This window comes from Chelatococcus sp. YT9, from assembly GCF_018398315.1.
Taxonomy (GTDB): Bacteria; Pseudomonadota; Alphaproteobacteria; order Rhizobiales; family Beijerinckiaceae; genus Chelatococcus.
Map to the genome: position 1 here is coordinate 2415982 of NZ_JAHBRW010000001.1, position 456749 is coordinate 2872730.

429 protein-coding genes, 7 tRNA genes and 2 other RNA genes (2 of these 438 only partly in view) are annotated in these 456749 nt (G+C 62.5%); 251 read left to right on the forward strand and 187 right to left on the reverse strand.

Translation table 11 applies throughout. The annotated features are described in order from the left end of the window. Both KIO76_RS10990 and KIO76_RS10995 read right to left on the reverse strand, forming a co-directional pair. Positions 1–553, reverse strand: the 5' portion of a protein-coding gene (locus KIO76_RS10990; protein ID WP_213323308.1) for an SDR family oxidoreductase. 203 nt of this gene lie to the left of the window's left edge; the window shows 553 of its 756 coding nt (coding positions 1–553); its start codon is at positions 551–553; the stop codon falls past the left edge of the window. After that, positions 550–1347: a glycosyltransferase family 2 protein gene (locus tag KIO76_RS10995; RefSeq protein WP_213323309.1), complete on the reverse strand. Its 798-nt coding sequence runs from the start codon at positions 1345–1347 to the stop codon at positions 550–552. Before KIO76_RS10995 ends, KIO76_RS10990 begins: the two co-directional genes overlap by 4 nt. A 365-nt stretch (positions 1348–1712) precedes the next feature. Here KIO76_RS10995 and KIO76_RS11000 point away from each other — a divergent pair, with 365 nt between their 5' ends. Further along, positions 1713–2393, forward strand: coding sequence for an outer membrane protein (locus KIO76_RS11000; RefSeq protein ID WP_213323310.1), 681 nt, complete (start codon positions 1713–1715; stop codon positions 2391–2393). A 369-nt stretch (positions 2394–2762) separates the two neighbouring features. After that, entirely contained in the window at positions 2763–3521 is a 759-nt protein-coding gene (locus tag KIO76_RS11005) for an outer membrane protein (protein WP_213323311.1), read from the forward strand. A 190-nt stretch (positions 3522–3711) separates the two neighbouring features. Here KIO76_RS11005 and KIO76_RS11010 read toward each other — a convergent pair whose 3' ends face one another. From KIO76_RS11010 to KIO76_RS11025, 4 genes are all read right to left on the reverse strand, one after another. Continuing rightward, positions 3712–4317, reverse strand: coding sequence for a glutathione S-transferase family protein (locus KIO76_RS11010; protein WP_213323312.1), 606 nt, complete (start codon positions 4315–4317; stop codon positions 3712–3714). A gap of 199 nt (positions 4318–4516) precedes the next feature. Next, positions 4517–5359, reverse strand: a complete 843-nt coding sequence (locus tag KIO76_RS11015; protein ID WP_213323313.1) for a 23S rRNA (adenine(2030)-N(6))-methyltransferase RlmJ — start codon at positions 5357–5359, stop codon at positions 4517–4519. Further along, positions 5356–6042 (reverse strand): ribonuclease T2 family protein, encoded by a 687-nt coding sequence (locus KIO76_RS11020; protein ID WP_349629372.1) that lies wholly within the window; start codon positions 6040–6042, stop codon positions 5356–5358. Before KIO76_RS11020 ends, KIO76_RS11015 begins: the two co-directional genes overlap by 4 nt. 80 nt (positions 6043–6122) lie before the next feature. Next, positions 6123–6575, reverse strand: a complete 453-nt coding sequence (locus tag KIO76_RS11025) for a hypothetical protein (protein ID WP_213323314.1) — start codon at positions 6573–6575, stop codon at positions 6123–6125. 163 nt (positions 6576–6738) lie between these two features. On the opposite strand from KIO76_RS11025, the gene dapB reads away from it, so the two are divergent. Next, entirely contained in the window at positions 6739–7548 is an 810-nt protein-coding gene (gene dapB / locus KIO76_RS11030) for a 4-hydroxy-tetrahydrodipicolinate reductase (protein WP_213323315.1), read from the forward strand. A 61-nt stretch (positions 7549–7609) separates the two neighbouring features. Here the strand turns inward: dapB and KIO76_RS11035 are convergent, their stop codons facing one another. Next, positions 7610–8650, reverse strand: a complete 1041-nt coding sequence (locus KIO76_RS11035; protein ID WP_213323316.1) for an extensin-like domain-containing protein — start codon at positions 8648–8650, stop codon at positions 7610–7612. 381 nt (positions 8651–9031) lie between these two features. Between KIO76_RS11035 and KIO76_RS11040 the strand changes: the two genes are divergently transcribed. Then, entirely contained in the window at positions 9032–10060 is a 1029-nt protein-coding gene (locus tag KIO76_RS11040; RefSeq protein WP_502761850.1) for a TIM44-like domain-containing protein, read from the forward strand. An 80-nt stretch (positions 10061–10140) separates the two neighbouring features. Here the strand turns inward: KIO76_RS11040 and KIO76_RS11045 are convergent, their stop codons facing one another. The 5 genes from KIO76_RS11045 to KIO76_RS11065 form a co-directional block, all read right to left on the reverse strand. After that, a complete protein-coding gene (locus tag KIO76_RS11045) occupies positions 10141–10407 on the reverse strand; it encodes a hypothetical protein (protein WP_213323318.1) in 267 nt (88 codons plus the stop codon). 199 nt (positions 10408–10606) lie between these two features. Continuing rightward, complete coding sequence (gene uvrB, locus KIO76_RS11050; protein ID WP_213323319.1) at positions 10607–13288, reverse strand: excinuclease ABC subunit UvrB; 2682 nt, start codon at positions 13286–13288, stop codon at positions 10607–10609. Positions 13289–13421: 133 nt separating this feature from the next. Further along, on the reverse strand, positions 13422–13616 hold the full coding sequence (locus KIO76_RS11055) for a hypothetical protein (RefSeq protein ID WP_213323320.1): 195 nt from the start codon (positions 13614–13616) through the stop codon (positions 13422–13424). 185 nt (positions 13617–13801) lie between these two features. Further along, on the reverse strand, positions 13802–16354 hold the full coding sequence (locus KIO76_RS11060; RefSeq protein WP_213323321.1) for an HWE histidine kinase domain-containing protein: 2553 nt from the start codon (positions 16352–16354) through the stop codon (positions 13802–13804). 7 nt (positions 16355–16361) lie between these two features. Further along, positions 16362–16838 (reverse strand): biliverdin-producing heme oxygenase, encoded by a 477-nt coding sequence (locus KIO76_RS11065; RefSeq protein WP_213323322.1) that lies wholly within the window; start codon positions 16836–16838, stop codon positions 16362–16364. A gap of 388 nt (positions 16839–17226) precedes the next feature. Between KIO76_RS11065 and KIO76_RS11070 the strand changes: the two genes are divergently transcribed. From KIO76_RS11070 to KIO76_RS11095, 6 genes are all read left to right on the forward strand, one after another. Next, positions 17227–17919 carry a methyltransferase domain-containing protein gene (locus KIO76_RS11070; protein ID WP_213323323.1) on the forward strand — a complete coding sequence of 231 codons (693 nt, stop codon included), beginning with the start codon at positions 17227–17229 and terminating at the stop codon, positions 17917–17919. A 299-nt stretch (positions 17920–18218) separates the two neighbouring features. Beyond that, entirely contained in the window at positions 18219–19697 is a 1479-nt protein-coding gene (locus KIO76_RS11075) for a DUF1800 domain-containing protein (RefSeq protein ID WP_213323324.1), read from the forward strand. Between the two features lie 46 nt (positions 19698–19743). Beyond that, positions 19744–20985, forward strand: a complete 1242-nt coding sequence (locus KIO76_RS11080) for a DUF1501 domain-containing protein (RefSeq protein WP_213323325.1) — start codon at positions 19744–19746, stop codon at positions 20983–20985. 122 nt (positions 20986–21107) lie between these two features. Continuing rightward, positions 21108–21371: a SemiSWEET family sugar transporter gene (locus KIO76_RS11085; RefSeq protein ID WP_213323326.1), complete on the forward strand. Its 264-nt coding sequence runs from the start codon at positions 21108–21110 to the stop codon at positions 21369–21371. A gap of 365 nt (positions 21372–21736) precedes the next feature. Then, positions 21737–22681, forward strand: a complete 945-nt coding sequence (locus KIO76_RS11090; protein WP_213323327.1) for a hypothetical protein — start codon at positions 21737–21739, stop codon at positions 22679–22681. A 98-nt stretch (positions 22682–22779) separates the two neighbouring features. Beyond that, complete coding sequence (locus KIO76_RS11095; protein ID WP_213323328.1) at positions 22780–23151, forward strand: DMT family protein; 372 nt, start codon at positions 22780–22782, stop codon at positions 23149–23151. Here the strand turns inward: KIO76_RS11095 and KIO76_RS11100 are convergent. Both KIO76_RS11100 and KIO76_RS11105 read right to left on the reverse strand, forming a co-directional pair. After that, positions 23132–24268 (reverse strand): PQQ-dependent sugar dehydrogenase, encoded by a 1137-nt coding sequence (locus tag KIO76_RS11100; protein ID WP_213323329.1) that lies wholly within the window; start codon positions 24266–24268, stop codon positions 23132–23134. The two genes, KIO76_RS11095 and KIO76_RS11100, sit on opposite strands and share 20 nt — an antisense overlap. Before the next feature lie 207 nt (positions 24269–24475). Then, the gene (locus KIO76_RS11105) at positions 24476–24691 is read right to left on the reverse strand and encodes a hypothetical protein (RefSeq protein WP_213323330.1); all 216 of its coding nucleotides are present in this window, start codon (positions 24689–24691) and stop codon (positions 24476–24478) included. A 236-nt stretch (positions 24692–24927) separates the two neighbouring features. Between KIO76_RS11105 and KIO76_RS11110 the strand changes: the two genes are divergently transcribed. The 5 genes from KIO76_RS11110 to msrP all read left to right on the forward strand — a co-directional run bounded on the left by KIO76_RS11110 (position 24928) and on the right by msrP (position 32115). Next, positions 24928–26130 (forward strand): pyridoxal phosphate-dependent aminotransferase, encoded by a 1203-nt coding sequence (locus KIO76_RS11110; protein ID WP_213323331.1) that lies wholly within the window; start codon positions 24928–24930, stop codon positions 26128–26130. A 183-nt stretch (positions 26131–26313) separates the two neighbouring features. Then, positions 26314–26832: a DUF992 domain-containing protein gene (locus tag KIO76_RS11115; protein ID WP_249729572.1), complete on the forward strand. Its 519-nt coding sequence runs from the start codon at positions 26314–26316 to the stop codon at positions 26830–26832. A gap of 287 nt (positions 26833–27119) precedes the next feature. Then, complete coding sequence (locus KIO76_RS11120) at positions 27120–29168, forward strand: elongation factor G (RefSeq protein ID WP_213323332.1); 2049 nt, start codon at positions 27120–27122, stop codon at positions 29166–29168. A gap of 199 nt (positions 29169–29367) precedes the next feature. Beyond that, on the forward strand, positions 29368–31101 hold the full coding sequence (locus KIO76_RS11125; RefSeq protein ID WP_213323333.1) for an AMP-binding protein: 1734 nt from the start codon (positions 29368–29370) through the stop codon (positions 31099–31101). 78 nt (positions 31102–31179) lie between these two features. After that, positions 31180–32115 carry a protein-methionine-sulfoxide reductase catalytic subunit MsrP gene (gene msrP, locus KIO76_RS11130; RefSeq protein ID WP_213323334.1) on the forward strand — a complete coding sequence of 312 codons (936 nt, stop codon included), beginning with the start codon at positions 31180–31182 and terminating at the stop codon, positions 32113–32115. Positions 32116–33034: 919 nt separating this feature from the next. On the opposite strand, the gene KIO76_RS11135 is transcribed toward msrP, so the two are convergent. The 3 genes from KIO76_RS11135 to KIO76_RS11145 all read right to left on the reverse strand — a co-directional run bounded on the left by KIO76_RS11135 (position 33035) and on the right by KIO76_RS11145 (position 35981). Continuing rightward, the gene (locus tag KIO76_RS11135; RefSeq protein WP_213323335.1) at positions 33035–33925 is read right to left on the reverse strand and encodes a LysR family transcriptional regulator; all 891 of its coding nucleotides are present in this window, start codon (positions 33923–33925) and stop codon (positions 33035–33037) included. Positions 33926–33976: 51 nt separating this feature from the next. Beyond that, complete coding sequence (gene trxB / locus KIO76_RS11140) at positions 33977–34942, reverse strand: thioredoxin-disulfide reductase (RefSeq protein WP_213325220.1); 966 nt, start codon at positions 34940–34942, stop codon at positions 33977–33979. A gap of 64 nt (positions 34943–35006) precedes the next feature. Further along, positions 35007–35981 (reverse strand): mitochondrial fission ELM1 family protein, encoded by a 975-nt coding sequence (locus tag KIO76_RS11145; protein WP_349629373.1) that lies wholly within the window; start codon positions 35979–35981, stop codon positions 35007–35009. Positions 35982–36094: 113 nt separating this feature from the next. Between KIO76_RS11145 and KIO76_RS11150 the strand changes: the two genes are divergently transcribed. Next, on the forward strand, positions 36095–36574 hold the full coding sequence (locus KIO76_RS11150) for an Lrp/AsnC family transcriptional regulator (RefSeq protein WP_213323336.1): 480 nt from the start codon (positions 36095–36097) through the stop codon (positions 36572–36574). Positions 36575–36578: 4 nt separating this feature from the next. Here KIO76_RS11150 and KIO76_RS11155 read toward each other — a convergent pair whose 3' ends face one another. From KIO76_RS11155 to carB, 3 genes are all read right to left on the reverse strand, one after another. Then, entirely contained in the window at positions 36579–37109 is a 531-nt protein-coding gene (locus KIO76_RS11155) for a hypothetical protein (protein ID WP_213323337.1), read from the reverse strand. Between the two features lie 90 nt (positions 37110–37199). Further along, positions 37200–37673 carry a transcription elongation factor GreA gene (gene greA / locus KIO76_RS11160; protein WP_213323338.1) on the reverse strand — a complete coding sequence of 158 codons (474 nt, stop codon included), beginning with the start codon at positions 37671–37673 and terminating at the stop codon, positions 37200–37202. 150 nt (positions 37674–37823) lie between these two features. Continuing rightward, positions 37824–41156 (reverse strand): carbamoyl-phosphate synthase large subunit, encoded by a 3333-nt coding sequence (gene carB / locus KIO76_RS11165; RefSeq protein ID WP_213323339.1) that lies wholly within the window; start codon positions 41154–41156, stop codon positions 37824–37826. A 442-nt stretch (positions 41157–41598) separates the two neighbouring features. Here carB and KIO76_RS11170 point away from each other — a divergent pair, with 442 nt between their 5' ends. Then, positions 41599–42021: a GtrA family protein gene (locus tag KIO76_RS11170; RefSeq protein WP_213323340.1), complete on the forward strand. Its 423-nt coding sequence runs from the start codon at positions 41599–41601 to the stop codon at positions 42019–42021. Positions 42022–42175: 154 nt separating this feature from the next. On the opposite strand, the gene KIO76_RS11175 is transcribed toward KIO76_RS11170, so the two are convergent. The 3 genes from KIO76_RS11175 to carA all read right to left on the reverse strand — a co-directional run bounded on the left by KIO76_RS11175 (position 42176) and on the right by carA (position 44805). Further along, on the reverse strand, positions 42176–42913 hold the full coding sequence (locus KIO76_RS11175; RefSeq protein WP_213323341.1) for a class I SAM-dependent methyltransferase: 738 nt from the start codon (positions 42911–42913) through the stop codon (positions 42176–42178). 39 nt (positions 42914–42952) lie between these two features. Beyond that, positions 42953–43468: a cupin domain-containing protein gene (locus KIO76_RS11180; protein ID WP_213323342.1), complete on the reverse strand. Its 516-nt coding sequence runs from the start codon at positions 43466–43468 to the stop codon at positions 42953–42955. Between the two features lie 98 nt (positions 43469–43566). Further along, the gene (gene carA / locus KIO76_RS11185; protein WP_213323343.1) at positions 43567–44805 is read right to left on the reverse strand and encodes a glutamine-hydrolyzing carbamoyl-phosphate synthase small subunit; all 1239 of its coding nucleotides are present in this window, start codon (positions 44803–44805) and stop codon (positions 43567–43569) included. Positions 44806–44985: 180 nt separating this feature from the next. Between carA and KIO76_RS11190 the strand changes: the two genes are divergently transcribed. The 7 genes from KIO76_RS11190 to KIO76_RS11220 all read left to right on the forward strand — a co-directional run bounded on the left by KIO76_RS11190 (position 44986) and on the right by KIO76_RS11220 (position 54314). Beyond that, positions 44986–45450 carry a GatB/YqeY domain-containing protein gene (locus KIO76_RS11190; RefSeq protein ID WP_213323344.1) on the forward strand — a complete coding sequence of 155 codons (465 nt, stop codon included), beginning with the start codon at positions 44986–44988 and terminating at the stop codon, positions 45448–45450. A gap of 433 nt (positions 45451–45883) precedes the next feature. Next, positions 45884–47806 (forward strand): DNA primase, encoded by a 1923-nt coding sequence (dnaG, locus tag KIO76_RS11195; protein WP_213325222.1) that lies wholly within the window; start codon positions 45884–45886, stop codon positions 47804–47806. Between the two features lie 258 nt (positions 47807–48064). Beyond that, on the forward strand, positions 48065–50053 hold the full coding sequence (gene rpoD / locus KIO76_RS11200; RefSeq protein ID WP_213323345.1) for an RNA polymerase sigma factor RpoD: 1989 nt from the start codon (positions 48065–48067) through the stop codon (positions 50051–50053). Between the two features lie 109 nt (positions 50054–50162). Continuing rightward, the gene (locus KIO76_RS11205; RefSeq protein WP_213323346.1) at positions 50163–50450 is read left to right on the forward strand and encodes an HlyU family transcriptional regulator; all 288 of its coding nucleotides are present in this window, start codon (positions 50163–50165) and stop codon (positions 50448–50450) included. A gap of 262 nt (positions 50451–50712) precedes the next feature. Then, positions 50713–52035, forward strand: coding sequence for an adenylate/guanylate cyclase domain-containing protein (locus tag KIO76_RS11210; protein ID WP_349629374.1), 1323 nt, complete (start codon positions 50713–50715; stop codon positions 52033–52035). 191 nt (positions 52036–52226) lie between these two features. Beyond that, positions 52227–54026 (forward strand): TadE/TadG family type IV pilus assembly protein, encoded by a 1800-nt coding sequence (locus KIO76_RS11215; RefSeq protein ID WP_213323347.1) that lies wholly within the window; start codon positions 52227–52229, stop codon positions 54024–54026. Between the two features lie 212 nt (positions 54027–54238). Continuing rightward, positions 54239–54314: transfer RNA gene (locus KIO76_RS11220), tRNA-Ile, on the forward strand. Between the two features lie 57 nt (positions 54315–54371). On the opposite strand, the gene KIO76_RS11225 is transcribed toward KIO76_RS11220, so the two are convergent. The 3 genes from KIO76_RS11225 to KIO76_RS11235 form a co-directional block, all read right to left on the reverse strand. After that, positions 54372–55577 carry a tyrosine-type recombinase/integrase gene (locus tag KIO76_RS11225; RefSeq protein ID WP_213323348.1) on the reverse strand — a complete coding sequence of 402 codons (1206 nt, stop codon included), beginning with the start codon at positions 55575–55577 and terminating at the stop codon, positions 54372–54374. Positions 55578–55780: 203 nt separating this feature from the next. Next, positions 55781–56065, reverse strand: a complete 285-nt coding sequence (locus tag KIO76_RS11230) for a hypothetical protein (RefSeq protein ID WP_213323349.1) — start codon at positions 56063–56065, stop codon at positions 55781–55783. Between the two features lie 3 nt (positions 56066–56068). Beyond that, positions 56069–56491, reverse strand: coding sequence for a thermonuclease family protein (locus KIO76_RS11235; RefSeq protein WP_213323350.1), 423 nt, complete (start codon positions 56489–56491; stop codon positions 56069–56071). On the opposite strand from KIO76_RS11235, the gene KIO76_RS11240 reads away from it, so the two are divergent. Next, positions 56490–56735, forward strand: coding sequence for a DUF982 domain-containing protein (locus tag KIO76_RS11240; protein WP_213323351.1), 246 nt, complete (start codon positions 56490–56492; stop codon positions 56733–56735). The genes KIO76_RS11235 and KIO76_RS11240 overlap by 2 nt on opposite strands. Positions 56736–56896: 161 nt before the next feature. Here KIO76_RS11240 and KIO76_RS11245 read toward each other — a convergent pair whose 3' ends face one another. From KIO76_RS11245 to KIO76_RS11310, 13 genes are all read right to left on the reverse strand, one after another. Then, a complete protein-coding gene (locus tag KIO76_RS11245; RefSeq protein ID WP_213323352.1) occupies positions 56897–57277 on the reverse strand; it encodes a hypothetical protein in 381 nt (126 codons plus the stop codon). A 223-nt stretch (positions 57278–57500) separates the two neighbouring features. Next, positions 57501–57968 (reverse strand): hypothetical protein, encoded by a 468-nt coding sequence (locus tag KIO76_RS11255; RefSeq protein WP_213323354.1) that lies wholly within the window; start codon positions 57966–57968, stop codon positions 57501–57503. Beyond that, on the reverse strand, positions 57965–58483 hold the full coding sequence (locus tag KIO76_RS11260; RefSeq protein WP_213323355.1) for a hypothetical protein: 519 nt from the start codon (positions 58481–58483) through the stop codon (positions 57965–57967). The genes KIO76_RS11255 and KIO76_RS11260 overlap by 4 nt, the downstream gene beginning before the upstream one ends. Further along, positions 58480–58905 (reverse strand): hypothetical protein, encoded by a 426-nt coding sequence (locus KIO76_RS11265; protein ID WP_213323356.1) that lies wholly within the window; start codon positions 58903–58905, stop codon positions 58480–58482. Before KIO76_RS11265 ends, KIO76_RS11260 begins: the two co-directional genes overlap by 4 nt. Then, positions 58892–59299: a hypothetical protein gene (locus KIO76_RS11270; protein WP_213323357.1), complete on the reverse strand. Its 408-nt coding sequence runs from the start codon at positions 59297–59299 to the stop codon at positions 58892–58894. The genes KIO76_RS11265 and KIO76_RS11270 overlap by 14 nt, the downstream gene beginning before the upstream one ends. Before the next feature lie 203 nt (positions 59300–59502). Beyond that, positions 59503–60228, reverse strand: coding sequence for a hypothetical protein (locus KIO76_RS11275; RefSeq protein ID WP_213323358.1), 726 nt, complete (start codon positions 60226–60228; stop codon positions 59503–59505). After that, the gene (locus KIO76_RS11280) at positions 60221–60655 is read right to left on the reverse strand and encodes a hypothetical protein (protein WP_213323359.1); all 435 of its coding nucleotides are present in this window, start codon (positions 60653–60655) and stop codon (positions 60221–60223) included. The genes KIO76_RS11275 and KIO76_RS11280 overlap by 8 nt, the downstream gene beginning before the upstream one ends. A 361-nt stretch (positions 60656–61016) precedes the next feature. Continuing rightward, a complete protein-coding gene (locus tag KIO76_RS11285; RefSeq protein WP_213323360.1) occupies positions 61017–61271 on the reverse strand; it encodes a hypothetical protein in 255 nt (84 codons plus the stop codon). Further along, positions 61268–61654, reverse strand: coding sequence for a hypothetical protein (locus KIO76_RS11290; protein WP_213323361.1), 387 nt, complete (start codon positions 61652–61654; stop codon positions 61268–61270). The genes KIO76_RS11285 and KIO76_RS11290 overlap by 4 nt, the downstream gene beginning before the upstream one ends. A gap of 59 nt (positions 61655–61713) precedes the next feature. Then, the gene (locus tag KIO76_RS11295) at positions 61714–61851 is read right to left on the reverse strand and encodes a hypothetical protein (RefSeq protein ID WP_213323362.1); all 138 of its coding nucleotides are present in this window, start codon (positions 61849–61851) and stop codon (positions 61714–61716) included. Next, positions 61841–62341 carry a helix-turn-helix domain-containing protein gene (locus tag KIO76_RS11300; RefSeq protein ID WP_213323363.1) on the reverse strand — a complete coding sequence of 167 codons (501 nt, stop codon included), beginning with the start codon at positions 62339–62341 and terminating at the stop codon, positions 61841–61843. Before KIO76_RS11300 ends, KIO76_RS11295 begins: the two co-directional genes overlap by 11 nt. Then, positions 62338–62538, reverse strand: a complete 201-nt coding sequence (locus tag KIO76_RS11305; protein WP_213323364.1) for a hypothetical protein — start codon at positions 62536–62538, stop codon at positions 62338–62340. The genes KIO76_RS11300 and KIO76_RS11305 overlap by 4 nt, the downstream gene beginning before the upstream one ends. A 170-nt stretch (positions 62539–62708) precedes the next feature. Further along, the gene (locus tag KIO76_RS11310; RefSeq protein WP_213323365.1) at positions 62709–63434 is read right to left on the reverse strand and encodes a helix-turn-helix domain-containing protein; all 726 of its coding nucleotides are present in this window, start codon (positions 63432–63434) and stop codon (positions 62709–62711) included. Positions 63435–63592: 158 nt separating this feature from the next. Here KIO76_RS11310 and KIO76_RS11315 point away from each other — a divergent pair, with 158 nt between their 5' ends. From KIO76_RS11315 to KIO76_RS11365, 11 genes are all read left to right on the forward strand, one after another. Beyond that, positions 63593–63790, forward strand: a complete 198-nt coding sequence (locus KIO76_RS11315) for a hypothetical protein (protein WP_213323366.1) — start codon at positions 63593–63595, stop codon at positions 63788–63790. Position 63791: 1 nt separating this feature from the next. Next, complete coding sequence (locus KIO76_RS11320) at positions 63792–64487, forward strand: BRO-N domain-containing protein (RefSeq protein ID WP_213323367.1); 696 nt, start codon at positions 63792–63794, stop codon at positions 64485–64487. A 311-nt stretch (positions 64488–64798) separates the two neighbouring features. Beyond that, positions 64799–65047, forward strand: coding sequence for a hypothetical protein (locus KIO76_RS11325; protein ID WP_213323368.1), 249 nt, complete (start codon positions 64799–64801; stop codon positions 65045–65047). Positions 65048–65342: 295 nt separating this feature from the next. Further along, positions 65343–66308 (forward strand): hypothetical protein, encoded by a 966-nt coding sequence (locus KIO76_RS11330; protein ID WP_213323369.1) that lies wholly within the window; start codon positions 65343–65345, stop codon positions 66306–66308. 762 nt (positions 66309–67070) lie between these two features. After that, positions 67071–67319 (forward strand): hypothetical protein, encoded by a 249-nt coding sequence (locus tag KIO76_RS11335; RefSeq protein ID WP_213323370.1) that lies wholly within the window; start codon positions 67071–67073, stop codon positions 67317–67319. A gap of 565 nt (positions 67320–67884) precedes the next feature. After that, positions 67885–68238, forward strand: a complete 354-nt coding sequence (locus KIO76_RS11340; protein WP_213323371.1) for a hypothetical protein — start codon at positions 67885–67887, stop codon at positions 68236–68238. 11 nt (positions 68239–68249) lie between these two features. Then, a complete protein-coding gene (locus KIO76_RS11345; RefSeq protein WP_213323372.1) occupies positions 68250–68492 on the forward strand; it encodes a hypothetical protein in 243 nt (80 codons plus the stop codon). Positions 68493–68601: 109 nt separating this feature from the next. After that, on the forward strand, positions 68602–69417 hold the full coding sequence (locus KIO76_RS11350) for an ATP-binding protein (RefSeq protein WP_213323373.1): 816 nt from the start codon (positions 68602–68604) through the stop codon (positions 69415–69417). Positions 69418–69630: 213 nt separating this feature from the next. Further along, entirely contained in the window at positions 69631–71175 is a 1545-nt protein-coding gene (locus KIO76_RS31340) for a phage tail sheath family protein (protein WP_213323374.1), read from the forward strand. A gap of 9 nt (positions 71176–71184) precedes the next feature. Beyond that, the gene (locus KIO76_RS11360; RefSeq protein ID WP_213323375.1) at positions 71185–71691 is read left to right on the forward strand and encodes a phage major tail tube protein; all 507 of its coding nucleotides are present in this window, start codon (positions 71185–71187) and stop codon (positions 71689–71691) included. Positions 71692–71801: 110 nt separating this feature from the next. Continuing rightward, on the forward strand, positions 71802–72230 hold the full coding sequence (locus KIO76_RS11365) for a hypothetical protein (RefSeq protein WP_213323376.1): 429 nt from the start codon (positions 71802–71804) through the stop codon (positions 72228–72230). Positions 72231–72879: 649 nt separating this feature from the next. On the opposite strand, the gene KIO76_RS31740 is transcribed toward KIO76_RS11365, so the two are convergent. Both KIO76_RS31740 and KIO76_RS11370 read right to left on the reverse strand, forming a co-directional pair. Further along, the gene (locus KIO76_RS31740; protein WP_502761852.1) at positions 72880–73167 is read right to left on the reverse strand and encodes a YdcA family protein; all 288 of its coding nucleotides are present in this window, start codon (positions 73165–73167) and stop codon (positions 72880–72882) included. Between the two features lie 116 nt (positions 73168–73283). Further along, complete coding sequence (locus KIO76_RS11370; protein WP_213323377.1) at positions 73284–73886, reverse strand: hypothetical protein; 603 nt, start codon at positions 73884–73886, stop codon at positions 73284–73286. A gap of 26 nt (positions 73887–73912) precedes the next feature. On the opposite strand from KIO76_RS11370, the gene KIO76_RS11375 reads away from it, so the two are divergent. From KIO76_RS11375 to KIO76_RS11445, 16 genes are all read left to right on the forward strand, one after another. Further along, positions 73913–74167, forward strand: a complete 255-nt coding sequence (locus tag KIO76_RS11375; protein ID WP_213323378.1) for a phage tail assembly protein — start codon at positions 73913–73915, stop codon at positions 74165–74167. An 11-nt stretch (positions 74168–74178) separates the two neighbouring features. Then, complete coding sequence (locus KIO76_RS31345; protein WP_283771430.1) at positions 74179–74313, forward strand: hypothetical protein; 135 nt, start codon at positions 74179–74181, stop codon at positions 74311–74313. Next, the gene (locus KIO76_RS11380) at positions 74310–74654 is read left to right on the forward strand and encodes a hypothetical protein (RefSeq protein ID WP_213323379.1); all 345 of its coding nucleotides are present in this window, start codon (positions 74310–74312) and stop codon (positions 74652–74654) included. The genes KIO76_RS31345 and KIO76_RS11380 overlap by 4 nt, the downstream gene beginning before the upstream one ends. Beyond that, positions 74620–76308 (forward strand): phage tail tape measure protein, encoded by a 1689-nt coding sequence (locus KIO76_RS11385; protein WP_213323380.1) that lies wholly within the window; start codon positions 74620–74622, stop codon positions 76306–76308. The genes KIO76_RS11380 and KIO76_RS11385 overlap by 35 nt, the downstream gene beginning before the upstream one ends. After that, a complete protein-coding gene (locus KIO76_RS11390; protein ID WP_213323381.1) occupies positions 76308–76739 on the forward strand; it encodes a phage tail protein in 432 nt (143 codons plus the stop codon). Before KIO76_RS11385 ends, KIO76_RS11390 begins: the two co-directional genes overlap by 1 nt. After that, complete coding sequence (locus tag KIO76_RS11395; protein WP_213323382.1) at positions 76739–76951, forward strand: tail protein X; 213 nt, start codon at positions 76739–76741, stop codon at positions 76949–76951. Before KIO76_RS11390 ends, KIO76_RS11395 begins: the two co-directional genes overlap by 1 nt. 3 nt (positions 76952–76954) lie before the next feature. Further along, a complete protein-coding gene (locus tag KIO76_RS11400; RefSeq protein WP_213323383.1) occupies positions 76955–77950 on the forward strand; it encodes a phage late control D family protein in 996 nt (331 codons plus the stop codon). A gap of 26 nt (positions 77951–77976) precedes the next feature. Beyond that, positions 77977–81006, forward strand: coding sequence for a right-handed parallel beta-helix repeat-containing protein (locus KIO76_RS11405; RefSeq protein ID WP_213323384.1), 3030 nt, complete (start codon positions 77977–77979; stop codon positions 81004–81006). Positions 81007–81154: 148 nt separating this feature from the next. Next, positions 81155–81751: a glycoside hydrolase family 19 protein gene (locus KIO76_RS11410; protein ID WP_213323385.1), complete on the forward strand. Its 597-nt coding sequence runs from the start codon at positions 81155–81157 to the stop codon at positions 81749–81751. After that, positions 81744–82034, forward strand: coding sequence for a hypothetical protein (locus tag KIO76_RS11415; protein WP_213323386.1), 291 nt, complete (start codon positions 81744–81746; stop codon positions 82032–82034). The genes KIO76_RS11410 and KIO76_RS11415 overlap by 8 nt, the downstream gene beginning before the upstream one ends. Then, positions 82031–82432: a hypothetical protein gene (locus KIO76_RS11420; protein ID WP_213323387.1), complete on the forward strand. Its 402-nt coding sequence runs from the start codon at positions 82031–82033 to the stop codon at positions 82430–82432. The genes KIO76_RS11415 and KIO76_RS11420 overlap by 4 nt, the downstream gene beginning before the upstream one ends. Before the next feature lie 174 nt (positions 82433–82606). After that, positions 82607–82918, forward strand: coding sequence for a hypothetical protein (locus KIO76_RS11425; RefSeq protein ID WP_213323388.1), 312 nt, complete (start codon positions 82607–82609; stop codon positions 82916–82918). 11 nt (positions 82919–82929) lie between these two features. After that, on the forward strand, positions 82930–83574 hold the full coding sequence (locus tag KIO76_RS11430) for a S1C family serine protease (protein ID WP_213323389.1): 645 nt from the start codon (positions 82930–82932) through the stop codon (positions 83572–83574). Then, entirely contained in the window at positions 83574–84818 is a 1245-nt protein-coding gene (locus KIO76_RS11435; protein WP_213323390.1) for a hypothetical protein, read from the forward strand. The genes KIO76_RS11430 and KIO76_RS11435 overlap by 1 nt, the downstream gene beginning before the upstream one ends. Then, positions 84815–85210: a DUF1937 family protein gene (locus tag KIO76_RS11440; protein WP_213323391.1), complete on the forward strand. Its 396-nt coding sequence runs from the start codon at positions 84815–84817 to the stop codon at positions 85208–85210. Before KIO76_RS11435 ends, KIO76_RS11440 begins: the two co-directional genes overlap by 4 nt. Further along, the gene (locus tag KIO76_RS11445) at positions 85207–85497 is read left to right on the forward strand and encodes a DUF6378 domain-containing protein (RefSeq protein WP_213323392.1); all 291 of its coding nucleotides are present in this window, start codon (positions 85207–85209) and stop codon (positions 85495–85497) included. Before KIO76_RS11440 ends, KIO76_RS11445 begins: the two co-directional genes overlap by 4 nt. Positions 85498–86083: 586 nt before the next feature. Here the strand turns inward: KIO76_RS11445 and KIO76_RS11450 are convergent. Together KIO76_RS11450 and KIO76_RS11455 are read right to left on the reverse strand one after the other, a co-directional pair. Then, a complete protein-coding gene (locus KIO76_RS11450) occupies positions 86084–86809 on the reverse strand; it encodes an SOS response-associated peptidase (RefSeq protein ID WP_213323393.1) in 726 nt (241 codons plus the stop codon). 1 nt (position 86810) lies between these two features. Continuing rightward, a complete protein-coding gene (locus tag KIO76_RS11455) occupies positions 86811–87131 on the reverse strand; it encodes a hypothetical protein (protein WP_213323394.1) in 321 nt (106 codons plus the stop codon). A gap of 876 nt (positions 87132–88007) precedes the next feature. Here KIO76_RS11455 and KIO76_RS11460 point away from each other — a divergent pair. Both KIO76_RS11460 and KIO76_RS11465 read left to right on the forward strand, forming a co-directional pair. Next, positions 88008–88943 carry a pirin family protein gene (locus KIO76_RS11460; protein ID WP_213323395.1) on the forward strand — a complete coding sequence of 312 codons (936 nt, stop codon included), beginning with the start codon at positions 88008–88010 and terminating at the stop codon, positions 88941–88943. A gap of 234 nt (positions 88944–89177) precedes the next feature. After that, positions 89178–89549: an RcnB family protein gene (locus KIO76_RS11465; RefSeq protein ID WP_213323396.1), complete on the forward strand. Its 372-nt coding sequence runs from the start codon at positions 89178–89180 to the stop codon at positions 89547–89549. A 69-nt stretch (positions 89550–89618) separates the two neighbouring features. On the opposite strand, the gene KIO76_RS11470 is transcribed toward KIO76_RS11465, so the two are convergent. The 4 genes from KIO76_RS11470 to KIO76_RS11485 all read right to left on the reverse strand — a co-directional run bounded on the left by KIO76_RS11470 (position 89619) and on the right by KIO76_RS11485 (position 92842). Beyond that, entirely contained in the window at positions 89619–89873 is a 255-nt protein-coding gene (locus KIO76_RS11470) for a cysteine rich repeat-containing protein (RefSeq protein ID WP_349629376.1), read from the reverse strand. Positions 89874–89993: 120 nt separating this feature from the next. Beyond that, positions 89994–90293: a hypothetical protein gene (locus KIO76_RS11475; protein WP_213323398.1), complete on the reverse strand. Its 300-nt coding sequence runs from the start codon at positions 90291–90293 to the stop codon at positions 89994–89996. Between the two features lie 112 nt (positions 90294–90405). Next, a complete protein-coding gene (locus tag KIO76_RS11480) occupies positions 90406–91359 on the reverse strand; it encodes a DMT family transporter (protein WP_213323399.1) in 954 nt (317 codons plus the stop codon). A 418-nt stretch (positions 91360–91777) separates the two neighbouring features. After that, positions 91778–92842 carry a hypothetical protein gene (locus tag KIO76_RS11485; protein WP_213323400.1) on the reverse strand — a complete coding sequence of 355 codons (1065 nt, stop codon included), beginning with the start codon at positions 92840–92842 and terminating at the stop codon, positions 91778–91780. 221 nt (positions 92843–93063) lie between these two features. Between KIO76_RS11485 and KIO76_RS11490 the strand changes: the two genes are divergently transcribed. The 3 genes from KIO76_RS11490 (at position 93064) to KIO76_RS11500 (ending at position 95684) form a co-directional block, all read left to right on the forward strand. Beyond that, positions 93064–93531: a YaiI/YqxD family protein gene (locus KIO76_RS11490; protein WP_213323401.1), complete on the forward strand. Its 468-nt coding sequence runs from the start codon at positions 93064–93066 to the stop codon at positions 93529–93531. A 169-nt stretch (positions 93532–93700) separates the two neighbouring features. Beyond that, positions 93701–94687: a D-erythronate dehydrogenase gene (gene denD, locus KIO76_RS11495; protein WP_213323402.1), complete on the forward strand. Its 987-nt coding sequence runs from the start codon at positions 93701–93703 to the stop codon at positions 94685–94687. Between the two features lie 292 nt (positions 94688–94979). Then, positions 94980–95684: a hypothetical protein gene (locus KIO76_RS11500; protein ID WP_213323403.1), complete on the forward strand. Its 705-nt coding sequence runs from the start codon at positions 94980–94982 to the stop codon at positions 95682–95684. Positions 95685–95696: 12 nt separating this feature from the next. Here the strand turns inward: KIO76_RS11500 and KIO76_RS11505 are convergent, their stop codons facing one another. Further along, entirely contained in the window at positions 95697–96638 is a 942-nt protein-coding gene (locus KIO76_RS11505) for a DMT family transporter (protein ID WP_213323404.1), read from the reverse strand. A 217-nt stretch (positions 96639–96855) separates the two neighbouring features. On the opposite strand from KIO76_RS11505, the gene KIO76_RS11510 reads away from it, so the two are divergent. Continuing rightward, entirely contained in the window at positions 96856–97704 is an 849-nt protein-coding gene (locus KIO76_RS11510) for a FadR/GntR family transcriptional regulator (RefSeq protein ID WP_213323405.1), read from the forward strand. Between the two features lie 100 nt (positions 97705–97804). Further along, positions 97805–98806: an AraD1 family protein gene (gene araD1 / locus KIO76_RS11515; protein ID WP_213325224.1), complete on the forward strand. Its 1002-nt coding sequence runs from the start codon at positions 97805–97807 to the stop codon at positions 98804–98806. Positions 98807–98935: 129 nt separating this feature from the next. Here araD1 and KIO76_RS11520 read toward each other — a convergent pair whose 3' ends face one another. From KIO76_RS11520 to KIO76_RS11540, 5 genes are all read right to left on the reverse strand, one after another. Then, positions 98936–99745: a hypothetical protein gene (locus KIO76_RS11520; protein WP_213323406.1), complete on the reverse strand. Its 810-nt coding sequence runs from the start codon at positions 99743–99745 to the stop codon at positions 98936–98938. 148 nt (positions 99746–99893) lie between these two features. Further along, positions 99894–100511: a hypothetical protein gene (locus KIO76_RS11525; RefSeq protein ID WP_213323407.1), complete on the reverse strand. Its 618-nt coding sequence runs from the start codon at positions 100509–100511 to the stop codon at positions 99894–99896. Between the two features lie 284 nt (positions 100512–100795). Then, on the reverse strand, positions 100796–102832 hold the full coding sequence (locus KIO76_RS11530) for a DUF4214 domain-containing protein (protein WP_213323408.1): 2037 nt from the start codon (positions 102830–102832) through the stop codon (positions 100796–100798). A 694-nt stretch (positions 102833–103526) separates the two neighbouring features. Continuing rightward, on the reverse strand, positions 103527–104966 hold the full coding sequence (locus KIO76_RS11535; RefSeq protein WP_213323409.1) for an aldehyde dehydrogenase family protein: 1440 nt from the start codon (positions 104964–104966) through the stop codon (positions 103527–103529). Positions 104967–105210: 244 nt separating this feature from the next. Then, a complete protein-coding gene (locus KIO76_RS11540) occupies positions 105211–106392 on the reverse strand; it encodes a mechanosensitive ion channel family protein (protein WP_213323410.1) in 1182 nt (393 codons plus the stop codon). 216 nt (positions 106393–106608) lie between these two features. On the opposite strand from KIO76_RS11540, the gene ettA reads away from it, so the two are divergent. Beyond that, a complete protein-coding gene (ettA, locus tag KIO76_RS11545; RefSeq protein ID WP_213323411.1) occupies positions 106609–108264 on the forward strand; it encodes an energy-dependent translational throttle protein EttA in 1656 nt (551 codons plus the stop codon). Between the two features lie 172 nt (positions 108265–108436). On the opposite strand, the gene KIO76_RS11550 is transcribed toward ettA, so the two are convergent. Continuing rightward, positions 108437–108940, reverse strand: a complete 504-nt coding sequence (locus tag KIO76_RS11550; RefSeq protein ID WP_213323412.1) for a hypothetical protein — start codon at positions 108938–108940, stop codon at positions 108437–108439. Positions 108941–109074: 134 nt separating this feature from the next. Here KIO76_RS11550 and KIO76_RS11555 point away from each other — a divergent pair, with 134 nt between their 5' ends. The 3 genes from KIO76_RS11555 to KIO76_RS11565 all read left to right on the forward strand — a co-directional run bounded on the left by KIO76_RS11555 (position 109075) and on the right by KIO76_RS11565 (position 111877). Beyond that, positions 109075–110301: a lytic murein transglycosylase gene (locus KIO76_RS11555; RefSeq protein WP_213323413.1), complete on the forward strand. Its 1227-nt coding sequence runs from the start codon at positions 109075–109077 to the stop codon at positions 110299–110301. Between the two features lie 182 nt (positions 110302–110483). Further along, on the forward strand, positions 110484–111260 hold the full coding sequence (gene tam, locus KIO76_RS11560; protein ID WP_213323414.1) for a trans-aconitate 2-methyltransferase: 777 nt from the start codon (positions 110484–110486) through the stop codon (positions 111258–111260). Continuing rightward, positions 111257–111877, forward strand: coding sequence for an MOSC domain-containing protein (locus KIO76_RS11565; protein WP_213323415.1), 621 nt, complete (start codon positions 111257–111259; stop codon positions 111875–111877). Before tam ends, KIO76_RS11565 begins: the two co-directional genes overlap by 4 nt. Before the next feature lie 187 nt (positions 111878–112064). Here the strand turns inward: KIO76_RS11565 and metH are convergent, their stop codons facing one another. The 5 genes from metH to KIO76_RS11590 form a co-directional block, all read right to left on the reverse strand. Continuing rightward, positions 112065–115817, reverse strand: coding sequence for a methionine synthase (metH, locus tag KIO76_RS11570; RefSeq protein WP_213323416.1), 3753 nt, complete (start codon positions 115815–115817; stop codon positions 112065–112067). A 162-nt stretch (positions 115818–115979) separates the two neighbouring features. Beyond that, entirely contained in the window at positions 115980–116900 is a 921-nt protein-coding gene (metF, locus tag KIO76_RS11575; protein ID WP_213323417.1) for a methylenetetrahydrofolate reductase [NAD(P)H], read from the reverse strand. Then, a complete protein-coding gene (locus tag KIO76_RS11580; protein ID WP_213323418.1) occupies positions 116900–117910 on the reverse strand; it encodes an ArsR/SmtB family transcription factor in 1011 nt (336 codons plus the stop codon). Before KIO76_RS11580 ends, metF begins: the two co-directional genes overlap by 1 nt. Positions 117911–118189: 279 nt before the next feature. Further along, positions 118190–118900 (reverse strand): B3/B4 domain-containing protein, encoded by a 711-nt coding sequence (locus KIO76_RS11585; protein WP_213323419.1) that lies wholly within the window; start codon positions 118898–118900, stop codon positions 118190–118192. A gap of 117 nt (positions 118901–119017) precedes the next feature. Next, positions 119018–120487 (reverse strand): AMP nucleosidase, encoded by a 1470-nt coding sequence (locus KIO76_RS11590; protein WP_213323420.1) that lies wholly within the window; start codon positions 120485–120487, stop codon positions 119018–119020. Between the two features lie 270 nt (positions 120488–120757). Between KIO76_RS11590 and KIO76_RS11595 the strand changes: the two genes are divergently transcribed. Further along, a complete protein-coding gene (locus tag KIO76_RS11595; RefSeq protein ID WP_213323421.1) occupies positions 120758–121714 on the forward strand; it encodes an SGNH/GDSL hydrolase family protein in 957 nt (318 codons plus the stop codon). 221 nt (positions 121715–121935) lie between these two features. Here the strand turns inward: KIO76_RS11595 and KIO76_RS11600 are convergent, their stop codons facing one another. Then, positions 121936–122205 (reverse strand): YMGG-like glycine zipper-containing protein, encoded by a 270-nt coding sequence (locus KIO76_RS11600; RefSeq protein WP_213323422.1) that lies wholly within the window; start codon positions 122203–122205, stop codon positions 121936–121938. A 451-nt stretch (positions 122206–122656) separates the two neighbouring features. On the opposite strand from KIO76_RS11600, the gene KIO76_RS11605 reads away from it, so the two are divergent. From KIO76_RS11605 to rnpB, 3 genes are all read left to right on the forward strand, one after another. After that, positions 122657–123631 (forward strand): lytic transglycosylase domain-containing protein, encoded by a 975-nt coding sequence (locus KIO76_RS11605; protein ID WP_213323423.1) that lies wholly within the window; start codon positions 122657–122659, stop codon positions 123629–123631. 245 nt (positions 123632–123876) lie between these two features. Then, positions 123877–124428 carry a lytic transglycosylase domain-containing protein gene (locus KIO76_RS11610; protein ID WP_213323424.1) on the forward strand — a complete coding sequence of 184 codons (552 nt, stop codon included), beginning with the start codon at positions 123877–123879 and terminating at the stop codon, positions 124426–124428. A 53-nt stretch (positions 124429–124481) separates the two neighbouring features. Continuing rightward, an RNA gene (gene rnpB / locus KIO76_RS11615) (RNase P RNA component class A) lies at positions 124482–124874 on the forward strand. 441 nt (positions 124875–125315) lie between these two features. Here rnpB and KIO76_RS11620 read toward each other — a convergent pair. Next, a complete protein-coding gene (locus KIO76_RS11620; RefSeq protein WP_213323425.1) occupies positions 125316–125468 on the reverse strand; it encodes a hypothetical protein in 153 nt (50 codons plus the stop codon). 335 nt (positions 125469–125803) lie between these two features. Here KIO76_RS11620 and mraZ point away from each other — a divergent pair, with 335 nt between their 5' ends. The 21 genes from mraZ to KIO76_RS11725 all read left to right on the forward strand — a co-directional run bounded on the left by mraZ (position 125804) and on the right by KIO76_RS11725 (position 152683). Next, entirely contained in the window at positions 125804–126298 is a 495-nt protein-coding gene (gene mraZ / locus KIO76_RS11625) for a division/cell wall cluster transcriptional repressor MraZ (protein ID WP_213323426.1), read from the forward strand. Next, positions 126295–127401 carry a 16S rRNA (cytosine(1402)-N(4))-methyltransferase RsmH gene (gene rsmH / locus KIO76_RS11630; protein ID WP_213323427.1) on the forward strand — a complete coding sequence of 369 codons (1107 nt, stop codon included), beginning with the start codon at positions 126295–126297 and terminating at the stop codon, positions 127399–127401. The genes mraZ and rsmH overlap by 4 nt, the downstream gene beginning before the upstream one ends. Continuing rightward, positions 127398–127787, forward strand: coding sequence for a cell division protein FtsL (ftsL, locus tag KIO76_RS11635; protein WP_213323428.1), 390 nt, complete (start codon positions 127398–127400; stop codon positions 127785–127787). The genes rsmH and ftsL overlap by 4 nt, the downstream gene beginning before the upstream one ends. A gap of 8 nt (positions 127788–127795) precedes the next feature. After that, on the forward strand, positions 127796–129625 hold the full coding sequence (locus KIO76_RS11640) for a peptidoglycan D,D-transpeptidase FtsI family protein (RefSeq protein ID WP_213323429.1): 1830 nt from the start codon (positions 127796–127798) through the stop codon (positions 129623–129625). Positions 129626–129668: 43 nt separating this feature from the next. Further along, entirely contained in the window at positions 129669–131147 is a 1479-nt protein-coding gene (locus KIO76_RS11645) for a UDP-N-acetylmuramoyl-L-alanyl-D-glutamate--2,6-diaminopimelate ligase (RefSeq protein WP_213323430.1), read from the forward strand. Beyond that, a complete protein-coding gene (locus tag KIO76_RS11650) occupies positions 131144–132607 on the forward strand; it encodes a UDP-N-acetylmuramoylalanyl-D-glutamyl-2,6-diaminopimelate--D-alanyl-D-alanine ligase (protein ID WP_249729574.1) in 1464 nt (487 codons plus the stop codon). Before KIO76_RS11645 ends, KIO76_RS11650 begins: the two co-directional genes overlap by 4 nt. A 33-nt stretch (positions 132608–132640) precedes the next feature. Beyond that, the gene (gene mraY, locus KIO76_RS11655) at positions 132641–133744 is read left to right on the forward strand and encodes a phospho-N-acetylmuramoyl-pentapeptide-transferase (RefSeq protein WP_213323431.1); all 1104 of its coding nucleotides are present in this window, start codon (positions 132641–132643) and stop codon (positions 133742–133744) included. A 7-nt stretch (positions 133745–133751) separates the two neighbouring features. Further along, complete coding sequence (gene murD / locus KIO76_RS11660) at positions 133752–135152, forward strand: UDP-N-acetylmuramoyl-L-alanine--D-glutamate ligase (RefSeq protein ID WP_213323432.1); 1401 nt, start codon at positions 133752–133754, stop codon at positions 135150–135152. Positions 135153–135154: 2 nt separating this feature from the next. Next, positions 135155–136336, forward strand: a complete 1182-nt coding sequence (gene ftsW / locus KIO76_RS11665; RefSeq protein WP_213323433.1) for a putative lipid II flippase FtsW — start codon at positions 135155–135157, stop codon at positions 136334–136336. Next, positions 136329–137477, forward strand: coding sequence for an undecaprenyldiphospho-muramoylpentapeptide beta-N-acetylglucosaminyltransferase (gene murG, locus KIO76_RS11670; protein WP_213323434.1), 1149 nt, complete (start codon positions 136329–136331; stop codon positions 137475–137477). The genes ftsW and murG overlap by 8 nt, the downstream gene beginning before the upstream one ends. Further along, positions 137474–138883, forward strand: a complete 1410-nt coding sequence (murC, locus tag KIO76_RS11675; RefSeq protein WP_213323435.1) for a UDP-N-acetylmuramate--L-alanine ligase — start codon at positions 137474–137476, stop codon at positions 138881–138883. The genes murG and murC overlap by 4 nt, the downstream gene beginning before the upstream one ends. Before the next feature lie 307 nt (positions 138884–139190). Continuing rightward, entirely contained in the window at positions 139191–140126 is a 936-nt protein-coding gene (gene murB, locus KIO76_RS11680) for a UDP-N-acetylmuramate dehydrogenase (protein WP_213323436.1), read from the forward strand. A 26-nt stretch (positions 140127–140152) separates the two neighbouring features. Next, positions 140153–141076, forward strand: coding sequence for a D-alanine--D-alanine ligase (locus KIO76_RS11685; protein WP_213323437.1), 924 nt, complete (start codon positions 140153–140155; stop codon positions 141074–141076). Between the two features lie 53 nt (positions 141077–141129). Further along, positions 141130–142017, forward strand: a complete 888-nt coding sequence (locus KIO76_RS11690; protein ID WP_291976768.1) for a cell division protein FtsQ/DivIB — start codon at positions 141130–141132, stop codon at positions 142015–142017. After that, positions 142014–143351 carry a cell division protein FtsA gene (gene ftsA, locus KIO76_RS11695; protein ID WP_213323439.1) on the forward strand — a complete coding sequence of 446 codons (1338 nt, stop codon included), beginning with the start codon at positions 142014–142016 and terminating at the stop codon, positions 143349–143351. The genes KIO76_RS11690 and ftsA overlap by 4 nt, the downstream gene beginning before the upstream one ends. A gap of 107 nt (positions 143352–143458) precedes the next feature. Next, positions 143459–145162, forward strand: coding sequence for a cell division protein FtsZ (gene ftsZ / locus KIO76_RS11700; RefSeq protein ID WP_213323440.1), 1704 nt, complete (start codon positions 143459–143461; stop codon positions 145160–145162). Between the two features lie 371 nt (positions 145163–145533). Next, positions 145534–146514 carry a UDP-3-O-acyl-N-acetylglucosamine deacetylase gene (gene lpxC, locus KIO76_RS11705; protein WP_213323441.1) on the forward strand — a complete coding sequence of 327 codons (981 nt, stop codon included), beginning with the start codon at positions 145534–145536 and terminating at the stop codon, positions 146512–146514. Between the two features lie 188 nt (positions 146515–146702). Continuing rightward, complete coding sequence (locus tag KIO76_RS11710; RefSeq protein ID WP_213323442.1) at positions 146703–147596, forward strand: outer membrane protein assembly factor BamD; 894 nt, start codon at positions 146703–146705, stop codon at positions 147594–147596. Positions 147597–147698: 102 nt separating this feature from the next. Further along, complete coding sequence (gene recN, locus KIO76_RS11715; RefSeq protein WP_213323443.1) at positions 147699–149372, forward strand: DNA repair protein RecN; 1674 nt, start codon at positions 147699–147701, stop codon at positions 149370–149372. Between the two features lie 86 nt (positions 149373–149458). Beyond that, a complete protein-coding gene (ligA, locus tag KIO76_RS11720) occupies positions 149459–151582 on the forward strand; it encodes an NAD-dependent DNA ligase LigA (RefSeq protein WP_213323444.1) in 2124 nt (707 codons plus the stop codon). Between the two features lie 123 nt (positions 151583–151705). Beyond that, entirely contained in the window at positions 151706–152683 is a 978-nt protein-coding gene (locus KIO76_RS11725; RefSeq protein WP_213323445.1) for a 50S ribosomal protein L11 methyltransferase, read from the forward strand. Positions 152684–152964: 281 nt separating this feature from the next. Here KIO76_RS11725 and KIO76_RS11730 read toward each other — a convergent pair whose 3' ends face one another. Next, a complete protein-coding gene (locus KIO76_RS11730) occupies positions 152965–153159 on the reverse strand; it encodes a hypothetical protein (RefSeq protein WP_213323446.1) in 195 nt (64 codons plus the stop codon). A 279-nt stretch (positions 153160–153438) separates the two neighbouring features. Between KIO76_RS11730 and KIO76_RS11735 the strand changes: the two genes are divergently transcribed. Further along, positions 153439–155265 (forward strand): aminopeptidase P family protein, encoded by a 1827-nt coding sequence (locus KIO76_RS11735; RefSeq protein WP_213323447.1) that lies wholly within the window; start codon positions 153439–153441, stop codon positions 155263–155265. Between the two features lie 66 nt (positions 155266–155331). On the opposite strand, the gene KIO76_RS11740 is transcribed toward KIO76_RS11735, so the two are convergent. From KIO76_RS11740 to KIO76_RS11765, 6 genes are all read right to left on the reverse strand, one after another. After that, positions 155332–155634, reverse strand: a complete 303-nt coding sequence (locus KIO76_RS11740) for an AzlD family protein (protein WP_213325226.1) — start codon at positions 155632–155634, stop codon at positions 155332–155334. A 28-nt stretch (positions 155635–155662) separates the two neighbouring features. Further along, positions 155663–156484: an AzlC family ABC transporter permease gene (locus tag KIO76_RS11745; RefSeq protein WP_213323448.1), complete on the reverse strand. Its 822-nt coding sequence runs from the start codon at positions 156482–156484 to the stop codon at positions 155663–155665. Positions 156485–156775: 291 nt separating this feature from the next. After that, the gene (locus tag KIO76_RS11750; protein ID WP_213323449.1) at positions 156776–157561 is read right to left on the reverse strand and encodes an AzlC family ABC transporter permease; all 786 of its coding nucleotides are present in this window, start codon (positions 157559–157561) and stop codon (positions 156776–156778) included. Between the two features lie 46 nt (positions 157562–157607). Further along, positions 157608–158465: an AraC family transcriptional regulator gene (locus KIO76_RS11755; RefSeq protein WP_213323450.1), complete on the reverse strand. Its 858-nt coding sequence runs from the start codon at positions 158463–158465 to the stop codon at positions 157608–157610. Positions 158466–158610: 145 nt separating this feature from the next. After that, positions 158611–158799, reverse strand: a complete 189-nt coding sequence (locus KIO76_RS11760) for a hypothetical protein (protein WP_213323451.1) — start codon at positions 158797–158799, stop codon at positions 158611–158613. A 357-nt stretch (positions 158800–159156) separates the two neighbouring features. Further along, positions 159157–161580 (reverse strand): ATP-dependent helicase, encoded by a 2424-nt coding sequence (locus KIO76_RS11765; protein WP_213323452.1) that lies wholly within the window; start codon positions 161578–161580, stop codon positions 159157–159159. 639 nt (positions 161581–162219) lie between these two features. Between KIO76_RS11765 and KIO76_RS11770 the strand changes: the two genes are divergently transcribed. The 3 genes from KIO76_RS11770 (at position 162220) to KIO76_RS31590 (ending at position 168206) form a co-directional block, all read left to right on the forward strand. Further along, positions 162220–162519, forward strand: a complete 300-nt coding sequence (locus tag KIO76_RS11770) for a hypothetical protein (RefSeq protein ID WP_213323453.1) — start codon at positions 162220–162222, stop codon at positions 162517–162519. A gap of 146 nt (positions 162520–162665) precedes the next feature. After that, positions 162666–164096: an FAD-binding oxidoreductase gene (locus tag KIO76_RS11775; protein ID WP_249729575.1), complete on the forward strand. Its 1431-nt coding sequence runs from the start codon at positions 162666–162668 to the stop codon at positions 164094–164096. 258 nt (positions 164097–164354) lie between these two features. Next, entirely contained in the window at positions 164355–168206 is a 3852-nt protein-coding gene (locus KIO76_RS31590; RefSeq protein ID WP_213323454.1) for an AsmA family protein, read from the forward strand. A gap of 8 nt (positions 168207–168214) precedes the next feature. Here KIO76_RS31590 and KIO76_RS11785 read toward each other — a convergent pair whose 3' ends face one another. The 5 genes from KIO76_RS11785 to ssrA form a co-directional block, all read right to left on the reverse strand. Beyond that, entirely contained in the window at positions 168215–168469 is a 255-nt protein-coding gene (locus KIO76_RS11785) for a ribbon-helix-helix domain-containing protein (protein ID WP_349629378.1), read from the reverse strand. Next, a complete protein-coding gene (locus KIO76_RS11790) occupies positions 168466–168684 on the reverse strand; it encodes a DUF4169 family protein (RefSeq protein WP_213323455.1) in 219 nt (72 codons plus the stop codon). Before KIO76_RS11790 ends, KIO76_RS11785 begins: the two co-directional genes overlap by 4 nt. Positions 168685–168802: 118 nt before the next feature. Further along, positions 168803–170194 (reverse strand): class II fumarate hydratase, encoded by a 1392-nt coding sequence (gene fumC / locus KIO76_RS11795; RefSeq protein WP_213323456.1) that lies wholly within the window; start codon positions 170192–170194, stop codon positions 168803–168805. Between the two features lie 176 nt (positions 170195–170370). Beyond that, positions 170371–170979: an SspB family protein gene (locus KIO76_RS11800; protein WP_213323457.1), complete on the reverse strand. Its 609-nt coding sequence runs from the start codon at positions 170977–170979 to the stop codon at positions 170371–170373. 42 nt (positions 170980–171021) lie between these two features. Next, positions 171022–171392, reverse strand: a transfer-messenger RNA (tmRNA) gene (ssrA, locus tag KIO76_RS11805). Positions 171393–171764: 372 nt separating this feature from the next. On the opposite strand from ssrA, the gene KIO76_RS11810 reads away from it, so the two are divergent. From KIO76_RS11810 to KIO76_RS11840, 7 genes are all read left to right on the forward strand, one after another. Next, complete coding sequence (locus KIO76_RS11810; protein ID WP_213323458.1) at positions 171765–172175, forward strand: hypothetical protein; 411 nt, start codon at positions 171765–171767, stop codon at positions 172173–172175. A gap of 318 nt (positions 172176–172493) precedes the next feature. Next, on the forward strand, positions 172494–173288 hold the full coding sequence (locus KIO76_RS11815; RefSeq protein WP_213323459.1) for a thymidylate synthase: 795 nt from the start codon (positions 172494–172496) through the stop codon (positions 173286–173288). Between the two features lie 141 nt (positions 173289–173429). After that, on the forward strand, positions 173430–173957 hold the full coding sequence (locus KIO76_RS11820) for a dihydrofolate reductase (protein WP_213323460.1): 528 nt from the start codon (positions 173430–173432) through the stop codon (positions 173955–173957). Between the two features lie 291 nt (positions 173958–174248). Next, positions 174249–175394 carry an FtsH protease activity modulator HflK gene (gene hflK, locus KIO76_RS11825; RefSeq protein ID WP_213323461.1) on the forward strand — a complete coding sequence of 382 codons (1146 nt, stop codon included), beginning with the start codon at positions 174249–174251 and terminating at the stop codon, positions 175392–175394. After that, positions 175391–176326, forward strand: coding sequence for a protease modulator HflC (gene hflC / locus KIO76_RS11830; protein WP_213323462.1), 936 nt, complete (start codon positions 175391–175393; stop codon positions 176324–176326). Before hflK ends, hflC begins: the two co-directional genes overlap by 4 nt. Positions 176327–176466: 140 nt before the next feature. After that, on the forward strand, positions 176467–176661 hold the full coding sequence (locus KIO76_RS11835; RefSeq protein ID WP_213323463.1) for a DUF2065 domain-containing protein: 195 nt from the start codon (positions 176467–176469) through the stop codon (positions 176659–176661). Positions 176662–176841: 180 nt separating this feature from the next. Beyond that, a complete protein-coding gene (locus tag KIO76_RS11840) occupies positions 176842–178329 on the forward strand; it encodes a DegQ family serine endoprotease (protein ID WP_213323464.1) in 1488 nt (495 codons plus the stop codon). Between the two features lie 88 nt (positions 178330–178417). Here the strand turns inward: KIO76_RS11840 and KIO76_RS11845 are convergent, their stop codons facing one another. Then, positions 178418–179326 (reverse strand): lipid kinase, encoded by a 909-nt coding sequence (locus KIO76_RS11845; RefSeq protein ID WP_213323465.1) that lies wholly within the window; start codon positions 179324–179326, stop codon positions 178418–178420. Positions 179327–179599: 273 nt separating this feature from the next. Between KIO76_RS11845 and KIO76_RS11850 the strand changes: the two genes are divergently transcribed. Beyond that, on the forward strand, positions 179600–180355 hold the full coding sequence (locus tag KIO76_RS11850) for a phosphatase PAP2 family protein (RefSeq protein ID WP_249729576.1): 756 nt from the start codon (positions 179600–179602) through the stop codon (positions 180353–180355). Here the strand turns inward: KIO76_RS11850 and yegS are convergent. The 3 genes from yegS to serB form a co-directional block, all read right to left on the reverse strand. Further along, a complete protein-coding gene (gene yegS / locus KIO76_RS11855; protein WP_213323466.1) occupies positions 180274–181239 on the reverse strand; it encodes a lipid kinase YegS in 966 nt (321 codons plus the stop codon). The genes KIO76_RS11850 and yegS overlap by 82 nt on opposite strands. A 6-nt stretch (positions 181240–181245) precedes the next feature. Beyond that, the gene (locus tag KIO76_RS11860) at positions 181246–182259 is read right to left on the reverse strand and encodes an Lnb N-terminal periplasmic domain-containing protein (RefSeq protein WP_213323467.1); all 1014 of its coding nucleotides are present in this window, start codon (positions 182257–182259) and stop codon (positions 181246–181248) included. Between the two features lie 61 nt (positions 182260–182320). Then, a complete protein-coding gene (gene serB / locus KIO76_RS11865) occupies positions 182321–183253 on the reverse strand; it encodes a phosphoserine phosphatase SerB (protein WP_213323468.1) in 933 nt (310 codons plus the stop codon). A 48-nt stretch (positions 183254–183301) separates the two neighbouring features. On the opposite strand from serB, the gene miaA reads away from it, so the two are divergent. Next, positions 183302–184255, forward strand: coding sequence for a tRNA (adenosine(37)-N6)-dimethylallyltransferase MiaA (gene miaA, locus KIO76_RS11870; RefSeq protein WP_502761853.1), 954 nt, complete (start codon positions 183302–183304; stop codon positions 184253–184255). 71 nt (positions 184256–184326) lie between these two features. Next, a complete protein-coding gene (locus KIO76_RS11875) occupies positions 184327–185262 on the forward strand; it encodes a metallophosphoesterase (protein WP_213323470.1) in 936 nt (311 codons plus the stop codon). Positions 185263–185272: 10 nt separating this feature from the next. Here the strand turns inward: KIO76_RS11875 and KIO76_RS11880 are convergent, their stop codons facing one another. Both KIO76_RS11880 and KIO76_RS11885 read right to left on the reverse strand, forming a co-directional pair. Then, complete coding sequence (locus KIO76_RS11880; protein ID WP_213323471.1) at positions 185273–186079, reverse strand: transglutaminase-like domain-containing protein; 807 nt, start codon at positions 186077–186079, stop codon at positions 185273–185275. 128 nt (positions 186080–186207) lie between these two features. Beyond that, positions 186208–187161, reverse strand: coding sequence for a transglutaminase family protein (locus KIO76_RS11885; RefSeq protein ID WP_213323472.1), 954 nt, complete (start codon positions 187159–187161; stop codon positions 186208–186210). Between the two features lie 650 nt (positions 187162–187811). Here KIO76_RS11885 and KIO76_RS11890 point away from each other — a divergent pair. From KIO76_RS11890 to ilvN, 3 genes are all read left to right on the forward strand, one after another. Next, positions 187812–189608 carry an acetolactate synthase 3 large subunit gene (locus KIO76_RS11890; protein ID WP_213323473.1) on the forward strand — a complete coding sequence of 599 codons (1797 nt, stop codon included), beginning with the start codon at positions 187812–187814 and terminating at the stop codon, positions 189606–189608. A 289-nt stretch (positions 189609–189897) separates the two neighbouring features. Continuing rightward, a complete protein-coding gene (locus KIO76_RS11895) occupies positions 189898–190593 on the forward strand; it encodes a glutathione S-transferase family protein (protein WP_213323474.1) in 696 nt (231 codons plus the stop codon). Between the two features lie 40 nt (positions 190594–190633). Continuing rightward, complete coding sequence (gene ilvN, locus KIO76_RS11900; RefSeq protein WP_213323475.1) at positions 190634–191167, forward strand: acetolactate synthase small subunit; 534 nt, start codon at positions 190634–190636, stop codon at positions 191165–191167. Between the two features lie 33 nt (positions 191168–191200). On the opposite strand, the gene KIO76_RS11905 is transcribed toward ilvN, so the two are convergent. After that, positions 191201–191746 carry a DUF924 family protein gene (locus KIO76_RS11905; RefSeq protein WP_213323476.1) on the reverse strand — a complete coding sequence of 182 codons (546 nt, stop codon included), beginning with the start codon at positions 191744–191746 and terminating at the stop codon, positions 191201–191203. A gap of 179 nt (positions 191747–191925) precedes the next feature. Here KIO76_RS11905 and ilvC point away from each other — a divergent pair, with 179 nt between their 5' ends. Then, a complete protein-coding gene (ilvC, locus tag KIO76_RS11910; RefSeq protein ID WP_213323477.1) occupies positions 191926–192945 on the forward strand; it encodes a ketol-acid reductoisomerase in 1020 nt (339 codons plus the stop codon). Positions 192946–193346: 401 nt separating this feature from the next. Here ilvC and KIO76_RS11915 read toward each other — a convergent pair whose 3' ends face one another. Continuing rightward, positions 193347–194045, reverse strand: coding sequence for a class I SAM-dependent methyltransferase (locus KIO76_RS11915; RefSeq protein ID WP_213323478.1), 699 nt, complete (start codon positions 194043–194045; stop codon positions 193347–193349). Positions 194046–194199: 154 nt separating this feature from the next. Here KIO76_RS11915 and KIO76_RS11920 point away from each other — a divergent pair, with 154 nt between their 5' ends. Beyond that, positions 194200–195336 carry a DUF3095 domain-containing protein gene (locus tag KIO76_RS11920; RefSeq protein ID WP_213323479.1) on the forward strand — a complete coding sequence of 379 codons (1137 nt, stop codon included), beginning with the start codon at positions 194200–194202 and terminating at the stop codon, positions 195334–195336. A gap of 182 nt (positions 195337–195518) precedes the next feature. Here KIO76_RS11920 and KIO76_RS11925 read toward each other — a convergent pair whose 3' ends face one another. After that, positions 195519–196070, reverse strand: a complete 552-nt coding sequence (locus tag KIO76_RS11925) for a DedA family protein (RefSeq protein WP_349629409.1) — start codon at positions 196068–196070, stop codon at positions 195519–195521. A gap of 104 nt (positions 196071–196174) precedes the next feature. Here KIO76_RS11925 and KIO76_RS11930 point away from each other — a divergent pair, with 104 nt between their 5' ends. The 4 genes from KIO76_RS11930 to KIO76_RS11945 all read left to right on the forward strand — a co-directional run bounded on the left by KIO76_RS11930 (position 196175) and on the right by KIO76_RS11945 (position 199182). Further along, positions 196175–196573 (forward strand): hypothetical protein, encoded by a 399-nt coding sequence (locus KIO76_RS11930; protein WP_213323480.1) that lies wholly within the window; start codon positions 196175–196177, stop codon positions 196571–196573. Between the two features lie 124 nt (positions 196574–196697). Beyond that, positions 196698–197546, forward strand: coding sequence for a pyridoxal kinase PdxY (gene pdxY / locus KIO76_RS11935; RefSeq protein WP_213323481.1), 849 nt, complete (start codon positions 196698–196700; stop codon positions 197544–197546). After that, on the forward strand, positions 197546–198463 hold the full coding sequence (locus KIO76_RS11940) for a PhzF family phenazine biosynthesis protein (RefSeq protein ID WP_213323482.1): 918 nt from the start codon (positions 197546–197548) through the stop codon (positions 198461–198463). Before pdxY ends, KIO76_RS11940 begins: the two co-directional genes overlap by 1 nt. Further along, positions 198460–199182 carry an NUDIX hydrolase gene (locus KIO76_RS11945; RefSeq protein ID WP_349629379.1) on the forward strand — a complete coding sequence of 241 codons (723 nt, stop codon included), beginning with the start codon at positions 198460–198462 and terminating at the stop codon, positions 199180–199182. Before KIO76_RS11940 ends, KIO76_RS11945 begins: the two co-directional genes overlap by 4 nt. A gap of 20 nt (positions 199183–199202) precedes the next feature. On the opposite strand, the gene KIO76_RS11950 is transcribed toward KIO76_RS11945, so the two are convergent. Next, complete coding sequence (locus KIO76_RS11950) at positions 199203–199547, reverse strand: hypothetical protein (protein WP_213323483.1); 345 nt, start codon at positions 199545–199547, stop codon at positions 199203–199205. A gap of 397 nt (positions 199548–199944) precedes the next feature. Here KIO76_RS11950 and KIO76_RS11955 point away from each other — a divergent pair, with 397 nt between their 5' ends. The 5 genes from KIO76_RS11955 (at position 199945) to KIO76_RS11975 (ending at position 205913) form a co-directional block, all read left to right on the forward strand. Then, on the forward strand, positions 199945–201504 hold the full coding sequence (locus KIO76_RS11955) for a 2-isopropylmalate synthase (protein WP_213323484.1): 1560 nt from the start codon (positions 199945–199947) through the stop codon (positions 201502–201504). A gap of 313 nt (positions 201505–201817) precedes the next feature. Beyond that, positions 201818–201893, forward strand: a tRNA-Lys gene (locus KIO76_RS11960). A gap of 540 nt (positions 201894–202433) precedes the next feature. Then, positions 202434–203402, forward strand: coding sequence for a hypothetical protein (locus KIO76_RS11965; RefSeq protein WP_213323485.1), 969 nt, complete (start codon positions 202434–202436; stop codon positions 203400–203402). A 255-nt stretch (positions 203403–203657) separates the two neighbouring features. Next, positions 203658–204875 (forward strand): polysaccharide pyruvyl transferase family protein, encoded by a 1218-nt coding sequence (locus KIO76_RS11970; protein ID WP_213323486.1) that lies wholly within the window; start codon positions 203658–203660, stop codon positions 204873–204875. A 102-nt stretch (positions 204876–204977) separates the two neighbouring features. After that, positions 204978–205913 carry a hypothetical protein gene (locus KIO76_RS11975; protein ID WP_213323487.1) on the forward strand — a complete coding sequence of 312 codons (936 nt, stop codon included), beginning with the start codon at positions 204978–204980 and terminating at the stop codon, positions 205911–205913. Between the two features lie 76 nt (positions 205914–205989). Here KIO76_RS11975 and KIO76_RS11980 read toward each other — a convergent pair whose 3' ends face one another. The 3 genes from KIO76_RS11980 to galU all read right to left on the reverse strand — a co-directional run bounded on the left by KIO76_RS11980 (position 205990) and on the right by galU (position 208296). Beyond that, positions 205990–206274: a hypothetical protein gene (locus tag KIO76_RS11980; protein WP_213323488.1), complete on the reverse strand. Its 285-nt coding sequence runs from the start codon at positions 206272–206274 to the stop codon at positions 205990–205992. A gap of 254 nt (positions 206275–206528) precedes the next feature. After that, a complete protein-coding gene (locus tag KIO76_RS11985; protein ID WP_213323489.1) occupies positions 206529–206888 on the reverse strand; it encodes a GIY-YIG nuclease family protein in 360 nt (119 codons plus the stop codon). A 487-nt stretch (positions 206889–207375) separates the two neighbouring features. Then, positions 207376–208296, reverse strand: coding sequence for a UTP--glucose-1-phosphate uridylyltransferase GalU (gene galU, locus KIO76_RS11990; protein ID WP_213323490.1), 921 nt, complete (start codon positions 208294–208296; stop codon positions 207376–207378). Positions 208297–208638: 342 nt separating this feature from the next. Here galU and kdsA point away from each other — a divergent pair, with 342 nt between their 5' ends. From kdsA to KIO76_RS12005, 3 genes are read left to right on the forward strand one after another with little or no spacing between them, the layout of a single operon-like run. After that, positions 208639–209550 carry a 3-deoxy-8-phosphooctulonate synthase gene (gene kdsA, locus KIO76_RS11995; RefSeq protein WP_213323491.1) on the forward strand — a complete coding sequence of 304 codons (912 nt, stop codon included), beginning with the start codon at positions 208639–208641 and terminating at the stop codon, positions 209548–209550. Beyond that, complete coding sequence (locus KIO76_RS12000; protein WP_213323492.1) at positions 209547–210290, forward strand: 3-deoxy-manno-octulosonate cytidylyltransferase; 744 nt, start codon at positions 209547–209549, stop codon at positions 210288–210290. The genes kdsA and KIO76_RS12000 overlap by 4 nt, the downstream gene beginning before the upstream one ends. Beyond that, the gene (locus KIO76_RS12005; protein ID WP_213323493.1) at positions 210290–211297 is read left to right on the forward strand and encodes a KpsF/GutQ family sugar-phosphate isomerase; all 1008 of its coding nucleotides are present in this window, start codon (positions 210290–210292) and stop codon (positions 211295–211297) included. Before KIO76_RS12000 ends, KIO76_RS12005 begins: the two co-directional genes overlap by 1 nt. On the opposite strand, the gene KIO76_RS12010 is transcribed toward KIO76_RS12005, so the two are convergent. Both KIO76_RS12010 and KIO76_RS12015 read right to left on the reverse strand, forming a co-directional pair. After that, positions 211267–213906 (reverse strand): glycosyltransferase, encoded by a 2640-nt coding sequence (locus KIO76_RS12010; protein WP_213323494.1) that lies wholly within the window; start codon positions 213904–213906, stop codon positions 211267–211269. The genes KIO76_RS12005 and KIO76_RS12010 overlap by 31 nt on opposite strands. 63 nt (positions 213907–213969) lie before the next feature. After that, positions 213970–215682 (reverse strand): tetratricopeptide repeat protein, encoded by a 1713-nt coding sequence (locus KIO76_RS12015; RefSeq protein WP_213323495.1) that lies wholly within the window; start codon positions 215680–215682, stop codon positions 213970–213972. 332 nt (positions 215683–216014) lie between these two features. Here KIO76_RS12015 and KIO76_RS12020 point away from each other — a divergent pair, with 332 nt between their 5' ends. Continuing rightward, positions 216015–218246 (forward strand): glycosyltransferase, encoded by a 2232-nt coding sequence (locus KIO76_RS12020; protein ID WP_213323496.1) that lies wholly within the window; start codon positions 216015–216017, stop codon positions 218244–218246. Then, on the forward strand, positions 218243–222028 hold the full coding sequence (locus KIO76_RS12025) for a glycosyltransferase family protein (protein WP_213323497.1): 3786 nt from the start codon (positions 218243–218245) through the stop codon (positions 222026–222028). The genes KIO76_RS12020 and KIO76_RS12025 overlap by 4 nt, the downstream gene beginning before the upstream one ends. A gap of 99 nt (positions 222029–222127) precedes the next feature. On the opposite strand, the gene KIO76_RS12030 is transcribed toward KIO76_RS12025, so the two are convergent. The 3 genes from KIO76_RS12030 to KIO76_RS30950 all read right to left on the reverse strand — a co-directional run bounded on the left by KIO76_RS12030 (position 222128) and on the right by KIO76_RS30950 (position 224911). Beyond that, positions 222128–223141, reverse strand: coding sequence for an NAD-dependent epimerase (locus tag KIO76_RS12030; protein WP_213323498.1), 1014 nt, complete (start codon positions 223139–223141; stop codon positions 222128–222130). A gap of 17 nt (positions 223142–223158) precedes the next feature. Beyond that, complete coding sequence (locus tag KIO76_RS12035; RefSeq protein ID WP_213323499.1) at positions 223159–224484, reverse strand: nucleotide sugar dehydrogenase; 1326 nt, start codon at positions 224482–224484, stop codon at positions 223159–223161. Positions 224485–224590: 106 nt separating this feature from the next. Then, entirely contained in the window at positions 224591–224911 is a 321-nt protein-coding gene (locus tag KIO76_RS30950) for a beta-barrel domain-containing protein (protein WP_502761884.1), read from the reverse strand. A gap of 17 nt (positions 224912–224928) precedes the next feature. On the opposite strand from KIO76_RS30950, the gene KIO76_RS30955 reads away from it, so the two are divergent. After that, positions 224929–225585: a hypothetical protein gene (locus tag KIO76_RS30955; RefSeq protein ID WP_249729579.1), complete on the forward strand. Its 657-nt coding sequence runs from the start codon at positions 224929–224931 to the stop codon at positions 225583–225585. A gap of 62 nt (positions 225586–225647) precedes the next feature. On the opposite strand, the gene KIO76_RS12045 is transcribed toward KIO76_RS30955, so the two are convergent. Continuing rightward, complete coding sequence (locus KIO76_RS12045; protein ID WP_213323501.1) at positions 225648–227444, reverse strand: type I secretion system permease/ATPase; 1797 nt, start codon at positions 227442–227444, stop codon at positions 225648–225650. A gap of 981 nt (positions 227445–228425) precedes the next feature. Between KIO76_RS12045 and KIO76_RS12050 the strand changes: the two genes are divergently transcribed. Then, positions 228426–229478: a hypothetical protein gene (locus tag KIO76_RS12050; protein ID WP_213323502.1), complete on the forward strand. Its 1053-nt coding sequence runs from the start codon at positions 228426–228428 to the stop codon at positions 229476–229478. A 50-nt stretch (positions 229479–229528) separates the two neighbouring features. Here KIO76_RS12050 and KIO76_RS12055 read toward each other — a convergent pair whose 3' ends face one another. Further along, entirely contained in the window at positions 229529–229978 is a 450-nt protein-coding gene (locus tag KIO76_RS12055; protein WP_213323503.1) for an RrF2 family transcriptional regulator, read from the reverse strand. A gap of 548 nt (positions 229979–230526) precedes the next feature. Here KIO76_RS12055 and KIO76_RS12060 point away from each other — a divergent pair. Further along, the gene (locus KIO76_RS12060; protein ID WP_213323504.1) at positions 230527–230901 is read left to right on the forward strand and encodes a 4a-hydroxytetrahydrobiopterin dehydratase; all 375 of its coding nucleotides are present in this window, start codon (positions 230527–230529) and stop codon (positions 230899–230901) included. A gap of 37 nt (positions 230902–230938) precedes the next feature. Here KIO76_RS12060 and KIO76_RS12065 read toward each other — a convergent pair whose 3' ends face one another. The 10 genes from KIO76_RS12065 to KIO76_RS12110 form a co-directional block, all read right to left on the reverse strand. After that, positions 230939–231823, reverse strand: coding sequence for an aminotransferase class IV (locus tag KIO76_RS12065; protein WP_213323505.1), 885 nt, complete (start codon positions 231821–231823; stop codon positions 230939–230941). 2 nt (positions 231824–231825) lie between these two features. Then, entirely contained in the window at positions 231826–232416 is a 591-nt protein-coding gene (locus KIO76_RS12070; protein WP_213323506.1) for an anthranilate synthase component II, read from the reverse strand. Further along, the gene (locus KIO76_RS12075; RefSeq protein WP_291976140.1) at positions 232413–233933 is read right to left on the reverse strand and encodes an anthranilate synthase component I family protein; all 1521 of its coding nucleotides are present in this window, start codon (positions 233931–233933) and stop codon (positions 232413–232415) included. Before KIO76_RS12075 ends, KIO76_RS12070 begins: the two co-directional genes overlap by 4 nt. 145 nt (positions 233934–234078) lie before the next feature. Beyond that, a complete protein-coding gene (locus KIO76_RS12080) occupies positions 234079–234546 on the reverse strand; it encodes a c-type cytochrome (RefSeq protein WP_213323507.1) in 468 nt (155 codons plus the stop codon). Further along, positions 234543–235022 (reverse strand): 2-amino-4-hydroxy-6-hydroxymethyldihydropteridine diphosphokinase, encoded by a 480-nt coding sequence (folK, locus tag KIO76_RS12085; RefSeq protein WP_213323508.1) that lies wholly within the window; start codon positions 235020–235022, stop codon positions 234543–234545. The genes KIO76_RS12080 and folK overlap by 4 nt, the downstream gene beginning before the upstream one ends. Next, positions 235015–235395 carry a dihydroneopterin aldolase gene (gene folB / locus KIO76_RS12090; RefSeq protein WP_213323509.1) on the reverse strand — a complete coding sequence of 127 codons (381 nt, stop codon included), beginning with the start codon at positions 235393–235395 and terminating at the stop codon, positions 235015–235017. The genes folK and folB overlap by 8 nt, the downstream gene beginning before the upstream one ends. After that, entirely contained in the window at positions 235392–236264 is an 873-nt protein-coding gene (folP, locus tag KIO76_RS12095; protein WP_213323510.1) for a dihydropteroate synthase, read from the reverse strand. Before folP ends, folB begins: the two co-directional genes overlap by 4 nt. Then, positions 236264–237322 carry an SIS domain-containing protein gene (locus KIO76_RS12100; RefSeq protein WP_213323511.1) on the reverse strand — a complete coding sequence of 353 codons (1059 nt, stop codon included), beginning with the start codon at positions 237320–237322 and terminating at the stop codon, positions 236264–236266. Before KIO76_RS12100 ends, folP begins: the two co-directional genes overlap by 1 nt. Beyond that, entirely contained in the window at positions 237319–238242 is a 924-nt protein-coding gene (locus KIO76_RS12105) for a glucosamine kinase nucleotide-binding domain-containing protein (RefSeq protein ID WP_213323512.1), read from the reverse strand. Before KIO76_RS12105 ends, KIO76_RS12100 begins: the two co-directional genes overlap by 4 nt. Positions 238243–238445: 203 nt before the next feature. Next, positions 238446–239477, reverse strand: coding sequence for a cysteine synthase A (locus KIO76_RS12110; protein WP_213323513.1), 1032 nt, complete (start codon positions 239475–239477; stop codon positions 238446–238448). A gap of 222 nt (positions 239478–239699) precedes the next feature. Between KIO76_RS12110 and lysM the strand changes: the two genes are divergently transcribed. Then, on the forward strand, positions 239700–240143 hold the full coding sequence (gene lysM, locus KIO76_RS12115; protein WP_213323514.1) for a peptidoglycan-binding protein LysM: 444 nt from the start codon (positions 239700–239702) through the stop codon (positions 240141–240143). Between the two features lie 206 nt (positions 240144–240349). Here the strand turns inward: lysM and KIO76_RS12120 are convergent, their stop codons facing one another. The 4 genes from KIO76_RS12120 to KIO76_RS12135 are packed head-to-tail and all read right to left on the reverse strand — an operon-like array spanning position 240350 to position 245735. Continuing rightward, complete coding sequence (locus KIO76_RS12120; RefSeq protein ID WP_213325232.1) at positions 240350–241996, reverse strand: ABC transporter ATP-binding protein; 1647 nt, start codon at positions 241994–241996, stop codon at positions 240350–240352. Between the two features lie 23 nt (positions 241997–242019). Next, a complete protein-coding gene (locus KIO76_RS12125) occupies positions 242020–243153 on the reverse strand; it encodes an ABC transporter permease (RefSeq protein WP_213323515.1) in 1134 nt (377 codons plus the stop codon). Beyond that, complete coding sequence (locus KIO76_RS12130; protein ID WP_213323516.1) at positions 243146–244066, reverse strand: ABC transporter permease; 921 nt, start codon at positions 244064–244066, stop codon at positions 243146–243148. The genes KIO76_RS12125 and KIO76_RS12130 overlap by 8 nt, the downstream gene beginning before the upstream one ends. Positions 244067–244124: 58 nt before the next feature. Next, positions 244125–245735, reverse strand: coding sequence for a peptide ABC transporter substrate-binding protein (locus tag KIO76_RS12135; RefSeq protein ID WP_213323517.1), 1611 nt, complete (start codon positions 245733–245735; stop codon positions 244125–244127). A gap of 253 nt (positions 245736–245988) precedes the next feature. Between KIO76_RS12135 and KIO76_RS12140 the strand changes: the two genes are divergently transcribed. The 6 genes from KIO76_RS12140 (at position 245989) to KIO76_RS12165 (ending at position 254943) form a co-directional block, all read left to right on the forward strand. Further along, complete coding sequence (locus KIO76_RS12140; protein WP_249729580.1) at positions 245989–246318, forward strand: rhodanese-like domain-containing protein; 330 nt, start codon at positions 245989–245991, stop codon at positions 246316–246318. A gap of 241 nt (positions 246319–246559) precedes the next feature. Continuing rightward, the gene (locus KIO76_RS12145) at positions 246560–247687 is read left to right on the forward strand and encodes an efflux RND transporter periplasmic adaptor subunit (RefSeq protein ID WP_249729581.1); all 1128 of its coding nucleotides are present in this window, start codon (positions 246560–246562) and stop codon (positions 247685–247687) included. Positions 247688–247830: 143 nt separating this feature from the next. Then, on the forward strand, positions 247831–251025 hold the full coding sequence (locus tag KIO76_RS12150; RefSeq protein ID WP_213323520.1) for an efflux RND transporter permease subunit: 3195 nt from the start codon (positions 247831–247833) through the stop codon (positions 251023–251025). Between the two features lie 20 nt (positions 251026–251045). Further along, positions 251046–253358 (forward strand): xanthine dehydrogenase family protein molybdopterin-binding subunit, encoded by a 2313-nt coding sequence (locus KIO76_RS12155; RefSeq protein WP_213323521.1) that lies wholly within the window; start codon positions 251046–251048, stop codon positions 253356–253358. Between the two features lie 105 nt (positions 253359–253463). Further along, on the forward strand, positions 253464–253898 hold the full coding sequence (locus tag KIO76_RS12160) for a c-type cytochrome (RefSeq protein WP_213323522.1): 435 nt from the start codon (positions 253464–253466) through the stop codon (positions 253896–253898). 121 nt (positions 253899–254019) lie between these two features. Continuing rightward, positions 254020–254943, forward strand: coding sequence for a c-type cytochrome (locus KIO76_RS12165; protein WP_213323523.1), 924 nt, complete (start codon positions 254020–254022; stop codon positions 254941–254943). A gap of 43 nt (positions 254944–254986) precedes the next feature. Here the strand turns inward: KIO76_RS12165 and KIO76_RS12170 are convergent, their stop codons facing one another. From KIO76_RS12170 to KIO76_RS12185, 4 genes are all read right to left on the reverse strand, one after another. Further along, on the reverse strand, positions 254987–255604 hold the full coding sequence (locus KIO76_RS12170; RefSeq protein WP_213323524.1) for a helix-turn-helix domain-containing protein: 618 nt from the start codon (positions 255602–255604) through the stop codon (positions 254987–254989). Positions 255605–255682: 78 nt separating this feature from the next. After that, positions 255683–256492: a bifunctional hydroxymethylpyrimidine kinase/phosphomethylpyrimidine kinase gene (gene thiD, locus KIO76_RS12175; protein WP_213323525.1), complete on the reverse strand. Its 810-nt coding sequence runs from the start codon at positions 256490–256492 to the stop codon at positions 255683–255685. A gap of 58 nt (positions 256493–256550) precedes the next feature. After that, a complete protein-coding gene (thiE, locus tag KIO76_RS12180) occupies positions 256551–257219 on the reverse strand; it encodes a thiamine phosphate synthase (RefSeq protein WP_213323526.1) in 669 nt (222 codons plus the stop codon). 243 nt (positions 257220–257462) lie between these two features. After that, entirely contained in the window at positions 257463–258434 is a 972-nt protein-coding gene (locus KIO76_RS12185) for a DMT family transporter (protein ID WP_213323527.1), read from the reverse strand. A 321-nt stretch (positions 258435–258755) separates the two neighbouring features. Here KIO76_RS12185 and KIO76_RS12190 point away from each other — a divergent pair, with 321 nt between their 5' ends. Together KIO76_RS12190 and KIO76_RS12195 are read left to right on the forward strand one after the other, a co-directional pair. Continuing rightward, a complete protein-coding gene (locus KIO76_RS12190) occupies positions 258756–259544 on the forward strand; it encodes a UDP-2,3-diacylglucosamine diphosphatase (RefSeq protein WP_249729582.1) in 789 nt (262 codons plus the stop codon). Continuing rightward, positions 259544–260581: a glycosyltransferase family 4 protein gene (locus tag KIO76_RS12195; RefSeq protein ID WP_283771433.1), complete on the forward strand. Its 1038-nt coding sequence runs from the start codon at positions 259544–259546 to the stop codon at positions 260579–260581. Before KIO76_RS12190 ends, KIO76_RS12195 begins: the two co-directional genes overlap by 1 nt. 21 nt (positions 260582–260602) lie before the next feature. Here KIO76_RS12195 and KIO76_RS12200 read toward each other — a convergent pair whose 3' ends face one another. Together KIO76_RS12200 and dgcA are read right to left on the reverse strand one after the other, a co-directional pair. Continuing rightward, entirely contained in the window at positions 260603–261472 is an 870-nt protein-coding gene (locus KIO76_RS12200; RefSeq protein ID WP_213323528.1) for a hypothetical protein, read from the reverse strand. 107 nt (positions 261473–261579) lie between these two features. Continuing rightward, entirely contained in the window at positions 261580–262560 is a 981-nt protein-coding gene (dgcA, locus tag KIO76_RS12205; protein ID WP_213323529.1) for an N-acetyl-D-Glu racemase DgcA, read from the reverse strand. Positions 262561–262763: 203 nt separating this feature from the next. Between dgcA and KIO76_RS12210 the strand changes: the two genes are divergently transcribed. From KIO76_RS12210 to KIO76_RS12225, 4 genes are all read left to right on the forward strand, one after another. Further along, entirely contained in the window at positions 262764–263897 is a 1134-nt protein-coding gene (locus KIO76_RS12210; protein WP_213323530.1) for an ABC transporter permease, read from the forward strand. Between the two features lie 151 nt (positions 263898–264048). After that, the gene (locus KIO76_RS12215; protein WP_349629410.1) at positions 264049–264753 is read left to right on the forward strand and encodes an ABC transporter ATP-binding protein; all 705 of its coding nucleotides are present in this window, start codon (positions 264049–264051) and stop codon (positions 264751–264753) included. Between the two features lie 6 nt (positions 264754–264759). Then, positions 264760–265875, forward strand: coding sequence for an MlaD family protein (locus KIO76_RS12220; RefSeq protein ID WP_213323532.1), 1116 nt, complete (start codon positions 264760–264762; stop codon positions 265873–265875). Between the two features lie 44 nt (positions 265876–265919). Further along, complete coding sequence (locus tag KIO76_RS12225) at positions 265920–266540, forward strand: ABC-type transport auxiliary lipoprotein family protein (protein WP_213323533.1); 621 nt, start codon at positions 265920–265922, stop codon at positions 266538–266540. A 417-nt stretch (positions 266541–266957) separates the two neighbouring features. Here KIO76_RS12225 and KIO76_RS12230 read toward each other — a convergent pair whose 3' ends face one another. After that, complete coding sequence (locus KIO76_RS12230) at positions 266958–273947, reverse strand: apolipoprotein A-IV repeat region-like domain-containing protein (protein ID WP_213323534.1); 6990 nt, start codon at positions 273945–273947, stop codon at positions 266958–266960. A gap of 323 nt (positions 273948–274270) precedes the next feature. Here KIO76_RS12230 and KIO76_RS12235 point away from each other — a divergent pair, with 323 nt between their 5' ends. The 3 genes from KIO76_RS12235 to KIO76_RS12245 all read left to right on the forward strand — a co-directional run bounded on the left by KIO76_RS12235 (position 274271) and on the right by KIO76_RS12245 (position 275640). After that, on the forward strand, positions 274271–274645 hold the full coding sequence (locus KIO76_RS12235; protein ID WP_213323535.1) for an Hpt domain-containing protein: 375 nt from the start codon (positions 274271–274273) through the stop codon (positions 274643–274645). A 56-nt stretch (positions 274646–274701) separates the two neighbouring features. Then, a complete protein-coding gene (locus KIO76_RS12240) occupies positions 274702–275022 on the forward strand; it encodes a 2Fe-2S iron-sulfur cluster-binding protein (protein ID WP_213323536.1) in 321 nt (106 codons plus the stop codon). A 192-nt stretch (positions 275023–275214) separates the two neighbouring features. Next, entirely contained in the window at positions 275215–275640 is a 426-nt protein-coding gene (locus KIO76_RS12245; protein ID WP_213323537.1) for a universal stress protein, read from the forward strand. A 100-nt stretch (positions 275641–275740) separates the two neighbouring features. On the opposite strand, the gene KIO76_RS12250 is transcribed toward KIO76_RS12245, so the two are convergent. Then, complete coding sequence (locus KIO76_RS12250; RefSeq protein ID WP_213323538.1) at positions 275741–276307, reverse strand: Spy/CpxP family protein refolding chaperone; 567 nt, start codon at positions 276305–276307, stop codon at positions 275741–275743. A 335-nt stretch (positions 276308–276642) separates the two neighbouring features. On the opposite strand from KIO76_RS12250, the gene msrQ reads away from it, so the two are divergent. Further along, positions 276643–277596 (forward strand): protein-methionine-sulfoxide reductase heme-binding subunit MsrQ, encoded by a 954-nt coding sequence (gene msrQ / locus KIO76_RS12255; RefSeq protein ID WP_249729863.1) that lies wholly within the window; start codon positions 276643–276645, stop codon positions 277594–277596. Positions 277597–277699: 103 nt separating this feature from the next. Here msrQ and KIO76_RS12260 read toward each other — a convergent pair whose 3' ends face one another. Together KIO76_RS12260 and KIO76_RS12265 are read right to left on the reverse strand one after the other, a co-directional pair. After that, entirely contained in the window at positions 277700–278080 is a 381-nt protein-coding gene (locus KIO76_RS12260; protein ID WP_213323539.1) for a hypothetical protein, read from the reverse strand. A gap of 180 nt (positions 278081–278260) precedes the next feature. Continuing rightward, a complete protein-coding gene (locus tag KIO76_RS12265) occupies positions 278261–279580 on the reverse strand; it encodes a cystathionine gamma-synthase family protein (protein WP_213323540.1) in 1320 nt (439 codons plus the stop codon). A gap of 172 nt (positions 279581–279752) precedes the next feature. Between KIO76_RS12265 and KIO76_RS12270 the strand changes: the two genes are divergently transcribed. From KIO76_RS12270 to KIO76_RS12280, 3 genes are read left to right on the forward strand one after another with little or no spacing between them, the layout of a single operon-like run. Further along, the gene (locus KIO76_RS12270; protein ID WP_213323541.1) at positions 279753–280289 is read left to right on the forward strand and encodes a SixA phosphatase family protein; all 537 of its coding nucleotides are present in this window, start codon (positions 279753–279755) and stop codon (positions 280287–280289) included. Between the two features lie 27 nt (positions 280290–280316). Next, the gene (locus KIO76_RS12275) at positions 280317–281762 is read left to right on the forward strand and encodes a YcjX family GTP-binding protein (RefSeq protein ID WP_213323542.1); all 1446 of its coding nucleotides are present in this window, start codon (positions 280317–280319) and stop codon (positions 281760–281762) included. Positions 281763–281780: 18 nt separating this feature from the next. Continuing rightward, positions 281781–282827, forward strand: a complete 1047-nt coding sequence (locus KIO76_RS12280; protein WP_213323543.1) for a YcjF family protein — start codon at positions 281781–281783, stop codon at positions 282825–282827. A gap of 25 nt (positions 282828–282852) precedes the next feature. On the opposite strand, the gene KIO76_RS12285 is transcribed toward KIO76_RS12280, so the two are convergent. After that, positions 282853–283725, reverse strand: coding sequence for an SMP-30/gluconolactonase/LRE family protein (locus KIO76_RS12285; protein WP_213323544.1), 873 nt, complete (start codon positions 283723–283725; stop codon positions 282853–282855). A 404-nt stretch (positions 283726–284129) separates the two neighbouring features. Between KIO76_RS12285 and KIO76_RS12290 the strand changes: the two genes are divergently transcribed. From KIO76_RS12290 to dksA, 4 genes are all read left to right on the forward strand, one after another. Next, a complete protein-coding gene (locus tag KIO76_RS12290) occupies positions 284130–285500 on the forward strand; it encodes an MBOAT family O-acyltransferase (RefSeq protein WP_213323545.1) in 1371 nt (456 codons plus the stop codon). After that, positions 285475–286551 carry a hypothetical protein gene (locus KIO76_RS12295; protein ID WP_213323546.1) on the forward strand — a complete coding sequence of 359 codons (1077 nt, stop codon included), beginning with the start codon at positions 285475–285477 and terminating at the stop codon, positions 286549–286551. Before KIO76_RS12290 ends, KIO76_RS12295 begins: the two co-directional genes overlap by 26 nt. Before the next feature lie 43 nt (positions 286552–286594). Further along, complete coding sequence (locus tag KIO76_RS12300) at positions 286595–287665, forward strand: hypothetical protein (RefSeq protein ID WP_213323547.1); 1071 nt, start codon at positions 286595–286597, stop codon at positions 287663–287665. A 199-nt stretch (positions 287666–287864) separates the two neighbouring features. After that, positions 287865–288284, forward strand: a complete 420-nt coding sequence (gene dksA, locus KIO76_RS12305) for an RNA polymerase-binding protein DksA (protein ID WP_213323548.1) — start codon at positions 287865–287867, stop codon at positions 288282–288284. Positions 288285–288494: 210 nt separating this feature from the next. Here dksA and KIO76_RS12310 read toward each other — a convergent pair whose 3' ends face one another. Next, a complete protein-coding gene (locus KIO76_RS12310) occupies positions 288495–289856 on the reverse strand; it encodes a flagellar biosynthetic protein FliO (RefSeq protein ID WP_213323549.1) in 1362 nt (453 codons plus the stop codon). A 488-nt stretch (positions 289857–290344) separates the two neighbouring features. Between KIO76_RS12310 and cckA the strand changes: the two genes are divergently transcribed. The 4 genes from cckA (at position 290345) to alaS (ending at position 298325) form a co-directional block, all read left to right on the forward strand. Beyond that, positions 290345–292870, forward strand: a complete 2526-nt coding sequence (gene cckA / locus KIO76_RS12315) for a cell cycle histidine kinase CckA (RefSeq protein ID WP_213323550.1) — start codon at positions 290345–290347, stop codon at positions 292868–292870. 22 nt (positions 292871–292892) lie between these two features. Next, positions 292893–293993 carry an NAD(P)H-dependent glycerol-3-phosphate dehydrogenase gene (locus KIO76_RS12320; RefSeq protein ID WP_291976139.1) on the forward strand — a complete coding sequence of 367 codons (1101 nt, stop codon included), beginning with the start codon at positions 292893–292895 and terminating at the stop codon, positions 293991–293993. A gap of 301 nt (positions 293994–294294) precedes the next feature. Next, positions 294295–295380, forward strand: coding sequence for a recombinase RecA (recA, locus tag KIO76_RS12325; RefSeq protein ID WP_213323551.1), 1086 nt, complete (start codon positions 294295–294297; stop codon positions 295378–295380). 302 nt (positions 295381–295682) lie between these two features. After that, positions 295683–298325, forward strand: coding sequence for an alanine--tRNA ligase (gene alaS, locus KIO76_RS12330; protein ID WP_213323552.1), 2643 nt, complete (start codon positions 295683–295685; stop codon positions 298323–298325). Positions 298326–298507: 182 nt separating this feature from the next. Here alaS and KIO76_RS12335 read toward each other — a convergent pair whose 3' ends face one another. The 8 genes from KIO76_RS12335 to KIO76_RS12370 all read right to left on the reverse strand — a co-directional run bounded on the left by KIO76_RS12335 (position 298508) and on the right by KIO76_RS12370 (position 305191). Next, on the reverse strand, positions 298508–299716 hold the full coding sequence (locus KIO76_RS12335) for a YadA-like family protein (RefSeq protein ID WP_213323553.1): 1209 nt from the start codon (positions 299714–299716) through the stop codon (positions 298508–298510). Between the two features lie 333 nt (positions 299717–300049). After that, positions 300050–300451, reverse strand: a complete 402-nt coding sequence (locus KIO76_RS12340) for a response regulator (RefSeq protein ID WP_213323554.1) — start codon at positions 300449–300451, stop codon at positions 300050–300052. A gap of 435 nt (positions 300452–300886) precedes the next feature. After that, a complete protein-coding gene (locus tag KIO76_RS12345; RefSeq protein ID WP_213323555.1) occupies positions 300887–302101 on the reverse strand; it encodes an NADP-dependent isocitrate dehydrogenase in 1215 nt (404 codons plus the stop codon). Positions 302102–302349: 248 nt separating this feature from the next. Next, positions 302350–302775 (reverse strand): SRPBCC family protein, encoded by a 426-nt coding sequence (locus tag KIO76_RS12350; protein WP_213323556.1) that lies wholly within the window; start codon positions 302773–302775, stop codon positions 302350–302352. Beyond that, positions 302772–303236, reverse strand: coding sequence for a DUF1801 domain-containing protein (locus tag KIO76_RS12355; protein WP_213323557.1), 465 nt, complete (start codon positions 303234–303236; stop codon positions 302772–302774). The genes KIO76_RS12350 and KIO76_RS12355 overlap by 4 nt, the downstream gene beginning before the upstream one ends. Continuing rightward, positions 303233–303430 (reverse strand): hypothetical protein, encoded by a 198-nt coding sequence (locus tag KIO76_RS12360; protein WP_213323558.1) that lies wholly within the window; start codon positions 303428–303430, stop codon positions 303233–303235. Before KIO76_RS12360 ends, KIO76_RS12355 begins: the two co-directional genes overlap by 4 nt. Further along, entirely contained in the window at positions 303427–303750 is a 324-nt protein-coding gene (locus KIO76_RS12365; RefSeq protein WP_213323559.1) for an ArsR/SmtB family transcription factor, read from the reverse strand. Before KIO76_RS12365 ends, KIO76_RS12360 begins: the two co-directional genes overlap by 4 nt. 205 nt (positions 303751–303955) lie before the next feature. Further along, positions 303956–305191, reverse strand: a complete 1236-nt coding sequence (locus tag KIO76_RS12370) for a TadE/TadG family type IV pilus assembly protein (protein WP_213323560.1) — start codon at positions 305189–305191, stop codon at positions 303956–303958. Positions 305192–305516: 325 nt separating this feature from the next. Here KIO76_RS12370 and KIO76_RS12375 point away from each other — a divergent pair, with 325 nt between their 5' ends. From KIO76_RS12375 to rpsD, 3 genes are all read left to right on the forward strand, one after another. Then, on the forward strand, positions 305517–306353 hold the full coding sequence (locus KIO76_RS12375; RefSeq protein ID WP_213323561.1) for an RNA methyltransferase: 837 nt from the start codon (positions 305517–305519) through the stop codon (positions 306351–306353). A gap of 108 nt (positions 306354–306461) precedes the next feature. Next, positions 306462–307367 (forward strand): glutamate racemase, encoded by a 906-nt coding sequence (gene murI / locus KIO76_RS12380; protein WP_213323562.1) that lies wholly within the window; start codon positions 306462–306464, stop codon positions 307365–307367. A 193-nt stretch (positions 307368–307560) separates the two neighbouring features. Next, positions 307561–308178 carry a 30S ribosomal protein S4 gene (rpsD, locus tag KIO76_RS12385; protein WP_213323563.1) on the forward strand — a complete coding sequence of 206 codons (618 nt, stop codon included), beginning with the start codon at positions 307561–307563 and terminating at the stop codon, positions 308176–308178. A 74-nt stretch (positions 308179–308252) separates the two neighbouring features. On the opposite strand, the gene KIO76_RS12390 is transcribed toward rpsD, so the two are convergent. From KIO76_RS12390 to KIO76_RS12395, 3 genes are all read right to left on the reverse strand, one after another. Further along, the gene (locus tag KIO76_RS12390; RefSeq protein WP_213323564.1) at positions 308253–309917 is read right to left on the reverse strand and encodes an AIPR family protein; all 1665 of its coding nucleotides are present in this window, start codon (positions 309915–309917) and stop codon (positions 308253–308255) included. A gap of 257 nt (positions 309918–310174) precedes the next feature. Further along, positions 310175–310408, reverse strand: a complete 234-nt coding sequence (locus KIO76_RS30960; protein ID WP_249729867.1) for a hypothetical protein — start codon at positions 310406–310408, stop codon at positions 310175–310177. A 44-nt stretch (positions 310409–310452) separates the two neighbouring features. Further along, positions 310453–310854, reverse strand: a complete 402-nt coding sequence (locus KIO76_RS12395; RefSeq protein WP_283771435.1) for an NUDIX hydrolase — start codon at positions 310852–310854, stop codon at positions 310453–310455. 317 nt (positions 310855–311171) lie between these two features. Between KIO76_RS12395 and KIO76_RS12400 the strand changes: the two genes are divergently transcribed. Further along, positions 311172–311879 (forward strand): MIP family channel protein, encoded by a 708-nt coding sequence (locus tag KIO76_RS12400; protein ID WP_213323565.1) that lies wholly within the window; start codon positions 311172–311174, stop codon positions 311877–311879. 131 nt (positions 311880–312010) lie between these two features. Here the strand turns inward: KIO76_RS12400 and sugE are convergent, their stop codons facing one another. From sugE to rpe, 4 genes are all read right to left on the reverse strand, one after another. Next, complete coding sequence (sugE, locus tag KIO76_RS12405) at positions 312011–312322, reverse strand: quaternary ammonium compound efflux SMR transporter SugE (RefSeq protein WP_213323566.1); 312 nt, start codon at positions 312320–312322, stop codon at positions 312011–312013. A 120-nt stretch (positions 312323–312442) separates the two neighbouring features. Next, positions 312443–312997 carry an RBBP9/YdeN family alpha/beta hydrolase gene (locus tag KIO76_RS12410; protein ID WP_213323567.1) on the reverse strand — a complete coding sequence of 185 codons (555 nt, stop codon included), beginning with the start codon at positions 312995–312997 and terminating at the stop codon, positions 312443–312445. A 7-nt stretch (positions 312998–313004) separates the two neighbouring features. Beyond that, on the reverse strand, positions 313005–314312 hold the full coding sequence (purB, locus tag KIO76_RS12415; protein WP_213323568.1) for an adenylosuccinate lyase: 1308 nt from the start codon (positions 314310–314312) through the stop codon (positions 313005–313007). A 161-nt stretch (positions 314313–314473) separates the two neighbouring features. After that, positions 314474–315157 (reverse strand): ribulose-phosphate 3-epimerase, encoded by a 684-nt coding sequence (rpe, locus tag KIO76_RS12420; protein ID WP_213323569.1) that lies wholly within the window; start codon positions 315155–315157, stop codon positions 314474–314476. A gap of 177 nt (positions 315158–315334) precedes the next feature. Here rpe and KIO76_RS12425 point away from each other — a divergent pair, with 177 nt between their 5' ends. Further along, the gene (locus KIO76_RS12425; protein ID WP_213323570.1) at positions 315335–316576 is read left to right on the forward strand and encodes an NAD(P)/FAD-dependent oxidoreductase; all 1242 of its coding nucleotides are present in this window, start codon (positions 315335–315337) and stop codon (positions 316574–316576) included. Positions 316577–316831: 255 nt separating this feature from the next. On the opposite strand, the gene KIO76_RS12430 is transcribed toward KIO76_RS12425, so the two are convergent. Next, a complete protein-coding gene (locus tag KIO76_RS12430; protein WP_213323571.1) occupies positions 316832–317836 on the reverse strand; it encodes a P1 family peptidase in 1005 nt (334 codons plus the stop codon). A gap of 158 nt (positions 317837–317994) precedes the next feature. Here KIO76_RS12430 and KIO76_RS12435 point away from each other — a divergent pair, with 158 nt between their 5' ends. The 3 genes from KIO76_RS12435 (at position 317995) to KIO76_RS12445 (ending at position 319716) form a co-directional block, all read left to right on the forward strand. Then, positions 317995–318723, forward strand: coding sequence for a cytochrome c biogenesis CcdA family protein (locus KIO76_RS12435; RefSeq protein WP_213323572.1), 729 nt, complete (start codon positions 317995–317997; stop codon positions 318721–318723). Between the two features lie 187 nt (positions 318724–318910). Further along, complete coding sequence (locus KIO76_RS12440) at positions 318911–319399, forward strand: hypothetical protein (protein ID WP_213323573.1); 489 nt, start codon at positions 318911–318913, stop codon at positions 319397–319399. Positions 319400–319482: 83 nt separating this feature from the next. Beyond that, complete coding sequence (locus tag KIO76_RS12445) at positions 319483–319716, forward strand: hypothetical protein (protein WP_213323574.1); 234 nt, start codon at positions 319483–319485, stop codon at positions 319714–319716. A 184-nt stretch (positions 319717–319900) separates the two neighbouring features. On the opposite strand, the gene KIO76_RS12450 is transcribed toward KIO76_RS12445, so the two are convergent. From KIO76_RS12450 to KIO76_RS12475, 6 genes are all read right to left on the reverse strand, one after another. Further along, complete coding sequence (locus tag KIO76_RS12450) at positions 319901–321031, reverse strand: branched-chain amino acid ABC transporter substrate-binding protein (protein WP_213323575.1); 1131 nt, start codon at positions 321029–321031, stop codon at positions 319901–319903. A 156-nt stretch (positions 321032–321187) separates the two neighbouring features. Beyond that, positions 321188–321562, reverse strand: coding sequence for a DUF6867 family protein (locus KIO76_RS12455; RefSeq protein WP_213323576.1), 375 nt, complete (start codon positions 321560–321562; stop codon positions 321188–321190). A gap of 1 nt (position 321563) precedes the next feature. Beyond that, positions 321564–322334, reverse strand: a complete 771-nt coding sequence (locus tag KIO76_RS12460) for an ABC transporter ATP-binding protein (protein ID WP_213323577.1) — start codon at positions 322332–322334, stop codon at positions 321564–321566. Next, complete coding sequence (locus KIO76_RS12465; protein WP_213323578.1) at positions 322331–323194, reverse strand: ABC transporter ATP-binding protein; 864 nt, start codon at positions 323192–323194, stop codon at positions 322331–322333. Before KIO76_RS12465 ends, KIO76_RS12460 begins: the two co-directional genes overlap by 4 nt. Beyond that, positions 323191–324624, reverse strand: coding sequence for a high-affinity branched-chain amino acid ABC transporter permease LivM (gene livM / locus KIO76_RS12470; protein ID WP_213323579.1), 1434 nt, complete (start codon positions 324622–324624; stop codon positions 323191–323193). Before livM ends, KIO76_RS12465 begins: the two co-directional genes overlap by 4 nt. Positions 324625–324645: 21 nt before the next feature. Beyond that, the gene (locus KIO76_RS12475) at positions 324646–325563 is read right to left on the reverse strand and encodes an ABC transporter permease subunit (protein WP_213323580.1); all 918 of its coding nucleotides are present in this window, start codon (positions 325561–325563) and stop codon (positions 324646–324648) included. Between the two features lie 1016 nt (positions 325564–326579). Here KIO76_RS12475 and KIO76_RS12480 point away from each other — a divergent pair. Both KIO76_RS12480 and KIO76_RS12485 read left to right on the forward strand, forming a co-directional pair. After that, complete coding sequence (locus KIO76_RS12480) at positions 326580–327293, forward strand: GntR family transcriptional regulator (protein WP_213323581.1); 714 nt, start codon at positions 326580–326582, stop codon at positions 327291–327293. 308 nt (positions 327294–327601) lie between these two features. Next, complete coding sequence (locus KIO76_RS12485; RefSeq protein WP_213323582.1) at positions 327602–328072, forward strand: SRPBCC family protein; 471 nt, start codon at positions 327602–327604, stop codon at positions 328070–328072. Positions 328073–328163: 91 nt separating this feature from the next. On the opposite strand, the gene KIO76_RS12490 is transcribed toward KIO76_RS12485, so the two are convergent. Continuing rightward, a complete protein-coding gene (locus tag KIO76_RS12490; RefSeq protein ID WP_213323583.1) occupies positions 328164–329444 on the reverse strand; it encodes an O-antigen ligase family protein in 1281 nt (426 codons plus the stop codon). Positions 329445–329662: 218 nt separating this feature from the next. Between KIO76_RS12490 and KIO76_RS12495 the strand changes: the two genes are divergently transcribed. The 19 genes from KIO76_RS12495 (at position 329663) to KIO76_RS12580 (ending at position 349734) form a co-directional block, all read left to right on the forward strand. Then, positions 329663–330862 carry a glycosyltransferase family 61 protein gene (locus KIO76_RS12495; RefSeq protein ID WP_213323584.1) on the forward strand — a complete coding sequence of 400 codons (1200 nt, stop codon included), beginning with the start codon at positions 329663–329665 and terminating at the stop codon, positions 330860–330862. 222 nt (positions 330863–331084) lie between these two features. After that, a complete protein-coding gene (locus KIO76_RS12500; RefSeq protein ID WP_213323585.1) occupies positions 331085–331582 on the forward strand; it encodes a (2Fe-2S)-binding protein in 498 nt (165 codons plus the stop codon). A gap of 92 nt (positions 331583–331674) precedes the next feature. After that, the gene (locus KIO76_RS12505) at positions 331675–334035 is read left to right on the forward strand and encodes a xanthine dehydrogenase family protein molybdopterin-binding subunit (protein ID WP_213323586.1); all 2361 of its coding nucleotides are present in this window, start codon (positions 331675–331677) and stop codon (positions 334033–334035) included. Between the two features lie 61 nt (positions 334036–334096). Then, on the forward strand, positions 334097–334924 hold the full coding sequence (locus KIO76_RS12510; RefSeq protein WP_213323587.1) for an FAD binding domain-containing protein: 828 nt from the start codon (positions 334097–334099) through the stop codon (positions 334922–334924). Positions 334925–334971: 47 nt separating this feature from the next. Then, a complete protein-coding gene (locus KIO76_RS12515) occupies positions 334972–335883 on the forward strand; it encodes an AAA family ATPase (RefSeq protein ID WP_213323588.1) in 912 nt (303 codons plus the stop codon). Next, positions 335880–337121 (forward strand): vWA domain-containing protein, encoded by a 1242-nt coding sequence (locus tag KIO76_RS12520; RefSeq protein ID WP_291976138.1) that lies wholly within the window; start codon positions 335880–335882, stop codon positions 337119–337121. The genes KIO76_RS12515 and KIO76_RS12520 overlap by 4 nt, the downstream gene beginning before the upstream one ends. Positions 337122–337176: 55 nt before the next feature. Next, the gene (locus KIO76_RS12525) at positions 337177–337500 is read left to right on the forward strand and encodes an XdhC family protein (RefSeq protein ID WP_213323589.1); all 324 of its coding nucleotides are present in this window, start codon (positions 337177–337179) and stop codon (positions 337498–337500) included. A gap of 19 nt (positions 337501–337519) precedes the next feature. Continuing rightward, complete coding sequence (locus KIO76_RS12530; protein ID WP_213323590.1) at positions 337520–338218, forward strand: XdhC family protein; 699 nt, start codon at positions 337520–337522, stop codon at positions 338216–338218. After that, positions 338215–339270: a molybdopterin-binding protein gene (locus tag KIO76_RS30965; protein WP_291976137.1), complete on the forward strand. Its 1056-nt coding sequence runs from the start codon at positions 338215–338217 to the stop codon at positions 339268–339270. The genes KIO76_RS12530 and KIO76_RS30965 overlap by 4 nt, the downstream gene beginning before the upstream one ends. Beyond that, a complete protein-coding gene (locus KIO76_RS30970) occupies positions 339267–339881 on the forward strand; it encodes a nucleotidyltransferase family protein (RefSeq protein WP_249729584.1) in 615 nt (204 codons plus the stop codon). The genes KIO76_RS30965 and KIO76_RS30970 overlap by 4 nt, the downstream gene beginning before the upstream one ends. 137 nt (positions 339882–340018) lie before the next feature. Then, on the forward strand, positions 340019–340726 hold the full coding sequence (locus tag KIO76_RS12540) for an ATP-binding cassette domain-containing protein (RefSeq protein ID WP_213323591.1): 708 nt from the start codon (positions 340019–340021) through the stop codon (positions 340724–340726). Further along, positions 340723–342000 carry an FtsX-like permease family protein gene (locus tag KIO76_RS31595; protein WP_213323592.1) on the forward strand — a complete coding sequence of 426 codons (1278 nt, stop codon included), beginning with the start codon at positions 340723–340725 and terminating at the stop codon, positions 341998–342000. The genes KIO76_RS12540 and KIO76_RS31595 overlap by 4 nt, the downstream gene beginning before the upstream one ends. A gap of 184 nt (positions 342001–342184) precedes the next feature. After that, positions 342185–342829, forward strand: coding sequence for a TetR/AcrR family transcriptional regulator (locus tag KIO76_RS12550; protein WP_213323593.1), 645 nt, complete (start codon positions 342185–342187; stop codon positions 342827–342829). After that, positions 342826–343824, forward strand: a complete 999-nt coding sequence (locus tag KIO76_RS12555; protein ID WP_291976136.1) for an HlyD family secretion protein — start codon at positions 342826–342828, stop codon at positions 343822–343824. Before KIO76_RS12550 ends, KIO76_RS12555 begins: the two co-directional genes overlap by 4 nt. A gap of 8 nt (positions 343825–343832) precedes the next feature. Further along, positions 343833–344807, forward strand: a complete 975-nt coding sequence (locus KIO76_RS12560) for an ABC transporter ATP-binding protein (RefSeq protein WP_213323595.1) — start codon at positions 343833–343835, stop codon at positions 344805–344807. Continuing rightward, positions 344804–345979 carry an ABC transporter permease gene (locus KIO76_RS12565; RefSeq protein WP_213323596.1) on the forward strand — a complete coding sequence of 392 codons (1176 nt, stop codon included), beginning with the start codon at positions 344804–344806 and terminating at the stop codon, positions 345977–345979. The genes KIO76_RS12560 and KIO76_RS12565 overlap by 4 nt, the downstream gene beginning before the upstream one ends. A 107-nt stretch (positions 345980–346086) precedes the next feature. Next, a complete protein-coding gene (locus KIO76_RS12570; RefSeq protein ID WP_213323597.1) occupies positions 346087–348297 on the forward strand; it encodes an esterase-like activity of phytase family protein in 2211 nt (736 codons plus the stop codon). A 302-nt stretch (positions 348298–348599) separates the two neighbouring features. Further along, complete coding sequence (locus KIO76_RS12575; protein ID WP_213323598.1) at positions 348600–348884, forward strand: usg protein; 285 nt, start codon at positions 348600–348602, stop codon at positions 348882–348884. A gap of 253 nt (positions 348885–349137) precedes the next feature. Then, the gene (locus KIO76_RS12580) at positions 349138–349734 is read left to right on the forward strand and encodes an exopolysaccharide biosynthesis protein (protein WP_213323599.1); all 597 of its coding nucleotides are present in this window, start codon (positions 349138–349140) and stop codon (positions 349732–349734) included. On the opposite strand, the gene KIO76_RS12585 is transcribed toward KIO76_RS12580, so the two are convergent. From KIO76_RS12585 to map, 3 genes are all read right to left on the reverse strand, one after another. Further along, positions 349718–351925, reverse strand: coding sequence for a putative bifunctional diguanylate cyclase/phosphodiesterase (locus tag KIO76_RS12585; RefSeq protein ID WP_213323600.1), 2208 nt, complete (start codon positions 351923–351925; stop codon positions 349718–349720). The two genes, KIO76_RS12580 and KIO76_RS12585, sit on opposite strands and share 17 nt — an antisense overlap. 162 nt (positions 351926–352087) lie before the next feature. Beyond that, positions 352088–352834, reverse strand: coding sequence for a RadC family protein (radC, locus tag KIO76_RS12590; protein ID WP_213323601.1), 747 nt, complete (start codon positions 352832–352834; stop codon positions 352088–352090). Positions 352835–352844: 10 nt separating this feature from the next. Continuing rightward, the gene (gene map / locus KIO76_RS12595) at positions 352845–353672 is read right to left on the reverse strand and encodes a type I methionyl aminopeptidase (protein WP_213323602.1); all 828 of its coding nucleotides are present in this window, start codon (positions 353670–353672) and stop codon (positions 352845–352847) included. A gap of 296 nt (positions 353673–353968) precedes the next feature. On the opposite strand from map, the gene KIO76_RS12600 reads away from it, so the two are divergent. Beyond that, positions 353969–354727 (forward strand): FkbM family methyltransferase, encoded by a 759-nt coding sequence (locus KIO76_RS12600; RefSeq protein WP_502761885.1) that lies wholly within the window; start codon positions 353969–353971, stop codon positions 354725–354727. Between the two features lie 58 nt (positions 354728–354785). On the opposite strand, the gene KIO76_RS12605 is transcribed toward KIO76_RS12600, so the two are convergent. Both KIO76_RS12605 and sfsA read right to left on the reverse strand, forming a co-directional pair. After that, a complete protein-coding gene (locus tag KIO76_RS12605; protein ID WP_213323603.1) occupies positions 354786–355106 on the reverse strand; it encodes a hypothetical protein in 321 nt (106 codons plus the stop codon). A 155-nt stretch (positions 355107–355261) separates the two neighbouring features. Then, on the reverse strand, positions 355262–355972 hold the full coding sequence (sfsA, locus tag KIO76_RS12610; RefSeq protein WP_213323604.1) for a DNA/RNA nuclease SfsA: 711 nt from the start codon (positions 355970–355972) through the stop codon (positions 355262–355264). Positions 355973–356156: 184 nt separating this feature from the next. Between sfsA and KIO76_RS12615 the strand changes: the two genes are divergently transcribed. Further along, positions 356157–356915: a competence/damage-inducible protein A gene (locus tag KIO76_RS12615; RefSeq protein WP_213323605.1), complete on the forward strand. Its 759-nt coding sequence runs from the start codon at positions 356157–356159 to the stop codon at positions 356913–356915. A 99-nt stretch (positions 356916–357014) separates the two neighbouring features. Next, positions 357015–357521 (forward strand): xanthine phosphoribosyltransferase, encoded by a 507-nt coding sequence (gpt, locus tag KIO76_RS12620; RefSeq protein ID WP_213323606.1) that lies wholly within the window; start codon positions 357015–357017, stop codon positions 357519–357521. 5 nt (positions 357522–357526) lie between these two features. Here the strand turns inward: gpt and cbiB are convergent, their stop codons facing one another. After that, positions 357527–358534: an adenosylcobinamide-phosphate synthase CbiB gene (cbiB, locus tag KIO76_RS12625; RefSeq protein ID WP_249729585.1), complete on the reverse strand. Its 1008-nt coding sequence runs from the start codon at positions 358532–358534 to the stop codon at positions 357527–357529. Here cbiB and cobD point away from each other — a divergent pair. Both cobD and KIO76_RS12635 read left to right on the forward strand, forming a co-directional pair. After that, complete coding sequence (gene cobD, locus KIO76_RS12630) at positions 358533–359549, forward strand: threonine-phosphate decarboxylase CobD (RefSeq protein WP_213323607.1); 1017 nt, start codon at positions 358533–358535, stop codon at positions 359547–359549. The two genes, cbiB and cobD, sit on opposite strands and share 2 nt — an antisense overlap. A 75-nt stretch (positions 359550–359624) precedes the next feature. Next, a tRNA-Leu gene (locus KIO76_RS12635) sits at positions 359625–359711 on the forward strand. Between the two features lie 74 nt (positions 359712–359785). Here the strand turns inward: KIO76_RS12635 and KIO76_RS12640 are convergent. The 3 genes from KIO76_RS12640 to KIO76_RS12650 all read right to left on the reverse strand — a co-directional run bounded on the left by KIO76_RS12640 (position 359786) and on the right by KIO76_RS12650 (position 362793). Further along, on the reverse strand, positions 359786–360499 hold the full coding sequence (locus KIO76_RS12640; RefSeq protein WP_213323608.1) for a hypothetical protein: 714 nt from the start codon (positions 360497–360499) through the stop codon (positions 359786–359788). Between the two features lie 506 nt (positions 360500–361005). Continuing rightward, the gene (gene pcaD / locus KIO76_RS12645) at positions 361006–361821 is read right to left on the reverse strand and encodes a 3-oxoadipate enol-lactonase (RefSeq protein ID WP_213323609.1); all 816 of its coding nucleotides are present in this window, start codon (positions 361819–361821) and stop codon (positions 361006–361008) included. Between the two features lie 417 nt (positions 361822–362238). Then, positions 362239–362793 carry a Ros/MucR family transcriptional regulator gene (locus tag KIO76_RS12650; RefSeq protein WP_213323610.1) on the reverse strand — a complete coding sequence of 185 codons (555 nt, stop codon included), beginning with the start codon at positions 362791–362793 and terminating at the stop codon, positions 362239–362241. A 1408-nt stretch (positions 362794–364201) separates the two neighbouring features. On the opposite strand from KIO76_RS12650, the gene ypfJ reads away from it, so the two are divergent. Next, positions 364202–365101 (forward strand): KPN_02809 family neutral zinc metallopeptidase, encoded by a 900-nt coding sequence (gene ypfJ / locus KIO76_RS12655; RefSeq protein WP_213323611.1) that lies wholly within the window; start codon positions 364202–364204, stop codon positions 365099–365101. Positions 365102–365129: 28 nt separating this feature from the next. On the opposite strand, the gene KIO76_RS12660 is transcribed toward ypfJ, so the two are convergent. Together KIO76_RS12660 and KIO76_RS12665 are read right to left on the reverse strand one after the other, a co-directional pair. Next, a complete protein-coding gene (locus tag KIO76_RS12660; RefSeq protein ID WP_213323612.1) occupies positions 365130–366320 on the reverse strand; it encodes an FAD-dependent oxidoreductase in 1191 nt (396 codons plus the stop codon). Positions 366321–366335: 15 nt separating this feature from the next. Beyond that, the gene (locus KIO76_RS12665; RefSeq protein ID WP_213323613.1) at positions 366336–366596 is read right to left on the reverse strand and encodes a zinc-finger domain-containing protein; all 261 of its coding nucleotides are present in this window, start codon (positions 366594–366596) and stop codon (positions 366336–366338) included. Between the two features lie 267 nt (positions 366597–366863). Between KIO76_RS12665 and KIO76_RS12670 the strand changes: the two genes are divergently transcribed. The 3 genes from KIO76_RS12670 to KIO76_RS12680 all read left to right on the forward strand — a co-directional run bounded on the left by KIO76_RS12670 (position 366864) and on the right by KIO76_RS12680 (position 369070). Further along, entirely contained in the window at positions 366864–367649 is a 786-nt protein-coding gene (locus KIO76_RS12670; RefSeq protein ID WP_213325241.1) for an alpha/beta fold hydrolase, read from the forward strand. Positions 367650–367939: 290 nt separating this feature from the next. Further along, positions 367940–368782 carry a serine O-acetyltransferase gene (gene cysE, locus KIO76_RS12675; RefSeq protein ID WP_213323614.1) on the forward strand — a complete coding sequence of 281 codons (843 nt, stop codon included), beginning with the start codon at positions 367940–367942 and terminating at the stop codon, positions 368780–368782. A 75-nt stretch (positions 368783–368857) separates the two neighbouring features. Next, positions 368858–369070: a DUF3126 family protein gene (locus KIO76_RS12680; protein WP_110375552.1), complete on the forward strand. Its 213-nt coding sequence runs from the start codon at positions 368858–368860 to the stop codon at positions 369068–369070. 47 nt (positions 369071–369117) lie between these two features. Here KIO76_RS12680 and KIO76_RS12685 read toward each other — a convergent pair whose 3' ends face one another. Next, a complete protein-coding gene (locus tag KIO76_RS12685; protein ID WP_213323615.1) occupies positions 369118–369858 on the reverse strand; it encodes a hypothetical protein in 741 nt (246 codons plus the stop codon). Between the two features lie 413 nt (positions 369859–370271). Here KIO76_RS12685 and KIO76_RS12690 point away from each other — a divergent pair, with 413 nt between their 5' ends. Further along, positions 370272–370802 carry a gamma carbonic anhydrase family protein gene (locus tag KIO76_RS12690; protein ID WP_213323616.1) on the forward strand — a complete coding sequence of 177 codons (531 nt, stop codon included), beginning with the start codon at positions 370272–370274 and terminating at the stop codon, positions 370800–370802. Positions 370803–370824: 22 nt separating this feature from the next. Here KIO76_RS12690 and KIO76_RS12695 read toward each other — a convergent pair whose 3' ends face one another. From KIO76_RS12695 to KIO76_RS12705, 3 genes are all read right to left on the reverse strand, one after another. Further along, positions 370825–371460 (reverse strand): transglutaminase-like cysteine peptidase, encoded by a 636-nt coding sequence (locus KIO76_RS12695; protein WP_213323617.1) that lies wholly within the window; start codon positions 371458–371460, stop codon positions 370825–370827. Positions 371461–371562: 102 nt separating this feature from the next. Then, complete coding sequence (locus KIO76_RS12700; RefSeq protein WP_213323618.1) at positions 371563–372222, reverse strand: transglutaminase-like cysteine peptidase; 660 nt, start codon at positions 372220–372222, stop codon at positions 371563–371565. Positions 372223–372465: 243 nt separating this feature from the next. Beyond that, positions 372466–373092: a PilZ domain-containing protein gene (locus KIO76_RS12705; RefSeq protein WP_213323619.1), complete on the reverse strand. Its 627-nt coding sequence runs from the start codon at positions 373090–373092 to the stop codon at positions 372466–372468. A 384-nt stretch (positions 373093–373476) separates the two neighbouring features. Here KIO76_RS12705 and KIO76_RS12710 point away from each other — a divergent pair, with 384 nt between their 5' ends. Continuing rightward, complete coding sequence (locus tag KIO76_RS12710; RefSeq protein ID WP_213323620.1) at positions 373477–374277, forward strand: rhomboid family intramembrane serine protease; 801 nt, start codon at positions 373477–373479, stop codon at positions 374275–374277. Between the two features lie 177 nt (positions 374278–374454). Beyond that, positions 374455–374886: a CBS domain-containing protein gene (locus tag KIO76_RS12715; protein WP_213323621.1), complete on the forward strand. Its 432-nt coding sequence runs from the start codon at positions 374455–374457 to the stop codon at positions 374884–374886. A 10-nt stretch (positions 374887–374896) separates the two neighbouring features. On the opposite strand, the gene KIO76_RS12720 is transcribed toward KIO76_RS12715, so the two are convergent. The 3 genes from KIO76_RS12720 to folE all read right to left on the reverse strand — a co-directional run bounded on the left by KIO76_RS12720 (position 374897) and on the right by folE (position 377177). Continuing rightward, on the reverse strand, positions 374897–375952 hold the full coding sequence (locus tag KIO76_RS12720; protein ID WP_213323622.1) for a patatin-like phospholipase family protein: 1056 nt from the start codon (positions 375950–375952) through the stop codon (positions 374897–374899). 98 nt (positions 375953–376050) lie between these two features. Then, positions 376051–376461 carry a phosphoribosyl-AMP cyclohydrolase gene (hisI, locus tag KIO76_RS12725; RefSeq protein WP_213325242.1) on the reverse strand — a complete coding sequence of 137 codons (411 nt, stop codon included), beginning with the start codon at positions 376459–376461 and terminating at the stop codon, positions 376051–376053. Between the two features lie 71 nt (positions 376462–376532). Continuing rightward, complete coding sequence (folE, locus tag KIO76_RS12730) at positions 376533–377177, reverse strand: GTP cyclohydrolase I FolE (protein ID WP_213323623.1); 645 nt, start codon at positions 377175–377177, stop codon at positions 376533–376535. Positions 377178–377334: 157 nt separating this feature from the next. Between folE and KIO76_RS12735 the strand changes: the two genes are divergently transcribed. After that, on the forward strand, positions 377335–377808 hold the full coding sequence (locus KIO76_RS12735) for an iron-sulfur cluster assembly scaffold protein (RefSeq protein WP_213323624.1): 474 nt from the start codon (positions 377335–377337) through the stop codon (positions 377806–377808). A gap of 47 nt (positions 377809–377855) precedes the next feature. On the opposite strand, the gene KIO76_RS12740 is transcribed toward KIO76_RS12735, so the two are convergent. After that, positions 377856–378680 carry a MipA/OmpV family protein gene (locus KIO76_RS12740; RefSeq protein ID WP_213323625.1) on the reverse strand — a complete coding sequence of 275 codons (825 nt, stop codon included), beginning with the start codon at positions 378678–378680 and terminating at the stop codon, positions 377856–377858. A 175-nt stretch (positions 378681–378855) separates the two neighbouring features. Between KIO76_RS12740 and yidD the strand changes: the two genes are divergently transcribed. After that, positions 378856–379206, forward strand: coding sequence for a membrane protein insertion efficiency factor YidD (yidD, locus tag KIO76_RS12745; protein WP_213323626.1), 351 nt, complete (start codon positions 378856–378858; stop codon positions 379204–379206). 92 nt (positions 379207–379298) lie between these two features. After that, complete coding sequence (thrS, locus tag KIO76_RS12750; RefSeq protein WP_213323627.1) at positions 379299–381278, forward strand: threonine--tRNA ligase; 1980 nt, start codon at positions 379299–379301, stop codon at positions 381276–381278. Positions 381279–381363: 85 nt separating this feature from the next. On the opposite strand, the gene KIO76_RS12755 is transcribed toward thrS, so the two are convergent. Next, the gene (locus KIO76_RS12755) at positions 381364–381591 is read right to left on the reverse strand and encodes a DUF1127 domain-containing protein (RefSeq protein ID WP_249729586.1); all 228 of its coding nucleotides are present in this window, start codon (positions 381589–381591) and stop codon (positions 381364–381366) included. A gap of 125 nt (positions 381592–381716) precedes the next feature. Here KIO76_RS12755 and KIO76_RS12760 point away from each other — a divergent pair, with 125 nt between their 5' ends. Beyond that, positions 381717–382466, forward strand: coding sequence for an ArsR/SmtB family transcription factor (locus tag KIO76_RS12760; RefSeq protein ID WP_213323629.1), 750 nt, complete (start codon positions 381717–381719; stop codon positions 382464–382466). A 12-nt stretch (positions 382467–382478) separates the two neighbouring features. Here the strand turns inward: KIO76_RS12760 and KIO76_RS12765 are convergent, their stop codons facing one another. After that, positions 382479–383504, reverse strand: coding sequence for an RgsD C-terminal domain-containing protein (locus KIO76_RS12765; RefSeq protein ID WP_249729587.1), 1026 nt, complete (start codon positions 383502–383504; stop codon positions 382479–382481). An 87-nt stretch (positions 383505–383591) separates the two neighbouring features. Continuing rightward, positions 383592–386012 (reverse strand): YfhO family protein, encoded by a 2421-nt coding sequence (locus tag KIO76_RS12770; protein ID WP_213323630.1) that lies wholly within the window; start codon positions 386010–386012, stop codon positions 383592–383594. 436 nt (positions 386013–386448) lie between these two features. Between KIO76_RS12770 and KIO76_RS12775 the strand changes: the two genes are divergently transcribed. Continuing rightward, on the forward strand, positions 386449–387009 hold the full coding sequence (locus KIO76_RS12775; protein ID WP_213323631.1) for a nitroreductase family protein: 561 nt from the start codon (positions 386449–386451) through the stop codon (positions 387007–387009). A gap of 313 nt (positions 387010–387322) precedes the next feature. Beyond that, on the forward strand, positions 387323–388513 hold the full coding sequence (locus tag KIO76_RS12780; protein WP_213323632.1) for a DUF2336 domain-containing protein: 1191 nt from the start codon (positions 387323–387325) through the stop codon (positions 388511–388513). Between the two features lie 116 nt (positions 388514–388629). Here KIO76_RS12780 and KIO76_RS12785 read toward each other — a convergent pair whose 3' ends face one another. Further along, on the reverse strand, positions 388630–389403 hold the full coding sequence (locus KIO76_RS12785; RefSeq protein WP_213323633.1) for an NAD kinase: 774 nt from the start codon (positions 389401–389403) through the stop codon (positions 388630–388632). A 214-nt stretch (positions 389404–389617) separates the two neighbouring features. On the opposite strand from KIO76_RS12785, the gene KIO76_RS12790 reads away from it, so the two are divergent. Continuing rightward, positions 389618–389929, forward strand: coding sequence for a hypothetical protein (locus tag KIO76_RS12790; protein ID WP_213323634.1), 312 nt, complete (start codon positions 389618–389620; stop codon positions 389927–389929). Positions 389930–390016: 87 nt separating this feature from the next. Here KIO76_RS12790 and KIO76_RS12795 read toward each other — a convergent pair whose 3' ends face one another. From KIO76_RS12795 to KIO76_RS12865, 15 genes are all read right to left on the reverse strand, one after another. Next, the gene (locus KIO76_RS12795; protein WP_213323635.1) at positions 390017–390997 is read right to left on the reverse strand and encodes a YihY/virulence factor BrkB family protein; all 981 of its coding nucleotides are present in this window, start codon (positions 390995–390997) and stop codon (positions 390017–390019) included. A gap of 63 nt (positions 390998–391060) precedes the next feature. Beyond that, positions 391061–392386, reverse strand: coding sequence for a hypothetical protein (locus KIO76_RS12800; protein ID WP_213323636.1), 1326 nt, complete (start codon positions 392384–392386; stop codon positions 391061–391063). 412 nt (positions 392387–392798) lie between these two features. Continuing rightward, on the reverse strand, positions 392799–393182 hold the full coding sequence (locus tag KIO76_RS12805; protein WP_213323637.1) for a CrcB family protein: 384 nt from the start codon (positions 393180–393182) through the stop codon (positions 392799–392801). Positions 393183–393192: 10 nt separating this feature from the next. Next, complete coding sequence (locus tag KIO76_RS12810; RefSeq protein ID WP_213323638.1) at positions 393193–393579, reverse strand: fluoride efflux transporter FluC; 387 nt, start codon at positions 393577–393579, stop codon at positions 393193–393195. Between the two features lie 85 nt (positions 393580–393664). After that, on the reverse strand, positions 393665–394294 hold the full coding sequence (locus tag KIO76_RS12815; protein ID WP_213323639.1) for a hypothetical protein: 630 nt from the start codon (positions 394292–394294) through the stop codon (positions 393665–393667). A gap of 120 nt (positions 394295–394414) precedes the next feature. Continuing rightward, positions 394415–395455, reverse strand: a complete 1041-nt coding sequence (locus KIO76_RS12820) for a hypothetical protein (RefSeq protein ID WP_213323640.1) — start codon at positions 395453–395455, stop codon at positions 394415–394417. A 64-nt stretch (positions 395456–395519) separates the two neighbouring features. Continuing rightward, positions 395520–396548, reverse strand: coding sequence for an urea transporter (gene yut / locus KIO76_RS12825; RefSeq protein ID WP_213323641.1), 1029 nt, complete (start codon positions 396546–396548; stop codon positions 395520–395522). A gap of 183 nt (positions 396549–396731) precedes the next feature. After that, on the reverse strand, positions 396732–397640 hold the full coding sequence (locus KIO76_RS12830) for an urease accessory protein UreD (RefSeq protein WP_213323642.1): 909 nt from the start codon (positions 397638–397640) through the stop codon (positions 396732–396734). Beyond that, the gene (ureG, locus tag KIO76_RS12835) at positions 397640–398278 is read right to left on the reverse strand and encodes an urease accessory protein UreG (RefSeq protein WP_213323643.1); all 639 of its coding nucleotides are present in this window, start codon (positions 398276–398278) and stop codon (positions 397640–397642) included. The genes KIO76_RS12830 and ureG overlap by 1 nt, the downstream gene beginning before the upstream one ends. Positions 398279–398388: 110 nt before the next feature. Next, the gene (locus KIO76_RS12840; protein ID WP_213323644.1) at positions 398389–399117 is read right to left on the reverse strand and encodes an urease accessory protein UreF; all 729 of its coding nucleotides are present in this window, start codon (positions 399115–399117) and stop codon (positions 398389–398391) included. Beyond that, positions 399089–399736, reverse strand: a complete 648-nt coding sequence (locus KIO76_RS12845) for an urease accessory protein UreE (protein WP_213323645.1) — start codon at positions 399734–399736, stop codon at positions 399089–399091. The genes KIO76_RS12840 and KIO76_RS12845 overlap by 29 nt, the downstream gene beginning before the upstream one ends. A 30-nt stretch (positions 399737–399766) precedes the next feature. Further along, positions 399767–401488: an urease subunit alpha gene (locus KIO76_RS12850; protein ID WP_213323646.1), complete on the reverse strand. Its 1722-nt coding sequence runs from the start codon at positions 401486–401488 to the stop codon at positions 399767–399769. A 38-nt stretch (positions 401489–401526) separates the two neighbouring features. After that, positions 401527–402024: an urease subunit beta gene (locus KIO76_RS12855; RefSeq protein WP_213323647.1), complete on the reverse strand. Its 498-nt coding sequence runs from the start codon at positions 402022–402024 to the stop codon at positions 401527–401529. Positions 402025–402066: 42 nt separating this feature from the next. Next, the gene (locus KIO76_RS12860; RefSeq protein ID WP_213323648.1) at positions 402067–402369 is read right to left on the reverse strand and encodes an urease subunit gamma; all 303 of its coding nucleotides are present in this window, start codon (positions 402367–402369) and stop codon (positions 402067–402069) included. 387 nt (positions 402370–402756) lie between these two features. Beyond that, positions 402757–404787, reverse strand: a complete 2031-nt coding sequence (locus KIO76_RS12865) for an FUSC family protein (RefSeq protein WP_213323649.1) — start codon at positions 404785–404787, stop codon at positions 402757–402759. Positions 404788–405121: 334 nt separating this feature from the next. Between KIO76_RS12865 and KIO76_RS12870 the strand changes: the two genes are divergently transcribed. From KIO76_RS12870 to KIO76_RS12885, 4 genes are all read left to right on the forward strand, one after another. Beyond that, the gene (locus KIO76_RS12870; protein ID WP_249729588.1) at positions 405122–405367 is read left to right on the forward strand and encodes a YtcA family lipoprotein; all 246 of its coding nucleotides are present in this window, start codon (positions 405122–405124) and stop codon (positions 405365–405367) included. A gap of 3 nt (positions 405368–405370) precedes the next feature. After that, positions 405371–406420: a multidrug transporter subunit MdtN gene (mdtN, locus tag KIO76_RS12875; RefSeq protein WP_213323651.1), complete on the forward strand. Its 1050-nt coding sequence runs from the start codon at positions 405371–405373 to the stop codon at positions 406418–406420. A gap of 67 nt (positions 406421–406487) precedes the next feature. Further along, positions 406488–408410 carry an FUSC family protein gene (locus KIO76_RS12880; RefSeq protein ID WP_249729589.1) on the forward strand — a complete coding sequence of 641 codons (1923 nt, stop codon included), beginning with the start codon at positions 406488–406490 and terminating at the stop codon, positions 408408–408410. Between the two features lie 55 nt (positions 408411–408465). Beyond that, positions 408466–409968 carry a TolC family protein gene (locus KIO76_RS12885; RefSeq protein WP_213323653.1) on the forward strand — a complete coding sequence of 501 codons (1503 nt, stop codon included), beginning with the start codon at positions 408466–408468 and terminating at the stop codon, positions 409966–409968. Positions 409969–410125: 157 nt separating this feature from the next. On the opposite strand, the gene aspT is transcribed toward KIO76_RS12885, so the two are convergent. The 5 genes from aspT to KIO76_RS12910 all read right to left on the reverse strand — a co-directional run bounded on the left by aspT (position 410126) and on the right by KIO76_RS12910 (position 415319). Next, positions 410126–411817, reverse strand: coding sequence for an aspartate-alanine antiporter (aspT, locus tag KIO76_RS12890; protein WP_213323654.1), 1692 nt, complete (start codon positions 411815–411817; stop codon positions 410126–410128). A gap of 250 nt (positions 411818–412067) precedes the next feature. Further along, complete coding sequence (locus tag KIO76_RS12895; RefSeq protein ID WP_249729590.1) at positions 412068–413519, reverse strand: metal-dependent hydrolase family protein; 1452 nt, start codon at positions 413517–413519, stop codon at positions 412068–412070. A gap of 113 nt (positions 413520–413632) precedes the next feature. Next, the gene (locus KIO76_RS12900) at positions 413633–414124 is read right to left on the reverse strand and encodes a hypothetical protein (RefSeq protein WP_213323655.1); all 492 of its coding nucleotides are present in this window, start codon (positions 414122–414124) and stop codon (positions 413633–413635) included. Positions 414125–414163: 39 nt separating this feature from the next. After that, positions 414164–414685, reverse strand: a complete 522-nt coding sequence (locus KIO76_RS12905) for a DUF1269 domain-containing protein (RefSeq protein WP_213323656.1) — start codon at positions 414683–414685, stop codon at positions 414164–414166. 559 nt (positions 414686–415244) lie between these two features. Continuing rightward, positions 415245–415319 (reverse strand) — tRNA-Thr (locus KIO76_RS12910). Positions 415320–415770: 451 nt separating this feature from the next. On the opposite strand from KIO76_RS12910, the gene KIO76_RS12915 reads away from it, so the two are divergent. Together KIO76_RS12915 and KIO76_RS12920 are read left to right on the forward strand one after the other, a co-directional pair. Then, positions 415771–416127 (forward strand): hypothetical protein, encoded by a 357-nt coding sequence (locus KIO76_RS12915; protein ID WP_213323657.1) that lies wholly within the window; start codon positions 415771–415773, stop codon positions 416125–416127. Between the two features lie 358 nt (positions 416128–416485). Further along, entirely contained in the window at positions 416486–417019 is a 534-nt protein-coding gene (locus KIO76_RS12920) for a hypothetical protein (protein WP_249729591.1), read from the forward strand. A 243-nt stretch (positions 417020–417262) separates the two neighbouring features. Here the strand turns inward: KIO76_RS12920 and KIO76_RS12925 are convergent, their stop codons facing one another. Both KIO76_RS12925 and rlmB read right to left on the reverse strand, forming a co-directional pair. Then, a complete protein-coding gene (locus KIO76_RS12925; RefSeq protein WP_213323658.1) occupies positions 417263–418945 on the reverse strand; it encodes an MFS transporter in 1683 nt (560 codons plus the stop codon). Positions 418946–419299: 354 nt separating this feature from the next. Continuing rightward, the gene (gene rlmB, locus KIO76_RS12930) at positions 419300–420127 is read right to left on the reverse strand and encodes a 23S rRNA (guanosine(2251)-2'-O)-methyltransferase RlmB (protein ID WP_213323659.1); all 828 of its coding nucleotides are present in this window, start codon (positions 420125–420127) and stop codon (positions 419300–419302) included. Positions 420128–420372: 245 nt separating this feature from the next. Here rlmB and KIO76_RS12935 point away from each other — a divergent pair. The 45 genes from KIO76_RS12935 to KIO76_RS13155 form a co-directional block, all read left to right on the forward strand. Continuing rightward, positions 420373–420457 (forward strand) — tRNA-Tyr (locus KIO76_RS12935). A 20-nt stretch (positions 420458–420477) separates the two neighbouring features. Then, a tRNA-Gly gene (locus tag KIO76_RS12940) sits at positions 420478–420551 on the forward strand. Positions 420552–420816: 265 nt separating this feature from the next. After that, entirely contained in the window at positions 420817–422007 is a 1191-nt protein-coding gene (gene tuf / locus KIO76_RS12945; protein ID WP_213323660.1) for an elongation factor Tu, read from the forward strand. A 218-nt stretch (positions 422008–422225) separates the two neighbouring features. After that, positions 422226–422302 (forward strand) — tRNA-Trp (locus tag KIO76_RS12950). A gap of 158 nt (positions 422303–422460) precedes the next feature. Next, positions 422461–422658, forward strand: coding sequence for a preprotein translocase subunit SecE (gene secE / locus KIO76_RS12955; RefSeq protein WP_213323661.1), 198 nt, complete (start codon positions 422461–422463; stop codon positions 422656–422658). 10 nt (positions 422659–422668) lie between these two features. Continuing rightward, on the forward strand, positions 422669–423235 hold the full coding sequence (gene nusG / locus KIO76_RS12960) for a transcription termination/antitermination protein NusG (protein WP_213323662.1): 567 nt from the start codon (positions 422669–422671) through the stop codon (positions 423233–423235). A 258-nt stretch (positions 423236–423493) separates the two neighbouring features. Continuing rightward, complete coding sequence (gene rplK, locus KIO76_RS12965; protein WP_213323663.1) at positions 423494–423925, forward strand: 50S ribosomal protein L11; 432 nt, start codon at positions 423494–423496, stop codon at positions 423923–423925. An 11-nt stretch (positions 423926–423936) separates the two neighbouring features. Beyond that, positions 423937–424635 (forward strand): 50S ribosomal protein L1, encoded by a 699-nt coding sequence (gene rplA / locus KIO76_RS12970; RefSeq protein WP_213323664.1) that lies wholly within the window; start codon positions 423937–423939, stop codon positions 424633–424635. 502 nt (positions 424636–425137) lie between these two features. Then, positions 425138–425656, forward strand: coding sequence for a 50S ribosomal protein L10 (gene rplJ, locus KIO76_RS12975; protein WP_213323665.1), 519 nt, complete (start codon positions 425138–425140; stop codon positions 425654–425656). A 45-nt stretch (positions 425657–425701) separates the two neighbouring features. Then, positions 425702–426082, forward strand: a complete 381-nt coding sequence (rplL, locus tag KIO76_RS12980) for a 50S ribosomal protein L7/L12 (RefSeq protein ID WP_213323666.1) — start codon at positions 425702–425704, stop codon at positions 426080–426082. Between the two features lie 431 nt (positions 426083–426513). Further along, positions 426514–430635 carry a DNA-directed RNA polymerase subunit beta gene (gene rpoB / locus KIO76_RS12985; protein WP_213323667.1) on the forward strand — a complete coding sequence of 1374 codons (4122 nt, stop codon included), beginning with the start codon at positions 426514–426516 and terminating at the stop codon, positions 430633–430635. Between the two features lie 210 nt (positions 430636–430845). Beyond that, positions 430846–435021: a DNA-directed RNA polymerase subunit beta' gene (gene rpoC, locus KIO76_RS12990; RefSeq protein ID WP_213323668.1), complete on the forward strand. Its 4176-nt coding sequence runs from the start codon at positions 430846–430848 to the stop codon at positions 435019–435021. 503 nt (positions 435022–435524) lie between these two features. After that, positions 435525–435896 (forward strand): 30S ribosomal protein S12, encoded by a 372-nt coding sequence (gene rpsL, locus KIO76_RS12995; RefSeq protein ID WP_110375519.1) that lies wholly within the window; start codon positions 435525–435527, stop codon positions 435894–435896. Between the two features lie 78 nt (positions 435897–435974). Continuing rightward, complete coding sequence (gene rpsG, locus KIO76_RS13000; RefSeq protein WP_213323669.1) at positions 435975–436445, forward strand: 30S ribosomal protein S7; 471 nt, start codon at positions 435975–435977, stop codon at positions 436443–436445. Between the two features lie 30 nt (positions 436446–436475). Continuing rightward, the gene (fusA, locus tag KIO76_RS13005) at positions 436476–438545 is read left to right on the forward strand and encodes an elongation factor G (protein ID WP_213323670.1); all 2070 of its coding nucleotides are present in this window, start codon (positions 436476–436478) and stop codon (positions 438543–438545) included. A gap of 55 nt (positions 438546–438600) precedes the next feature. After that, the gene (gene tuf / locus KIO76_RS13010) at positions 438601–439791 is read left to right on the forward strand and encodes an elongation factor Tu (RefSeq protein ID WP_213323660.1); all 1191 of its coding nucleotides are present in this window, start codon (positions 438601–438603) and stop codon (positions 439789–439791) included. Positions 439792–439871: 80 nt separating this feature from the next. Then, the gene (gene rpsJ / locus KIO76_RS13015) at positions 439872–440180 is read left to right on the forward strand and encodes a 30S ribosomal protein S10 (protein WP_213323671.1); all 309 of its coding nucleotides are present in this window, start codon (positions 439872–439874) and stop codon (positions 440178–440180) included. 49 nt (positions 440181–440229) lie between these two features. Beyond that, complete coding sequence (gene rplC / locus KIO76_RS13020) at positions 440230–440952, forward strand: 50S ribosomal protein L3 (RefSeq protein ID WP_213323672.1); 723 nt, start codon at positions 440230–440232, stop codon at positions 440950–440952. Next, the gene (gene rplD / locus KIO76_RS13025; RefSeq protein WP_213323673.1) at positions 440952–441572 is read left to right on the forward strand and encodes a 50S ribosomal protein L4; all 621 of its coding nucleotides are present in this window, start codon (positions 440952–440954) and stop codon (positions 441570–441572) included. The genes rplC and rplD overlap by 1 nt, the downstream gene beginning before the upstream one ends. Beyond that, positions 441569–441880 carry a 50S ribosomal protein L23 gene (locus KIO76_RS13030; protein ID WP_213323674.1) on the forward strand — a complete coding sequence of 104 codons (312 nt, stop codon included), beginning with the start codon at positions 441569–441571 and terminating at the stop codon, positions 441878–441880. Before rplD ends, KIO76_RS13030 begins: the two co-directional genes overlap by 4 nt. A 21-nt stretch (positions 441881–441901) precedes the next feature. After that, the gene (gene rplB / locus KIO76_RS13035) at positions 441902–442741 is read left to right on the forward strand and encodes a 50S ribosomal protein L2 (protein ID WP_213323675.1); all 840 of its coding nucleotides are present in this window, start codon (positions 441902–441904) and stop codon (positions 442739–442741) included. Between the two features lie 10 nt (positions 442742–442751). Next, positions 442752–443030, forward strand: coding sequence for a 30S ribosomal protein S19 (rpsS, locus tag KIO76_RS13040; RefSeq protein WP_213323676.1), 279 nt, complete (start codon positions 442752–442754; stop codon positions 443028–443030). A 2-nt stretch (positions 443031–443032) separates the two neighbouring features. Further along, positions 443033–443425: a 50S ribosomal protein L22 gene (gene rplV / locus KIO76_RS13045; protein WP_213323677.1), complete on the forward strand. Its 393-nt coding sequence runs from the start codon at positions 443033–443035 to the stop codon at positions 443423–443425. Between the two features lie 10 nt (positions 443426–443435). Next, on the forward strand, positions 443436–444146 hold the full coding sequence (rpsC, locus tag KIO76_RS13050) for a 30S ribosomal protein S3 (protein WP_213323678.1): 711 nt from the start codon (positions 443436–443438) through the stop codon (positions 444144–444146). Between the two features lie 20 nt (positions 444147–444166). Beyond that, entirely contained in the window at positions 444167–444580 is a 414-nt protein-coding gene (gene rplP, locus KIO76_RS13055; protein ID WP_213323679.1) for a 50S ribosomal protein L16, read from the forward strand. Positions 444581–444590: 10 nt separating this feature from the next. Then, on the forward strand, positions 444591–444806 hold the full coding sequence (rpmC, locus tag KIO76_RS13060; RefSeq protein ID WP_213323680.1) for a 50S ribosomal protein L29: 216 nt from the start codon (positions 444591–444593) through the stop codon (positions 444804–444806). Between the two features lie 10 nt (positions 444807–444816). Beyond that, the gene (gene rpsQ / locus KIO76_RS13065) at positions 444817–445059 is read left to right on the forward strand and encodes a 30S ribosomal protein S17 (protein WP_213323681.1); all 243 of its coding nucleotides are present in this window, start codon (positions 444817–444819) and stop codon (positions 445057–445059) included. Between the two features lie 103 nt (positions 445060–445162). Next, positions 445163–445531 carry a 50S ribosomal protein L14 gene (rplN, locus tag KIO76_RS13070; RefSeq protein ID WP_019403813.1) on the forward strand — a complete coding sequence of 123 codons (369 nt, stop codon included), beginning with the start codon at positions 445163–445165 and terminating at the stop codon, positions 445529–445531. Continuing rightward, entirely contained in the window at positions 445531–445848 is a 318-nt protein-coding gene (rplX, locus tag KIO76_RS13075; protein WP_213323682.1) for a 50S ribosomal protein L24, read from the forward strand. Before rplN ends, rplX begins: the two co-directional genes overlap by 1 nt. After that, the gene (rplE, locus tag KIO76_RS13080) at positions 445841–446416 is read left to right on the forward strand and encodes a 50S ribosomal protein L5 (protein ID WP_249729592.1); all 576 of its coding nucleotides are present in this window, start codon (positions 445841–445843) and stop codon (positions 446414–446416) included. Before rplX ends, rplE begins: the two co-directional genes overlap by 8 nt. 33 nt (positions 446417–446449) lie before the next feature. Next, the gene (rpsN, locus tag KIO76_RS13085; RefSeq protein WP_213323683.1) at positions 446450–446755 is read left to right on the forward strand and encodes a 30S ribosomal protein S14; all 306 of its coding nucleotides are present in this window, start codon (positions 446450–446452) and stop codon (positions 446753–446755) included. Positions 446756–446768: 13 nt separating this feature from the next. Continuing rightward, complete coding sequence (gene rpsH / locus KIO76_RS13090) at positions 446769–447167, forward strand: 30S ribosomal protein S8 (RefSeq protein ID WP_213323684.1); 399 nt, start codon at positions 446769–446771, stop codon at positions 447165–447167. Positions 447168–447202: 35 nt separating this feature from the next. Then, positions 447203–447736, forward strand: coding sequence for a 50S ribosomal protein L6 (gene rplF / locus KIO76_RS13095; RefSeq protein ID WP_213323685.1), 534 nt, complete (start codon positions 447203–447205; stop codon positions 447734–447736). A gap of 10 nt (positions 447737–447746) precedes the next feature. Continuing rightward, entirely contained in the window at positions 447747–448109 is a 363-nt protein-coding gene (rplR, locus tag KIO76_RS13100; protein WP_213323686.1) for a 50S ribosomal protein L18, read from the forward strand. Positions 448110–448291: 182 nt separating this feature from the next. Continuing rightward, positions 448292–448861 (forward strand): 30S ribosomal protein S5, encoded by a 570-nt coding sequence (gene rpsE, locus KIO76_RS13105; RefSeq protein WP_213323687.1) that lies wholly within the window; start codon positions 448292–448294, stop codon positions 448859–448861. Positions 448862–448874: 13 nt separating this feature from the next. Next, the gene (rpmD, locus tag KIO76_RS13110; protein ID WP_213323688.1) at positions 448875–449087 is read left to right on the forward strand and encodes a 50S ribosomal protein L30; all 213 of its coding nucleotides are present in this window, start codon (positions 448875–448877) and stop codon (positions 449085–449087) included. 11 nt (positions 449088–449098) lie between these two features. Next, positions 449099–449578 (forward strand): 50S ribosomal protein L15, encoded by a 480-nt coding sequence (gene rplO / locus KIO76_RS13115; protein ID WP_213323689.1) that lies wholly within the window; start codon positions 449099–449101, stop codon positions 449576–449578. A gap of 84 nt (positions 449579–449662) precedes the next feature. Next, positions 449663–451003 (forward strand): preprotein translocase subunit SecY, encoded by a 1341-nt coding sequence (secY, locus tag KIO76_RS13120; protein ID WP_213323690.1) that lies wholly within the window; start codon positions 449663–449665, stop codon positions 451001–451003. Further along, on the forward strand, positions 451000–451581 hold the full coding sequence (locus tag KIO76_RS13125; RefSeq protein WP_213323691.1) for an adenylate kinase: 582 nt from the start codon (positions 451000–451002) through the stop codon (positions 451579–451581). Before secY ends, KIO76_RS13125 begins: the two co-directional genes overlap by 4 nt. A 219-nt stretch (positions 451582–451800) precedes the next feature. Beyond that, positions 451801–452169 carry a 30S ribosomal protein S13 gene (gene rpsM / locus KIO76_RS13130; protein ID WP_110375493.1) on the forward strand — a complete coding sequence of 123 codons (369 nt, stop codon included), beginning with the start codon at positions 451801–451803 and terminating at the stop codon, positions 452167–452169. Positions 452170–452323: 154 nt separating this feature from the next. Next, positions 452324–452713: a 30S ribosomal protein S11 gene (rpsK, locus tag KIO76_RS13135; protein ID WP_213323692.1), complete on the forward strand. Its 390-nt coding sequence runs from the start codon at positions 452324–452326 to the stop codon at positions 452711–452713. A gap of 229 nt (positions 452714–452942) precedes the next feature. Further along, positions 452943–453959: a DNA-directed RNA polymerase subunit alpha gene (locus KIO76_RS13140; RefSeq protein WP_213323693.1), complete on the forward strand. Its 1017-nt coding sequence runs from the start codon at positions 452943–452945 to the stop codon at positions 453957–453959. 126 nt (positions 453960–454085) lie between these two features. Next, a complete protein-coding gene (gene rplQ / locus KIO76_RS13145) occupies positions 454086–454511 on the forward strand; it encodes a 50S ribosomal protein L17 (RefSeq protein ID WP_213323694.1) in 426 nt (141 codons plus the stop codon). A 320-nt stretch (positions 454512–454831) separates the two neighbouring features. Then, positions 454832–455422 (forward strand): ankyrin repeat domain-containing protein, encoded by a 591-nt coding sequence (locus tag KIO76_RS13150; RefSeq protein WP_213323695.1) that lies wholly within the window; start codon positions 454832–454834, stop codon positions 455420–455422. A gap of 86 nt (positions 455423–455508) precedes the next feature. After that, a protein-coding gene (locus KIO76_RS13155) for a Do family serine endopeptidase (RefSeq protein ID WP_213323696.1) crosses the window boundary here: on the forward strand, positions 455509–456749 show its 5' portion. The gene runs 163 nt beyond the window's last position; the window shows 1241 of its 1404 coding nt (coding positions 1–1241); it begins with the start codon at positions 455509–455511; its stop codon lies off the right edge, out of view.

Here is a 456749-nt window from a genome sequence, read left to right on the forward strand (position 1 = left end):
TCGGACCCGGCGCGACCGCATTGACACGGATGCGCGGCGCCAAGGCCTGCGCCATGGTGCGCGTCGCCGTTGCAAGCCCGGCCTTTGACAGCGTGTAGGAAAAGAAATCTGGCGTCAGTTTGCGGACACGCTGGTCGAGAATATTGATGACTGCACCGTGCCGCTCCTTGGGGAGATGTTCCGCTATCTGCTGGGCGAGAAATACCGGTGTGCGCAGGTTGACCGCCAACTGCTCGTCCCATCCCCGCGCAGTCATCGTGGCCAGCGTATCCGGCTCGAAGAGTGACGCGGAATTGACCAGAAGTGTCACTGGGCCGAGCGCCGCGACTGTTCTCGCGGTGAGTTCGACGGCAGCATCGGAGGCGGCGAGATCCGCCTGAATCGCCGCCGCTCGCCCGCCTGAGGCCCTGATCTCGCTGACGACGGCTTCGGCCTCATCCCGCGACTGGCCGTAGTGCACCGCCACTGAATAACCGGCTTGGCCGAGGCGCAGCGCGATCACGCGGCCGATGCGGCGCGCGCCTCCTGTCACCAGTGCGATCTCGTCCTTCACAGGCGTCCCTCATCCCTGGCACGCGACACAAGGCGTCGCTCCACATGCTTGGCGACGCGCAGATAGCGATAGAACGCGAAGTTCATCGCTGTCATGAAACCGTATAGGCCACGGATGGCGTGCCGACGGCCAATATAAGCCTTGAGGAAGGCTGCAGGGAATTCCACGAATAGCCGTAAGGTCGAAACCTTCGCGCCCCGCGCGTCGAGATCTTCCGCAAGGGCATCGGTGTAGCTGTTGAGCTTAGCGAGCTGGTCGCCGAGCGAGCGCACCGAGAAATGATGGATCGTGCCCCTGAGCCGCTTGACCCGCGCGCCTGCAATGAGCTGGACCCGATCATGCACGGTCGAGGGTGAATAGCGCCCCTTGTCGCTGCGATAGAGGCGGACCGGGGAAAGCGCATAGGCGAGCGGGTGGGGGCGACCTTCACCGGGGAAGATCTCCGCAATGCGGATTTTGAAAGCATCGGCTCTGGGCTCGCCGTCAGCAAATAGCGCTGCGATCTCGGCTGCGAGATCCGGGGGCACCACCTCATCCGCATCGACATTGAGCAGCCAGGGATGACGGCATTGCTCCTCGGCGAATCGCTTCTGCGGTCCATAGCCGGGCCAGTCGTTATGAATGACGCGCGCACCTAGGCTCTCGGCGACCGACACCGTGTCGTCCGTCGACCCCGAATCCACAACCACAAGGTCGTCGGTGAGATCGCGAACGGCCCGAATGGTTGCTGCGATTCGGTCGCCTTCGTTGCGGGCGATGATGAAGATGGAAAGGGGCAGCGCGGGATCGGTCATGAGAAGGCTTGCTCTGGCATATCTGCTTTTAGGCGCGCTCCCCCCGGTGGGGCAAGGAGCTCCTTAGCGTCCTGCTTTGAGCTGAACCTCGGCGAATGGCAGCGGCTACCGGACGGCAATAAACGTCAATATAGGGTTCGTCGGAAATATACTAACCAGGTATATCTCAGATATACCCAAACTTTATTCCTAAAATAAATTGTAAAAATGCAACTCATCTGGTCATTTCAAGTGTATATCGACGACTAATTGCTGAATGAATTGATATACTACGGAGTATAGTGCAAGTGAATTCAGGTGAATGATGGCTGTATGAGAAGCCATTCTGCCGATGTTCGTAATGATCTATCTCTGTGGAGTATTCAATGCACAAATCGTCTTGCTCCGTGGCGCTTTCCCTTCTGCTCGCATGCGGCCTCGCCGGCCAGGTCATGGCAGCCGATCTCCCCTCGCGCATGTCCACGCCCGTGGCTCCTGCTCCGGTTGTCGTCGTGCTGCCTGCCTTCACTTGGACCGGCTTTTACGCCGGTATTAATGGCGGCTATTCCAGGCTCGCGCTCAAGAAGCACGATGCCGGCGAAAAAGACACGAGCGCAAATGACTGGGCCTTTGGAGCTCAAGCCGGCTACAACTACCAACTTGGGTCCTGGGTGATCGGCGCGGAAGCCGATTTCGACAAGCAGACCGGAAAAGTGACGGGTAGGAACGCCTTCGGCCCATCGCTGACACTTGAGGACAAATATGGCGCAACGATCCGGGGGCGTTTTGGTTACGCGATCGATCGCGTCCTCATTTACGGCACCGGGGGTTTAGCGCTCCGTCAGTTGGGTGTCGCCCTAGCCCCCAGCAAGCCGGTGTCTCATTGGCATTCAGGCTTTGCCGTGGGCGGCGGTGTCGAATACGCGATGATGGATAATGTCTCCGTCAAGGCGGAATATCTCTACACAAAGGTCAGCAAGAAGACCTATGTGCTGCCGGATGGACAGACAGCCTCCACCGACGCGAAGGGCGGACAGGTACGGCTGGGTCTGAACTACAAGTTCTGACGAAGGATACCCTTCTCCTCAATCCTCGCTGTTAACCTTCCATTAACCATGTGAGGTGGAACTTGCGGCGGGCGTTTTGCGGCGTTCCGGCCCCGTTTGGGGGTCGGAACTGTGTTGGACCTGGCCGGGCGGTTCATCGTTAAGGCCATGTCGCCTGTTTTCTTGGCATTGATGGCCCTGCGTTAACCATTCCTAATATTTGTTAACCAATCGCCGCCTCGATGACGGGCGTTCGCCACATTTTCGCCATCTATCATTAGGGGCGCTGTTGCTAGCCTGCAACAGACGTAAGCCGAAGTTTGCGCTACAAGGAGGCAAGTCCAGAGCGAAACGCATCAAACGCTCAATGGAAGGCAACAGGAGTTCGTTATGAAGAAGGTTCTTCTTGCTGGCGTGGCCGCCGCAGGTCTCATGGCTTCGGGCGCGGTCGCTTTCGCGGCTGACCTGCCGAGCCGTCGTGTCGCCCCGGTTGCGCCGGTGGTGGTTCCGATCTTCACGTGGACCGGCTTCTACGTCGGCGTGAACGCCGGTTACGGCTGGAACACCAACAGCAACAAGGGCTATGTTGATCCCTACACGGGCTTCATCTATGGCACCGACTCCAGCGACGGCGGCTTCGTCGGCGGTGGCCAGATCGGCTACAACTACCAGTTCGGCCAGTTCGTTGCCGGTGTCGAAGCCGACATCCAGTACGCTGACCTGAACTCCTCGAACAACAACAACTACGCTGTCAACCCGTACTACGGCTATGCTTCGGCCGGCGGCAATGGCGTTGAGTGGTTCGGCACGGTCCGCGCCCGTCTCGGTGTGGCCTTCGACCGCGCTCTCATCTACGCCACCGGTGGTTTCGCCTACGGCGGCGGCCAGAACGGCAATGGCACCTACTACAACGGCGCCTTCATCAGCCACGGCGACTCGACCGTCACCGGCTGGACCGTCGGCGGTGGTGTGGAATATGCCTTCACCGACAACCTGACCGCCAAGATCGAGGGTCTCTATGTAAACCTCGGCAACAACGGCAACAACAGCGGCTACCTCTGGAACAACTACTACACCGGCAACAACAGCGACGACACCGAGTTCGGCGTCGTTCGCGCCGGCCTGAACTACAAGTTCTCTGGCTTCTAATTCTCGTAGCCAGTCTAGGAACGAGCCGGTGGGGCAACCTACCGGCTTTTTCTTTGTGAGCTGTTAGATTCAAGCGGGGGACAGTTCCGCGTATTCCTGCGCGAATCTACTCATGAAAAAACCTGCCACCCGGCTCTCCGGGGGCAGGTTTTTTATTGCACGATCTGGGCCGACTGCCCTCTCGGCGGCCTTAGGCCGGCGCTGTCTCCGCAAAGGCGGGCACCGCTTTCTCAAACGCCGCGAGCCAGGCAACGAGCTTGGGATGGTGTGCCCGCCATGCGCCGTCGAAGCGCAGGTCCAGATACCCAAGGGCGCAGGCAATCGTGATCTGTCCGGCATCGGGAAGCGCTGTCGGTGCGGCAGGTGGCGCTGCCTCCAGCGCGGCGAGACTGCGTTCCACCTTGCCATGCTGGTGCGCAATCCACTTCGGCTCGTGCTTGTCCGCCTCGCGCCAGCGCCTCTCATAAACGAGCAGGATCGCAGCATCGAGGATGCCATCACCAAGGGCCTGTTGCGTGAGCACGTCGAAGCGGGCAGCGTCACTCGGGATGATACGACCTCCGCCTGCAACGTGATCGAGATATTCGAGAATCACCGGTGAATCGAAGAGCACGCGTCCATTCTCGAGGATGAGCGCCGGGATCTTTCCGAGGGGATTTTGACGACGGATCGAATCATTGGGATCGGCCGTGTCCGTGGTTACGACGTCGATTCCGTCCCAGAGGCCGAGGACCTTGGCGGCGATCTTGACCTTGCGGCCGAACGGGGAAGGCGGGGACGAGCGCAATGTCAGCATGATGATGTTCCTAACTCCGCGGTGGGATCCAATCGGCAAGTCGAAAGCCTTCAAGCAGAATGCTGCCCTGATTCGGTTTGCGTAAGATTCCCGGATACTGAAGGCTCGAACTGCGACTTGCGCCAGCACTGATTTCGCGACGGCGCGAGGTCTAAGGCACGAGCGAACAGAGGCGATGCCGCAGGCGAGTGCTGTGTGATCATCCCTCGCGCAGCCATTCACAGCGAAAGCCCGCGTTACCGCGTCGCGCCAAGCGTTCCGCCAGCGCGGGCAAGAGGACTTCCGCTTCCTCGGCAAGCTTCCACGGTGGATTGATGACGATGAGGCCGCAGCCGTTAAGACGGGTGGGATCGAGCCGGGTCTCGATCATCAGCTCGAGCCGCAGGGTGCCTGTTCTTGCGTCGGTTGCGAGGTCGCGTGCGAATCGGTCCGTATCTGCGGGATCCTTGATGGGATACCAACCGGCGAAGATGCCGGTCTCCCACTTCGCCTGCGCCTTGAGCATCTCACGTCCGAGGCGCGCGAGTTCGCCGGTTTCCTCGAAGGGCGGATCGATGAGGACGAGCCCCCGCCGCTCCTTTGGCGGAATCATCGCGTGCAGCGCCGTCCATCCATCGAGTTCCAGCGCTTTGACCTGCCGGTCGCGCAGGAAGAGGGTGGCCAGCCGGGCCGCATCTTCGGGATGGCGCTCGACCACGATGGCCCGGTCTTGCCGACGCAGCATCAAGCGTGTGATCATCGGTGATCCCGGATAGGCCGTCGGATTGGTGGCGCGCACGGCGCTGACCGCTTGCCGGTAAGGCGCCAGCAGAATCTCGACGTCTTCGGGAAAGCGCTCCTCCAGCCGGCCTATGCCGTCGCGCCATTCTCCGGTGCGTTGCGCTTCTTCGCTGTCGAGATCATGCAAGCCGACGCCCGCGTGCGTATCAATGACGCGGAAAGCGGTATCCTTCTTGAGGAGATGTGTGAGGATCCGCGTGAGCAGCACGTGCTTCATCACATCGGCAAAATTGCCTGCGTGATAGCCGTGACGGTAGTTCATTGCGGTTGCGGCAGGGTGATGGAGCCACCGCGACAGCCCCGGCGATCGACCTGCGGGCAAGTCTGGAAACCGCGCAGATCCCTGGAAAAACAGATGCGCACCTCGCTGAGGGTGCCCTTGCGGCAGGCGACGGACATCATGTCGGTCCGCAGGCCCGGATTAGCTGCAATGAAGGCGCGCTCCAGATCAAGTGGCGTCCAGGTCGCGTCGCTCTGCATGGACGCGATTGCTGGAGGGATAACGACCGCGTCGCGGGCCCGCCGGACGGCAGCAAAATAGTCTGTCGGACTCAAACCCGAGCAGGTTCCATGCTTGCGCCACTGATAGCGGGCGAGGCCCTCGTCGGGATAGAGGCCGGCGGTCGTGGCAATCGCGGCGCGTGTCGGCTGGACGGCCGTTGCCGAGCAAGTTGTCGGAAAGCCTTGGGCGTACTGAGGCCACAGACCGTGCACGACAAAGCCGAGTTTGCTGCCGCTGCGGCATTGATCGTAGCGGCCGGGTGACTGGCTGAGCTCACAGAAGCCGGGCGACCAGGAGAGGGCAAGGACATAAAAGTCGAACTGTCCCGGAGGAGCACCGCGACGTTCGCCGGCGTCCTGCGCTGAGGCGGCCGACAGCATCGCAAGCAACAGCCCGGCACAAGCAGCACCGGAGAGCGCGAGGCGGCGGACAACGCCGGCCAACGCGGATCCTGTTCGCGCGGTGGCCTGCTGAAACGGGCAAGCGGGATTGTCTCCCGTGTAGATCCCTCCCGGCATTCAGCTCACGGCAATGCAGTCTTGCACCAGGGGGCGAAGCTCCAGCCGCGATCGATGCCGCGCACGCAGAACTCGACGTTCCAGCCGAAGCCAATCCCGCCGAGACCGGCTCGGACGGAGTAAATGACCTCGCGCTTGACGCCATCGGTGACCAAGGTCGTTGCCTTGCAGAAACGCCTTGGGATGAAGTCATCGCCCCAGGGGTTCACGGCAATCTGCCGGATGCGCTCGAACAGGGCCAGGCGAAGGTCCGAGTTCCAGTACTCGGATTCCTTGCTCGCGAAGCGCATGGCCACTTCCGAAACCACAGCGACGGAGTCGCAGGCCGGAAGGTTGCGCGTCACATTGATGGGGTCCAGATCCATCGGCATGTGCGGTTCGCCCGGCGCACGCTCACCGGCGAAGCTGAACGAGCTCGCCAGGGCGAGCATCAGTGAAGCGGCGATCATCCTGCGCATGATAACTCCGACGCGTGGTAGCTCCGACAGCCGATATGGCCCAGCTTGACCATACAATTTTTCTGAACCATGCGGAATGGCGCTTGCGGGGTCAAGCGCAGCCGCGCCACAGTGACCGAAGAAGTGCTACTGACGCGTGATTGTCCAACAAAAGGTGGCTGATATGGCTGGCATTCGTATCGTGGTCGCGGGCGCCACGGGCTGGGTCGGACGGGCGCTCGTCCCCGCCATTCTGGCAGCGAAGGATCTCGCTCTGGTCGGCGCGGTCAGCCGGGCTGCGGCGGGACAGGACGCGGGCGAGGCCATTGGGCAGGCAGCCGCCGGTGTGATCGTCGCAGCCTCGCTCAAGGATGCGCTCGCAATTCCGTCCGATGTGGTCATCGATTACACGAAGCCGCATGTGGTGAAGGGGAACGTGCTCACGGCGATCGAAGCCGGCCGCAATGTCGTCGTCGGCACGTCGGGCCTCAGCGCCGAAGACTACGGCGAGATCGAAGCTGCGGCCCGCAAGGCGCATGTCGGCGTCATCGCAGCCGGCAATTTTTCCATCACGGCTACCTTGCTTAAGCGCTTTGCGCTGGAAGCGGCCCGCTACGTCCCCGATGTCGAAATCGTCGACTATGCAGCCGCCTCGAAGCCCGACGTTCCCTCGGGAACGGGACGCGAGCTCGCGGAAGTGCTGGGAGAGGCGCGCCAAGCGGGCACGGCGAAGCCCATCGCCGATCTCTCCGGACTCAAGGAAACGCGCGGCGCCAGTATCGGCGCGCCCGTTCCCGTGCAGGTGCACTCCCTGCGTCTTCCCGGCTACGTGCTGTCCTGCGAGGCTCATTTCGGACTGCCGGACGAACGTTTGCTCATTCGCCACGACGCCGGCTCGTCCGCGGCACCGTATGTTGCAGGCACTCTCCTGGCGGCGCGGCGTGTCGCGGAACAGCCGGGTCTCCGGCGCGGGCTCGACAGTTTGATGTCCTAGGGATGGACAGCCGTGTGAGCGGCAACGTCCCGCCGCGGCCTGCTGCGCTTTATGGGCCGCGTCAGCGTCCGATCAGTCCTGGCGGCCGCAGGTCCATCTCGGGCGAGAGGCGACGCGGCGGGGGCGAATAGGGCGCCGGGCTGTAGGCTGTGGCTGGCGCGTAGGATGGCACTCTGGGATCGCTGGTACGGGGAGCCGGATCGGGCGATGAAAGTGCCATGGGCGGCGCAGCTGGCGCCAGACCGGATGTCGGGATATCGGCGCCCTCTTCGTCTGGTCCATGATCAGGAAGAGGCCTTTCAGCGGGTATCTCGAACTGGGACGGCGAGGCCGTCGGCGCGTTGCCGGGCATCATGCCGGTCGCCGCCATCGGTGCGCTGTACGACATCGGTCGGTCGGGATCGATGCGCGGCACAAATTTGATCACAGGCTTGCAGATCGTGCGCCCCTTATTATGGCGCGCCAGATCCAGATGGAAATGATCATTGTGGTGGGCATCGGCGCCCGGGCCAAGCACCGTCGAGAAATAGCGGCAGGAGCCCACGAAGATTTCGCGCAGGAATTCCTGCTCCTCCGGCGCGCCGCGCCACCCCTTGAGAATGGTGATCACGCGCCCGTCGGCGAATGTCAGTGACATGATGTCGACCGCGTTGCCGTAGGAATGTTCGGAACGAGGCGCCCCTGCCTTGTTGTTCATGCTACGGCAGTTGTAGGAGCCCGCGTTGACGCCCGTGACCGGCTGGCCAAAATAGAGCATCGCGGCCGGCTGCACGATTTCGGCGAACCAGCGATCGGTCGTCGTGATCGCCGGACAAGCGAGCAGGGCGCGGGATTTCAGCGTGATGCTACCTTCACCGAAAGCACTCACGCGAAACGGATAATCCATGCCGCACGCGCCAGGACCGGAAATCGCCTTGGCTTGCTCGAAATAGGCGGATGCGCGCACATCCTTGTGCGTCGCGAGACATGCAACTTCAGCCTCGCCACGCCAGGCTGCTCGCTTTTCGATAACGAACAACCCGCATCCCGCGAGGGCCAGGACCACCAGTATGGACCCGCCCAGCTTCCATGAGGGCGGATGGATAGAGGGGCGGCGCGCCATACGCATTACTCCGCGCGCTGTCACTGTAAGGCTTGAAGAATGCGAGCATTGTCCTAACGGAATCTCAACGCGGCCTGGCTCACCGCAGCACGGGCATTCCGCCTGTCCCCTCACAGTTCTGCCAGGAACAGCGGACTTTCCCTGCGGCCGATCTTCTCAAGAAGTCGGGTGGACATCGCGCGTCCTTTACGTCCGTGACGACGAGACCTCACGAAAGCATCGCAGAATCATGAAAAACATGCGGAGGAGGTCTTCCCAACGGGGAGCGCGTTCCCTATCTTCCATGCATCGAGCGAATGGCGGCTATGCCTGCCGTTCGCAGGTCACGACGCTGGCTTTGCAGAATGCCGGCACCAGATGATTTCGACGGGAGAGACGACGTTGTTGAGAACCTTGGGTCGCCGCGGTGGTTTCGTTGCCATCGCCACGCTTGCCCTGATGGTCACGGCGAGTGTCGCGGAGGCGCGCGCGGGCCGCGGTGGTGGCATGGGCAGCAGGGGATCGCGCACCTATAGCGCACCGCCGCCAACAGCGACCGCGCCGACCCAATCGGCCCCGCTGCAGCGCTCGACTACGCAGCCGAGTGCTGCACAGCCGAATGCTGCGCAGCCCGGCATGGCTGCGCGTCCCACGACACCGCAGCGCTCGGGGCTGTTCGGCGGCGGCTTCGGCACAGCCCTGATGGGCGGCCTGTTGGGCGCCGGGCTGTTCGGCCTTCTGTCCGGCAGCGGCCTGTTCGGTGGCCTGTCCGGGCTCGGTTCCATCCTTGGCCTTCTCCTCCAGGTCGGTCTGATCGTCGGCCTCGTCATGTTGGCCATGCGGTTCTTCCGCCGTCGGCAGGAGCCGGCCATGGCTGGTGCCGGCCCCATGGGCAATGGCATGAACCGCAGCGCGCTAGGCGGCGGCCTTGGTGGCCTCGGCGGCGGTCTCGGTGGTCTCGGCAAGGGACTTGGTGGTGGCCTCGGCGGAGCCTCGGCTCCTGCTGCTCCGGCAGCCCCCGTCGATGAGCTCGACATTCAGCCGGCAGATTTCGACGCCTTTGAGCGCACGCTCATCGATGTGCAGGCTGCCTATTCAAATGAGGACCTGAACGCCTTGCGCCGCCTGGCCACCCCGGAAGTGGTTGCCTTCATGGCCGAGGATCTCGCCAGCACGGCGGCCGAAGGCCATGTCAACCGCCTCTCGGACGTCAAGCTTCTGCAGGGCGATCTCGCCGAAGCGTGGCGCGAGGGTGACGCGGAATATGCGACCGTCGCTATGCGCTTCTCGCTGATCGACACCACGCTTGATCGTGAGACGAACAAGATCGTCGAGGGTCATGCGGAGTTGCCGTCCGAAGCGACCGAGGTCTGGACATTCCGTCGCACAAAGGGCGGCAAGTGGATGCTCGCGGCTATCCAGCAGGCTTGATCTCAAGCCCGCTCTCGTAACCCAAATTGGAAAGGCGCCGTGTTCGGCGCCTTTTTCTTGCGAAGTGGCACTTGAGGGTGTCAGTCGTTGCCTTGGCCGCAGCTATATCCAACGAAGCATTGCGGGTTGTCGCGCGTCGAGAGGTAGGCTGGCACCTGACTCTGCCGCGGCGCGCAGTTCGTTACATAGGTATCGTAGAGATAGGGGCCCGTTCCGATGATCACGCGCCCCTGGCGCTGCACCAGATTCTGGAGAGCGGCGCAACTTTCGCGGGAGGCCTGAACCTGTGCTTGCGCGAAAGCCGATGGGACCGCAGCCGTGCCAAGCAGCGCGGCAACCCCGGTCACGGCGAGCGCTCTTAAAATCCTGGATAGCGATGTGTTGAAACCGGGGGGACAAATAGGCGGGTTCATCGTCATCAGTGTCCTCTGCGGCATTGGGATCATGCCTTCAATAGAAAACACTGATCGATTGTTCTTTCACAATCAGCAAGTTGTGATGAAGGGGCGTGCGATCCTAAAAGTGTAGGCTGCGCACGCCACCAGCCTAGCGTCGACGACGGCCGCCTTTCTTGACATTGGACGTGCCGGCCCAATCCGCGACGGAACGGGGCTTAAACTCCTCTGCTCCCAGTGGGATCTCGCGGTTGTGCGGTCCCATTTCGTCCAGCGTCGGCTTGCGTGCCCGGGTGGGTGGCTCACCATCGATGCCGGGAGGCTGGTTCGCTTTGGCCCCATATTTGCGGGATCCCGCAAAGCGCCCGGCCTTGGCTTCCACGTCTTCCTGCCGCGCCAGGGGATCGTCCGCGATGGCAAGCTCCGTCGCCTGAAGCCGCTTGATCTCGTCGCGGAGGCGCGCGGCGGTTTCGAATTCGAGATTGGCTGCGGCCTCGCGCATGCGCTTCTCGAGATCCGCCATGACGGCTTTGAGGTTGTGGCCCACACTGGCCGCCTCCTTCGGCAGGAGGCCGGTGTCCACCTTGACGTGATCGCGCTCGTAGACCGAATCGAGGATGTCGCCGATGTTCTTCTTGATGGACTGCGGCGTGATGCCGTGCTCGGCGTTGTAAGCGAGCTGTTTCTCGCGGCGCCGGGTCGTCTCGGCCATGGCCCGTTCAAGGCTGCCTGTGACATTGTCGGCATAGCAGATCACGCGGCCGTCGACATTGCGCGCGGCCCGGCCGATGGTCTGGATGAGCGAGGTCTCCGACCGCAGGAAGCCTTCCTTATCCGCATCGAGAATGGCGACGAGCGCGCATTCGGGAATGTCGAGGCCCTCGCGCAGCAGGTTGATGCCGACCAGCACGTCGAAGGCGCCGAGCCTCAAGTCGCGGATGATCTCGATGCGCTCGATGGTGTCGATATCCGAATGCATGTAGCGAACCCGGACGCCGTGCTCATGCAGATACTCGGTGAGGTCCTCGGCCATGCGCTTGGTCAGCACCGTGACAAGGGAGCGGTAGCCTTGTGCGGCCACCGCCTTGACTTCGCCGAGCAGATCGTCGACCTGCGTGCGGGCGGGGCGGATGTCGACGGGCGGATCGACGAGGCCGGTCGGGCGAATGACCTGCTCGACGAAGACGCCGCCGGTCCGCTCCATCTCCCACGAGCCGGGCGTCGCTGAGACATTCACGGTCTGGGGCCGCATGGCGTCCCATTCCTCGAAGCGCAGCGGGCGGTTGTCCATGCAGGACGGAAGGCGGAAGCCATATTCGGCCAGCGTCGCCTTGCGCCGGAAGTCGCCGCGATACATGCCGCCGATTTGCGGAATGGTGACATGGCTTTCGTCGGCGAAGACGAGCGCGTTGTCCGGCAGATATTCAAACAGCGTCGGCGGCGGCTCGCCTGGGCGGCGGCCGGTCAGATAGCGGGAATAGTTCTCGATGCCGGCGCAGGAGCCGGTCGCCTCCAACATTTCGAGATCGAAGGTCGTGCGCTGCTCCAGCCGTTGGGCCTCCAGGAGGCGCCCCATGCGGGTGAGTTCCTCCAGCCGCCATTTGAGCTCTTCCTTGATGCCCTTGATGGACTGGATCAGTGTCGGACGTGGCGTCACATAATGTGAATTCGCATAAACCTTGACGAAGCCGAGGTCGGCCGTCTTCTGACCCGTTAGAGGATCGAATTCGACGATTGACTCGACTTCGTCTCCAAAGAGGGAGACACGCCAGGCGCGGTCCTCGTAGTGGGCCGGGAAGATTTCGATAACGTCGCCGCGCACGCGGAAGGTGCCGCGGCCGAAGTCGCCACCCGTGCGCTTGTACTGCAGGGCTACGAGATCGGCGATCAGCTGCCGCTGTTCGATCGTCTCGCCGACCTTTACCGAGAAGGTCATGGCCGTATAGGTCTCGACCGAACCGATACCGTAGATGCAGGACACCGAGGCGACGATGATGACGTCATCGCGCTCGAGCAGGGCGCGCGTAGCGGAATGGCGCATGCGGTCGATCTGTTCGTTGATCGACGACTCCTTCTCAATGTAGGTATCCGACCGGGGCACATAGGCCTCGGGCTGATAGTAATCGTAATAGGAGACGAAGTATTCGACCGCGTTATCGGGGAAGAATCTCTTGAACTCCCCGTACAGCTGGGCGGCCAGCGTCTTGTTGGGAGCAAGGATGAGCGCCGGGCGCTGCGTTTCCTCGATCACCTTGGCCATCGTGAAGGTCTTGCCCGACCCGGTGACGCCGAGCAGAACCTGATCGGCCTCCTGGCGGCGAATACCATCGACGAGTTCGGCAATGGCGGCCGGCTGGTCGCCCGCCGGTTGAAAATCGGATTGCATGCGGAAGGCGACACCGCCTTCCGATTTCTCGGGCCTCTCCGGCCGGTGAGGCGTCCACAACTTGCCGTTCTTGAACAGCGGATTGCCGCTCTCCAGCAGGGCCGAGAGGGCTGCGACCGTGGCCGACACGCCTGACGCTCCCTCGGGGTTGCTCAGCGGGACCGGCGCCGTGGGCTTCTTTCTGGCCGCGGGCTTGCCTCCGGGCGGCTCGGACGTCCCGTTTTTGGCTGATGCGGAGCCCGCGCCTGGTGTCCATACGACACCCGTCTCAAAGCGCGCCTGTGGGGCCTCGCCGAAGCCACCCCGATCCTCATTACTATCGGACGCGGCACCGCCAGGTCCGGCGCGACCTTTATTGATCGCGGGATTGAGGAGATCCGCAAGGAACGGATTGAGGGGCTGGACGCGGGGTTTCGCAGCCTTGGAGCGGGGTGTTTTGGGAGCCATGGCCCCAATATGGGCCTACTTCCTCGTCGAGGAAAGACCGTCGACGTCATTCCCCGGCGCTTTCCCGGACAGCGCGAACGAGCCGCATCGTCGCGCGGCGTTCGCGCTGTCACGACCCTTGGGACGTTTGCAGCTAAATGCCGCTGAAAACGATCCCGATAACGAGCAGAACGAAGCCGAGCAAGAGCGTCTCGAAGCCGTAACCGGTGAAGAATGGTATCGGAAAGATACCGTAAGTGACGAGGAGCGCGATAATCGCCAGAATGAGCGCAACAATGAAAACGACCTTTGACGGAGCCGTCAAAGTGAAGCTGCCTGAGCTTGCCATCGAATTTCTCCCGTACAAAGGAGGGGAGGCGCGTCTGCGCGTGAAAGGCGGAGGCGCATGCCCCGCCCCTCCATGCCCAGAATAATGTCAACGATAGCAGTTGCTTAGATAAGAGGCGTGGCAGTTGCTGCCGAATGAACGGCAATCCTTCCACAGCCTGGCATGGGGCGACGCGATCTTTGCCGTCACGAGGGCGCCATGACGGCCCACATCGCGCTCATCAAGACTTCGCCGTCATAGGGCTTCCTGACAACCGGGATGTCGCTGAACACCGCTGGAATCATCGCGCTGTCCGCATAGCCTGTGGCGAAAACGAAGGGTATGCCGCGACGGCTCAGTTCCTCGGCAACCGCCATCGAGGTTTCGTCTCCCAAGTTGACGTCCAGAACGGCCACGTCTGGCGTGAGATTGCGCAACCTGATCAGGGCCTCGGCTGACGAGCCGGTGATCACCACGTTCGTGACGCCGTGCGTGTCCAGGATGTTCTCCACATCCATCGCGATCAGCATCTGGTCTTCGACGACGAGGACTTCGAGATCTGACATAAAGCCTGCGCGTTTCGGCCTGTCTCCGTCTCGGGGGACAATCGCGCCGGACGTCGAGCCGCTTTCATGGGCTTTCCTCACGTGTCGTGCCGGGAGCACGAACTCGGCCTGCAAGCCTTTCGGATCGTATGAGACCGCGCTCCGACCGCCAAGATCATAGGGGATGCTGCGGTTGATCAGGGCGGTACCAAAGCCACGACGGCTCGGCGGCTTTACCTCTGGACCACCGCGTTCGCTCCAGGAGAGGGTGAAATCACCTGCCCGGTCGAGCGACCAGCAAATCAAGAGCCTTCCCTTAGCTGACGACAGACTCCCGTATTTTGCGGCATTGGTTGCCAGTTCGTGCAGCACCAGAGCCATGACGGAGAACGAACGATTGTCCAGCCATACCGCTGGTCCCTCAAGAGTAACTTCTGCGGAATGCCGCTGATAGGGCGTTAGCTCAGCCGTAATAAGGTCAAGCAGCATGCCACCGTCGTTGCTGCGCACGATCTGGTCATGGGCGAAGGCCAACGCCTGGATACGCCCCTTCAGGGTCAGCACATAGTCGGCGAGATTCACGCCATCTGCCGATGGGTGGCTCACGATGGACTTGATAACCGCGAGGATGTTCTTGACGCGGTGATTGAGCTCCTCGTTGAGCATGCGCTGGCGGACATCAGCCTTGTTGCGCTCTTCCGCCATCATCTCGTTGTGGCGCAGCACCACCTCGACAGTGGCGATGCGAGCTGCCTCCGCGATTTCCCTGTCTGCCTCCGTCCAGGGTTGCGACTGGTGCCTGACGGTTTCCTTCCATATCGCGAAACTGCGGCGGGGTGTCAGGCGATCACCGAGGGGCCCGGATGCGTACAATTTCTCAGGGTTACCTGCCCATTCGAGTGTCTGCACGAACTCCTTCCGGAAGAAGAAAAGGTAGTCGCGCGGCGTTTGCGAGAGCGGGATAGCGAGAAGGCCGGAGGCGATCTCCTCATAGTCCGCCGCGGAGGGAAGGCGTTGCGGCAGAGTGTGGGTGGCCCAGACTTTTCCCTCCGCGACATCGCCGACAAATTTGGTGATCTCCGGCAGCGCATCGAGGGGTGGGGTCGTGCCGTAGCTGTTCCAGGTTCCGTTCATCCAAAGGCCGACGCCATTGCACGGCATCAGCCGCATGAAATCCGGCAGGTTGTCGCGCAGGAGGCTCTCGATGTCCGCGTAGTGGGAGGCGGCCTGCAAGAAGCGATCGAGCGCATCTCGCGCGGTAGTTGCCGTCTCGAGCTTGCGTTTTTGCTTCAGCACATGCAGGTGCAGGGAAAAAAATTCCCCGAACATCTCGGCGGAAACCCGCTGCGCCATTGGCAGAACACGGGGCGTGTAGTGGTGACAGGCAATAAGACCCCAAAGCTTTCCGTCTATGATGACCGAAATGGACATCGAGGCGGCAACGCCCATGTTGCGCAGATACTCGCAGTGGACAGGCGAGACGCTGCGCAGGTGCGCGTAAGACAGGTCGAGCGGTTCGCCGGATGCGTCGAGTTCCGGCACGATGGGCACGCGCAAGCCACTCGCGTCGGAAATGATGCGAATTGTATTGCGCAGATAGAGCTCGCGTGCCTGCTTGGGGATGTCGCCGGCTGGAAAATACTGTCCCAGAAAACTTTCGAGATCCGACCGCTTTGCTTCGCTGACGACCTTGCCGGCACCGTCCTGCTCGAAGCGATAGATCATCACCCGATCGTAGCCCAACAACGCGCGGACCAGTTTGGATGTCTTGTCGATCAGCTTGTCGACTTCAGTTACGTCGCTGATGCGACTGATGAGCTGACGCGCAAGCTCAAGCGGTGAAGCAACCGTCTGCCTCGGCTCAAATTCAATGACGACCGTGGCCTTGTGGCGGTGAATGGCAACATCGAAGCGGCGTTCATCCGCTAGGGCAATGTCAAAAAGAAGGGACGGTCGAGCCGCTCCGCTCGATGTGGTCAAGGCATTGCGCAGGGCGTGCGTGGCTTGGGAGCCGAGAACGCTATCCAGAGGAGCGTTATTCAAGTCGGAATCAGACAGCCCCAGCATCTCGGGAGCGTTTGCCGAGTGCCGTAACACGACGGCCGCGTTGACGTCACAGGCAAGTAGGCAACCATGCGGCTGGATGCTGCCCGGTATATGGATTGGCTCCCGGTCACAGTTGGTCAGGTCGACCGAAGAGCTCCGATGGGCCATTGTCCGTTTAAACGGCATCGGCAAGTCGTCCCCGGCGCATGTCATCGGTGCCGGTGGGCGCCGTTTCACTGAAGGCTCGTTCCGCAGCGCCGAAGACAGCCCGTGCAGCCCCTATTGTCGCTTCCATATCGATAGGATTGACCTGATCCAGGAGCGCCGTGAAGGCGCGCCAATCGTTGAGCCCGCGAGCTTGTACGGAGAGATGCCGGGCGCCTCTGTTTTCACTTAATCCGATTGCATCAGCGCGCTTGTACAGGATTTGGGCTCCGAGATTGGACCCAATAATAACGTACAACGTCCCCAGAAGCTCCGCCTCGCTCGAGATTTTCGCTGACGCGGCTGCCGGCTCATCGGCGTGCAGACCCAGATCGCGCAGATCCTGTCGAAGAAAGCTTCCGATCATCCGGGGGCGCCAGGAGCCCCAGGCTTCCGGCCAGGCCGTCAGGTCCAGGCGGCGCTCGATCGGCAGCCTGAACTTTGCCATTCCCTGAATATACCTGATATAGTCTTCCAGTCGCTCGAACGAGCCAACTTGCGTGTCCACGCGTGCGTGAGCGAGACGGGTCTGCTCCCGTAAAGTGAACCGCCGCGTTGCTTGAGACATCTCGCTTCTTTCTGCTCGTCACCGCATCTGATGTCACAATGGGCTTTTGTCAACATCGCCGTCACCTGTGAAGGTGACGATCCGGACATTCGAACGCATGGGGGTAAAAAAGACGCAGCGGCTAAGGATTCGGAAGCTTAGCCTTGGCTTTTTTTAAGGTGCGTGACGCAAAATGTTGTATGTTGCGAAGCCAGGTTGGTCGTGTTCGGCTCCAGCGTTTTGATCCTGACTTCGCTCTCGCAGTAGTATCTGTCTGTGGAACATCCCAATGCATTGCAATATCTGTGGCGGCACAGCGTTCCTCGACATGCCGAAGCGGCCTCTCGCGCGCTGCGCCGCTTGCGGCTCACTGGAGCGCACCCGCAAGGCTGCCTTGCATATAAAGGCGCTAGGCCTCGCTGAAGGCGCGCATATCCTGCATTTCGCGCCGGAGCGCGGGCTCGCAAAGCTATTGCAGGAGATAGGCCGCGAAAACTATCGCGCCGTCGATATCGCGCCGGATGCCTATGCCGACGTCGGCGTGCCGGTCGGTGCCTTTGATCTCTGCCGCGATGGCTTTCACCTCAAATCCGACAGCTTCGATCTCATCGTGCACAACCATGTGCTCGAACATATCGCCTGCAACTACACCGTCGTGCTGACCCAGCTCACCCGGTCGCTCAAACCCGACGGGGTGATGCTCTTCTCGGTCCCCATCGTCGGAGACGACTACTGGGAGGAGATCACCCGGCCGGAAACGATCAATCCGCAGCGATTCGGCGATTATGGCCATCGTCGACATTTCGGGCGCGCCTTCATCGCCGAAACGCTCGGGATGCTCTTCCACATGGACAGCGCCTATGACGCCACCCGCAATTTTCCAGCCGATGTGTTGCGCGACGCCAATATCCCGGAACGGCTGTGGCATGGGTTCGGCGGAAGCAGTATTTTCGCAGTACGGCGCGGGGACTTACGGATCTGACGCCGCCCCAGGGCAAGCGGGAGCCTGGCTATTCTTGGGGCCGGTCACAATCGCGAGATGACGAAAAGTTCATCTTCCTGACATCCTGAGGTAATGGGGTGTAACGGCACCATGCTGGTCTCTGGATCGGCGGTTGGCCGCGGTGTTGAGCGGGTTTAATGCTTGGGGCGTGTGCACCGGATGGCGCCATTCGCCAACCAGTGCGGCAGGAATGCCGGTCTTGGACTGGGACGACTGCGCGGGCTCCACTTTGGCAGGCTTCCGTCCTCGAAATGCTCTCTGTGGCGGAGAAGCAGGGTATGGCAAGCGAACGGGACAGGCGGCTGGCGGTATTTGGAGCCAATCGCTTCGGGCTTGGCGTCGGAGCGGATGGTCTTGACGCGATTGCCGATGACATCCGCGAGAGATTGCGCGCAGAAGTCCGTGCGGGGTTGAGCGCTGGCCCCGTGTTGCCGCCGGGCGGCGGTGGGCTTCAGACAAGCGGCGCCTTGTTCCGTGCCTGGCGCGAGCAGGAGGATTTCCTCCGCATCGCGCGCATGCCGGTGCGTCCTGATCCGGCCCGGCCGCCGACACCTGAGCCCGGCACTCCCGGGCTGAGGGTGGGCGGTATGGAGCCCAACAAGCCGGTGGGGCCGTTGCGGGTGCCCGGCAGCACCATCCCGCAAACGACTTTCCTGACTGAAGCGTCTGTGCGCATGGGCTACGGACTGGAGCCCGCGATCGGGTTTGTCGAGCGGCTGGCGCTATTCTGGTCCAACCACTTCGCCGTGGCGACGTCGAAGGGCGGACAAGTCAAGACACTGGCTGGCGCCTTCGAGCGCGAGGCCATTCGTCCCTATGTGCTCGGCCGCTTTTCCGACATGCTGCTGGCGGTGGAAACCCATCCCGCCATGCTCATGTATCTCGACAATCAGCAGTCCGTCGGCCCCCAGTCGCAGGCTGGGAAGAAGCAGGGCAAGGGGCTCAACGAGAACCTGGCACGGGAGATCCTTGAGCTCCACACGCTCGGCGTTGGCTCCGGCTACAGCCAAGCCGACGTGACAAGCCTGGCGCGCGCTATCACCGGCTGGTCAGTCGCTTACAACGATTCACCCAATCGCGTGCAGGGCCGCTTCATCTTCAGCGCCTATCAGCACGAGCCGGGGGACCACACTGTACTCGGTACGAGCTACCGTGCCGGCGGGGCGGTCCAAGGGCAGATGGCGCTGCTCGATCTTGCCCGTCACCCAGCCACCGCGCGCCACATCGCCCGCAAGCTCGCGCGTCATTTCACGGCTGATGCGCCGGATCCCAAGCTGGTGCGCCGGCTGGAGCGGTCGTTCATCGACACCGATGGCGACCTCGCGGCTGTGTCCCTCACTCTCATCGAAGCGCCGGAGGCTTGGAGCGAGGACATGCGCAAGCCGCGCCTTCCGTATGAATTCCTGATCGCGGGCCTTCGTGCCACAGGCCGTTCGGGCGTCCACGCGCCGAGGGAGATCAGTCCGCTCCTGTCGGCCCTCAATGCCATGGGGCAGGGGTTGTGGGACCCGTCGGGGCCGAATGGCTTTCCCGACACGACAGACGCGTGGATCTCCCCCGAGGGGATGACATCACGGCTCGAGACGGCGGCCATGCTGGGGCGGCAGGCGCCGGGAACGCGCAACCCCAATGATGTGCTCGCCGGCGTGCTCGGGCCGCTCGCGTCCCAGGCGACGCGCGTCGCGGTCTCCCGGGCCGACAGCCGCGCCCAAGGCCTTGCCCTGTTGTTCATGGCGCCTGAGTTCCAATGGCGCTGACTTCGTCGATGGCGTGTCGACGCCGTTTTCTCCGGAAGGATCTGCGATGAGCGAGATCTGCGAAACCATCACTCCGTCGCGCCGCGCCATTCTGGGCACGGCAGGGGCTTTGTTCGGCTGGTCCTTCATGCCGCGCTTCGCGTATGCCGCTGGTGGGCGCGACGTGCGTTTCATCTGCATCGTGCTGCGGGGCGCGATGGATGGCCTCGCCGCGGTGGCGCCGATCGGCGATCCGGATTACGCGGGCCTCCATGGCGACCTCGCCCTTGAACGGGGCGGGCCGAACCCCGCGATCCCGCTCGACGGCTTCTTCGCGCTCCATCCGGCGATGCCGCATTTCGCGCGGCTTTACGGAAAAGGCCAGGCTGCGGTCGTCCATGCCGTGGCGACTGCCTATCGCGACCGCTCACATTTCGACGGGCAGGACGTGCTGGAAAGCGGGCAGGCGGGTGTCGGACGTACCGACAGTGGCTGGCTCAACCGGCTCGTCGCGGCTCTGCCTGAGGGCGAGGCGGTGGCACGTCGTGGCTGCCTTGGCGTCGGCGCGGTGGCGCCACTCGTCGTCCGGGGCGCGGCCCCCGTGCTCGGCTGGGCGCCGCCGAGCCTGCCGCCCGCGGGTGACGATCTTGCCCGGCGGCTGATGGACCTTTACGGACAGACCGATCCGGTGCTCGCGCAGGCGCTTATGCGCGGTGTCGACACTGAGAGGCTGGCGCTCGCCAGCCTTGGTCCGACCGGCAAGATGGGAGGGCGGCGCGGCGGCCCCGACACCCCGCAGGGCATGCGGCAGATCGCCGAGGGGGCGGCGCGGCTCCTGGCGGCGGACGATGGCCCTCGTATCGCAGCGATGGCTTTCGAAGGGTGGGATACCCATGCCCGCGAGGGCGGAGCGACAGGCCGGCTTGCGCAACTCCTCGGTGGGCTCGATGGTGCTATCGCGGCGCTTGAGACCGGGCTTGGCCAGCGCTGGTCCGACACCGTGGTGATGGTCGTGACGGAATTCGGTCGCACGGCGCGGATCAACGGCACGGAGGGGACGGACCACGGCACGGGGACGGTTTCCTTCCTTGCCGGAGGCGCGATCAAGGGCGGCCGGGTGATCGCCGATTGGCCGGGACTGAAGGATTCCGAGCTTTACGAAGGTCGTGACCTCCTCGCAACCACGGACCTGCGCGCGGTCACGAAGGGCCTGCTCATTGATCTCTTCGGTGTCTCGGCTACGGTCCTCGCCCGGGACGTCTTCCCCGAAAGCGGGCTGGTGAAGCCCATGTCAGGCTTGATATCGTGACGATGTGCTGAAAGTCGCTCGTGACGCCAGCACGACGTTGCCCGGCATCATGCGTCGTGGCAATACCTGCGATGCGGTCGGCGGTGCCGCCATTTTTCCTCCTGCCGTCGCGGGGTGTACTCATGCCGACGGCGTTGCTCATCGAAAGCCTTGGCGCCCTCGCTGCAGCGTTGACCACGTTGTGCTGGTTGCCCCAGGCCATCCGGATCGTCCGTACCCGCGATACGCGCGCCCTCTCGCTCTTCACGCAGGTTGCTTTCGCCAGCGGCGTTTTTTTGTGGCTGGTGTACGGGCTGCTCGTAGGGAGCTGGCCGCTCATCGCCGCTAATCTCGTGACGCTATTGCTCATGCTTATTATCATCAGCATGAAACTGCGCTTCGGATAGACCGCTCTGGGTCTCCGTCGTGATGGTCTTTGCTTAACAGTCCATTTACCATGCACGCGCTGCGCCGAACGACATGCGCCGGCGGTCTTGCATCGGTGATCGCTCTGTGTTGCACTGCAGCATCGGCAAACGGCTGGTCGCTGCGGCGATCCCTTGGCAGGTGCGTAGGCGCACCTGAGCCGGTCTGCACTGCTGCTAGATGCCAAATAGATCTGAATTTGCCCCGCTTCTGCCGGGGCGAGTGCACGAGGCCGCGCGGCTGCGAGGAGGATAGCCCGCGTCCCTGGCGTGAGTGATGTGAGAGGTTTTGACCAGCCATGCGACCACTTAGCGCTCCAAACCGATCGCGCACCGCGGTTGTGGTATTGAGTGTCTTGACCGGTTTGGGCGCGGCCGGAGTTGCGAGTGGAGCCCTCGCGCAAACCGCTGCGGGACCAACGCAAGACGAGGGGCGGACGCCCGACGCGCATGCCGAGGGGCGCACGCCGGAGCGCTTGTCGTCGCTCGATCTGGCCACGTTCAAAGGCATCACCATCGAGGATTTTGAACTCCCGTCCCAGTGCTTCGCGTCGGAGGGGGACCTCAGCGGCGCCGCTGCTCGTGCTGACGAGGGGCATGCCGAAAACGAGAATGACTTTTTCGATCCGGGGCAGCTCGCTGACATTCAACTGCCCAATCTCGCGGGCTTGACACCTTACCGTTTGCCCGCCGGACAGCGTGCTCTGCGCCCGGAATGGCGCGTGGCGCCGATTGCACGCGGAGTGACGACAAGGCGTTCTGCTGGCGTGATTGCGCTTCCCGGCGTCCCTCAGCCGTCGGAACGGGCGCTGGGCATGTCGGTGGGTGCCGGCGGCAATGTGAGTTTCTCCACGGAAGTCGCCACCGATGGCGGTTCGTGGCGGCAAGCGGATGCGCGCTGGGGATGGACGCTGAAGAGACAGGCGGCCGAGAGCGCCCGCGGCTTTGTGTGGTCCGGCTCGACGACCGGGCGCGTAGATATGCAAGGCGGACGTAATCAGGAAATGGATCTGCGTCTCGGCTATCGCCGCGGGTCGAGCGATGGTGATTGGCTGCTGACGCCCCAGGTCTCGGTATCATCCTCCTATCAGCCAACCAGCAGCGACCGGTGGGGGGCCACGACGGTCAAGCCGGGCGTGACCGCCACCGCTCGTGTTTTTGGCACCGACGAGGATTGGGTGAGCGCGAAAGTCGATACCCGCCTTGGCTATTCCATTCCGGTAGCGGCGAATGCCACCGGGCAACTCGACGCCTCAGCTATGCTGCGGCTGACATTCAGGGGGCTTCAGTAGTCTCGGGAACCAGGGTGGCTATATGCACGACGGAAGCGTAGCCAGGGCTCGGCAAAGCTCTATTGTGAGCGCCTCGGTCTCACTCATTCGAGCGCTCTATGCCCCAGTTGTTCGCTCAGCCCTCTATGGCTGCTCTCCTGCCCATCGTCCTTCTCCTGCTATCCAACGTATTCATGACCGTCGCGTGGTACGGTCACCTCAACTACAAATCAGCTCCCTTGTGGGCGGTGATTCTGGTGAGCTGGGGCATTGCCTTCTTCGAATATTGCCTAGCCGTCCCGGCGAACCGCTTCGGCTCGGCGGTCTATTCCGCCGCCCAGCTCAAGACGATCCAGGAAGTCATCACGCTGGTTGTTTTTGCGGGATTTTCGGTCACGGTTCTCAAGCAGCCGCTGACCATCAACCACGGTATCGGCTTCGCGCTGATCGCGCTCGGCGCCTCTTTCATCTTCAAGAGCCCGCCGGGATGATTCTCAAAAGGCGCCCATTGCTCTCGTCGGTCAGAATATAAAGAAGCCCGTCCGGCCCTTGGCGCACGTCGCGTATACGCGCGCCGAGGTCCGTGAGAAGGCGTTCCTCGCGAATCACACGATCGCCCTGAAGCTGGAGCCTGACCAACATCTGGCCAGCGAGCGCCCCGGTGAAGAGGCTGTTTTGCCAGCCGGGATAACGATCCCCGGTGTAGAACACCATGCCAGAAGGCGCGATCGACGGATCCCAATAGAAGACCGGCTGCTCCATGCCCTTCTGAGCGCTGCCGACACCAATCTTGGCGCCGCTATAGTGAGTGCCGAAGCCTATCACGGGCCAGCCGTAGTTGGCGCCTTTCTTCGAGATATTGATCTCATCGCCGCCACGCGCGCCGTGCTCGATTGTCCAGAGAACGTTGGTGCGAGGATTGATGGCTGCCGACTGCGGGTTGCGATGGCCGTATGTCCAGATCTCCGGCTTCGCGCCGCTGCGGCTCACGAAGGGATTGTCGCGCGGAACGCTGCCGTCGCGATTGATTCGCACGACCTTGCCGAGATGGTTGTCGAGATCCTGCGCTTTGTCCCGCAGGTCGAAGCGCTCCCCCAGGGTCACGAAGAGCGTGCCATCCGGGGCGAAGGCGAGACGGGAGCCGAAGTGGTTGTTCCCGGAATAGCCAGGCTCTTGCCGAAAGATCACCTCAACGTCACTCAGACGCGAGGCCTCCTGGTCCAGCTTGCCGCGGGCAACAGCCGTTCCGCCGAGCCCGCCTTCGCGCGGCTCGGCGTAGGTGAGATAGATCAAGCGATTGGTATTGAAATCCGGGTCGAGCGCCACGTCGAGAAGGCCCCCCTGGCCGCGCGCCCTCACGTCCGGAATTCCTGCGACCGTACCTGCTTCTCCCCTCCCGACCAACCGCAAGCGCCCGCCGCGCTCAGTGACGAGCATGCGGCCGTCCGGCAAGAACGCCAGGCTCCAAGGATGATCGAGCCCGCGCGCGACGGTTTCGAGGGTAAGGCGTCCAAGCTGCTGACGTTCCGGCGTAGCCTGAGCTACCGCCGGCACGATGGACAGGAAAGCCGTGCCAAGGAAGGTCAATCCCCACAGGATCATCCGCATCAGATCTCTCCCCGCTCGGACGGTCGAGGCTTCGGCCGCCCATGCATCCGCCATGCCATGACCTTCGCATACAGGGCATAAAGGAGAAGATCTATTCAAAGATCCCAGCTGTTCATGTGCCTGGGATCAATATTTTGCGAGTGGTTGTGGGAATGGATGCGCCGAAGTTCAGGAGATGCTCTTCATTCGGCGCTTGTTTTATTGATGTCAGGATACGCGCGTTACCGCCCCTTCAGGCCCCCGCACTGTATTCGTCGACGCGATATGATTGATTGCCGTTACGGCGATCGTCGCAACGGTCAGCACGACGACCAGCATCAACGACATCTTGAACTGCCGGGCTACTTCGACGCGGGACATGCTGCCAGCCGCGTTGTTGGACTTACGAATATCCGACATTCGGATAGGATCACTAAGACGCATGATGAGCTCCCCTGAGCCCGTGTGAGACTGACCAGACATTAGATCCATCCGCAACCAATTGTCGTGCGATGGCACACAATGGCAGATGCCGTTTAGCCTGGCTTCCGGAAGTGAACGGCGGGGTTAATGGAAAGTTCCCGGAATCGTCGCCGTGCTGCTTGCAATAGCTTGCGCGGAAGCCCTCGGCGGACTAGTGTCCGGCGCCTTTTCACGCATCTTTGAAGGAGTGCAGGTCCATGGCCTTTCTTGCCGATGCTCTGTCGCGCATCAAGCCGTCCGCTACGATCATGCTGACGCAGAAAGCCCGCGACCTGAAAGCGACCGGACGCGACGTGATTTCACTGTCCGTCGGCGAGCCGGATTTCGATACGCCTGACAATATCAAGGAAGCGGCAATCTCCGCCATCCGGCGCGGCGAGACGAAGTATACGCCCGTTCCGGGAATTCTGCCGCTCCGGGAAGCGATCACGCGCAAGTTCAAGCGCGAAAATGAGCTCGACTACAAGCCTTCCCAGGTGATCGTGGGCACCGGCGGTAAACACGTCATCTACAACGCTTTCCTCGCTACGCTGAATGCAGGCGATGAGGTCGTCATTCCGGCCCCGTACTGGGTGAGCTATCCGGAGATCGTGGTGCTCTGCGGCGGCACGCCCGTGCCGGTGCTTACGACGATCGACAATAACTTCAAGCTGCAGGCTGCAGATCTTGAGCGAGCGCTGACGCCGAAGACCAAGTGGGTGCTACTGAACTCGCCCTCCAATCCCTCGGGTGCGGCCTATTCCTATGAAGAAATGAAGGCGATCACCGACGTGCTCGTCCGTCATCCCCATGTCTGGGTCCTGACCGACGACATGTACGAGCATCTTGTCTACGGCGATTTCAAGTTCGTGACCCCCGCGCAAGTCGAGCCTTCCCTCTACGAGCGCACGCTGACCATGAACGGCGTGTCGAAAGCCTATGCGATGACCGGCTGGCGTATCGGCTATGCCGCCGGGCCGGAGCATCTCATCAGGGCCATGGACATGGTGCAGGGCCAGCAGACATCGGGTGCCTGCTCGATCGCCCAATGGGCGGCTGTTGAGGCGCTGGACGGGCCGCAGGATCACCTCGGCGTGTTCCGCAAAGCCTTCGAGGAGCGACGCGCGCTGGTTGTATCCATGCTCAACCAGGCCCGCGGGCTCAGCTGCCCGACACCGGAAGGTGCCTTCTATGTCTATCCGTCCTGTGCGCCACTGATCGGCAAGACCGCGCCTTCGGGCAAGGTCATCGAGACGGACGAGGATTTCGTGATGGAACTGCTCGCGACGGAGGGCGTCGCCGCGGTGCATGGGTCGTCCTTCGGGCTCGGGCCGAACCTGCGCATCAGCTACGCGACCTCGATCGACAAGCTCGAGGACGCCTGCTCGCGCATTCAGCGCTTCTGCGCCGAGCTGCGCTGAGAACTTTGAGCAGCCGGCGTGGAACTCCCGGCTGCCCCGCTCGTTGTCAGACGTTTGGGCGGCGTAGAAGGCACTCTTCAAAACTGCACTTCGCAAAACTGACCTCGGCAAAAACCGGCCTCGGCAAAATTGTACTTGGCAAAAATTGTACTTAGCGAGAACTGCGCTCGGCAGGAGGGGCTTATGGGATTGGGTAGCGTCGCAAGAAAGACATTCGTACGGGCCCTCGGTATGGCGTTCGTCGGTGCAGTAGTGGCGTCCGCGCCGGTGTTTACGACTGTGGCCGAAGCCCAGAGCGGCGGCAATGTCCGCGTCGGCCGGCTCACTTGCTCCGTTTCCGGCGGGGCGGGTTTCATCATCACGTCCTCAAAGGCGTTGAGCTGCGTGTTCCGGGGTACGGGCGGGCGGCGTGACCATTACGCTGGCACGATCCGCAAGTTCGGCCTCGATATCGGCGCCACCACCGGCGGCACCTTGATCTGGGACGTGTACTCCACCGGAAACCGAACGACGCGCGGGATGCTGGCCGGGACCTATGCGGGCGTTTCGGGTGAGGCTACTGTCGTTGGCGGAGTGGGCGCCAATGTGCTCGTTGGCGGGTCCCGCCGTTCAATCAGCCTGCAGCCCCTTTCGATTCAAGGCCAGCAGGGCTTCAATCTCGCCTTGGGCGTCGCTGACCTTCAGCTTCATAGCGTCCGCTGATTTCGGAAAGCAGGGCCTGCGTCGTCCTAGAGGTGGGCGGGCGCTGCCATTCCTATCCGATGTGCCGCTCCAACGCGGCGCTTGATTCTCGCGCTCGTTAGCGAGACGATCGTCGTTCTGGGCCGTCAAGAGCCCGCGAGAATGGCGATCCTATTGGGCGCTTTTCCGCACCTTGGACACATTCTCACACCCATGCGCGTCCGGCGTGATGCGGGCGCGCGGGTACCAGGCACGACTGCGGGGGCATTGCGGTCCCCGGCAGGGATTGGGCTGGAGAGGAGAATGCCATGGGAGCTCAAGGCGGGAGAGTATCCGCTGGGCCACGATGCGTTGCCATCGTAGGTCCCCAGCAAAGTGGTAAGACAACGTTGTTGGAGGCGCTGCTGGCACGGGCCGGGGCGCTCGATCGTCAGGGCCGCGTTGCCGATGGCAACACGGTGGGTGACGCCAGTCCGGAAGCCCGCGCTCATTTGATGAGCGTCGAAGCCAATATCGCTTCGCTGGAATTCCTGGGCGAGAGCTATACGTTCATCGATTGCCCAGGATCTCTCGAATTCCGCCATGACATGTGTGCGGTGCTGCCCGCCTGCGACGCGGCGATCGTCGTCTGCGAGGCGGATGTCCGCAAACTGCATGCTCTTGAGGTGGTGTTAAGGGAACTAGAGGAGGCGGGCATTCCGCGCCTCATCTTCCTCAACAAAGTTGATACATCGTCGATGGAGGTGCGGGATGCTCTCGGCTTGCTGCAGGCGGCATCGCGTACGCCGCTGCTGATGCGTCAGATTCCGATCTGGAATGACGGCATTGCGGTCGGCTTCATCGATCTCGCCCTGGAGCGCGCCTTCATCTATCGCGAGCATGCGGCGAGCGAGGTTGTTGACCTGCCGGAAACCGAGCTGTCCGCCGAGAAGGAGGCACGCTTCTCAATGCTCGAGAAGCTTGCGGACTATGACGACACGCTGATGGAGGCGCTGCTCGACGAGATCGAGCCACCGCGCGACCGCGTTTTCGATGATCTGGCGCGCGAGTTGCGGGAGCAGCATGTCGTGCCTGTGCTCATCGGCGCGAGCGAGCGCGGCAACGGCGTCACGCGTTTGCTCAAGGCGTTGCGGCACGAGGTGCCAGGCGTCGAAGCGGTCGCCAAACGTCTTGGCGTCGGGCCGGATGGGCCCGCGCTTGCCCAGGTGATGAAGACCACGCATCTGGCGCAAGGCGGCAAGCTTTCGCTCGTGCGGGTGCTGCGCGGAAGTTTGGCGGAAGGGGATACGGTAACGGGCTCGGGCGGCAACGAGGCCCGCATTGCCGGCATTCTACGCCAGAACGGCGGGGCAACCACCCGATTGCCGACCGCAGGCCTCGGGGACACCGTGGCCCTGGCACGGCTTGAAGGTATTGCGACGGGGGAAACGCTTGGCGCGGGGCGGATAGCGCCGGAGCCTCTCGTGAGCATCGCGGCGCCGCAGCCGGTCTATGCCTGTGCGCTGGTGACGACCGACCGCAAGGACGATGTGCGCTTGTCGGCGGCGCTCGCCAAGCTCATGGAAGACGATCCGTCGCTTGTCGTGGAGCAGCGGCCTGAGCTTGGAGAGCTGCGGCTGGCCGGGCAGGGCGAGATGCATCTGCGGGTCGCGCTCGAACGTCTCGCTAATCGCTATGGCGTGCAGGTTGCCGTGCGCAAGCCGCAGGTCGCCTATCGCGAGACCATTCGGAACACAGCCTCCGCGCGGGGACGACACAAGAAGCAGTCGGGCGGTCACGGCCAGTATGGCGACGTGGTCATCGACATCGCGCCGCTCAATCGCGGCGAAGGCATGATATTCGCGGATATGATCAGCGGCGGCGTCATCCCCCGCCAGTATATCTCGTCCGTGGAAGCGGGTGTGCGTGAGGCGACAGGCAAAGGACCGCTCGGCTTTCCCGTGGTCGATGTCGAGGTCACCCTCAAGGATGGCTCCTACCATACGGTCGATTCCTCAGACATGGCTTTTCGAGCCGCCGCCCGTCTCGCGATCGCCGACGCCCTGCCCAAGGCCAATCCGGTTCTCCTTGAGCCCGTGCTCGGCGTTGAGCTCGCGGTGCCGTCCGAGGTCATGGTGAAGATCACCGGCCTGATCTCGGCGCGCCGGGGTCAGATCCTGGGATACGACAAGCGGCCGGGCTGGGACGGATGGGATATGGTGAAGGCCCATATTCCGGAAGCGGAGATCGGCGACATGATCATTGAGCTGCGCTCCGCCACGCAGGGGGTCGGGACCTTCTCCTCAAGCTTCGACCATTTTGCGGAACTCACAGGCAAGGCCGCCGAGATCGTGGCGCAGCAGGCCGCCCATGCCTGATACAGGCGTTACGGCTTGAGCGGCTGATCTCATGAAGCGCCCGGATACCGAAAGGCCTTCGGGCGCCAACTCTTGGTCAATCATCACAGAGGATGATGTCCCTCGATGTTGCAACGGCGATTGCGCTCTGGCTTTGGCGGGTTAGTCTATCGCCCGGCTCGGCATGCGCCGCGCAAGAACAAGAGCGGAAAGGCAAGGGATGGCGCGCGAGGAGAGGGCAGGCGAGTTACGTCTCGCCGCGAATGAGAGGTCGCCCTGGTTCTCTGCCTATCCAGCCTCCGTCCCTCATGCGATAGAGCCGCAGGGCACGCTGGCTGATCTGTTCAGCAAGGCGATCGGTCAGTTCGACAATCGCCCGGCCTTCAAGAGCTTCGGCTCGACGTTGAGCTATCGGGCCCTGGGGCAAGCGGCGGACAAGGTGACCGCCTGGCTGCAGGCGCAGGGTTTCGTGAAGGGCGACCGGATCGCCATCATGATGCCGAACGTTCTCGCCTTCCCGGCGGTGATGATTGGCGCCATCCGGGGCGGCTACACCGTTGTCAACGTCAATCCGCTCTACACCGCGACCGAGCTGACCCATCAACTCAAGGACGCGGGCGCGCGCGCATTGTTCGTCCTGGAGAATTTTGCTCACACGGTCGAGATGGCGCGCCCGGACCTTGCGCTGGACGCCATTGTCATCGTGGCGCCCGGAGATCTCATGGGGTGGAAGGGCCACCTCATCAATGCGGTGTCGCGCCGTGTAAAGCGAGCCGTGCCGCCTTTTGCCTTGCCGGGACACCACAAGTTCAGCGCCATCATGGCGGGCTCCGGCCGGCACGCATCACCTGTCGCCTTGACCGGTGAGGACGTGGCTTTTCTCCAGTATACGGGCGGGACCACGGGGACGCCGAAGGGCGCGATGCTCACCCACCGCAACATCGTCGCCAATGTCGCCCAGATCCGCGCCTGGGTGGGGGCCTGGGTGCCGGATGACATGGAAGGCCAGGTGATGGTGACGGCATTGCCGCTTTATCACATCTTCTCGCTGACAGCCTGTTGTATCAGCCGCTTCGTCTGTGGCGCCTGCTCGCTTCTGATCGCCAACCCGCGTGACATAGCGGGCCTCGTGAAGACCCTCAAGAAAGAGCGCTTTACGATGCTCTGTGGTGTGAACACCTTGTTCAATGCCATTCTGAACCATCCCGGAGCGAAGGAGATCGACTTCTCGCGGCTTGCGTTCTGCGTGTCAGGAGGCATGGCAACCCAGGCGGCCGTTGCAGAGCGTTGGAAGGAGTTGACCGGCCAGCCGATCATCGAGGGCTATGGTCTCTCGGAGACGTCGCCTGTGGTGTCCGTGAATCGGCTCGACATCGAGGCCTTCACGGGCACGATCGGCTATCCCCTGCCGTCGACCGATGTGGTTATTCGCGCGCCCGGGGCTAGCGACAACCTGCCGATCGGCGATGTCGGCGAACTCTGCGTGCGCGGCCCGCAGGTGATGGCCGGCTACTGGCGGCACCCCGACGCGACCGCTGCGGTGATGACGGCGGATGGCTTTTTCCGGACCGGCGACCTGGCGGTCATGGAAACGGACGGCGCTTTGCGGATCGTCGATCGCATCAAGGATATGGTGATCGTCTCGGGCTTCAACGTCTATCCTACCGAGGTGGAGGATGTGCTGGTGCGGCATCCGAAGGTGCTGGAGGCGGCTGTGATCGGGCTGCCGGATCCCCAGTCCGGCGAGATGGTTGCGGCGTACATCGTGCGGAGGGATCCAAGCCTCACCGAAGAAGAGATCCGGACCTTCGCGCGGCAGTCGCTCACAGCTTACAAGATGCCGCGGCAAATCACCTTCTGCGACAGCCTGCCGAAGTCCAACGTCGGCAAGGTGCTGCGCCGGGTCCTGCGGGAGGCCGTTCTGGACGGGCATTCCCCGGCATCAAGCACCTGAACGTGATTTGCGCTTCGCCTGCGGGAAGCGCTTCCTCGGGGGCAAGAATGCGCAGCATTGTCAGCGATGGGGCCGTGTATGTTCGTGCGAGCAAAACGTGGCTGGGAAATTCCCGAACGTGAAGCCGTTGAAGAGGCGATCTTCCTCAACCGCCGTGCTTTCATGGCAGGCGGTACCGCGGTGGCGCTGGCCGCGAGCGGGCCGGCACTGGCCGCCGGCAGTCCTTATCCAGCACCCCGCAACGATCGCTACAAGCTCACCCAGCCGGTGACGCCGGAGAGCTACAACACCAACTACAACAATTTCTACGAGTTCGGCTTCTCCAAGCGTGTGGCCTCGGCTGCCGAGGCGCTGCCGATCTCGCCCTGGACGATCAAGATCGACGGCCTCGTGGAGAAGCCATTCGAGATCGCCTTCGAGGATCTCCTGCGGCGCGTGACCTTGGAGGAGCGCCTCTATCGCCATCGCTGCGTCGAGGCATGGTCGATGGCGGTGCCTTGGACGGGCTTCCCCATGCGCGCACTGGTCGATATGGCGCGACCGCTCGGCTCGGCCAAATATGTCGTGATGAAGACCTTCCTCAATCCGAAGGTGGCGCCCGCGCAGAAGCAGACCTGGTATCCTTGGCCCTATACGGAAGGTCTCACCATCGCCGAGGCGGCCAATGAACTCACCTTCATGGTCACCGGTGCCTATGGGAAGCCATTGCCAAAGGTGATGGGCGCGCCGATCAGGCTCGCGACGCCCTGGAAATATGGCTTCAAGTCCATCAAGTCGATCGTCGCCATTTCCTTCTCGGAAAAACGTCCGGTCAGCTATTGGGAGAGCCTGCAAAATTCCGAATACGGATTCTGGGCCAACGTGAACCCCGATGTCGCTCATCCACGCTGGAGCCAGGCGCGCGAAGAGATACTGGGCACGGGCGAATACCGGCCGACCGTGATCTACAACGGCTACGGCGAGTTCGTGGCTGACATGTATAAGGGGATGGAAGGGGAGCGCCTCTTTATGTAGGGGCTCCGGTACCGCAGGGGCGGTGTGGCAGACGGTTGGGCCTGGGCCTTACCCGGATCGAACACCGCCTAGCACGCTCAAGCAGACCCCACAAAGAAAAGGAGCCGGATCTCCGCTAGGGAAATCCGGCCCGAGTTAATGTCTGACCGTAGTCAGAACACTTCCAGAGGGGAACGGCCGAAAACAAGCTCTACGCCGGGAGGTGGTGCGGAGCCCAACGTCTTCAGCCACGATCAATATGATTGAGTTTCTGCCTTTTTGCAATGCAACATGTGGCATGACTGCTATGCAGTTGCCGCATATTTAGTCGGTAAGTCTCCCTTATCCCGGCATAAGCTTGCCCTTCATGCGACGAGGCGCGCCGGAAAATGTAATTATTTTAGATCGTTACGGGATTCGGAGCGCGGCTGCGTCCGAGGGTAAGAAAGCGTTGACTCCGCTCAAAAAAATTTAACGAGGTTCTCTCTCGGAGCAGCGTTTAACGCTAAAACCAGTCCATATTAGACGCAATTGGTATTTTGATACCGCGAATCGCTTGGGGAATATTCGATCTAGCGTCCATACGAGAGGTGCACATTCCGATTGTTGGGCTCGTCCCATTGTTTCGGTGAGGGTGCGAGGGATGCACCCACGTCTGCCCTCTGATGCATGGATCGATTGCGCGACGCAACCTGCTGATTTTTTAGGCATGTAGATGTGCCGGACGAGCTGCTGCGTCTCGAAACGATCTAGGAGTCATCCGGCCCCGTCAGCGAGCACGGATTTGCCAAAACCACGGGTTGGTCAGGCACCCTCTTGGCTTCTGTCGTGTTCAAGGGTTCCCGCTCAGGGCCTGCCGCCGACGGCGTAATGACGCGGTATTTCGGATGCGAAACCGCAACAGTCTGCGGTTAGGCATCCCGCCTGCAAAGCTGCTCGATCAGTAGGTCCAGCGCTGGGCCTTGCTGATCAGGAAGTCGCGGAAAACCTGCACGCGCGCCACGTTCTTCATTTCCTCCGGAAAGACGAGGTAGCTATCGAGGGATGGCATCTCGACGTCGGTCAGGATCTGCACGAGGCCGAGTCCGGGCTCGACGAGATAGTCGGGAAGAACGGCGATTCCGGAGCCCTTTTCCGTCGCCTTCTTGAGCGCGGTGATATTGTTGACCACGAGGTGATAAGCACGCGGATCCTTGACATCACGACCCGCCGTCGCGAGCCAGTGGGCGGCAAGGAGGTAATGCGGTATGGCGCCGCCGAATGTCAGGATGCGGTGACTGTCGAGATCGGCGAGCTTGTCCGGCTGGCCGAAGCGCTTGAGATACTCCGTGGACGCATAGACGTGGAAATGCACGGTGAACAGCCGCCGCTGGATCAGATCCCCCTGCACCGGCTGGCGCAGACGGATAGCAACGTCGGCCTCGCGCATGGAGAGGTCGAGCTCTTCATCGGTCAGGATGAGTTCCACGCGCACGTCGGGGTAAAGGTCCAGGAATTCGCCGAGGCGCGGCGTCAGCCAATGCGAGCCGAGGCCCAGCGTCGTCGTGACGCGCAGATTGCCGGAGGGCCGTTCGCGGGATTCGGCGAGGCGGGCGCGGGTGGAATCCAGCCGCATGGTCATATCGCGCGCGGCACGGAATAGAAGCTCGCCCTGCTCGGTCAGGATGAGGCCGCGGGCATGGCGGTGAAACAGGGGTGCCTTCAGCTCTCGCTCTAGAGCGCTGACCTGCCGGCTGACGGCAGACTGGCTGAGGCCGAGATCATCGCCGGCCCGGGTAAAGCTCCCCGCTTCGGCAACGGTATAGAAGATACGAACTTTGTCCCAATCCACGGCCGCCCCCCGGGCGTTTCTTCGTTATCACTGTGATGTCATCGAGCGTGATCATTCGGCCGCCCGAAGGTCGGCTTCGCGCGTGACAAGCCAGCGCTCGGCCTCGAGCGCGGCCATGCAGCCGAGGCCCGCGGCTGTAACCGCTTGCCGGAAAACTTCGTCCGTCACGTCTCCGGCAGCGAACACGCCTGGTACCGACGTCGCCGTAGAACCGGGCACGGTGCGAATATAGCCGGAGGGGGTCAGCTCGAGCTGGCCAACGACGAGCTCGCTTGCGGGCTTGTGGCCGATCGCGATGAACACGCCGTCTGTGTCATGCTCGGTGACTTCGCCCGTGTGGACATTGCGCAGGCGCACACCGGTCACGTTCAGCGGCGCCTCATTGCCGCGAATTTCGTGCAGCTCGCTGTTCCAGACGGCCTCGATGCGTGGATGCTCGAACAGCCGCTGCTGGAGAATCCGCTCGGCGCGCAGGCTGTCACGACGATGCACCAGCGTGACCTTCGCGGCGATCTGCGCGAGATAGAGCGCTTCCTCGACAGCCGTATTTCCGCCGCCAACCACGATGACCGACTTGTTGCGGAAGAAAAAGCCGTCGCAGGTGGCGCAAGCTGACACGCCGAAACCCTGAAATTTCTGCTCTGACGGGAGGCCGAGCCAGCGGGCCTGTGCACCCGTTGCGATGATCAGCGCGTCCGCCGAATAGGTGTCGCCACCGTCGCCCTTGACCTGGAAGGGCCGGCGGCTGAGGTCGATCGAAGAAACATGGTCGTTGATCAGCTTGGTGCCGACATGCTCTGCCTGAAGGCGCATCTGTTCCACGAGCCACGGGCCCTGAATGACATCCGCGAAGCCGGGATAGTTCTCGACATCCGTCGTGATCGTAAGCTGCCCGCCCTGCTGCAGTCCCGTGACCAATACCGGCTCAAGCATTGCCCGCGCTGCATAGATCGCAGCCGTATAGCCTGCCGGCCCGGAGCCGACGATCAAAACTTTACTATGCGTGTGGCTCATGATCCGGTCCAGAACGCAGCAGCCCAACACGCTGTCTGCGGGTGCGGCCTGAAGGGCGCGAGAAGGGTTACAAATTTGAACGATACCGCTTGAAAGCAGCAACGATCGCATCCGCTATAGTCACGGTTGAATTTAATGGTAGGTATGCTCCCAGTTCAAGCCTTCCGGCGAAAGGACGCACAGCTCCTGCGGACGTGAGGCCTTCCAGCAACGCTTTAATCTTCCGGTGGCCCCCAGAGGGTTCATAAACCAGGATCGGCACTCCCGTGACCGCCGCTTCCGCGACCATATTCGCCGAATCGGCTGTCACCACGACCGAATCGGCGAGCGCCAGCAGCGCTATATAGGGATTATCCCCTTGGCCATCCCAGATGTAGCCCCTGGCCCGCGCGACGATCTTCGTGACCGCCTCGGCGAGGGCAGGGGGCGTCCGTCGCGACAGGGTAACCATGAGGGATACGCCCGATGCGGCGAGCTCGCCGAGAAGATCGGCAAAACGGCTGATGTCCTCGGCTGTGAAGCGGTGGTGCCGGCTGTCGCCACCCACGAGCACCGCGGCACGCGGTTCGGTCAGGTCCGCGAGAAAGCGGGGTGGGGCTGCGCGCACGGCGGCAAGGCGTTCGGTCGTGATGCGATGCGGGCTTGTGAGCGTGGCGATCACGTTCTCGCCGCGCAGGCTATCATGTGCCGGCACCCAGATGAGATCGGCGGCACCGGCGCCGGTGCGCGGGTCCTTGAGGATCACGGTGAAGGTGCGGCCGCGCGACGCGCGTTTCACATGCCTGACATAGGCGATAGCGCGCCGGCCGGAGGCGATCAGAATGTCAGGAAACGGAGGCGCGATGGGGCTTCCGGGGCGCGATGGTGCCTCGCGGGGATCGATCGGTCCATAGGGCATCGCCCAGGAGAACGGCGGGCGCGGCGCGACCCGCCGAACGGAGGGGGTAAGGCCCAGCGCTTCTGCGATCGCGAGGCACTGTCCTTCGTCGCCGATCTTGCCATCCGTCACCACCCATGACGTTGTATCAGCCGGCAGAATCACGACAGGCTCCGGTTAGGCTGCGCATGGTCGGCTATCGCCCGACAGCCGCGCTTGTGTCAGTCTGCTCATCGGTCTACACAGCCTTCGCACCTGCGGGAAGGGATGGTTTCCCCTTGCGTTTCACTTTGGACGATACTGACTGGAAAATCCTGGCGGAGTTGCAGTCCGAAGGACGCATAACGAACGTCGAGCTTGCTAAGCGCGCGGGTCTGTCCGCTCCTCCCTGCCTCAGGCGGGTGCGCGCACTCGAGGAAGCCGGGCTCATCAAGGGCTATCGCGCCATTCTTGACGAAAGACAGCTTGGCTACGAGGTGACCTGCTTTGCGATGGTCCATCTTGCAAGTCAGGCCGAGAACGATCTCGCCCAGTTTGAAGCGCGTATACGTGCCTGGCCGCTGGTGCGGGAGTGCTGGACCCTGTCCGGCGATATCGACTATCTCCTGAAATGTGTCGCGCCGGACCTCAAGTCCTTCCAATCCTTTGTTCTGGAACTGACCGGGTTGCCCAATGTGCGCAATGTGCGCACGGCCGTCACCCTTGATCAGGTCAAGGATGCGCCGATCATGCCTTTTCCGGACAAGGAAATGGTGTGAAGCGTCAGTTGTGGAAGTAGCTCTTCACCCACCGGGCGAAGTTCTTGGACAGGCTCACAAGCCGCAACTGATCAATATTCGGCAGGTACCAGGCGCCAGCTTCCTCTGCCGGCAAGGCGAGGAGAATGTGTTGCTTGGCGAGGGTCTCGCCCGTGGATGAGATAACGAAAGCATCGCCTTCGAGATAGTCGTTCGAGCTGCCGCCATCCATGGGCAGATCACCGCCGTCGCCCCCAACATAGCTCGTCAGCGTCACGCCGGTGATGACGACCTGCAACGTCGCGCCGTTCTTGGCGGTCGTTCGCCGATCCGCGAACTCCTTGGTGAGTTGGGCGGTCGTAGCCTGCTGGATGATGGCCGCCCACTCGGGCAGCCCCTTGGCCTGCAACGCGGAGACATTCACGTCGATGGTGGAATATTGCAACGTCGCGGCGACATTGGCAGGAAGGCTGACGTCACCTTTCGACACGCAAGCTGCCAGAGCGAGGGCTGCCAGTATGCCGGCGGCGGCGGTGCGACGTGATACGCTACCCATGACGATCCCTCCTGCTCACTCATTCAACGCGAAGTCCAGGCTCGCGGTTCGCTTCAGCGCAGAACCGTTCACTCTGTGGCGCACGAGGCGCTAGATGAAGGCGACTTTGACGATCTCGTAGGACTTGCCACCGCCGGGCGTATTGACCTCGACCGTGTCGCCCACGGATTTGCCGATGAGCGCGCGAGCAACAGGGGACGTGATCGACATCTTGCCGCGGCGCACGTCTGCCTCGGGCTCACCCACGATCTGATAGACCCGCTCTTCCTCGGTGTCCTCATCGACGAGCGTGACCGTCGCGCCGAACTTCACGCTCTCGCCGTCGAGCTTGCTGACATCGATGATATCAGCGCGAGAAATCAGGCCTTCGAGCTCCTGGACGCGGCCTTCGTTGAGCCCCTGGGCTTCCTTGGCCGCATGATACTCGGCATTCTCAGACAGATCGCCCAACGCGCGCGCTTCTGCGATCGCCTGGATGATGCGCGGGCGCTCTTCCTGCTGGCGCTGCTTGAGCTCCGCCTCCAGTGCAGCGTAGCCCGCCGCGGTCATCGGGATCTTCTCCATTCGTCCTTCTCTCGCAATACAACGTCGCCCCCCGGCCGTCCCCACCGCTTGCGTGGGGTGGTCCGAACCCGGGGTTCCAGGTCGGGATATTAGGCTACCGGGGATGCGACGGGATTAATGAAAACTCTGTTTGCCGCGATTGGCGGTCGGTCAACTGCGGGCTGGCCAATAATCCTGCAATGCACGCACCTCCAGTTCGCCATCGAGATAGGCCTTGATCCCCTCGGCGGCAGCGGCAGCGCCTGCAAGAGTGGTATAGTAAGGTACCTTATGCAAGAGGGCGGCCCGACGCAGCGAACGTGAATCCGAGAGAGCCTGGGCGCCTTCCGTGGTGTTGAAGACCAGCTGAATGCCGCCGTTCTTGATGGCGTCGACGACGTGTGGGCGCCCCTCGAGAACCTTGTTGATGCTCGTCGCCACGATGCCCTTATCCTCAAGAAAGCGTTGCGTGCCGGAGGTCGCGACGATCTTGAAGCCGAGGCCGGTGAGGAGCTTCACGGTCGGCAGGATGCGTTCCTTGTCCACATCCTTCACCGAGACGAAGACCGTGCCCGAGGTCGGCACCTTGGTTCCACCGCCGAGCTGGCTCTTGGCGAAGGCGACGCCAAATGACCGATCAAGGCCGATGACCTCGCCGGTCGAGCGCATCTCCGGCCCGAGCAGCACGTCGACGCCGGGGAAGCGCGCGAACGGGAACACCGCTTCCTTCACCCCGATGTGCTCCAGCTTCTTAGGCTTGAGGTTGAAGACCTCGAGGGCTTCGCCCGCCATGACGCGCGCCGCGATCTTGGCGATGGGCTCACCGATGACCTTGGCGACGAAAGGTACCGTCCGCGACGCGCGTGGGTTCACCTCAAGCACGTAGATCGCGCCATCCTTGATGGCGTATTGCACGTTCATCAGGCCGCCGACTTCGAGCGCGAGCGCGAGCGCCTTTGTCTGGCGCTCGAGTTCGGAGAGGAGGTTCGAATCGAGCGAGTGCGGCGGCAGGGCGCAGGCGCTGTCCCCCGAATGAATGCCCGCTTCCTCGATGTGCTCCATAATGCCGGCGATATAGACGCCCCGGCGATCTGACAGCGCATCGACGTCGACCTCGATGGCATCCGAGAGGTAGCGATCGAACAGGAGCGGGTTCTTGCCGAGTAGCGTGTTGATCTGGCCGGTCTTGTCGTTGGGATAACGGGCCTTGATGTCATGCGGCACAAGCGCGGGCAGGCTGTCGAGCAGATAGCTCGACAGCGCGTCCTCGTCGCGGATGATGGCCATCGCACGGCCACCGAGCACGTAGGACGGGCGCACGACGAGCGGCAGGCCGACTTCCGCGGCGACAAGGCGGGCCTGTTCCACGGAATAGGCGATGCCGTTCTTCGGCTGTTTCAGGCCAAGCCGGTCGAGCAGGCGCTTGAACCGATCACGGTCTTCCGCGAGGTCGATCATGTCAGGCGAAGTTCCCAAGATCGGCACTTTTTCCGCTTCCAGCGCGCCGGCGAGTTTCAGCGGAGTCTGGCCGCCGAACTGCACGATGACGCCATGCAGCCGCCCGGCCTCGCGCTCGGTGTCGATGATTTCGAGCACGTCCTCGGCGGTCAGCGGCTCGAAATAGAGACGGTCCGAGGTGTCGTAGTCGGTCGACACAGTCTCCGGGTTGCAGTTGACCATGATGGTCTCGTAGCCGGCGTCCTTCAGAGCGAAGGCCGCATGACAGCAGCAATAGTCGAACTCGATGCCTTGGCCGATGCGGTTCGGCCCGCCGCCCAGAATGATCACCTTGTCGCGGTTGCTCGGCAGAGCCTCATCCGCCGGCGTGCCAGCGAAGGGCGCGGCGTAGGTCGAATACATGTAAGCGGTCGGCGACGCGAACTCCGCGGCGCAGGTGTCGATGCGCTTGAAGACCGGGCGAATGCCGAGACCGCGGCGTGCGGTCTTGACTTCGGCCTCCGTTTGGCCAGCGAGCACAGCAAGGCGCGCGTCTGAAAAACCCTGCGCCTTCAGTTTGCGGAAAGCGCGCGGGGTGGTCGGCAGCCCATGGGCGCGGACCCGGGCTTCGGTTTCCATCAACTCCGCCAGTTGTTCCAGGAACCACGGGTCGATGCGGCACGTGTCGTGGATCTGCTTGAGGTCCACACCCAGACGGATGGCCTGGGCCACGATCAGCAGACGGTCGGGCGTTGGGGTGCCGAGAGCTGCCTTGATCGCGTTGCGATCGTCGCCCTGGCCGAGCCCCGGTATCTCGATCTCGTCAAGGCCCGTCAGGCCGGTTTCGAGAGAACGTAGAGCCTTCTGAAGGGATTCCTGGAACGTGCGGCCGATCGCCATCGCCTCGCCAACCGATTTCATCGCGGTCGTCAGGGTCGGCTCGGCGCCAGGAAACTTCTCGAAGGCGAAGCGCGGGATCTTGGTCACCACGTAGTCGATCGAGGGTTCGAAAGAGGCGGGCGTGGCACCGCCGGTGATGTCGTTGGCGATCTCGTCAAGCGTGTAGCCGACGGCGAGCTTGGCGGCGACCTTGGCGATGGGAAACCCCGTGGCCTTCGAGGCAAGCGCCGAGGAGCGCGACACGCGCGGGTTCATCTCGATCACGATCATGCGGCCGTTGGCGGGGTTGACCGCGAACTGCACGTTGGAGCCGCCGGTCTCGACGCCGATCTCGCGCAGCACCGCCAGCGAGGCGTCGCGCATGATCTGGTATTCCTTGTCGGTCAGCGTCAGTGCCGGGGCGACCGTGATGCTATCGCCCGTATGAACGCCCATCGGGTCGATATTCTCGATGGAGCACACGATGATGCAGTTGTCCGCCTTGTCGCGGACGACTTCCATCTCATACTCCTTCCAGCCGAGGACGCTTTCCTCGATGAGCACCTCGCTGGTGGGGGAGGCGTCGATGCCGCGCTCGACGATGTCGATGAACTCGCCCTTGTTGTAGGCGATGCCGCCGCCCGTGCCGCCCATGGTGAAGGAGGGGCGGATGATCGCCGGCAGGCCGATGTCGTCAAGGGCTTCGAGCGCCTGGGGGAGGGTCTTGATGTGATGCGAGCGAGGCGTATCGAGGCCGATCTTGGTCATCGCCTCACGAAACAGCTCGCGATCCTCGGCCTTGTCGATCGCCTCCGCCGTGGCGCCGATCATCTCGACATCGAATTTCTCGAGGACGCCCATCTTCCGCAGCGAGAGAGCGCAGTTCAGCGCCGTCTGGCCGCCCATGGTCGGCAGGAGGGCGAAGCCGCCAGGAATGGCGTTGCGTTCCTTCTCGATGATCTTCGCTACGATCTCCGGGGTAATCGGCTCGACATAGGTGGCATCGGCGAGATCGGGATCGGTCATGATCGTCGCCGGATTGGAGTTGACCAGAACGATTCGATACCCCTCGGCCTTCAACGTCTTGCAGGCCTGGGTGCCTGAATAGTCGAACTCACAGGCTTGTCCGATGACAATCGGACCCGCGCCGATGATGAGGATCGTGGAGATATCGGTGCGTTTGGGCATGGTCGTCCGGTATTGTCCTGGCTCGTGAACCCGTGCTGTCGCGAGGCCTGGAAGAGGTCAGGCGACAGCATGAGCGCTTCTTATATCTGAGTGTGCGGCTCAACGCGAAGAACGGTTGCCCGTCGTCCGTAGGGCCTACACCCGGCGTGGCAGCGCGATCCGCCTCCGCACATCCCGGGACACGTTTGGCCAGGATGAGCGCGCGGACCGCAAAGTTCGAGAATAACGTCGGCTGAAGCTGTCGTTTACACGGGCTCGCGCGGCAAAGGAAGCCCTAAAGGCGTCTGGTGATGCATCGCACACATGCATTGGTAATCCTCGGCGGTTCTTACGTGCGCTTGACGGGAAAGGCGATTGGCAAAGCGGTAGCCGAGGCGATATGGCAAGGTTACGCGCCATGTGCCGTGATGACTGGGCTGAAGGTGCGCGCCGAAGAGACCTCATGAGCGATCGTCCGTCCTTCATCGCCCGTCACGCTGCCGATCTCTCCCGCCAGGTCGGGAGCTTCGTCGTTGTCGGCCTTCTTGCCGCGGTCGCGCATTTCGGCACCCTGATCGGCCTGGTCGAGCATTTCGGACTGCCACCGGTGCCCGCCACGCTCATCGGCTTCATCGCCGGGGGCATCGTGTCCTACATTCTCAACCGCAGCATGACCTTCGCGAGTAGGCGCCCCCATCGCGAGGCGAGCTGGCGTTTCGCCGTCGTGGCGAGCGGCGGTTTCGGGCTCACCTTCGCGCTGATGTATGTCTTCATCCATCAGTTCGCGTTGCCTTATCTGCCGGCGCAGGTCGTGACGACCGGCATCGTGCTTGTCTGGAATTTCCTCGGCAACAAACTCTGGACTTTCGGGGCCGGGCCGGTGTGAGGGGCGTCGCAGCCGTCGGGTGGGAGCCACCTGAAGCTGGTCCGACGGAAATCTCGGCTGGCCAGGGTCGCATTGTCTCCAGCGCGCAACCCCACCCGACCTCGGTGACGCAAGGTCGCCCTCCCCCCACGGGAGGAGATCAGCGCCCCGCGTCTCACCCTGCTACAGCCGTCGCTACTCGCGCTGCCGCGGCCGCTGCTGCCGGGTTCGGCTCGGCGATAATCAGCATGCGATCCTGGTTGTGGCCGATATTCGGGCGTTGCCGTCGGGCGGAAAAGCCTGCGGCGGCAAGCGCCGCGATGATCTCGCCCTCGCTGTAATGGGTCAGACCGAGCTGCCCGCGCAGCTTCCGGTAGTCCGACAAGGCGGTGCGGACCAGCCCCAGACAGGCGGCGCCCAGAAATCCGCCAGTCCATCCGAAGCCAAGCAGCGCCTTCACGTCAGTCAGCGGGCTCACACCGGGTTGCAGAATATCGGCCAGCACGAGGCGACCATTCGGCGCCAACTTGTCACGCAATGTGGCGAAGACTGACGCTGCCTCATCCTTCTTCAAATACTGCAGGACCGAGTTGATGATCACCAGATCGAACGAACCGGCGGGTAGCACGGCGATATCCTCGGGAGAAGCGACATGGATGTTCGTGCTGGCGGCGAAGCGCTCGCTGAGCTTATCGCGGACCCGAGGGGCGGCGTCGACGAGAGTGAGTGTCCGGCATTGTGCCGCGATCGTGGCCGCTGCAAGGGCTTCTCCGCAGCCGTAATCGAGCACGCGCGCCTCGCGGGACGGCAGAAGTTTGATGATGTCCCGCGCGATCAGGCGATAGTGCAGAAGCTTGTGGCGCTCATTGACATAGATCGGCGTATCGGAATTCCAGAAATCGGTCCAGGTCATGAGCTTGCACCCGCGATTAGCGGCAAGCACTGTGGCCCGTCACCATGCATCGAGCAAGCCGCCTTTTGTGCCCGTCAACGGGTCTGTTCCCGGCTTTGGCACCTTGGCGATTCGCGTGCGGGCGGCCTCATAGGCGGCGGGGTCGGCTTTGATCAGGTCGTAGCCGCAACCAGGCGGATAGGCGCCGACGACGAGGAAGTCCTCGGACGCTTCGATGCACATGTGCCCAACACCGGCGGGAATGACGACGACATCGCCCGCATTCACGTCGAAATCCTGGCCGTTCTCCCCACCGAACCTCACACGGCCGTGCCCCTGCGCAATGCCGAGCACTTCGTGGGTGAGGGAATGATAGTGATGATAGGGGAAAATCCCGTTCCGCCAGCTATCCGTCCAGCCGTTGCCGGTGAAAAGATCTTCGAGCCTGCCGGCCGGATCATCGAGATCAAGACGAGCGGCCTTCCGATAAAGGAGGAGCGGCAACCCGTTATTCGGAACCCGGCCATCACCGCTGAAGGTGAAGCTTTGCGGCTCGGTTGCTGGATCGTGTCCCATGGCGGCGGCTCCCCGATTGTCCTTCCCGATGGAACCGGACGAAGCATCCGGCTCGGGAACAACGAAGAACGCCGCCGTTGGTTCAGGATGGGCGTCGTCTAAGTCTGCCTGGCCTTCTTCTCGCTCTCGATGAGCGCGACGAAGCGATCGAACAGGTAGTGGCTGTCCTGTGGACCGGGCGAAGCCTCGGGATGGTGCTGCACCGAGAAGGCCGGACGGTCCGTCAAGGCGATGCCGCAGTTCGAGCCGTCGAACAGCGATACATGGGTCTCCACCGCGTTGGCCGGCAGGCTGTCGCGATCCACCGCGAAGCCGTGGTTCATCGAGACGATCTCGACCTTGCCGGTCGTCTCGTCCTTCACGGGGTGGTTCGCGCCATGATGGCCCTGGTGCATCTTGGCGGTCTTGGCGCCGATGGCGAGCCCGAGCATCTGGTGGCCGAGGCAGATGCCGAAGGTCGGCAGCTTCTCGTCGAGGATCCTGCGGATTACGGGGACCGAATACTGGCCCGTCGCGGCCGGATCGCCGGGGCCGTTGGCGAGGAACACGCCATCCGGGTTCAGCGCAAGGATGTCCTCGGCGGAGGCCGTCGCCGGCATGACCGTCACCTTGCAGTCGCGCTCGGCGAGGAGACGCAGAATGTTGCGTTTCACGCCGTAGTCGATCGCGACGACATGGTACTTGGCCTCGCCTTCGCGGCGGCCATAGCCGTTGTCCAGCGTCCAGGGCGTCTCGTCCCACTCGTAACGCTGGGTGGTGCCGACCAGCGGCACCAGATCGAGCCCGTCCATGGAAGGCACTGCGGCGGCCTTCGCCTTGAGGGCGTCGATGTCGAAATTGCCGTCGGGATCATGGGCTATGATGGCATTTGGCATGCCCTTATCGCGGATGAACGCGGTCAGCGCCCGGGTGTCGATTCCGGAAAGGCCAACGATGCCGCGCGCCTTCAGCCACTGGTCGAGATGACGGCTCGCGCGCCAATTGGCGGGTGAGGTCACGTCCGCATGGACGACGACCCCGCGCACTCCCGAAGAGGCGGCCATGTTGACCGTCTCGATGTCCTCATCGTTGACGCCGACATTGCCGATATGCGGGAAGGTAAAAGTGATGATCTGGCCGGCGTAGGAGGGATCCGTGAGAATTTCCTGATAGCCGGTCATGGCTGTGTTGAAGCAGACCTCGCCAGGTGCCTCGCCCGTGGCCCCTAGCCCGAAGCCTTCCAGTACCGTGCCATCCGCCAGCACCAGCAGCGCGGTCGAGCGCGGCTCGGTCCAGCCGGCAACGGATTGCGCGCCGGAGTGGAGGCCGCGGTCAGCATCGTCTTGCAGCGTCGCCATGTTCCGTTTAAGCCCTCGATCAGCCCGGCGTGCGGGCATGGAAAAGGCGGGCCAAAAAGCCCGAAGGCCGCCCGCGCGTCACATTTGTCGTCGTTTAATGAACGAACGACATACACGTCAACGCTCCATTCGTCACGCCCTGTGTAAGCTGCGAATGGAGAAACAAAGGATGCCCTGGCGATGTCCACTTTGCGCGAAAGCTTCACCGCGGCCATGAAAGACGCCATGAAGGCAGGCGACAAGACCCGCTTGTCGGCGGTGCGCCTGATCCAGGCCAAGCTGAAGGACAAGGACATCGAGGCACGCGGGGCGGGGAAGGGCACCGCCAGCGACGATGAGATCCTCTCCATGCTCCAGAAGGAGATCAAGCAGCGCCAGGAATCGGCCGCCATCTACAGCGAGGCCGGCCGCACGGAGCTTGCCGACCAGGAGAATGCAGAAATCGCCGTGATCTCCTCCTTCCTCCCGAAGCAACTCGACGAGGCCGAGGTCGCCGCTGCCATTGATGCGGCCGTTGCCCAGACAGGTGCAGCCAGCATCAAGGACATGGGCAAGGTCGTCGCGCATCTCAAGGGCGCCTATGCCGGCCGCATGGATTTCGCCAAGGCGAGTGCCGCGGTGAAGGCCAAGCTGTCGGGCGCCTGAGGCGCTTCTTGCCCGTCATGCTCGACAGCGGGTGTCATCCTCGGTGGCAGCGCCGGGAAGAGGGTCCATGAACGCCGGTTATGATCAGTGAGGATCGACAGCGTTCGTAGACCCCCCGACCGGCTTCGCCGATCGCCGGGGATGACGCACGACGGTTGCCACCGCTTACCTCTCCATGGTCGGCAGCGGTCGCGCTGCAGGCGCGCGTGAGGTGGGAACGCCCGCCAGCAAACCATCAACCCTCACCCGCCCCTCTCCCCGCAGGAGAGAGGGAGAACGCGAGTGTGGGCACGATGGCTCCTGTGGACGGGCGGGATAAGCCGCTCAACAGGGGATAACTTTCCCGCGCCTTGATCGCGTCTTCCCTACGTAAGAGCGTCGCGATGCCGCCGCCCTTGCTTTGGCCGCGGTCGGGGACCATCCTTCGGTGATCATGCGTTTTCCGCCCTCGATTCTCGAAGAAATTCGGGCACGGCTGCCGGTCACGGCGGTCGTCGGCCGACGCGTGCGGCTGACCAAGGCCGGCCGCGAATGGAAGGGGCTGTCTCCCTTCAACGCGGAGAAGACGCCGTCTTTTTATGTCAATGATCACAAGGGTTTCTATCACTGCTTTTCCTCGGGCAAGCACGGCGACATCTTCACCTTCCTGATGGAGACCGAGGGGCTGGCGTTTCCGGAAGCGGTGGAGCGGCTGGCGGCGGATGCCGGCGTCACGCTGCCGAAGATCTCGCACGAGGCGCAGGCCGAGGAGGAGCGCCGTCGCGGCCTGCATGAGATCATGGACATGGCGACGCAATTCTTCGAGGCCAATCTGGCCAAGAAGGAAGGCGCGCAGGCCTTACGCTATCTGGAGGGGCGGGGGCTTGGCCGCGAGGCGCGCGCGCGGTTCCGTCTCGGCTACGCCTTGCCCGACCGATTCGCACTGCGTGAGCATCTCGCTGGCCAAGGGGTTGACGCAGATGCGATGATCGAGGCCGGACTTCTGGTCAATCGCGAGGATGTGACCATCCCGCACGACCGCTTCCGCGACCGCATCATTTTCCCGATCACCGACATGCGGGGGAGGGTGATCGCCTTCGGCGGCCGCGCAATGAGCGCGGATGCGCCGGCCAAGTATCTCAACTCCTCAGAGACGCCGCTCTTCCATAAGGGCCACGTGCTCTACAACCACCAGGCGGCCCGCAAGGCTGCGCATGACAAGGGCACGGTCGTTGTCGTCGAGGGCTATGTCGACGTGATCGCCATGACCATGGCGGGCTTTCCGCATACGGTGGCGCCGCTCGGCACAGCCTTGACCGAGGAACAGCTCAATTTGCTATGGCGCATGGCACCGGAGCCGATCCTTTGTTTCGATGGCGATGGGGCGGGGCGGCGCGCGGCCTATCGCGCCATAGATGTGGCCTTGCCGCATCTCGTCGCGGGCCAATCGCTGCGTTTCGCACTGCTGCCTGAGGGACAGGATCCGGATGATCTCGCCCGTAGCGGCGGCGCCCCGGCCATCGCGAGAGTGCTGGATAACGCGCAGCCACTCGTCGACCTGCTCTGGATGCGGGAGGTAGAAGCTGCCTCCCTCGATACGCCCGAGCGTCGAGCGGCGCTGGAGAAGCGGCTGTTCGGACTGCTCAACGGCATTCGTGACGAAGACCTGCGGCGCCATTACCGGGCGGAGATCAGCCAGCGGCTTCGACAGCTGCTGCCACAATCCGGCGGACGCGGGCAGGGCTACCAACAGGGATCTTTCCAGCAAGGGCGCGGTCCCGGCTATGGCGGACAGAATTTCGCCAGGAATGGCCGTGGCGGGCGGGATGCGCGACAGCGGCCTGGCAGCGGGCCGCTACGTGCCAGCCCGAGCCTCGCCCGGCACCCGCTGTTCGCCGCCACGAGCGCCGGGGCGCCGCGTGAAGCATTGATCGTGTTGACGCTTCTTGCCCATCCCGAATTGATGCACCGGTACGGTGAGGACGTAACGTCACTTGATTTTGCCAATGCAGATGCGCTACGGCTGCGAGCCTGCCTGATCGACAGGGAAGCCTTGGCGATGGATGGGGTGCTGCCGTCCGATTCGCTTCCGCAGGAGGTCGCGCTGGCAGCCGAGCGGCTGCGTGTGGTGGTGCGTCACGGGGATGTCTGGGCCTTTGACCGCGATGCCGATTTGTCGGCTGTCGAGGAGATATTGCGGCAAGCACTGATCTTGCATCGGCGCGCATTCACGCTACATAGCGAATTGAAGGCTGCCGAACGTGCGCTTGCCGACGATGAAAGCGAGGCGAACCTCGCGTGGTTGACGGAGGTGCGCACCCAGTTGACCTCGCTCGACGGAGCAGAGGCCGACCGGGAGGCGGCAAAGAAGATCTGAACCCTCCTGGAACCGCCCGCGATGAGCGGCGGGTTTGGGCGGCGGAGTTGTTTGATGGCGTGTGGGCGCGCGGCGCCGCAGTTTTCGAGATTTTCGGTTCGGCTTGCCGAGACCGGGGGTTGGTTAACGGTTAGTCAAGCGGTCACGCGCTTGAATGAAGAATGAGACGGGTGGCTGAGCGTCGGGGCTCATGCTGCCTTTTTGTCTATGAGCGCATATGGCTGACGCGATAGGCTGTGTGCGAGTGGAGCATGGAACATGGCGACGAAGACGACCGAGCGGGAAGACAACCAGGAAGTCGCAGAGCCGCAAGCTGACGGCCCGTTGCTCGATCTCAGCGATGGCGCTGTCAAGCGCATGATCAAGGTCGCCAAGAAGCGCGGCTATGTAACTTATGACGAGTTGAACGAGGTTCTCCCGTCGGAGGAATTTTCCTCCGAGCAGATTGAGGACGTGCTCGCCCAGCTTAACGAGATGGGCATCAACGTCATCGAATCGGAGGAAGCCGACGATTCAAACAATGAAGGCGAGAGCGAAGAGGAAGAGGCCGACGGCGGCGAGATCGTCGAGCAGGCCCGGTCCTCAGTTCCTGTCAAGGTTGAGAAGGCGAGCGAGCCGGCCGAGCGCACGGACGATCCCGTTCGCATGTATCTGCGCGAGATGGGCTCGGTCGAGCTTCTGTCGCGCGAGGGCGAAATCGCGATCGCCAAGCGCATCGAGGCGGGCCGCGAAGCCATGATCGCTGGCCTCTGCGAGAGCCCGTTGACGTTCCAAGCCATCATCATCTGGCGCGACGAACTCGTCGAAGCCAAGGTGCTGCTGCGCGACATCATCGATCTCGAGGCGACCTATGCCGGCCCCGACGGCAAGGTGGGCCCGCAGACCGATGGCGAAGGCGAGGAAGAAGCCGCCGAGCCCGAGATGGCGTCCGAGCCGGCCATGCCCGAAGGGGACATGGACGAGGACGACATGGAGAACAACGTCTCCCTGTCGGCCATGGAAGCGGAGCTGAAGCCGAAGGTGCTGTTGACCTTCGATGCCGTGGCAGAGAACTACAAGAAGCTGCGCCGCCTGCAGGACCAGGACATCGAGAACCGCCTGCAGAATCTGAAGCTGTCGCCATCGCAGGAGCGGAAGTACAAGAAGCTCAAGGAAGACATCATTGTCGATGTCAAATCCCTTTCGCTGAACCAGAATCGAATCGATTCGCTCGTTGAGCAGCTCTACGACATCAACAAGCGCTTGATTGGCCTCGAGGGTCGATTGATGCGTCTGTCGGAGAGCTATGGCGTGTCGCGCGAGGACTTCCTCAAGCAGCATCAGGGCTCTGAGCTCGATCCGAAGTGGATTCTCCGCGTCTCCAAGCTCGGCACGCGCGGCTGGCGCGAGTTCGTCGCCAATGAGAAGGACCGCATCCGCGAGTTCCGTCAGGAGATCCAGACGCTCTCGTCCGAGACCGGCCTTGAGATTCTGGAGTTCCGCAAGATCGTCTCGATGGTTCAGAAGGGCGAGAAGGAAGCCCGGCAGGCCAAGAAGGAGATGATCGAGGCGAACCTCCGGCTCGTGATCTCGATCGCCAAGAAATATACGAACCGCGGTCTGCAGTTCCTGGATCTCATCCAGGAGGGCAACATCGGCCTGATGAAGGCCGTGGACAAGTTCGAGTATCGGCGCGGCTACAAGTTCTCGACCTATGCGACCTGGTGGATCCGGCAGGCGATCACCCGTTCGATCGCCGATCAGGCCCGCACCATCCGCATTCCGGTGCATATGATCGAGACGATCAACAAGATCGTCCGCACGTCGCGCCAGATGCTGCACGAGATCGGTCGTGAGCCTACCCCGGAGGAACTGGCGGAAAAGCTCGCCATGCCGCTGGAGAAGGTGCGCAAGGTTCTGAAGATCGCCAAGGAGCCGATCTCGCTCGAGACGCCGATCGGTGACGAGGAAGACAGCCACCTCGGTGACTTCATCGAGGACAAGATGGCAATCCTGCCGATTGATGCGGCGATCCAGTCGAACCTGCGTGAGACGACAACGCGCGTCCTCGCCTCGCTCACGCCCCGTGAAGAGCGCGTACTGCGCATGCGCTTCGGTATCGGCATGAATACGGACCACACCCTCGAGGAAGTGGGCCAGCAGTTCTCGGTAACTCGCGAGCGTATTCGCCAGATCGAGGCTAAGGCCCTGAGAAAGCTGAAGCATCCCTCAAGGTCGCGGAAGCTTAGAAGCTTCCTCGACAATTAGTCCGCGGGGGTGGGCTCCGGCTCGCCCACGCAGCCGCCTGAGGCACGTAGTGTTGCCTGGTCGCATCAGGACGGTTAGCCCTGGCGCCTGAACGGAGAGGAATGGACCCATGTCGTTTTTGAAATCTCTCTTCTCGCGTCGCTCCTCCAGTGAACCGGCTGCGCCCAAGACGTTGAAGACCTTGGAGCACAAGGGCTTTCTCATTCGCGCGGAACCCTTTCAATCTGAGGGGCAGTACCAGACCGCCGGCGTGATCCAGAAGGAAAGTGATGGCGTTCTGCGCGAGCAGAACTTCATCCGCGCCGACCGGTTCACCTCCGCCGACGAAGCGGCGGAGTTCGCGCTCGCCAAGGGCAGGCAGATCATCGATGAACAGGGCGAGGGGTTGTTCCGTTGATCGGGATGGCTTTGAAGCCTTTCATGAAGTAGCCTGAAGCGCACTCAGAGCGCTTGCTTCCCACGATTGTCTCACTTGTTCATGGGGCTAAATCCGGCTTTGGATCAGAGCTGATGTTGCCTTGACGGGTCTTCCCGCAGTGAACATAATGAGAACAAATCAATGAGACGGGGACGACCCTGCGCGGTCTCGCAGGGTTGTATGCGTCTTTTTTTCGCGATGGATTGCAGTCGAAGAAAGGCATGCCCACATGAATGCGCGCATGACCGAAGACACGTCCCTCTCCGACGCCGATAGCAATGGGATCAAGCCCATGTTGGCAGACGTTGGTGCGCCGGCGCCTCCCGCGCCTATTTTCATAGAGCCGGCCGCCTCGGACGCGGCTGCGACGATCACGTCGATCCAGAACTCGCTCAAGGGGTTGTCCCTCGACGGGCTGCGATCGATGATTTCGATCCGCGACTGGCTTCTCACTGAGGCACGAGAGAAAAAAGACCAGACGTCACTGCTGACAACGCTTGCCGAGCAGCTCAATGCAGCAGGCGTGCCGATCGATCGCGCATCGATGACCACCGAAACTCTGCATTCGGAGCATGCGGCGGTCACCAGCGTGTGGCTGAAGGGGGGCGACAGCGAGCAGAAGGCCTTTCCCTATTCGGGTAATGCGGACGGCACTTACGAGCGCAGCCCTTTCTACCATGTGCATCAGACTCGCGAGCCCTTGTTCCTGGATCTGCGCGAAACGCCGGATGACCGTTTCGGCATCATTCCGGAGCTGAAGGCCGAGGGCTATGTCGGCTACAGCTGCTTTCCAGTTTTCTTCGCCAATGGTGACGAGAACGGAATCTCCTTCGCGACAAAGTCAAGCGAGGGGTTTTCCAAGTCCCACCGCACCTTTCTTGAAGGCATCGTTCCCGCGCTGGCTGCGGCGATGGAGATCCGCGCCGGTTATGCGACGCTCGACCAGATCCTCAGGGTCTATATCGGCGATGAGCCGCATCAGCGCGTGCTCTCGGGGGATGTCCGGCGCGGGCAGGTCAGCCGTATTCGCTCCGCTATCCTGTTCGCTGACATGCGTAGTTATACGCGGCTCACGTCGAGCATGCACCCCGAAGACGTGGTCAGCCTGCTCAATGTGTATTTCGACTGTCTTGTGCCGCCGATCGAGGCAGAAGGTGGAGAGGTGCTCAAGTATCTCGGCGACGGGCTCCTGGCGATTTTTCGAGACAGGGGCGACGACACCGGGGCCGCTGCCCAGTCCGCGCTTACAGCTGCGCTTGACGCGCTGGCCCGCATCGATGCCGCCAATGCGTCGGGTGTGGCTGGCGTGCCCCTGAAAGCGGGCATCGCCTTGCACCATGGCGAGGCGGCTTACGGCAATGTGGGCTCCGGCCAGCGGCTGGATTTCACTGTCGTCGGCCGCGACGTCAATCTCACGAGCCGCATGGCCGGGCTCAACAAGGTGCTGGGCGAACCTCTCCTTCTCTCGCGGCCCTTTGTTGAGCATTTGTGGGCCGATCCCCGCAGCCTCGGCTTCTTCGAACTCGATGGGCTCGACGGCACGTTCGAGATCTACTCGCCCTAGATGCCTCACTGACGCACTCTGCGACCGAGCTATCCTCCCCGCGGAGGCACATGCTGGCGATCTGTGCTTCGTCGATGCAACTGAACCGTTGCATCTACTGATAGATTTTATTGAAACGTACAACTTTGAGGTGAACCTCGAATTTACACTCTGCCTGTAGCCTGTCCGGATTGCATGTTTGGGAGCGTCCAATGAGCAATCGCGGTTCTGCCCACGGGGGCGGGAACAGGGACAGGCGCGGGTCGACCGCGCGGCGTTTCGCGGCGGCCAGTCTCCCGCGGCGCGGCATGCGGAGCGTTCTGGCGAAAGCTCAGGCGTTCGGGCGCGCCGATAACGCCAATATCGTGCTCTGGTTCGCGTTCATGCTCCTGCCGATTTTGCTCGCTGCGGGGGCGGCCGTGGACTATGCGCGAGCCGCGACCTTGCGCACGAAGCTGCAGCAGGCGACTGATGCCGCGACCCTTGCCATAGCGCCTTTCGCCGGCCAGAAGACAGATGCCGAGCTCAGGGCCATGGCGGAGAACTTCCTGCGTGCGGCCATGGCTTCCGCCATCAGCAGCATGGGCGGGCGGGACGTCCGTATCGACTCCATTACGATCAGCGCGGATCGCGGTGATGTGACGGTGGTCAGCTCGGCAGGTTATGAACCGATGGTCATGAGCATCGTGAGCTCTGGCGGCGAGGCGATGACGGTCAGCACCCTGTCGCGGACCATCGCGTCCGACGTGGAATACGAGATCGCACTCGTAATCGACAATTCCGGCTCAATGTCGAGCAATGCCGGGTCGCAGAATAAGATGCAGGCGACGAAAGCGGCGGCCATCAAGCTCGTGGACGCCATGTTCTCGACGCCGCAGGCCGTCAACCGCACGAAGATCGCGCTGGTGCCCTTCAATCTCTCCGTCAACACCGGCGGGCAGGTGCCCAGCATGTACACCGACACGGCGGGTCGCTCCGAAATCCACTGGCCATCGAACATCTTCGAGGGGCGGCCCAGCAATCCGCGCACCGAGTCCGCGACCTGGCCACCACAGTCGCGCTTTGATCTTTTCGCCGAGCTTGCGGCCGTTAAATCAAGCTATGGCTGGGGTGGCTGCTTCGAGATGCGGCCCGGCGCCATCGGCACGACAGATACCCCGCCGGTGACCTCCCCCGTGAGCCAGGCGGATTTCAATACCTTGTTCGTTCCCCAGTTCTGGCCGGATGAGCCCGACGCCAACAACGGTTCCAACTATCGGTTCACGTCGGGAAAAACGACGACCACCTGGACCTATCTCAACAGCTACCTGAACGACAATACTGCCAACGCTTGCAAGGGCTCGAGCAATCAGACGGCGGCCGGCGAGTATGTGAAGGCCCAGAACAAGCTTTGCAAGTATAGGTCGGCGAAGGTTCTGAGCGGTGGCGACGGCCCGAACTATCTGTGTTCCTCCCAGGCGCTGACGCGTCTGACGAATAATGCTTCGAGCCTCAAGACCAAGATCAACCAGATGGTGGCGGATGGCGGGACCAATCTTGTCGAGGGCTTCATGTGGGGCTGGCGCACCCTCAGCCCGCGCGCGCCGTTCGCGGATGGAAAGGCTTATACGGAGCGCAGAAACCGTAAGATCATCATCATGATGACCGACGGAAACAATCAGTGGCTGCAAGCCAACAACCACAACGACTCATACTACTCGCCCTTCGGCTTCTACACGAACAACCGCATTGCTTCAGGCCTGACGACAACCCAGGCTGCCCGCAACGCGATGGACGCGAAGACTCTCGAGGCCTGCAACAATGCCAAGGCTGCAGGGCTCATCGTCTACACCATTGGCTTCGATACCGGATCCGATATCGACGCCCAGGGTAAGACGTTGCTTCGCGACTGTGCGTCCGCGGATTCCAGCGGCACCCAGAAGCTGACCTACATCGCCACCGACAGCGCCGATATCGTGGAGATCTTCAACAATATCGCGCGGCAGCTCGGAAGCCTGCGCCTCGCACAATAGGCGAGCGGAAATTGCCCCGGGCCTGATCCTCGGCCTCTAGCGGGGTCCACCGTGATGAATGGATAGGCATCGCCATAAAACGGCGACGATCCCATTCGTCGCGCGTTTCCAGATTGTCTTGCCGGTCCACCTTGACCGCCAAACTGTGCCGTGTCATCCAGAGCGTCGAAGAGGTAGCCGTCAGTGACGTGGGTTCGCTCGGTATCTCTCGTGGGCCTGTAGCTCAATGGTTAGAGCCGACCGCTCATAACGGTCTGGTTGCAGGTTCGAGTCCTGCCGGGCCCACCAATGATTTCAAGTGCTTACAAAGATGGCCCTCTCAATCTCCAATGAAATCTCCAACGATTACGCTGATTTCTTTGGTTTGAAGCCACGGACAGCCTCGGCAAGATAGTCGGGGTGGTGGTGCCCATAAGTCCTCTCGACCATCTCAGGCGACATTCCCAGGAACCCGGCTGCCGTCCAGATCGGTACGCCATTCTGCATAAGCCAAGTCGCGGCGGTGTGCCGAAGGGTGTGGGGGGTGACTTTCCCGTCCAGGCCCGCCTTTTCCACTGCCGTCCCGAACGCCGTCTTTACCGAGATAACTGGCTTGCCGTTCCATTGGACGAAGTGCTCCCCGGCGATTCCCTTTGCCTGCCATCGCCGCATATGAGCAAGAAGGTGAGGGGGGATAGGAACCGGAGGCTGACGCTTGTTCGTCGCCTTCTTCCCCTCAGCAAGCCGATAGAAGATGCCGCGATCGAGGTCGACATAGGACCGACCGATGGCTTTCGACGGGGACGCAGCGGCCAATGCAGCGGCCCGCGATCCGGTATAGAGGCCCAGGAGAATGAAGCGGGCGACGTGCCGCAACGGCCGCTTGTCGGTGGGTAGCACTTTGCCGGTATCCGGGCCCCGATGCCGCTTCTGCTCCTCTCGGGCCCGCCAGCACACCCATAGCAATCGCGCCGCTTCATCGCGCGTCAGCCATCGATCGCGCGCAGTCCCCTTCTCGGGGAGCGCGACCTTCACGACGCCACGATGCAGGCCCTGCTTTGCGTGGTGGTTAATGGCGGCCCGCAAATCTTCCAGATCCCGGCGAGCGCCTCCCGCCGTCGGAGCGGTGGGCGTGCCCTTGGGCCGGTGCTTGGCTGTGGCCCGGCGTTGCAGCTCAACTGCCCTGCGATGCTCGACGTAGGCGCGGCATGATTCGCCCGTGACGTCGGACAGCATTTTGCCGCCCCACCATTCGGCGAGACGGCTCAAGCGCTGATCGAATGTACGCAAGTTTGCCTGACGCTGGCGTGTATCGTCGTCGTAAATCGAAAGCACATCGGCAATATCGATGCGTTCGATGTCTCGCTCTCGCCGCTCCGGCCTGTATTTTTCTGCTATATATTCTTTTAGGCGCTTTTCCGCTTGCTCAATTTCGCCAGCAGCGCATCCCGTGGGGATATGCTCGCCGCCGTCGAGAATGAACCAGGCAGCATTGGCGATGCGCTTGCCCGTTCGCTTATCGATCCGCTCCTTCCGGAGCCAGAGCCGGGCGCCCTTCGCTGGACGTGGCATAGCCGACGCATCTCCTCAATTGCCCTGAGCGTAGTGAAGTCCTTGCCAGCGATTCGCTCGACTGCCAGCCGTCCCCGCTTCGCTTCATTACGGAGGCCGCTCAAGGTCATGCCCCCGTGCGGGAACCCATAGCGCACAGCATCCACCAAGCGAAGGGGCTCGTCCGGCCCGATGTTGTCATTCGACGCGGCCATACATCGCCCCTAGTAGTTCACATGCGCCGCTTCGGGCACGGACGCCCAGACATCGTCATGGGCCGTCATCTGGTCTGCCTCGACTTCACCCATGGCCTTTGCAGTTGCCGCGTTCGCATGCGAGAGCACAGCGGCATAGACATGCGCGGCAGCGTCTTCTTCCGGTAGATGTTCTGAGGCAGCAAGAGCCTCTTCGCCGGCTGTGGCCATGTCAGGAGACCACTCCAGCTTCACGACGGCGTAGCCTTCCTCACGTAGGAGGCGGGCAGCGGCGATCACGTTTGGTGACGTCATTTCTCAACCTCCCAACCTCTCACACCAGTCAATCCGCCTTGGGCATCGGCCCCGAGGGCAATCATACCGCACGGCCAGTCCGCGCTCGACCATGATGTCGGCAACGTCGTGACCCCGGTAAAAGACCCGTGCCAGGGTGCGGCGGTATCGATCCTTGGTGCCCGCCCGCTCGACCCGAACGCCATGGGCGACCATCTGGCGCAAGGCCGCGGTGGCCTTATCTCCAAGTGCCTTTTCAGCCGGGCAATGAGCGTCGAAGGTCTCCGGCGCGTCGATCCCGACAATCCTGATCCGCTCGCGGCCTACTGCGATCGTATCGCCGTCAAGCACGAGGATGCGCTCTTGAGCGACAGCAGGTGTGGCCAGAACGAGCGCCAGGACGGCGGCGCGGAACCCGGACCTTAGATGCTTGTTGATTCGGACCATGCCTCGTCTCTGGTTTGAACCGGTTGATATCTGGATCTCTGACAGCACGCGACGAACGGTCACGAGCGTGGAAGAAGCGGCACGGATGTTGATGGAGAAATGGCCTGAGGAATTCGCGACCTCCAAGAAACACCTCGCGGCTCGCAAGGCCTGCCTTGCGGCCCTTGCTGATCCGTCGCCTGCATCCGCCGCCAAAGCTCGCGCAGCCCTTATCAAGGCTGCTGAGGAAGCGGGGATGGGGTGAGCACGGGATCAATGTCGTCATTCCCACATCCATCGCAGTCAGGGCACACGGCGACCGCCTCGTCGCCAATGTCACCAGGCGATGGATCGAGGTATCGATCCCAATCCGTAACTATCTCGCCGTTGCCACAGCATCTCTCGCATTGGATCCGGTGGCTCATCTCACTCTCCCTTGAGGGCGGCGCGGTTGCGGATCTCAGCGAGTAGATCCTTGTAGGCCGCGTACCATTTGGTCTCGTGCTCTGGATCGAGGCTGATCTCCGCGTCCCAGAGCGCCTTCTCTGCCTTATCGGCGCGGGCTCTCGCTGCAATATAGCGCTCGCATTGCCAGTTGGCATTGCGCTGCGTTTCCGATTGGAACATCATCGCTTCGTTGAGTTGTTCCTTCATCCTGTCGGCGCGGGCTTTCTCTGCCGCCGCGGCGCGACGGGAGACCAGCAACTCAACCGCCATATCGTGCGTCTCATCCGAGGATGGTGTGCCGCGACAGATCAATTCTTCAAGGCGGGCATCTGTTACCAGCCGGTATCCGGGCGCGGTCATGGGCGGGGCTCCTTTGCGCGTGTGCGCTTGTTCCATTCCCGCGTCGCATTGCGTTCGCCGCGATGGTTCTCGGAGCTCGGATCGCAACCGTCGCCTTCGCCCGAGGGACCACGCGCCAAGCATGAGTTGCAAATGACGGCGAAGTCGCCGTAGTCCATGCACTCAACGAAACTGTCAGATGTTCCGCAGAACGGGCACGGCTTGCGTTTCGCGATCCGGGCCATTACTTCCCCTCCGGCTTGCTAAGGGCGGCGATAGATTTAGAGACGGTTTCTTGCCAACCACGATCAAGTGCGGCTGACGCATTTGTACGAATGACAGAGAGAACACCAGGATAGTCATTCTTGGTTTGTGCCAAGATATATTCGAGCGTTCCGCGTAGCTGTCTATTCTCTGCCTCCACATCCGGCGACGGATCGGGCTTGTTCTTGTACAGCGGGACGATATGCCGAGGATCAAACTCATCAGCTTCGTGCTTGTCCATAGTAACGCTAGACATGCGCCCTGTGTTGCTAGCGATTATCCCCCAAGCAATCGGCTCCGCATCCGTCACAGCCTCGGCGCGTTCCGTCTCGCGGCCGGCCTTGAACCAATATTCAGCGCGGTCCTTGTCCGATGTGGGCTTGAGCAGCCAAGGCCGCTCTTTCCACGCTGCCTCAAAATCAGCGCGCTCCTTGTCTGTGTTGGTCATGGCTTAACCTCGCGATTTGGCTTGAGGGTGCGCGGCAACGGATACGGCTCACTGCTGTTTTTGCTCGGGTTCCAGCATGTCGTCTCGCCCACGCTGGCGCGTTCGGCGCCACCCAGGAAAATTGCCGTGTCAGGGTATTTCGCTTGCAAGTCTTCCGGCAGCGTAGACCCGGACCAGAGATCAAAGGTCGTGATCCGCTGGCCTGCATAAATCGACGGCTCGATGTACTCGATATCGAACCTTCGACCGGCCATGCCTCGGAACGATCCGCTTGTACGATCGCCGGGGCGGTAGACGTGCCCCTCTATAATCGTCATTTGGCGATGCTCTTTTGCAAGCCGTTCAGCGAAGTCGCGCCAGTAGTCGCAGCCAAAGCAAAGGCGTCGTTCCAACATGTTCGTGCGATGCGGTTCGCAATATGTATTCCGAGCTTCTTTCCCGCATTGGACGCACGTGAACTCGTGATAGACGACATCAGTCTTAAAGGTCGGCGTGATAACCCTCGGCTCGCTCATGGCTTCTTCTCCGCGAGGGCTTCGATGCCAGCGAATGGCGGAAGTTTCTTCTCGATATTGTCCATCACCAAGCGCATCAGTTCGCCATACGCCTCGCGCTTTGCCTGTTCGCAGAGACGGGTGAAGGCCCACAGAAGAATAGGGCGAAGCTCTTCAGCGGTGACGCCCATCTGTTCCGGGTCGTCATCAGGGCTGGTTCTGTCCGAAAGCTCAGCTATCTCGCGGATAACCTCATCAGCAAGTTTCTCATCCCCCACATCAGGAGCGGCGGGAAGGGCGCGGGAGGCGAGGGCTCTTTCTACTTCGGCGGCAATCGTGCTGACCTTGAAAGGCGCTGTGATATCGTCGCGGTAACATTGCCGCTTTATCCATTGGAGTGCTTCCACCACGCGCCGCAACTCCGCGATCTCATCGGGGGTCATCTGGATTTTCCTTGTATGGGGAGGCGGCGAGCACTGCGTCATACGACGCATGGTCGATCGCGACCTGATAAGGGTCAGCCACGCGCTGGCGGGATAGCAAATCGGCATCCCCGTCAGAACCGCCGCGTGATTTGTATTGGACGAACCAACTCACGTAGCGGACATCGTCCGTTAGATCCTTCGGCACCACCACCCCCTCACCATCCATCAGCGCAAGTGCTGCGGCGTCGGTGAGGTGGAGGGCTTTGAGGATGGCGTCGGCCTTTCGCAAGGCGTCCGCTTTGCTTTGCGCAACAATGTCGGACGCCCATACATCATCCGAGCTTCCATCACCGACATAGGGAATGAATGAATGCGGGTCGATAAGCCTCGCCAGCCGCTCACGCGCTTCCATGGCTGGCCTCCAGCTTGGAGAGGAGGGCGCGGGCCTCGTCGCGTGTCCGCTCTATGTCCGCTCGCCCGCAAACGTGCCCGCCCTCACACTCGCATTCGTTGCTGTCGAGCCAGAAAGTTAGGTGCTTATCCACACGATGGAGGAAGGCGGCACCAACGGAAAGCTGGGGCTTTTTGGCACGCCTCGGCGTGGCCTCGCGTGTGTCAGTCGGCATGCTCAGCCTCCATCTGATCGATGTTGCAGCGGTGCGCGGAGAAGGTGTAGGCGGCAACCCAGGGGTTGGCTTCCCATGAGCCAGGACCGTTGATCTCGGTCCAAAGCGCGGCATAGGCCATTCGTGGCGTGGGGTATCGCCAACCTTCGCGGCGCCACGTCCATGTGTCGTGCATGGGGTCATCGCCGATCGCCGATCGTTCAAAGATCCCCTCCGCGATCGCGTCTTCCTCGCTGATGTCCTGGAGACGTTGGACGCGGACGTCCGTGGCGACCAGTGTCAGGCGCGATGCCCAGCGGGGCATGTGGATAGATGGCTTCCACCTGGCCTTGCCAAATTCTGGATGCTCATGGGCGTTGGTCGCGGCATAGACAATGCCGTCGCCAACCGGGCAGGCGAAACCGCCATTGGCCGCGCAGCATTCATCGACTGTTCTGCCCAACGTCTCGCCAGGAGCCAGATCCTTGATGAACGTCCAGTTCCAGCTCTCGCGGACATAGAGCCGGTCGCCCTCGTTGATCCGCTGCCGGACCTTGAAAGGCCCGATCGGCGTGTTGAAGAAGTGGCTATCCGGCTCGTCCGAGGCGTAGTGGATGCCCGCGTACCGCGCACCCTCGGGCGGCTGCGGCTTAATAATCCGCCGCGTCTGCGTCTTCCGGCCTTCAAGCAGAGCGCGGACCATCGGCCCGCTGAACAGGATAGGACGATCAGCCATCCGCCTTCTCCATCTGCGCTATCAAAGCCCTGAAGAGTGCGGTGAGGAGGGCGAGGGGTTCGGTTTTACTGGTGGCTGTTACCTTGTTGCTTTTAGAGCCGTGCCATCCCTCGCGGTCGCACTCCCACAAGGATGCCCGCGCAAGGTTGCCCCATAACGAGACCTCACGCGCCCAACCCGGCAACACCCGCTCCACGAGCGCAATGGCGGCGTCGAGGGATGAGGTGTATGGAAACGCCTTCTCTTGCTCTATCGACTTCCCGGCCTCGTCGTATCCCCATCCGCGCCAATCCACGGACCAGTCCCAAGGCTGATCCAAGGCAATGGATACGGCCCTATCGAGCCAAATATCCGCCCCGCCCGCCTTCTCAAGATCCGCGAGGACAGAGCGGTAGGCGATCAGCTTTTCTTTGACTTCGGCGCTCATCTGCTGCTGCCTCTTATAAGTTAACAATTTTACGTCAGCCGTTAACTTTCCTGTGGAAAGCAATGTGGGCTTTGCTACACTCCCGCCACGGGCGCTGGGGAGCGCCTTTTCTCTTGGGGGAGAGAGATGATCTGCAATGCGGATGGACCTATTACAGTTACAACGTGGGAAATAGTTTCTGAGATTGACGGAAGCGTTGCTTTGTTTCTGCTTTCATCGCGCGGGAAATGTATATTGAGGCCCAACAGTCCGACCGGTATTGAATGGTCGATGACCAGGGAACAGGCGTTGCGGCTTAGCGCTGATCTTGAGGCGGCGGCATCACGCGACCGGATCAGCCGTAAAATGGTCGCGGCTTAACTCACCGCCAATACGTCACGCCATCGTCACACAGAAACCCGGTCTTGCCGGGTATCGTGATGGTCTGGAAATTCAGCGACCCATCGGTCGCGACACCATACCCAAAGCCAGCGCTAGGCGTCGCCTTGCCCACGACTTTGCAGTTGTGGGCAATGGCGAAGCGTTCCCAATTCTGCTGATCTTGCCAGACGGCGAGGGCGAGGAAGCCAAAGAGCCCTACCATGCCGGAGCCCCAGAGGAGAGGGGAGTCGATCATGGGGTCAGGCCCCGCTTAGCCTTGGCACGGGAAAGTATGGTGAGTAGGTCGACCGGAGGGTCGGGATCCCTAGCTTCCGCCATAGTCAGGGCCGCACCGATGCGATCCTCGACGCCGGCAGACGGGGCATAGCCACCCCAAACGGCGATCCGCTCAAGCTCGTCTCGTGCCAGCTTCAGCGCCTCCACCAGTTCATCATGCGCGTTGACCGCGCAAATGATGAACCAAGGATCGCCTTCTGCTCCCCCGTCTAGGTAGAGGTGGCCGATGTACCCGTCGCCGTCTTGCGGGCCGTGACGTAGTAGAACATGAGCGCCCATGCTGCCGCCGCGAGTTCGCTCGATCCACCAAGGCCCCGGCGTCCGTTCTCTTAACCCGTCCATAGACACACCTCTCCCGTCTGCGCCTAAGCCGCGCCCGTAAAGCTGATTGTGGAAGTGATTCAGACGTCCCAGTCGGGATCGAGCATGCGGTTGCGGCTGTGCCACCAGTCTCGGACGGCACGAACCGCAACCGCCGCACAGGCGCCAGCTAAGAACGCTATCCCCATTAGCGCTGTGGCGCCCTGTTCAGTGGCCATCCCCGAACCTCCGGACATAGCGGGCGGCGAGAATGGCCGCGTCGATGTCGTCGATCCGCTGCTCGGCTGGAACACGCCTAGCGTTGGGCTCGCGGCGGCGTTCGTGGGGGATGCGCTGGAGTTCGTAGGATCTTAAGGTGCGAAGGTGTCGGAGGATGTGGGGCGCCTTGAGAGACGTATGGAGGCCATTGAAGAGCCAGCGCAGCTGCTTCGGGTGCTCGACGAAGTCTCGGGCAACCGCCTTGAGGTGGCTGACGTTTGCCGACTTATTCCGTTGCTTGTTGAGCGCATAGACGACCGTTGTATGGTCGAGCCCAAGCGCAGCCCCAATCTCCGATACCGCCATAGCGCAGTCGTGTCTTAATCTGCGGATTGTCTCATGCCGCGCGCTGACAGCGGCACGAGACCTCGAGGGCGACAATATGATGTGGGCTGGAACACGCATTGAGGCGGCCGTCTCGCGAACCACTTCTTGCACAGCAGGAGTCATGAAATCCTCCCGCTGCGCTTGGCCAAGCAATATTCGAGTAAATTAAGGTAGGCGTCGACAATATGATCGTTATGAAAACCACGGGCGAGGGTCTTGGCGATTTCCGCCGAGCCCACGTAAGACACTATCGTCAAGCCGTCTTCCAGCTTGATCTCCAATTGTGGGCCAATTGCCTTGACCTCTACGCCCTTTACCACGGTGGATTCTCCTGCCGGTAATCTTCTTGTTGGGAGCGTTAGCGGGAGAGGTCTTCTTCTGGGGGTGGTGTGGGTGGTTGTTTCCATCATCGCTTTGTCCTCTGTGCTGCGATGATTGGAATTTACACGAGATTCGAATTCCGTCAAGTGAATTCATATCAGAGGAATTCTCAGCTGGACCCGGCAAGAATGATTTTGTGAATTGCCCTCACACGAGCCAACGGCACGGGAGGCAGATCGATGGACTTCGGATTGAACTCGTGGAGAATCAGGCCTTCGTCGCCCTGGCCGACGTATTGCTTGACGATCCCTTCTGTGGGCTCGGACTCGCCTTCATCACTCAACTGGACAACGACAAAGTCTCCGCGTGCGACGGGGAGTCGAGGGTGCACGTAAACGGTTTCGCCTGGGAAATACCTCGGCTCCATCGATTCGCCGTAGACAAAGACCGCGTAAGCGCCACTCACATGCTCGAGCTGCGGGGGGCACGGCACAACGTCATATGTGGAGTCGCTGATGCGGAATGAGCCAGTGTTTCCGCCAGCCGCGTAGCCCAAAACAGGGAGCGTCTTATTCCCTTGGGGCGGCATTTGAGGAAGCGGCCCGAACGTGCCGAGGGGCTTCGCTGAGCCCTTAACACGAAACCGCGTCATGACGGGCGGGTCATTCGGCGCCGCGCCCTCTTCCTGCATGCGTGCCTCGTTCAAGATTCGAAGCGCCTCGGCCTCGTCCATGCCAAGTGCCGCAGCGATTCGGAGAAAGTTTCGCGGAACCCTGGACTTCCCGAGTTCGATTTTGTTGACGGTGCTGGCGTCCAGACCGACTAGTTCGGCGAGGTATGGTTGAGTCCATCCTCGCGCTTCGCGCTCTTTTCGAACACGGTCCCCGAGCGTCATTTTTAATACCCTTCAGAGAAAAGTTTTCTGAATTCTCTATTTCACACAACGGCTTAGATTTCAATGGCGCGAAGCGGGAAGGAAAATCACGAGAATTCGTTTGACAGAATTAGAATCTTCGGCAATATTCCATCATCCCAAACAGCGCGAGCCACGCCATGAGACAGACGCAATTCCGTCCGCTCTTTGACTTCCGCAACAAACGTCAGCGCATGCTGAGCTTCTCGCCTGGTGCCAGGCGCGATGAAGACAGCTACCACCCATATGTCGACCCCGACTTCGATCGCCACGGCGGTCGCGTCTCCCTCTCGCCCGATACCGGGCGCCGCCTCGCCGCCCGCCGGCTGGAGGTGTGACATGGGCAAATCAGTCACCTCCTTTGAATTCGCCATCGACACACAGAACCATAATGTGCGGGTGGTCGATATCGACGGTGCGCCGTGGTTCGTGGCAGCTGATGTGTGCAAGGTGCTTGGCCACAGCAACACAACGGTGGCTATCCGCATACTCAGCGACGACGAACAGGCTAAATCCGATTTAGGGTCACCCCGCCCAGCTAATATCATCTCCGAATCCGGACTCTACAAACTCATCATGCGGTCGGATAAGCCGCAGGCCCGCACATTTCAGGACTGGGTCACGCGAACCGTCCTACCCGCCATCCGAAAAGACGGCGCCTATATCAAAGGCGAGGAGAAGGTCGCCTCCGGCGAACTCTCGGACGACGAGTTTGTTCTTCGCGCCATTACCCTCCTGCAGACGAAGGTCGAGCGGCTCACGGCTGAGCGCGATGCTCTCGCGGCCCAGTCCGCCTTTATGACCTTGGATCAGTACCGGGCGGCTAGCCGAGCGTCATGGCATTGGAGCTACAGGCGCACTCTTGCGGCGGCGGCAAGCAAGCTGGCCCGAGAGCGCGGCATCAAGCTCGAGAAGCACACCCGCGAATATACGCGGGACGGGCAGAAACTCACAGGCGCGGTCAACATTTATCCGCGCGGATTGCTCGACGAGGCACGTCACAAGGTCGGCGAGCCGGCTCAGTTCGCGGCTTAAAGAAAGATACCGGAATGACACCAGCACCAGACCTGAGATTACATCCGATCGAGCCTGAGAGCGCGACCAGTATCGCCGCGCGTCTCCTGGATGAATGCGGCGGAGATCGCTCAGCCGCGTCGAAGAAACTGATATCGGTGGCACGTCGCCGCAGGGACTGGCACGAGGATATTTTTCGCCGATGGGCGGACGTTGCAATAGGCGAAGCGGCTCGCGCTCGAAACGAGGCTATTCGGACGCCCCTTCGCGTTGAGCCCACGCCAACCAGCCTAAACAGGGCGCGGACCAGAGCAGCGCGGTTTGGCGCGGCGGTGACCCACAGCATCCTCGACTACGAGCTTCGCCTGAACGGCAAGTCCATTTTGCTGAAGAATGCGACCGCCGAGGAAGTGCTCGCTGTCGCCCAGCACTACCTCTCGCAGGGCACAACGATGATCCGCACCGGGCGGTGGCTCGAGCGCGTCGCGGCATCAGTGCCGGACGGCAAGCGCGTCGGCGAGGTCTTGGGCGTGAAGGAATTGGAGAGGCTGCAGACGACCTCTCGGAAGGAAGCCGCGTGAGCGGCGGGGCGGGCCAGTCGATCGGCGCAACCCACATGCGATGCGCCCGCCCCTACTGAATTCGTGGGCCACAGTTCAAACGCAAACCATCGTCGGGGCGCCCACGTACCTCTTTGGCTGGCCAATGTTCCCGCGCAACCCAATGGATTGTCGCCAGCCAATTCTATGACGATGGGGCCAATAGCGCAGCGCAGCCCTTAACCGGACCGCCCCATCGCCACCCCCACGCTGAGGGCCGCCCCCTTTACGCACCCCAACACCCCTGCGCCCTCAGCAACCCACTCAGGAGACTGCCATGCTTTCCGTCGCCGAAATCGCCCAATCGACCTCCCGGAATTCAAGATCTGCTGCTGGCCAGTCTACACGCGCAACCCATGGATTTCGCGCCAGCAGCAACCCCACGCATAGGGAGCGGGCCGTCCATCGGACGCAACCCATTGATCATCCGCCCGCTCCCTATGCCGCTCCAGACATCATCCCACTGGCACCCTACGAACCGACAGCCGAGATCCAGGAGGCGACAGACCAGATCATCGAGTTCTGGCGGCTGCGCCAGGACATGGTGTCAGCGCAGACGAAGTTGATCCTGCAGGCGAAGTCACTGCTACGGCGCGCCATTGGCGGTGACAAGAAGGAGGCGTCAGCGGCATTCGATCGGATCAAGGCCGGGGAGGCTCATCCGTATTCGGGACACATCTTCCCGCACCTTGCCGCTCTCGAGCCCATCGAAAAGCAGCGCGCCGCCTATGAGAAGTCGCTCGTAAAGCTCGTCCGCACCCTTCCGATCCATGCATGGGCGAAGTCCATCAAGGGGCTCGGCGACATGTCGCTTGCCGGCATCGTCGGAGAATGTGGGGACGTGGGCACCTACAAGAGCGTCTCGGCTGTGTGGAAGCGGATGGGGCTCGCCGTGATCGACGGCAAGGCCCAGGGCCGGCCGGGGGCAGGCGCGTCCGCTGACGATTGGATCAAGCACGGATACAGCAAGCGCCGCCGCTCTGTGTCCCGCGTCGGGCTTCAGTATGTGATCGGCAGCATGGGTCTATATCGCGCGCCGTTCGGCGCGGATGACCCTGGCGCGACCTATTACCAGAAGGTCTTCACCGATCGCGCTCGCTACGAGGCGCAGGCGCTCGGCTTGCCAGTCAAAGAGTCCAAGACCGGAAAGGATTCGTACGACGCGCACGTCGCAAACCGCGCTCTGCGGTATGTCGAGAAGCGAGTGCTGAAGCACTTGTATTTGGAATGGCGGCGCGCATAGCGCTGCCGGGGCGGGCCGAGAAGAAGACGCAATCCATTGTACGTTCGCCCGCCCCAACAGCTTGACGTGAGATGGGCCATCGATCTCGCGCAACCCAAAAATGGATCGCCTATCTCACGTCATCCCTTTGTGCGGGCCACAGTGCGCACGCAACCCAGTTGACGCGCGCCCGCACCCTATGACGGCCGACGGCCGTCATAGGAGAAATTGGTTGGGGTGGGGCCAAGTTGCTATCGCAACCCACAAAACTAACGCCCCGCCCCCACCAACCCCAAGAGAGCGGGGCCGAGTGCCCTTCGCAACCCAGGGTCTCCGCGCCCCGCTCTCCCACCGCATCCCCCATGGGGGATGTGGACCGCCGTCGGCCAGCTGGGGTGCGCGCCCAGCTAGAAGTTGAATGAGAGTTGGTCGAGATGGGAACGCCAGTGAGCACAGACATGCTCAAGGCGTCCAAACCGCCAGCGGACGTAGGCCCGCACTCTCACCACCTTCGACTTCAACATGTTGGCCATGTTGTCGTCTCCCTGGTTCGAGGCAGGGGGGAGCCCTGCTGCCCCGGTCTTGCTTGCGCAAGACCGTGCCCCGTGCGGGCGCAGCAAATGCTGTCGAACCAAGGCCACTCTGACGGCGGTCCAAGTCAAGTTGAGCATGCACTGCTTTTACTGTCCAGCCGCAGCTGTGGCGCCCCGTAAAAAAGTAGGGCTTGCAAAACGTTAACGGCCAAGATCAAGCTCTTTCTGGGGACAATCGGGGGATTTGGCCATGCCACCTATAAATGCATGGATCGAGGCGGCCAAAGCCGCGGAAATGGAAGACTGGCGGGCTGAAGAAGCAGAACGCCGGGAGGCCGAGCTGACGGCGCACGAGCCGGAGATCAGCCGGGAAATGTTGCTCGCGGGCGAGGCGGCGGCTGCCAAATATGGAGGCCACTGCAAGCACTGCAGCGGCCATGATCCCATCGACCTTGCGGTCGAGGTATATCTCGCGATGAGGCGAGCAGTCAGCCCATAGCTATGGCGCGCGGCGCCATAGCCCATCGCCGAGCGCTGCACTCCAGCGTTCCGCCGTGGGGCAACTCACGAAAGCCGTAGCGCTACGCCGGCTCAAGAGCCACATGACGAAGGTAAAGTCATGTCGGAAACTGATTTTGAAATTGGTGACTACGTAAGAACGGTCATAGAGGGCCCCGTCGTCGGTAAAAGCCAAGACGAAAGAGGCCACCAAGTCCTTGTCGCATATACGGACACAGACGGAATCACAAGGAGACGTAAGCTCTGGGAGACGGAAGTCGTCCATGCGGACGACTATGACGGTCCTGATGGGGGCGGAGACACCCCATCGAATGTCATCCCCCTTCGGAGAGCGGCATGACGAACGACGATTTCGCGTTCGACATGCTGAGTGCCGTTTGCATTTTGCACACCGCAGTCGTCTGGGAGGTCATTGCTCAGACACGCTACGCATATGCCGAGAACACATACGTAATCCGACGAATAGATTCGCAGACCGGGGAAGTTCTCCAGGCGGTCTATTCCGAAAGTTTGCTCGTTCCGGCGGGTCCGAAGGGGAAGAACTGATGGCGTTTTCAATTGGCGAGAAGGTTCGCATAGTCGACGGATGTCGTGGTGTCATCTACGAAGTTCGTAAGGTCGATGAATTCAAGGGCTATAAGCTCCGGCACTATGCCAGCGGCCTCAAAATGAGGGGCTGGTGGGGTGAGCATGAGTTGATGAGAGACGGCGCGTATCCGCGGCCAGAACGCAAGTTCAAGCTAGGTGATTGGGTAGAAACCCGCGACGGCGAGGTCGGAATCGTCTTCCATGACGATGGCGACGAAGAGGCATCTTTCCCCTATTACGTTGGCTACGTGGAAGACGGCTCTACCGAATGGTGCTCCGCCAACGAGATCGTTCCCCACCTTCCCAGCTAAGGCGCAAACCCATGCACGTAATTTCAATTGAACGCGCTCTGGCGGAAGCCGGGAGCGCAACGAGAGCGGCTGCGCGTTTGCAGCGGGTGGCCGCATGGAACGAGCGCCGTGCTGCGGTGCGCGACAACCCGCGGGGTACGACTTGGCAGCGTCGGGATGGCGAGCGGACGCGCAAGCGCCTTGCAGACCAAGCAGCGGCGTTACGAGCCGGTGCTGCGAGCCTCTCCGGCCAGTACGAAAGGATGGCGGCGTGACCCTCCCCATCAAGATCATCCTTTGGCTCGTGGTGGCCTCCCTGATGCTCTCGATCGTCGGTGACCTCGGCCAGTACCTCACGGTCGCCAAGTTCATGGGAGTGCTGTGATGGCTATTTCACTTTCCAAGCTCAAGTCGACCAAGAGCCGAAAGCCGCCAATCATCGTCCTGTATGGCGTTGACGGCGTTGGCAAAACATCACTGGCGGCGGAATTTCCCGACCCAATCTATCTCCAGACGGCAGGAGAGAGTCCGCCGTCCGACGTCGAGCTGGCGACACCTGGCACGATCGAGACCTACGGTGACATGCTGGATGCGATCGGCGAACTGCTAACCCAGCCGCACGACTTCAAGACGGTGATCATCGACAGCCTCGACGGGTTCGAGCCGCTGCTGCAGCGGGCCACCGCGCAGCGCATCGGCGCCGATTCAATCGACTCCAACGAGAAGGGGTCGCCGGCCTCCTACGGCCGGGGCTACTCGGAGGCGGACAACGAGTGGAATGACTACCTGTCCGGCCTGGCCGAACTCGCGGCGCAAGGCATCGGTGTGGTGCAGCTTGCTCACCCCGATATCGTGCGGTTCGACTCCCCGACATCCGACCCGTACAGCCGCTACAGCCTGAAGCTCCACAAGCGGGCCAATGCTTTGGTGCGTGAGCGGGCGGACATCGTCGGCTTCATCAACTATCGCGTCACGTTGAAGACGGCGGACGCCGGCTTCAACAAGAAGGTAACCCACGGCGAGTCTGGCGGCGACCGGCAGATTCACCTGGAGGAGCGGGCCGGCTTCGTCGCCAAGAACCGCTACAACATGCCCCCAAGCATCCCCTACAAAAAAGGTCAGGGCTACTCCGAACTCTCGAAATACTTCCCGGCGCCCTCAGGTGTCGCAAACGACAACGACATCGCAGAAGCTGCGTAAGGAGAAATATTGAATGGCTGGATTAGGTACGACGTTTGACCCGTCATCTGTTGATACGGATGACCAACGCGGCAGCTTTGAAGATCTGCCAGACGGGATCTATCTGTTCGAGCCGACCGCATCGGAGGTCAAGCCAACGAGCGATGGACAAGGGAAAATTGCGGCCTTCACCTTCGACGTGATCGAGCCCGCAGAATTCGCGAAGCGGAAGCTGTGGGTGACGCAGACGAAGACGTCTTCGAGTACGATAAGCCGGTTCTGTTTACCGGTCGCGACACTCGCGCCGCCCTTCTCGGTAGCGCGGGTACGCTTAAATCGGCTTACGACGGCATCGTCGATCAGCACACGCCGCTGGTCTACATCTGCCGCGTCGAAGAGGGCGATACGGACGCAGAGACGCTGTCCAACCTCGTCGGTGACAGTACCGCGCTGACCGGTATTCATGCCGCTAAGAAGTGCGAGGGCCTCTATGGTCTGAAGCCGCGCATCTTCATTGCGCCGGGCTTTACTGCGTCTACGCCGACGGACGGAATCGCTTCTGTCCAAATGACCAACCAGGGTACCGGCTACCACAGCGCTCCCAGCGTTGCGGTGTCTGGTGGCACCGGCGGCGAGTTCGAGGCCATCTTTGCCGATGGTAAAGTGACCGGCGTTATCGTCCGACGCGCTGGCGCTGGTTACGATGACCCCGTCGTAACATTTTCTGGCGGCGGCTCGGGTGCAGCGGCCACAGCCTCGGTCAACTCCGGCGCCGTTTCCGCGATCAATGTGACCAACGGCGGTGCCGGCTACGTCACGCCTCCGGCCGTGACCATCACAGGCGCGGGCAGCGGCGCTGCGGCAACCGCTGTCCTGACGGATGGCGTCGTGACGGCTATCACCATCACGAATGGCGGCACTGGCTACAGCGCGGCGCCGACGGTTACGATCGCTGGTGGCGCCGGCGTTGCGGCTACGGCCCATGTGGGAGCAGTCGCGAACCCAGTTGTCGCCGAGATGATGGGCGTGCTCGATGAAATCCGCGCGGTTGCTTTCGTGGACGGGCCGGACACCACGGACGCTGAGGCGTATGCCTACCGGACGCTGATTAACTCCCAGCGCATCTACGTGATCGACCCCAAGGTTCTTGTTTGGGACACGACGGCTGATGCGTACATACCGCAGCCGGCGTCGCCGCGTTTCGCGGGCCGGCAGTGCTGGGTCGACCGCAACCTTGGGTTCTGGTGGTCCGTGTCCAATAAGCCGATCAACGGCATTGGCGGCACGACGCGTCCCGTCACCTACGGCGATCAGGCGAACTATCTGAACGAACGCGCGGTCAACACGATCATCAACAAGTTCGGTCAGGGATTCGTCACCTGGGGCAACCGCGTGACGACGGGCGCCGATCTCTGGAAATTCCTGAGTGTTCGCCGTACGGCCGACTTCATCAACGAGGCGATAGAGCGTGGGCTCGACGAGTTCGTCGACAAGCCGATGACCCGTTCAAACCTCAAACACGCCGTTGAATCGGCGCGGGCTTTCATGCGGGTCTTGGTCGCCGAGGGCGCCATCATCAACGGTGACGTTTGGCTGGACAGCCAGCGCAACACGCCGGAGGAGATGGCTGCTGGCCGCGTGACCTTCGCCGTTAAGTTCGAGCCGCCCGCGCCAATGGAAGACATCCGCGCCATCGCCCATCGTGCGGTCGAATACTACGTTGAGCTGCTCAACGGCGTGATCAGCGATATCGGCGACGGCGCCCTCTCGGCCGCGTAAGGAGCGACCATGAAAGAGACACCTGCGTACATCCTGCGCAACTGCACCATCTTCGTGGATCGCGACTCCAAGGTTGGACAGGCGAGTGAGATCACCGTCCCGCCCATGAAGGTCAAGTACGAGGAATTCCGCAACGCCGGCATGGTCAAGCCGCGCCGCGTTGCCCTCGGCTACGAGACGCTCGAAATGTCGTTCGCCATGACGGCCCTTGACCCCGCCACGCTGAAGCTCTTTGGGCTACGGCCGGGTGTGGAGAAGGAGTTCATGGCGACCGCGGCGCTGGTCGACGAGGACGGCACGGTTCATCCTGCGACCGTCTATATGCGCGGCTTCCTCGATGGCTTTGACCCCGGCGCGTGGACGCCGGGCGAAAAGGCCAGCACCTCCCACACCGTCTCGGTGCATTACGTCAAGCTGGAGATCGATGGTTCGCCCATCGTCGAGGCTGACGACTATGACGTGAAGATCGGTGGCGAAAGCCAGACGGGCGGCATCCGTTCGGCCCTGATGCTTTGATAGGTGAGGGCGCTCCTGGTGGGGGGCGCTCTTTTCGCCGCAATGAGGTGGTAATGGCCAAAGGTAGATGCTTATATCCACCTCGACGAGGTGGGGCGTCGAGGGCCAAGATGAGTGACGATTTTAGGACGCTGAGAGAGGTCGGGGTGGCCGTTGGGGGTGTGCGCCAGCAGATGGCGTTGCAGACCAAGGTGTTTGCTGGCGTCGTCCTCATTGCCTTGGCGGTGTCGGGCTTTTTCTACACCAAGCTCGATCGGGTTGAGGACTCAACGGCCCGTGTGGAGACGCGCCTTGACGCGATCCAGGCAACCCTGAACGAGATCCGACAGGACACCCGTCGAACAACTGGCGACCTAGGTGCGATAAAAGGCGTTCTCAAGGTTGCTGACGCGCCGAGTAAAGACGCGTTTCCGGGATACGTGGGCGCCAAGATCGACAACCCCGCACAAGCGGGCGGGGTCCTGCAGGCGGTGACGGGCAAGCCGGAGATTTGGATATTCTCGAATGATCCGAAGGTGCTGACTGGGAATAAGCCGTAGTCACGGATCTCAGGTTGGCCGCTTTGACGTTGACCCAAAACGGGGAAACGACTACATTGGTTTTTGTACCAAACAGAGCCGCACAGCTCCGACTATGAAAGCCTCAGGTCTTCCACCCTGAGGCTTTTCTCATAAGCGGGGCTCGCTCGATGAGCCCCGCCGATACCTAAGCTGCTACGAAAGCAGCGAGATGATGATCTGAGCGATCATCAACAAGGTATGGATCGTACCAAACATACCCGTACCGCTCCTTTCTGTTCACCGGGTTAGATTTCCTGCCGACTTCCACACCGACAGGACCCACCGCTCTCGGGATTTGCCATGACGATCGAGCCGCCCTGGTGCGAATCGTTGTCCGAGAACGATCTGCGAACACTCGGGATTTAAACAGCAAGTGAGCGTGCCCGGCAAAGCAAAATGCGCTTTCCGTGTAAAGGCTGCGATATTGACGCGTTGCAGAGGAATTACTGTCACGGGATTGACGCTCGCGCAAAAGCGTGCGTTGCCAAGGCCTTTACGATGCACTGGCTCGTTTTGCCTCCCCCACTCAACGAAGGGAGCGCTTCAATCGAAGGTTCAGCCATGTAAGAAGCGGTCACCCGCGACGTCCGTGTCGGCGTCATGCCAGACCGGTTCGGCCCGCTTGTCCCTACCTCCGACACACCCGCTTCGACTGGCTGACGCTACCGTCCTTGCAGATGTGCTTGTCGCCGCTGCAGCGGGCGACGCCGCCCTTCTTGCCTGAGCACGGATAATTGCGCGCCTCGGCTGGCACTGCCGCCAGTAACCCCGCTACCGCGATCGCCGCTAGGATCCCCTTGAACATGATTCCCCCTAATCCTCTTCGCCCTCCGGCTCGTGATCGCCCTTTTCGTAGGTGCACCTTGTCGTTGGCGGGATGCCACATGCCTTGTTGAGCTGCTTCCAGCCGACGCATTTGCCCTTCGCGTCTCTGTAACCTGGCCCGCCCTTGCAGCCGCAGTAGTCGCACGACTGTGTGAGGGCGGGGGTGACTATTGCGACGAAAAGTGCTGCGAGCAAAAGCGCGCGCACTTAACGGCGTCGCTTCTTCTGAGGTGGCGGTGTTGGGACGATCTCAACCGTCCGAGCCAGCACAACGGCGCGCTGGTTGTTCCCGGAGAGCATGTCCTCGTTGATGACGCCTGGAACAAATCGGAGCGTCTTCCGGCAACTGCTACTGCTGACCTTTTTGACTTCGCCGCACTCGGCCTCGATCGCAGCTTTTTCCGACGGCGGGGTTATTTCGGCAGTGAAAACAACCAGGGGCAGGTCGCCGTTTGAGATGCAGCGATATTCCTTCACATCCGCGTGGAAACAGCTCATTCGGCGCAATTCGACTGGTTTGCCGATATACTTTCGCGGAGCGACGTACATGTCGTCCGGGTCAGAAACCCTATAGACGAGTGGATCTGCCGGCGTCGATATCTCGGTTGTGCTCGCGGTCTTATCTGACCGCGGCTCCGTTTCCGACCAAGCTGCGGCTAGCGTGTCGAAGCAGGCCAGGCGGTCTTCATCGTCGGTTTTTTCGGCGCACATCCTGATGCCAGCTACCGCTTCCTGAGCAGCGGCTGGGTTGTGCATTGCGACAAATAGCAAGCCAGCGCCGACCGCGCCAATGGCAGCTTTCCCCCACATCCCCTAATCTCCCCAAAGGTGTATTCATGACCGATACAGTCACGGTTCCCCTCTCGCGTCCAATCCAGCATGAAGGCGTCGACCTGTCCAGCCTGACCTTCCGCCCGGCTACTGTGGGAGATCTTATCGAGGGCGACGGGATTGTTGGCGATACCGCGCGCCTTGCGACGATTCTTGCCTCGATGGCGGGCATTCCCATCGCGGAATTCCGCAAGGTTTCGGCCAAGGATTACAATGTCATCATCGACAAGACCGGCGACCTTTGGGGAAACGCCCCATAGGGAGGGGGTGGATGGACGTTGCCATACTGATTGCGCACGTCCTGCACACCTCCCTGACTGATGTCGAGGGCATGCCGCTAGACAAGGCGTGGCGCTATCACGAGGGCGCCCTGAAGGTTCTGAAGGCCAAGGCCGGGACGCGATGACCACAAAAACATCCTCGCTGGTCATCAAACTGATCGACCAGCTCTCCGGCCCATCTAAGAAGGCCGCCGCAGCGCTCGACGGCGTCAACAGGTCCTCGAAGGGGCTAGATGACGCCAAGAAGCGTGCAGCGGATTTCACCAAGGCTGTCGAGAAATTCGGCAAGACCAAGGACGCCTTTTCCAATGCCAACAAGGCATTCCGCGAGGCGCAAGCGCGAGTCAAAGAGCTCGCGCAGCAGATGAGAGCGGCTGGCGAGCCGAGCAAGAAGCTCGCCGCTGACTACAGGCGCGCCCAACAAGCCGTAAGTGGGACTCCGTCGCGCCGGCGTGCGTGGCGATGAGGCCGGTGTCTTCCTGCGCTCGGCAGCTGGCAAGCTTGTCGCGCCCACACAAAAGGGTCTTGCGGCGCTAGCTTCCACGGGCATTGACTACAGCAAGTACACTACGATGCCTGGCGGCCTCTCGGTCGATGCGCTCGAGGGCAAATTTAAGCAGGACTTCGGCAAGGGGTTCACCCCTGAGATCCGCGAGCGTCTCGCGGATGTTCTGGATGACACCGAGATCATCAACGACCGTGGAGCATTCACGGCCGCTGTGACTGAAGCGGTGTCAGACCTGTTCGAGAAGACGAACAAGGGCAAGATGAAGGCGAAGGACGCCCAGACGCTCGCCAAGAAAGTGGGCGAGTTCCACAAATTCTCGGTGGAAAGCGTCGATGCGGAAGGCCTGCTTGCAGCCATCCTTAGCAAGGATCCGTCCCTCGGTATTCTGAATGCGTTCTTCACCGATCGCCAGGGCGGCCGAGGTGCGATGCTCGCAAAGGCGTTCGGCCAGTTTACGCAAGATCGGGAGTCGCTGACCAACACGCCAGACGACTTCGGCAAGAAGATCGCCGATGAGATGATGGCCGGCCTCGGTGGCGCGTTCGAGCGTCTGAAGGGTTCGGTCGAGACGCTCACGCAGTCGATCGGTGAGGCCAATGCAACTTGGCTGACGTGGAGCTTTGACAAGATTGGAAACGCGCTCGACGCGATCTCCAACTTGTCGGAGCCGGCGCGGAGGGTTGCGACTGCATTCGGCGCGACTGCGGCAGCGCTTGGTGCTGTCGGGGCATTCAAGACGCTGGCCGGCATTGTCGGTCTTGGTGCGGCTGGCCCCGCCCTTCTTGAGTCGGCTGCCGCCCTGAACGTTGCCGCCGCTCGACTGGGTGCTGCCGGTGGCGGTGGCGTGCCTGACGTGGTCGGAGGGAAGGGTGGCAAAAGACGCGGCGGGCTGCTCAACAAGGGGCTGAAAACCGTTGGTGTCGTTACCGGCATCGCTGCGGGCGTCGAAGTTATCGACTATGCTACGGGCGTTGCTGGTCAAGTCCTTTCGGGCTCCACGCACAACCCTGCAGATATCAAAGGTGACAAGGACGAGGGCAGGGCGAGGCTCAGCGAGTACACCCAGCAACTCGATGAGATCAACGCCAAGCTCGGCGACATCTACTCCAAGAGCAAGTTGCCCGATGTGGCGGCAACGCTTGCTTCGCCGCTTGAGGCGGAGAAGGCACGCATCACGCAGACGATCGCTGACCTCGAGAAGGCAGTTAGCAAGCTCGACACGAAGCCGATCGTTTTGCCCGAGATCGACGCCCCCGGACCACTGAACCCGTTCCATAACGGCAGCTTGCCGCAAAGCGCTCCGCTGCCGCCTAGCCGGCCAGAGGTGATGGGCCCGAATCCCCAGCCCACCGTCGACACCACCGCTCTCGACGAGGCCAAGGCCAAAGCCGAGGAAGCTGGCAATGACATAAAGGCATCTCTTGATGTGGTGGCTCGTCCCCAAGTCGACGTCTCCTCGATCGCCGATGCGGAGAGCTTCGTGGACCGGCTCCTGCGGAAGCTCTCCATGGTCGGCCCGGCCGCACAGCAAGCGCAGGCCGCGGTTGGCCGCTCTGTCGGCGCCAGCTTCAAGAACCGCCAGGACGGTTCGCTACATGACGGAGCGCAGTGATGGCGGGACCAGTAACACTTGCGCTAGGCCCCTTCGCTTTTACCGCGATCGGTTTCGGTTACCAGGGCGTCAAACGCAAGCTGTCGACGCCCTGGGCCGCCCAGCAAGTTGTAGATCGGCTGGAGGCGCTCCAGTGGCTTGGCCCGAAGTCCGATGAGGTGACGGTCGAGGGCGTCCTGTTTCCGGAAGAGTTCGGAGGCATGGACACCCTCGATGGCCTTCGCGGGGCGGCCCTGTCTGGTCAGTCGCTGATGTTCGTTTCGTTGGCCGGTCGAATCTACGGCCCGCACGCGATCGAGGGTGTTGACGAGGATCGCGCCTATCACGACGCATACGGCGCGCCGAAGATGCTGTCCTACTCGCTGCAGCTTCGGCGTGTGGCCGGCAGTAGCGCGGCATCGGCCGTGAGTTCGCTTCTGAGGCTTTTCTGATGCCAACGACATACACCACGATCGACGGTGACATGCTCGACATGCTTTGCCAGCGCATCTACGGCCGGCATCGCGATACAGCGGAAGCGGTCCTCGCTACCAATAGGGGCTTGGCGGCATACGGCCCCAAGCTGCCCGCAGGCGTCATCATCACCTTTCCCGACCTGCCCAAGGCCAACGCCGCCACTCAGCCGAAGAAACTCTGGGGGTGACGCATGCTTTATCCCAGAGCGGAAGTGACCGTGAACGGGACGCCCGTGTCGGGTGCCTTCTACTCCCGGCTGATCTCGCTGAAGGTGGCGGACCACGCCGGCTTCGATTCAGATGCGGTCGAGATAGAGGTTCAGGACGGCAATCCCTTCCTCGAGATTCCTGAGCGCGGTGACGATATCCGCGTGAGCCTCGGCTATGAGGACTCCGGTGTCGTGCATATGGGCTCCTTCATTGTGGACTCGGTGGAAGTCGAGTGCCTGCCGTACAGCATCCGCATCTCCGGCAAATCCGCCGACGTCCGCAAGGAAATGAAGGGGCGCAAGGAACGCCACTGGGACGACAAATCGTTGAAAGAGATTGTCGAGGAGATCGCCCAGGAGCACGAGCTCGAGCCCGCGATCGGCGCTAGCATCGGCCAGTTCAAATATGACTGGGTTGGCCAGCAGGACGAGTCGGATCTCCACTTCCTGACCCGCATGGCCAAGCGTCACGGCGCGATCTTTGCTCCGAAGAACGGCAAGCTGATCTTTGCGCCACGCGGCGATGCCACTAGCGCCGCTGGAGAGGCCCTGACGCCCTTTGTCGTCACGCGCGACATGATCCTCCCCAATACCTGCCGGGTGCGTTTCGCTGACCGCGGTCGGCATGAGAAGGTCACCGCGATCTTCCAGGATCGCGGCAAGCAGAAACGCGTCGAGACGGAAATCGAAAGCGATCCGCTTGGCGGCGCGGCCTTCCGCATTCCCGACCCCTTCGGGTCTGAGGATGAAGCGAAGGCCGCAGCCGGCGCGATCGCCAAAGAGAAGAAGGCAGACGCCGACACGCTGTCCGTGACGGTGCTGGGCGCCCCCTATGCATCCGCTGGGGCGCCGCTCGTGCTTCAGGGCGTCCGCCCCGGCGTTGATGACGTGGATTGGATCATCGACTCCGTCGATCACGACTTCTCCAAGTCCGGCTACACCTCGAGCATCGAAGCCAAGCGCAAGAGCGGCACGTAGGCCCGCATTTCCATTCAGGACCACCCATGACAATCAGCACTGACGTCGCGGCTGTTGCAACCAGCCTCGCGGCCCTCGATGCTGCGCAAAAATTGCTGGCGAACGCCAGCGATAGCCTGAAGCGCGCGGCTAATGAAAACGAACGAAGCGCTGCGGCCGGCGAAAAGGCAGCGAGCCAGCTCGCCGCTGGCTCGGCCGCACTCGCGGAGGCCAACAGCATCGCAGGGCAGGTGCGCGGCGATCGCGACACGGTCTTGTCGCGCGCCGCTGAGGTCGCCTCTGCGCGAGATGAGATATTGCCGGCGGTTGAGCTGATCGCCGAGGTTGCCCCCGCCGTAGAGCAGGTTGCCAATGACCGCGCAGCGGTCGATGCGGCTGCGATCGATGTAGAAGCAAAACGCGCGGAGGCCGTTGCGGCGGCTGCGGACGCTGTCGGCGCTCTGGCCCTTCCCATCCTGGCGGCCGACAGCGAGACGGCCCGCACTATGGCCAGCCGTCTCGCCGAGACGGCGAATCTTCTCGATTACTGGCGGGTTGCGGACGCCAACTGGAATAATGCCCTGACGCGTGCGCTGGCCACGGGACGGCCAATCGAGATCCCTTACAACGACGGCATCCCTTACGAGTTCTCGCAGAGCTTTTCGCTTCCCAGCGGAACGGTAATCCGCGGCAAGGGCGGCCGGCCGATCCTCAAGACGGTGGGCGCGTCCCAACGGCTCTTCACCATCTCCAATGTCGTCGAAGGGACCATCGAGGACCTGGAAATCGATGGCGACAAGATCGCATCCGACCATGGTTCCGGGAACCGGCTTATCAACGTCGACAACGCGATAGGCTGGAATATCCGTCGTGTCATCGGCCGCAATACGACGCAATGCTTCCAGATATCGGGCGGCTCGACGCATTGCCGCTTTGAAGACTGCGCCAGCATTGACGTCGACATGCACGGGGTTGTCATCTCAGGCGCGAGCACGCGGCACAACATCGTCACGAAGCACCTCGTCGAGGATTGCCTTTTCGGCATCCTCCTGACGAATGGCGCGAACCGCAATGAGGTCTCGTTCTGCCGGACCGAACGGAACGGCATCGAGCTGGTCGGCATCACGTTCCTCTGCCACCTCAACCGCATTATCGGCAACCATGCTGAGGGCTGCGGTGACAATGGCATCTCGGTCACCGGCTACGAGAACGTCATTCAGGGCAATGTCTGCATCGCCAATGCCCACTCCGGCATCGCGATCTACGGCCGGATGAATTCAGTCACCGGCAACGTCTGCATGAACAATGCCCAGCGCTTCCTCGAGGACGGCGTCTGGGCCGGCGACGGCATCACCATCCACTACGGGTGGGGTGGTCTCGCCTATGGCAACACAGTCACCGGCAACATCTGCGGCGATGATCAGCCCGTGAAAAGCCAGCGCTCCGGCGTCAACCTGAGCAGCAACGGGTATCTGCAATGGTCGTCGGGCACCTCAGTCAGCCTGAACGACAACAGCAAATACCGGTTTAACGGCGACCACGTCTACTATGCGGAAGCGGGCGGGACGACTGGGGCGACGGCACCGACGCACACCAGCGGATCCATGTCCGACGGCGGCGTGACGTGGACCTATTTCGGATCATGTGAGCCTGGTCATGGCGCGTCTCGCAACATCGTCACCGGCAATGTACTCTATGAGGCCGCGGGCAGTCCCTTCGCGAACCGCGTCAGCGCCTTGCTAATCCAGACGACGAACCCGAACTCCGTCGAGGGCGAGGGCTTTGTCAGCCGTGACAACGGGCGGCGGATCTATTTTCCCAAGGGCGTGACGGATCCGAACGGCGGCGCGTTCATCGGCCGCATCGGCGATGTCTGCCTGCCGGAGGGTACCGGCGGCATCTGGACCAAGGACGGCGATGACGGCGGCCCGACGGGATGGATCGAGGTGGGGTCTGCGAGCCAATCCTGGACGAACTCAACCCGCCCTCTTGCGTCGGATATGCAGAACAAGGGCGGCTTCAACAGCGAGACGGGTCGTCCCGAATGGTCGGACGGGGAATTTTGGTACAACGCCAATGGCATCCCCATCGGCACCGGCATCCCGATCGATTACAACTATGGGATTGCCCAGTACCAGGAGAACGGCGCGGGCGTGACGTTCTCGTCGCGCAACAGCTTCTCCCGAAGCGGCTCCGCATCACTGCGTTCTCCGTTCCCTAGCACCGAGATCACCGATTTCAGCTCGTCCCAGCCGCGCATTGACCAGCGCGGCATCATGATCGCGACCCGGCAGATCACCAACTACTTCCTGAATAGCTCCGCACCCGAGACGCAGACTATATCCCTGGCGGCCGGGTCATATTCACTGGACGTGGTCGGATCTGGACAGGCGACGCTTTCAGGCGGTCCGACGGGGACCGCCATGGACGGCTCCCCAGTCGCCTTCACTCTCGCGAGCACGACGAGCGTGACGGTGACGATCTCCGGCAACCCGGTGCACGTCAATCTCTGCAACGTGCCGTCTGGTGTCGTGACCTCGGGCGTTTTCTCAACCGACCCGATCAAGACGTCGGCTTCTGCGCTTCAGCGTGGCCAGGAAGCGCTGAGCATCGACATTAGCGACCTCGATGTGACTTCCTTCACGGCTATTCTGATCGCGCGAACGGCGCCGTTCCGGCGCGGTACCGGGACTTACCTTTCGATCGCGGATGCGACGGGTGCGAACCGGCTGGATATCCGCAATTCGACGGCAAATGCCATCCTCGCGATTGGCCAGGCTGGCGGCTCCCAGGTCACTGGATATCCGAACGTCACCTTCCCCGGGGTGAACACCCGGTTCTGCCTTGCGGCCTCGCTTAACGGCGCGACCGCGCGGGTTTCGATCAACGGTCTAGCTGCGCAAGTCGGCAACCTGTCAGCGGCGCCGATCGCGCCTTTCACGCGCATTGTCGTCGGCTCCCAGCCGGGGGCGCTCAACCAGGCTGATGCCTTCATCGAGCGCATCATCCTGATCCGCTCCGCGGTCGCGGCGGCGAAGCTGCAAATGTACTCGCAGCTCTCGACATGGGACGTCTGAGGCGCGGGCCGCCTCTCTTTCCGGAGACATCAATGAAATCCTTCCTTCTCGTGGTGGCGCTCGCCACCACGCTTGGCGCGTGCGCGTCTGCGTCTTCGGACTGGGGCGCCATTACTCACGCCACCAAGCAAACCGTTGAGCGCACTCAATGAGTCGCGCCGCATTCTACAGCGCCGTGCGCAAACGGCCGTTCGGGGGCGCGCTGGTGCAGAGCCAGGTCGACGGGATGGAAACCATCCTCGACGCCTGGAATGGCTTGGCCATCAGCGACGATCGCCGTTGGCTGGCCTACATGCTGGCCACGACCTTCCACGAGACGGCAGCGACCATGCAGCCGATCCGCGAGAGGGGAGGGTCTGCGTATTTCACGCGGATGTACGACATCCGCGGTGAGCGGCCCCGCGTAGCGACGGAGCTCGGCAACTCCCGGCCGGGGGATGGCGCGCTCTACCATGGGCGCGGATACGTTCAACTGACAGGCCGTCGCAACTACGCTCGCGCGTCCGACGTCGTTCAGTACGACCTTCTGGCCGATCCCGATGCCGCGATGCGCGCGGACATTGCTACAGCCATCATGTTTGCCGGCATGCGAGACGGCTGGTTCACCGGTAAGCGGCTCGCCGACTACTTCAGCCGAACCAAGGACGATCCCGCGAACGCGCGTCGAATCATCAATGGCACTGACAAGGCTCAGATGATCGCCGGCTATCACCGCGACTTCCTGGCGGCGCTCGGCAATGGCTGACGATATCGCTCGCGTTGCCAAGGACAACTGGAAGATCCGGCGGCGCGTCGTTTTCGGCGCGCTCGGCTACATCGCCATCATGCTCGCCTTCATCGTCCTCGTGGGCACGGACAGTGCCCTGTTTGGGCAGGTCGCCGTTGGCCTGATCGGGGCGGCCGTTGCCATCATCGGCTCGTACGTCTTCGGAGCCGTTTGGGATGACAACGGCAAGCGCCGGCTCATGGCCGAGCGCGACGAGCCGGAAGACAGTGAACCCCGCCGCTGGAGGAGGTTCAAGATATGAAATGGATAGCCGCACTGCTGGGCACCAGCCCGGCAGTGCTCTACGTGGCGCTCGCCCTGGCCGTCGGCGTGCCCGCGGCCTTCTGGACCTACGGCGCCTGGCAATATCGCTCTGGCCGCTCGGTGGGCAAGGCGGAGGTGACACTTGCCGTTGAGCGCGCCACCGCCGCGGAACGCGAGCGCCAGTGGATCGCCAATGAGGCGGCCCAAGCCGTGGCCCGCGAACAGGTCGAGCGCCTCACCAAGAGCCGCGACCGACTCCAATCCCTCCTGAAGGAAATCGCCGATGCGGCAGATCAAGATCCTCTGCGCGATGCTTGCGGTGTTGGCGCTGACAGCAGCATGCGGCTCGACAAAATTCGTCGCCCAGCCGCCGGTCCTAAGACCTCCTCCCGCTGAACTGGAGAAGGACTGCGCCGACACCGTCTCTTTGCCCAAGCGTAGGCTCGCACAGCACGAAGTCGAGCGCCTTTGGGGGCAGGACCGCGCCAACCTTGTCGAGTGCGGGGAGGGCAAGGCCGCCCTGCGCGACTTCTACCGGGACAGGGATACGCGCCTGTCCCCGAAAGCTTCATGATGGAATTTTCTTTCCTATTCGGGGCCGTCTCGGCCTGCGTGGCCGTTGTTGGCGCGATCGCCGCTGCGCTGCGCCATCAGCACAACCAGATCCGAGCGGTGCAACAGGACGCGGCACACGAGATCGACGCCATTCGGGAGCAGGTGACCGCAACACGCCGGGCGCTGACCGAATTTCAGGTCGAAGTCGCCAAGAACTACACGACCAACAGCGTCATTCAGCAGGTCGAGGACAGGCTTGTCGCCGCGATCAACCGCATCGGCGACCGCCTCGATCAAGCCTTCGACAAGCTCGCATCCCGACAGTAACGGAGGGCCTTATGCGCAAGCCCCTATATCGTGCGGCTCAGATCTTCGGCGCCGCGTGCGCTGCCGTGCTCATCCTCGCCCTTCTCGCTTTCTCCGCCCCCGCTCATGCCCCGGCACCTACGGCCGGCGCGGTCGTCTATCTTGGTGACACGCATGGCCACGGGTCGGGCGTTCACATCGGCGACGGCTACATCCTCACGGCCGCGCACGTTGTGCGCTCCGAAAAGACGATGCCCGTTGTTACGGATGACGGGACTACGGTCGAGGGTGCCGTGCTTTGGGCGAGCCCCGAATACGACGTGGCCCTCATCCGCGCGCCTGTGAATGCGAAGGCGGCACCGCTCGCCTGCCGCGAGGCGAAGGTTGGCGAAGAGATCCGCGCCTCCGGCAACCCGTATGACCAGAAGTTCGTCACGGCTCGAGGCCACGTAAGCGGAGCCGCTCGCGAATACGAGCCGTGGAAACGCGTGCTCGTGATCGACACGACGATGGTTCACGGTATGAGCGGTGGCCCGACCTTTGACATGCAGGGCAACGTCGTCGGGATCAATGTCGGTGTAATGGTCGTGAGCCAGGGCATGGCGTCTTATGTCGCCAGCTTCGGCTACATCGTGCCCGGCTCGACCGTCTGCATGCTCATGGGTCGGGAGGATTGATGCAAGCGCCCGTCACTGATGAACAAGCCAGAGAGGCAGCTGAGGCTTTGGCCGCTTACGGTTCGCAGGTGAAAGCCGCGAGGGCGCTAGGAATCGCCCGTTCCACGTTCCAGAATCGGCTTGCCAAAGGCAGCGTCCCAACTCCCGTGTCTACCGCCGCAACCCCTGCCGAGCTCGTGGCGGCCGATCGCAAGATCGTCCGCTTACAGGACGAGGTGAATGACCTCCGCGCAAAGTTGCGCGAGGCACAGCGCGGTCATCTCGCCGACGAGGTTGTGCTTGAGGCGCTGGGCGTCATGGGTGCTGCGCCCGAGAGCCCGCCGGACTGGCTGACGCGCATCCCGGCTGCTTCCACGACCAAAACCCCGGAAGTGCCCGTCACGATCTGGTCGGACTGGCACATTCCGGAGGTGGTGAGGCCCGAGGAGGTCGGCGGCGTCAACGAGTACAACATCGAGATTGCCGAACGCCGCGTTCGCCGTCTCCTCGATGCCACGATTGACATTTGTGCCAACCACGGGCCGAAGAACTATCCAGGTATCGTGGTCAACCTGCTCGGCGACTTTGTTTCCGGTGGCCTTCATCCGGAACTGGCCAAGACCGACGACGAAGAGGTCATCCCGGCCGCCCTTCGCTGCCGCGATCTGCTCATTGCGGGGCTGGAGCGGATGGCCACGATCTTCGGCAAGGTCTACGTGCCATGCACGGCCGGCAATCATGGCCGAGGCACGCCGAAGCCGGAGTTCAAGCGCTATGTCTACAAGAACTTCGACTGGCTGATTTACCAGCTTCTGCAAAGGCACTTCGCGAACGACCCCCGCGTAAACATCGACATCCGCGCTTCAAACGAGGTTCACTATCGAGTCTACGGGCAGCGCTACCTCGCCATGCATGGCGACATGCTGGGCGTGAAGGGTGGCGACGGTATTATCGGCTCGATCGGGCCGATTATGCGCGGCGAAGTGAAGACGCGAGGTCAGGCGACCTCTCTGGGCAATGACTATGACATCCTGCTCATGGGCCATTGGCATCAGGAGCTCTGGTTGCCTCGCGCTATCGTTGCCAACACACTCAAGGGGTTCGACGAGTACGCAAAGAACGCCCTGAGGGCACCCCCGAGCGAGCCCTCGCAGCCGCTCTGGTTCGTCCATCCGACTCGCGGCATCACCAGTCGTTGGGCGGTGAAGGTTGAGGAGCATAAACCGGCCGCTGCTGACTGGGTGTCATGGCGGGAAGCGGCATGATGTGCGAGGCCTGCCAAGGCGCTGGCTTGGCGCTCGAAGACCTTCGCAACGCGCCTGGCTTCATCTATCTCGCCACCCCCTACAGCAAGTATGCGGCTGGCTTGGATGCAGCCGCGGCCGAAGCGAGCCGAATTGCCGCGCGGCTGATGGCCCGTGGCTTCCGCGTCTTGTCTCCCATTGCGCACAGCCATGCCGTCTCTGAAGCCGGCAACCTCGACAAGATGCACCCGGAGCTCTGGGCTTACCAGGACGGGCCGCTTCTGGACGCCGCAGCCGCTGTCGTTGTCGTGCTGATGCCCGGCTGGGCAGAAAGCGCGGGTGTGCGTGCGGAGATCGACATCGCGCGGAAACAACGCAAGCCTATCGTCTTCCTTCATCCGGAGCATGCATGACAGAGCCGATGAGAGCGCAGATCCTCCGCCAGGGAATCGCGCTGACGTGTGGATCGCGGGATGAGGAATACGGCCCGCCCGCGGTCAATCTGGCCTGCGCTGGCGAGCTCAAGCGCGTGATCCGCAGATTTGCGGCCCGCGATATCAGCCCAGCCGAGCAGGAGGCGATCGATATGGTGATGACCAAAGTTGCGCGCGTGATCACCGGGCAACCCAAACCGGACACCTATGTCGACGGCGCGACCTACTTCGCGATCGCGGGTGAGGTGGCGCTGTCCGCACAGTAAAGGTCAAGATGATAGGCAGAAAGTAGAAGAACGGTAGTATGTTACGCATGCAACACGGCGCGCTAACATAAAAAAGCTAAAACTTAGCAAAATAAAACGCCAGCTTTGCCGCACGAGACCGCGATTAGTTTCACCCCGCGACAAAATGTAACTACAGTGAACCAAATACCACTTTGAGTTCATTAACTTTTGAGACATATTCGAGGGGCTTGCGCGAAAAGGGTGCAAGCCGGGATTGGAAGCCCGACCGACATTGGACCGGCGCCGACCTATGGGTCAGGCGCCGCGGGAGAGCCTTGTGCTCTGCCGTGGTCCAATGCCGCGGTCTTCCAACCTGCGGTTGCCTGGCCCACCAGGGACGGGCGTTGGGGTGGGGGATGTCAAAAAAATGGATACGGCGATGGAATGTGCGGCTCATGTCGCGCAAACGGAGGACTCTGAGTCTCTGCTGTCCGAGTTAGTGGATGCTATGTCTCTGGTCGGTCGAGATGGGCAGTACGTGCATGCTGAGGTCGCGATGTCGTTCGACCTTTACGGACGCCTATCTCGTTGGCTGGAGGGGGTACGTGCTTGGTAATAGCGGAGATCACGCACCGCCACCATCGTCCTGCTTCACGCCTCGGGCAACGATTTGCAGTGAGCCGTCCGGGAGTGGACGCTGTAGGTCCTTGGCCTCGCTCCAGGGCGCCCGCATCCAGATTTCCCGCTCCGCCTCGGTGGTGAGAATGACGGGCATGGCTGTGGGATGAATGGGAGCCACTTCGGCGTTCGCGTCCGTGGTCAGGAAGGCATAGAGGTCGGCTACCTCTAGTCCCTTCTTGACCTTGCGCACGCTTGGCCAACGCTCGGTCCAGATGCCAGCGAAGAAGGCGAGCGGGCGCTCTTCGTTGAAGGCGAACCAGATATAGCCTCCAGCCTCTTTGTTGAACTCGCTGAATGATGTGAAGGGGACGAGGCAGCGGTTATCCGGCCCGAGCCAGCGCTGCCAGTGCTTGCTATCGGTTTTGCGGACATTAGTCGTGCCGCTGTCCGGCTCCAATTTCAGGAGCTCTTTGAAGTCGACGACCTGACCCTTGGCTTCCAGCTTCTCCGCGCGCTTCTTTGCTGCCTGCATCAGCGCGAACTGCGATGACGGCATTCCCCAGCGGGCCAAAGCCAAGGCCCGCCCGTTCGGCCCATGGCGCACGATCGGTGCGGAATAGTCGGGGAAGACGCCCGGCATGCGCTGGAGGTTGCCTGTGTAATCCTCGAAGGCCTTCGCCAGCTCGCGGATAGCCTGCTGGCCTTTGGTGACGGAGTAGAGATTGCACACATCAGCCTCGCCGCTTTGGTTTTGCCGATCCCTTCTTCCACTGCGCCCAGGCGCGCCCCCGGCCACGTTCGCGAGGGTCGCAAATCTCGCCCCCGAACCTGTGCGCGAACACAAGAGCATGGGCCTCATCTGCGAAGCAGAAGACATTGTACCATTCGCCTTGATAGCAGACGGAATGGCCGCGCGGTGGGCAATTTTTATCCTCGCGGAAGGCCTGAATTTCATTATAGCGCCGACGTGTCACGAGATGATGCAGGGCCACCTGATGGGGCCAATCCCGGTCGATCGTGCTCGCCGACAGTTCGCCTTTACGCCTGCTCATCCTCGCCCTCGTCACGGATCATTTTCATCATCGGCGAGATGCGGTGAAACTGCCGTGTCCGGCGCAGATGCCAGACCCACGGCTTGGTCTCGGCGCTGACGCTCATCCCGCCGCGACGCAGGCACTTCTGGCAGCGAAAGCGGCTCGTTAGCTCTTTGATGTCGAGACTGTCAGGGCCGGGCACTCTGGTCGGGTCGACACTAGCGCAGTGGCTGCACAGGGGGCAGCTGACGGAAAGGGGGACGCTCGCCTTTCGTAGTTCGCCAAGTCTCACAGGCGGGAGGTCGACCATTTCAACACCGGATTTCGCGGCCCCACGGCCGCCTCACGGCGCAGTCTCGTGGAGCCAGGGCGCTCCGTCTGTGCGGAGAGTCACACCGTGAACAAAAAGGGAACAAGCGCCAATGCGCGTTCAGCAATCAATCTCCAATGAATCTCCAACGAAACACCGTGAACAAAGGCGAACATTGGCGATCGGACGTTCACATAAGTATATGATTTTAAACGCAAAAAACCCGCACTATCACCGCTCATAACGGTCTGGTTGCAGGTTCGAGTCCTGCCGGGCCCACCAATGATTTCAAGTGCTTACCTGGACATGCGAACTTTCGCAGCGGTTTGCGGCAACGATAACGGCAATCGGTGTCAATGGACGTTCTGTTCCGTTAGTAGCCGCCACTATGAACGGAGCGGCATTCAAGCTGATCAGGCAATACCTTGCATGGTGGCGTATGAATGCCCGGCTTCGTCTTGCCGCAACTTCGCGATCACATGTGGCTATCCGCTTCTTGCGGTGCTCCGCTTTCACCGCTCATAACGATCAGGACTTTGGCGGCTGGCGCTGTATCATGCGCTCCAGACCCATTGGAGGATGCCATGAGCTGGAATCCCGCGCTCGTGCCTGGCTGCCCGGATGCCATCGGCGTCGACGCCATCGAGACGTTGATCATCCCGCGCGCACGCGACCTGGGCGGCTTCGAGGTGCGCCGGGCGCTGCCCGCGCCGAAGCGGCAGATGGTCGGGCCATTCATCTTCTTCGATCAAGCCGGCCCGGCTGAGTTTCTTACGGGGCAAGGCATTGATGTGCGCCCGCATCCCCATATCGGGCTCGGCACCGTGACTTATCTCTACCGGGGGGACTTTCATCATCGGGACAGTCTCGGCACCGATCAGATCATTCATCCGGGCGCGCTGAACTGGATGGTTGCGGGCCGGGGCGTCACGCATTCGGAGCGCACGTCGGCCGAGGGGCGCAGCGGGCCGCACAGCTTGTTTGGGATCCAGACATGGGTGGCGTTACCGGACACGCACGAGGCCATGCTCCCCATGTTCGAGCATCACGGCAAGGACGCGTTGCCGACGCTTGAAAGCGACGGTGTGGCGCTCAGGCTGATCCTTGGAACAGCCTATGGCGAAAAGGCGCCCGCGACGCTCTTCTCTGAGACGTTCTATGCGGATGTCGCTCTGGAGGCAGGCGCACGCTTCCCGATGCCGGAGGAGCACGAAGACAGGGGCATCTACATTGTCCAGGGTGCGATCTCCATAGCAGGGCAGACGTTCGAGGCCGGACGCATGATGGTGTTCCGCCCGGGGGACTCAATTACCGTGGCGGCTGGGGAGATGGGGGCGCGGCTCATGATTTTGGGTGGGGCGACGCTCAACGGCCCGCGCTACATCTGGTGGAATTTTGTCGCTTCCTCGAAGGAGAAGATCGAGGAGGCCAAAGCGCAATGGCGGGCCGAAAACTGGGGCAATGGTTTGTTCGACCTCCCAGCGGGTGACCGTGCCGAGCATATTCCCTTACCCGGTTGAGGGGTGGCTTTGGAGCGCCTCCAAGCAACAAAGGCCCCGCTTTGGCGGGGCTTTTATTTGTAAGAAAGGTAATCTCTATTTGTAGACCGTAACGAAAGTCCATCAGGGGAATTTTCGAGACTTTAATTCTGTAGTTATTGCATCGTCGCAGTTTATTACAGAAAATTAATGGTCATTCAGATCTTGTTCATTGTTCAAATGCTAAGCGTATTCTCCTTAGATAAGGAGTGCGTCATGAAACGACTTTTTGCTGCTGCTGTCGCGATATGCTTCGTCTCGACCGGAGCTTTTGCGCAGGCGCCTGGCCACCACCGCGGCCCTGATCATGGCGGCAAGCCGGCCTATAGCACGCCGCGCCATCCGGCTCAGCAGCCGCGCGCTCACCACCCACACGCGCCGCGGCCTCATGTCCAGCGCCATCAGCCGCCGCGTTGGCAGAAAGGCCACCGCCTCCCGCCCGCCTATCGGGGGCATGTGGTGCGCGATTATGGCCGGTACAACCTGCGCCGTCCGCCGCGTGGGTACAATTGGGTCCGCGTCGACAACAACTATCTCCTGATCGCGACCGCAACCGGTCTGATCTCGTCGATCATTGCTGGGCGATAGCTGGCGTGGCGCATCCGTGCGCAGGCCGGTGAGGCGAGGGTTATGAACGTCGCCCGCCGGCCAACGCGCTTATTTCGCGTAAGATGCGAGGGCCTTCTGGCAGGCGGCGCTCAAATTGTCCTTCTGCTTGGCGAGACATTGATAGATTCGACCGCCGCCTGGTACCGTGCCACTGCAGAACTTTTTGTAGTCCGCCGCGCAGGCCGCTCTTTGTGATGCGGTTTGCGCCGTCGCCGGGCTGATGCAAAGCGTGAACGCCAGCAAGGCTGCATATCTCACCACGGTCATGCGCCGACTCCATATTCGCGATGGCTGTCCGACCATGATAGATCGGCCGATTAACAATCCTAGCGTCTACAAGCTTGTGACAAAGAAAAGCCCCGGGCCGTGCCGGGGCTGCTTCGTCCAACCTATGGACGGAATTCCACGACGGGAATGCGCGGCCTACCAGCAACCCCAGCGGTTGCAGCGATAATAGGGGTAATAGCGCGGCGCGGAGGCGGCGCCGATCACCGCGCCACCGATAACACCGGCAGCCGCGCCCAGTGCGACCGCGTTGGCGGCGTCTTGGGACTGTTGCCGATTACGGCTGTAGTTCACATTGGCGCAGCGTTCGAAAGCCCGCGTTCCCGGACGGAGGCCTGCCTCCTGACAGGTGAATTCCGCATCCACCATGGAATCCTGGGCCGATTGGCAGCCCGCCACGGCAAGGGCCAGAAAGGCCGCAGTCAGAGCAATCCGCATTACTACCCCGTCGGTTAACAAGCGATGCATTCTTAATCATTGGTTAAGAACGGGGGGTCAACAAAAAATAGACAGGAATTCCCTGTGTTTTCTTTGTTGGTTAACGCACGTCCTAGGAGGCCGTGTGCTTGCGACGTTCCCGGCTCGCGGTGTAGAGGCCGCTGGCCATGATGACCACAGCACCGATGATCGCCCATTGGTCTGGCATGTGATGAAAGGCAAAATAGCCGATAAGCCCGGACCAGAGGAGCTGCATGTAGGCTAGCGGCGCCAGCGTCGAAACGCGTGCTGCGTGGAAGGCGCCAATCACGAGAAAATGGGCCGACACGGTGGAGCCGCCCGCGATGAGGACCCAGAATAGGTCAGCGGGCGACGGTTGCACCCAGCCGAAGGGTAGAAGCAGGGTTGTCAGGGCAAAGCCCATGCAGGAGGCATAGATCAATGCGGTGAGCGCCCCGTCGCGGCCACTCGTCATGCGCGTGGCAATGAGAGCTGTGGCCCAGCATGTTGCGCTGCCCAGGGGAAGGAGCGCCGCCATCCCGAGATTGCCAGATCCCGGCCGAACAACGATGAGCACGCCGATGAAGCCAACCACAATGGCCGCCCAGCGTCGCCAGCCAACTTTCTCTCCGAGGATCGGAATGGCAAGCGCCGTAACGAGCAAGGGCGAGACGAAGGAGATGGATGTTGCCTCGGCGATGGGCAGGAAGCTCATCGCTGTTACGAAAAGCACCGTCGAACCGGTAATGCCGATCCCGCGAGCCAGTTGGATGTGGGGGCAGCGTGAGCGAAACGCCGACCAGTCGCGGCGTAGCACCGTGATGAGCAGGACGACAGCGGCGAACACGCCGAAGCGCATCCATGAGATCTGGAAGGCCGGCAGAGTTTCCGTGAGATATTTCGACGTCCCGTCGCCGATGGAAAACAGGATCAAGGCCAGCGAAAACAAGATGATGCCGCGGACCGAACTGTCCCGTTTCGGCGCGGATGCGTGGGGAGACGCGGTATCGATCCCAGGTGACGCTTCGGGGAGGGGCTTCTCGGCAGGCGCTACAAGCGTCGACACGTCGATTGTCTCTTATCTGTTGCTTGATACCTCAATAGCATGCGGCCAGATGGGCGCCAGAGGGGCTGGCGCATCGCACGGTTGCCCCACCCGCAGGTCTCGGCGCACCTGAGCCTCCTGGCGGAGTGCCGCGCCGCCAGCGGGAAAAGCAAGGCTGATCAAACAAAAAAGACTTGAGAATCCACCAAAAGACTATCCGTTGGATTTCACGCACAAAACACTTGTGCAAACGCGAGACTCACGTCCTACTATCACTGTCGTCAACTATTGAAAGGAGGTGATCTGGTGTCTCATTGTCATTTGTCGAGGCCTAGTTTCTCCTTGATGATGCTGGCTTATTCGACAAAGGGGCAAACCCAAGCGCGCTGATATAGCGCAAGGCGCGGGGAGACGATTTCGTCCCCCGCGCCAACTCGTTTCAGAGCGGGTTTTCTGCTGAGAAGCCGACGAGTGTGAGAGATGACCCGTCTTCGAAGCTCATCAGCGTCTGCTGGGTGTAGTCCGCGTCCAGCAGGGTGAGCGTGATATCTCTTCCGCCCATGTCGAGGTCGAGCGGGGTATCGAGGGGTTGGAACTGCTGCAGGACCGCTTTCCCTTCGTCCACACTCCAAATGACCCCATCCCGCGACGCGACGACGATCGCTGAGTCCGTGGTGACCAACGGCGCTGCCGCTTCGGTCTTTTCAGCAACCGGTTCCGCTGGCGATGCGGATTGCTCAGCCTCCTTGGCTAAAACCTTCGTGGGTTCATGCGCCTGCCGCTCGACGGACGCCGTCATGGGGGCGGGCGCTTCGGCGGCCGCGGGCTGACGTTCAATAGTTTTCGGCGCGGCGGGAGCCTCAGGTACGTCGATGACCTCACGGGCCTCATGGCGCACATCGACCGGCAGGAGCGGTGACAGCGGCAGGTGGGACGACTCTTGCCTAGGCTCCAGGGTCTCGATCGGCTCGCTCCGCGCCGGATTATCACTGAAGAACAGCTGCCCCAAGCTATCTGCCACCTCGTGAGCGACTTCGACCACATGCAGGAGGGTAATCGCGGGTACGACGCCGATATGTTCCGGCAGGCCGCTATGTTGGTTGACGATCAGCGGCGCCCACCATGCGGCGTCCGCATCCGGCAGGTGGAGCGCGGCCATTGCGATGACCGTGGCGAGAAGCACATTCTGATTGCTCAGCAAGCCATCCCTGGCGAGGCCGAACGAGCGGAGGCCGTCGAGCAGCCTGGCAAGCAGCCGCTTGATGTCACGCCCGCGGACGACGTCCGCGAATGCGAGGCTTGCGACAACGAACTCGCCATCGATATGGGCGACGTGAGCGATGACGTCGTCGAATTCGTTCAGTACCGCGATCCAGTGATCGCCTTCGTCCGTCGTGCCGCGGTCAATGCGAACAGGGATGCCTGCCTGGGCGAGTGCTTCCTCGACGTAATAGAGGTTCGCGAGGCCTTGGTTCTGGGCCTTGGCCATAGGGAATCTGTGCACGGACGATGTCATGCGGAATTCATGCCATGACGCCCGAATCTTGTGAAGATAGAAGACACTATGTCCGCCCGTTGAAGAGCTTTTCAAGGGGGGCGCCGATGGTCTGGCGCCAGCCTTTGCCCGGCTCGTCGCCCGCACCGCCCCAGGAAGGCGCCGCTGACCAAGGGCCGCCGTGACTCGGGGGGTTGACGCGGCTCCGCGGGTCGTTGCTTATCCCAGGCATGGATGCTCCTTCCCCGATCATCGTCTATGTCGACGCGGACTCCTGTCCGGTCAAAGACGAGGTTTACAAGGTCGCGCAACGGCGTGGCGTCCACGTGATCGTGGTTGCAAACAGCTTCATTGCTGTGCCGCGCGAGCCCTGGATCGAGCGAGTCATCGTTGGGTCCGGGCTCGATGTCGCGGATGATTGGATCGCAGAACGCGCCGGGCCGCTGAGCGTCGTGGTGACGGCCGACGTGCCGCTTGCCAGCCGCTGCGTGAAGTCCGGAGCTGCGGTCATCGCCCCTACCGGACGCGCCTTCACCGAGGCATCCATAGGCATGGCGCTGGCCACGCGTGATCTGATGACGGATCTGCGATCGGCGGGCGCTGTCACAAGCGGCCCGAAGCCCTTCTCCGCGCGGGATCGCTCCAGTTTTCTCTCGGCGCTCGATCTGGCGATCGTCAGGCTGCAGCGGCCGCGATAATTCTCCGATTCTGAGTTTCGATGGGGACAGCCATCTCATGCCGAACCCCAGCGGTTGCCTTGGGGTGGACACCGAGCAAACATGGCTTATGGCAAACATGGCCTGTGCATGTGTGGCGGGGCCTGTCCGGGGCAGCCAGGCGAGCCTTGCCGTCTTTGGGGATGTGTCGATGCGAATTCTCATTCTGGGTGCGGCTGGCATGGTGGGCCGCAAATTGACAGCACGGCTGGTGGCTGATGGTCATCTCGGCAACAAACCCATCGACAGCCTCCTGCTCGTGGACGTCGTCGAGCCTGAGGTTCCCGTTGGCTTTGCAGGCGAATGCGTGGTCAAGGCCGTCGACATAGCGGCGCCGGGCGTGGCGGAAGCGCTGATCGCGCGGCGGCCGGATGTTGTCTTCCACCTCGCGGCGATCGTCTCGGGCGAGGCTGAGGTTGATTTCGACAAGGGGTACCGCATCAATCTCGATGGAACGCGCGCGCTATTCGACGCCATCCGCCTCGAGGCCCGGGACGGCGCCTACTTCCCGCGCGTGGTCTTCACATCATCAATCGCCGTGTTCGGCGCCCCCTTCCCGGATGTCATTCCCGACGATTTCCTGACTGCGCCACTGACGAGCTACGGCACGCAGAAAGCCATAGGGGAGCTTCTGCTCTCCGACTATTCCCGTCGTGGCATCTTCGATGGCATCGGTATCCGCCTGCCGACAATCTGCATTCGCCCGGGCAAGCCGAACAAGGCGGCATCAGGCTTTTTCTCCAACATTCTTCGTGAGCCGCTGGCTGGCCAGGAAGCGATCCTTCCGGTCGCTGAGGATGTCGTCCACTGGCATGCGAGCCCCCGGTCGGCCGTCGGCTTTCTCATTCGCGCCGCCACGATGGATCTCGTCGCGCTGGGCTGGCGCCGCAATGTCACCATGCCGGGCCTGGCGGCTTCCGTCGGCGAGCAGATCGAGGCCCTGCGGCGAGTCGCCGGCGACAAGGCCGTCAAGTTGATCCGGCGAGAGCCCGACCCGCTTATCCGCAAGATGGTCGGCGGCTGGCCAACGGCCTTTGAGGCACGCCGCGCGGAGGCGCTTGGCTTCACGGCCGAGGCCTCATTCGATGAGATCATCCGCATTCATATCGAGGATGAGCTTGGTGGGAAAATTCCCTAACCTTGGTCCGACACGAGCATGGATGACGACACCCTGCTCGTCGTGCCTCTCCCGATCTATCTGGGGCAGGGGGTTTGACACGCTTCTTTCACTTGAGGGCGGCCTGTCCAGACTCGCCTCTGTAGTAACATCCCAATCTTCATCGTCGCGTAATACTGAGCGCGATCCTGAAATATATCCTCATATATTAGCGTATTTTGCAATCAAAAGGCGCATTGACGACTTGTAATTTAAATATTAAATATTATTTCTCACAATAAATCTCATGTTATTCCCGATTCAAGATTGGCGAATGCTAAAGCGCCCTCATTTAAATTTGAATATGCAGGGGGAGGTCAAGCTCTCTCGTAAAGGGACAGATATCAAAGATATATATGAGCAATTTCGGAGCGATGGCGTCGATTTTGTTCATGGCTCCAACAGCAGCAGCCTTCAAGGTGTAGCGCTGTTTCGCGCGCTGTTGCCTATGGAGTTGATCAATGGGACGGCGTGGTTTCATGGTCACGGCCTAGCATCCGGCGAGCGGTACTTCAGTTACAATGCGTTATTCAAGGATCCAAAAACTTTCCGGCTTTGTCCCTTATCGATCCGCAGCCGAATGGAATGGTTTAAGGATGCTTCAGGGCGTTGGCATATGCATGAGTTCCCGGTCTTCCGAAAGCATGTAGATGTTGCCGCTAAGGGTGTAAGCGTAAACGCAACTGCAAATTTCAACGACTCCCTCTTTTACTCAGGGCTTAATACTGGCAAAGAAACGGAAATATTTCCGATATTGTATGGAATGAAACTGGATCGAACCGACCTTCATTTCTCTCATCCGGTCAGCGGCGAAACGCTTCCACATCCTATCACACGCGAAGCGATATCGATTGACAAGATCCGCGCTATTTACGTCCCGGACAAACGGGTCGCTGAGGTCCGTTCTCAACTGGAGTTGCGTGGGCTGATCCGTCTCGGCAAGGCCGTGAAGGTGGGGCTTTGTTTTCAAATGACTTAGCGACCGCTGGCGTCACGTGCGATCGGGATTCACCGGCTCACGCGCGAGCGCCTGTTCCCGCAGGAAAATGAACAGGCCGGCCCCGATGATGATAGCCGCGCCAATCAGCATGTGCGGCGTGGGCGTGTCGTTGAAGAACACATAGCCGAAGACGATGGCCCAGACGATGAAGGTGTATTGATAAGGGACCACTACCGACGCCGGCGCCAGTTTCAGGGCTCGGTTGACGCAAAGGCTCGCAATCATCGAGACGATTCCGAGCAGACCCAGCAGACCGAAGTCGACGGCTGTCGGTGTGACCCAGCCGATGGGCGCCAGGATAGCCCCGATGAGAAGAGGCGCAATGACCTGAACGGAAACCAACAGCGTCTCGGACGTGCCGCGAAGCTGGCGGGTCGTAATCATCAGAAATGCAAAGCCCATGCTGCCGCAGAAGGCCACGAAATCGGGAAAGCCGAAGGTGCCGGCGGTCGGATTGAGAGCAATGACGACACCGCAGAATCCGAAGGCCACGGCAAGCCAGCGTCGCCACCCGACGTGCTCGCCGAGCAGCAAGGCAGAGAGCGCGGTGACATAGATCGGCGCGGCAAGGTAATAGGTCATTACGCTGGCCAGCGGCAGATATCCCACTGCCCAATAGAAGCATGCGACATCAAAGATGACGGCGACGCCCCGCAGGACTTGCAGGCCGGGCCGCTGGACGCCCCGAATTCCGGACACCCCTTCCCGCCACAGGAATGGAAGCAGCAGCAACAATGCCGCCAGGCCCCGGATCAGCATGACCTGCGGCACCGTATAGGTGGCCACCAGCCACTTGCCCATGACGTCGTTCAGCGAATAGGAGAAAATGCCGAGCAACATCAGGCCGATGCCCGCTACCGTCGCACCCTTGGTGACGGCGCCCTCGGCGAGGGATGCGGATCTGGGAACGGTTGTGGGATCGCTGGCGGACATGACGGGTGCTTTATACGAGGAACTGTGGCTATTTTCAGCACTTCCCGCATAGCTGATAAGCATCGTGCCCGGTAGATAGGCAACAGCAAACCATGTCTGCGTGGAAGTCAACGCAGCGCGAGATGCATGCCACGTTGACCGGGCTGGGGATTTGTCGGACATTTGCGACAAAAGGAACGGCGCTGATGCTGGCGAACGGGTATTGCAGGGGAGGGAGATGAGCAAGCGAGCGGCCTTGACGACCCGCGCCCCACGTTATCGCCATAGGGAATTGGCGCTAGCTATTGGGCGCCAGATTGTGAGTGGAGAATGGTCTCCTGGCCAAGCATTGCAGCCGGAGGATCAACTTTCGCGCGAACTCGGCGTGTCTCGCTCTTCCTTGCGTGAGGCTATCAAGATTCTCGCCGGAAAAGGCCTGGTTCAGTCTTCGCCGCGTCGCGGCACCGTTGTTCGCCCCTCCGACCGCTGGAATCTGTTCGACGCTGATGTGTTGGCCTGGCACAGCGAGGGACAATTAAGCGCGGATTTCGTCAGGGAGCTTTTCGAGCTTCGGCGGATGATCGAGCCGGATGCGGCGGCGCTCGCCGCCGAGCGGGCCATTCCAGAGAGGCTGGCGGCCCTTACCGCGGCGATGGCAGCCCTTGCCGCCGCCGATACCCATTCGAACCATTCGATCGATGCCGACCTTGCCTTCCACAGCGCTGTATTGGCTGCCTCAGGCAATCATCTCCTCGCGGCACTCGCCCCTGTGATCGAGGCCTCACTGATGCTGGCCTTCCGCGTTTCCCGCGCCACGCCGGGCGAGCTTGGCCACGTCATTCCCATGCACGGTGCAGTCGTCGAGGCAATCTTAAGCGGTGACGCCAGCGCGGCCCGCACCGCGATGCGGGGGCTTCTCGAGAGATCCGAGCGTGACGCCCTGGCTGTGGCCCGCCCCCACAAAGCGGCCCGGTTGCCTGCCGCGGACCTTGTGTCGTCCCGCAGAACGGTCGCGAAAAGCAATGACGTAATCCGGCCTGCTGCATCGCCTGACCCACTGCTTCAGGATCCGGTCTCCGGCAAGTAGCAATCCCTCCAAGTCGCGCGTCCTATCGATTAGCACGTCCTTCCAAGTAGCAGTTCAAGTCACGCAATTTCGAGTTAGAGGTGAGGAAGCAATGACCACTTTGCGCCTGGTGCAGTTTCTGGATGCGAGAGGGGAGCGGCGTGTCGCGGTCCCGTCTGAGGACGGCAAGACTCTGACGCTGCTTGAAGGCACGGAGCGTGTGTATGATCTCGCTCGTGCTGCCGAGGCCGGTGCGTCGACGCTCGCGGATGCGGTCAAAGCGCGTCTTGGGCGCGAGACGGTGGACTACGAGCTCGTCGTCGCCGAAAAGCGCCTCCTGGCGCCGATCGATCATCCCGATCCCAGCCGTTGCCACGTGACGGGCACCGGGCTGACGCATCTCGGCAGCGCTGACACGCGTGACAAGATGCATCAGAGCGCGCAAGCCGAGGACGCGGCCCTCACGGATTCCATGAAGATGTTTCGGGATGGCCTGAAAGGCGGCAAGCCAGCGGCCGATCAGCCCGGCGCCCAACCCGAGTGGTTTTACAAGGGTAACGGCCGTTTCATCGTTGCTCCCGAGGCGCCGCTTGTTTCCCCCGCATTCGCGGAAGACGGCGGTGAGGAACCGGAGCTTGCAGGCATCTATCTCATCGGGGAGGACGGGACACCACTCAGCCTTGGCTTCGCACTTGCGAACGAGTTCTCAGACCATGTCACGGAACGGCGGAACTATCTGCTGCTTGCCCATTCGAAGCTTCGCCAGAGCTCCTTCGGCCCGGAACTGCGGCTCGGGCCCGCACCGGCAGATATCCGGGGTACAAGTCGTATTCGGCGCGACGGTGCAGTGCTCTGGGAGAAGCCGTTTTTGACAGGGGAGGACAACATGTCCCACAGCCTGTCCAATCTGGAGCATCACCATTTCAAATATGCGGAGCACCGCGTGCCGGGCGATCTGCATATCCATTATTTCGGAACTGCAACCTTGAGTTTCGCCGATGGCATCAAGACTGAGCCCGGCGATATCTTCGAAATTGAGGCCCCCGATTTCGGCCGCCCGCTTCGCAATGGGCTTAAAATCGCCAAGGCTGGCCCCGCGGTGACGGCGATACGGCGCCTATAGAAGGGCAAAGAGCTCTACGGGACGAAAGGGACCGGGCCTGATACCCGGTCCCTAGGCTTTGTCGCTGTCAGACTCCTTCGTCAATCCCATTCGCGGCTGCAAACGGGCTATCGGGAGAACCGCCGACCGCTACGTGAGAAGGAGGCCGGCGTCTGACGAAGGAATGGCGAGCTGCATGACATGCGCGCCTTCGGGCACGAACCAGCTGTCCGTGCCATGAGAAGCCCAAGCCTCAGCCAGATCCTTGAGCTGCCGATAGATCTCTGCGCCGTCCTGCCCGTCAGGATAGGCCGCGAGGTAGAACTGATGGGTGGACGTGTTCTCCCCAATCAAAGACCAGCCCATGCCGTCGGCTGTGTAGAATTGGGAATAGTTGTAATCATTGCCGCCTATCTCAACATGATAGACGAACTCTTTTTCGGAGCTATTGGGAGCAACCTCGCCGGGGCCTGAATGCGTCGTTTCAGAGATGGCGGTGCTGCCGTTCGACGCGTTCGCTGTTGCCTGCGCATTGCCGTCTGCATGCGTTTCGGTCGAGACCGTCCCAGTGACGAAGTTGCCTTGCTCGTCGTACACACCGTTCACGGTTGCAGACGAGGAAGCGGACGAGCTGCCGTTCGAGGAGAGAACCGAGCTCGTGGCGGAGGAGCCCATGACGACATGGTTGCCGTCTGACGCGCCGACACTCGCAATAGCATTGCCCTCACTGTGTGCGCTGGTCGTTATCGACATGCCGTCAGAAGTATCGCCCGTGATCTGCAAAGCCGATGATGAGCTGTCATTCCCGGTGCCTGCCGCTGCGCCAGCATTCAAGTTGCCGAAATTGCCGGTGGCACTGATCGACGACGTGGTCGTGCCGTTTGCGGAACTGGCGGAGGCTTGAACGCTGGCAGACCCGAAACCTTCAAAAGAAAAACTTTGTACGGAGACGCTAGCCATGAAACAATCCCAAAAAATGCTACTGAACTCAAAAAGTTAATAATTTCATTGAGCGGCTTTTTTGGAGGTTTGCGTTGCGTGGAATGCCAATCTGATTGCATTTCATGCGCGGATGCCGACGAATTGCATGACCGACTAGCGTCTCATGTCAGTTTTGGGTCAATACGCGCAAGCTGCCCGGCTCCAGATTTTGTCCTCTCTTTCTATCCTCAGAAAAGAAGGCCAGCTTCAGCTGAGACGCCTTTTCCGGAGGGAGTGGTAAGCGTGCCGCCTCTATCCGCCGCAGCACAGCTCTGCGTATCCGCGCAGCATCGCTGCAAACCCCGGCGACTGTGAAAGTGGGGAGAATGGGCTTGGCATAGTCATATGCTTGGCTGACATACAGTGACTTCTTAACGATTTCGACGCAGTTATATTCGTAGTATAAAGGGGAAAATGGAAGCGAGTGAACAGTATAAAGATTTGGATTCTCTCTATAGCGACGTAAACCTTCTCCGGCTAGTTCTTTGTATATCCACCGGTATACGGCACGTTCGCTGATTCCTATATTGTGTTTGACGTCCTCATTGGACGGGATGCAGACGCGGTAGACGGGATCTCCAAAGGGGCCCTTCTTGAACACGTCGAAGACGGGTGATCGCCCTTTGCGGATCCACGAGATATAGGTTGAATCATGCCCAAGGCCCGTCAGCGCAATTGCGGCGTGGCCACCGCCGAGCCGAAGCTCCAGGGCGCCGCCATCCGCCATTCCATAAACAACAAGCATATTATCTTCCGCAATAACCAAGATATGCCAGCGATGCCCGATAAATATCTCTCTAGAACGTAATAATTACTTGGATGTATACCTATCAAAGCTTCGCAAATTTTCTTCAAAAATTCGAGTTATTTTTTGGCAAATCTAAGGCGATGTATATGCTTGAGCTCACGCGTTCTGGGCATTGCGCCTGGCGTGGGCTGCGCTCAACATCTCTGTGACGGAGCGTGAACATCATGGAGACAGCATTCCCGCTCGTCCTTCAGACCGCTGGAAGCTTGAGTGCGGTCACTTTACATGATGACGGTCCAGGGATCGGAGAATGTTCGCTCCGCGAGTACCGGATTATGTAACCCCACTATTTTAACTAAGGTATGTTCTGCATTGTCGACGAAAATATACGTGTTACCCTTGAAGGCAAACCAGCCGCAGCCATCGGCTATTTCTGTCGCTTTGAAATAGGCATCTTTCAGGTGGGCTCTTGGCGGCAATGCGTCGATGGCGTTCTGTATATCTCCGAGCAATGCGGAGCTGGCAAAATCAGCATGTTTAAGAAAGGAAAATGCGATTTTGTCCCGGCTGTGGGCATCGAAATCGCCGATGACGGTCATGTTGTCATGATCGTCGCTCAAGGTCGATTGTCCGGCGTTTTCGATGACAATACGGTCGTATCCCGGGCCTGTGAAGATTGTGTTCCGTCCGCCACCAGCATAGATGGTGTCATTGCCGAGATCGGTTCTGATGACGTCGGCACCATCACCGGCCGTTATGAAGATATGCCGTAGTCCATACCACGAAAAATCGTTACCCGCGGGACTGCCATCGACTCTGAGCTGGGAAATTTCCTGTCCGCCGGAGCCCCTCTCGTGATGGAGGACCAACCGCCCTGCCAGTTCCGTCGCGTTCACGAAACGAAGCTTCGGAACTGTCGCGGGAGATAGATCGAGCGTAGCATCGGTTTCGCCAATAACCCTCAGCGATAACAAACTGGGAGCATCAAGAGATGTGACGCCGTTGATCGCTCCATTAAACGTCAGTTTAAGCCAAGTCGCGCCATTGACATGAAGGTCACTCGCCATTCCCGCGATGCGGACATCTCGCTCGCTTCCCCATGAGCGCGCTGGACCGAAGTTGAGGGTGGTGGAATAGGCTGCGTTGCGGATGTGGACAGAGACGTCGCTGTCGAGGTTGGGAACTTTCAGGCGGAAGGGAAGGCTGTCGAGGATCAGGGTTTGCAACTCGCCAAATCCGTAGCCGTTGATAATCGCTCCGTCTTTCGCAGGCTCTGCATACAGTCCACCGCGTGGATCGGCCAGGGCGGCGCGTACCCACAGCTCTTCAATATTGACAAGTTCGGAGTCGATGACAGTTTCGCTCATCTCCAGCGCCAGAACATCGTAACCGGCGCAGCCGTTGACGGTGCTGCGCTGGAGTACCGACGAATTAACTTGTGGGCGTTCGGTATTGCTCGATATCACGTATGAGGTGGCGCGGATGAAGTCACTGTATGGCGTCCCAAAGAATGGCTGATATGAACTGGAAATAACGTGCTCGGTCCGGCTCGGCGGGTTTGCCGCCCCATCATCGCCCGGAGCAAGACAGGCGTTTGGATTTTGAATGAGCGGTGAGGGTGGGTCGGGAACGCTCTCCCTGTCAGCGGAAGCCGCGTTCCCCGGAGCTTCCTCCAGCGTCGGGGCATTGGCAATGGAAGGGGCATCGACGCTTTCATCGGCCGGGTGGAAATTGCTGGGCGGGCTTGGGGGAGCAGCTGCGACTTCAGGGGGGAGAGCGGGCGAAGGGGGCGTCTCTGTTGGGTCCTCTTGGCCCGTCTCCTCAATGCTCGAAGGTGTTGGCACACGTCGCAGCAAAAGCGAGCCGGTGTAATTTTCGGTGCCATTGTGCAGCCCATCCAGGAAGACACCAATATAGGGCTTCAGATGGGCGTTTATCTCTGATGCCTGCGCAAGCTTTGCCAGCAATTGTCCCGTTGAAAGGCTAGAGAACTCCTGCTTCCAGGCGAGACTATCTGGGATAGTCTGGTCAGGGCCAAGGGCATTTCCAAGAAATTCTTGATAAATCGAACGCGCGGACCAGGACCTATAAAGAGCGTTGAACTCGGGGTTGTCTACAAAACGAGTGGCGACATCGTCGAAGGTCTGGCGCCCGTCGAGCCTGCTTGTCCAGTGGTCGAGCCCTGCGCGGTCCGGTACCCGATTGAAGGTGATCTGATAGAGCCTCACCGCCTGAACAGCGCGGGCGTGCCATGCGCTGCTTTGGCTTCGATCGCTGTCGGGCGTTTCCCGTAATACATTATCGATTAGCTCAGACATAATTTTCCTCTGCCGGTTGGTACAAAGGTTCTTTTTGTTCTCGATGTTTGATTTAAGTTACACTTATTAGGGAATCGTAGGTGGTTGCATAATGGAATTGTAATCGCGGCGATTTACTACTTAAATTGGATCGGTTGAAGATTGTAAATGTTCTGTGCAACTATCCGCGGCGTATATATTAGAATATCATGCTCGTCCAAGTATTTTGCGCGGCCACGTATCCGGCAATAGGTACATATGATGAACGTGACATCCATAGAGAGTCCGCTCTCGGCCCGAGACTTCATATGGTCGTTTGCCGTCGTCGACCTACGGCCCTAGCTATCAGCATGTCAGATGCGCTCCGAAGGCGTGATGAGCGCGCTGCTCATCGCAATTTGGGCGACCATAATTTTGGTGACAGCATTTGTTTTTGCGTTCTCGGAAAATGATAGGTCAATTTACGCATTTGATGGAAAATATAAAACCAAGTTTAGCGCGCAATATTGTTCGTTTTGAATGGAAAATCCGGCTTTCACGCCCAGGAATATAGGGCCGAACGTTTGTTTGGAGCGGGGGGCAGATGCATAGCGCGGAAGCGCTTCCCCGGATCGACTGTGCCTCCAATGGGTGAGGCTGCCGAGAGGATAAAAAAAGATCCGGCGCAGCCCGCGCCGGATCGCATCGTCGTCTCCCAATCTCGCGAGGTCGCGGATTAGGGTAACGTATAGGCGGTCTTCACGATCGTGTAGAATTCGGCCGCGTAGCGACCCTGCTCACGGGGACCGTAGCTTGAGCCTTTCCGGCCGCCGAACGGCACGTGGTAGTCAACGCCGGCGGTCGGCAGGTTGACCATCACCATGCCGGCCTCGGCATTGCGCTTGAAGTGCGAGGCATATTTCAGGCTGGTGGTGACGATCCCGGACGAAAGGCCGAACTGCGTGTCGTTGGCGAGCGCAAGCGCCTCATCGTAGTTCTTGGCGCGCGATACGGTCGCCACAGGCCCGAAGATCTCCTCACGGGAGATGCGCGTGCTGGGGTCGACATCGGTGAACAGGGCAGGGGCCATGTAGAAGCCGGGCGTTTCGCGGTTCAGGAGATCGCCGCCGTAGACGAGCTTCGCGCCCTCGTCCTTGCCGAGCTTGACATAGGACAGGTTCTGATCGAGCTGCGACTGGTCGACGACAGGGCCAATATGCGTGCCCGCTTTCAGTGCGTCGTCAATGACGAGGCCCTTCAGGCGCTCGGTGACTGCATCGACGAACTTGTCATGGATGCCGTCAGTGACGATGAAGCGGGAGGATGCCGTGCAGCGCTGGCCGGTCGAGAAATAGGCGCCGTTGACGGCGACCTCGACGGCCGTCTTGAGATCGGCGTCATCGAGCACCACAAGAGGGTTCTTGCCGCCCATCTCGAGCTGGAACTTCTTCATGGTCTCGACGCAGGTGGCCGCCACTTGGCGGCCGGTGGCGACGGAACCGGTGAAGCTGATGGCATCCACGTCGCGGCTCTTGAGGAGCGCGTTGCCGACGACCGAGCCGCGGCCCATCACGAGATTGAAAACGCCCGATGGGATTCCGGCACGGACGATAATCTCGGCGAGTGCGTGAGCCGAGCCGGGCACGAGGTCGGCCGGCTTGAACACCACCGTGTTGCCGTAGGCGAGCGCCGGGGCGATCTTCCAGGCAGGGATCGCGATGGGGAAGTTCCAGGGCGCGATGATGCCCACGACGCCGACCGGCTCGCGGGTGATCTCGATATCGATGCCCGGTCGGACGGAGGCGAGCTTCTCGCCGGCGATCCGCAGCGTCTCCTGCGCGAAGAACAGAAAGATCTGGCCGGCACGGGCGGCCTCGCCGATGCCTTCGGGCAAGGTCTTGCCTTCCTCGCGCGACAGCAGGCGGCCGAGTTCATCCTTGCGGGCGAGGATTTCGTCGCCGACCTTCTTCAGGATGTCGTGGCGTTCCTGCGGCGTGGTGCGGGCCCAGGCCGGCAGCGCCGCGCGGGCGGCGGCGATGGCGCGATCGGCGTCGGCGGCGCTGGCGCGCACAAACTGCCCGACGACGTCGGCGGTGTTGGAGGGATTGATGTCAGGGGCAGCTTCGGTGCCGCTGACCCATTCGCCAGCAATGTAATTCTTGGAGTGGTCTGTCATCGCTTCCTCCGATTGCACTGCGAGAGGGGCCGCATGCCCCGCCGCAACCTCATGCTTCTCCCTTCAGGCGGAATGGGCGCGGCTCACCCGTTCCTCCCGCGCGATGGGAGATGTCATCGCAATTAGCGCTCACGGCCCAGCTCTCTGGCAATGAGTGCCGATGCCTTGCTCTAAAGCATCAGATGATGGCAAGGGAAGAGGTTTCCATCGCACGGGGCCCAGCTCTCGCATTTCCGCAAATGCCTCAGCCGGTCGCCGCGATGGGAGAATGACCCGACGGGACGGACAGTCCGTCCGCACCGGCTCGTGCGCGGCGGGGGGCGCTAGCGCCCCCGTCGTCAGCGGGCCCGTGCGCCTGAACCAACTCGGCGCGGCGCCGGGGCAGGGCCCGTGGGTACTCGGTCTGCAGAAAGGCAAGGAGCTTCTCTCGCACCTCGCAACGCAGGTCCCATGCGCGTGGTGAGGTCCGTGCGCTCACCAATGCACGCAACTTGAGCGTCTCGGTTTCCGCTTCCACGACCTGCAGGTTGACCACTGCGCCGTCCCAGAACGGCGAGGCTTTGACAATCTCCTCCAGCTTGGCGCGCAACTTGTCGACGGGCACGGTGTAGTCGGCATACAGGAAGACGCTGCCGATGATCTGGCCGGATGTCCGTGTCCAGTTCTGGAAGGGTTGCTCGATGAAATAAGAGAGTGGCACGACGAGCCGCCGCCAGTCCCAGATCTTGATGACCACGTAGGTCGCGGTAATCTCCTCGATCCAGCCCCATTCACCCTCGACGACGACCGCATCATCGATGCGGATGGGCTGTGTGATGGCGATCTGAATGCCTGCGATGAGATTGGCAAGGATAGGCCTTGCGGCGAGACCCACGATCAGACCGGCGGCGCCTGCCGAGGCTATGAGACTGACGCCGTACTGGCGGACCGCGCTGAACGTCATCAACGCTGCCGCCGTGGTGATGATCACCACGAGGATGCTCACGGTCCGCTTGAGAATGTTGACCTGTGTCACGTGCTTGCGGGCGAGCAGGTTGTCGTCCGTGTCTATGCGGAACCGCCGGAGATGAAACTGGCAGGCCAGTTCGACAGCGGTAAGAGCGCTCCAGCCAACGAGAATGATGAAGGCGACCAGCAGCACCTTGGCGAGCGTCAAGGCCGCGGCGGATGTGAGAGGCGTTGCGGGCAAGACCACGGCGATGGCGAAAACCACCACAGCCATCCGGCGCGGGCCATCGGTCTTCGTGACCAATTGTTGCAGGAAGGGGTGGGTGGGGCCGATCAACCGGCGCAGCAGGCGCTTGATGGTGCGGTGGAGGAGCAGGGCGAGGCCCGCGGCGCAGGACAGTAGCAGGATGGCGTAGATCCAGTCGGGGATCCAGAACAGGGTCTCGCGGATCGAAGCGAGGAAGGCGCCGAGCGTCATGCCGGGGCATCTCCTTTCGTGATCGAGGAGGGCGGAGCGGTTCACGTTGGCTGATGCGTCAGCCTAACATCGGCTTGCCGCTATCCGCAAATCTGTCGCGATCGGCTGTCGAAGATGCGCTGGCCCTTGCCGTTCCGGCGGCCGGTCGCTAGATACGGGACAAATCATCGAAAGTCTGATCCGTCGCCACCGTGCACGGGGGTGGAGCTCGTTTTCATGTCTGCCAAGCAGTTCGTCTACCATATGCGCGGTCTCTCGAAGACCTATTCGGGCGGCAAGAAGGTGCTCGACAACGTACACCTGTCCTTCTACCCCGGCGCCAAGATCGGTGTGCTCGGCGTCAACGGGTCGGGCAAGTCCACGCTTCTCAGGATCATGGCCGGCACGGACAAGGAGTTCACCGGCGAGGCCTGGGCAGCGGACGGCGTGCGCGTCGGCTACCTGCCGCAGGAGCCGCAGCTCGACGACAGCAAGAGCGTGCGCGAAAACGTCATGGAAGGCGTGGCCGAGAAGAAGGCGATCATCGATCGGTACAACGACCTCGCCATGAATTATTCCGACGAGACTGCCGACGAAATGACGGCGCTGCAGGACGAGATCGAGGCCAAAGGTCTTTGGGACCTCGACAGCCGCGTCGACCAGGCCATGGACGCCTTGCGCTGCCCGCCGGACGATGCCGATGTGTCGAAGCTCTCCGGTGGTGAGAAGCGTCGCGTGGCGCTCTGCAAGCTTCTCCTGTGGGAGCCGGACCTGCTGCTGCTCGACGAGCCGACCAACCATCTCGACGCCGAGACGGTGGCCTGGCTCGAAGGTTATCTGCGCAATTACACCGGCGCGATCCTGATCGTCACCCACGATCGCTACTTCCTCGACAATGTCACCGGCTGGATCCTCGAGCTCGACCGCGGCCGTGGCATTCCCTATGAAGGTAACTACTCGTCCTGGCTGGAGCAGAAGCAGAAGCGCCTCCAGCAGGAGGGCCGCGAGGACGAAGCTCGGCAGCGCACCCTCCAGCGCGAGCAGGAGTGGATGGGCGCCTCTCCCCGTGCCCGGCAGGCCAAGAACAAGGCGCGTATCCAGCGCTATGAAGAACTGGTGCAAAAGGCCAACGACAAGTCGCCGACATCAGCCCAGATCATCATCCCCATCGCCGAGCGGCTTGGTAACAATGTGGTCGATTTCGACGGGCTGTCGAAGGGCTTTGGCGATCAGCTGCTGATCGACGATCTCTCCTTCAAGCTGCCGCCGGGCGGTATCGTGGGCGTGATCGGCCCGAACGGCGCCGGTAAGACGACGTTGTTCCGGATGATTACCGGGCAGGAACAGCCGGACGGCGGCTCGATCACCATTGGTGAATCGGTGAAGCTCGGCTATGTCGACCAGTCGCGCGATGCACTCGACGATAAGAAGACCGTGTGGGAAGAAATCTCCGGCGGCAACGAGGTGATTTATCTCGGCAAGCGCGAGATCAACTCCCGTGCCTATTGCTCGGCCTTCAACTTCAAGGGCGGCGACCAGCAGAAAAAGGTCGGTATGCTCTCCGGCGGTGAACGCAACCGCGTCCATCTCGCCAAGATGCTGAAGTCCGGCGCCAACGTCCTCCTGCTCGACGAGCCGACCAACGATCTAGATGTGGAAACGCTGCGGGCGCTGGAAGAGGCGCTGGAGGATTACGCTGGCTGCGCCGTTATCATCAGCCACGATCGCATGTTCCTCGACCGCATCGCCACGCACATGTTGTCCTTCGAGGGCGACAGCCATGTGGAATGGTTCGAGGGCAACTTCCAGGACTACGAGGAAGACAAGAAGCGCCGTCTCGGCATTGATTCCACGATTCCGAAGCGTATCCAGTACAAGAAGTTCGGCCGCTGATCGGGGAGGGGGCCCCGCCCCCTCCCCGCAAGCCGGGCGGTTGGTCTCGCGTGTTCTCGATAACGGACCGTCACCATCCGTGTCGCGAGACTGCGCTTAAGTTTGTCAGCTCCAATACTCCCATTGCCGCTCCCTTGCGGGAGGGGCAATGGACGAGGTGAACCTCGCGGGCCTATTCCAGCGGCCGCCAGTATTCCTTCACGAAGCCGCGCGGGTCGACGCTGCGCACGCTGCCCTTGTTCTTCGCGGCCTTGCCCTCGCAACCCCACGAAAAGATCGTATCACGGCCGGTGGCGTGACTGGGCACGGCAGCGCTGTCCGGATGCGTGCTGCAGTAGGCACTCGCCTCCGGGGTGGCCATCGGCTGGCTATCGGCCCGGCCGCAGTGGCGGTCCCCACCGGGAAGGCAGACATAGGCGCGCCCACCCATGCATCGCCAAACGGCGGTATTGGCTTGGTCCGGTCCCTCAAGGTCCCGGCCGAACGCGGCCTTGGCCGCAGCGAGGAGGGACGGCGGCAGAGGGCGGAGCATGTTGTCGTCGCCCGCATTCCGACAGATGTTGACGGGACTGTCCTGCGCTACGGCGGGACCGTGCGGCAGGAAGACGCCTCCGGCGAGCGCAATCACGATCGTCGCTGCCGCCTTGCCTGCAATCCGGGTTGCTGGAACTGTCATCCTTTGCCTTGTCATTCGTCTGCCACGTCGACGCATGTGATTGATGCTCATGCTAAACCTGTGATGGCGCATTTCGGCCTTCTTGCGCAAGATAGGTACAGGACAAGCTTTTGGTTCCGACCCGGGGTACCTGATTGCGACATTCAGTCTTTGCCTTCATCGCCCTGGCGCTCTTGCAGGGGGTTCTCCCGCAGGTCGCGGTGGCGCAGGATTTCGGCGCATTTCTCAGGGAGATCCGCGGCGAGGCCTCCGCGGCCGGGGTCACGACCGCGACCTTCGATGCTGAGACGGCGGGGCTGACCCCTGATCTGGGCCTCCCCAACCTCGATCTTCCCGGGCGTCGGGGACCTTCCAACTCGGGGCAGTCCGAGTTTACCCTGACGCCCGCGCAATACCTCGCACCGAAGGCACTCTCAGCGCAGGCGGCAAGAGGACGGCAATATCTCGCCCGCCATAGGCAGGCGCTGGCCGCGATCGAGCGTCGTTACGGTGTGCCAGGCTCAGTGGTCCTGGCCATCTGGGGAAGGGAAACCGCCTTCGGCGCGGCAAAAGTCCCGTATGACGCGGTTCGTGTTCTCGCCACCCAGGCTTTCGTCGGGCGACGCAAGGCTGAATTCCGACAGGAATTCCTGCTCGCCCTCAAAATGCTGCAAGACGGCGTCGTGACACGGCCCGCGCTGCGCAGTTCGTGGGCGGGCGCCATCGGCCTGACTCAGATGCTGCCCTCGCAGTATTATAAGTATGGCGTCGATTTCGACGGCTCGGGTCGGGTCGATATCTGGACATCGGAGGCCGACGCTCTCGCCTCGATCGCCAACCATCTTTCTGGTGAAGGCTGGGTGCGCGGTCTCGACTGGGCGTTGGAAGTGAAGCCCGCGCCGGGGTTCACCTGTGGCCATGCCGATCCCGAACGGGCGATGACTGTGGCTGAGTGGCTCTCACGCGGGTTCGCGGTGATCGGTGGCAAGACGCCGAGCGCCACCGACCGTTCAGCGCAGGCCTCCCTGTTCATGCCCGCAGGTGCCTATGGTCCGGCCTTTCTGATCACGCGCAACTACTACGCGTTGAAGGCCTATAATTTCTCTGATCTCTACGTCCTCTACGTCGGCCATCTCGCGGATCTGATCGACGGAGGCCGGCCTTTCGCCACGCCATGGCAAGGCATGAAACAGGCCTCGACCGCCGGTATCGCCACCATTCAGCGGGAGCTCGCCCGCCATGGCCACTACGGCGAGAGCATCGATGGGCGAGCCGGCATGCGGACACGGCTCGCCATCGGTCTTTACCAGGAGGCGCGTGGGCTTCCCGTGGACTGCTGGCCCGGCGAGACAGTACTGAAGGCGTTAGAGGCGGCGCGATGAGCGGCAACGCGCTGTATTCCGCCATCTCGGGACCGATGGTCCCATGACGTCAGGGTAACTCGGCGGGCTGGGCATGTGCTCCAGATCGGACAACGGTATCGGAAATCCGGCTGCTTGAATGGGTTTAGATAAACCGGCAGATCGGATTTGCTTCAGACGAATGATCGGCAGGGGAGAGCGTCATGGCAGATTGGAACGCGCGGCTCTATCTGAAGTTTGAGGACGAGCGCACACGGCCCTCCGCCGATCTCCTGGCGCAGGTCTCGCCGCGCCAGGCGCGGTGTGTGGTCGATCTCGGCTGTGGGCCGGGCAACTCGACGGAGCTGCTCGTGGAGCGCTTTCCCGGCGCCGAGATTATCGGTGTGGACACGTCACCGGATATGCTGGAGAAGGCACGTCAGCGGCTGCCCCACGTCACTTTCATTGAAGCCGATGTCGCAACATGGCGGCCCGAGCAACCGGTCGATGTGCTGTTTGCCAACGCGGTGCTGCAGTGGCTACCAAACCACGATGCGCTCTTCCCCCACCTCATGTCCTCACTGGCGCCTGGAGGCATCCTGGCGGTACAGATGCCCAACAATCTGACCGAGCCCTCGCATGCGCTCATGCGTGACGTGGCACGGGAGGAACGCTGGCGGGAGAAACTCGCCAGGGCCAGCGCGGCGCGCGCGCCACTCGCGCCGCCCGGCCATCTCTATGATCTCCTGAAGCCCTTCTCTCGGCGCGTCGATATCTGGCAGACGGCGTATCAGCACCCGCTGGAGGGCCCAGCGGCGATCATCGAATGGTTGAAGGCGACGGGTCTGCGCCCGTTCCTCGCGCCGCTGGATGCCGGCGAGCAGGAGGACTTTCTGGCCGACTATCTCGATCGGCTTAGCGAGAGCTATCCGCCGCTCGTCGACGGCAGGGTTCTGCTTGCTTTCCCACGCCTGTTCATCATTGCCGAGAAGGCCGCATGACCGTCACGGGCGATCTTTTCGGGCCGCGGATCTTTCCGGGCCGCCGGCTCCGGGGCAATGTCACGGCAACGCTCAAGGCGGGGCAGGGCGGCGGCACCTACGATTTTGTGACGGTGGCGGTTTCGGATCTCACGGTTACCTACGAAGGCATCCCGGGTGACAGGCATTACGGCCTGACCCGTCTCTCCGGCGCGCGGGAGCCGTGGTATCCGCGCGGCACCGAGATGCGCAATGATCGGCAGATCTCCTTGCTGGCTGCGGAAGAACTGGCGGACATCGCTAGCGGCCTGAAGATTCCCTCGGTCAAGGCCGAATGGATCGGCGGCAACATCGTCGTGGAAGGGCTGCCCGCCTTTTCGATGATTCCTCCACGCACGCGCTTGATGTTTGCCGGCGGCGTGGTCATAGCGATCGATGGACAGAATGCGCCCTGCAAATACGCGGGCCAGATGATCGCCGAGGCTTATCCCGGGCGGCCAGCCATCGCGCTCGATTTCGTCAAGGTTGCGAAGCGCCTGCGCGGCCTCGTCGGCTGCGTGGAGCGGCCCGGCATCGTCCGGGCCGGTGAGGAAATCGTCGCTCGTGTGCCGGAGCACTGGAGTTATCAGCCCGGGTAAGACCGGAGGTGCAGGCAGATCTCATCGGTGCCTGTTGCGCCATCCTCCCCGAGGGGAGGGATCGGCGTGGTGCGACTGACTTCATGGCGCGGAGAGCATCATCACACGTGTCATCCCACCCGTCGCGAAGCGACGGGCAGGAGGTGCATGGACATGACCCTGAGGCGGGCTTTTCCTTGATACCTGCCTATTCCGCCGCGCGGATGTAGTTGGCCGGATCGTAGTTGAGGATAGGCGAAAGCCAGCGCTCGACCGCGGCGATATCCATTCCCTTGCGCACGGCATAGTCCTCAACCTGATCCCGCTCCACCTTCGCGACGCCGAAATAGTAGGAGTCCGGGTGGGAGAGATAGAGCCCCGACACCGATGATCCCGGCCACATCGCGTAGCTCTCGGTCAGCGCTACGCCAACGCGCTCGCTTGCCTTGAGCAGGTCGAACAGGGTCGCCTTCTCGGTGTGGTCGGGTTGGGCGGGATAGCCCGGCGCCGGGCGGATGCCTGCATAGTCCTCGCGGACGAGCGCGTCGTTGTCGAGGTTCTCGTCCGGGGCGTAGCCCCAGAACTCCTGACGCACGCGCTGGTGCATGCGCTCGGCGAAGGCCTCGGCGATGCGGTCGGCCAGGGCCTTCACGAGGATCGAGGCATAGTCGTCGTTCTTCTCCGCGAATTTCTTGGAGATGCGCTCTTCCTCCATGCCAGCCGTGACCACGAAGCCGCCGACATAATCGGCCTTGCCCGTCTCCTTTGGGGCCACGAAATCCGAGAGCGCGAGGTTAGGACGTCCGTCGCGGCGGGTGAGCTGCTGGCGGAGCGTGAAGAACGTGGCCAGCTCCTCGGCGCGGCTTTCGCCGGTATAGAGCCGGATGTCGTCGCCGACCGCATTGGCAGGCCAGAAGCCGATGACGGCTTTCGGGTTGAACCAGCGTTCCTCGACGATGCGTTTCAGCATGGCCTGCGCGTCGCTGTAGAGCTGGCGGGCGACCTCGCCCTGCGCCTCGTCCTCGAGTATCGCCGGGAAGCGGCCCTTCAGCTCCCAGGTCTGGAAGAACGGCGTCCAGTCGATGTAGCGCACCAGTTCCGCAACATCATAGGTGCGGAAGACGCGCGTGCCGAGGAAGCTTGGCTTCGGCGGCTGATAGCTGGCCCAGTCGAGCTTCAGTGCATTGGCGCGCGCCTTCGCGATCGGCAGGCGCTGCTTGTCGGCCTCTGCGCGGGCATGGGCATTGGCGACTTTCGCGTATTCGGCGCGGAGCGTTTCGATATAGGTCGCGCGGTTGTCCTGCGACAGCAGCGAGGAGACGACGCCGACGGCGCGGCTCGCGTCATTGACATAGACGGCCTGACCGCGCGCGTAGTTCGGGTGGATCTTCACCGCCGTGTGGACGCGGCTCGTCGTTGCCCCGCCGATCAGGAGCGGAATGTCGAAGCCCTCGCGCTCCATCTCGCCCGCCACATGGCACATCTCGTCGAGCGACGGCGTAATCAGCCCGGACAGCCCGATGATGTCGACCTGCTCCTTGCGCGCGGTCTCCAGGATTTTCTGCGCCGGCACCATCACGCCGAGGTCGATGACCTCGTAGTTGTTGCAGGCCAGGACCACGCCGACGATGTTCTTGCCGATGTCGTGGACATCGCCCTTGACCGTCGCCATCAGGATCTTGCCGGCCGCCTCGCGCACGCTGCCGCCACCGTTCTCTTCCTTCTCCTTTTCCATGAAGGGCATGAGATAAGCGACCGCCTGCTTCATCACGCGGGCGGATTTCACCACCTGCGGCAGGAACATCTTGCCCGAGCCGAAGAGATCACCGACCACGCTCATGCCGGCCATCAGCGGGCCTTCGATGACATGGAGAGGCCGCTCGGCCGTCTGCCGCGCTTCCTCGGTGTCCTCGTCGATGAAATCGGTGATGCCGTTGACGAGCGCGTGTTCGAGACGCTTCTCGACGGTCCAGGTGCGCCAGGTCAGGTCTGCCTCGCGCGCCTGTTTGCCCTTGCCCTTGAAGCTCTCGGCAAGCTCCAGCAGCCGTTCGGTCGCATCGGGCCGGCGGTTGAGCACCACGTCCTCGCAGGCCTCGCGCAGCGCCGGGTCGATCTCGTCATAGACGGCGAGCTGTCCGGCATTGACGATCCCCATGTCCATGCCGACCTGGATCGCATGATAGAGGAACACCGCGTGCATCGCCTCGCGCACCGGCTCGTTGCCGCGGAACGAGAAGGAGAGGTTCGAGACGCCGCCCGAGATATGCACATGCGGCAGGCTTTCGCGGATGCGGCGGGTGGCGTTGATGAAATCGACGCCGTAGTTGTTGTGCTCCTCGATGCCGGTGGCGACCGCGAAGACGTTCGGATCGAAGATGATGTCCTCGGGCGGGAAGCCCACCTCATCGGTCAGGATCTTGTAGGCGCGGGTCGAGATCTCGACCTTGCGATCTTCCGTATCCGCCTGTCCCGTCTCGTCGAAGGCCATGACCACTACGGCGGCGCCGTAGCTGCGCACGATGCGCGCCTCGTGCAGGAACTTCTCCTCGCCTTCCTTCAGCGAGATCGAGTTCACGATGGCCTTGCCCTGGATGCATTTCAGGCCGGCCTCGATCACCGAGAACTTCGAGGAATCGACCATGACCGGCACGCGGGCGATGTCCGGCTCGGCGGCGACGAGGTTCAGGAACTCCGTCATCGCCTTCTCGGAATCGAGCAGGCCCTCGTCCATGTTGATGTCGATGATCTGCGCGCCGTTGGCGACCTGGTCGCGCGCCACATCGAGCGCCGCTGCATAGTCGCCGTTGGTGATGAGCTTGCGAAACTTCGCCGAGCCGGTGACGTTGGTGCGCTCGCCCACATTCACGAAGGGAATGTCGGGCGTGAGCGTGAAGGGCTCCAGCCCCGACAGCCGCATGTAGCGTGGCGGGTTGGCGATGGCGCGCGGCGCCTTGCCCTTCACGGCCTCGGCGATGGCCTTGATATGGGCGGGCGTCGAGCCGCAGCAGCCGCCGACGATATTGACGAGGCCCGATTGGGCGAATTCGCCGACGAGCTCGGCCATCGCCTCCGGGCTCTCGTCATAGAGGCCGAATTCGTTGGGCAGGCCCGCGTTGGGATAAGCGCAGACGAGGGTGTCGGCGATCTGCGACAACTCGCGGATGTGGGCGCGCATCTCCTTGGCGCCGAGCGCACAGTTGAGGCCGATGGAGACCGGATCGGCATGCCGCAGCGCGTTCCAGAACGCCTCGACCGTCTGGCCGGAGAGCGTGCGGCCGGAGAGATCCGTGATGGTACCGGAGATCATGATCGGCAGCGTCAGGCCGGTCTCGGCGAAGACCTGCTGGGCGGCGACCACGGCCGCCTTGGCGTTCAGCGTATCGAAAATCGTCTCGATCAGGATGATATGCGAGCCGCCGGCGATGAGGCCGCGCACCTGCTCGGCATAGGCGTCGCGCACCTGATCGAAGGTCACGGCGCGGAAGCCGGGGTTGTTCACGTCGGGCGAGAGCGACAGCGTGCGGTTGGTCGGCCCGATGGCCCCGGCAACGAAGCGGCGGCGCCCGTCCTCTTTCTCGGCAATGGCGGCGGCCTCGCGGGCGATGCGGGCACCCTCGCGGTTCAGCTCGAAGACGATGTCCTCCAGGCCGTAATCGGCCTGGGCGATCGCGGTACCCGAGAAGGTATTGGTCTCGACGATGTCGGCCCCGGCGCGGAAATAGTCGAGATGCACCTTCTTGACGGCATCCGGCTGCGTCAGGATGAGAAGGTCATTGTTGCCCCGGACGTCGTGGCCGTGATCGCGAAAGCGCTCGCCGCGGAAATCCTCCTCCGAGAACTTGCTGTTCTGCAATTCCGTGCCCATGGCGCCGTCGAGCACCAGGATCCGCTCGGCCGCCGCCTGTTTCAGGGCGGTCCGCACTTCAGCACCATCGACGGGAGGGAAATCGGACTGCGACATTGGAAATTATTCTCCGTGTCATCCCGGGGCTGTGCGTAGCGCAGAGCGTGGGATCCAGAAACGATGCGGCTGGGGGTTAGTCTCAGCCTATCGCCTATTCGAGCCTTTGAAGCGGTTCTGGATTCCGAGCTCGCCCTGGGGCGCCCCGGAATGACAGAAATTTCAAGCCGCCGCCACGGCCTTGGCCGGGACCGCAGTCTCAGCCCTTAATCCCAGGAGATGACAAATGGCATAGACCAAGTCAGCACGATTCATCGTGTAGAAGTGGAGATCCGTGACGCCACGATCAACGAGATCGATGACCTGTTCGGCGGCAACCGCCGCGGCGATGAGGCGGCGGGTCTCCACGTCCTCGTCCAGACCATTGAAGCGCGCGGCAAGCCAGGCCGGCATGCTGGCGCCGGCACGTTCGGCGAAGCTCGCGGCCTGCTTGAAGTTCTGTACCGGCAGGATGCCGGGCACGATCGGGATGTCGATGCCAGCGGCCCGGACCTTGTCGATATAGCGCAGGTAGAGGTCGTTATCGAAGAAGAACTGGGTGACCGCTCGATCGGCGCCGGCATCGACCTTGCGCTTCAGGATCTCGATGTCGGCATCGATGGAGGGGCTCTCCGGGTGCTTCTCGGGATAGGCCGAGACGGTGACCTCGAAATCACCGATGCGCTTCAGGCCCGCGACGAGGTCGTAGGACGAGGCATAGCCGCCGGGATGCGACTCATAGGTCGTGCCGATGCCTGCGACCGGATCCCCGCGCAGCGCCACCACATGCCGGACGCCGGCCTCCCAATAGGCGCGGGCGACGTCGTCGACTTCCTCGCGGGTTGCCGAGACACAGGTGAGGTGGGCCGCGGGCCGCAAGATTGTCTCGTCGACGATGCGCTTGACAGTTGCGTGGGTGCGCTCGCGGGTGGAGCCGCCCGCCCCATAGGTCACCGAGACGAAGTTAGGCTTGAGCGGCGCCAGCCGCTCGATGGAAGCCCAAAGGGTCTCTTCCATCGCCGGTGTCTTGGGCGGGAAGAACTCGAAGGATACCCGCACGGGCCGGGAGCTGTGGCGGCTGGGGCGAAAAGAAGCGGGTGCCATCAGGCAACCTCCCGTTGAGAAGAACGCGGTTGAAAGTCGGTGATGACACGGCGGTCGCGCGCCAGCCAGAGAGACACGGTGAGCTGCTCCGGATGGTCCCGCTCCGGTTTGAGATCGCGATGGGCGATGACATCGAGGCCGGCGTCCTCCAGCCATCCGCCGAGTTGCTCCGCGGCGAAGCCAAGCCGGCGATGGGCGTGCTCCTCGCGCAGAAACTCCAGCGCGTGCGGTGCAAAATCAACAACCAGCAGGCGGCCGCCCGGAGCGAGCACCGCGGCGGCCTCGCGGAGCGCGCGGGCAGGGTCGTCGAGATAGTGCAGGACCTGATGAATTAGCACGAGATCGAAGGCGTCGTGCTCGACAGGCAACGCGTGGATGTCGCCCTGCTGGAGTTGAACTTTCGCGAGACCCGCACGTTCGAGATTGGCGCGCGCGACCGAGAGCATGGCGTGGCTCGCATCGACACCGACGACTCGTGTCGCCAACGGCGCTAGCAACTGCAGCATGCGCCCCGTGCCAGTGCCCAGGTCGAGAAAGGCTTGCACAGGCTTCGCCCCGACGACCTCGATGATCGCGGCCTCTACGGCCTCCTCGGGCACGTGCAGTGAGCGCACCTTGTCCCAATTGTCGGCGAGGCGAGAAAAATGAGCTTGCGCCGCTTCGGCGCGCACCTGGCGCGCGGCCTTCAGACGAGCACGATCTCCGGCCAGCCGTTGATCAGCGCCGTCGAGATGGGCGACGAGGTCTCGAATGGCGGTGGCGGCCGGGTGATGGTCCGCCATCCGGAAAAAGGCCCAGGCGCCTTCACGGTGGCGCTCGACTATGCCCGCTTCGGCGAGAAGCTTAAGATGGCGCGATATGCGTGGTTGGGACTGGCCGAGAATATCGGTCATGTCGGAGACGGTCAGCTCGCCCTCGCTGAGCAGCGCGAGCATGCGCAGGCGCGTTTCCTCGGCCGCTGCTTTCATCGCGGCTAGAAGAACGGGAAAGGGAAGGGCAGATCTATCCATCGCCGGGCCATCTCAACACATAAAGATATGTTTATGTGAAATCCTGCGACGATGCAAGGCGGATGTCAGTGACGTTTTGCGCCCCGCGAAGCAGGGAGCGCGTTAACCCCCACGCTTGCCTCTCCCCGCGAGGAGGAGGAGGGGGAACAGGTGACGTGTGAATTTATCGAAGGCCACATAGAGAACGTGTCTGGGAAGCTATTGGGAAAAAGGTAGAAACGCCAGCCGCGCACCTCTCCGTGCGGGAGGGGTAAGGGTGGGATTACCCGCGATAAAGCCTCAAGTCTCAATCGTCACGACTGGCGTCGCGGCATCGGCGATCTTGACGCTGGTCTGGCCGCCGCAATGAATGGCGATGAGCGTGGTGAAATCAGCGATAGCCTGGTTGATGTCACCTTCGCCATTGGCCTGGATGGTGGCGATAACCCGTGTGGAACGGGGCGAAATCCCGGTGCGTGCGTCTTGCCGCCAGTTCCAGCGGCGGCACAACACATGGCGGGCGTCGGCGTACACGACCTCGCCCTCCTTGGGAGGGTCGTTTTCCTCGCCAGGTTCGGAAGCGCCCATGTCGATGAAGCTGTCGCCCGCGCGCGCGAAGCGAAAGGCAAGAGGCGGCTCGATCTTGTCGAGGTCGTCCGCGCCGCAGCACATCACATGCGTGAGCGACACGGCGTTATAGAGATCGACGAAGCTGTTCACGACCGGCAGCCGCTCGCCCGCGAGGACGCGCTTCACCAGCCGCTCGACCGAGGAGCGATAGCTTGTGCGCTTGATGCCGAAGCCCTTGTAGGCAGAGCGCCACGCGGCGATGCCAGGAATCTCTGACAGTTCGTGGCCACTCCAGCGTTCGCGACAGGCGGCCTCGCGCTCGGCGATCAGGGCATCGAGCGAGGGCGGGCGGGCTCCCTGGATCTGGAGGCCTTCAATCACGACCGCCGCGATGCGAGCCGCCGGAAACTGCGGAGAGATTTCGGCAATGGATAGTTGCATGGTCCCCGTCCCGTTCGAAGCGGGCACAGATTGCCCCCTTCGTGCTGAACGAGCCATGCCACCACCGCAAGGGCGAGTTGCGGCGGCGTACCTTGTCGAGCGTTGGCGTTGGAGTGTTCAGCGAAACGGCGGCTCGTCGAAGCTGCGCAGTTTACGGGAGTGGAGCCCGTGGGTTTCTTCGCGCAAAAGGTCCAGAGCCTTCAGTCCGATGCGCAGATGCTCGCCCACGGCCCGCTCGTAGAAGGCGTTGGCGGCGCCCGGCAGCTTGATCTCGCCATGCAGGGGCTTGTCGGAAACGCACAGCAGCGTTCCGTACGGCACGCGGAGACGATAACCCTGAGCGGCAATCGTGCCGCTTTCCATATCGACCGCGATGGCCCGCGACAGATTGATGCGCCGCCGCTCCTGGGTCCAGCGCAGTTCCCAGTTGCGATCGCCATTGGTGAGGACGGTGCCCGTGCGCAGACGTTGCTTCAGGGCATCGCCACGATCGCCGGTGATGATGGCCGCCGCTTCCTGCAACGCCACCTGGATCTCGGCGAGGGCGGGCACGGGGATATCGGTCGGCAGCAACCGATCGAGGATGCCATCCTGCCGGAGGTAGCCGTGGGCGAGCACATAATCGCCGATGGTCTGCGACTGGCGCAGCCCCCCGCAATGGCCGATCATCAGCCAGCATTGCGGGCGCAGCACCGCGAGATGATCCGTGATGTTCTTGGCATTGGCCGGCCCGACGCCGATGTTTACGAGTGTCGTGCCCCGGCCATCCGCCGCGATCAGATGGTAGGCGGGCATCTGAAAGCGGTGCCAGGCAACGGCGGTCATCCGGGCGATGGCTTCAGCTTCGGAGAGATCGCGCTCAATAACGACATTGCCGGGCAGCACGAGGCGTTCAGCACGCCCGGCGGCGAGTTCCACGAGGCCAAGGCGCATGAACTGGTCGACATAGCGGTGGTAGTTGGTCAGGAGGATCCAGGGCTGGATATGGCGCCAGTCACTCCCGGTGTAGTGCACCAACCGGCGCAGCGAAAAATCGACGCGGGCCGCATCGAACAGCGCGAGCGGCCTGACACCTGTCGTGTCATCCTCCCATAGGCCGTCGGCGATCTCGTCTCCCACCGAGGCGAGACGAGGGGGCGGGAAATAGCGGGCCAGTTCGGCCGCGGTCACTCCCGTTCCCGCGAGTTCGTCGCCGCGCTCGACCACATAAGGATAGGGGATGTCCTGCTGGCTCAGGCCGACGGTGGCCGTGGCGCCGAATTCGCCCATAAGGTGGCGGAGCTGCTCGATGAGGTAGGCGCGAAAATGCCGGGGTTGGGTGACGGTGGTTGCATAGACGCCCGGCGCCTGGAATTTCGCGTAGGCGCGGGGCGTCACCGGCATGAGGCCGGGCGGTTCGTAGGTGACCCGAATTTCAGGGTAGCGATAGGAGGCGCGCTCGGTCGCAGTCGGAATGGTCTGGTTCTCGAGATAGGCCTCAAGCGCTCGCCTCAGCCCATTGGCGGCACCGGCGTGCAGCTCGGTCAGGCGGTCGACCGCTTCCTCAGGGGTTTTGACAGCAACGAAGCCGTTGGTTCGGCTGGGCACGCAAGGCTCCCATCTTCATGGTGGACGACTTCCGCCGAATCTAACGCGAAACGCACGGGGTCGTCAGGGGATCCCCACAGGCATTCTCCGCGGATGGTTGCCGCTTCGGTTGAGTTTCCCGGCGCATCCTTTCGGTCCGGGTGGTACTTCTACAACGCATCAACGCTCACCGCGGGTGCAAACCGAGACACGGCAACGGCTCCGCTCGCACGGCAGTGCAGCATATGCTAGATACCAGTCGGGTCCTGCCACTTTCCCGGTGACAACAGAATGGTTCGAGGTTCAGTTTCGACGGCCGGCGCGACCGTCGCGAAAGTCTTGTGCCGCATCTCCTTCCCGATCATCTCAGCATTCGTTGTCCCTGCTATGACTGTGGCGCTTCCCGCCACGGTCTTGGCGGAAGGCCTCAATTCCGCTCAAGACCCCAACCGCGGAGTGGCGACATCCACGGCAACGCCAGCCCCCGCGGCGGCCGGTTGGGAATGCCTGACCATGCAACCCGTGCTGGCGCTCAACGGCCGCCTCGTTCATACCGAGGCTCGCTTTAAGACCGGCGGGCGCCTTACCATCCTTGCGATCGGCTCCTCGACCACCGCCGGCGTGGGGACGTCGTCACCGGCCGCCGCCTATCCCGCTCAGTTGACGGCAAGGCTCGAGGAAAAGCTGCCGCTCGTCGATATCGACATGCATGTGTCGGGTATCGGTGGGGAGACGGCGGTGCAGACGCTCGCGCGGCTCGAGAAGGAGGTTTCCGCGTTGAAGCCTGATCTCGTCATTTGGCAGGTCGGCACCAACGACGCCCTTACCTCCGTGGGCGAGGACGTGTTCCGGAGTCTGGTGGAGCGCGGCATCGCCGCCGCGACCGCTGCCGAGGCCGACCTTATCCTCCTTGACCAGCAGTTCTTCCCGACGATTAGAGACAAGCAGCGCTACGAGCGTTTCGTCAATCTGGTCACTGAGATCGGCCTGAAGACGAAGACATGTGTCTTTTCGCGCTATGCGTTGATGAAGGGCTGGGGAGACCAATCTGCGGTCGCCCTGCAGGCGATGCTATCAAGCGATGGCTTTCATATGAGCGACCGCGGCCATGCTTGTATGGCGCGTCTTCTCGGCCGGGAGATCCTGCGTGCGGCGCGTCAGGGCGACAAGCCGGTGGCGCTTGCCGATCCAACGTCATCAGGGGCTGTAACGGACAAGCACACCGCCGTGTCCACCCCGGGATTGTGAAGCCCCGGGCTCGCCCAACAGCGGGCGAAGATCCCCAGTGTTCAATGCCCTCGGGAAGAACCACCTTTGCTGCGGCTTGGTCTTGATGGCTGGACTTGGCTCCCCCCTGGGATGAAGTCTTGCGCCCAATACCCAAGGGGTGCAGTGAAAGCGTTATGCCGGCCCTAGAAAGATGGCGGCCGTGGACGACCGCCATCCTTGTAGGGCAGCTTCTCAGGCTATCAGTAGCAGTCCTGATAGCGGCGGCCACGATAGTAGTAAGTTTCGCAATTCGGAGCAGTGGCCGCACCGACCAGCGCGCCGCCGGCCGCGCCAACGGCGCCGCCGACCAGGGCGCCGCTCGCGCGGCCCGTGGCTAGCCCTCCAACCGCGGCGCCGGTCGCACCTCCGATCACCGCTCCGCCGACGGCCCGGTCCTGTGGCGTGTTGCAGGCCGCTAGACCGCCAGCCATTCCGACGGTGACGAGGCCAATCGCCAGGATCTTTTTCATGGGGTCGTTTCCTTTCAAACCGCGTGGAGACGTGCTCTCAACGCTCGAAAAAGCGAGACAGTTCCGGCCAAAACGGCAAATTTCCGATTTTGCGGCATGAGTCGCCGTTTGGTGCTGTATAGTTGATTGAACTTCACAGATCTTCGCGAAGTGTGATTAATACAAGTCGGATTATGTAAAAATCGTCAGTCACTAAATAAAGAATGCAACAATCTATTCTCAGAAAGCTTGACAGTAAACGCTAATTTGTCTGCCCGAAGATTGCCGCATTCTTGCGCGAAGTCACGCGCTCAAGCTGGAGTGTGATGTTTGAACGTTGCGGCATGGCGATATGATTATCGCTCTGTCTGCAGCTGCGCTTAAGGTGATGTTGTCCACATCGCTTTTTGGAACAGGAGGACGTGCGTATGGATCTGACGCGGGCATGAAGGGCGCGTACAGAAACGGCAGAATGCTGCTGACAGCTTCGTTTTTGGCGAGCGTGGGCTGCATCTCCGCCGCATCCGCCCAAGCCGAGCGGCGTGGGTTGGAAATCCCGCCTGGTCTGCAGGCGCCAGCAAAGGCTACTGGCAAGGAAGGGAAGGGGGAGTCCCGTCGCAAGGCACAGCGGGCCCGCGCGGCAGGCAGCAGCGTGGCTGCAGCGTCGGCCGGCACTTCCCCGCAGGCTGGCCCCGCCATTGAGGTAAAGGCGCTCGCGCCCGAGACGGCGGAAGCGGTTACACGTCCGCCGACGACGAAGTCGGCGGTCAAAGGAAAGCGGAAGGCACCGCGCCCGCTCGACCTGACGGCCGCATCGCTGCGCAAGCCGGTTGCCGCCTCGCTCTCAGCAGGCGCGCCTCGCTCGCCAGCTGCCAGCGCGCCAGCTGCCAACGCGATGGCTGAGGAGAGCCCCACGGACAAGGCTCTGGTGACCTCTTCGATAGCCGTCCGCACCCCGCAGCCGCCCGCCCCGGCAGGGCGAGCCCCCGTGCCGAAGCCGCTGAAGGTTGCCGTTGCGGAGCCGGGCACTGCGGAGATCGGTGCCAGCCGATCCTTGATTGATGCTGGCCCGGCCGCAGGCGGCGTGCATTCGCTGATTGCGCGTCATGCGGCGGCCAACGGTGTGCCGGTGGATCTTGCGACCGCTGTGGTTCGCGTCGAGAGCCGGTTCAATCCGCGCGCCCGCAATGGTGTCAATGTCGGGCTGACGCAGATCAGTACGGCCACAGCGCGTGGAATGGGGTACCAAGGCCCAATCCAGGGTCTCTACGACGCTGATACGAACTTGCGATATGGAATTCGTTATCTCGCGCAGGCTTATCGCCTTGCGGGAGGGGACACCTGCCGGACTGTCTTGAAGTATCAGGCCGGTCATCGCGCAACGTCCATGACGGGCGCTGCGCGGGCATATTGCGCCAAGGTGAAACCCCACGTCAGTCGGCGCTGATCCTTCGGCCCGGTTAGGTCAAGGCTCAGCATAGGCCGGCATTTTTGCCGCTGTTGGAGCTGGCAGGCTGCGAGGCATCGCCTCGCGGCGCGGTGTTTATTGAGCCATTTCGAGGAGTGAGAGTATTGCGTTTCGTCAAAATGATTGCGTGTATAAGTTTGTCTACGCTTTGCATGGCCGGCGCTGTTTCGGCTTCGGAAGCCCAAGCGGAGTCGGAAATCCCGGGCGCTCTCGATATCAATCGCATGGGTGAGCTGGTGCTCGGCGCGAAGAAGCCGAGCGCGCTGATTGATGCTCACAGTCACCCGGTCATCGGTTACAAGGGGCAGATCCGCGTGAAAGCGGGCAAGCCGCTGCGCTACAATGCTGCCTATCGCGACCGGTACACCGATCTTATCGAGCATTATGCCAAGGAGAACGGTCTGCCGGTTGGACTCGTCGACGCCGTCATGCGCGTGGAGAGCCGTTATAAGCGGAACGCGTTCAGTGGTGTCGCGGTCGGTCTCATGCAGATCAAGCCGTCGACGGCGCGCGACATCGGCTATGTCGGCACGGTGGCGGGACTTTACGCGCCTGACGTCAACATCATGTATGGTGTCAAGTATCTCGCCGGCGCCTACCGGCGCGCCGGTGGTGACACGTGCGGCACCATCATGCGCTACAACAGCGGCTATTATGCCAAGCGGCCGAATGCCACCAATCGCGATTATTGCGCCAAGGTTAAGGGCATCCTCGCGGAGCAAAACCGCCAGAAGCGGCAGGATCCTGGCGAGCAGCAGGTCGCGGACCGCGGCTGACGGTGCTCCGCGCCGCCTTGACCCGGTGGCTGGCGACGCCTATCGAACAGTCGTCAGCCGGCCGGACGGCCGCCGCGAGGGAGTGATCTCTCGCGGAGGAAAGTCCGGGCTCCACGGAAACACGGTGCCGGATAACGTCCGGCGGGGGTGACCCCAGGGAAAGTGCCACAGAAAGCAAACCGCCGGGCATTGCGATGTCCGGTAAGGGTGAAAGGGTGCGGTAAGAGCGCACCGCGCGGGCGGTAACGCAAGCGGCAAGGTAAACCCCACCGGGAGCAAAACCGAATAGGGACGACAGGCGCTTCGGCGTCAGGCCCGTTTCCGGGCCCGTCGTCCGGGTTGGTTGCTGGAGGCTGTCGGCAACGGCAGTCCCAGAGGAATGGTCGTCACGTCGGCGGGTTCACTCGCCGGCCATACAGAACCCGGCTTACAGGCCGGCTGACACAACCGCTCTCCGCCCATTCCTTCTCGCGCCTTGCCGTGCGCATGGGCGGGACGGTGGCATTGCGTGCTGCGGTTCTGATTCAAAATGTCACGCCATCGCGTTGGGTGGGAATCATTTTTCGCTCGGTGGTGCCGTGCACGAAGCCCCTATCATCGCCTTCGCACCATGTGGCGTGGGGGTTAAGCGGTAACATCCGGCTGACGGCCTGGGATTGCGCCCCACAGAGCAGCGCGGGGCTCATGGGCTTCGGCCAGATCCACGCGCAAGTTCTTGCCACAGAATCGCATTTTCGCCCTGTCCGCCGTGCCATGACGTGATCACAGATGACATCCATGGTGATGATCTTGATTCAGTTTTCAATCTCAAGTGATTGAAAGATAATCAGTTTATACTGATTTAGGGCTGATGGCCGCAAGACGCTTCGGCGGCACACGGTTCGTAGTCACAGCCCGCGCTCGTCCTCCAGGAAAGTAAATCCGCCCGGGTGCATCGCGCCTGCGTCGACCGACAGGTTAGCTGGCGATGGACGGCGCATTCCGACTGTCGCGATCTTGGCGGCCAGCGAGAGATGATCCTCGGCCGCGTGAGCTGCCATGGCTCGTGGTCCTGCGCAGCCTTTGAAAAAAAGTGACGAGATTTGGAGCGGCTTCCGCGTCGGAAGGCGTTGGACGGCAAGCCTTCGTTAACCTTGAAGGAGTGTCATGGCGGCTCCTGGGAGCCATCACCGGAACTCCCGATTCCATTGACGACCATAAAATCCCATGCTATCCCAAATCATCCCGTCGACGGCGGGATTCTTAAGCTCAGACAAGGTGTTTGGCGCCTCCTGCGGGACTGGCGACAGGCCGTCGTTTGGGGTGTTTGGGGTCGATATGCGCGCGCTTCCGTTATCTGCGCGCGCAAGCGAGGGGACGGCTGGGATCGGTTGCCATGGACCGCTTTGTGTCCAACTTCACCAACCGGTTGGACGCGAAGGGACGGGTCTCCATTCCGGCGTCATTTCGGGCCGTTCTCGTGAGGGATGGTTTCGAGGGGCTCTATGTGCATCCGGCGCTGGACACGCCAGCTCTGGACGCCGGGGGCAACGCTCTGTTGATGGAGATCGACGGCTTGCTGTCGACGCTGTCTCCCTATTCGGAGGAGCGGGATCATCTCTCGACAGCCCTCCTGGGGACGAGCGAGGTTTTGAAGGTGGATACGGAGGGGCGCGTCATCCTCACGGATACGCTGCGCGACCATGCCGGTATCTCCGACCATGTCACCTTTGTGGGGCATGGTCAGAAGTTTCAGATGTGGCAGCCGGAGCTGTTCCGGACCCATCTCGAGGAGGCGCGGGCGAAGGTGCGGGAGCTCAAGCGCGCCCTTGGCGTCGCGAGCCTTGGCAATGCGCCAAAAGTTCCGGGGTCTTCCGGAGCACGGGAATGACGACGGGTCGCGGTGGCGGCCAGGCTGGAGACGGCCCGGTTGACACTGCTGGCGGACCGGCCCGTCACATTCCCGTGCTGCTGGAGGAGGTGCTGGATGCGCTCGGCCCGCAACCGGGCGGTGCCTATCTCGACGGTACGTTCGGCGCGGGCGGCTATACCAGCGCCATCCTGCGGGCATCCGAGGGTGTCCGCGTGCTCGCGCTCGACCGCGACCCCGACGCTATCCGCAACGGGCAATCGCTTGTTGAGAGGGCCGCGGGACGACTTATCCTCATCGAAGGCCGCTTCGGCAATCTCGAGGATCACGCCGCGGAGGCGGGCTTTCTCCCGCTCGATGGCGTGGTACTCGATATCGGCGTGTCATCCATGCAGGTGGACCAGGGTGAGCGGGGGTTCTCCTTCCGCCATGATGGTCCGCTTGACATGCGCATGGAGCAGGCCGGGCGCAGCGCGGCCGACATCGTCAATGAAGCGGCTGAAGGCGAGATCGCCGATATCCTTTACCATTTCGGCGAGGAGCGGCGGTCACGGGCGATCGCGCGTGCCATCCTGGAAGCCCGGCGCCGTGCGCCTATCCGCACGACAGGCGAACTGGCCGACCTCGTTGCGGGCATCGTGCGGGCCGAGCCGAATGGTCCCCATCCCGCGACGCGCTCCTTCCAGGCTCTGCGCATCGCGGTCAATGACGAACTCGGTGAACTCGTGCGCGCGCTCCACGCCGCCGAGCGGGTGCTCCGGCCTGGCGGTCGGCTCGTCGTGGTCACCTTCCATTCGCTGGAAGACCGGATCGTCAAGCAGTTCATGGCACGGCGCTCTGCGCGGACTGCCGGCGTCTCCCGGCATCTGCCCGGTGAGGCCGTGGATGATGCGACCTTCGCACTCGTGACGCGTGGTCCGGTCACGGCGTCGGAGGCTGAACTCCGGGCCAATCCGCGTGCGCGGTCAGCCAAGCTGAGGGCTGCGGAGCGCACGACGGCACCGACGCGCGCGGAAGACGAGGACGTTTTGGCGCTGGCGGCACTGCCCGAGGCGGGCCGTTCCGGAAAGCCCCGGCCGAAGAGCGGGCGACCAGGTTCCAGTCGAGGAAGGACGCGTACATGATCCGCCTCATGCATCTCATCGCCATAGCCTTGCTCGTGGGCTCGGCGGGCTACGCGTATTCCATCAAGTATGAGACGATCTACTACGCCGAGCAGGTGGCCAAACTGAAGACGCGTGTCCAGCGCGAGAAGGAGGCCATCGCGGTGATGCGGGCGGAATGGCAGTACTTCAATCGCCCCGATCGTCTGCAGGTGCTCGCCAAGCGCCATCTTGACCTGCAACCCCTCACGGTGAAGCAGATCGCGAAATTAAGCGACGTGCCGGAACGGCAGGCAAAGGTCGATGCCATCGGGCGCAAGCTCGAGTCGCTCGGTCTCGCCGAACCGACGGCAACGCCCCAGACCGGTTCGACGTCAGCAGCCAGCACCCCCTCTGCGGCGCGGTGAGAGTCCATATGTCCAACGTTCCGACGATCGACGCTCCTTACACCGGTCAGTATGGTTCCGATGCCGCCGTGGCGTCCGGAGATCGCCCTTCGCCATCGGGCCGGGCGGGGCAGATACTGCGTGCGCTCATCGCCTTCCTCAGCCGCTTCTTTCACATGCGGGCCGACAAAGGTGTGGCGCGCATCGGCCTCGTCGGCGTCTTCTTCTCGCTCCTTTTCATGTTGATCATCGGTCGCCTCACGATGCTCGCGCTGGCGCCCGACGCCCAAAGCGATTTCCACCGGGCTGCGACAACGGCGATCATGGCGGCTCGTCCAGATATCGTCGACCGCAACGGCATCATTCTGGCGACCGACGTTAAAACCGCCTCCGTCTTTGCCGAGCCGCGCAACATCATCGACAAGGATGAGGCGACGGAGCTCCTGACCGCCGTCCTGCCGGATCTCAATGCGACGGATCTGCGTAACCGGCTCGGGACGAAGCGTGGCTTCGTCTGGGTGAAGCGCGAGGTCTCGCCCAAGCAGCAAGCGGAAGTGCATCGCTTGGGCATTCCAGGCGTGGGGTTCATCCCGGAGAACAGGCGCGTCTATCCCAACGGTCCTATCGGCGCTCACATCCTCGGTTTCGCCAATGTCGACCATGAAGGCATCGCCGGGATCGAGAAATATCTCGACGGACAAGGCTTGCAGGCGCTGTCCGGTCTGGGCTTTGCCCGCAGCGCCGACGACATGAAGCCAATCGCCCTGTCGCTCGACCTGCGCGCTACCCACGCGGTGCGTGACGAGCTCGTGAAGGGCATGGCTTATTTCCGCGCCAAGGCGGCTGCGGCCGCGATCCTCGACGTCAACACCGGCGAGATCGTCTCGCTCGTTTCGCTGCCGGACTATGACCCGAGCAATCCTGTCGATGCCCAGGACAAGGATCGCATCAACCGTCTGAATGTCGGCGTCTACGAGATGGGATCGACGTTCAAGGCGCTGACCGTCGCGATGGCGCTTGACAGCGGTAAGGCGAACATCAACTCCTCCTACTCCACCGCAGGCGGCATGATGCGTTTCGGCCGCCAGGTCATTCGCGAGTACCATGGCACCGGTCGCACGCTGACTGTGCCGGAAGTCTTCGTGCATTCATCGAACATGGGCTCGATCAAGATGGCGCTGTCAGTCGGGGTGGAGGGCCACAAGGCCTTTCTCCGGAAGATGGGGCAGCTTGATCGCATGCGCACGGAACTGCCGGAAAGCGCAGAGCCCCTCGTTCCGTCGCGCTGGGGCGAGATCAACACCGCCACCATTGCCTTCGGCCACGGCCTCGCGGTCGCGCCGATCCAGGCTCTGGCGGCTGTCGGCGCGCTGGTGAACGGCGGCTACTTCATCAAGCCCACCTTCCTGAAACGCTCGGAAGCGGAGGCCAAGGCCGACGCGCCGCGGGTGATCAAGCCTGAGACGTCGGAGGCGATGCGCTATATCATGCGCATCAACGCGGAGCGCGGTTCGGCCCGCAAGACCGAGGAAGCGACGGGCGGCGCCTATTTCATTGGCGGCAAGACCGGCACGGCCGAGAAGGTGATCAACGGGCGCTACGCCAAGAACAAGAATTTCACGACGTTCATGGCGATCGCCCCGGCAGACAAGCCGAAGTATGTTTTCCTGACGCTCTATGACGAGCCGCAGGCGACACCAGAGAGCTATGGCTACACCACAGCCGCCTGGAACGCAGGTGTGACCACCGGCAAGATCATCGAGCGCGTGGCACCGCTTCTTGGCCTCCCGCCCCATACGGCGCCGCTTGCGGTGGCGTTCCCGAACATGGCGCGTCAGGGCGCCTGGGGGATCCGCTGATGGGAATGGACGTCGCCATGGCCGAACGCGCGAAGGAGGGGCTATGAATACCCCTGTCCCAGAGGCCGCCAGATTCCTTGGCGACCTGATCCCCGGCCAGTTCGCGGAGAGTGAAGCCCGGCGCGCCATCGCCGGGCTTACTGCCGATTCCCGTGCCGTGCAGCCGGGGTTCCTGTTCGTCGCGGTACCCGGCACGAAGGCCGATGGCCTGGCCTTCGCCGGCGATGCAGTCCGGCGCGGTGCTGTCGCGATCGTGGGCGAGGGGCCACGGCCAGCGGGTATTCCGGCTGATATTGCGTTCGCGCAGGTCGCCAATGTTCGCCGTGTGCTGGCGCTCGCCGCGGCGCGCTTCTATCCGCGCCAGCCCGAGACGATCGTCGCGGTGACGGGAACGAGCGGCAAGAGTTCTGTCGCCGAGTTTACCCGGCAGATCTTCGCGTCGCTCGGGCACCAGGCCGCGAGCCTCGGCACGATCGGTGTCGTCGCGCCGGGCGGGGCCGTCTACGGCTCGCTGACCACGCCCGATCCGGTGGCGCTGCATCGCACGCTCGACCAGTTGGCCCGCGATGGTGTCACCCATCTCGCCATGGAAGCATCCTCCCATGGGCTCGACCAGCACAGGCTCGATGGCGTGAGGCTCACAGCCGGCGGCTTCACCAATCTCGGCCGAGACCATCTCGATTATCATCCGACAGTCGAAGCCTATCTTCAGGCGAAGCTGCGTCTCTTCACCGACCTCCTGCCGGACGGCGCAACCGTCGTCGTCAATGCTGACGCGCCCGAGTCCCGCGCCGTGGCCGATGTGGCTCGCGCACGGGGGCTGCGGCTGCTGAGCGTCGGTGAAGCCGGGGTGGACCTCAAGCTCGCAAGGATCGAGCAGCAAGGCTTTGACCAGATGCTCTCCGTCAGCCATGGCAGCGGCATCGCAAAGGTGCGTTTGCCGCTCGCCGGGGATTTCCAAGCCTCAAATGCCCTTGTCGCAGCCGGGCTCGCTATTGCGACCCGCGAGGATCCGCACCAGGTTCTCGCTGCGCTCGAAGGAGTTTCCGGCGTCAAGGGGCGGATGGAGAGGGTTGCGACCGCCAAGGGTGCGCTGGTCATTGTCGACTACGCGCATAAGCCGGACGCGCTCGACCATGTGCTGACGGCGCTGAGGCCCTATGCGACTGGCAAGCTCGTGGTGGTGTTCGGCGCGGGCGGCGATCGTGATCAAGGCAAGCGCCCGATCATGGGCCGCATCGCCGCCGAGCGGGCGGACGTCGTGATCGTCACCGACGACAATCCGCGCTCCGAGGATCCTGCCACCATCCGTGCGGCCATACTCGCCGCGGCACCGGGCGCACGCGAAATCGGTGATCGTGCGGAGGCGATCCGCACAGCCGTCGCCGAACTCACGGCAGGCGATGTGCTCGTTATTGCCGGCAAAGGCCATGAAACGGGCCAGATCATCGGCACAAAGACATTGCCCTTCTCCGATCACGACGCCGTGACCGAAGCCATTGCCGCGTTGAGGCTGCCATGAATGCGACGACGAGTGCGACGATGACGACGTCCAAGCCCCTGTGGACCGGTGCGGAACTGACCAAAGCCATGGGCGCGCGCGTCGAGGGCAATGCCCCCGGCGCTATCGGCGGCGTGTCGATCGACACGCGCACCTTGGCGCCCGGCGACGTCTATTTTTCCATTCGTGGTGATGTGCATGACGGCCACGCCTTTGTCGCGGACGCATTCCGCAAGGGAGCGGCAGCGGCCGTCGTCGACGAAGCCCATGTAGCCGAACTTGCTGGCGCTGGCCCGATGATGGTCGTGCCCGATGTGCTGCGCGGCCTCGAGAATGCCGCCCGGGCATCCCGCGCACGAGCGTTGGGCCGTTTTGTCGCCGTTACGGGGTCGGTCGGCAAGACCAGCACCAAGGAGGCGCTCCGCCTCGCGCTGGGCTCTCAGGGTGAGGTGCACGCGTCGGCAGCGTCCTATAACAACCACTGGGGCGTGCCGCTCTCGCTCGCGCGTATGCCGGCGGCGAGCGACTTTGGTGTCTTCGAGATCGGCATGAGCGCTCCTGGCGAGATCGTGCCACTGACCCATATGGTTCGTCCTGATGTGGCCGTCGTGACCACGGTGGCTCCGGTCCATCTTGAATTCTTTCCCTCGATCGCGGCTATCGCTGATGCCAAGGGCGAGGTGTTTCTCGGCCTGGAACCGGGCGGCGTCGCGATCATCAATCGGGATATCGGCGAATTTGGACGGTTGAAGTCCCATGCCATGGCATCGCCCGCCGGGCGGATCATCACCTTTGGGGAGCACGACGAGGCGGACGTGCGGGCGCGCCGCATCATCGCTCAGGCGGATTGCACGGTCGTCGACGCGACGGTCTTCGGCGTGCCTGTCGCCTATCGGATCGGCAGCCCTGGCCGGCATATCGCGCTCAACAGCCTCGCGGTGCTCGCGACCGTCAAAGCGCTCGGCGGTGATCTAGCGCTGGCAGCGCTGGCCCTTTCGGAACTCGCTCCCCCCGTTGGCCGCGGCGAGCGCACGCGGCTGGCGGTTGCTGGCGGCGAGGTGCTCCTCATCGACGAGAGTTACAATGCCAATCCGGCCTCCATGCGCGCGGCGATCGAGGCCCTTGGGCAGTCTGATATCGGGTTTCGGGGGCGCCGCATCGCCGTGCTCGCCGACATGCTGGAACTGGGCGCCGAGAGCGAACGGCTGCATGAAGCCCTTGTGGAGACGCTCGAGGAGAACGCCATTGATGTCGTCTTCGCAGCGGGCCCAGCCATGAAAAGTCTCTGGCATCATTTGCCCATGAACCTGCGCGGCTCCTATGCGTCTGCACCCGCGGAACTGGAGGCCACGGTCACGACGGCGCTCCGGGCCGGCGACGTCGTCATGATCAAGGGCTCGAATGGAACACGCATATCCCGGCTCGTTACGGCCTTGAAAGGCCGTTTCGCGGATACTGCTCCCGCCACGGTCAAGGCATAGGTCGGGCCCAATATTCTCAAGGAATAGTCGCGCATGTTCACCTGGCTCGCGGAGTTCTCCGGTACCTTCTCCGCCCTCAACGTCTTCCGTTACATCACCTTCCGTGCCGGTGGCGCGACGGCTACAGCCTTGTTCTTCGTCTTCATGTTCGGGCCGTGGCTGATCTCGCTGCTCAGGGTGAAGCAGGGCAAGGGTCAGCCGATCCGCGTGGATGGTCCGCAGTCGCATCTGGCCAAGCGTGGCACGCCGACCATGGGTGGCCTGATGATCCTCTCCGGCATCATCGTCTCGACGCTGCTCTGGGGCAATCTCGCCAATCCCTATGTGTGGATCGTGCTGTTCGTCACGGTCGGCTTCGGCGCGATCGGCTTCTATGACGACTATCTCAAGGTCACCAAGCAGTCCCATAAAGGCTTTTCCGGTCGCTCGCGGCTCGCCATCGAGGCGGCTATCGCGGGGGTGGCCTGCCTTGCTCTCATCTATGCCAGCAAGGGCGCGCTTCCGCCGGCGCGCGAGTATCTTGCGACCTCGATCGCCATTCCCTTCTTCAAGGATCTGCTGCTCGACATCGGTTATCTGTTCGTCATCTTCGGCGGTTTCGTCATCGTTGCCTCCGGCAACGCGGTGAACCTCACCGACGGCCTTGACGGCCTCGCCATCGTGCCGGTCATGATCGCGGCGGCGACCTTCGGCATGATCGCCTATCTCGTCGGCAACGCGATCTTCGCCAACTACCTGCAGATCAATTTCGTGCCGGGCACCGGCGAGCTCGCGGTCATCTGCGGCGCCCTGATTGGCGCCGGCATCGGCTTCCTCTGGTTCAACGCGCCGCCCGCCCAGATCTTCATGGGCGACACCGGCTCCCTCGCGCTCGGCGGGCTGCTCGGCACCGTGGCGGTTGCGGTGAAGCACGAGATCGTGCTCGCCATTGTGGGCGGCCTCTTCGTGCTCGAGGCGCTCTCGGTCATCATCCAGGTCGCGTCCTTCAAGCTCACTGGCAAGCGCGTCTTCAAGATGGCGCCGATCCACCACCATTTCGAACAGCTCGGCTGGACGGAGCCGCAGGTGGTGATCCGCTTCTGGATCATCTCCGTGGTACTCGCCCTGATCGGCTTGTCGTCGCTCAAGCTGCGGTGAGGGCTCTATGATCCCGGTCACCTCCTTTGCAGGCAAGCGCGTCGCGGTCTTCGGTCTTGGCGGGTCGGGGCTTGTCACGGCTGAAGCCCTGATCGCCGGCGGCGCCGATGTGGTGGCTTGGGACGACGGGGAGGCCGGACGCTCCAAGGCCGCCGGGGCCGGCGTTCCGGTGGCAGACCTCAATTCCGAGGACTGGAGCCGGATCGCCGCGCTCGTCCTGGCGCCCGGCGTGCCGCTGACACATCCCGAGCCCCACTGGAGCGCCAGACTTGCCCAAGCGGCGGGTGTCGAGATCATCGGCGATATCGAGCTGTTCTGCCGCGAGCGCGCCAAGGTGGCGCCTGACGCGCCTTTCATCGCCATCACCGGCACCAACGGCAAGTCGACGACGACCGCGCTGACCGCCCATATCCTGAAGGCGGCGGGGCGCGACGTGCAGATGGGCGGCAATATCGGCCGGGCGATCCTGTCGCTCGATCCGCTGACGCCCGACCGCGTCTACGTCATCGAATGCTCGTCCTTCCAGATCGATCTCGCGCCGTCGCTCGCGCCGACGATCGGTGTGCTGCTCAACCTCACGCCGGACCATCTCGACCGCCACGGCACGATGGAGAACTACGCCGCCATCAAGGAGCGGCTGGTGGCGAAGGCAAAGCTGGCGGTGATCGGGATTGACGACGATTACACGGCGGCCATTGCGGCGCGGCGTGCTGAGATGGAGCGGCCAGTCGTCGAAATCAGTGCGGTTCATCTGCTGACCGATGGCCTGCACGCCGAAGGAACTCGTCTTTTCCGCAATGGGGATCAACCTGTCGTCGATCTCGCCGGGCACGGCTCCTTGCGCGGCCAGCACAATGCGCAGAACGCGGCGGCGGCTTTCGCCGTGACACTCGCGCTTGGCCTCGACGCACCAACGATAGCCGGCGCCATCGCCAGCTTTGTCGGGCTGGCCCATCGGATGGAAGAGGTTGGGCGCATCGGTGCGACGCTCTTCATCAATGATTCCAAAGCCACCAACGCCGATTCCACCGAGAAGGCCCTGGCGGCTTTCCCCGGCGGCATTCATTGGATCGTGGGCGGCAAGCCCAAGGAGGGCGGCATCGAGCCCTTGACCGCGTATTTTCCACGCATCGCCCACGCCTATCTCATCGGCGTATCGAGCGACGATTTCGCCGCGACGCTCGATGGCCGGGTGCCGTTCACGCGTTGCGAGACGCTGGAGAATGCGCTCGCCGTTGCCGCCGCGAATGCCGGGCAATCCGCGGACGTGCAGCCCGTGGTGCTTCTCTCCCCGGCCTGCGCCTCCTACGACCAGTTTCCGAATTTTGAGGCGCGCGGCAATCGCTTCCGCGACCTGGTTCTCTCCCTGCCCGGTCTCATCCCGGCCAGCAGCAACAAGGGACATTGAGCATGACCTCACGCGCTGAACGCACCCTTGTCGGCGAATGGTGGTGGACCGTCGATCGCTCGATCCTGGTCGCGATCGCGGTATTGATGGTGGCCGGTCTCGTGTTCCTCATGGGGGGCGGCCCCCCGGTGGCCGAGCGCCTTGGCCTATCGACGTTCCATTTCGTCAGCCGGCAAATCGTCTATCTGGCGCCTGCCATCGCGCTGATGATCGCGGTCTCGTTTCTGTCGCCGCGCTATGTCAGGCGGGCGGCGCTCCTCGTCTATCTCGGCGGCATCGTCATGGTGATCGCCGCGCTCTATCTCGGGCCGGAAGTGAAGGGCTCGCGTCGCTGGCTCAACCTGGCCGGCATGACCATCCAGCCGTCGGAGTTTGTGAAGCCGGCGTTTGTTGTTCTTACCGCCTGGCTATTCGCAGAGGGTAGCCGGCGTCGCGATGTGCCCGGCACGCTTCTCGCCATGCTCATCCTGCCGGTGACGATCGTCCCGCTGATCCTGCAGCCGGATATCGGCCAGACCATGCTGGTCTCCATCGTCTGGGGCTGCCTTTTCTTCACCGCGGGCCTGCACATCTTCTGGGTCGCGGGCATCGGCGGCATCGGCCTCTTCGGCTTGTTCGTCGCCTATGAGCTTATCCCCCACGTGCGCGATCGCATCTCGCGCTTTATGGACAAGGAAGCCGGCGACACCTTCCAGGTCGATACGGCGCTGGAGGCTTTCGCCCAAGGTGGCTGGCTCGGCAAGGGGCCGGGCGAGGGCACGGTCAAGCGCATCCTGCCGGACGCCCATACCGACTTCATCTTCGCGGTGACCGCCGAGGAATTCGGCATTCTGATCTGCATTGCGCTGGTTTGCCTGTTCGGCTTCATTGTCCTGCGTGGCCTCTATCTCGCGCAACGGAACGAGGAGCCATTCTGCCGCCTTGCCGTCACCGGCCTCGTCACCCTGTTCGGCATCCAGGCCTGCATCAACATGATGGTGAATGTGCATCTCATTCCCGCCAAGGGCATGACGCTGCCGTTCATCTCCTACGGCGGGTCCTCGCTGCTGTCGCTCGCCATCGGCATGGGGTTTCTCATCGCCCTGACCCGGAAGCGCCCCCGCGCTGAGATCCTCGACCGCATCACTCCGAGCCACAGGCCCGCCAATCGGTCCTATGGCAGCAGGACGGCCCAGGATGTCTGAAACGTCTGTGACGCCACGGCGCGACGCGTCCCTCGTCCTGCTGGCGGCCGGCGGGACGGGCGGGCATCTTTTTCCAGCGCAGGCGCTTGCGGGGGTTCTGGCGTCACGCGGCATCCGGGTGGAACTCGCGACCGATGAGCGGGCCGCCACTTACGCCGGCGACTTTCCGGCAGAGAAAGTCCATGTCATTCCGTCGGCGACGCCCTCGCGGCGATCCGTTCCAGTTGCGCTCAAGGCAGCGCTCACGCTTGCCCGCGGCATCTGGAAGGCGAGGGCGCTCGTGCGCGAGATCCGGCCTGCCGTCGTGGTAGGCTTCGGTGGCTACCCGTCCGTACCTCCCTTGCTTGGCGCATCCTTCGCCGGCACCCCGACGATCATCCACGAGCAGAACGCCGTGCTGGGCCGTGCCAACCGCTTTCTGGCACCCCGTGCGACGGCTATCGCCACAGGCTTCACCACGGTGGGCGGGTTGACGGATGGCCTGAAGGGCAAGGCGACGCAGACCGGTAATCCCATCCGGCCGGCGGTGCTCGAGGCAGCCAAGACGCCTTTCCCACCCCTCGCCGAAGACGGCGTGCTGCATTTGCTCGTCACCGGCGGCAGCCAGGGCGCGCGCGTGATGAGCGACATCGTGCCGGCGGCGATCGCAAGGCTGTCGGAAGCGGATCGTAGCCGGCTATCCATTGTCCAGCAGGCGCGCGCCGAGGATGCCGTCCGGGTGGAGGAGGCCTATCGCGCGTTGGGCGTCCGGGCTGAGATTGCGCCCTTCTTCAAGGATCTGCCGGCGCGCATCGCTGACGCCCATCTCGTGATCGGCCGGGCCGGAGCGTCCACGGTGGCCGAACTCGCGATCATCGGACGCCCGTCGATCCTGGTGCCTTTGCCGGGGGCGCTTGATCAGGACCAGGCGGCGAATGCCGCGACGCTTGGCAAACTGGGCGCTGCAACGGTTATCCTCCAGGAGGCTTTCACCCCCGAGCGCCTCGCTGCGGAGATTTCGGAGCGCCTTGTTGCGCCCGGACTCTTGACCCAAGCCGCCGAAGCGGCGAAGAGCGCCGGTATCCCTGATTCGGCCGACCGACTCGCCGACCTCGTCGTCCGCGTTGGCCATATCGATTCCGCATTGGAGACCCGCCCATGAAGTTGCCTCGTGAGCTTGGCCCGATCCATTTCATAGGCATTGGCGGGATCGGCATGTCCGGGATCGCGGAGGTGCTCCTCAACCTCGGCTACACCGTTCAAGGATCGGACGCTGGCGACAACGCCAATGTGAAGCGGCTGCGTGACAAGGGCGCGAAGACCTTTCTCGGCCATGCCGCCGACAACCTCGGCGACGCTGAGGTGGTCGTGGTGTCCACCGCCATCCAGCGAGATAATCCCGAGCTCGCGGCGGCCCGCGAGAAACGGCTGCCGGTCGTGCGGCGGGCGGAGATGCTCGCTGAGCTGATGCGGCTGAAGACCTGCGTGGCGATCGCCGGCACCCACGGCAAGACGACGACGACCTCCATCGTCGCAACGCTCCTCGATGCGGGCAATTTCGACCCGACGGTGATCAACGGCGGCATCATCAACGCCTACGGCACCAATGCCCGGCTCGGCGCCGGCGATTGGATGGTCGTGGAGGCGGACGAGTCGGACGGCACCTTTCTCAAGCTGCCGGCGGATGTCGCCATCGTCACCAATATCGACGCCGAGCATCTCGATCATTTCAAGACGTTCGACGCGGTGAAGGCGGCTTTCCGCTCCTTCGTCGAGAATATCCCCTTCTACGGCTTTGCCGTGATGTGCATTGACCATCCCGTGGTGCAGGATCTTGTCGGTCATATCCAGGATCGCCGCGTCATTACCTATGGCGAGAACCCGCAAGCCGACGTGCGCCTCGTCATCGACGACCTGACCGGCGGCAAGAGCCAGTTCATCGTGATCATCCGCGATCGCAAGACGGGCGCGAAGGTGGTCATCGACGATCTCGTCATGCCGATGCCCGGCCATCACAACGCACTCAACGCCACGGCAGCCATCGCGGTGGCCTATGAGCTCGGCATGCCGCCGGAGGCAATCCGCAAGGCGTTGGCTTCGTTCGGCGGGGTGAAGCGACGCTTCACGCGCACGGGCGAATGGAACGGGGTCACCGTCTTCGACGACTACGGCCATCACCCGGTGGAGATCGCCGCAGTGCTCAAGGCGGCGCGCGCCTCGACCAAGGGGCAGGTCATCGCCGTCATGCAGCCGCATCGCTATAGCCGGCTTTCGTCGCTCTTCGACGGCTTCTGCACCTGTTTCAACGACGCGGATGCGGTCATCGTCGCGCCGGTCTATGCCGCCGGCGAGCAGCCAATACCGGGGGCCGATCGAGACAGTCTGGTGGCGGGCATGAAGGCGCGCGGACACCGCAATGTGCTGGCGCTCCCAGAGCCCGCCGCGCTCGCCGGCATGGTGCGCGAACTCGCCAAGCCCGGTGATTACGTCGTCTGCCTCGGCGCCGGCACCATCACGGGTTGGGCCTATGCTCTGCCTGACGAACTCGCGGCGGGGGATGCTGCGTGACGACTGGCCTTCACCCGTCATTCCCCGGCCCGATCCCTCCCCTCAAGGGGAGGGTGGATCCGAGCGCGGCTCGGAGCCGGGTGGGGGTGGTCCCGACCTTGCTGAAACGCTCCTGCTCCGTAGCCCCGAGCGTCCACCTCTCTCCGGCGGGGGCAGGTCGCTCGCGTAGCGAGCGGGGGAGGGGAATCGCGCTCCAACATCTCGGTCCGATGCCCTCACCCTGTTCCTCTCCCCGCCGGGGAGAGGGAACGAAACCGTCATGGGGCCCTGCCTTGTCGTGGAAGGCTGGAATGAGAGGGGGCACGCCATGACATCCCCTCTCGGTGCACCTTTTCCTGACATTACCGGCGATCTGAGGGCTATCCAGGGCTTGCGGGGCAAGCTGGAGGCCAATGCGCCGATGGCGCCCTTGTCCTGGTTTCGCACGGGCGGGCCTGCACAGGTTCTGTTCACGCCAGTCGACGAGGATGATCTGTCGCTGTTTCTGGCGCAGGCCCCGCGCGAATTGCCCCTCGTCGTCATCGGTCTCGGATCCAATCTTCTCGTCCGTGACGGCGGGGTGCCGGGCATTGTTATTCGCCTCGGCAAAGGCTTCGGCGAGATCGCGGTGGAGGATGATCACCATGTGCGTGCCGGCGCGGCTGCGCCTGACGTCAAGGTGGCGCGGGTCGCGGCTGAGGCTGGCATCGACGGGCTCGCTTTCCTCCGCGGTATTCCGGGCGCGATCGGTGGTGCTCTGCGCATGAACGGCGGCGCCTATGGCGGCGAGACGTCGGATGCGCTGGTCAAGGCGCGTGCGCTCGACCGGACGGGGGCTCGCCACGAATTGACCGCTGCTGAGATGGGATTTTCCTACCGGCACTGCGATGCGCCAGAGGACTTCATCTTCGTCGAAGGAGTATTCGCCGGCCGTCCCGGCGACCCCGCCGAGATTCTGGCGCGGATGAATGCGATCACGGAGGCGAGGGCTTCCTCGCAGCCGGTGAATACACGCACTGGCGGATCGACCTTCAAAAATCCTGCTGGCGCCAAGGCCTGGGAACTCGTCGACCGGGTTGGCGGACGCGGCCTCAAGCAGGGCATGGCGCAGGTTTCAGAGATGCATTGCAACTTCCTCGTCAATCTCGGCGGCGCGACGGCGGCCGATATCGAGGGACTGGGCGAGGAACTGCGGCGGCGTGTGCGTGAAACGGCGGGCGTCGAGCTCGAATGGGAAATCAGGCGCATCGGACTGGCGGTTTAAGCCTGGCCGGCCAGCGGAGGACAATCATGACGCAGCATGTCGCGGTTTTGATGGGCGGATGGTCGGCCGAGCGGGACGTTTCGCTGTCGTCGGGCAATGCCTGTGCCGATGCATTGGAAGGCGAGGGCTACCGTGTCACGCGGGTCGATGTCGATCGCGATATCGCGGCAGTCCTGACCAGGCTCAAGCCGGACGTGGCCTTCAATGCCCTGCACGGCAAGGTCGGCGAGGACGGCACGATCCAGGGCATTCTGGAGGTCTTGCGCCTTCCCTACACCCATTCCGGCGTGCTTGCGTCGGCTCTTGCCATGCAGAAGGACAAGGCCAAGCTCATCCTCGCGGCGGCCGGCGTTCCCGTCGCTCAAGGCATCGTGGTTCACCGCCGTGAGGCGGCGCAGAGACACGTTCTGCCGCCGCCCTATGTGCTGAAACCGGTTAACGAGGGCTCCTCCTTCGGAGTCATCATCGTGCGGGAGGATCGCACCCATCCCCCACAGGAATTGTTAAGAGATGATTGGCCCTACAGCGACTATCTCCTGGCCGAGACCTTTGTCGCCGGACGGGAGCTGACCTGCGCCGTGATGGGCGACAAGGCCTTGGATATCATCGATATCCGGCCTGCCACCGGCGAGTTCTATGACTTCGACGCGAAATATACGAAGGGTGGATCAATTCACGTCCTTCCGGCACAAATTAAACCGAATATTTACCAACAGGTTCAACATTTGGCGTTAACGGCGCATCAAGCTCTCGGCTGTCGAGGCGTCAGTCGTGCCGACTTTCGCTATGACGACCGCCCCGAGGGGAGGGGAGAACTGGTGTGCCTGGAAGTGAATACCCAACCGGGAATGACGGCGACAAGCCTGGTGCCGGAAGCAGCAGCCTATGCCGGTTATTCCTTTGGTGAGCTTGTTTCATGGATGGTGAAGGACGCTTCCTGCGATCGTTAGCGATCGCTGCGGAAAAAGGCGTCGCAGCAGGAAGTGTGGCCGGGAGTAGCAACGTGTCCGCGTCCATCTTTGGTGTGATGAGAGGTAGACGTCGCAGGTCGCGCGCGCGGGATGCTGCCGGGACCTCGCTCGAACAATGCCTGCCCCGTGGAACGGGCAGCGCGTTGACGCTCGGCTTCCTGGCCGCTGTCAGCATTTATGGCATCGTGCTCGGGGGCCACATGGAAGACTTCCGCCAAGCCTACGGCGAGCCGCAGCATGCCGTGGCGCGCGCCCTTGGCTTCGGCATCAACCAGATCAATATCTCCGGCCTGGTCGAACTCTCCCCGACGGAGGTTCTCGGCGCGGCCGGCATTTCCCCGAAGATCTCGCTAGCGCTGCTCGATGCGGCCGAGGTGCGTCGCCGCCTCGAACTCGTGCCGCTCATCAAGGAAGCTTCGGTCCGCAAGCTTTATCCCAACGAGTTGTCGATCAGCATCACCGAGCGCCAGCCGCACGCCATTTGGCAGCAGAACGGTGAGCTGTTCGTCATCGCGACGGACGGCACCGTCATCGACATGCTGAATGATGCGCGGTTCGCGAAGCTCCCGCTCGTCGTCGGTGATCAGGCCAATGTGCAGTCGAAGGACTATCTGAAGCTGCGCGAGGAAGCCGGGACGCTGAAGTCGCGGATTCGGGCAGGCATTCTGGTCGCCGGGCGGCGCTGGGACCTGAAGCTCGATAACGGGGTCGATATCCGTCTTCCCGAGGAGGGAGCAGGGGCGGCGCTCACCCGCCTCGCGGCGATGGAGCGCGACCAGCACATCCTGGACAAGGACATTCTGTCTGTCGACATGCGCATGGGCGACCGGCTGGTGGTGCGCCTGAGCGAAGAGGCGGCACAGACCCGAGCCGACCGGCTCAATAAGAAACCAAACAAGCAGAAGGGGCCGGAGATATGAGCTTCAGCAACGGTCTCACACCTCGGCTGAAGCCGCTGTCGGCTCGCAAAAGCGCCATCCTGTCCGTGCTCGACGTGGGTACGAGCAAGGTGGTTTGCCTCATCGCGCAGCTCAACCCGGTCTCGGAAGGTGAAGCACTTCGGGGCCGCACGCATCTCGCGCGCGTTCTCGGCATCGGACACCAGCGTTCACTCGGCCTGAAGGGCGGCATCATTGTCGACCTCGAGGCCGCGGAACGTTCGATCCGTCAGGCGGTGGACGCCGCCGAACGGATGGCGAAGGTCGAGGTGCGTTCCGTTCTCGTCAATTTGACCGGCGGCCGGACGGGCTCCCAGAGCTACGCCGCGAATGTCGGCGTGCGATCCGGCTCCGTTTCGAACGGCGACATTCACCGGGTGCTCGATGCCGCGAGCGCCTACAGCGTTCGTCCCGGCCGTGCCGTGCTGCATGCTTTGCCGACCGGCTTTTCCCTCGATGGCCAGACCGGCATTCTCGATCCCGCCGGGATGATCGGCCAGAATCTCGGCGTCGACATGCATGTCGTGACCGCGGACAGCGCTGCGGCCCGCAATCTGATGCTTGCCGTCGAGCGGTGCCATCTTGATGTCGAGGCCATCATCTCGACGCCTTACGCCGCTGGCCTTTCGGCTCTCGTGGACGACGAGGCGGAGATCGGCGCGACGCTGATCGACATGGGCGGCGGCACGACCTCTGTCGGCGTCTTCGCCGGCGGGCATCTCGTGCATGTGGATGCCCTGGCTGTCGGCGGCCACCACGTGACCATGGATATCGCGCGCGGACTGTCTACGCGCGTCGCCGTCGCTGAGCGTCTGAAGACGCTCTACGGCGCGGCCATCTCCTCACCTTCGGATGAGCGGGAAATTATTTCTGTCCCGCAGGTAGACGAAGAAGAGCGCGATGTTGCTAATCATATGCCAAAGTCTAGTCTAGTGCGAATCATCAAGCCACGCGTCGAGGAAATACTTGAGCTGGTGCGTGATCGATTGCGGCGTGCAGGCTTTGCGGCGGGGGCGGGCCGTCGCGTGGTTCTCACGGGCGGGGCGAGCCAGCTCACCGGCATGCCGGAGATGGCGCGCCGTATCCTCGGCAGTGACAAAGGAGCGGCCCAGGTGCGTATCGGCCGGCCGCTCGGAGTGAAGGGGTTGCCCGAAGCGGCGAAGGGGCCGGCCTTCTCCGTGGGGATTGGCCTTCTGGTCTACCCGCAGGTGGCCCATGTGGAACATTTCGAGCCGAACACCGGGGGGGTGTACCTCGGCACAGGCACGGATGGGTATTTGGCGCGTATGGGGCGGTGGATCAAAGATAGTTTCTGACCGCCAACAGTTTTGACCGAAGGCGGTGCGGCGGCCGCCAAGAGGTCCGGGACAGGCACGGAGAGGCGCACAGCCGAGCGCCGTTCAGTACAAGAAGAGGCCACGACATGGCGATCAATCTGCAAGCCCCGGACATCCGGGAACTCAAGCCGCATATCACGGTGCTCGGCGTCGGCGGCGCGGGTGGCAACGCGGTCAACAACATGATCGATTCCGGATTGATGGGAGTCGAGTTCTGTGTTGCGAACACCGACGCCCAGGCGTTGTCGAGCTCGCATTGCGAACGCATCATCCAGATGGGCCTTGAAGTCACGCAGGGCCTCGGCGCCGGCTCACAGCCGGAAATCGGCCGCGCAGCAGCCGAGGAGGTGATCGACGAGATCCGCGATCAGTTGTCCGGCGCGCACATGGTGTTCATTACCGCCGGCATGGGCGGCGGCACCGGCACCGGCGCGGCCCCCGTCATCGCCCGGGCTGCCCGCGACATGGGCATTCTGACGGTCGGCGTCGTCACCAAGCCTTTCCAGTTCGAAGGCATGCGCCGCATGAAAGTGGCGGAAGCCGGCATCGTCGAGCTGCAGCAGGCCGTCGATACCCTGATCGTCATCCCGAACCAGAACCTCTTCCGGGTCGCCAACGAGCGCACCACTTTCGCCGACGCCTTCGCGATGGCCGATCAGGTGCTCTACTCGGGTGTCGCCTGCATCACCGACCTGATGGTCAAGGAAGGGCTCATCAACCTCGACTTCGCCGACGTGCGCGCCATCATGCGCGGCATGGGCAAAGCGATGATGGGCACGGGCGAGGCTTCCGGCGAGCGCCGCGCCATCACGGCCGCCGAGGCCGCGATCGCCAACCCGCTTCTCGACGATGTCTCGATGCGCGGGGCCCGCGGCCTCCTCATCTCGATCACCGGCGGCAACGACCTCACGCTCTATGAGGTTGATGAAGCCGCGACCCGCATCCGCGAGGAAGTGGACCACGAGGCCAACATCATCCTCGGTGCCACCTTCGACGGCAGCCTCGATGGCGTGATTCGCGTGTCCGTGGTCGCCACGGGCATCGACCATGCGCTGCTCGAAGGCGCGCAGGATCCGTCCATCACCGAGCAGCGCATCGCCGAAGTCGCGGAGCGCCTGCGCACGGAAGCGCGCCAGCGTGTGACCCCGGCGATTCCGGCGGCGCCCCAGGCGGCTGCCCCGCTGCCAGAGCCGGCCTTCGTGCCCCCGGTGGCTGTGGAACCCGCGCCGCAGGCCCCTGCCGCGGTGGTGCATCGCGATGTAACGATCGAGCCGGCCCAGCCGCGCCCAGCCATGGTGGCCCAGCCGGCCGCCGCGCCGGCTCCGGTGGAAGCCGCGCCGCATCCGCAGCACTTCATTCCGCCGCAGGCCGAGCGGGCGACGATTCGCCCGACCCGCATGCCGCGCGTCGATGAGCTGCCGCTGCCGGCCCAGAACCAGATCCGCGCCACGCGTGGTGAACCGGACAACCGCGCGGCCGCCGCCGACACGAAGCGCATGACGCTGTTGCAGCGTCTCGCCTCGGTGGGCCTTGGCCGCAAGGAAGAGCCGCAGCCTGAGCCGCGTCAGCAACGCCAGGCGCCGCCGGCGGGCTACCAGCAGCAGGCTCCGGCGCAGCCGTCGGCGACCCACGCCGAATACGGGCGGCGCCCGGCGCCGACCCAGGCTCCTCAGGGATACCGCCCGGCCCAGGGCAATCTCGATCAGCACGGCCGCGCCCCTGCGCAGCCGCGCCCGATGGAAGATGATCAGCTGGAGATTCCCGCTTTCCTGCGGCGCCAAGCCAATTGATCGCTGCGTTCCTCAAGTCGTGCTGATCGCCTCAGCGATCAGCGCAAGGAACGATTCGTAAATGCATTGCGCCGCGGCCTGTCAAAGCTGTTGACGGGGCGCGGCGCAAATCATTTGGCGGCTGGATTGCGCCGGTCTGTTCGTAATTTGTAAACCATTGATTAATAGATTGAATTTGGAGAGCCTTATCACCAGTGCGTTGTTACAGAACGTAAGGAAGCGTGATTTGGCCTGCACTGGGGTGACGCGTATGGTGCGCCGGACATTGAAGATCGACGGGTGATTTTCTATCAGTTTGCCAGCGATCCATATGTCATTAGTTGCTCATGAAACGAACCCTCGCGCTGCGGGGGCGCAGCCGGACACAAATGATGCCATCAAGCAAGCAGACGACCCTCGCAGCTGTAGTGACGCTTGATGGGATCGGCGTTCATTCCGGCAAGCCGGTCAGTCTGGTGCTTCACCCCGCCGACATCGGCCATGGCGTCGTGTTCCTGCGTACGGGTCTGCAGGGCAAGGCCGACCGACTGATCGAGGCGAATCACCAGCATGTTTCAGCCACGGAGCTCTGCACGGTTGTCGGCGACGAGGCCGGCGGCGCGGTAGCGACGATCGAGCATTTGATGTCCGCCCTCTACGGATTGGGTGTTGATAACGTGCTCGTCGAGATCGACGGTCCGGAAGTTCCGATCCTCGACGGCAGCGCGGCCCGCTTCGTAGAGGCGATCCTCCAGGTCGGCACCGTCTCCCAGAAGGCCCAGCGCCGCTTCGTGAAGGTGCTTCGCCCGGTTCGAATCGATCAGGGGCGGGCGTTCGCCGAACTGCGCCCCTATGATGATGGCTTCCAGCTCGATGTTGAGATCAATTTCGATCATCCCGTGATCGGTCGCCAGCGCAAGATCGTGGATCTCGACGAAGGCGTTTTTCGGCGGGAGATCGCGAGCGCGCGCACATTCGGTTTCATGCGCGATGTCGAGCGGTATTGGAAAGCCGGCTTCGCGCTGGGATCGTCGCTGGAGAACACCGTCGCCATCGGCGATGATGCCGTGGTGAATGCCGAGGGGCTCCGGTTTCCCGACGAGTTCGTGCGCCACAAGCTCCTTGACGCGGTGGGTGATCTCGCGCTTGCGGGCTATCCTATTCTGGGTGCCTATCGCTCCTACTGCGGCGGACACCGCATGAATTTCGGCATCCTTCGGGAGCTTTTCAGCGATCGTGCCAACTATGCCCTGGTTGAGGGGACAAAGGTGGAGCGCGTCAAGGCCGAGGCGGTCAAGGTACGTCGCGAAGGTGGCCATGCGGAAGTGCCGGCAGGCATGGCCGCCGCGGCTTTTGCACCTGAGGTAAACTGATCCGCGTGGGCGAAGAATCCGTGTCGCCTGTGTGCCTTGGAAAGGTCGTTTTCCTCCTGAAGTTTCCACAGCGTCACTATCCCAGTGATCCGTCGCGTCGCTTGGCGTATGCCCTTCGTTAGGGTAAACAGCCGAGGGGCGCGATTGATTGTGCTTTTGGATGCACCGACTTGGAGGGCCTTCCAGGGATGTATTTCTCATATCTGTCGAAGATCGGGCGGTCTGGCTGCCGCGCCGCTCTCCTGAGGGGAACGGTGCTCGTCGTTGCCAGCTTTCCGCTGGCGGGCTGCGATTCGCTGTCTTCGCTCAACCCGTTCGACAAGACCGAAAAGTACAAGCCCGAGATTATTCCGGAAGTTCCGGCGGACCAGATCTACAACGAGGGTCTGGCGCATCTCGACAAGCGCAATTACAGCGACGCAGCGAAGAAGTTCGATGCGCTCGACAAGCAGTATCCTTATTCGCAGTGGTCGCAAAAAGCGCTCATCATGAACACCTACGCCAATTATGAGGGCGGGGCTTATGATGATGCCGCCAATTCGGCGCGGCGCTATCTTGCATTGCACCCGGCGAGCCAGGATGCAGCTTATGCGCAATATCTCCTGGCCATGTCCTACTACAAGGAAGTCCCGGACGTATCGCGTGATCAGGAACGGGCGGAGAAGGCACTCGTTGCCCTGCAGGAGCTCGTCGATCGCTATCCGAAGTCGGAATATGTCGCTGACGCCAAGTTCAAGATCCAAGTGCTGCGCGACCAGCTCGCCGGCAAGGAGATGGAAGTCGGGCGCTACTACCTGAAGCAACGTAACTACACCGCTGCCATCAACCGCTTCCGCATCGTGGTCAGCAAATATCAGACGACCCGCCATGTCGAAGAGGCGCTGGAGCGTCTCGTGGAGGCCTATATGGCACTCGGGATCGTCGCCGAAGCGCAGACGGCGGCCGCCGTGCTCGGCCACAACTTCCCGGACAGCCAGTGGTATAAAGATGCCTATGCGCTTCTCGCCAAGGACGGGATCCAGCCGCGTGAAGACACCGGCTCCTGGATCAGCAAGCTCTTCAGCGGTGGCCGGACGGGCTAACTCGCCTCTCGGACTGGCGGCCCTTGCGAAGCGGGCCGTCAGCCTCACATACGTGCGTTATTTCGGTTGCATTGATCGCTCCTGTTGCGTTGAGACTGGCTGATGCTGACCCAGCTCACGATTCGCGACATCGTCCTCATAGACCGCCTCGATCTCACGTTCGACGGCGGTCTCAGTGTTTTGACGGGCGAAACCGGTGCCGGAAAGTCGATCCTGCTCGATGCTTTCGCCCTGGCGCTCGGTGGCCGCGGCGATGGCTCGCTGGCCCGGCATGGTCAACCACAGGGTCAGGTCACGGCTGTCTTTGATCTCGCGAGCGATCATCCGGTGCGCCGGTCGTTGGCCAGCTACGATATCGAATCGGACGGCGATCTCATCTTGCGCCGGGTTCAATATGCCGACGGCCGGACGCGCGCCTTTGTCAATGACCAGCCCGTCAGCGTCCAGGTGTTGAAGGCCATCGGCGGCGAGCTCGTCGAGATCCACGGCCAGCATGACGACCGCGCCCTCGTTGACCCCGCGCAGCACCGCTCCCTTCTCGACGCTTTCGGCGGTCTCAATGCTGATGCGGCGGCTCTGCGCGAGGCGCATGCCAGGCTGGCGGACACCCGGGGCAACTTGAAGCGCCATACCGACAGGATGGAAGCGGCCCGCAAGGAAGTCGATTTCCTGCGTCACGCGGTGGAGGAGCTTTCGCGGCTGGCACCGGAGGCCGGTGAGGAAGAACGGCTCGCCGAGCGCCGCCAGACGATGATGCAGGCCGAGAAAGTGGCAAAGGATATCGCTGAAGCATTCGATGCTGTCAGCGGTCCCGCTTCTCCGGTTCCGGTGCTGTCGGCGGCGGTACGGCGTCTCGAGCGGCGGGCTACGCAGGCGCCGCAGCTAGTTGAGCCCAGCGTGAAAGCGCTCGATGCGGCTCTCGTCGCCCTTGACGATGCGCGCGCGGTTATCGAGACGGCCTTGCGTGATGCTGAATTCGATCCGCGGGACCTTGAGATGGTCGAGGAGCGGCTGTTTGCCCTGCGCGCGGCTGCCCGCAAATATGACGTGCCGGCCGACGACCTTGCCGCATTGTGCGAGCGCTACACGTCTGATGTCGCCAGCATCGATGCCGGCGAGGCCGAGCTTGCGACGCTGGAGCAGGCCGTCGTTGCCGCGGAAGCGCTTTACGTCAGGAGGGCAGAGGCCCTCAGCAAGGCACGCCGCAAAGTGGCAGCGAAGCTCGATGCGGCTGTCAATGCCGAGCTACCGCCGCTTAAGCTGGAGCGGGCGCGTTTCATCACGCGGGTCGACGTGGACGAGACGGCGCGCCTCGCTGAGGGCTTCGACCGGGTCGAGTTCTGGGTGGAGACAAATCCGGGAACCCGGCCGGGACCGCTGATGAAGGTTGCCTCGGGCGGCGAGCTCTCCCGCTTCATGCTCGCGCTGAAGGTCGTGCTCGCGGATCGCGGCTCCGCTCCGACACTGGTTTTTGACGAGATTGACACCGGCGTCGGCGGGGCGGTGGCTGATGCCATTGGTGCGCGGCTCGGACGGATGGCGGATCAGGTTCAGGTCATCGCTGTCACCCACGCGCCGCAGGTGGCCGCGCGCGCCGACAGCCACTTCCTCATCGCCAAGGAGGCTGTGTCAGCCAAGGACAAGCGCGTGGCCACGCGGGTGCTGCCGCTCGAGGCTGATACGCGGCGCGAGGAGATCGCTCGCATGCTCGCCGGGGCCACGATCACCGAGGAGGCCCGCGCCGCCGCTGCCCGCCTTCTGGAAGCGGCGGGGTGAAGGCTTTATAAGGCGGCTTCAGGATTCTCTCCGTCATCGCCGAGCTTGCGCGGCGCGCGATTCGGGGCGACAGGAAGAGTCAGGCCATGTCACAGGATAACCCCCTCCGTACTGTCGCTGTTGCCGTGCTCACGCCGCGGGAGGCGAAGCGCGAGCATGCGGATCTCCAGGGGGAGATCGCCGCCCACGATATCCGCTATCACCAGCAGGATGCCCCAACGATATCGGATGCGGAGTACGATGCGTTACGGCGGCGCTATGACGAGATCGAGGCACGTTTCCCGGCGCTGAAGACGGGTGACAGCCTTTCGGACAAGGTTGGCGCCGCCCCTTCGGAGAAATTCGCCAAGATCCGCCACCGCGTGCCGATGCTCTCGCTCGCCAATGGCTTTGCCGACGATGACGTGCGCGAATTCGTGGGCCGCATTCGCCGGTTCCTCGACCTGAAGGCCGATGCGGAGATCGCCCTCACGGCCGAACCCAAGATCGACGGGCTCTCCCTCAGCCTCCGCTACCAATCGGGACATCTCGTCAGCGCAGCGACGCGCGGTGACGGCGAGGTGGGGGAGGATGTGACGGCCAACGCGCGGACGGTCGACGACATCCCGCAGCGCCTTGATGCTGCCGATGTGCCTGACGTCATCGAAGTGCGCGGTGAAGTCTACATGCGCCACGCGGATTTCACGGCGTTGAACGAGCGCCAGACATTGGCGGGCAAACCCGTCTTCGCCAACCCGCGCAACGCCGCGGCCGGCTCGCTGCGCCAGCTGGATGCCTCAATTACCAAATCCCGTCCGCTCGCCTTCTTCGCCTATGCCTGGGGTGATCGGACTGCCCTGCCGGCGGACACCCAGATGGGCGTGATCGAGGCTTTCGGTCGCTGGGGCTTCCGCATCAACCCCTGGATGAAGCGCTGCGAGACGGTCGAGGATCTGATCGCCCACTATCACGCCATCGAGGCCGAGCGCGCCAATCTCGGCTATGACATCGACGGGGTCGTCTACAAGGTGGACAGTCTGGCGCTGCAGCAGCGCCTTGGCTTCGTGTCGCGGGCACCGCGGTGGGCGCTGGCACACAAATTCCCGGCCGAGCAGGCGATGACGAAACTCCTTGCGATTGAGATCCAGGTGGGACGCACAGGCGCGCTCACGCCGGTCGCGAAGCTCAAGCCTATCACGGTTGGCGGCGTGGTAGTCTCGAATGCAACCCTGCACAATGAGGATGAGATCGCCCGCAAGGACGTTCGGGTTGGGGACACCGTCGTCGTGCAGCGCGCCGGCGATGTCATTCCCCAGGTGGTATCGGTGGTGGCCGACAAGCGGCCGGCCGGCGCCGTGCCTTACGTCTTCCCGAAGACATGCCCAGTCTGCGGCAGCCATGCGGAACGTGAAATCAATCCGCGCACGGGACGCGAGGACGTGGTGCGGCGCTGCACAGGCGGCCTGACCTGTGCCGCGCAGGCGATGGAGCGCCTCAAGCATTTCGTCTCGCGCGATGCCTTCGACATCGATGGGCTCGGCGATAAGCAGATCGAGCTCTTCTATCGCGAGGGCATGATTCGTGCGCCGCAGGATATCTTCGCGCTGGAGACCCGCGACAAGGCGAATTTGCAGAAGCTCAGGGATCGCGAGGGCTTCGGGGAGACGAGCGTGCGCAACCTCTTCGCCTCAATCGAGGCGAGGCGGCATGTGCCGGTCAATCGCTTCATCTTCGCGCTCGGCATCCGCCACGTGGGAGAGACGACCGCTCGCCTGCTCGCCCGGCATTTCGGCTCTTTCGATGCGCTCCGCGAGACTGCGACCCGCGCCGCCGACCAGACGAGCGATGCGTGGGCCGAACTCACCGCCATCGACGGTATCGGCATCATCGTTGCCGAAGCGATCGTGCAGTTCTTCGCCGAGGAGCACAACCAGCTGACGCTCGATGCCATCCTGGCGGAGGTCACGCCGGAGCCGCTGGAAGCCGTGCAGAGCGACAGTCCGGTCGCAGGCAAGACGGTGGTGTTCACCGGTTCGCTGGAGCGCATGTCGCGCGACGAAGCAAAGGCCATGGCGGAGGGGCTTGGCGCCAAGGTAGCCGGCTCCGTCTCCAAAAAGACGGACCTCGTGGTGGCGGGGCCCGGTGCGGGCTCCAAGCTCACCAAAGCCAAGGAGTTCGACATCGAGGTGATCGACGAGGAGACCTGGCTCCGGCGTGTCGGGCGGTTGTGAGCCCCGGTTCGCCACCGCTCCGTACGTCCGCGAAACTTGATGTCGAGACGTGACAATGCCGCTCCGCTGTGATCATTGCATTGCAACGCCGCGCGCGGTCGATGTTCTTTGTGATTGGTACCCATGCTCGAAGGTCTTCCTCCCCACACTCCCACCCATGTGCTGCGCATCGAGACCGATGAGGCGTCGGCCCGGCGGCTGACGGATTTGCTCGGGGAGGTCTTCGATCCTGCGGAGACCGCCGTCGCTGCCTTCGAAATTGAGCCCGCAGATCCCAAGGAGGGGAACGCCGCGGCGCAGCCCTGGCTGCTGGAAGCCTATTTCTCGCGCGAGCCCGATGAGACGGCTATCCGCGATCTTCTGCGCCTCATCGTCGGGGAAAGGGCCGATACGGCTGTGTTTGATGCGGTTGCCGCCAAGGATTGGGTGAAGGCGAGCCTCGATGGCCTCAAGCCGGTGCGGGCAGGGCGTTTTCTCGTCCACGGCGGCCATGACCGTGACGTGGTGAAGACCAACGACATTGCGCTTGAAATCGAAGCAGCGCTGGCCTTCGGTACAGGCCACCACGGAACGACCCTCGGTTGCCTCATGGCACTCAAGGACGTGCTGAAGCAACGGCGGCCGCGTCATGTTCTCGATGTCGGCACCGGCACGGGCATCCTGGGAATCGCTGCCGCCAAGGCTCTCAAGACGCGGGTTATCGCCGGCGACATTGATCCCATCGCGGTCGAGGTAGCGCGGCGCAATGCGCAGCTCAACGCGGCGGCCGGCCATCTCCGTCTCTATGTCGCGCCTGGCGTGCGCCACGCCCTCGCGGGGCGGCCGGGGCGGTTCGACCTTGTCTTCGCCAATATCTTGGCACGGCCGCTCAGGCGCTTGGCGCCCTCCATCGCGGCGGTGCTGGCGCCCAACGGCTTGCTCGTGCTTTCCGGATTGTTGCCGGGCGATGTCCCCGGTGTGCTTTCGGCCTATGCAGCCCAGGGACTGCGCCTCATGCAGCAAAGCCAGCGCGACGGCTGGGCAACCCTGCGTCTGCGCAAGGGCGGTGCAGCCGCTCGCAAGCCGAGGCGCCCGACAGCAAAAGCCCGCCCCTGGCTTTGACCGGGCGGGCTCGCGAACAACCGTTCCGCTGCCTCGAAAGCTTCGAGGCTTTGGCAGGGACCGTTGGCTGATAGTCTTTAGATATTCGGATAGCGCTTTGCCATCTCGGCGCGCAGTTCCATCGCTTCATGAACGACGTCGTGCACTGCGGCGATGAAGCGTGCCACGCTGTTGAAGAGGGTCACCAGGATCATCTCAATGTTCCTTGCTGTGCTTCCCCTGCGGAATACCGTCATCGTGGAAGCGTCGACAACGGATCGAGGCCTTAGCCTCACCAAACATCAGTTCGCGGATTTTTCCGCCTTGTGCATCGCGACCAACTCGCGTGCCAATGAGGGATAGTGCTGTTCGAAATAGCGCTGGGCCTTCGCCATCTGCGCCGCCTCGATCTTCGCCCAAAGCCGCTCAATAAAACCGACAGCCTTCCGCGGCTTCTTCGCCGCTACGGCATAGCCGGACATTGCTACTTCTGCCATTGCCGCCTCCGGATCTGGACGGACATCGCCGTCCCTTCATGCATCGCAATATAGGGAATGCTGCATCTGCGAAGAAGATGGGTCAGCGCATATGACCTAACTTAGATATGCAATAAATGCAGGTCTCGTGCGGATCTTGCCTCTCGATGCACGCGAAATGCGCCCAGGGTGCATGTTTCCGTGTCAAAACGGGCAAAAACTGGCCTGTCGCGTTGCGGCGGCGTTAACCCGTCATTAGTCTTGATCGACACGTTCGCGGATGAATACGGTGGGATCTCAATGGCATCTTCTGTTTTCCAGAGCTTCGACAAGCCCACCTCGGCGTCAACCGGTGCTCCCCGTCTCGCAGCCCTGCGCGAGGAACTCGTCAGACGTGGTGTCGACGGCTTTGTGGTGCCACGGGCTGACCAGCATCAGGGGGAATATGTGCCCCCGAGCGATGACCGTCTTGCATGGCTGACCAGTTTCTCAGGCTCGGCGGGATATGCCGTGGTGCTGGTGAATGCGGCTGCGGTGCTTGTGGATGGCCGCTATACGCTGCAGGTGCGAGATGAAGTCGACTTAGACGTCTTCACACCGGTTGCGCTAGCGGAAACAAGCGTCGAAAGCTGGATCGAGGCCAATCTGCCGGCCGGGGGCCGGCTGGGCTACGATCCCTGGCTGCACACGGTGCCGCAGGCCGAGCGTCTGGCTGCCGCCGTGGATGCAGCTGGCGGGGAACTGGTGGCGCTGTCCCCGAATCCGTTAGACTTGGTGTGGAGCGATCGTCCGGCTGCACCCGCGTCACCGGTCGTCGTTCATCCGTCGGAGTTCGCGGGCGAGGCTGCGGATGCGAAAGTAGCCGCCGTGCAGGAGGCGCTCTCCAAGGCGCGTGTCGGCGCCCTTGTCATCAGTGATCCGCATAACCTTGCCTGGCTCTTCAACATCCGTGGCGGCGACGTCAGTCACACGCCCCTCGTTTTGGCCTACGCGCTCCTGCCGGCGCAGGGACGCGCGACTTTGTTCATCGAGCCTGGGCGTGTCGATCAAGAGGTTCGCGCCCATCTCGCTGGTGTCGCCGATATCGTCTCGCCGGCGGCCTTTAACGAAGCTCTCGCGGCGGTCGCGGCCAAGGGAGCGCCAGTACGCCTCGACGCTGCGACAGGTGCGATGGCGCTGAAACAGGCGATCGAGCAGGGTGGCGGCAGGGTGGATGTCGGCGCGGATCCCATCACGCGATTGAAAGCTGTTAAGAATGCCGTGGAGCAGCAAGGCAGCCGCAGCGCCCACCGCCGCGACGGCGTGGCCATGGCGCGGTTCCTCGCCTGGTTTGCCCGGGAGGCGCCCGGCGGCGCTCTCACAGAGATCGCCGCGGTCGAGGCGCTCGAGGAGTTCCGCCGCCAGACCAACGCTTTGATGGACATCTCTTTTCCCACGATCGCAGGGGCCGGACCGAACGCGGCGATGCCGCATTATCGGGTCACGAGGGCGTCTGACCGAAAGATCGAGCCGGGGATCTTCCTGGTCGATTCCGGCGGCCAGTACCGCGATGGCACCACTGACATCACCCGTACCGTGAGCGTCGGTGCGGTCACGGATGAGATGCGCGATCGGTTCACGCGCGTGCTCAAGGGACATATCGCGGTCGCAACCGCGATCTTTCCGAAGGGCACGTCAGGCGCGCAGCTCGACGCTCTGGCGCGCCTCTCCCTCTGGCAGGCGGGAACGGATTTCGACCATGGCACGGGCCATGGCGTCGGCTCCTACCTCTCGGTGCACGAAGGGCCGCAGCGCCTGTCGAAGCTGGGGACCGTGCCGCTGGAGCCCGGCATGATCCTGTCCAATGAGCCCGGTTACTACAAGGAGGGGGCCTACGGCATACGCATCGAGAATCTGATCCTTGTGGAGCCCCGTGAGGTGCCCGGCGGCGAGCGGCCGATGCTGGGATTCGAAACTCTCAGCTTCACGCCGATCGACCGCGCATTGATCGATCCGTCGCTCATGACGGACGATGAGATCGCGTGGCTTGATGCCTATCACGCGGATGTACTCGCCCATATCGGGCCGCTCGTGGATGGCGAGGCACTGCAGTGGCTGCAGGAGGCGACGCGGCCGCTCCAGTCCTGAGCGAGGCAAACAGAGGCTGCATCACGCGCAAAACTGCGGAGGTTTTGCGCGTGGGACGACGGGCGTTCAGCCGGCAATGGCCCGGAGGCCGACGACGGCGAGAACCCCGATGGCGACAGTGGCGAGGAGGGGAAGTCGCGTCGCGGACAGGGCGGCGATCGCCGCCGCAATGGTCTCCGGCCAGCCGGTCGCCAGCGCGCTGGGCGCGATCACCGCGACGAGCACCGCCGGCGGAATGGCGTCAAAAGCCGCTTTCGCTCGTCCCGAGAGCGTGAGCCGCCCCGCAAGCGCGATGCCGGCGATGCGCGTGAGATAGGTTACCCCCGCCATCGCGAGAATCGCCATGAGGGCGGAGCTGTCGATACTCATGGAACTGGCAATACTCATGGGCGGCTACTCATGGGCGGCTTCCTGACGGGCAGTCGAGCGGGGCGCCGGGATCGAGGTTGGACAAGGCGTCGGCGATGAGGCTGCGCTCGGCGGGATCCGCGACAAGATCTCTCGGCGCAGTGAGATAGGCCACCGTCAGCCCCACCATCGCTCCGATGACGATGTGCCAGGGGGCACCCAAGGCCACGTAGCTCAAGGTTGCCGTGACGCAGCTCGCAAGAACGGCCGAGAGCGCCGTGCGGCTTGTCGTGAACCCGGCGATGAGGCTTATCAGGAGCGCCGTGAAGGTGAAGTCCGCTCCGATCGCGCAGGGGTCGCCCAGGCAGTGGCCGAAGCGGGCGCCGATATAGGTGCCTGTACTCCAGACGATCGGGATGACGACAGCCAGTGAGAACCAGAAAGCCGGTGTTAGCGGGTGGCTCAGAACGCGCCTTTCCGAGAGCGCCCAGGCCTCGTCCGTCAGGAAGAAGAAGGCGATGAACCGCTGACGGGGGCTGAAGGCGTGGGTTTTCGGCGCGAGGGATAGACCCATCAGGACGTGCCGCGCGTTGATCAGGAAGGTGGAGAGCGCGATTGCCGCGACCGGCATCGGGTCCAGCCATAGGTCCATCGCCGCGATCTGGGCTCCGCCTGCGAACACCAGGATGGACATCAGGCCCGCCTCCAGCAGCGTCAAGCCTTTCGCGCTGGAAAGGGCGCCGAAGAGCAGGCCGACGGGCATGACAACGGCGGCAACGGGCGCCACAGCTTTGAGGCCGTCGCACCATTCACATCTGACCGCTCGATGCGCGAGGCGGTTGGCCGCAGGCCGGGTCGGGGCCCCCGTCATGGGCGTTCCGCCGGGTCGAGTATGCTGGCTAGACGCAAAATGTTGCAGGTATTCACGGTCCACGTTTTATTTTTATCTGAATAACGCATCAATTTTCTCCTCACTTCCATCCTGTTGCGAGAAAAAATTGCCCCTCCGGGGGGTGCGCGAAAGATAGTGAAATGCCCGTTCGGAACGATTAAAAAAATATTGGTGGTTGTGCTTAGAAGGCGTCAATTTGCGTATATGCGTGAGAGCCGAGATCTTTAGTCTAAGCGCTTTATTATTTATAATCATGTGAATATGGTTCTGTTATTGCTTTGAGCCTGCGTTGCAGGTCATCGAATTCGGCGTGGTCTCCTTGACATCCTCGGTCTCGGTCTCGGTCTCGGGCGCGGTCGCATAGGCTGCGGCAATGCCCGCCATCGCGCCCGCCGCCACGTGCCAGGGTGGACCGAGCGCGAGATAGGTGAGGGCGGCTGCGCCTCCGCTTGCGGCGATGGTGATCGCCGTCGTGCGCCCCCTCCAAAACCCCGCGATCAACCCGATGAAGAGCGCGGTGAATGCGAAATCGGCGCCGATGCTTCTGGGATCGCCGAGCAGTGAGCCGACTGCCGCGCCGACGAGCGTCGAGCCGACCCAGGCCGTGGGAAGCAGCGTTGCCAGGGCAAACCAATAGGCCGGGGTCAGGGGAGCGGCGACGGCGCGTCGCTCGGCGAGCGCCCACGTTTCGTCTGTGAGGAAATGGAACCCGAGGTACCGCTGGAGGGGCGAGAACAGCTGCGTCTTGGGTGTGAGCGAGGCGCCCATGAGCACATGCCGGGCATTGATCAGCAGGGTTGAGAAAACGAGGGCTGCTATAGGGACCGGCGCAGCCCAGAGTTCTATCGCGGCGAACTGGGAGCCGCCCGCAAAGACGAGCGCGGACATCAGCCCTGCCTCGGCGACGGTCAAACCCTTGGCGCTGCAAAGCGCGCCGAACAGAAGCCCGATCGGCACCGCGGCGATCGCCACCGGTATGATCGCGGCAAACCCCGCGCGCCATTCACGGTTGCGGGCATGGTGGTGTAACGGCGTGTGCTGTCCGCGGTCCAGCATGGGCAACCTCGAAGGTGCGAGGGAAGAACGTCAGAACATGTCGTGCTCAGGATACCGCTGCCCGGTAGGCGCCCGGGGTGATGCCAATGCGGGCCTTGAAGGCCCGGGTAAGATGGGCCTGGTCGCAGAAGCCCGTGGCTGCCGCCGCTTCGGCTGGCGTAGCGCCGCGCCGCAGGGCCTCTTGGGCGGCGATGACTCGCCGGTCGACAAGGAAGGCATGCGGTGTCATCCCGGTCTCCTGGCGAAAAGCGCTGATCAGACGATGGCGCGGCAACCCCGCTGCAGTCGCCAGATGGCTGAGCGAGAGATCATCAGCGTAGTGGTCCGCGATCAGGCGCCCGATCTGCGCGACCCGATCCGCCTCCCGTCCCCTCGTGGCCGGCGGCCTGATCTGCGCATGTCGCGCCAGGCAATGGGCATAGGCGCGATAGAGCAACTCCTCGCCGGCTTGGACGTCTGACTGCGCATCCATTGCGACATGGGCGGCCACAAAGAGCGCGACGCCAGCCGGATCGTGGACCACCGGTTCCGGAAAATAAGGCGTCGCTGTCACCTCTTTCTCGCTGATCTCGGCGGCGATCTGGCGCAACAGCTCGATGGACGGATAGCTCATCCGGTAGCAGTAGCCGTCCCCATGGGGGGCGCCGTCATGGACCTCGTTGGGGTTGACGAAGACGAAGTCTCCCGGTCCGGCATAGCCGCGCATGCCGCGGACGGTCCATGTCTCGCAGCCGGCGATGACGGAGCCTATAACGAAAGTGTCATGCGTGTGGGGTACGTAGCGATAGGTGCGGAACGTCGCAGTCAGGCAATCGAGCGCCGCGAAATTCGGACAGGCAAAGAAGCGTGTGCGCTCCCCCTGACTCAGGGCGAAGATGCCCATGGCTTCGTTGGTGGCTGACATGGGCCCGTGCTGCGTTGCGTTTCCTTCCACGCGCGAATTTTAACGCCGCAGATTTCTCTGTCTTGAAAAAAAGTTATGGCCGGCTCAGGCCCTGCCCGAACCGACCGCTGTTGCGCCGTTTCGCCGCCAACCTGGCGGCATCAGCTTATTTCCGGGTCTGTTGATCGCGGTCCTTGCCAGCGCCGGGCGCAGACTGCGGGTTGTGCTGGCCAGAGGAGCCAGACGCGCTCTGCGTGCCGCTGCTCTGCGTGTGACCCTTTGAAGGATGCATGTTCTTCTGCATGTCCTTCTGGCCCTGCTTGCCTTCATGTCCACCTTGGTTCGGCATGATCATCTCCTTATGATCCTATGCGTGACCCGATGTGCCGGCGAAACGTCGAGGGGATCTTTACCGTGTACTCCGCCCATCACCGGCGCCATTAAAATAGCTGGGGCGGAACTTTGTTCCGTGATTTATTTTAAGACTTGGAGTAGAAACACGCGAAAATGTAATGCGCCGGAAATATGTTTTAATGTTGGATTTTATGTGCTTGCGAATTTTCAAGCATAAAGCCTAGATTAAGTTTCCGCCGATCTGTAAAGATCAAGTTTCCCACCGCGCTATATTTTCCTTCGCTTCGTATGCCGGGTACCTGCGGGCCGCGATGGAGCGGCCCGTTGAAGGTCATCGCCGATGATGAAGCGTGGCGGCTCAGCCTTGTCTCTGGACGAAGCTGTCCAGCACCATCTTGCGACCGGCCTTGTCGAAATCGACGGTCAGCTTGTTGCCATCGACGGCCGCCACGGAGCCGGGCCCGAACTTGATGTGGAATACGCGGTCCGAGGGCGCGAATTCGGAAGCCGGTCCCGATGACTTGGCGACGAGCTCGCCCTCGATAAGCAGGCCGCCACGCCCGGGACCTGACGAGCTCCCGTAGCCGCCCCTCCCTTGCGCGAAGCCTCCGCGGCTGCCGCCACCTCCAAGTCCGCCCTTGTTCTGGGCGCGCTGCCAGCCCGGCGTGGCGTAGGACGATGAGAACGATTCCACGTCATCGAAGCGGCTTTTGCCGTAACCGCCGTAGGAGAAGGCGGCAGGGGCCTCGGTGACCTCCACATTGGCTTCAGGTAGCTCGTCAATGAAGCGGCTGGGGATCGTCGCGTTCCACAGGCCGTGGATTCGGCGGTTGGAGGCGAAATAGATCTTGGCGCGGCGCCGGGCACGCGTGATGCCGACATGGGCAAGGCGGCGCTCCTCTTCCAGCCCTGCGCGCCCGCTCTCGTCGAGGGCGCGCTGATTGGGAAACAACCCTTCTTCCCAGCCGGGCAGGAACACCGTGTCGAACTCAAGTCCTTTTGCCGCGTGGAGGGTCATCAGGCTGACGCGGTCTTCCGTGTCATTCTCGACGGCATCCATGACCAGCGAGACGTGTTCCAGAAAGCTCCGGAGGTCGGGAAATTCCTCAAGGCTGCGGACGAGCTCCTTGAGGTTCTCCAGCCGTCCAGCCGCTTCCGCGGACCGGTCCTTCTGCCACATCTCCGTATAACCGGACTCCTCCAGGATCATCTCGGCGAGTTCCGTCTGCGGCGTACTGTCGATCAGCGAACTCCAGCGCGAGAAAGCTGCCAGCAGCTCGCGCAGGGAGCTGCGCGGCTTCGGCTTCAGCTCCTCTGTCTCCACGATGAAGCGTGCCGCTTCCATCAGCGGGATCCGCGCTGCCCGGGCATGGGCATGGAGCACCTGCACGGTCGCATCGCCGAGGCCGCGCTTCGGCGTGTTCAGGATGCGTTCGAAGGCGAGATCGTCAGCAGGCTGGGCGACGCAGCGGAAATAGGCCAGCGCGTCGCGGATCTCCATGCGCTCATAAAAGCGCGGACCGCCGATCACGCGGTAGGGTAGCCCGAGTTGCACCAAGCGATCTTCAAGCTCGCGCATCTGTGCCGAAATGCGCACGAGGATGGCGATCTCCGAGAGATTGTGACCCTTTGCCTGCAAGGCCTCGATTTCCTCGCCGACAAGGCGCGCTTCCTCCTCCGAATCCCAGGCGCCGGTGATCGTCACCTTCTCGCCTGGCTCGTCGTCGGTGCGCAGCGTCTTGCCAAGCCGCCCTTCATTGTGGGCGATGAGATGCGAGGCCGCGGCAAGGATATGGGCGTGCGAGCGGTAGTTCCGCTCCAGTCGCACCACCACGGCTCCCGGAAAATCGTGCTCGAAGCGCAGGATGTTGTCGACCTCCGCGCCACGCCAGCCATAGATCGACTGGTCATCGTCACCGACACACGCGAGGTTGCGCTGGCCAGGCTCGCGCCCCTGGGCGAGCAGCCGGAGCCAGAGATATTGCGCGACGTTGGTGTCCTGATATTCGTCCACCAGCATGTAGCGGAAGCGCTTCTGATACTGGGCGAGGACGTCCGGATGCTCGCGGAACAGCCGGATGGTCTCGGTCAGGAGATCCCCGAAATCCGCGGCGTTCAGGATCTTCAGACGTTCCTGATAGTGACGGTAGAGGTCAGTGCCGCGGCCATTCGCGAAGGCGGCGCCCTCGCCGTGTGGCACCTGGTCAGGGCCGAGCGCGCGGTTCTTCCAGCCATCGATGAGACTCGCAAGCTGGCGCGCCGGCCAGCGCTTCTCATCGAGATTGGCGGCTTGGATCACCTGCTTCAGGAGGCGGATCTGGTCATCCACGTCGAGAATGGTGAAATCGCTGCGAAGGCCGACGAGTTCGGCATGGCGGCGCAGGATCTTGGTGGAGATGGCGTGGAAGGTGCCGAGCCAGGGCATTCCCTCGGCGGCCGGGCCGACCAGCAGGCCGACACGCGCCTTCATCTCCCGCGCCGCCTTGTTGGTGAAGGTGACGGCGAGGATGTCGGAAGGCCGCGCCCGGCCCGTCGCGATGAGATGGGCGATCCGCGTGGTCAGCACCCTCGTTTTGCCCGTGCCGGCGCCGGCGAGCACCAGCACCGGCCCCTCCGTGGTCTCCACCGCGAGGCGCTGCTCCTGGTTGAGGCCAGCAAGATAGGCGGCGGGTGCGGCCTGCGCCCGGGCGCGCTCGCTGAGGCTCCCGCCGCGCGGCGCGAGACGTGTGTCGTCCGGCCTGCCGTCAAGCTGAGGATGGGTTCTATTGATGCCTTGATTCATATGGCGACCTTGGACCAAAACGCGAACGGCGTCGAGAGCGCCATTGAGCTCGTATCCGGCAGCGGAACTTCGATCGCCAGAACGAGCGCGCTAGCGGCCAAGCTCTGAAGTCATCGCGACAATAACAAGAAACGAAGGTCGCCACGCTGCGGGCTCAGACACTCGATCTGTGTAGTCAAGTCATGAACGACAATTTTCGCGCGAGATCCAGCCGTAAAGCACGATACATGGATATATGTTCGAGCCTCGTCAACCTGGCGAGGCTCATAGGCCTTTGTGGAGCCGTCGCAATCTGGTGCCACACAGTTCATTTCAACGCTGCACAGGCGGAAGATGCGGATCGGAGCGAGTTCGAACGCGATTTCCGGAGGCAGAATGAAATCATTATGAAGCATATGCAGAACGCGCTCGACCGGCAGAAGCAGCAACAGAGCGGGCACCGCCAGATCGAGCGGGAGTTCAGACGATCGCTCGACCGGGGCATGCACTGACGCCTGTGCGGCCGATCTTGACGCCAGACGGGAAGCGCTCCCCACAGCCTTCAACCAATCAACATGCCCTTGGTGGCGGTGGCGTCGGCCACCATATGTAATAACGTCCGCCCCGTGTGGGGTAGAGGATAGATGGAGGCGGGGCAAGATGTGGCAGAGATCGGTTGAAGAGGTGGCGGTCACACCCGGTCAGCGGCTTCTCAGACTTACTGCAGGGGCGTTCCTGACGCTGGTGGCAACGCTCTCGTTTGCTTATGCCCAAAACGATGCGCAATTCCAGCGCGAGTACCAGCGACAGAACCGCGCCATCGAGCGTCAGTTGCAGGACAACAGTCAGCAACAGCTCCAGCAGCAGCAGATGAACCAGATTCGCAACCAGCAGATGCGGCAGCAGCTGACACCTCCGCCCTATGTACCGCCGCCGCCGGTTCAGAATTTCCGCAGATAGGCCGCTCTGCCCTTCAGCCGCGAGAACAACGAAAGGCTGTTTCGGGAGCCGATACCTTGTTTTCGTTTCGACACCGTCCGCAAGCGCAGCTAAAAGGGCCCTTGACCATGCCGCGGCTGCGCCTCGAATGTCGCGGGTGAGGCAAGATGAAGGGGTCGATCGAGATGTTGCAAGCCGCGCCAACCGCCACTCGTCCTTCTCCGGATGCGGTCGCAGCCGTGATCAAGGTGCTGGCCGCCGACTTCGGGTCGCGGCTGGTGACGAGCCATGCGGTCCGCGAGCAGCACAGCAACACGTTGACCTGGGTACAGAGCCAGCCCCCGGATGCCGTCGTGTTCCCCGAGACGACTGAGGACGTGGTGGCGATCGTGAAGCTCTGCGCCGAGCATCGGGTACCGGTCATTCCCTTCGGGACGGGCACGTCGTTCGAGGGGCATGTGAACGCGCCGCTTGGCGGGATCTCGGTCGATACCAGTCTGATGAAGAAGGTCATCGCGGTCCACGCGGAGGATCTCAGCTGCGTGGTCGAACCCGGTGTCACGCGCAAGGAGCTCAACGACTTCCTCCGCGATCAGGGCCTGTTCTTCCCGATCGACCCCGGTGCGGACGCCTCCATCGGCGGTATGACCGCGACGCGTGCCTCCGGCACCAATGCCGTGCGCTACGGCACGATGAAGGACAATGTTCTGTCCTTGACTGTGGTCACGCCCGAGGGGGAGGTCGTCAAGACTGCGAGCCGGGCGAAGAAATCCTCCGCCGGCTATGACCTGACGCGCCTCTTCGTCGGGTCAGAGGGCACCCTCGGCATCATCACATCCATCACCCTCAAGCTGCATGGCATTCCTGAGGCTGTATCCGCCGGCATCTGCCCGTTTCCCTCGGTCCACGCGGCCTGCGATGCCACTATCCTCACCATCCAGACGGGTTTGCCGGTCGCTCGGATCGAGCTTCTGGACCAGACCATGGTGCGGGCGGTGAACCTGCACTCGAAGCTTGGCTTGCCGGAGAGTCCGTTGCTGTTGCTGGAGTTTCACGGCACGGAGGCGAGCGTGCGCGAGCAAGCGGAGCGCTTTGGCGAAATCGCCGAGGACCTCGGGGGCGGGCCCTTCATCTGGGAGACCAAGGCGGAAGATCGCTCCCGGCTCTGGCAGGCGCGCCATGACGCCTACTGGGCGACCCTCGCCCTCCGGCCGGGCGCGCGGCCAGTGCCCACCGACGTTTGCGTGCCGATCTCGCAGCTTGCCGATTGTGTCGAAGAGACTCGGGCTGATATTGCTGAGATCGGGCTGATCGCGCCGATCGTTGGCCATGTTGGCGACGGTAACTTCCATGTCCAGCCGCTTGTGAACACCGATGATCCGGCCGAGATCGAAGTGTTGGAGGCATTTCTGAAGCGCCTCGTGATGCGCGCGCTGGCCATGGGCGGCACCTGTACCGGCGAGCACGGGGTCGGTCAGAAGAAGATGCACTATCTCGAGGCGGAGCATGGCGCGCCGGCGCTTGATCTGATGGCGCGAATCAAGCGGGCGATCGATCCGCTCAACATCATGAATCCCGGCAAGATCGTCGACGTTTAATGCGCAGATGCCCTCGAAATGCCAATCGGGGGCGCTATGGTGTGGCAAGTTGTGCCGCAAGATGTGTTCGCTGCACGGTGTGTGGGTACCGGCGCGGCGACTCACGGCGCAGCTCATACCGTTTTGGCCAAAATACTTGGTGTCCCTCGCCATTTTTTGACGGGAACCCGTTACTATAGGTCTGACCGTGGTGGCCGCCTGGCCGCGTTCTCTCGCAACCGACTGCCCATGACCGACTGATCCCATGAGTCTAGAAGCGTGCGCGATATCCTAACGATCATCGCTGGCCTGATTGTCCTCGTGCTCTGCGCGGCTCTCGCGGTTCCCTATTTCATCGATTGGGACGCGCGACGCGGGGACGTCGAGTTGGCGCTGTCGCGCGCGCTTGGGCTCCCGGTCATAACGCAAGGGGACATAAACCTGAGGCTCTTGCCTTCGCCGCGGGTGGTGTTGGGCCGGGTCACCATTGGTGCGCCGGCGGCGGGGCGGCCGGGTATCACGGCCAACGCGCTGTCGGTGGAGTTGGAAACGGCCGCATTGCTGTCGGGCGCGGTCCGGGTTGTCGAAGCACGGCTCGAGCGACCGGTGGTCACCGCCGTGGTGGGCGACGACGGACGTATCATGCTCCCCGAGCTCAACAACTCGATCCCAATGCCGATCACCGCTTTCGGGATCGAGAAGCTCGTCGTGGAAGCGGGGCAGCTGCGTCTGATCGAGGCCGAGGGCGGCGTCCGCGATATCGGACCGATCAGCGGCGAGATTCAGGCTACGGCGCTAGCCGGTCCATGGCGGATCGCCGGGCGCGTAGGGAACGTGCCGCTGCGCCTTTCCACCGGCACGATCGACGCCGAGGGGCGCCTGCGTGTCAAAGGCGCCATTGGCGAGCTGACCTCGCCGCATCTCGACATTGATGGCGATCTCCTCCTCGCCGCAAGCACAACCGCAAAAGGCGGTTCACGCGTATTCGCGCCCGGATTCAATGGCCGGCTTGGCGCGGTGATACCCTTACCGCCGGCCGAGATGGTGCGTGCCGATAGCGCGCAGGACGCAGCCCAACAGCCGCCCGCACTGATGGTCACAGCGACAGTGACGACGGTGGGGCGCCGTCTGAAAGCGGAAACCGTCGAAGTCACCAACGCAGCCGGTGGCTCCGGCCTGGCGCTGGGAGGTGCCGGGGAGCTCGATTTCGGGCGGAGCGGCCCGTCATTGTCAATGGCTCTGACGTCACGCCGCCTGGAGATCGCGCAAGGCACCGATCTCGCGGTACGCACCGGCGAGATCGGGGAGCGTCTTGTCTCGATCCTGCCTTCGCTGAAGGCGTCCATCGGTGTCCAGGCCGCGAGCTTCGCCATTGCGGGTGAGGAAATTGGGCCGCTCGATCTCGTCGTCGGCCGCGAGGGCGGCAAGGCTACGATCGAGCGCTTGCATCTCGCCGGGGCGGGGGACGCGCGGCTGGAGGCGTCCGGCACCGTCGACTTTGGTGCGGAGACGGCCTTTTTGGGGCGTGTGCAGTTCGGCATCAAGGAGCCGGCGCGCCTCGCCCTGTCTCTTGGCCGCATTGGTTTTCCCAGGCCGCTGATGGAGGCAATCGCTGCGCTGCCGGCATCGCGCGGCGTCGCCGATCTCTCCCTGTCCTCGGCGGTACTCGCCGCGCGCAACATCCGCTTCACCGCGGGCGATGCGACGTTGTCCGGGTTGTTCCGCTATACGCCACCGACGGGAGCGGAGCGCGCCCGGTTTGACGCGCAACTCGCCGGCAAAGGGCTTAATCTCGCGAATATGCCCCTGCTGGACGCCGGCATGGGTGGGTTGACAGATGCGGACCTCGGCCTGTCGATCGATCTTGAGGCACCTCGCTTCGGGACGATTGCTTCCCCGAGCGGACGACTGAAAGCCAGAATCACGCGTGATGCCGAAGCCTTGACGATCGCCAGCGCCGAGATGACGAACGTCGACGGCGCGAATATGAAGCTCGCGGGCCGCATCGGCCGCGATGGCGGGCAAATCGATGGAAGCTTGTCGGCTCCGCGGCCGGCCGTCATCGCGGCGCTTGCTTCGCGTTTCCTACCGCCGTCCTTCAACGAAACATTGCAGCGGATCGCGCCACTGGCCGCCCCGCTGACGCTTGCCCTGAGAGCCGAGAGGCGGGATGCGCAAGGGCCTGTGGTCGCGACCCTTGAAGGGCAGGGCGGCGGTACGGCGTTCCGGACGGCTCTCAGTCTGCCTGCGCCTGGAGCGGATCAGGCTGCGCAAGCTGGCGAAGCTAGCATCCGCATGGATCTTACGGCTCGCGATGGTGTCGATCTGCTGCGGCAGCTTGGCGTCGATGTCGTACCCCTTCCCGGCACGGGCGAAGGGCGACTCGTCTTGGACGCCAAGGGTCGGACCCTCGCCGATCTCGCCGGCACGGCGGAGCTGCGGGTGGCAGGCGCGACGCTCTCGGTTGCCGGAGGCCTCGGTGGACCTGTTCAGCCCGGTGGACCTGTTCAGCCCGGTGGGATGCCACCGCTTGCGCAGGGCAAAGTGAAGCTCGCGACGAGCGACCTCGCAGCTTTGGCGCAGGTGCTTGCGCGATCATTTCCGGGCCTTCAGCCAGGGACGGCCGCGCATCTCGAGGCGGACGGCCGCCTGTCCCAGGAGGGTGTGGTCTTTACCGGCCTTAAGGGCGACGTCGGGGGCGCCGCCGTTGAGGGTCGCCTCGCCATCAACGAGGCTGGCCAGATCGACGGCGCGCTGAAGGTGCCGCAATTAAGGTTCGCGGATCTCGCCGCGCTGGCATTGGGGCCGGTACCTCCACCTGGGAAGGGGCAGATCTGGCCGTCACAGCGCTTCGTTCAGGCGATGCCGCCGGTGTTCGGCAAGTTGGAACTCGGCTTTGGCCGGCTAGACGTCGTTGACGGCGTTGCGCTGGCGGAGGGCAAGCTTGTTCTTGATCTCACGTCCGATGCCATCGCCCTCCGTGATCTTAGCGGGCGTTTCGGCAATGGTTCCGTGCTCGCCAATGTGAAGCTCCAGCGGCAGGGCAGCCTTGCTGCGCTGACCGGCAATGTGGCGCTCAAGGATGTGGAGGCGGCCGCGATCCTGGGCAAGGGCGTTGGAGGGCGGCTTTCCGGCCGCATGGAAGCGGGAAGCTCGGGGGAGAGCGTCGCGGCCCTGGTCGCCAACATGTCCGGTGGGGGCGAGCTGCGTAGCGTCGGCTCGTCTATAGCGCGGCTCGATCCTGCCGGGATGGGGCGGGGTATCGGCAAGCTCATGGCGCAGGATCCGATCCGCGCGGAAGCGACCGTGGTCCGCGACACCGTCGCGCGCGAGCTCGATGCATCGAACTGGCCGCTCTCCGAAGCGGTGATGCCTCTCACGCTGGCGGGCGGAACATTGCGCTTCGGGCCGGTCACGATCGAGGATCGAAACGTGCAGTTGCGGCTCGCGGGCTCCGTGGAACTTGGACCGCTCACCTTGGACGCGCGCGGTTTGATGGTATCGAGACAGCTGCCGGCCGGCTGGAGCGGTGCCGCTCCCGAAATCGCCGTGTCATGGCGGGGGCCCCTGACCGCTCCCAGCCGCAGCGTTGAGGCTGCCGCGCTCGCCAATGGACTTGCCGTCATCGCGCTCGCGCGCGAGCTCGACCGGATCGACAAGCTGGAAGCGGACGCAAAGGAGCGGGCCGAGCGGATCCGCCAGCTTCGTCTGGAACGAGAGCGCTTGGCGGCGGAGAAGCGGGCGGCCGAGCAGCAAGACGGCCAGGAACGCAATAGCCCGGATGGTGGCGGCTCGGACCCGGCGACAACCGGGGGCACAAACAACCTCCCGTTGCAGGCGCCGCTGCCGCCCGCCGTGCCGCCCGTGCCGGTCTCACCGCGTTCGGAGCTTCCGACGATCGTGCCTTCCTTCGTGGGTGACGAGGACACGGCAATCGGTCGGGGAGAAGGAGAGGCACAGGAACGCGCCTCGCTGAGCAGCCATGGTGTTCGACCAGTCCAGCCTGTCCGTGTTCCAACAAACCCCGCTGCGGTAGGCATGTCCATGACAACGGGCACGCAACCCCTGGCGCGGCCCCGGACAACCGCGCCGCTCGACCTTACCCCGCCGGGTTCTGCTCCCTTGCGGTAAGGGAGTTCTCAGTTCACGGAGCGCTTGCGATAGTGCTCCAGGATCGTGACCCGAATGGCCGAGGACAAATTATTACCGGCGCGGCCCGCATCGATCGCCGCGATGAATTCCGCGATAGGCTGCTTGTTTTCTGCGGCAATTTCCTTCAGCGCTTCCCAGAATGGCTCTTCGAGCGAAACGCTGGTGCGATGGCCTGCGATGACGACTGATCGCTTCGCGACCAGGTTAGGCCCCGCGGCGGATTTCTGATTGGTAGCCATCATGATGTGGGTTCGCCATCGGCGCTCCCTTCAACGCGGGGCGGCCGCTCCAGGCGATGGCCGTCGAGCTGGCGCTTGTCGCGTTCGTCCTGAACGTCCCGAGCCCGGCGCAGAGCTGTTGGCTCTCCGAACCGGGCGCGGTTAGTGTTTGCTTCTGCCTCGCGCTCAGCGCGAAGCTTAGCTTTGCGCGCCTGCCTGAGATTGACGATCTCCGCCATAGTAGCCCCGTCACGCGGTGGTCGGCATTCGTAGCCGGCTCACACTCTTCTCCGGGCGGCATCATATCGCAACTTGCGGCTTTCTGGAGGCAGCGTCGTAAGTGGTAAATCCCTTATCCTAATGAGGACTCAACATGTCCTGCGGCCGGACGATGGCGTCGAATTCCTCGGCGGTCACAGCGCCCGATTTAAGGGCTTCCTCGCGCAGGGTGGTACCATTGTGATGAGCTGCCTTGGCGATGGACGCCGCCTTGTCGTAGCCCACTTTCGGCGCCAGCGCCGTCACCAGCATCAGCGAGCGCTGCATGAGTTCATCGATGCGGGTGGTATTCGCCTCAATCCCAACCACACAGTTGTCGGCGAAGCTCACGGCTGCGTCCGCCAATAGCCGGACCGACTGCAGGAACGCGTAGCCGATCACGGGCTTGAACACGTTGAGCTCAAGATGGCCCTGGGAACCCGCGACAGAAATCGTGGTTTCATTGCCCAGCACCTGGGCGGCGACCATGGTGATGGCCTCGCATTGGGTGGGATTGACCTTCCCCGGCATGATCGAGGAGCCGGGCTCGTTTTCCGGCAGTGACAATTCGCCGAGACCGGAACGTGGCCCGGAACCGAGCAGCCGAATGTCGTTCGCGATCTTGTTAAGCCCCGCAGCAACGCTCGTCAGGGCGCCATGGGCGAAGACCATCGCGTCGTGCGTCGCGAGCGCCTCGAACTTGTTCGGCGCCGTGACGAAAGGTAGGCCGGTCAGTTCCGCGACCTTGGCGGCGAACCCTTCGGCGAATTGGGGATGGGCGTTGAGGCCCGTGCCCACCGCCGTTCCGCCCTGCGCCAGACGATAGAGATCCTCCAGCGTCTTGTTCACGCGGGCGATGCCGTATTCGACCTGCGTGGCGTATCCTGAGAATTCCTGCCCGAGCGTGACCGGCGTCGCGTCCTGCAGATGCGTGCGACCGATCTTGACGATGTCCTTGAAGGCTTCGGCCTTGTCGTTGAGCGCCTTATGGAGATGGGCGAGGGCCGGAAGGAGATGCGCGGTGATAGAGCGAGCCGCGGCGATGTGCATCGCGGTGGGGAATGAATCGTTCGATGACTGGCCGCGGTTCACATGATCATTGGGGTGCACCGGCTTCTTCGAGCCGAGCTCACCGCCGAGGATCTCGCTGGCGCGGTTGCCGATCACCTCGTTGGCATTCATGTTCGACTGCGTGCCGGACCCGGTCTGCCATACGACGAGCGGGAAATGGTCGTCGAACTTGCCGTCCATCACCTCTGTGGCGGCTGTGGCAATGGCATCCGCAAGCTTGGGGTCTAGAGCACCGAGGTCCTTATTCACCAGCGCCGCGGCACGCTTCACCAGCGCGAGGGCATGAACGAGTGGAAGGGGCAGGCGTTCGCCGCCGATGCGGAAATTCTGCAGAGAGCGCTGGGTCTGCGCACCCCAATAGCGGTCCGCGTCAACATCGATCGGGCCAAAGGAATCAGTTTCGCTGCGGGTCTTGGACATCAAGCGCTCCCTGTCACGGTTCCGCGCAGGCCATATAAGCCTTGAGCCGAGGAGTCGAGAGGCAGGCGCAGGAGAAATGCCAATCGGGAGGGCTTTTCACGCCGATACGCGCCTTCCCGCACGAGGATGAAGGACGCGCAACTCGCGGGTCCACAAAACCGATCACCTGTTACTGATCAGGTCTTCTTGCGGAACGCGTCGAGACTCACCACTTCCGCGCCTGCCTCCGCGCCGGCCTCAGCCGGCTCCGAGGGGGGTGGCGCCTTGGCGGCCGGCTTCACCTTCGCAGGTGGATCGCGAACTTCCTCGGTCGCACCCGTCGGAACAGGGCGCCGCGCCGGAGCAAGGCTCGCGGTTCTCGGCTTGTCAGCGTCCGCCTTGGGTGTGGCGGCGGAGCCGGTGTCCTTGGCGTCCTCTCCCGTCGCTTCACTGTCCGTCTCGAACTTCAGTCCGAAATCCACCGAAGGATCGAAGAAGCCCGTGACAGCCTCAAACGGCACAAGCAGGCGCTCGGACACGCCGGAGAACGAGAGGGAAACCTCGAAGGCATAGTCCGTGACCGCAAGATCCCAGAACTGGTGCTGCAGCACGATCGTCATGTCATCCGGATAGCGCTCGCGCATCCGCGCCGACAGCCGGACGCCCGGGAAGCGCGTTCGGAAGGAGATGAAGAAATGATGGTCCCCAGGCAGGCCATCACGTGCGACTTCTGAAAGAATCTTGCGCACGGCACCGCGCAAGGCTTCCTGAACATGGAGATCGTAGCGAATTTGATCCTGGGCCATCAGCTCGGAACGCTTGGGACAAACAACGGACGACGAAAAGAAAGTGGAGGCTTCTGTTGCCAGGTGCCTCCGAACCCCGCCCGACGGGGCTAACCGCCGGGACTTTAAATCGGGTACCTAAACTGCGTTACGCAGCCTGGGCAACCGGAGCATAGTTGTCGTTGGCAACTATAAGTTCGGCCCGATAACGGCGGAACCATGCCGAGCAAAAGTCCACCCTTTACACCCTCGTCGATCCTATTTCGCCCCCGCCGAAAGGCAGCCGCGCCCCGAATGGAAAGCCGCTGCCCTTTGGTGGAGGCGCCGGGTACCGCCCCCGGGTCCGAAAGGTTTATTGCGATGGCCGTTTATCGCCATAGCCGTCTCGCGACGGCACGAATAATATAGGGACCTTGGAGGCCGCTGGGAAGATCGTCTTGCCCTCCGATGCACAATCAGGGCGTCGCTCCCTGCATTTTTTTGACGCAGGCCACGCCTGCGGCCCCTATCCCATCAGAACGGCAACGACATTCTCGATCATTCAGCAGCGGGATACGAGGGGGCCGTCGGGACTGTCATGCCCCGCGCTACCGTGGCGTGAACGGCAAGGTCGAAGCTCTCGCTCGGCGCGGACATCTCGAGTATTGCGGTACCCGCCGAATTGGCACCGGATGCACCGTAATGTACGGAAATGCAAAGTATTTTTCGCATACACGCTCGTTATGCGTGCATCGTGAAACCAAATGCACCCTAGAAATATTGCTTATTCGATCAGCATTTTCTGATCTCGTTTGTGAGGTAGTGACATGTTGAAACGTGCATTGCTTGTAGCAGCGGCCGCAATTGCTGGCGGCATGATGATCTCAGCTCCGGCCTCCGCTCAGGTTATCTTTACCGGCGGCTACATCTCGGGCGGGCCCGTCTATTTCGGCGGTCCGGTCGCAGGTCCTTTTGTGTCGGGCTACACGCTGGCTTCCGGCGTGTTCGGTGAGCGTGTCTATGTGCGCACAGCCCCGGTCGTCACTCATGTCGTTGCCGCTCCCGTGGTGCGGACCCGCGTCATAACCACCCGTGTCGTCTCGACCCCGGTGGTGACAACCCGGATTGTACGCCGGCACTACGTTGTCGCCACGCACCGTCACGTGGTCCGCCGTGTGATCCACCGCGCCGCCTACACGACGGTATCACCCTGGACGCATGCGGCTTATTACTATTAATATGTTGATTTGTTTATATTTTTTAACGACCTCTCACAGTGTTAGCTAGCGCCACGTGGCGTTTCGGACCGCGCGCAAAACCGGGATCCCAGGTCCGAACGCATCCGGTTGGGTGACGATCCATCCGGAGGATTGCATGGCGCCGGGGTATATGGCGGGGCAGCCGGCTAGCGAAGCTGCCCCCCACATCCGTTATGCACAAGAAATGCCGCAAGAGGGCTGCTGAAGATCCGCCGCTTCGTTACCATATGGAGGGCTTGACGGGTTTCTAATCGTTCAAGCCGCTTTTTCGCGCTTCGCCCCATGCGGCAGGTGACCATGCAGGCCTATCACGATCTTCTGCGCCACATCCTTGACGAGGGACGCTCTAAATCCGACCGCACCGGCACGGGTACCCTGTCGTTGTTCGGTTACCAGATGCGCTTTGATCTGACGGAAGGCTTCCCGCTGGTCACGACTAAGCGCGTGCATCTGAAATCAGTGGTTCACGAGCTGCTCTGGTTCCTTAAGGGCGATACGAACATCCGCTATCTCAAAGACCATGGTGTCTCGATCTGGGATGAATGGGCTGACGAGAACGGTGATCTCGGTCCCGTGTATGGCCGTCAGTGGCGTTCCTGGGCCGCGCCGGATGGCAAGGTCGTCGATCAGATCGCCTGGGTCATCGACGAGATCAAGCGCAACCCCGATTCGCGACGCCTTGTCGTGAGCGCCTGGAATCCAGCCGATCTGGACAAGATGGCGCTTGCCCCCTGCCACTGCCTCTTCCAGTTCTACGTGGCTGATGGGCGTCTCTCGTGCCAGCTTTACCAACGCTCGGCTGACGTATTTCTCGGCGTGCCGTTCAATATCGCAAGCTACGCTCTGCTCACCCATCTCGTGGCTCACGAATGCGGCCTCGGTGTTGGCGATTTCGTGCACAGCTTCGGGGATGTGCATCTCTACATCAATCACCTTGAACAGGCGCGCCTGCAGCTCTCCCGCGATATCAGGCCGATGCCCCACCTCAGGCTGAACCCTGCCGTCCGTTCGCTGTTCGAGATCGGCTTCGATGACATCGTCTTCGAAGGCTACGATCCACATCCCGCCATCAAGGCGCCGGTTGCCGTCTGATAGCCCGTGCCGACCTCGTTTTGCCGCGCCGAATCACGCAGATTCATCGTGGCTGGCAATTCTGCGCGGGTGAGGCAGATCCTGTGAAGCGAGTGTGATGATGCTTTTCTCCCTGTCCGAGCGTGCCGTTTGCGTGCCGCGATGACGAAGCCGCTCGCTCTGATCGCGGCGGTGGCCGATAACGGCGTTATCGGCGGAGGTAACCGCCTGCTGTGGCACCTGCGCACCGACCTCCAGCGATTTCGGCGCTTGACCCAGGGGCGCCCTCTGCTCATGGGGCGCAACACCTACGATTCCATCGGCCGGCCGCTGCCCGGACGGGCCGTCGTCGTGCTAACGCGCGATCCTGCCTTTGCACCCGATGGCGTCGTGGTGGCGCACGATCTGATGGCGGCGCGGCTGCGGGCGGAGGAGGCTGCGGACCACCTGGGCGCCGACACTGTGATGGTGGCGGGCGGCGGAGAAATTTACGCGCTGACACTGCCGTATGCTCAGCGGCTCTACCTTACGCGCGTGCATGTTGCTCCGGCGGGAGACACGGTCTTTCCGGCCTTCGACACCGCAGATTTTCGTGAGACCCTGCGTGAGGAGCATGCGCCGGGGCCTCATGACGATCATGCATTCACCTTCATCGATTATGAGCGGGGACAGGGTGAGAGCGCCCGCTGATCCTCGGCATGGCGCGATTTCGGCGGGGTCCCGCCATCCCTGATAACCTCGTGAGTTGACGAACTATGGTTTTAACCCCACTTGCGCTTGACATGGGGGCCTTCGGCAACCCATCAACCTTGAGCAAACCCTTCGCGGGCGCGCCATGCGGATAGGCCGCTGACCTGTTGTACGAAAACGGGCGCGGCCGCTGGATGGTGCGAAACTTGATGGTTTGGGATCGGGTTTGGCCGGCCTGAGTGCTGGGCGGAGCTGGACCCCAAACACGGCGGCAGTGAGGAACGGCTGAGCATGTCTTGGAGCAACCACAGCGGCGGTCCGTGGGGCCAAAAGCCCGGCGGTCCTTGGGGATCGGGCCCTTCGGGAGGCGGCGGCGGCGGTAACCCGCCGGATCTCGAGGACTTTATCCGGCGTGGCCAGGACAAGCTGCGCAACATCATTCCTGGCGGCGGCGGTGGTGCCAGCGGCCGGGGTATAGCCCTGATCGGCCTCGGCGCTGTACTGCTGTGGCTGGCCACCGGCTTCTATACGGTGCGTCCCGACGAGGTCGGCATCAACATGATTTTCGGCCGCTATGTCGGCACGACCGGTGAAGGCCTGCGTTACAACTTCCCTTATCCCATCGGATCGGTGATCAAGCCGCAGGTGACGACGGTCAACACGATCGAAGTGGGCCAGCGCACGGGGGACACCACGCGTCGTGTATCGACGGCGCGCGAGGTGCCGGAGGAGAGCCTGATGCTCACCGGCGACGAGAACATCGTCGACATCAATTTCACGGTGCAGTGGCAGGTCAGCCCCTCGCGTCCGCAGGACTATGTCTTCAATCTCCAGAATCCGGATGCGGCGATCAAGGCCGCGGCCGAGAGCACCATGCGTGAGATCGTCGGCCGACGTAACATTCAGTCGGTGCTGACGACCGACCGTGGTGCGATCGAGGCGGAGGTGCGCCAGTCGATGCAGAAGCTGCTCGACGAATACGGAGCGGGTGTCGAGATCCGCCAGGTACAGCTCCAGAAGGTGGACCCGCCCCAGCAGGTCATCGACGCCTTCCGCGACGTGCAGGCTGCCCGTCAGGATCAGGACCGCATCAGGAACGAGGCTGAGACCTACGCGAGCCGCGTTGTCCCCGAAGCGCGTGGTGAGGCTTCGCGCATCATCCAGGCCGCCGAGGGCTACCGCGAACGTGCTGTCGCCGAGGCGCGCGGTGCAGCCTCGCGCTTCACCCAAGTTTATGAGGCCTATGCGGCCGCGCCCGACGTGACGCGCGAGCGCATGTTCATCGAGACTATGGAGCGCGTTTTGTCGGGTTCGGACAAGGTGCTTATCGATTCCAAGGAGAACCAGGGGGTCGTGCCGTATCTGCCATTGGGTGAGTTGCAGCGGTCGGCACCGTCGGTGCAGGGCTCCACCGTGCGTCAGGGAGCCACGCGATGAGCAGCGCCCTCAAGACCGGCGGCATTATTGTCGTTCTCATCCTTCTGATTGTCCTCTACAGCGCGACCTTCGTCGTCAGCCAGACCCAGCAGGCACTCGTGCTTCGCTTCGGCGGCGTGCGCGAGGTCATCTCGAACCCGGGCCTCTATTTCAAGTTGCCGTTGGTCGAGAACGTGGTCTATCTCGACAAGCGCGTGCTCGACCTCAACCTGCCCGAGCAGGAGGTGATCGCTTCTGATCAGAAGCGTCTCGTGGTCGATGCCTTCACGCGTTATCGCATCTCAGATCCCGTTCGCTTCTACCAGACGGTGAGCAATGTGGCAGGCGCCAACCTGCGCCTCGCCAACATCATCAACTCAACCGTGCGCCAGTACGTGGCTGACGCGAGCTTCACCGACGTGGTGCGTACGCGCCGCGAGGAATTGATGCAGCGCATCCGCCAGGAAGTGAACAAGCAGGCCAATGGGCTCGGCATTTCGGTGGTCGATGTGCGCCTTCGCCGGGTGGACTTGCCGCAGCAGAACAGCCAGGCCGTCTTCCAGCGCATGCAGACCGAACGCCAACGCGAGGCGGCCGACATCCGCGCCCAAGGTTCCGAGCTTGCCCAAGGTATCCGGGCTCGCGCCGATCGCGAGGTGACGGTCATCAAGGCCGATGCGAACCAGAAAGCTGAGACTCTGCGCGGTGAGGGTGATGCGGAAAGCAACCGCGTCTACGCCGAAGCTTATGGCAGGGATCCGGGGTTCTTCGCCTTCTTCCGCTCGATGCAGGCTTACGAATCGAGCCTTGGGGCGCAGGCGTCTGGCGGCACGCGTCTCGTGCTTTCACCGAATTCGGACTTTTTCCGTTACTTCATTGATCCTGCAGGGAAATTGCCCAGCGCGACCACGCCGCCTGCCGCCGTCCAGGGCGCACCGGCTACCAATCCCTGATCGAGCATGCGGCCGGATGCGGACGGTGATGGCCGTTTTTCCTCTTGCATCCGCATGCTCGCGTACAAGACAAAAAAGAGTGCACGTGAAGGAGGGCGCCCCTCCTTCACCCATGTTGTGATGGCGTGCGGGGGCCTGGCATGACCGATTTCTTGGCTGCGTTGGGCCTGTTGCTCGCCATTGAAGGGATCGTGTTCGCGGCTTTTCCGGCCGCCACGCGCAAGGCGCTCGCAGAAGCCGCGGAGGCCCCGATTGAACGGATGCGCATGGTGGGCGTTATCTCGGCGGTAGCGGGCGTCTTCATCGTCTGGATTGTGCGAAGCGGCATCGTCTAGGACTTGTAAGTGCAGGATTTGAACACGATTTTCTTGGCCGGTGATCTCCGTGCCGGATGATGTTGCCGCAAGCGCGCGTTGACGGGGAAGTGACAGAGGAGCCGTCGCGGGGTTGCCTTATTCGTGCTTCAATAAGAGCTGCCCAGAGGCGGCGTTGATTTCAAAGAGATAGAGGGCTCCATGGCCGGTTTTTCGACGTTATCGATGTCCGTGGTGGCGACGCAGACGAGGCGGGTCGCATCTGCGATAGCGATCGTGTCGGCCATCACGCTGGCGGCTCCTTTACCAGCCGTGGCGCGGGGGCCTGAAACCTTCGCCGACCTCGCCGAGCAGGTGACGGATGCCGTGGTGAACATCTCGGCGGCCACGACGGGCGGTTCCGCGCGCGAACGCGCCATGCCGCAGTTGCCGCCAGGCACGCCGTTCGAGGATCTGTTCGAGGAATTCTTCAAGCGCCGCGGGCAGGGAGGCGATGCGCCTCAGCCGCCGCGCCGTGCCAGTTCGCTGGGCTCCGGCTTCGTGGTCGATTCGTCGGGCATCATCGTGACGAACAACCACGTTATCGGAGAGGCCAACGAGATCACGGCCATCTTCAATGACGGCACGAAGCTGAAAGCCGAGCTTCTCGGCAAGGACTCCAAGCTTGATCTCGCCGTGCTGAAAGTGAAACCCGACAAGCCCCTGAAGGCCGTGAAATTCGGTGATTCCGACAAACTGCGGATCGGCGATTGGGTGATCGCGATCGGCAACCCGTTCGGGCTGGGCGGCTCTGTCTCGGCCGGTATCGTGTCGGCTCACAACCGCAATATCGACCAAGGCCCTTACGACAACTACATTCAGACGGACGCGGCGATCAATCGCGGCAATTCGGGCGGCCCGCTGTTCAACATGGCCGGCGAAGTGGTCGGCATCAACACGGCCATCCTGTCTCCCACGGGCGGATCCGTCGGCATCGGTTTCGCCGTGCCTTCGTCGATGGCTTCCACTGTCGTCGACCAGTTGCGTGAGTTCGGCGAGACGCGCCGCGGCTGGTTGGGTGTTCGCATCCAGGGTGTCGATGATCAAACCGCGGAGGCTCTGGGGCTGGAAAAGGCCCGGGGCGCGCTCGTCGCGGGCGTCGATGAAAAGGGTCCCGCCAAGCCCATCGGCATGGAAATTGGCGACGTGATCACCAAGTTCGATGGCAAGGAAGTGAAGAGCGCGCGGGACCTGCCACGGATGGTGGCTGCGACGCCGGTCGGCAAGGATGTGGAAGTGGTCTTTGTCCGCAAGGGCAAGGAGACCACCGCGACCGTCAAGCTGGGCCGTCTCGAGGACGGGGAGAAGCAGGCGAATGTGTCGAGGGATAACGGTGCCGAGAAACCGGTGGCGCGCAAGGCACTCGGTCTCGACCTGTCCAGCATCACCGACGACCTGCGCCGCCGCTACTCGATCAAGGACGAGCTGAAGGGCGTAGTCGTCACGCGCGTCGATCCGAATTCCTCAGCTGCCGACAAGCGCATCCAGAGTGGCGATATCATCATGGAAGTCGGCCAGGAGTCGGTCTCGTCGCCGGCCGACGTCACCAAGCGTGTCGAGGCCTTGAAGAAGGATGGCAAAAAGTCAGCGCTCCTTCTCGTCGCCAATGCTCAGGGTGAAGTGCGCTTCGTCGCCGTCACCATCGAGTAGACAGGGCGGAGCGGCGGCTTTCCGCAACAGCGACACCAGGCAGAACTCGTCATAATGGCCGTCCCCGGAGTTCGGGGCGGCCATTTTCTTAGGCCAGCGGACGCGTGTACACCTCGACGGCTCCCGGGATGACATGGAAGCTCGCCGGGGTCTTGCCCGTGAGCTCTCCATCGGTGTTGATGCTGCGAGGCCGGCGTGTCTCGACTGTGCAGGCCGTCGTGGTGAAGGTGTAGACGTCGCGCCATCGTCCGTGAGTGCCCTGCTTCAAGGCGGGGAGCAGCGCCAGCAATTGCCACCAGTGCTCGACGCCAAGACTGTAGACGTGCAGCAAGCCGTCATCCGGTCGCGCGTCGAGGTCCACGGTAAGGCCCCCACCATAATGCCGGCCGTTCCCAACCGACACCTGGACCGTACGGATGACCTCGCGTTTGCCGTCATGCTCGATCGTCACCGTGAAGGGTCGCATCCGGGCCAGGATGCGCAGGCCTGCCAGCGCGTAGCCCAGGGTGCCATAGCGCTTCTTGGCGTCGGCCGTCAGTTCGTGCGCGAGGTCGGCGCTGAAGCCGATACTGGCGACATTGAAGAAAGGAACGCCGTTCACCTCACCGAGATCGATCGGACGGTGATGCCCTTCGACGATAATTCCGGCCGCGTCGATCGGCGAGGCGGGTATGGCAAGGCTTCTGGCAAGATCATTGGCGGTGCCGAGCGGAAGGATCCCGAGCGGCAGATCGGTCCGCGAGAGGGCGGGGGCCGCCCTGTTCAGGGTGCCATCGCCGCCGCCGATGATGACACAGTTGCACCCTGAAGCGCGTGCGTTGTCGATAGACACCGCGACGTCAAGCGGATCAGCCTCCATGAGCTCGATGCCGCCGGCGCGAAGGCGATCGAGTGCTGCCTCCGGAAGGGGATACCCGTTGCGTGCATGGCGATTTATAACGAGCAGGGCCTTGCGTGCGGCTTCTGGCAAGATGATCTCCACGTGGAGCTGCGCCATGTCAGTGGATGCCTCACGGCATGGGCGCTGTTTGACGCTCTGTTGAAGGGATTAAAATTGTCCTGAAGACGGGAAGTGCGGGACAGCCGCTTCACTGCGGAATGCGGGCCTCGCTCTGGTAGAAAGCTGCATCCCTTGAACCGGCTCGAACCCTGCGGGGTGACGACATTGCTTTTGTGGCCTCAGAAGGGGTGCTCCGAACCAAGTCTACCTCTATCTAGAGATAGATCGTGGAGCGTCCATGGCGTCGCAAGGGCATAAGGAGGACAAAGCTTGGGCTTCGATTTCACGGCCATATCGAAAGGGGCGCTGCGCGAAGTCGGCCTAGTGATTGCTCTCCTGGTGGTGGCGGGCGGGATCCTCGGCTTCCTTGCGGTTGCCGAGGAAATGCGCGCGGGCGAGCTGGAGGCGTTCGACACGGGGATTCTCCTCGCCTTGCGCAATCCTGCTGATATTGCTGATCCCATTGGTCCGCGGTGGCTGGAAATCGTCATGCGCGACATCACCAGCCTTGGCGGCATTCCGGTGCTGGTGCTGATCGTTATAGTGGTGATCGGTTATCTCATACTCGTGCACAAGCGCGCCATTGCCTTATTGATCACTGTATCCATGGGGGGCGGACTTCTTCTCGGACATCTTCTCAAGCTGCGTTTCGACAGGCCGAGGCCCGACCTTGTGGCCCATCTCGTCGATATCCATTCGCTCAGTTTCCCGAGCAGCCATGCGATGCTCTCTGCCATTACCTATCTCACGATTGGCGTGCTCCTGGCGCGGGTTGAGAAGCGGCGCGTCGTTCGTATGTATATCCTCGCGGTTGCAATCGGGCTGACGCTCCTGGTCGGCTTGAGCCGGCTCTATCTGGGCGTGCACTGGCCGAGCGACGTGCTGGCGGGCTGGTGCGCCGGGGCGGCTTGGGCCATGACGTGCTGGCTGGTGCTGGTTTTCGCTCAAGGACGGTGGTCCGCTCGCAGCGACGTTGCGCCCTTGGCGCCCGAGCCTGGCCCGAGAAGTGCTGTCGAGCCGAGGTGAACAGCCAGCGCACGGCGCTGGCAGACCGCGCGGAACAGCGTCGTGTGCATCGGCTCACCGTCGAGATTGACGTGCAGGACCTCATCCGATGTGAACTCGATCCAAGGGCTTCTAACGCGCACCAGCAATTCTTCGATACCAGCCGCGCCCTGGCTGAGCAGGCGGCTGAGCGCGTCCAGACGCTCCTCCGCGCCGAGTTCCGGCAGGATCATCAGATCGAGCAGGCCGTCGTCGATCAGCGCATCGGGGCAGAGCGGGATGCCCCCGCCTGCCTGGCGCCCGTTGCCGATCGCAAGGGCAAGGAAGCGTCCCTCCCATTCAAAGTCCTCAGCGATGAAACGCCCACTGTTCGACGAGAGCTCCCGAAACCGGCTAAGCCCTGTCAGCAGATAGGCGAAGCCGCCGAGACGGCGCTTCAGTTCGGGATCGGTTTCCACCGTCACGCGGGATCCAAAGCCGCCGGTCATCACATTGATGAAGTTCCGCTCGTTGATGCGCCCGACATCAATGATGCACGCTCGCCTTTCCACCGCGATCCGCAGGGCGGCGGTCATATCGGCGACGGGTATGTCGGCTGAGCGGGCGAAATCATTGGCCGTGCCGAGCGGCAGAATACCAAATGAGCAACGATCCGGCGGACGTGCCGTCAAACCAGCTGAAAACACCTCATTGACGGTGCCGTCGCCACCGCCCGCCACAATGACATCGACGTCGCCCTGGCGCGCGGCCTCCACGGCCTCCTGCGCCATCCGCGCCGCATCGCCTGGTTCATAGGTCACCCGGACGCTGACGCCGTGGCCGTCCCGCCGCAAGGCGCGGACCGCGTGGCGCACCTCCGCGTTACCAGCCGCCTTTCCGTGAAGGATGACGCGGATGTTGGTCATGATCCATCACCTGTTGCCGTGTGTGATCGCGGTCATGGGTTCAGGGATGCCGGGCACGTTGGCACGGATGGCCTGGGAAAAGTCCGGGTTTGCGTCAGCCGCGATAGCGCGTTCCGTGATCCGGCCTCGTGCTCTGAGTTCGGCCACGCTGTAGTTGGTCTCGAGGCCGCCAACATCGTGGATATATTCCGGCAAGTAGCCTGAAAGTACGAGCCGGTAATCCATCGGCAGGCCCGGCACGATGCGGTTCACCATTTCATAGACGATGGTGGTGCAATTGGCCGTGATGGTGTTGTAGAAGCGCGGTCGCTGCCTAAGGGCATTCGCCGCCTCGGCATAGGCGAGAAACAGAGATCTCGCGGCCTCCTTGGGCATGCGAATCCGGTAGATATAGGTGTCCTCACCGCGCACATTCGGTCGCAGCCGGATAATGTCGCGCTCGTCGGCGGCGACGATGCTTGTCTCGAATTCCTTGAAGAAGCCGCCGATCTCCGAGAAGCTCTCGTTCTTCTCCTTCCGGATCTCGACCGAGAAGACGACGTACTGGCCGTCGGCAAAGCCGAAGGACACCAGGGTGTGGGCGATGCCTGGCCGGCCCCAGTAGGACAGCACCATGTCGACCGAAGTCAGGGTGTCGAGATCATACCTGCGTGTTTCCCAGCGAGGCGTATAGTCCGTCTCCGTGCGCCATTCAAAATCGCGAACGTTATGCAGCGTGACGCTATTCCCGTTGATCTCGGCTGAAAGCATCTCGCCGACGTCATCGGCCCATTCCCGGTTGTTTGAGGGCTTGATGGTGCTCCACCACAGGCCAAGCCCGACGAGCACGACGGCGTAGGGAAGGAGCGGTCGCCAGTCTCCCCGAAGAACCATGACGATGGTGCCCAGCGAGAGCACGCACCAAGCTGCGATCGCGGCGTATCGCCCATATGGGCCGACAGGCAGGCGGAACCATAATGCCCCGGACCACCAGATCCCGCAGAGAATGATCGCGACCGTGAGCAGGGCGACCGCGATCATGCGCAAACCCCACAGATACCGAGAGCGGCCGCGCGCGGCGGCGGCGGTGTCGTTTTGCAGCTCAGTCGGTCGGCCTGACGAATTCATCGCTGCGATAGCCCTGAGCAAAGAGGAGGGCGGTGAGATCGGCATGGTCGAGGCGCGCGTGAGCGGCAGCGGCCACGGCTGGTTTGGCACGGAATGCTACACCAAGGCCAGCTTCTCCGAGCATCGCGAGATCATTGGCGCCGTCGCCGATAGCCACCACCTCATGCGCGGCGAGCCCGAATTTTTCACGCAGCTCCTGCAAGGTGGCGAGTTTCGCTTCCCGTCCGAGGATCGGTTCCTGGACCTTTCCGGAGAGTTTGCTGCCCTCGGTCAGGAGCTCGTTGGCGCGGTTCTCCTGGAAGCCGATGGCCGCGGCGATCTTGGTGGTGAACAGCGTGAAGCCGCCCGAGACGAGGCAGGTATAAGCCCCCCGCGCCCGCAGTGTCGCAATGAGCGTCAGACCGCCTGGGGTCAGGGTGATGCGCTCGGCGATGATACGATCAACCACGCCCACATCGAGACCGGCGAGGAGGGCGACGCGTTCGCGCAACGCCGGCTCGAAGGCGATCTCGCCGCGCATGGCGCGCTCGGTGATGGTCGCGACCTTGTCCTTCAGCCCCACGAAGTCGGCGAGTTCGTCGATGCACTCCTGACCGATCATGGTTGAATCCATGTCGGCGAGGAACAGCCGCTTGCGCCGCTCCGCCTGCCGCTGGACGATGACATCGATCGGCAATCCATCGAGCGCAACATGGGCACGCTTCGCCATGACGCGCGGATCCGGGTCCGCGCCGGTCTCGACCGCCGGGTGGAAGGGTATGTCAACCGCGATCGCCGGATCGAGCCGAGCGGGCAGCCCGGCTTCAGGGAGGGCTTGCGCCACGCGTGCGATAAGGGCATCGCTGAGGAGATCGCTTCCCGGGGCCGCGACCAACGTCGCGACATGCGTCTGGGTGGTGTCGGTCATGCGGATAGGGTGGCCATGCAAACGGGGTGAATGGGAAAGGACGTTGACGTGACGGAAAGACTGCGAACCATTCTCATCGCAGGGCCAACCGCGTCAGGCAAGTCCGCGTTGGCCATAAGCCTTGCGCGCCGCTGTGGCGGCATCGTCATCAATGCGGATTCGATGCAGGTTTACCGCGACCTCCGGATCATTACGGCGCGGCCGAGCGTCGAGGATGAGGCGGTCGTGCCGCACGCGCTCTACGGCCATGTCGACGGCGCTGAAAATTATTCCGTCGGCCGCTATCTCGCAGATATCGAATCGCTGCTGGCCTCGGCGAGGGAGAACCGCACGCCGGTCATCATCACTGGCGGCACGGGCCTCTATTTCAAGACGTTGATCGAAGGCTTGTCCGACATTCCGCCCGTTCCCGAGGACGTGCGGAGCAACGTGCGGGCGCGGGCCGAGGGACGTGATACGCCGTTGCTCTACGCGGATCTGGCGGTGCGAGATCCGCAAAGCGCGGCGCGGATCGGGCCGACGGATCGTCAGCGCATTCTGCGAGCGCTGGAGGTGCTGGCGGCGACTGGCCGCTCGCTCACCTTCTTCCGCAGCCATAAGCGGCCGGGCCTCCTGTCCCGCGCTGACCGCTTGGGGTTGTTCCTCATGCCGGACCGCACGGAGCTCGCCCGCCGCATCGATGGGCGCTTTCTCGCCATGATGGAGGCCGGCGCGCTTGAGGAGGTCAGGACGCTCGCCGCGCGGGGGCTTCACCCGGATCTTCCGGTCATGCGGGCTCATGGCGTTCCCTGGCTCATCCGCCATCTCGGAGGAGAGATCAGCCTCGACGAGGCAATCCGCGAGGCGCAAAGCGACACGCGTCGGTACGCCAAGCGGCAGTTCACCTTTTTTCGGCACCAGCTCGGCGGTTTTCAATGGGTCACGCCGGAGGAGGCCGAGAGGGCTGTAGCCGCTCAGGGCTGGCTCGAGTGGCCAATGGTGCTCGGCACGGACGACGGTTGATCGTCTTTGCTGTCACACCAGTGCCATCAAGCCTGAGCTAGACGGGGCGATCTCCACTGAGGGAGCCCCTTATGATCACGCGTCGCGAGAGTTTGAAAATCGGCGGCATGGCCGCCCTTATGGCCCCCTTCGCGGGCTTCGGCGCCGCGAGCGCAAGCGCGCAGGCGAGCCCGGACTTCCGCTTCGGCATCATCGCCGATCCGCAATATGCGCCCGTTCCGCCGAACCCGCAGGGCACCCGCTTCTACGCCAACAGCCTGTGGAAGCTGTCCGAGGCCATCAAGACCCTCAACAAGGAAGACCTGCAGTTTGTCGCGACCCTTGGCGACATCATCGATCGCCACTGGCAGAGCTTCGGCGATATCATGCCGCTCTATGATGCTCTGAGGCATGAGAAGTTCTTCCTGCTCGGCAATCATGATTACGAGGTCGCGGCCGACTATCTCAACTCGGTCGTCCGAACGGCGGGCATGCCAAGCGCGTATTACGATTTCAAGGGCGGTGATTATCGCTTCATCGTGCTCGATGGCAATGATGTCAGCCTGTTCTCGACCGGTCCCAAGGACCCGAAGCAGGAGATAGCCCGCGAGCGTTTGAAGAAGCTGCAGGAAGCCAAGGCCATCAACGCGATGACCTGGAACGGCTCGCTGAGCGACCAGCAGTTCGCCTGGCTGCAGGCATCCTTGGACAAGGCCAAGCAGGCGGGCGAAAAGGTTATCGTGCTCTGCCACTATCCCGTCTTTCCTGCAAATATCCACAATCTGTGGGACAGTGAGCGGATCGTGGATCTGCTGACGAGCTACGATAATTTCGTGGCCTTTTTCAACGGCCACAACCATGCAGGCAACTACGGCGAAGTATCGGGCAAGTATTTCGTCAATTTCAAGGGCATGGTCGACACGCCCGATACATCGGCCTTTGCGGTGGTCGAGGTCTACGGCGACAAGATCGCGATCCGTGGTTTCGGTCGCGAGACGAGCCGCACCCTCAGCATCCGCGCCGTCTGACGCCAAAGGCTTACGTCACCTCGTCCGTCATCACCGAGAACTGGACGAGGCTGCTGCGGCCGAAGCTGGTCGAGATGGCGACGTCCGTCGCGTCCCGGCCAGTTGCCATGAGGATTCGGCCGATGCGCGGCGTATTATGCCGCGCATCGAAGGTATACCAGCGACCGCCGAGCCAGACTTCAAACCAGGCACTAAAATCCATCGGCAGATCAACGGGCGGGATGCCGATGTCGCCGAGATAGCCGGTGCAATAGCGCGCCGGGATATTCATGCAGCGGCAGAATGTGATGGCGAGATGCGCATAGTCACGGCAGACGCCGATCCGTTCCGCGAAGCCGTCCGAGGCCGTCCGCGCGGTCGAGGCATGTTCATAGCCGAAGGCGATATGATCGTGCACGAAGTCACAGATCGCCTGCACACGTGCCCACCCGGGCTGGATCTCGCCGAAAAGCGCCCAGGCCCTGTCCGCCAACTTGTCGGTGTCGCAATAGCGACTGCCGAGAAGATAAACCAGCACGTCGTCTGGCAAATCCTCGATGGCATGCTGCGGGGCGTCGGGGACGACGGGGTCTGGAAGTCCACTGTCCCTGATGACGAAATTCGCCGCGAGGGTGAGCCGCCCCTCCGGCGCGGTCAGCCGGCCGCAGTGGTTGCCCATGCTGTCGATGTAAGAGGTGATGGGTATCGGCGGGTCGGGCGTAATGGCTTGCGGTGTGATGAGATCCTGCTCGCGTGAGGGATGCACGCTCAAGAGGATGAGCATCGGCGTGCGCTGCGGGCAGTCGTACGTGATCTCGTAGCCCGCACGAATTTTCATCGCTGCTCATCTCCACCTCAAGCTGATCTGCTTCGAGCCAAGCCACAACACCTCCAACCCCCGCGAACGGCTGTTACGAGGGTGCAAGCAAACCCCTGCGAAGGCCTTATAGTCTGGCTGATCTCGCGCTAGTTGCGCTGATCGACAACGCGCCGTGGGCCGTCGCGTTCCACAGGCGCTCCATCCGTGCCGGCACGGTTGGTGTTGGCGGCTTCCGACGAGACCTGCACCTCGACGACCATGTCGAGGGAATCGCCGGGCAAACCTATCCAGGTCCCGGACAACGGAACGGCCTGACTCGGGTCCCGCGCCACTGCGACGCGGATGAGATCCCGGTTGCCGATGATCCCGTTGGTCGGGTCGAACTCCACCCAGCCGGCGCCGGGCAGATAGACCTGACACCAGGCATGGGTGGCGCCGCCGCCAAGCCGCGTGGGGCCGTCGCGATCGGGAACATAGAGGTAGCCCGTGACGAAGCGCGCCGCGAAACCGAGCGAACGTACGGCCTCCATCATCAGCAGCGCGAAGTCGCGGCAGGTCCCCTGACGCAGCCCGAGCGTCATGGCCGGTGGCTGGATGCCCGCCTCCGTCCTCCTGGAATAGCGGAAGCTCTCCTGGATGGCGCATGTCATCGTCATCAGCAGGGTGCCGGTGTCGGTGGGATGGCCGACGCGCAGAAACTGCCGCGCCCAGTTGCGTACAACGTCACCCGGGTCGGGATAATGCGGCTCCATGCACCGCGCAAGATCCGGCAGTTCCTCCGCGCTATAGGCAAAGGGGTAAGTCTTCGCGTCGGCATCCATCTGGAAATCCGGCGCGTTGAACGGCGAGTGCTCAAGCTTGATCTGGCTGTCGAAGGTCAGCTCACTGGCGCGGCCCGAGAAGCGGACGAGCGCGACGCAATTGCCAAATACGTCGTGGATCCAGCGGGTCGACGCCGGGGGCGGCGTGATCGTCAGGCGGCTGTCGAGGAAGCCCTGGTCATAGCTGTCGCGCGGACGGAACATCAACCGATGCTCGCCGAAGGCGACCGGCTGCCTGTAGCGATAGGTCGTGACATGCCTGACAGTCAGAATGCTCATCGCCGCGTCGTCACACGGAAAACTGTCCAGCTGTCGGGCTGGGCCGAGCTCATGATACACGCGTCCAGGTCTTGGCATGGCCAATGGCCCGTCACCTTCTTCATCATCTGGTCCCGTCGCAGCGTTTCACGATTCGCAGATCCGGGATCTGCGAAAATCGTACCAGCCACAACATTCGCTGGCGGCGAGCATTTTGCGGCCCATCATCTGCGGGGCCGGTCACCGCGAGCGGGCTTCTGGCGGCAGACTGTGGCGGTTTCGCGGAAGGACCGAACTTGCCATCTTGGGCGCATGATCGGCCTGACGCTCGGGCGCATGGCCGCGCAAGAGGCGCTCTCTGCCCATCAAATGGGCAAGGTGGCCATTTGGCCAGGCAATATAATTGCGCTGCTGCTGCATTTTTGGCGTAATTCTGTCTTGACCGGTTCAGGCCTCTCAACTAACGTCACGCCAATTCAGGCTAAGGATGACGGGCGCATGCGCGCGAAGCTTATTGTATCGGGGGCGCCATCGACGGAGCGGGACTGACCCGCAGGTCCGTTTGGTGGCGCATGCAAGGCTCCTTCGGGGGCCTTTTTTGTTGCCCGATGCGGATCCGGACCCCTCCAGCGCGACGCACTACGGAGCGATTTCCACTCGGAGCGAATTCCATGAGCAAGACCAAGAGCGAAACGGTGAGCGAAACAGCAGACGAGATCATGAGCGGCGCCGAGATGGTCGTGCGGGCGCTTCAGGACCAGGGCGTCGAGCATCTTTTCGGCTATCCCGGCGGCGCCGTGCTGCCGATCTATGACGCGCTGTTCCATCAGGAGACCATTCGCCACATTCTCGTTCGGCATGAGCAGGCGGCGGTGCATGCCGCCGAAGGCTACGCCCGGTCGTCAGGCAAGGTCGGCTGTGTGCTCGTGACGTCAGGCCCTGGCGCGACGAACGCCGTCACCGGCTTGACCGATGCGCTCATGGACTCGATTCCGGTCGTCTGTATCACCGGTCAGGTGGCCACGCATCTGATCGGCTCCGACGCCTTTCAGGAGGCGGACACCGTCGGCATCACCCGCCATTGCACCAAGCACAACTACCTCGTTAAGCGCATCGAGGATCTGCCGCGCATCCTGCACGAGGCCTTCTACGTGGCGTCGCACGGCCGCCCCGGACCGGTCGTCATTGACATCCCAAAGGATATCCAGTTCGCCAAGGGGGCGTATGCCCGGCCAACGGACAACCAGCACAAGACCTACCGTCCGGTGGTGTCCGGCGACATGGAGAAGATCCGCGCCGCGGTCGCACTGATGGCCTCAGCCAAGCGCCCGATCTTCTACACTGGCGGCGGCGTCATCAACTCCGGTCCGGAAGCGGCCTCTCTGCTGCGCGAACTCGTGCGCCTGACGGGTTTCCCGATCACCTCGACCCTGATGGGGCTCGGCGCCTATCCGGCGTCCGACAGCCAGTTCCTCGGAATGCTGGGCATGCATGGCACCTATGAGGCCAATCATGCCATGCATGACTGCGACGTCATGATCAATATCGGCGCGCGCTTCGACGACCGCATCACCGGCCGCATCGATGCGTTCTCGCCCGGCTCACGAAAGATCCACATCGATATCGATCCCTCGTCAATCAACAAGAATGTCAAGGCTGATATCGGCATCGTGGGCGATTGCGCCCATGTGCTCGAGGACATGCTGCGCGTCTGGAAGGGCTTGCCAAAGGACGTCGAGAAGCCGAGCCTGAAGAACTGGTGGGGCAAGATCGCGGGATGGCGCGCCCGCAACTGTCTCGCCTATCGTCCCTCGGACACGGTCATCAAGCCGCAGTACGCGTTGGAGCGTCTACAGGCCCTGACGGAAGGGCGCGAAACCTACATCACGACGGAAGTCGGCCAGCACCAGATGTGGGCGGCGCAGTTCCTGAAGTTCGACAAGCCGAACCGATGGATGACCTCCGGCGGCCTCGGGACCATGGGTTACGGCCTGCCGGCAGCCATTGGCGCGCAGATCGCCCATCCTGAGGCGCTTGTCATCGACGTGGCGGGCGAGGCCTCCATCCTCATGAACATGCAGGAAATGTCGACTGCATTGCAGCACCGTCTGCCGATCAAGGTCTTCATCCTGAACAATGAGTACATGGGTATGGTGCGCCAGTGGCAGGAGCTGCTGCACGGCGGCCGCTATTCGGAAAGCTATTCGCATTCGCTTCCGGATTTCGTGAAGCTGGCTGAGGCTTACGGCGGCGTCGGCATTCGCTGCGAGAACCCCGCAGATCTCGACGAGGCGATCCTCGAAATGATCAACTCGCCGCGCCCGGTGATCTTCGACTGCATCGTCGACAAGATGGAGAACTGCTTCCCGATGATCCCGTCGGGCAAGGCCCACAACGAGATGATCCTCGGCGATGCCGTCGAGGACATCGGCGCCATCATTGATGAAAAGGGCAAGATGCTGGTGTGAGATGAGGGGGCCGAGTCCCGGCGAAATGAGGTGCCTCGCCTTGAACCGTTATCCCGGTCCAGGGTCTTGGTAGAGGCAGAGATGTAGGGCTTGCCTTCTCCCCTGTGGGGAGAGGGGGGTTAGGGACAGCTCCCAGTTCGGATTATTCCCTCACCCGGCCCTGCGGGGCGACCTCTTCCAGCCAGGGAGAGGTGAAGCGCGGTGATCGTTGCCCTCACAATTTTTCATTGGAACGGATGAACGTCCAGCGTCACGGTCAATGACCACCACATCCAGCACGGAACGTCCCATGCCGACCCTCGTCATCGCCAACAAGCTCTATTCCTCATGGTCTATGCGGCCATGGCTTCTCCTGCGTCAGCTCGGCATTCCTTTCGAGGAGGTGCTCATTCCGCTCGCGCAGCCCGACACCAAGGAACGCATCCTTGCGCTGTCGCCCGGCGGCACGGTGCCGATCCTGATCGACGACGGTGCCACCGTCTGGGAATCGTCGGCTATCATGGACTATGCGCACGAGCGTTGGCCCGAGGCCGGCGTATGGCCTGCGGACCGGATCGCACGCGCGGTAGCGCGCTCCATTTCCGGAGAGATGCACGCAGGGTTCCGTGGCTTGCGATCCGCCTGCCCGATGAATCTCGGCAAGATCTATGAGCCTCGCGATCGCGGCCCGGACGTGCAGCGCGACGTCGATCGTATCACGACGATCTGGCGCGATGCCCGCAAGCGCTTCGGGGCGGGCGGCGCCTTCCTGTTCGGGGCGTTCTCCGCCGCGGATGCAATGTTCGCCCCTGTGGTGACGCGCTTCATCTCGTATTCGATCCCTGTCGAGCCGGATATCCGCGAATACATGGATGCCGTCACTGGCACGGCCGCTTTCCAGGAATGGAAGGACGCGGCCTTGAAGGAAACATGGGTCGTCGCCCATGACGAGCCGGATGAGCCCGTCCTGACCGACCTCAGGCCCAATCTTTCTCGAAAGCCCTGATAACATGCGTCATTTTCCACCACCTTCACGAGGGAACCCCATGTCGTCCGTCTATTCGGATCCGCCGCCCGCCGCTCCCGTGTCGCGCCACACCCTCGCGGTCATCGTCGACAACGAGCCAGGGGTTCTCGCCCGCATCGCGGGTCTGTTCTCGGGGCGCGGCTACAATATCGAGAGCCTGACGGTCTCGGAGACGGAACACGAGAAGCACCTTTCGCGCATCACCATCGTCACGACGGGAACAGAGGCCGAGATCGAGCAGATCAAGGCCCAGCTCGCGCGGCTTGTGCCCGTGCATCGGGTGCGCGATCTTTCTGACGAAGGGCCGACGATCGAGCGCGAGCTCGTGCTTCTGAAGGTGGTGGGGCAGGGGGATCAGCGTGTCGAGGCCTTGCGGCTGGCGCAGGCCTTCGGCGCGCGCACGCTCGACGCGACGTTGTCGTCCTTCGTGTTCGAATTCACGGGTGCCCTCGACGACGTCGAGCGCTTCATCGGCATCATGGCGGATTGCGGCCTCGTCGAGGTCTCCCGCACCGGCGTCGCGGCCATGAGCCGCGGCGCGGAGGCGATGTGACAATCCGCGATGGTTATGCTGGCGAGTTTTTACTCAGCCTGCGAAGCCGCCCTCGTCGAGAAACCGCTGCTCTTCCTCCGTGGTGTCACGGCCGAGCAGCGGATTGCGATGGGGGAAGCGTCCGAAGCGGACGATGATAGCGCGATGTTCCTCAGCGAAAGGCAGCCCCTCAGCTGGACCGTTGGCCTTGTACAAGGCAAGGCAATGGTCCTGGTCGGCGAGGTCCTCGGAGTGCATGAGCGGCAGATAGAAGAACTGGCGTTCTATGGGAGCCACCTCGCGGTCGAAGCCGCGCAGGATCGCACGTCCAGCCACTTCCCGGGCGAGGGGATCCGTGGCGAAGCTGCGGGCGGTGCCGCGGAACATGTTACGTGGGAACTGGTCGAGCAGGATGACAAGCGCAAGGGCCGCCTTGGGGACGCTCTCCCACGCAGCAAGCGCGCCTTCGGCGGCCTGCTCGTGCAGCGCGAGGAAGCGGTCGCGGACGTCTTGGTCGAAGTTCAGGTCCTTGACGTACCAACGCTCCGGCCCCGCTTCGAACCAGAATGTCAGAACATCCCTTATGCCGGCGTGCGTCATGGTGAGCCTTCTCCAATCGACTGAAACGCGAGTGTGGCGTGTCGTGCAGACCTCAAATTCACGAATGCCACTTGACCGAACGCGCCGCTCACGCTTTACCGCCGCCAACGCGAGTGGCGGAATGACATGAGCCGGAACGAGCCAACAGCGTAACAAACTTGCCAAGGAAAGGGCATCTCATGCGCGTGTATTACGACCGTGACGCCGACATCAACCTCATCAAGGGGAAGAAGGTCGCGATCATCGGCTATGGTAGCCAGGGCCATGCCCATACGCTGAACCTCCGGGATTCCGGCGTGAAGGAAATCGCGGTCGGCCTGCGCAAGGGCTCGGCCAGCGCGAAGAAGGCTGAAGCCGAAGGCCTGAAGGTCCTCGAAGTCGCCGAGGCGGCGAAATGGGCCGACGTCGTCATGATGTTGACGCCGGACGAGTTGCAGGCCGATATCTACCGCGATCACCTGCACGACAACATGAAGCAGGGCGCAGCGCTTCTCTTTGCGCACGGCCTCAATGTCCATTTCAACCTGATCGAGCCGCGCGCTGACCTCGACGTGCTGATGGTCGCCCCGAAGGGTCCCGGCCACACCGTCCGTTCCGAATATCTGCGTGGCGGCGGCGTGCCCACCCTGATCGCCATCCATCAGGACGCGACCGGCAACGCCCATGACCTCGGCCTCTCCTACGCCTCAGCCAACGGTGGCGGCCGCGCCGGCATCATCGAGACGACCTTCAAGGAAGAATGCGAGACCGACCTGTTTGGCGAGCAGGCGGTTCTCTGTGGCGGCACGGTCGAGCTCATCCGCGCCGGCTTCGAGACGCTGGTCGAGGCGGGCTATGCCCCCGAGATGGCCTATTTCGAGTGCCTCCACGAGCTCAAGCTGATCGTCGACCTCATCTACGAGGGCGGCATCGCCAACATGAACTACTCCATCTCCAACACGGCCGAGTACGGCGAGTATGTCACGGGCCCGCGCATCATCAACGCGGAGACCAAGGCCGAGATGAAGCGCGTGCTCAACGACATCCAGTCCGGCAAGTTCACGCGCGATTGGATGCTGGAGAACAAGGTCAACCAGGCTTCGTTCAAGGCCACTCGCGCCCGTAACAACGCCCACCAGATCGAGGAAGTCGGCGAGAAGCTTCGCGCCATGATGCCCTGGATCAAGGAAAAGGCGCTGGTCGACAAGTCCAAGAACTGATTGGTTCCAAGACGAGCAGAGACGAAAAGGGCGGCTTCGGCCGCCCTTTTTTGTTGGCGACGCGGCCGGGCTGCGCCGATCCCTCCCCTCAGGGGAGGGTGGCGCCGCAGGCGCCGGGTGGGGGCTACCGGAGGCTGACCCAACGGCAATATTGGCCGGTCTGGTATCGTCTAGAGCATTTCCGGTGAACCGGAGTTCACCGGAAATGCTCTAAATATTTGTTTCCGCGCATTTTCTTCACGCGAACCGGTTTCCACTTCGCTCGAAAATGCTCTAGTGCGGCGTGCTCCCCACCCGACCTCGCTGTCGCGAGGCCACCCTCCCCTGAGGGGAGGGATCAGCGCGGGCTGCACCCCTTTTCATCCCCCTCGCGCGAGGACCTGAATGACCCAGCGCCTGCCTTAGGCCGGCTTCTCCCATTCCATGACATGGCAATAAGGGATGCTGCGATAGCGGGCGCGCCTGTCAGCAGGGCCGCCGGTCGTATCGGGCTCGTCGAAATGACGCAGGACAAGGCCTGCCTGGATGAGAGGCTTCATATAGCTCGACAGGGGCCGGTGCCAGTTCCGGATGCGGATGCCGCGCCATTCCACCCATTCCGCGCGCTCGTCGAGATAGTCGCGGATCACGAAGCGGCTTTTCAGAGGCGGATCCTCCCAGGTGCCGGCGGTCGCGAAGCTGTTTAGGTTGACGATGATGAGGCTGCCACCGGGGCGGAGCACCCTTGCCATCTCGTGGATAGCTGCTGTCGCATCCGTGATGTCGATCAGCGAGAGATAGCTGACGACAAGATCGAACATCTCGTCCTGAAACGGGAGCGCCTCGGCCTGTCCAAGCCGATAGTCGCCGCCGGGATCGCGGCGCCTTGCCTCAGCAAGCATCCCCTCGGTCGGGTCAAGGCCGATGGCATCGATGCCGCGCTCGCGCAGCATGCGGCAGAAACGTCCCTCGCCGCAGCCGACATCGAGGGCGTTGCGATAGCCTCGCCCGTCGATCAACTGGAGAACCGGCTGGTCGGTCACAAACTCGCGGGTGAAATCGCCACGCTCTCCCATATCGGCGATCCAGGCAGCCGCAGATTCACTCCATCCGTTGGACATGGGAATACCTCACGCGTGGGAAGGGGGCGCCGTCCCTCGCATGAACCATCCGAGGCGTCAACCATTCGGCATGTCATCGTGCCTTTCCGACATGGAAAGACGACTGCCAACCCCATATGTTTCGCACGCATACGTATCGGTTGAGGCAAGCACGATGAACGCAGACGATTTTTATGACGGCGTGCCAATCTTCACCCGGTTCGCGGATCTGCTCGACGAAGCCCTTTATCGCCCGTTGCCGGATGACTGGGTGATCGGGCTTTCGGATGTCGTATCGTCAACGGCGGCGATCACCGCAGGCCGGTACAAGGCGGTCAATATTGCGGGCGCAGCCGTGATCGCCGCGGTGAAGAACGCTCTCGGCAACATGGATTTTCCCTATGTCTTCGGGGGCGACGGAGCGAGTTTTGCGGTGCCGTCGGCACAGGCGGACGTTGCGCGCGCGGCGTTGGCGAGGACGGCGGGGTGGGTCGGCGCCGATTTGCAGCTCGACCTTCGTGTCGCGCTGGTTCCCGTCGCAACCGTCCGCGCGGCCGGCTTCGATCTGCGTGTGGCGCGATTTGCGGCATCGCCGCATGTCAACTATGCGATGTTCTCCGGCGGGGGGCTGGCCTGGGCTGTCGCCGCGATGAAGGCGGGCGAGTTCGCCATCGCGCCCCGCAGCGACGAGCCACCGGATTTGACGGGTCTCTCCTGCCGGTGGGCGGAGATCCCGGCGGAGCGCGGGACTATTCTCTCCGTGATCGTCACACCAGCCGGCGAGCGCCCGACCGACGCCTTTCGCAAGGTCGTCGAGGATGTGCTGCGGCTTGCAAGCTCCGCTGGACGGCCTACCCCGGTGCCCGCCCGCGGATGGTCACGCTCCGGCGCCGAGCTCGAGGCTCTCGCCATGAGACACGACGGCAGGCCGCTTGTTCTCAGGCGCGTGCTCGCGAGGCTGAAAGCCATGGGCAGCGCGGTCGCGTTGAGCCGCCAGCGTATCGGCAGCTTCGATGCTGCACGCTACCTTCATGAACTCGGCGAGAACACGGACTTCCGTAAATATGACGACGGGCTGCGGATGACCATCGACTGCACCCTCGCCGAGGCGGAGGCCATCGAGAGTTACCTCGCCGATGCGGCCGCTCGTGGCATTGCCCTCGTCGGTACGCACCGGCAGGATGCGGCCCTCATGACCTGCCTCGTGCCCTCGGCGATGAGCAACAATCACGTTCACTTCGTGGATGGGGCCGATGGCGGTTATGCGACGGCCGCCATCCAGTTGAAGAAGGCCTGGGCAACGGCGAGCTAGGAGCGATCACTCTCTGGATCGGTGCGGACAGGCGGCTTGAGGCTCCTAACGTCGGGGCCTTGCGTCGATGCCGCCGCCTTTGCTCGCTTGCCGAGCGATTTCAGGCACCAGTCCGGCTGGTTTCCTCGTCCCCTCGGCGTCTTCATCCTGGGAACGACATGCGGGTGTCCGCCGCTGCGGCGTCACGCCGGCAGAAAGGCTCTCAGCGTGGCTGCCGCCGGCGCCAGAACCAGGAAAGCCCAGACCATGGCCGAGGCCACATTGGCCATATGAAACAGCAGCGCGGGCGTGCCGAACATGCCTGCGACGAGTGCCCCGACGCCGTGCAGAGGCCCTGAGAAGCGGGTCAGAAATACCGTCCATGACCCCCATCGTTCGAAGAAGCGCTGACCTGCCGCCATGGTCTCGGGGTAGCGATTGAACGGCCACATCGTCAGAGCCTGCTCGCCGTAGTGACGGCCAAGCCAGAACGAGATGAGATTGCCGAGCGTGCCGCCGGCGACTGCCGCGAGCCACGAGGGCCAGAGTTCGATACCGCCCGCGCCGATGAGGGCACCGATGGCGAGCAGCACCACGGAGCCCGGAACGAACAGGGAGAGAATGACGACGGATTCGCCGAAAGCGAGGCCGAAAGCGAGTGCAGGCGCCCAGCTGGAATGGGCCTGAACAAAGCTGGTGATGTCGGCGACGAAATTGGCGAAGGTCATCCCCCAGCTATGGCGGCAGGCTGGCACGACGGTCAAGTGTTCCGCCGCAGAGCGCGTGGAAGCAATTTCGCAATGGATGTGTGTTAGGCGGCGCTGTCCGCCCTGGAGGGCGTTTACGCGGAAGGTGCTCTATGCGTCCAGTTGTGTTGACCGGCCTGGTGCTGGGATCTCTCGTGCTCGTCGGCTGCGTTTCGACCACGTCCAATCCAGAAGCGCTCAAGGAGCGGCACCGCCAGCAATGCACCGAGTTCGGTTTCGAGCCCGAAACCGACGGCTTCGCCAACTGTATGATGGAGCAGTGGGGGCGTGCTGAGGACCGCGAGGCGGAGGAGCGGCGCCGGACGAATGAAATCATCCGCGAGAACAATCGGCGTGCGGCCCAGACCGAAGCCCTCAAGGCCCAGAACAGGCAGATGAGCTTCATGCGGGCCGGGAACACGAGCTTCCCCGTCTGCAACGCGGCGAGCCCGGGCGCGGGGCTCGATGTCACATCAGGCAAGTGGTATGGCAATTCGTGTCGCGCCTACTGAGCTCCGCGCGAGGGACTGCGGTGGTGCCGATGAGCGCCCGAGCGCTTAAGCCGCGCTCTCGCTTTCGGGTTTCCGAAAAGGCATGATTGGAGTACACCGATCACCCGATCGGATGGACGTCCCCATGAATATTCTCTCGATCCAATCTCACGTCGCCTATGGCCATGTCGGGAATGCCGCCGCCGTCTTCCCCATGCAGCGGCTCGGCGTCGAGGTATGGCCGATCCATACGGTGCAGTTTTCCAATCACACGGGCTACGGCGCCTGGAAAGGACGTGTGTTTGACGGGCCGGCGATCGAGGAACTGGTCGAGGGTATCGCGGAGCGCGACGTGCTGTCGCGCTGCGACGGCGTGCTCTCTGGCTATATGGGCGCCGTCGATATCGGCAATGCCATCCTGTCGACGGTGGCCAAGGTGCGCGCGGCCAACAGCCGCGCCCTCTATTGTTGTGATCCGGTCATCGGCGATGTTGGACGCGGCATTTTCGTGCGGCCGGGTATTGCTGAATTCATGCGCGACCAAGCTGTTCCCGCCGCCGACGTGGTGACGCCAAACCAGTTCGAGCTCGCGCTTCTGGCAGGCCATGAAATCGGCGACCTCTCCGATGCGAGGCGTGCCATCGCGGCCGTCCATGCGCTGGGGCCCCGCATCATCATGGTGACATCCCTCGAGATCTCGGACATGCCCGATGATGCGCTCGATCTCCTCGCGTCCGACGGCACGGCGTTATGGCGCGTGCGCACGCCCCGTCTTGATCTGAAGATCAACGGGGCTGGCGATGCCATCGCCGCCCTGTTCTTCGTTCACTACCTCCGGACGGGTAGCGCCGCGGAAGCATTGACGGAGGCCGCCTCGTCGATCCACGGATTACTGAAGCGCACGGCCGAGGCGGGCGCGAGGGAGATCTTGCTCGTCGCAGCTCAGGACGAATTCGTCAGTCCGAGCCGGCGCTTCGCCGCGGAGCTGGTGTGATGGCGGTGCTTTCGACTCGCTCCGGACGTCGTTTCCATACGCTCGACGTATTCACCGACAGCACCCTCGCGGGCAATCCGCTTGCCGTCGTGCTCGACGCCCACGAGCTGGATGACGTGACGATGCAGAAGATCGCCGCCGAGTTCAACCTCTCGGAGACGGTCTTTGTCCTGCCGCCGGAGGACATCGCGCATCGCGCGCGGCTGCGCATTTTCACGCCGACGCAGGAGCTGCCCTTCGCCGGGCATCCGACAGTCGGTACGGCCGTGCTTCTCGCGCTGCTCGATGGGGCGCCCATGGGCAGCTTCACGGTCGAGGAGCGCGTCGGGATCGTGCCTTGTGAAGTCTCTATCGCGGGCGATGGTGTGGGGGAGGCAACCTTCACCCTGCCGCGGCTTCCGGAGCGCGTGGGCGCACTGCCCGACGCCTCGGCCATCGCCGCAGCGCTCGGGTTGATGGAGAGCGACATCGGTTTCGGGCGTCACGTGCCCGCACAGTATTCTGCCGGGTCCCCCTTTGCGCTGGTTCCGGTCACGAGCCGCGCCGCTGTCGACCGTGCCGCCAGCGTCAGAACGGCCTGGGACGCTGCCTTCGGGCAGGTCAAGCGCGGCAGCGCCTTCATCTATTGCAGCGAGCCCGTCGATCCCGAGCACCGCTTCTATGCGCGCATGTTCGCCCCGAGCCTCGGCATTGGAGAGGACCCGGCGACGGGTTCGGCCGTGGCGGCCTTTGCCGGCGCCGTGATGGACCATGAAGCGCTTGGTGACGGCGAACACAGGATCGTCGTGGAGCAGGGCTATGCGATGGGACGACCGTCACAGATCATCCTGACGCTGAACATTCTGGACGGGGCCCTCGTGAAGGCGACAATCGGCGGCAAGGCAGTGCTCGTCAGCGAAGGCAGGCTGTTTGCGTGACACGTTCCGCGCCCCGCCCGGACGGCAGGATCGTCCAGCTCGACGAGGTCGAGATGCATCTCACGGCTGATGAGTGGCCGTGGGCGGTCGAGAACCGCGAGCGCATCGACGCCAACTGGCGGCGCCTGAAGGCGGAGAAGCCGGCCCTCTTCAATGGACAGGTGCTCGTGATGAGCGAAAGCCGGATCACGGCTCGTAAGCTGACTGGCCGCTACATCGCGACCGACTACGCCAGCTTTCTCGCGATGCGCGATTTCGGCGCTCCCCCGCCCGGCACGGGCAATTGTTTCGCCATGGCTGCGCTGCGTTCCGCCGATGGCGCTTTCGTCCTCGGGGTTATGGGTGACCACACCGCCAATGCTGGGAAGGCCTATTTTCCGGCGGGAACGCCTGATCTGGCGGACGTGCTGCCGGACGGCCGCGTGGACCTTCTCGGGAGTGTGGAGCGGGAGCTGGCCGAGGAAACAGGGCTCGGTGCCGACGATGTCACGATCGGCGAAGGCTGGACGGCTGTTTTTGACGAGCCGCGGCTGGCGCTTATGCGCCCGGTGCAGTCAGTGCTTCCGGCCGACAGGCTTGTCGGCCGGATCGAAAACTTTCTTGCGGCCGAGCCCGAGCCTGAACTGTCCGGAATCAGGCTCGTGCGCAGGGTAGGCGATATCGATCCCGCGACCATGCCTCCCTTCCTGCAGCTTTATCTCAAGCACATGCTGACGTGAGGCAGGCTCTCACGCCGGCCTTAGGGATAGCCGTTGCGCGACTTGACGGCGGCTAGGATCGCGAGCGCCTGGCCATCGTTGCCCTGGGCGCAGGCGCTGGCAGCGCGGCTGACGTCCGGAATCATGGATTTGTAGACGGAGGGGCTCAGATGGCCGACCTGAACGTCGCTATCGATGATACGGCGGAAGCCGAGGATCGGCGCGCCACAGCTCCGGCTCGCCAGGCTGGCGCTGTCAAGCGGGGCTGCGAGCACACCGTTTGAGCTGTCCGCGTAAGCTTGGGCAGCGGGAGGGTTCTGCGCGGTCGTGTTGCAGGCGGCCAAGCCCAACAGGAGTGGCACGGCGAAAGTCAAACGGCTCAACATCGCTATCCCCGGAGTCTGATTCCATCCTGTCGCCAGCTTTTTCATTTGTCACGGCCGGGTCAACCGGATGATTGATGACTTGTCAGCGCCTATTCGTCTCGGTTACAACCATTTGAGCGATCGTCGTTGACGCGGAGTGTCCGCGGCTGCGTTGAAAAGGGATTGAGGTTCAGTGACTGCGATAGCTTCAGGGATTGCGCAGGGGACCGCGGCCATGTCCGCAGTCGCTCTCGACGCGCGTCTTGAGCTGTCTTCGCGCCTGAGCCTTATTGGCCTCCTCCTTAGCCGCCCCTGAGGGCCGGCCGGGCTTTGCCTGGGCCTTCAGGGGATGTGACGGCCACCGCGATCGAGCGCCGCCCCCTGTGAGAAGCGCTCCTCAAGCTCAAGGACGAACAAAATGAACTCTCCGGTATCCGCGTCCGACAAGGACCGCGTCGTTATCTTCGATACTACCCTGCGTGACGGCGAGCAGTGCCCCGGCGCCTCGATGACGCCCGAGGAAAAGCTCGAGGTCGCCGAAATCCTCGACACGATGGGCGTCGACATCATCGAGGCGGGCTTCCCGATCGCCTCCATCGGCGACTTCGATTCCGTCGTGGAGGTTGCCAAGCGGACGAAGAATGCGGTCGTTGCGGGCCTCGCTCGCGCCATTCCGGGCGATATCGCCCGCGCCGGCGAGGCCGTGCGCCACGCTCGGCGGCCGCGGATTCATACTTTCGTGTCGACGTCGCCGATCCATCTGGCGCATCAGATGCGCAAGAGCGAGGAAGAGGTGCTCGAGATCATCACCGCGACGGTGACGCAGGCGCGCAACCTCGTCGATAACGTCGAGTGGTCGGCTATGGATGCCACCCGCACTCCGATCGCCTATCTTCTGCGCTGCGTGGACGCGGCCATCAAGGCGGGCGCCACGACGATCAACCTGCCCGACACGGTGGGCTACGCGACGCCGGATGAATATCGCGCCATGTTCCGCACCATCCGCGAGACGGTCGCCGACGCGGACAAGGTGGTGTTCTCGGTGCATTGCCATGACGACTTGGGCCTCGCCGTCGCCAATTCATTGGCGGGCGTCGAGGGGGGCGCGCGCCAGGTGGAATGCACCATCAACGGCCTCGGCGAGCGGGCCGGCAATGCCGCGCTGGAAGAGATCGTGATGGCGATCAAGACCCGTGCCGACGTGTTGCCCTATACGGTCGGGGTCGATACGATCATGCTGACGCGGGCCTCCAAGCTCGTCTCGGCCGTGACCTCCTTCCCGGTGCAGTACAACAAGGCCATCGTCGGCCGGAACGCCTTCGCCCATGAGAGCGGCATCCACCAGGACGGCATGCTGAAGGAATCTTCCACCTACGAGATCATGACACCGGAGTCCGTAGGTGTGTCGAAGACCTCGCTGGTGATGGGCAAGCATTCCGGCCGCCATGCCTTCCGCGATAAGCTGAAGGCCCTGGGCTATGAGCTGGGCGACAACGCTCTGGAGGACGCCTTCCGCCGCTTCAAGGACCTCGCTGACCGCAAGAAGGATGTCTATGACGAGGACATCGAGGCCCTGGTCGATCAAGGCATCCTGACGGCGCATGATCGCGTCAAGCTGGTGTCGCTCTCGATCATCGCGGGGACGCGCGGGCCGCAGCGGGCCACCATGAAGCTGGACATCGGTGGGGAGGTTCGCACCGAGGAGGCCGAGGGGAACGGGCCCGTTGATGCCACCTTCAACGCCATCAAGGCGCTGGTGCCACATGACGCCAAGCTCGAGCTCTACCAGGTGCATGCGGTGACCGAAGGTACGGACGCCCAGGCGGAAGTCTCGGTCCGCCTCGACGCCAAGGGCAGCCCGGTGACGGGTCGCGGCTCCGATCCCGACACGCTGGTCGCTTCGGCCCGGGCCTATCTGTCGGCCCTGAACAAGCTTCTGGCGCGCGGCGAGCGCCTGCACGCGCAGGCTGCGGAGTAGCCACGGCCGGGATCCCGCCGCGTCAGACGCTCCGCGTGCGTGACTCCGGAGCAAATTCTATCGAGTGACATCTCCAAGCCGCCCGGCAAAAGCCTGGGCGGCTTTTCAACAGGCGCTGCGCGCGTGAAAAGAAGGGCCACGCATCGTTTTGGATTGCAGATTCCGGTTATTTCATAATGCGTTAGGATGGTGCCGTCGTTAAGTGCAGGCCTCCTCGCCACGAAATGCTGGCAAAATGTGTTTGTGGCGCTGGACATGGGCAAAGCTCTTTGGTAACAACCCCGAGTTCTCGGCGCTCAGCGAGCGTCGCGGCGGGCGCATAGCTCAGTTGGTAGAGCAGCTGACTCTTAATCAGCGGGTCCAAGGTTCGAGCCCTTGTGCGCCCACCATCAAACAAATGCCTTTAGAGGCTCTTGAAGTTTGATGGTGTTTCCAAGCCGCTAATCAGTATGACCGGGCGGCCATCGATCCCAAAAACACGTCTGTATTTGGCGCTTGAGCAAGCGGATATGCCGTGACTTCGGGCGATCGCATGATGCCGCGCGTGAGGGCTTGCCGGGTCACTTTCCAGGCGCCATGACCTGCGCCATCCAGAGGTGATTACGGGCTGTTGGCTATCTGGGGTTGTCGGGCGCGAAAAAAAATGCCCCGATGGCCCGTCTGACATGTTTTCAACATCGAAGCTGTGAATAGATAGGGTCTCCGCCACTATCCCCATCCCGTTTGCGGAATGAGTAATGACATTTGTGCGAATGACTCTGTGTTGCGTGCTCTTCTTGGGGGGAAGTGCCGCAGCAAAGGCCCAGGATACTATCCGTCTTGAACTCTCTCCAAAGGCAGAGACTGTCTACGACTATGCTGCGGAGAGGTGCCGTTCGAACAGCATTCCAGACAGCCCCGCCCGTGCGCTACGGCGTGCCGATGGTTCCGTGGTTCTGATCAGTGGTCACCTGACAAACTGGTTCATGGAAGGGGACCGCCTCGACAGCGTGAAGCCCAATTGCTCGATTTCATCCCGCGCCGCCGAATCACCAAACCCGGCTGAGTTCGACGACCGCTACTGGATTCAGGCGCTGCTCCCGGTGGGTGAGGGCCGGGTGATCGGCCTCGGCAGCCAGGAATTCATGGGTAAGCGGCACAAGGGCGTCTGCGACGGTCCCGGCGCCCAGTCGCCCTGCTGGTATTCCTCGATCGTGACAGTCAGCGCGGATGCAAAGGACCTCGATTTTTCGCTCTTGCCCAAAGCGGAGCGGCTCGTGGCTTCATCGAGCAAGCCCTTCGACCCGAAGGTGAAGATGACGGGTTTCTTCACTACCTCGAACATCGTGCGCGATGGCCAGTATCTCTATTTCGTCGGGTGGACGGCGGGCGAGGCAAAGCCCGGTCCGAACGGCAATTGCCTGTTCCGCTCCACCGTCGCCGAGGCGGCCAGAGGCGAGTGGAAAGTCCTGAGCGAGGGCCAATTTACACGCCCGCCGCAGGCCTACCGCGGTGATGACGCGACGACCCACTGCGACAATATTGGTGCCGGCAGGCAGGGCAAGCCGCCATTCGGCCGGTTTCGTTCCATCGTCCGCCTGAAAAGTCACGACCTGTGGCTGGCCACCTATAACACAGGCCTGCCCAATCCGGGCGTTTTCTACACCACGTCCAAGGACCTGGTGAATTGGAGCGAGCCGAAGATGCTGGCCGATTTCAAACCGTTCTGGCAATCAAAGGGCGCCTGCCAGGATTACTTTGAATATCCGTCATTCATCGATCCCGCGAGCGATTCGGATATATTCGACACGGCTGGCGACGCCTTCTATGTCTATTTCACGCGGCTGAACTGGACGAACTGCAAGCGCGGTATGGATAGGGATATCGTGCGCTTTCCGGTGCGGGTTGTTTCCGGTTGAGACGATGACGGATAGACTGCATGGCCGCGGATAACGCAGGGAAAGTTGCCGGTGCGTGGTTGTCATTCTGGCATGATGGCTGCATGGACTATCCCGGCGTGAAATACCGCGCGTCGGGCTAAGCGATTGTTGCAATCGCCCCCTACGTTCGGCAGCAATTCCCTTGGGCAGTTCCCGCCCATCTGCAGGATTGAGAACCTCGGCCCGCTATGCTTCTGCGCATGGGCGACTACTGGTTAAAGGCGGATGATGACCATGCTCTATCGTGAACAGCCGACGCGCACGGTGCCCTATCGCTACTATAACGTGATCCGGAACTGTGGAGACGCAATCTCCGCCTATATCCTGAAGAACCAATTCGCTGCGACGGGCGTTTTCACCGAGTCCTCTCAGCCCCATCTGCTGCCGATCGGCAGCATCTTCTTCATGGCGAATGCGAACTCCTATATCTGGGGTTCGGGCGTGCTCAGCCCCTCGGTTGCACTCGGCGCCATCGATGTGACCAAAATCAGGGCACTGCGCGGCGAGTTGACCCGCAATCACTTGCGCTCCGCGGGCCTTCAGGTGCCAGATGTGCCGCTGGGAGACCCCGGCATTCTGGTCAAACGTCTCGTCAGCCCGGACCAGATGCGCGCGCGGTATCGCGCTGCGATCGTGCCGCATCATTCCTCGCTGCACAGCAAGGCTTTTGACGCGTTTCGCGCGAGCGACGAATTCTGTGTCGTCGACATGATGGACGACTCGCTCCTGCCGCTTGAGCAGATCGCGCAGTCGGAAGTGGTGATCTCGCAAAGTCTGCATGGCCTGGTCTTCGCCGAAGCCTTGGGGCGGCCTAGCCTGTGGATCTCCAATCGCAACGAGCCTGTCTGGAACTTCAAGTTCAACGACTGGTTCTCGATGATGAAAAACCCGCAGCGTGAGCCGGTGGCGATCGCGGGCAAGCCCGAAGACCTGATCTCGCAGGCCGAGCATCGTGTTTCGAAGATCAACGAGGCAGAGTTGGTCGGCGCTTTTCCGTCAGAACTGCTTGAGGATCAAACCTCGGCGCTTCTGACGGATTTCGATGTATGCCGTGGCTTGTCGCCCTGGCAGATCTTCGTCGAGCAGCCGTTGACGCTCAAGGCGGAGCCATCGCAGCAAGAACTGGCGGCCTTTGCCAAGCGTATGCGCCAGCTTCGCTCGGCCGCTTTTACGGGTTTTGCTGAGCCGGCTTATCTTGCCGTCTATCCGTTGTCGCAGAAAAATACCCCCAGCCGCGTCGATCTCCAGGCTATACAGCGTTTCATGGATGAGCGCCGCAATTTCGATTTTGTCTGGATACCGGAGCGAGCTGAGCCGACCGGTCCCTCGGGCATTACAATCACCCCCGTCGAAACGAAGCTGGGGGCCGGCGGGCTCCCGCCTGGAGGTTTCATGATCCGACCGTCCGGGTTCTTGTCCGCTAATTCCTCTTATGCGGTCGTTGGAGCATAAGGTATATCATGCGTGGTCGCTGACTTGGCCTAGCCTTGAGGATAACACAAGAACGCATTGGTTCTGGACGTAGTCATCAATATTTCTGCGCGAGAAAGAGATATGAGTGAAGTTATTCTGATACGGACTCATTATTTTGATGAGACCCTCGAAGGCTTTTGCTCTCGTCTCCAAAACGAATCGGGTCGCGAGGTCGTGGCGCTCGTTGATGAAAGCAAAGGACAGGTTTCTGTCCCCAACACTTTCGGTAAGGTTGTCCTTGATTTCGAGAGTCTAAAAGAGCGAGGGATTTATATTCCCCGCGATGCCGCGTGGCGTTGTGGGGATTATTGCTACTATGCTGCGCGTCTCGCGCGCCCAGATGTGGCCGCGTTCTGGCTTGTTGAGGGGGATGTCAGATTCAAGCTCGATCATCTGTCGGAGTTTTTCAACGCATTTCCCAACGCAGATGAAGTTGACTTCATCACAACAGGATATCACAAATCGAGCAACAAGTGGTGGTGGTACAATGCAATGCATGCCTTTTCCGAACAGGTCTACGGCTGCATGTATCCTCTCACAAGGCTGTCCTCCCGAGCAATAGATCATCTTATGGTACGCCGTGCCGAACATTCGATCGTTTTTCAAGAACGTTTGTCAAATGGCGAGATGGGCTTGTCTTGGCCCAATGATGAGTCCTTTACGTCAACAACACTCTCCTGCGACGGCTTTGTGTGCCGCGATGTCAACGGTTTTGGTCGTTCCTTTCATTCCAAGAAAACTTTCCGAGTTGGGCGTCCTGTATCCTTAAGAGAGCTTGAAACGCAGCCTAATGATGGTCAGATCCATCATCCGGTTGTTTCAGGCGTGTCCTTTCTACGAAAAATGAAAAATTCATTCGGCTCATATCTAAAAAAGAATATGCCGGCGGAGGAGATACGCGCAATTTTCAACACGCGCCTCTTTTTGCTTGTAGCATTGGAAACAGATCCCGAGACGGCATTGAAGTTTCATGACGACTGTGAAGCTGCCTTGGCGCAATACAATTCTGATGTTTAGAGCATACTTTTGGCTACGAAATCGATCGCACCGCGTTTGGATGTTTTGACCAAACGTAGCGCGATCTAGGCTGCTCTCAAGCGGTCCGGTTCTTCAGCGCGCCGATGATCGCGGTCAGCAGGGCGCCGCCGGCGCCGCCGCTGATGATATTGGTGATGATCCCGCCAATGCTGAAATTGCCTGTCTGGGCTGCGGCAACAACGCTCGGCCAGATCAAGGTGACGATCTGGCCGAGGACCCCGCCGCCGACGAGGCCGGCGATGGTGTTGCCCATCGTGCCGAGATCGAACTGTGGTGACGCCTTGCCGGCGGCGTTGCCGCCGAGTGCGCCGGCGATCAAATTGATAATGAGTTGTTCCAAGCTTTCCTCCCGTGAGGCAGCCCTCTACTTGTATTAACCGAATCTACTTGAGATGGTTAAGTAGGCAGCGTGAGCATGGCGGTTTTCAGCCACGCTTGCAAGACCTTCGAGCAACAGTCAGCCGCACGGCGGCAGCGTGAAGAGGCCATCGTGCTCTCAGCGTGTTGGCGTTGCCCATGTGCTGCCCTATTCGCGGCCGCATTGTTGTGGCCTCTCGCGCGGTGTGGTCCGCGGATAGGTGCCGGCCTTGTCGACTATTGGCGAAGAGCCGTCGCGGGCTCTGCCGTGCGCCTGCGCCGTTCCCGGATTTTGCCGGCGCCGCGGATATTCCAGGGCAGATCGTAGTGGGCGATAAGGCCGACTTCGAGACCGGCGCTGGCATTGACCGGCCATCCGTTCCAGCTGCTGTTCGGTGGTGCGATGGTGAGAATGTCGAGAAACGCGGAGCTTTCCAATGCCTCGACAAGCAGGGCTTGCATGCGAAGATGTGTCGGATCGCTGGCGCCTGGGCTCACATAGGCCGAGAAGCGGCTGTTAAGGCCGGAAGCGGCGATGCCAACATAGAGCGCCCGCTCGCCCTGGACAAAGGCGTAGACGCCCGGCTCCTTGGGCAAGGGGCGTTCCAGCGCGAGACGCCCGCTCGCTGGCTTGACCCAGCGGCTCGCGTGCACAAAACCACCGCTGACAAGAGCTTTGGCGGTTAGATGAGGCTTTCCTCGTGTAGGCTTCAGCGATCCATAGCAAGTGGCATATGCTTTTAAATCGACACGCGAAGAATTATCGCCGCCTTCGACGATACCTGAAAATATCATTGGTCATCCCCCGGACCTGCACGTCATGGGCATGGCTGAAAAGCGTTGCAGGGGTCGTCTAAAAAAATCGACGTGATGAAAATATCGACATACGACTGATGCCCAAGCACAGGTTAACCATCGTTATCTGTGTCGTCTATACGAAATCAAAGAAAATTTGCATGGGCAGGTTCTCGATCATTAAGAATGATCCAACGGCCCGCGTTGATGGCTTTCCAGCAAAGCCCGGCGACATCAGTCGTCGGGCTCGCGGCGGTATGATAAGGGCGGCTTCCGTTGAGCCGGCGGTTCAGCGGCTCAAGATCGCGTTGATATCCTGCCTGAGGATGGGAGCGATGTCGGGCCTGTCCATGGCATAGGCGACATTGGCGGCGAGGAAGCCTGTCTTGGAGCCGCAGTCATAGATGGCGCCGTCGAAGCGGGTGGCGTAGAAGGGCCGGGTCTTGGCGAGCGTGAGCATGGCATCGGTGAGCTGGATCTCGCCGCCGGCGCCGCGCTCCTGGGTGGCGATCAGGTCGAAGATCGCCGGCTCCAGGATATAGCGGCCGGTGATGTGCAGGTTCGAAGGCGCGGTGCCCTTCGGCGGCTTCTCGACCATGCTGGTGATCTTCGACACCTTGGCCTTGGCATCCTCGACGCCTACGATGCCATACTGGTGGGTCTGGTCCTCGGGCACCGGCGCCACCGCGATATGGTTGCCGCCATGGGCCTCGTAGGCGGCGATCATGTCGGCGAGGCACGGCGTCGCGCCGTGGTGGAGCATGTCCGGCAGAAGCAGCGCGAAGGGCTCGTCACCGACGATCTCGCGGGCGCACCACACCGCGTGGCCGAGACCGAGGGGCGCCTGCTGGCGGGTGAAGCTGGTCTGGCCGGGGCCGGGCAGGTCCTCGAGCAGCGCCTTCAATTCCTTGGTCTTGCCGCGGGCCTCGAGGGTGCGCTCCAGTTCGAACTGGCTGTCGAAATGGTCCTCGATGACGCTCTTGTTGCGGCCGGTGACGAAGACGAAATGCTCGATGCCGGCGGCGCGCGCCTCATCCACCACATGCTGGATCACCGGCCGGTCGACCACGGTGAGCATCTCCTTCGGCATCGCCTTCGTGGCCGGCAGAAACCGCGTGCCAAGTCCCGCGACCGGAAACACGGCCTTCCGGATGCGGCGGGGGGAGGCGGTCTTGGCGCCGGTATGAGCAGAGACTGTGGTTGCGGTCATGATGCTTGCGTCGAACTCCGGCTGAGACGGGGTGCTGCTCCCGCCTGTTCAATTGCATGCAAATAGGGCGAAATCTGAACCGCATGCGCGGCCGCCCGGGCTCCTCGCCGCGTGATCTTAGGCATTCGCCCATTCATGGCAATCCGCGGCCGGTGCTGATCGTAAATCTCCTTCATTAATCTTATGCTTATGGCGAGCGACGACAATTCCGCGCGGCGCGCTGCCGCCTCATAGTTGCCGCACGGAACCCGTGCAGCTATGCAGGGGACGATGAGTTGTCGGGTGGCAAGAATGAGCGACCGGCGACATGTTGGAAGGGGCGACATGCCCGGAATGAGGCCCATGACCCAATCTCCTCTTGACGTGGTTGAAATTGGTCGCAGACCGTCAGGACAGATCTCGACCTCTCCCGTGCGGATCGGCAATGGTCTGCCGCTTGCCGTCATCGCGGGGCCCTGTCAGATGGAAAGCCGCCAACATGCGCTGGAAACGGCCCATGCCTTGAAGGAGATCGCCGAGCGGCTCGGTATCGGCCTCGTCTACAAGACCTCATTCGACAAGGCCAACCGCACCAGCGCCAAGGCTGCGCGCGGCATTGGCCTTGCCGATGCCTTGCCGATTTTCGCCGACATCCGCAGCAGGGTTGGCCTGCCGGTACTGACCGACGTGCACGACGCACGCCAATGCGCTGAAGTGGCTGAGGTCGTCGATGTTCTGCAGATTCCGGCCTTCCTCTGCCGGCAAACGGACCTGCTCTTGGCTGCCGCCGCGACGGGGCGTGTGGTAAATGTCAAAAAGGGGCAGTTTCTCGCGCCCTGGGACATGAAGAACGTCGTGGCGAAGCTGACCGGCGCCGGCAATCCCCAGGTGCTTCTCACCGAGCGCGGCGTATCCTTCGGCTACAACACGCTTGTCTCGGACATGCGCTCCCTCCCCATCATGGCCCGTACGGGCGCGCCTGTGATTTTCGATGCGACCCATTCGGTCCAGCAACCTGGCGGCCAAGGTGACAGCTCGGGGGGGGAGCGTGAATTCGTGCCGGTGCTTGCCCGCGCCGCGGTCGCGGTTGGGGTGGCGGCGGTCTTTATCGAGACACATCAAGATCCCGACCATGCGCCATCGGATGGCCCCAATATGGTTCCACTGAGCCAGTTCGAGGCGCTGCTCGGCTCCCTCATGGCCTTCGACCGCTTGGCGAAGACCCATTTGACCAAGGACGGCATCCAGGCTGTCACGAAAGGACAACAGGCGTGAACCCGATCGTCGTCATACCCGCGCGTCGTGCAGCGACCCGGCTGCCGGGCAAGCCCTTGGCGGATATTGCGGGGGAGCCCATGATCGTGCATGTCTGGCGCCGCGCGATCGAGGCCGATGTCGGGCCTGTTCTTGTGGCGACCGATGATGATGAGATCGCGGAGGCGATCCGCGGCGTTGGCGGCGACCCGGTTCTGACGCGCTCCGACCATCCCTCGGGGTCCGACCGTGTTTTCGAGGCGATCTCGCTGCGGGATCCGGATCAGCACTACGACGTGATCGTCAATATCCAAGGGGACTTGCCGACGGTTGCCCGCGATACGATCCGGGACGCGATGGCGCCTCTGACTGATGCGGATGTCGCGATCGGCACTCCCGTGGTGGAGATCACCATTGAGGAAGAGAAGACCGCGCCGAGCGTGGTCAAAATGATCGGTTCGCCGATTGGCGCACGCCGTTTTCGAGCCCTCTATTTCACCCGTGCTACGGCGCCGTCCGGTGACGGCCCTCTTTATCATCACATCGGCCTTTATGTGTGGCGCCGGGCCGCGCTGGCCCGGTTCATCGCGCTGCCGCCATCCCCTCTCGAATTGCGAGAGAAGTTGGAACAGCTGCGCGCGATCGAAGCAGGCATGCGCATCGATGCCGTCGAAGTCGACGCGGTGCCTTTGGGCGTCGATACGGAGGCTGATCTCGAACGCGCGCGCCGCATCTTCGCAGAAACGGCGGGGGTGAGGTGATGGCGGAGCTCTCTGTCGTCGCCTCCGCCGGCCTCCGGAGCCCCGATGATGCACTCGACGTCGCGCGTCGGACCCTGCGCCTTGAGATGGATGGGCTTGCGGCCATCAATGATGCCCTGGGCGGCGAAACCGGGGAGCGCCTGCGCGAGGCGATCTCTCTTATCCACAGGAGCTCCGGCCGTGTCATCGTGACCGGTATCGGCAAGTCCGGGCATATCGGCCGCAAGATCGCGGCGACCCTCGCTTCGACAGGCACGGCGGCCTATTTCGTGCACGCGGCCGAGGCGAGCCACGGTGATCTCGGGATGATCCACGACACCGACGTGGTGCTGGTGTTGTCCTGGTCTGGGGAGACGGCGGAGCTTTCCGATATCATCGACTACACGCATCGCTTCAAGGTGCCGCTGATCGCCATCACCTCACGGGAGAGCAGCACCTTGGCGCGCGCGGCGGATATCGCGCTGGTGCTGCCCGCCATGCCGGAAGCATGCCCCAACGGGCAGGCGCCTACCACGTCGACGCTCATGCAGCTGGCGGTCGGTGACATGCTGGCCACTTGCCTCCTCTCCAACCGCGGCTTTTCGGCTGATGATTTTCGCCGTTACCACCCCGGCGGCAAGCTGGGCGCACGGCTGAAGCGCGCCCGGGACGTGATGGTCCAGGGTGAGGCGATGCCCCTGGTTGCTGCGGATGCAAGCTTGTCGCAGGCGGTTCTCACCATGTCGTCGAAGCGACTGGGCGTAACCGGCGTTGTCAATGCCGATGGCGACCTCGCGGGGCTCATCACGGACGGCGATCTGCGCCGGACTTTCAAGAACGGCTTCACCGACTGCCCGGTGGCGGATGTCATGACCCGCAAGCCCATCACGGTGACGGAGGATACGTTGGTGCAGGAGGTGCTTGCGCTGATGAACTCCGCGAGCATCACCGTTCTCTTCGTGATGAATGGCAAGCGGCCCGTCGGCGTCATCCATATTCACGAGCTGCTGCGCATCGGTGTCGTCTGACGGCGGCCTCGACCGGGCAGGCCGTAGAGCCCAAGCAACTGGTCGACAACCGCGTCCAGGCTGAATGTGCCGTGGACATGGACCGGCGCGCATTGCCGCGCTTTGGCGCGCCAGGCGGGGTCACGCAGGATGCGGATGACCGCATCCGCATAGTCCGCCGGAGAGCGTGCGGCGACGACAAGGCCGCTTTCGCCGTCGGCGATGGCCTCCGCGACGCCACCGACATCGGTGGCGACGACTGGCACGCCGAAGTGCTGCGCTTCGATGATGGCGTTGGGGATGCCCTCGCGCTCGGACGTGAGCAGTTTAACGTCCATGACCCGATACCAGTCGCCGACATTTGAGACCCGGCCTGGCAGGTGGAGCCGGTCGCGAAAGCCATGGTCGGTGCTGAAGGCAGCGACCGCGTCAGTCATGTCGCCGTCACCGATGATGAGAAAATGCGCCGTTGGCACAGCGTCGAGGATCAGGCGCGCGGCTTCCGCCCACCACATCGGGCGCTTTACCGGCTGCAGGCGGAACGAGCCGCCGATGACAGGCGTGGCCGGATCCTCGATGCCGAGCGATTCACGCAGTGTGGTGTTTCGGCTTACATCGAGGCCTAACGCGGCGAAGTCGACCGCATTGTAGATCACCCGAAAGCGGCTGGCGTCGGGCCAGTCAAGCCATTGCTGGTCCGTGCGACAGCCGGCCTGCGAGTTGTTCAGGATCACGAAATCAGGCCGCTCAAGAAGCCGACGGTAGCAATGCCGCATGGGGCGGAAGTGCGTGGCCGTCTGGTGGCTGTTCTGCGCCCAGTAATCCGGCGACAGAGAGCCCCGATGGATGAAGAAATGCGGCACGCCCACGATATGGCACGCCAGCGCTGCCGCATGCATGTCCTGCCAAATATGGACGGCTTGCGGCCGGTGATCCCACAAGGCCCGGCATAGCCTGATGATATCCTCTCTCATATTGTGGGGCAGAAGGGCGATCGCCCGAACCAGGCGAGGGCGATTGGCGAGTTCAGCCAGTTCTCTCGCGACATCGCTTGGGCACGCCCAGTCGCGGCCATAGACATGATGCGCGACGGGAAGGGCTTTCACTGCGTCGAAGAAAAAATCGTCGCCTGCCTTGAGGTGAACCGAGCGAATGAGCAGCGTGAGCTGGACGATACGGGGTTCTTTGAGCAGACGCCGCACCATCGTCTGGGTCTGGCGTTCGCCTCCGCCTTGCCCGAGGGAGCCGGACACCATCGCAACATGGCCTAGCTTGGGTGTGTAGGGGTTGGGGCGGGCAGCCACCTCTTCCATGATCACGTCGACGAGACATTCGGGAAAACGCAACGGCTCGGACCCCGCGCCGCAGAAAGTTACGACATCCAGCAACTGCCGGTGGCGACGGACATAGAGCGAATTGTTGTCGACCGCTCTGGCGAGGCTAAATGCTTCCAGCGCTTCCCCGTGAAGATGATCTCGCATCAGCACGAGAGCGCGCTCGGCATGGATGTCGATCGGAACGCTGGAAGCGAGGCTGGCCTGACGGGCTGCGATGTCGAGATGGCACAGAGCAGTGCGGCAATCGTTCCGGGCGAGCGCGCAGCTCGCGGCGAGCCAGGACGTGAGCACCCCGGGTTGGCGATCGGTGAGGCACCGCTCGATTGCCATAATGCCCGTGGCGTCGCCATGCCGTTGGGCGCATTGAACGAGATGGCGCATGGCTGCGACGACCGCACTCTGTTCGCTTGCGGGCTGGGCGTCGGGCAGAGCCCCGTTCGTGAGCCACGACGCGATTTCCTGCGCGAGGGCGAGGTCATCGCCGGCTCCCCGCAGGGCAGCAAGGAGGCCACGGCGGTTGGCGGCATCCGAACGCAGGGAGAGGGCCTTGCGCCACCAGCCGACGGCTTCGCCGTGGTTTCCGGCAGCGCCGAGAAGGAGCGCTGCGAGCGCTGCGCCGTCCACCTCCTGGCTATAGTCTGGCGCGATCGCCGCGATGAGCCCGAGGACACCCGCGTTCTCTTGAACGGGAGACGGTAAACGGGACGCAAGATCAACCAGAATCGCGAGAGCCGCGTCGTAGCGCCTGTCCTCAGCAATTTGCCGCAGCAGGGACAGGATGAGGTTATCGTGGCCGCTGATCAGATCGGCCAGACGCCGTTCCATGCCTTCGCACAGGCCATCGCCGCGCTCGATGTGGTTGAGCCATTGCAGCAGCGAAGGGCCGTGCAGCCGGGTGAGGTCCTCGCTCTCGGCGGTGGGGAGGACAGTCCGCGCGCCTTCGAGCGCGGTGAGCAGTGCCAAGCCGTCTCGCGCGGTGGCAGCGCTGTGAACACTGAGCAGCACCTCCTGAGGCCGCGCTTCGGCAATCTTGAGGGCTGGGGCTGGCTCTACCTTGGGCTGATGCGTGGCCACTGCCTGGGCATCCAGCGCCCGGATCCTTCCCAGGCAGTGGCGGGCCTCCGCATCGCGCGGAAGGCTGCGCAGCAGGCTTTCCCACACGAGCCCCGCTACTTTGTACTCGCCGTGTTCCATCAGCAGACGCCCCCGCTTGCGTAGGGTCAGCACGTGCCGTGGCCATCGGGAGATCAGAGCCGGCCCGGCTGGCGGAACAAACAGGGAGGGCGCGCGCATGGCTGGAAGTCCGCTTTTGCTTCGCGTCAGGAACGAGCTTCAAATGGGGCGCAGCAATGGGGTTCAGGTGGCTCGGCTCTCTCGGCCGTTCGGCCCACGCGGGGCGTTCACGTGAAGGACGGCGTCTTGGCTCGCGTTGAGGTCGGGCGCCCTTGCCCCAAGTTGAGCCAGCATGGCCTGCGCCTCCACATGGTCCGGCTTTTCAGCCAGGATGGCGGCGACGATGGGTTGCGCCTCCGTGAGGCGGCCCGAGCGCATATAGCACCGTGCAAGTTGCAGCCGGCACATGGAGACCATTGCCGGATCGAGTTCACCCAGCCTGTTCCAGGCTGTGATGGCGAGATCATACTGGCGCCGCGCCATCGCAGCGCGACCGGTCAGCAGATGCACATCGGCATCGTCGGGCCGCAGCGATCGCGTTGCCGCCTGAATAGCGAGTATCGCCTCCCAATCCGCGGACTTAAACGCCGCTCGCATCGCCTGCAGCAACCGGCGGCCAACGTGCTCGGTGCGTCGGGCGAGGTCGGGATCGTCGGGCGATAGCGATTGTGCAAGCATGAGAGCTTCGACCGCTTCGGTGAGGGCTCCGGCGTCGATCAGCCTGCGCACATGCTCAAGCATGCGCCGCGGCATCTGGGCGAGCATCTCCCGTGCCTCTGGATTGCCCGGGACCAATTCCAGGACATTGCGCCAGTGGGGAAGGGCTGCGGCGTGATTGTCGCTGCGATCGAGCGCGCGGGCAAGCTGGACATGCGCCTCCACTAGCCGGGGGTTGGCCGCGATCGCGGTCTGCCATAACCGCGCCGCGGCGTGCCAATCCCGCTGCCGCATCAAGAGCCTGCCCAACTGGATCCGGCTGTCGAGATCGCCGTCATCGAGCTGCACGAGCCGTTGAAACGCCTCTCGGGCGGCTTCCCAGTCCTGCGCATGCAAAGCATCATGAGCAGTGAGATGAAGGGTCCGCTTGATGCGCGCCTTGCCGCGGGCAGCCGGACCATCGCCGGGATCGGCCAGGAGAATGGCCGTGTGGTCCTGAAACGCCTCATCAAGATGCCCTGCGCGCTCCTGCGCCATTGCCCGTGCGGCAAGGACGCGCAGCGCTTCCTCGGTTGCTTGTCGGATCGCCAGGGCCCGACTTGCGTCGGACCCCAGCTCTCCCTCCAGCGAGGCGCGGGCCAGGGCCGCAATACCGCGATAATGGCGGGCTTGGCGGAGCGCCTCGAACCGGCGCCAGGCAGCGGCCGGATCCTCTGTCACCAAGCTCGCGAAGAATGCGGCAGCGGCCTCGCAGCGTCCTCGCTCAAGCGCCAGTTGCCCCAGGAGATCAGCGCAGAGGGCCGTGCGTGGTGTCAGCTCGGCGAGGCGCTCGCCTGCCTCATCGGCGCCGGCGGCATCGCCGCTGCGGTGGAGGGCGCGCGCGAGCTGGAACTGCGCCTCCGGCCAGTCGGGGCGCCCCTGCGCGACGACGGCCCAAGCGGCCGCTGCAGGTGCCCATTGCCGTTCGGCGTTGTAAGCGCGGGCGCGGAGCAGCTGGCCCTCGGCATGTGTTGGCGCCAGCGCAAGCAGGCGGCGTGTCCAGCGGTCGAGATCACGCCAGTTGCGGGTGGCGTAGCTCACGCGGCAAAGGCCGAGTAGTGGCGCCTCGGCACGAGGCTCGGCGGTATGGGCGAGCACGAAAGCCGCTTCAGCTTCTCGATAGGATTGCTCTTGAAGCAAACGCTGGCCGGCGCAAAGCGCACCCTCGGCCCTGGTCGGGAACAGGTCCATGATGCCCATAAGAATTCTCCAAAATATAGTATTAGTCTATAAGAAAATCTAATTATCTTAAATGTGACGCGGATTTCCGCCGTGATCACGGCTCTTAAAGCGAGAGAGAACGGTATATCTATGCAGATGACTGTATTGCGCAGTTGATATGGTAAGCGTAATCATGCATATTGCAGAGATTGCGGCAACCAATTTCTCAAGAATATTTCTCCAGAATAGTATTCATTTAAGGTTGTATCTCATTGACTTATGCAATCCGAAATTGCGTCTCTACCCGTTCTGCCGCTCAGCGGAAGGTTTGGGAGCGAAGTGCTCCGGCGAGGGCGGGAGGTGCGCAGGACTTGCTGGCCGCCGGCATCGCTTGCTTCCGCGCAGGCGACCTTACGGACGCTTATCACCTTCTTGACAAGGCGCAGGCGCGACAGTCGGACGATCCCGAGGCGTTGCGCTGGCTGGCTCGCGCTCAGCGCGGGCTCGGGCGGCTGGACGAGGCAGCTGCATCCTGGCGGCGGCTGCTCCTATTGCTTCCGACGGACTTCGAGGCGCTTTTGCGATCAGGCGAAGCCGGCCTCCAGGAGCTGTCTCCGGCGAGGCGCGAAGCCCCCGTTCATCCGCAAATACCAGGGAAACAAGCGGCAGGACGCGTGCGAGAGGGAAAGCCCCGTAGGCTGCCCCTCGTATCGGCGCCGGCGGATCCTCAAACAAGCTCCATAAGCCTGGCTGATGCAGAAGCTTGCCTCCTGCGAGCTGCCGAACTCCGACCGGGAGACGTCCGTCCGCTGCGTCTGCTTGCACAGCATTATGTCTGGTCGGGGCGCCTGGCCGCAGCGCGCATGCTCTTGCACAAGGCTTTGCGCCGGACCCCGCGGGGGGTTGAATTCTGGCTCGTGGCCCTGGACGTCTTGGGCATGTGTGGTCGGCAAGGACTGAAGACCCGCGTCCTGCGTCGCTTGCAGCACCGCCTGGCCGCATCCCCCGAGTTCGAAGATCGCCTCTTCCTTGCTGACATACTCACGGCGGCCGGTGCGGTGCGGTCGGCGCGCATCCTGCTCGAGCCGCTGGCAGCCGAGGAAGTCGTGCGTGGTGAAGCGCTTCGGCGCCTCGGTCTGCTCGCTTTGTCGCAGGGCAATATCGCGCTCGCGTCGGTCCACGCGCGTCAAGAGGGGGCATGCCTCGCTCTCGGCGAGGTGGTCGCGGCCAGTCTCGCACACCAGCGTCACTCTCTAGCGCCGAGCTCCCCGACAGCGCGGCCGACCAACGACTGGCTCGGCGATTGGCTGGCAGGTGTCGAGCGAATGAGGCGGGCGCGACGGCCGCTGGCTTACGACGCGCGTCCGGAACTGGTTGTGCATGTTCTCAATTCGCTCGCCGCCGGCGGGACAGAACGCCAATGCGCGCTGCTTGCACAGGCGCAGGTGCGGCGCGGATACGACGTTTGGGTGATCTGCACGGACGCGCGGCGCGGCGGTCGGGGCGCCTTTTTCCGTTCGGAACTGTTGGAGACAGGTGTCCGGCTCGCAACGCTTGCCGACTACACAGGTGCGGCGGAGAGCATCGCAGGTGCGTTCCCCTTACTGGCCGCGCCGCCGAAGCCTCTCCAACTCCTCATCAATCTGCGAGAGATTGCCCAGATTGCGGCCGCGATAGCCGCGCTGCGGCCAGCGATCATCCAGGCCTGGACCCCGCAGGCTGCCGGGCATGCGGCAATTGCTGGAATCCTCTCGGGCACGCCGACAGTCGTGCTGCGGGGTGGCAGCGTCGCTCCGGGCAGTCGCGGAGCAGAGGACGAAGCGGAATACGCCCGCAATGCGCGGCTGCACCGCTTGTTGCGGGCTGTCCTGAGGGATCGCAGCGTGAAGCTCGTCAACAATAGCGAGCGGAATCTCCACGGCTGGCTCGACTGGCTGGGCCTCGACGCTGCCGTTCTGGGCGAACGGGCCGCTATCATCCCGAACACGATCGACGCCGAATGGCTGCGCGGCGGGCGCCGAAGGCGCGGCGGTGTTCTGCGGGGGCGTTACGGCATCGTGCCGGACGCGGCTGTGGTCGGCGGCGTCATGCGGCTGGAGCGGGAGAAGGATCCGCTGCTATGGCTCGAAGTTCTAACACGCCTGTGTGACCGGGATCCCACCGTCCACGGGCTCCTGATCGGGGATGGCCGATTACGGCCCGTCATCGAGGCGGAGGTGGAGAGACGGGGGCTCGGCGGGCGGATCACGCTGGCGGGCCTGGTGGCCGATGATCTCGTCGATCACTATGATCTTTTAGATGTCCTCCTGTTGACCTCGCACTTCGAGGGACTGCCGAATGTCCTCATCGAGGCGCAGGCGCGTGGTGTGCCGGTGGTGGCGCCGGACGTGGGCGGCGTCGCGGCTGCGATGCTCCCGGGGCAAACGGGATTGCTCGGTGCCAGCCGTAATCCGGGAGAGCTCGCCGCAGCCGTGAATGCGTTGCATGGGGACGACGGGCGACGGCGGGCCATGGGTAAAGCGGGGCGGGGTTTCGCTTCCCGCTTTTTACCCGAGATCATCGCGGCGCAATGGGAGGCGGTCTACGGCCGGTCACCGGAATGACGGGGGTGATCGACATCCTGAATGACGATGATCTCGCGGCCCCGCGTCGCGCCATTCGTCATGATCCGGAGCCTTCACTGCATCTGCGATGGGCGCTCGATGGCGCCTGTGTGACCGGTGCGGTTTCCGGCGCTTTCGGGACGAGCGCGCTGCTCGCGGTCTATGACGGCAAGACGCTGCTTGGCCGCTTACGTGTCGCAGTGCGGCACGAGGAGGCCACACGGTGGCGGCTCCTCCTCCCGATGCCCCTGATCGACGGGAAGGATCACGCCATCCACATAAGGTTGCCTAACGGGCGGCCTGTTCCCGGCAGTGACGGCGCCGTCTTTTCGACTTTCAGGCAAACCGTGCGCAGCACCATCGACACCTGCGAGGACGGGGTCATTACGGGTTGGGCCTATGACGTGGCTCGGCCAGATGAAACGGTCGAGATTGGACTCTACGACGGCGATATCCTCATCGCGACGGCTCAGGCCGCTCTCGCTCGACCGGATGTCAATGCTCATTTCGGCATCGCGGGCCACCATGGTTTCGCCATCGTACTTCCCCGACGCCTGTTCGATGGACGAGAGCACGCGCTGCGACTCACGGCGGACGGGGTGGAGGTGCTGAGCGCCGGAAACGCGGTGCTGCCGAAGCGGTTGTCCGCTCCTCGCGGCACCGTGTCGGCCCAGCCCGCGCCGTCCTTTATCGGCAAGGTGGAGATGGCGAACTGCCACGAGATCCGCGGATGGGCCGCCAATCCGGGTGAGCCCGGTCGTCCTGTCGATATCGGCATTCTCGTCGACGGCCTCGTGGTGACAGTCGTGAGGGCGGACTCGTATCGCTCCGACCTCGCGGCCGCTACCGGCTCCGGTTTCCACGGTTTTTCAGTCTCCTTGCCGGCGCGTCTGATGAACGGCGGCATGCGGGAGGTCGCGGTTCGCTGCATCGCTGATGGTACGCTGTTGCCAGGTGCCAACGGCACGACAGGGATGCTCGTGGATTTCCCCCTGGTCGATCTTCTCGGTCGGAGCGAATCGCTCTCCGATCGGTGGCCTGATCTGCCATTGCGCCACCGTTCTGCACGGCGGCCTCCTACGATCCGGCCCTGGCGGAGACGCAGACGGCCGCGCGTCAGCATGATCGTGCTGAATCACAACGGTGCCCCCTTGCTGGACGATTTGCTAAGGTCGATCGTGACCACCGGGCAAGGCGAGGGGCTGGAGGTGATCGTGGTGGATCATGCGTCCAGCGATGATAGCCGCGCTGTGGCGATGGGCTTTGCCGATGCGCTCACCCTGACGGTCTTCGCTCGCGACGCCAACCACTCTTTTTCGGCCTCCAACAATCTGGCCGCGGACCGGGCGCGCGGGGATTTCCTGTTCTTCGTCAACAACGATATCGCTTTTCTCGAACCTTGCGTCCGCAGGCTAGCGGCGTGGCTGGAGGCGGACGCGACCATCGGGGCGGTCGGCCTGCGGCTTTGGGAGCCACGCCCGGCAGGGGACAGATGGAGCCATCAGGTTCACCACGACGGCATCTCATTCGGCGTGGCCAGGGCCGACGGTGAGGGCATGCTCTACCGGCCGCTTGAAGTTTCCGACGCGCCGGAGCCAGTGGCGGGCGGAGCCGACGTTCCGGCGGTGACAGCGGCCGCCATGATGATGCGGCGCGCGGATTTTCTCGCTATCGGCGGCTTCGACGAAGGCTATGTCTACGGTCAGGAGGACGTTGACCTCTGTCTGCGGCTCCGTGGCGAGCTGGGCCGTACGATCGTCTGCGATTCAGGCCTTGCGGCACTGCACCGGCGCGCCGCCACGCGTGACATCGCCAGGCAGGATGCCCCGGGGCGGATGGTCTCCATTTTGGCGGCGCAAGCTGCCAATCGTCGGCTGCTCGCTTCCCGTTTTGCGCCACGTCTGCGCCGAGCCGCACTCGAGGCCCTGATCTCTGGCGGGTTGCCGTGGCGGCGCGAGGCGCTGCGAGTGGTTTTCATCGTGACCGAAGCCGATGGGGCAGCGGCCGCCGGGGACGTCTTCACAGCCCAGGAGTTCGCCGAGGCCCTGCGTGCATGCTTCGGATGGGATATTCTCTTTGCCGGCTATCGTAGGCCGGAGCTGGCCCGTGCCGACATTGTCGTGGTCATGCGGCACGATGTCGATCTTCGGCAACTGAGCGGGGGCAATCCGGGCCTCATCGTCGTTGCCTGGTTGCGTAACCGCATCGATGAGTGGCTGGCGAGTCCGTCCTTCTCTCACTATCACGTTCTGCTCGCCTCTTCACGCAAGGCGTGCAGGACGATTGCTGCTCAGACTGGCCGTGAGGCGCTTTTGCTTCCGATCGCAACCAACCCTGCCCGCTTTCATCCTGATCGTGCGCCGTTGGAGAGGCGCCATGATATAGTTTTCACTGGGAATCATTGGGGTTCGCCGCGCACGGCACTCGATCAGATCGACCTTGACCGCTTCGGCTCGAAGCTCGCGATTTATGGCCATGGCTGGAAGGGGCATCCGCGTTGGGGCGTCTACTGGCAGGGCGCCCTTGCCTATGATGAGGTGGCACGGGCCTATGCCGGGGCTCGCCTCGTTATAGATGACAGTCATCCTGTCACCCGGGATTGGGCCTCGCTGAATTCCCGCGTATTCGACGCCCTGGCCGCGGGGGCTTTGGTCATCACCAACTGCGTCGACGGCGCGGCTGAGATCTTCGACGGCCTGCTGCCAAGCTTTACGACGCGACGAGAGCTCAATGACCTTCTCGCGCGCTACCTCTCAACAGAAGACGAACGCCGAGCTCTGGTGGCGCGGCTGCGCGCCCGTGTGATGCGCGACCATCGTTACGAGCATCGTGCTCCCGTTTTGCGCGCGGCTTTAGCAGCGGTGGCGCAAAGCTATCGCATCGCCATCAAGATCGCGGTGCCAGATCCGGCTCAGCGCGAGCGCTGGGGCGACTGGCATTTCGCGAGAGGCCTTGGCAAAGCCCTGGAGCGTTGTGGTTGCCTCGTTCGCATCGATTGCCTTCCCGACTGGTCCACCGGTGTGGGAGCGGGCGACGATGTCAATATTGTGCTGCGCGGGTTGTCCCGCTTCCAACCGGAGTCCGGCGTTCTCAATCTGATGTGGCTCATCAGCCATCCTGATCGAGCGGATGATGATGAACTCGCCGCCTATGACCATGTGTTCGTCGCCTCTGCATCCTATGCTGAGAAGCTGGCCAGCCGGCATGGCAGCCGGGTGTCCACCTTGCTGCAATGCACGGACCCCGAAGTTTTCCGCCCGGCTCTCGCGCCGGTCACGGATCTGCCCGAGACGCTTTTCGTCGGCAATTCGCGTGGGGTGGAGCGGCCAATGCTGCGCCATGCGCTCGCCGCCGGCATCGATTGCGCCATTATCGGCGACGGATGGGAAGGCCTATTGCCGGCGGAGCGGGTGCTGACGCCTCATGTTCCGAATTGTGAGCTCTTCCGCTACTATGGAGCTGGCAGCATTCTTATCGCTGACCATTGGCCGGATATGGCGCGGGAGGGCTTCATCGCCAACCGGCTCTTCGATGCTGCGGCCTGCGGCGCAACGGTCGTCAGCGATGCGGTTGCTGGTCTGGAGACGGTCTTCGGCGATGCCGTCCCGGTTTGCTCCGGGCCGGATGAGCTGGCGGCGACGATCGCGGCTCTTCGCGCGGACCCGCCGGCGCGTCAGGCAAGAGCCATGCAGCTCCGCGAGACAATACGGAACGAACATAGTTTCGATAGTCGTGCTCGGCGGATCATGGAAGCCATCCAGGAGCGGCTGGCTCCCCTGTAGCAAGCCCCGTCTGGATACATGCGTTCAGAGGGCAATCTGCGGGAGGCCCGGCCATGCATGACGATGGGCCCTGCTGACACGGTCGGGGCGCACGAAGCTTCACTGGTTGAAGTAGTCGCGATACCAGGCCACGAAACGCTTGACGCCGAGGGCGACAGGGGTGGCTGGACGGAAGCCTGTCAGACGCTCCAGAAGGCTCGCGTCGGCGAAGGTCGCCGGCACGTCCCCGGGCTGCATCGGCATATAGTTGCGAATGGCCGGACGACCAATGGCCTGCTCGATCGCCTCTATGAAGGCCGTGAGACGCACCGGTTCTCCATTGCCGATATTGACGACACGGTAAGGTGCGACTGGGCTGAGCCCAAGGTGTCCAGCCGCCTCGTCCTCGAGAGTTTGCGGATCCGGTGGTATCGTATGCGCAAGGAGCACGATGGCGTGTGCGAGATCGTCGATATAGGTGAAGTCCCGCGCCATATCGCCGTTGTTATAGATGTCGATGGGGGTTCCTTCGATGATCCCCTTCGTGAATTTGAACAATGCCATGTCTGGCCGGCCCCATGGGCCGTAGACCGTGAAGAACCGGAAAACGGTGGTCGGAATGCCCCAAAGATGCGCGTAGGAATGCGTCATCACTTCGGTCGCCTTCTTGCTCGCGGCGTAGAGCGTCAGCGGATGGTCCGTCGGGTCGCTCTCCACAAAAGGCATCTTCGTGTTGCCGCCATAGACAGAGCTTGTCGATGCGAGCAGAAAATGGCGGGGCGGTGCACGGCGCACGCATTCCATCAGGTTGAAGCTGCCAACGAGGTTCGTATCGACATACGCCCGCGGGTTCTCCAGGCTGTAGCGAACTCCTGCCTGGGCTGCGAGATGGATGACGACCTCCGGCCTCGCCGCGCTATAAGCGGCGGCCAGCTTATCCTCATCCTCCAGCATCAACTCATGGGCGGTAAAATTTGGCGATTGCAGCAGCATCGCGTGTCGACGCTGCTTCAACGCCACGTCGTAATACGCCGTCATTCCGTCGATACCGACAACATCATGGCCGGCTTCGGTGAGCATCTTTGCCACGTGAAAGCCTATGAAACCGGCCGTTCCTGTCACGAGAACACGCATGCGACGATCTCCGGACGTCAGGCTTTCACGATATGGGGGGCGGTGATGCCAGCGCGCGCACAGGCGTTGCGCGTGTCGATGACAAGCCGGGCATTGTCCGCAACCAGCTTATAGTCCACGTCGTCATGGTCGGTGGCGATCAGCACGACGTCAAAGGCCGCGATCGCCGGGCCATTCCAGGCGATGCGCGGTCGTCCCTGGTAATCCGGATATTCCCGCATCGGCGGGATAGCAGGGACATGGGGATCGTAATAACCCACATCAGCACCCCGGTGTTCCAGAAGCTCGATGAGCTTGAAAGCCGGACTTTCTCGCACGTCATCCACGTTTTTCTTGTAAGCGAGGCCGAGCAGCAGAACCCTCGCGCCCTTGAGGCCGCGGCCGGTCATCTGGTCGAAAGCCCGCGCCAGTCGCTCCACCACATAATGCGGCATGGCCGTGTTGATCTCGCCGGCAAGTTCGATGAACCGTGTTGAGATCTCGTATTCGCGGGCCTTCCAGGTTAGATAGAAGGGATCGATGGGGATGCAATGGCCGCCAAGCCCAGGGCCAGGATAAAACGGCATGTAACCAAAAGGTTTCGTCTTGGCCGCTTCTATCACTTCCCAGATATCCACTCCCATCCGCTCGTAGACGATCTTGAGTTCATTGACGAGAGCGATGTTCACGGCGCGAAATATGTTTTCCGTGAGCTTCACCGCTTCGGCCGTGCGCGTGGACGATACCGTCACCGTGCCGGCCACAATGGCGCTGTAGAGCGCATCGGCGAGGCGAAGCGCGATCGGCCCGTCACCTCCGATGACCTTGGGAATGGCGCGCGTGGTGAAGGCGGGATTGCCGGGATCCTCGCGCTCCGGCGAATAGGCCAGGAAGAAGTCCTCACCGCTTTTGAGGCCGGAGCGCTCCAGGATCGGTTTCATCACCTCTTCGGTGGTGCCCGGCCAAGTCGTCGATTCCAGCACGATGAGGTGACCGCGGCGGAGATGGGGCGCGATCGTCTCTGTCGTACGAATGACATAGGTGAGATCCGGTTCGCGATGCGCGGCCAACGGGGTCGGCACACACACAATGATGGCGTCTACCGCGCGCAGGCGCGCGAAATCCGTGGTCGCCTCGAGACGACCGGCTGAGATGACCGCACCGAGCTCATCCTCACCGATGTGCTTGATATAGCTGCGGCCGCCTTGCAGGCTCTCGACCTTCGCGCGATCGACGTCGAAGCCGACGACCCGATATCCGGCCGTCGCGGCAGCGAGCGCGAGCGGCAGGCCAACGTAGCCGAGCCCGATGATGCCGATGACCTTGTCCAGCGACCAGTCGTTCTCGATCGTGCCGTCGTTCATCACGCGTTCTACCTCTGCGCTGCGGACACCTTGCAGCGGGCCGTCGCTCCATCTGCGCTTGTATCGGGATGGACGAGCGCCGCCAAGCTCCGCGTTGGCCAAGAACTCATTGCTCTCGCATCGTCATGGCGAGGCGACGTGTCAGCGGCTCCAGGAGGTAGGAGAGAGGTGTCCGCTCACCGGTGATGATCAGCACGTCAGCCGGCAAGCCGGCCCGGAGCTTCCCTGAGATCGACGGCGGTATATTGCGGGGATCGGCGACGACCTCGGCTGCGAAATAGCTGCGGCCGCTTGTCTCCTCGACAAGGCTGTCGTGAGAGAGCTTGCGCAGGATGCCGAAGACCGGCGCACCGACCGTGCGGAACGTGGGAAACTGTATTTCCGCCTTCTGGCCCACCACCACAGCACCCATGTCGCGCGGATCGATCCGCGCCTGATCAGCGCGTGGCGTTGGTCATCCACGGCTTGGCGGACGATTGGCACTGCGCTTCGTTCAGTGACCTCCGCGGGAAGCGTGATCGGGGTTCCATCTCGCTCCGCCACAAGCCGGGCTTCCTCCGCAAGGGCCGCGGCACGCTGGTTCCGGGCCATATCGAGGGAAGCTCTTGCTTGTGTCGGATCGAGGCCGAGCAGGAGCTGTCCCTGCGCGACCTTGTCGCCGTCGCGGACGTGAATGGAGGTGACGAGGCCGCCCTCGAGATGCTGCACCGTCTTGCGACGCGATTCGACCGCGATGATTCCCGGTGCGATTGCTGCTCCGTCGAGATGCGCAAGCGCAGCCCAGGCTCCGCCACCGCCTACAGCAATGGCGAGGATCGCGAAGCCAACTCTCGCCGAACGGCGCCAATCAAGGCGGGCCTGCGGGGGGGCCTTGGAAGGGCGCGGGTAAGTGGACCGAATTTTTGCCGGATTGCTGCGGGGCGGCGGGCCCCCAGGCCCTTGGGGTTTGGTCCCGATGCGGCTTCGCTGTGGTTCAATATAACGGGCAAGTTCCGCGACGTCTGTGAAACCCTGAAGTCGGGCGAGGTCGTGCAGAAGCTGCAAGTCGTCACGGAGCATGCTTTGATCGATCCGCGCAACCGGTCGGCTCGCCGCAGGTGAGCGGCTGGGTCCAGGGGGCATGACCGGGCGGAGGTGAGGGGCGGTGGGGGCGTTCGCTGTCTTCATGAGCTGGCTACCACGCGCATGCGTTCTCCGCGCGGCGCTCCCTGGCGGCTGATGCGCCGCAGCACGTCGTCCCGCGCGCCAAATTGGATCAGCTTCCCCTGGCCAAGTAACGCGATCGTCGTTGCCAACGCCAGGAGTTGTGCCTTGTGGGTTATGAGCACCACTGTCGTGCCCTGTGCCTTGACCTCAGCCACGGTCCGCGCCAAGGCGGCTTCCCCGGCGCTGTCGAGATGGGCGTTGGGCTCGTCCAGCACGACGAGCGCCGGCCGTCCATAGAGCGCGCGGGCAAGGGCGATCAACTGGCGCTGCCCGCTGGAAAGGCCGCTGCCATTGTCACCAACTGCCGTCGCGTAGCCCTCCGGCAGCGACTGGATCATGTCATGCGCGCCGGCAAGCTTGGCCGCGGCAAACACATCGTCATCGTCATGGCGGGGCCTGAACCGTCTGATGTTCTCGGCCACCGTGCCCTTCATCAATGCGCCGTCCTGCGGCAGATAGCCGATATGGGCCCCGAGGGCGTCGCTCCGCCAGTGGCCGTAATCCGCGCCATCGAGCCGGACCTGGCCGAGAGTTGGCTGCCATAAATTCACAAGCACGCGCGCCAGCGCGGATTTCCCTGAACCGCTCGGGCCAACGATCGCGAGCACCGTGCCGGCATCGACCGCGAACGAGACGTTGCGGAGTATGACGCGACGCGTGCCAGGCACGGACAGGGTGAGGCCTTCCAGCTGCAGCCGCCCGCAGGGCCGCGGCAGCACGATCACAGGAGAGGCGCCAGGCGCTGTTGCGAAGAAGGCCTCGAGCCGCGCGCGGGCCAGGCTCGCGGCTTGATAGCCCCGCCATTGTTGAATGGCCTTGCGCGCGGGATCCGTGGCATGGCGGCCGATCAGCATCGCAGCATAGATGACGGCCGGCGAAATCTTGCCCTGCAAGGCGAGGCCGGCCGCAGCCGCGGGCACAGCGACGAATGCCGCTGCCTGCGTGAACTGCGACAAGAGCAACAAGGGCGCGGCGCGTTCGCTAGCGCGAATGCGATGAATGAGAGCTGCCTCATGCTCGGTCAGCCAGGAGCGCGCGGCGGTGGTGCCCATGCCCATCGCCTGGACGACATCACGCGCGTCGAGGCACCGGCGTTCGATCGCGGTGGCGGCGGCCTCCGCCTCCCCAGCCAGACGCAGGTGCGGAGCCACCGCTTTCTGGGTGGCGATCGCGACGAGGAGCATGATCGCCAGTGTGGCCAAGGCAATACCGCCCAGCAGGGGATGCAGGATGAACAAGGCCAGCAGGAACAAGGGCGACCAAAACAAGGCGAAAAGGGTTGTCAGCCCTCCCTTCACCCAGAACGCGCGCAGTGTCTCGAGGTCGCGCAAAGCGCCGGAATGGGGATTGTCGGCGGCAGTGCTCGGATGCTGGAGGCCGGCAAAGAGATCCTCCGCGACGGAGCGATTGAAAGCGAGCCCGAGCCGCTCCAGCAAGCTCTCCCGCGCCCGCCCGATGGCCGCCTCGACGAGCAGCAGGAACAGCGCGATTGCAGTAAGCGCCATGAGCGTATTCATGTTACGGCTCGGTAGAACCCGTTCGTAAAGGTTCATCATGTAGAGCGGAACGGTCAAGGCGATGACGCTGATCGCGCTCGTGAGAAGGCCGACGGAGACGATGCCTGGTCGAAGCTCTGCAAGGACTGTGGCCAAACGTCCGGAGCCATCCCCAACAGGGAGTTTCGCAGCCGTCGCGCGCGTCCTCCCGGTGATCGTGCCGCGTACCGTCACAGCACCCTCGGCGACGGGCTTCATGCCCGCTCGTGCGACATTGATGGGATCATGCGATCTGCGCGCGTCGAACAGCAATGAGTATCTCGCAATAACTTCATACGGCCGCTGAAGGTGCCGTACATGAATACATCACGCGAACCAGGGTCGAAGTAATTGTCAGGTAAAATACCGCCCGGTTCATCCCGGATATCGGTAGTGCGGGAAATATTGCCTTTGAGCAAAACTGGAGAATGATCTATATGGAATGAATAACGCTGTGATTAAACAATGGATGTGTCGGACAGGAAATTCGTGTGCCCAAACCCGGATCGATAGGCATCCGGAAGATGATGAGATATGAAGATATAGCCCTTATCAGAACAACGGCGAGCCGACATTCCTGCCAAGCCCGAACCGCTCGCAAGCAACTGCAAATATGAAGCTCATGTATAGAAGCTCATTTCTTGGCGCGAGTCGAGCGTTTTTTAGCAATGCTTCTCGACGCGCGGCCGCGATGACGATGGTTGCTGCCCCCGAGGGTGAGCAAAAAAGAGAGCCAAAGGGCAGTTGACAAAAGACCGGGATATGTTCTTAATTTCGTGAAATTTGATTGATGCTGGATAGTTATTTTATTGGCCGGTGCCGGCGGAGGCACGATCACGCGGTCCTGAAAGGTATCCATACGCCTGAGAATAAGCTATTTTTTTGCTGGTTGCACGCGAAGCGCGTTGAGGCTATGCCGCGTTGAAGTTGGGCAGCCAAGCTGCTTCTAAGAAAATCTCGACATTACTGCTCTAACCGCCGTGCGTGGTTGCGATTACGCAAGCGTTCCGGGCTCGCATCAAGAGTCCGAGCGGTTAGACGATTGGCTGAGTGGAAATATTTTTCGCGCGATTGGATTCTTTTCTGCGGGTTTGCATTGCCTGCCAGCTTCAACGACATATTTAGCACCTGCACCTATAGATGACGCACAGTTATGCGGAATTTTATATTTACTGTCATTATCTCCGTTAGGGGGGCGGAATGACGATCGACTTGAAAGAGACGGTTGCAGGCGTTGATGCCGAGCCAGCGCGGGTCTTCTCCCGCATGATCAAGCTGTCGCGCGGCTTGTTCGCCTTGCGTTACCTCGCTGCGGATGATGATCGAAAGCCTCCTGCCATTGGCGTCCAGACGGGGCCTGGCAGCAGAGGCACGCTGACGATTATTGGCGGTCCGGATTCAGAAGAGGGCTTTCTGTTGAAGCCTGGAGACGCGGCGGTGCTGGTGTCGCGGGGAGCCTCGCTCATCGTGGTCACAACCTATGTGCGCCAGCATGCGCTATCCGATGGCGTGAAGCTGAAGCTTGATCAGATCGATCGCCTCAATGCGCGCGACAGTGAGTTGCTGCGGGCGGCGAGCCCTCACCGGGCCAAAGCCGTTCATCAGGAGCGGCGCATGCCTGTTTCCCTCTCCGGTCATATAGAGGGGATCGGCACCTTGTCCCTCAAGGCAGGACAGCGCTTGGGCGAGCTCGGCTCCGGCAAGGCGATCGAAGAATTCGCGATCCATTGGCCGCGCCGGCCCGTAGGGGTCGATATCGCCTATGGCTGTGCCGCTGTCGGTGGGGGCTTGGCCGCCGAGACGCTGACCGGTGATTTTGTCGGCGCGCGCGGGGCCGGCGGGGCAATCGGAAGCCTTTTCGTCCGTCTCGTCGGCGAGCGGGCAGGGGAGTTTACGCTCGATGCAGAGGCCGTGTTCGCTGACGGACGTCGCGTCGTCTCAACGTCGCAGGGGGTGGAGGCTGAGGAAGGGCCTGCGCCTCTCGTCGCGTTGTCTGTCGCAGTCCTTGGGCCGCTGCAGCTAGACGCGCGTGGGACCCTGGAGGCGAGGGACGAGGCGGGCTTGGGTCAAGGAATGGATCTGCCCCAGGAGACGAGCTTGAGCATCGGGGCGTCGGACATGACCGCGAATTCCATCATGGGGACCTCGCAGACTGGCGATCAGCGCGGACGTCGGAACGTGGGCATCAGGCCGGGACGCATTCGTCTCTTCCGTGGGATGCAACGCTTGGCGGTCCCTGAAGCCGCTGAATGAAACCCGCTCGCGCTTCATGGCGCGCGCGGGGGCCAGAGGCGAGTTATCCATCATATATGGTAGACGAAGGCGTCCATCTCGTCTTGGGAGAGCCCTTGCATCTGGTCTAGGGTGTAGTTGTCGAGCACTCCGGAAATCGCCTCACGCACGTCGAGCATGATGAGCCTGACGGCGCAACGCTTTTCATCGGGGCAATCATCGCAAGGACGGTAGGCCGTGCGGCTGGCGCATTGGATGGGTGCCAGCGGCCCATCGAGCACGCGAATGACGTCACCTATGTAGATTTCTTCTGCTGGCTTGGCGAGCATGTAGCCGCCGCCCTTGCCCTTTTTGCTGTGCAGATAGCCAGCATTCCGCAATTCGCCCAGAATTGCGTCGAGAAACTTCTTCGGGATGTTGTTGGCTTCGGCGACATCTGCAACGAGTGCGGATTGCCCGCGCTGCAGTTTGGCTAGGTGAACTATCGCCTTCAGCCCGTATTTTCCTTTTTTGGTCAACATTCCCTATCAATCCCGAACAGCAAAAGCGCGATCAGGGCTTGGCCCTGGGACAGCTGCGCCAGCCCGATACGCGCAGATAGTGATGGAATGCTCAAGCTCAATTGCGTACCGATTGGCAAGAAGGTGGCCGCGCAGATGGCAATGCGCCAGCACCCCCGACCATAGCACCGTCGGATCTTCGCCATTGCAGCCGCCCATGTGGTCGCGTTGTGAGGGGAGCAATGTCGTTGCGGAAAATCACGGTTCGCCTAGCCATCGCTTATGGGATCCCGGAGCCATAGCCGGGCAGGCTGCTCGGAACTCATCATTTGAATTGTTCCATATCACAGGCAGGGGCTGGTCGCCTATCGGCGTCACGAGCCGATACGGCCTGATGTTGTCCACCGGCATTCCGCTCGACAGCCACCGCGCTTGAGCAGCTCAGCGCACGCTCGGCTGCCGCCGGAAGATACCTTAATATCTCTCCCGGCACGGGGCGCCGGTGCGAGCTTCGCATCGGAGGCTATCGCTGTGCCGCCTGTGCGAGGATAAAGGACAAGGAGAGGCCCATGAACGGGATCGAGATCAAGCCGCTGCCCCCGCAGGAGATCGCGAAGCGCCTCGAGCGAGACTTGCCGGGCTGGCATCTCGTCGATGGGGAGCTCCGGCGGCATTTCGCCACTCACGGCTGGAAGGGATCGCTGATGGTGGCGAATGTCATTGTTCATCTGGCGGAGGTCGCCTGGCATCACCCGGATCTTGTGGTCTCTTACGGCGGCGTGGAGGTGCGTCTGTCGACCCATTCCCCGAAAGGCATCACGGATCGCGATTTCGCGCTCGCCAGGCAGATCGATGCTGTCGTGCTCTGGCAGCCCGCTCATGAGGGTATTCTAGAGGGAACGCCTGCTGATCCCGGCGTTGCCTATCTCAAGGACAACGCTTGAGGTCTCATTCGTGAGCATCGGCTCTCGCTAACGCCGCCTATATGAACTGGCTGGTCCGGGCAGGCCCTGTGAAGGGATCGGCGCCGCAATCCGCGTCGATGTCGGCCCGCAACGCCTCCATCAATGTGACAACGCGGGCATCCCGCGGAATTTCCACGCCATCCAGGGACGCAATCGGAGAGATCAGTCGAAGGCTGTTGGTGGCAAAGGCCGCGTCCGCAGCCTTCAAGGCGGCCAGGGTGAGCGTCTGCTCGTGTACGGAAAGCCCGATGCTTGCCGCAAGGGAAAGGAGCACCCGCCGGGTGATGCCAGGGAGCACACCGTCTTCCACGGGGGGAGTGACGAGCGCGCTGCCGCAAAGGGCGAAGACGTTCCCGGCGCTGGTCGCCGCCACCGCGCCACGGGTGTTCAGGAGGAGAGCGTCGTCGCAGCCGTGCCGCGCGGCCTCCTCGAGAGCCAGGACATTGTCGAGATAGGCTAGCGACTTCATGCGGGAGAGCGGCGAGAATTCGTTGCGACGAACGGCGGCCAGATGCAATCGCAGCGGCTGAAAGGCCATGACCGGCTGCCAGGGTGCGAGCGTAGCGAAGACGCAGGGCGATGGATTGGGCGGCAACCGCAGGCCACGAGGTCCGGCGCCGCGGGTGACCGTGACACGGATCGCGGCGAGCCCGCCGATGTCGGCACTCGCAGCCGCATAAGCCGCGAGGGCGAGAACGGCCTCCTCCGGCCGCGTGTCGATTGGGATGCCGATCGTATCCGCGCTGCTCTTCAGCCGTGCGAGATGGTCTGCGAGACGCCACGGCTGCCCGCCGACGATCAGCACGGTTTCGAACAGTCCGTCGGCCAGAAGAAGGCCACGGTCGCCGGCTGCAACCATGAGCATTCCGCGTTCGTGGAGCGCGCCATCGTGCCACAGCATCGTCAATGGCTCCGGTTCTCGTGGGTACGCTGCGCCAGACCTAGGAAATTCCGAAGAATGGCGTGGCCGTGGGGCGTCAGGATCGATTCCGGGTGGAACTGGATTCCATAGGTCGGTGCTGTCCTGTGGGCCACCGCCATGATTTCGCCCTCCGGCGAGCGCGCATTCACCAGGAGGGGGCCGGGCTCATCCAGTTCCACGACAAGAGAATGGTAGCGCCCAGCCCGGAACGGTGTCGGCAGGCCCGCGAACAGGCCGCGCCGGTCGTGCAGGATGTCGCAGGCGCGACCATGCATGGGGTGGCGCGCTCGCGTCACTTGTCCGCCTAACGCGGCGCCGATGCATTGATGCCCAAGGCAGATGCCGAGGATCGGCACGTGCCCATTGAGTTCGCGCACAAGCTCGAGAGATATGCCCGCCTCCGCGGGCGTGCAGGGACCGGGCGAGATGACCACCGCCTGCGGAGCAAGCGCCAGCACGCCGCGCACGGAGATGGCATCATTGCGCACCACCCGCGTTTGAGCCCCCAATTCCTGCAGATAACGCGCCACGTTGAAGACAAAGGAATCGTAGTTGTCGATCACGACGATCATGGCGCGGCCTCATCTACATCGTTCGAGGCCGTGGGTTCTGCAAAAGCGGCAAAGATCCGCTCTGCCTTGGCGAGGCTTTCGGCATATTCAGAAGCAGGATCGGACAGCGCGGTAATCCCACCCCCTGCGTGGACCAGGGCCTCGCCCTCGGCCAGCATCACCGTGCGGATGAGGATGTTAAGGTCAGCTTCCCCGTTGAAGCCAAGAAAGCCGATAGATCCGCAATAGGCCTCGCGCGCTTCGCGCTCGATCTCCGCAATGATCTCCATGGCGCGGATTTTCGGCGCACCCGTCACCGATCCGCCGGGGAAAGTGGCTCCCAAAAGCTCAACGATGCCGTGGCCAGCGACGAGCTGGCCCGTCACCACGGATACGAGGTGATGGACGGACGCATAGGTCTCCAGACCGCAGACACTGGGTGTCGCCACGCTGTGGGGCCGGCAGACACGGGAGAGATCGTTGCGCAGGAGATCGACGATCATGATGTTTTCGGCGCGGTCTTTTTCGGAGGCTTCCAGCCGGGAACGCGCCCGCGCATCCTCAGCCGGATCATTGCTGCGCGCGGCCGTGCCCTTGATCGGCCGAGCCTCGACATGTTCTCCGCTCAGCTTCAGAAGCCTTTCCGGCGAGCTGGAGGCCAGGGTGAAGCCGTCGCCGGCGATGTAGGCACCGAAAGGTGCCGGATTGGTCGCGCGAAGGCGACGGTAGAATGGCCATGCGGCGAAGCCGGTCGGGAGAGGTGCCCGAAAGCGTTGTGCAATATTCGCCTGGAAGATATCGCCTTCAAGGATGAGATCAATGACGGCGGCAATCGCCATCTCGTAGTCGGCCTGCGTGAAATTGGAACGCCATGCGTCGCGGGTGACCGCGGCATTGGCGGGGTGCGTGGTGGGAGACGCATTGACGATCAGGGCGTTGACGGCTTCGGCGCGGGCTCTGGCGCGTACCGCGCGGGCAGCGGGGTCGGTTTCCGGCCACCCGGTCGAGATGATCGAGGCCTTTCCCGCCAGATGGTCGAAGGCAACAACCACGTCATAGGCGTGGAGAGCGGCCGCGGGAATGGGCTTGGACCAGGCAGGTGGCACGGCAGCTCTGGGCCGATACTCGAGAACCTGTCCGAGAGTGTAAGCGAAAAATCCCGCAAAGCCGCCCTGGAAGGGCGGTAGATCCCCGCGGTGGGGCGTCGCGAACCGCTTGAGGAGCTGGCCCAGCAGGTTCAACGCCAGAGGGGCAGGAACTTCAGTCGCCTCCCCGCTGTCGGGGGCCGACCAGCTGGCCTGTCCGTTCTCGATGAGGAAACGTCCGAAAGGGTCCGCGGCCACATAGGAGTAGCGTCCGAGCGTTTCATGCCGCATGGCGCTATCCAGAAACGTGAGATGTCGCAGGTGACCAAGGGCGTCCGCCACCGCGACCGCCTCCGTCCCGGGCGCGAGCGGCAGGACATAGGGGAGGGGCGCGTCGTCGCGTGACCGCTCCGGAGTTCCGCTCTTTTGGTCAGAACCACTGCCTTGCTTCACGACACGCTCGCCTGTTTCTGAAGACCGCCTGCCGCATCTCGGCAAATTCTAGAGCATCGCGGGCAAAAGTGTATGCGGCTTCTCGATAAATCGGGTGCTTCATCAACGAGATAGAGTGCATCCCGATCGTGCTGCGGACGCCGATCTAAGGTATGCGCTTGCCGTCACGATCGAAACTCTTGAGATAGGTGAGGAGATTGCCGACGTCCTCATCCTTCGGCAGGCCAGAAAAGATCATCTTGGTGCCACGCAGGAAATCGCGCGGGTTCTGCAGCCAATGCTTGAGATTGGCGTCATCCCAGGTAATGCCGGACTCCTTCATGGCGGGCGAATAGGTGTAGCCCTCGACGCTCGCGGCGGGGCGCCCTATGACGCCATTCAATTGGGGTCCTACTAAATTCCGCGCGCCTTCTCCGACTTGATGGCACGCGCGGCACTTGCGGAATACGGCCTCACCCGCCGCGGCGTCTTGGGCATGAGCCGGAGCGGTTCCGGGGAGGGCCAATGCAACAACAACGATCGCTATCGATGCGAAGGCCAGCGTACCACCCGACCGGGCACACCTCACGCGGCGACATTTCCCTGAATCGCGCGCATCGCCGGCAATTTTCATGGTGTCATCCTCTCAATTCCCGCGATGTCCACCTCAGCAAGCCAATCAGCCACAGGCCGCCCGCCGATGACGAGCGTGGGTGCGATTTCCGCCAGAGGTACAAGCACGAAGGCACGCTGGGTGAGGTGAGGATGCGGCAGGGTCAGGCTAGCGGTTGCTATTGCCCGGTCGTCATAGGTCAGGAGATCGATGTCGATGACGCGCGGTCCCCATCTCTCCAGCCGCTCCCGGCCCAGTTGTCGCTCGACAGTCAGGCATTGCGCGAGGAGAGCCTCGGGCGCGAGCGCCGTCTCGACCCGGGCGCAGGCATTGACGAACCAGTCCTGGTCCAGCTTGCCCCACGGGGGCGTGCGATAGTCGCCTGAGCGCGCCTTGACGGCGACATCCATCGCGCCGGCCAGCAGGTCTAGGGCACGCGCGATCGTCGCACGCTTGTCGCCGAGATTGCTGCCGAGGCAGATGTAGGCTTCAGCCACCGCGCACCCGCGTGATCTTCACGGCGACGCTGTCAATGATCGCCGGCACGGGAGCCGAAGGCTTCTCGACCTCGACGCTGATGCGCTCGACGCGCGGGAATTCCGCCAGTGCCTCGTCGGCTACCGTTTGCGCCAGCGCTTCGATGAGACGAAAGCGGCGGCTCGTCGCGACACGTGTCACCAGGGCGGTCATCTGCCCATAGCAGACCGTCTCGTTCCAATCGTCACTTTTGCCGGCAGGCTCAGCGTCGAAGCCGATATCGAGCGATACATAGAAGCGCTGCCCGAGCTTCTCTTCTTCGTCGTTATTGCCGTGATACGCGAAAACGGCGATGCGCCGGATGAGAATGTGGTCGAGGGGCCGTGTGGTCATGGCGCACTCCTTGGGGTGGGTTCCCCGGTCAGGACATCGAGGCGCGCGGGGTTCTGCACCGCATCGAAGATCCGGCAGGCGTCGCGGTGGGGGGCGACGTCGTGGACGCGAATAATGTCGGCTCCATTGGCGAGCGCCAGGACGTGGGCGGCGAGCGAGCCGGCGAGGCGTTCGCCGGCGGGCCGGCCGGTCACGAGTCCAATGGTGGACTTGCGCGACGCACCGACGAGGAGAGGGCAGCCGAGCACCCTGAGCTCCCTCAGCCGCTGGAGAGCGACCAGGTTCTGCGCCGGCGTCTTGCCGAAGCCGATGCCGGGATCGAGGATGACATTGCCCCGCGGGACACCGGCTCGGTCGGCCAGCTCCAACGTCCGCATGAAGAAGGCCTTGATGTCCGCGATAATATCGAGAGCGGGATCGATCGCTTCCCGATTGTGCATCGCGATAACCGGCAGCCCGTGCGCTGCCGCCACGCCTGCCATGGCAGGATCCCGCTGAAGGCCCCAGATGTCATTGATGATGGACGCTCCCGCTGCGATGGCAGCCTCCGCCGTCCTGGCCTTGTAGGTGTCAATCGAGATCGGCAGCTGGTGCCGCGCGGTGATCGCTGTGATGACAGGAATGACGCGGGCGATTTCCTCCTCCGCAGGGATTTCCGTGTGGCCCGGCCGTGTCGATTCCCCGCCGACATCGACGATGTCAGCGCCCTCACTCACGAGACGGGCCGTCTGTGCGACCGCCGCCTCATGGGTCGCGAAGAGGCCGCCGTCGGAAAAGGAATCGGGCGTCACGTTGAGAATGCCCATGATCAACGGGCGCCGGCCGAGATCCGGAAGAAGAGGGCGCTTTGGACCAGTCGCGTGCACCATCAAACGGTCTCGGTCACCTTGTTGAGGTGGGGCGGGCGGTCGGGATCGAAGCCGCGCTCGCGGGCCACCGCGTCCGCCAGCGGATAGAAGCTCTGGATCAGCGCGATGGGTGCGGCAAGCGGATCGATCCCAGCCGCGAGTGGCAGGGTCACCACACCGCGCTCCCTCAGTCCATCGCCGGCTGGCCCGGCGATGATCACGGGTACGCCGCGATCCCGCAGACGGCCGATGAGCTCGCGGGTTCCCTTCAACGTCTCGTCGGGCTGGCTCAGGACGAGGACGGGGAAGTCGGGACCAGCGAGTGCCTGCGGCCCATGCATCACCTCGGCCGCGCTGACGGCCTCCGCATGCAGGCCGGCCGTCTCCTTCAGTTTGAGGGCCGCTTCCTGCGCCACGGCGAAGCCCGTGCCGCGTCCGACGACATAAAGATTCCGGGCCGCGATAAGGGGCGCTACTGCAGGGTCCCAATCTTGCTCCAGCGCGCTCCCGAGCGTCTCCGGGAGGGCGGCCACGGCCTTCTTGAGCGCTGCGTCGTCGCTCCAATCCGCGGTGATCAGAAGACCCGCGGCGAGCGAGGTGATGAACGACTTCGTGGCGGCCACGCTGCGCTCGGGGCCGGCCTGCAGCGGCAGAACCACCTCGGACAACGCCGCCAGCGGCGAGGTGGCATCGTTGACGACCGCGACCGTGGTCGCGCCTTCCTCGCGCGCGCTTTCGGCGAGATGCAGGAGGTCCGGGCTGCGGCCGGACTGGGAAATGGCGAGGAACAGCGCGTCCGCGACGCGCAGCTTGGCCTGGTAGACAGAGCTGATCGACGGCCCGACGGAAGCGGTGACGACACCGAGACGGATCTCGAAGAGATATTTGGCGAAGGTCGCCGCGTTGTCGGAGCTGCCGCGGGCGCAGGTCACGGCGAAACGGGGCGGAGCGGCGCGCAACCGCTGTCCCAGCGCTGTCGTCAATGCGCTGTTTTCGGCGATGAGGCGCGCGACGGCTCCCGGCGCCTCGCGGCTCTCGCGCAGCATGGCGGTGTCACGATTGGCGGCATCGGAGATCATGGTCGGGTCCCTGGTGATAGGTCGTCCTGGAGCGCTGCGCCATCCCACGACGGGCGGGCGTGCTGCCGTGCCATCAGGATAGCGCCATCGATGGCGTCGGCTATGGGGGTGACGACGTGATGACGCGATTGGGGAGAAAGCCACGGAAGAAGCGGGCCCGCGAGCCCACCTAGCAAGGCGACGGTCGGCGCGCGGAGTGCCACGAGCCGCGCGATCAGCGCATCCGCGTCACCGGCTGCGGCCGTGACAATGGCGCTTGCCACAGGATCCCCGGCGGAGGCATGGGCGATGATTGTCGGCGTATGGCTCGCGAAATCCCCGGGCGTCGCTGCGTCCGCCCAATCCACGATCGCCTCGGCGCTATTGCCGAAGGCGCCAAGCAGTTCATCCGTCAGGGCCGAACGCGGCCCGAGTTGATCAAAGGCCAGCACGGCACGCCGAATACCTTCGCGGCCAATCACCGCGCCGCTGCCACCGTCCGAGACGATGGAGCCGTAGCCGCCGACGGAATGGCGTACACCCCGGACGACGGCGAAACCGCAGGACCCGGTGCCGAGGATGAGAATGGCGCCATCTGCACCGTGGGTAGCGCCAAGCCACGCCACGTAGGCATCCGTGTCGACGCTGACGCTCGCGAAAGGATGCGGCAGTGCCTTGAGCAGCGCCAACGGCTTGGACTGCGCCGCGCCCGCGAGACCCAATCCGGCGTGCATGCGAGGGAAGGCGTCGTCAGGAAGGCCTCCGGCTCTCGCTGCCTCCCTTGCGGCGTCGAGGATAGAAGCCATCACCCTGTCAGGCCCGAGGCGGACATTGGCTGGACCGCCCCGGCCCTCGCCGATGAGCTGCCCCTTCGCATCACGGATACGCGCCCGGCAGTGGGTTCCGCCGCCATCGACGCCGATGAAAAGCGCGTCCGTCATGACCGTCCACTGACCTCCGCCACCGAATCCACCCCGTCGCGCGCCGACGGGTGGCCGGCAGAACACGGCGTCATGGCCTTCATGTCAAATGGTCATTCCGCCGCCCCGGTGGCAAGATCCAGGGCAAAGTTCTCTTGCCTGCTTTGCGTGCCAGAAAGATCCGGGTTGCAGCCGCATTCTAAATGCGGAGGAACGCGCAGGCTTCACTCCAGCGGTGGCTTGATCGTCGTCGTGCCTTCCAACCACGGAGGGGTGGGCAAGCCCTTCTGACGGAGGAAAGCGGGATTGAAAAGCTTGGACTGGTAGCGATTTCCGTAGTCGCAGAGCATGGTCACGATGGTATGGCCGGGGCCGAGATGGCGCGCGAGGCGTATCGCACCGGCCACATTGATGCCGGTTGAGCCGCCGAGGCACAGGCCTTCGTGCTGCAGCAACTCGAAGATGACCGGCAAGGCCTCGGCGTCCGGGATCTGGAATGACAGGTCAACCGGCGCGCCTTCCAGGTTCTTGGTAATGCGGCCCTGGCCGATACCCTCGGTGATCGAGGAACCTTCGGACTTCAGTTCGCCATGGGTGTAGTAGTTGTGCAGCGCGGCGCCCATGGGGTCGGCGAGTGCGACCACGACCTTCGGATTGCGCTCCTTCAGGGCAAGGCCCACGCCGGCCAGTGTGCCGCCGCTGCCGACAGAGGCGATGAAGCCATCGACCTTCCCGTCAGTCTGTGCCCAGATCTCCGGCCCGGTCGTCTCAAGATGCGCCTGCCGGTTGGCGACGTTGTCGAACTGGTTGGCCCAGACGGCGCCTTCCGGCGTCTCCGCGGCCAGTTTCTCCGCCAGCCGACCAGCGACCTTCACGTAGTTGTTCGGGTTGGCGTAGGGCACTGCCGGCACTTCGATGAGCTCCGCTCCCAGCAGGCGCAGCGCGTCCTTCTTCTCCTGCGATTGCGTCTCGGGAATGACGATGACCGTGCGGAAGCCAAGCGCGTTCGCAACGACGGCAAGCCCGATGCCGGTATTTCCCGCGGTGCCTTCAACGATGGTCCCGCCAGGACGCAACTGCCCTTTCGCCACGGCGTCCTTGATCAGGTAAAGCCCGGCCCGGTCCTTCACGGACTGGCCGGGATTGAGAAATTCAGCCTTGCCGAGAATGGTGCAACCCGTCAGCTCCGACGCATGCTTGAGGCGGATCAGCGGCGTGTTGCCGATGAGTTCGATCACGCTAGGGACAAAGGACATGGCAAACAGCCTCACGGTGGCGTGCGACGAGATCTTCATGCAGATAGGATAGCACCGGCTCATTGTCCATGGATGCGCGGGGAAGACTTCTAAAAACATATTCTGTATGTATTTTTGGCTTTGCTGCGACTGCCATGGGACAGATGAAACAAGTGCGGCTAAGGTACGCTATTGTAGGCGTGCGGCATCCAAGCCGCGCTGGAAAGTGCAGGGAGAACCACTATGGGACTGTTCAGCTTCATCAAGGAAGCCGGTGAAAAGCTCTTCGGCGCCAGCGAGGCGAAGGCCGCAACGCCGGAGGAATTGAAGAAAGAGATCGAGAAGAACGGTCTCAAGGCCGATGGTCTCGAAATCGCCGTCGACGGTGATAAGGTCTCTGTCAAGGGCAAGACCGTTTCGACCGAAGAGGCTGAGAAGATCATCCTTGCGCTCGGCAATACCATCGGTGTCGCGAGCGTCGACAACGGCCTCGCCGTCGAGAAGGAAGCGGCTGCGGCTGTCATGTACACAGTGAAGAAAGGCGATACGCTCTGGAAGATCGCCGAGGCCAACTATGGCAAGGCCAATGGCGCCAAATACACCGTCATCTTCGAAGCGAATAAGCCGATGCTGAGCCACCCCGACAAGATCTATCCCGGCCAGGTCCTGCGCATTCCCGCGCTGTAGGACCAAGCGGTACCGGGGATGCCCTACGGATCACCATCGGGATCACCGGGCTTGTCCCGGTGATCCCGATCGGAAGGGCGTCTCACCTTATCGAGATGGCCGGGACAAGCCCGGCCATGACAACAAGGGAACGTTGGATAGGGATTGGTTTGGGTTGACTACGACAAGATGCGTGTCGCGCGGCCTCTTCCCTGGGATGCCACCCTCTACGTGAAGGTGCGTCCGTCAGGGTTGTCCAGAAAAGCGGCCGCTATCAATTCCCGCGTGTAGCTCTCACGCGCGCCCTTGAAAATAGTGTCGACGGACCCGCGCTCTACCACCGCGCCCTGTTTCATCACCAGGATTTCGTCCGACAGCGCGCGCACGACGGCGAGATCATGACTGATGAACAGATAGGCAAGGCCATATTTCGTCTGGAGATGCCGCAGCAGCTCGACGATCGATTTCTGCACAGACCTGTCAAGCGCGGAAGTCGGCTCGTCCAGCACGACGACCGTCGGCTTGAGGATCATGGTGCGGGCTATGGCGATGCGCTGCCGCTGGCCGCCGGAAAACTCGTGCGGGAACCGGTGACGGGTGACGGGGTCGAGCCAGACTTCCTCGAAGGCCTCCGCCGCGCGGCGGTCGCGCTCTGCCCGCGTGAGCCCTGGCTCATGCACGATCAATCCTTCCGTCACGATCTCCCCGGCAGTCAGCCGCGGTGAAAGCGAGCCGTAAGGGTCCTGGAAGACGAGCTGGAGGTGGCGGCGCAGCGGCCGCATGGCATGGCGGTCGGTGGGATGGATAACGGCGCCGTCGTAGCCCACCTTTCCTTTGGCGGGCACGAGTCCGAGGATAGCGCGGCCGAGCGTCGACTTGCCCGATCCCGATTCACCGACGATACCGATCGTCTCGCCGCGGCGAACAGTGAGATCGATGCCCTTCACCGCCTCGATGGTGCGGACGTCCGTGCCAAACAGGCCGCGCCTTTGGTGGAACGTGACACGCATGTCCTGCGCAGACAGGACAACGGGACTGTCTGAGGGGACCGGCGCCTTGCGGCCGGTCGGCTCGGCCTCGATGAGCATCTTGGTATAGGCGTCGCGCGGCTTCGCGAACAGCTCGGTCGTGATGCCGTGCTCAATCACCGCGCCATGGCGCATGACATAAGTGCGGTCCGCGAAGCGCCGGACGATTCCCAGATCGTGGGTGATGAACACGATCGCCATGCCGAATTCGCGCTGGAGATCGCGCAGGAGTTCCAGGATATGGGCCTGGACGGTTACATCGAGCGCGGTTGTAGGCTCGTCGGCAATGAGCACGTCCGGCTTGTTGGCGAGAGCCATGGCGATCATGACGCGCTGCCGCTGACCGCCGGAGAGCTCATGCGGGTAGGAGTCGATCCGCTCGGCCGGGTTCGGGATCTGGACCTTGGCCAACAACTCGATGGCCCGCGCCCGGGCAGCGCTCCGACTCAGGCCTGAGTGGGCCATGAGGGGCTCGATCAGCTGCCGCTCGATCTTGAACAGGGAATCGAGCGAGGTCATCGGCTCCTGGAAGATCATCGCGATCGTCTTGCCGCGATACCGGTTGAGCGCCTTGGCCGTCAGTCCCAGCAGTTCTTCGCCGCGATAGCAGACCGAGCCTTGAGCTTGGCCGTTCGCTGCCAACAAGCCCATGGTCGCCATCATCGTCTGGCTCTTGCCCGAGCCGGATTCACCCACGATCGCGACCGTTTCACCAGCGCCGATGTCGATGTCGATACCCTTCACCGCCTCCACGACGCCGTCGTGGGTGGCGAAGGCAACCCGCAAGCCGCGAATCGCGAGGATTGAGTTCTTTTCAGCGGGGCTCGGTGCCTCGCCGCGCCGCATCGGGAGTGTGGGCTGCGCAACCATCAGCGATCTCGCGGATCGAGGGCGTCCCGCAGGCCATCCCCGATGAAATTCAGAGCAAAAAGCGTGGATACGAAGAAGATCGCCGGAAAAATGATCAGATAGGGCGCGTTCTGGATGTTGTTGGCCCCTTCCGCGATCAGCACGCCCCAGCTCGTCAGCGGCGCCTGCACGCCGAGGCCGAGGAACGATAGGAAGCTCTCAAGCAGGATGATTTTCGGCACCATCAGGGTCATGAACACCACCACCGGCCCGAGCAGGTTCGGAATGATGTGCCGGCGCAGGATCGCCGGCTCCGAGACACCGAGCGCGTGGGCGGCTTCCACGAATTCGCGGCGCTTCAGCGCAAGCGTCTGCCCGCGGGTGATGCGTGCCATGTCGAGCCATTCGACCGCGCCGATGGCGACGAAGATCAGGACGAAATCCCGCCCGAAATAGACGACGAGCAGAATGACAAAGAAGACGAAAGGCAGCGAATAGAGCACGTCGACGATACGCATCATGACCATGTCGATGCGCCCGCCGAAGAAGCCCGCCGCCGCGCCGTAGCTGACGCCGATCACCAAGCTGACGAAAGTGGCGAGCAGGCCGACCAGGAGCGATACGCGCCCGCCGACCATGATGCGGGTCATCAGATCTCGCCCGGCGAGGTCAGTGCCCATCAGGAAGAGCTGGCGCTGGACCGTGCCTTCGACGACGAGGCTTTTGCCACCATCCTCCGTCGCCACCACCTTGGCGTCCCGGAACTGGTCGACGCGATCGATGTAGCGCGTGTTGCGGGGATCGATCGGATTGGGCGAGGTCAGAGTGACCCTGAAGGTCGAACCTGAGATCGAGAAGTCGCGCATGCCGATGCGAGCCCGATCCAGCGCCCCTCTCATCGCGTCTTCGAGCGTGTCCTGGGCCGGGTGCGCCTCAAGGCTCGGCGGCACGCCGACATAGGAGCGATAAACCTGATCGTAGGCATGCGGCGAGAGCCAGGGGCCAACGATGCAGAACAAGGTGATTGCGACAAGGACGATGAAACTGACAACCGCAGCGCGGTTACGCCGAAGGCGCAGCAACGCCAATGCCGCGAGGCTGCGGCCTTGCGTGAGGGGCGCTGCGCCGCCGGGAGCGAGAGCGGCGTCACTCATAGCGCACCCGTGGATCAAGGGCGGCGTAAAGCAGGTCCACGATGAGATTGAAGACCACCACGAAGCCCGCGAGCATCACCACCGTCCCCATGACGAGCGTGTAGTCGCGGTTCAGGGCGCCATCCACGAAATAGGCGCCGACGCCCGGAATGGCGAAAATCTTCTCGATGACAACCGAGCCGGTAACGAGGGCTGCCGCCGCCGGGCCGAGATAGGAGATGACGGGCAACAGCGCTCCGCGTAGCGCGTGGGTGACGACCGTGCGACTGGAAAGCCCATTGGCGCGGAGCGTGCGGATATGATCGGCGCGCAGGGCTTCGATCATCGCGCCGCGCGTCAGTCGGGCAATGACCGCCATCTGCGGCAGGGCAAGGGCGATCGTTGGCAGAATACGGTGGCTGAGGTCGCCACCGCCCCAGCCGCCGAGCGGCAGAAGGCCGAGCGCCAGACCGAAAACGAGTTGCAGCAGCGGCCCGACGACGAAATTGGGGACGGTGACGCCCACCGTCGCGACCGTCATGACTGAGTAGTCGCTGGCGCTGTTCTGGTGCAGGGCCGCGAGAACGCCGGCACTCACGCCGCCGAGCACCGCGAGAATCAGCGCGCCGAGGCCGAGGGAGATGGAATAGGGCAGGCCGCGCATGAGCATTTCACCCACCGTGAAGTCCAGCGCGGAGTAGCTGGGGCCGAGATCGCCCCTGACGAGCTTGCTGAGGTAGTCCAGATACTGGAGGAACAGGGGCTGGTCGAGGCGGTAAGCGCGCTTCAGGTTCTCAAGCACCTGAGGGGCTACCGGTTGTTCCATGTCAAAGGGGCCGCCCGGTGCGAAGCGCACGAGAAAGAACGCCACGGTGACGATGATGAACAGCGTCGGGATGGCACTCGCCAGTCGTCGCAATGTGTAGAAGAGCATGGCCCCCCGCTCCGTGAACAGAATATCCCCCGCCCGGTGGCGGGGGATAAAGTCCGGCTCAAGGTACTATGCTGATGTACCGGCTGCGATGCACGTTCTGCACGTTGTCCTCGTAACCGCTTACCTTAGGCGAGACGAGGTGGAGCGATGAGCGATAGATAAGCGGGATGACCGGCTCGTCTTTCATGATCATAGCTTCCGCGTCCGAGAGCATTTTCATGCGCTGAGCCTGATCGCCGGTCTCGTCGGTTTTCTTCAGGAGCGCGTCATACTCGGGGTTCGTGTAGCGCGAATAGTTGCTGACCGCGTTGTCGGACAAGCCGAGGAAAAGGAAATTCTGCGGATCAGCGTAGTCGCCCACCCAGCCGGCGCGGGCAATATCGAAATCACCCTTGTTCTGCAGGTAGGCGTAGTGGCTCTTGATATCGCTGTTCAGGAGCGTGACTTCGGCGCCGAGCACGGATTTCCACATATCGGCGACCGCTGTCGCCGTATTCTTGTTGCTGTCGTTGGTGTTGTAGCGGATCTCGACCTTGAGCGGCTTAAGACCCGGCCCGTAACCAGCCTCCTTGAGGAGCTCCTTCGCCTTGTCCTCGCGATCAAGCTGGGTCTCGCCGGCGCTCGCGATCTCAGGCGGCGTGTAGTTCTGCAAGCCGGGCGGGGTGAGACGATAGGCCGGCACAGCCGCGCCACCCCAGGTCTTCTCGGCAAGGAAATCGCGGTCGATGGCCAGCGACAGCGCGTGGCGCACGCGCGGGTCGTTGAACGGCGCCTTCTGCGAGTTGGTGGCGTAGTATTCAATGGAGAGATAGGGCGCGGTCCGCACCTGGCCGCCGAGCTTCTCCTTCAGGAAGGTGAGCTGGTCGATGGGGAACTGATAGTTGGTATCGAGCTCGCCTGCCATGAAGCGACGCACCGCGGCGGCGCTGTCCTCGGTCGGGTAGAAGATGACGGTATCGACCTTCACATCCTTGGCATCGAAATAGTTCGGGTTCTTGACGACCTTGATGTGATCGCTCGGTACGAACTCCGTGAGCTGGAAGGCGCCATTCGAGACGAGATTCCCCGGCCGCACGAAGTCCTTGCCGAACTTCTCGACGCTGGCCTGGTGCAGCGGCAACGCGGTCTGGTGCGTGAGGAGTTCCAGGAAGTAGGGGGTCGGCTGCTCCAGCGTTATCTCGAGCGTGCGGTCGTCGACCGCCTTTACGCCGAGCTCCGCGGGCGGCAACTCACCGCGGTTGACGGCGCGAGCGTTCTTGATCGGGTAATGCAGGGCCGCGTATCGGGCCGCCGTTTGCGGATCGAGTATGCGGCGGAAGGAAAACACGAAGTCCGATGCCTTGACCGGATCGCCATTGGACCACTTGCCGTTCTCGCGCAGCTTGAACGTATAGACCTTGCCGTCGGGCGAGATGGTCCAGCTCTCGGCAGCGGCCGGCGTCACCTTGCCGCGGGAATCATAAGCAAGGAGGCCATCATAGAGGTCGCGAAGAATGTTGGCTTCGACGTCGATCGACGTCTGGTGCTGGTCCAGCGTCTTCGGGTCGCCCGCGTTGCCACGCCGGTAGATGACCTCAGCCGATGCTCCCACTACGAAAGAGCCCGTCGCCAAAGCCGCGATCACGCCGATGCGCAAGTATTTCGCTAATGTTTGCCAACTCTTGTCCATGATGCCGCCCACCGTCTCCGATGGGCGGAAATCTGCGCCACGTCAGGCGCTTTGGCAACGGCTTTCATCAGACTTTCTCGTGATCATGCCCACCTGTTAGCCGCATTTATAGTTAACGTCACCGATTTTGATTTGGCGAGACTTGCAAGACCGGGATATGGCGTTCGTGGAGGCGCGCGAGACTTGCTCTGAAATCGGGGGCAGTGCGGCAACTTGCTGCTGCGCCGGTATGCGCATTGTCATGAGGGTAGGGATGAATCCGTTGATCGATCTCGAGTTCGAGGAGGTGAGGCGTGGTCTTGACGACGGCTCGATCCTGCTGGTCGACGTGCGGGAGGCCTATGAATATGAAGCAGGTCATATCCCTGGCTCCATTTCGGTGCCCCTGTCGACTTTTGTTCCGGCGGCTCTGCCTGAGGGAAGCGGCCGCCGGATCGTCTTTTCCTGCAAGGCCGGTGTCCGATCAGCGCAGGCCGTGGCGCTGATGCAGCAGGCGGGCTATCCGCTTCGTGAGCACTATCGAGGCAGTTTCGCGGATTGGCTGGCGCGGGGTGGAGCCGTCGCTTTCGGCCCGGACGGATGACGCACGCCCTCGGGTGTGGCGGCTCCCGCGCACAGCGGCCTTTGGGCAGGGCGCGCCAATGCACATGTTAGTAACGTTTCTCGCATTGTGCACTGCAGCGCCAATCGGTATTCATGTGCGCTCACGCACTTGTAATTTGGCTGAAGTGCGGCACGTATATGACGCAAATTTTTCGGGCGTGTCGTTTGCTGGGCTTTGAGTCACCGACCGTCGAGACAAGGCAGAAGTCATGCAAACCAGAATGTTTGCTCGTTCTATCTTCGCGGCGGCGCTCCTCCTCGCCGGCGGCATGTCGGCGTCGGCTCAACAGCCCGGCGGGGCTCCGCCGCCGGTCACCGTAGCGAAGCCGCTCGTCAAGAAGATCATCGATTATGATGAGTTCACCGGGCGTTTCGAGCCGATCGATGCGGTCGAGGTGCGTTCCCGTGTGGGGGGTTATCTCCAATCCGTCGATTTCGAGGACGGCGCCTATGTGAACAAGGGCGATCTTCTTTTTGTCATTGACCGTCGGCCCTTCAAGGCGACGCTGGATCAGGCTGAGGCGACCCTGGTTTCAGCACAAGCGAGGCTGAAATTCGCCCAGGCGGATTTGGAGCGCGCGCAGTCGCTTTCGCGCTCCGGGAACATCTCCGACCAGCTTCTGGATCAACGCCAACAGAACTTCCTGACGGCGAAGGCGGATATCGACGGAGCCGAGGCGGCGGTGCGCCAAGCGCGCCTCGATTATGAGTTCACCGAGATCCGCGCGCCGATTTCGGGGCGTATCGGCCGCAAGCTCGTCAGCGTCGGCAATCTCGTGACGGCCAACACCACGCTGCTCACGACAATTGTTTCCCGCGACCCCATCTATTTCTACTTCGATCTCGATGAGCGGTCCTTCCTTGCCTACAACAAGGTGTTCAACCTCGTCGACGACAGCATGACGAAGACACGTCCGGTCGAGGTGAAGATCGCGCTGACTGACGACCGTGAGCCGAGCCACACGGGCACGCTCGACTTCGTGGACAACCGGATGGATCAGGCCACTGGCACCATGCGCGCGCGCGCCATCGTGAAGAATCCGGATTTCAAGATCTCGCCCGGCCTGTTCGGTCGCGTCCTGTTTCCAGGTTCTCCGGAGTATGAAGCTGTGTTGATCCCGGATGAGGCGGTTGCGACCGATCAGGATCGACGCCTTGTGTGGGTGGTGGCGGATGATGGCACGGTCTCGCCGCGCATCGTGCGCCTTGGGCCGAAGTCGAGTGGCTACAGGGTTATCCGCGACGGTTTGAAGGGGGATGAGACGATCGTTGTCGTGGGCCTGCAGCGCGTGCGGCCGGGCGGCAAGGTCACCCCGCAGATGAGCACTTTGCCGCCGCAACGACAATAGCGAGGTCGTCGCCTCGCTTGGCAAGCGGGGTAGGCGGCAGGATTGACAGTCAAACCGTGCCTCTCCCGACAGGGCTGGCATAACGGCGCGGCGGGCCTTCTGGCCGGCCGATGGGCCGATCGTACGCTGGGAAAGTTTTTCCGATGAAGTTCACGCATTTCTTCGTCGATCGTCCGATCTTTGCGTCGGTCCTGTCCATCCTTTTGGTCATCGTCGGCTATATCTCCTATGTCGCCCTGCCGGTCGCGCAGTATCCCGAAATCGCGCCGCCGACGATCACGGTGCGCGCAACCTACCCGGGCGCGAACGCCGAGACAGTCGCGGCAACGGTCGCCACGCCGATCGAGCAGGAGATCAACGGCGTGGAGGACATGCTGTACATGTCCTCCTATTCCGCTTCCGACGGTTCGATGACCCTGACGATCACCTTCAAGATCGGCACGGACCTCGACCAGGCGAACGTCCTTGTGCAGAACCGCGTCGCCGTTGCCGAGCCGCGCCTGCCCCAGGAAGTTCGCCAGCTTGGCGTGGTTACGCGCAAGGCCTCGTCCGACTTCCTCATGATCGTCAATATCCAGTCGCCGGATAATACGTTCGATCAGCTCTATCTCTCGAACTACGCTCTGATGCGGGTCCGCGATTCGCTGCTGCGTCTGGACGGCGTCGGCGATATCCAGGTCTTCGGTGCGCGCGAATACTCGCTGCGCGTATGGCTTGATCCGAATCGGCTCGCTTCCTACGGCCTGACTGCCGGCGACATTGTCGCGGCACTGCAGGAGCAGAACGTCCAGGTGTCGGGCGGCGCGTTGGGCGCTCCGCCATTGACGGCGGACGCCAAAGCCGCGTTCCAGCTCACGGTGCAGACACAGGGGCGGTTCAGCAACGTCTCGCAGTTCAACAACATCATCGTGAAGGCGGGAGAGGCCGGGCGTCTGGTCCGGCTCGCCGACGTGGCGCGCATTGAGCTGGCTGCCCGCGATTACACCACCAGCTCCTATCTCAACGGCAAGGAAACGGTCGCCATCGGCGTGTTCCAGCGGCCGGGCACCAACGCACTGCAGGCGTCGAACGACGTCATCGCCAGGATGGAGGAGTTGAAGAAGGACTTCCCCGCGGGGATGGACTACGCGATCGTCTACAACCCCACGAATTACATCCAGGCCAGTGTCAACGAGGTCTACAAGACGCTGTTCGAGGCGGTCGTTCTCGTCGTCATTGTGGTGCTCGTCTTCCTGCAATCCTGGCGAACGGCCATCATTCCTATCATCGCCATCCCGGTATCCCTGATCGGCACCTTCGCGATGATGGCCGCCTTCGGCTTCTCCCTGAACACGCTCACCTTATTCGGCCTCGTGCTCGCGATCGGCATCGTGGTCGATGACGCGATCGTGGTGGTGGAGAACGTCGAGCGTAATATTTCGCTAGGATTGTCACCGCGCGATGCGGCTCATCGCACGATGGACGAGGTCGGCAGCGCCCTCATCGCCATCGCACTGGTGCTCTCCGCGGTGTTCATCCCCACCGCCTTCATTCCGGGCATCTCCGGACGCTTCTATCAGCAGTTCGCGCTGACGATCGCGGCCTCAACGATCATTTCGGCGTTCAACTCGCTTACCCTGTCGCCGGCGCTCTGCGCGCTTCTCCTGAAGGCGCACGATCCTCACCATCGATCGCGCAATCCGCTCGTTCGGGCCGGCACGTGGCTCGGCAACAAGTTCAATCGCGGCTTTGACCGCACGTCCAACGGCTATGCGCGCACTGTCAAGGGCATCGTCGGCCATAAGCTCGTGCTTGTGATCGCTCTCTGCGTCTACGGCGGCCTCATCGCGGCCACCGTGCACGCAAGCCGCATCGTTCCGACCGGCTTCATCCCGGCGCAGGATCAGGGTTATCTGATTATGGTCATCCAGCTGCCCCCGGGCGCATCGCTGGATCGCACCGATGCCGTCGTGCAGAAGGCAACGCAGATCGCGCTCGATGTGCCGGGCGTGGCCAATGTGATTGGTGTTCCTGGCATCGATGGATCGACCTTCACGGTGTCGTCGAATTCGGCCGTGGTGTTCACGCCGCTCGATCCGTTCGAGGAGCGATTGGCAAAGGGCCAGACCGCCAACAGCATCGCGGGTGTTCTGGTGGGCCGGCTGCAATCGATCCAGGAGGCCTTCACGATCGCGGTGCCGCCGCCGCCGGTGCAGGGCCTCGGTAACGCGGGTGGCTTCAAGATGCAGCTCGAGGATCGCAATGGCGTCGGTGTGCGCCAGGTGCTGGCCGCCGCCGGCGACATCATCGCGCGCGCCAACCAGGACCCCAATCTCGTCCGCGTGTTCACGACCTTCGGCGCCAACACTCCGCAGATTTATATCGACATCGACCGCACCAAGGCGCGCATGCTCGACGTGCCGGTGTCCAATATCTTCGAGGCGCTTCAGGTCAACTTGGGCTCGGTCTATGTGAACGACTTCAATGCCTTCGGCCGCATTTACCAGGTTCGGGCCCAAGCCGATGCGCGTTTCCGCATCGAGGCTGACCAGATTTCACGCCTGCAGGTCCGGAACAGTTCAGGCGGTCTCGTTCCGCTTGGCTCCCTGGTCGAAGTCAGCAATGTGGCTGGTCCCAACCTGATCCAGCGCTACAACATGTACACGAGCGTGCCGATCCAGGGTGACACGGCGCCGGCCGTGTCCTCCGGCGCGGGTATCGCCGCCATGGAGCGCATCGCCGGCGAACTCCTGCCGCCCGGTATCAGCTACGAATGGACGGATATCGCCTTCCAGGAGCAGCAGGCGGGCAACACCGCGATCTTCATCTTCGCGCTTGCGGTGCTGTTCGTGTTCCTGGTGCTCGCCGCCCAATATGAAAGCTGGACCCTCCCGCTCGCCATCGTGCTGATCGTGCCGCTCGCGGTGCTGGCGGCACTTGTGGGGGTGATGCTGCGCGGCATGGACAACAATATCCTGACGCAGATCGGTTTCGTGGTGCTGGTCGGTCTGGCGGCAAAGAACGCGATCTTGATCGTCGAGTTCGCGCGGCAGTCAGAGCAGCATGGCAACGGGCCCGTGGCTGCCGTTGTGGAGGCTTGCCGCCTTCGTTTGCGGCCGATCCTGATGACGGCGTTCGCCTTTATCCTGGGCGTTATTCCACTGGCGATCGCGCAGGGGCCGGGCGCGGAAATGCGCCAGGCGCTCGGCACGGCGGTTGTGTTCGGCATGACCGGTGTGACATTCTTCGGTTTGTTCCTCACGCCGGTCTTCTACGTCGTGCTGCGGTCGCTCAGCTTGTGGTTGCGGCCGGCGAGAAAGTCGGGCCCCGAGGAACCAGCGACGTCGACGCACGCGTGAAGCCATAGGAGGAAAAGGCGATGACGGCACGAAAGTTCGGTATTGGACAACCTGCCCGTCGCTTGGAAGATCTCCGCTTCATTACCGGCGTGGGAACCTACACGTCCGATATTCTGCCGGCGGGTACAGCCCATGCCGTCGTTCTGCGCAGCCCCCACGCCCATGCGCGCTTCAGCTTCGAGGATCTGGAGACCGCACGCGCCATGCCGGGCGTGCTCGCAATCCTGACGGCTGCCGATATTGCCGACCTTGGCGAGCTGCAATGTCTCGCGAGCGTGACGAACCATGACGGCTCACCGCTCAACCGTACCTCCTATCCCGTGCTCGCGCGGGACGTGGCATTGCATGTGGGCGATGCGGTCGCCTTCGTGGTGGCCGAAACCGAGCTGCAGGCCCAGGAAGCGGCGGAGGCGATCGCTGTCGACTGGGAGCCGCTGCCGGCTGCCGTTGATATCGACGCCTCGTTGGCGGAGAGCGCACCGCTGGTGAGGTCAGAGCTCGGCAGCAATGTCGCGTTCGAGACCAGAATTGGGGACGAGGCGGCGGTCGATGCCATTTTCGCCAAGGCCGACCGGGTGGTCAGCCTCGATATCGTCAACAACCGGCTCGTTTCCAATTATATGGAGACACGGGCATGCCTTGCCGAGTACGACACGGCGGAGGGACGCTGGACGATCACTCTCGGCAGCCAGGGCAGCCATGACATTCGCGACAATCTTGCGCAAAACCTGCTGAAGGTTGAGCCGGCGCGCATCCGCGTCATCACGCCGGATGTGGGAGGCGGTTTCGGCACGAAGATTTTCATGTATCGCGAATATCCCCTCTGCGCGGTGGCGGCGCAGCGGCTCGGTCGACCAGTGCGCTGGGTCGCTGGGCGAGGGGAGCATTTTCTCGCCGACACCCATGGCCGCGCGAACGCCACGCGGGCCGAGATGGCGCTCGACAAGAAGGGGCGCTTCCTCGCCCTCAGGGTCGACCTTCGCGCCGATATCGGCGCCTATCTTTCCCAGTATGCGCCCTATATTCCAACCGAGGGTGTCCGCATGTCGCCGGGATGTTACGACATCCCGGCTTTCTTCGGTCGCGTGCGCGGTGTCTACACCAATACCACGCCGGTCGATGCCTATCGGGGCGCAGGCCGGCCCGAAGCGGCCTACATGATCGAGCGACTCGTCGATCATATCGCGCGCAGCATCGGCTCGACGCCCGACAAGATCAGGGCGCTCAACTTCATCAAGCCGTCGGCCATGCCGCATCGGACCCAGACGGGGCGTCTCTACGACACGGGTGAGTTCGAGGGGCATATGCGCCAGGCGATGGAGAACGCCGACTGGGCCGGCTTCAAGGACAGGGTCAAGGCGTCCCGGCGCGCCGGGCTCCTGCGCGGTATAGGACTTGCGACCTATATCGAGGCTTGTTCAGGCGGTGGTGCCGAATCGTCCACCGTGAGCCTTGAGAAGGATGGTTCGTTCAAGGTGACGATCGGCACGCAATCGAATGGGCAGGGCCACGCGACCGCCTATGCGCAGATCGTGTCGGAACATTTTGATGTGCCCCTCGATCAGGTTTCTGTGCTTCAGGGCGACACCGACGCCATCGCCACGGGCAGCGGCACGGGCGGTTCGCGCTCAATTCCGGTAGGTGGCGCGGCACTCGCTCGCGCCAGCGGCGATCTCGCCGACAAGCTCAAGCGGCTGGCTGCTGAAGCGCTGGAGGCGGGCGTCGCCGATCTCGAGATCGAAGATGGGCGTATCCATATCGCCGGCACGGATCGCGCGATGACGTTGAGTGAAGTTGCGGCGCTTCCCGCCGCAACGTCCGCCGCCGTGACCTCCGCCGAGGCGTGGACGCCGCCCGAGCCGACCTATCCCAACGGCAGCCATATCTGCGAGGTGGAAATCGATCCCGACACCGGGGTTGTCTCCATCCAGCGCTATACGGTCGTCGATGACTTCGGCCGAGCCATGAACCCTCTGCTTCTTGCTGGACAAGTCCATGGTGGCGCGGCGCAGGGGATTGGGCAGGCACTGCTTGAACGCACGGTGTTCGATGCGGACGGCCAGCTCGTCACCGCGTCGCTGATGGACTATGGCGTGCCGCGTGCCGATCTCATCCCGTCGTTTTCCTTCACGACGCGAAACGTGCCGTCGACCACAAACGCGCTCGGCATGAAAGGCGCCGGTGAAGCAGGGGCGATCGGCGCCTGCCCGGCGGTCATCAACGCGGTCGTAGATGCGCTACACCGCGCGGCGGGCATCATGCATATTGATATGCCCGCGACACCTGATCGGGTGTATGCCGCCCTGGCGCAGACGGACGCTGCTGCGGCTTAAATGCCGCACCTTGGGGTTGTGAGTGGTTTTCACAAGGTCGTCATTAGAATACGTCCAATTCGATGTTAATCATGAGCCGTGGTCCGTATCTCGCGGGAAAAGCTCATGATTCGAAGTGCTTTGGTTGCTGTGGGTCTGGTGCTCGGGGTGACTGCCGGGATTGCTCAGACTGATCCGATTGCCGAGCGGCAGCAGGAGATGAAAGACAACGGACAAGCCTCGCGCATCGGCGCCGGCATGGTCCGCGGACAAGAACCCTTCGATCTTGCGAAGGCCCAGCAAGTCTTCAACACCTATATCCACACGGCTGACAATTTCGGCAAGTTGTTCCCTGAGAGCTCGAAGACGGGCAAGACTGCGGCCTCGCCGAAGATCTGGGAAGACCGTGCCGGCTTTGACGCCGCCCTGGCCAAGTTCGGCGACGAGGCCCGGAAGGGTTTGGCCGAAACGAAGGACCTCGAGACCTTCAAGGTCGCGTTTTCGGCGATAGGGCGCAGCTGTGGCGCTTGCCATGAGAGCTTCCGCGTCAAGCAGAACTGACGTGTGAACGCCGCCCATGTTTGCTGGCTGCGGGAACGCGAGCCGGGGGCGGTAGCCCATCTCGACTGTGGACGAGCTCGGGGGCTAATCTCCCGAGCATCGGACCTATTGGGGATTACCCATGAAGCGGCTTCTGAGCGGTTTGATCCTGCTTGCGATCATCGGTGCGGCCGGCTTCTGGGTGCTGACGAGTCCTCGCTGGCAGTCTCAAGATATAGGCCCGATCCCGACGGATGCGCCAAACCTGGAGAATGGCCGCGCCCTTTTCATGGCAGGAGACTGCATGGGCTGCCATGCGACGCCGGGGCAGGACGACAAGTTGCGGCTCGGCGGCGGACTCGCGCTGACGTCCGATTTCGGCACGTTTCATGTACCCAATATCTCCCCCAACACCCGCGACGGCATCGGCAACTGGACGGTCGAGCAGTTTGCGCGCGCGATGCACGCCGGGGAGGGGCCGAATGGCCAGCATCTCTATCCGGCGTTTCCCTACGCCTCGTTTCAGCGGATGACGGCGCGTGATCTGCGCGATCTCTTCGCTTTCATCAAGACCCTCCCTGCTGTGCAAGGGAGTGCTCCGAGCCACGATCTCAAGTTCCCGTTCGCAATCAGGCGCGGCATCGGCCTTTGGAAAATTCTTTATCTCGACGGGGAGGTGTTCAAGCCTGATCAGGCCCGTAGCGCCTCCTGGAACCGCGGGGCCTATCTCGTGGAAGGCGTCGCTCACTGTGCCGAATGCCACAGCCCCCGTGACGCGCTCGGTGGCATCATCCCGGATCGCCGCTTCGCTGGCGGCCCCAATCCCGAAGGGCGCGGGTATATCCCCAACATCACACCAGATGAGGCGACTGGCATCGGCAAATGGTCGAAGGAGGAACTGGTCGAACTTTTAACGACCGGCTTCACACCCACCTTCGATTCGGTCGGCGGCAGCATGGCCGCCGTGGTCGCCGGGACCTCGCAGCTGCCCCCCGAGGACCGGGAGGCGATGGCCGAGTATATTCTGTCATTGCCACCGCGGACCGCGACCCCGAGGGCGAATTGATTTTTGCGATTGTGGCAGCTGCGGCCCAAGGCGGTGCCTGGGCCTAATCCATCACGGCCGCTTTGAGGATGCAGACCATGACCGCGCGGGACGGACCATCGCTCGTGCAGCGTACCGTATGAGGACGGTCGCAACGGTAGCGCAGGCTCTCACCGGCTCGGGCAGACTGGAGGATTCCTGCCACCTCGACGGTGAATTCTCCCTCGAGAACGGACAGACATTCGATGGAGCCCCGCTGGTGGGCATCGGAATCGAGCACCGCGCCAGGCTCAGCCTGGATATCATACCACTGGAGCCATTCGACGGTCTTGATCCATCCGATGATGGCAAGGCGCATGCGTCCGTCGTCGGAGACCAGTATGGGGGTGTCGGCCCGCGATGATTTCTCGATGAAGGGCTCGTCATCGCCGGATGCGAGGACGCGCTCGATAGAGACATCAAGCGCCTGGCTCAAGCGCCAGATCGTGGCGAGTGTCGGGTTGGTCTCGTTGCGCTCGATCTGGCTGATGATGGATTTCGCAACGCCGGACTGCTCCGCGAGCTCCGATAGCGACAGATTATAGGCCTTGCGGAGCCGCTGCACCGTCTTGCCGAGTTGACCGGACAAGAGCTGCGCGCCAGCTTCCATTTCTCGCGTGCGATCCTTGCCCTCAACGGCCATCAACCTGCCTCATGATTTCGGAATAGCGAACAAGCGTTTGCTATGACGGACGCAATGTGACCGTGTCGAGCGGATCAATCAAGCATTGTTCGCCCACCACCGATGAAAGTGATGGACCGGGCCATGGCCTGAGCCGATGGTGAGCTGGTCTGCGGCCGCGAGCGCCGCCGTAACATAGGCCTTGGCCGCGCCGACGGCCGCTGTCAGATCGAGGCCTTTGGCGAGCCCCGCCGCAATCGCGGACGACAAGGTGCAACCGGTGCCATGGGTGTTGGTGCTTGCAATGCGCGGCGCGCTGAAGCGATGAACCGCCTTGCCGTCGAGCAGAAGATCGGTGCTTTCAGGGCCGTCACCATGGCCGCCCTTGATCAAGACGGCTTCGGCGCCGAGCGCGAGAATGAGTTGGCCCTGCGCGATGACATCATCCTCGTTATGAGCCACGGGCCTGTCCACAAGGGCGGCCGCTTCGGGCAGATTCGGCGTGATGATACGGGCTTGCGGAATGAGGCTTTGCCGTAATGCGGTGATTGCATCGGCTGCGAGCAGCCGGTCTCCGCTGGTCGCGACCATCACGGGATCCAGCACAACCTGCCGCTGGCCATGGCGCGCGAGCCCGGCAGCAACGGCCTCGATGACGCTTGCCTGCGACAGCATCCCGATCTTTACCGCGGCGACGGCCAGATCTGAGAAAACCGCATCCATCTGCGCGGTCACGAACGCCGGCGGTATGTCGTGAATGCCGCTTACCCCATGCGTATTCTGGGCCGTCAAGGCGGCGATCACACTGGCCCCATAGACGCCCAGCGCCGAAAAGGTTTTCAGATCGGCCTGAATGCCCGCGCCGCCACCGGAATCGGAACCAGCGATCGTGACCGCGATCGGTGTCATGAATTAAACCTCCATCAGGCCACTTCGCCGGCTGTGTGCCGGGCCTCGCTTCCTGGCCTCAGGCCTGGCGCGCCCGCGCCGTGAGGGCCTCGTCGACGATAGCGCGCAGCCGGGCGGTCGCGGCCTTGACATCCTCCTGCATGAACAGCGCGGATATCACCGCGACGCCGTCGGCGCCAGCGGCAATGACCGCCGCGGCGTTGGACACGTCGATCCCTGCGATCGCGCCGACGGGCTTGTTCGGCGCCGCAGCGCGGGCGACCGCCGCGACCTGCGCAAAGCCACGCGCGCCGAGTGGTAGTTCCGGATTGGCCTTGCTAACGGTCTCGAATACGCCTCCGATACAGCCATAATCCAGCGGTTGCCCTTCCATCCCGCGCGCATCGGTTTCCGTCTTCAGCGTCAGCCCGATGATTGCCTCTGGGCCGAGGAGGCGCCGTGCGTCCGCGACGGATATGTCGGTCTGGCCAACATGCACACCTTCGGCCTCGGCCGCCAGCGCGACATCGATACGGTCGTTGATGAGGAGCGGTACACCGGAGCCGGCGATTGCGGCGCGGATGGCGCGTGCGTTCTCAACGAGATGGCGGGCTTCGCCATCCTTGTCCCGATACTGCAGCAGCGTGGCCCCACCATCGACGGCCGCGCGGGCGAGCTCCGGCAAGGACCGGTCCTTCGTGCGTCGGGGGTCGAGGATCGCGTAAACGCGAAGGTCAACTTGTGGCATCACTACCCTCGTTGCTGCCGGTATTCACATCGTCCTGCGACGCAATCCCCGAAGGGGAGCAGTCGCGACCGTTCGGTCATGGCAAGAAGATGGCGCGTTGGCAAGCCGCGTGGGCCGCGTGAGGCGCCCGGGGATTTCGAAGTCCGCACGGAGACGGTTTAGGACCGGGCGATGATCGGCGTTAAAAAAGGCCGCGATGGGTTATCCATCGCGGCATCAAGGCGATTGAGCAGGGAGGTCAGCTCAAACGGTATGGGTTGGTCCAGCCTTGCGGGCGGCGCGTTCGGCGTAGCTGTGATGATGCTGGCGCCACACCAGGAACACGCCCGACGCGATAATGATGCCCGACCCGAAGACGACGGCAGGAACGGGGAGTTCCTCGAAGATAAACCAGCCGATAAGGCAGGCCCAGATCATCGTGGTGTATTCGAAGGGCGCGATCAGCGACGTGTCGGCATGCTTGTAGCTCATGGTGAGCAGGATCTGGCCAATGCCGCCCATGACGCCGATGCCGACGAACAGCGCGAATTCACGCGGCGAAGGCATGACCCAGTTGCCGAGCGCGATCGTGGCTAGTCCTAGCGTGCTCATCAGAACCACGAAATAGAACACGATGGAGCCGGTGCGCTCGGTATTGACGAGCTTGCGCACCTCGATGGTCGTGCTGGCGTTGCAGAGCGCCGCGAAGAGAGCGAACATCAGGCCGATGGTGACAGCCGGAGAGGCAGCCCCGGACATCAGCGCGCTCGAAGCGACATGCGGGGTCAACATCACCAAAACGCCGATGAAGCCGATGAAGACCGCGAGCCAGCGATAAGCCTGCACCTTCTCTCGCAAGAAAATCGCCGCGAGGACGACCACGAGCAGCGGCGCGATGTAGCCGATGGCGATCGCGTCCGAGAGCGGCAGCTTGGCAAGGGCCGCAAAGCCCAGAAACATGCCGCAGCCACCGATCAGGCCACGCTTGATATGCCCGCCGATATTCTTCGTCCGCATCGACGCCATGATCTCGCGGCGGAAGCCGAGCCACACCAGAAGGGGCAGGATCGTGAAGAACGAACGGAAAAAGACGATCTGGCCGGTCGGGAAATCCTGACCGACAGTTTTGATGCCCGCGGCCATCAGCGTGAAGAACAAAGCTGATACGACCTTGAGCGATATACCGAGGAGGGGGTTCACGGCGGGAGACCAGATATGTGCAGCTGCTGCCTTCATACCGGGCAACCCCTTGGGAGCCAATATCGAAAGCAGCAGGTCAGCTATGCGTCCGGCGCGATGGTGTGTATTTCCTCAAGTTACTTTTAAGAGGAAATTAATGGATCTAGGTACGGTGGAAGAACAAATATGGTTTATTCTTGTTAATCCTGCCAATATTAAGTCATAATCTCGCCGCCATCTGGACGGGTCGAGATTGCCCCTTGTTCAGGCATCGCCCCCTGGCTCGTCACGAAACTGCAATCGGAATCAGGTTTTTGATAGCTCGCACGGCCGGATGAGGACCGTGCTCCGAGCAAGCTTACGCGGAAGGCCGGAGCCTTGCGGAACGACGTTGTGCGAACGAAAGCCCTGTTCATTTCTGATGTGCATCTCGGTACCAAGGGATGCCAGGCAGATCTGTTGCTCGATTTCCTGCGGTTCCACGACGCCGATACGATCTATCTCGTCGGCGATATGGTCGACGGGTGGCGTCTTAGGCAGAAGTGGTATTGGCCCCAGGCGCATAACGACGTCGTTCAAAAGATGCTTCGTAAAGCACGCAAGGGCTGTCAGATCATTTATATTCCAGGTAATCATGACGAGTTTCTTCGTGATTACGTTGGGTCAAACTTCGGTGGCGTGTTGATCATGGAATACGCGATCCATGAAGCAGCCAATGGCAGCCGATATCTTGTCACGCATGGCGACCAATTCGACATGGTCGTGCGCCACGCCCGCTGGCTCGCCTTCTTCGGTGATCGCGCTTATGGCTTCGCCCTGTTCGTGAACACCTATCTCAATGTCGCGCGCCGTCGTCTCGGCCTGACCTACTGGTCCCTGTCTTCCTGGGCAAAGCTCAAAGTGAAGAACGCAGTGAATTACATTGGCCGCTTCGAGGAGTTGCTCGCCTCGGAGGCGCGTCGCCACGAGGCCGACGGCGTCATTTGCGGCCATATCCACCACGCCACGATGCATGACGACTATGGCGTCCGCTACATTAATACCGGTGATTGGGTGGAATCCTGCACCGCCCTGGTCGAGCACTATGATGGCCGTTTCGAGATCGTTCGCTGGGGCCGATCGCGAGAGCCCAACGCGATTGTCCCCCTTCAGGAAGTGGCCGCCTGATGCGCGTTCTCGTTGCCACGGACGCCTGGCACCCGCAGATCAACGGCGTCGTGCGGTCGCTCGAGAATGTCGCGCGGGAGGCTCCTGCACTCGGCGCGGAGATTGTCTTCCTTACACCCGACATGTTTCGGACCTGGCCGATGCCGAGCTATCCGGAGATCCGGCTGGCGGTCGCCTTTGCCTCCTCGGTCCGGCGCAAGATGGCCGCGTTCAAGCCCGATTTCGTGCATATCGCAACCGAGGGACCGATCGGCTTGGCCGCGCGACGCGCCTGCATCAGTGACGGGCAGTCCTTTACGACGAGCTATCATACGCGCTTTCCCGAATATCTCGCGGCCCGCTTGCCGGTGCCCACGGGTTGGAGCTACGCCGCACTCAGGCGCTTTCACAACGCGGGGGCCGGCATCATGGTGAGCACGGGCACGATCGAGCGGGAACTCGCCGACAGGGGGTTCGGCCCGCTGATGCGCTGGTCGCGCGGGGTCGATGCATCGCTTTTCCGACCTCGGCCTGATGCCGCGCGACCTTTCGCGGGGCCGGTTTTCCTTTACGTCGGACGCGTTGCCGTCGACAAGAACATCGAGGCCTTTTTGAAGCTCGATCTCCCCGGAACAAAGGTGGTGGTGGGAGACGGCCCGGCCCGACCTGCCTTGCAGGCGACCTATCCTGAGGCCCGCTTCCTCGGGAGCCTTACCGGCGAGGCGCTCGCGGACATCTATTCCGCCGCGGATGTCTTCGTGTTTCCCAGCGCGACAGATACCTTTGGAATCGTGCTTCTGGAGGCGTTGGCGAGCGGCTTGCCCGTGGCCGCGCTGCCGGTTGCGGGCCCAATCGATGTCATCGGCTCGTCGGGATGCGGCGTGCTCGATCATGATCTCAGAGAGGCTGCTCTCGCGGCGCTCGAGATCTCTCGCGCGCGCTGCCGTGACTATGGGCTCACCTTCACGTGGCAGGCCAGCGCCCGCCAGTTTCTAGACAATATCCGCCTGGCACATGGCGCGGCATCAGGCGACGACGGGCTAGCCATCGCTTCTTGAAACGGTCTGGTGTCGTAGTCTTCAGGTAAAACGGCGCAGCTTTTCCGAAGTGCTCATCGTGGTGAGCCCGGCCAGGATCTCGCCCGGTGAGCGGATGGATTTACGCTGTCCAGCCGCCTGCGATGACGCTTGACGTGCCACCAGCGCCTCCAGTTGCTCGCGGATGCTGGCCGTGTTGTGCATCCCTGTCCCCTGGTCGGCAGCTTGTTCGGCATTGTTCACGACGAGCCGCACCGTCTGAGGCAGGTCCGGTTCGATGGTCGGCTCTCGGCGCAAGGCGGGCTCGGGTTCCGCCGCGGCGTCACAAGCCTCCACGGCCTTTGCCAATCGCTGGTCGATCTGGTCCATCAGGCGTGTCAAAAGCCGGAAGCGCTCGCTGATCGCCATGCTGTTCGCGGCGACCGCATAGAGGCTCGTAAGACGATCCCGAACAGCGCCGTTGACGATATCCTCGTATGTGCTCCCGGCTGAGTTCTTGCTCCAGGCCATTTCCTGGATCAGCTCAGCGGCATCCATGATCGCGGCCGTCGTTTTCTCCTGAGCGCGCGCCAGGGCCATGAATGGATCTTCGCTGGCGTCCCGATCGAGCACCGGCTGGCTTCCTGGTGAAAGCGCGATTTCGATACGCGTACGCTCGATCAGGCGTTGAAGTTGGACAAGCCGAAACCGCTGCCTCTGGCGTACATCGTCTTTGGCGTCCGCGTGCTCCGTGCGGCGACTGCTGCCCTGGAGGCGGCTCAGTGCGTCAATCAGAGCCTGGAGATCGGCGTGGCGCTGGCGGCGCACATATTCCGCCAGAAACCAGCGTCCGCGCTCGGTCTCGGTGAGGGCCCGGGCGATTGCATCGTAGGTCGGTGACGACTCGATGGGACTGGCTTCGGATGTCAGCATATGGTGCTCAGGTCGTTGGGCGCGTCGGCGTGCAGGCTCATTCGGCCAACGATACGAGCGTCAGCTTAAAGGATCCTTTTACGGTGGCGGCAGAGTCGGATTTTTCCTCACCCCCAGAGTTCCCGCGTCGGCGGACTCACGATGCTGCCTTCATAGCTGAGACCATAGGGGCGATCTTCCGCAAGGAGGAGGGGACCGTCGAGGTCCACGAACCGCGCCCGCGGCGTGAGGAGCATGGCCGGTGCCATGGCCAGCGAAGTCCCGACCATGCAGCCCACCATAATGCCGAAACCCCGCGCCTCCGCCTCGGAAACGAGCGCCAGCGCTTCGGTCAGCCCGCCCGTTTTGTCGAGCTTGACGTTGATGACGTCGTAGAGCCCCGCAAGCCGGCTGAGATCCTCCCGCGTGTGCAGGCTTTCGTCCGCACCAAGAGGAATAATGCCGCGGTGTGCAGCGAGATGATGATCCTCGCCCGCGGGCAAGGGCTGTTCGACCAGCGCGACGTCCGCACGCCGGCAAGCCGCCACGTTCTCGGCCAGCGTGTCGGATGTCCAGGCTTCATTGGCATCGGCGATGATGAGAGCATCAGGAGCCGCGGCCCGCACGGCGGCAACGCGTGCGGGGTCTCCGGCACCGCCAAGCTTGATCTTGAGGATGGGCCTTCCGCTGCGCGCGGCCGCTTCGCCCATAGCCTGTGGTGTATCCAGGCTGATGGTATAGGCCGTCGTGGTGCGGGGAACGCGGGTGATGCCGGCGAGGACATGGGCCGGAACCCCCGCCATCTTCGCCTCGAGATCCCACAAGGCGCAGTCCAGCGCGTTGCGGGCGGCGCCCGCGGGCAGGGCCTCACGGAGGCTTTCGCGATCGAGCCCTCCTTCTACGGCCGCGCGCTGGCCTTCGATGGCCGCGGCGACACCCTCGACACTCTCTCCATAGCGGGCATAGGGCACGCATTCGCCGCGCCCGTCATGAATGCCGTCGCTGATCGTTGCGGTCACGACGACCGCTTCCGTGCGCGCACCGCGGGAGATGACAAATTTTCCCGCGATCGGGAAGCGTTCGATGGCCACGGTTAGACGGCGCGACATGACTGACCTTCTGGTGAAGCGGGTGTGGTAAGCACGGCCTTTTTGCCGTGATGTTGCAACGATGCAGCTTTACCACTTATTCCGCCGGTGCGGCATGGGTTTGCTCGACATCGCGGGGTATCGCCGCTATCGGTGATTGCATATGCCGTAGATGGGAATCGCGACGTCCGCTGGGTGCGGAGGTCAGCTGGCAAGACAGGTGCATGAACGCAGGACCCACCGCCGCGACCGAAGAGGCTGGTAGCGAACTCAGAGCGACGCTCGCCGGACTTTGGACGGCACCTTACGCTGCCGATGTCGAGAAGGAGGCGCAGACCCTGCTTGATGCAAGCCAGGGCGCTGGGCGCGTCATCCTCGACATCTCTGGCATCCAGCGTCTCGACACCCTCGGCGCCTGGGTGCTTGATCGCACGCGTCATGAGCTAGGCGACCGCGGCTTGCATGCGGATTTCGTCGGCGCGCGGCCCGAGCAGAGCATTCTCCTCAACGAGATCGCCTATCGTAGTGGCAATGAATTAACAGAACGCCGGAAGTCCCGGCTCGTCGATTTTCTCGCAGAGGTCGGCGGCGCCGTGGTCAATGCCGGACGGGACATGGTTCGGGGCATCAGCTTTCTCGGCGAAACCACCGCGGGGCTCGCGCGCGTTTTCGCCAATCCCCGGCGCTTCCGGTTCACAGCCCTCGTCAATCAGCTCGAGCAGGTCGCCTTCAAGGGCGTGCCGATCATTGCGCTCATTTCGTTTCTGGTGGGCTGCATCATTGCCCAGCAGGGCATTTTCCAGCTGCAGCGCTTCGGCGCTGTTACCTTCGTGGTGGATCTGGTCGGTATCCTCGTGCTGCGTGAGCTCGGCGTGCTGCTCACCTCCATCATGGTGGCCGGCCGGTCGGGGAGCGCGTTCACGGCGGAAATCGGCTCGATGAAGATGCGCGAGGAGGTGGACGCCTTGCGTGTGATGGGGCTCGACCCTATCGAGGTTTTGATTATCCCCCGCGTGCTCGCCTTGATCATCGGCTTGCCGCTGCTCACCTTCATCTCGGAGATGGCGGCTCTGTTCGGCGGCGGACTGGTGGCGTGGATCTACGGTGGCATCAGCCCTGAGATTTATCTTGCCCGCCTGCAGTCGGCGATCGACTTCAACACCTTCCTCGTTGGCATGATCAAGGCGCCGTTCATGGCCCTCGTGATTGGTCTGATCGCTTCGCTCGAGGGGTTGGCCGTCGAGGGATCGGCTGAATCGCTCGGCCGTCAGGTCACGGCTGCGGTCGTGAAGTCCATTTTTATGGTGATTGTCGTGGACGGCCTGTTCGCGATGTTCTTCGCCGCGATCCGCTTCTGAGGCGCACATGGACCAGCAGCTCGCATCGACCAACGGCGGAACGCCCGAGCAGGGCCATGCCGATGCCGCGAGCGGCCACGCTGGCGAGCCTAACCGCGAGGTGGTCATCCGTGTCCGTGACCTGGAGGTCGGCTTTGGCGAAAAGATCATCATGAAAGGGCTCGACCTCGACGTGTATCGCGGCGAGATCCTGGGATTCGTGGGCGCCTCGGGCATAGGCAAGTCCGTCCTGACCCGCACGATCCTGGGCCTTGTTCGCAAGCGCCACGGCACCATCGAGGTTTTTGGTGAGAATCTTGACGAGCTCCGTGACGCATCGCGGCGCGCCGTTGAGCGCCGATGGGGCGTTCTCTTCCAGCACGGTGCGCTGTTCTCGGCATTGACCGTGAAGCAGAACATCCAGGTACCGATGCGGGAATATCTCAGCATGTCGGAACGCTTGCTGGATGAACTCGCCATGCTGAAGATCGAGATGGTCGGCCTGAAGGCCGATGCCGCTGACAAATACCCGGCTGATCTTTCCGGCGGCATGATCAAGCGTGCCGCGCTGGCACGGGCGCTGGCGCTCGATCCGGAGATCGTCTTCCTCGACGAACCGACCTCCGGCCTCGATCCGATCGGCGCGGGCGAGTTCGATGATTTGATCGCGACCTTGCAGAAGACCCTGGGTTTGACAGTCTTTATGGTCACCCACGATCTCGACAGTCTTCATTCGGTGTGCGACAGGATTGCAGCACTGGGCGAAGGACGTATCATCGCTCAGGGGCCGATTGAGGCTATGCTGGCATCTGACAATGCCTGGGTGAAGGCATATTTCCACGGCAAGAGAGCGCGCGCAGTAATGGGTGATAGTTAGCTAGCCATGGAAACACGCGCCAACTACGCTCTCATTGGTCTGTTTACGCTTGCAGTCGTCACAGGCGCGTTCCTGTTCGTCTACTGGTTCGCGGCGTTGGGTAGCGGCGGTACGCGCGAGTCCTACCGTGTCGTCTTTACAGGATCCGTGTCCGGTCTCTCCCGAGGCGCTTCGGTGCTGTTCAACGGTTTGCGGATCGGTGAGGTGCGCAGCATCAGCCTCCTGCCTGAAGATCCGCGCCACGTCGTCGCCATCGTCGATGTCGATTCGGGTGTGCCGATCAACTCGGATACAAAGGCGCGTCTCGAGTATCAGGGCTTGACGGGCGTTGCCTCGATCCAGATGACGGGCGGCGATCCCAAGGCGCCGCCGCTCGTGGCATCGGCTGGCCAGCCGATGCCCACGATCTACGCCGATCGCTCGGACTTCCAGGATCTCCTGGAGACGGCGCAGCGGCTGGCGCGCCGCGCCGACGACGTGCTGAACAAGATCGACAGCGTCGTGGGCGATGCGCAGACGCCAATCGCCAACACGGTCCGCAATGTCGAGAAGTTCTCTCAAGCTCTCGGCGACAATTCCGCCAACATCAACCAGCTTCTGTCGAGCGCGGGCGATACGGCGAAGAGCTTGTCGAGCCTGTCGACCAGCCTCGACGCGGCGATCAAGGCCGTCGATACGAAGAAGATTGCCGACATCGTCAACAATGTGGACCGGTTCACCGCCGCGCTCGGGAATAACTCGGGCGACGTGCAGACGATCCTGCGCAATGTGAATTCACTGACCGCCAAGCTCGACCGTGCGGCCGATCAGGTCGAAGGTGTGCTGAAATCGGCCCAAGGTCTGCTGAGTTCTCCCGACGGCAAGGGAGCGTTCGACCAGGTTGCCGAGGCCGCACGCGCCATCCGTACGCTCGCTATCAACCTTGACGCGCGAACCGCCGAGATTACCGCGGGCATCAAGCGCTTTACCGGTCCCGGACTTGGCAATGTCGAGGCGCTGACGAGTGACGCGCGCCGGACGCTCAACGACCTGAACCGCACCTTGCAAAGCGTGCAGCGTAATCCCCAGCAGTTCATCTTCGGCGCCAAGCCGAATTTGCCAGCCTATAGTGGCCCGCGCTGATGGGCCGGTTCCCCTCACTACACCAGCGCTCTGGAGACGTTATGATGGGTTCTGCGAGCGAGCCGCGTGGCGGCAGTACCCGGCGACAGGCCATTGGTCGATGCGGATGGGCCCTTCGAGCCTTGTCGCTGATGGTAACGCTTGGGTTGGGCGCTTGCGCCTCGCCACCGCCACCCACCTTCGATCTCACCGCGCCGAGCAGCGGTTTGAGCGCCCGTGGCGGACGTCAGCTCGCGGTGACGGAGCCTGTCGCGCTTGAGACCCTCAACAGCCAGCAGATCGTGGTTCACGATCGCGCGGGGGCCGTCTCGAGCCTCACCGGCGCCCAGTGGAGCGACAGGCTGCCGGTCCTCGTGCAGACACGCCTGATCCAGACGTTCACGAATGCCGGCCAGTTGCGCCGGGTTGGGCGGCCCGGCGATGGCACTATTGCGGCTCTGCAATTGGCCACGGAATTGCGCCAGTTCTACATCACAGCGGGCACCGGCGAGGCCGTTGTCCAGATCGCAGCGCGTATTATCGACGCCTCGACCGGACAGGTGGTATCGGCCCGGGTGTTCACCGCCAAGGTTCCTGTAGCCGGTACCTTGTCGGGCCCAGCAGGCGCCGCGGCGTTAAACGAGGCACTCGGCATCGTTCTCAGGGACATCGTTCGCTGGGCGTGATCCAGCGCGCGCCGTTGTCATCGGTTAGCCCGATCCTCCGTGGACTCCACGATTCATTGACAAGTCTGGCGGATCCGCAGTGATGCGGGCATCAGCCTGAGCGAGTGGATGCGCGGGCGGAACTCTCGCGGCCCTTCCATCACGCGGTCGTTGCCGAAGAGAGCTCCCATTCTGATTCCGGAACCGGTGCTATCCAGTTGATCCCAGATTCTTTTCCGGGTTGGCCACACGCTGGCGCGCCGTGGCTCATTGGCACGCCAAGTCGATTGAGGGGGCCCAGTTGAGACTTGGCACTCTGGTCTTCAGAGATTGATTCAAAAGGGCACGGCGATGCCGTGCATCGCTGATGGTGTACGCAGCATCTGAATCAAAAACGGGCCCGATCCTGTTGATCGGGCCCGTTTTTTCGTGGCTGTATCAGTCGAAGCGTCCGGTGGCGTGGGCCAGCATCGTGTAGACCTTGCCCGTCTCAGACGTGAGATAGGTCTTGGTCATCACCGAGTCTCTGTCCTTGCGTGAGACCTCGGCGAGCAATCGCTCAAACTCCTCGATGTAGCGGTTCACCGTATCCCTGAATTCCGGATCACGACGATACTTCCGGCGGATCTCCTCGAAGGTCTGTTGGCCCTGGAGCGTATACAGCCGGCGGGTGAAAACGTTGCGCTCGCCGCGCTTGTAGCGCTCCCACAGCTCAAGTGCCGCGTCGTGGTCGATCATCCGCGCGATATCGACAGAGATCGAGTCCAGAAGCTCGATCGTATGCCGTGGGGAGCGCTCGCCGCGCTCCTGAGGAGCAGGCGGCGGAGCTTCCGCGAGCTTGGCAGCAACGTCTGCTCCCTTGGGCGTGGTGTCATCGCGCGAGGCACGCACAAGAAGGTCGGACAGCCAGCCACGTGCTCCCGTCTGGTTGGCCTCACGCCCAGGCGTAGGCGTAGGTGCCACCGCCTCGTCCCGGCGGGGCTGGGCCAAGCGCGCGGCCGCGTCCGTGAAACTATCGGCGACGGCTGCAGCCGAGGACCGCGTCTGCGCGGCTGGTGGCGGAGCACCTGTGCGAGGGCCTGTGGCTTCGGGTGGTGGAGGAGCGTTACGGCGGGCGGGCGCTTCCATCCGAGGGGCGACATCACCCCGCTGGCTCGTGCGAGGCTCTGCCACGTCGAGCGACCGGCCCTGGCGGGACACGATGTCGGTCAATTCGTTGAGCGCCTTGATCTGATCGGCCACCACACGCCGCATCGCGGTGGCGCTCTCCTGCGTTTCTCGCGGAAGTTCGACCATGCCGCGCTGCAACTCGCGGCGCGTCGCCTCGAGTTCCTGGCGGATCTCGCCAGATACGGACCGCATGTCATCCGCGATGCCATGGAAGCGTTCGGTCGCCTTGCCGAGGCCTTCGCCCATCTCCTTGAGGACCTGTTCGTAGGCTTTGCGCAGCGCCGCGGCGGTCTGCTCGCGCTCGTGATCGGTCGTCGCACGGATCTGGTTGAATTGTTCGGTGAGCGCTTGTGTCGTCGACTCAGCGTTGCTGGCCAGGAGCGCTCCGATCTGGCGAGCCTTCTTCTGTGCATCCTCCAGGGAATCGACCAACAGGGCGTTGAACGAGCCGGTGATCTGCTCGATATCGCCGGTGCGTTCCGCCACGGCGCCGAGCAGGTTCTCCAGGGTGGCGCGGCGTTTCTCGAGGGCAGCCCCGAGCCGGGTTTCCACGCTATCAAGCGTCGAAGCCGCCGTCGCGAGCGCCTGGACGTGATCCGTCGTAAGCTGGGCGACCGATTGACCCTGGGTTGCGAGCTGCTGGGCCAGCGTATTGGCGGTCTGGACAGAGCCGCTCGACACTTCGCGCAACGCTTCCACCTGTGCGCCCACCTCGCTGGTGGCGCGCTGCGCCTCCTGGGTCACGGTGTTCAGCACGCTTTCAAGCTCGCGCACGCGCTGGCCGAGCCCTTCCTCGACGCTTGTGAGATTGGTGCTGGCACCCGCCGTCAACTGCTGCAGGAGCTGGTTGGCCTCCGACAAGCGGCCAAGCACGCCATTCAGCTCGCCACGGAGGCGATCGTTGGTCGCGACCAGAGCCTCGATGGACTGGCTCGTACCCGCGTCGATAGCCTGACGCAGGCCTTCGCTCGACGCCGCAAAGAGTTCCGTCATGTGTTCGCTGCGCTCGCGAACGGCGTCGGCCACGGACAGGCCCCGGGCTTCCAGCGTCCGGACCACGGCCTCTCCGATGGAGGCGAGCTCCCGGGCGATCGCTTCGCCCTGGTTGCCGAGGTTCGTGACGAGGCTGGTGCCCTTCTCGCCGAACAACAATGACAGTTCAGCCATACGATTGCCCAAGCTCGAGTCGATGGCTTCCGACCGCAGCGTCAGCTCTTCACTGAGGCGGCGGCCCCGCTCGTCCAGGGTTGTCGACACGGAATCGAGGCGGTCAACGACGCGCTCCTCGAAGCGAGCAACACGCTGGTCGAGCGTGGAGGCGATCTCCAGAGCACGGCCGCCGAGCGTCTGGTTGATCTCTTCCGCCTTGCGCGAAAGGATCTCCGTAAGGGCCTCGCTCTTCCCGGAAACCATGCTGCCGATCTCGTCGGCCTTGGTTTCCAGGGCATTGGTCACCTCACGCCCACCTTCTGCGAGGACGCGGGCGATACCGCTGGTATGGCGGATCAGTGCCTCGCTCAAGGCGTTGGCGCGCGCGCCGAGGCCTTCGTCGATGCCGGTGATGAGGGTGTCGAGATTCTTTGCAATCTCGCCGCTCTTCGCCGCTGACCGCTGCTCGATCGCAGTGATCTGCTGCTCCATGACTTCGGCCGCGGCACGGCTGCGCTCGATGAGCGCGTTACCGAGCTCTTCACCGTGGGTGGCGAACAGGTCGCGCACAGCGGTGAGCTGCGCCTCGACCACCTCGGTGAAGCGGCCGGTATCGCTCGCGATGCGGTCCACCAGCGTGCTGCCGTGGATGACGACGGTTTCCTGCAACGTTCCGATGTGGTTCGTCAGCGTCGTATCGAGCTTCTGACCCTGGGTTTCCATCAGTTCCTGCAAGCTGCCGATGCGCATGCCCAAGGTCGCGATAAGCTCCTGCCCGCCCGTATTGACGAGGTTCTCGAAACTCGCAAGGCGTGACGCGAGAGCGAAGTCGAGCGAGCGCGAACGCGTGTCGACCACGTCTTCGAAACCGGCGATGCGTTCGCCAATGACGGTGTCGAGCTGCCGCCCGCCCGAGACCACCGTGTCCGTGAAGGCCGCAAGCCTGCTCTCGAGCGTTGAATTAAGGCGATCGTTGCCGCTTTCCAGGCTCGTTTCGAGCACGGTCAAGCGGTCATCGAGCGCTGCGGTCAGGCGGCCGGCGCCGCTCTCAACCGACGTCTCGAGTGCCGCCAGGCGCGCGTCCAGCGCAGTGGTGATGCGTCCTGTGCCGCTCTCGACCGTTGTCTCGAAGGCGGAAAGGCGCTGTTGCAGAAGCTGGAGCAGCTGGCCGCCGCCGTTCTTGACGCTGTTGTCGAATGCTGCAAGCCGGCCCTCGACGGTCGTGGCAAGATGCTCGCCTCCATCTGCCAGCGTCTTGGCGAAAACGGCGATGCGCTCGTCGAGTGCGGTGGCGAGATCGCTGCTCCCGTTCTTGATGCTTCCGTCGAAGGCTGAGAGACGTTCGTCCAGTGTGGACGCAAGGTGAGAACTCCCCGCCTCGATCCCCTCGATGAAAGTCGAGATCCGCTCGTCGATGGTGCTCGTGAGCGCGCCACTGCCATCCTTGATGTGGCTGCTGAGCAGAGATAGGCGCTCGTCAAACGTGCTGGCGAGCTTCTCGCTGCCATCGCTGAGCGTGGCGCCAAAGGTGGCGAGGCGGCTATCGAGCGTGGATGCAAGCTCGTTGTTGCCGGTCTCGACAAGGTCGCCAAAGGCTTGCAGCCGACCATCCAGCGCCGCTGCGAGCTTGTCGCCGCCGCCGTGGATCGTGGTGCTGAAAGCTGCAAGTCGTCCGTCGAGCGCTTCCGCCAGACGGTCGGTGCCATCCTCGATGCGGCTGTTGAAGGTCTGCAGACGGTCGTCGAGCGTGGACGTGAGCTTCTGGCTGCCCTCCTCGACATGACTACCGAACGCGGCAAGCCGGCTATCGAGAGTTGCAGCGAGCTTTTCGCTACCCTGGTCAACCGAGGTGTCCAGCGCGGCGAGCCTCTCGTCCAGGGTCAGCGCGAGCTTGCTGCTGCCGCCCTCGATCCGGTTGCTGAAGACCGTTAGTCTGTCATCAAGGGTCGCAACAAGGCGCGTGCTGCCCTTGCCGATGGTATCGCCAAAGGCGGCCAGACGTGTGTCGAGGGTATCGGCAAGACGGGTCGTGCCCTCTTCGACGTGGCTGTTGAACGTCGCGAGGCGACCATCGAGTGCTTCAACGAGGCGCGTGCTGCCATCGCCGATTGCGTCGCCGAAGACGGCCAGACGCGTGTCGAGGGTATCCGCGAGGCGGGTGGCGCCATCCTCGACGTGGCTGTTGAACGTGGCGAGGCGACCATCGAGCGCCTCAACAAGGCGCGTGCTGCCATCGCCGATCGCATCACCGAAGACGGCCAGACGCGTGTCGAGCGCCTCGGCGAGGCGGGTGGCGCCGTGCTCGATGCGGCTGTTGAAGGTGCCGAGTCTTGCATCAATGGTTGTTGCAAGCTGTTGGCTGCCGGTGTCAATCGCCGCGCTGAAGGAGGCGAGGCGTCCATCAAGCGTAGCAGCGAGCTGTTGGCTCGTCCCGTTGATCTGATCGCCAAAGGTGGACAGGTGTTCGTGGAGGGTGGCCGCGAGCTGTGCGCTTCCGGAGCTGATGCCGGAATTGAGCGCGGCAAGCCGCTCGTCAAGGGTGGAGGCGAGCTGGCTGCCGCCCTCGTTGACGCTGGCGCTGAGCGCAGCCAGGCGTCCGTCGAGCGTCGCGGCGAGGCGAGCGCCCCCTTCGTTGATACCACCGTTGAGCGCGGCGAGGCGTTCGTCGAGCGCATTGGCGAGCTGCTTGCTGCCTTCGTCGAGACGCAGCCCGAATGCGGCCAGGCGCTCGTCGAGCGAGGCAGTGATCTGCTGGCCGCCGGTATTGATGCTCGTGTTCAGGGCGTTCAGGCGGCCTTCGAGCGTTGCGGACAGATGCTGCGTGCCGGCCTGGACGCTCTTGATGAAGGTGGTGATGCGGCCGTCCAAGGTGGTGGAGAGCTGCTGCCCCCCCTCGGCGATGCTGGCCTTCAGCGTATCGATGCGTCCAGACAGCGCCTGGGCCAGTTGCTCACCGCCGGTCTGCAAGGCGTTGGATAGCGCCGTCAACTGCTCCTCGATTGTGGAGGCCAGCTGTCCGCTGCCGTCCTGGACGCCGGACTGGAACGCCGCAAGCCGGCTATCAAGGGCCGCGGTCAAGTTGCCACCGCCAGTTGCGATGCTTGCCTCGAAGGCCGCAAGCCTGCCCTCGAGCGAGGATGCGAGCTTACCCCCGCCAGCTTCGATGCTCTGCTCGAAGGCGGCGAGACGTTGCAGCAGGGTCTCGTCCAGGTTGCGGCTACGCTCGTTGATCGTGCGTGCAAGCGTTTCCGCGTTGCGGGCAAGCGTGTCGTTGACGCGCGAGCCCTGCGCCGCGACGGCCAGCACGATCTCATTGCCGGTGCCGCTGAGCAGTTCCTGCGCTTCCGTCGTCTGGTTGGTGATGGCCGTTTTGAACTCGGCCGTCCGATTCACGAAATCTTCTGCGAAACGCTTGGCGCTGGCTTCGAAGGCGCCCTGGGCGCCGCTTGCCTGCTCGCCGATCAGTTTAGCGACCCTGTCGCCCGTGGCAGACAGCGTCTCTTCAAGCGTGCGGCCGTTCGTCTCGATGGTGTCATGGATGCGATCGCCGGTCGAAGCGAGGCGATCCGCCAGATTGCCGCCGCGTTCGACGATCGTTTCGGTGACGCCACGGCCGACCTCCTCGATCCGCTCCGTCACTTCCGTGCCGCGCAATACAATGGTGCTCGCGACTTTCTGGCCGGCGACCGAGATGGTCTCGTTGAGTTCGCTGCCCTGCTGGGAAATGGTCGTCGCAACACCCGCGCCCACTTCCTCGATGCGGCGGCTGACCTCCGCGCCACGCTCGCCCAAGGTCGCGCCAAGCGCCTCGCCCGTGGTCCTCAGCGTCTCGTTCACTTCGCTCGCCTTGCGCGCGATGCTGTCGGCGATTTCGGAGCCGGTTGCGGCGAGCTTCCGCGTAACTTCGACGGAGCTTTCCTGGAGCCCAGCATTGAGCTTGTGCCCGGTCTGCTCGATGGTCTGCGAGATTTCCAGCCCCTTCTTGTCGAGAAGGGCCGTGACCTCGTTGCTCGCGTTGGCGAGGCGCACGTTCACGCTCTCGGCCGTGGCGCTGAGACGGTCGACGAGGCCCGTTCCGCGGCTCTGCATCTCGTTCAGCATGCGATCGCTGATCTGGTCCAGCGTCTGGGCCATCTGCTCGCCCTTGAAGCCGAGGGACTCGGCGGCCTTCGTACCCGCCGTCGTCACAGCTTCCACGAGATTGCGGCCCGCCGTCTCAAGCTCCTGGGTGAGATTTTCATGGGCGCCTGTGATCGAGCCACGCACGCGGTCCGCGTTCGCGACGATCGCCTCGCGCTGCGCGACCAGTTCGTCGATCAACGTGCGGATACGGATCTCGTTGCCCTGATAAGCGCGTTCGAGTGTCGAGATCTCGCTGCGGACGAGTGTCTCCAGTTCGCCGGCGCGGGCAAGCGCGCGCTCGACGCCGTCACCGATGGCGGCGACCTCACGCCTAACCGCCTGCGACAAATTGACCACAGCCTCCGATGCCAGAGTTTCCGGCTGTGCGAGACGGACGGCCACGCCTGTCATGGCGCGCGCGACATGCCGCATTTCCTGCGTCCGCAGGCTCAGAATGGCCAACACGAAGAACAGGAGGACAGGACCAATGAGCAACACGCCCATAAGGCCCCAGTCAGTCGGGGCGAGCGTCGTGAGCACAGTCTGCACGCCATTGGCAGAGATGCCGTAGCGCGCGTTGAGGAAGGCGCCCATGGCGACGAGCCAGCACAGCGACGCCAAAGCCGCGAACCAGAGTGGCTCCCGCGAAGGCTTCTGCTGCAGGGTCTGGAGCAAGGCGCCGACGGACTGGCGATCGTCGTTGGCGACGCGGGACGGATCAGGCGCGATGACGGCAGCGGGGCGAGGGGGATCAATATGGTTCGGTCCGGGGCGGGCCGGCTCTGCGGGCGTGGATTCCCGGCGTTTGCCCGCGAACATGTCGTCGTCGCGCGTGTCAGGTAACCGCGCGTCCTTGGTGTCCTTGGCATCGGCGGTCTTCGCCTGGGAGCCCGGCGCCTGCATGTCCGCCACATTGAGCGTCAACGCCTGTTCCAGCGCCGACAGTGCTTCCTGCGTCGGATCAACGAGTTTATTTTCTTTGGCCATGTCGCCGCCTCGCATCGCCCCCAATTCCATGCGGCGATCAGGGTGCCTCCTCCCCGACCTTGCTGAACGTGGCCGCCGCTATCGGCAAACATTCAGCAAATACCGCCGTTTACCATGAGAGCTTAACCCCCCGCCGCCGCAATTGAAACCCGAGGCAAGAGGCAATTGAGAGTTTCGTTAACGGCTTTTTTACCCCTTTTGGCACTCTCGATCCACGCCGCTGTCGATCACCGTAGAGGTTGCGAAGAATGTTGATGGAGCGGCGATAGCGCTGCATGGTGCCCCAGTCGGTGTGCAATATCTGCACGAACAATGAGCGTGTGATGAGTGAGCGATTCGGAGAGGCCTCTCCGGCCAAAGATGCTGTGGATATTGACGCGGCCTACCTCGATCAGCAGACGGGAGGTGATAGCGAACTCGCATGCGAAATCATCGGCCTTTTCCGCGACCAGCTCCGGCAGCAACACGCCGTCATCACCGGTGAGGGCGACCTTCGTGCGCGGAGTGATGCCGCCCACACCTTGAAGGGCTCTTCCCGTGCGATCGGGGCGTGGAAGCTGGCAGCCATCGTTCAGGACATCGAAGATGCACTGGCGGATCCGGCAACGCCGGAGCTGAAGATTCTCTTCCGACGGTTCGATGCGGCCATCACGGCTGCGGACACTGCGATGCAGGATATCCTTGCCCGCGCGATCTGACTGCGCGGCCTCGCCGGCCTTCACCTTTTCTCGTCTTGCGTGCCGAAGGACAGATTATGACAGCCGTGACTTTCGTGGATGCCGCCGGGACGGCAAGGACCGTTGAGGCGGAAGTCGGCTCCACGGTAATGGAGACAGCCATCCGCAACGGGGTGCCCGGCATCGATGCCGAATGTGGCGGGGCCTGCGCCTGCGCGACGTGCCACGTTTACGTCGAGGAGACCTGGTGGGATCGGGTGGGGCCCCCGGAGGGCATGGAGGAGGACATGCTCGACTTCGCCTCCGATGTGCAGCCACGGTCACGTCTGTCGTGTCAGATCAGGGTCACTCCCGATCTCGACGGCCTCGTTGTCCACACGCCTCCCCGCCAAGGGTAAAGGCACCTTTCGCGATGGGCTTTATTGTTGCTGTTTGTCGGCATCCATCGGATATCGTCACCCATCTGGTCAAAATGCAGATACGGTGTTTCGCCGAGAGATTTTCGTGCCCTGGCGTGTCCAGGGCAAGGGTTGCCGGTCGATAGTCCGGGCGATGGAGCCGCGGCCGGGTCACAGTGACGGAGGCAATGAATGTACAAGAATATTCTGGTGCCGATCGACATCTCCGATGCCGGCTTCTCGCGCCATTCCATCGACAAGGCGGTGGCCTTCGCCAGTGCAACGGCTGGATCGGTGCGCCTTATCTATGTCAGGTCGATCCTGCCCGTGACCTTCATGGAGTTCGTTCCGCCGGACTTCGACACGGAACAGCAGGAGACCGCCGAGAACGATCTTGCGGCGCTCGCAAAGTCGATCGTGGCGCCGGAAATCGCGGTCAGCCACGTGGTGCGCTTGGGCTCTATCTATAATGAGGTGCTGCAGGAAGCCGAGGACATGAAGGCGGATCTCATCATCGTCGGCTCGCACAAGCCGGCGATGTCGACTTATCTGCTCGGATCAAACGCTGCGACCATCGTTCGCCACGCCACCTGCTCGGTGCTGGTGGTCAGGGAGTAGACGGACGCGATAGTCCCCGGGCTGAGACCTGGCGGGTCTCGGTGTAGCGAGAAAAGGATCGCAGCATGATGGCGCCGCGATCCATTTTTTAGTCGCCGCGTCAGCCGCGGTGATGCGGGCCGCGCTCAGGACCGCCACGGCGGGGGCCGTGCTGATCCATCATATCGCGCGCCATCACGTCGAAGCGCCGCTTCTGCCCGGCGTCCAGGCTCTCATAGAGCGGTGCGGCCGCGTCGGCGAGCGTCTGCATGGTTTTGGCGCGCTCTTCCATCATCGTGGCCCCCCGCCGGAGGCGCTCGATCATGTCCGGGCGTTCCTTCTTCCCACGCTCTTCGCGCGCCTCACGCCATTTTGCCATCCGCTCTCCGCGCTGCTTTGCGATATCCCGCACCGCCGTCTCGAGTGCTGGCCAGGCCTTTTCCTGCTCCGGCGTCAGCTTCAATCCGGCCTTGAAGCCCGCGAGGCGTGCATCGAGCAAGGCACCGCGATCTTCTGCCGACAACCGCATCGGACCGCGTGCGTGATCCCGACCCTGGCGGGTTTCCTCTTGGGTCGCGGTGCTTTGGGAAGCGCCGGGCGCGTTGGCGGGCTGCGCATAGCTTGCCGAGAGGGCGCCAGAACCGGCGACGGCCAGTGCGGCAAGGGCGGCGATCATCGTCTTCTGCATATCACTGTCTCCTTCGAGAGAAGGAAAGAATGTGATGTATCGTGTTGGGATTCAAATTAAATTTCTGTAAGTCTATGTCGCAATATCGCCACAGAACTTAAAACTCCGTTATACATTTAAGAAAGACGCCGTACACTGAAAGTACATAAGAATATGTACTTCAGCATCTTCCGTATTTTTTGTTTCAGTTTGTTTCAATCTGTGTCTTGCGTGTGAGTTCCTGCTCTGAATTCTCGTCACGGTGATGTGTATGCTGCCGCTGGCGTGCCCTCTTGCGCTACAAATGCAGATATTGCCAATCTCTTGGATCCGCGAGGTCGTTCGCTCTCGTGGGCATGCAGGATCTGCCGCGGCTGGTCGTGCGGTGGAGGATCGAAGAGGATGGTGCCATTCGCCCGTCTAACCCCCTGATGCCGCGCGCGGCAAAGCTCCCCTGGTGCGACCGTGCGGGCCGGCTTTCGCCGCTGAAGCTCGCGACCTTCCTTTGTGTGCTCGCTCCTGGGGGCTGGATCGCGTTGTCCTGGGCGATGGGATGGTATGCCCCCAAGCCCGTGACCGAGGCTATTCACCAGAACGGGCTATGGGCAGTTCGGTTCATGCTCGCGTCACTCGCCGTGACGCCGCTGCGCCGGATAGGCAACTGGCCGAAGCTCATCCTTATCAGGCGTATGCTCGGCGTTGCGGCCTTTGCTTACGTCGCGATCCACTTCACGCTCTACTGCCTGGACCAGAGCTTCGATCTCGGCCGTGTGGCGAGCGAGATCGTCTTGCGGATCTATCTCACGATCGGCTTCGTCGCTCTCATCGGGCTCGCAGTCCTCGCCGCGACCTCAACCGATGCCATGATCCGGCGACTGGGGCGCCGCTGGCAGACGCTGCATCGGGCCATCTACGTCATAACGCCGCTCGCGCTCATCCACTTCTATCTGCAATCCAAGATTGATGTCACAGAAGCCGTGTTGATGACGGGCTTTTTCGGGTTGGCCTTCGCCTATCGTCTTATGCATCGCTTTGCTGTCCCCCTGCGAGGGGTGCAGCTCGCAGGCGCGGCTGTGGTCACGGGGGCCTTTACCGCCGTGGTGGAGACCATCTGGTACGCGGCGACCACGGGAGCGCCCTGGCGGTTCGTGCTCGAGGCGAATCTGGATGTGGGGACGGCGATCCGTCCCGCGTGGTGGGTCATGGTGGTTGGCTTCGGTATAGCCCTGCTCGCCGTCGTGCGTCTGCCGCAGCCCAGAAAAGCCGCGCCTCTCCCGGTCAGGGCCGAGGAGGGAACCGTATCATCCTGATCACCAGCGTCTCCAACGAACCGCCCCCTGACCCGGCCACAAAAAAGCAGGCACGAAGCCTGCTTTTCGTTGATGAGCACTATCGGACCGCCCGGCGGCGTCCTCAGTACCAGAAGGGGTCGCCCCAAGGGCCGAAGTCGAAGGCCGTCTGCTGGTTGATCATGGCCGTCATCTGCTGCTGATCGGCGAGGTTCTGCTGGAAGGCCATCTGGCGATAGGCCTGGTAGTTGGCCTGGGTGCCGTAATAGAGGCAGCGGCAGATCGTGGGATCGGCGTAGAAATAGACCGGCTGGTTGTTCTGATTCTGCACGAAGAACTTGTGCGGCGGGAACTTCTTGAGGGAGGCGATCTTCTCCGGCGTATCCGCCAGCCGCATGTTGAACCCGGCCGCAGCCAGCATGTTTTCCTTGTCCTGCACGGCGGTCACGCAGGCACCCAGCATCAGGGCGATGCCCATCAGCACCGCAATCGAAGCTCGTTTCACGGTTACGTCTCCCTCGTTACGCATTGCTTCGCGGCCGAGCTCGACGGCTAGCGCCAGCAGTGGCTCGTCCCCGATCGGCACGCATCCTGCCGGCCGCGTGCAACTTATGACGCAATTCCGCTGCGGATGCAGCAAAGAATAGTCACCGTGTGGCCATTATCTACGCGGCCCTTTTCGTCTCTATGCTTGTTCTAATGTAGCGAGCGCTTGGGCAATATCTGTGACGAGATCATCCGCATGCTCGATACCAATCGACATGCGGATGGTCGCATCGGAGATGCCGATCCGTTCTCGCAGTTCCCGTGGCACGCCCGAATGGACCGTCGTTGCAGGGTGGCAGACGAGCGACTCCGTTCCGCCCAGGCTGACGGCGAGTTTGACGATCCGCAGCGCGTTCAGGAAACGGAAGGCTTCATCCTGACCGCCGGCGATGTCGAAGGCGAAGGTTGTCCCTGCCGCCGTGCATTGCCTGAGATAGACGTCGCGCTCCGGACTGCCTTCGGGGAAGAAGGCGGGGTAATAGACGCGGTGGACCTTGGGGTGATCCACCAGGAAGCGGGTCACGGCTTCCGCGTTGCGGCAGGCAGCGGTCATGCGCAGCGACAGTGTTTCCAGCGACCGGCCGATCATCCAGGCGGAGTGGGGATCGAGCTGGTTGCCGATCGCGCCCCGCAGGAGCTTGATGGGCTTGACCCTGTCGCCTGCGCCAACGACCGCGCCGGCAACCAGGTCCGAATGGCCGCCCACATATTTCGTGAGCGAGTAGATCACCAGATCGACTCCATGGCGGAGCGGCTTCTGGAAGAGCGGCCCGAGCAAGGTGTTATCGCAGACGATCAGCGGACGCGTCCCTTGCTTCTCCGCGATCGTGTCGGCGGCGCGCGCGATGAGGGCGAAGTCGACGAGGGTATTGAGCGGATTGGACGGGGTTTCCACGAAGATGACGCTGACTTTGCCCGCAGTGCCGGCCTGACCTTGCTCACGGGCCGCGAGGGCATCGGCAGTTGCTGTGGCGACAGCGTCCGGCGAGACACCGTCGCTGAAGCCGACCGCGCCGATGCCGAAAGAACTGAGGGTGCGGGCGATCAGCGTCTCGGTGCCGCCATAGAGCGGCTGTGAATGGAGGATTACATCGCCGGGTCGCATCACCGCGAGGAGGGTGGTGGCGATGGCAGCCATCCCGCTGGAAAAAATGGCGCAGCTCTCCGCTTCCTCGAAGATCGCCAGCCTGTCCTCGACGATTTCGCTATTGGGGTGGTTGAAGCGGGAATAAACGAGGCCGCCTGTCGCACCCTCTGGCGGTAGCCGGCGGCCGGCCGTGTAGTCGAAGAAGTCGCGACCGTCCTCGGCGGTCTTGAAGACGAAGGTCGAGGTGAGGAAGACCGGCGGCTTCACGGCCCCTTCCGACAGGGCAGGGTCATAGCCATAGCCGAGCATTAATGTTTCGGGATGGAGCTTCTGGTTGCCGAGGCGGTCCTTGTGATAGTCCGACGCGCTCATGAGCTGATCCTCCGATCGCCGGCACCCGTTGCCGATGTCGCCCTAACGTACGCCCTAACAAAGGGTTGTGCATGGCAGTTCCTGCTTGGTTCCGCCCGTGGAATAGATTTCCGGTGGACTGTTTGGCACGGCAGATCTTTTCGCGCGCGGCGATCCGCCGTAACGTGGCGCCATGCGCCGGCTTGTCCTTCTACGCCACGCCAAATCCGACTGGCCTGATGGCGTGACCGATCACGAACGTCCCCTCGCAGCCCGCGGTCGTAAGGCCGCGCCGCTGATCGCCAGCTACATGGCGGCGGAGAAGCTCCTGCCGGACCTCGTCCTCGTGTCCTCCGCCAGGCGGACGCAGGATACCTGGGCGCTGGTATCGCCGGTGCTTGCTGGCGGTTCGCGATCCGATGGGATCCCGATGAAGACCGAGCCGCGCATCTACGAGGCGCGGGTCGAGATCCTACTGGCGGTACTGCGTGGCATCGCCGACGACGTGAGCACGCTTCTCGTCGTAGGTCACAATCCGGGCATGGCGGAGCTGACGCTGCTTTTGTCAGGCGGCGGCGACAGTGGTCAGCTCGCCGATCTACAGCGCAAATTTCCGACAGCCGCGCTGTCGGTGATCGATTTCCCCGGGCGGTGGGGAGAGTTGGCCCCGTTCAAGGGGCGCCTCGACCGCTTCGTCACGCCGAAAAGCCTTGGCGGTGAGGATGACTGATCGTCCTCCATTGCCTATCTCTATGCTGTGAGCGCTTCATCCTTCCTCGACGGAACCGTCGACGCCCTTCGCAATCTCGGCCATTTCGCCGCCACAACCGTTTCGCCACGGTTGCGCCTCGGCGTGACGGGTCTGTCGCGCTCGGGCAAGACGGTTTTCACGACGGCCCTCGTTCATCATTTGCTGGGCTCCGTCGCCATGCCGGTCTTTCGTGCTTCTGCCGAAGGGCGCATTCGCAAGGCCCGGCTCGATGATCAGCCTGACGACACGGTCCCGCGCTTTCCCTTCGAGGAACACATGGCCTCGCTCGCTGAGCCGGAGCGGCGATGGCCGGAGTCGACGCGAAGGATCGCCGAGCTGCGCGTCAGCATCGATTACGAGCGAGCTGCCGGATGGCGCAGCGGGCCGGCGACACTCGCCCTCGACATCGTCGACTATCCCGGCGAGTGGCTCCTCGACCTCGCGCTCCTCGACAAGAGTTTTGCCGAATGGTCGCGGGAGACTGTGACAGGCAGTCGCCGGCCAGAGCGCGCCGATATCGCGGCGCCTTGGCTTCGTGCTCTCAATCGCGATCCGGCTGGTGCCGTCGGGGAGGCCGATATTGCCGAGCTCGCAGGGACATTCACCGATTATCTGAAGGCTTTGAGGGCCGGTCCCGAGGCTGTCGCGACGACGCCACCAGGCCGCTTCCTGATGCCGGGCGATCTCGCCGGTTCGCCCGCGCTGACCTTCGCGCCGCTCGATCTGCCGCCGGGCTTCGTCACGCCGCCACGCAGCCTCGCGAGCCAGATGGAGCGCCGCTACGAGGCTTATAAAGCACAGGTCGTGCGGCCGTTCTTCCGCGAGCATTTTGCGCGGCTCGACCGTCAGATCGTGCTCGTCGACGTGCTCGCCTCGCTCGATGCGGGCCCTGCCGCACTCGCCGAGCTGGAGACGGCTCTCGATCAGGTGTTGCTCGCCTTTCGCGCGGGCCGCAACAGCTTCCTGTCCAGCATCTTCTCGCCGCGCATCGACAAGGTGCTGTTCGCCGCCACCAAGGCAGACCATCTGCACCGGGCCGATCATCAGCGGCTGGAAGCCATCCTCAGGCTGCTCGTCGACCGCTCGATGCGCCGCACCCAGGGCGCGGGCGGCACCGTCGGCACGGTGGCGCTCGCCGCGATCCGGGCGACGCGCGAGGCGACGGTCCGCGAGGATGGCGAAAACCTCGCGGCGATCGTCGGCACGCCGGCAGCCGGGGAGGAGATCGACGGCCAGATCTTCGATGGCGAAACCGAGGCTGCGATTTTTCCTGGCGAGCTGCCCGACAATCCCGAGACGGTGTTTTCAGGCGGTTTTCCAGCGGGCGCCCTGCGCTTCCCGCGTTTCCGGCCGCCGCGGCGTGCGCGCGATCACGGCGGGCGCCTCGCGCCGCTGCCCCATATCCGGCTTGATCGTGCGCTGGAGTTCCTGCTGGGCGACAGGCTGGCGTGATGGAAGGGACCTAATCCTATGTCCGATAGCCGCCCGCGCGCGCCAAGGGCGTTTCGTCTCGATGACCCGGCCGTGGCGTCCTATGGCCCGGGCGCCGACGCTGGCGAGGAGCTAGCGCGGCATGGCACCCGCATCGTCGTCGCCGAGGAGGACGCGCCATTCGACGAGGCGGAAGAGATCGTTATTACCCGCCGACGGCGCAAAATCCCGTGGGGCGCGTGGCTTGCCTCTGCGCTTGGCGGGCTCGCCGTTCTGGGGCTCGCGCTTGCGCTCGAGCGACTGATACGCGACCTGTTCAGCGCCTATCCGGCCCTGGGCTGGATCGCCGTCGCGCTGGCGGCACTGGCGGGCATTGCCTTTCTCGCCATCGTGCTGCGCGAGGCGCTCGGCATTTTCCGCGAGCGGCGCATCGAGTCGCTCCGGGCGCGGACCGAAAAGGCAATTCTCGCGAGAGATGATCGCGAGGCGGTCGCTATCGTGACGGCGCTCTGCGCGCTCTATGCCCATCGCCCGGAGACCGCGCGCGGCCGCGCCGTGCTCACCGGCATGGCCGATGAAATCGTTGATGCGAGCGACCGGCTGACTGTCGCCGAGCGCGAGCTACTCGAGCCCCTGGACCGGCAGGCCCGCCGCATCGTGGCCAATGGGGCCAAGCAGGTGTCGCTGGTGACGGCGGTGAGCCCGCGCGCCATCGTCGATATCGGCTTCGTGCTGTTCGCCTGCGTCCGCCTGGTGAGGCGGGTCGCCGCCGTCTATGGCGGCCGGCCAGGACTGTTCGGCTTTCTCCGGCTCTCCGGCAACGTGCTGTCGCATCTGGCCGTCACAGGCGGCGTTGCAGTTGGGGACGACATCGTCCAGCAGGTGCTTGGCCTCGGGCTCGCGGCGCGCATTTCCGCCAAGCTCGGGGAGGGGGCCTTGAACGGCCTGTTGACGGCACGGGTCGGCATCGCGGCCATCGCGGTCTGCCGGCCAATGCCTTTCATCGGGGTCGACGAGCCACGCCTGCAAGACGTGGCGGCTGGCCTCTTCGACCGCGCGGCGGACGCGCCGACCAGTCAGACTTGACAGCCGGCGGAGGAAATGGGGCGGATCAGTCGGCGAAGCGCGGCACGGGGGCGCCGGCAACGTCGACGGGCATGCTGAAGACGCTGCCAGACAGCGGATAGCGTGCTTTCGCCTCCTCGCTCAGGTTGGAGCTCAGGCTCGTGAAATAGAGCGTCTTGAGTTCCGGGCCACCGAAGCACGGCATGGTCGGACGTGGCACCGGCACGGGGATGCGCGCCAGCAGGCCACCGTTCGGCGCGAAGCAGTTAAGGCACCCGGCCGAGACGCCGCAGCTCCAGTAGTTGCCGGCGCTGTCGGTGGCGGCGCCGTCGGGCCGTCCCTCCTGCTCGCTCAGGGTGCGAAAGCGCTGGCGGTTGCCGATCGTGCCGGTCGCGGCATCAAAGTCCCAGCGGTCCACCCAGGCAGCACGTGAATCCGAGTGATACATGATACGCCCGTCCGGCGACCAAGCGAGGCCGTTGGAGGTCGCAAGGCCTTCGACCTTCCTCTCGACGTGGCCGTCGGCGGTCACACGGTAGAGCGCCGCGACAGAGGGGCTGTCCGGCGGGGTCATGCTCCCCACCCAGAATGCCCCGTCCGGGCCGACCTTTCCGTCATTGAGGCGCGATGTGCCGGGATTGGTCTCAACCTGCGCCAGATGTGCACGCTCTCCGGTATCACGATCGAACAGATAGACATCGCGGCTAAGAGCCACCACGAGCTTGCCATTTCGTGTCAGCCCGAAGCTGCCGACGGGATCGGCGAACCCCCAGCGCAGGCGTTCGCCGCTCTTGATGTCGAGCGCATAGATCGCGGGTTCCATGATGTCACACCAAAGAAGATGTCGGCGCTCCTCGTCCCAGACGATGGATTCGCCTACCTGGTGTGACATCCGGGCAATGCAGGTGATCTCGGTCATAGAACTTGTTTCCCTCCCGCGGGCCTGTCGCCGCCCCATGCGTCGTCGAAGCTCACACATCCGTTACCGCTCGTCCAAAAGAGAGACGGGATGAGGCTGCCGGTCAAGTCGTCACACGGGGCGTTCCGCTCGGCCTCCTGTCGCCATGGAAACACAGCTCGGGATAATCGACAGCCTAACGACGGGCGCGATTTGTTAGCGGTCTAAAATTGGTTGACGGTACCGACGTGCTTCGTGACATAGACACTCTATCCATTTGATCCGATTGAGGGTCAGAATCAAAGGCGGGTTGGCGTTCGCGGCTCGGTGCAGCACCTGTTGCGGCCGGAATGAAGTCATGACAGCCGCGCGCCAATGTTTCCCGCCACAGTATGTGCCGGGAAGCGGGGGGATGCTGCCGGTCCATGCTGTTTAACTCTTACGCGTTCTTGCTTGTCTTTCTGCCTGCCGCGCTCGCCTTGCATGCGCTGGTTGAACGCTTTCAGCCCTCCTGGCGCCTGCCGCTGCTTCTCGTTCTCTCGATCGTATTCTACGGCTATTGGGATTGGCGTTTCATTCCGCTGATCATTCTGTCTATCGTGATCAACTGGGCCATCGCGAGGCTTTTCGCGTCCACCCGGCGCGAGAGCCTGATCGTCATTGCCATCACGGCGAACCTCTTCGTCCTCGCGCTCTTCAAATACGCCGATTTCTTCGCCGGGCTCGCCAATACGCTCCCAGGCGTGTCAATTCCGATGCTCTCGCTGGCGCTGCCGCTCGGCATCTCGTTCTTCACTTTCCACCATGTGATGTACCTGACAGATCTGAGGGCGGGGAAAACCAAGCCGTTCGATCTCGTGCGCTATGGACTCTACATCGCCTTCTTCCCGCAAGTTCTCGCCGGTCCGCTCGTGCGCTGGAGCGAGATCATGCATCAGTTCGACGAGCGACCTTATCAGCGCAGCGATGCGGCCGAGCGTTTCGCGCGCGGGATCATGCTGCTGATCGTCGGCTTGGCGAAGAAGGTCCTGATCGGCGACCAATTGGCCGTCAACGTCAATCCCGTGTTCGCCGCCGCTGAACTCGGATCAGTCACAGTCGCCCAGGCGTGGCAAGGCACGCTCTCTTTCGCCTTCCAGATCTATTTCGATTTCTCCGGCTATACCGACATGGCGCTCGGCATTGCGCTCATGTTCGGCGTGGTTCTGCCGCAGAACTTCGACACGCCCTATCGCGCCCTGTCGCTGCAGGATTTCTGGCGCCGCTGGCACATGACCTTGTCGCGCTTCCTCCGCGACTATCTCTACATCGCCCTCGGCGGCAACCGGCATGGCCTCGCGTTGCAACTGCTTGCCCTGTTCGCGACGATGACACTGGGTGGCCTGTGGCATGGAGCAGGGATGACCTTCGTGGCCTGGGGTGTCGCTCACGGCGTGGGCCTAGGCGTTGGTGTTCTCTGGCGCCGGGCGGGGCTGCCGATGCACCCGATCGTGGGATGGTTCCTGACCTTCCTGTTCGTCGTGCTAACCTGGGTCCTGTTCCGTGCCGAGAGCTTCCAGGGCGCGCTCCATATGTATGAAGGACTGCTTGGCCTTGCGCCGCTCGGTTCCGGCTTCAAATGGCGGGCGATCGCCTGGGCCGCCGTCTTCGCCATGATTGGTCCTACGGCCTGGGCGCTTGTCCATAAGCCGCAGCCCCATCCGCTGCTCGCCGTGGCGCTTGCGATCATGTTCATCGTGCTGCTGCTGAAGATCGGGGACAGCGAGTCCTATGAGTTCATCTATTTCCAGTTCTGAGCGCGGGGGCCAGGATTTGGCGCGCTCCGGCGTTGCGGGCTGGAGCGGGCCCTGGCGGCGCTTTGCGATGACCTTCATGGTCACGTCCTTGGGTGGCCTTGTCGCCATCGTGGTGTTGATGTTCCTGATCGATCCGTTTGACACCGGTCGTTCGCCCGTCTCTCGTTCGCCCGGGGTTCCGGCCCCGGATGTCGACAACGCAGCCACGAGCCGACTGGAGAACGCCAGCCGCGGGCGTGATCCCGCTTTTGAGGCTGCCATCATCGGGAATTCCCGCATCCAGGCCCTCGAGCCGGAGACGCTGAGCCAAGCCACAGGGATCCCGTTCGTCTCGCTTGTGATCCAGGCCAGCCGTTCCCGTGAGCAACTGGCCGTCCTGGACTGGTTCATGCGAAATCGCGAGACAGCGCCAAAGGCGATCATCATCGGGCTGGACATGCCCTGGTGCGACGACCGCGTTTCGATGAGCCCGACCGATCCCTTCCCATTCTGGCTTTATGATCGGTCCCGTGTGGCCTATCTTGAGGGGCTTCTGCGCTATAGCGTGCTGGCGGAATATGTTCCGCGTTATCTCAGCTACCTCTTCGGTCTGAGGGACCGCGCGCGACCGGACGGCTACTGGGACTATGAGCCGGTCTATAGGAAGCTGGGATACGACAGCCCTGAGCGACGGCAGAAATTGCAGGGGCCGGACGCGGAAGTCGAGATCAACCTCACGGGACGATTCGGGGCAGCGGAGGCGCTCGCAGAGCGTCTCGCCAATCTGCCGCCGGAGACCGCCGTCTTTCTCGTTCGCCCGCCTGTATACGTGACGGGGCTTGGTGCACCGGGGAGCGATCAGGCGAAGACCGACGCGGCTTGCCGGGCGATCCACGCAGCCTTGGCCGCGGGACGGGCGAATACCCATTTGATTGATTGGCGGGTGGACCGGCCCGAGACCCGCAACCCGGACGGCTTCATCGATCACACACATTATAGAAAGACAGTCGCCAATCTGATCGCAGCAGAGGTGGCCGCGATCCTCAACAAGGCACGTGTCCCGGGCACCTGATCAAGCCGGTTTGGCGCGCTGTGTTTCCTGGAAAGTGGAAGGCATGGAACTTACGGGTACAGAAACGCAAAGGGAGAGGCTGGCTCGCCTGGGACGGCGCCTCGGGCTGCCGATGCGTCATGTGTCTTCGGCGAGCTGGCGGCGGTTCGTCGTGATTTTCTGCATAGGCTCCTTCGGCTTTCTGTTCGGCGTTCTTGCGCTCATGCTGTTGGTCGATCCCTTCGACACCGGGCGGTCACCGGTCCGTCTCAAAGAGGGCGTGCCGCAGCAAGGACCGCGAACGGCTAATGTGAGCCGGGGCCGCGATCAGGCCTTCAATTCGGCGATCATTGGCAATTCACGCGTGCAGATGATCGATCCAGCCGTTCTCAGCGAGAAGACCGGCATTCCCTTTGTGGCCCTTGTGGTTCAAGGCGCCTTGCCGAAAGAACTGCTGACGACGTGGGACTGGTTCATGGCGCATCGGGCGGAGCCGCCAAAGGTCATGGTGCTCGGCATTGACGGCGTGTGGTGCTCAGACGATTTCTCGAAGCAGGCCAATCCATTTCCCTATTGGCTCTACAGCCTTTCCACGCTGGACTACTTGCAAGGCCTGTTCCGCTCTTCTTCCTTAAGCGGCCTGCGCAATTATTTCTCCTACGTGATCGGCCAGCGCCCGCAGGCGCCTCCAAACGGCTTCTGGAACTACGAGAACGTCTATGGCGTCGGCACGCCCGAGCAACTGGCGCATATGCGGCAGGAGCTGGACAAGCCGCAAGGCACGGCCGACGTCAATCTCGGCAATGATTTTCCAGCCGCGCAGGCTGTTGCGGCGCGTATCGCGACATTGCCTGCCGATACGAAGGTCGTTCTTGTGCGCCCTCCCGTCTACATCACGGGCATGCCCGAGCCGGGAACGCCGGCAGCGAAGGCGGAAACGGTGTGCCGCGACATCTTTGCAAAGATCGCGGCGGAACGCCCCAACACCTATATCGTGGATTGGCGTCTCGACCGTCCGGAGAATCGGGATCCCGGTAATTTCTTCGATCATACCCACTATCGCAGGAGCCTGGCCGAGCGCCTCGAGGCCGAGATCGTTGCGATCATCGACGGCAACCGTGTTGCGCAGCCTTGAGCAAGGCCTGCGACAAGCTTTTAAAACGTGTTTATTTCCAATGGTTTGCTGAGGTGTTGGCCCGGTCTCGCCCCAAGCGCTTAAAGTTTTTGCCACCCTGCACCAAAAGGTGACTGTAATCCGCGTTGTCGCCGGGGCCTTCGGCCGCTATATAGGCGGCGCCTCACGAGGGGCTCAGGGGATAAGAGCAAAGCCACGCATGTCGGATATCGTAATCGACGAGAGCTACCGCCCGTCAGAAGACGAGCCGTTCATGAGCGAGCGTCAGCGAGAGTACTTTCGGCGCAAGCTCCTGAACTGGAAAGAGGACATCCTGCGGGAAAGCCGCGAGACGTTGGTCGCGCTGCAAAGCGAGAGCGAGAACCATCCGGACCTGGCCGATCGCGCCTCATCGGAAACCGATCGGGCGATCGAACTCAGGGCTCGGGATAGGCAGCGCAAGCTAATCGCCAAGATTGAGGCGGCGTTGTTGCGTATCGAAGACCTGTCCTATGGCTACTGCGAGGAAACCGGTGAGCCGATTTCCTTGAAGCGGCTGGAGGCGCGGCCCATAGCGACGCTTTCGCTAGAGGCACAGGAGCGCCACGAGCGCAACGAACGCGTCTATCGCGACGACTGATTGTAGAGTGCTTCACAGCCCCTGCACGCCGAGCCGGGGCTGCTGCGATAAGGAGAGGCGCTTTCGATGCCATCGGAAGCGCCTCTTTTCTTTTCACATCGCCAGAAGCGTGATGCCCTAGGCCCGGTCGCCTATATAGGGGCCGTCTAAGGCCTTGAAGGGGCTGTCGAGGCAACTCCGCTGGAATTGCGGTCGGCTGCCCTGGGTTCCTTATCTGGTCGGTGGAGTGCGGCCGAGCAGGCGGGCGAATTCCGCTTCGATGTCGTCCACGGAAAATGGATCGACGGCAGGTTTCTGCGCCGCCGGTGCGGCGTCACTCTTGCCGGATGCGGGCTCGCTCACGGAGGGAGCGGGTTCGCGTGTCGGCGAAGGCGAGGTCGGGAAGGGCGGGGATGCCGAGGCTGGCTGCTGCGGCGCAGCAGGCTTTTCGGCGGATGTCGCCGACGGCGCGCCTGGCTCGGCGGCGGAGGGCCGCTTCATCATCGCAGACAGCTGATCCCACGGCGCATTCGGAGCCGTGGAGCGGGGGCGCGCAGGGGGCTCCGGCGGCTGCGCCACTGCACCGACCGAGCCGGCGGGGGGCCGGCCTGGAGGCATCCCACCGGGTCGTGATGGCGGCGGAGCCGGATGAACACCGGACGGGCCGGTTGGGGCCCGAGGCGTGGGCCCTTGTGGTGCGGAGGTTGATGTCGTGGTGGGCCGCGTTGCCGAGAACGGGCGCTGGAGGGCCTGTTCCAGTTCGCGCGCCATCGCCGACATCGGCTCGGAATCCGGAGCGGCGGGGTCGGTCTTGGTGGGCGCGGGCTTTACCGCTTCGGGACGAGGCGCCGCCGGTTTCTCCGCGAGTGGCGTCGTGACCGGGCGGGGCGGTGCGGCGGGATCCATGGGACGTATGGTTGACCCCGGTCGCGACGACGCGCCGGGCCGGGCCGTCAAATTGCCTATATCGGTCTGGGATAGTCGCTCCTCAAGTGCCTTCTCGGCTGCGGGAGGCACCTCCCGCCTGAAGACGTCCAGCGAATCGCGAGGTTGAGAATCACGGGGTCCGGGATCGCGTGACGGAGCGGCAGTTGCGGGCGATGCGGGTTTGCGTCGCTCGACCGGGTCCGTCTGGCGCAGATCCGGTTGCGGCGTGAAGCGAGCTTCGCCCCGGCGGTCGGAAGAAGGAACCTCGCTGCCCGGCAGGGGGGCGGACAAAGCCAGATCAAGAGGAAGCTGAGAGGCCTCCTCCATCGCCTGCTGCAGGTTGCCGACCGGCGAGAGCGCGCGCTGGCCGCCGCGCGAGATCCCACTTTCGACCACGATGTCGGTGGGGCCGCCGACCATGACGAGATGCTCGACATTGTCACGTCGCAGCAAGATCAGCTGTCGCCTTTGGTCCAGGTCGAAGGTGTCGACCACAGCAAGGCGAGGCTGTCTGCTACGCGACGAGACGTGATTCGCGCCTCCAGCGCGAGGCGCGGTGATGCGACGCAGGACGACAGCAAAGGCGACCAGAAGCGCGAAAATGATGATCAGCGCGATAAGGTATTGGACCGCCGCTGAGATTTCTAAGCCGAAAAAGGACTGCACCTCACGTCTCCCGTTGGTCCCACCACCGACATGCGGGGATACTTCGAGACGTTGTCACAGTACGTTTTTTGCGGCGCAAGGTTAACCCGCGGTTAATGCAAACCACATAGATTTTTGCCTCGTCATCCCTTCCCGCTGGCGCTTATGAGCGCAAACAGGCACAAGCGAACGGACGCGCCAGATCATGACCCGGGACGAGTTTCGATCGATTGAGGCGGGCGAGCCCGTCTTTCGATCCGAGATCGCTCATCGTCATGGGCGGCATCCCGGGTGTTCCCGCCCGCCGGGCGACGCCGGGCGGGAGACGACCGATGAGGTGCCGGAGCCTTTTCGTGTGGCTTCCTCGTTCAGCAACGAGGCTCGGCTTTGGGGCTAGACACGATGATCCTGCCCATTCATTGGAATAGGGACCTCTCGGGCAAGTGCCCGGGGGGCTGGGGAAGGGCTGGTGCGTCCAGCGCGCGCGATAGCGTACGAGAGGTCCGGGAATGAGCGATACGAGCGTGAACAGGTCGATCGACCGATCTGATCGCCCGGGCCATGCCGGCTTCGTGCTCCTGCTCGCGGTCGTACTGATCGGCGCGGTGGTTGCTTTGAGCTTCGTCGCCAGCGATGCGGCGCAGCCGCTCATCGTGGGTTTCCTGGCAATCCTTGCCATGGCCGGCGTGTTCAGCCTGTTCGGTCTTGCGATCGGCTTCGTGCAGCTCAGCGGTCGCGGCACGCGCAATGACCTAACGAAGCATCTCGTCGATACGGCGCCGGAAGGTATCATCGTTGTTGGTGCGGACAGCCGCGTGACCTATGCGAATGAGGCTTACCTGACGCTTTCCGGGAGCGCCAAAGGTGGAGATGTCCGCATCGTGGAGCGGCTTTTCTCCGGCAGCGCCGAGGTGTCGGAGGCGATCTATCGCCTCGCCCAGGCGGCCCGTGAATCGCGGGTCGCCACGGAGGAAATCCGGCTGCAGCCGGGCCTGACTGGCAACGACGCGGGCTGGTACCGGGTGCGCGTGCGCCCGTTGCCGCGCCCTGGCAGCCGTGCGGCAACGGTGTGGAGCGTCGTGGACGTGACCCGCGACCGCGAGCGCCAGGAGAACGTCTTCCAGGAACTGCAGCATGCGATCGACTATCTGGACCATGCGCCGGCCGGCTTCCTCTCGGTCGATGCAGCTGGCGACATCGTCTATATGAATGCGACGCTCGCCACCTGGCTGGAGCATGATCTCGCGCAGGTCGGGTCGGGCGGTCTGAAGCTCGGCGATGTTGCTCCCGCCAACGCGGCGGCGCTGATCGCAGCCGTGAAGGGCGCGCCGGGCGACGTTCACACGGAGATTCTCGATGTCGATCTGCGGCGGCGCGGCGGGAAGTCGCTGCCGGTACGGCTCTTTCATCGGGTCGCAATCGGCGCCGACGGCGCCATCGGGCCTTCACGCACGCTCGTTCTCAACCGCTCGCCCGGAGAGGACGTTGCCGAAGGGCAGCGAGCCGCCGAGGTCCGTTTCGCGCGATTTTTCAACAATACGCCGGTGGCCATCGCCACCGTCAGCCGGCACGGGGCGATCACGGGTTCGAACGGCTCATTCGCACGTCTTTTCGGCTCGGCGCTCGCGAAGAGCGACGGCGGAGAGCGCTCGCTGTTCGAGATGGTTGTGGAGCGCGACCGCGAAGCGCTGAGCAATGCGTTGGCGGCGGCCGCTGCCGGCCGCGACGAGATTACGCCCATCGAGGCGACTGTCGACGGTGAGGGCGGACGTTCGGCCCGGCTCTATATAACCGCGGTCGAGGACACGGAGGGGGACGGCGCCGGTGAAGTCGCCATCATCTACGCGTTGGAAACCACGGAGCAGCGTGTCCTCGAAGCGCAATTCGCCCAGGCGCAGAAGATGCAGGCGGTGGGACAGCTTGCCGGCGGCGTGGCGCATGATTTCAACAACGTGCTGCAGGCGATCATCGGCTACTCGGATCTCCTCCTCGCCAATCATCGCCCGACAGATCCGTCATTCCAGGACATCATGCAGATCAAGCAGAACGCCAACCGGGCCGCGAGCCTGGTGCGGCAGCTGCTGGCTTTTTCACGCCGCCAGACCTTGCGGCCACAGGTTATCCAGCTCAGCGACAGCCTGTCGGACCTTTCGCTCCTGCTGAAGCGCCTCCTGGGCGAGCATGTTACGCTGGATTTGCACCATGGCCGCGACCTCTGGCTGGTCAAGGCGGACGTGAACCAGTTCGAGCAGGTCGTGGTCAATCTGGCGGTCAATGCCAGGGATGCCATGACAGACGGTGGAACCCTCACCATTCGCACCGCCAACGTGTCCGCCGCCGAGAGCGAGAAGCTCGGTGAAAAATCCATGCCCGTGGCCGATTACGTGCTGATCGAGGTGGCTGACACCGGCACGGGCATACCAGCCGACGTGATCGACAAGATCTTCGAGCCGTTCTTCACCACCAAGGAGATCGGCAAGGGAACGGGCCTTGGCCTCTCGACGGTCTATGGCATCGTCAAGCAGACCGGCGGCTATATCTTCTGCAACAGTGAGCCGGGTACGGGCACGACATTCTCGATATTCCTGCCACGGCACCAGCCGGTCGTCGTCGAGGAGCCCGTGAAGATCCAACCCGGCAAGGCGCAGATGCCGGACCTCACCGGGCGCGGCACGATCCTTCTGGTCGAAGACGAGGAGGCGGTGCGCGCTTTTGCGGCGCGCGCGCTCGCCACACGCGGTTATACTGTGCTGGAGGCTGCGTCCGGCCGCGAGGCTCTCGCTGTCCTTGACGAGCGCGCGGCACCCATCGATCTCGTCGTTTCCGACGTGGTGATGCCGGAAATGGATGGGCCGACCCTGCTCGGCGAGCTGCGCGGCCGACAACCCGATCTGAAGGTCATCTTCGTGTCCGGCTACGCCGAAGATGCGTTCAAGAAGCACCTGCCCGAGGGCGAGGACTTCACCTTCCTGCCGAAGCCCTTCAGCCTCAAGCAGCTCATCGAAGCTGTGAAGGGCGCGATGGTCGGTCGCTGATCGGACATGTGGAGCGAGAAAGGTGGTCGAAGGTATGGCCTCGGAGCATAGGACTGCGCGGAAGATCGACACGGTCGCTGTGGTCGGGGCAGGGGCCTGGGGCACCGCCCTCGCCATGACCGCCGTGCGGGCCGACAGATCCGTGCGCCTGTGGGCGCGAGAGCCCGAGGTGGTCGCGAGCATTCGCAAGAGCCGTGAGAACACGCTTTTCCTGCCGGGTCATCACGTTCCCGAGGCCGTTGCCGTGGACAACGATCTCGCTGCCGTCGTAGGGGGCGCTGATGTTGTCCTCATCGTCGTCCCCTCGCAGTTTCTGCGTAAGACCGCGGAGACCCTGCGGCCGCTTCTCGCGCCGGAGACGCCTGTCGTCATCTGTGCGAAGGGCATCGAGCGCGGCAGCGGCCTCCTCCTCGCGGCGGTCGTCGAAGAGGCCCTCCCGGGCCATGCGCTCGCCGTGCTTTCCGGCCCGACATTCGCCGGCGAAGTCGCGGCGGGCATGCCGACCGCCATCACGGTGGCCTCTGCCGACGCGGCCATTGATCCGCAGACATCGCTCGCGGCAGCAGTTGCGGTCGCGCTCGGGACCCAGGCTTTCCGACCCTATGTGTCCGACGACGTCGTGGGGGTTGAGGTTGGCGGCGCGGTCAAGAACGTGCTGGCAATAGCCTGCGGCATCGCGACCGGGCTTGGTTTTGGCGCGAATACGCGGGCCGCGCTGATCACACGCGGCCTCGACGAGATCAAGGGTTTGGCGGAGGCGCTGGGCGGGCGACGCGATACGGTGACGGGCCTGTCCGGGATCGGCGACCTGACCTTGACCTGCTCCAGCGAACAGTCGCGCAACATGCGTTATGGCATGGGCCTTGCGATCGGGCGCGCGCCGAGCGAGATGTTCGGTGGGCGCCCCGTGGTGGTGGAGGGGGTCGAGAACGCCCAGTCGGTGACGGATCTGGCCCGCAGCCTGAATGTCGATATGCCGATCTGTGAGGCAGTCCGGGCCGTGGTTCTGGACGGGCAACCCATTGCCGATGTCATGGCCGCCTTGCTGACACGCCCGTTCCGGGCCGAGCCCCACGGCATGGACCTCAGCCTTGCGCACGCGCCGTCTGATCAGAAAGCCTGAGGCCGACTTCTGCTATCATTAGGCGCTCGGTGTGTGGGCGGACGGGCTTGCCGAGAGGCTCCGGCTGGCGCCCAGCTCTGCGCTTGTTTGGCATCCTTCTTCTTCCTTTTGCAGTCATCATGATGCGCAAGAGGAGAATGATGCTAGGGATACCAGGAAATGAGAACAAAAAAAGAACTTGCGAGCGAGAACAAAGAGAGTACATTCGAAGGGCGCGTTGGATTGCCCACAAGCTCTCGGCAAGCGCTGAACGCCTAAGCGTTGAGTTTCATTCTCGCCTCATGCCATAAGGACGATAGTGATGTCCCAGTCCAGCCTGCGACTCGTGGAAGGCAGCTCCATGGATAAATCGAAAGCCCTTGACGCCGCGCTCTCGCAGATCGAGCGCGCTTTCGGCAAAGGCTCGATCATGCGTCTCGGCAAGAGCGACAAGCCCATCGAAATCGAGACGGTGTCGACAGGCTCGCTCGGTCTCGACATCGCCTTGGGCGTCGGCGGCCTGCCACGTGGGCGCATCATCGAGATCTACGGGCCGGAGTCATCGGGCAAGACAACGCTCGCCCTTCATACGATCGCCGAGGCGCAGAAGAAGGGCGGTGTCTGCGGCTTCATCGACGCCGAGCATGCGCTCGATCCGGTCTATGCCCGGAAGCTTGGCGTGAAGCTGGACGATCTGTTGATCTCGCAACCGGATACCGGCGAACAGGCGCTCGAGATCGCGGACACACTGGTGCGTTCAGGAGCCATCGACGTTCTCGTGGTCGATTCGGTGGCCGCCCTGACCCCGCGGGCTGAGATCGAAGGCGAGATGGGCGATATGCAGCCCGGCATGCAGGCCCGGCTGATGAGCCAGGCGCTGCGCAAGCTGACGGCTTCCATTTCGCGTTCCAATACCATGGTCATCTTCATCAACCAGATTCGAATGAAGATCGGCGTGATGTATGGTTCTCCGGAGACGACGAGCGGCGGCAACGCGTTGAAGTTCTACGCATCCGTGCGTCTCGACATCCGCCGCGTCGGTGCGATCAAGGACCGTGATGAGACGATCGGCAACACCACACGCGTCAAGGTGGTGAAGAACAAGGTCGCTCCTCCCTTCAAGCAGGTCGAGTTCGACATCATGTACGGCGAAGGCGTATCGAAGGTCGGCGAGCTTATCGACCTCGGCGTCAAGGGCGGCATCGTCGAGAAATCGGGCGCGTGGTTCTCTTACGACAGCCAGCGTCTCGGCCAGGGGCGCGAGAACGCCAAGCAGTTTCTCCGCAGCAATCCCGATGTCGCCGATCGCATCGAGCTCGCCATCCGGCAGAACTCCGGCGTGCTTGCCGATCGCATTCTTGAGAATGCCGAACCCACGGCCGAGGATCTGGATGAGGGCGCAGCCTGATCGGCTTTGGATTAGGCGAGAGGGGCTGTTACGGGAAAGCGGCCCCACGACGCCGGGGCTGCCTTGCCCCGGCGGTGTTGCGCGAGGGCCGCGTTTTTCGGTGCTTCGTAGATCACGATGCAAAGTAGGCCATAGAACCTATCGACAGGTTGACGCGAGGGCTCTAGAAACACCGGCTGTTGCCAAGCTCATCGCTTTCCCCGTAAGTCCGCTTTTCGGGCGGGGCCTTGCCCTTGAAAGAATGCTTGGCAGCGAGAAGGCGGCGCGAGGCGTGCCGTCGCTGGTGTGCGGATGTGGACCGAATGAGCGGCGTTAACGAGATCAGATCGAGCTTCCTCGACTATTTTGCCAAGAGCGGCCACGAGGTTGTGCCTTCGAGCCCGCTCGTGCCGCGCAATGATCCGACATTGATGTTCACCAATGCGGGCATGGTGCAGTTCAAGAATGTCTTCACGGGTGTCGAGACGCGGCCTTACAAGCGCGCGACGACATCCCAGAAGTGCGTTCGTGCCGGTGGCAAGCACAATGACCTCGATAATGTCGGCTATACCGCCCGTCATCACACGTTCTTCGAGATGCTGGGAAACTTCTCTTTCGGCGATTATTTCAAGGCCGATGCGATCGAGCTTGCCTGGAAACTCGTAACCCGTGAGTTCGGGCTGCCCGAGAAGAAGCTTCTCGTGACGGTCTTTTCCGAAGACGACGAGGCTCATGGACTGTGGAAGAAGATCGCGGGTCTGTCCGACGACAAGATCATTCGCATCCCGACCTCCGATAATTTCTGGCAGATGGGCGATACGGGCCCCTGCGGTCCCTGTTCGGAGATCTTCTATGATCATGGGGACCACATACCGGGCGGCCCTCCCGGTAGTCCCGATGAGGACGGGGACCGTTTCATCGAGATCTGGAATCTCGTCTTCATGCAATACGAGCAGCTGGCGCCGGGCAATCGCGTGGTGCTTCCGCGACCCTCGATCGATACCGGCATGGGTCTCGAGCGCATCGCGGCCGTGCTGCAAGGCACGCACGACAACTATGCGACCGATCTCATGCGGGCGCTGGTTGTGGCTGTCGCCAATTTCACGGGTGTCGATCCAGACGGGCCGCAGAAGGCGAGCCATCGCGTCATAGCCGATCACCTCCGAGCGTCCGCGTTCCTCGTCGCCGACGGCGTGCTGCCGTCGAACGAGGGACGTGGCTATGTGCTGCGACGCATCATGCGCCGCGCCATGCGCCACGCCGAGCTCCTCGGCGCGCGCGAACCGATCCTCTGGCGCCTGGTGCCGGCCCTGGTTCGTGAGATGGGTCAAGCCTATGGCGAGCTGGTGCGCGCCGAGGCTCTCATCACAGAGACCTTGCGGCTTGAGGAGACCCGCTTCCGCAAGACGTTGGAGCGCGGCCTGTCGATCCTCGAGGATGAGGCGCGGGCGCTGAAATCCGGCGACAAGCTGTCGGGCGAGGTTGCCTTCACGCTCTATGATACCTACGGCTTTCCGCTCGATCTCACGCAGGACGCCTTGCGTGCGCGGGATATCGGTGTCGACGTGGATCGCTTCAACGCGGCCATGGAACGTCAACGCGAGATGGCGCGGGCGGGCTGGTCCGGGTCCGGCGAGGCGGCGACCGAGGCTGTGTGGTTCAGCTTGCGGGACAGACTCGGGGCGAGCGAATTCCTCGGCTATGACACAGAGGTCGCTGAGGGGGTGATTACCGCGCTCCTGCGCGACGGTGCCGAGGTGATGGAGCTGGAGGCCGGGCAGGAGGGCTACGTCGTCCTGAACCAGACGCCGTTCTATGGTGAATCCGGTGGCCAGGTCGGTGATACCGGGTCGATAGCCGGCGTCGGTTTCCAGGCCGATGTGCTTGATACACAGAAGAAGCTCGGTGATCTGTTCGTTCATCGCGTTGCGGTGAAGAGCGGTGCTTTGAAGGTGGGGTTGCCCGTCGAGCTGGCCGTCGATCATCGCCGCCGCCTGGCGATCCGCTCGAACCACAGCGCGACGCATCTGCTGCACGAGGCGTTGCGCCGGGTTCTGGGCGATCACATCGCCCAGAAGGGTTCGCTCGTCGCGCCGGACAGGCTGCGCTTCGATTTCAGCCATCCCAAGCCGATCTCTGCGGAGGAATTGTCGGCTGTCGAGACCATGGCGAACGAGATCCTTCTCGGCAACAGCGAAGTGGTGACGCGTCTCATGGGGGTGGACGACGCGATTGCGTCGGGGGCGCGCGCGCTGTTCGGCGAGAAGTACGGCGATGAGGTCCGGGTTGTCTCGATGGGCCTTGCGCCCGGTGATAACCAAGCGTTCTCGGTTGAGCTCTGCGGCGGAACGCATGTTGGGCGTACGGGCGATATCGGGCTCATCACCGTGCTCTCCGAAGGCGCCGTTGCTGCGGGAGTGCGCCGTTTGGAGGCTGTGACTGGCGATGCGGCGCGCCGTTATCTCAATGATGAGGCCAACCAGCTGAAGGCCTTGGCCGGCTTGCTCAAGGTGCCATCGGCCGATGCATTCGGACGCCTCGAGGCCTTGATGGAGGAACGTCGCAAATTGGAGAGAGAGCTTGCCGACGCGCGCAAGCAACTGGCGACAGGTGGCGGCGGCAATGAAGCAACCAAGACAGTCGCTGGCGTCACCTACATGGGCCGTGTTCTCGCCAACACGCCAGCCAAGGAGCTGAAGGGCATCGTCGATGACGCCAAGAAGCGGATCGGCAGCGGTGTCGTGGCCTTCGTCAGCGTGGCTGAAGATGGCCGAGCGAGCCTGATCGTAGGGGTGACGGCAGACAAGGTCGATACGGTCAACGCGGTCACCCTCGTCAAGGCGGGCTCAGCCGTGCTCGGCGGCGCCGGCGGTGGCGGCCGACCGGATTTGGCCCAGGCGGGAGGTCCGGATGGCGCTCGCGCTGCGGAAGCGCTCGCCGCGATCGAGACCGCCATCGCGGGCTAGACACGGGGCGCATTCCTGCAAGTGCGCTTCGTGCATGGGCCTTCCCTACTGATAATCGGGGGTGGTATGAGTCAGAGTTACCGCTCTCGTACTGCCTGTCGCGGCCGAGTTTATGTCGCGCGGCCGCACCGTGATCGGTGGTCTTCCGCTTCCTGCATCCTTGTAAGGCCGCGCATCGTCGATCAGTTCCAGGTGTAGGTGGCGCTTGCGCCGACCGTCGCCTCGGCTTTCCAGTTGGTGGGGGAGAATGCCCCTGCTGCCGAAAAGCGCCAGTTGCCGTTTTTGGATGTGTAGCCGGCGCCGATGGAGATCGCAGCCTGGCGGCGATGGGTCGTGATGGCGGTGCCTGTCGAGAACTTGCCCGGCCTGTCGTCGTAGCGAATCATGCCAATGGCGGCCGCGGAAGCGATGCCGGCATTGGCGAGCTTTTCGTTTCGCGTCATTTGGCTCCGCAATGTTGCCAGCCCCCAATTCATGTCGGAATTTAGCCGGTCTATGCGGTTCTGAAGGCCAGCGATCTCGGCGGTGTTCTGATTGACTTGCTGTTTCAGGCCAGGGTCAATGCCGCCATTCCCGCCTCCACCTGTCAAATTGTTGATCTGCACCTGCAGGTTATTGATGCCGGCGTAAAGTTGCGAGCCGTTGACGGCATCGGTTGAGGTCGCGGTCACCAGACCCGCTGCCACATTCTGAATGCGCCGCTCGGCGCCGGCGCTGCCGACACTGACGACACCAACCGCAGTCCCAGCGGCATAGCTGTAGGTCTGACCGCCTATGTCGGCGGACGAATAGCTCGTGGTGCCGGCGGTGGTCGTCGTGGCCGCCGCGGTCGTGGTTGATTCTGCGCCCAGCGCGGCGGAGTTATCGACGCTTGCATTCGCCCCTGCGCCGATGGCGGTCGAGTCTGTGCCTGAGGCCTCGCTTTGCGCGCCGAAGGAGGTCGACCGCAGACCGAGAGCCTTTGAGAGCGCCCCCACGGCGGTTGAGGCGCCGCCATTTGATTGTGCGTTGTTTCCCACAGCGACAGATGCACCGCCGTTCGCGTCCGCAGAAAACCCCATAGCCACTGACGCGTCACCGGCTGCTGTAGTTCCTACGCCCGCCGCGATTGAAGCGGCGCCGGTCGCACCGTCGTTGTCAAAGTTGTTGGGCTGACCTATCGAGTGGGGACCTACGCTGTAATAGTGCATCTCCTGCGCTGCCGCCCGCGTTGCTGTAGCAATGCCGCCCAAGACTACAATAGGCAGGGCCAAGCCGATCAACGCGTGCCGCGGCAGGGGCGCGCTCGTGCTCGTTTCCTGTCCTCCTTTGGACGAGATGGTGCATGTCGCGACCTGATCGGCAGTGCCGGCAAGTTGATATCGAACTGCGCAGTTATCTGAAACTGACATTTCGTAAATCCTACGAATATGAATAGACTTGAATAATATCATCTACAATCCGCGGGGAGCGGCTAATCATCTATAAAATTTATTATGCGTTCATTTAACAATCAAGCATTAAGCCCTTTGTAAGGTACATATATTTGCGATTTGCTTATTCAGATCTCTCGATTTCTGCGCGGCTGGTGGCATGTCGTGCAGATATGCGTCGGCGGCGGTGGTGGCTCCGCGGCCGCAACCGGTCGCTTTCCCAAGGGTGCTCCTAGCGATGTGTGGGGAGCAAGAGATGAGCAAGCTAAAGACGTGGCGTTCCAGCAGGCACGCCACAGGAGCGACGCTGTATTATTGTGGTCGCCGTCCGGCCAACTCCGTGAGCAATCTCTGAAGTTCCTCGCCGAGGAATGGCTTGCCGAGAAAGCGGCGCCGGGGATCCTCTTCAAGATCGCTGATGAGCTGCGTGTCATCGCCGCTCACGAAAATCACCCGCAGAGCCGGCAGGTGACGTCGGCACTCCTCAGCGAGTGTCGTGCCGCTGATATCAGGCAGGCCGATGTCGGTGATCAGCACATCGATCGGCGCGCCGGTCTCCACGATGGCAATTGCCGATTGCGCATCGGCGGCCTCTTCGACGATATGGCCGAGGTCACTGAGCATGTCACTTGTCGTGAGGCGGACCACGGGCTGATCCTCGACAAGGAGAATGCGGAGAGCTTCCGCGTCGTGCTGCGGGGTGTCGTCGCCCATCTGAGGCATAGCTCATCCTCCCTCGAGCATTTCCGCCCGCCGGAGCGCGGATGGAATTAGCCGCCTCTGGCGGTCTGTCCACCCCGACCAACGGAACCATGTCCCGCCACGCAGGCTGTGTGATCGTCCGCGCCGATGCTCTGCTCACCGCCGGCGAGCGAAATGCCGCGGGTGCCAGCGCGGATTGCCGATTTGCCAAGCTCTGGTGGCACTGGCGTCATGGCATCGCGATCCGGCCGCTCCACGGACGTGCGGACCAACTTCCACCCAGGCGATACTATACAGCCATATTACGGCTACGCCTATGTTTCGCGTGGCGCGACGGGGGCAGCTGATGTGGGCTTTCAGGCCCTCTGGCGCCGTTCGACAGAAAAGCCGCCGGGCGTGACCCGGCGGCTCCTGTCATTCGTCCGATTGTCGCGATCGGAGTTCGGTTCAGGCCGCCATGGCCTTCTGCAAGTTCTCGTCGATCTTGTCGAGGAAGCCGGTGGTGGAGAGCCACTTCTGGTCGGCGCCGACAAGGAGGGCGAGGTCCTTGGTCATGAAGCCCGCCTCGACCGTGTCGACGCAGACCTTTTCCAGCGTCTCGGCGAAGCGCTTGAGATCGGCGTTGTCGTCGAGCTTGGCACGGTGCATGAGGCCGCGGGTCCAGGCGAAGATCGAGGCCATGGAGTTGGTGGAGGTCTCCTTACCCTTCTGGTGTTCGCGGTAGTGGCGGGTCACGGTGCCGTGGGCGGCTTCCGCCTCCACCGTCTGGCCATCCGGCGTCATCAGCACCGAGGTCATCAGGCCGAGCGAGCCGAAGCCCTGGGCGGCGGTGTCGGACTGCACGTCGCCGTCGTAGTTCTTGCACGCCCAGACATAGCCGCCGGACCACTTCAGGCAGGACGCCACCATGTCGTCGATGAGGCGGTGCTCGTAAGTGAGGCCGAGCGTGTCGAACTGTGCCTTGAACTCGGCGTCGAACACCTCCTGGAAGATGTCCTTGAAGCGCCCGTCATAGGCCTTGAGGATGGTGTTCTTGGTGGAGAGATACACCGGGTACTTGCGGGCCAGACCGTAGTTGAAGGACGCGCGGGCGAAATCGCGGATCGACTCGTCGAGGTTGTACATCGACATGGCGACGCCGGCGCCAGGGAACTTGAAGACTTCCTTCTCGATAACCGTGCCGTCCTCGCCCTCGAACTTGATGGTCAGGCGGCCTTTGCCGGGCACCTTGAAGTCCGTGGCGCGATACTGGTCGCCATAGGCGTGGCGGCCGATGACGAAGGGCTGGGTCCAACCCGGCACCAGGCGCGGCACGTTCTTGCAGATGATGGGCTCGCGGAAGATGACGCCGCCGAGGATGTTGCGGATAGTGCCGTTCGGCGACTTCCACATCTCCTTGAGGTTGAATTCCTTCACGCGGGCTTCGTCCGGCGTGATGGTGGCGCATTTCACGCCGACGCCGTAGCGCTTGATGGCCTCGGCCGCATCCACCGTGACCTGGTCGTTGGTGGCGTCGCGATGCTCGACCCCGAGGTCGTAGTATTTCAGATCAATGTCGAGATAGGGGTGGATCAGCTTGTCCTTGATAAGCTGCCAGATGATCCTGGTCATCTCGTCGCCGTCGAGCTCGACGACCGGGTTCGCCACCTTGATCTTAGCCATTGATTGTCCCCTGCACGCTGGGAAAAGGAAAGTGGGTGTCGGTGCACGCGTGCGTGCGCCGATGTCCCGCTGCTTCTACAGCGCGATTTGCCATGAGGGAAGCAGTGATGGGCCGCTTGCCGCATTGTGAGGTCGTCATCGTCGTGCGCCGCGAGTGAAGCCCTTCAGCCAGATGAAGGCGTGAGCCTGAGTACCCGGAGTTCTGTTGAAGAAACACGGAAGACGGCACCAGTGGTTCTTCAATTGACCTAATCCAGCCGCGAGGCGGTCTCTCCGAGCTTTTCGAGAAACGTCCTCCAGCCCTGCATGGCGCCACCAAAAGCCTGGCGCTGGTGGGGACGAAAACCTTCCTGCTCCATGCGAAGACGGGTGCCGGTGCTCGACGGGGTAAGCGTGAACGTCACCACGCTGTTCAGGTTGAATGCGGGATCGCGATGCGCATGGTTCCAGCTGTAGGACAGCATTCGATGCGGCTCGAGCGCGAGGACCTCACAGTCCAGCACGCCGCCCCATTCGCCTCGCAGGTTGAAGCGGTGCCCTACTGCGGGCGCGAAGTCGTTCTGCATGAGCCATTCCGCGATCAGCTGCGGCTGAGTGAGAGCCCGCCAGATTTTCTCGGGGGGATAAGGGAACTCGCGCTCGACGACGACGGAACGGATTTGGGGGGAGGTCATCGCTTCGCTTTCTTGTGGGAGCTGTCCGGCCGGTTCGCTGCCACGGCGGTGCGGAACAGCTCCTTGAATGCGTCCTCGTTGATGGTCTCGCCCTCATGAATATCGATCGCGCGGCGAGTGCCGCCTTCGAGGCTGGCGTTGAACAGACGAGAGGGGTCGTTGAGTGCCGCGCCGTTGAGAAAGGTCATCTTCACCGCCGTCTTGTAAGTCTCGCCGGTGCAGATCAGGCCGTCATGCTCCCATACCGGAACGCCCCGCATGTTGTTCGACGGCTTGCGCCACTTTACACCCTCGACCACATCGGGATCGGCTTCCTTGATGAGCGCGCGGATTCTGGCCAGCGTCACGCCGCGCCAATCGACATGCCGCTTGATGGCCTCGTCGACGAGCTCGGTGCCGGACAGCTCATCTGCGCCGGAGATGTCTCCGGCATTCTGGCGGGTGGCTTTTGCATCAGTCATGCGCGCCTCGCGGTGTAGGGCTGCACGAACATGTACAAGCCCGTGAGAAGCATCAGGAAAAGCGGTGGCAGAGGCGCATAGACGATCCAGGGCGGCGGCTGATGTCCCATGCCCATGACCACGAAATTGGCGACGACGGTGAGCGTGAAGATGATCGACAGCCAGCGATGTGTCTGGCGTATCCAGAAGTTCATTGGTCCATCCTTTTCAACAGATCTTCGAGATCGTCGAACCTTCCTTCCCAGAAGCCCGTCATCTCACTCGCCCAATCGATCAGCGGCGCAAGGGCCTTGGGGCTCGCGCTGTAATGAATCTGGCGTCCTTCGGGGCGATCGTGCACAAGCCCTGCCTGTTTAAGCACGGCCAGATGCTTTGAAACGGCTGGTTGCGAGACATTGGCCCGGGCGGTGAGCGCACCGACCGTCTTCTCTCCCTCGCGGCATAGCTGCTCGAAAATTGCCCGGCGTGTGGGATCGGCGAGGGAGCGGAAGAGCAAGTCGCGTGCATCTGTCATCTACAATCCATAACCCGATGGATATGAATGACGTATAACCGGAAAGCTATGAGTTCGTCAAGGCGCGAGGTCATCCGGCAGAGCGCCGCGCTCGCATAGCCACATCCAACGCCGGCGATTCCGCCGAGCTCATGGCCCTTACTCGGGAAGCCGCCGGCAATCGTCGGTGGCGGCTCGTTTAGGCCTTGCGCGTGGGCCCGACCGATCAGTCGACCAAGTAGGCGCTCTGCTGGCCGGGACTCGTCATCATCGCCTTCTTCCCGGTCTCAAGTCGCCAGATGCCCTCGTTCATGGTGAGCGTGTTCACCACGAGCGAAGCCTTGTCGGTTGTACTCGTCATGGCATGCACCGTGAGGTCCCGGCTCGGCAGATAAACGAGGCCGTGCAGCGCTTGTCCCTGTCCCATATTCAGGACCATGTTCGATCGCGGCAGACCAGCGGGCTCGGACATGAGGATATCCGCGAAAGCTCCGGACGTTGGAGCTGTCAGTTCGAGCCTCACGGGATTGGGTGCTTGCAGCGCTGAGACGCCATCGGGGAAGTAGAGAGAGACCTCCTCGCCGCGTAGGCTCGTTCCGGCATTCAATGCCATTTGACCGCGGATGACATAGATGCCCGGGAGCAGGGTAATCACGGGGCTGCCCTGGAAGGTGAGATCGCCGCAGTAGGTGCCGGGGCTGAGCGTGACGGATGCCGCCGTGTAGGGTGGCGGATTGGAGACCGTACATCCCAGCGGCGGGGTCGGCAGCGTATTGCGGAACGGATCGTCGATCGCTTCGCAATTTGTCTCGGGTTGTCTCGCGCTGCCATTGACCAGCACGTTGCTGCCGCGGACGCAGATGCGCTGAACGTCGAGCCTCGTGAGCGCATTGATGGTAACGGCGGGGAAACTGGTCGCGCTCACGTGGATTTCGCAGTCGTTCGCGATCACTTCAGCGCCGCTGCTGACGAGCAGCGCCGGAGCCGCGCCAGGATCCAGCGTCAGGATACAGACCCGGTTCTGGATACGCCGCAGGGAGGCGGTCGCAAGTGTCCTGACATGCAGGCTGTCAACGCCGATGAGGGAGGACACCGTTGTGGCGACGTCGGTGGAGACCTGGCCGGTCAGGCTTCCATCCGCATTCTCGCGAAAATCCAGGTTGAGGGCGAGCGACGGCTCCACAAAGTTGAGCCCGAACACCGCCTGCGCCCGCGTGATCTGCTGGCCGCTCTCCTGGTTGACCCCGGCGAGCACGGCTGCGTCCAGGGCGGTCTGCAGACGAGTCTGCATGGATTGTGCCTTGGCATAGTCGATCGCGACCCCGATGGCGCCGAGCATGGGTATGCTGAGCAGAGCGAAGAGCACCGCGACATTCCCCGCGCGGTTCCACGCGAGCGCACGGGACAGATCATGCAGCGTGGGGTGTCGGCCGGTCCCATCGTAACAACCCCGCGGCGTCATGGAATATGCTCTCCCGGATTGCATAATCGTAGATATGCTCTCGGAGGATGCATTCCGTTCTTTTCGGTTTGATGAAGAGCCTTGGCGAGGCAAGGTCCCGAAATGGATCAAGTGCGCCAAACCCCACGTGACGCCGCCGCAGCCTCATCAGGCGACCTCTATCGGTTTCTAGAAATGCCAACTTGCTCTATATGCGTCCGTGGATGGGCGCCACGCATATGTAGCCCGGTGATGCGGCTCAAGGCTCAGCGCACTGGGCTTGGCATGTTGGGCAGGGCGCGTTGGGCCTTTATTCCTGGTTACGGATTGGCACGTCGGAGAGAGAATGGCAGGCACCGATCGCTCGAAGGCAATGATCAACGGGGGGCCGGCGATCATTCTCGTTGCTCCACAGCTCGGCGAGAACATCGGCATGGCGGCCCGCGCGATGGCGAATTTCGGCCTTTCGGACCTCCGCCTGGTCGCACCACGTGATGCATTTCCCAATGCGCAGGCGGAGGCGGCAGCAGCCGGTGCGATCCACGTCATCAATTCCGCCCGGGTTTATCCCGACGTTGAGGCGGCCATCGCCGACCTTCATTATGTTCTGGCGACGACGGCGCGTGAGCGCGGCCAGATGAAGCGTATTCTTGGGGCGGACGAAGCCATGGCCGACGTCGCCCAGCGGGGCGCAAACGGCGAAGGCACCGGCATCCTCTTCGGCCGTGAGCGCTCCGGCCTCGACAACGATGCCATTGCGCTCGCCGACGCGGTTGTCACGTTTCCCGTCAATCCGGCCTTCGCGTCGCTTAATCTCGCCCAAGCGGTCCTGCTGATCGGCTATGAATGGATGAAGGTGAACGGCGCGTCTCTGCTTTTCTCGACGCCCGAGCGTTCGCCGCCTCCGACCCGCGAGGGAGTCCTGTCATTCTTCAACTATTTCGAGGGCGAGCTCGATCGCTGCGGTTTCTTCGTTCCCGCCGACAAGAAGCCCGTGATGATCCGCAATATGCGAAACATCTTTCACCGCATGGGCATGACGGAGCAGGACCTGCGCACCCTTCGGGGGGCCGTGGTGTCGCTGGTCAAGGGCCGGCGGGGCGGCGTCAATGATCCACGTCCCGGTCGTGCGAAGGCACCGGCTCATGGCGATTCCAGCGTGGATGAGGACAACAATTCGTAGTCCGCAAGCGCCCGTGCGGAATTCTGACGCAATTTGAAGGCTTCGGTAACGATCTCGGGCGCTATGCTGAAGCTGGTGATCTATGGGTGTGATCGAGGATAGGCCCTGATGCGTATCGATCTTCCCGCGGACGCGACGTATAGGGCCGCGGAAACCCTGGTTCGTCCGCCAAGGGTGCTGGTTTTCGATTCCGGCCTTGGCGGGCTTACGGTTCTTGCCGAATTGCGGAAGGCGAGACCGGACGCGCATTTCGTCTATGCGGCCGATGACGCCGGCTTTCCCTACGGGCGTCTGAGTGAATGCAACCTCGTCGCCCGGGTCGACCGGGTGCTGGACCGACTGATCACGCAGCACCAGCCCGACATCGTCGTCATCGCCTGCAATACGGCCTCGACGCTGGTGCTGCCTGGCCTGCGGGCACGCTATAGCCTGCCTTTCGTTGGCACGGTGCCGGCGATCAAGCCGGCGGCGGCGGCGAGCCAAAGCAAGCTGATCAGCGTTCTCGCCACGGCTGGCACCGTGAAGCGCGACTATACACAGGGACTGATCGCAAGCTTCGCGGCAGACTGCACCGTCGCGCTTGTCGGCGCCCCCCGTCTCGCAGGGCTCGCTGAAGATGCCCTGTCCGGGAAAAGTGTGAGCGATTCCGACATCGCGGCGGAAATCGCGCCGGCCTTCGTGGAGGCGGAAGGGCGCCGCACGGACGTGGTCGTCCTCGCCTGCACGCATTATCCCCTGCTGCGGGCCGAGCTCGAGCAACTGGCGCCTTGGCCCGTCACCTGGATCGATTCAGCGCCGGCAATCGCCCGCCGCGCGGTCCACCTCATCGGGGAACAGGGCTTCCCACCCCATCTCGGCGAGACGGGAGCCACTCCGTCCGCCAAGGCCGTGTTCACCGGCGGCGCCTCGCTCACGGATAAACTCGGGGCCGCGCTGTCCGCCAGGGGACTGCGCGATATCATTGTCGATGCCATGCCGATGGCCGAGGGTGAGCACGCCCTGGCTGCGTCATAAGCCTGACATCCGCGCGCTTGACTTCGCCGTCACGGCGACATAGAGAACCTGAGCTCGCGCGGGCTACCCAGCCCGCGTGTTGCTTTTTGCGCACCCGTGATCCGGCTTGCTGGATCTGTCGTTGTTCATCCCGGTTGGAAGGACAAAGAGGAGGGCGCGTTCCTCAACCAGCTCGTTGTCGAGAGGACACGCGATGTCGAAGAGAATTGCGGCGAAGCACAAGATTGATCGCCGTCTGGGTCAGAATATCTGGGGTCGCCCGAAGAGCCCGGTCAACCGCCGCGAATATGGCCCCGGCCAGCACGGCCAGCGCCGCAAGGGCAAGCTGTCGGACTACGGCACGCAGCTCCGCGCTAAGCAGAAGCTGAAGGGCTACTACGGCTCGATCTCCGAGAAGCAGTTCCGCCGCTACTACCAGGAGGCGATCCGCCTCAAGGGTGACTCCGGCGAGAACCTCGTCGGTTTGCTCGAGCGTCGTCTCGACGCCGTCGTCTATCGCGCCAAGTTCGTGCCGACGGTGTTCGCCGCCCGCCAGTTCGTCAACCACGGTCACGTCAAGGTCAACGGCCGCCGCGTCAACATCCCGAGCTACCTCGTGAAGGCCGGCGATGTGGTCGAGGTCAAGGAAGCCTCCAAGCAGCTCGTCATCGTTCTGGAGAGCGTGGCTCTCGGCGAGCGCGATGTGCCGGACTATGTCGAGGCTGATCACTCCAAGATGGTCGCGAAGTTCGTGCGCGTGCCGACGCTCGCCGACGTGCCGTACCCGGTGCAGATGGAACCGAACCTGATCATCGAGTTCTATTCGCGCTGATCACGGTCCACTCGTTTGGAAAAAGCCGCCCTCGGGCGGCTTTTTTGTTCAGATTTGCTCATCCTGAAATTAATCTAAAGGTCGAACAGGCTCATTTGGCGCCCTTCCAACTCGGCTACGATTCTATCTTTAGTCTTCGCGCTACGGAACAATTGGTAATGAGCGGCACTCTTTACATGACTACAGGCCCGAGCCACTAGCGCAATTGAGTCGAGTATGAGGTTTTCTGCCTCTTGGCCGACAGGTATTGGCCGCCCCGATTGAGTTATGATTAGCCTTGCCGCATATAAGACGAACCAGTGTCCGTAGACAAGGTAGCGATGTTCCCCTTCTTGCTTAATAGATATTCGTTGCTGTGACATATAGGAATCGCGAAGATTTTCTACGATACTATACAATTCGACTAGGCGGCAAAGATCCTCAGTGTTGAGGTGCTCATGGAATATTGATGCAAAACGTTCTCCAAAAATGGAATCGGACTCAGCCTTTGCTCGGTCAGGCTCGCCCAATTGATATGAAATCAGAATTTGTCCCAACTTAAGTGCATCGATCCGCTTTCTTTGATCTTTTCCGGCATGCATGTTTCTTTTTCGTTCGAAATAATATCCTCTGTCCTGAAGGCTGATTTCTAACTTTTTAAGCGCTGGGTGGTTGGCTCTTAGGTCTCGAGATTGGATGCGTGCTTGGCTATTAGTGGCGACTGCAACGCGCTCAGCAATGTCGCTTCTGCTTGTCGCATATATTCGAACCAGCAACACAACGTTCAAGAATGTCTCTGGCGCTTGTCGAAATGCCTCCAATAAGGAATGCGACGTTTGAGCGCCGTTTACGATCTGGAAATCATCAAGTTTTATCTTCGGATTGGAATGTCCTTTGTTGTAATTATAGTCGCGGCATGTTATCGTAATTCCGTTATTCAAGTACCAGAATATGTGGCTATCTCCGGATGCGGCCGTCTGGATAATGTTGCTGTTGTATCCTCCGTTCGCCCCGAGAAAAATACGTAGATTCTCATCAAACAGATGGCGTCTGACGGATTTTCCGTCTGGTGTCTGAATTAATTCGACGAACGAGCGAGCGTCGATCGATGCAATGACTCCTCTTATGTCGCCATCGGTTCGTTCGAAAGCTTCTTTGCCAACAACCTGAAGAAATCCGGATTCGGTAGTGCGGCTAGAGGCGCTAATATCCCTCATCAATTCGGCGGCGCTGTAGACTTCATAATAAACATTATGGAGATTGGCCACAGTGCTCTCGACAATGCTATGTGATGAGCGGGATAGGCCTTGGCCATTCGTGCAGAAAATCAGCCGATATTGACAAATTATACCTCGCTCATGGAGGTCCCAAATTCGTTGAACCGCTTCGGTCATTTGCAAATTTCCCGTCTTCAGTAGACGAGCGTTCTTTTCAAAAAGTGAATTTAAGAATGATCCCACTTTAAGCACTTCCGAATCATTTATAGTTCTATCTGTCGATTTAATGGAGGTTCTGTGCTTCGACTGGAAGATGAATATTTCTGCATGTTCCTCTCTATCAATTATTTCTATCGCATCGATACCCAAGTCATTTCCGCCATCCACTGCCATTTCAGGGAATTCGGAAGATCGATTCGGAAAGAACTGATCGAGAACTAGGAATAGAAACGCCAATGACGGAGATTTTAGGTTGTATCGGTCGGCCGTTGCTCGAACCCGAGCCTCGATGATATCCCACTCCACAGCTGATACCGCCGGCATTGGCCCCCCCAACGCATTTCTCAGTTAATTGTAAGATAACTCGAACTCTGAGCTCGGCACAGATCAAATAGACTTGTCCCCAGCGAGGTGATGCGGGATTGACAGGGTGGAGATCGGAAGATGTTTGAAACCAATGGGATCGTAGATAATTCTGCGCGGAGCTGGCGCGCCCATGCGCCATATGCCGCGATCAGCGGGGCGCCCCCTAAACTCGCTTAAGAGAAGTTAACCAACGGCGTCTTCCACATATGTCTGCCTCATCGCGCCCGTTGCAGATGGCACACCCTAACCTTGCCGCCGCGGCTGTCTGCCCTCCAGACGCAGCCCGGATTACGCGGCTTGCTTTCATAGAGATGAATGACGCCCCGGCGCTTGCTGTTATAGGTCTGATTGGAGAAATCGTGGCCGCCGATGCGCACGTTCTTTCCAAAGCGGACTTCGCTCTGGGCAGGAAGCACGCTTATCGCAAAGGGGATGACCCATGCGAGCATGGCCACCAAAGCAGCGCGACTTAGCCTGTAGCTCGGCTGTCGGTTTAATCGCATTGCGACCTCGCGAACGCCTTCCGTGCAATGTCGGCGACGTCAAATGCGCGCGCCAAGTGGAGGCCGCCCACCTCGGCAGAGGAGACCCAGCGCGCCTCCGCCGCGTCATCGCCGCATCTCGGTTCTCCGCTAGTCCATCGGCAAACAGCGCCGAAGATGGCGAAATGGCCTTGTACCATGCCACTATCGCTGTGCGTAATTGCGTCGGTCACGATATTGATCCCTTGGACAGCGGCTCGAACACCAGTTTCCTCAAAGAGTTCCCGAATCGCGGCGGCTTCAATTGTCTCGCCGAGCTCGACCTTTCCAGCAGGAAAACTCCATAGCCCCGCGTCAGGTGTCTTCAGCCGACGAATCATGAGAATGTGTTGATTGCGAATGACGAGAGCCATCGCGCCAACAAGTGGGGCGTTCGGCATCCCCCATCCTTTCATTCTCCCGCGCCAGCATAGCATCTCGGTGCCATCGTACCCCGGAATCCATGCGATTCGTTCGCGCGACTCATAAATCGCACAAGGCAGTTGATCATCATGCAGCTTATGAGGGTATATCTCCAATCCTGCACTTAATGCATGTGGAAATCGTGACCTTTATGATTCGCTGCACAACTTTTACGCGTCCATTTCCATCCGAAGATGGACAGAATGTCGCGGCCATCGCTTAGCTTCTGCTTGCCGGGGCTGGTCCGGCAGGTTGTGAGGAACGTCTTATGAAGAAAGCAGCAGCTGAGTTCGTTGGAACATTCGCTCTTGTTTTTTTTGGCTGCGGTGCGGCCGTCGTCGCGGGGATGGGCACTGGACCGACCGCGATCGACGTCTTAGGCATCGCGACCGCGTTCGGGCTCGCCATCGTTGCCATGGCCTATGGCATCGGCCCGGTGTCGGGCTGTCACGTCAATCCGGCGGTTAGCCTCGGCGTCTTCGTCGCGGGTCGCATGTCGGCGGGCGATCTGATCACCTACTGGATCGCGCAGGTGCTTGGGGCGCTAGCCGGCGCCGTCGTGCTCTATCTCATCCTGTCCGGCAAGGCGTCCGGCTGGAACGGCGGACTTGGCCAGAACGGCTGGGGCGCGGGCCATTTCGGCGAATATAACCTCGCTTCAGCCTTCATTTTCGAAGTCGTCGCGACCTTTCTGTTCCTCGTCTGCATCCTCGGTGTGACGCAGTCCGGCGCACCCTCGCAATTCGCGGGCCTTGCCATCGGCTTCACGTTGGTCGCGGTGCATCTCGTCGGCATCAACATTACGGGCACGTCGGTCAACCCGGCCCGTTCGCTCGGTCCGGCGATCGTGGGCGCGGGGACCGACGCGGCTGCGCTGGGGCAAGTCTGGCTCTTCATCGTGGCCCCGCTGATCGGCGCGGCGATCGCAGGCGTGCTCTTCAAGGAGGGTAGCCTGCTCTCCGCGGATAACAGGTGAGGGGCAGGCGCTCCGCACGAACCTCTCACGTCAAACCGCTTCACCCACAAGCCCGTGTCCCTCCGACGCGGGCTTTTTTGCGGGCGGATTCCCTCGGATGTGATCTCTGGCCGGCTGGTATCAGGCGACGTTCAGAGAATCTTGAGCCCGATGATTCCGGCAACGATCATCGCGATGGCGCCCAGGCGCGCCGCGGTCGCAGGATCGCCGAACAGGACGATGCCGAGGATAGCCGTTCCGACCGTGCCGATGCCTGTCCAGACGGCATAGCCTGTGCCGACGGGCAACGATTTGAGGGCGAGCCCCAGCAACACGACGCTGATGACCATGGACGCGGCGGTGAAGACCGTCGGCCACAGCCGGCTGAAACCATCCGCATATTTCAGACCGATCGCCCAGCCGACCTCAAAGAGGCCGGCGATAAACAGATAAACCCACGCCACGGCAGGAAACTCCGTCAAAGGCAGGGTCGTCCCCACCGCTTCGAAGGTAGCCTGCCGGGTCGTCCCGGCAGGGAGGGGCCGGCGAGCCACTCCAGAGGCAAGCAGATACGTGCGTCAGCCTCAGCCGAGTTGCTTTAGGAAGCCGGCAAAACGCATCAAGCCCTCGGGCCAGGGGCCGTGCCCGGAATCCGCATTGATATGGCCGCTATCGCCGGCATCGGCGAGTTCGGCGCCCCAGGCGGCCGCAAAAGCTTCGGCCTCCGTGAAGCTGCTATAGGGGTCCGTCTGGCTCGCCACGAGGAGTGCCGGGAAGGGCAGGGGCGCGTCGGGCACATCGGCGAAATCCGCCTCGCAGGCCGCGAGCTCCTGCATGGCGCGGCGGCTTGGCGGCGCGACGAGGAAAGCGCCCCTGACCACACCGGGAGGAAAGTGGGCGGCGGCATGGGCGACTGCGGCGACGCCGGCGCTATGAGCGACGAGGACCACAGGCCGCCGGGCTTTGGCCACGCGCTGCACGAGCCGCTGCCGCCACGGCTCGACGGCGAGCCGCGACCAGTCGTCCTGCTCCACCCGCTTGGCCGTTGAGAGCTTCTCCTCCCATCGGCTCTGCCAGTGATCGGGCCCGGAACCACCGAGGCCCGGCACGAACAGGATATCGAGATCGGCGGCGCGCATGGGTCCCTCAGCTTCGGCCGAAGACGCGGTTGAAGATCGTGTCCACGTGCTTCAAGTGATAGGTGAGGTCGAAGCAGGCTTCGAGCTCGGATTCTGGAATCCGCTGAATCACTTCCGGGTCGTTCTTCAATAAGGTCAGGAAATCGCCTTCGCCGCGCCACACGGGCATGGCGTTCCGCTGCACGAGCCGATAGGCGTCCTCGCGGCTCACGCCCTTCTGGGTCAGCGCCAGCATCACGCGCTGAGAATGCACGAGGCCGCCGAGCCGGTCGAGGTTCTTCTGCATGTTCTCGGGATAGACGACGAGCTTGTCGACGACGCCGGCAAGGCGCCCGAGGGCGAAGTCGAGCGTGACGGTGGCGTCTGGCCCGATCATGCGCTCGACGGAGGAATGCGATATGTCGCGTTCGTGCCAGAGGGCCACGTTTTCCATCGCCGGCAGCGCATAGCTGCGCACCATGCGCGCGAGGCCGGTGAGGTTTTCCGTCAGCACCGGGTTGCGCTTGTGCGGCATCGCGGACGAGCCCTTCTGGCCTTCCGAGAAAAACTCCTCAGCCTCATAGACTTCCGAGCGCTGGAGATGGCGGATCTCCGTCGCGAGCCGCTCGATCGACGAGGCGATCACCCCGAGCGTCGCGAAGAACATCGCGTGCCGATCCCGCGGGATGACCTGCGTGGAGACCGGCTCGACGGCGAGCCCCATCTTGTCGGCCACATAGGCCTCGATGCGCGGATCGATGTTGGCGAAGGTGCCGACGGCGCCGGAGATGGCGCAGGTCGCGACCTCCTCCCGCGCGGCCACGAGGCGGTCGCGGTTACGCTTGAACTCGGCATAGGCCTGCGCGAGCTTGAGGCCGAAGGTAACGGGCTCGGCGTGGATGCCGTGCGAGCGGCCGATGGTCGGCGTCATCTTGTATTCGAAGGCGCGCCGCTCCAGCGCGGCGAGCAGGGTGTCGATATCCTTGAGGAGGATGTCGCTGGCCTTGACGAGCTGCACGTTGAAGCAGGTGTCGAGCACGTCCGACGACGTCATGCCCTGGTGCACGAAGCGGGCTTCAGGCCCGACGATCTCGGCGAGATGGGTCAGGAAGGCGATGACGTCGTGCTTCACCTCGCGCTCGATGGCATCGATGCGCTCGACGTCGAACGTGGCGGCGGAGCCCTTCTCCCAGACCTTTTCGGCGGCCTCTTTCGGCACCACCCCGAGCTCGGCCAGCGCCGTCGTGGCATGAGCCTCGATCTCGAACCAGATGCGAAACTTCGTTTCGGGCGACCAGATGGCAACCATCTCGGGGCGAGAGTAGCGGGGGATCATCACCTATTCCTCGTTGAACGGGGGCTGCCTTGTCTTATCCGTGGCCGCCTCACCTATAATACTCGTCGGGCCTCGTCACCTCCCAGGGACTTGGCCTCATACGTCCTGGCCTCATAACGTGCTGGCTGACTAAAGTCGGGGGCCAGTAAAGTCTCCGGGCCTTACGCCCATTCGCCGCGAGCCGTCTCAGCCGCTTTGCGAATGGCATCGATATGGCCGGAATAATGCGCCGCGCCGTCCTTGAACACCGCCGAGCCGGCGACCAGCACGTCGGCGCCGGCCGCGGTGACAAGCGGCGCCGTCGCGGCCGTGATACCGCCGTCGACCTCGATGTGAATAGCCCGTCCGGCGACCATGTCGCGGATCGCGGCAACCTTTTCCACGGCCGACGGAATGAAGCTCTGCCCGCCGAACCCTGGATTGACGCTCATCACCAGCACGAGATCGACGAGATCGAGCACATGGGCGACGGCGGATGCCGGTGTGGCCGGATTGAGCGCGACGCCCGCCTTCTTGCCGAGGGCCCGGATCGTTTGCAGCGAGCGATGCAAATGCGGCCCGGCTTCGGCATGGACCGTGATGAGATCGGCGCCGGCCTGGGCGAAGGCCTCGAGATAGGGATCGACCGGGGCGATCATCAGATGCACATCGAGCGTCTTCGGTGTCACGGGGCGGATGGCCCGCACGACTTCAGGCCCGAAGCTGATATTCGGCACGAAATGACCATCCATCACATCCACATGGATCCAGTCCGCGCCCGCCCCGTCGATGGCACGGACCTCCTCGCCGAAGCGGGCGAAGTCGGCGGCGAGAATCGAGGGGGCGATGATGATGGGGCTACTCATGGGTGTGGTTGCCATTGCTGCCAAGATGACCGGTCAGGATGTGCGAGACCGGCAGGTAGCACGCCCGCCGCGGTGCGGCAAATCACAGGCGACGATAAAGCCTTATGAAGATGGTGTTGCACCGGCAGAAAAGCTATGCAAGCTCGTCGTTTCACAGCGCGGTGATCGAGGGATTCCATGCAATCTGACGTCGTGGTGCTCGGCGCGGGCATCGTTGGTATTTCCGTTGCTCTTCATCTTCAGAAGCGTGGGCGCTCCGTTGTTCTCCTCGATCGTCGCGGTCCGGCGCAGGAAACGTCCTATGGCAATGCCGGGCTGGTGCAGAGCGAGGGCGTTTACCCCTATGGCTTCCCGCATGATTTCGGCGCGTTGCTTCGCTACGGCCTCAACCGCACCATCGACGCACATTACCATCCTTCCGCGCTGCTCGATCTTGCGCCATTCCTGTGGAAATACTGGCACCATTCCCGTCCGGCGCGCCATGCGGAGATCGCCAGGAAATACGCCACCCTGATCGCCCACTGCGTGTCCGAGCACGACGCGTTGGCGCGCGAGGCGGACGCCACCCAGTTCTTCAAGCGAGACGGCTGGTTCAAGGTGTTTCGTACACCTCAGCAGCGCGACATTCGCCTCGCAGAGGCGGAGCGCTGGCATCGCGAATTCGGGCTTGGCTATCGGGCGCTCGACTTGCCGACGCTTGAGGCTGAGGAGCCGCATCTGGCGCCCGTCCTCATCGGTGGGCTGCACTGGACCGAGCCAACCACGATCAATGACCCGCACGGGCTGGCGGTTGCCTATTTCAAGCATTTCGAGGCGCTCGGCGGCCGCTATGTGCAAGGCAATGCCGCCACCCTCGAGAACGTCGGCCAGGGTTGGCGCCTCGTCACGCCACACGGGCCGCTCACGGCAGGAACGGCCGTCGTGGCGCTGGGACCGTGGGCGGACATGGTGACGAAGCCGCTCGGCTACCGCCTACCGCTCGCCGTGAAGCGCGGATATCACATGCATTACCGGCCCGCGGGCGACGCGAAGCTGAACCACCCGGTGCTCGACACCGAGCGTGGTTATTTCCTGGTGCCGATGGCACGCGGTGTCCGCCTGACCACGGGCGCGGAATTCGCCCGTCGCGACGGTATGAAAACGCCGGTGCAGTTGGCACGCGCCGAGCCCATCGCGCGGGAGTTCTTCCCGCTCGCTGAACGGCTGGACAACGAGCCCTGGATGGGCGCGCGGCCCTGCACGCCCGATATGATGCCCATCATCGGCAAGGCGCCCCGCCATCCCAATCTCTGGTTCTCCTTCGGCCATGCCCACCATGGCCTCACGCTTGGTCCGGTTACGGGACGGTTGATCGCCGAAATGGTCACCGGAGAGACGCCCTTCGTCGATCCGACACCCTTCCGGGTTGATCGGTTCTGAGAGGGCGGGAAAGACCTTCTCTTGCCGAGACGTTCTTCCCTCACCCTGTCCCTCTCCCACTCGGGAGAGGGGACGCTAGTGATCGGCCGTTGTGTGACGGTAATGGCTGGCTCACACCTCTCCCCGGCGGGAAGAGGCGGGCACGCCAAGTCGGGGTATTGCCGGCTTGGCGCTTTCCCGATGGTCAGCACGGCAACAGCCGTGTTGCCATGTGCCGGGTCAGGGTGCATCGCGCGCCGGCAGGTGAGCGCAGGCTCAGCCGCTCCGCCCGAACTTGTCGCGCCAAGCCGGCGGTGATTCCGGAAACGGCAGGGCGGTTGCCTCATAGACGCCGCGTGCGATGGCGCGCGCCAGGCAATCGGCGGCCGTCGCACCGATTTCGATGATGTCGTTGTAACGGTCGATCAAAGGCTTGCGACCGGTGGCCGCGGCGAAGACCGTGTCGCCGTCGAAAAGCGCGTGCGACAGCCGCAGCCCCTTGGCGAGGCCGGTCTGGGCCACCATGGCGAGGCGCTTGGCCATCGCCTTGTCGAGCACGGCGTCGGTCGCCACCATGGCGATGGTGGTCGCGGGCTGTGGGCCGCCCTTCCAGTGCATGGGCCGCATCTCCGGGCGGACATGGGCGGGCAGGCCGAGACCGCCGAACTCCGCGTCCACTTCATAGGCGCCGGCCCAGAAATGCGGGCCGCCGTCGATGACCGCAGATCCAATGGCATTGACGACGACCATCGCGCCGACGGTGAAGCCATTGTTCGTCACGGCGCTGGCCGAGCCGAGACCGCCCTTGAGATTAACCGTCGTGGCGCCATAGCCGCCGCCCGCCGTTCCCAACGCGAAGTCTTCGGTGGCTGCCTCGCAGGCAGCGTAGCCCAGCTCGCGATAGGGCGGATAGCGGCCCCAGTCCTTGTCGCCGCCGTTGAGCAGGTCGAAACAGATGGCCTGCGGGACGAGCGGCACGCGTACCGAGCCGACGAGAAAGCCGCGCTCGTGCTCGCGCAGCCAAGCCTGAACGCCGCCGGCCGCATCGAGACCGAAGCCGGATCCGCCAGACAAGACAATGGCATCGACCCCTTCGGCGACGGTGTCCGGTTCGAGGCAACCGGTGTCGCGGCTTGCAGGACCGCCGCCAACCGCAATCCAGGAGGCTGTGGTCGCCTCATCGAAAAGCGCGACGGTTACACCTGAAGCGAGCTTTTCATCATGGGAATTGCCGACTCGGATGCCCGCGACATCGGTGATGAGGTTGCGACCTGCGCCCATGCTTTTTCCCCCGGTACAAAGCGGACCTGATGGCCACACTGCCTGATATGCGGCGGTCATTTCAATAGCGGGCCGCATCCCGTGCCGTCGCTCACATTCGCGCAATGTGGCGCTATGTGCTCTTCCTCCGCCAGAGGGCGACCGCTAGAACAGCCGGCATGACGCACGTGTCCTTTTCCGCCGCAGCGCTGGCCGGACTGCTGAGCTTCCTCAGCCCCTGCGTGTTGCCGCTCGTTCCGCCGTATCTCACCTATCTGGCAGGCACGACGATTGACGAGCTCGGGACGCGGGCAGCGCCAAAGGTCAACCGGCGCGTGATCGCGACGGCACTCCTGTTCGTGCTTGGCTTTTCCACCGTCTTCGTGCTGCTGGGTGCCACCGCCTCGGCGCTAGGACAGATCTTTCGCCAATACGTGCATATCCTCGGCACGCTCGCTGGCGTCGCGATCATCATCATGGGCCTGCACTTCCTTGGCGTGTTCCGCCTGGCTTTTCTCTATCGCGAGGCGCGGGTCAGCGTGCGCAAGCCGGCAGGCCTTGGTGGCGCCTATGTCATGGGCCTCGCTTTCGCGCTGGGCTGGACGCCCTGTATCGGGCCGATCCTCGCGGCAATCCTGGCGGTTGCGGGTTCCGAGGACTCCGCGGGGCAGGGCGCGCTTCTCCTCGCGATCTATTCCGCTGGTCTCGGCATTCCCTTTCTCATCGCAGCCTTCGCCATGCCGCCGTTCATCGCCTTCCTGAAGCGCATGCGCACACGGCTCCAGCTCGTCGAAAAGGCGATGGGGGCGCTCCTCATCCTCACTGGCATCGCTTTTCTCACCGGCAGCATCACCAACATGTCCTTCTGGCTGTTGGAGACCTTTCCAGCGCTCGGGCAGCTCGGCTGAGCAGCCGCTCAAGCGGGATCCGCGTTACTGCGAGCGAATGGCCGCCGCTGGCCATGCTAATGTTGCCGGAGATGTACCCCTCTTTCGATACCCTGTAACAATGGCTCCGCGCCACGTTTGAGCTTTGCCCCGTGGGAGAGCCCGCGGTGGTCGAAAGGGCCTACGGCGCGGAAGATGGAGCGGGGCGATGAATAATGCGGCGGCGATCACCACGATAGCACGTGCTCTAGAGAACAAGCCGGACATTCGGGCGCTGTTTCTAGGAGGGAGCTACGGCGTAGGCCTCGAGGATGCCTACAGCGATCTCGACTTCATCTCCGTGACCGCCGCCGGCCCGACGGATGCATTCGCCAGCCTCTGGCGCGACGCCGTCGGCCAGACGGGGGAGATTGTTCTTTGGTGGGATCGGCAGGTCAAGCCGATGCTTATCAACGCCATCACGGCTGAATGGCTGCGCGTCGACGTGCAGATTGTGGTGCCCGAGCAGATGCAGCAGTTCTCGCAGGGCAGCATCAAGGTGCTTTTCGATCACGACCGCATCTATGACGCTTTGGCTCGAGTGCCCGACGTGAGTGCGCCGAACCAGCGACGCTTGAAATGGCAGTTTGAAGAATTCATCCGAATCCTTGGATTGCTGCCTCTCGCCATAGACGGCAGGAGTATATCAATTCAGTAACCGGCGTTTTCCACCTTCGCAATCTGCTCATTGATCTTCTTATCGAGGAGACAGGAGCCCCCAATAGGGGCGGTGCACTGCACTTGAACAGGTTGATCACCCGCGAACACCGGGATGTCCTCGAGGCCTTGCCCGCGCTTACGCCGCACCGCGAGGCGATTGTCCCGGCTTATCTCGCCTATGCGACCGCTTATCTCCCGAGAGCCCGGCGGTTCGCGCGAACCCTCGGCATCGAATGGCCCGAGCGATTTGAAGAGGCAATGTGGGCACGCCTCAAAAGGGAGCTGGCGATCGATCAACCCCATATCGCACCTTGAGGAGGCGTCGGGATGGCGCTGTTCGGAGCGCGCATCAGAAAATGAGATCGAAAAATTAATAAGTTTCGACAACTGAAGATTTGGATCGCAAGCGCGGAGCTCGCGAGGCAGGCCCACCAGCCGGATAGAAACAGCCCGCCACAGTGACCTGAGGCGGGCTGCTCAAAGCACGAAGCTCCGAAAATCAGTTAGTCAGCTCATTGCCGGCATAATTGATCTTGCCGTCGGCATCTTTCTTCCAGACATACATGACGTAGTCCGGACGGGTGATGTCGCCCTTCTTGTCGAAGGAGAGATCGCCGAGCACGGTCTTGAAGGTCTTGCCGGAGTGGATGACCTCCGCGACCTTCTTGGGATCGAGGGATTTTGCTTCCTCGGCCGCTTGCTTGACGATCTGCACGCCAGCATAAGTGTAAAGCGTGTAGGCCTCGGGATCGATGTTCTTTTTCTTGAACTCGGCCACCGCATCTTTCGCGGCAGCGTTCTTCCGCGGATCGGGCGCGAATGTCATCAGCGTGCCCTCAGCACCTGGGCCTGCAATCGAGACAAACTCACTCGACACGATGCCGTCGCCTGACATCAACGGCGCTTTGAGACCCTGGTCTCGCATCTGACGGATGATGAGACCGGCTTCGGTGTAGAGGCCACCGAAGTAGACGAGGTCGACATTCGCACTTTTCAGCTTGGAGGCGAGAGCTGAATAGTCCTTCTCGCCTGTATTGACGCCCTCATAGAGCACGGGCTTCACGCCCTTGGCTTCCATTGCCTTCTGGGTCTCATCGGCAAGGCCCTTGCCATAGGGCGTCTTGTCGTGAACGACCGCGACGTTCTTGCCCTTGAAATTCTGGGCGATGTAAGCGCCAGCCACGGCTCCCTGCTGATCATCACGGCCGCAGGTGCGGAAGATATTCCACATCTTGCGCTCGGTCAGCGTAGGATTCGTGGAGGCCGGCGAGATCGCCAGTATTCCCGCCTCGTTATAGACCTCGGAAGCCGGGATCGACACGCCGGAATTGAAATGTCCGATGACGAATTTCACGCCCTCGCCAGCGAATTTATTGGCGACCGAAACGCCCTGCTTGGGATCTGCGACATCGTCGCCGACGGAGAGGACGATCTTCTCGCCGAGAATGCCGCCGGCCTTGTTGATATCCTCGACAGCCTGTTCGGCACCATTCTTGAGCTGGGCACCGAAGGAGGCGCTGCCTCCCGTCATCGGGCCGGCCACGCCCATTTTCACATCGGCCAGCGCCATGCCGCTGAAGGCCAAGCCAAAACCCAGCGCCACGCTTGCCAATAGAAAATTCTTGTTCATACGGCAACTCCTCTGGATCTCCCCCGAAGCCCGGGGGGCTTCGCTGACGGGCTTTACGCCCATCCCTGACTATGACTGTCGCGCCTTTTCCGCGCGAAGTCATCCGGATTCCGACACTCCGTTCTTCACCTTTCGGCCAGTATTGCCCCCCGAATCTTAAGCGCTGCTATGGTTGCCGCTGTCCTGGCGGCGCTCCCGCCAGCTAAATGCGCTTGTTCGCTCATAAAGCCAGCGATATTGGGTCGTCATCTGCCTTGTACGCGTATAGCGGTAACCCGCTAAGCCGATGACGGATATAACGATAGTATCGACGATGTAGTAATGAATGGAAAGCAGCAGTCCATTAAATAAAGCGAAGTGAATAAACCGTACGCCGAGGCCAAGAACCATCAGGTAGGCTATACATTGCGCGACACTTCCCCACGTCCTCGCGACGGCGCGGCCCGTCATCCACGCAGCCCACCCCCCCATGATGCAGGTCACCAGCACGAAGAGCCAAAATGACGGTTCTTCATAGAGAATGCCCTGCATATCAGTGCCTCCCGCCTTCGAGATAGGCCGCGCGCACCTGAGGATCCGCAAGAAGATCCTTCCCCGTGCCCGACATGGTGATGGAGCCTGTTACCATCACATAGGCGCGGTGCGCGAGCTTGAGGGCATGGTATGCGTTCTGCTCGACGAGAAAGATCGTCATGCCTTCGCGGTTCAACTCGCGGATGACGTCGAAGATCTGCCGCACGACGAGAGGCGCAAGCCCCAACGAAGGCTCATCGAGCAGGAGGAGCTTAGGCCGGCTCATCAGCGCCCGAGCAATCGCCAGCATCTGTTGCTCGCCGCCCGAAAGCGTGCCACCGCGCTGATGCAGCCGTTCCTTCAGCCGGGGAAAAATTCCGCAAACACGTTCGAGGTCCTGCTCGAAATGCGCGAAGGCATTGATCGAAGCACCCATCTGCAGATTTTCGAACACGGTCATGCGCGGGAAGATCCGCCGACCCTCCGGAGATTGCGCGATGTTCAGCAGGGCGATCTCGTGGGTCGCCATCCGCGTGATGTCGCGACCAGCGTAGGTGATCGTGCCTTCGCGCGCCCGCGGGTTACCGAAGATCGTCATCATCAGTGTCGATTTACCCGCGCCATTGGCGCCGATGAGGGTAACGATCTCGCCTTCGTTGACATCAATGTCGACGCCCTTGAGGGCGATGATATTGCCGTAGAATGTCTTGACGCCGCGAATAGTGAGGAGCGCCTTGGCGGCCGGAGCAGGTTGCAAGGTGGCCTGAGCCGTGGTGCTTGCTTCGCTCATCGGCCTACCTGTGCCTCGACTTTTTCCACGTCTTCGTCCTCAACTCCGAGATAGGCGGCGATGACCTTCGGGTCATTGCGGACGGCCTCGGGCAGGCCATCGGCTATTTTTGTACCGTAATCGAGCACGACCACGTGGTCGGAAATCTGCATGACCACCGACATATCATGTTCAATGAGGAGCAACGAGGTCTGGTCCACGCTGCGGATCGACAGGAGAAGCTCGTTCAGCTCCAGGCTTTCCCGCGGATTGAGGCCGGCGGCGGGCTCGTCCAGGCACAACAGGACCGGCTCGGTGCACATCGCCCGGGCGATTTCGAGCCGACGCTGGGCACCGTAGGGCAGGTCGCCGGCGGGATCGTCCGCGCGATCGATAAGGCCGACCTTCTCAAGCCAGTATTTCGCTTTCTCGATCGCCTGGCTTTCCGCGTTTCGGAAGCTGGGCAGACCCACCAGGCCGCCGATGGTGAAGCCTGAGGCGATCATCAGCGAATTATGCTGGGCAACGAGCAGGTTCTCGAGGATCGTCATGCCCGAGAAAAGGCGGATATTCTGAAAGGTGCGGGCGACCCTGGCCTTCCAGGACACACTATGGCCCGGGAGGCGTTCGAGAAGATGCTGCGAGCCATCCGAATGGGTGAGGGTGATCATCCCCTCGGTTGGCTTGTAGAAGCCCGTGATGCAGTTGAACACGGTGGTCTTGCCGGCGCCGTTCGGCCCGATCAAGGCAGTGATCTCGCCACGCCCCACCTTGAAGGAGAGATCGTTGATCGCGACCAGACCGCCAAAACGCATGGTCAAATGCTCGACGGTCAGAATTGTCTCGCTGCCGCCGGATGTGGAGATGGAAGGCGCCGTCATCCGTGGCCCTCTTTCACCAAAGTGCCGGAAATCGCCTTGCGAACGCCGAGCACGACCGAGGGATCACGATGGGAGACGAGCCCGCGCGGTCGCCATACCATCATGGCCACCATCGCGGCCCCAAACAGGAGCAGGCGGTATTCATTGGGGTCGAACCCCTCCCCGAATACCGCGCGCAGAAAGCCGAGATTACGGAGCATCTCCGGCCCGGCCACCATGACGGTGGCAGCGATGGCGACGCCGATCTGGCTGCCCATGCCGCCGAGCACGACGATCGACAGGATGATCGCCGACTCCAGAAAGTTGAAGCTTTCCGGTGAAATGAACCCCTGCCGCACGGCGAAGAACGCCCCCGCGAAACCGCCGAACATGGCGCCGATCGCAAAGGCGGTGAGTTTGGTGTTGGTGGTGTTGATGCCGAGTGAGCGGCAGGCGATCTCGTCCTCTCGCAATGCCTCCCACGCCCGCCCTACCGGAAGGCGCCGCAGACGCATGGTGACGATGTTGGTGATCAAGGCAAGGACGAGGATGAGATAGTAAAGGAAGACCATGCGGTGCATGGTGCTGAACTCAAGCCCGAAGGTGGCTGCGAAGCCATTGTCATCGGCTGTGAAGGGGATGCCAAAAAACGAGACGCGCGGGATCGAGGCGATGCCGGCGCCGCCATTCGTCAGGTCCACCCAGTTGATCAGCACGAGACGGATGATCTCGCCAAAAGCCAGCGTCACGATGGCGAGATAGTCGCCGCGAAGCCGCAGTACCGGGAACCCGAGCAGGATGCCCCAAAAGGCTGCCAGAATGCCGGCGACCGGGAGGCAGATCCAGAACGACAGGCCGAAAGTGGTTGCCAGGAGCGCGTAGGAATAGGCACCAACCGCATAGAACGCGACATAGCCGAGATCGAGAAGTCCCGCGAGGCCAACCACGATATTGAGGCCCCAGCCCAGCATCACATAAGTCAAAACCAGGATGCCAAGGTCGATCCAATAGCGGGATTCATTGAGCCCTCCCGTAACGAGATAGGCGATCAGCGGATAACCGATGGAAATGCCGAGCAGCGCCGGCGCGGCGTAGAAGAAGATCTTCTGGCCGAGCGTCGATGGTGCTTCAACGCGCGTGACCAGGATTTCGCGACGCTTCGCCGAGCGCCTGCGCGCGATGTGAATGCCACCGAGATTGAGGGCCAGCCTCACCACGAAGACGATGAGACAGAGAGCGCCGACAACACGCCAACGTGGAAGCAGCATGAGCTCGTTGATCATGCTGTTTTCGGTGCGGAACGCGATGATCGGGATCGACAGGCCGAGCATCACCAGCGCGGCAAGAGCCGCATTCTTGACTGCGGGAAGTAATTCACTGCCGCCGGGGCCTCGCTCGGCTGTTGAGTTGTGGGGAGATCCCGTTGTGTGCGCAGCGGAGGGGACGTTCATGCGTTAGTCTCCTCGCGCATCTCAGACCTTTTCGACTTCCGGTCGCCCGAGGATGCCGGACGGCATGAAGATCAGAACGATGGCCAGGATGGAGAATGCCGCGACGTCCTTGTATTCGATCGAGAAATAGGCGGACCACAAGGTCTCTACGAGCCCGATGATCAAACCGCCGAGGACGGCGCCCGGCAGCGAGCCGATGCCGCCGAGGACGGCCGCCGTGAACGCCTTGACGCCGGGGACGAAGCCATCCGAGAAACTCACCACGCCATAGTAGAGGAGATACATTGTCCCGGCGACGGCTGCGAGCGCTGCACCCATCACGAAGGTGAGCGAGATGGTCCGATCGACATTGATGCCCAGCAATGCCGCCATTTTGCGGTCCTGCTCGCAGGCGCGTTGTGCGCGACCCAATGGTGTCTTCTGAACGACATACCAGAATATCGTCAGAAGTACCGCCGTTGCCACCATGATGATGATCTGCTTGTACGCGAGCGTGACGGCATAACCATTGTCCTCGAAGAGAGTGATGCCGCCGTTGACGATGGGCGGGATCGACTTGTTGCGCGCGCCTTGCACGACCTGCACGAAATTCGACAGGAAGATCGACACGCCGATCGCTGAAATCAGAGGCGCAAGCCGGAACGAGCCGCGTAGAGGCCGATAGGCTATGCGTTCCACGGCCCATCCCCACAGCGATGTCAGGATCATCGCCAGAACCAGCACGATGAGCAGGGCCAGAGCGATCGAGCCGATACCCAGCCAACTGGTCAGGAGGATGAAGAAAATCAATGCAATAAATGCCGATAGCATGAAGACGTCGCCATGGGCGAAGTTGACCATGCCGATGATGCCGAAAACCATCGTATAGCCGATGGCGATGAGCCCATAAATAGAGCCCAGCGTCAGCCCATTGATGAGCTGCTGCACAAAAACTTCCATATCGCGCCTTTGCCCCCCGTGGCGTCGGGATGCTTATGTCTATCAGGCGGCAATCATGCCGGAACTTATCTCAATACTTACATGACGCCGGGCGAAGACGTTCCCATCACGCTGCAGTGATCGCATTCTGTGTCCTCTGGTATCAATGACAATCGCTTACGTTGATCGCCTTGTCAAAACTATGCCGCGAAACCGTCGGCGCGGAAACTACGACGATGGTTGAACGCCTCCAGTGCGGCAGCTGCAATCTGCGCCGCTTTGAAGGTCTTGCAGGCGAGATCGCCGTCTCCAGGGGATTTGATAGATGGCGAAGGTGGCGCTTACGTCGGATCTCGACGCATTTCGTGATGCAGGCGACGCCCTTGGTAATCCACCGGAAATACACAGGTTTAGTTGTGACTGATAGATCGGTGATGATGGATCGCCTCCCTGGTTGACGGCTCGAGGCGAATGCGCGACGCGTTTGACGTGCTTCGGCAAGAATTTGAGATATCAGTGGAAATGGAACCGCCGCGGCAAGTGATCCTGTGCCGTAATTGCCATGAACAAAGTGGTGGCCGCTATTTCGGTCAGGAGCGCTGTCATGATATCCACAGCCGAACTGATCGATGGGCGATACGCTCATCACTGGTGTTTTGCTGAGGCGCGGCAGCGGCACTGACCGCCTTGGCCCAGGCGGGTCTCTCCTGCCTGGCCGCCGGCAGGTCGCGGCTATGGGTCCGTCCCTGCATCGGTCATGACGCTCGTCCTGGAATGTGCCCCAGGAGCCTGGTCCCGAGGCCATCGACAGGAGATCTCGATGCGATAACGCGTACATTCAAGCGACAGGTGTCGCGCTCGGCTCAACCGCGATCCACGAGATGAGCTCGCGAAATCACACGACGGTCGCTGCTTTGTCCCATGCAGGGGTGCGACGCCGTTAGCTATTGATTTTATTTATGTATTTCGAGCGTCGGTCCCGCTTCCCTGTCGGGAGTCTTTTGGCCGACTGCCATTGCAAACGCAGGTTGATTGTTATGTCCATAGTTCCGACGAATCCCGGCCCGGATGATAAATCCAATACACCGGCTGCGGAAACAGGCACCTCTGTCTCAGACGAGACCTTGGCTGAACGCGCCTATCGCCTCATTGAAGATCAGATCATCAGCTTAGCTCTTCCGCCAGGCATGCGCCTGACTGAGCAGGAGCTCGCATCGCGTCTCGAAATTGGCCGCACCCCAGTTCGAGAGGCGCTGCAGCGTCTCGTCAATGATGGCCTGGTCGTTGTTTTCCCCCGCAAGGGGATCGCGGTTTCCGTCGTTAATCCGCTCGATGTCCTGATGGCTTTGGAGGTCCGGACGGTGCTTGAGCGCCTTTTGGCCGGTGGAGCCGCCCGACGCGTCGGTCCGCAGGCGCGGTCGGAACTCGTCGCGCTCGCGGAGCAATTGCGAGCCGCTGCCGAGGCAGGCGATCACGACAGGTTCGTGGAGCTCGATCGATCAGTCTACCGGCGCCTTGGTGAAATTGCTTCCAACCCCTTTCTGGTCAGGGCGCTTGCGCCGCTGGAAGCCATGGCGCGGCGCGCGCGCTATTACTTTCTGCGGAACGATGATCTGACGGAGCCGGCGCGCTTGCATCGGACCATGATCGAGCACGTTGTGGCCGGCGACAGCGCAGCCGCCGAGGGGGCATCCGAAGCCCTGATGGATTATCTGCGTGGCGGCATCAAGCGCACGGTCGTCGGCATGTAAGTGTCAGAAGGACCGCGCCGGCTGCTTTCCCCAGCGATCGCCAGAAGCGGAGGCGGTTGCCGAAGGGCGGTTTTCTCCGTTCTGTTACCTGCTCTAGGAAAGGTGCCATTTCGCCATGTGTCTTCACGAGGAACCTTCGTGGAGAGACTGGGAGCATCGCGTCGGGTGGTGATGCCAGGAAAGGGCTGGGCATCGCGAACTCTTGGTCCCAGAATGCTGATGTGAGAACCTCCTCAGATAGGGGGGGCTGGCCAAGTGTTCCCGGGCGCGGTATTCCGGCCCAACCCAATGATGGAGGAAGCTGCGCCGTGGCAATGACGATGACGGGCGAGTTCATTCTCGCAGCTGAACCGCAGGCCGTGTGGGAGAAGCTCAATGATCCCGAAGTGCTGAAGGCCTGCATCGCCGGCTGCGAAGAACTGGAGAGGACTGATGAGGGGGGCTTTCGCGCCGTCGTGAAGGTGAAGCTCGGTCCCGTCAAGGCAACCTTCAAGGGAAAGGTCACGCTGACCGATCTCAACCCGCCGCATGGCTATACCATCGTCGGTGAAGGCGAAGGGGGCGTCGCGGGTTTCGCAAAGGGCACAGCAAAGGTTGGGCTTGAGCCCGTGCCGGAAGGCACCAAGCTCTCCTATGACGTCGAGGCTACCGTCGGTGGAAAGATCGCCCAGCTTGGCGGGCGATTGATCAACGGCGTCGCCAGGAAATACGCGGATGATTTCTTCGCCAGTTTCGCGGCGATCGTTTCGCCAGAGCAGGCTGAGACCACGACTGGTTGACGCGGTCCGCCGATTGCGGTTCGGCTGGAATCGTGGGCATGGACCTGGATGGAGGATGGAATTCCGTCCAAGTACATGAATTTCGAAAGTGTCAGCGAGACGGGCCGGCACCACGAAGGGTCGGTGAGAGCGTGAGGAAGGCTGGCAGCCAGAAGAACAGGAAATGTGCGTTCACGAAGGTGAACGCATCCGACAGATCGGTGACCATATAAACGAGTGAGAAGACGAGCAGGAAAAGACTGAGGCGTGCAAGGCGCCCGGCCGCCGACGATGTCTGGCCGTTCTCGCGGGTCGCTCCGATATCCGTCAACGTAGCGGCGACGGAATTGATGATGATCGCGAAGAACGCGAGCGCCGCCGGAATGCCGAAATAGAAGGCCGGCCCGAGGTAGCCGCTATGGGGATGACGACCGAAGGGATTCTCAATCTCGGCTGTCGGGCCCGCGCCGAGCCACGGATGCGCCGCGATGGATTGAGCCGCGAGGCTCCAAATATCCATGCGATAGGATTTCCGGCAAATGTCGCCACCCTGGCTGCAGGCGAGATCTTGCAGCGCTGCTTCGTTGAGGACGAGGAGGGCAGGGGCTGCCACCGCCGTGAAAATTGCAACTGCAGCGATGAGCCGGCCCCTGCGGCCCGCCGGCAGATGCAGGGCGATGGCAAGGACGATGGCCGCCAGGAACGCTGCGACGATGGGGCCTCGGCTGAAGGTGAGGACGAAGCCGACGGCGCTGATCACCGCTGCCGCGAGCAGGGCGAGCCGCAGTCGTCCACGCTCGGCCAGTGCTGCCGTGAGAGCCGTTGCGACGCCGAAGATGAGGGCGCCAGCGCTGAAGATCGCGCCATTCGCACGGCCATAAAGATGGAGGCGCACGAAAGTCGGCCATCCGATCACGACTTGGCCCAGAATGGCGATGACAGTCGCTGCCGCCAGCACAAAGGCGGAAACGAGGAGCAGCTGCCGGGGAAAGTCCGGGTCTCGGCGCAGGGCTGTCAGGACCACCACCCCGAATGTAAGAATGGCAAGCGCGTTTCCGGCAGCCTGCCAAGCCTTGCCTGATCCGCCGGTGCCGCGGAACAGCACGCCCACCACCTCCCAGGCGACGATGGCGAGGATGAGGAGCGCCGCGAACCTCGGCCGAGGATCGGTGAGCAACATCCGCTGCATGCTACCGTCGGTGGCGAGAATCACGATCCCTGCCGCGATCAGACCAATGAAGACCGCAAGCCAGAAAAGATGAAGCGGTACGAGTGTAATGGCAACAACGGTCGCATAGACAAGGACCGATGCGAAGCGATCGCGACTGAGGACATCGCTCCGGGTGAGCCACTGAGCCTTGGTGAGCCATTCGGCGGCCGATGGTGCGGGCATGGACTCCTCGGATTCGTGACCTGGACGACGGGACTGTGGCCAACCGTCGCTCAACCGCAGGCAGCTATGGCAATGCCGAGGGCTGCGGTCAACGTGGCATCAAGCGGGTAGGACCCTGATGCGCATGTCTTGCTGGTTGTCTCGCGCTTTCCTATAAGGACGCCCGCGCGCCGGCAGCGGCGAGGCTGCACGACGAACAAAGATCAGGAGCCTGCTCGATGGGGCGTCGCCGTTCCCGCCTCGCCCTAGCCATGGATCTGAAGCCGAAAGCCTTTGCGCTGTTCGAGCGTCTGTCGCGGGTTGGTCGCCGCTCGCCGCTGCATCTCGGCTTCTTCCCGGATATCCGCCCCTATCCCGACCGTTTCGTCCAAGTCTTCCAGAACGACCGGTACAAGATGCGACTGGCGAGCGCGCTCTATGCGGAGGTGCTGCCGGAACTCGCAGTTGACAACTGGGATGTGAAGCTACCGAGCTTTTCGGAGGCGGATGAGACGATCATCCGCCGCTTCGTCGGCATCCTGCGGGATGCGATCGTTCCCGGCCACACCCTGACGCCAGTGGATGCCGAAAGCCTGGCCCAGCTCGCGCTGGACGAGAGCCGTCTCGCCAACTGGAACTTCGCCTATCCCGCGCCCATCCTGCTCAAGCGCCGCCTTGTCGAGGGGCTGGGCATCGTGTTGCCGCCCTATCCCCACTATGGGCATCTCTTACTCGATGTGCTGATGCCGATCGCTCACGCATTGCGGCTCGGGGCGGGCGAAGGTCGGAAGCTCACCATCATCACAAAAGCCCATCGCATTCCGCTCATCAATGCTTTCGTGAGCGGTCTCAGGAAGCTTGGCCATTCCGTCGAGGTGATGGAACTGACGCCTTTCGAGCATGCGGTGGTCCCCGAGCTCCTGCTCACCCGTTCGCTGTGCCGCAATGTCGAGCGCGCCTATGGGCTCCGCGAATCTTTGCCTTACCTGCGTTCCATCTTCGAGGCGGCCTATGGACCGGTTTCGGTCCCGGCATCGCCGCTCGTCTATTTCTCGCGGGGTCAGTCGCGGCTGCGGCGGTTGCTGAATGAGGATGAGCTTCGCCACGGGCTCGTCGCCCGCGGATTTTCAGTGTTCGAGGCAGGGTGGGGCAACCATCCCCAGCAAATAGCCACGTTCACCCAGGCGTCGGTACTGGTCGGTGTGCATGGGGCGGGCCTGGCGAACGTGGCGTGGATGCAGCCGGGCGCACATCTCGTCGAGATCTTCCCATCGACCTTCCGGAAGACCACCGGGCTGCATTGGGCAGCCGAGCATGATCTCGACTATGACTTCTTCCTGGCCTCAGCGGAAGGCGCGATGCAGAGCTTCAGCATCGATTGTCCCGCCTTCTTCGCCAAACTCGACGCCATCGTGACGCGATCGCAGCTACGACCTTAGTCGTAGCCATTCCGATTATCGAAGAAAATCGCCTGAAACGGCCACTTTAGGGGCTCGATCTCGTGACGGCCGCCCCGCGAAGCGGCCTTGACCTACATTTTTATGATTCTAGACTGTTCACGGTCCTTCGTGGCCACATGCAGGGGCATTGCACGGCGCCCCGCCCAATAGCGCAGAAGGGCTTTGTTCAAGTGCCCCATTCAGCCACCAAGGGAGCCCACCATGACCTCCGTGTCGATGACGGTGAACGGCAAATCCGTATCCGCCGATATTGAGCCTCGTACCCTTCTCGTCCAGTTTCTCCGCGAGCACTTGCGGCTCACGGGTACGCATGTCGGCTGCGATACCAGCCAATGCGGGGCTTGTGTCGTGCATCTCGACGGGCAGGCGGTCAAAAGCTGCACCACGCTTGCATTGTCGTGTGACGGCGCATCCGTGCGAACCATCGAAGGCCTTGCGTCGGATGGCGCGCTGCACCCGATGCAGGAAGCTTTTCGCGAGCACCATGGCCTGCAGTGCGGCTTCTGCACGCCCGGCATGATCATGTCTGCGGTCGATATCGTTGAGCGCTGCGGCCATCATCTGGACGAGCACACCATCCGCGAGGAGCTCGAGGGTAATATCTGCCGCTGCACGGGGTACCACAACATCGTCAAGGCGATCGCGGCCGGTGCCGAGGCCATGGGCGCTTCCGCGCCGATGAAGCACGCCGCTGAATAGCGACCACGCCGAAATGGCCGGGCCGACGGCAAATAACCAGAATCGGCAGGACTATATCCGGGAGAAGACGCCGGCAGGCGCGGGAGGCTGAGATGAACGCCACAGGTATAGGCGCTGCGGTGCGCCGCAAGGAGGACCAGCGTTTCATCACCGGGAAGGGGCAGTATACGGACGACATCAACCGGGCGGGACAGGTTTACGCCGTCTTCGTGCGTTCTCCGCATGCCCATGCCGAGATCCGCAGCATCAACAGTTCCCAGGCGCTCGCGATGCCGGGCGTCGTTGCGGTGCTGACGGGCGCCGACCTCGCGGCGGACAAGATCGGCGGGCTCATCTGCGGCTGGATGATCCATTCGAAGGATGGCAGCCCGATGAAGGCTGGAGCCCATCCTGCCCTGGCGCTTGGCAAGGTGCGGTATGTCGGCGACCATGTCGCCGTGGTGATCGCCGAAACAGCCCTCCAGGCCCGCGATGCGGCGGAGGCCGTAGTGGTGGACTACAGGGAACTGCCGGCGGTCGTCGATCCCGCCAAGGCCAACGGCGCCGCGGCTCTCCACGATGTCGCGCCCGATAATACGGTGTTCTCCTGGCCGCTTGGCGACAAGGCCGCGACTGAGGCCGCGTTCGCGAAGGCGGCCCATGTCACGCGGCTCGATTTCACCAATAACCGTCTTGTGCCCAACGCCATCGAGCCCCGCGCGGCCGTTGGTGACTATGATGCCGGCACGGGCACCTTCACGCTCTATACGACGAGCCAGAACCCGCATGTGGCCCGGCTCGTGCTGTCCGCCTTCATCGGCATCGCGCCGGAAAACAAGCTCAGGGTCATCGCGCCCGACGTGGGCGGCGGCTTCGGCTCGAAGATCTTTATCTATGCGGAGGAAACGGTCTGCGTCTGGGCCGCCAAGCGTGTCGGACGGCCCGTGAAATGGACCGCGGACCGCACGGAGGCTTTTCTCGCGGACGCTCATGGGCGCGACCATGTGACCCGCGCCGAACTCGCCCTTGACGCCAAGGGCAAGATCCTCGGCCTGCGCGTGCATACCATCGCCAATCTCGGCGCCTATCTGTCGACCTTCTCGTCGTCGGTGCCAACCTATCTCTACGCGCCGCTGCTCTCTGGCCAGTACGACATTCCCGCGATCTATGCCGAGGTGGATGGGGTCTACACCAATACGGCGCCTGTCGATGCGTATCGCGGCGCGGGACGGCCGGAGGCGACCTTCGTGGTCGAGCGGCTGGTCGAGGTCGCGGCGCGCGAGATCGGCTCGGACCCGGTGTCCTTCCGTAAGAAAAACTTCGTCGCGAATTTCCCGCATCAGACGCCGGTGATCATGACCTACGATGTCGGCAACTATCCGGCAGCGATGGACAAGGCTCTGGAACTCGCGGATTACAAGGGCTTCGGACGCCGCAAGCGGGAGAGTGCCAAGGCGGGCAAGCTGCGGGGGCTTGGCTTCTCGGCCTACATCGAGGCCTGCGGCATTGCTCCCTCACAGGCGGTCGGTTCCCTGGGCGCCGGTGTCGGCCTGTGGGAATCGGCGGAAGTGCGAGTCAATCCAACGGGATCCGTCGAAGTGCTCACCGGATCTCACAGCCACGGCCAGGGACATGAGACGACCTTTGCGCAATTGGTCTCGGACCGCCTCGGCATTGGCATCGACCAGGTGAGCGTGATCCACGGTGATACCGACAAGGTCCAGTTCGGGATGGGCACCTATGGCTCGCGCTCCGGCGCGGTCGGCATGTCCGCGATCGTCAAGGCGCTCGACAAGGTGATTGCCAAGGGGCGCAAGGTGGCAGCCTATGTGCTCGAGGCATCCGAGAGCGACATCGAGTTCAAGGACGGCCGTTTCACCGTGGCCGGCACGGACAAGGGACTGGCCTTCGGGGAGGTCGCCTTGCAGGCTTATATCGCGCATAAGTTCTCAGGCCAGGAGCTGGAGCCGGGCCTGAAGGAGGGCGCCTTCTACGACCCGACCAATTTCACCTTCCCGGCGGGCGTCCACATCTGCGAGCTGGAGATCGACCCGGATACCGGGGTCGTGCGGATCGACCGCTGGACGGCGGTGGACGACTTCGGCACGGTCATCAACCCGATGATCGTCGAAGGGCAGGTCCATGGCGGCATTGCCCAGGGAGTCGGCCAGGCGCTGTTCGAAGGTGCACGTTACGATGAACAGGGGCAGCTGATCACCGCCAGCTTCATGGACTACACGATGCCCCGTGCCGATGATCTGCCTTCCTATACGGTGGGCATGACCGTCACGCCCTGTCCCTCCAACCCGCTCGGAATCAAGGGGTGCGGCGAAGCCGGCGCCATCGCCGCGCCGCCTGCGGTGATCAACGCCATCACGGACGCGCTCGGTCACGAGCACGTCGCCATGCCAGCAACGTCACAGGAGATATGGCGGGCGTTGCAGCGCACGCCGACGCGCATGGCGGCGGAATAAGGATCGGCAGCCCGACGTCAATGCGAGCTTCGCACCCGTTTCCCCCGTGGGAGAGACAGACATGTACGCCTTTGACTATCATCGCCCCGACAGCCTGCGTAAAGCCGTCAATCTCGCCGCCAGGGTAGAGGACGCGAAGTTCCTCGCCGGGGGGCACACGTTGCTTCCTACGATGAAGCAGCGGCTAGCCTCGCCCGCGGCGCTCATCGATCTCAACAAGGTCACGGAACTTTCAGGCATCGAACTGCGCGGGCGAACGGTCGTGATCGGCGCTATGACACGCCATGCCGCCGTCGAGCAGTCGCCGGAGCTCCAACAGGCGCTGCCGGCGCTCGCCGAACTCGCCCACCTCATCGGTGATCCGCAAGTTCGCCACCGCGGCACCATCGGCGGTTCCATCGCGAACAACGATCCCGCGGCGGATTATCCGGCGGCCTGCCTCGCACTGGGCGCGACCATTGTGACGACGAAACGCAAGCTGACGGCGGATGAATTCTTCACGGGCCTTTTCGAGACGGCGCTCGACGACGGCGAGATCATCACGAAGGTGATTTTTCCGGTGGTGAGTCGCGCTGCCTATGAGAAATTCCGCAACCCGGCGTCCCGTTATGCGCTCGCCGGCGTCTTCGTGGCCAAGCGTGGGAGCGACATTCGCGTCGCCGTCACGGGCGCGGGTGAAAACGGCGTCTTCCGACTGCCGGAGTTCGAGGCCGCGTTGAAGGTGCGTTTCTCGCCGAAGTCGATCGACGGCTTGAAAGTCTCCCCGGACGGCCTCATCGGCGACATCCACGCCGATCCGGCCTATCGCGCCCAGCTGGTAGCGGTGATGGCGCGGCGCGCGGTGGCCAAGGCGGCGGCGCGCCGTCTTGACGGCGCCACCTTGACCTGAGACGGCTAGGCAGCCGGGCCTCGGAAAGCTCCGGCTGGAGTAACTGCATGACATCCCTGCCGTCTTCCATCGATGAGACACTCACGCTTCTCGGCAACGCCGGCTATGTGGCGGACCGGCCGCTCGCGACGGTGTTGTTTCTTTCCCTCCGAATGGGCCGCCCGCTGTTCCTTGAAGGCGAGGCGGGCGTTGGCAAGACCGAGATTGCGAAGGTTCTGGCGGGGGCGCTTGGCCGCCGCCTCATCCGCCTCCAATGCTACGAGGGGCTCGATGTCGCTTCGGCGGTTTATGAGTGGAACTATGCGGCGCAAATGATGGCGATCCGTCTGGGCGAAGCGGCGGGCGAAACGGATCGGGAGCGGCTTGAGGCGGACGTGTTCTCCGAACGTTATCTCCTGAAGCGGCCACTTCTGCAGGCGTTGGAACCTGACACCGTGGGACCGCCCGTGCTTCTGATCGACGAGCTGGACCGCACGGACGAGGCCTTTGAAGCTTTCCTGCTGGAGGTCTTATCTGACTTCCAGGTTACGGTGCCGGAATTCGGCACGATCCGGGCCGACAATCCACCCATCGTCCTGATCACATCCAATCGCACGCGTGAGGTGCATGACGCCCTGAAGCGTCGTTGCCTCTATCACTGGGTCGATTATCCCGACGCGGAACGGGAGCTTGCCATCGTCCGCGCCCGTCTCCCGCAGGCTCCGGCCGAGCTCACGCGGGAAATCGTCGCCTTCGTCCAAGCTATTCGCAAGGAGGAGCTCTTCAAGGCGCCGGGCGTCGCCGAGACGCTTGACTGGGCGTCGGCGCTGGTCGAGCTCGACGCCGTTGCACTCGATCCGGCTGTGGTGTCGGACACGCTGGGCGTGCTCCTGAAGTACCAGGACGACATCCAGAAAATGCAAGGCTCGGCCGTGAAGGCGATGCTTGACGCCGTGCAGGCCGAGCTGAAGGCGGCGTGAGCGAGGCTCGGGACAACGGAGGACAGGTGGCGCGGCAAGGAGAGGCTGCTGGCCATCTCGCCGATAACATCGCCTATTTTGCGCGGGCGCTGCGCACGGCGGGGTTGCCGGTCGGGCCAGGAGCTGTGATCGACGCGATCGGCGCGGTCGAGGCAGCTCATGTCGGCACGCGCGCGGACTTCTACTGGACGCTGCACGCCATTTTCGTGAAAAAGCACGAGCAGACGGTGATTTTCGACCAGGCGTTCCGCCTGTTCTGGCGTCGACGCGCGCTCGTCGAAAAGCTGATTGCTGCTCTGTCTCCGATCGCGCCGGGCGAACAGAAGTCGGAGGATAAGCCTAAGCCCGGCGCGGAGCGTGTGGCGAGCGCCTTTCCTTCGGCCAAGCGCGAGCCTCCGCCGCCAAAGCGTGAGCTCGAGTTGTCGGCCCAGTTCACGATGTCGGATCGTGAGCGGTTGGCGAGCCGCGATTTCGCTCAGATGTCGGCCGCGGAGGTCGCGCAGGCCAAGCAACTCATCGCGCGGCTCGTTCTCCCTCGGGACAAAGTCGAGACCCGCCGCTGGCGCGCGGACCATCGTGGCCGGCGCATCGATGCCCGCGCCAGTTTTCGCCGCGCGCTGGCGACCGGCGGGCATTTTGTCGATCTCGCATGGCGGCGGCGCGATGAACGCCATCCGCCAATCGTCGCGCTGGTGGATATATCGGGTTCGATGGCGGACTACAGCCGTCTCTTCCTGCATTTCCTGCACGCGCTTTCCGGGCGACGGCCCGTGGCGAGCTTCGTTTTCGGCACACGCCTCACCAACATCACGCGGGCGCTCGCGCGGCGTGATCCCGATGAGGCGCTCGCCAGCGCCTCGCTGCTGGTCAAAGATTGGGAAGGCGGCACCCGGGTCGCCGCCTCCCTCGCTCAGTTCAATCGCCAGTGGTCGCGACGTGTGCTGGCCCAGGGCGCGATCGTGTTGATGTTCACCGATGGCCTGGAGCGGGAGGTCACACACGAGCTCGGGGCCGCGATGGACCGTCTGCATCGCTCCTGTCGACGGCTCATCTGGCTCAATCCGCTCCTGCGCTATGATGGCTTTCAGGCTAAGGCGGGGGGAATACGCGCCATGCTGCCGCATGTCGACGAGTTCAGGACCATGCATAACCTGAACGCCATGGAGGCGTTGGTCGAGGCGCTGTCGGCGCAGACGGGCGGGGCGGACCCGCGCCGATGGTTGCTGCCCGCCGCGTGAGCTACGATATATCGAAGCAGGCATTAGCCTTGCTTACAACAATGGGAAACCGCCGATGCTCGCGACCGATGATCAGATCCTGAACGAGGCGGAGGCCTGGAAGCGCGCTGGCCGCGAGGTGGCGATCGCCACGGTGGTCGAGACCTGGGGCTCCGCGCCCCGACCGGTCGGCAGTCATCTCGTCATAGACGGGGAGGGTAATTTTCTCGGCTCGGTATCCGGTGGCTGCGTGGAGGGCGAGGTCATCACCCAGGCGCTCGATGTCATCGCCGAGGCAACGCCCCGCATGTTGGAATTTGGCGTCGCCGACGAGACCGCCTGGCGCGCAGGGCTTTCCTGCGGCGGTCGAATCCGTGTCTTCGTCGAACCGTTGATCTGAGCGCCTTAGGGGGCACGCCATGAAGCTTGAACAACTCGCTGCCCTGAATGCTGAGCGGGCTGCGCGGAGGGCGGCCGTCCTGGTGACGCCTTTCGCTGCTGGCGAACAGCGGCTTGTGAAGGCGGTGGAGGCCGCGAGCGATCCCCTTGCGGAGGCCATCATCGAGCGACTTCGGCTTGGCAAGAGCGGTGTGATTGAGACGGAAAGCGGCGGTTATTTCCTCACCGTACAGGTGCCCCCTGTCAGGCTCGTCGTGACGGGAGCGGTGCATATCAGCCAGGCGCTGGTGCCCATGGCGCGGCTCCTTGATCTAGACGTCACCGTCATTGATCCGCGCACGGCCTTTGCCTCTCCGGAGCGCTTTCCCGACGTTCGGCTTTTGGCCGAATGGCCGGAAGAGGCGCTCAAGGACATGCCCTTCGATCGGTATACGGCCTTCGCCGCGTTGACCCATGACCCCAAGATTGATGATCCCGCACTTGTGGCGGCATTGAGAAGCGACGCCTTTTATGTGGGTGCGCTCGGATCGCGCAAGACCCACGCCAAGCGGCTCGACCGCTTGAAGGCGCAGGGCCTTTCCGACGCGGATGTCGCGCGCATCAAGGCGCCCATCGGATTGCCGATCGGCGCTGTCAGCCCGGCCGAGATCGCGCTCGCCATTCTGGGCGAGGTCGTGGCCGCGCTGCGGCTCGATGCCCCGCGGGAGCGGGCGTCGTGAAATTCGGACCGGTGAGCGTTCAGGAGGCGGAAGGCGCCATCGTTGCGCATTCCCTTCGGCTGCCAGCGCGGGTCATCAAGAAAGGCCATCGCCTCGCTGCTGCCGACATCACCGATCTGCAGGCGGCGGGTATTGCCTCCCTCACCGCTGCACGTCTGGAGCGGGATGATGTGCCCGAAGACGAGGCAGCGGCGGCCCTCGCGAAGGCGGTGGCGGGGCCGGGGGTCAGGGTGGAGGCGCCGTTCACGGGGCGCTCCAATCTTTATGCGACACTATCCGGCGTGCTTGTCGTCGACAGCCCCGGGATCGATGCCGTCAACGCCGTGGATGAAACGGTGACAATGGCCACACTGCCCGCCTACAGGCCCGTGGCTGCCGGCGACATGGTCGGCACGGTCAAGATCATTCCTTATGCCGTCGCCGGCGCGATCCTCACCCGAACGCTGGAGTTAGCCACCCAGGGAACGGCCCTCGTGCGCGTCGCTCCCTACCGCGCGCGGCGTGTGGCGGTTATCTCGACGCGCCTTCCTTCCCTCAAGGAAAGCACCATCAACAAGACGTTGAAAGTCTTGCGTCAGCGCCTCGCGCCAGCGGGCGCGACAGTGGTCGCGGACGTGAGGGTGGACCATTCAACCGAGGCCCTGGCCGCGGCCATTGCCGCGATCGACAGCGCGGGAGCCGACCTTCTCGTCATCTTCGGCGCCTCGGCGGTGGCAGACCGCCGGGATGTGGTGCCGGCGGCGCTCGAGGCCGTTGGCGGTGAAATCCGCCATCTCGGCATGCCGGTTGATCCCGGCAACCTGCTGCTTCTGGGCGAACGGGCCGGCCGGCCCGTGCTCGGTGCCCCAGGATGCGCGCGCTCGCCTAAGGAGAACGGCTTCGACTGGGTGCTGCATCGGCTGCTCGCCGGCCTCGCCGTGACCCGCGCCGACATCACCCGGCTCGGGGTAGGCGGGCTGCTCATGGAAATCCGGTCGCGCCCGCAGCCGAGAGAGGGTGGGGAACCCGAGTTGGACGCCAATGGTCATGATGGCCATGGGGAGGGCGGATGAGCGGGGTCGCTGCGATTGTCCTTGCCGCGGGTCGCTCGACGCGAATGGGACCAGTCAACAAGCTTACGATCCCGCTTGCCGGCAAACCGCTGGTCCTCCACGCCGTGCTGGCGGCGCTCGGCTCGAAGGCGCGCCCTATAGTCGTGGTCACGGGACATGAGGCGGAAACTATGACCGGTGTCTTGGCGGGTCTGCCGGTTTCGCCGGTGTACAACGCGGCCTATGCAACCGGTCTCGCTTCCTCCCTCCAAGCGGGGATCGCAGCTCTTCCGGACAACGTCGATGGTGCGCTGATCGTGCTCGGTGACATGCCGGTCGTCCCGTCATCGCTGCTCGACAGTTTGATCGACGCCTTCATCCATTCCCTGGACACTGCGTCTTCTTATGCGGCGGTCGTGCCGACCCTTGGCGGGAAGTGGGGCAACCCGGTGCTTTTGTCGCGCGGGCTGTTTCCGCCGGTGATGAGGCTTACCGGTGATGAGGGTGCTCGGCGGCTCCTCGCACGCGAGAACGTGCTCCAGATCGCCGTGGATGATCCCGCGATCGTCGGCGATGTCGATACCCCGGAGGCGCTTGCTGCTATCCAGCAGAATTTTCCCCGGACTCGCTGAGACAGGCGCGTCCACCTCGAAAAATGGCACATGACGCAATTGTGATCTATCTCGACGAGAGGTGGCCATTCATGCCATAGAAATGGGCAGGCAGGGCGAGCTCGTTCGCCCGTCGCCGCCCACTGAAGTATCTGGCCATGCAGGCATTAGAGCTCGCCGACGTCACGGTTTCCTATCGCGACCGTGGGAACTGTGAACTCTCTGTCCCCCGACTGGGGATCGGGCGTGGGGTCATGGCGGCTGTGACCGGCCGCGCTGACATCGGCAAGCGAGCGCTCCACAACATTCTCGCGGGATTGGAGAAGCCGACGACCGGTCGGGTGGTGTGGAACGGGGTGGATATCGCGGCGCTTTCCGCGCCCAAGCGCGACCTCTGGCGGGCGCGTCATATGGGGCTCATGTCCCGTGAAACGCATCTTTTTCCCGGTCTCAGCATCATGGACAATGTGTTGCTGCCGACTGACCTTGGCCGCAACTCCGGCTTCGGATTCTGGCGCGGCGCTAAGGACCGGCGCGCGCGAGCCGTCAAGCTGATGGGGCAAGTTGGTCTCCTGGAGCCCGGCAGGCTGGTCGATGGTCTCGCCCGGGACGAGCGGCGGCGAGTGGCGCTCGCGCGGATGCTGCTCAAGCGTCCCGAGATTCTCCTCGTGGACGATCCGACGGGGGACCTGCCGCAGCATGCCGCGGAAGCGATCGGCGACAGTCTTCTAGCGCTCGCTCGTCAGGAACGCGTCACGCTTGTCGCCTTTACCGATGACGAGCGGTTGATCAGCCGTGTTGATCATGTGGTTCCGCTGCGCGCGGGTCGTATTCTATCTGAGGGCTGCGTGGAGATCGCATCGTGATAGCTGTCAAGCTGATCGCGGCCGATCTTCGCCGCATGTGGCTCGCCACGATCATCCTGGTGTCACTGATCGCTGTGGCCGCAGCCCTGGTTCTTGCCTTGCGCATTGGGGAGCGTGCCCTGGTCCAGGCAGCAAACCACGCAGCAGAACGCTTTGACGTCGTCGTCGGGGCACCCGGAAGCGAGGTCGACTTGACCTTGTCAAGCCTTCTCCTGCGCCGTGAGCCGCTGATTGGCATGCATCCGCAAGTCGTAGAGCAGCTTCTTGCCGACAAGCGCGCGACGGCCGTCGCGCCGCTCATCTTCGGCGAACGCTTCCGCGGCATGCCGATCATCGGAACGACGGCGGCCTTCGCGACGGATGGCGGCCGGGTCCAGTTGGCGGCCGGTCGGATGTTCATGGCGCCGGGCGAGGCGGTTGTCGGCGCACGGTCTCCTGTGGGGCCTAATGAGCTCGTGACCCTCTCTCCGGATGACCGGCGCCGTGGGCCGGGGGTTAGAGGGTTGAACAGCTATACCATCGTGGGGCGGCTGAATTGGACCGGCACGCCCTGGGATCGCGCCATCCTGGTACCACTCGAAAGTTTTTGGCAGAAGCGGGACGCTCCCCCATGGTCTCCGGATGAGGACATCATCGGCGAGGCTCCGCCGCGTCTGGTGATGACGACGGCCGGGGAGGGCGGTGCTCGTGTGGGCGCGTTGGCACCTCCGACGTCCCTGCAGTCGTGGACGCGTCCCCTGAGGGATGTCGGCGCCATTGCCGTGCGGGCCAAGTCACCTGCCGACATTCACCGCCTCAAGGAGGGTTACACCAACGATCTGGCGATGGCGATCGTCCCGAAGGATGAGCTCGAGGCGCTGCGCGGTACATTCGCCAATCTTCAGTCGGCCCTGAACATCATCGCTCTTGGCGGACTCGCATGTGTCGCTGTGGCTATCGTGCTCGTCGCGGTCAGCCATCTCGAGCATCGCCGCGGACAGATTTCCGCCTATCGCGTCCTCGGGGTCTCGCGCGCCTCGATCTTCCGCTTGGTATGGACGCAGCTCTTCACGATCGTGGCGTTCGGCTTGTTTCTGGGTGTGGTGTTTGGTTATGTCGCCGCCTTGCTGCTCGGTGATTTCTTCACCCTGTCCACCGCGCTTGTTCTGCCTGTCAGCCTGAAGATGGCCGATGCACCGTTCCTCGCTGCGCTTACGTTTGGTGGTGCCGCGTTGGCCGCCATTCCGGCCCTGATCGCAGCTCGGCGCCCGATCGTCGCCGCCCCGCGCCTCTGACCAGCACTGCAGCCCGCATTCCTCCATGACGGTCGCCCGGATTCCGCAGGTAGCCATCGGCTATCTGCGCGCCAGCCTTGCCACATCGCTCCCCCTATAGCTCCAAGCACAGTCTGTCGCTCTGGAATCAGGACCGGCGTGCGTTTATATTGACTGACTAGTCAGTCATAAATGGATGCACGCGATGGCGCAACAGGGCAACGGCAAAGAGGGTAGGCGCGGCCGTCGCGTGAGCGCCGGTGCGCGCCGCAAGAAAATTCTTGAGGCAGCCTTGGACGTATTCCTGGCCGAGGGCTACGTGGCCACGCGCATGGACCATGTGGCGGCACGGGCAGGAGTGGCCAAGGGCACGATCTACGTCCATTTCGCTGATAAGGAAGCGCTGTTCCGCAGTCTCATTCACGAAGAGATCGGCCCTGTCATCGCCGGCGGCGCGACGCTGGCGGCCTCCTTCGAGGGCAGCACGCGCGAGCTGCTGCAGGCATTGGCCACCGTCATGCAGCGCGAGCTCCTCGGGACCCAGCGCGCCGACATCCTGCGGCTGGTCATCAGCGAGGCGCCCCGGTTTCCCTGGCTTGCCGAGTTTTACTGGCAAGAGGTGGTCAGCCGAGGCATGGCGTTGATACGGGCCGTGGCGGCGCGCGGGGTGGAGCGAGGCGAAATCACCCCTGACAGCCTGCAACGCTTCCCGCAGATCGTTGTGGCGCCACTTCTGGTGTCGGTGATCTGGCAAGCGCTTTTCGACACTTTCGAGCCGCTCGATACCGATGCATTTCTCGACAGTTATATCAACATGATGATGCGAGGCCTCGGATGCGAGACAGCGTGAGATCCTTCGCGGCGGGAGCGCGCAGAACGTTGGCCGGCTGCGGCGTCGCGCTCAGCCTTGTCGCGTCCCTCAGTCTCTCGGCTTGCCAGCAGGGCGGTCCGCCGGGTTTCCAGGGCTACGTGGAAGCGGATCTCCTGTTCATTGGCCCGGATGAGGCCGGTCGGCTTGTCACGCTTTCGGTCGACGAGGGGACGACCGTGGCCAAGGACGCTCCGCTCTTTGCGGTTGATGATCCCCTGCAGGTCGCTGCGCGCGACCAGGCCAAGGCGTCGCTTCTTGAAGCGCGCGCAAGGCTGGCGCGCCTGATCGAGGCTCAGCAAAGACCGGAGGAAATCGCCATTCTGCGTGCGAGCGAGGCGCGCGTACGTGCGGCCCTCCAGCTCGCGCAGTCGGACCTTGATCGCCAGCAGAGGCTGTTCGCCACCGGCAATACGAGCCGCGCCGCGCTCGATAACGCAACCGCGCTGCGCGACCAGAACGCGGCGCAGCTCCTGGAGACCCAGCGTCAGATCAATGTGGCCGAGCTTGGCGCGCGCGACGAGGACATCGAGGCCGCGCGTCATGCGGTCGGCGCTGCGGAAGCCTCCTTGGCGGCCGCCGAGGAGCGCCTGACCCGGCGGCAGGTCAACGCACCGGCGGCGGGCAGCGTCCAGCAGGTCTACTACCGCACGGGCGAGATGGTGCCGGCCGGCCGGCCGGTGGTCGCGCTGCTGCCGCCGGCCAATCTGAAGATCCGCTTCTTCGTGCCCCAGGCGCTACTGCCGCGCCTCGACGTCGGCCAGACCGTAGCCGTAAGCTGTGATGGTTGCGCTGACAATCTCACCGCGCAGGTCTCCTTCCTGTCGCGACAGGCTGAATACACCCCACCGGTGATCTATTCGCAGGAGGAGCGCACGAAGCTCGTGTTCATGGTGGAGGCCAGGCCCTCCGATCCGGCCAAGTTCCGTGTCGGCCAACCCGTCACGGTGATGCTGCGCGACGGGGCGGCGCCATGAGTGCCGGTATGAGCGCCGTCGATGGCCCGGTGCATGGCGCTGACGAAGACCGCGGCAACGGCCGTGCCGTTGCCATCGACGTGCAGGGCCTCACGAAGAAATTCGGTGAGCGCGTGGTGGTCCGGGATTTGTCCATGCGGGTCTATCGCGGGCAGATCTACGGCTTTCTCGGGCCAAACGGCTCCGGCAAGACGACGACCATCCGCATGCTCTGCGGGCTTCTGACGCCTGATGCCGGCTCCGGCACCTGCCTCGGCTACGACATCCTGACGGAAGCGGCCGAGATCAAGCGGCACGTCGGCTACATGACCCAGCGCTTCAGCCTCTATGAGGATCTGTCCGTCCGGGAGAATCTCGAATTCGTCGGCCGGCTCTACGGGCTCGCCAACCCACGTGAGGCGGCACAAGCGGCACTCGTGAGACTTGGGCTGGAGGGGCGCGGCCATCAGTTGGCCGGCACATTGTCCGGCGGTTGGAAGCAGCGGCTCGCGCTCGGCGCCTGTATCCTGCCGGAACCCCAACTCCTGCTGCTCGACGAGCCGACCGCGGGTGTCGATCCCAAGGCGCGGCGCGATTTCTGGAGCCAGATCCATCAGCTTGCGAGCGATGGGCTGACGGTGCTCGTCTCGACCCACTACATGGACGAGGCCGAGCGCTGCCATGAGATCGCCTACATCGCCTATGGCGAACTGCTGACGCGCGGCCCGGTGGAGGACGTCATCCGCCATTCCGGCCTTGCCACATGGATAGTGACCGGCGGCGATACGTGGCGGCTGGCGGAAGAGCTCAACAGCCGCGAGGGCGTCGACATGGTCGCGCCCTTTGGCGCGAGTCTGCATGTCGCGGGACGTGACAAGGCAAGGCTCGATGCCGCGATCGTGCCCTATCGCAATGATCCGGGTCTTACCTGGCACGAGGATCAGCCGACCCTGGAGGATGTCTTCATCGACCTTATGAACCGGTCGAAGGACAATTTCCAATGATCGGGCAACCGCGCCCCCGGGATACTGGCAAACGCCCCCCGCGAGGCGGCTTCTTCCGGCGCGTCTGGGCGATGCTGATCAAGGAGGGGCTGCAGCTTTCGCGGGACCGCATCACCTTCGCGACGATGATCTTCATACCGCTCGTCCAGCTCGTCCTGTTCGGCTACGCGATCAACACCACCCCGCGCCACCTGCCGACGGCGGTCCTCATCCAGGACGACAGCGATGCCACCCGCGCGATCCTCGCCGCCTTCAGCAATACCGCCTATTTCAAGATCATCAGGCAGGTGCGTAGCGAGAAGGACTTCGATTTCGCGATTGCGTCCGGTGAGGTGCAGTTCGGCATCGAATTTCCGGCCGATTTCGAGCGCGCGCTACGCCGTGGCGACAAGCCGGCTCTTCTCGTCGCCGCCGATGCCACCGATCCGGTCGCGACCGGCAGCGCCATCGCTGCCCTCAACGGCATCGTCGGGAGCGCTCTGGTTCATGAACGCGGCCTGCCGCCGCGTGACGAGGCCGAAAGCGGTCCCCTGTTCGAGATCCGCGCCCATGCCCGCTACAATCCGGCCGCGGTGTCGCAGCTCAATATCGTGCCGGGCCTGCTCGGTATCATCCTCACCATGACGATGCTGATCTTCACGGCGCTATCGGTGACACGCGAGCGCGAGCGCGGCACGATGGAATCGCTGCTGGCCATGCCGATCCGTCCGGTCGAGATCATGCTCGGCAAGATCCTGCCTTATGTGCTCATCGGTTTCATCCAGGGGGCGATCATCATCGGCGCCGGGGCGCTGTTGTTCGGCGTGCCGATCCTCGGCAGCCTGACGTTGCTGGCGGCGCTGACGACGCTGTTCATCGCAACCAATCTCGCGATCGGCTACACCTTCTCCACCGTGGCGCAGAACCAGCTGCAGGCTATCCAGATGGCCTTCATGTTCTTTCTGCCCAACATTCTCCTGTCGGGCTTCGCCTTTCCTTTCGCTGGCATGCCGCGCTGGGCGCAATGGATCGGCGAGGCACTGCCGCTGACCCATTTCCTGAGGATCACGCGCGGCATCATGCTCAAGGGGAGTGACCTCGCCACCTTGCAGGGAGACACGCTGGCGCTGGCCGTCGCCATGTTCGTCGCAATGGGTGTCGCGATCGCGCGGTTCCGGCAAACATTGGATTGATTGGTCTATCGCGCAACGTTGTCATCCAGCCGTCACGCAACTCCAGTCGATTGCGCCTGTCCATAACGCGGCCATACGCCGCTCACGCAATTGCCCTGGGGGACGCCATGCGTCGCATCACATCCACATCCGCCCTCGCGGCGGTGCTCCTGGCCAGCACCTGCCTGGCTGCAGCCGCCGAACCTGTTTTCAACAGGATCGCGAGCTTCCCGGTCGTCGCCAACCTGCCCAAGGATCGCGACGCTGCCAAAGAAACCGTGGCCGAGATCGTTACCGTGTCCGAGGACGGCAACCTCCTCGTCTATACGGACTCGCCCCAGGAAGGCATCGGCTTCATCGACATCACGGAGGCCGCCGCGCCGAAGGCGGCCGGCTTCCTGCCGCTCAAGGGCGAGCCGACCTCGGTCACCATCGTTGGCGGCAAGGCGCTCGTCGCGGTCGTCACCTCCAAGGACAAGGCCAAGCCCGCTGGCGAGCTTGCCATCGTCGACCTCGCCACGAAGGCTGTCGATTCAACCTGCGATCTAGGCGGCCAGCCGGACTCGGTTGCCGCCAGCCGGGACAAGAAGTTCCTCGCCGTCGTCATCGAGAACGAGCGTGATGAGGACAAGGACAAGGGCAAGATCCCGCAGCTGCCGGGCGGCAATCTCACGGTCTTTTCCCTTGCTAACAATGGCGTCGATTGCGCCGGCAAGAAGGTGGTGGACCTCACGGGCCTCAGCGAGGTCGCGCCGGAGGATCCCGAGCCCGAGTTCGTCGACATCAACAGCCGCAACGAGGCTGTCGTCTCGCTGCAGGAGAACAATCACCTCGCCATCGTCGATCTCGCCTCGGGCAAGGTCGTGAAGCATTTCCCGGCGGGTGCGGTGACGCTCGACAAGGTCGATGCCAAGCGTGATGGTGTCATCGCGCTCAACGGGCGCATCGAGGCCGTCAAGCGCGAGCCCGACACGGTCCACTGGATCGACGACGAGCGTTTCGTCACCTCCAATGAAGGCGACTACCAGGGCGGCTCGCGCGGCTTCACGATCTTCAATCGTGACGGCCGCGTGGAGTATGACAGCGGCAACTTCCTTGAGCATATCGCGGTGCGTCTCGGCCATTTCCCGGAGAAGCGCGCCAGCGCCAAGGGCGTGGAGCCGGAAGGCGGCGAGGTCGCGACGTTCGGGAACGACAAGCTGATCTTCATCGCCTCGGAGCGCGGTTCGGTCGTCTTCGTGTTCCGTGACAAGGGCCCGGGGCAGGCGCCGGAATATGTGCAGACGCTGCCGTCGGGAGTCGGGCCGGAAGGGCTGCTCGCCATTCCCGGCCGCAACCTCTTCGTCACCGCCAACGAGGCCGACAACGTCAAGGACGGCGGACCGCGCAGCTATGTGGTGCTTTACGAGCGCGCTGAAGGCACGCCGACCTATCCGACGATCGTCTCGGTGAATGATGCCGACGGCCTGCCGCTGCCCTGGGGGGCGCTCTCGGGCCTCACCACCGACGGCGTCACCCCTGGCCGGCTCTTTACCGTCACAGACAGCTTCTACGGCAACACGCGTATTCTCGAGATCGATGCGACGGCGAAGCCGGCGCGTATCATCAAGGCGACGCCCGTAACCCGCGACGGCAAGGCGGCAAGCTATGACGGCGAAGGCATCGCCTTCCGTCGCGGCGGCGGCTTCTGGCTGGTGTCCGAAGGCAATCCCGAGAAGAAGGACAACCCGACGGTCAACCAACTCGTGCGCATCGCGCCGAATGGCGCGGTCGAGGAAGAGATTGCGCTGCCGGAAGAGCTGGCCAAGCATGCCACCCGCTACGGTTTCGAGGGCGTTGCCGTGACAGGCGAAGGTACCGACGAGACCGTGTGGATCGCAGTTCAGCGCGAATGGAAGGACGATCCTAAGGGCAAGGCCAAGATCCTGTCCTACAAGCCAGCAACGAAGACCTGGGGCGTCCTGCACTACCCCCTCGCGAACGTTGATGACGGCTGGGTGGGACTGTCCGAGATCACGGCGATCGGCGACGATACCTTCGTGGTCGTGGAGCGCGACAACCGGCTTGGCGACAAGGCCCTGAAGACGCTGCAGTCGTTCTCGGTGAAGGGCCTCACCCCGGCCGCGCCAGGTGCGAGCACCGTCCCCACAGTCACCAAGAAGCAGGTCCGCGACCTCGTGCCCGATCTCGCCGCCCCCAAAGGCTACGTGCTCGATAAGGTGGAGAGCTTCGCGGTCGACTCTGACGGCAATGCCTTCATCGTGACCGATAACGACGGCGTCAACGGCTCATCTGGCGAGACCCAGTTCATCAATCTCGCGCGGATCCAGATCCGCTGACACCCGTCGCCGGATCCATTCGGCAGACAATGCCCGGAACGCTTCCACGAGCGCGGCCTTGGCCGCGCTCGTTCGTTTTGGGCATTGGACAAGCTTCAATCCGAAGGGCTGTACAACTTGTCAGCAGTGTTGCGAGTCTGCTGCTAAGGTGTTGATTTAAAAATATAAACTTGATCTTTGGCGCGCATTTGCCCATACTCTAGGCGCTTGGGCGGTCTGCCTGAAACAGCGGCAGTTCGCCCCGGCTGTTCGATGCCGGCGGCTTGCTAAGCCGGCATCGTGTCAGGAGTGGATTGACGCGCATGTCTGCACGACATTTCTCTACGAGGGACTTCGAGCTTCAGTTGGCCGGATACGGCCTGACAACGGCAACCATCCTTTACCGCATGCCGGATCATCAGGACCTGCTGCAGACTTTCATCTGGCAGCACTATGATCTCGCTCCCCATTTCCCCGAGCTCCGGCATTTTCTTGATTTCTGGCGTAGCAAACTGGACGGGCCGCTGCATTCCGTCACGGTGGCCCATGCCCGCCTGCTGAAGCCGGCGGAGATTCGCACGATCGACGGAGAGTTCACTTTTCACTGAACGCTAGTGGCGAGCCGGACGTCTCTCTGAGCGAACGCTGCCGTGAATGCGGTGCGGAAATGCATGAATCGGGGGAGACCGAGCATTTCCGCCATCGCGAAAGGGCGGAAGGGCCCTCACGCGTTGAGAAGAAGCCGGCTCGCGGTGGTTATCACATGGACGCCAGACGCCACTTGTGCGGCAGATGCGACTTGGCCAAACGCTCCGCGTAGGCTAGGAAGTCTCCCGCGTTCGCATTGGTGGCCCCTTCTCAGTGTCTTCATCGACCAGCACATCAGCCATATTGCTCGAACTGGCGGCACGCCCCCACGAACGCCTCACTATAGGCGAGTTGCTGGATGCCCTGCGCCAGCAGGCGTTCGCAGCGCTGATCCTCGTGCTGGGTCTGCCAAACTGCCTGCCGATGCCTCCGCCGATCCCGCTGCTCTTCGGCTTCCTCCTGCTGTTCGTGGCCATCCAGATGGTGGTCGGACGCAGCAGCCCCTGGCTACCGAAGCGAGTTCTCAGCCGCTCCATGGCGCGGGCAGATTTCGCGCGCGCTGTAGGGCGGGCATTGCCGACGATGCGCAAGCTGGAGCATTGGTCCCGGCCCAGGCTCACCTTTTTCGGCACACCCATCGGCATCCGCCTCGTCGGCGCGGTCGTGCTCGTCATATCGCTGGCGCTTCTCGTCGCTGCGCCGATCATAGGCCAGATTCCACTTGGGCTGGCGGCCTGCCTGGTCGGGCTCGGCCTCGTGGAACGGGACGGTCTCCTGGTGATCGGCGGCACTGCAGTGGGTGCCATAGGACTCAGCCTCAGCCTAGGCTTCGTCGTTGCCATCGTCAGCGGTGTTACGGCCCTGATTTAGAGCCTTGTGCCACCTTCTTGATCAGGGCCGGCTGATGCTCCTGAAGCGCGCCGGGGTGCGCGAGGAGTTCATCGATGTCCTCCGCGGCCACGGGCTTCGAGAAGAGGTAGCCCTGCAATTCATGGCAGCCCAGCGCGCGGAGGAATTCCAGCTGCTCCTGGGTCTCCACGCCCTCCGCCGTCACCGTCAGGCCGAGCGCTCGGCCGAGATGGACAATCGAATGGATGAGAATGGCAGACTCGCCAGTCGTCTCGGCAGCTTCGAGGAACGAGCGATCGATCTTGATCTTGTCGAAAGCGAAGCGCCGCAGATAGATCAAGCTTGAATAGCCCGTACCGAAATCGTCGAGCGCCAGGCGCACGCCATGGGCACGCAGCTCGATCATAGCTTCTTCGGCCGCATCCGCGTCCTCGACCACGACGCCTTCCGTAAGCTCCAGCTCGATGCGCGTCGGATCGATGCCGCTCTCCGTGATAATGCGCATGACGTTCGAGACGAAATCGCGATGGCGGAATTGTATCGCGGACACGTTGACTGCGATGCGAACGCCCGGCCACCGCTTCGCATCCGCGCAGGCGCGCCGAAGAACCCACTCGCCGAGAGCGATGATGAGGCCTCTCTCCTCGGCTATGGCGATGAATTTCTCCGGCGCGATCAGGCCGTGCTCGCGATGCGGCCAGCGCACGAGAGCCTCGACAGCAACGATCCCGTAGTTATTGATCTCGACCTGGGGTTGATAGTGCAGAACGAGCTCATCGTTCTCGATCGCTTTACGCAGGTCGTCCTCCACGACCTTGCGCAGGCGCAGCGCCTCGTCCATCTGACGCTCGACGAAGCTGAAACGATTACGGCCACTGTTTTTGGCCTGGTAGAGCGCGGTATCGGCGAGCCTTAGAAGCGTGTCCCGATCCGTGCTGTTTTGCGGGCTGAGAACGATGCCGATGGACATGCCGACGGAGACGAGCGCATCGCCCATCTCGATGGACTTATTGACCGCCTCAAGGATACGGCGGCAAAGCGCCTCCGCGTCGTGATGGGCGGTGACGCCGGTCTGGATGATTGCGAATTCGTCGCCACCTAGCCTGGCCAGGGTGTCCGCGCCGCGCAGCAGATTCGAGAGCCGCTGGGCGATGACGCGGATCACATTGTCGCCGACCGCATGGCCATAGATGTCGTTGACGTCCTTGAAGCGATCGATGTCAAGGAACAGAACGGCGAGGCCTTCCCCGGAGCGGTGGCTCCGCGCCAGTTCCTGTTCGAGCCGCATGCTGAAGGAGAGACGATTGGGCAAGCCAGACAAGGTGTCCTGCCCAGCGAGGCGCCGTGACAGATCCTGCATGCGGATCTCGTTATAGGCCATCCGCCGAGCGATGAGCCAGACAGCGGCAAGCGCGAAGAGGGCGACGACGCTGGCCACCGCCATGATGAGGGCAAGCCTTGGCCAGACGGTGCGGCTCGGCAATGGCGGCTGCCAGGCCAGGGACATGCTGTCGCCAAGGGATGCCTTGATGGGCAGAGCCTCATGCCCGGGCGGGGGCTGGCGGGTCAGCGTGACCGGCGCGCTGCCTGCTGCTCGCCCGATCGCTTCGATGTCACGAACTGTATAGCGGTAAATGATGACCGCGGTCTGGCCGGCTGCTCCGGCAGCCGCAAGGGCCGGTTCACGTCCATCCTTGGCGACGAGGAGATACACGGCGCCATCGTGATACACGAAGTGGTCGACCGCCTGGCCCGGTGTCGGCGGATTGGCGAGAAAGAAGTTGACCAGAGCTTTCAGGCTTTCATGTCCGCCCCGGCTGTCAGAAGGCGCGGCAGAGCCCGCGACAGCAACAGGACGGATGGACCGCGAACCGTCGGTCATCACCAGCGCCTCAAATACGCCGGGTTGTGCGGATCTCTCACCCCCTGTCACGTCAGAGAGGAGACCTGCGCGTGATACTTCGGATGAATTGAGATCAACTGTCGCCAATATCGTATCGAGCCGCTGCTCGACATTCTTCTTATGAGCCGTCAAGACCTCGGCGAGCCGGTGTCGATGTTCGGCGGCCGACCATTCATCGATACTGTTGCTCATATGGACGAGGGCAAGCAGCATCCCCGCTATAACCGCAACAACGATCAGCGCGATTGGCCACAGAAGACGACCAATCAAGGCCGCAGGCCGGGCGATGCGGAAGCCGGAGAACAGCAAAGCGGCGATGGTCCTCGCAATCGAAATGACAGGCTAGCCCGCGTCTAACAAAGCACAGTGCATATTTCACAGATTGGATTGACGAGTCGTTGCTTCTGCGAACCGATTGCGAATTCTTATCAATGAGAGAGCGGGGTCAATCCATTTTCATGGTTAACAGCCTCATATTAGGGCCATTCCCCGCAAGCTCGCGTGGCCATTTCGGCCAACAATGATGTGATCGTGGACTTCGATGCCTAAAGATTTTGCAATGGCGATAATATCCTGCGTCATGCGGATGTCCGCGGTCGACGGTGTTGGATCCCCGGAGGGGTGGTTGTGGACCAGAATAAGCGCGCTCGCTGCGAGTTCGATGGCGCGTTTAACCACCTCGCGCGGATAGACCGGCGTGTGATCGACCGTGCCCGATTGCTGCAGTTCGTCGGCGATCAGGGAGTTCCGCCTATCGAGGAACAGGATACGAAAATGTTCCTTGTCGGCGAACGCCATCGCCGTGCGGCAATAGTCGAGCACCGCGCTCCAGGATGACAATACCGGACGCTGGGCTATCTCGCCTTTGGTGAGCCGGCGTGCGGCGGCTTCGATGATCTTGAGGTCGGTCACGACGCTCTCACCCACGCCGTTCACCTCGACGAGCCGGGGTGGAGGCGCGGCCAGCACCTCCGCGAAGCTGCCGAAGCGCCTGAGAAGCTGCTTTGCGATCGGCTTCACATCCCGACGCGGGATTGAGCGGAAGAGCACGAGCTCCAGCAGTTCGTAGTCTGCAAGCCCGACATCCCCGGCTTCACGGAAACGCTTGCGCAACCGCTCGCGGTGATTGGCGTAATGCGGGGCAATGTCTTCCACCGCATGCGACGTGGATGCTTCTTTGGCGCGATCGGTGCTCTCACCCGCTCTGGTCCGATCCATCACCTTCGCCTCACGTGGCATTGGCGAAAGGAGGACAATGCAGACCGGCGGGCGAAAGCGTGAAGATCTCGACCCCCGTCTCTGTGACGCCAACGGTATGCTCGAATTGCGCGGACAAGGAGCGGTCGCGCGTCACGGCCGTCCAGCCGTCGGAAAGCACCTTCACCTGCGGGCGCCCCAGGTTGATCATGGGCTCGATGGTGAAGATCATGCCCGGCTCGAGGGCCACTCCCTCGCCGGGGCGGCCGAAATGCAGGATGCTTGGCTGTTCGTGGAATTCAAGACCGATCCCATGGCCGCAGAAATCCCGGACCACCGAGCAGCGTTCTGATTCGGCGAATTCCTGAATGGCAGCGCCGATATCCCCCGTCGTGGCTCCTGGCCGTACCACGCCGATCCCGCGCATCAGGGATTCATATGTGATCTCGATGAGCCGCAAGGCGCGGCGCGGGACTTCACCGACGGTGTACATGCGGCTGGAGTCCCCATGCCAGCCATCACGGATAAAGGTGACATCGATGTTGATGATATCGCCTTCGCGCAATGGCTTGTCGTTAGGCTGACCATGGCAGACCACGTGATTAAGAGACGTGCAGCAGGAGTGCCGATAGCCGCGGTACATGAGCTGGGCGGGGAGGGCGTCGTGCGCCATACCGAAATCGAAGACCAGCTTGTCGATGGCCTCGGTCGTGGTGCCGGGATTGACGTGGGCGGCCAGCATATCGAGGCATTCGGCGGCAATACGGCCGACCCGGTGCATGCCTTGGAAAGCCTCGCGGCCATAGATCTTGATACCGTTGCCGCGGCGGCTCACAAGAGCATCGCTGAGCTCGATCATCACGCTTACCCCGAAGAAGCCGTGTTCAGAAAAGCCGATTGCAGCACGGAAGGCGCCATTCCGGCGAGGGTCATGCGGCCTCCTGCTTACGCAGCAGGCGGCGTACCGATGATCCCCCGCGCCAACTCTAGTCCATGCCGAGATCACCGCAAGGGGCGAAGGAGTGGACGCCCGCTGGCGTATCGATCGCGGGCGGTGTAAGTATCCCCACCATGACGCTCGTGAATGCCGGCTCCTATGATAGCGAGCCATTTGGAACCTTTGCCCCGACGAATCCGCTGCGGTCCATCATTGCCATGACCCGCGCGATGCCTGACGTCTGGCTTCCGAAGCGGACCGCGCTTGCCCTGCGCAATATCGCGTTGCGCAGTATGGATGGACGCCCCGTGGACGTCGAGACGCTCGGCGTGCGCATGCGTCTCTTCCCGTACAACAACATCTGCGAGAAGCGCATTCTCTTCACGCCGCAATATTTCGACGTGAAGGAGCGGGAAATCCTCGCGAGCCGCCTGAAAGGCGATTGCACCTTCATCGATATCGGCGCGAACGTAGGCGCTTATAGCCTTTTCGTCGCCGCGCAGGCCGGCCCGCGTGCCCGCATTCTCGCCATCGAACCACAGCCCGACATATTCGAACGGCTCGTCGCGAACATCCGCTTCAATCCGTTCGGCACCATCAAGGCCATCGCCTGCGCGCTGGCCGATAAGTCCGGCGAGTTGACCCTGTTTCTCGACTACGAGAACCGGGGTGAATCGAGCGTCAAGATCGTCGGTTCAGAAAACACTACGGCGATCCGCGTGCCGGCCAAGACCCTGCTCGAGCTTCTGCGCGAGGAGGGCTTCGAGCATTTGGACGCGGCCAAGCTGGACGTGGAGGGCGCCGAGGATCTCATCATGGAACCGTTCCTGGATCAGGCGCCGGCTTCGCTGTTTCCCAAGCTCCTGATCATCGAAGACGGGGAGGGGCGCTGGCATACGGATTTACCGAAGCGCCTCATTTCGAAAGGATACCGCTTCGTGATGCGAACGCGCCTCAATCTGATCTTCGAAAGATGAAGATTTGAGCGAGGACGGCTATCGGAGAGATGCCGCCCACGCGTGAGATCGGCGTGCCTCAGATCTTCGGCTGCGGCTGGTTCTGGTATTTCTTTGAGTCGCGGGCGAGCTCAAGACATTCCTGCAGCTCGACATAGCTCGGGGTGCCATCGGAGCGGGTTTCCGAGAGGCAGCTGTCGACGCTTCCGGTCGAGAAGGTCTTCCATTCCTTTTCAATCGCCGCATGAGCGCTTTTTTCATCGTTCATGCATTGATTAAAGGTCGTCTTGGACTGTGCGCCGAATTCCGCGGCCGCACGGCAGCTGGGCGCGGTGTCGAGCGTGGGCACGGGGCCTTCGGCGGCGAGAATGAGGTGTGCGCCAATGGCCAGGGCAGTCAACGGGAATGGCATATCAACCCTCAGAAGTGTGGTGAAGCCTGGGACCGGCCTCAGGCGCTGCTTAATCTTGGCGCAAGGTGCCTGATGCGTGTGTCAATAACAACAAAGATTATGATTTTAGGTAACCGGCATCTGCCGTGCTTATGGAAAGCCCTTCACCCGATAATCGGGACAAGTCGATCGGCCGCGATCATCTCAGTGTTCAACCGGCAGGTGATGGCATAGGCCTCGACACCGCGCGATCTGGCGTGGTCAAACGCCGCCGCATAGGTCGGGTCAATGTCGCGGGCAAGGGTGAAGCGCTCGGCCTCCATCTGGATCACAAACAGCATGACAGCGCGGTACCCGTCCTCGGCCATGTCGCCGAGTTCGTGGAGATGCTTCGTTCCGCGCGCGGTGACACAATCCGGGAATTCCGCGAAGCCGGGCTGGCGCATCATATGGACGTTCTTCACCTCCACATAGCAGGCGGGACGGTCGTCATCCTCCAGAAGAATGTCGACGCGGCTCGCGCGACCGTATTTCACTTCCCGGCGCAGGCGCGCATAGCCGGCAAGCGGCGGAATGACGCCGGCGGCGATCGCCTCGGTGGCAAGGCTGTTCGGCAGCGACGTGTTGATGCCGACCAATTGCGGGCCTGCTCCAAAGTCCGCCTCGACCATCTCCCAGGAGTGGCGTAGCTTTCGGGCCGGATTGGGCGAAAGCGACAGCCAGACTCGGTTGCCGGGCGTCACGAGGCCCAGCATGGCCCCCGGATTGGCGCAATGGGCTGTGATGGTGCTTCCATCGGTCAATTGCACGTCGGACAGAAAGCGCTTGTATCGCGTGATCAGGCGACCTTCGATCAAAGGTGAGGGAAATTGCATCAAAGGCCTCGCGGGAGAACGAAGGACAGCTGGGGTTATCAGCGTCCGTTTCCGTTCTCAAGGCCGCCTTGCCACCGCTGCTTTGCCACGCTGAAGCTTGCACTCTTGAGAGAGGCCGGTCCAGAGAGTAGATCAACGCGAGCGCAGGGCTATCGTCGGCCCTCGGTGGGCAAGGAGAGTGAACATGAGCGAGGCGGCTGCGGTTGAGATGAACGTGGTGACGGCTGCTCTTCTTGTGATCGGCGACGAGATTCTCTCAGGCCGTACCAAGGACAAGAATATCGGCTATATCGCTGAATATCTCACGGCGATCGGGATCGATCTCACCGAGGTTCGTATCGTCGCCGATGACGAAGCTGCGATCATTGACGCACTGAATGCCCTGAGAAGCCGCTACACCTACGTGTTCACCACCGGCGGCATCGGCCCGACGCATGACGATATTACCGCTGACAGCGTCGCCAAGGCCTTCGGTGTGCCGATCCATGAAGACCCGCGCGCCATTGCCTGTCTGCTGGAGCGTATCAAGCCGGAGGACCTCAATGAGGCGCGCCGCCGCATGGCGCGGATCCCGGAAGGCGCGGAACTCGTCGCAAATCCGGTTTCCAAGGCCCCGGGCTTCTGGATCGGCAACGTCATCGTGATGGCCGGCGTACCCGCGATCATGCAAGCGATGCTCGACAGTGTGGCCCCGAAACTCGCCACGGGCCGCGTGATGCTATCCGAGACCATTCGCGCCGAATGCAAAGAAGGCGATGTGGCCGGGCCGTTGCGCGAGATCGCCGAGCGCTACCCCGATGTGATCATCGGTAGCTATCCCTTCAACGACGAAACCGGCTTCAAGACCAATCTGGTGCTGCGTTCCCGCGAGGCATCGCGGCTCGCCATCGCCGCGGAGGCCGTGCGCCATATGCTGACGTCCCTCGATGTTGTGCGCCCCTGAGACGGCTCGGCCTGATACAACGAGCCCTGAATTCATCATGCGCACAGCGCTTCGGCCAAGGCCGTTTCGCCAAGACGAAAGTGAACGAAAGATAGTGTAATGGTAGGATCTTCAGAAAAAGCCTTCCCCGTGTCGTGGGATCAATTCCACCGGGATGCGCGCGCCCTGGCGTGGCGTCTACACGCCTTCGGGCCATTCGACGCCATGGTCTGCATTACAAGGGGGGGCCTCGTCCCTGCAGCCGTCGTTGCGCGCGAATTGGAGATCCGCCTGATCGAGACGATTTGTGCGGCGAGCTATCACGACTACAAGAACCAAGGCGACCTGAAGATCCTCAAGGACGTCTCACCCAGCATCAAGGCACTTGGCGGCGGCACAGGCAAAGGGGTCCTCGTCATCGACGATCTGGTCGACACCGGGAAGACCGCGCGCATGGTCCGCGAAGTTTTGCCGGAGGCCCATTTCGCTGCGGTCTATGCAAAACCTCAAGGCCGTCCGGCTGTCGACACCTTTATCACCGAAGTCTCACAGGACACCTGGATCTATCTGCCCTGGGACATGGGACTTACTTTCCAGCCGCCAATCCGCGGTGGCGCAGCGGGTTGAGTCCGTTAGGAGAACAGGACAAACAACGCGGCGATCAGGAGCCACTGCAGGACGCAGGCATTGCGGTAGAGGGCGAGCGCGCGGCGGATGTCCGCGGGACCTGCGTCCGCACGGCCGTCGCCCATCCAATGGTCATGGACGACATGGCCATGGTAGGTACGAGGGCCCGCGAGCCTGAGTCCAAGCGCCGCCGCCATCGCAGCCTCCGGCCAGCCGGCATTCGGCGAACGGTGGCGCGGCGCATCGCGCTTCATCGCCTGAAAGATGCCTTGCCGCGCGACATGAGGCGTTATCCAGGTCGCGGCGATGAGGAGGCAGCCAGCGAGCCGCGAGGCTGGGAGATTGACAAGGTCATCGAGGCGCGCCGAGGCCCAGCCGAAGGCATCGTGCCGCGGTGTGCGGTGGCCGATCATGCTGTCGGCGGTGTTGATCGCCTTGTAGAGGGCCATGCCTGGGAGGCCCGCGATGACGAGCCACATGCCGGGGGCCACGACGCCGTCCGCGTAGTTCTCGGCGAGGCTTTCGATCGCGGCGCGGGCAACGCCCTGTTCATCGAGGCTCTCCGGATCCCGGCCGACGATTTTCGAGACAGCCTCCCGGCCGCCTCGCAGCCCGCCTTTCTCCAGCCCATCCGCGACAGCGCGGACATGGGTGAAAAGACTGTGCTGGGCGAGCCCGGTGGAGGCGATGATGGCGAGGATGATGAGACCCGGCAGCACCAGTATCAGCGGCAGGTGATAAAGGATGCTCTCGATAAACCAGGCGATGCCCCCAACGATGGAAAGGAGCAGGACGAGCGCCACGATCCCCCAGCGCCGCCGCGTCGCAGGGGCGTGCTTTTCCTTGTTGAGGTGCCTGTCGAGCCATGCGATCAGCCTTCCCATCCATGTCACCGGGTGGCCGATGACGCGGTACAGGCGCTGCGGATAGCCGATCAGCGCCTCAAGGGCGAGCGCCACGGCGGCGATGATAAGGGTCGTTTGCAGGTCCATGGTGGAAGAAGGCGATAACATGTCTGGATACGCAGGAATATCGCCCGTGCTCCACGGTGGCGATCTCGGCGCCGCAAGCCGGACTTTTCCCCAGGCACGTCAACCCTGGGTCGATCTTTCGACGGGTATCAATCCGGTATCCTACCCCATTCCGGCACTTCCCCCTGCGGTCTGGACGCGTTTGCCCGAACCAGCCGAACTGGACGCGCTTGAGAAAGCGGCCGTCGTCGCCTATCGCGCGACGGCCGGAACGCATGTGGTCGCCGGGCCGGGAAGCCAGGCGCTGATCCAGCGTATTCCGTGGCTTCTTTCCCCGCGCCGCGTCGCGGTGCTGGGGCCGACCTATGGTGGACATGCGCCCGCCTGGACGGCGGCCGGCCACAGTGTCGAGATCGTGTCCTCACTGGCGCACCATCGCGACGCGGCTGTTGTCGTTCTGACCAACCCGAATAATCCCGACGGGCGCAGTCTCTCGGCCGAGACGCTCGCCGAAGTGGAAGCGCAACTTGGCCCGACGGGGCTGCTTGTGATCGACGAAGCCTTTGCGGACGTGATGCCGGATGTCAGCTTCGCCGATCGGCTCGCGGGCCGTCGGCGCGCGCTCGTCCTTCGGTCTTTCGGCAAATTTTTTGGCCTTGCCGGCGTGCGGCTTGGCTTCGCGCTGACAAGTGACGACGACCTCGCGCGGCGGCTGCGCGATCACCTCGGCGCCTGGCCGGTTTCCGGCGCAGCCATCGCGATTGGACAGACGGCACTTGCTGATACGAACTGGCATGTGGCCATGAGAGCCGCGCTCGCGGCGGCGACCCGACGCCTCGACGATCTGCTCGGCAGGGCGGGGCTTGCGGTAGTCGGTGGCACGACGCTCTTCCGTCTTGTGAGGAACGATGCGGCGGAGCAGTGGTATCGGATGCTCGGGGAGAGCGGCATTATCGTCCGGCGTTTTCCCGAGGAGCCGCTTCATCTCCGCTTCGGGCTTCCTGGCACAGAACCTGAATGGGCACGCCTTGCCGCGGCACTGGATAGTTGTGCGTGAGGCTTGTCACGATCAGTCCTGCGCTTGCTCTATGGGCGCGCGCCGGATAACCCTTCATGGGTGAGCAAGAGCTCGGCGGACGTGGCGAAATCGGTAGACGCAGCAGACTTAAAATCTGCCTCCTGTATAGGAGTACGGGTTCGAGTCCCGTCGTCCGCACCACCATTGATCGGATATCACCTTTCTGAAGAATTTGGGTGTGGTGTACCGCCGATCGTCCAGGAGGTCGGGCCCGCTCAGGCCGGGGCTTCGGCGCGTTTGCGAATGCCCCGGTGAATCGCCAAGTAGTCGCCAAGCGTGCCAGTATATTCATGATGGCCCATGTGCGAGACCTTCGCGGTGAGATCACACCAGATTTCACCGCCGCATTCGTTGATCCAACGGTCACAGAATGCGAAATCTTCGCCGATGAACAGCCCCGTCTCATCGATACGCGTCGTGAAGAGATCATAGAACCTGTTCACCGCATAAGGGAATTCATCAGCATCGCCGGCCCGGTATTCGGTGTGCTGATACTTCTTCACCATCGTTTCCAGCACATCGCGTCGCAGCAGCATCAAGCCCGTTCCGATGCGTTTGACGCGCGCGAAGTTGTTGCGCACATCCTTTGGTGGGACCGCGCCAGTCATGACGCCCGGGTCCTCGAAGACCACGTTCCAGTTCACCGCGGCTTCGTGGAAAGCGTTGAGGTCTCGGGGCTGCACGGCACGCGTGGGTAGGTTCCGATAGCTCTTGGCAACATAGGGCGCTGCAACAAAAGGTACCTCGCAGCGTAGCATGTTCAGGATCGTCCTTGCCTCGAACTTCATATCTGAATCGACGAAGAGGAGGTGCGTCGCGTCCTTGTTTGCCAGAAACTCACTGACGATCATGTTGCGCGCGTGATGAACAAGTGCACATCCGCGCATGAAAAAGACACTCGCGGCGGCCTTCCGGTCCCGCAATTGCATGACAGTATCCATGATGGATAGCGATGTATCGGTATAAATACGACGATCGTACGCTGGCACAGCGATAAAGAGGCTTGTCCGCTTCATGGAAAACCCGGTGAGTTGACCACCATCGCAGCCTCGAGTTCTGCGATTTTCAGCCCATCTAACATTGGTGCCGGTGGATACTCAAATACTTCCCCACGCGCCGTCGGCGCTTTTCCAGACATATAATCCGGATTTATGCAGTCGACCGACTTTGCCTTTCCGGCGCGAGTGGCTGCGGTGGACGCATGCGTGGACCCGAGGCCTCGTGCACTATTGGCATTCCATGAAGCGACAATAGGACGGCTGATGAGAAGACCGGCAATCGAAGCCAAGAGGGCGACTGGCCTGCCGAGACGATCCGCGGCCGAATAGAGGCGGAGCACTGCAAAGGCATCCGGTCCCTCCTGCAAGTGTTCTGCAAAATTCCCCGCACCTGCGCACGTCCCGGCCCGCGTCGTTCTTGATCCTGGATGAGGAGATTAGCCGTCAGCCGTTTCGTCTCTGTCATGCTCCGAGAGGAAGTCGAGAAGATGGTGCGTAAATACCTCGGGTTGTTCGACATTAGCAATATGGGCGGCGTTTTCGATAATCATCAGGCGCGCATTTGGTATCGCTTGCGCGATGATTTCTGCACCAGCTACCGGCGTGGTTGGATCCTGGCGTCCGACCATGACCAGTGTAGGAGCGGTGATCATGGGAAGTCGATCGGTAAGATCGAGTGCCATTAACGCGTGGCAGCAGCCGATGAAACCATTTGGCTGCGTGGCGCGGATCATGCCGCGCACCCAATCCATCCCCGCGGGATTGGCAAGCCGAAAAGCCTCAGTGAACCAGCGCTGTATGGTAGGTTCGACGAGGGGCTCCATGCCATCTGCGCCGCTCGCGGCATCGATCCGGCCCTGCCACATCGGGCGGTGCGCGTCACTGTAGGCGCTGAGCGTATCGGCCAGCACAAGGCTTTCGATGTATTCGGGATGGGCGATAGCCAGTTGCTGCCCGATCATACCGCCCATCGACAAGCCGACAAAGTGGGTGCGTCTGATGCCGAGTGCGTCCAGAAGCCCGCGAATATCCTCAGCGAGCGCGGCGATATCAGGCGTACTGGGGGGCATCGATGATCCACCGTGGCCTCGTATATCGTAGCGCAATACCCGAAAATTCCGAACAAGCGCCGCCATTTGAGGCTGCCACATCTCTAGATGAGCGGCGAGGGAGTGACTGAGCGTAACGACGGGCGCTGCTTCCGGCCCTTCGATACGCACATTGACACGAAGATCTGCAACTTGAATGTGCATGGCGAATAGTCCGTCCGCTTCTTCATTCGTGAGGGTCGGAAGAATTGTATGGAAGATCTTCCATCTTCGAAAGGAGGCGCGATGGTGGCGTGGGTGCTTGAATATTCATACAACGAGCGGCCTTTAGCCGTGAAGATCCCCCGCACTTGCCAATATTCGAGCAGATCAACGCGTGTTGACGCCATCCGGCTGCTCTCAATAAGGTTGAGCTGCGGGCGCCTCGCAGGTTCTCCATTCTACTGAAGCACCGCGGGTATCCCTTGAAGCGCGATCCTGCGCATATCAGCACAAAAAAAGCCTGTCCCGGATAACCGGAACAGGCTTTTGCAGGAAGCACTCTACCTCTTCATGATCTGAACGCTATAAATTCTAGCGCGAGATCTGACGAATTCCGATAAACGGAATGAATGTCGTCGTTTACGCCTTGGCGGCGGCCTTCTTGCGTGGAGCGGCCTTGCGCTTTGCAGGGGCGGCGGCCTTGACTTCCGCAGCAGGTTCCGCCGCCGCAGCTTTTGCCTTGCGCCCGGATGACTTGGCTGCTGGAGCGGGTTCAGGAGACTTGCGGCGCTGCTGACCAAGACCCATGGTCTTGGCGAGTTCCGAACGGGCCGCCGCGTAGTTAGGAGCAACCATCGGATAGTCGGCGGGGAGACCCCACTTCTGACGATACTCCTCGGGCGTCATGTCGTAACGCGTACGCAGGTGACGCTTGAGCGATTTAAACTTCTTCCCGTCCTCCAGGCAGACGATGAAATCTGCTGTGACCGACTTCTTGATCGGAACAGCAGGCTGAGGCTTGGAAACCGGCTCTTCCGTCGGCGCTCCGAGGCGCTGCAGTGCAGTATGGATATTGGAGATCAAGCCGGGAAGCTCGCCGACAGCTACACTGTTGTTGGCGACATAAGCCGCGACAATTTCTGCCGCGAGTTCGACGGATGCGACGCGATCCGCAGTTTCAGAAGATGTTGTCATGGGAACCTCTCGCGTACGAGTAATCACTTTCGATTTTTGATCGCTTATTCGATTATTTCAACCTAATCAACTATGGATGTGGCGAAAAATGGTCGAAGGCATGATAAAAATATGCGATGCACTAAGCTGCAAGTGCTCATCATGCACCATCATTCCCTTTTCTTGGCATCCATCCTGTTTTCGAAGGTTGCCCTTATGGCTCCGCCTGCAACTGCTTTTCGGGTATCCTACTTGAGAAGTTGCATTGCGAAAAGGCAGTTCTCTCACATAGCCGGCTCTGCTGATTTGTATATTCGATCAACGTGATCTTGTATACTCTTGACGTATATGTATAGAGCGATTTTGTCGCGATTGGTGAATTTTTGTTGGCCATTTTTGGCATGCTTCGCATTTGTTTTGGTCAAAGAGCGTAAGGGTATCAAGGGGGTATCAGGCGCTATGCTTTGCGCTTTTATGCGCCGCTAGCAGCATCTTCGGTTCCAGTTGTAATGGATGCCCTTTATCATGTTGATTTGTATATATTTTTTCAAGGGGCAATCTCCCTATCTCCTATCGGCGCGATCTCGGCAGTTGAATGGTTTTGCGGAAAATCGCGTGTCTCGAAAATTCGCAATAGGAAAGCGGTATCCGCCAGCTGTGATGTTTCGGTAGAATGGCCCGCTACATCCGCTCCCGCCCGTATCACTGCCGGATACTGCAATCCGCTTGGATTGCCCAGAAGAGCGCTATTGAAAGGAGCGATGCCGTAGCGATGTGTACGTAAGTCTGCTTTGGCCAGCCTTGGCTTGGTTGAAGACCTCGTGCTGGGCATCGGACGAAGCGGTTGTGCTTGAATCTTCCAATAAATATTACTTATTGCTACCGAGCCTCAGCATTGGAAATCGCTGCGCGCGAATCCACAGATTCACTGGATTGTGGTCCGCGCATAGGAGCGCGTCGACTTCATCTTGCCTGTGGAGCCTTTTGTAAGAAAGCAGATCCCGAATCAGTTCGGCAGCCTCCCGAAGCCGCGCATTCGGTCCATACGCGCAAGAGCAGCACTGTCGTCGGGTGGACTGCCGATTGAGTGACTTCCATGGAGCGGACCCGTATGGCGGCCGTCTAGGTGGCTTTTTCTCTGATCCAACATCCGGAAACACGTCGGCATCTTTTGGGTCGGCATGACCGTCGCTGCATTCTCGGCCCAAGGCGGGCCCGCTTTCCGAAGGGATCTCCTTATCCACTGCTCGTCGAAAGGCGGCTTTGATCGAAGGTGGTTCATCTCTCAATCTTTGTCGCGGCTCCAGGGATGTATTTCGGGAACTTTTCTCTTATGCGATCGTCTTGATCGAGCGATGGCAAGGGCGGTCTTCGTGCTGACCTATGCTAAGATCGCTGACTTCGTGCTGGCCTTGGAAGGGCAAGAGCAATGCGTTGGGATGATTTTCGGCGATCCGATAACGTGGAGGATCGTCGTGGAGGGGGCGGCGGCGGGTTCCGAATTCCGACAGGCGGCCGGGGTGGCCGATTGGGGATTGGAACCATTGTGGTGCTCGGCCTGCTCGGCTGGGCCTTAGGTATCGATCCGCGCCTTCTGATCACCGGAGCGGAGATGCTTTCTGGTGGGGGCGGCGAGTATTACGAACCCGCACCGCAGCAGACGGGTCGTTCGGGCCAGCCAACGGATAGGGAAGGGCAATTTGCCTCGGCCATTCTGGGCAATACCGAAGACGTCTGGAAAGTCGTCCTCCCGCAGCAGGTTGGCGTGAACTATCAAGCGCCGCGCATGGTGCTTTTTTCCGGGGTCACGCGCTCAGGTTGCGGTACTGCGCAATCAGCGACAGGGCCTTTTTACTGTCCGCTTGACCGCTCGGTTTATATCGACCTCGACTTTTTCCGGGAAATGCGCTCACGCTTCAATGTTAGCGGCGATTTTGCTTACGCCTATGTCCTTGCCCACGAAGTGGGCCACCATGTCGAGAACTTGCTCGGCATCCTGCCAAAGGTGCAGGAAGCCCAGCGTCAATCGTCTCCAGCGCAAGCCAACCAGCTGTCGGTGCGCGTCGAACTCATGGCCGATTGCCTCGCCGGCGTCTGGGCAAGCCATAGCGACGCGAAGTACCGCTCACTGGAGCCCGGGGATGTCGAAGCGGCTATGAATGCCGCGAGCGCCATCGGCGACGATAGCCTGCAGAAGGCCTCACAGGGCTATGTTGTGCCAGAGAGCTTCACCCATGGCTCATCAGAGCAGCGGGTGCGCTGGTTCACCACCGGTCTGAAGTCAGGCAAGGTGGAGGCCTGCAACACAATGAGCGGCGGGCGACTATGACGTAAAAAGGGCTCTGCGGCCGGAATATCTATTGAGGCGTCCAGCCGTAGAGCCAGTCATAGCGCGCGAGAAACCCCTCCGCTCCGAGGCGTCTCATTGCCAGGTTGCGCGCCACAGCGAGGGGCCAGCGCATGTGATAGATTGCGCCATTGCGACGCGCCTCGGTCTGAACACGCGCGGCCCGGGCCTTGCGGACCTCCTCGAAGGATGCAAGGGCGCTCCCTGTAGCGGTCAGTTCACCCGGGTGGGGGACGATGAGCTGCGCGAGAATGGCGGCATCCTCGATAGCGAGCGCGCCGCCTTGTGCGAGAAAGGGCAGGACGGGATGGGCCGCGTCGCCCATCAGAACCACATTGCCATGGCTCCAGCGCGGCAGAGGCGGCAGGTCATGCAGCGGCCACAGAAGCCATCGCGGCACCGCCTCGACGAGCTTGCGAAGTTTGCTGTCGCATCGGCGTATCCTGCGTTTGAGCTCGGCCGGATCGCCTGGTTTGGCGTTGCCGTCAATGGCCGTCTTGCTGGCGATGATCGCTACGACGTTCAGTTCGCGGCCGCCCGCGACCGGATAATGAACCACATGCGCGTCGCGGCCGAGCCATAGGCGCGACTGCTTGCCCCTGAGTTCGGCGGGCACATCGGCTATCGGCAGCGTCGCCCGCCACGCGATATAGCCGCCGAATTCAGGTTCCGCTGGCGCGATCTTCTCGCGCACTCTGGACCAGAGACCGTCAGCGCCGATGACCAGGGGCGTATCGATGGTTTCCTGACCACGATCGCCGGTCACGCTGACCACGGCCCCGCCGGGGCCTTCAAGAATATCGACAGCCTTCCGGCCGATGCGCAGGCGAATGTTGGGAGTGGAGCGCGCTGCATCGAGCAGCACGGTGTGCAGATCACTCCGCAGAACGACCCAGTACGGCGCCCCATGGCGGTTGCGCATGGCGCGTCCCAGTGGCATCGCGGCCAGTTGCCGCCCGTTGCCCATGGCGTGGACGGTGAGCTGTTCAGGTTCCACGGCGCGGCGGCCGACGGCCGAGCCGAGGCCGAGATCCACGAGGACGCGGCTGGCGTTGGGCGACAGCTGGATACCGGCCCCCGGTTCCGTGAGGACGGTGCGCTGTTCCACAACGGTGACGCCAACGCCACGGCGCGCCAGTGCCAAGGCAATGGTGAGACCGCCGATGCCGCCACCGACGACGATCGGATCGGCGTTCGTCATTGATCGCTGCGTTTCTTAACCGACGGCCGCGACGGTCGCGTGGTCGTTCCAGAGGCTGTCTTCCGGAATGCAGGCGGTGGTCGCCAAGTCGCCGCGGTAGCGATAGAGCGTCGAGCAATAGCTGCAGACTGCTTCCTTGTCGTCGCCCATGTCGATGAAGATGTGCGGATGATCGAAGGGAGGCAATGCGCCGATGCACATGAACTCTTTTGCGCCGACTTCTATCACACGGACACCGCGCGTATTGTGGAAATGAGGGATGCTCTTGTCAGCCATCGTCGCTATCCAAACTGCGGCGGCGGTCGTCGCCTTACTGAATCGGCCGGCACCATAGTCGCTATCGCGGATGCCGCCAACCATCTCCTTGATTTCATGGCAGCGTCGGATCGTCTCGGTTCAAGCCTGGAGCGACAGGATTGGGTGAACCGAGCCAGGGGGGTGGCGAAGGCGCCATGCCCACCATCCGGAATTAAGGCTTGGACGCAGCCTGTGAATAAGCAATTGTCGAGCCTGTTCCAGCCTTCATCGCATGTGGTCTCATCAATGCAGAGCTTTTCGTCCGCCGGCGTTCGCATCGCCTTCGTAGACCTGCCGCCCGCGGAGGGGCGGGGCGATCCCGTCATTCTCGTCCATGGCTTTGCCTCGAACCACACGGTCAATTGGCTGAACACGTCCTGGGCCAACACGTTGGGACGCGCGGGCTACCGTGTCATAGCGCTCGATAATCGCGGCCATGGGGCCAGTGAGAAGCTCTATGAGCCCGCGGCTTATGAATCTCACATCATGGCCGATGACGTGCGCCGTCTGATGGACCATTTGGCGATCGAACGCGCGGACGTCCTTGGTTATTCCATGGGCGCGCGCATTACGGCCCATCTCGCGCTCGCCGCTCCCGAACGCGTGCGATCGGCGGTTCTCGGCGGACTTGGGATCCACCTCATCGAGGGCGTTGGATTGCCGATCGGAATTGCCGACGCCATGGAGGCGCCCTCGCTCGATGACCTCACAGACCCGATGCAGCGCATGTTCCGAGCCTTCGCGGAGCAGACAAAAAGCGACCTCAGGGCGCTCGCCGCCTGTATCCGCGGCTCCCGCCAAACCCTGAGCCGCGACGATGTGGCGCGCATCGCTGTCCCGACGCTCGTCGCGGTTGGTACCAAGGATGATGTCGCGGGTTCCGGGCCGGCCCTCGCTGCCCTGTTGCCGCGGGGCCGCGCGCTCGACATTCCTGGGCGGGACCATAATCTCGCCGTCGGCGACAAGGTGCACAAGGCCGGCGTGATAGCGTTTCTCGCTGAAGCAGCGGCTGACGGGACCCCGACCCGATAATATTTCAATGGTTTGCCGGCGTTATCTGACGAGGCGATTCAAGCTGCGGCTGCGCTGCTTCGACCGATGGGGTCTGCGGTTCTGATTCAAGATCGCCTGCCAAGTGCCTGGCAAGATGGTCCTTTGTTGTGGCGGCGCCGTTATTGTGTGGGACGCGTCGCCCTTGCTATTGTTAATCTCGCTTGGAATACGCATTTGCGGTGCAGGTGTTGGAAGGTGGCGGCAAGAGCCCTGCGGAGAGTTCCGCGGCCGTTACCTTGGCGACCCAGGCCGGCTCACGGAGAGACTTGATGTCGTATCGCGGTCAGATCAGAGCGGACGGCGCGCAGCGCCGCGGTGTGGAACTGCTCGATCCGTTGTGGTCGCAGATTCGGCGTGAAGCCGAAGGCATCATCGCCCGTGAAAGCGAGATGGCGAGCCTGATCGTCAGCGTGATCCTGAATCATGAGTCGCTCGAATCGGCGGTTTCCCACCGGATCGCCGGGCGTCTCGCGCATCCTGCGCTTCCCGCTGACTTGATTAGCCAGGCGTTCCGGGAGGCGATCAGCCATGACCCGGCAATAGCCGAAGCAATGCGGGCCGATATTCTAGCCGTCGCGGACCGCGATCCCGCCTGCACCCGGATGATCGAGCCGGTGCTTTACTTCAAGGGTTTCCACGCGATCCAGACCCATCGGCTAGCCCATTGGCTCTGGAACGAGGGGCGGCGGGACTTCGCTCTCTATCTGCAGAGCCGTTCGTCTGAAGTTTTCCAGACCGACATCAATCCGGCAGCGCGCATCGGCAAGGGAATTTTCCTCGATCATGCAACGGGGCTCGTCATCGGCGCCACGGCGGTAGTGGAAGACAATGTGTCGCTGTTGCAGGACGTCACGTTGGGCGGCACGGGCAAGGAACAGGGAGATCGCCATCCAAAAATCAGGCATGGCGTGCTCATCGGCGCTGGCGCAAAGATTCTCGGCAATATCGAGGTTGGGCATTGCGCCCGCGTCGCCGCCGGCTCCGTGGTTCTGCAGCCTGTTCCATCCAATACAACGGTCGCAGGTGTTCCGGCCCGCGTTGTCGGAGCGGCGGGCTGCGCGGAGCCCGCACGGCGGATGGACCAGATTCTAGCGGACAAAGGGACGGATTGAGCCGGTCCTTCTTGCTCTCCGGGTTCATGCGTGGCAAGGCGGTGACCTGGATCGTCGAGCTTTAGAGGCCACAGGATGGACAAGACCGAACTCGCGAAGATCGAGCGTTTTCTGCGCCGCACTTTCGCCAATCAATCCATCAGGGTCGTTGCGCGCCCTCGCAAGACGGATTCCGCCGAGGTTTATGTGGGCGAGGAATTCCTGGGGGTGCTGTTCCTCGACGATGAGGATGGCGACAAGTCCTATAGCTTCCAGATGGCGATCCTGGACGCCGATCTCGAAGACTGACACGCAGAGCCTCCGCTCGAGACGTGTATGCTTGGCGCGCCTGGCGCCTAGGGGCGGTGGGCTTGGCCGTGGATCAGGGCGGATACGATCCGCTTGACGCCGTCTGAGAGATGCGGCCATTCGCTCAGGCGAGCAGGGCTGAAGCGGACCACCGCGTCCAACATGCCGATATGCAGCGTCGTGGTGCAAAGGTCGGCTGGTGAGCCCTTCTGCGCGTCCTCATTCTGGGGACACCGCACGAAGAAGGCCTCGCCATCCGTCGTGGCAAAGCCCTGCGCTGCCACGAGCAGACGTTCGTTGGCATAGCGCGAGCCAGCCTTGAAGCTGTATGAGATGAGTCCCGCTGGTCCGGGCTCTGGTTTTGTATCAACGAAGCGGCTGTAGGTCCTGTTCAGGCGTTCGCTGGGCGCCGAGAGTGGATCGGCGGGTCCCAAAGAAATCAGCACTGAGCGATCAAGCAACGAGCCGTTTGCGGCATCGTCGTGCTGCGGAGCCGCGTTGCTCCGCGGCCAGTCGATGATGAGTTCAAGACGCTCTATCCGCCCTTCGCCCGCAATGGGTGCACGCAGCCACTCCCGCGGTGCCGTCAGTGCAGTCTGGCCTATCTGATAATGCAGAACGGCTGGAAGGGGTTCTGGTTTGGCGGTCGCAAAGGCGAGGGCGATGCCTGTGGCAGTCCCCAATCCCACGATGGTCGCGGCCATGAAGGCCAGCACGGTGCGATCGGCCGAGCGTCGCCTTTGCGTTGGAGCATGCAGAAGTGCCGCGAAAATGGCCGCCTTCGCCATGGTGACATCTCCGCCTGTGGCGCGAGCCCACAGATCGCGGAACTCATGATGAACCATCATTTGCTCTGATGCTTAATGTTTCCTTGATAAAGGTCGCCCTCGCTTTTCGCTGTGGCGCAGATCGGGTGCGCGGTTGTGTCGCTCCGACGTGAGTGGCGCGATTTCCGGGCGTATCTGGGCAATCATGCAGGGCTCCGCTTGCTGAACCCTTAAGCTGATCCTTGCAAATTATCGGATCGGAGCAGAGCAACTGGCGAAGTTCTGGAGGCAGTCTCCAGAACTTCGCGGGCTGTATGATCTCTCGGCTGGGCTCATCGCCCTAAAGCCGCTTCACATCCCTCCTTGCGATGCCCTAGATTTCGGCGGTCGTCCCCATGCCCGGTTCGCGGGCGGACATAAGCGAGAGGGCAGAGATGGCGCTGTATCGACTAGGACAAAAAGAGCCGCAATTGCCGCCTCCCAACCACTTTTGGGTGGCGCCGGATGCACAGGTCATCGGCAATGTCGTCCTGGGTCGGGATGTCGGGATATGGTTTGGTGCGGTCCTGCGTGGCGATAATGAAGAGATCACGATCGGGGCAGGCAGCAATATCCAGGAGCTGTCGGTGCTCCACACGGATATCGGTTTCCCACTCGAGATCGGCGAAGGGTGTACGATCGGGCATCGCGCCATTCTGCACGGCTGCCGTATCGGGCCGAACAGCCTGATCGGGATGGGAGCGATTGTTCTGAACGGCGCAAGGATCGGTGCGAATTGCCTCGTAGGCGCCGGGGCCCTGGTGACCGAAGGCAAGGAATTTCCGGACGGCAGCCTCATCGTGGGCTCGCCGGCCCGTGTCGTACGTGCGCTTGACGAAGCGGCGATCGAGCGCTTGCGGCTGTCGGCGGTCGGCTACCAGGACAACTGGAAGCGGTTCGCCACCGATCTCAGCCCGATTGATTGAAGGGTGTAGCGTGCGGCTCGCCTTAGCGAGCCGCAGTGGCCGTCGTGGTATCCGGCGCGCCCAAGGCGACCCACAGGTTCGGGCTGACAGCCGATTGGCGCTTGAGATAGCGATAGCCCGTAGCGGTCCAAGGCAGGATCTGCTGGCGCTTGTTGTCGAGAACGAGATCGCCGATATCCGTGCGCACGGTGAGCACCGCATGGCCCTCGTCCTCCAAGTCGCGCACGACCGTGACGAGCAGGGCTTCCCGCGGCAGACCGGCCTTGATCAGCCGGCGGCGCTTCTCGAGGACATAATCCTCACAGTCTCCCTTGCCATCGGTAGGATAATCCCAGGATTCGACGACGCCCCAGTGATCCATGTCGCTGACGGGCTCGATCTCCTTGTTGACCTTCGCATTGATACCGAGCAGGAGGTTCCAGCTACGCGGGGTGATCATCACCTCCCGCGCCTGACCGTCCGCCACCTCGCAATCCGCGCCGTTCTTCCGGCAGAAGTCGGCCCAGCCGAGCGGAGCGCGCGCGTTGCCCATTTCGAGAGCCACGGGGGTGATGGGAAAGTTGGGCAATGCGGCTTGGCGGGTCTGTGCCATGGCTTGCGAGGTCGTAGCGGCGCAAAGGGACGCGAGGAACGCCACGACGCGAAGAGTGAACGCCATACTACAGTTTCCCAACTCGATAACGCTTCATTTACTCTTTCATGGCCCGGGCGCCGGAACAAGATGTGTTAACGCGCGTTAACCTTCTTTGTGATTATTTTGTTAATTTAGGGGCGAAAGCGTGGCCGTTGCCGCATTCCCCTCTTGCTCGCCGAAGGCGATCCAGCCTGGCTCACGCTGGCTTTCCCGCTTGATGAAGCGGTAGCCGGTTGCGCTCCAGGGCAGGACAGCGTCGCGCTTGTTGTCGAGGACGAAATCGCCGCGATCGGTGCGCACCATCAGTACGGCATGACCGGCATTGGCTTCATCCAGCACGACGGTGATGAGCAGCGCGCGCCTCGGCAGTCCGGCCGCGACAAGCTGCTTGCGCTTCTCGAGAACATAATCCTCACAATCACCAACGCCGTCGTCCGGAAAATCCCACGACTCGACGAGGCCCCAGTGCTGAAGGTCGGGCAGGGGGCGGATGTCGGCGTTAACGCGGCGATTGATCGCGACAATTTCACTCCACCGGCCTTGCGAGAGCATGATCTTCGCTGGTTCGGCGAGACTGATCGTACATTCCGACGGGTGGCGCTTGCAGAGATCAATCCATCCGATCGGCGCGCGTGTGGTGTCCTTAGTCGGTGCGGGATTGCTCGCGGAGGGGAGAGACGCGTGCCGCTCAACGGGAAGTGCCGGCTGGACGATCAGACCCGCCAGAACCGCGGCAATCGGGATGTGCAGGGGGCGAGGTTTGACTCGCTCCAATATCCGGATCATGACTCGTCCTCCACGCTAGTGAATGACGAGTATTTCCCGTAAATTGTTGCGTCTCACGTAAAATGATATTGTGATTTTTGATGTATTTATGGTCTAGATATTGTCATTCGGCATACGGTTTATGTCTTTTCCTGGGGAATGTTCCGTTAGGTATTAGCGGGTTCGTATGCGGCACACTCGGCATTGTGTGTGTCCTGCGGATGGATCCGAGCGGAATCGTCAGAGGGGCGGGCCGTGCGGCGATCAAGCCGCCGGTCCGATGATCCGCGCGAAGTCCTGTTTGCCCATGATCTCGCCGAATTCGACGGCGAAGCCGCCATTGAAATGCCTGACGACCTTAGCGCTCGTGCGGCCGACGATTACCGGCGAGCCCAACTCCGGCACGACGCTGGCGAGCAAAGCGGCGCCCGAGTGGGAGATGTCCATGATATGGACGTCATGCTGCGTCCCATCCGGCAATGTCAGTCCGATACCGGTGATGGTTGGGGTGACACGTTCGTGCCGGCGGACTTCGGGAGCTTTGATGGGCTCCCGATTGGCCAATGCTGTCATCTGGGCGGCGATTTTCTCGCGCTTGCGCGGGTTGGCCGTGATCGAGACAACGAAGCCCTGTTGTGAATGGCGAATGATATCGCCTTCCACGCGCCCGAGATGATCGAGATAAAGCACGGCATGTTCGCCGATTTCACCGCGGTTCGACGCCAGGACATGCATGTCCCCGGGAGACATGTCGATGGTCTGGCATGGAAACTCATGCCGCCCCTCGATCATGTAGCGGCCGAGGAGTGTGATTTTAAGCCGCTCGAAGCGCCGGCGCTCAGCGTCGTCGCCCGATGCCGGAGAAGAGATCTCGGTTGCTGCTGGCGCCATCTGTCAATCCATCAGTGTCGATGAAGGATAATACACAAAAAGGAAGAGCGCGCAGGGGCGCCGACCAAGGATCTTCCTAGCCTATTTCCATTAATGATTGATTGTTCATGAGAATATAATTGCAGTTATGGTCCTGTGTTCATGAAGGTTATCGCACGCATCGAAATGAATGATGGCGCAATATTATCAGAGGGTGTGTACAGATAAGTCAATCCTATCGGAAGCGTCCTTCGATGCGGAGATGGAGCAACTCTGAGCGTGATTGCGGAAGCTTCGCGAGCGGTGGTGTTTCCCCCGGAAAAATGTGCCAGAAGTCTTGAGCACAATGCTCTGGCCTGCCGTGGCCGCGCCGACCCCGTGAACTGCCGTAGACGAAGGAACTGGATGCCCTTGAACGCTTTCACACCGCATCGCCCCGCGCGCGAGCCGATGGTCAATGCGCCGCTGTCGGTCGTTCTTCTCATTGCCATGCTCGTTGTGATCCACGTCCTCCGGCTGGCGATCAGCGAGGAGGCGGATTTTCGAGTTCTCGTCGAGTTGGCGTTCGTGCCCGCCCGGCTCACGGTCGCGGTCATGCCGTCCGCGCTCGACACCATCCTCGCGGCCGCCGCGGCACGCGGGAGCCAGCACGTCCTTCTCGCCCAGCTCCTGCTGCAGGAAGGCACGAAGCCGTGGACGCTCATCACCCATGCCTTCCTGCACGGCTCGTGGACCCATTTGATTTTCAACGCGCTGTGGCTGCTTGCCTTCGGCAGCCCGGTGGCACGGCGCTTCGGCACGCTGCGTTTTGTTCTGCTGCTCGTGGTATGCGCCATCGTGGGCGCGATCTTCTATACATTGTTCAATCCCTACGGCGCGATACCGATGATCGGCGCCTCGGGTGCCATCTCCGGCGTCATGGCGGCAGCCTGCCGCTTCGTCTTCCAGCCTGGAATGCCATGGCTCGCCCATCAGCCCGGCATGGCGGAATACGCGAAAGCACAGAGCTGGCGGGAGATCATGAAAGATCGCCGCGCCATGAGTTTTATTGCGGTCTGGTTCGGCGTGAATATCGTGTTCGGGATCGCCGCCAGTCCGCTGGGGCTCGCTGATGGCGGAATAGCCTGGGAAGCGCATATCGGTGGCTTCGTTGCGGGCTTCCTGCTTTTTCCGCTGTTGGATCCGGCATCGCGCAGGCGCCGCTGAACGAGAAATGCGCCGGACCGGCCTGAGCGGCGCGCATGGTCCAGCGCGTCCCGCATCATTTCACGCGCACATCACCGGTAGCTTGGAGCTTGCGATCTCCATAAGCTTTCCCCACAATCTAAGACAATTGGTCGCAGGTTGTCCTCAGCCTGCGTCCCTGGAGGAAGGAGGAAGGCTATGTCGGTCGATCGTATTCTCGCCATGAAGGGTGGAGATGTCGTCACCATTCCGCCCCATCGCACGCTCGACGAAGCCGTCAAGCTTTTGGCCGAAAAGCATATCGGTGCCTTGGTCGTCGCCGGGGCGGATCGCAAAGTTCTCGGCATCATCACCGAACGCGATATTGTGCGGGTCCTCGCGAAGGAGGGTGCTGTCGCCTTCAGCGAAGCCGTTTCGGCGCATATGACCTCGAACGTCCGCACCTGCACCGGAAGCTTCCTCGTCAATGACGTCATGGAGATCATGACGCTTGGCAAGTTCCGGCATGTTCCGGTCGTGGAAGACGGCGTCCTAGTCGGTATTATCTCGATCGGTGACGTCGTGAAGCATCGGCTCGCGGAAGTCGAGCATGAGCATCAGGTTCTGCGCGAATATATCGCGACCGCCTGAGGCGGCGTTTCTATTCGATGGCTTGGCGGGCCGCAGATTCCTGGACGAGATACTCGCGGATCTCGTCCATCATTCGCTCGGCGGCCTCGGCGCCAAGCGTGATCGATTCGTCCGCCTTGTGGAAATCGAACAGGCCGATGCGATTGAGCTTCGGCGATATCATGATGTCGGGGGGATCGCCGGCGAGGCGTGAGCGGGCGATCCGGTCCTGCGTGATATTGAAGGCATCGACCATGACAGTTCCGATGCCGGGAACTCCGTCGGAGCGTGTTGCGAACTGACGCACGCGTTCGGCGACACCCCAGACGGGTCCAAGCAGGCTGCGTCGCTTCGCAGCCGCCTCCGCGATGATGGATTGCGTGCTCTGGGCGATATCCGGATCAACAACCGGGATGACCGCGCCGCGACTGCGCGCGTCACCGTTCAGATTGACACAGACGACCACATCCGCGCCGAGTGCCCGCGCCACCGTCACGGGAATGGGATTGACGAGCGCGCCGTCCATCAGCCACCGCCCGCCGAACTTCACCGCGTCGAGGACGCCGGGGAGTGCGTAGGAGGCGCGCATGATGTCCGTCAGAAGTCCCTTGGTCAGCCAGACCTCATGGCCACTGCCGAGTTCCGTGGCGACGGCGGCGAAACGGTGGGGCAGGCTCTCGGCACGAACGCCGACGAGGTTTTCATCGAGCAGCCGCTTCAGACGGTCACCGGCAATGAGCCCGGACCCATTGAGATGGAAGTCGAGGAGACCGATGACGCGCCGGCGCGTGAGGCCGCGCGCGAATTCCTCCAGCACATCGAGCTTGCCGGCGGAGAAGCAGCCGCCGACCACGGCGCCGATCGAGGTGCCGACGATGACATCGGGAACAAGTCCGTTCCGCTCGAAGGCTTTCATGACGCCGATATGCGACCAGCCGCGCGCTGCACCGCCGCCCAGCGCAAGCCCCAGCTTCACCCGGGAGGGCGCGCCGTAGGGAGCGGTGCCTGCGTCAGATGCGGGCGCGGCACCGGAGGTGGGACCTGCTGCTTCGGAACGCTTCGGTTCGGAGGCGCTTCTTTCCAACATCGCTGATGCCCCAGGCTGGTCTGTTGCGAGCGGCGGCAGTTTGCCACCGATTCGTTCACAAGCGCTTCAAGGCAGACCGGCCGACACGGGTGTGGCGGTCATGTCCTGGTAGGGACCAGCTGACGTGAAGCGTCGCCGAGAGGCACGCGGCGGTAGAAGCAGCTCTCGCGGCCGGTGTGGCAGCAGCCGCCATCTCCGCCGACGCGCACCTTGATCCAGACGGCATCCTGATCGCAATCAATCCGCATGTCGACGATCGTCTGCAACTGGCCCGATGTGTCGCCTTTGTGCCAGAGCGTTTGGCGCGAACGGGACCAGTACCAAGCTTCACCGGTCGCGATGCTGCGCGCCAATGCCTCGGCATTCATGTGAGCGACCATAAGCACCTCGCCGGTATCGGCGTGGGTGGTCACGCAGGTGATGAGGCCGTTTGCGTCGAAGGCTGGCATGAGCAGATCGCCCTCCTCGACCTCGGCCTTGGAGCCTCGCTCCGCGAAGGGCGTCTCGATTCCGGAAGTTTCATTCACGGCGCATGATCCAGTTGAGAGCGATCGGGGCGGCCGCGCGGTCGCACGAGGGATTAGGACGCCTTGGAGCGCACCATGCTCATGAAGCGCGCCTGCTCGGCAGGATCCTCCTTGAAGAGGCCCGTGAAGCGGGTCGTCAATGTGGAGACGCCCTGCTTCTGGATGCCGCGCATGGACATGCACATATGCTCGGCCTCGATCATCACCGCGACGCCGCGAGGCTTCAAGGTCTCCTCCAGTGCCTCGCTGATCTGGGCAGTCAACCGCTCCTGCGTCTGCAAACGGCGGGCATAGACCTCTACGACGCGGGCCAGCTTGGACAAGCCGACGACGCCCTGCGTCGGATAATAGGCGATGTGCGCGGCGCCGATGATCGGCACCATGTGATGCTCGCAATGGGAATAGAACGGAATGTCGCGGAGGAGCACGAGTCCGTCATAGCCGGCGACCTCCTCGAACACCCTGTCGAGCACGAGGGAGGGGTCATCGCGATAGCCGCGGAAAAGCTCCTCGTAGGTTCGCACGACCCGCTTCGGCGTGTCCAGCAGACCCTCGCGGTCAGGATCCTCGCCAGCCCATCGCAGGAGGACGCGGACCGCCGCCTCCGCTTCCTCGCGGCTCGGTCGCGTCATGCTGCTGGGCTTGTCGGCGGTGGCGTCTGCCATGCGCGCGGACAAGGACTTAACCACGGCGTCCATGTGGTGCCTCCCGCTTGATCCTCAAAAGCCCAGACCGGGCAAAAAGTGCGATGCACGATGCTTGCTCCGCACATCTTCCTGCAAAGCAATCCTGTGCCTATATATACCGGGAACGGTGGGTCGCAATGCGGCACGATCCCACTTTGGGCGAAAAGTCATGCTGAACGATATCTATAATAGGCGAATTCTCGAGCTGGCGGCTGACATTCCCCGGCTCGGGCGACTGGCCAAGCCCCAGGCTTCCGCGACCGCGCATTCGAAGCTGTGTGGCTCCACGGTCACGGTCGATCTCGTGATGGATCACGATACCGTTACAGATTTCGCCCACGACGTGAAGGCCTGCGCGCTCGGTCAAGCATCGTCCTCGATCATGGCACGCCACGTGATCGGCGCGACGGCAGCGGAACTGCGGGAGGTGCGGGACGAGATGCGCCGGATGCTCAAGGAGAACGGCTCTCCGCCGGGGGGGCGCTGGTCCGACCTTGAGGTACTGGAACCCGTACGCGACTACAAAGCGCGTCACGCCTCCACGCTCCTGACCTTCGATGCGGTGGTGGACGCGATCGGCAAGATCGAGGCGGCAAAGGCTGAGGGGCAAGCCGTGCTCGAAACCGGCGTGCCGGCCTCGTAGTCGTTTCGGGCCATGCGCGCTTGTTAGACAAGCGCGCTGGAACGGTCTCAGCGGACGTAGAAGGAATATGCGGCGCTCAGGCCCACCACGAACTGATCCTTCGACCCGATGTTACGCACGATGGGGCTCTTGCTCGCATCCTGGACCAGTCGTGTCCAGCTGCCCTGGAGCGTAGCGGACCAGTTATCATTGAACTTGTACGTGCCGGCGGCAGCCACACCAGCACCAAACATGCCGCCGGAGGGCTTATAGGGCGTGACGCGCCAGTTGTAATAGGCCTCGTCGACGGTGACCCCGAAGTTCGTCCGCATGAATTTTCCGTTGCCGAACATCATACGGGGGCCGGCTGAAAGGGTGAGATTGCCGATCGGCATCACGAAATCAGCCGCAAGGTCACCGACCCAGCCATCCGCGTCGCGGAAGCCATGGCGGACCTCGACGCGTCCACGCAGGTTCTGCGTCGGCCAGACTTCGGCATAGGCGCCGCCCTCGATGGTCCACTTCACCTTCTCGAGGCCGTAGAGTTCACGGTTGCCGTCGAGGTAGCGGCCGGGGCGATAGCGCGCGACCGGACCAGCATTGAACCACTCGTTCTGGAACAGGGCTATGCCGATGCCATCATCGGGCGCGCTGAACTGGTAGGGCGTGGTCGCCTTGCGGACGCCAAGGGAAGGAAAAGGCGTGAACGTATAGTCCTTCGCGCCAAGATAGTCCGGGCTGATGATGCCATTGCCTTTGAGGGTCACGATCCACTGGCTGTCCGGTTGGCGGGTCGCCGTTGCTTCCGTGGGGAAGCTCCAGTCGGCGGCAAAGGCCGCCCCACCTGTCATGAGCAAGCCGAGACCAAAAGCGGGCAACGCATACCGAGCCATAAAAATACTCCCTTACACACTGCCGCTTTTATCGTGCAAAAGCTTCACTATTTGCTTACGCACCAGCAGTTCCGTCGTGGTTAGGCCAACGCGAGCCTGCCCGCCAAGAGTCGGTGTCCATTGGTCACCTTAGTACCTCCGATGTTCGACATGCCATCAAAAGGCAAGTGGGCACATGAGAAAACATCCGGGTGTTGTCATTGCGCATCTCCTGATCCGCACCTACCAGCTCACGCTTTCAAGTTTGATCGGACGCACCTGTCGCCATCTGCCGACATGCTCTTCCTACATGGACGAGGCTATTCATCAGCATGGCTTCTGGGCGGGAGGCTGGATGGGAACCGCCCGGCTGTGCCGCTGCAATCCCTGGGGTACGTCAGGGCTTGATCTCGTGCCGGAGCGATTGCCCTCCGGCAGTGCCTGGTATAAGCCGTGGCGCTACGGTCGCTGGCGCGGCGTGAATGCGCCGCCATTGCGCTGCGAGGCGGTCCCTCCGGACGATCGCGACGCCGGGACCGTCCCATGAGCCGTGCGCCGTCGATCCGGTGCGCGGCTCCGAAAACCGCAACGCTAAACGCTTACCTGCGCCGTATGCAGGAGTGAGCAGGAGCCTTCCTGATGATCAATCTGACATTTCCCGATGGTGCCCAGCGTTCCTTCGCAGTTGGAACGACCGGCCTCGATATCGCCAAGGGCATTTCCCCCTCTCTTGCCAAGCGCACCGTAGCCATGGCGCTGGACGGCGTGGTGACTGATCTCTCGGAACCGATTGAACGGGATGCGCGGATCGAATTCGTCAATCGCGACGATCCGCGCGCGCTGGAGCTCATCCGCCACGACTGTGCCCACGTTCTGGCAGAGGCCGTGCAGGAACTCTTCCCCGGCACGCAAGTGACCATCGGACCGGTCATCGAGAACGGCTTCTACTACGACTTCGCGCGCAACGAGCCCTTCACGCTCGAGGATCTGCCGAAGATCGAGGCAAAGATGCGCGAGATCATCGCGCGCGATAAGCCCTTCACCAAGGAAGTCTGGAGTCGCGACAAGGCCAAGCAGGTCTTCAGGGACAAGGGCGAGGCCTACAAGGTCGAACTCGTTGACGCCATACCGGAAGGTCAGAGCCTCAAGATCTATCATCAGGGCGACTGGTTCGACCTCTGCCGCGGTCCGCATATGACCTCGACGGGCAAGATCGGCAATGCCTTCAAACTGATGAAGGTAGCCGGCGCCTATTGGCGGGGCGACAGCAACAACCCGATGCTGACGCGCATCTACGGCACTGCTTGGAAAAACCAGGAGGACCTCGATCTCTATCTCCATCAGCTCGAGGAGGCGGAGAAACGCGATCATCGCCGGCTGGGTCGCGAGATGGATCTCTTCCATTTCCAGGAGGAGGGGCCTGGCGTCGTCTTCTGGCACCCCAAGGGCTGGAGCCTGTTCCAGAGCCTGATCGCCTACATGCGCCGCCGGCTTGCCGCGGACTATGCGGAGGTCAACGCGCCGCAGGTGCTGGACAAATCCCTGTGGGAGACCTCAGGGCATTGGGGCTGGTACAAGGAGAACATGTTCAAGGTGCAGTCCGCCGGCGACGAGACGGATGACGAGCGCATCTTTGCCTTAAAGCCGATGAACTGCCCGGGTCACGTGCAGATTTTCAAACATGGTCTGAAAAGCTATCGCGACCTCCCCATGCGCCTCGCCGAGTTCGGTTCGGTGCATCGCTACGAGCCGTCAGGGGCGTTGCATGGGTTGATGCGCGTGCGCGGGTTCACCCAGGACGACGCGCATATCTTCTGCACTGAAGAGCAGATGGCGGAGGAATGCCTCAAGATCAACGATCTCATCCTCTCGACCTATGCCGATTTCGGCTTCGAGGAGATCGTGGTGAAGCTGTCCACACGCCCTGAGAAGCGTGTTGGCACGGACGAGGTCTGGGATCACGCCGAGGCGGTCATGAGCCGCGTGCTGGAAGAGATCGCGGCGCGTTCCGGCAATCGCATCAAGACCGATATCCTGCCGGGTGAGGGCGCTTTCTACGGGCCTAAGTTTGAATATACCCTGCGCGACGCCATCGGTCGCGAGTGGCAGTGCGGCACGACGCAGGTCGACTTCAATCTGCCCGAGCGTTTCGGCGCGTTCTATGTGGATGCCGATGGCACCAAGAAGCCGCCGGTGATGATTCACCGCGCTATCTGTGGATCGATGGAGCGCTTTACCGGCATCCTGATCGAGCATTTTGCGGGCCATTTTCCGCTTTGGCTGGCTCCATCCCAGGTCGTCGTCGCGACGATCACCTCGGATGCCGACGCCTACGCGGCAGATGTGGTGGCGACGTTAAAGGCGGCGGGCTTGCGTGCGGAACCCGACCTGCGCAACGAGAAGATCACCTATAAGGTGCGTGAGCACTCGCTGGCCAAGGTGCCGGTGTTGCTCGTGGTCGGGCGGAAGGAAGCGGCAGAGCGGACCGTGTCGGTCCGCAGGCTGGGCTCCCCCAACCAGACGTCGATGACCCTGGACGAGGCGCTGTCGGGCCTGCTCGCGGAGGCCACGCCGCCGGATCTGCCCCGGCAGAACGCGGCACACGAAGCCGCTCCCTAGCGTCCGCAGCGGACCGCTATCCCTTCAACAAATCCCGGCGGTCGCCCAACCGCCGGTTCTTGTCATCCGACAGCCTGGCGCTCAGCTAGCGTCGAAAGCGGGCGCGCTCTGATCCGTCCCATGGCCAGCGGCTGGCCTCGCGCTCAGCGTCAGCCTGCGATAGCCCGATGTCCTTCAAGGCGTTCTCATCCAGTTGTCGGAGCCGGCGACGCTCCGTGTAGCGCGAGAGACTGAGTTCAAGCCAAGTCACGAAGCGCAAACCGTGATTGTTGCGGCGCCCGGTGACCAATGAAGGTATGGATACATTTGCCATGATCTTGATCCTCGTTCTGCGGTGGACCATGGCGGAGGCCATCGTCATTGTCGCCGGAGAACGCTTCGATCGCTAGCGAACTATTGTTACGTGCGCGGCTTAATATGGACTGTTAACGTCACGGCATGAGTGCGCAAACACACCTTGCTCAGATTGGGGCGCTCCTTGGAGACCCCGCCCGCGCTAACATCCTTCTCGCGCTGATGGACGGCAGGGCGCGAACTGCCAAGGAGCTCGCCTTTCTCGCCCGCGTCAGCGCTCCCACGGCCAGCGCCCATCTTGGTAAACTGGCCGATGGAGGTTTGCTGGCGGTCGTCGCGCAGGGGCGCCATCGCTACTATCGCATCGCATCTGTTGAAACGGGGCATATGCTCGAGACGATGCTTGGGTTTGCCGGCGGCCGCATGCGCACCGCCCGGCGAGCTGGGCCGGCCGACTTGCGGCTGCGGACGGCGAGGACTTGCTACGATCACATTGCCGGGCGCCTCGGGGTCGCCATCGCCCAGCACTTACAGAAAGCCGGGCATGTGGTTCTCGATGATGGCGCAGGCCAGATATCGGCGAGCGGCCATGCTTTTTTTGCCAAGCTGGGCCTTGATGTCAGCCAGGGCGGGAGCCGCGGCCACCGCGCCCTATGCCGGCCGTGCCTCGACTGGAGCGAAAGACGCTACCACATTGGCGGTACACTTGGACGTGCACTCTGCGAGCACTGCCTGAGCGAGGCATGGATCGAGCGCGAGCGTGACACGCGCGCGCTCATCATTACCGAAGCTGGCCGTGAGGCTTTCGACAGCCTGTTCGGATGGGCAAGTATGGATGAGGAGGAGGGCGCTTGCCGGGAGGAAACCGCCTTCGAGGCAGGCGCATTTCCGTGAGCCGAAACGCCCTCAGCGCGCGACGATCTCGATATCGCGATCGGCGCCGCTGTCGACCTTGAACTCGCGCGTGTAGACTTGGCCGTCATGCCGCGCGATCAGCACATAGTCGCCCTCAGCCAGCACGAGCGAGGGAAATGCCCCGATTGCCTCACGGATCACGTCGCCACCGGGTGTCAGAACGCTGAAGGCGGTGCCCGCAAAGGCCTCACCTCCCGCGGTGTTCACGAGCTTCAACGTGACGGTGGCCGCGCGATGGTTAATCGTCGCTTCTGTGAGTTTGCCAGCCTCGACGCGTAAGTCGCTGCGCATGATGGCGTTGCTGTCGCCATAGGTGGAGACGATATGGTAGGCGCCTTCCGGTAGACGGATCAGGTCGCCGGGCTTTGCGTCCGCGACGACGAGGCGGCCCTCGGCATCGTTGCCGACGGGCAGATAAACCGAAAACGTCAGCTTCGAGACGGGAATCGCAATGTCCCCAATCGTGCCGGAGACCTTCAAGGCTCCCGCATTGATGGTCAAGATCTCGTCGAGCGGCGCGTTCCGCAGCGTGACGCGGCGCATGGCGCTGGCGAAGCCGTAGGACGCGTGCAGCATATAAGTGCCAGGCGGCAGCTCGAAATGGCTCGTGGCGTCGTCCGCGCGAGCGACAAGTTCGGGGGCTGCGCCATTGGTGCCAAGCCGGTATATCCGCCAGATCAGACCGGAGCGGATCGGGGCATCGCCCGTCACCAATCTGGCGCTCGCCGTAACCATGCTATTGGCCACAGGCTGATCGAGCGGCGACATCGCGGCCGGCGGAACCTGGGGAGAGGTGACGGATGGGGGAGACAGCACAGGCGCCAGCGGCGCCTGCCCCTGTGGTGCGAGCCCCTGCGCCGCGGCCGGCGTGACCAGTGCTAGGGCAACCGGCAGCAGACCTGCTCCGACCGCCCGGGCCGCCGCGCCATAGCGCGATAGGATGGCAGTCGGACGCGTGCCGCTGTTCCCCAAGCCTTCTGAGGGAGCGCCAGTCATAAATGCGTGCGGATTCATCATTCCCTGTATCTGCCAAGGCGAGGCGCCCGCTGCAAGCCGGCATATTCACACCCGCGCGTTGGCAAGTGTGGCAACTGCCCGCTCAATTCACCGGGGTGCGCGGTCCTTGTCGTCCAATAGGTCAGCTGCTGCTGTGGCGAGATTATGGAGCGACAAGGGCTCGTATCGGAACTCGACCATATGACGGCCGGCAGGGACCTCCACGGCGCGGAACAGCAGATTGGCGCGCCGGATGGGCTTTTCCTCCCCATCGACCGTCACCTGCCAGCCTGGATAATAGATGTCATGCAGCACCAGCATCGCCGGCTTGTCAGTGACTACACGGATGCGCACGCTGTTGCGGCGGTAGCGCGTGATGATGGCCTTTCCGCTCGGCGGCTCCTGCATTTCCGGCAAATCGCCGAGGCCGTAACGATTATCGAGATCCTTGACGTCGGCCACGTCGATCAGAGCTTCGTCGCTGTGCTCGAGATCCGGCAGGCCCTGTTCCTTGAGCACCCGTTCACTGTCCACCGGCACGAGGCGCGTCGCCAGGTAGGCACGCGGCGTACGCGGAGGCATCTTGTAGATCCACATCGTCCCCGCGCCGTAGATCAGCCGGGCTTGCGGCAAATGCGGGAACTGCGATGGCATTTTCTCGACCGGACGATCGAGCACGATGTATTCGAGGCCGAGAAGCGAGGCGAGGCGTGAGCGGTAGTTGCGGAACGTGATCGGAAATTGGCGCAGGCTGGCGTCGGCGGCATTCTCTCCAGGGCCGACCGCGCGCTCGTAGTCGGCGATGCGCAGCGGGTTGTAACCGAGCGTGTCTTCAAGCCCCAGCACCATCGAGGCGTTCTGCCACGCACCTTGGAGCCCGAGAATCTCGACTCGCGGCCGGGCGCCCTCCGCATGGCGTGCCGCGAGCTCACGGGTCAGCACCTGAAGGCCCCGGAGCTGATCGGAAGGAAGTTGCTCGAACACCGCGTAGCGCTCACGCGGCTCGGCGTTGAGCGCCGAGGCGGCGTTGCGTAGGACAAGGTCGCCCCCCGTCATGGCGATCAGCGCGGCGCAGGCGTAGAGGCGCAGGGCGGGCCGTCGCCCGGCAATGATGATCGCCGCGGCGATGGCAGCGATCAAGGCGCCAAGGCCGATCTGGATCATCGCTTCCGGTAGCTTGCCCGCGGCGATGGCAAAGCGGCTTGCATTGATGATGGCCGCCGCCGTCAGCCCGACGGCGAGCACCACCAGGAGAGGACTTGCCGGATTGCCCTCAACATCGGCGCGCTTTGGCGCCCCTTCCGCCATGAAGCGATGAACGAGATATCCCGCCGCCATGGCGAAGGCAAAGTTCAGCATGAACGTTGCGTCAGCTGGGCGCCTGTAGAGATCGACGCCCGGGATGTAGCGGTAGAACAGCTCGAATATGGGGGTGTAATACCCCAGCGCATAAATAAGGGCGCCTATCCCGACGAAGAGGAAAAAGCGAAACTCGCGCGCGAGCAGGCGGCCGCCCCCGATGCCATGCCAGAGGATGAGCATCGCGGGCACGGTGCCGATGAACAGATAATCGATAGCGCGGTCCGTCCACGTCCCCTCAGGCAGGGTGTGCGGTCCCGGCCCCCAATAGTCGTAGGTCAGGTTGAGAGAGCCGAAGATATTCCCGAAGATGGCCGTCGCGAGGCTCTGCGGCGGGAGCGATCCCATTCCCGCTGTCGCGAAGTCGATCATGGGGCGGTTGGAATCGGAGAGGAACTGGATCGTCAGGAGGGCAGGGACCGCCAGCAGCGCTCCTCCCGTCGCCGCCATCACCGCGAGCAGGCCGATGCGACTACGCAGGTAGGCGAGCGGCGCCCGGGCGGTCGCGATCTGGTAGCCGACGCTGCCGATGAGCGCGAGGCAGAAGAGATAGGCGACCTGGTCGCGGCCGAGCGCCATCAGTGAGGCGATGACGCCAAACGCGACAGCTCTGACGTAGGAACGGCGGCCGAGTGAACTTTCCAGGAGGAAAAGCGCGAGGGGAAAATACCCATAGGAGAAGATCATCCCCGTATGCTGGAGGCGTGCCGACGCCGAGCCCCCGAGGATATAGATCATGACCGTGACGACGGCGCCGGCCGGATGCCAGCCTCTGCGCTTGAACAACCCAACGATGCCGAGCGCCCCGGGCAGGAAATGTGCATAGACGGCGATATCGAAGAGCTGCATGGATGCCCGCGGCATAAGCCAGCCGAAGAGCACCATCGATGGCGTAAACAAGAGCGACTGGGGATCCGCGACCGAGGGATAACCGCTGAAATGGTAAGGGTTCCAGAGGGGCCACTCGCCCGCTTCAAGCGAAGCGCCGAGGTAGCGCAGCATGGGATAGAAGTGATTCTTGGAATCCCAAGGCACGACTGCGCCCGTAAGGGGCCAAACCAGCGCGGTCACCAGCCAGAAAGCAAAAATTATGAGGAGCGTGCGGATCGTGGTTTCACGCGTCCAGCTCGTCGACCCCGGATGCGAGGGGATGCGCTGGGGGGCTACCATTTCGGACGTGTCCATACCGGACGCAGACGAGCGGGACGGGTGGGTGTGTGGCATGGGTGAATGGGACATTGGGCGGAACCAGGCTGCGGATGCTTGCTAAAGAGGCCATCCGATCCTGGCAGGCCTTTCGGCCTGTGAGCGGCATAGCGGAAATGGGAACACCGTGAGCCCTGATGCCAGCTCCACTTGCGCGGCTCTCGCAAATGGTCGCCAAGCTCTGCAGTCAGCTAGGCGCTGCCCGTGCTATATCGGCAATACAGACATACGATCGACAAAGCGCGCGCGGCTTGACCATGGCACCGACCGGGGAGGGGCAACCTCCACAACCACCTGAGGCTTGTCCCAGCCGCAATGCAGGCATGCGCTGGTAGCTCGACGATTCGAGCACAACAAACCCAATGTCAACCATCAAACACAGGAATCAGGCGTAATTCTGATGCTCGAGCTTCTCCAAACCCGCCGATCCGTTCCGCCCCGCCTTCTCCACGCTCCAGGTCCGTCGCCGGAAGAGCTTTCGCTGTTGCTGCGGATCGCATCGCGGGTACCAGATCACGGAAAACTAGCGCCCTGGCGGTTCATCGTGTTCCAGGGCGACGCCCGAAAGGCAGCGGGTGAACTGATCGCGGGCGTCTACGCCGCAGATAATCCCGAGGCGGATGACAAGCGGTTGGCTGCAGAACGGGATCGTCTCGCCTTTGCGCCACTGGTGATCGGCATCGTGTCGCGCGCGGGCGCTCATGTGAAAATACCCGAATGGGAGCAGGTTCTCTCGGCGGGAGCGGTTGCCATGAACCTGACGATAGCGGCGAATGCCATGGGCTACGGGTCCGCGTGGCTGACCGAATGGTATGCCTATGACCGGCGCGTGCTGGAAAAGCTTGGCGTTGCCGCGAACGAGCGCATGGCCGGCTTCGTCCATATCGGAACTCCGGTGGAGCGCCAGCCGGACCGCCCGCGTCCCGACCTCGCAGATGTCGTGACGCATTTCGGTTCATAACGGGCTGTTCCGTCTGCGAACGGGGTCATCAGGAGTCCTGACGGCGCAACACAACACAACACAACACAACACAACACAACAAGGTCCTCCGGATGGCAGGTCTGGATTGCACGAAGTTGGGGTGAACAGCCGGTGGCCGCCAAAGCACGCTTCTCCCCGCAGCATGTCTGACAGGGGAGGCTGCGAGCCCGTCAATGTCTCGGCGCGAAGCCTGGGTCGACGTCCGACGTTAATGCATCGTTTACTATGATTGCCTCACCATCTAGGCATTCGACTGCTAAGTATCGTGGCGTGAGTCGGTGTTGAGGTTGGTATGATTATTCGTCGGTATCTCGTGTGGGCCACCACGGCTACGGCATCGCAGCGCGCGGCTGCCGCCGACGTGCTGGTGCGAGCATACCATCAATCTCCGCTGACGGACGCGGACCGCGTCGATATCGACAAAGCCTTGATCGGGCTCGCGTCTGACGAGTCCCCGATTGTGCGGGCCGCGTTGGCGGGAGCCTTCAGGACATCGCCCGCCATACCGACGCCAGTGCTCGAGGCTTTGCTGGCGAGAGGCGACGACGCGGCAATGGCTATCCTCGCCGACAGCCCAGCCGTCAGCGCTGATCAGCTTGTCGATTGCGTAGCGATCGGCGGCGCCGCGTCACGCCGGATCATCGCCGGGCGCAAGGGACTGCCGGCGCCGGTGTCGGCAGCCGTTGCCGAGGTTGCATCGCTCGATGGGCTGCTGGCGCTGCTCGCCAACGACACGGCTGTGATTTCACCGAGCGCCTTCCAGCGCATGATCGACCGCCATGGCCACAGCACCGCGCTCCAGTCAGCCCTGCTTGGCCGGCAAGATCTACCGCCATTCATGCGACAGGCGCTCATGTCGTTCCTTTGCCAGCGGCTCGCGGACTACACCGTTGATCGCGGCTGGCTCTCTCCAGCGCGGGCAGGCGCCTTGCAGGTGGAGGCCGGCGACATGGCCACCATGGCCCTCGTCGCGGCAGCGACCGACGAGACGCTGGAGCGCCTGGTGAAGCATCTCATTGCCAGCGGCGAACTGACCGTTGGCCTACTCTTGCGATCGCTCCTCTGTGCGGAGCCGCGGCTTCTCATCATTTCGCTGGCTGCCCTGACAGGTGCGGCTCGCGACGATATCGAGGCCACGCTCGAAGCTCAGAGCAGGGCGGTCTTTGACGTCGTCTATCGGCGCGCGGGCCTCAACAGCGGGTTGTTGGCCGCTTTCCATGCGGCACTCGACGCGCTGGATCATCTGCCGCCCGAGATGCGCCGCAAAGACGGGCACATGTCCCTTGTAATGGTTCGGCGCGTTATGCTTGCTTGCGAGGATATGCCATCGGCCGATGCCGGCCCGCTCCTGGCGCTGCTGGAGCGATTTGCTGAAGAGGCGCAAACTGCAGAGCGCGCGATCGATTCCTTCCCTCAGGCATGTCCTACCCCCGTGGCTGCGCCGTTAACACCGGGGTTCCAGCCGCAAGCGCTGGCAGCTTGAGCCGCGGCGGATAAGGCAGGCCTCCGCATGTGAAGCCCAGCCCGCGTTGACGCAAGCCGATCTCACGCTGCGGCGTCGCTGTGTCCACAGATCCGCGGCTGGAGCGTCAGATCCGTTCAGTAGCCGAATTGCTCGCTGAGAATGCGCTCATCCAGGCTATGGCCCGGATCATGCAGCATCACGAGATCGATGCTGCGGTCCATCACAATGTCCACATGACTGACCGACCGAAACTCCGTGTGATCGGCAACGGCACTGACGGGTCGCTTCTCGCTTTCCAGCACGTCGATAGCGATGCGCGCATAGTCCGGTAGCAGGGCGCCGCGCCAGCGCCTGGGGCGGAAGGCTGACAGGGGCGTAAGTGCCAGAAGCGGCGTGTTCAACGGAAGAATGGGCCCGTTGGCCGAGAAGTTATAGGCGGTTGATCCTGCCGGCGTCGCCACGACGATGCCATCGGCTACCAGCTCGTCGAGACGCACCTTGCCGTCGACAGTGATGCGGAGTTTGGCGATCTGGTGGGTTTGTCGAAGCATATGGACGTCATTGATGGCGCGGGCCTGATGGCGTTGGCCATCCATGCTTTCGGCAATCATCAGCAGCGGGTGGGTGATACTGCGGTGCGCAGCTTCCAGACGCTCGACCAGGGCGTCCTCGGAGAACTCATTCATGAGGAAGCCGACTGATCCGCGATTCATCCCGTAGATCGGCTTGCCCGTTCCCATGAACCGATGCAGCGTCTGCAGCATGAGGCCATCTCCGCCGAGGGCGACGACCACGTCAGCCTCTTCAGCCGGCACTCCATTGTAGCGCGAAGCAAGACTGCTGCGCGCTTCAAGCGCTTCGGGCGTATCGCTCGAAACAAAGGCGACAGACGAAAAGCGGCGTGCCATCAATGACCACGATCTGATCTGCCGGTGCCCTTCATCGCGGCCGTACAACCGTGACGAATCCCGACCCTCAGAAGACATACCACGCCTCGGGGATCATGGAATTGGCGCAGCCGCAAAAACAGCATCCAAGGCGCACAGGGATTGGCGAACTCACATAAAAGCCCCATATCAACATTAGACTTCCATGAGGTCATAAGAGGGAAAAACTCAGCGCATGCAAGGTTACGACCGATTCAGGGCTGGCGGCATCCAGTTCACGCGTTTGAAAAGGTGGCAGGTTTGGCTGGCGGTTGCCGTGGCGGCGACCCTTATCCTTACGTTGGCTGTCGTGGCCGCGAGCGCATTTCTCATTATTTTTCCCATCGTTCTTCTCGCGGGATTGATCTATCGACTGGCGGCCCGCTTCGGGCTCGTTGGCCGGCGCCGGCCGGCGAAAAACGCTGCGTCAGATATCATCGATGGCGAATATGTGATCATCAGAGACGATTTGAGAGAACGGATCCCCCCTCACGACGACCGGCGTTAGAGCCCCGGAGCAACGGCCCAACCAAGGTCTCACTGGAACTCCTACCTGATCATCCCCGGCGGTCTGCCGGCATCAGAAGCGCGTCTCTCACCCGTTCGGTGAAACCTTAGGTTTGGCCGGCGCGGCGTCGTCATCGCGGTCGTGATGCAGAGTATTGATTTCGGCTCCGATCAACAGCGCGAGCGCGGTTAGCCACAGCCACAGCAGCAGCACGACGACGGCGCCCAACGACCCGTAGGTCGCGTCATAAGCTGCGATCCGCGTGACATAGGCCGAGAACAGCGCAGAGCCGATGAGCCAGAGTGCGGTCGCCACCACGGAACCGATGATCGTCGACGTCCAGCGAACGCGATGACAAGGCGCCGTGTAGTAGATAATCGTGAAGCCGAGCATCGTGATAACGGCCAGGAATGGCCAGCGGATCAGGAGAAGGGGGGTGCGGATGTCGTCGGGCACGGGAAGAAAGGCGAGCACGGCCGGTACGGCCGCAATCGCGAGGATGGATACGACCCCAAATACCATCGCGCCCAGCGTCAAGACCAGAGCCACCACCTGCTGATGAAGTATGCCGCGTGCCTCTGGCCTGTCATAGGCTATATTGAGGCCGGTCATCAGCGAACTCATCCCCGTACGGGCGCTGAACAGGGCTATCGCAAGACCTATGACGAGGCCGGTGTTGAGCCGTGAAGTGTTTTTCTCAACCACTCCACGCAATGCACCGAGGAGAATCTGGATCGCCTCCGAAGGCAGGAACGCGGACAGCGAGAGGATCTGCCCTTCTACCGTTTTAGGGTCGGCGACAAGCCCAAAGAGCGATACGAAGACGCCCAGGGCGGGGAATATAGCGAGCATGGCATAGAACGCGACCCCGGCGGCCACGAGACTGAGATTGTCACGCGATATACGGTCTACGAGGCGCCAGAGCATCGACCAGACGGACGGGCGCGCCGGCCGCCCGGCTGCTTCGTTTGAACGGCGCCTGCTCTCCCCGCGTTCCCTGAGCCCATGGAGTGCAGCGACCGCCATCGCGGTCCATAGGCGTTTCGGCGCCCTGTCTCGATCGAACACCCACGTCCCCTTTCGCGCCGACGCCCGCCCCGGATGCGCTGCAACACGTGCGGGGCGAACGTGTCAAGCGCGCTGTGGTTCCACCCGGGCGGTAGGCTGATCCGCCCCGACATCCGTTGAGCCGGCTTCCTTGGTCGACACGTCCTTGAGGAGGTCAGCGGTCAGCACCAGCACGGCGATCAGGACCGCTCCTATCGTCCAGTAGAAGTAACGGAACTCCGTTGCCACGCCCACGATAACGAGGGGAAGCCCGTAGAGCACGCCCGAGAGTGACAACAAGGCAGCATCGCGGGCCATCCAACGGTGGAGACCGCGCAGGCAGGCCGCCGCGCATGTTGCCATACCGATGATGATCCAAAGGCCGCCGCGCGTGAGATCTCCTATGAGCGGCGTGTTGCTCGCCGTCGTGATGATGGCTTGAATCCAGCGGAAGCCGTCGTTCGCGGTGAAGCCATAGGTGAACGATGTCGGTTGGGGTGTCGGAGGTGCGGCGCTGAGCGGCTGCAGGAGTTGGCGTGCATGGGCGAGGCGGTGCCGGAGATAGGCGACGGGGTGGTCCGAAATGGCTGCGATCCAGTGCCGCATGAGGCCCTGCTGCCAATGGCCATCGGTCACAAGCCGCTTCACGACGAAGGAGCACTGCCCCCACGCGAGGCTATCCCAGGCGCGGGGTTCGTAGCAGGAATGGATGACGCGCTGATCTTCATCAGCGGTCCAGGCACCGGGCAGCCCATTCTTACCCGTTCTTGCCGCAATGCCGACGATGTCAAAAGCCATCAGCGAATTGACGACCGTGGAGGGCCGAGCATCGAGGACATGGCGATTGAGGAGCCACCCGGCGAATGAGGTGGTGGCAACAGTTGCGACCATCATGGCGACAAGCCGCAGCGAAATCGCTTTGACATCCTTCGCGCGGGAAGGCCGGGCAGGCGGCAGATGCCAGATGCCCAGCATGATCAGGGGCGCGGCGGCGAGTATGGCATTGTGGCGCGCGAGACTGCCAATCAGGAGCAGGACTAGCGCGATCGCTATCAGCGCAAGTCGCGCCGGTCCTTTGCGCGATGCCGACGCGGCGAGCAGGGCTGCGGCCGGAAGGAAGCATGCAAAGAGCAGGGAATCCTTCCACACCATCGCGGGGATCGCGATCAGTATCGGCGAAATGCCGGCAAGTAGGATCACGTAGCCGAGAAACGGCGATGATCTTCCATAGCGCAGGGCCATCAGCCAGAAACCTAGCCAGTAGAGTCCCAAAATCAGTGTGAACAGGCCCGCGGGACCAGCGATCAGACGGTCAGTATAGTGCCATATCAAGGCCATGACGGGCGGGTGCCAATCAGAAAAAGCGAAGCGGCGCGCCTGGTCCAGCTGATCGAGGGAATCGCTGGTCATTAAACCTGGAAAAAACGACCAATAGCATCCCGCGGCTAAAACGATTGCTATGACCGTGACTAATGGGAAGTGTGTGTTTGTAAGGATTTTTGGTTCGAATGCCATACTAATAGTATTGCTATGTCAAAAGATGATTTATCTAGCCTCACTTTCGGTCCTTGGGGAAATGAGTTTTTATTATCTATAAGTGCTACGGGCGCGCTAAGTTCTTACTTGAAAAGCCCAAGATAATTTTCGCAATATATATTATCTCGCGACCGCGTTTTGACCGAGCATGAACAGGATATCGCAAAAGGGAGGCGGTTCAGAGCGATGCTGTCGACGTGCTGTGAGGCTTTCCAACTATGCCATCATCAGCGCGGCGGAGGGCCTGACGAATACATCCGCGAGAAGGCTGCCTGCCGTTCAGGCTTCAACGCGGCCGGTGCGCCCCGCATTTCATACCTAAGACCAGCGCGCCGTAGCCAACGGCGACGCTGATCAGGACATATAGGATCGCGACCATGGCGGACTGAGTGGATGCGCCCATCAGGACGACAGCGCCGTAAACAAAACTCGAGAAGGTGGACAACCCTCCCATGACACCAGTCCCAACGAGCGTATTGGTGTCCTCGCTGATGACCTTTCGGGTGTGCAGTGCTGCAGTAAGGCCAAGCAGAAAGGCAGCTGCGATATTGGCAATAAAGATATCAAGCGGGAAGCCGTCCGCGAGATGCGGCGTGCCAAGCATCAGAAGCTCGCGGATGATCGCACCCAACGCGCCGCCAATAAACACCAGGATGATGCTATTGATCATCGGGCGAGCCTCATCCTTGCAGCTTCGCAAGCCCGGCGCCGAGCGCCGCCGCGGCGAGACCTGCGACAACTGACGATGCGAGATAGGCTAAGGCCCGCAGACGCGACTTAGGGGCAAGCTTGGCGGCATCCAGCTGCATGCTGCTGAAGGTTGTATATCCTCCGAGCCCCCCGGTCAGGAGTGCGGCGACGAGCGCGGTGCTGTAGCGGTCTCGCCAGTAGACGTCCAGCATGACCGAGAGATAGCCGATGACAAAGGCTCCGGAGATATTGATCAGGAACGTCGCGAGCGGAAAGCCACCGTGATAGCGCTCCCCGACCATCCGGCCGATCGCCCATCTCAGGACGGAACCGAGACCACCGCCGAGGCCAACCCAGGCAAAGTCGAGCGCTGTCATGGCGCAAGCCTCGTTACGCGTTGGCAGGGATAGACACCCGATCGCATTGCTCGCGTACCGGATGTCCAGGCCCGCCCTTGGAACATCAGGACCGCAGAAGCGGGTCCGGGTTGAAATCGTGCAGCGGGACGTTCGCCACGCCCCAGCTGCGCTTCACCACGTGGACATGGACATCACGCGCGCTGTGACGCTTCAAGATCTCCACGATCTTCGCGTCATTGGCGGGGTCGGCGGCATGGACCCAGAGGATCAGTCCGCCGTCCTGGATCTGTTGCTGAATGCGCTCGGCATGGCGGCGGCCAAATGCGCGAGCGAAAACGAGCCCCAGCGCGCCGCCAGTCAAACCGCTGCCGGCGACCACCGCGATCGTCGGAATGAGGGCGGCTCCGCCGGTCGCGACAATGGCTGCCGCACCCGCACCGGCGACATAGGCTGGTACTCCGACCAGAGCCGCCAGCCCTTCGACTCGCGTGTCGGAGGAAACGAAAGCCTTGCGCTCGACGTTGTCCTTATCTTCGAGTTCTGCTGTCGTGATCGACCCGCTCTTTACCCTTGCGGAATCAGCGAGAAGGCTCAGGTCCTCCTGTCGTACGCCAGCCTGGAACAGCTCGTCGACCGCGGCGTTGAGCGACTTCTCGTCGTCGAAGACGGCTACGGCCTCCCGCTCTTCATAAGCGTGTTCGCCGGTGTCATTCTCAATCCCATTCAGAGCCATCACCATCTCCCGAGCGTCACTGCCGACGCATCGACACCATTGAAATTATTCTAATCCCGTAGCGCAAAAGCTATGTTGATGTAAGTCGATTTTCCGCCCGGTTCGCATGGTTCCGAGGCGTTAGGTGGCAAGCAGATCGCGCGGCGTCAGAGTGGCGTCGGCAATTTGCTTGAGATAGGGCGCGTACTCTGCCCGCATCGCGAGATACTCGCGCAAGCAGCGATCCTTATCCTCGACGAGAGTCAGCCCGGCTTTGACCATCGCATCATAGACATTGTTGAACTCGGTCACGCGGATCTCGCTCGCTTGCGGCATCTCCTGGTCGACGACGGGCGCGCGGCCATCAAGCTCCAAGGCGAGCAGCTGCAGGGTGTTGACACCGACGAGCCGGCACATGCGCACTGAGTCAGGGGCGCCGTGGCGCAAACAGGCGGTGACGACCGAGGTCATGTCGAGCACTGTTGAAGCCGCAACCACCCAGGATTTCCCTCTGTAGATCGAGGGCACATAGGAAAGTATTGGTGACAGCGTGTGGGTTTCGCGAACGCCGCGAAACCACTCTTCCCAGTCCTCCCATCCTTCGAGAATGTGGGCTCTTCCATCGGTGCTCTGCAGCCAGCGGAAGAAGAGCTCGGCCGTGGGCGCCTCGTTCGTGCGCGTGTAAAGCCAGCCGACCTTGCGCTCGCGAGCTTGCACCGCTGCCTGATAGCCGGGAACGAATGTGAAGAGCAGCATCACGATAGCAAGGCCGATCGCTGCCTGGAAGATCGCAAGATACTCCCCGACGAGGTTGCTCGGGGTCAGGAAGCCGAGGGTACTCAAGGCGGAGCCGCTTGCGCTCAAGGCGCGCCAGATGTCGGGCTCAATCTGCAGCCCCCATAGAATGCCGGTGAACGCGGTCTGTACGAGCAGAAACCAGATGATGACGCAGGTGATGATGAACAGCGGCATGATCCATGCCTGCGACTGCTGAATGCGGTCGTGGTCGGACTTCTTGCCGATGGCGCCATGCACGACAGTAACGGCGATTTTACGAGCGATGCGTTCGATGATGTCGCTGGATCGGGAGTTCAATAGCGTGATCACGACAATCGATCGAAAATAGACGAGAAGCAGGATGACCCCGCCGACCGTCGCCAGCATGCGTAGTGAGAAATCCATCGTCGCCATCCCCAGTCGATTCAGAAGCGCGATCGTATCGATCCGACCTCTCGTGTTCAGCTTGTCAGGATTTCATCTTCTTGCTCAGGATGCCGGCTTTGATCGGAGCATGCGGATGAGGTTGCAGGTCCGATTTCGGCAGCAGGAACAACCAGGTCACGAAGACGAACGGCGCGGTGAAGGTCGGAACGCCAAATGGCGCGATCCCTGCGTCGAGAGCACCCTGCACGATGACGGTGAAGATGGTCCCCAAGAGCGCGAACGCTGCTACCCGCATCGAGGGATTGTAGAAAACGCAACCCAAGGCCACCGCTGTGAGCACGGGACTGAAGCCGTAAAGTCCCGCGGTGACATCACCGATATTCGCGCCGAGCCCGAGCGACACGGCAAGCGCGACAGCGGCGCCCGCCGCCGCAAAGAACGCAGCCCAGGGAGAACTCACGAGAAGCCCAAGGAGAACAACGACACCGCTGATCGGGTTGTTGATGAGAAAGACCTGAGCGGGCCCCTTGAGCCAGGCATCCAGCACGGCGCTCAAGCTCAATCCTTCGGCTGAACCACCCGATGCTGCGGCGTGAGGCAGGGCCGGAGGGCCCATCGACGCGATCGGCAGCTGGCCGAAAGAATAGGCGGCCAGGACCAGAAACCATGCCGTCAGAACAAAGGGAAAAGTCAGCGCAGGCGTTTCCCAGGTCTTCATGACCTTTGAAACGGCAAGCATCACGACTGTCGAGACCGCGGCGCCGATGATGAGAATAAACCACATCGCCGGGCCATCGGCGAGGAAGGTTGGCACTGCCGCGCCGACGAGAATGCCGTTGAAGCCAAACAGGCCCTGGTTGAGCGACGTCTCGTCGGCTTCCAGGACCATCGCGGTGACCGTTGCGACGATGAGAGCGACAATCGCGCCGACGATGATGTCGAGCTGACCGCCGGCATAAGCGCCCCAGGCGATTGCGATGATGAAGAGCAAGCCCGTCAGCGGATTGTTCTGGAAAATGACCTGCCCAGCACCGCGCAGGTTGATATCGATGAAGCGCAGGGCCGCATGCTGCGACGCCAATGTCGACCAGGTGGAGATCGCTTCAGACATAGTGCCCCCTTCCATGATGCCCTGAGGCCCTCAGCCCCTGCCGCAGTACGCGCGGCGGCACGTCGAGATACCTCCGGCGTCCTGCACCGAAGCAGCAACATATCCAGAGAGCGCTCGGCGAAGCGCCCTTTACCCGGAAACCCGTTGGCAATACGCCGATGGCTCAGTCACTGCCAGCAGCGCTCACGCCCAGAGAAAATTGTCCGGCACCCGCGGACCGACCACGACCTGCCTGACCTCGGACCAGAACTGCCTGATCGTCTCCATCACGGGCGCGCTTTCCATCGCCAGAACCTTGAAGACGAGCCCAGCGTCGTGAGGGAGGCGGCTCACGCCATGCGCGATCCCGTTCTCGCGGTCGAAGACCGGAGTGTTCGCTTCGAACAACCGATCCGCATTGTCCTTTGGCGTGAGGACCACCACGTTTCCGAAAACATGGAAATCCCCCATCGCACCGAGCGCATGCAGCTTGTCGAGCTTGGGCCGTATGACGAACTTCTCCGTAAACAGCGACGGGCCGTTCGGCCGCTCCGCAGTTACGGTCGAGGAAAACAGCTCGTATTCGAAGATCTCACCGTCACGGTAATACTTCCGGCCCGGCATCATGATCTCCGAATAGATCAGCGTCGCGCTCGGATCGATCTCAATCTTCGTGGTCTGGATGAAGCGCGAATCCTTGTGCGGGATGATCGGCCGGGGAATGTATTCGAGATAAGAGTCGGGGGCAAGTGTGAGCAGCTGCGTCTGGCTTGCGTAATTGGCATCCATCTCGTGAATGCGTGTCGCCGATTGCGTCGTCACATGCGCTTGCGCACCCGCCTGCAGATCAATCTCGATGACGTTGCGATCGCCTTGCAGGATGCCGCCGGCATTGGAGATGATGCTGACACAGGGAAGCCCCGGCATCTCCTCATCCCAATAGAGCGCCTGCTGCACGATGAGCGGCGCGCGCCGATGCAAAGTGCGCAGCAGCGTGCGATGCGGGCCCGGCTCGAAGCCGAGCCGCAGATAGGCATTCTTGCCAAACGATCCGCTGGGTAGCTGAGGAGGCTCGTCCTGATAAGCGCTCAGTTCCCTGGCGTCGCCCAGCATCACGTGCTTGCCTTGTCGGAGATGGTCTCGAACAGCACGTTTTCGCGGATAAGGCGCGTAAGCTCCTCGATACCTTCGTTCGTCTTGCAGTTGGTGAAGACGAAAGGCTTCTTGCCACGCATCATCCGCGAGTCGTCGTCCATGACCTTCAGGCTCGCGCCGACATGGGGGGCAAGGTCGGTCTTGTTGATGACGAGAATGTCCGACTGGCTGATGCCAGGGCCGTTCTTGCGCGGAATCTTGTCGCCGGCGGCCACGTCGATGACATAGATGAAGAAGTCGACGAGGGCAGGGCTGAACGTCAGGGTCAGGTTGTCGCCGCCACTCTCGATGAGGACGAGGTCGGAATCCGGGAACTTCGCTTCCATTTCTTCGACGGCCGCGAGATTCATGCTCGGATCCTCGCGGACGGCCGTATGGGGGCACCCGCCGGTCTCGACGCCGATGATCCGCTCCTCAAGGAGGATGCCGCGCAGGGTGCGCTGCACGTGCTTGGCGTCTTCGGTGGTTACCACGTCATTGGTGATCACGAGAATGCGATAGCCGAGCTTCACCAGCTCGGGGGTCACGGCCTCGATGATCGCAGTCTTGCCAGAGCCGACCGGTCCGCCGATACCAATGCGAGGAATTTTCTTCATCTGTCCAAACCCTGTTGACGCTTACAGCCGGGACGCTCTGATCAAGTCGAAGCCGTCCCCTCAGTTTCGTGGGAGCCGCGGTTCTGTCCGAAACCGCTTTGCGCCTCACTCTAGTTCATGAACATACGCACGTGACCCTTCACATGGACAGCCGCCAGTATGTCGATCATCGGCGCGAAGCTTGCCATTTCGTCGATCGTCGCATCAGCAACCCGTTCATAGGCAGGCGCGACCTGCGCCGTGACATCGAGCAGGATCTTCTGGGTGTCGACAAAGGAAATGCGCATGAGCCGCAGCGCCGCGCTGAGGACAGCGGTCGCCACGCCATATTGCTGGACACCGAACGCGTCTTGTCGCCTCACATGAAGAGCGGCGAGGGTGATGGCGAGGCTTACCGGATGCGTGCCAGGCGTTTCACCGCTCTTGATGCGCTCGAACCAGTCGCGAGTCGCTTCATCCGCCGTGATGACGGATGACAGCTCGCACAGTTTACGTCCCATGCGCACTGTCATGAGACGGGTTTCCTCGTTGAGCTTGCGCTCAAAGGTCAGCTTGTCGATCCGCTTTAGCGTCTCGATATCCCCGGCTTCGGCGGCACGGTGCGCGCAGAGCACGGCGATGCCGTCGCTCGTCGCCGCTTGCCACATGGAAGTCTCGGTGTAGGTCCGCAACGTCGCGGGACCATCCACGAGGCCCTCCTGGATGGCCGACTCAAGACCGTTCGAGAACGAGAAGCCACCTACGGGAAGCGCTGAATCTCCAAACTGAAGGAGATACAGCAACTCCGGCAATGTCCTTCCAAGAGGGAGCTCAATGCCCATGGTCGTGGTCGTGGCCATGGTGGTGTCCATGCCCGTGATCATGCGAATGCCCATGTCCGTGCGAATGCGCAGGCCGGCCATCGCCATGGTGATGCGAATGGGGCGTGTCGCTGGCGCCGCCGAACAGACGGCGGGCCTCGTGGGGTGCGAGATAGGGAATGACGTCCGAACCGGGTGTGAATTCATAACGCACGCCCGGCAGCGCGTGGGTCTTCATCACCGAGGACATGACCTTGCGATCCACTGTCAGCGGCACGTAGACCTTCGTTTCCTTGACGATCGCGGGCCAGTGCTGGTTCCCCAGCGCGTGCCCAAGCTCGAACAACGTCTGCACCATCTTCTCGATCTTCTCGCCGACCACCTCAGTGAGGTCGATGATCATGACCTCCCGCAAGTGAATACGAGCGACGACGGCTGCGCGCTTGCCCTCGTCCCAAAGGAGAATGTCGCCATCATGCAGGTGAGAGTTGCGGTCGAGCGACAAGGCCAGTTCGACCTCGCCGGTCGTCGCCTTCCGCAGACGGCTCTTCTGCGCTTCCCATTGGTCCAGGTCGAGCCAGTCGATCGCAGCTCCTTCAAGAGCCTTCGCCCACTTGGGATCGGACAGATTGCCAAGCGTATTCTCAATAATGATCATGCGTGCCTCTGCTGCAGGCCAATGCAGACTTTAACTGAAGAAGTAGAGCTGGTTGAGCGAAATGCTCTTGGGCGGCTCGACGGTGACATGGGTACCGTCAATGGTAACGGCGAAGGTTTCAGGATTGACGTCGATGTTCGGCAGGTAGTCGTTCATCACCATGTGCTGCTTGCCGAGGACGCGCGTCGCAGAGACGGGGCTGACCAAACGCTGCAGACCCAGGCGCTCGCCGATATTCGCGTCATAGGCCGCGCGTGAGACGAAGGTGAGGGACGTTTTCGGCATCGCGGAGCCGAAGGCACCGAACATCGGCCGATAATACATCGGCTGCGGGGTCGGCAGCGAGGCATTTGGGTCGCCCATGTTGGCCCAAGCGACGAAACCACCCTTCAGCACCAGCTTCGGCTTGGCGCCGAAGAAGGCCGGCTCCCAAAGGACCAGGTCCGCGAATTTGCCAGGAGCGATCGAGCCCACCTCATGGGCGACACCGGCGGTGATGCACGGGTTGATCGTGACCTTGGCGATATACCGCAGCACGCGGAAATTGTCGTTGCCTGGCGCGTCTTCCACCAACGGACCGCGCGCCTTCTTCATGGCATCGGCAGTTTGAATGGAGCGCAGGAAACTTTCGCCGATGCGTCCCATGGCCTGCGAGTCGCTGCCGATCATCGAGATCGCGCCGAGGTCATGCAGCACGCTCTCGGCCACGATCGTCTCCGAGCGCACGCGGCTTTCGGCGAAGGCCACGTCGGACGGGATCTTCGGATTGAGATTGTGGCAGACCATGATCATGTCGAAGAGTTCGGCCACCGAATTCTGCCCGCAGGGCAGGGTCGGATTGGTCGAGCTCGGGAGAACATTGCGCTGCCCGACGACCTTCAGCAGGTCGGGGGCGTGACCGCCGCCCGCGCCTTCCGAATGGAAGGTGTGAATGGTGCGGCCGTCAAAGGCGGCGATCGTGTCTTCCACATAGCCGGCTTCGTTCAGGGTATCGGTGTGCACCGCGACAGAGACGTCGTATTCGTCAGCAACCGAAAGGCAGGCGCGAATGGCCGACGGGGTGGCGCCGTAGTCCTCGTGAACCTTGAAACCGGCAGCGCCGCCCAGGAGCTGCTCGATCATGGGACCCTTACCCGTCGAGTTGCCCTTGCCCAGCAGGCCGAAGTTGATCGGCAGGCCTTCGATGGACCGCAGCATCATTTCGAGGTTCCACGGCCCGTTCGTCGTGGTGACGCCGTTCGAGCCATCCACCGGGCCGATACCGCCGCCCCACAGCGTGGTGATGCCGTTGGACAAGGCCGCATAGACCTGCTGGGGCGAGATGTAGTGAACATGGGTATCCATGCCGCCAGCAGTCAGAATCAGATGCTCGCCCGAGATCGCGTCCGTGGCGGCGCCGGTGACGAGGCCAGGCGTGACGCCTTCCATCGTCGCAGGATTGCCCGCCTTGCCGAGGCCAACGATGCGGCCGTTGCGGATGCCGACGTCAGCCTTCACGACGCCGAGAGTGGGCTCGAGAACGGTAACGTTCGTGATAACGAGGTCGAGACAGCCGGCCTCCTGGGTCAGCTGGTTCTCGGAGCCCATGCCGTCGCGCAGTGTCTTGCCACCGCCATACTGGAGCTCGTCACCATAGACAGCCCGAAGATCCTTTTCGATCTCGACGTAGAGATCGGTATTGCCAAGGCGAATCTTGTCACCAACGGTCGGCCCGTAGAGATCCGCGTACTGTTGACGTGAAATTTGCGACATGGCGGCGTACCTTACGAAACGGAGAAAAGTGGAAGGGCTTACTTCGCAGACTTCTTCGTCTGAGCCCGTGACTTGAAGCCGAGCTCCGCCGCCTTGGCGATCGACGCATCCCGGTTCGGGCTATAGCCGGGCGCCGGCCCGGAGCCTGTCCAACCGTCCACCAAACCATTGAAGCCGAAGATGAATTGCTTGCCCGCGTAGGGAACCAGCGTCACTTCCTTCTCGTCGCCGGGCTCGAAGCGCACCGCCGTATTCGCTGGTATGTCGAGGCGCTGGCCGAAGGCGGCGGCGCGGTCGAATTCCAGATACCGGTTCGTCTCGAAGAAGTGGAAATGCGATCCAACCTGGATGGGGCGGTCGCCTGTATTGCGCACCGTAAGCTTCGTACGCGGCCGGCCAGGATTGATCTCGATCGGGTCCGAGGCAAGAACATAGCCGCCAACCGGTGTCGGCGCGGGACCTGGCGCCTTCTTGGGTATTGGAGCTGCCGCCTTCTTGGGAGCAGGAGAGGTTTGCTTCGACGGATTCTTTGCCAAGAGAGCCTCCTTGAAAGGCTTTGCCGGCGCGATGCTGGCTGATCAGACGATGGGGCTGTGCAGGCTGACGAGGCGGCTTCCGTCGAGGAAGACGGCTTCGACTTGAATCAGCGAAATGAGATCGGTGACACCTTCCATCACGTCCTCCGCCTTGAGGACGTTGCGGGCCCCGTCCATCACTTCCTCGACGGTCTTGCCCTCGCGCGCGCCCTCGAGAACATAGGCCGACAGCACGGCCACCGATTCCGGGTGATTGAGCTTGAGACCCTTGGCCTTACGCTTCAGCGCAACATCGGCCATCATATGGATCAGCAGCTTGTCGAACTCCCGCGGTGTCAGATGCATCGTCATCTCCAAACAGGTTATAGCCGCATTGATTGGGGGATTATACGTGAGGTTTCGATGATATTCTTGCTGCGAGACCAATTGTTTCCACAGCAGATGGCCTCAGCTGCCGACGGAACGCGACTAGAGGTGCACCTCGGCGAACACCGCATTGTGCACGCTCGCTTGTCCAGTACTATCGTTAACCAATCACGCCCCCGCAATACAGCGTCACGCTGCGTACAACCTAGCTTAAGCTCGATGGGCTGATCAACAGCAAACGCATTACAAGCAAGTTAAATAAGTTAATTGTTGGCGTCGGAGCGGCTCAGCGTCTTGTCTACTTGGACGTTAATTTTAGTAAGCACAGATCAGGGTGATCTCGCTTCCCGCTCATGGTGGTCGAACTCAATGCCTGCGAGCATGCCCACTTGGGGTACGAACTGCATGGAGCAGATGGCCCAATCGGTTGATCTCGAAATCGATATCGTTAATTGCTCCGCCATCGTCGCTCGGGGGCTGGGGAAGGGCCGGCGCATCACGTTGGTTCCCCGGATGAGCAGCCGCTTTCAGAGAGCGAAGTACGGCGACGCGCGCTGCAATCGCGCCCTCGTCCTCAACCGGATCCCGTTCATGGCGGGTTTCCACAAAGCGCGTGATGTGATCGCACAGGCGCTCGGCATTGACGATCACAGGGAACCATGCGGCAGCTTCGCTGCTCGCGGGTGGAGGCTCCGACAACGCTCGCTGCAACGTGGTGCGGACGTTGGAGAGGCTGTGATAGGCCGCCCTACGCGCGGCCATCAGATCGTCGTCGTTGCCGTTGGCCCCGCGGCCGGCCGCAGCGAGATAGTCCGCGACCGCCTGCATCGCGCCAGCGAACGCTTGTCCGATATGCGCTCCGGGCGAGCGTGGCCAGATGAGATACCCGAAAACCAGAGTGATAGCGGCGCCCAGCACGGTGTCGACAAGACGCTGCGCGGCGTAGTCCACGGTAGCGCCTGGTGTGCTCACATCGATCATGATGAGGACAAAGGGGGTCAAGAAAGTGCATTGCAGCGCATAGCCTCGCAAGCCGGCCCACGGGATAGCAGCCGCCAATACGGTCATCACGACGATCAGGATCAGGCCTTTCGGGAGCAACGTCATGATGGCAACGCCAATGACCACGCCAGCCACAGTGCCAATGCTGCGCTGAACGGCGCGGACGAAAACCGACCCGAAATCCGGCTTGAGAACGATCGCGACCGTCAGCGGGATCCAGTAGGAGCGGGCGCCCGGCGCGTGACGCTCCGCAACGACGGCTATGCCTATGCACAATGCCAACTGCGCAGCGGCGAGGACGACCTCGCGGCCGAGCACGAGCTTGCCGTGCAATAGCTTGTAGGAAGGAATGCTCAACCGCCGCGAGACGCGGGCGGCCGCATGCGGGGCTGAGAGCGGTGCAGGCGTAGCGTCCACGGCCGAGGAAGGCCATAGCTCTTCGGTCAACCGGTCGATATAGCGAAGCAAGCGACACGTGGCAGGGCGCGCATAGGAGGGCGGTGGTGGCTCATGGCGTTCGGTCAGCGCGCGGGCGATCTGGTTCAGCCGGGCAGCGACAGAATGCATCAGGCCTCGGTCATCGGCACTACCGACGATCTCGGCAGAAATCAGCTCCATCGTCGAGAGTATCGCGGCGCTTCGCTCCTGCCTCTCGGACGGGCCTTCGTCGCCGCGCCGCGAGTCGAGCAAGCCCGCATAGCCCTTGGCGATCGCATCGGTGAGGCCGCGCCGTGCCCTCTCGATCGGTGTTGCCATATCTGGCGGGCCCTTGCTGCCAGGCGCCTGGGGTTCCGCGTCGGCCACCCGGGCCATCGCGCTCACGATATGCGCCAGGGTCGCTCGCTCCGGCAGGCGCCGATCGAGCAAGGCCTCGCAACCCAAAAGAACGGCTGCAAACGCGCTGCCGCCCATGAAAAGCAGCGGCGGGAGCCATAGCGGTGCATCGGAATGTACGCTCGCGCCGATGATGGCAAGCACGAGCATCTGCATCGCGGCGGTCGAGAACGCGGCGCCGTATCCGCTGATCAGCCCGGAGGCAAAGGCGATTCCGACGAGAAGAATGAGGCTCAGCGCCCCATGGCCGGCCACGGTGGCGCCGGCCACATAACCAAGACCCGCAATGGGCGCCGCGATCAACTGCCGTTGCAGGCGCGCGAGATAGGAGTCGGACTGCACCTTGACGGAGTTGAGCAAAGCCCCGAGGCAGACGAGCAGCGCCGGATCTCTCAAGTCGGTGAAATGACCGACGAGCAACGGCACCGCCACCGCGATTGCAATCCGGATGGAATGGCGCCAAGGCCAAGCCGTGTTGGGATTAAGCCGCGCCACATTGCGCAGCCAACCGGGTGGCCGGTACATCCTGGCGTCTGCGTGTCGCTCGCTACCCGTCTTCACCGCGTCTCTCTCGATCGCTCGAAATTCACTTGCTTCTAAGTGAAGCTCCGGATCATCGCAAGTTTAGCGACTATGCTCCAAAGATGTAATACAGTCCTGTTGTCACGCTGTCCGCATGTTCTGTGTTGTTTCGTATCTGTCAAAAAAACCAACCTTGCCTTCTCTACCGTGAGATGGGGCTGGAAAGCTTGCATATCCCCTGTGGGAAAAGTCAGAGGGCGGTACGGCGCGGGTTGTCCGTTCGTCTGCCCGGCGCTAGCGTCGGATCAATATAGGATGGTTCGTCAGACGCGTTGTGTCAGCGGTCGTGAGTGCTATGTCTTTCAGTCGGTTAATGCTCGCGGCTCTTCTTCCTTTGGCAGGCTGCGCACCCGCGGCGGCACCGTCGATTCCGTTGTTCGGAGCTTATTTTCCGGCGTGGTTGGCCTGCGCCGTGGCTGGCATTCTCGGCGCTGTCATCCTGCGCGTGGTCTTCATCCAGATCGGCGTTGACGACGTCCTGCCCTGGCGTTTGCTGGTCTACGTCTGCCTGGCGCTGGCTATCGCTTTCGCGTTCTCACGCTTCGTCTTCGGACGCTGACGCATGGCCGGATCGCGCAAGACGAGCCCTTCCAACGCCTTCGGCGGGGTCGTGGCGGTCATCATCGTGGCGGCGGCCGCCTTCCTCGGCTGGCGCTACATCAACAAGGCCGACAGCAATCCACTGTCCGAGGATGCGGTGTTGCAGGCCGATCTCGTTCAGATCTCATCGACGGTGCCGGGGCGCATTATACGGCTGGCCGTGAAGGAAAACGATCGCGTGAAGAAGGGAGATCTTCTCTTCGCGATCGATCCTCAGGCCTACGAACTTGCCGTGGAGCAGGCGACCGCGGATCTGCGCATCGCCGAGGCCGCGCTCGCGACTCAGCAGCGCACCATCCAAGCGGAGGCCACCAACGCCGCCATCGCCGGCGAGCAGGTGGTCCGCGCGAGGGCCAATCTGGCTCTGGCGACGCAGACGCTCGATCGCCTCACAGCGCTGCGGCCCAAGGGTTACGTCACCGCGCAGCAGGTCGATGATGCCACCACCGCCAAGCGCGATGCCGAAGTCAGCCTGAAGCAGGCCCTTGCGCAGGTGGAGGCCGCGAAGGCGCTCGTCAACAGCGCCGATGCCGCAGAGGCGTTGGTGCAGGCGCGGAAGGCGGCGCTGGGCTTGGCCAAGCGCAATCTTGCAGAGACGGAGATCCGCGCGCCGCACGACGGGCTCGTCGCCGGTTTGCGTACAGCGACGGGTGAATTCGTCATAACCGGGCAATCGGTCTTCACCCTCATCGACACGGGAAGATGGTTTGCGTCCGCCGCGTTCCGCGAGACAGACCTGCGAAACATCACCGTCGGCAGCTGTGCGACCGTCTATGCGATGGCGGATCGCTCGGTCGCCATGAAAGGCGTCGTCGAGGGCATCGGATGGGGCGTGAGTTCGGAGGAGCTGCTGCCGATACCCCGGAATCTGCCTTACGTGCCCAAGACCTTAAACTGGGTCCGTGTGTCGCAGCGTTTTCCGGTTAGGGTCCGGATTGATCAACCCCCGGATGATCTGATGCGCGTCGGCGCTTCGGCTGTCGTCATCGTTCACAGCGACCAGCGCTGCTGACGATATGCGGGGTGTGATCCTCCGTCAGGTATGGCGCGACTTGGGATCTTTTCCCGGGCGCTTCGGAATGACGTGGCGTATCGCGCTCCTCTGCGCGCTCGTGGCGGCCGTCGCGATGCTCTACAAGGTTCCCGAGCCGGCTATCGGTTGCTATCTCATCATCTATCTCACGAAGCCTAACGCGGGCGTGAATATCGCGCTTGGGATCGGCGCGTCCATTCTCGTGACCGTGGTCGTGGCTGTGGTCCTCGTCCTGGTCCGTTGGACCATCGACGTCCCCGCATTACGGCTGGCGATGATGGCGCTGGCGGCCTTTTCCCTTGTGTTCCTTGGTTCGGTCAGCCGTCTCGGTCCGTTGGGGTCGGACATGGCGCTCGTGGTGACCTTCGCGCTCAGCCTGACGGCAGATGTGCCCGTGGCGGAGGTGGCGACCAGGGGGTTGCTGTACGCCTGGCAGATGGTCACGATGCCGATGGCCCTGATGGTCATCTTCAACCTGGTACTGGGGTGGACGCCGGCCCGTCTGCTCGCGGCCACGTTGCAGGAGCGGCTGGAGGTGGCATCGGACGCGCTCGAGGGCGGTGATTGTTCCCGTCTGAAAACCCTTTTGCGCGAGGGCAATGGCGATGCGCAGCAGATGGCTTTGCTGACGCGGCTGTTCCACTACGTGCCTGCGATGCGGGGTATGTGGCTGTCGCAGGCGACGGACAGCACCTACCGCTTGCTGCTCGCGGTTGCCGCGCTTCCACGGTCGCTCGCGCCGGAATGGCGTAACCGCCTTGCCGCGGATTGTCGGCGTGTCGCCGGCGGGATCAGGGAGAAGGGGAGCCCCGGGGAGAACACATCCTGGGCTAGCTCCGCCGCGATGCAGACGTTGTCCACTCCCGCGGCGCGCGCTGCTGTTCGTGCCGTCCAGGCTCTTGGCTTGCCCGCTCGGAGTTGGGCGCCCGTGCCAAAGGCGCCATTCTTCGCGCGTGACGCGCTGACCAATCCGAACCATCAGCGGTTTGCCCTGAAGACCACCGCGGCCGCCATGGCCTGTTATCTCATCTATACGGGGATCGACTGGCAGGGCATCCACACCGCGATGATCACGTGCTTCGTGGCGGCCCTCGGAACAACGGCCGAGACGGTTCACAAGCTCGCCCTGCGCATCGTCGGGTGCCTGATCGGCGCGGCAATGGGCGTCGCCGCCATTCTGTTCGTCATCCCCAATATCACATCGGTCGGGGGCCTGATGGTCCTCGTCTTCGCCGGGATCCTGCCGGCAGCCTGGGTATCCACCGGCAATGAGCGGATCTCCTATGGGGGCGTTCAGATCGGGCTCGCCTTTCTCCTGACCATTCTTCAAGGCTTCGAGCCGAGCCTCGACATGGACTCAGCCAGGGACCGGATCATCGGCATTCTCCTCGGCAATGTGATGGTCTATGTCGTGTTCACGCAGATCTGGCCGGTCGGTGTTATCCACGGCGTCAACCAGCAGCTTGCGGAGGCTTTCGCCGCACTGTCGCAACTTGCACGACGCGGCTCCGGCGAGATCTCGGCCGCGACGGATGACGCCTCCAAAGCCGAGGCCCAACTGGAGGCAGCCAGGAACAGCCTGGCGCTCGCCCTGTTCGAGCCCCGTCACCAGCGCCCAGGCGCCATGCAGATCGAACGTCTGCGGGAGGTCATTGCGGAAACGGCAGCTATTGTTCCGAAGCTGTTCGTGCTGGGCGCATGCGAGTGGGATGCTAACGGTCCGTCGCACGGCAGAGAAGACATGGCCGTGACGCTGCCCGGGGCGGCAGAAGAGCGGGTAGCTTTGGGAAGTCGTTTGGCGCGACTGTCCCAGATCATGCACGACGTCTCAGTGCCGGACCAGCCACCCGAAGGTCAAAAAAGCGCTGCTGATCATTTACGTCCTGACCTCCGAGTGTGTAATACAGTTCCAGAACATCTCGATCGAATAGAGGATCTCCTCGGCGGGCTAGGACGCGATGTCGGTTAAGAGTAGGACGAGCCGCAGCGCCCTGGTGTGCTTCAATTGTGCCTGGATTGGCCTCATGGCGGCACTGGTCGCCGGCTGTGCCAGCAACGCCGAGAGCCTCGCCCCCTCGTCGCCTACTCAACCCTGGACGCCCGGCAACACGTCCGGCAGCAGTCTCCTCCCAACCGCCGCAGGCCAGGGAAGCACGGGGGGCGATGCACGGCCGCGGGACTTCTCCGTTCTCGGCAACCCCGCGGTAGCCGATCTCCCGCCGCCGCCGCAAACGCAGGCAGGCAAGGTTTACCAACTGCCGGAACTTATCGACATTGCCGCGCGCAACAATCCCACGACGCGTGTCGCCTGGGAGCATGCACGGCAATCTGCCCTTGCTGTCGGCATCGCCGAGGCGACGTTCTTGCCGTCCATTTCTGCGAATGCCGTTGGCGGTGTGCAGTCGACCGAGACACCAGTCCAAGCGCTTGGCGTTCAGCGCTATCTCGACACGACCGCGCGGGGCGTGACCTCCTCGCTCGCGTTCCAGTGGCTGCTGTTTGACTTCGGCCAGCGAAGCGCTGTTGTCGATGCTGCCAAGCAAGTGTCTCTGGCGGCCAATGTGATGTTCAACGCGTCACATCAACGGCTGATCTTCAACGTGACGCAGGCCTATTATCAATACGGAGCCGCGCGCACGCGCGTCGATATCGCCGAGCAAACATTGCGCAACAGTCGCGCCATTTATGCCGCGGCGGTGCAGCGTGAAAAGGGGGGCATCGGGACGACGGTGGAGGTTGCGCAGGCACGCCAGCAGGTTGCTCAATCGGAGCTGAGGCGTGTCGTGGCTCAAGGGCAGGAGCAGGACGCCTATCAAGCTCTGCTCGGCGCCATGGGCGTGTCCCCAACACTCGCCATCAAGGTTGCCAATGCGGGCAACCGCCGTCTTCCGTCAGCTGTCAATCTGCCGATGGACGACATGATCAAGCTCGCGCTCAGGCGCCGGCCGGACGTGCTGGCGAGCTATGCGACCATCAAGGCGAGCGAGGCCGGGGTAGACGCGGCGAAAGCGGATTTCCTACCAAAGGTCTTCGTTGCCGGTGGTGTGGCGACAGGTAGCGGCAGTTTCAATGCCAGCGGCCTGCCGACGATAGGGCAGCAGACCTCTGCCACGGGCGTCCTGGTGGGCGCCACCATGCCGCTTTTCGATGGGGGTGTGCGGAACGCCAATCTCCGCGCCGCCCAGTCGCGCGTCTCCGCTGCACAGGATATCTTCAAGAAGACTCAGCAAGACGCCGTTCGCGAGATGGTCGTTGCATCCAATGCGGTGCGATCCGCGCTTCAATCGTACCAGGCCGCGACGCGCCTGACCGAAGCCGCCACGATCACCTACGACGCTGCTCTTGATGCCTATCGTAATGGGCTTGGGACCATAACGGCCGCGACCGCGGCAGACACGGGCCTGCTTGACGCGCGCCAGGCACGCGCCGATGCCCATATGGCGGCCTTGGTGGCGGCCTCGAATCTCGCATTCGTGCTGGGGTCCATGACATCGCGCGATACCCCGGACCTCATGCTCCCGCGTTGACGGTGATGTCCGGCCGCGGTCGGCCTCTGCTCACACGGATTGAAGCACGTCACCCTGTGCACCTGGGGGCAAATCGGATGTGCGGGGAAGCCATCTGCGCGCCTCGGTGCCGATCCCGTCCATCATCAGGGGGCAGGACTAGCGCGGACGGACTGCTCTAGCTCATCAGCATGACGATGATGATGCCGCCGACGGTCAGCAGCGTGTTGCCGACCGCGCAGGTCACGGTGAAGCCAAGCGCTGGAACCTGGCTGCCAGCCCTCTCGGTCAACATGCCGAGCGTTGCCGTAGAAGCGCGCGCCCCGGCGCAACACCCCAGCAGGATCGCGTCGTCAAACCGGAATACATACCTTCCGATATACAGGCTGAGTATGAGCGGGACCGCTGTCGCGACGATGCCCCAGAGGAAAAGGCCGGCGCCAAGCTGTTCCGCGCCCGCGACGAAGCTGGGGCCGGAGGACAGGCCGACCACCGCGATGAACATGTTGAGGCCGAGGGAGTTCATCAGCCAGCCGGCCGCGGGCGGGACCTTGCCGAAGGTGGGATGGACGGCACGCAGCCAGCCCGCCACGATTCCGGCAATCAGCACACCGCCAGAGGACGACAAGGTGATTGGCGCCGAACCGATATGCCAAACGAGCGTACCAATGAGCGCGCCGATCACGATGGCGCCGGCGACGAAGCCAACGTCGGTTTCGTCACTCGTGCGATCGGCCCGCCCCAAGGCCGCAACGGCGGCAGAGACATCCTGCGGCCGCCCGTAGACGGTCAAGACGTCGCCGCGATGAAGTTCTGTAGCGGCCAGGATCGGAATGTCGACACCCGTTGCGCCGCGGCGGATGCGCCGCAGGAAGATGCCACGGGTGCTCGGGTGGTCTGCCAGATCGCCGAGGGCCTTTCCGTCGAAATGCTGGTTTGTGAGAAGGACATCGACGCCTTCAATCGGCACATCGAGCAGATCCTTGTCCTCGACCTCCTCCAGGGAACGGCCCAGCTGCTTGAGGACATCGCCGTGCGCACCGGCGACGGCAATGATATCGCCGGCCTGCAGCACGGTGTCGGCTTTGGCGTCAAAGATCGTGTCGTCGCGACGCAGTCTTTCCACGAATAGCTGCTTTGAATGGTAGCTTGTCTCCATCTGCGAAACGCTCTGGCCGACGAAGCGACTGTCCGGCGCGATACGATAGGCACGCGCGATGAACTGATGCCAGGCAGAGCGCTTGCCTCTATGATCGGCTCGCCCACCCATCTTGACCTCATAGGCCCTGCAAGCCGCGGGAAGGTTGATGCCAAGGAGTTTGGGACCGAGAAGCGCGACGATCATCGTCGCACCGACAGTGCCAAAGATGTAGGTCATCGCGAAGGCAGTCGGCACAGCATTGACGAGCGCGCTTGTTTCATCCGGGGCTTTGCCCATCCGTTCGATCGCGTCGACTGAAAGGGCGAGAGCGGAAGAAATCGTATTGGCACCGGCAAAAAGGCCGGCGGCAAAACCCACATCATAGCCCGCGATGCGCGCGCACAACCACGCCATGCCGAGACACAGCGCGCAGACAACGATGGCGAAAGCGGCTTGCGGCACGCCATTCTTGGCGACGCCCTGCACAAATTGCGGCCCGACGCTATAGCCGATGGCGAAGAGGAAAAGCAGGAAGAAGACGTCGCGAACGTCATTCGAGATGGCGATATCGAGTTGTCCGATGACGAGGGCGGTGAGAAGTGTTCCCGTTACCGCGCCGAGGCCTATACCCTTGAAGGACAGTTTTCCGATCGCGTAACCTATGGCGAGTGACAGGAATACCGCGATCGCCGGGTTCGTTCGCAGTACGTCCCCAAACCACTGCCACATCTACATGTTCTCCTCATACACGGCCCCGCGGACAACTGGCGCGGCGCGCTCTTGCCTTCGGCAGCCTGATTGTCGGCCTTGGGCCATTCAGGACCGGGCTTATCCGCGGTGATCCCGACCAGAGCGGTATCCGGCCGGATCGCGGCGGTCTGGCGAGCCAGCCATACGGTTTGAAAGCCCTGGCTTCGACCATCCCCGCAGCCTTTGCGCCGCGCAAAATACGTCCCGCCCCGTGGGCGAGCCCTAGCGCTTAGGCCTCGCCGAGAGTGTCCTTGAAGATCTTGCCGTCCTTCATGATCAGCTTCATCGTGCGGGCCGGGTCGGCGATAAGCGAGATGTCCTCGAGCGGATTGCCTGCGATCAGCAGGATATCGGCGAAAGCGCCGGGTTCGATGACGCCGATCGGCTGCTGGTACGGGCGCCGATTGCCTGCCATCGCGAGCAGTTCGGCGTTGGTGCTGGTCGCCATGCTCAGCACCTCGGCATTGGTGAACCATCGGGCGAGCTTCGCGAGCTGCTTGCCTTGGGTCACGGTCTTCCCAGGACTAAACAGGATGTCCGTGCCCCAAGCGACTTTGGCTTTGTAGTTCTTCGCCCATTCATAGGCCCGCACGGTGCCTTGGGCGATGAATTCCTGCTCGGCGCCCTGCCGGGGATCGGGATGAACATTGGCATCCTCGTCCTTCAGAAAGGGCTGCAAGCTCCACCAGGTGCCGGTGTCAGCGATGCGCCGGACCGTATCCTCGTCGGCCAGCTGACCGTGTTCGATACATTTCACGCCGCAGTCGATCGCCCGTTGGATGCCCTGCGCCGTGTAAACATGCGTACAGACATACGTGCCCCAGTCCGTGGCGGCAGCGACGGCGGCGCGAATCTCGGCTTCCGTGAATTGGTTTCCATCGATGGGATCATAGAGCGAAGTAACCCCGCCGCCCGTGACGAGCTTGATCTGGCTGGCGCCGAGCATGAGCTGCTCACGCACGCGCCGAAGTACCTCGTCCGGCCCGTCGGCGATCATGGTGACCCCGGCCTTCTCCGCGACGCTCAACCCGGACGTCGCATTGCGCGGTACCTCCGCACGCATGCGGAAATCCCCGTGGCCGCCAGTCTGCGAGATCATCGCGCCGGATGGAAAAATGCGCGGGCCCACGACAAGGCCCTCGTCGATGGCGCGCTTCAACGCGAACGAAGGGCCACCGGTGTCGCGCACAGCGGTGAAGCCGCGCAGCAGCGTCTGCTCGGCTTCGTTTGCAGCCTTGAGGTAGATATAGCCGATATCGGCGGTTAACGCCGCAAGCTCGGAAATATTGGCGAGCATGGCATGCCAATGAGCATCGATGAGGCCTGGCATGAGCGTGCAACCGCGTCCATCTATGACCCGCGAGGCCTCCACGGCCGTACCTTTCGGCACCAGCGCCGCGATAGCATTGCCACGGACAAGCAGGTCCAGATCCATCCGCAGGGTGTGGGAGCGGCCGTCGAAGATGGCGACATTCCTGAAGAGTATGCCCTGGTCAGATTCGGCGGGGTGGGGAGCTGTTCCGGAGGGCGCGGCTGAGGCCTTTGACGCGGCGATACCATCAGCCGGCAACATTTCCAGGCACAGGCGCTCGTTGATCCGCAGTGCGGCCGGCGAGTGACACAGGCACGCGCCCGGGCGATGAAGGAACGAAAGGGATGAGCCGGCTTTTTGACGCTGCATGAAAGACCTGTTCAGACTTCGCTCGGTCAGCCCGGTTCGGCCGCCGGCGCGCGCTGGAGTGTTGGCGCGCCTCGCTTCACACCAGGGCCCGGAGCGAGGCGCCAATGCCGTTTTCAGGGGCTGCTCTGAGCCTCGACCACGCCGGCGATCCACGCTTCGGCGGAAATGCCCGCGTTCTTGGCCTTAGCACGTACAGCCTCGACGACTGTTGGCCGGAGTGGCACGTCAAGGATGATCTCGTCGGCGTTATCCAGCGAGTACACGGTGCGCATAACGCGCGCCGCGAACCGCATGACGCGGGCGGTCTTCTGCGCATCCGTCAGCGCCGTATTCGACGCAATTACCGGACAATAGCCGGCTACGAGACTGTCGATCACCAATGTTTCCGATGTGCCTTGCTGGCGCAGCGCGTACACCGCCCCGTTCAACTGCGCGATATCATCGAAGGCATCACCGCTTGGAAGGAGCTTCTCCACGCTCGCAGCCTTTTGCCCGTCGGCGATTGGCTTCCATGGACAGGTAAAGCCGGCAGCGCTGGCGGGCGCGGCCGCGAGAAGAAATGGGATTGCGACGCCCAGCGCCGCGATTGCCAGGGATTTGCTCATAAGATTTCTCACGCTCGCTACCTTGCTGAAAACGTCGGTTCAGGCTGACGGCGCAGCGGGCGTCGGCGCGTTCAACGGCTGGGCGGCGAGCGCTTCACGCAAAGCCTGCTCCTTGCTGTGGTCAAGAGAGGTCTTGAGCACCGTGCCGCCCGAGCCGCGCAGTTCTTCCAGAACCTTGTCGCCGGTGACTTCCTGCACCAGGACGAACAGCGCAGCACTGCCGGGCTGAAGCGACTCGCTCAATTCCTTCATGAACTTGTCGTTGATGCCGAAATCGGTCAGCGCGCCGCCGAGAGCACCCGAAGCCGCCCCGAGGACAACGCCGACGAGCGGCATCAGGAAAACGGCTCCGATCAGCAATCCCCAGAGGCTGCCGGACGCAGCGCCCGCTGCGGTCGTGTTCATAAGCTGATTAAGCTTGACGTGGCCTTTGTCGTTTTTCGTGGCGATGACCGCATCGCCAATCTTGATAAGATACTCCTTCTGGAGCTCGAACAGCCGCTGGCGAATTTCTTCAGCTTTCTGCTCTGAAGGATAGACCACGACAACGAGATCAGACATTGAAAACTCCACTGCGGCAGCATGATAGCTGATTGGACAACTTACCTCGTAAATGTGTCAAATCAACTAGACTGTACGGCTCATGTGAAAGAAAGCTGCCAGCAGCGGCGGAATTTTCTGGAGGTGGGAACGTTAAGCATAGTCCCAGGATCAATCGGCTTGGATCTTAGTTCGCGGGATCGGCTCTAACTCTTCGTCCTCATGAGGTTTCTCCTGGGGAAATGCTGCATGTTTCGCTGAAGTTGCTCTTGAAATCCATCCTCTCGCCAAGCAATTGCCTGACAGTTAGCCACAGGCTCACTATTCGCAAGAATAGTTGAATGTCGTTGGCGTGCGTTTTGCCGCAGTTGCTTGTTTGACCCGCCGGGACGCGCCATTTCGGTGCCACCTTGCGTGGATGATCGTTGAGACGTCGCCTATCAGAGCGATGAGGAGCCGCAGTCATTCGGCATTTCCGCGGATTTGAGCCCGTTCCCCGGCCGGCCGGTTTGGACGCCGAGCATTCGCTACCCGTCGGCCTGGGACAGGTTGAGCGAATCGGGATGGCTTGATGGGAATGTGGTGCCGGCGGAGAGGATCGAACTCCCGACCTTCGGTTTACAAAACCGCTGCACTACCGCTGTGCTACGCCGGCCCGGACACCGTTTCGGTGCCAACTGCTTATCCGACCGGGCGCTTAAAAAGCGCACGATCTAACGCGGGCCACCTCCTGATCGCTGATTTCTCAGCCAAGTACCGACCAGCCGAATTCAACGAGCCGGGGCGGTGTTCCACGGGTGTCTCGGCTACCAGTCTTTGCGGCAATCCGCAAGGGGGTGGCGAGAGGAGCGGCGGTGATCGGGGCGAAGCGTCTGTCCATGATGCCGCGACCGTCTCTGATCCCGCATCGCGTCCCAATCTAAGCGGCTGATTGCCATTCTTCATGCCCGCTATGCGAGGGATTGGTCTTCGCGCCTTGTCAAGGCCGTGCTTGTGGCCACGTTAGGCCACAATGAGCGATCATTTTTTGTCGAGGATGGAAGTGAGGCGAGCCTGCTTCTGGATTGGAACACCAGGCTTTAGCCCATGGTATCGAGGAAGTGATCATGATCCGTTCCGTTTCGTTCAACGGCCTGTCCAAGAAAGTTGTTGCGGCCGGTCTCGCCGGCTTGACGCTTCTCGGCGGGCTAATGGCCGGCGCGGGAGAGGCGTCGGCGGGCTGGTATGGGCGGCACGGCTATTATCGCTATCACGGCGGTAATGGCGGGGCGGTGGCTGCCGGCATCGTGGGTGGGCTGGCGCTGGGTGCGCTTGCTGCGGGAGCAGCACGCGCGTCAGCCCCTCCGCCGCCAGCATGGGCCTACGATGCCTATGACGATGGCCCGGCGTGTTACGTGGCGCCGAGGCGCGTCTGGGTAGAGGGCTGGGGCTGGAGCGTGCGGCGTATCACCGTCTGCGACTAACCACGGAATGAGCGTCTGCAGAGAGGCCCCGTTCACGCGGGGCCTTTTCTGTTGACGGCCTTGGCGCAGCGTGGGGACCGTGGAGGCGGCCGATGATCTCCGACATGAGAGGTCAAGGCCCTACGTGAGCTTGAGGCGCAGACATCGGCGATCGTGGATATCCGCGCGCGTCGTTGACCCGGAGCCGCAGAGGCTCGGTCCGTTTGGGTAGCCCGGCACACCGGCGGCGCCTGTGGCATCGCAGATCCTCATCCTGAGGCACATGTGGAACGGGCCGGGCACCGCCAGCGTTTACCCGTAAAGGTGGTCTGGGCGACGAGGCCTCGACTGCAGATACGGCTTGAGCGGGAGGACGTTCATGCGACACTTCAAACCCGTAAAAACGCTTCTATGCGCCGCAGGTGCCATGGTCGCAGCAACCTTCGTGGTCGCGAGCGCGCCCAGCCCGGCGGAGGCGCAGTGGAGAGGTCACGGTGGCGCGCACTGGGGCGGACGACCTGGCTGGGGCGGTGGCGGGCCACGCTTCGCCCCTGGGGTCCGGCCGGGATGGGGAGGCGGCGGTTGGAATCGCCCCGGTTGGGGATATCGCCCCGGTTGGGGGTATCGTCCCGCGTGGAATGCAGGCTGGCGCCCTGGCTGGAATCGGGGATGGTACCCTCGTCCCGGCTGGCGAGCCGGCTGGTATGGGGTGCCGGCCTATGGCTACGGTCCGTACTATGGCTACGGCTATGATGGCTGGGGAGCGGGCGCTGCCCTAGCGACGGGCGCCATTCTGGGTGCAGGGATCGCGGCGGCGGCTAATTCCACCCGATCCTACTGTTACCGTGCCCCACGCCGCGTGATCGTCAACGGCGTCTGGCGTACACGCACCGTGACCGTCTGCGAGCGCTAAGGGATCCTAGGCGCGCGGCCAGCCGGTAAGCAGCCCGAAAAAAAGACCCCGCCGTGAGGCGGGGTTTTTAGGGTCTCGATAAAACGCATCAATTGCCTGGTCTGACAACGTTGGAGTAGGGACCAAGTTCCGCGAGCTTTTACCGAAATTGCAGTTTTTATGTGTTCGCGGGATCGAATCGTCCTGATGACGAGGCCACGCGGCGCCACAATCCTCCGGAGCGCCGCGCGACGATAGCGTCGATCACTTGTCCCCTTCGTAGGTGAAGATGTTGCGGTCCTTGGTCTCCGGCATCAGAAGGAGTCCGACCACAAACGTCATGAGCGCGATTATTATGGGATACCACAGGCCTGAGTAAATATTGCCGGTGGCCGCGACAATCGCGAAGGCCGTAGGCGGAAGGAAGCCGCCGAACCAGCCGTTGCCGATGTGATAGGGCAAGGACATGCCGGAGTAGCGGATCCGGGTGGGGAAGAGTTCCACCAGCAACGCCGCGATCGGACCATAGACCATGGTCACGAAGATCACCAAGACGGTCAGTATGAGCGTCATCATGAACATGTTGATCTTGGCTGGATCTGCCGCGGCCGGGTAGCCGTGCGAGCGGATTGCCTCGGTGGCGGTCTTCGTGAAGGCGGCCGTGCGCGCGGCCGCTTCGGCGCCGGCAGCACGGGCGTCGAAGGATTCGATGACCTGGTCGCCGATGCGGATCTTGGCGATCGTGCCGGCCGGTGCCGCTTCATTGGAATAGTTCACGGCATTGCGCGCCAGGAAGGACTTGGCAATATCGCAGGAGGTTGTGAAGCTCGACGTGCCCACAGGATTGAATTGGAACGAGCATTCGGCCGGGTCCGCAATGACGGTGACCGGCGCGGTTTCCTGAGCGGCGATCAAAGTCGGATTGCCGTATTTGCCGAGCGCGGCGAACAGCGGGAAATAGGTGATCGCGGCGATCAGGCAGCCCGCTAGAATGATGGGCTTGCGGCCGACGCGGTCCGACAGCCACCCAAAGAACACGAAGAAGGGCGTTCCGATCAGGAGAGCGAGAGCGATCAGGATATTCGCTGTTGTTCCGTCAATCTTCAAAGTCTGGGTCAGGAAGAACAGGGCATAGAACTGGCCGGTGTACCAGACCACGGCCTGGCCGGCTGTGCCGCCGAGTAGCGCGATGATGCCGATCTTGGCGTTCCGCCACGTGCCGAAAGCTTCCTTGAGAGGCGCTTTCGATCCCGAGCCTTCTTCCTTCATCTTGACGAAGGCCGGCGATTCCTGGAGCTGCAGACGGATCCAGATGGACACGCCGAGCAGGAGGATCGACAGAAGGAAGGGAATGCGCCAGCCCCATTCATTGAAGGCTTCGGTCGACATCGACATGCGCAGGACGAGAATAACGACGAGAGACAGGAACAGGCCGACCGTCGCGGTCGTCTGGATCCACGACGTATAGAAACCGCGGCGGCCCTGGGGCGCGTGCTCGGCCACATAGGTTGCGGCGCCGCCATATTCACCGCCTAGCGCCAGGCCCTGCAACAAGCGGCAGACGACGAAGGCGATTGGGGCGATGATGCCGATGGAGGCGTAGCTCGGAAGAAGGCCGACCACGAAGGTCGAGATACCCATGACGGTCATCGTCACGAGGAACGTATATTTTCTGCCGATGAGGTCGCCGAGCCGTCCGAAGAACAAGGCGCCGAAGGGGCGCACCGCAAAGCCGGCGGCGAAGCCAAGCAATGTAAAAATAAATCCGGCGGTCGGATTGACGCCGGAAAAGAAGTTCATCGAAATATTGACGGCGAGAGAACCCGCCAAGTAAAAATCATACCATTCGAAGACCGTGCCAAGCGAAGACGCAACGATCACTTTGCGCTCTTCGCGAGTCATAGGCCGCTTCTGCTCGGATATCGCTTCCGCTGCCGCGACGCTCATTGACGCCTCCTAAAGTGTTTCCTCGTTTTATTGTCCTCCGATCTAGGCAATTCAGGGCAGGGTTGCTTGCGAACATTGCGGCTGCGCCTGAGAATCATGCCGGATCGTACGTTCAATACCGGAAAATTACGGCGGGAGGCGGTATCGTGTCGCTCGTCAATTCGTCGTCATTCGAAAGTTGAATGGATCGACGCGGTACTATCTGGCGGACAGGCGCGTAGGCATGCTTATGATCCCGCCTTCACGGGCGTCCATAGCCGGTGAGGGACAGGTTGGACATCGGCCCACGCCTGGCACCGGGACTGGGCTGCTGGGTGTGTCACCAGGCGCCAGCGCCGGCTAGGTCACACCGTTTCAATCAAGAGCGGCTAGTGCGCGCGAGGTGGCGTATAGGGCGACGGCGGCCGCATTCGATACGTTCAGGCTCTTGATGCTCCCCGGCATGTCGAGCCGCGCGAGAACGTTGCAGCGCTCCCGGGTGAGCTGCCGCAAGCCCTTGCCCTCCGCGCCGAGGACGAGCGCGACTGGCCGGCGCAGGGGGACGGCCTCAAGCTCTGTCTCGCCGGCCGAGTCAAGCCCTATGCATAGGAAGCCGCGCTCGCGGAGGGTCTGCAAGGCGCCCGCGAGATTGCGCACGATGGTGAAGGGGACATGCTCAAGACCACCCGACGCCGATTTCGCCATTACGCCCGTCGCCGACGGGCTGTGCCGGGCGGTAGTCACGATACTGTCCACGCCGAAGGCGGCGGCCGTGCGCACGATGGCGCCGACATTATGCGGATCGGTGATCTGATCGAGGACGAGAATCAACGACCGCGCGTTCATCGTCTCGATCGTGGGTGAGGGGAGTGGGTCGGCTTCGACATAGAGCCCCTGATGCACCGCGTCCGGATCCAGCTTGCGCGCGATCTCGTCTGGGCGGGCGAGTTCCGGTGTGACGCGGAGCGTGCCCAGTTCCTCGGCCAAGCGTCGCTGCGCGTTCTCGGTCACGAGCAAGCGGCGGATGCGGCGCTTGGGGTTTGAAAGCGCCTCGACGACAGGATGCCAGCCGTAGAGAACGACGCCGTCCTCGATCTCGGCTGCCCGTCTCGCGCGCCAATCCGGACGATTCGATCTGCCAGGGCCAGATTTATGGCCATGGCCGGATTTGCCGTGGCGAGACCGCCGCTGATCATCACTCATTGTTACTGCTCGTTTCCACAGATATGGGCACTTTTGGCGAGAGCTCGGCTAGCTAAGGCGTTCTCGCCATTGACCCAGGCCCGCGTCACCGTCGGGCAGGTTTGACACAGGGGATTGTGGCGCGCCAGCCCGGTTTTGCAGTTGACACCCATAACCGCCTCCTCTTAAGAACGCGCCACTGCTCCTGCGCTGCAGGTGAGCGGAAAGGTGATCGACCCACCGGGGTCGGTCATGCTGGATGGGCCGGAGGGGTGCCCGAGTGGTTAAAGGGGACGGACTGTAAATCCGTTGGCTACGCCTACGTTGGTTCGAATCCAACCCCCTCCACCATCCAAGCCTGACGTGCGTTAGCGGGTGTAGCTCAATGGTAGAGCAACAGCCTTCCAAGCTGATGACGAGGGTTCGATTCCCTTCACCCGCTCCACGGCCTCATCGAATTCCTTTCGTTGATGGTTTTGAGCACGGCGTTGTCGGACAGCGCGGCGGGCAGGGACGTGATTTGGTGTTTGTCGGGACCGGTTGCAGAGGCCTATTGTGGCGGGTGTCGCAGCGGGGATCCCGCAAAACGGCACTAATTGCGCCGCTGGCACTTGCGCAAGCGAGTGAAACCCCCTAGACGATCGCGCAATTTCGGGGGATCGGTAGGTCCGATCCTTTATCATGATGGCAATGCCCAGGGTTTGTGACTGATGGCCAAAGAGAAGTTTGAGCGGACGAAGCCGCACTGCAACATCGGGACGATTGGTCACGTTGACCATGGCAAGACGTCGTTGACGGCGGCGATCACGAAGGTCCTGGCTGAGTCTGGCGGTGCAGCGTTCACGGCGTATGACCAGATTGACAAGGCGCCTGAGGAGAAGGCGCGCGGGATCACGATCTCGACGTCGCATGTTGAGTACGAGACGAAGAACCGTCACTACGCGCATGTGGACTGCCCCGGCCACGCGGACTACGTGAAGAACATGATCACGGGCGCGGCGCAGATGGACGGCGCGATCCTGGTTGTGTCGGCGGCTGACGGCCCGATGCCGCAGACGCGCGAGCACATCCTTCTGGCGCGCCAGGTTGGCGTTCCGGCGCTGGTGGTGTTCCTGAACAAGGTCGACATGGTGGACGACGCGGAGCTTCTCGACCTGGTCGAGCTTGAGGTTCGCGAGCTTCTGTCGAAGTACGAGTTCCCCGGCGACGACATCCCGGTGGTGCGTGGTTCGGCGCTGTGCGCGCTGGAAGACCGCGAGCCGACGATCGGGCATGACGCGGTGCTCGAGCTGATGACGCAGGTCGATGCCTATATTCCGCAGCCGGAGCGTCCGGTTGACCTGCCGTTCCTGATGCCGGTCGAGGACGTGTTCTCGATCTCGGGTCGTGGCACGGTTGTGACGGGCCGCGTTGAGCGCGGGATCGTGAAGGTCGGCGAGGAAATCGAGATCGTCGGCCTGAAGGCGACGGTCAAGACGACGGTTACGGGCGTGGAGATGTTCCGCAAGCTCCTTGACCAGGGTCAGGCGGGCGACAACATCGGGGCGCTGCTGCGCGGCACGAAGCGCGAGGACGTTGAGCGCGGGCAGGTGCTGTGCAAGCCGGGTTCGGTGAAGCCGCACACGAAGTTCAAGGCGGAAGCCTACATCCTGACGAAGGAAGAGGGTGGTCGCCACACGCCGTTCTTCACGAACTATCGTCCGCAGTTCTACTTCCGGACGACGGACGTGACGGGTGTCGTGACGTTGCCGGAAGGCACCGAGATGGTGATGCCTGGGGACAACGTGACGATGGAAGTCGTGCTGATCGTTCCGATCGCCATGGAAGAGAAGCTTCGCTTCGCGATCCGCGAAGGTGGCCGCACGGTTGGCGCCGGCGTGGTCGCCTCCATCATCGAGTAAGACACCAGCAACACCAGGCGAACGCGCGATGAAAACGCGTGTTCGCCTGCGTCGCACGGCTGCCGCGCCGTAAGCTGGGCGCGGCGGTGAATATTCCCATCATTCGCCTATCGCCATGTCGCGCGAGTGATGTATAGGAATGGCGTGGCGATTCCATCTCGAGCTTGGCTTTGGCTTGAGTGGGCGCCATGGTCGGCCTGCTTCCGCAGGCGTCCGCTAGGAGTGTAGCTCAACTGGCTAGAGCACCGGTCTCCAAAACCGGGGGTTGGGGGTTCGAGTCCCTCCACTCCTGCCAGCGGATCCTCGACGGTCGACTATCAATTCCTGACTGCAGTTTTTGCAAGTTGCGCTGATCGAGACTGGTATTGCAACAGGCCCCCGACGCCAAGGGCCCTTGCGGGTTCATCGTTGTGATGCCAAATCAGCACTGCGCGACGGCTATGGTGAGACAATATGGCGAAGACGAATCCGGTCGAGTTCATTCAGCAGGTCGGTAACGAGACCTCCAAGGTCACGTGGCCAACCCGCAAGGAGACGCTCGTCACGACGGCTATGGTGTTCGTCATGGTCATCGTCGCGAGCCTGTTTTTCCTTCTCGCCGACCAGATCATCCGCTTCGGCGTGACGCTGATCCTCGGTATCGGTCGCTAGGAGCTTCGCGATGTCTTCTCCCAGCCTGAGCAGCCTCTCATCCGCTCCCAAACGCTGGTATATCGTCCACGCTTACTCGAATTTCGAGAACAAGGTGGCGCAATCCCTGCGCGATCAGGCCGTGCAGCGTGGCCTCGAGGACAAGTTCGACGAGATCCTCGTCCCGACCGAAAAGGTCGTCGAGGTTCGCCGCGGGCGCAAGGTCGATACCGAGCGCAAGTTTTTTCCCGGCTATGTCCTGGTGAAATGCGACCTCACTGACGAGGTCTATCACCTCATCAAGAACACCCCGAAAGTCACCGGCTTTCTCGGTGCGGACAAATCCAAGCCGCTGCCGATTCCGGACCGCGAGGCGGAGCGGATCAAGGGACAGGTTGCCGAAGGCGTCGATCGTCCGAAGCCCTCCGTCAGCTTCGAGGTGGGCGAGCAGGTTCGCGTCGCGGACGGGCCGTTTGCCTCTTTCAATGGCATCGTCGAGGAAGTGGACGAGGCCCGTGCCCGGCTCAAGGTTGCCGTGTCCATCTTCGGTCGTGCGACCCCGGTCGATCTCGAATACGGTCAGGTCGAGAAGGTCTGATTGTTCGGGGCAGAGCGCAATCCCTGAGGCTTGCCTCGCGTCGCGCGTCTTGATAAAGAGCTTTCACAAAGGGTGGCCGGCATGCTGGCCGCCCTTCGTCGTTGGAGCGCTAAGCTCCAGAAAGCCGGCGGATTTCATCGCCGGTTCGTCCGCGGAAGGTCCGCCGGTCGCCAGCCGGAACAGAAGGGCCGCACCGCGATCTGTCATCCCCGGCGCACGGATTGGCATCCGCGGCGTCGTCCCATGGGAGCAGCCATCATGGCAAAGAAGATCACGGGCTACGTGAAGCTTCAGGTTCCGGCAGGCGCGGCCAACCCGTCGCCGCCGATCGGTCCGGCGCTCGGTCAGCGCGGCCTCAACATCATGGAATTCTGCAAGGCCTTCAACGCGAAGACTGCGCAGATGGAAAAGGGCACCCCGATTCCGGTGATCATCACCGCATACCAGGACCGCTCTTTCACCTTCGAGATGAAGCAGCCGCCGGTCAGCTACTTCCTAAAGAAGGCTGCCGGTATCACGAGCGCGTCGAAGACCCCCGGCAAGGGCGGCTATGCTGGCAAGGTCACCCGCGACCAACTGCGTGACATCGCCACGAAGAAGATGGTCGACCTGAACTGCGACTCCGTCGATGCGGCTGTCGCGATGATCGAAGGCTCGGCCCGTTCGATGGGCCTTGAGGTCCAGGGCTGAGGAGGTCGATCATGGCAAAACCAGCAAAGCGCATTACCGCTCTTCGCGAAGGCGTCGACCGCGTGAAGCTCTATGGCCTCGAAGAGGCCGTGAAGATGGTGAAGGAGCGCGCCAAGGCCAAGTTCGATGAGACCATCGAAGTGGCCATGAACCTCGGCGTCGATCCTCGTCACGCCGACCAGATGGTCCGCGGCGTCTGCAACTTGCCCAACGGTTCGGGCCGTACGGTCCGCGTCGCCGTGTTCGCGCGCGGCGCCAAGGCTGACGAAGCCAAGGCCGCCGGTGCGGACATCGTCGGCGCCGAGGATCTGCTTGAAATCGTTCAGGGCGGCACGATCAACTTCGATCGCTGCATCGCGACTCCGGATCTGATGCCGCTCGTCGGTCGCCTCGGTAAGGTGCTTGGCCCGCGTGGCCTGATGCCGAACCCGAAGGTCGGCACGGTGACGATGGACGTCAAGGCCGCGGTTGCGGCTGCCAAGGGCGGCGCCGTTGAGTTCCGCGTCGAGAAGGCCGGCATTGTCCACGCCGGGATCGGCAAGGCTTCCTTCGACGAAGGCAAGCTGATCGAGAACATCAAGGCTTTTGCGGATGCGGTCTCCAAGGCCCGTCCGTCCGGCGCGAAGGGCACTTACGTCCAGCGCGTCGCGATCTCATCGACGATGGGGCCAGGTGTGAAGGTCGATCCCGCCACCGTTCTCGGCGCGTAAGACAGCTGCCTCATCTTCGGCGCATTGGCGCGCTAGAAGCCGTCACTTATTCGTTTGCCTGCGGTGGGCACTTGGCAAACCGCAGGTGAATGGTTATTAAAACCATTCTTGCCTGGAATCGTCATGACATCGATGTCGTCGTTCTCAGGCTTGGAGTTTCGCCCGGGCGACCGGGCGAATGTGGCCGGCGGGCAAGGCGGTAGCTTTGCGCGAACCGGCCATATGTCCTGTCCGAGACTGCGGGTGCCGTTACGGCTTAATTTCAGTACGAAGCCAGCATAGACGGGGAAGGCTGATTTGCACGACGGATGCCCCTTGGTGGGTATCCTTTGAGTGGGTTGGTTCGGACCTATTCCTGGGGCGTGAGTTTGATCTCTGCGATCTGGGGGACAGGGCTTGCGAGCGCCGCGCGCGGCGCATTGGGTGCAAGCCTAGTGCACGGCGTGTGGCATGTGCAGCCGGCGGCGGGGATGTTCCCTGCTGCTGAACCGGAGAGAGCCAAGTGGACAGAGCGGCAAAAGCCGAGTTCGTCGCGACGATGGGTGATGTCTTTTCATCAACCGGCGTCGTCGTCGTAGCTCACTATGCCGGCCTGACAGTCGCCGATATGCAGAAGCTCCGCAGGGAGATGAAGCAGGCCGGCGCCTCGGTCAAGGTCGCGAAAAATCGCCTCGCCAAGATCGCTCTCGAAGGCACGGACGTCGCATCAATCGCGCCTCTTCTGAAGGGGCCGACGTTGCTGGCTTATTCCAGCGACCCTGTTGCGGCACCGAAGGTCGCTGTCGATTTCGCCAAGGGTAACGAAAAGCTCGTTATCCTCGGTGGCGCGATGGGAGTGACCGCTCTGAACCCGGACGGCGTGAAGGCTCTGGCCACGCTGCCGTCTCTTGATGAACTGCGCGCCAAGCTGGTCGGCCTCGTTCAGGCCCCGGCAACGAAGATCGCGCAGGTCGTCAACGCACCCGCCGGGAAGCTGGCGCGCGTGTTCGGGGCATATGCCAAGCGAGACGAAGCGGCGTAAGGCCGTCAAACCCCCTATCAATCGAACTAACCCAGGAAGTGTATCATGGCTGATTTGGCAAAGCTCGTCGACGACCTGTCGAGCCTGACCGTCCTCGAGGCCGCCGAGCTGGCGAAGCTCCTCGAAGAGAAGTGGGGCGTGTCCGCCGCCGCCGCCGTGGCGGTTGCCGCTGCGCCGGGCGCCGCTGGTGGCGCCGCCGCTGCCGCTGAAGAGCAGACCGAGTTCACGGTCGTTCTTGCCGCCGCCGGCGACAAGAAGATCGAAGTCATTAAGGAAGTCCGCGCGATCACCGGCCTCGGCCTCAAGGAAGCCAAGGACCTCGTCGAAGGCGCTCCGAAGCCCGTCAAGGAAGGCGTGGCCAAGGACGAGGCCGACAAGCTCAAGGCTCAGCTCGAGAAGGTCGGCGCGAAGGTCGAGCTCAAGTAAGTGTTGCGCGGGCTTTGACCCGTGCTCGGCGGGAGCCGGCGTTTCCTTGCGGATCAATCCGGTTCCCTCCAATCGTTCGAGACTTGGTTCTAGCGATTTCGTTTTGAGGAGATCGCAATGGGAAGGGGCTCTTGGCCCTTCTTGGTTAGAGGCGGGCCGCCGCGGCGGAGCGCGACAAGTTGAGAATTCCACGGTCCCGAAGGCATCTTGTCTCCGGGGCCGTTGTGTCATCGATGCGTGACCATGATCAACACGTGATCATCGATGGTCTCAGACGCGCAAGAGACGTGACGACGGCGGTCCCGGTGGGGCTGTCGGGAGTGACATGGCAGCATGCCGCGGGAGCGGCCGGCTGACCTGGCGGCCTTATTGAGCCGCCCGGCCTCTGGTGGGGCCGCCAGGTCAGCCGTGCGTGAGGAGCGAGAACAGACATGGCCCAGACGATCACTGGCCCGAAGCGTGTCCGCAAGTTCTTCGGCAAGATCCGGGAAGTGGCGCAGATGCCGAACCTCATCGAGGTTCAGAAGGCATCCTACGACCAATTCCTGATGGTCGACGAGCCGAAGGGAGGGCGGCCAGAGGAGGGGCTACAGGCCGTCTTCAAGTCCGTTTTCCCGATATCCGATTTTTCCGGTGCTTCGCTGCTCGAATTTGTGAAGTACACCTTCGAGCCGCCGAAATACGACGTGGACGAGTGTCGCCAACGGGGTATGACCTTTGCCGCGCCGCTCAAGGTCACGCTGCGCCTGATCGTGTTTGATGTCGATGAAGATACCGGCTCCAAGTCTGTCAAGGACATCAAGGAGCAGGACGTCTACATGGGCGACATGCCGCTCATGACGGACAACGGCACCTTCATCGTCAATGGCACAGAGCGTGTCATCGTCAGCCAGATGCACCGGTCACCAGGCGTGTTCTTTGACCACGACAAGGGCAAGACCCATTCGTCGGGCAAGCTGCTGTTCGCCGCCCGCATCATTCCGTACCGTGGCTCCTGGCTCGACATCGAGTTCGATGCCAAGGACATCGTCTATGCGCGTATCGACCGTCGCCGCAAGCTGCCGGTGACGTCGCTGCTCTATGCGCTTGGCCTCGATGGCGAGGAGATCCTTGAGACCTTTTACAACCGGATCCTCTACAAGAAGGATGGCGACGGCTGGCGCGTTCCTTACGACGCTGAGCGCCTCAAGGGCTTCAAGGCGAGCGTCGACCTGATCGACGCTGACACCGGCGAGGTGGTTCTCGAGACGGGCAAGAAGCTGACCGCCCGTGCCGCGCGCATCCTTACGGAAAAGGGTGTAAAGGAACTCCGCGGGACGCACGACGATCTGATCGGCCAGTATGTCGCCGAAGACCTCGTCGACATGTCGAACGGCGAGATCTTCGCCGAGGCCGGCGACGAGATCACCGAGAAGCTGCTCAAGGTGCTGCTTGAAGCGGGCTTCGAGGAAATTCCGGTCCTCGACATCGACCACATCAATATCGGCCCGTACATCCGCAACACCCTCGCGGTCGACAAGAACTCCTCCCGGGAGGAAGCTCTGTTCGACATCTACCGCGTCATGCGTCCGGGTGAGCCGCCGACGCTTGAGACGGCCGAAGCGATGTTCCATTCGCTGTTCTTCGACGCCGAGCGCTATGATCTCTCGGCCGTCGGCCGCGTGAAGATGAACATGCGCCTCGATCTCGACGCGGCGGACACGGTGCGCACGCTGCGCCGCGAGGACATGCTCGCCGTGGTCAAGGCGTTGGTCGACCTCCGTGATGGTCGCGGGGAGGTTGATGACATCGACCATCTCGGCAACCGTCGTGTCCGGTCCGTCGGCGAGCTCATGGAGAACCAGTATCGTTTGGGTCTTCTGCGCATGGAGCGCGCGATCAAGGAGCGCATGTCGTCGGTCGACATCGACACGGTGATGCCGCAGGACCTGATCAACGCGAAGCCCGCGGCAGCCGCCGTGCGCGAGTTCTTCGGCTCGTCGCAGCTCTCGCAGTTCATGGATCAGACGAACCCGCTGTCTGAAGTTACTCATAAGCGTCGCCTTTCGGCGCTCGGCCCGGGTGGTTTGACGCGTGAGCGCGCCGGCTTCGAGGTGCGCGACGTGCATCCGACGCATTATGGCCGCATCTGCCCCATCGAGACGCCGGAAGGTCCGAACATCGGCCTGATCAACTCGCTGGCAACCTTCGCGCGCGTCAACAAGTACGGCTTCATCGAGGCGCCTTATCGCAAGGTCCGCGACGGCGCGGTCACCAACGAGGTGGCCTATCTCTCGGCGATGGAAGAGTCGAAGTACTACGTCGCACAGGCGAACGCCGACATCGACACGACCGGCAAGCTGACGGAAGACCTCGTGGTCTGCCGTCGCGCCGGCGATGTCGTGGTCGTCCCGCCGGATCGCGTGGACTACATGGATGTGTCGCCGAAGCAGCTTGTGTCGGTGGCCGCGGCGCTCATCCCGTTCCTTGAGAACGACGACGCCAACCGCGCGCTCATGGGCTCGAACATGCAGCGTCAGGCCGTGCCGCTCGTGAAGGCGGATGCGCCCTTCGTCGGCACCGGCATGGAGGCCGTGGTGGCCCGTGACTCCGGCGCAGCGATCGCGGCTCGTCGCACGGGCATCATCGACCAGGTGGACGCGACACGTATCGTTATCCGCGCGACGCAGGACCTGGACCCCACGAAGTCGGGCGTCGACATCTACCGGCTGATGAAGTTCCAGCGCTCCAACCAGTCGACCTGCATCAACCAGCGTCCGCTGGTGAAGGTCGGTGACCAGGTGCGCAAAGGTGACATCATCGCCGACGGCCCGTCGACGGATCTCGGCGAGCTTGCTCTCGGCCGGAACGTGCTCGTCGCGTTCATGCCCTGGAACGGCTACAACTTCGAGGACTCGATCCTGCTCTCCGAGCGGATCGTGAAGGAGGACGTGTTCACCTCCATCCACATCGAAGAGTTCGAGGTGATGGCCCGTGACACCAAGCTCGGCCCGGAGGAAATCACGCGCGACATTCCGAACGTGTCGGAAGAGGCGCTGAAGAACCTCGACGAAGCCGGCATGGTCTATATCGGGGCGGAAGTGAACGCGGGCGATATCCTCGTCGGCAAGATCACACCCAAGGGCGAGAGCCCGATGACGCCGGAAGAGAAGCTTCTGCGCGCCATCTTCGGCGAGAAGGCATCCGACGTGCGTGACACGTCGCTGCGTGTTCCGCCGGGAGTGACTGGCACGGTTGTGGAAGTCCGCGTGTTCAACCGTCACGGTGTGGACAAGGACGAGCGTGCGCAAGCGATCGAGCGCGAGGAAATCGAACGCTTGGCCAAGGACCGCGACGACGAGCAGGCGATCCTCGATCGCAACGTCTATGCGCGTCTCGCCGAGGTGTTGACGGGCCGCGTGGCGATCGCCGGTCCGAAGGGTTTCAAGAAGGACGTCGAGCTGACCCGTGAGGGGCTGACGGAGTTCCCGCGTTCGCAGTGGTGGGCTTTTGCCGTTTCCGACGACGCCATCACGGCCGAACTCGAAGCGATGCGCAAACAGTACGACGAGTCGAAGAAGCGCCTTGAACAGCGTTTCCTCGACAAGGTCGAGAAGCTGCAGCGCGGCGACGAGCTGCCGCCCGGCGTCATGAAGATGGTCAAGGTCTTCGTTGCGGTGAAGCGCAAGATCCAGCCGGGCGACAAGATGGCCGGCCGTCACGGCAACAAGGGCGTCGTGTCACGGATCGTGCCGATCGAAGACATGCCGTTCCTTGACGACGGCACGCATGCCGACATCGTGCTCAACCCCCTCGGCGTGCCGAGCCGCATGAATGTCGGGCAGATCCTCGAGACGCACATGGGCTGGGCCTGCGCCGGTCTTGGCCGTCAGGTCGGGCTGGCTGTCGATGCCTATCTCAAGTCGCAGGACTCCTCGCGTCTGAAGGGCACGCTGCGTGACATCTACGGTACGCAGGGTGACCTCGACCAGCTGGGCGACGCCGATCTGGTCGAGCTCGGGCAGAACCTGCGTCGCGGCGTCCCGATCGCAACCCCGGTGTTCGACGGAGCCAAGGAGGCCGATATCGAGCGCATGCTCGAGGAGGCTGGCCTCGACCGTTCCGGCCAGGTGACGCTCAACGACGGGCGGACTGGCGAGGCGTTCGATCGCAAGGTGACCGTGGGCTACATCTATATGCTGAAGCTGCACCACCTCGTGGACGACAAGATCCACGCACGTTCAATCGGCCCCTACTCGCTCGTCACGCAGCAGCCGTTGGGCGGCAAGGCCCAGTTCGGTGGCCAGCGTTTCGGCGAAATGGAGGTCTGGGCGCTCGAAGCCTACGGCGCCGCCTACACCTTGCAGGAAATGCTGACGGTGAAGTCGGACGACGTGGCTGGCCGTACCAAGGTCTACGAGGCGATCGTGCGCGGCGACGACACCTTCGAGGCCGGCATTCCCGAGAGCTTCAACGTGCTCGTCAAGGAAATGCGCTCGCTCGGCCTCAACGTCGAATTGCTGTCGACGAAGCAGCCGCCGGCGGAACTGCCGCCGCAAGAGGCTGCGGAATAAGACCGCGGAGCGAGCGTTATGCTCGCTCCGGTCCGTCGCCATTCAGGCGCGGCGGCCCGGTCGTCAAGGCGATAGGAGGCTGCGGATGTCCCCGGATATGCGCAGCCCGCCGATCCCAAGTTTTGCAATGGGCCTGAGGCAGGCTCGACGGATATTTGGCCGGCAGGAGCAGAAAAGCGGCGCTCCAATCCCGGCTTGAAGGAGACGGCGATGAATCAAGAGGTCATGAATCTCTTCAATACCCAGGCTCCTGCGCAGACCTTCGATCAGATCAAGATATCGATCGCGAGCCCGGAAAAGATTCTGTCCTGGTCCTTCGGCGAGATCAAAAAGCCGGAGACGATCAACTACCGGACGTTCAAGCCCGAGCGTGACGGCTTGTTCTGCGCGCGCATCTTCGGGCCGATCAAGGATTACGAGTGCTTGTGCGGCAAGTACAAGCGCATGAAGTACAAAGGCGTCATCTGCGAGAAGTGCGGCGTCGAAGTTACCCTGGCGCGCGTGCGGCGCGAGCGCATGGGCCATATCGAGCTCGCGGCTCCCGTTGCCCACATCTGGTTCCTGAAGTCGCTGCCGTCGCGCATCGGCCTTCTGCTCGACATGACGCTGAAGGATCTCGAGCGCATTCTGTACTTCGAGTACTATGTCGTCATCGAGCCGGGCCTTACCCCCCTGAAGGAGCGTCAACTCCTCTCGGAGGAAGAGTACCTGCGCGCGCAGGAAGAGTATGGCGATGACTCGTTCACGGCGCTGATCGGCGCCGAGGCTATCCGCGAGATCCTGCGCAGCCTCGACCTCGACAAGATCGCAACGGACCTGCGCCACGAGATCGCGACGACGACCTCGGAGCTGAAGCCCAAGAAGCTGATGAAGCGCCTCAAGATCATTGAGGCGTTCCAGATGTCCGGCAACAAGCCGGAATGGATGATCCTGACGGTGATCCCCGTGATCCCCCCGGATATCCGTCCGCTCGTGCCGCTGGACGGTGGCCGCTTCGCGACGTCCGATCTCAATGATCTCTACCGTCGTGTGATCAACCGCAACAACCGCCTGAAGCGACTCATCGAGCTGCGCGCGCCTGACATCATCATCCGCAACGAGAAGCGCATGCTTCAGGAAGCGGTTGATGCGCTGTTCGATAACGGCCGTCGTGGCCGCGTCATCACGGGCGCCAACAAGCGCCCGTTGAAGTCGCTCGCCGACATGCTCAAGGGCAAGCAGGGCCGGTTCCGCCAGAACCTCCTCGGCAAGCGCGTCGACTATTCCGGCCGTTCGGTCATCGTGGTCGGCCCGGAGATGAAGCTGCATCAGTGCGGCCTGCCAAAGAAGATGGCGCTGGAGCTTTTCAAGCCCTTCATCTACGCGCGTCTCGACGCCAAAGGCCTCTCCGCGACCGTCAAGCAGGCGAAGAAGCTCGTCGAGAAGGAAAAGCCGGAGGTTTGGGATATCCTCGACGAGGTTATCCGTGAGCACCCGGTGATGCTGAACCGTGCTCCGACGCTCCACCGTCTCGGTATTCAGGCCTTCGAGCCGGTGCTGATCGAGGGCAAGGCGATCCAGCTGCATCCGCTCGTCTGTGCGGCCTTCAACGCCGACTTCGACGGCGACCAGATGGCGGTGCACGTGCCGTTGTCGCTTGAAGCGCAGCTCGAGGCGCGTGTGCTGATGATGTCGACCAACAACATCCTGCACCCGGCCAACGGTCAGCCGATCATCGTGCCGTCCCAGGACATCGTGCTTGGCCTTTATTATCTGTCGATCATTGCCGAGGGCGAGCCTGGTCAGGGCAAAACCTTCTCCGATATCGGCCAGCTCGAGCACGCGATCGCTGCGAAGGTCGTGACCTACCACACGAAGATCCGCTTCCGCTGGCAGGGGATCGACGAGGACGGTCGCGCTTTCACCAAGATCTACGACACTACGCCCGGTCGCGTGATCCTGTCGCGCATCCTGCCGAAGCATCCGAGCCTGCCCTTCGACGTCGTGAACAAGCTCATGACGAAGAAGGAAATCTCGAACATGATCGACGCCGTCTACCGCAATTGCGGTCAGAAGGAATCGGTCATCTTCTGCGATCGCATCATGAGCCTCGGTTTCTACCATGCGTTCCGCGCCGGCATTTCGTTCGGCAAAGACGACATGCTGATCCCAGAGAACAAGTGGGGCATCGTGGAAGAGACGCGCGCGCTCGTGAAGGAGTTCGAGCAGCAGTACAACGATGGCCTGATCACGCAGGGCGAGAAGTACAACAAGGTCGTCGATGCCTGGGGTAAGTGCTCGGCTCGCCTTGCCGACGAGATGATGGCGCGTATCTCCGCGACCCAGAAGGACGAGAACGGCCGCGATAAGCAGGTCAACTCGATCTATATGATGGCGCACTCCGGTGCCCGTGGTTCGCGTGAGCAGATGCGCCAGCTCGGCGCCATGCGTGGCCTGATGGCCAAGCCGTCGGGCGAGATCATCGAGAGCCCGATCATCTCGAACTTCAAGGAAGGCCTCGACGTTCTCGAGTACTTCAACTCGACCCACGGTGCCCGTAAGGGTCTCGCTGACACGGCGCTCAAGACGGCGAACTCGGGCTACCTGACCCGCCGCCTGGTGGACGTGGCACAGGATGCCGTCATCCGTGAGCCGGACTGCGGCTCCGAGCGTGGCATCCGCATGCGCGCCATCGTCGACGCCGGTCAGATCGTGGCGACGCTCGCCTCGCGCATCCTGGGCCGCACCGCGGTCGAGGATGTGATCGACAGCGAAGGCAACGTGCTGGTGCCGAAGGGCACCATGATCGAGGAATGGCACATCGAGCCGATCAACGCGGCCGGTGTCCAGGAAGTGAAGATCCGCTCGGTGCTGACCTGCGAGTCGCGTGTCGGCGTCTGCGCGACCTGCTACGGACGCGATCTTGCCCGTGGCACGCCCGTCAACCACGGCGAGGCTGTCGGCGTCATTGCCGCGCAGTCGATCGGCGAGCCGGGCACGCAGCTCACGATGCGTACGTTCCACATCGGCGGCGCCGCGCAGATTGCCGACTCATCGTTCCTCGAGACGAACTTCGAGGGCGAGGTGAAGCTGCGCAACCGCAACGTGGCACGTAACTCCGATGGCGACCTCATCGCCATGGGCCGCAACGTCGCCGTGGTGCTCCATGGTCCGGATGGGCAGGAGAGGGCGGTTCACCGGGTCCAGTACGGTGCACGCTTGAAGGTCGATGACGGTGACCATGTGAAGCGCGGCCAGCGCATCGCGGAGTGGGATCCCTACACCCGGCCGATCCTGTCGGAGGTGGACGGCACGGTTGCCTTCGAAGACCTGGTTGAAGGTGGCTCGATCACCGAGACGGTCGACGAGGCGACGGGTATCGCCAAGCGCGTCGTTATCGACTGGCGCGGCTCGGCGAGGACCTCGGATCTGCGTCCGGCCATTGTCGTGCTGGACGCGGACGGCAAGGTCGCGAAGCTGGCACGCGGTGGCGAGGCACGTTGGTTGCTGCCTGTCGATGGCATCATCGCCGTCGATCCCGGCAACAAGGTGAAGGCGGGCGACGCGCTTGCGCGTATCCCGACGGACAGCGCCAAGACCCGCGACATCACGGGTGGTCTGCCGCGCGTCGCAGAACTCTTCGAGGCCCGTCGTCCGAAGGATGCAGCCATCATCGCCGAGAAGTCGGGCACGATCTCCTTCGGGCGCGACTACAAGAACAAGCGGCGCCTGACGCTGTCGCCGCATGACGGTTCCGAGGCGGTCGAGTATCTGATCCCGAAGGGTAAGCACATCCATCTGCAGGATGGCGACATCGTCGAGGTCGGGGACTTCATCGTCGACGGTAACCCCGCTCCGCATGACATCCTTGCGATCAAGGGCGTCGAGGAACTGGCCGCCTATCTCGTGAACGAGATCCAGGAGGTCTACCGCTTGCAGGGCGTGAACATCAACGACAAGCACATCGAGGTGATCGTTCGCCAGATGCTGCAGAAGGTCGAGATCGACGAGCCCGGCGATTCGGAATTCCTGCAAGGCGAGCAGGTCGATCGCATGGAGCTCGCCGAGGCGAACGAGAAGCTGGAGGCCGAGGGCAAGAAGATTGCTGCAGGCACCCCTGTCCTTCTCGGAATCACCAAGGCGAGCCTGCAGACCAGGTCCTTCATCTCGGCGGCTTCGTTCCAGGAGACCACCCGCGTTCTCACTGAGGCGGCGGTCAATGGTAAGGCCGACGCGCTCGAGGGCTTGAAGGAAAATGTGATCGTCGGTTCGCTGATTCCGGCGGGTACTGGTGCCTTGGCAACACGCCTGCGTGAGATTGCGCAGCGTCGCGACGATCTCATCCTGGCCCAGCGGGTCTCGGAGAATCAGGCGGTGGTTCGGCCGGAACTGCCGGCTGCCGAGTAAAGGAGACGTATCCGCTGTTCCGCCGGAACGCGGATATCCTAAGTGGCTGGAAGGGCGCCGTGGATTCACGGCGCTCTTTCTCATTGGACAGACTACCGGCAACTTGGCTGCCGCAGGTGCGCTTTGCGGGGCAAAACAGGTAATTTTCTGTTGACGCGCAGGGCCTGTGAGTCTAAAAGCACCCCACTCAGGCAGGCAGTAGGCGCTCGCTGATCGGAACGACTCGTTCGACGTATGGGCCCTAAACGCTGCTAATTTAGCACCAACTGACTGCCGGCGAAGCTGGTGGAGTTAGACCTGGGGCAAGATCGCGTTGCGAAGGCGACGTGGTCCTCTGCATGCGCTTCGCGCCTTAAGCTTAACAGGCTCAGGGCGCGAGTTGTTGTGCGTGGTTTTTAGTTTTGTGCTGATGCACGGTGAATTGGTGCTTGTCCTCCCTTGGAGTTGGCGGCGCCGAACAGGGCCAAAGGTCGTTACGGCGGCCGAAGCGAGAGAACGAGAGCATGCCGACGATCAACCAGTTGATCAGCAAGCCGCGGGTGGCGCCCAAGAGCCGTAACAAGGTTCCTGCGCTGGAGGCTTGCCCTCAGAAGCGCGGCGTTTGCACGCGTGTTTACACGACCACGCCGAAGAAGCCGAACTCGGCTCTTCGTAAGGTCGCCAAGGTCCGGTTGACGAATGGCTTTGAGGTGATCGGCTACATTCCGGGTGAGGGGCATAACCTCCAGGAGCACTCGGTCGTGATGATCCGTGGCGGCCGCGTGAAGGACCTTCCGGGCGTTCGCTATCACATCCTGCGCGGTGTCCTCGATACCCAGGGCGTGAAGAACCGCAAGCAGCGCCGTTCGAAGTACGGCGCCAAGCGGCCGAAGTAATCGTACCGGTTTTGCCGGTTGAACAGGGGGCGCCTCGGGCTGCCCCGTTGACGAAATGCCAAGTTAAGGACGAGCGACATGTCCCGTCGTCACAGTGCCGAGAAGCGCGAGATCATTCCGGACCCGAAGTTCGGTGACATCGTCGTTACGAAGTTCATGAACTCGATCATGCGCGACGGCAAGAAGTCGGCCGCTGAAGCGATCGTCTATGGTGCGTTCGACATCATCGAGCAGAAGCTGAAGAGCGAACCGCTCGGCGTGTTCAAGCAGGCCCTCGAGAACGTGGCTCCGGCCATCGAGGTGCGTTCCCGCCGTGTCGGCGGTGCGACCTATCAGGTTCCGGTCGAGGTTCGCACGGACCGTCGTCAGGCGCTGGCCATCCGCTGGCTGATCCAGGCCGCCCGGTCGCGGAACGACAAGACCATGGTTGAGCGCCTTTCGTCTGAACTGATGGACGCCTCGAGCAATCGCGGCAGCGCCGTGAAAAAGCGCGAGGATACGCACCGGATGGCCGAGTCCAACCGTGCCTTCTCGCATTATCGCTGGTAACGAGCGCAAGCCGTCGAGGGAATAGCTGTTATGGCCCGCACCCACGCCATCGAAGACTACCGCAATTTCGGCATCATGGCCCACATTGATGCCGGAAAGACGACGACGACCGAGCGTATTCTGTTCTTCACCGGCAAGAACCATAAGATCGGCGAGACCCACGAGGGCGCCGCGACGATGGACTGGATGGCGCAGGAGCAGGAGCGCGGTATCACGATCACGTCGGCTGCGACCACGTGCTTCTGGCGCGGAAGCCGGCTGAACATCATCGATACCCCCGGCCACGTCGACTTCACCATTGAAGTCGAGCGTTCGCTGCGCGTGCTCGACGGCTGCGTATGCGTGCTGGACGGCAGCCAGGGCGTCGAGCCCCAGACCGAGACGGTATGGCGCCAGGCTGACAAGTACGACGTTCCTCGTATCGTGTTCGTCAACAAGATGGACAAGGTCGGCGCGGACCTCTTCAAATGCGTAGACTCGATCATCGATCGCGTCGCCGGCAAGCCCGTGTGCCTGCAGCTTCCGCTTGGCTCGGAAGGTGGTTTCTACGGCGTCGTTGATCTGATCAGCATGAAGGCGCTGGTTTGGGAGGGTGACTCCCTGAACCCGGTCGAGCAGGACATTCCCGCCGATCTCGCCGACAAGGCGAAGGACTATCGCACGCGCCTCATCGAAGCGTCGGTCGAGCTCGACGATGACGCGATGACCGCCTATCTCGACGGCCAGGAGCCGGATGCCGCAACGCTGCGCCGCCTCGTGCGTCTTGGCGTTCAGAAGCGCGCCTTCCATCCCGTGATGTGCGGTTCCGCCTTCAAGAACAAGGGCGTGCAGCCTCTTCTTGATGCGGTTGTCGACTATCTTCCGTCCCCGGTGGATCGTGGCGCGATCAAGGGCATCGATCCGCGGACCGAGGAGCCGCTGGAGCGGCTGCCGACGGATGCCGACCCCTTCTCCATGCTCGCCTTCAAGATCATGGACGATCCTTTCGTCGGTACCATCACGTTCTGCCGCGTCTATTCCGGTTCGGTCGAGGCGGGTGCCTCCATCATGAACTCGACGCGCGACAAGAAAGAGCGTGTCGGCCGCATGCTGCTGATGCACGCGAACAACCGCGAGGACATCAAGGAAGCTTTCGCTGGTGACATCGTGGCGCTGGCGGGCCTCAAGGAAGTGCGCACCGGCGATACGCTCTGCGATCCGCTGAAGCCCGCGATCCTCGAGAAGATGGAATTCCCTGAGCCGGTCATCGAGATCGCCATCGAGCCGAAGACCAAGACGGACCAGGAGAAGCTCGGCATCGCACTTTCCAAGCTTGCTGCCGAGGATCCCTCCTTCCGCGTTTCGACCGACAGCGAGTCCGGCCAGACCATTCTCAAGGGAATGGGCGAGCTTCATCTCGACATCAAGGTCGATATCCTGAGGCGCACCTACAAGGTCGATGCCAACATCGGCGCGCCGCAGGTCGCCTACCGTGAGAAGATCACGAAGAAGACCGAGATCGACTACACGCACAAGAAGCAGACCGGCGGTACAGGCCAGTTCGCTCGCGTGAAGTTCATCATCGAGCCGAATGAAACCGGTGCCGGTTATGAATTTGAGTCGAAGATCGTCGGCGGTTCGGTGCCGAAGGAATACATCCCCGGCGTCGAGAAGGGCCTCAACAGCGTGCTGGGTGCCGGCGTTCTGGCTGGCTTCCCGGTGGTCGACCTCAAAATTCAGCTGATCGACGGCGCTTTCCACGAAGTCGACTCGTCGGCTCTCGCCTTCGAAATCGCCTCTCGTGCGGCGTTGCGTGAAGGCCTTCAGAAGGGTGGCTCGGTCCTGCTCGAGCCGATCATGAAGGTCGAAGTCGTGACCCCCGAAGACTACACTGGTTCCGTCATCGGCGATCTCAATTCTCGCCGTGGACAGATCCAGGGCCAGGATATGCGTGGCAATGCCGTGGTGATCAACGCCATGGTCCCGCTGGCGAATATGTTTGGCTACGTGAATACCCTGCGCTCCATGAGCCAGGGCCGTGCGACCTACACCATGCAGTTCGACCACTACGAGCAGGTGCCGCAGGCGGTCGCCGCCGAGGTTCAGGCGAAGTACGCCTGAGCTGTGATCCGCAACCAACGACGCAAAACGTCGAGTTCCTGTCAGGAGCCCTACGATGGCCAAAGAGAAGTTTGAGCGGACGAAGCCGCACTGCAACATCGGGACGATTGGTCACGTTGACCATGGCAAGACGTCGTTGACGGCGGCGATCACGAAGGTCCTGGCTGAGTCTGGCGGTGCAGCGTTCACGGCGTATGACCAGATTGACAAGGCGCCTGAGGAGAAGGCGCGCGGGATCACGATCTCGACGTCGCATGTTGAGTACGAGACGAAGAACCGTCACTACGCGCATGTGGACTGCCCCGGCCACGCGGACTACGTGAAGAACATGATCACGGGCGCGGCGCAGATGGACGGCGCGATCCTGGTTGTGTCGGCGGCTGACGGCCCGATGCCGCAGACGCGCGAGCACATCCTTCTGGCGCGCCAGGTTGGCGTTCCGGCGCTGGTGGTGTTCCTGAACAAGGTCGACATGGTGGACGACGCGGAGCTTCTCGACCTGGTCGAGCTTGAGGTTCGCGAGCTTCTGTCGAAGTACGAGTTCCCCGGCGACGACATCCCGGTGGTGCGTGGTTCGGCGCTGTGCGCGCTGGAAGACCGCGAGCCGACGATCGGGCATGACGCGGTGCTCGAGCTGATGACGCAGGTCGATGCCTATATTCCGCAGCCGGAGCGTCCGGTTGACCTGCCGTTCCTGATGCCGGTCGAGGACGTGTTCTCGATCTCGGGTCGTGGCACGGTTGTGACGGGCCGCGTTGAGCGCGGGATCGTGAAGGTCGGCGAGGAAATCGAGATCGTCGGCCTGAAGGCGACGGTCAAGACGACGGTTACGGGCGTGGAGATGTTCCGCAAGCTCCTTGACCAGGGTCAGGCGGGCGACAACATCGGGGCGCTGCTGCGCGGCACGAAGCGCGAGGACGTTGAGCGCGGGCAGGTGCTGTGCAAGCCGGGTTCGGTGAAGCCGCACACGAAGTTCAAGGCGGAAGCCTACATCCTGACGAAGGAAGAGGGTGGTCGCCACACGCCGTTCTTCACGAACTATCGTCCGCAGTTCTACTTCCGGACGACGGACGTGACGGGTGTCGTGACGTTGCCGGAAGGCACCGAGATGGTGATGCCTGGGGACAACGTGACGATGGAAGTCGTGCTGATCGTTCCGATCGCCATGGAAGAGAAGCTTCGCTTCGCGATCCGCGAAGGTGGCCGCACGGTTGGCGCCGGCGTGGTCGCCTCCATCATCGAGTAAGACACCAGCAACACCAGGCGAACGCGCGATGAAAACGCGTGTTCGCCTGCGTCGCCGGAATTTGGCCCGAGGGCGTTGTCATGACTAACCAGAATATCCGTATCCGCCTCCAGGCGTTCGATCACGACGCTCTCGACGCTTCGGCGAAGGAGATCGTGTCGACCGCGAAGCGGACGGGGGCGCAGGTGCGGGGGCCGATTCCTTTGCCGACGCGTATTGAGAAATTCACGGTGAACCGTTCGCCGCACATCGACAAGAAGTCGCGCGAGCAGTTCGAGATGCGTACCCATAAGCGCGTTCTCGACATCGTTGAGCCGACGCCGCAGACGGTCGACGCTCTTATGAAGCTCGACCTCGCCTCCGGCGTTGAAGTCGAAATTAAGCTCTGACCCTCCGCTACGGTTGGTTGGTTCCTGGAACGCCTTAGAGGATCCGCTCATGCGCTCAGGCGTGATCGCACAAAAAGTTGGGATGACACGCGTCTTCACGGACGCGGGTGAGCACGTCCCTGTTACGGTTCTGAAGCTTGACGCCTGCCAGGTGGTCGCGCACCGGACCGTTGATACGAACGGCTATACCGCGCTGCAGGTCGGCATCGGCAAGGCCAAGGTGAAGAACGTCTCGAAGGCTGAGCGCGGTCGTTTCGCCGTCGCCACCGTCGAGCCGAAGAAGAAGCTCGCCGAGTTTCGCGTTGATCCCCAGCACGTCATTCCGGTGGGTGCGGAGATCACAGCGGATCACTTCGTTGTCGGTCAGTTCGTCGACGTGACGGGCACGACGACCGGTAAGGGTTTCGCCGGCGGCATGAAGCGCTGGAACTTCGGTGGTCTCCGTGCGAGCCATGGCGTGTCTATCTCGCACCGCTCGATCGGTTCGACCGGTGGTCGCCAAGACCCCGGCAAGACGTTCAAGAACAAGAAGATGCCTGGGCATCTCGGTGTCGAGCGCGTGACCACGCAGAACCTGCGCATCGTGCAGACGGACGTGGAGCGTGGGCTCATTCTGGTTGAAGGTGCTGTGCCGGGCGTGTCCGGCGGCTGGATATTGGTACGTGACGCGGTGAAGCGTAAGCTGCCGAAGGAAGCGCCGCTTCCCGGCGCGTTCCGCGAGCCGAAGTCCGCGGCTGTTCCGGCGGAAGCCGAGGGACAGGAGAACGCGTGATGAAACTCGATGTGACCACGCTCGACGGCTCGGCTGCCGGCACGATCGATCTCGACGAGACGATCTTCGGTCTTGAGCCGCGCGTCGACCTTATTCATCGCTATGTGCGCTGGCAGCTCGCCAAGCGTCAGGCCGGGACGCACAAGTCCCTCGGCCGCGCCGAGATCGCTCGCACCGGCAAGAAGCTGTACCGCCAGAAGGGCACCGGCAACGCCCGTCATGGTGCGGCCCGCGCTCCGCAGTTCCGCGGCGGCGGCAAGGCGTTCGGCCCGGTGGTGCGCGATCATGCGCATGATCTGCCGAAGAAGGTGCGCGCCCTGGCGCTGCGCCACGCTCTTTCGGCGAAGGCGAAGGACGGTGCGATCGTCGTGCTGGACAAGGCCAGTGTGGCGGAGCCCAAGACCAAGGCGCTGAAGGCGAGCTTCGGCAAGCTCGGTTTCGCCAGCGTACTCGTCGTGGACGGCGCCGAGCTCGAGACGAATTTCCGCCTCGCGGCCCGCAACATCCCGAATGTTGATGTGCTGCCGGTTCAGGGCATCAACGTTTATGACATCCTGCGGCGTGAGAAGCTCGTTCTGACGAAGGCCGCCATCGACGCGTTGGAGGCGCGCTTCAAATGAGCAAGGCTCCCATCGCACTGGATCCGCGACACTATGACGTGATCGTCGGACCGGTCATCACCGAGAAGGCTACGACGGCGTCGGAGCACAACAAGGTGGTGTTCAAGGTCGCTGGCAAGGCGACGAAGCCGCAGATCAAGGCGGCTGTCGAGAAGTTGTTCGACGTTAAGGTGCTCAGCGTGAATACGCTGGTCACCAAGGGCAAGGTAAAGCGGTTCCGCAATACACTCGGCCAGCGTTCGGACGTGAAGAAGGCGGTTGTCACCCTCGCCGAGGGTCACAGCGTCGACGTGACGACGGGCCTTTGAGGCGGGTGAAGGACTGATCCGATGGCTTTGAAATCCTTCAAACCGGTTACTCCGAGCCAGCGTCAGCTGGTGATCGTCGATCGTTCGGAGCTCTACAAGGGCAAGCCGGTCAAGACGCTGACTGAGGGCAAGTCGTCCGCAGGCGGCCGCAACAACACCGGGCGGGTGACCGTCCGCTTCCGTGGTGGTGGGCACAAGCGCACTTACCGTATCATCGACTTCAAGCGTCGCGAGCGCCTGGAGCAGCCGGGTGTCGTCGATCGGGTCGAATACGATCCGAACCGCACGGCCTTCATCGCTCTCGTCAAGTACGAGGATGGCGGGCTTGCCTACATCCTCGCACCGCAGCGCCTTGCCGTCGGCGATACCGTTGTCGCGGGCAATCAGGTCGACATTAAGCCCGGCAATGCGATGCCTCTGGCGAACATGCCGGTCGGCACGATCGTGCACAACGTCGAGCTCAAGATCGGCAAAGGCGGCGCTCTTGCCCGCTCGGCCGGTACTTACGCTCAGATCGTCGGTCGTGACCAAGGCTATGTCATCGTTCGCCTGAACTCCGGTGAGCAGCGCCTGGTCCACGGTCAGTGCTTCGCCACGGTGGGCGCGGTGTCGAACCCGGACCACATGAATACCTCGGTCGGCAAGGCTGGTCGTTCGCGCTGGCTCGGACGGCGTCCTCACAACCGTGGTGTGACCATGAACCCGATCGACCACCCGCATGGTGGTGGTGAAGGGCGCACTTCGGGTGGCCGTCATCCGGTCACGCCGTGGGGCAAGCCGACCAAGGGCAAGAAGACCCGCGCCAACAAGCGGACTGATAGCTTCATCGTGACGTCGCGTCACCAGCGGAAGAAGAGATAAGGGGCGGGCGATGGCACGTTCGATCTGGAAGGGCCCGTTCTTCGACGGCTACCTCCTCAAGAAGGCCGAGGCAGCGCGTGCAGCCGCGCGCTCGGAAGTTATCAAGATCTGGAGCCGTCGCTCCACCATCTTGCCGCAGTTTGTGGGCCTGACTTTCGGCGTCCACAACGGCCAGAAGCACATTCCCGTCTTCGTCAGCGAGGAGATGGTCGGTCACAAGTTCGGTGAGTTCGCACCGACGCGGACCTTCCATGGCCATGCCGCCGACAAGAAGGCGAAGAGGAGATAGGCATGGGCAAGCCCGCAAATCCTCGCGCGCTGAAAGACAACGAGGCGAAGGCTGTTCTGCGCAATCTGCGCGTCAGCCCGCAGAAGCTCAATCTCGTCGCGGCTCTGATCCGCGGCAAGAAGGTGTCGACCGCCCTCGCGGATCTGGAATTCAGTCGCAAGCGTATTTCTGTCGACGTGCGCAAGACGCTCGAGAGCGCCATCGCCAATGCCGAGAACAACCACGACCTCGATGTCGACGATCTCGTCGTTGCCGAGGCCTTTGTTGGCAAGGGCTTGGTCATGAAGCGCTTCCACGCTCGTGCCCGCGGTCGCGGCGTGCGTATTGAAAAGCCTTTCTCGAACCTGACCATCGTGGTTCGGGAAGTGGCGCAAGAAACCGGCCGCGGAGCCTGAGGAGAGCGCGATGGGTCAGAAGGTCAATCCGATCGGTCTGCGGCTCGGCATCAACCGCACGTGGGATTCGCGTTGGTTCGCGGGCAAGATCGAGTATGGCAAGCTGTTGCACGAGGACATGGCGATCCGTCGCGCCCTCATGAAGCAGCTCAAGCAGGCGGCGGTCTCCAAGATCGTCATCGAGCGGCCGCACAAGAAGTGCCGCGTCACCATCTACTCGGCTCGTCCGGGCGTGGTGATCGGCAAGAAGGGCGCCGACATCGACAAGCTGCGCAAGACCGTGGCGAAGATGACGGACGCCGATGTGGCGATCAACATCATCGAAGTCCGCAAGCCGGAGATCGATGCCAAGCTCGTCGCAGAATCGATCGCGCAGCAGCTTGAGCGCCGTGTGGCATTCCGCCGCGCCATGAAGCGTGCCGTCCAGTCGGCCATGCGCCTGGGCGCAGAAGGCATTCGTATCAACTGTTCCGGGCGTCTCGGCGGTGCCGAGATTGCGCGTATGGAATGGTATCGCGAGGGTCGCGTGCCACTTCACACCTTGCGCGCGGACGTGGATTACGGTACGGCGACGGCCTTCACGACCTACGGGACGTGCGGAATCAAGGTGTGGATCTTCAAGGGCGAAATCCTTGAGCATGATCCGATGGCTCAGGACAAGCGTATGGCCGAGGAAAGCGGCGGCCAGCGCAGTCATGGCCGTAGAGAGGCTGCGGCGTAACGCCGCTTTAGGAGGCAGAGATGCTGCAGCCCAAGAAGACTAAGTTTCGTAAGCAGTTCAAGGGCCGTATTCACGGCACCGCGAAGGGTGGTACGAACCTCGATTTCGGCCAGTTCGGTCTCAAGGCTCTCGAGCCGGAGCGCGTGACTGCCCGGCAGATCGAAGCGGCGCGACGCGCTATCACGCGTCAGATGAAGCGCCAAGGCCGCGTGTGGATCCGGATTTTCCCGGATCTTCCCGTGACCGACAAGCCGACTGAAGTGCGTATGGGTAAGGGCAAGGGCTCCCCTGAATATTGGGCAGCGCGCGTCCATCCCGGCCGCATCATGTTCGAACTCGACGGCGTGCCGGAAGAGATTGCGCGCGAAGCGCTGCGTCTCGGTGCGGCTAAGCTGCCGATCCGGACGCGCTTCATCCAGCGCATTGCGGAGTGAGTGTTAGACGATGAAAACGAAGCAGCGTTTTTCCGACCTCACCGCGATGTCGGCTGACCAGCTCCAGGACGAACTTCTGAAGCTGAAGAAAGAGCAGTTCAATCTGCGCTTTCAGCGCGCGACGGGGCAGCTCGAGAGCACGGACCGTGTGAGGGTGGTGCGTCGCGACATAGCTCGCGTCAAGACTCTTCAGCAGCAGAAGCTCGCTGAAGCTCACAAGGTTTGAGGAGGCCGCCGTGCCGAAACGTGTATTGCAGGGCGTCGTCGTCAGCGACAAGCAGGACAAGACGATCGTCGTGAAGGTCGAGCGCCGTTTTACGCATCCGCTTCTCAAGAAGACGGTGCGTCGCTCGAAGAACTACCATGCCCACGATGAGGGCAATAAGTTCAAGGTCGGTGATACGGTGTGGATCGAGGAGACTCGTCCAATATCGAAACTCAAGACCTGGGTCGCCCTGGAAAACTCCGCGGCGTCCTGAGCACTATTGAAGAGAGGCGAGGGGACCGAAAGATCCCCGTCAGTCGTAGTCCGGCGGTGTGAGCTGCCGGAAACCGGTCTGAGACAGAGAAAGGATCGTTGCCATGATCCAGATGCAGACGAATCTTGACGTTGCCGACAATTCCGGCGCCCGTCGCGTCATGTGTATCAAGGTCTTGGGTGGCTCGAAGCGTAAGTATGCCGGCGTTGGCGACATCATCGTGGTGTCGGTCAAGGAGGCTATTCCGCGTGGCCGTGTGAAGAAGGGTGACGTGATGAAGGCGGTCGTCGTGCGCACCGCCAAGGACATCCGTCGCGCTGATGGCTCTGTGATTCGTTTCGATCGCAACGCTGCTGTGCTGATCAACAATCAGAAAGAGCCTGTTGGAACCCGTATCTTCGGGCCGGTTCCGCGTGAGCTGCGCGCCAAGAACCACATGAAGATCATCTCGCTCGCGCCGGAGGTGTTGTGATGGCCGCGAAGATCAAGAAGGGCGACAAGGTCGTCGTTCTCACCGGCCGCGACAAGGGCAAGTCGGGCGAGGTGGTGCAGGTTCTTCCCAAGGAAGAGCGCGCGCTGGTACGCGGCGTGAACCTGGTGAAGCGCCATCAGCGCCAGACGGCGAATTCAGAGGGCGGCATCATTTCCAAGGAAGCGCCGCTCCATCTGTCGAATATCGCGTTGGCGGACCCCAAGGACGGCAAGGCGACCCGCGTTGGGTTCAAGACTTTGGACGACGGGCGCAAGGTGCGTGTCGCCAAGCGTTCGGGAGAACTGATCGATGGCTGAGGCTGCTCAGGATCTCGGCGTCGGCTATGTGCCGCGCCTCAGGAAGCACTACGACGAAGTCATTCGTGAAAAGCTCGTCGAGGAGTTTGGCTACAAGAACCGGATGCAGGTTCCTACGATCGAGAAGATCGTTCTGAACATGGGCGTCGGTGAAGCTGTCAACGACTCCAAGAAGGCGTCGGTGGCGGCGGCTGATCTGGCGTTGATCGCCGGTCAGAAGCCTGTCGTGACCCGGGCCCGCAAGGCTATCGCGACCTTCAAGGTCCGCGAGAACATGCCGATCGGCGCCAAGGTGACGCTGCGCAAGGAGCGCATGTACGAGTTCATCGATCGTCTGGTGACGATCGCTCTGCCTCGCGTGCGTGACTTCCGTGGCCTCAACCCGAAGTCTTTCGACGGCCGTGGCAATTATGCTCTCGGAATCAAGGAGCACATCGTGTTCCCCGAGATCAACTACGATCGCGTCGAGCAGATCTGGGGTATGGACATTATCGTCTGCACCTCGGCGAAGACCGATGATGAAGCGCGTGCGCTTCTCAAGCACTTCAACTTCCCGTTCCGGCAGTGAGATTGTTCTCATACGCGGACACCGGAGATCAATATGGCTAAGAAGAGTTCAATCGAGAAGAACAAGCGGCGCGAGCGGCTTGTGAAGCAGTACGCGGGCAAGCGCGCTCGTCTGAAGGCGATCGCCAACGATCAGACGAAGTCGCCGGAAGAGCAGTTCGAGGCCCGGCTTAAGCTGGCTGAGCTGCCGCGCAACTCCAATCCGACACGGATCCGCAATCGTTGCGAGGTCACGGGTCGTCCGCGCGCGTTCTATCGCAAGCTCAAGATGTCGCGTATAGCGCTTCGCGAGCTGGGCTCGCAGGGGCTCGTCCCCGGCTTGGTCAAGTCGAGCTGGTAAGGGAGGATCTGCGATGTCGATCAATGATCCGCTAGGCGATATGCTCACCCGTATCCGCAACGCCCAGATGCGGCGCCGCGGCAAGGTGGGAACGCCGGGTTCCAGGCTGCGTGCACGTGTTCTCGATGTGCTCCAGCAGGAAGGCTATATTCGCGGCTATTCGACGACCGAGTACGGCAATGGCCGCACGGAGTTCGAGATCGAGCTGAAGTACTTCGATGGTACGCCCGTGATCCGTTCGATCCAGCGTGTGTCGAAGCCCGGCCGTCGTGTCTATGCTTCTGTCGATAACATGCCGCGCGTCGCGGATGGTCTCGGCATCACCATTCTCTCCACGCCTCGCGGCGTGATGGCCGATCACCAGGCCCGGGAGAATAACGTGGGCGGCGAAGTGCTCTGCAAGGTCTTCTGATCAGGCAGCACTGACAAACCACGGGAAAGACCATCATGTCTCGTATCGGTAAGAAACCAGTTCCTGTCCCGGCCGGCGTTACGGCGACCGTCGAAGGGCAGACTGTCAAGGTGAAGGGCTCGAAGGGCGAACTGTTCTTCGTTGTTCCTGACGACGTCTCGGTGGCGCTCAACGACGGCGAGGTCAAGGTCGACCCGCGTGACGAGACCAAGCGCGCCCGCGCGCTCTGGGGCATGTCGCGCAGCCAGGTCGAGAACCTGATCATTGGTGTGTCGAAGGGCTTCGAGAAGAAGCTCGAGATCACGGGTGTCGGTTACAAGGCCGCGGTCGCGGGCAAGGTTCTCAAGCTGTCGCTTGGCTACAGCCACGACATCGACTTCGAGATCCCCGCCGGGCTGACGATCACGACGCCGAAGCCAACGGAGATCGTCGTTGCCGGCATCGACAAGCAGAAGGTCGGCCAGGCTGCGGCTGAGATCCGCGAGTTCCGCGGTCCCGAGCCCTACAAGGGCAAGGGCGTGAAATACGCCAACGAGTTCATCTTCCGCAAGGAAGGCAAGAAGAAGTAAGGGGCCGACCATGGCGGAGAAACTCGGAACCACTGAGCGTCGCAAGGCGCGTGTTCGCCGCGCTTTGCGCGCTGCTGCGAACGGACGGCCGCGTTTGTCGGTGCACCGCTCCTCGAAGCAGATTTATGCCCAGGTCATCGACGATGAGGCCGGCCGTACGCTGGCTTCTGCGTCGTCCCTGGAGAAGGCTGTCCGCGAGCAGCTGAAGAGTGGCGCCAACGTTGAGGCGGCAGCCGCAATCGGTAAGCTGATTGCAGAGCGCGCGGTTGCAGCGGGCGTCAAGGACGTCATCTTCGATCGCGGCGCTTTCATCTATCACGGGCGCGTCAAGGCTCTGGCCGAAGCCGCGCGCGAAGGTGGCTTGAGCTTTTAATTTGACTTATTCAGGTCCACCGCGTCACCGGGGCTTGTGCGAAAGCAGGCAACCGGTTACGCGGTGGTCTTGTTTTTGGGAATCGCGGGCCGTGTTGTGCGCGATCCCCGCTCTGAAAGCGGCGGATTTGGTGTGGTTCGAAGCGAGCGGGGCCGCCGCCCTGCGAAAGTGGAGACAAAGGTATGGCGAGAGACCGTCAGCAGCCGCGTGACCGTGAGGAGCGCGACAGCGAGTTTGTAGATCGGTTGGTGCACATCAACCGTGTTGCCAAGGTCGTGAAGGGTGGCCGTCGTTTCGGCTTCGCCGCCCTCGTGGTCGTCGGCGATCAGAAGGGCCGGGTCGGTTTCGGCCATGGCAAGGCCCGCGAAGTTCCGGAAGCGATCCGCAAGGCGACTGAAGCGGCCAAGCGCGCTCTTGTGCGCATTCCCCTGAAGGAAGGCCGTACGCTGCATCACGACGTTGCCGGCCGCTGGGGCGCGGGCAAGGTCATCCTGCGCGCGGCTCCCGCCGGTACCGGCATCATTGCCGGTGGCCCGATGCGCGCGGTCTTTGAGACGCTCGGCATGCACGACGTCGTCGCGAAGTCGCTCGGTTCTTCGAACCCGTACAACCTGGTTCGCGCCACGATCGACGCGCTGAAGCGCGAAGACAGCCCGCGTTCCGTTGCGGCCCGCCGTGGCCTCAAGGTGTCCGCACTCCAGTCCCGTCGTCGCGACGCTGATATGAGCGACGCGGCCGGCGCCGAAGCGTGAGGAGGCTTGAACAATGGCTCAATCCTCTGGAAAGAAGACCGTCACGGTCGAGCAGATCGGTAGCCCGATCCGCCGCGTGGCCGCTCAGCGCGCGACGCTGATCGGACTTGGTCTCAACAAGCTTCACCGTCGTTCGGTTCTCGAGGACACACCGGCTGTCCGCGGGATGATCGACAAGGTTCGTCACCTCGTGCGCGTCGTTGAAGACACGCCGGCAGCAGGGTGAGGAGAATGTCGATGAAACTGACAGACATTCGCGATAATCCCGGCGCATCGAAGGGCCGCATGCGCGTCGGCCGCGGTATCGGCTCGGGCAAGGGCAAGACCGGTGGCCGTGGCGTCAAGGGGCAGAAGTCCCGTTCAGGCGTTGCCATCAAGGGTTTCGAGGGTGGGCAGATGCCTATCCATCGTCGGCTCCCGAAGCGCGGCTTCTGGAATCCCTTCCGGCGGGACCTCAACGAGGTTAACGTCGGCCGGGTTCAAGCCGCGGTGGACGCGGGCAAGCTCGATGCGGCGAGCCCTGTCACCCTGGAAGGTTTGATCGCCGCGGGCGTCGTTTCGAAGGCGCGCGACGGGGTCAAGATCCTGGGGCAGGGCGAATTGACCTCGAAGCTTATCTTCGAGGTTGCGGGCGCATCGAAGTCAGCGATCGCCGCTATCGAGAAGGTGGGCGGCTCGGTTAAAATTCTGAGCGCTGCAGCACCTGCAGAAGCGTAGGCGAACCCCTATCTAAGCCTGTGGCGGCGGGGCACCCTCGGGTTGGCCGGCGCCGCCACGAAGCCTTTGCGGGATTGATCATCGATGGCGTCGGCAGCCGAACAGCTTGCAGCAAATCTCAACTTCGGGGCTCTGGCTAAGGCCGAGGAACTCAAGAAGCGCATCTGGTTTACGCTGGGTGCGCTTCTCGTGTATCGGCTTGGCACCTATATCCCTCTTCCCGGCATCAATCCGGAGGCGGTCGCCGAGCTTTTCCGCCAGACGCAGGGTGGCGTCCTCGGGCTGTTCAACATGTTCTCGGGCGGAGCGGTTAGCCGTATGGCTATCTTCTCGCTCAACATCATGCCCTACATCTCGGCATCGATCATCATCCAGCTGCTAACGAGTGTCGTCCCCACGCTCGAGGCCCTCAAGAAGGAGGGCGAGCAGGGGCGTAAGGTCATCAATCAGTATACCCGCTACCTCACTGTCATTCTCGCGGTCTTCCAGGCTTACGGAATTTCGATCGGCCTCGAGGGCTCCGGAAACATGGTTTCCGATCCGGGCATGTTCTTCCGGATCACGACGGTCATCACCCTGACCGGTGGCACCATGTTCCTGATGTGGCTCGGTGAGCAGATCACGTCACGGGGCATCGGTAACGGGACGTCGCTGATCATCTTCGCAGGCATTGTCGCGGAACTGCCGCAGGCTATCGCCGGGACCCTCGAGCTCGGCCGCCAAGGCGCGGTGTCGACTGGCCTCATCCTTGGCGTCATTGTGATGGCGATCGCCTGTATCGCGCTGATCGTGTATATGGAGCGCGCCCAGCGTCGCCTGCTCATCAATTATCCGAAGCGCCAGGTTGGCAATAAGCTGTACGAGGGCCAGAGCTCCTTCCTGCCGCTGAAACTGAACACCGCCGGCGTCATTCCGCCGATCTTCGCGTCGTCCCTGCTTCTGTTGCCGACGACCTTCGCGAGCTTCTCGCAATCGCAGGGCGGGGGAACGGGCATCCTGGCGACGCTGTCGACCTACCTGGCGCACGGTCGGCCGCTCTATATGATCTTGTATGTCCTGTTGATCGTGTTCTTCGCCTTCTTCTACACGGCGATCGTGTTCAACCCGAACGAGACGGCGGACAACCTCAAGAAGCATGGCGGCTTCATTCCCGGCATCCGCCCCGGAGAGCGCACGGCACAATACATCGACTATGTGTTGACGCGCATTACGGTGGTCGGCGCGGCCTACCTCGCTTTGATCTGCTTGATTCCCGAAGTCCTGATTTCCTATGCGGCGCTTCCCTTCTATTTTGGCGGCACATCGCTGCTGATCGTGGTCAGCGTCACGATGGACACGGTCGCCCAGGTGCACGGGCATCTGCTGGCCCATCAGTATGAAGGGCTCATCAAGAAGTCGAAGTTGAAGGGGGCAAGGCGCAAATGAGACTGATCCTACTCGGACCTCCTGGTGCCGGTAAGGGTACGCAGGCGGCGCGTCTGGTGGAACGCCACGGAATTCCGCAGCTCTCGACAGGCGATATGCTGCGGGCGGCGGTTGCAGCCAGAACTCCCGTGGGCCTGCAGGCGAAGGAGTTGATGGATCAGGGCGCGCTGGTGCCTGACGATCTCGTCGTTTCGATCGTCGCCTCCCGCATCGATGAACCGGACGCGCGCAAGGGCTTCATCCTCGATGGTTTTCCGAGGACGGTGGGACAGGCTGACGCTCTGGACAGGATGCTCGAGCAGAAAGGCATGCAGCTCGATGCGATCATCGAGCTCAAGGTCGATGAGGGCATTCTCGTCGATCGGATCGTCCGGCGTGCCAAAGAGGCCGAGGAGCGGGGCGAGCCGGTGCGTCGCGACGACAATCCAGAGGTGTTCCGCACGAGGCTTGACGCCTACAGGCAGCAGACCGCTCCGCTGACCGACTATTATGGCAGCAAGGGTACCTTGCGGACCGTGGACGGAATGGCGCCTATCGATGATGTCACCACGGCGATTCGCCAGATCGTGGGTGGCTGAATCGATAGATAAGGTTGACGAAACTTGTATGAACGCCTAAAGACAGGAATCTGCCGACGTTAGTCTGTGACCGAGCCGGTGTCCTGAGCAAAGGGGTGCCGGCCGGTGTTGTCGTGTGGGCCGTTCGCAAGACTATTCCTCCGGGGATCCCTGGAGTTGGCACATTATCGAACCGCATGAAGCTCCGGCTTCGATGTTAAGGGTTGAGGAGACTGGAACGTGGCCCGTATCGCAGGCGTCAACATTCCGACGAACAAGCGCGTGGTGATCGCGCTGCAGTATATTCATGGCATCGGTGCCAAGAAGGCGCAGGAGATCAGCGAGAAGGTCGGTATCCCGGCCGATCGTCGTGTGAACCAGCTGACCGACCAGGAAGTGCTGCAGATTCGCGAGACCATCGACCGTGACTATCTGGTCGAGGGTGATCTCCGTCGCGATGTGTCGATGAACATCAAGCGGCTGATGGATCTTGGCTGCTACCGTGGCCTGCGTCACCGCCGCAGCCTTCCGGTTCGCGGCCAGCGCACGCACACCAACGCGCGCACCCGCAAGGGCAAGGCCAAGCCGATCGCCGGCAAGAAGAAGTAATCGGTTGCGGGCGCGCTGCTCGTCTGTCGGTTAGGTCGATTGACCCCAGGCCCTCCGGGTGTCTGGGGTGGTTCTTATGGTTGCCGGGCATTCCGGCAGTTATCCCGAGCGCCTGGTATCACGGGCGCGCTTGAAGGATTGGATAGAAGAGACAATGGCAAGAGAAGTCGCCCGCGTCCGCCGTCGCGAACGTAAAAACATCGTGTCTGGCGTCGCCCATGTGATCGCCTCGTTCAACAACACGATGATCACCATCACCGATGCGCAGGGCAACACGATCTCGTGGTCGTCTGCCGGTTCGATGGGTTTCAAGGGTTCGCGCAAGTCGACGCCCTATGCTGCGCAGGTCGCGGCTGAAGATGCGGCGCGCAAGGCTGCCGAGCATGGCATGCGTATGCTCGAGGTCGAGGTGTCGGGTCCTGGTTCGGGACGTGAGTCGGCGCTCCGTGCGCTGCAGTCGGTCGGCTTCACCGTCACCTCGATCCGTGACGTCACGCCGATCCCGCATAACGGTTGCCGTCCGCGCAAGCGTCGTCGCGTCTGACGCGGTCGCGGGCTTATCGCTTTCGATCGAGCCGGGCGTCATATCGGGCGGACCCGGCTTTCGTCGGATCGGATATGTCGCAGACCGGTGAATTCATGCGGTTCGGATATCAGACTTGACTGACATTCGAGCCGCCAAGGCAGTGCAGACTGTCGCATAACGTTGGCTTTGGTTGGACGGAGCGATTGGATGGCGCCGTTTGATCTTTGGACTGGCATGAGGTGCGGTCGTGATCCAGAAGAATTGGCAAGAACTGATCAAGCCGAGCAAGCTTGACGTCACCCCCGGAGACGATCCGAAGCGGATTGCGACCGTGGTCGCCGAGCCGCTGGAACGCGGGTTCGGTCTGACGCTCGGAAATGCCTTGCGCCGGGTTCTGTTGTCGTCGCTGCAGGGCGGCGCCGTGACGGCCGTCCATATTGACGGCGTCCTGCACGAGTTTTCATCGATCGCCGGTGTGCGCGAGGACGTCACCGACATCGTTCTCAACATCAAGATGGTTTCCATTAAGATGCAGGGCGAGGGCCCGAAGCGCATGGCGCTGCGCAAGCAGGGCCCCGGACCGGTCTTCGCTGGCGATATCGCGACCGTTGGCGACGTGCAGATCCTCAATCCGGAGCTCGTGCTGTGCACGCTCGATGACGGCGCTGAGATCCGCATGGAGTTCACGGTCAACACCGGCAAGGGCTATGTCCCGGCGGAGCGTAACCGTCCCGAGGACGCGCCGATCGGCCTCATCGCCGTTGACGCCCTGTACAGCCCCGTCAAGAAGGTCTCCTACCGGGTCGAGAACACCCGCGAGGGCCAGATCCTCGACTATGACAAGCTGACCATGACGGTCGAGACTAACGGCTCGGTATCCGCCGAGGACGCGGTCGCTTATGCCGCCCGTATCCTTCAGGACCAGCTTGCTGTCTTCGTTAATTTCGAGGAGCCGCGCCGCGAGGAGACCTCGATCTCCACGCCGCAGCTGCCTTTCAACCCGGCTCTCCTCAAGAAGGTGGACGAGCTCGAGCTGTCGGTGCGCTCCGCGAATTGCCTGAAGAACGACAACATCGTCTACATCGGCGACCTGATCCAGAAGACGGAAGCCGAGATGCTGCGGACACCGAACTTCGGCCGGAAGTCTCTGAACGAGATCAAGGAAGTGCTGGCCTCGATGGGGCTGCACCTCGGCATGGAAGTAACTGGCTGGCCGCCGGACAACATCGAAGAGCTCGCGAAGCGCTTCGAAGAGCACTACTGATCACTAGGGCGTCGGCCTCACGCCGGCTCCTTCATGAAGCACGCTGCCGGGGCCGATAGGTGGCCCCCGGATATCAGCAGCGGCCGTTCCGTGGCACGGCGGCCGTACAATCAAGGAGATAGCCAGATGCGTCACGGTTTCGCTCACCGCCGGTTCAACCGCACCGCTGAACACCGCAAGGCGATGTTCGCCAACATGTCTGCCGCGCTCATCAAGCATGAGCAGATCGTCACGACGCTCCCGAAGGCGAAGGACCTCCGTCCGGTCGTCGAGAAGCTCATCACGCTCGGCAAGCGCGGTGATCTGCATGCGCGCCGTCAGGCGATTGCGCAGGTTCGCGACGTGGCCATCGTGAAGAAGCTGTTTGACGTGCTCGGCCCGCGCTACAAGGAGCGCAATGGCGGTTACACCCGCGTGCTCAAGGCCGGCTTCCGTTACGGCGATGGCGCGCCGATGGCCGTGATCGAGTTTGTCGATCGCGACGTTGATGCGAAGGGTCTGGATTCCGGCCCGAGCCAGAAGGACGAGGTCGTCGAGAACGACGCGGCGTAATCCGCACCGGATACGAGATTGATCGGAAGGGCGGCTTCGAGCCGCCCTTTTGCTTTTCAGCGGACGACGTCGCCCAGGCTTATTCGGCTTGAACGTGATTGTCAGGTCCCGTGCACGCCGACGAGCCTCCCTTTATCTTTAAGCGAGGCAGGTCGGCGACAGACAGGCTTGCTCTGAAGGGATCAGCAGGTGCAAGGGGACACCGCATGAGGCTCAATCGTCGGTCGTTGTTGGCTGTGCCCGCCCTCGGGTTCGTAGCAGCCGCGCTGGGACGGGCGGTCAGCGGAACCCCAGCTTCCGGAGCGACGGGAAGGGATGCGATGACGGAGAGCTTTCTGAAGGCCGCGGCGCGCGGCGACACAGGGACCTTGCGCCGTCTTATCGGTGAGGGTGCCCCGGTCGACAGCCGCGACGGACGCGGCCGCACGGCGCTCCTTCTTGCGACGATCGCTGACGCGCCCGAAGCCGCACGTCTCCTGATCGCGTCTGGCGCGGATGTGAACGCGCAGGATGACCAACTGGACAGTCCCTATCTCTATGCAGGGGCGGCGGGGCGCCTGGAGATCCTCAAGATGACGCTGGCGGCGGGCGCCAATCTCGGAAGCACGAATCGCTACGGCGGCACGGCTTTGATCCCAGCCTGCGAACGCGGCCATGTGGCGGTGGTGAAGCTGCTGCTGGAGAGCGGCGTTGACGTGGACCATGTCAATCGGCTCGGCTGGACGGGCCTGCTCGAGGCCGTGATCCTTGGTAATGGCGGGCCAGCGCATATCGAGATCGTGCAGCTGCTGGTTGATGAAGGTGCCGACGTCAACCTTGCGGATCGCGATGGGGTGACGCCTTTGCAGCACGCGCGGCGCAAGGGGCAGGCCGAGATCGTTAGGATTCTTGAACGCGCCGGCGGCCGCTGAGGAGAGGCAAATGCGCCAGACTGCCGCGCTTTGCGCGCAATCTCGGAGCAGCATATAGCTCTGGCACGACAACAGGAATTTTGCCGATGCTTCGTACTTTCGCTTGTGCTTCAGCGCTCGCCTTGTTGCTGACGTCGTTGCCGGCAACAGCCCAGCAGCGCACGGTGCCCGAGAACCGCGCCCAGGTGCAGTTCTCGCTGTCGCCCGTGGTCAAGCAGGTGACCCCCGCGGTGGTCAATGTCTATGGCGCGCGGGTTGAAAAGCGGCCGCAAAACCCTTTCTTCGACGATCCGTTCTTCCGGCGTTTTTTCGGCGATGACGGTTTCGGCGTGCCGCAGGACCGGGTGCAGCGCTCGCTCGGTTCCGGTGTGATCGTTGACGCGACTGGGCTCGTCATCACCAACAACCACGTCATCGAGAACATGACGGAGGTTAAGGTTGCCTTGGCGGACAAGCGCGAGTTCGAGGCGGAGATCGTGCTGCGCGACCCTCGCAGTGATCTCGCCGTGCTGCGGATGAAGGGTAAGGGGCCGTTCCCCACCGCACCGCTGGGCAGTGACGACACCATGGAAGTGGGCGACTTCGTCATCGCGATCGGCAATCCGTTCGGTGTCGGCCAGACCGTCACCCAGGGCATCGTCTCGGCGCTCGCCCGCACGCAGGTGGGTATCAGCGACTTCCAGTCCTTCATCCAGACCGACGCGGCGATCAATCCCGGCAATTCCGGTGGGCCGCTGGTCGATGCGACCGGACATGTGATCGGCATCAACACCGCGATCTTCTCGCGTTCCGGCGGCAGCATGGGCATCGGTTTCGCGGTGCCGGCGGCAATGGTGCGCACGGTTCTCGCCTCCGCCAAGGAGGGTGGCAAGTCGGTGCGGCGTCCCTGGTTCGGGGGACGGCTGCAGACGGTGTCGGCGGACATTGCAGAGAGCATGGGCATGGACCGGCCCACCGGGGCGCTGGTTGTCGCGATCCTGCCAGGCAGCCCGGCAGGTGCGGCCGGCCTCAAGGCGGGTGATGTGATCGTCGCGGTCGATGGGCAACCGGTCGAGGATCCAGACGGCTTCGGATACCGCTTCGCAACCCGACCCTTGGGAGGGCGCACAAGCCTCACCATCCTGCGCAGCGGCAAGCGTTCGGATGTTTCGTTGGAGCTCGCGGCAGCTCCGGAGAAGCCCGCCCGGGATCCCGTGACGATCGCCAGCAATTCGCCGCTCCGTGGCGCGACAATCGTCAATCTGTCGCCGGCCGTCGCGGAGGAGCTGTCACTCCAGGGGCTAGGCAAGGGCGTCGTGCTCCAAGAGCTTGAGCAGGGCTCCGCAGC

Coding starts and splice junctions, on each gene's coding strand:
- KIO76_RS10995 (WP_213323309.1), bottom strand. CDS start 1,347: ATGACCGATCCCGCGCTGCCCCTTTCCATCTTCATCATCGCCCGCAAC.
- KIO76_RS11000 (WP_213323310.1), top strand. CDS start 1,713: ATGCACAAATCGTCTTGCTCCGTGGCGCTTTCCCTTCTGCTCGCATGC.
- KIO76_RS11005 (WP_213323311.1), top strand. CDS start 2,763: ATGAAGAAGGTTCTTCTTGCTGGCGTGGCCGCCGCAGGTCTCATGGCT.
- KIO76_RS11010 (WP_213323312.1), bottom strand. CDS start 4,317: ATGCTGACATTGCGCTCGTCCCCGCCTTCCCCGTTCGGCCGCAAGGTC.
- KIO76_RS11015 (WP_213323313.1), bottom strand. CDS start 5,359: ATGAACTACCGTCACGGCTATCACGCAGGCAATTTTGCCGATGTGATG.
- KIO76_RS11025 (WP_213323314.1), bottom strand. CDS start 6,575: ATGCGCAGGATGATCGCCGCTTCACTGATGCTCGCCCTGGCGAGCTCG.
- dapB (WP_213323315.1), top strand. CDS start 6,739: ATGGCTGGCATTCGTATCGTGGTCGCGGGCGCCACGGGCTGGGTCGGA.
- KIO76_RS11035 (WP_213323316.1), bottom strand. CDS start 8,650: ATGGCGCGCCGCCCCTCTATCCATCCGCCCTCATGGAAGCTGGGCGGG.
- uvrB (WP_213323319.1), bottom strand. CDS start 13,288: ATGGCTCCCAAAACACCCCGCTCCAAGGCTGCGAAACCCCGCGTCCAG.
- KIO76_RS11055 (WP_213323320.1), bottom strand. CDS start 13,616: ATGGCAAGCTCAGGCAGCTTCACTTTGACGGCTCCGTCAAAGGTCGTT.
- KIO76_RS11060 (WP_213323321.1), bottom strand. CDS start 16,354: ATGGCCCATCGGAGCTCTTCGGTCGACCTGACCAACTGTGACCGGGAG.
- KIO76_RS11065 (WP_213323322.1), bottom strand. CDS start 16,838: ATGGCAAAGTTCAGGCTGCCGATCGAGCGCCGCCTGGACCTGACGGCC.
- KIO76_RS11070 (WP_213323323.1), top strand. CDS start 17,227: ATGCATTGCAATATCTGTGGCGGCACAGCGTTCCTCGACATGCCGAAG.
- KIO76_RS11075 (WP_213323324.1), top strand. CDS start 18,219: ATGGCAAGCGAACGGGACAGGCGGCTGGCGGTATTTGGAGCCAATCGC.
- KIO76_RS11080 (WP_213323325.1), top strand. CDS start 19,744: ATGAGCGAGATCTGCGAAACCATCACTCCGTCGCGCCGCGCCATTCTG.
- KIO76_RS11085 (WP_213323326.1), top strand. CDS start 21,108: ATGCCGACGGCGTTGCTCATCGAAAGCCTTGGCGCCCTCGCTGCAGCG.
- KIO76_RS11095 (WP_213323328.1), top strand. CDS start 22,780: ATGCCCCAGTTGTTCGCTCAGCCCTCTATGGCTGCTCTCCTGCCCATC.
- KIO76_RS11100 (WP_213323329.1), bottom strand. CDS start 24,268: ATGCGGATGATCCTGTGGGGATTGACCTTCCTTGGCACGGCTTTCCTG.
- KIO76_RS11105 (WP_213323330.1), bottom strand. CDS start 24,691: ATGCGTCTTAGTGATCCTATCCGAATGTCGGATATTCGTAAGTCCAAC.
- KIO76_RS11110 (WP_213323331.1), top strand. CDS start 24,928: ATGGCCTTTCTTGCCGATGCTCTGTCGCGCATCAAGCCGTCCGCTACG.
- KIO76_RS11115 (WP_249729572.1), top strand. CDS start 26,314: ATGGGATTGGGTAGCGTCGCAAGAAAGACATTCGTACGGGCCCTCGGT.
- KIO76_RS11120 (WP_213323332.1), top strand. CDS start 27,120: ATGGGAGCTCAAGGCGGGAGAGTATCCGCTGGGCCACGATGCGTTGCC.
- KIO76_RS11125 (WP_213323333.1), top strand. CDS start 29,368: ATGGCGCGCGAGGAGAGGGCAGGCGAGTTACGTCTCGCCGCGAATGAG.
- msrP (WP_213323334.1), top strand. CDS start 31,180: ATGTTCGTGCGAGCAAAACGTGGCTGGGAAATTCCCGAACGTGAAGCC.
- KIO76_RS11155 (WP_213323337.1), bottom strand. CDS start 37,109: ATGGGTAGCGTATCACGTCGCACCGCCGCCGCCGGCATACTGGCAGCC.
- greA (WP_213323338.1), bottom strand. CDS start 37,673: ATGGAGAAGATCCCGATGACCGCGGCGGGCTACGCTGCACTGGAGGCG.
- carB (WP_213323339.1), bottom strand. CDS start 41,156: ATGCCCAAACGCACCGATATCTCCACGATCCTCATCATCGGCGCGGGT.
- KIO76_RS11170 (WP_213323340.1), top strand. CDS start 41,599: ATGAGCGATCGTCCGTCCTTCATCGCCCGTCACGCTGCCGATCTCTCC.
- KIO76_RS11175 (WP_213323341.1), bottom strand. CDS start 42,913: ATGACCTGGACCGATTTCTGGAATTCCGATACGCCGATCTATGTCAAT.
- KIO76_RS11180 (WP_213323342.1), bottom strand. CDS start 43,468: ATGGGACACGATCCAGCAACCGAGCCGCAAAGCTTCACCTTCAGCGGT.
- carA (WP_213323343.1), bottom strand. CDS start 44,805: ATGGCGACGCTGCAAGACGATGCTGACCGCGGCCTCCACTCCGGCGCG.
- KIO76_RS11190 (WP_213323344.1), top strand. CDS start 44,986: ATGTCCACTTTGCGCGAAAGCTTCACCGCGGCCATGAAAGACGCCATG.
- dnaG (WP_213325222.1), top strand. CDS start 45,884: ATGCGTTTTCCGCCCTCGATTCTCGAAGAAATTCGGGCACGGCTGCCG.
- rpoD (WP_213323345.1), top strand. CDS start 48,065: ATGGCGACGAAGACGACCGAGCGGGAAGACAACCAGGAAGTCGCAGAG.
- KIO76_RS11205 (WP_213323346.1), top strand. CDS start 50,163: ATGTCGTTTTTGAAATCTCTCTTCTCGCGTCGCTCCTCCAGTGAACCG.
- KIO76_RS11210 (WP_349629374.1), top strand. CDS start 50,713: ATGACCGAAGACACGTCCCTCTCCGACGCCGATAGCAATGGGATCAAG.
- KIO76_RS11215 (WP_213323347.1), top strand. CDS start 52,227: ATGAGCAATCGCGGTTCTGCCCACGGGGGCGGGAACAGGGACAGGCGC.
- KIO76_RS11225 (WP_213323348.1), bottom strand. CDS start 55,577: ATGCCACGTCCAGCGAAGGGCGCCCGGCTCTGGCTCCGGAAGGAGCGG.
- KIO76_RS11230 (WP_213323349.1), bottom strand. CDS start 56,065: ATGACGTCACCAAACGTGATCGCCGCTGCCCGCCTCCTACGTGAGGAA.
- KIO76_RS11240 (WP_213323351.1), top strand. CDS start 56,490: ATGCCTCGTCTCTGGTTTGAACCGGTTGATATCTGGATCTCTGACAGC.
- KIO76_RS11235 (WP_213323350.1), bottom strand. CDS start 56,491: ATGGTCCGAATCAACAAGCATCTAAGGTCCGGGTTCCGCGCCGCCGTC.
- KIO76_RS11245 (WP_213323352.1), bottom strand. CDS start 57,277: ATGACCGCGCCCGGATACCGGCTGGTAACAGATGCCCGCCTTGAAGAA.
- KIO76_RS11255 (WP_213323354.1), bottom strand. CDS start 57,968: ATGACCAACACAGACAAGGAGCGCGCTGATTTTGAGGCAGCGTGGAAA.
- KIO76_RS11260 (WP_213323355.1), bottom strand. CDS start 58,483: ATGAGCGAGCCGAGGGTTATCACGCCGACCTTTAAGACTGATGTCGTC.
- KIO76_RS11265 (WP_213323356.1), bottom strand. CDS start 58,905: ATGACCCCCGATGAGATCGCGGAGTTGCGGCGCGTGGTGGAAGCACTC.
- KIO76_RS11270 (WP_213323357.1), bottom strand. CDS start 59,299: ATGGAAGCGCGTGAGCGGCTGGCGAGGCTTATCGACCCGCATTCATTC.
- KIO76_RS11275 (WP_213323358.1), bottom strand. CDS start 60,228: ATGGCTGATCGTCCTATCCTGTTCAGCGGGCCGATGGTCCGCGCTCTG.
- KIO76_RS11280 (WP_213323359.1), bottom strand. CDS start 60,655: ATGAGCGCCGAAGTCAAAGAAAAGCTGATCGCCTACCGCTCTGTCCTC.
- KIO76_RS11285 (WP_213323360.1), bottom strand. CDS start 61,271: ATGATCGACTCCCCTCTCCTCTGGGGCTCCGGCATGGTAGGGCTCTTT.
- KIO76_RS11290 (WP_213323361.1), bottom strand. CDS start 61,654: ATGGACGGGTTAAGAGAACGGACGCCGGGGCCTTGGTGGATCGAGCGA.
- KIO76_RS11295 (WP_213323362.1), bottom strand. CDS start 61,851: ATGGCCACTGAACAGGGCGCCACAGCGCTAATGGGGATAGCGTTCTTA.
- KIO76_RS11300 (WP_213323363.1), bottom strand. CDS start 62,341: ATGACTCCTGCTGTGCAAGAAGTGGTTCGCGAGACGGCCGCCTCAATG.
- KIO76_RS11310 (WP_213323365.1), bottom strand. CDS start 63,434: ATGACGCTCGGGGACCGTGTTCGAAAAGAGCGCGAAGCGCGAGGATGG.
- KIO76_RS11315 (WP_213323366.1), top strand. CDS start 63,593: ATGAGACAGACGCAATTCCGTCCGCTCTTTGACTTCCGCAACAAACGT.
- KIO76_RS11320 (WP_213323367.1), top strand. CDS start 63,792: ATGGGCAAATCAGTCACCTCCTTTGAATTCGCCATCGACACACAGAAC.
- KIO76_RS11330 (WP_213323369.1), top strand. CDS start 65,343: ATGCTTTCCGTCGCCGAAATCGCCCAATCGACCTCCCGGAATTCAAGA.
- KIO76_RS11335 (WP_213323370.1), top strand. CDS start 67,071: ATGCCACCTATAAATGCATGGATCGAGGCGGCCAAAGCCGCGGAAATG.
- KIO76_RS11340 (WP_213323371.1), top strand. CDS start 67,885: ATGGCGTTTTCAATTGGCGAGAAGGTTCGCATAGTCGACGGATGTCGT.
- KIO76_RS11345 (WP_213323372.1), top strand. CDS start 68,250: ATGCACGTAATTTCAATTGAACGCGCTCTGGCGGAAGCCGGGAGCGCA.
- KIO76_RS11350 (WP_213323373.1), top strand. CDS start 68,602: ATGGCTATTTCACTTTCCAAGCTCAAGTCGACCAAGAGCCGAAAGCCG.
- KIO76_RS11360 (WP_213323375.1), top strand. CDS start 71,185: ATGAAAGAGACACCTGCGTACATCCTGCGCAACTGCACCATCTTCGTG.
- KIO76_RS11365 (WP_213323376.1), top strand. CDS start 71,802: ATGAGTGACGATTTTAGGACGCTGAGAGAGGTCGGGGTGGCCGTTGGG.
- KIO76_RS31740 (WP_502761852.1), bottom strand. CDS start 73,167: ATGCGTCGGCTGGAAGCAGCTCAACAAGGCATGTGGCATCCCGCCAAC.
- KIO76_RS11370 (WP_213323377.1), bottom strand. CDS start 73,886: ATGTGGGGGAAAGCTGCCATTGGCGCGGTCGGCGCTGGCTTGCTATTT.
- KIO76_RS11375 (WP_213323378.1), top strand. CDS start 73,913: ATGACCGATACAGTCACGGTTCCCCTCTCGCGTCCAATCCAGCATGAA.
- KIO76_RS31345 (WP_283771430.1), top strand. CDS start 74,179: ATGGACGTTGCCATACTGATTGCGCACGTCCTGCACACCTCCCTGACT.
- KIO76_RS11380 (WP_213323379.1), top strand. CDS start 74,310: ATGACCACAAAAACATCCTCGCTGGTCATCAAACTGATCGACCAGCTC.
- KIO76_RS11390 (WP_213323381.1), top strand. CDS start 76,308: ATGGCGGGACCAGTAACACTTGCGCTAGGCCCCTTCGCTTTTACCGCG.
- KIO76_RS11395 (WP_213323382.1), top strand. CDS start 76,739: ATGCCAACGACATACACCACGATCGACGGTGACATGCTCGACATGCTT.
- KIO76_RS11400 (WP_213323383.1), top strand. CDS start 76,955: ATGCTTTATCCCAGAGCGGAAGTGACCGTGAACGGGACGCCCGTGTCG.
- KIO76_RS11405 (WP_213323384.1), top strand. CDS start 77,977: ATGACAATCAGCACTGACGTCGCGGCTGTTGCAACCAGCCTCGCGGCC.
- KIO76_RS11410 (WP_213323385.1), top strand. CDS start 81,155: ATGAGTCGCGCCGCATTCTACAGCGCCGTGCGCAAACGGCCGTTCGGG.
- KIO76_RS11415 (WP_213323386.1), top strand. CDS start 81,744: ATGGCTGACGATATCGCTCGCGTTGCCAAGGACAACTGGAAGATCCGG.
- KIO76_RS11420 (WP_213323387.1), top strand. CDS start 82,031: ATGAAATGGATAGCCGCACTGCTGGGCACCAGCCCGGCAGTGCTCTAC.
- KIO76_RS11425 (WP_213323388.1), top strand. CDS start 82,607: ATGATGGAATTTTCTTTCCTATTCGGGGCCGTCTCGGCCTGCGTGGCC.
- KIO76_RS11430 (WP_213323389.1), top strand. CDS start 82,930: ATGCGCAAGCCCCTATATCGTGCGGCTCAGATCTTCGGCGCCGCGTGC.
- KIO76_RS11435 (WP_213323390.1), top strand. CDS start 83,574: ATGCAAGCGCCCGTCACTGATGAACAAGCCAGAGAGGCAGCTGAGGCT.
- KIO76_RS11440 (WP_213323391.1), top strand. CDS start 84,815: ATGATGTGCGAGGCCTGCCAAGGCGCTGGCTTGGCGCTCGAAGACCTT.
- KIO76_RS11445 (WP_213323392.1), top strand. CDS start 85,207: ATGACAGAGCCGATGAGAGCGCAGATCCTCCGCCAGGGAATCGCGCTG.
- KIO76_RS11455 (WP_213323394.1), bottom strand. CDS start 87,131: ATGAGCAGGCGTAAAGGCGAACTGTCGGCGAGCACGATCGACCGGGAT.
- KIO76_RS11460 (WP_213323395.1), top strand. CDS start 88,008: ATGAGCTGGAATCCCGCGCTCGTGCCTGGCTGCCCGGATGCCATCGGC.
- KIO76_RS11465 (WP_213323396.1), top strand. CDS start 89,178: ATGAAACGACTTTTTGCTGCTGCTGTCGCGATATGCTTCGTCTCGACC.
- KIO76_RS11470 (WP_349629376.1), bottom strand. CDS start 89,873: ATGGTCGGACAGCCATCGCGAATATGGAGTCGGCGCATGACCGTGGTG.
- KIO76_RS11475 (WP_213323398.1), bottom strand. CDS start 90,293: ATGCGGATTGCTCTGACTGCGGCCTTTCTGGCCCTTGCCGTGGCGGGC.
- KIO76_RS11490 (WP_213323401.1), top strand. CDS start 93,064: ATGGATGCTCCTTCCCCGATCATCGTCTATGTCGACGCGGACTCCTGT.
- denD (WP_213323402.1), top strand. CDS start 93,701: ATGCGAATTCTCATTCTGGGTGCGGCTGGCATGGTGGGCCGCAAATTG.
- KIO76_RS11500 (WP_213323403.1), top strand. CDS start 94,980: ATGCTAAAGCGCCCTCATTTAAATTTGAATATGCAGGGGGAGGTCAAG.
- KIO76_RS11505 (WP_213323404.1), bottom strand. CDS start 96,638: ATGTCCGCCAGCGATCCCACAACCGTTCCCAGATCCGCATCCCTCGCC.
- KIO76_RS11510 (WP_213323405.1), top strand. CDS start 96,856: ATGAGCAAGCGAGCGGCCTTGACGACCCGCGCCCCACGTTATCGCCAT.
- KIO76_RS11520 (WP_213323406.1), bottom strand. CDS start 99,745: ATGGCTAGCGTCTCCGTACAAAGTTTTTCTTTTGAAGGTTTCGGGTCT.
- KIO76_RS11525 (WP_213323407.1), bottom strand. CDS start 100,511: ATGCTTGTTGTTTATGGAATGGCGGATGGCGGCGCCCTGGAGCTTCGG.
- KIO76_RS11530 (WP_213323408.1), bottom strand. CDS start 102,832: ATGTCTGAGCTAATCGATAATGTATTACGGGAAACGCCCGACAGCGAT.
- KIO76_RS11535 (WP_213323409.1), bottom strand. CDS start 104,966: ATGACAGACCACTCCAAGAATTACATTGCTGGCGAATGGGTCAGCGGC.
- KIO76_RS11540 (WP_213323410.1), bottom strand. CDS start 106,392: ATGACGCTCGGCGCCTTCCTCGCTTCGATCCGCGAGACCCTGTTCTGG.
- ettA (WP_213323411.1), top strand. CDS start 106,609: ATGTCTGCCAAGCAGTTCGTCTACCATATGCGCGGTCTCTCGAAGACC.
- KIO76_RS11550 (WP_213323412.1), bottom strand. CDS start 108,940: ATGACAGTTCCAGCAACCCGGATTGCAGGCAAGGCGGCAGCGACGATC.
- tam (WP_213323414.1), top strand. CDS start 110,484: ATGGCAGATTGGAACGCGCGGCTCTATCTGAAGTTTGAGGACGAGCGC.
- KIO76_RS11565 (WP_213323415.1), top strand. CDS start 111,257: ATGACCGTCACGGGCGATCTTTTCGGGCCGCGGATCTTTCCGGGCCGC.
- metH (WP_213323416.1), bottom strand. CDS start 115,817: ATGTCGCAGTCCGATTTCCCTCCCGTCGATGGTGCTGAAGTGCGGACC.
- metF (WP_213323417.1), bottom strand. CDS start 116,900: ATGGCACCCGCTTCTTTTCGCCCCAGCCGCCACAGCTCCCGGCCCGTG.
- KIO76_RS11580 (WP_213323418.1), bottom strand. CDS start 117,910: ATGGATAGATCTGCCCTTCCCTTTCCCGTTCTTCTAGCCGCGATGAAA.
- KIO76_RS11585 (WP_213323419.1), bottom strand. CDS start 118,900: ATGCAACTATCCATTGCCGAAATCTCTCCGCAGTTTCCGGCGGCTCGC.
- KIO76_RS11595 (WP_213323421.1), top strand. CDS start 120,758: ATGGTTCGAGGTTCAGTTTCGACGGCCGGCGCGACCGTCGCGAAAGTC.
- KIO76_RS11600 (WP_213323422.1), bottom strand. CDS start 122,205: ATGAAAAAGATCCTGGCGATTGGCCTCGTCACCGTCGGAATGGCTGGC.
- KIO76_RS11605 (WP_213323423.1), top strand. CDS start 122,657: ATGCTGCTGACAGCTTCGTTTTTGGCGAGCGTGGGCTGCATCTCCGCC.
- KIO76_RS11610 (WP_213323424.1), top strand. CDS start 123,877: ATGGGTGAGCTGGTGCTCGGCGCGAAGAAGCCGAGCGCGCTGATTGAT.
- KIO76_RS11620 (WP_213323425.1), bottom strand. CDS start 125,468: ATGGCAGCTCACGCGGCCGAGGATCATCTCTCGCTGGCCGCCAAGATC.
- mraZ (WP_213323426.1), top strand. CDS start 125,804: ATGGACCGCTTTGTGTCCAACTTCACCAACCGGTTGGACGCGAAGGGA.
- rsmH (WP_213323427.1), top strand. CDS start 126,295: ATGACGACGGGTCGCGGTGGCGGCCAGGCTGGAGACGGCCCGGTTGAC.
- ftsL (WP_213323428.1), top strand. CDS start 127,398: ATGATCCGCCTCATGCATCTCATCGCCATAGCCTTGCTCGTGGGCTCG.
- KIO76_RS11640 (WP_213323429.1), top strand. CDS start 127,796: ATGTCCAACGTTCCGACGATCGACGCTCCTTACACCGGTCAGTATGGT.
- KIO76_RS11645 (WP_213323430.1), top strand. CDS start 129,669: ATGAATACCCCTGTCCCAGAGGCCGCCAGATTCCTTGGCGACCTGATC.
- KIO76_RS11650 (WP_249729574.1), top strand. CDS start 131,144: ATGAATGCGACGACGAGTGCGACGATGACGACGTCCAAGCCCCTGTGG.
- mraY (WP_213323431.1), top strand. CDS start 132,641: ATGTTCACCTGGCTCGCGGAGTTCTCCGGTACCTTCTCCGCCCTCAAC.
- murD (WP_213323432.1), top strand. CDS start 133,752: ATGATCCCGGTCACCTCCTTTGCAGGCAAGCGCGTCGCGGTCTTCGGT.
- ftsW (WP_213323433.1), top strand. CDS start 135,155: ATGACCTCACGCGCTGAACGCACCCTTGTCGGCGAATGGTGGTGGACC.
- murG (WP_213323434.1), top strand. CDS start 136,329: ATGTCTGAAACGTCTGTGACGCCACGGCGCGACGCGTCCCTCGTCCTG.
- murC (WP_213323435.1), top strand. CDS start 137,474: ATGAAGTTGCCTCGTGAGCTTGGCCCGATCCATTTCATAGGCATTGGC.
- murB (WP_213323436.1), top strand. CDS start 139,191: ATGACATCCCCTCTCGGTGCACCTTTTCCTGACATTACCGGCGATCTG.
- KIO76_RS11685 (WP_213323437.1), top strand. CDS start 140,153: ATGACGCAGCATGTCGCGGTTTTGATGGGCGGATGGTCGGCCGAGCGG.
- ftsA (WP_213323439.1), top strand. CDS start 142,014: ATGAGCTTCAGCAACGGTCTCACACCTCGGCTGAAGCCGCTGTCGGCT.
- ftsZ (WP_213323440.1), top strand. CDS start 143,459: ATGGCGATCAATCTGCAAGCCCCGGACATCCGGGAACTCAAGCCGCAT.
- lpxC (WP_213323441.1), top strand. CDS start 145,534: ATGCCATCAAGCAAGCAGACGACCCTCGCAGCTGTAGTGACGCTTGAT.
- KIO76_RS11710 (WP_213323442.1), top strand. CDS start 146,703: ATGTATTTCTCATATCTGTCGAAGATCGGGCGGTCTGGCTGCCGCGCC.
- recN (WP_213323443.1), top strand. CDS start 147,699: ATGCTGACCCAGCTCACGATTCGCGACATCGTCCTCATAGACCGCCTC.
- ligA (WP_213323444.1), top strand. CDS start 149,459: ATGTCACAGGATAACCCCCTCCGTACTGTCGCTGTTGCCGTGCTCACG.
- KIO76_RS11725 (WP_213323445.1), top strand. CDS start 151,706: ATGCTCGAAGGTCTTCCTCCCCACACTCCCACCCATGTGCTGCGCATC.
- KIO76_RS11730 (WP_213323446.1), bottom strand. CDS start 153,159: ATGGCAGAAGTAGCAATGTCCGGCTATGCCGTAGCGGCGAAGAAGCCG.
- KIO76_RS11735 (WP_213323447.1), top strand. CDS start 153,439: ATGGCATCTTCTGTTTTCCAGAGCTTCGACAAGCCCACCTCGGCGTCA.
- KIO76_RS11740 (WP_213325226.1), bottom strand. CDS start 155,634: ATGAGTATCGACAGCTCCGCCCTCATGGCGATTCTCGCGATGGCGGGG.
- KIO76_RS11745 (WP_213323448.1), bottom strand. CDS start 156,484: ATGACGGGGGCCCCGACCCGGCCTGCGGCCAACCGCCTCGCGCATCGA.
- KIO76_RS11750 (WP_213323449.1), bottom strand. CDS start 157,561: ATGCTGGACCGCGGACAGCACACGCCGTTACACCACCATGCCCGCAAC.
- KIO76_RS11755 (WP_213323450.1), bottom strand. CDS start 158,465: ATGTCAGCCACCAACGAAGCCATGGGCATCTTCGCCCTGAGTCAGGGG.
- KIO76_RS11760 (WP_213323451.1), bottom strand. CDS start 158,799: ATGATCATGCCGAACCAAGGTGGACATGAAGGCAAGCAGGGCCAGAAG.
- KIO76_RS11765 (WP_213323452.1), bottom strand. CDS start 161,580: ATGAATCAAGGCATCAATAGAACCCATCCTCAGCTTGACGGCAGGCCG.
- KIO76_RS11770 (WP_213323453.1), top strand. CDS start 162,220: ATGTGGCAGAGATCGGTTGAAGAGGTGGCGGTCACACCCGGTCAGCGG.
- KIO76_RS11775 (WP_249729575.1), top strand. CDS start 162,666: ATGAAGGGGTCGATCGAGATGTTGCAAGCCGCGCCAACCGCCACTCGT.
- KIO76_RS11785 (WP_349629378.1), bottom strand. CDS start 168,469: ATGATGGCTACCAATCAGAAATCCGCCGCGGGGCCTAACCTGGTCGCG.
- KIO76_RS11790 (WP_213323455.1), bottom strand. CDS start 168,684: ATGGCGGAGATCGTCAATCTCAGGCAGGCGCGCAAAGCTAAGCTTCGC.
- fumC (WP_213323456.1), bottom strand. CDS start 170,194: ATGTCCAAGACCCGCAGCGAAACTGATTCCTTTGGCCCGATCGATGTT.
- KIO76_RS11800 (WP_213323457.1), bottom strand. CDS start 170,979: ATGGCCCAGGATCAAATTCGCTACGATCTCCATGTTCAGGAAGCCTTG.
- KIO76_RS11810 (WP_213323458.1), top strand. CDS start 171,765: ATGTTGAAACGTGCATTGCTTGTAGCAGCGGCCGCAATTGCTGGCGGC.
- KIO76_RS11815 (WP_213323459.1), top strand. CDS start 172,494: ATGCAGGCCTATCACGATCTTCTGCGCCACATCCTTGACGAGGGACGC.
- KIO76_RS11820 (WP_213323460.1), top strand. CDS start 173,430: ATGACGAAGCCGCTCGCTCTGATCGCGGCGGTGGCCGATAACGGCGTT.
- hflK (WP_213323461.1), top strand. CDS start 174,249: ATGTCTTGGAGCAACCACAGCGGCGGTCCGTGGGGCCAAAAGCCCGGC.
- hflC (WP_213323462.1), top strand. CDS start 175,391: ATGAGCAGCGCCCTCAAGACCGGCGGCATTATTGTCGTTCTCATCCTT.
- KIO76_RS11835 (WP_213323463.1), top strand. CDS start 176,467: ATGACCGATTTCTTGGCTGCGTTGGGCCTGTTGCTCGCCATTGAAGGG.
- KIO76_RS11840 (WP_213323464.1), top strand. CDS start 176,842: ATGGCCGGTTTTTCGACGTTATCGATGTCCGTGGTGGCGACGCAGACG.
- KIO76_RS11845 (WP_213323465.1), bottom strand. CDS start 179,326: ATGGCGCAGCTCCACGTGGAGATCATCTTGCCAGAAGCCGCACGCAAG.
- yegS (WP_213323466.1), bottom strand. CDS start 181,239: ATGACCAACATCCGCGTCATCCTTCACGGAAAGGCGGCTGGTAACGCG.
- KIO76_RS11860 (WP_213323467.1), bottom strand. CDS start 182,259: ATGATCGCGGTCGCCCTGCTCACGGTCGCGATCATTCTCTGCGGGATC.
- serB (WP_213323468.1), bottom strand. CDS start 183,253: ATGACCGACACCACCCAGACGCATGTCGCGACGTTGGTCGCGGCCCCG.
- KIO76_RS11875 (WP_213323470.1), top strand. CDS start 184,327: ATGATCACGCGTCGCGAGAGTTTGAAAATCGGCGGCATGGCCGCCCTT.
- KIO76_RS11880 (WP_213323471.1), bottom strand. CDS start 186,079: ATGAAAATTCGTGCGGGCTACGAGATCACGTACGACTGCCCGCAGCGC.
- KIO76_RS11885 (WP_213323472.1), bottom strand. CDS start 187,161: ATGAGCATTCTGACTGTCAGGCATGTCACGACCTATCGCTACAGGCAG.
- KIO76_RS11890 (WP_213323473.1), top strand. CDS start 187,812: ATGAGCAAGACCAAGAGCGAAACGGTGAGCGAAACAGCAGACGAGATC.
- KIO76_RS11895 (WP_213323474.1), top strand. CDS start 189,898: ATGCCGACCCTCGTCATCGCCAACAAGCTCTATTCCTCATGGTCTATG.
- ilvN (WP_213323475.1), top strand. CDS start 190,634: ATGTCGTCCGTCTATTCGGATCCGCCGCCCGCCGCTCCCGTGTCGCGC.
- KIO76_RS11905 (WP_213323476.1), bottom strand. CDS start 191,746: ATGACGCACGCCGGCATAAGGGATGTTCTGACATTCTGGTTCGAAGCG.
- ilvC (WP_213323477.1), top strand. CDS start 191,926: ATGCGCGTGTATTACGACCGTGACGCCGACATCAACCTCATCAAGGGG.
- KIO76_RS11915 (WP_213323478.1), bottom strand. CDS start 194,045: ATGTCCAACGGATGGAGTGAATCTGCGGCTGCCTGGATCGCCGATATG.
- KIO76_RS11920 (WP_213323479.1), top strand. CDS start 194,200: ATGAACGCAGACGATTTTTATGACGGCGTGCCAATCTTCACCCGGTTC.
- KIO76_RS11930 (WP_213323480.1), top strand. CDS start 196,175: ATGCGTCCAGTTGTGTTGACCGGCCTGGTGCTGGGATCTCTCGTGCTC.
- pdxY (WP_213323481.1), top strand. CDS start 196,698: ATGAATATTCTCTCGATCCAATCTCACGTCGCCTATGGCCATGTCGGG.
- KIO76_RS11940 (WP_213323482.1), top strand. CDS start 197,546: ATGGCGGTGCTTTCGACTCGCTCCGGACGTCGTTTCCATACGCTCGAC.
- KIO76_RS11950 (WP_213323483.1), bottom strand. CDS start 199,547: ATGTTGAGCCGTTTGACTTTCGCCGTGCCACTCCTGTTGGGCTTGGCC.
- KIO76_RS11955 (WP_213323484.1), top strand. CDS start 199,945: ATGAACTCTCCGGTATCCGCGTCCGACAAGGACCGCGTCGTTATCTTC.
- KIO76_RS11970 (WP_213323486.1), top strand. CDS start 203,658: ATGCTCTATCGTGAACAGCCGACGCGCACGGTGCCCTATCGCTACTAT.
- KIO76_RS11975 (WP_213323487.1), top strand. CDS start 204,978: ATGAGTGAAGTTATTCTGATACGGACTCATTATTTTGATGAGACCCTC.
- galU (WP_213323490.1), bottom strand. CDS start 208,296: ATGACCGCAACCACAGTCTCTGCTCATACCGGCGCCAAGACCGCCTCC.
- kdsA (WP_213323491.1), top strand. CDS start 208,639: ATGACCCAATCTCCTCTTGACGTGGTTGAAATTGGTCGCAGACCGTCA.
- KIO76_RS12005 (WP_213323493.1), top strand. CDS start 210,290: ATGGCGGAGCTCTCTGTCGTCGCCTCCGCCGGCCTCCGGAGCCCCGAT.
- KIO76_RS12010 (WP_213323494.1), bottom strand. CDS start 213,906: ATGCGCGCGCCCTCCCTGTTTGTTCCGCCAGCCGGGCCGGCTCTGATC.
- KIO76_RS12015 (WP_213323495.1), bottom strand. CDS start 215,682: ATGGGCATCATGGACCTGTTCCCGACCAGGGCCGAGGGTGCGCTTTGC.
- KIO76_RS12025 (WP_213323497.1), top strand. CDS start 218,243: ATGACGGGGGTGATCGACATCCTGAATGACGATGATCTCGCGGCCCCG.
- KIO76_RS12030 (WP_213323498.1), bottom strand. CDS start 223,141: ATGCGTGTTCTCGTGACAGGAACGGCCGGTTTCATAGGCTTTCACGTG.
- KIO76_RS12035 (WP_213323499.1), bottom strand. CDS start 224,484: ATGAACGACGGCACGATCGAGAACGACTGGTCGCTGGACAAGGTCATC.
- KIO76_RS12045 (WP_213323501.1), bottom strand. CDS start 227,444: ATGAAGCCCGTCGCCGAGGGTGCTGTGACGGTACGCGGCACGATCACC.
- KIO76_RS12050 (WP_213323502.1), top strand. CDS start 228,426: ATGACGATCGACTTGAAAGAGACGGTTGCAGGCGTTGATGCCGAGCCA.
- KIO76_RS12055 (WP_213323503.1), bottom strand. CDS start 229,978: ATGTTGACCAAAAAAGGAAAATACGGGCTGAAGGCGATAGTTCACCTA.
- KIO76_RS12060 (WP_213323504.1), top strand. CDS start 230,527: ATGAACGGGATCGAGATCAAGCCGCTGCCCCCGCAGGAGATCGCGAAG.
- KIO76_RS12065 (WP_213323505.1), bottom strand. CDS start 231,823: ATGCTGTGGCACGATGGCGCGCTCCACGAACGCGGAATGCTCATGGTT.
- KIO76_RS12070 (WP_213323506.1), bottom strand. CDS start 232,416: ATGATCGTCGTGATCGACAACTACGATTCCTTTGTCTTCAACGTGGCG.
- KIO76_RS12080 (WP_213323507.1), bottom strand. CDS start 234,546: ATGAAAATTGCCGGCGATGCGCGCGATTCAGGGAAATGTCGCCGCGTG.
- folB (WP_213323509.1), bottom strand. CDS start 235,395: ATGACCACACGGCCCCTCGACCACATTCTCATCCGGCGCATCGCCGTT.
- folP (WP_213323510.1), bottom strand. CDS start 236,264: ATGGTGCACGCGACTGGTCCAAAGCGCCCTCTTCTTCCGGATCTCGGC.
- KIO76_RS12100 (WP_213323511.1), bottom strand. CDS start 237,322: ATGATCTCCGATGCCGCCAATCGTGACACCGCCATGCTGCGCGAGAGC.
- KIO76_RS12105 (WP_213323512.1), bottom strand. CDS start 238,242: ATGACGGACGCGCTTTTCATCGGCGTCGATGGCGGCGGAACCCACTGC.
- KIO76_RS12110 (WP_213323513.1), bottom strand. CDS start 239,477: ATGTCCTTTGTCCCTAGCGTGATCGAACTCATCGGCAACACGCCGCTG.
- lysM (WP_213323514.1), top strand. CDS start 239,700: ATGGGACTGTTCAGCTTCATCAAGGAAGCCGGTGAAAAGCTCTTCGGC.
- KIO76_RS12120 (WP_213325232.1), bottom strand. CDS start 241,996: ATGCGGCGCGGCGAGGCACCGAGCCCCGCTGAAAAGAACTCAATCCTC.
- KIO76_RS12125 (WP_213323515.1), bottom strand. CDS start 243,153: ATGAGTGACGCCGCTCTCGCTCCCGGCGGCGCAGCGCCCCTCACGCAA.
- KIO76_RS12130 (WP_213323516.1), bottom strand. CDS start 244,066: ATGCTCTTCTACACATTGCGACGACTGGCGAGTGCCATCCCGACGCTG.
- KIO76_RS12135 (WP_213323517.1), bottom strand. CDS start 245,735: ATGGACAAGAGTTGGCAAACATTAGCGAAATACTTGCGCATCGGCGTG.
- KIO76_RS12140 (WP_249729580.1), top strand. CDS start 245,989: ATGAATCCGTTGATCGATCTCGAGTTCGAGGAGGTGAGGCGTGGTCTT.
- KIO76_RS12145 (WP_249729581.1), top strand. CDS start 246,560: ATGTTTGCTCGTTCTATCTTCGCGGCGGCGCTCCTCCTCGCCGGCGGC.
- KIO76_RS12150 (WP_213323520.1), top strand. CDS start 247,831: ATGAAGTTCACGCATTTCTTCGTCGATCGTCCGATCTTTGCGTCGGTC.
- KIO76_RS12155 (WP_213323521.1), top strand. CDS start 251,046: ATGACGGCACGAAAGTTCGGTATTGGACAACCTGCCCGTCGCTTGGAA.
- KIO76_RS12160 (WP_213323522.1), top strand. CDS start 253,464: ATGATTCGAAGTGCTTTGGTTGCTGTGGGTCTGGTGCTCGGGGTGACT.
- KIO76_RS12165 (WP_213323523.1), top strand. CDS start 254,020: ATGAAGCGGCTTCTGAGCGGTTTGATCCTGCTTGCGATCATCGGTGCG.
- KIO76_RS12170 (WP_213323524.1), bottom strand. CDS start 255,604: ATGGCCGTTGAGGGCAAGGATCGCACGCGAGAAATGGAAGCTGGCGCG.
- thiD (WP_213323525.1), bottom strand. CDS start 256,492: ATGACACCGATCGCGGTCACGATCGCTGGTTCCGATTCCGGTGGCGGC.
- thiE (WP_213323526.1), bottom strand. CDS start 257,219: ATGCCACAAGTTGACCTTCGCGTTTACGCGATCCTCGACCCCCGACGC.
- KIO76_RS12185 (WP_213323527.1), bottom strand. CDS start 258,434: ATGAAGGCAGCAGCTGCACATATCTGGTCTCCCGCCGTGAACCCCCTC.
- KIO76_RS12195 (WP_283771433.1), top strand. CDS start 259,544: ATGCGCGTTCTCGTTGCCACGGACGCCTGGCACCCGCAGATCAACGGC.
- KIO76_RS12200 (WP_213323528.1), bottom strand. CDS start 261,472: ATGCTGACATCCGAAGCCAGTCCCATCGAGTCGTCACCGACCTACGAT.
- dgcA (WP_213323529.1), bottom strand. CDS start 262,560: ATGTCGCGCCGTCTAACCGTGGCCATCGAACGCTTCCCGATCGCGGGA.
- KIO76_RS12210 (WP_213323530.1), top strand. CDS start 262,764: ATGAACGCAGGACCCACCGCCGCGACCGAAGAGGCTGGTAGCGAACTC.
- KIO76_RS12215 (WP_349629410.1), top strand. CDS start 264,049: ATGAAAGGGCTCGACCTCGACGTGTATCGCGGCGAGATCCTGGGATTC.
- KIO76_RS12220 (WP_213323532.1), top strand. CDS start 264,760: ATGGAAACACGCGCCAACTACGCTCTCATTGGTCTGTTTACGCTTGCA.
- KIO76_RS12225 (WP_213323533.1), top strand. CDS start 265,920: ATGGGTTCTGCGAGCGAGCCGCGTGGCGGCAGTACCCGGCGACAGGCC.
- KIO76_RS12230 (WP_213323534.1), bottom strand. CDS start 273,947: ATGGCCAAAGAAAATAAACTCGTTGATCCGACGCAGGAAGCACTGTCG.
- KIO76_RS12235 (WP_213323535.1), top strand. CDS start 274,271: ATGAGTGAGCGATTCGGAGAGGCCTCTCCGGCCAAAGATGCTGTGGAT.
- KIO76_RS12240 (WP_213323536.1), top strand. CDS start 274,702: ATGACAGCCGTGACTTTCGTGGATGCCGCCGGGACGGCAAGGACCGTT.
- KIO76_RS12245 (WP_213323537.1), top strand. CDS start 275,215: ATGTACAAGAATATTCTGGTGCCGATCGACATCTCCGATGCCGGCTTC.
- KIO76_RS12250 (WP_213323538.1), bottom strand. CDS start 276,307: ATGCAGAAGACGATGATCGCCGCCCTTGCCGCACTGGCCGTCGCCGGT.
- msrQ (WP_249729863.1), top strand. CDS start 276,643: ATGCAGGATCTGCCGCGGCTGGTCGTGCGGTGGAGGATCGAAGAGGAT.
- KIO76_RS12265 (WP_213323540.1), bottom strand. CDS start 279,580: ATGAGCGCGTCGGACTATCACAAGGACCGCCTCGGCAACCAGAAGCTC.
- KIO76_RS12270 (WP_213323541.1), top strand. CDS start 279,753: ATGCGCCGGCTTGTCCTTCTACGCCACGCCAAATCCGACTGGCCTGAT.
- KIO76_RS12280 (WP_213323543.1), top strand. CDS start 281,781: ATGTCCGATAGCCGCCCGCGCGCGCCAAGGGCGTTTCGTCTCGATGAC.
- KIO76_RS12285 (WP_213323544.1), bottom strand. CDS start 283,725: ATGACCGAGATCACCTGCATTGCCCGGATGTCACACCAGGTAGGCGAA.
- KIO76_RS12290 (WP_213323545.1), top strand. CDS start 284,130: ATGCTGTTTAACTCTTACGCGTTCTTGCTTGTCTTTCTGCCTGCCGCG.
- KIO76_RS12295 (WP_213323546.1), top strand. CDS start 285,475: ATGAGTTCATCTATTTCCAGTTCTGAGCGCGGGGGCCAGGATTTGGCG.
- KIO76_RS12300 (WP_213323547.1), top strand. CDS start 286,595: ATGGAACTTACGGGTACAGAAACGCAAAGGGAGAGGCTGGCTCGCCTG.
- dksA (WP_213323548.1), top strand. CDS start 287,865: ATGTCGGATATCGTAATCGACGAGAGCTACCGCCCGTCAGAAGACGAG.
- cckA (WP_213323550.1), top strand. CDS start 290,345: ATGAGCGATACGAGCGTGAACAGGTCGATCGACCGATCTGATCGCCCG.
- recA (WP_213323551.1), top strand. CDS start 294,295: ATGTCCCAGTCCAGCCTGCGACTCGTGGAAGGCAGCTCCATGGATAAA.
- alaS (WP_213323552.1), top strand. CDS start 295,683: ATGAGCGGCGTTAACGAGATCAGATCGAGCTTCCTCGACTATTTTGCC.
- KIO76_RS12335 (WP_213323553.1), bottom strand. CDS start 299,716: ATGTCAGTTTCAGATAACTGCGCAGTTCGATATCAACTTGCCGGCACT.
- KIO76_RS12340 (WP_213323554.1), bottom strand. CDS start 300,451: ATGGGCGACGACACCCCGCAGCACGACGCGGAAGCTCTCCGCATTCTC.
- KIO76_RS12345 (WP_213323555.1), bottom strand. CDS start 302,101: ATGGCTAAGATCAAGGTGGCGAACCCGGTCGTCGAGCTCGACGGCGAC.
- KIO76_RS12350 (WP_213323556.1), bottom strand. CDS start 302,775: ATGACCTCCCCCCAAATCCGTTCCGTCGTCGTCGAGCGCGAGTTCCCT.
- KIO76_RS12355 (WP_213323557.1), bottom strand. CDS start 303,236: ATGACTGATGCAAAAGCCACCCGCCAGAATGCCGGAGACATCTCCGGC.
- KIO76_RS12360 (WP_213323558.1), bottom strand. CDS start 303,430: ATGAACTTCTGGATACGCCAGACACATCGCTGGCTGTCGATCATCTTC.
- KIO76_RS12365 (WP_213323559.1), bottom strand. CDS start 303,750: ATGACAGATGCACGCGACTTGCTCTTCCGCTCCCTCGCCGATCCCACA.
- KIO76_RS12370 (WP_213323560.1), bottom strand. CDS start 305,191: ATGACGCCGCGGGGTTGTTACGATGGGACCGGCCGACACCCCACGCTG.
- KIO76_RS12375 (WP_213323561.1), top strand. CDS start 305,517: ATGGCAGGCACCGATCGCTCGAAGGCAATGATCAACGGGGGGCCGGCG.
- murI (WP_213323562.1), top strand. CDS start 306,462: ATGCGTATCGATCTTCCCGCGGACGCGACGTATAGGGCCGCGGAAACC.
- rpsD (WP_213323563.1), top strand. CDS start 307,561: ATGTCGAAGAGAATTGCGGCGAAGCACAAGATTGATCGCCGTCTGGGT.
- KIO76_RS12390 (WP_213323564.1), bottom strand. CDS start 309,917: ATGCCGGCGGTATCAGCTGTGGAGTGGGATATCATCGAGGCTCGGGTT.
- KIO76_RS30960 (WP_249729867.1), bottom strand. CDS start 310,408: ATGCTCGCATGGGTCATCCCCTTTGCGATAAGCGTGCTTCCTGCCCAG.
- KIO76_RS12395 (WP_283771435.1), bottom strand. CDS start 310,854: ATGGCTCTCGTCATTCGCAATCAACACATTCTCATGATTCGTCGGCTG.
- KIO76_RS12400 (WP_213323565.1), top strand. CDS start 311,172: ATGAAGAAAGCAGCAGCTGAGTTCGTTGGAACATTCGCTCTTGTTTTT.
- KIO76_RS12410 (WP_213323567.1), bottom strand. CDS start 312,997: ATGCGCGCCGCCGATCTCGATATCCTGTTCGTGCCGGGCCTCGGTGGT.
- purB (WP_213323568.1), bottom strand. CDS start 314,312: ATGATCCCCCGCTACTCTCGCCCCGAGATGGTTGCCATCTGGTCGCCC.
- rpe (WP_213323569.1), bottom strand. CDS start 315,157: ATGAGTAGCCCCATCATCATCGCCCCCTCGATTCTCGCCGCCGACTTC.
- KIO76_RS12425 (WP_213323570.1), top strand. CDS start 315,335: ATGCAATCTGACGTCGTGGTGCTCGGCGCGGGCATCGTTGGTATTTCC.
- KIO76_RS12430 (WP_213323571.1), bottom strand. CDS start 317,836: ATGGGCGCAGGTCGCAACCTCATCACCGATGTCGCGGGCATCCGAGTC.
- KIO76_RS12435 (WP_213323572.1), top strand. CDS start 317,995: ATGACGCACGTGTCCTTTTCCGCCGCAGCGCTGGCCGGACTGCTGAGC.
- KIO76_RS12440 (WP_213323573.1), top strand. CDS start 318,911: ATGAATAATGCGGCGGCGATCACCACGATAGCACGTGCTCTAGAGAAC.
- KIO76_RS12450 (WP_213323575.1), bottom strand. CDS start 321,031: ATGAACAAGAATTTTCTATTGGCAAGCGTGGCGCTGGGTTTTGGCTTG.
- KIO76_RS12455 (WP_213323576.1), bottom strand. CDS start 321,562: ATGCAGGGCATTCTCTATGAAGAACCGTCATTTTGGCTCTTCGTGCTG.
- KIO76_RS12460 (WP_213323577.1), bottom strand. CDS start 322,334: ATGAGCGAAGCAAGCACCACGGCTCAGGCCACCTTGCAACCTGCTCCG.
- KIO76_RS12465 (WP_213323578.1), bottom strand. CDS start 323,194: ATGACGGCGCCTTCCATCTCCACATCCGGCGGCAGCGAGACAATTCTG.
- livM (WP_213323579.1), bottom strand. CDS start 324,624: ATGAACGTCCCCTCCGCTGCGCACACAACGGGATCTCCCCACAACTCA.
- KIO76_RS12475 (WP_213323580.1), bottom strand. CDS start 325,563: ATGGAAGTTTTTGTGCAGCAGCTCATCAATGGGCTGACGCTGGGCTCT.
- KIO76_RS12480 (WP_213323581.1), top strand. CDS start 326,580: ATGTCCATAGTTCCGACGAATCCCGGCCCGGATGATAAATCCAATACA.
- KIO76_RS12490 (WP_213323583.1), bottom strand. CDS start 329,444: ATGCCCGCACCATCGGCCGCCGAATGGCTCACCAAGGCTCAGTGGCTC.
- KIO76_RS12495 (WP_213323584.1), top strand. CDS start 329,663: ATGGGGCGTCGCCGTTCCCGCCTCGCCCTAGCCATGGATCTGAAGCCG.
- KIO76_RS12500 (WP_213323585.1), top strand. CDS start 331,085: ATGACCTCCGTGTCGATGACGGTGAACGGCAAATCCGTATCCGCCGAT.
- KIO76_RS12505 (WP_213323586.1), top strand. CDS start 331,675: ATGAACGCCACAGGTATAGGCGCTGCGGTGCGCCGCAAGGAGGACCAG.
- KIO76_RS12510 (WP_213323587.1), top strand. CDS start 334,097: ATGTACGCCTTTGACTATCATCGCCCCGACAGCCTGCGTAAAGCCGTC.
- KIO76_RS12515 (WP_213323588.1), top strand. CDS start 334,972: ATGACATCCCTGCCGTCTTCCATCGATGAGACACTCACGCTTCTCGGC.
- KIO76_RS12525 (WP_213323589.1), top strand. CDS start 337,177: ATGCTCGCGACCGATGATCAGATCCTGAACGAGGCGGAGGCCTGGAAG.
- KIO76_RS12530 (WP_213323590.1), top strand. CDS start 337,520: ATGAAGCTTGAACAACTCGCTGCCCTGAATGCTGAGCGGGCTGCGCGG.
- KIO76_RS30970 (WP_249729584.1), top strand. CDS start 339,267: ATGAGCGGGGTCGCTGCGATTGTCCTTGCCGCGGGTCGCTCGACGCGA.
- KIO76_RS12540 (WP_213323591.1), top strand. CDS start 340,019: ATGCAGGCATTAGAGCTCGCCGACGTCACGGTTTCCTATCGCGACCGT.
- KIO76_RS12550 (WP_213323593.1), top strand. CDS start 342,185: ATGGCGCAACAGGGCAACGGCAAAGAGGGTAGGCGCGGCCGTCGCGTG.
- KIO76_RS12560 (WP_213323595.1), top strand. CDS start 343,833: ATGAGCGCCGTCGATGGCCCGGTGCATGGCGCTGACGAAGACCGCGGC.
- KIO76_RS12565 (WP_213323596.1), top strand. CDS start 344,804: ATGATCGGGCAACCGCGCCCCCGGGATACTGGCAAACGCCCCCCGCGA.
- KIO76_RS12570 (WP_213323597.1), top strand. CDS start 346,087: ATGCGTCGCATCACATCCACATCCGCCCTCGCGGCGGTGCTCCTGGCC.
- KIO76_RS12575 (WP_213323598.1), top strand. CDS start 348,600: ATGTCTGCACGACATTTCTCTACGAGGGACTTCGAGCTTCAGTTGGCC.
- radC (WP_213323601.1), bottom strand. CDS start 352,834: ATGGATCGGACCAGAGCGGGTGAGAGCACCGATCGCGCCAAAGAAGCA.
- map (WP_213323602.1), bottom strand. CDS start 353,672: ATGATCGAGCTCAGCGATGCTCTTGTGAGCCGCCGCGGCAACGGTATC.
- KIO76_RS12600 (WP_502761885.1), top strand. CDS start 353,969: ATGACCCGCGCGATGCCTGACGTCTGGCTTCCGAAGCGGACCGCGCTT.
- sfsA (WP_213323604.1), bottom strand. CDS start 355,972: ATGCAATTTCCCTCACCTTTGATCGAAGGTCGCCTGATCACGCGATAC.
- KIO76_RS12615 (WP_213323605.1), top strand. CDS start 356,157: ATGAGCGAGGCGGCTGCGGTTGAGATGAACGTGGTGACGGCTGCTCTT.
- gpt (WP_213323606.1), top strand. CDS start 357,015: ATGGTAGGATCTTCAGAAAAAGCCTTCCCCGTGTCGTGGGATCAATTC.
- cobD (WP_213323607.1), top strand. CDS start 358,533: ATGTCTGGATACGCAGGAATATCGCCCGTGCTCCACGGTGGCGATCTC.
- cbiB (WP_249729585.1), bottom strand. CDS start 358,534: ATGTTATCGCCTTCTTCCACCATGGACCTGCAAACGACCCTTATCATC.
- KIO76_RS12640 (WP_213323608.1), bottom strand. CDS start 360,499: ATGCAATTGCGGGACCGGAAGGCCGCCGCGAGTGTCTTTTTCATGCGC.
- pcaD (WP_213323609.1), bottom strand. CDS start 361,821: ATGCACATTCAAGTTGCAGATCTTCGTGTCAATGTGCGTATCGAAGGG.
- KIO76_RS12650 (WP_213323610.1), bottom strand. CDS start 362,793: ATGACAACATCTTCTGAAACTGCGGATCGCGTCGCATCCGTCGAACTC.
- ypfJ (WP_213323611.1), top strand. CDS start 364,202: ATGCGTTGGGATGATTTTCGGCGATCCGATAACGTGGAGGATCGTCGT.
- KIO76_RS12660 (WP_213323612.1), bottom strand. CDS start 366,320: ATGACGAACGCCGATCCGATCGTCGTCGGTGGCGGCATCGGCGGTCTC.
- KIO76_RS12665 (WP_213323613.1), bottom strand. CDS start 366,596: ATGGCTGACAAGAGCATCCCTCATTTCCACAATACGCGCGGTGTCCGT.
- KIO76_RS12670 (WP_213325241.1), top strand. CDS start 366,864: ATGCAGAGCTTTTCGTCCGCCGGCGTTCGCATCGCCTTCGTAGACCTG.
- cysE (WP_213323614.1), top strand. CDS start 367,940: ATGTCGTATCGCGGTCAGATCAGAGCGGACGGCGCGCAGCGCCGCGGT.
- KIO76_RS12680 (WP_110375552.1), top strand. CDS start 368,858: ATGGACAAGACCGAACTCGCGAAGATCGAGCGTTTTCTGCGCCGCACT.
- KIO76_RS12685 (WP_213323615.1), bottom strand. CDS start 369,858: ATGGCGAAGGCGGCCATTTTCGCGGCACTTCTGCATGCTCCAACGCAA.
- KIO76_RS12690 (WP_213323616.1), top strand. CDS start 370,272: ATGGCGCTGTATCGACTAGGACAAAAAGAGCCGCAATTGCCGCCTCCC.
- KIO76_RS12695 (WP_213323617.1), bottom strand. CDS start 371,460: ATGGCGTTCACTCTTCGCGTCGTGGCGTTCCTCGCGTCCCTTTGCGCC.
- KIO76_RS12700 (WP_213323618.1), bottom strand. CDS start 372,222: ATGATCCGGATATTGGAGCGAGTCAAACCTCGCCCCCTGCACATCCCG.
- KIO76_RS12705 (WP_213323619.1), bottom strand. CDS start 373,092: ATGGCGCCAGCAGCAACCGAGATCTCTTCTCCGGCATCGGGCGACGAC.
- KIO76_RS12710 (WP_213323620.1), top strand. CDS start 373,477: ATGCCCTTGAACGCTTTCACACCGCATCGCCCCGCGCGCGAGCCGATG.
- KIO76_RS12715 (WP_213323621.1), top strand. CDS start 374,455: ATGTCGGTCGATCGTATTCTCGCCATGAAGGGTGGAGATGTCGTCACC.
- KIO76_RS12720 (WP_213323622.1), bottom strand. CDS start 375,952: ATGTTGGAAAGAAGCGCCTCCGAACCGAAGCGTTCCGAAGCAGCAGGT.
- folE (WP_213323623.1), bottom strand. CDS start 377,177: ATGGACGCCGTGGTTAAGTCCTTGTCCGCGCGCATGGCAGACGCCACC.
- KIO76_RS12735 (WP_213323624.1), top strand. CDS start 377,335: ATGCTGAACGATATCTATAATAGGCGAATTCTCGAGCTGGCGGCTGAC.
- KIO76_RS12740 (WP_213323625.1), bottom strand. CDS start 378,680: ATGGCTCGGTATGCGTTGCCCGCTTTTGGTCTCGGCTTGCTCATGACA.
- yidD (WP_213323626.1), top strand. CDS start 378,856: ATGAGAAAACATCCGGGTGTTGTCATTGCGCATCTCCTGATCCGCACC.
- thrS (WP_213323627.1), top strand. CDS start 379,299: ATGATCAATCTGACATTTCCCGATGGTGCCCAGCGTTCCTTCGCAGTT.
- KIO76_RS12755 (WP_249729586.1), bottom strand. CDS start 381,591: ATGGCAAATGTATCCATACCTTCATTGGTCACCGGGCGCCGCAACAAT.
- KIO76_RS12760 (WP_213323629.1), top strand. CDS start 381,717: ATGAGTGCGCAAACACACCTTGCTCAGATTGGGGCGCTCCTTGGAGAC.
- KIO76_RS12765 (WP_249729587.1), bottom strand. CDS start 383,504: ATGATGAATCCGCACGCATTTATGACTGGCGCTCCCTCAGAAGGCTTG.
- KIO76_RS12770 (WP_213323630.1), bottom strand. CDS start 386,012: ATGGTAGCCCCCCAGCGCATCCCCTCGCATCCGGGGTCGACGAGCTGG.
- KIO76_RS12775 (WP_213323631.1), top strand. CDS start 386,449: ATGCTCGAGCTTCTCCAAACCCGCCGATCCGTTCCGCCCCGCCTTCTC.
- KIO76_RS12780 (WP_213323632.1), top strand. CDS start 387,323: ATGATTATTCGTCGGTATCTCGTGTGGGCCACCACGGCTACGGCATCG.
- KIO76_RS12785 (WP_213323633.1), bottom strand. CDS start 389,403: ATGGCACGCCGCTTTTCGTCTGTCGCCTTTGTTTCGAGCGATACGCCC.
- KIO76_RS12790 (WP_213323634.1), top strand. CDS start 389,618: ATGCAAGGTTACGACCGATTCAGGGCTGGCGGCATCCAGTTCACGCGT.
- KIO76_RS12800 (WP_213323636.1), bottom strand. CDS start 392,386: ATGACCAGCGATTCCCTCGATCAGCTGGACCAGGCGCGCCGCTTCGCT.
- KIO76_RS12805 (WP_213323637.1), bottom strand. CDS start 393,182: ATGATCAATAGCATCATCCTGGTGTTTATTGGCGGCGCGTTGGGTGCG.
- KIO76_RS12810 (WP_213323638.1), bottom strand. CDS start 393,579: ATGACAGCGCTCGACTTTGCCTGGGTTGGCCTCGGCGGTGGTCTCGGT.
- KIO76_RS12815 (WP_213323639.1), bottom strand. CDS start 394,294: ATGGCTCTGAATGGGATTGAGAATGACACCGGCGAACACGCTTATGAA.
- KIO76_RS12820 (WP_213323640.1), bottom strand. CDS start 395,455: ATGGATTTCTCACTACGCATGCTGGCGACGGTCGGCGGGGTCATCCTG.
- yut (WP_213323641.1), bottom strand. CDS start 396,548: ATGTCTGAAGCGATCTCCACCTGGTCGACATTGGCGTCGCAGCATGCG.
- KIO76_RS12830 (WP_213323642.1), bottom strand. CDS start 397,640: ATGCTGGGCGACGCCAGGGAACTGAGCGCTTATCAGGACGAGCCTCCT.
- ureG (WP_213323643.1), bottom strand. CDS start 398,278: ATGAAGAAAATTCCTCGCATTGGTATCGGCGGACCGGTCGGCTCTGGC.
- KIO76_RS12840 (WP_213323644.1), bottom strand. CDS start 399,117: ATGGCCACGACCACGACCATGGGCATTGAGCTCCCTCTTGGAAGGACA.
- KIO76_RS12845 (WP_213323645.1), bottom strand. CDS start 399,736: ATGATCATTATTGAGAATACGCTTGGCAATCTGTCCGATCCCAAGTGG.
- KIO76_RS12850 (WP_213323646.1), bottom strand. CDS start 401,488: ATGTCGCAAATTTCACGTCAACAGTACGCGGATCTCTACGGGCCGACC.
- KIO76_RS12860 (WP_213323648.1), bottom strand. CDS start 402,369: ATGCATCTGACACCGCGGGAGTTCGACAAGCTGCTGATCCATATGATG.
- KIO76_RS12870 (WP_249729588.1), top strand. CDS start 405,122: ATGCTCGCGGCTCTTCTTCCTTTGGCAGGCTGCGCACCCGCGGCGGCA.
- mdtN (WP_213323651.1), top strand. CDS start 405,371: ATGGCCGGATCGCGCAAGACGAGCCCTTCCAACGCCTTCGGCGGGGTC.
- KIO76_RS12880 (WP_249729589.1), top strand. CDS start 406,488: ATGACGTGGCGTATCGCGCTCCTCTGCGCGCTCGTGGCGGCCGTCGCG.
- KIO76_RS12885 (WP_213323653.1), top strand. CDS start 408,466: ATGGCGGCACTGGTCGCCGGCTGTGCCAGCAACGCCGAGAGCCTCGCC.
- aspT (WP_213323654.1), bottom strand. CDS start 411,817: ATGTGGCAGTGGTTTGGGGACGTACTGCGAACGAACCCGGCGATCGCG.
- KIO76_RS12895 (WP_249729590.1), bottom strand. CDS start 413,519: ATGCAGCGTCAAAAAGCCGGCTCATCCCTTTCGTTCCTTCATCGCCCG.
- KIO76_RS12900 (WP_213323655.1), bottom strand. CDS start 414,124: ATGAGCAAATCCCTGGCAATCGCGGCGCTGGGCGTCGCAATCCCATTT.
- KIO76_RS12905 (WP_213323656.1), bottom strand. CDS start 414,685: ATGTCTGATCTCGTTGTCGTGGTCTATCCTTCAGAGCAGAAAGCTGAA.
- KIO76_RS12915 (WP_213323657.1), top strand. CDS start 415,771: ATGATCCGTTCCGTTTCGTTCAACGGCCTGTCCAAGAAAGTTGTTGCG.
- KIO76_RS12920 (WP_249729591.1), top strand. CDS start 416,486: ATGCGACACTTCAAACCCGTAAAAACGCTTCTATGCGCCGCAGGTGCC.
- KIO76_RS12925 (WP_213323658.1), bottom strand. CDS start 418,945: ATGAGCGTCGCGGCAGCGGAAGCGATATCCGAGCAGAAGCGGCCTATG.
- rlmB (WP_213323659.1), bottom strand. CDS start 420,127: ATGAGTGATGATCAGCGGCGGTCTCGCCACGGCAAATCCGGCCATGGC.
- tuf (WP_213323660.1), top strand. CDS start 420,817: ATGGCCAAAGAGAAGTTTGAGCGGACGAAGCCGCACTGCAACATCGGG.
- secE (WP_213323661.1), top strand. CDS start 422,461: ATGGCGAAGACGAATCCGGTCGAGTTCATTCAGCAGGTCGGTAACGAG.
- nusG (WP_213323662.1), top strand. CDS start 422,669: ATGTCTTCTCCCAGCCTGAGCAGCCTCTCATCCGCTCCCAAACGCTGG.
- rplK (WP_213323663.1), top strand. CDS start 423,494: ATGGCAAAGAAGATCACGGGCTACGTGAAGCTTCAGGTTCCGGCAGGC.
- rplA (WP_213323664.1), top strand. CDS start 423,937: ATGGCAAAACCAGCAAAGCGCATTACCGCTCTTCGCGAAGGCGTCGAC.
- rplL (WP_213323666.1), top strand. CDS start 425,702: ATGGCTGATTTGGCAAAGCTCGTCGACGACCTGTCGAGCCTGACCGTC.
- rpoB (WP_213323667.1), top strand. CDS start 426,514: ATGGCCCAGACGATCACTGGCCCGAAGCGTGTCCGCAAGTTCTTCGGC.
- rpoC (WP_213323668.1), top strand. CDS start 430,846: ATGAATCAAGAGGTCATGAATCTCTTCAATACCCAGGCTCCTGCGCAG.
- rpsL (WP_110375519.1), top strand. CDS start 435,525: ATGCCGACGATCAACCAGTTGATCAGCAAGCCGCGGGTGGCGCCCAAG.
- rpsG (WP_213323669.1), top strand. CDS start 435,975: ATGTCCCGTCGTCACAGTGCCGAGAAGCGCGAGATCATTCCGGACCCG.
- fusA (WP_213323670.1), top strand. CDS start 436,476: ATGGCCCGCACCCACGCCATCGAAGACTACCGCAATTTCGGCATCATG.
- tuf (WP_213323660.1), top strand. CDS start 438,601: ATGGCCAAAGAGAAGTTTGAGCGGACGAAGCCGCACTGCAACATCGGG.
- rpsJ (WP_213323671.1), top strand. CDS start 439,872: ATGACTAACCAGAATATCCGTATCCGCCTCCAGGCGTTCGATCACGAC.
- rplC (WP_213323672.1), top strand. CDS start 440,230: ATGCGCTCAGGCGTGATCGCACAAAAAGTTGGGATGACACGCGTCTTC.
- rplD (WP_213323673.1), top strand. CDS start 440,952: ATGAAACTCGATGTGACCACGCTCGACGGCTCGGCTGCCGGCACGATC.
- KIO76_RS13030 (WP_213323674.1), top strand. CDS start 441,569: ATGAGCAAGGCTCCCATCGCACTGGATCCGCGACACTATGACGTGATC.
- rplB (WP_213323675.1), top strand. CDS start 441,902: ATGGCTTTGAAATCCTTCAAACCGGTTACTCCGAGCCAGCGTCAGCTG.
- rpsS (WP_213323676.1), top strand. CDS start 442,752: ATGGCACGTTCGATCTGGAAGGGCCCGTTCTTCGACGGCTACCTCCTC.
- rplV (WP_213323677.1), top strand. CDS start 443,033: ATGGGCAAGCCCGCAAATCCTCGCGCGCTGAAAGACAACGAGGCGAAG.
- rpsC (WP_213323678.1), top strand. CDS start 443,436: ATGGGTCAGAAGGTCAATCCGATCGGTCTGCGGCTCGGCATCAACCGC.
- rplP (WP_213323679.1), top strand. CDS start 444,167: ATGCTGCAGCCCAAGAAGACTAAGTTTCGTAAGCAGTTCAAGGGCCGT.
- rpmC (WP_213323680.1), top strand. CDS start 444,591: ATGAAAACGAAGCAGCGTTTTTCCGACCTCACCGCGATGTCGGCTGAC.
- rplN (WP_019403813.1), top strand. CDS start 445,163: ATGATCCAGATGCAGACGAATCTTGACGTTGCCGACAATTCCGGCGCC.
- rplX (WP_213323682.1), top strand. CDS start 445,531: ATGGCCGCGAAGATCAAGAAGGGCGACAAGGTCGTCGTTCTCACCGGC.
- rplE (WP_249729592.1), top strand. CDS start 445,841: ATGGCTGAGGCTGCTCAGGATCTCGGCGTCGGCTATGTGCCGCGCCTC.
- rpsN (WP_213323683.1), top strand. CDS start 446,450: ATGGCTAAGAAGAGTTCAATCGAGAAGAACAAGCGGCGCGAGCGGCTT.
- rpsH (WP_213323684.1), top strand. CDS start 446,769: ATGTCGATCAATGATCCGCTAGGCGATATGCTCACCCGTATCCGCAAC.
- rplF (WP_213323685.1), top strand. CDS start 447,203: ATGTCTCGTATCGGTAAGAAACCAGTTCCTGTCCCGGCCGGCGTTACG.
- rplR (WP_213323686.1), top strand. CDS start 447,747: ATGGCGGAGAAACTCGGAACCACTGAGCGTCGCAAGGCGCGTGTTCGC.
- rpsE (WP_213323687.1), top strand. CDS start 448,292: ATGGCGAGAGACCGTCAGCAGCCGCGTGACCGTGAGGAGCGCGACAGC.
- rpmD (WP_213323688.1), top strand. CDS start 448,875: ATGGCTCAATCCTCTGGAAAGAAGACCGTCACGGTCGAGCAGATCGGT.
- rplO (WP_213323689.1), top strand. CDS start 449,099: ATGAAACTGACAGACATTCGCGATAATCCCGGCGCATCGAAGGGCCGC.
- secY (WP_213323690.1), top strand. CDS start 449,663: ATGGCGTCGGCAGCCGAACAGCTTGCAGCAAATCTCAACTTCGGGGCT.
- KIO76_RS13125 (WP_213323691.1), top strand. CDS start 451,000: ATGAGACTGATCCTACTCGGACCTCCTGGTGCCGGTAAGGGTACGCAG.
- rpsK (WP_213323692.1), top strand. CDS start 452,324: ATGGCAAGAGAAGTCGCCCGCGTCCGCCGTCGCGAACGTAAAAACATC.
- rplQ (WP_213323694.1), top strand. CDS start 454,086: ATGCGTCACGGTTTCGCTCACCGCCGGTTCAACCGCACCGCTGAACAC.
- KIO76_RS13150 (WP_213323695.1), top strand. CDS start 454,832: ATGACGGAGAGCTTTCTGAAGGCCGCGGCGCGCGGCGACACAGGGACC.